Raw genomic sequence first — 457940 nt, forward strand, 5'->3', positions numbered from 1 at the left:
ATCACGGACAAGAACGGTCCATGGGTGTCCGGACGGCTCGCCGACCTCGGGGTGGACGTCGCTCACCTCACGATCTGCGGCGACCGCCCGGCCGACCTCCTCGCCCAATTGCGGTTCCTCGCGGCCGACGGCGTGGACCTGATCGTGACGACGGGCGGCCTCGGCCCCACCGCCGACGATCTCACCGTCGCGACCGTCGCCGAGTTCGCGGGGCTGCCGCTGCGGCAGGACCCTCAGATCCGACAGACCATCGACACCGTGATCCGCACGTGGCGGCAGGTCCCGGCCGATGCGACGCTGCCCGACGCCCTGGTCGCCGCCATCGACAAGCAGGCACTGGTCCCCGTCGGCGCGCGGGCGATTCCACCGACCGGCACCGCGCCGGGTGTGGCCGTGCCCGCCGCGGACGGTCGGCCCGCGGTGCTCGTCCTGCCCGGTCCGCCGCACGAATTGCAGGCGATGTGGCCCACCGCGGTCCGCACCGACGCCGTCGTCGAGGCGATCAGCGGCCGTGTGATCGGCGAGCAGCGCACCATCCGCGCGTACGGCTTGTCCGAGCCCGATCTCGCCGTCACCCTGCGTGAGGCCGACGATGCCGTCCCCGGCCTCTGCGGATGTAGAGGTCACCACGTGCATGCGCGGAGGCGAGCTGGAGATCGTCAGTCGATTCGACGGCACGGCGTCCCGCCACGTACGACGCTCTCGCTGATCTTCTCATCGCACGCCACGGCGACAAGGTGTTCTCCACCGACGCCTCGACATCGACGATCTTCTGGTGTCCCGTCTGAACGGGCGGACCGTCGCGACGGCGGAGTCGTGCACGGGCGGGATGGTGGCGGCGCGTCTCACCGACCGCGCGGGCTCATCCGCCTACCTGCTCGGCGTCGTCGTCTCCTACTCGAACGAGGTGAAGACCGGTGTGCTCGGCGTGCCCGCCGAGTTGATCGCCGAGCTCGGTGCGGTCAGCGAACCCGTGTGCCGCGGCGATGGCCGAGGGCGCCCGTCGGGTGACGGGCGCCGACATCTGCGTGTGTCGACCACCGGCATCGCGGGACCGACGGCGCCCGGCCCGCAAACCCGTCGGCACCGTGTGCTTCGGCGTCAGCGGGTCGCGGGCCGGGAGACGGTCACCGTGACCCGGCTGTTCCCCGGTGACCGCGACAGCGTCCGACGTCTGGCGACCACCGCCGCGTTCCACCTGCTTGCGGCGGCTCTGTAGGACTCTAGTGTGACGGCGCGAGGCTGACGTCGTGCTCCACCGGCTTCGGGGCCCTGACCAGGATCCGAGAGCGACGAGCACGATGCTCAGGCAGCCCGCGGTCAGGAACACCGTCCGGACGCCGTCGGTCATGGCGACCGCGGCCGAGTCGCCCGCCTCGGCGCCGCTCTTGGACACCACGGTGACGATGGTGATGAACAACGCGGTGCCCGCACCGCCCGCCACCTGTTGCAGGGTGCCGAGCGCGGCCGAACCGTGTGAGTACAGGGCAGGCTTCAGCGAACCGAGAGCCAGCGTCATCAGCGGGGTGAACGTGGCCGCGAGACCGATGCACAGCACCATGTTCGCCGCGGTGAGCAGCCAGAACGACGTCGCCGTGGTGACCGTCGTCATGAGCCAGACGGCGCACGCGATCAGCAGTGTTCCTCCGATCACGAGGAGCCGGGGACCGCGGGCGTCGTAGATCTTGCCGATCAGCGGCGACGACACTCCCATCAGGATGCCGCCGGGCAGGGTGATCAGACCGGTCGTCAGCGGGCTCATCCCGAGGACGTTGTGCGCGAACAACGGAACGACGATGAACGTGCCCATCATCGTCGCCATGGCGACGACCACCAGGATCACCGACAGCGTGAACGGCTTCGACGCGAACACCCGCAGATCGAGCAGGGCTCGGTCCTCGCGCTGGAGTTGGAGCTGACGTCCGATGAACGCCGCCAGACCGATCGCACCGACGACGAACGGGATCCAGATCGGCATGGCCGCCTTGCCGTCGGCCGATTCGCCGATGGCGACGAGACCGTAGACGAAGCCGCCGAAGCCGAACACCGCGAGCGGGATGGACAGGAAGTCGATGGGCGCCGACGACCGCTCCCCGACCGGCCGGACGAACTTGGCGCCCACGACCGTCGCGATCACCGCGAACGGCAGCACGACACCGAACACCCAACGCCAGCTGAAGTGGTCGAGGACCAGGCCCGACATCGTCGGACCGAGAGCAGGGGCGACGGCGATGACCACCGAGATGTTGCCCATCATCACGCCGCGTCGTTCCTCGGGGACCAGCGTCATGACCGTGGTCATCAGCAACGGCAGCATCACCGCCGTGCCGAGTGCCTGCACCACGCGGGCGATCAGCAGCACGGCGAAGCCGGGCGCGATCACGGCGATCGCGGTGCCGACGGTGAACAGCGTCATCGCGACGATGAACATGGTCCGCGTCCCGAACATCTGGATCAGGAAGCCGGTCAGCGGGATGACGACCGCCATGGTGAGCATGAAGATCGTCGTCAGCCATTGGCCCTGGCTCGGCGGGACGCCGAGATCGGACTGCAGGACGGGGAGCGCGACGCTCATCACCGTCTCGTTGAGGATCACGACGAACGTCGCGACGATCAGCGTTCCGATGATTGTGTAGTCCGTTCGTTTCACCGGACTAGGAAACCCCGAACCTGCACCGAGTGCAAGTGAGTTACGTTGGCACAGACGACGACTGCCGCACCGGTCGGAACCGATGCGGCAGTCGAGAAGGACGTGAGACTAGTCGCTGTTGAGGTAGCTCAGCAGGCGGAGGATCTCGACGTACAGCCACACGAGGGTGACGGTGAGGCCGAGGGCCACGCCCCACGATGCCTTCGCCGGTGCGCCAGCGTGGATCAGCTGATCGGCCGAATCGAAGTCGATGAGGAACGAGAACGCCGCGAGGCCGATGCAGACCAGCGAGAAGATGATCGCGATCGGACCGCCGTCACGCAGGCCGAGGCCCGATCCGCCGTTGAAGAAGCCGATGACCAGGTTGCCGATCACGAGCACGAGGACACCGAAGATGCCCGCGGTGATCATCCGCGTGAAACGCGGGGTGACGCGGATGGCTCCGACCTTGTAGACGATCAGCATGCCGACGAAGACGCCGAGCGTGCCGAGGACTGCCTGCCCGATCAGGACGCCCGCGTTGACGTCGCTGACCACAAGGTTCCCGAACACGAACGAGATCGCGCCGACGAACAGGCCCTCGAACGCCGCGTACGACAGGACGATCGCCGGGTTGTCCTGCTTGCGACCGAAGCTCGCGATGAGGACGAGGACGAGGCCGCCGATGGCGCCGACGCCCATGATCGGGCCCGCGATCGCGAGCTGCGACTCCATCGTGCCGCGGCCGCTGATGACGACGTAGGTGGCGACGGCGAACAGGATGACCGTGCCGAGCGTCATCGCCGTCTTGGTGACGACGTCGTCGATCGTCATCGGGCGGGTGCCCGCCTGCGGCTGGTACCCGGGTTGTGTGTACTGCTGGCCGTACTGCTGCTGGCCGTAGGTCATGGCGCCCTGACCGGCGCCTGCCATGCCGGTGCCGAAGGTCGCGTAACCGCCGTTGTTGGCCGGCTGGTTCTCGCGGACCACGCCTCGCATGATCGGATTACTGCTCTCGCGCACTGTGGGCTCCTTTAGACGAGTCGTGCGGATGACGTCTGGTTCGATCGTTCAACGAACGTCGGACCCGCTGTGTTCCCAGTTTACCGGTACTTGACTCAAACCGGTGCAGACGGCGCGCATCACCCCTTCCGCGGTGGACAGGTCATCGCCCCACGGCAGCCCCGGCTTCGTGACCATCAGGCAGGCGACGCCGTGCGCGACCGACCACACCTGCATGACGACGGGCACCGGATCGCCGGGCGCGATCAGACCCGTCGCCATCCCCTCTTCGATGGTCTCCCGGATGTGTCCGAACGCCGACGACAGCAGCACCTCGTCGGTGAGCGTCGGCTCCCCGGCCTCGGTGACGCGAGCGAACGTCGTCCGGAAGACCACCTCGTTCTCGATCGCGAAACGGACATAGGCGATCCCCTGTGCGACGGCCCTTTCCCACAGGTAGTCGATGCCCTCGCCCGCGGCCATCATGACGTCGTCGAACCGCTCGTAGTAGTGCGCGCAGACCGCGTCGAGCAATGCGTCCTTGTCCTGGAAGTGGAGGTAGATGGACGGCGGCGTGACGCCGACCCGCTGTGCGACGGCCCGGATCGACACTGCGTCGCCGCTGCCGAGCTCCATCAGCAGATCGGTGGTCGCGGCGATGATCTCGTCGGCGAGCTGCTCGCCCGAACCACGCGGGGAGCGGGGACGGGGAGCCATCACTCCTCCGTCAATCCGACGCGATCGTGCAGCCTGCGCAGCGGCGGCGGAGCCCACCAGTTCCACAGGCCCGCGAGCCGCATGAACGCCGGGACCAGCAGCATGCGGATGATCGACGCGTCCATCAGGACGGCGAGCGTGAGGCCGACGCCGAACATCCGCATGAACGACACCTCCGACGCCGCGATGCCCGCGAAGACGATCGCCATCAGCAGGGCGGCAGCCGTGACCACGCGACCTGTCCGGGCGAGGCCGACCGCGACGGCGTGGTCGTTCGCCGCCTTGGTGCGGTCGGACTTGAGCCACTCCTCCCGAATGCGCCCGAGCAGGAACACCTCGTAGTCCATCGACAGTCCGAACGCGATGCAGAACATGAGGATCGGCATCGTCGCCACGAGATAGCCCTGCGGGGTGGTGTCGAATCCACCGAGGTGTCCCTCCTGGAAGATCCACACCATCGCACCGAACGTCGCCGACAACGACAGGACGTTCAACACCAGCGCCTTGAGCGGCAGGAACACGCTGCCGGTGAACAGGAACAGCAGCACGTAGGTGGCGACCGCGATGATGATCAGGACCCACGGCAGGTACCGGAACATCGCGTCGACCACGTCGTGGTTCATCGCCGCGAAGCCGGTGAACGAGACCGTCGCGCCGTCGGGCTTGCGCACCGCGCGCAACGCGACCACCTGATCCTGTCCCGCGTCGCCCATCGGTTCCAGGCTCGACGAGACGTTCAGCAGCGCCACCCCGTTCCGGCTGTCCCGCGGGTCGCTCGGGGCCACCTGCCTGCCGTGGACGAACGTCCCGACCGGCGAGGTGACGGCGGTGACGTCGTCGACCTTCGACAGATCGGCCGCGTACCGCGCGATCTGGTCGGCCCGCACCCCGCCTTCGACGACGGCGACCGCAGTCCCACCCGGCGTCTGCGTGTACTCGGCGCGCGTCTCGTCGGCCATCGAGTGGACGGCCGCGTCCTTCGGGAGCACCCGCTCGTCGGGGAAGCCGAACTTCAGGGACAGGAACGGGGCACCGAGGACGAGCAGGAACACGGGGACGACGATCGCGACCGGCACCGCGCGCCGCAGCACGGCCTGCGCCATGCGGTACCACCCGGTGTCCTCGATCGCGGGCGTCGTCTCGACTCCGCTCGACGAGCCGGAGGGGCTGTTCGACGAGCCGGAGGGGTCACCCGACGGCCGGGAACCGCGGGAACGCAGGCGGCGGAACGCCTTGCGGACGTCGAGGGAGTCGATGCGGTCGCCGAGCAGGACGAGGAGCGCGGGAGTGATGACGAGCGCCGCGATGAGGGCGACGATCACCACGCCGACGCCCGCGTAGGCGAACGAACGGAGGAAGTACATGGGGAAGATCGCGAGCGCGGCCAGCGACAACGCGACGGTGACCGCCGAGAACGCCACCGTGCGCCCCGCGGTGTCGAGCGTACGGACGATCGCCGCACGACGGTCCAGACCGCCGTCCACCTCTTCCCGATATCGGGTCACGATGAGCAGCGTGTAGTCGATCGCCAGGGCCAGGCCCATCGCCGTCGTCAGGTTCAGCGCGAAGATCGACACATCGGCGAAACCCGCGATCAGGCGCAGGAGAGCCAGGGTGCCGACGATCGCCGCGCCGCCGACGAGGACCGGGAGCGCGGCCGCCACGACCCCGCCGAACACCACGATGAGCAGGAGGAAGCTGATCGGGATGGCGATCGCTTCGGCGATGGCGAGGTCTTTCGTGGTCTGCGCGTTGATGTCGCCGTAGACCAGCGCCATGCCGCCCGTCTGGATCCGCACGCCGTGCCGCTCGGAGCCGATGAGATCTGCCAGTTCCTTCGCGTTGGCCGGCGCGTGCTCGTCGCCGCCGGAGATCGCCGTGACGATCTGGGTGGACGAGCGGTCCGTGCTCAGCAGTTCGCCCGCCAGGTTCGGCGAGTTCCAGACGGTCAGGATCGGCTGCTCGACATAGCCACCCGTCGCCGTGGCCTTCCCGTCGAGGATCGCCAGGATCTCGTCGCGGGCGGCGATCACCTGCGGGTCGGTGGTCGCGTCTGTGCCGGGGCGAGCGTCCAGCTTGATGACGAATTGCATGCCGCCCTGCGCGAACTCATCGGCCAGCACGTCGCGCGCGTGACTCGATTCGGCTCCCGGGTCCTCGTATCCGCCCGCGAGCATCTTGTCGGCCGCACCGAGGCCGTAGGCGCCGCAGAGTGCCAGGACCACCACGGTCAATGTCAGGACGAGCTTGGGCGCGGCGATGATCCGCTGCGTCATTCGAGTGAGCACGACGACCTCCGTCAATCGAAGAGAACTCGGTTATCGCAGTTAAGTTATCACTCGAAACTTAACGACGGAAGGGTTGAATTCGTGCCACGTGAACCTCGACAACTTGGCATGGAACCTGTTCTAATCTCGATGTGTCACCGATCACAGACAACGAGAGTGCGCAGGTAGCGCGCCCAAGCGAATCCCAGCGCGATCCCGAATGGCTCCGCGAGAGGCTCGACTCCTGGCTCAAGAGCCACGAGGGCGCCGACGCGGCCGTCCTGAGCGTCGACCTGCCCTCGGCCAACGGGATGTCGAGTGAGACCCTCCTCGCCACCGCACGCCTACGCGGAGCCGACCACGACCTCGTCGTGCGAGTCGCACCGATGCCCGACAGCGACCCGGTGTTCCCGTCGTACGACCTCGACGGGCAGTTCCAGCTGATCCGCCACGTCGCCGAGCACACCGACGTCCCCCTTCCGCCGCTGTGGTGGTCCGAACCGGATCCCGAAGCACTCGGCGCTCCGTTCTTCGTGATGGGCCGGGTCGACGGCATCGTCCCGCCGGACGTGATGCCGTACACCTTCGGATCGTGGGTGTCCGAAGCCGCTCCGGACGACCGCGGGGCGCTCACCGCGGCATCCGTCGGCGTGCTCGCTGCGGTGCACGCCGCGCCACTGCCGACCGTCGGAGTCGCCCTCCCGAACGACGGGGAGAGCCCCCTGCGCGCACACATCCGCAGGTTGCGCGAGTTCTACGACTGGGCCGCGCAGGGCCGCGCGGGCGCGCCGCTCATCGAGCGCGCCTTCGCGTGGGTCGACGAGAATTTCCCGAAAGACGAGCCCGAACCCGTCCTCACCTGGGGCGACGCCCGCATCGGCAACATCATGTACCGAGACTTCGCGCCCGTCGCCGTCCTCGACTGGGAGATGGCGACCGTCGGTCCCCGTGAACTCGACATCGCGTGGATGATCTTCATCCACCGCTTCTTCCAGGATCTCGCCGAACTCGCGACCCTCGAAGGCCTGCCCGACTTCCTCACCCGCGACGACGTGACGGCCGAGTACGAGCGCCTCACCGGCTACGCCCCACGCGACCTGGACTTCTACATCACCTACTCGGCGCTCGTCCACGCGGTGATCATGTTCCGGATCAACTGCCGCGCCATCCACTTCGGCCAGGCCGCCGAACCCGCCGACCCCGACGACATGATCCTGCACCGCGCCACCGTCGAGGCGATGATGGCGGGCACCTACTGGCCTCTCGACTCCGCTCGAGGAACGGAAGAAGCATGAGCCGCTCCGCACTGTCCGAGATGGACGACTACCCGATCCACCAGGTCGCCGAGGTGGTGCGGCACGTCGGGACGTCGGACCGGAACTTCTACGACCGCTACTACTTCAACTGCCACGGCGACATGCGCGGCGACAGCCCCGAGCCGTGGCTGATCGTCGGACTCGGCGTGTACCCGAACCTCGGCGTCGTCGACGGCTTCGCGGTGGTCAGACACGGTGACGATCACATCGTCGTCCGGGCATCGAAAGCGTTGGGCGACAACCGGAACGACCTCACTGTCGGACCGCTGACGGTGAAGGTCCTCGACGGCCTGCAGCGACTGCAGGTGTCGCTTGAGCCCGGCCACGGCGACGTGTCGTTCGACCTGGTCTTCGACGCCGACGGCCCGGCCGTCCTCGAACCCCGGCACTATCAGCGGCAGTTGGAGCGGGTCACCTTCGACACCATGCGGTTCGTGCAGACCGGCGGCTGGACCGGTTCGTTGACGGTCGACGGCGAGGACTTCGACGTCCAGCCCGACACGTGGCGCGGCAACCGCGACCGCTCGTGGGGCGTGCGGCCCGTCGGCGAGGCGGAGCCGCCCGGTCGTCGCGCCGCCGAGACCGACGCCGCGTCGTTCTTCTGGATCTACTCGGTGATGCGGTTCGAGGACTACGTCATCACGGTCATCGTGCAGGAGCTGCGGACCGGCGAGCGGATCATGGGCGACGCTCGGCGCGTGTGGAACGATCCGGCACGCGATCCGGAATGGCTCGGCCGGGTGGAGCACGAGGTGGAGTTCGTCTCCGGTGGGCGTGAACCGTCCGGAGCCACGCTGCGTTTCGTGAAGCCGTCCGGTGAGACGATCTCGGTGCGCTGCGCGCCGAAGGTCGCGAACTTCATCGGCTTCGGCACCGGATACGGGCTCGAGCAGGACTGGCGTCACGGCATGTGGCAGGGCGACGAGAAGGTCCAGGCGCTGCGCAACAAGGTCTCCGAGCTGGATCCGACCATGAAGATGTTCTGCCCCGTGGACCACTACGCGAACTTCACCCTCGTCGAGGGCGACGCCGAGTCGCACGGCGACGGGTTGTTCGAGTTCGCGGTCATCGGACCGCACGATCAGTACGGGTTCGCCGAGTACGTCGACGTCGCGCCATGACCGTCGAGAACTTCGGCACTCGCGGCCGCGCTGAGCGCGGCTGCGAGTGCCGAAGTTCTCGAGTCAGCGCATTCCGCGCCCGGCGGCGAGGACGAACTCGGCCATGTGATCGACGAGTCGGTCGACGGTCCGCGGATCCGGGCTGTAGTCGACGCGGTCGAGTTCGTCTCCGATGAGCCCGAAGAGGCCGCCGATGACGGCCAGCGCTATCGAGTCCACCGCTTCAGGGAGGTCGTCGTTGTACATCTCCCAGACGCTGATGACCAGCTTGGACGCCGCGCGCCGGTTCTCGCGGCGCTGCTTGTCCACCTGCACCGTCAGGCCGCCCGCCACCCCGAACGTGACGATCGAGACGCGCGGGTCGTCGATCAGCGCGTGCGCGAGGGCCCCGACGAGCGCGCGCACCATCGCGTCCTCGGACTGGTCGCCGGTCGGCATCGCCGCGACGACCCTGGAAAAGGTCCGATCGGTGCACCGCCGGAGAAGCGCGACGTAACACTCCTGCTTCGACCGGAAGTGCTCGTAGAACGCCTTGTTGCCGACGAGAGCCCGCTGGCAGAGCGCTTCGATCGAGGTCTTGGCGACACCGTCGGTCGCGAACATCTCGAGCGCGGTGTCGAGGATGACCTCGCGGCGTCGCTCCGCGCGTTCGGCGGCGTCCAGACCGAGGATCACTCGTCCGCTGTCGTCAGAGGTATCGGTCATGCGTGCCACGCATCCGACAGTAACCTGTTCTAGTTCGGCGATCGCAGCGGTTCGTCCGACCCGTCACAACTTCGATGGTCAGGCGTCGGGAACGGCGCATCCGTCGGGTCCGCAGGCGTGGCCGTCGGCGAGGAGCGTCGGCCCCCGACGGCCGGCCCACGCCTTCTCCAGGGCCTGGGCGAACACCTCCGTCGGCTGTGCTCCGGACACCGCGTACGTGCGATCGAAGACGTAGAACGGCACACCACCGACGCCGAACTCCTGCGCCTGGGCCTCGTCGCGCCGCACGTCGTCGGCGTATCGGGTCTCGTCCGCGAGCACCTCGCGAACTGCGGCCTCGGTGAAACCGGCGTCGACGGCGACCTGGACGAGGCGATCCGTGTCGCCGAACAGCGGGGCCTGCTCGGCGAAGTTCGCGACATACAGCGCGTCGAGCATCTGCTCCTGACGACCGAGTTCCTTGGCCCAGTGGAGGAGTCGGTGCATGTCGAACGAGTTGCCGTAGTCGCGGCCCGACGTCACGTACTCCAACCCCGCCTCGGCCGCGGCCGCGCCGAGCTGGCGTTCGCCCTGGGCCGCCTGCTCGAGCGTTCGACCGTACTTCTCCGCCAGGTGCTCGACGACGCTGCCGGACGTGCCCGCGGGAACGGTCGGGTCGAGCTCGAAGGAGCGGTGGACTACCGACACCTGGTCGCGGGCGTCGAACTCGTCGAGCGCGTCGGCGAACCGCTTCTTCCCGAGATAGCAGAACGGGCAGTTGACGTCGGTCCAGATCTCGACCTGCATGAGTGAGTCGCCTCCATACGGTTGTTCAGTGCGTGGGCTTCAACGCGGGCGCGGTCTCCGTTGTTCCCGGCAGCCGCACCGCGAGCATCGCGCCGAGGGCGGTCAGGGCCACGGTCCACCAGAACGCGTCGCGGAAGCCGCCGACTCCGGCCGAGCCCGCCGTCAGGACCACGGCGACGACGGCCGTGCCGACCGAGCCGCCGACCTGCTGGAAGGTCCGCGTGAGGATCGACGCGTCGTGCTTGTACGCGGCGGGCAGGCCGACGAAAGCCGCGGACATGACGGGACTGATGAGCACGCCGAGCCCGAGGCCGCGCACGAACAGGGCCGCCATCAGCCAGATCAGGCCGGTGGACTCGTCGGCCAGGGCGAACGGAACGGTCGCGGCGGCGACCACCGCGAACCCGGCGACCGCCACCCAACGCGCGCCGATCGCGTCGGTGAGACGTCCGCCGACGGTCCGGCTGACGAGCGCACCGATCCCCTGCGGCACGAGCACGAACGCCGCGGCGAGAACCGTCTCCCCGCGGACCTGCTGCAGGTACAGCGGAAGGGCGAGCATCGCGCCGAACGACGTGACGCCGAAGAAGAACAGTCCGACCGACGACGACCACACCGACTGCCGTGCGAAGACCCGCACGTCGACGAGGGTGGGACCGGCGGCCCGGGCTCCTCGGACGACGAACGCGGCGAGCAGGGCGACGCCGATCGCGGCGGGGACGAGGACGTCGGCGCGGGCGATTCCGGCGTGCATGTTCGACAGGCCGAGCAGCACCCCGACGAGCCCGGGCGCCAGGAGCGCCAGTCCGAGCCAATCCAGGCGCGTCCGGCCCGGCGACCGGTCGTCGGGGATCCGGCCGGACAGGGCGAGCGCGATCAGGCACACGGGGACGTTGACGAGGAACAGCCAGCGCCAGTCGAGCCAGTGCAGGATGACGCCGCCGACGACCGGTCCGAGGATCGGGCCGAGCGCCGTCGGCACACTGACCAGGGCGACGAGGCGACCGAGCGCGCGGCCGCCGCTCGCGGCGACGAGAACCGACGTCATCAACGGGAACAGCAGCCCCGCGCCGAGTCCCTGCAGCACACGAAAGGCGATGAGCGCCTGGATGTTCCACGCCGCGGCGCAGAGGATCGAGCCGAGGAAGAAGGCGGACAGTCCGGTGCGCCAGACGGCCCGGGAGCCGAAGCGCAGCGCCGACCATCCGGCGAGCGGCACGGCGACCGCCAACGCCAGGAGGTAGCCGGTGTTGGTCCATTGGACGGTGCCGACGGGCGCCGACATCGCCGTCGTCAGGTTGTCGAAGCCGATGGTCACGATGGTCGTGTCGAGGATCGGCGCGATGAGGCCCGCGATCACGGCGATCGCGACGCGCTTGGCTTCGGCGGGGATGGCATCGAGCGTCTGAGTCTTCACAACACTCCTTAGATTCAGTTGCGTATCTTATTTCCCGACCGACGATAGCCTCGTGCGATAAGATGCGCAAGTGGGTCTTAACGAGAAGGCGACGCGACGACGCGGCGCGGAACTGGAAGCGGCGATCCTCGACGCCGCGTGGGAACAGCTGACCGAACGCGGATACGCGGGCTTCACGTTCGAAGCCGTCGCCGAACGCGCGGAGACGTCCCGCCCCGTGCTGTACCGTCGCTGGCCCACGCGTTCGGACCTGCTCCAGGCGACGATCCGCCATCACGGCGCGGGCCAGGACGTGTCGGCCCCGGACACGGGGAGTCTCCGAGGTGATCTCTTGACGGCCCTGCGCCGCTCGAACGACAGGCGGTCGAACTTCCTCGTCCTGCTCAGCGCCAGCCTCGGCGAGTACTACAGCGAGTCGGGCGCGACGCCGAGCGACGTCCGCGACCTCCTGTTCGGCGCACAACGCATGGGGATCGACGACATCCTCGACCGCGCCGTCGCCCGCGGCGAAGCGGACCCGGCACGCCTGACCCCGACAGTCCGAACCGTCCCGTACAACCTCTACCGCCACGAGGTGCTCATGACCCTCCGGCCGGTTCCCGACGAGAAGCTCACCGCGATCGTCGACGAGGTGTTCCTGCCGCTCGTCACGCCATAGGACGCCACCTGGCATGCTTGTCACCGCGCCCCCTTAGCCCAATTGGCAGAGGCAGCGGACTTAAAATCCGCGCAGTGTCGGTTCGAGCCCGACAGGGGGCACTGACTCCTTCTCGACTGCGCTCGAAGAACCGGGGCCGAGCGCGGTCGATACGCAGATCAGAACAGGCGGCCTGCGTCTTCAGCGGGCGGTTCCTCCAAGGCCAGGAGTGCCCGTTTGCGGGGCAGCCCACCCGCGTAGCCGGTGAGCGAACCGTCCGACCCGACCACTCGATGGCACGGGATGATCACGCCGATCGGATTCGACCCGACGGCCTGACCGACGGCCGTCGCCATCCCCTTGCCGCCGACCCGTTCGGCGATCCAGCCGTAGGTGACGGTCTCGCCGAACGGGATGTGCATCAGCAGGTCCCACACGCGAGTCTGGAAGTCGGTGCCGACAGGCCGCAACGGCAGGTCGAACACCCTCCTGTGTCCGGCCAGGTACTCGCGGAGCTGGTCCGACGCGTCGACGAGCAACGGATCGGGGGTCACCGTCATGTCCGTCCCGAACGACGACTCCGCCGGCAGCCGGGCTTGCGCGTCGAAGTACACGCCGACGACGGCGTCGCCGTCGGCGACGATCGTCACCGGCCCGAGGTCGGTTGTGATCACCGCATGACGACGACTCATCCCTCCATCATGCCGGTGACCGAACTCGAGACCGAACGGCTCACGAGGTGCGATCGTCCCCACCGCGTGTCCGTGCCCGCGTGCTCGGCGAGGATTCCGGCGGCGAAGTCGTTGTCGAGGTCGCGGATCACGCTGTGCAGGTGATTGCCTCCACCGACAGCGTTGACGGCCTCGATCAGGTAGCGGTCGGTCTGCACGCGGAAGTAGTGCGGCTCGCCGCGGACCTGCGCTCCCGCCCACGCGAAATGGATCGGGCCTCCCTCGCGGACGGCGGCGCGGTGCCGCTCCCCCGCCTCCGGCGGCAGCCGATCGAGGTAGCAGTCGACGATCGCCAGGAGCCCGGCCTGCTGGTCCGGGGTCAGATCGTCCGACGCGATCCCCGACGGGGCGTCGCGCCGGAACGTCAGCGCCGCCCGGTCCGCGTCGGCGATCCGGTAGTCGGGCATGCCGAGGTCGTAGTGATCGGGGTACTCGTACGCACCGATCTTCGGAACCTGGCGAGTGACGAAGTCTGCGGGTGCGACGTCGTGGATCACGGCGGTCGCACGCTGATCGTCGGTCAACGACGCCAGCAGATCGAAGCCCAGCCCCTCGTCGTCGGCGAGCGGCTTGAGGACACCGTCGTACTCGGTGGGCTGCGCGCCCAATGCCATCGGCGTCGCGGCCACCCACCGTTCGTCGACGACTGTCACGTTGACGCACACGTGATGGCCGAGGAAGCGGAGCGTCCACGTGTCCTCGAATCCGGGCCTGCCGAAGAGCGTCAGGTAGTAGCTGTCCGAACTTCGCCACGACGGCAGCGCCGGACCGAGGAAGTCGCCCTCGTAGTCGCGCAAGACGTGCTCCAGTTGGGTGATGCCGAGGATCTTGGTGAACGTGCGCAGCGGGACGGTCATCCGGATCATGTCCCAGACGAGGACCCGCTGGTGCCTGTCGAGGTCGTGCAGCGGGATCCCCGTGCGGTCGGGCTTCGGGATGATGTCCCAGTCGAGGCGACGCGCGTCGTCGAAGTCGGCGATCACCGCCTGCTCCCGCTGCTGCGGGCTGAACGTGCCGATCAGCCCCATCGCGGTGACAACGAGCCGCTGGGCGGTCTGCGGGGCTTCGTACAGGTCAGACATGTCTCTGGTTCCTCTCTGGCGCGGATGTCGTGTCAGTCATCGGCGAGCAGTTCCTTCTTGCGGACCTTGCCCATCGCGTTGCGAGGCAGCGCGTCGATCCGGCGGATCTCCCGCGGGCGTTTGTGGATCGACAGGGTGGACGCGACGAACTCCGACAGCACATCGCCGTCCACGTCGTCGCCGACCACATAGGCGACTATCCGCTGTCCGAGATCGACGTCCGGGACACCGACGACGGCGACCTCGGACACCGACGGATGCGACAGCAGTGCGTGCTCCACTTCGCCCGCACCGATGCGGTACCCGCCCGACTTGATGAGGTCGACCGACTCCCGTCCGACGATGCGGTGGAAGCCGCCGCGATCGATGACGGCCATGTCGCCGGTCATGAACCAGCTGTCGGAGGTGAATTCCGCTGCGGTCTTCTCCGGATTGCGGAGGTAGCCGTCGAACAGTGTCGGGCCCGCGATCTGCAGGCGGCCCAACGTCTCACCGTCGTGCGGCACCGGGTTGCCCGCGTCGTCCCACAGACGCGTCCGGACTCCCGAGATCGGCAGTCCCACCCAGCCGGGACGACGTTCGCCGTCGGCCCTGGTGCTGATGGTGATGACGGTCTCGCTCATCCCGTAGCGCTCGATCGGATCGTGACCGGTCAGCTCGCGCATAGCGGCGAACACCGGGGTGGGCAGCGGTGCGCTGCCCGACACCAGCAGTCGGGCCGACGACAGGGCACGGGCCGACTCCGGATCGGCGCACACCCGCGACCACACCGTGGGCACGCCGAAGTACAGCGACCCGCCGGCCGCGGCGTACGCCTGAGCCTTCGGGCGAACCGTGTGGACCAGGGGCGAACCGTGCCGCAGCGCGCCGATGACGCCAAGGACCAGTCCGTGGACGTGGAACAGCGGCAACCCGTGGACGAGCGTGTCGTCGGCGTTCCACTGCCACGCGTCGGCCAGGCCGTCCAGACTCGCGGCGATCGCCCGCCTCGACAGCACCACGCCCTTGGGCAGGCCGGTGGTGCCCGAGGTGTACATGATCAGCGCCGTCGACTCCGGGCCCGGTTCGACTGCCGGCGCGTCCGCGCGCTCATCGAGGTCGACCGGCACGGTCGGCAGGTCGACGCCGTCGATCGGGTTGCCGAGCAGCAGCTGTGCGCCCGAGTCGGTCAGGATGTGCCGGCGCTCGGCGGGTCCGGAGTCCGGAGGCAGCGGCACCGCGGGCACCCCGGCCAGCAGGCAGCCGACCACCCCGATCACCGTGTCCATCGTGGCGTTCGCGACCATCGCGACCGACGACGCACCGCCGACCCTGCGAGCCACGGCCGACGCCGCGCCGACGAGCTCGCTCCGGGTCATCGACTCGTCGCCCACCGTCACCGCAAGGGCGTCCGGACCGTCAGTCAGCGAAGGAAGCAGCACTGCGGTCATCGGGGGCCCTCCGTCGACGGCGCGGGACGGACGACGAGCATCCGTGCGACGACGGCGCCGGCATTGTGGACCGATCGCTCATCGCCCACTGCGACGTTCACCGAATCGAGCGGACCTGCGGTCACACTGACGCCGCCGCCTGCGAACGTCAGCTCGCCCTCGAGCACGACGTAGATCGTCTCGGCGGTCTGCACCGCGGAGGCTGCAGTCGCGCCGGGCTCGTACTCGGACAGGACCACGCTCATCCCGCCGTCGCCGCCCTGCAGTCGCACGGGCGACACACCGTGGTGTCCGACGGGCGCGAACGGCTCGCCGTCGGCGACGCGGGTCAGTCGAATCGTCATGTCACAGGACCCCCGCGTCGACGCGGACGCCGATCGGCGTGGTCACCGAACCGATGCCGTCGATCGTCACCGTCACCTCATCGCCCGGATGCAGGAACCTCGGGGGCGTCCGTGCGTAGCCGACGCCCGACGGGGTGCCGGTGGCGATCAGGTCGCCGGGCTGCAGGGTGAACGTGCGGCTCACGAACGACAGGATGTCGGCGATCGAGAAGATCATCATGTCGGTGGTCGACTCCTGCATCACCTCGCCGTCGACGAGACAGCGCACCCGCCGGCTGCCGAGCTCGCCGACCTCGTCGGCGGTCACCAGATCGGACATCGGCCCGCTCCGGTCGGCGTTCTTGCCGATGGTCCACTGCGTCGTCAGCTTCTGCGCCCGACGTGCGGTGATGTCGTTGAACGCGGCGTACGCGAACACCGCGGCTTCGGCCTGCTCCGGAGTGGCGACCGACAGCGGTGCGCCGACGGCCACCAACAGCTCGGCCTCCCAGTCCAGTCCCTGCTCGTCGACGGGCACGTCCACCGGGACGCCGCCGACCGTCAACGACTGCGTCCACCGACCGAAGATCGTGGGATGATCGGGCACCTCGAACGGGCCTTCTGCCACATGTTCGCGGTAGTTGAGTCCCACGCACAGGACCCGCGCACCCGGGCGCACGGGCGGCACGATCTCCACGTCGGCCGCGTGGAGACGGTCCACGACACCCGCAGCCGCGGCGACGGCGGCGGACGGGTCGTCCCAGAACCGCTCGACCGAGCCCAGCGGGATCAGCGCGTCGCCGTCCCTGGCCGCCACCTGCACTCCGTGCGCGTCGCGATATCCGATGATCTTCACACTGTTCCCCTTCAGCTTCCGTAGACGGCTGCGCACCAACCGGCAGGCGCCGCACCGTCGACACAGATGACGCGGCGGTCGATGAGCCAGCGTCCGTCCGCCTGTTTGACGAAGTGGTCGCGCCATTCGCCCCAGTGGTCGGGTGCGGCCTGATCGGTGATCGCGATGTACATCGTGACCACATCGGCCGCGTCGGCGCCGCGGAACACGATGTCGAGCGTGGTCGCGTGATGGCGGATGAACGTCGGACCGCCGCCCTTGACCACCTCGGCCATCTCGACGGCGCCGACCTCGGTGCCGTCGGGCAGGGTGATGCGGGCGTCGTCGGTGTAGATCACCGACATGCCGGCGAAGTCGGCGTTCTCGCGCGCCATGTTGCAGTAGCGGTGCATCACCGCGGTGATCAGTGCACGATCGTCGGCACGGGCCTGGTCGAGGCTGTCTGCGGTCATGATGTCTCCTCTTGACGGATGAAGTGGGTGGTGAAGAAGGCTGCCGTCATCGCGATGGACGTCGGCTCGTCGAAGGCGGGGTCCTCGTGGCCCGCACCACCGAGTACGACGAAGGTGGAGCGCGCTCCGACGGCTGTCAGCGCGTCGTGGAGTCGGCGTCCCTCGCGTTCGTCGACCATGCGGTCGCGGTCGCCGTGCGCGATGAGGAACGGCGGGGCGTCGGCGCGGACCTGGTGGACGGGGCTGGCGGCCCGCATCAGGTCGGGGTGCGCCCGGACGTCGTCGACGCCGAGCAGCGCGTTCTCCGGACCGGGCGGCAGGAGTGCCTCTTCCAGTGGACTCCTCGCCGCAACGGTGGTGATGTCGCCGAATCCGAACCAGGAGACGACGGCGTCCACCGTGCCGCGCAGACCGGCGAGCCCGGCGAGGACCGCTCCGGCCGATGCGCCCCACAGGCCGATCCGAGTGGATCCGACCTCGTCGGGGTGATCGCCGATCCAGGCCAACGCCTCGAGAACATCGTCGACCGGATCGGGGAACGCGGCGGGCGCGAGTCGGTAGTCGGGGACGACGACGGTCAGTCCGTGCCGGACCATGGCTTCGACGCGCGGGCGGTCCATCGCGCGGTCGCCTGCGGCGAACCCGCCGCCGTGCAGGTAGACGACGACGCCCGCAGACGGCCGATCCGGCCGGTGCACGTCGAGGAGCAGGGACCCGGAGGCCCGCTCGACGTAGGCGTGGGTGGTGACAGTCGTCATGCCAGGACCGGGATCTGGTCGAGGAGGTGATCGACGAGTGCCCGCAGGTCGTCGGCCGAATCGGCCAGACCGAACACGTAGCCGTCGGGCCGCGAGATCAGCGATGTCGCCGACCACTTCTCGAAGTAGTCGCGGTACGTGCCGTCGGCGTCGACGACGTCGCCGAGCTTCACCTCGATCACGCCGAGCTCAGCGAGCCGCGCCGACTGCTCCGCGGTGAGGACCTCGTCGATCGGGAGGGTCGACACGAGGTGGAAGCCGTACCCGACGACGTCGTCGAGGAGTTCGGTGCGGCCGTCGATCGTCACGACGCCCTGCGGCGCCACCTCGCCGGCCTGCGGTGCGGCGTCTCCGTCCACGGTGCGCAGTCCGACGCCGCCGCCGATCGGCGGGATCGGCGGGGTCACGTCGCCGCCGGTCGCCTCGAGGTAGGCGTCGCGTTCGGCGGCCTCTGCTTCGGTCGCCGGGTTGATCATCTTGAACGCCGCGTACGACCCTTCGACGAAGAACCGGCCCTGGCCGAGACGTTCGGGCTCGTACGAGTCGAGCAGGCCGGCGTCGGCGCGCCCGGACAGGACGAGATCGAGCTTCCACGCGAGGTTCGCGGCGTCGCGCATCGCGGTGCAGGCGCCCTGCCCCATGTACGGCGTCATCGCGTGCGCGGCGTCGCCGCCGATGAACACCCGCCCCTTGCGCATCGACGTCGCGATCTGGCTGCGGAAGCGGTACAGCTTGCGGCGGGTCTGCCGGATGCTCGTCCGGGGCACCCCGACGTGCTCCTCCATGAACTGCAATCCGCGCTCCTCCGTCAGTTCGTCGTCGATGTCGGTGCCGGGGATCACGCGCACGTCGGTGCGGACCCGGCCGACGCCGTTCGGCGCGTAGAAGTAGGGCTGGGTGAACTCGAGGTCGAAGTAGACGCGTTCCTCGAGGTTGTTCGGGAGCGGTTCGAGGACGTCGTAGTCGGTGAGGATCCACTGGTCGTCGTGTACGTGCAGGACCTCGAGATCGATGCCGAGCTTCTCGCGGACGAAGCTCGACGCACCGTCCATGCCGATGACGTACGTCGCGCGCACTTCCTCGGTCGTCCCGTCCTCGGTGGTCGCGACGACGGTCGCGCCGCCGTCGGTGATGTCGACGAGGTCGACCGCGGTGCGACCCCAGCGGACGTCGACGTTGGGGTGCTGCGCGATCCGGTGCGCCATCGCGGCCTCGATGTTCGGCTGGTGCAGCGACAGGTGCGACATGTGGCCTGCGCGCTTGTAGTCCCAGTCGAAGTGGCCCTTGCGCTCGCCGTCGGCGCCCCAGAGCTCGACGAGCCGTTCCGGCAGCGACTCGGCGAGCGCTTCCTTCGGGTCTGCGGCGTGCTGGAGGAGTCGCGCGACCTCGCCGTCGAGGGTGCTCATGCGAGGGAGTTCGTAGGGCTTGGGGAACTTGTCCATTGCGACGACGGTGTGGCCTCGCTGTCCGAGCAGTGACGCCAGCATCGCCCCCGCGGGCCCGAACCCGACGATCGCTACATCCGCGTTGGTCCTCATCTGATCCCTCTCGCTAAACCACCCGAACCTTTCGAGTTGTTATGAACGTAATCTACGTCACCACCCCGGGCCGATGTCAAGGGAATCACCATAAATATTCGGGTGTTTTCTCGTCGGCGGCGCTCCGACGGCCCTCGGATCTGCCCCACCCCACCGATGGTGGCCTAAAATCATGCGGGTGATTTCCGTTCCGTTGACCCGCGCCCAGTCCCTCGCCAAGGAGATCGAGGGCTGGATCGTCGACCGCGGATTGTCCGCAGGCGACCGGATCGCGACGATGGACGAACTGCGTGAGACGACCCGACTCGGGCGGGCCACCATCAGCGAAGCCGCACGACTGCTCGCCGAACGCGGCGCCGTCGACGTCCGGCCCGGACGCGGCGGCGGATTGTTCGTCGCACAGGCCGGTACCGTGGTCCAACTACGTCACACGCTGCTCTCCGTGGCCGCGGACCCGGCGAGCGTCGCCGACGCGGTCGCCGTCCGCGACGCGCTGGAGGAACTCATCGACATCGACGCGGCCCAGCACTGCACGGCGCGCGACGCCACCGACCTGCGCGCGATCATCGATCGCATGCGGGAGAACTCGACCGACCGCGAGAGCTTCATGCGCCACAACTGGGAACTGCACCGACGCCTCGCCGAGACCGCCGCGAACACGTTCGCCACCGGCGTCTACCTGAGTGCGATGGCGCACGTCGAGGACCTGCCGACACAGCCCGACTCGGAGACCGCCGACGACGACACCGGATACCTGGCTGAGCGCGTCGCCGTGCACGCCGAACTCGTCGAGGCCGTCGTGTCGGGCGACACGGAGCGGACGACCCGCGCCGTCGCCGCGCACCGATCGGTCAGCGCGCGTCCGCGCTGAGCATCACCCGAACGGGCGCCGCCGTCGCCGCGATCACCCGATCGACGTCGACGCCGGGCGCCACTTCGACGAGCGTGAATCCGTCGACGCCGACGTCGAGCACGCCCAGGTCGGTGATGACCCGATCGACGACGCCCGCACCGGTCAACGGCAGCGTGCATGTGTCGACGACCTTCGGGTCGCCGTCGCGGGTCGTGTGCTCCATCAGCACGATCACCCGACCCGCGCCGTGGACCAGGTCCATCGCTCCGCCCATGCCTTTCACCGTCGCGCCCGGCACCATCCAGTTCGCGAGGTCGCCCGCGGTGGAGACCTGCATACCGCCGAGCACGGCGGTGTCGATGTGTCCGCCGCGGATCATCGCGAACGACGACGCGGAGTCGAAGAACGCCGCGCCCGGCTGGACGGTGACCGTCTCCTTACCCGCGTTGATGAGGTCGGCATCCACGGCGTCGTCCGCCGGGTAGGGGCCGGTCCCGAGGATCCCGTTCTCCGAATGCAGGACCACCCGCACCCCGTCGGGCACGTAGGACGGGATGAGCGTGGGCAGGCCGATGCCGAGGTTCACGTACTCGCCGTCGGCGAGTTCGGCTGCTGCTCGGGCCGCCATCTGATCGCGCGTCCAGCTCATGCCGCAACCGTCCGCTTCTCGATCCGCTTGGCCTGCGGGCCGGTGCAGACCACCCGCTGAACGAACACTCCCGGCAGGTGCACCGCCGCCGGCCCGATGTCCCCCGGTTCCACCAGCTTCTCGACCTGGGCGATCGTGACCCGCCCGGCCATGGCGACGAGCGGGTTGAAGTTCATCGCCGACTTCGCGAAGACGAGATTGCCGTCGGTGTCGCCGACCTCCGCGTGGACGAGTGCGACGTCGGTGACGATCGACTCCTCCATGACATACGTCCGATCACCGAACACTCGGGTCTCCTTCGGCTCGGACGCCAGCGCGACGCCGCCGTCCGGCCCGTACCTCAGCGGCAGACCACCGTCGGCGACCGGGGTGCCGACGCCCGCGGGCGTGTAGAACGCGGGCAGTCCGGCCCCTCCCGCTCGCAGGCGTTCGGCGAGGGTGCCCTGAGGCGTCAGGTGCACTTCGAGGTCCCCGGCGAGATAGGCGCGCGCGAACTCGCGGTTCTCACCGACATACGACGCCGTGATCCTGGCTATCCGACCAGCGGAGAGCAGCAGTCCGAGACCGTAGCCGTCCACGCCGCAGTTGTTGGAGTAGACGTCGAGATCGCCGACCCCGGCGTCGACGAGCGCCTCGATGAGCGTGTCCGGCACACCGCACACCCCGAATCCGCCGACCGCGATCGATGCTCCGTCGCCGATTCCCGCTACCGCCTCGATGGCTGTTGTGAAGAGTTTCATGCGGCGATTACACGCCGAGCCGAGCCGTGGACGCCAAGCCCCCGGCGAGATTGCTCGCTCGGCGAACGTGAACTCCCATGCTGTTCACTCAGTGAACGTATATTGAAACGATGTCGACAGCCCCGGGTCCGGACATGATCGGTCGCGTCGCCGCACTCCTGCGCTCAATCGCCGACAGCGACGGACAGTCGACGTCGACGCTGGCCCGGCGCACCGGACTGGCGCGCCCAACCGTCCACCGACTGCTGGGTTCCCTTGCCGACGAGGGCTTCGTCGATCGCTCCCGCACCACGGGCGGGTGGTCGCTCGGGCCCGAGCTGTATCTGCTCGGCGCGACCGCCTCGGTCCGCTACGACATCACCTCGGCGGCGTCGGACATCCTCCGCGACCTCGCTCGCCAGACCGGCGAGAGCGCGTACCTCTCCGCCCGACGCGGCGACGAGACCGTCTGCATCGCCGAGGAGGAGGGCAGCTTTCCACTGCGCTCGCACGTGCTGCATCCAGGAATCCGATTCCCGCTCGGCGTGGCGTCCGCCGGGCTGGTGATCCTGGCGACGATGCCCGACCGCGACGTCGCCGAGTACGTCGAACGCACCGACCTGGTGCCCGTCTGGGGAGCACACCACTCGACCTCGGAGCTGATGCGGCGGGTCGCCGCCACCCGGATCGACGGCTACGCGACGAACCCCGCCCTGCTCGTCGACGGCAGCTGGGGCATGGCCGCCGCCGTGTTCGACAGTCGCGGAGAACCGGCGTGGGCCGTCAGCCTTACCGGAGTCGAGACCCGATTCGCCGACGATCGACGGGCCGAGCTCGGCGCGGCGCTGCTCGTCCACGCCCACCGCCTGACGCTGCGCCTGTCCGGACGGCGCGGCTGACGATCTGTGCCGACCCCTGCGCGTCCGATTCTTCCGGGATAGGCTGCGCACGTGAGAACCCTCGGTGACTTCGGCACGCGCGCTTTCGCGATCGTGCTTGTCGTGCTCGCGTCCATCGCACTCGCACCCGGCACGGCCCAGGCCGCACCGCGGCTGCAGAGCGCGTCCAACTTCCGCGACATCGGCGGTTATCCGGCCGCCGACGGCAAGACGGTCCGCACCGGGCAGCTCTTCCGTTCCAACAAGCTGAGCAACCTCACCGACACCGACAAACAGACGCTCGTCGACCTCGGGATCACGCTCGACGTGGACCTGCGCAACGCCTCCGAACGCGACGAGGACCCCGATCAGATGCCGGCGGGCATCCGGTACCAGGTGGCCGACGTCGTGAGCCTGAACAGCGGACTGTGGTTCCACGAGTTCGTCCCCGTCACCCTCGGCAGGGCCTTGATCGACGCCTACACCACGAAGTCGTCGAACGTCGGCCAGAGCATCGGCTACCCGTTCATGGTGAGCTTCGTCGGCTCGGACGCCGCCTTCCGCGATCTCGTGAAGGCCGCGGCGACCAATCCCGGCGGCGTGGTCTACCACTGCAGCGCGGGCAAGGACCGCACCGGCTGGGGAACGGCGATCATCCTGTCGATCCTGGGTGTCTCACGCGCCGACATCGAGGCCGACTTCATGAAGTCGAACACCTACCTTGGTCGCGACGACGCCGTCGAACTGTCCTGGCTTAACGCCGCATACGACCAGGTGAAGCGGCTCTACGGCAGCATGGACCGCTACGTCCGCAAGGGCCTGGGCATCGATCAGGCGACGATCGACAAACTCCGCACCCGGATGCTCGTCTGACACCACCCGACTACCGCTGGACGGCCTTCGCGACGGCGATCGCCCGCGTGATCGCGTCGCGTTCGGAAGCGTCGAGGTCGCGGTTCATCCGCTTGGCGTCGTCGACGGCCCAGTGTGCGTCGAGGATCATCCGGACGATCACCCAGTCCCTGGCCCGGTCCTCGTCGAACCCGGCCGCCTCGACGACCGTGAAGAACCGTCGTTGGATCGACTCCCGGAGGTACCCGTCCATCTCGGACCATCGGTTGATCAACAGCGGAGCGACCTCGAAATGCGGGTCGCCCGACATCGGCTGCGGATCGATGACGAGCCACGGTTCCCGATCGGCTGCGAGGACGTTCTCGTAGTGAAGGTCGCCGTGGATGATCCGGCCGACCGAATCGGGGTCGGACACCAGGTCCCGCCCCTTCGACAACGCTCGATCGATCAGCCTGCGCGGCACCGGAATGTCCCGCGCGTCCGCCGCGAGCGCGTCGAGCCACGCGTCGACGAACCCGGTGAGCGGGCGCAGCCTGCCGGGCGCGGGCCGGTGCAGTCGCGGATACAGACCGGCGACGATCTCGCACGCGTGCAGGTCCCACTCCCCCGTCAGATCGCGGTCGTGCAGTCGTTCCAACAGCATCGCTCGGCGCGCCGGATCGGCGCGGAACATCCGGACCGTGCCGTCTCCCGCCCAGTACTGCAGGGCCAAATGCTCGTGTTCGGTCTCGGGCGAACCGTCGAACCCGATCTTGAGCATCGTGTCGCCGTCCTCGCCGCGGACCGGGATCACGATCGACGCGAACCCGTTGGTCGGCTCGCCCGTCACCCGCAGACTCCATTCGGCGACGAGGCCGTCGCACAACTTCGGAAGCCTGTCCAACCAGTCGGTCCACTCCGGTCCCAGGGCCCGTCGGGCCGCCAACTCGTCGGGTACACGCACTGTTCCAGCGTACGGACGGCCCGACCCCACCGCGCATCGCGGAACATGCGGCGGTCGGGATCAGGACGTCGCCGGATCGTCCGCCCTAGGGTGTGTTGCCAAACTCTCTTCGCCTGTCTCGACGGCCCGATGATCCGAGGCGGAAGAGTTTGCAACACACCCTAAACTGAAGGCATGGCGACGACAACCGCCTTCGTCCTCGCGGGCGGCGCCAATCTGGGCGCCGTCCAGGTCGGGATGATGCAGGCCCTGCGCGAACGAGGCGTGGTGCCCGACATGCTGATCGGAACCTCCGCGGGCGCACTGAACGCGTCGTTCATCTCCGGTCACGGCTTCACCGGGCAGGCCCTGGACGACCTCGGCGACGTCTGGCGCGGGCTCACGGCATGGGAGCTGTTCCCGCCGAGCGTCCGGCAGGTCGTCAACGCGCTGCGCGGCCGCAAGCCGTCGATGTTCGACGACAGTGGCATGCGGGCCCTCGTCGAACGTCACCTCACCTTCGACAGACTCGAGAACGCGCCCATCGATCTCACGGTGATCGCGACCGACCTGCTGACCGGTGACGAAGCGGCGCTCTCGGCCGGACCCGCGATCGACGCCGTGCTCGCCAGCAGTGCGATACCGGGACTGCTGCCTCCCGTCTCGTGGAACGGCAGGTCGCTCGTCGACGGCGGCGTCTCCGACAACACCGCGCTCGCGCCCGCGGTGGAACGCGGCGCCGACATCGTCTACGTGTTGCCGTGCGGCCAACCATGCTCCGCCGAGACGACGCCCGACAACGTCGCCGAGATCCTGCTGCACACGATGGCGCTCCTCATCCACCGGCGGCTCGTCTCCGACATCCGGGAGTACTCCGACGACGCCGAGCTGATCGTCGTCCCGCCGCCCTGCCCGATCGCTGTCGGCGCCCTCGACTTCGGCCGGGCCGACGACCTCATCGTGGAGGCGTACCGGACAGCGGGGCCGTTCCTCGACGTCGACGGTGGGCGGCGAAAGGCGCCTGCCGACTACGTGGACGTCCCGTCCTCGTGATCAGCGAGACGACGAGCGGCAACGCGAGGACGACCACGATCAGCCGGAGACTCTGAGTGGTCGCGATCAACGCCATGTTCGAGTCGGCCGAACTCGACGCGCTCGCGACCACCGCGTTGATCCCGCCCGGCGTCGTCGCGAGGTAGGCGTCGGCGAACGGGACTCCCGTCAGCTCGCCGATGCCGAACGCCAGTCCGGCCACGACGCCGCACATGACGCCGATCGCGCCGACGATCATCGGCACGGCCCGAACGAGCGCACGGATGACCTTCCTGTCGAACATGAGCCCGACCTCGAGCCCGACGACCACCATCAGCAGTTCTTTGAACGGCCCCTGGGGCGCGAATCCTCGACTGAGCGCGGTGCCGCCGATCACGGCCGCGACGACCATCGGCCCGATGAGTCCTCCGCCCGGCAGTCGGAGGCGCCGCCCCAGCCACATGCCGACGAAGGCGAGGACGATCGCCGTCGACAGTCCCGCGACCTGATCGCCGCGCCCGACGATCCACAGGGCGTGCTCGACGGCGGGCGTCTCGGCCGATCCGGCGACGCCGATCATCACGAACGGCGCCGTCAGACTGACGAGCAGCACCCGGCTGTACTGCATGAAGCCGACGATGTCCTTGCGGGCGCCGAAGTCGTCGCACATGGTGACGACGGCAGACGATCCGCCCGCCATCAGCCCGAGGGTGGCGGTACGTCGGTCGATGATCGGCGACCACCGTGCGACGGCCCACGCGAACACCAGGGTCAGGAAGATCGTCAGCACCGACACCGTCAGGAACGGCACCAACGCCGGGCCGACGGCGCGGATCGCGTCCGCGTGCAGGTAGCCGCCGAGCATGACGCCGATGAACGCCTGCGTCCACTTGGAGACGTCGGACGGGACGTCGACCTCTCGCACTCCGGACAGGCGGAGGGCGACACCGAGGGCGAGCGCCGCGAGGAGTGCCGGCGCGGGCACGCCGAGCCGTTCCGCCCCCTCGGACAGCGCCCACGCGCAGAGGATCACGACGAGATATCGCCCGCGTCGAGCTCAAGTCGGCCTCTCATGAATCCCGGCCTCACCCGTGCTGACGGTGAGCGGCGGCAGTACTGCGGGGCGGGATTCAGTGGTTGTCACATGACTCTGTATAACAGCGGTCCGGACCGTTCGCTCGGCGCGGACGACAATCTTCACGAGATCTTCACACCCCTGCTCACCTGCTGTTTTTTCGATCATCGCGCGTGAAATCCCCGCACGCCGACGCCGAAGATAGGGCATCCTTACTCTGACCTCGTCGTATGCGGGCGATAGCATGCGAGCTGTGAGCGACTCTGCATCGGCCCCCGATTTCCTCTATTCCGATCTCCTCCCGGCGAACCAGGACGACACCCCGTACCGCCTGATCACCACCGAGGGCGTCTCCACATTCGAGGTGGACGGTCAGAAGTTCCTGAAGGTCGACCCCGAGGCGATCGCGAAGCTCACCTCCGAGGCGATGCACGACATCAGCCACTACCTGCGTCCGGCCCACCTGAAGCAGCTGCGCAAGATCATCGACGACCCCGAAGCGTCGGACAACGACCGTTTCGTCGCCCTCGACCTGCTCAAGAACGTCAACATCTCGGCGGGCGGCGTGCTCCCCATGTGCCAGGACACCGGCACCGCCATCGTCATGGGCAAGAAGAGCGAAGGCGTCCTGACGGGCGTCGACGACGGCGAGGTGATCTCGCGCGGCGTGTACGACGCCTACACCAAGCTGAACCTGCGGTACTCGCAGCTCGCGCCGCTCACCACGTACGACGAGAAGAACACGGGCAACAACCTGCCCGCGCAGATCGAGATCTACGCGACCGAGCAGGGCCCGAAGGGGCCGGAGTACAAGTTCCTGTTCATGGCCAAGGGCGGCGGCTCGGCCAACAAGTCATTCCTGTTCCAGGAGACCAAGGCGATCCTGAATCCGAAGCGCATGCTCGAGTTCTTGGACGAGAAGATCCGCTCGCTCGGCACCGCGGCCTGCCCGCCGTACCACCTCGCCGTGGTCATCGGCGGCACGTCCGCCGAGTTCGCGCTCAAGACCGCCAAGTACGCGTCGGCGCACTACCTCGACAACCTGCCGACCGAAGGCTCGATGGCGGCGCACGGCTTCCGCGACACCGAGCTGGAAGAGGAAGTCTTCAAGCTGACGCAGTCGTTCGGCATCGGAGCCCAGTTCGGCGGCAAGTACTTCTGCCACGACGTGCGTGTGGTCCGCCTCCCCCGCCACGGCGCCTCGTGCCCCGTCGCGATCGCCGTGTCGTGTTCGGCCGACCGTCAGGCGCTCGGCAAGATCACCGCCGACGGCGTGTTCCTCGAACAGCTCGAGACCGACCCGGCCCAGTACATGCCCGACGCGGGCGTCGCCGAGGACATCTCCGGCGGCGAGGTCGTCGACATCGACCTGAACCAGCCGATGGCCGACATCCTCGCCGAACTGTCCAAGCACCCGGTCAAGACGCGCCTGTCGCTGACCGGCCCGCTGGTCGTCGCACGCGACATCGCCCACGCCAAGATCAAGGACCTCCTCGACTCCGGGCAGCCGATGCCCGAGTACCTCAAGAACCACCCGGTGTACTACGCGGGACCGGCGAAGACTCCCGAAGGCATGGCGTCCGGCTCGTTCGGACCGACCACCGCGGGCCGCATGGACAGTTACGTCGAGCAGTTCCAGGCGGCGGGCGGCTCGATGGTGATGCTCGCCAAGGGCAACCGGTCCAAGCAGGTGACCACCGCGTGCGGGACGCACGGCGGCTTCTACCTCGGATCGATCGGCGGCCCCGCCGCACGCCTGGCCCTCGACTGCATCAAGAGCCAGGAAGTGATCGAGTACCCCGAACTCGGCATGGAGGCGGTGTGGAAGATCGAGGTCGAGAACTTCCCGGCCTTCATCGTCGTCGACGACAAGGGCAACGACTTCTTCACCGACCCGTCCGGCACCGTCAACGTCCCGATCTCCGGTGTCCGAATCCGCTCGAAGGAACGCTGACCTACCTCCCCGGGAGGGGTCGCCAACGCGTTCCCCGAGCACGTTTCTCTCCCGTTCCTTGAGCGGAGAGCCTCAGCGCTGCCGCTCGACGTTCGCCATCTTGAGGACGTCGAGACGGGCGTCGAGTTCGTCCAGGGACAGCTTCTCGCCGATCAGCCCGCGGTCGATGACGGTCTGGCGGATCGTCTTCCCCTCACGGAGTGCCTGCTTGGCGACGGCGGCGGCCTCCTCGTAGCCGATGGCCGAGTTGAGCGGTGTCACGATCGACGGCGACGACTCCGCCAGCGTCCGCAGCCTGTCCTCGTGTGCGACGAGGCCGGTGATGCAGCGGTCGGCGAACAGGCGCGACACGTTGGCGAGGAGCTGAATCGACTCCAGGACGTTGCGCGCCATCATCGGGATGTAGACGTTCAGTTCGAAGGCGCCGTTGCCGCCGCCCCAGGTGACCGCGGCGTCGTTGCCGATCACCTGCGCCGCGACCTGCGTGACCGCTTCCGGGAGCACCGGATTCACCTTGCCCGGCATGATCGAGCTGCCCGGCTGCAGGTCCGGGAGGGCGATCTCGCCGAGGCCGGTGAGCGGCCCCGAACCCATCCAGCGGACGTCGTTGGCGATCTTCGTCAGGGAGACCGCGATGGTCTTGAGCTGCCCGGATAGTTCCACCAGGCCGTCCCGCGCGGCCTGCGCCTCGAAGTTGTCCGATGCGAGACGGAGGTCGTCGACGCCGGTCAGTTCGACGAGCTTGCGCACCACGCGCGTGCCGAAGCCGTCCGGTGCGTTGAGCCCCGTGCCGACGGCGGTGCCGCCGATCGGGAGTTCACCGACGCGCGGGAGCGTGGCGCGGAGACGTTCGACGCCCGCCTCGACCTGCCGTGCGTAGCCGCCGAACTCCTGCCCGAGGGTCACCGGCACCGCGTCCATCAGGTGTGTGCGGCCCGACTTCACGACGGTCCGCCACTCCGCGGACTTCCCGGCCAGCGCGGTGTGCAGATGTTCCAGTGCCGGGATCAGATCGCGGACCACGGCCTCGGTTGCCGCGACGTGAGTCGCCGTCGGGAAGGTGTCGTTGGAGCTCTGCGACATGTTGACGTCGTCGTTCGGGTGGACGCTGACGCCGCCGCGCGCAGCGATCGACGCGATCACCTCATTGGCGTTCATGTTCGAGCTGGTTCCCGAGCCGGTCTGGAACACGTCGATCGGGAACTGGTCGTCGTGGGCTCCGTCGGCGATCTCGCGGGCGGCGGCGACGATGGCGTCGGCCTTCGCCGGGTCGAGGAGCCCGAGATCGCTGTTGACCTGTGCGGTCGCCGCCTTCAGGAGGCCGAGCGCCCTGATCTGGGTGCGTTCGAGCGGGCGGAAACTGATCGGGAAGTTCTCGACGGCGCGCTGCGTCTGCGCCCGCCACAGCGCGGCCGCGGGAACCCGCACCTCGCCCATCGTGTCGTGTTCGATCCGGTACTCGGTGTCTTCAGCAGCCATGATCGGTTCAACGACGACGCCCCTGCCGATGTTCCGACCTGTGGACGACGCTCTGGTCCGGGCCGACAGCCAAGCCTAGAATCGGGCTCATGACCCTGGCTTCACGACAGAACGAGTTGATGTCCCTGGAGCAGTGGCGTGCCTTGGGGGAGGACACGTCGACGCGGTCGGAACTTCAGGAGGGGGTCCTGATCGTGTCACCGAGTCCGTCGCCGAGGCATCAGCGCGCGATCATGCGGCTCGGTGTCGACCTGCATGCGGTCCTTCCAGCCGAATACGACCTGATACCCGAAGTGGACGTCGTCCTCGACTCCGCGTTTCCGTCCACCGTCCGTCGACCGGACCTTGTCCTCACACGGCGGGCGACCGGGCCGCTCGTCGCGCGTGACGTGGTTCTCGTCGTCGAGATCCTGTCCCCCGGCACTCGACGCGTCGACCTCGTCCTCAAACGGCATGAGTACGCGGAGGCCGGGATCACGAACTACTGGATCGTCGATGTCGACGACCGCCCCCGGCTGCTCCCGCTGACCCTCGTCGACGGCGAGTACATCGGCGATTGGGTGACTGGAACCTACACTTCCAACGTCCCGTTCCCGGTGACGATAGACCTCGACGCCCTCGCCTGACCCTGTGGACGACGCTCTGGTCCGGGCCGACAGCCGAGCCTAGAATCGGCCTCATGCCCCTGGCTTCGCGACAGAACGAGTTGATGTCCCTGGAGCAGTGGTGTGCCTTGGGGGAGGACACGTCGACGCGGTCGGAACTTCAGGAGGGGGTCCTGATCGTGTCGCCGAGACCGCGGTTGATCCATCAGAAGGTGCTGACGAAGCTCGGTGCAGGCCTCCTCGTCCAAGCCCCTCCCGGGTTCACCGCGGTGACCGAGCCCGACGTAGTCATCGACTCTCGGACACCGGCCACCGTCCGGGTGCCTGATGTCGTCGTCATCAGGGAGAACGATGACGAATCGATGCTCACGGCAGCCGACGTGCTTCTCGCGGTAGAGATCCTCTCCCCCGGTACTCGACGCGTCGACCTCGTCCTCAAGCGCTTCGAGTACGCGGAGGCCGGGATCGCGAACTACTGGATCGTCGACTTCGAAGGGACACCTCGCCTGGAAGCGCTCACCCTGGTCGACGGCAGCTACGTCGGCGACTGGGTGACCGGAACCCACACCTCCAACGCCCCGTTCCCGCTGACGATAGACCTCGACGCCTTCGCCTGACCCTGTGGACAACGCTCTGGTCCGGGCGGACAGCCGAGCCTAGAATCGGGCTCATGACCCTGGCTTCGCGACACCTCGAACGGATGTCCCTGGAGCAGTGGCGTGCCTTGGGGGAGGACACATCGGTGCGGTCAGAGCTCGTCGAGGGGGTCCTGATCGTGTCGCCGAAACCGCGGAGAGCCCATCAGCGCGCGGCAGGACGAATCTTCAGTCGACTCGTGCAATCCTGTCCGCCCGGCCTGGAAGTCCTCGGGGAGGTCGATGTCACCATCGACGTCCGGCGCCGGGCGACCGTGCGGGCACCGGACATCGTCGTAGCCGTTGAGGGCGATGCGGAGCTTCGGGCAGGCGATGTCCTCCTCGTCGTCGAGATCCTCTCCCCCGGCAGCCGGACCACGGACCTGGTCGCCAAACGGCATGAGTACGCGAAGGCCGGGATCGCGAACTACTGGATCGTCGACCTCGAGGGGACACCTCGCCTGGAGGCGCTCGCCCTGGTCGACGGCAGCTACGTCGGCGACTGGGTGACCGGAACCTACACTTCCAACGTCCCGTTCCCGGTGACGATAGACCTCGACGCCCTCGTCTGACGGCCCCTCGACTGCGCTCGGGGGACGGGAGAACGCTCGGAGAGCCGGAATGCTCGGGGAACGGCGGTGCGCTCAGCCCTTCATCGCGACGCCGTGCCGCCAGTACCCCATGAACGCGACCTGGGAGCGTTCGACGCCGAGGTCCTTCACCAGATGCCTGCGGAGCCCGGTGACCACCTTGCTCTCCCCCGCGATCCAGAAGTAGCGGTCGACGGGCGCCGCGGTGGAGTCGATCTCCTCGCCGAGACCCGAGTACTCCGGCGTCTCCCAGACGAGGACGTCACCGTCGGGCGCGTCGACGGAGTCGGCCCCGACCGCCGTCACACCCGCATCGAGGTGAGCGAGGACAGCCGGACGCAGAAGGTCGCCGTGGGCGGCGCCGTCGCGCGGCAGCCAGTGCACCGCGACACCGTCCGGCGCGGCGAACGGCAGCACGTCGGCCTCGGTCGGCACCTCGATGAACGCGACACCGCGCAGGTCCGTCGGCGAGTCCTCGAGGATCCGGGCGATCGCCGGGGCCGCCGTCTCGTCGCCCGCGAGCAACACCGACTCGGCGTCGCCCGGTGCGTACTCGACACCGCCGCCGTCCAGGCGACCGCGCCGCGGACCGACGAACAACACCTCGTCGCCGACCTCGGCACGCGACGCCCACGTGGCCGCGGGACCGGTGAAACCGGGAGCCATGTGCAGCACGAAGTCGATGACGACGCGCGTGCCGTCGTCGTCGACCGACACGTCGCGGATGGAGTAGGTCCGCATCGCGCCGCGATCGCCCTCCGGCAGGGCGGTCCACGCCGCGTACCAGTCGTCGGAGTCCGTCAGAGGCGGCAGAACGCCGGACTCCGGCGGGAAGACGACCTTCATCCGCTGGTCGAAGGTGCTCCCCGGCGTCCCGTAGTCGTCGAGCCCCGGGCCGCCGAATGTGATGCGCGCGAAGTTCGGCGACACCGGCTCCACTGTGTGGACGCGGGCGCGGACGACGGCGTATGGACTGTCAACGGACATGATGCCTCCCTATCGGCATGACGGCGGGTTTCCCCGAGACCGGGTCTGTCAGGATCTGACTCTTGAGACCGAAGACGTCGGCGACCATGTCGGCCGTCACGACCTCCTCGGGTGTGCCGTGCGCGTGGATGCTCCCCGACCGCATCGCGATCAGCCGGTCCGAGTAGCGGGCGGCGAGGTTCAGGTCGTGCAGCACCATCACGATGGTCGTGCCGCGCGCCTCGCGCAGGTCGGTCAGGAGATCGAGCACCTCCACCTGGTGCGCGACGTCGAGGAACGTCGTCGGCTCGTCGAGCAACAGGATGTCGGTCTCCTGCGCGAGCGCCATCGCGATCCACACACGTTGCCGCTGGCCGCCGGACAGTTCGTCGACGCTGCGGTCGGCGAGATCGGCGATGCCGGTCGCGTCGAGCGCGCCCGCGACGGCCGCGTAGTCGTGCGCGGTCCAGCGGGCCATCGCCCGTTGATGAGGATGACGGCCGCGGCCGACGAGGTCGGACACCGTGATGCCCTCCGGAGCGACGGGGCTCTGCGGCAGCAGTCCCAACACCCGAGCGACGTCGCGCGATCGCTTCGCCGAGATGTCCTCGCCGTCCAGGAGCACCCGGCCCGACTCCGGTTTCAACAGCCGAGACAGGGCGCGGAGCAGCGTCGACTTGCCGCAGCCGTTGGCCCCGACGATCGAGGTGATCACGCCCGCGGGCACGTCGAGGTCGAGACCGTCGACGATGACACGGTCGCCGTACGACAGACGGATGTCGTCGGCGCTGAGGGTGTGGTGAACGGTCACAGAGTTCCTCCCGACCGGTTGACGCGGATGAGCAGATAGATCAGGAACGGTGCGCCGAGCACGCCGGTGACGACGCCGACGGGATAGCGATGCGGCAGCGCGAACTGTCCGACGAGGTCGGCCGACATCACCAGGATCGCGCCGACCAGACCTGCCGGGAGCAGCGGGGATCCACCCGCTCGGGAGGTGAGACGCGCGGCGATGGGGCCCGACATGAACGCGACGAACGAGATCGGACCGGCGCCTGCCGTCGCGAACGCCAACAGCAGCACGGCGCCGAGGATGAACAGCAGACGTGTCCGCTCCACCCGCACACCCATGCCCGCCGCGGTGTCGTCGCCGAGCGCGAGCATCCCCATGTCGCGGCCGAACCACATCATCACCGGGACGACGAGGACCACCATGACGGCCACCGGCCCCACTCGGTCCCACGACGCGTCGCCGAGGCTGCCGGTGATCCACCGGAGTGCGGCGGCGATGTCCCATTCCGCGGCGCGGGCCAACGTGTACGACACGATGCTGCTGAGCATCGCGGCCATGCCGATGCCGATCAGGATCAATCGGGTCGCGGCGAATCCGCCGTTCATCGACAGTCCGTACACGGCGCACGCCGCGGCGAGCGCACCGACGAGCGCGAGCACCGACACCGTCGGACCGGTCAGTCCGAGGATCACGATGCCGATGACGGCGGCCGCCGACGCGCCCCACGAGATCCCGATGATGTCGGGCGACGCCAGCGGATTCCGCAGCAACGTCTGGAACGTCACCCCGGCGAACCCGAACGCGAACCCGGTCAGCACGGCGAGACACGCGCGGGGAAGGCGCAACTCACCGATCGTGAACATCTCGCGGCTGCCCGCCTCGCCGACCACGGTCCGCAGCCAGCCTGCTCCGGGGTAGTCGAAGCCCGCGATCACCCGCATCACCGCGTCAAGCGGATAGAACTTGAGTCCGACCATCAGCGATGCCGCGAAGAGCCCGATGGTCAGTGCGCCGAGGACGGCGAGGACGACGGCACGCCTGCGTCGTCGGGTCGCGCGTCCGGCCGCGACTGCCTGCACGGTGGTCACAGTTCACGCACCTTCTGCCTGCGAACGATCCAGATGAAGAACGGCGCGCCGATGATCGCCGTCACGACGCCGACGTCCACCTCTTCGGGGCGCGCGACGATCCGGCCGACGACGTCGGACAGCACGAGCAGCGACGCGCCGACGAGTGCGGTGAACGGCAGCAGCCACCGGTGATCGGTGCCGATCAGGGCGCGGCAGGCGTGCGGGACGAGGAGTCCGACGAATCCGATCGGGCCGGCGATCGCGGTGGCCGCGCCCGCCAGGATCACCGCGGCGACGCCGGTCAACAGCCGGGTGCGGGCCACGTTCTCCCCGAGCCCGGTCGCGACGTCGTCGCCGAGCGCCAACGAGTTCATGCCCCGCGCGCAGGCGAAGGTGATGAGCGCGCCGACGCCGAGGACGGGAGCCAGGACTGCGATGCGGTCCCATTCGGCCCCGCCGACGCCGCCGACCTCCCAGCGTTGGAACTTCGACATCACGTCGACGCGCGGCAGCAGCAACGCGCTGATCAGGCAGGTGATGGCCGCGGCCGTCGCCGCACCCGACAGGGCGAGCTTCAACGGCGTCGCGCCGCCGCGGCCCATCGACCCGACGGCGTACACGAACACCGCGGTGACCGCGGCGCCGACGATCGCGACGCCGATGTACGAGGACGGTCCGCGGCACCCGCTTGACGATGGCGGCCTCGCCGAACGTGTCGGCCGATGAGAACAGCGCGTCACCGATCTCGGACATCGACACCACGCGGTTGCCGAACGCGATCGACACGCAGAACAGGACCACGAGGACGACGACGGCGACGATGAGCCACCCGACGCGCTTCGCGACCGGCGACCGGCTCACTTGGCCGATGCCGCTGGGCGTGTTGCGAAACTCTTCCGCCTCGGATCGGCGGATCCGATGGACGGCTGGCAAGGCGGAGGAGGGAGGGATACCGATAGGTATCTCGACCGACGACAACGCAGCCAGGCGTTCATCGGGCCGTCGAGACAGGCGAAGAGAGTTTCGCAACACGCCCGAGCAGGTCGAAGTACTTCGCGGCACCCCACGGGATCGACAGCGGCGACGGGTTCGACGCGGCGGCGAGCGGAGTGGAGTCTTGCAGGACGGCGACGTGTCCGGCCTTGATCGCGGGGATCTTGCCGAGCAGCGGATCGGCCTGCAGACGGGCCAGGGTCGAACCGTCACCGTAGGTGACGATGAGTCCGACGTCGTTGAACTGGTCGGCCTGTTCGGCGCTGACCTGCACGTAGAAGTCCTTCGACGTCGCCGACGACGACTCGACGGCCGACGGCACGGGCAGACCCGCGGTCTTGAGGAAGTTCGCTCGCGGGTCGTTGAGCGTGTAGTAGCCGATCTTGCTCATGTCGTTCGGCTCGAGGTACGCGAACAGCGTCTTCGTGCTCTTCAGCTCAGGATGGGCCGACACCGCCGTGTTCACCTGTCCGGTCAGGTCGGCGATCAGCTTCTTGCCGTCGGCCTCGCGACCCATCGCCTTCGAGTTCAGCGCGATCGTCTCCTCCCACGTGGTGCCCCACGGGATCGACGGGTAGGCGACGACCGGCGCGATCTTGCTCAGCTTGGTGTACTGCTCCTCCGTGAGACCCGAGTACGCGGCCAGGATCACGTCGGGCTCGGTCGCCGCGACGGCCTCGTAGTCGGGGCCGTCGGTCTCGTCGTACATGGCCGGGGTCTGCGCGCCGAGAGCCTTCAACTTGTCTTCGACCCACGGCATGACGCCGTTGCCGTTGTCGTCGCCCCAGGTGGCCTTCGCCATGCCGACCGGCACCACCCCGAGGGCGAGCGGAACCTCCTGATTCGACCAGCCGACGGTCGCGATGCGCTCGGCGGACGTGACGGTGGTCGTCCCGAGCGCATGCGTGACGGTGATCGGGAAGCCGGTTCCGCCGGACGACGACGTCGCCCCGTCCGGGGTGCTCGAGCACCCGGTCGCGGTCGCCGCGAGTACCGCGGTTGTCAGTAGGACGGCGAGTCGTTTCATGCGCACGGGAGGAGCCTTTCGAGATCGGACGAGCCATCAGAACTATAGATAGCCTGCCCTAATCTAACATCGCGGCCATCCGGTTCCGAATCGGCTTCTCGAACACTCCTTCCGTTGTATCGTCTAGCCGAACACACACCGAGTGTTCCCCACGTCACACCGAGGAACGGGCGAGATCCGCATGATGAAATTCCTTCAGAACCTCGGCAAATCGATCATGCTGCCAGTGGCAGTACTACCGGTTGCCGCGATCCTGGTCGGCATATCCAACTGGATAATCGGCGCGAACGGCGGTGAAGCCAATGTCGTCACAGCGTTCCTGCAGACCGCGGGACTGGCGATCATCGCCAACATGCCGATCCTGTTCGCCGTCGGCGTCTCGATCGGCATGGCGAAGAAGTCCGACGGAACGTCTGCCCTCGCGGGCCTCGTGTCGTGGCTGATCATCACGAGCTTGCTGGCGCCCGCCTCGGTCATGACTCTGCTCAGCTCCGGGTTCGCGAACTCCGAACTGAAAGCCGACACGAAGATCAGCGCGGGCCAGCAGGTCGCCGAGGTCGGCGGCAAGCTGATGCTGCAATCGCCGGACGTCAACGCCGCATTCTCCCCCGGCGCGTTCCAGAACGCGTTCATCGGCATCCTCTGCGGCGTGATCGGCGCGCTCTGCTACAACCGGTTCAAAGACACCAAGCTGCCGGACGCGCTGTCGTTCTTCTCCGGCCGCCGCTCGGTCGCCATCGTCACCGCGGGCGTCTCGCTGATCGTCGGACTGATCCTGCTGTTCCTGTGGCCGCTCATCTACACCGGCCTGGTGAACTTCGGTGAATGGATCGTCGGACTCGGCGCCTTCGGCGCGGGCATCTACGGCTTCTTCAACCGTCTGCTCATCCCGTTCGGCCTGCATCACGCACTGAACTCGGTGTTCTGGTTCGACGTCGCCGGCATCAACGACCTCTCCAACTTCGCTGCAGGCAATGACGGCCACGGCGTCCACGGCGTCACCGGCCAGTACATGACCGGCTTCTTCCCGATCATGATGTTCGGCCTCCCCGGAGCCGCGCTCGCCATGTACGTGACCGCCAAGACCAAGCGCAAGAAGATCGCCTACGGCATCCTGCTGTCCGGCGCGGTCGCGTCGTTCTTCGTCGGCGTCACCGAGCCGCTCGAGTTCGCATTCATGTTCCTCGCGCCGTTCCTGTTCGTCATCCACGCCCTGTTCATGGGCATCTCGATGGCGATCAGCCAACTGCTCCCCGTCCGGATGGGCTTCGGCTTCTCCGGCGGCTTCGTCGACCTGGTCCTCAACTGGACCAACCCGATGGCCGAGAACCCGTGGATCATCCTGATCATGGGCCCGATCTGGTTCGCGATCTACTTCTTCGTCTTCCGCTGGGTGATCCTGAAGTTCCAGCTCAAGACGCCGGGACGCGAGGACGACGACGAAGTCGACGAGGAGGACGGCGACTCGTCAGCCGGCTTCGTCGGCACCGCCGCGAAGTTCATCGACGCACTCGGCGGCAAGGCCAACATCACCGAGCTCGACAACTGCGCCACCCGACTGCGCATGGAGATCGCCGACACGTCGAAGGTCGACGAACCGGCGCTCAAGCGGGCGGGCGCCGCGGGCACCATCAAGCCGGGCGGCAACTCCGTGCAGGTGATCTACGGCCTCAACGTCCAGTTCGTGAAGGACGCGATGGAGAAGCTCATGTCGGGCCAGATCGAGGCGCCGACCGCCGATGACACCGCAACCGCGATCATCGAGACCGAGGCTCCGACCGCGGCCGTCGCGACCCTGGAGAAGACCGCGACCGTCGCATTGAAGCGCCCCCTGCAGGGCTACGCGATCGCGCTGTCGGAGGTGCCGGACAAGACGTTCTCGTCGGGGATGATGGGTCCGGGCGCCGCGATCCTCCCGTCCGCGGGCGAGGTGACCGCGCCCGCGGACGCCACCGTCGTCACCGTCTTCCCGACCGGTCATGCCATCGGTCTGAAGCTGACGGACGGCACCGAGGTCCTGATCCACGTCGGCCTCGACACCGTCAAGATGAAGGGCGACGGCTTCGAACCGCTGGTCAAGGCGGGCGACACCGTCACCGAAGGCCAGCCGATCCTGAACGTCGACCTCGCCAAGATCGAGGCCGCGGGCTACAAGACCGTGACGCCCGTCGTGGTGATGAACAACAAGGAGGCGGTCGTCGAACTCACCTGAGTACCGTTGACCGCATGTATGTGAAGGTCTGCGGACTCACCGATCCCGACACCGTCGACGTGGCCGTCGACGCCGGAGCCGACGCCGTCGGGGTCGTGATGAACCGGACCAGTCCGCGAGCCGTGGACGCCGACACCGCCCGCTCGATCGTCGATCGAGCGGGCGGTCGCGTCGACACTGTCCTCGTGGTGAACGACATGTCCGCCGCGGACGCCGCACGGATCGCCGCGGGCCTCGGTTTCTCGGTGCTTCAGTTGCACGGCGGGTACACCGAGGCCGACTTCGCCGATGCGGCCGCGATCTTCCCCCGACTGTGGCGGGCCACATCGCTGGCCGTCGACCCACCGCTGGAGGTCGGCGCGTACGGCGAAGTCGCACTCCTGTTGGACGCCCCGCGTCCCGGCTCCGGCGAGACGTGGGACCTCTCGGTCCTCGCCGACCGCGGCGTGCACGGCGCCTGGCTGCTCGCAGGCGGCCTGACCTCCGACAACGTCGCCGACGCCATCGCCGCGGCCAGGCCCTGGGGCGTCGACACCTCGAGCGGAGTCGAGGCCTCCCCCGGCGTGAAGGACCACGCGAAGGTCCGCGCGTTCATCAAGGCCGCGCGCGAGGCCCAGACGCCCTAGACCAGCGCAGCCACCTCGTCGACCGCGGCCTGCCCGGTCGAGGCGATCGTGTGCGCGACGATCCCCGACTCCGAGTGCGAGTCGGTGATCCAGCGCGTGAACGCGGCCGCCGCACCCGCGGCGACATCGGCAGGCACGCCGCCGACCGGCGGGATCACGACGAGCGTTCCGCCTCCCGCGGTGGTCCACTGCGCGACGAGGTCGGCGGCGACGCCGACGTGGGCCATGACGGCGCCGGTCCACATGTCGCCCCAGTCGTCATCCGAGGCGTCGAGCCCCCGGTCGGCCACCGACTCGGACGTTCCGATCCAGACGTCTACGCCGCCGAGCCACTCGTTCGCCAACGCGACGACGTCGTCGTCGCCGGGTGCGGCGATCGCCCCGATCTCGTGCGCGAGTTCGTGGAGTGCCACCGGGTCGAGATCGTTGACCAGCACTCGGTGCCCGTCGGCCGCGAGCCGCGCGGCGACGTCCCGTCCGACGCCCGCGTTGGCCCCGGTCACCACGATCCGACGCGCCTGTCGTTGTCCAGTCATGTCTGTCCCCTCTATCGGCTCGAATCAAAAATAAGCAGTCGCTTATTTCTGAGCATGACAGACGCTCGATCGACTGCCAAGGGCATTTCGCGAAATCGCGGCCGATCGCGCGATCGGAGCCGAGTGGGGTATGGTCACCCGCGAAAGTAAGCGATCGCTCTTTTTTGTGGAAGGAGACTCCGTGGCGACGAAGGCAGAGCTGACGCGCGCGCGTCTTCTGAACGGCGCGATGGCGTCGTTCGCCGAACACGGCTTCCACGGCACCGGGACCCGGCACATCGCGGCGGCCGCAGGCATGAGCCCGGCCGCGGTGTACGTGCACTACTCGTCGAAAGAGGAACTCCTCTACGAGATCACCAGGGCCGGACACCGGGAACTGCTCACGATCGTCGAGGCCGCCGCCGCCGACGACGACGCCGACGCGCCGAGCCGCCTGAAGACCCTGGTCTGCGACTTCGTCGTCTACCACGCACAGCATCGAGAAAGTGCGAGCGTGGTGAACTACGAGCTCACCAAGCTCACCCCCGAACACCTCGCCGAGGTCGTCGGACTGCGGCACGGGATCGACGCCGCCATCCGACGAGTCCTCACCGACGGCGTCCGCGACGGCGTGTTCCACATCGGCGACATCGCCATGACCACCACCGCGGTCGCCTCCCTCGCGGTCGACGTCTCGCGGTGGTTCCGCGACGGCCGATCCAGGAGCCCCCACGAGGTCGGCGACTACTTCGCCTCCCTCGCCCTGCGCATGGTGGGCGCACCCCAAGACCCGAACTGAAACAGCAGTCGACAAGTGAAGGAGGCGGCGATGCGCCGCGAGATCTACAACGAAGACCACGAAGCGTTCCGGGAGACCGTTCGCGCGTTCATCGAGACCCAGATCGTGCCCGTGTACGACGAGTGGCTCGAGAACGGCATCGTGCCGCGCGACTTCTACCTCAAGGTCGGCGAGCTCGGCCTGTTCGGCATCGAAGTGCCCGAGGAGTACGGCGGCGCGGGCATCGACTCGTACAAGTTCGAGGCCGTCGTCACCGAGGAGATGGCCCGCGCGGGCGTCAGCCTCGGCGGCAGCGCAGCGCACATCCCGCTCTGCCTGCCCTACCTGCTCAAGCACGCCAACGAGGAGCAGAAGCAGCGCTGGCTGCCCGGCATGGCGTCCGGCGAGACGATGTTCGCGATCGCGATGACCGAGCCGGGCACCGGTTCGGACCTCGCGGGCATGCGCACCACCGCCAAGCTCACCGAGGACGGCACCCACTACGTCCTCAACGGTGCGAAGACCTTCATCACCGGCGGTGTCAACGCCGACCGCGTGATCGTCTGCGCTCGCACCTCCGCGCCGAGCGAGTCGGATCGTCGCTTCGGCATCACCCTGCTCGTGGTCGACACCAAGACCGAGGGCTTCGCCATCGGCCGCAAGCTCGACAAGCTGGGCCTGCGCACCTCGGACACCGCCGAGCTGTCGTTCACCGACGTGCTGGTTCCGGTCGAGGACCTGCTCGGCGAGGAGAACCAGGGCTTCTACTACCTGGGCCAGCATCTCCCCCGCGAGCGCCTCTCGATCGCCGTCGGCGCATACGCGCAGGCGGTGGCCGCGATCCGTTTCGCGAAGGACTACACGCTCGAGCGCAACGTGTTCGGCAAGCCGGTCGCCGCTTTCCAGAACACCAAGTTCGAGCTCGCCGCATGCCAGGCGCAGGCCGACGCGATGGAGGCCGTCGTCGACCGCGCTCTCGAGGCGTACGACCGCAAGGAGCTGTCCGCAGCGGACGCCGCTTCGGCCAAGCTGTTCTGCACCGAGGCCGCGGCCGACATCATCGACCGCTGCCTCCAGCTGCACGGCGGCTACGGCTACATGAACGAGTACCCGATCGCTCGCCTGTACGCGGACAACCGCGTCAACCGCATCTACGGCGGCACCAGCGAAGTGATGCGCTCGATCATCGCCAAGAACATGGGTCTGTAGACACCAGCACGCACACCACGACGGCCCCGGAAGTGACATCGTTCACGTCCGGGGCCGTCGCGCGTCAGATGTCACGCCGCCAGCAGTTGCGAGCAAACTGTTAGTGACTAACAATCGTTAGCATGTCATCGATTCTCTTTCGCCTCGGGCGATTCTCCTTCCGACACAAGTGGTGGGTGATCGCCGCCTGGATCGGAGCCCTCGCCGCGGTCCTCGTCGGCGTCGGCGCGCTGCAGCCGAAGTTCTCGCAGGACTTCGAGCTGCCGGGCACCGACGGCGGCACCGCCATGACCCAGATGCAGGACTACTTCCCTGCCATCAATGAGCAGCAGTCCCAGTCGAACACCACCGTGTTCGTCGCGGCGGACGACGGCCTGGCGAAGCACAGCAGCCAGATCGACGCCCTCGTCGCCGATCTGGCGAAGCTGCCCGACGTGGTGAACACGCCGGAGGCTCCGCTCGCGAACCCGCTCACCATCGCCGAGAAGGCGCCTGCCGCGGCGTCCCAGGTGATCGGCGATCAGGGCCGCGTCGGCCGCATCTCCGTCCACCAGACCATCAACATCCAGGACCTGACCGCCGACGACAAGAAGGAGCTCAAGGACATCCTCGAGCGCCACCGCGTCGACGGCCTGCAGGTCGAGGCGCAGGGCGGCGCGATGAACGCCCAAGAGCAGGGCGGGACCGCCGAGATCGCCAGCCTCGGCCTGGCGTTCGTCATCATGATCGTCGCGTTCGGCGTGCTCGTCGCCGCGTTCATCCCGCTGATCACCGCCATCGTCGGCGTCGGCATCACCTTCATGCTCGTCACGCTCGCCGCCGACTTCATCTCGATCAACGTCTCCGCCACCGGCATCATCATGATGCTCGGCATCGCCGTCTCCATCGACTACGCGCTGTTCATCGTCTCCCGCTACCGGTCGGAGGTGCATCGAGGCGGTGACCGCGCCGACGCCGCCGGTCGTGCCGTCGGAACAGCGGGCAGTGCCGTCGTCTTCGCGGGCCTGACGGTGATGATCGCCGTCGCGGCGCTCGCCGTGATCGGCCTGCCCTTCATCACCCAGATGGGTCTGGGCGCGGCACTCGCCGTGTTCGTCGCCGTGTTCTCCGCACTGACGTTCATCCCGGCCCTGCTCGGCGCGTTCGGACGCTTCGCGTTCGCCGGCCGCATCCCGTGGATCAAGAACGCCGAGGAGAACGAGGCGTCCAACCCGATGGGCGTCCGGTTCGGTCGCACCATCGTCAAGCGTCCACTGCCGTTCATCGTCGCAGGTCTGGCCGTCCTGGCCCTCGCCGCGATCCCGATCAAGGGCCTGCAGCTGGGCCTGAGCATGGACTCCGACGACCAGGTCGCGGCGCACGAGCTCGCGACCAAGGGCTTCGGTGCGGGCATCGGCGGCGAACTGTTCGTCGTCGTCCACACCGACAAGGGCACCGTCGACACAGCGGCCGCGACCGCGATCAGCGAGATCAAGACCCTGCCGAACGTCGTCCTGCCCGAGCAGATCTCGTGGATGGGCAACGGCGGCGACCCGAAGAACCCGAACGCGAACGCGAACACCGCGCTCATCGTCGTGACGCCGAACAGCTCGCCGTCGTCCACCGAGACGCACGATCTGGTGGAGAAGATCCGCGACCTCTCGCCGTCGATCGAGGCCAAGGGCGCCGAGATCCATGTCGGCGGTCAGACCGCGATCATGTCCGACCTGTCCGCCAAGCTCGACAAGGCCTTCATCCCGTACCTGCTGGTGGTCGTCGGGCTCGCGTTCCTGATCATGATCGGCGTGTTCCGATCGATCTGGGTTCCGCTCATCGGCACACTCGGGTTCGTGTTCTCGGTGCTCGCGACCTTCGGCATCACGTCGTGGATCTTCACCGACGGCGCGTTCGGCCTCATCGCGCACCCGAAGCCGCTGCTCTCGTTCCTGCCGATCTTCCTGGTCGGCGTGGTGTTCGGCCTCGCGATGGACTACCAGGTGTTCCTGGTGACCCGCATGCGTGAGGAGTTCATGCACGGCATGAACGCCAAGGACGCGATCATCGCAGGTTACCGCCACGGCGCACGCGTCGTGACGACCGCCGCGATCATCATGATCTGCGTGTTCGCGTCGTTCATGCTCGGCCCGGACACGACGACCAAGATGATGGGCTTCGCACTCGCGATCGCCGTGTTCTTCGACGCCTTCATCATCCGCATGATGGTCGTCCCCGCCGTGATCGCCATGCTCGGCGACCGCGCCTGGGGTCTGCCGAAGTGGCTCGACAAGGTCGTCATCGACTTCGACATCGAAGGCAGCAAGGTCCGCGACCTCGGCGTCCCGGCCGAGCCCGCCCCGGTGAGCGTCGGCAAGGCCGACTGACCATGCCGACCGACAGCTCCACCCAGACCGCGGCCCCGGGGACTACCTCGGGGCCGCGGCCCGGTCTGCGGGAACGCAACAAGGCCCGCACCCGCAAGGCGATCCGCACGGCCGCGATGGACCTCTTCGAACAGCAGGGATACACCGCGACGACGGTCGCACAGATCGCCGACGCCGCGGACGTCTCGCACACCACGTTCTTCCGCTACTTCCAGAGCAAGGAACAGGTGGTCTTGCAGGACGACATCGAGGACGCCGAACGTCTGGCGCTTCTCGAAGCGATCGAACCGGGCCTGGACCGGTTCGCCCTGATCAGGCGGATCATCAGCGACCTGTACTGCCTCGGCGAGAACGACGAGTGGGCGTCGAACCCCGCCCGTTTCCGGCTGATCAAGACCGAACCGGGCCTGCTCATGGCCCAGCAGGCCGAGTCGGACACGATCATCGCGACGACCATCGGATTCATCTCCGACTACCTCGGCGTCCCGAGCGACGACCTCCGACTCCGGGTGTTCATGGCCGCGGTCACCGGGGTCATGTTCCACGTGGTCGACCAGTCCGGCATCACCGAAGTTCCGACCCTCGAGGAGTGCCTCGAGGCGATCGGTCTCCTCGAGGCCGGCCTGCCCGTGTAGAGACACTGTCGTACGCTTGTTCGCATGACGAACCAGTCCGACAGATCGGGCACCAGCCTCGGCCCGTACCGCCTCGTTCGACTCCTCGGACGAGGCGGGATGGGCGAGGTGTACGAAGCCGTCGACACGTCCAAGGACAGGACTGTCGCCCTCAAACTCCTTCCTCCCCACCTGGCCGACGACGCCGAGTTCCGGGCACGCTTCATGCGCGAGTCCCAGACGGTCGCCCGCCTCAACGATCCTCACGTGATCCCGATCCACGACTTCGGCGAGATCGACGGACTGCTGTTCCTGGACATGCGGATAGTGCACGGCCGCGACCTGCGCAGCATGCTCTCCGCCGGGGCGCTGCCCGCGGATCGGGCCGTCGCCCTGATCACCCAGATCGCCGGAGCACTCGACTCCGCGCACGCATCCGGACTCCTGCATCGCGACGTGAAACCCGAGAACATCCTCGTCGACGCGAACGACTTCGCGTACCTCGTCGACTTCGGCATCGCTCAGTCCGTGGGCGCCACGCGGCTCACCGCGACCGGCGCGGCGATCGGATCGTTCGTCTACATGGCACCCGAGCGATTCGGCGAGACCGTCGATCTCACTCCGGCGAGCGACGTGTACTCGCTGGCCTGCGTGCTTTTCGAAGCCGTCACGGGTGTTCCGCCGTTCAGCTCGACGAGCTATGAGCAACTCATCACCGGGCACCTGACGCGCCCGGTCCCGCCGACGGGCACCGTCCTGGATCCCGTCATCGCCGCGGGCACAGTCAAAGACCCCGCGGGGCGCACCTCATCGTGCAGGGAGTTCGCGGCCGCCGCGAACGCGATGCTCACCGGCGGCAGGCCTCCGACGCCGATCCCCGTCGCCCATCCCGCGCCCACCGTCCCCGCCACGTCGCATCGAGGCCGGACCTCGATGATCGCCGCCGCGGTCGCGATCGCCGCGCTCCTGGCGGGCGCGGGTGCCGTCTGGTTCGCGGTACAGGCCTCCTCGCCCGACCCGACGCCGACCGCCGCGTCATCCGCTCCGCCGACGACCACGACGCCGCCCCCGACCCAGGCGACGACGACGGTCACCCAGACCCAGGTGCTCACCCCCGACCCGACGGTCACCGCCGTGACGCCCGCCTCGGCCGATCTCGGCTTGAGCACGCCGATCAGCCGTCCCCCATGCGACGGCCGGACGATCCTCATCGTCGCGAGCGTGACGACGCCGGGCGAGTACGCCCAGGGTGTCGCGCGGGCCCTTGCCGACAATCCCGGAGCGGAGTACCTCCGGACCGACGAATCGTGCTCATCGCTTCGGCAGTCGTTGAACGGCAACCCGATCTACGCCGTGTACTTCGAGGGGGACTCACTCGCCGACACCTGCGCACTCCACGCGCGGATGGGAAGCTCGACCAATGCGCGTCGGCTGGACGACTCCACGCCGCCGAACACGAACATCTGCTGAGCGGGTGAAGTCGGCTCCCGTTCGTTGAGCGAGCGAAGCGAGTCGACGCGTCGTACCAGGTCATCGTGCCGTGTCGAACGGGGTGTGCACGTTCGTTCACACCGGGAATCACTCATCTAGGCTGTTCGGCATGACTGTCGCAGCCGATCGTTCCGGCGCCGCACTCGGCCCGTACCGCCTTCTCCGACTGCTCGGCAAGGGCGGCATGGGCGAGGTGTACGAGGCGCACGACACGGTCAAGGATCGGAACGTCGCGCTGAAGCTGCTGCCGCCGCACCTCGCGGGCGACGAGCAGTTCCGCGCCCGGTTCCTCCGGGAGTCGCAGACCGTCGCGCGCCTCAACGATCCGCACGTCATCCCGATCCACGATTTCGGCGAGATCGACGGCCTCCTGTACCTGGACATGCGGATCGTCCACGGCCGTGACCTGCGGAGCCTCATCGACGAGGGGCGGATCGACCCCGAGCGCGCGGTGTCGTTGATCGCGCAGGTCGCCGGAGCCCTGGACGCCGCACACAGATCGGGCCTCCTGCACCGCGATGTGAAGCCGGAGAACATCCTCGTCGACGCCAACGACTTCGCGTACCTCGTCGACTTCGGGATCGCCCAGTCGGCGGGGGCCACCCGCTTCACCGCGACCGGCGCCGCGATCGGCTCGTTCGCGTACATGGCTCCGGAACGGTTCGGCGACGACGCCGCGCTCACTCCGGCAAGCGACGTCTACTCGCTGGCCTGCGTGTTGTTCGAGGCGGTCACCGGCGCTCCCCCGTATCCGTCGACGAGCTACGAGCGGATCATCTCCAGCCACCTGACCCGGCCGATCCCGCCGACCGGAACCGTCCTCGACCCGGTGATCGCGGCGGGGACCACGAAGGATCCGGCGCAGCGCATCGCATCGTGCGGGGCGTTCGCCGACGCCGCGAAGGACGCACTCGCGGGGCGGCACACGCCGACGCTCGTGGCCCCGATCCCGCAGCCCGCGCCGATGCAGAGCCCGTATCCCCAACCCGTCGGCTATCCGGTGCCGTATCCGACGGGGCCGCAGCCGACCCGATCGTCAGGCGGGAAGACGGCGCTCATCGCAGCGGCGGTCGCGGCGGTCACGCTGCTGGCGGCGGGCGGCGCGTTCTGGCTGCTGACGGACGGCTCCGACGACGACACCGCGACCACCGCGGCCGCCGTCACCTCCACCGGGGCGTCGCAGACTCCCGGCGAACTGCCGACCGTCACCCAGACCGTTCCCGGCGAGCCCGAGCAGACGCAGACCGTCCAGACCACGGCGACGCGCACCACGCCGGACGCCGCGCCCGCACGTGCCCGCGGCGACCTCGGCCTGCCGACGCCGATGACCGTGCCCTCGTGCGACGGTCGGACGATCGTCATCGTCTACAACGCGACGACACCCGGTCAGTACTCGCAGGAGATCTCGTCGGCGCTCGCGTCGAATCCCGGCGCGAAGTACCTGCGGACCGACAACTCCTGCTCGTCGATGCGCCAGGCGTACGACGACGGCAGCGCCATCTACGCCGTCTACTACGAGGGTTCGTCGCTCGCCGACACCTGCGCGACCAAGGCCCGCATCGGCGGAGCCGTCTACGCGCGACGCCTCGACGACTCGACACCCGTCGGAACGGAGATCTGCTAGTCCCACCCGGCACAATGGAGCCATGTGGGGCTTCATCGGCGACTATTGGTGGCTCGTCTTCGTGTTCGGCGGCTCGATCGGAGGTGCGGCCCGGGCCATCGGGGCGTGGAACGAGCGCCGTGAGCAGCGCAGTCTCGAGCGATATCGGATCAAGCACGAGTCGTCGGTGGCACGCGCCGAAGCAGAGAGCCGCGGGCGGATCGACGCCGCGTCCGTGCAGCGCGAGCTCGACGCCGCCGTCGCCGAGCACAACGGCGTCGACGAACGCTGGTTCGCGCACGAGACCGATCTCGCGACGCTGTTGGACTATCCGATGCTCGTCGACCTTCGTGAACCGATGACGGAGAAGTTCCACCGCGATCGCAGTCGGGCCGAGTTGTTGCGCCCGTCGGCCGACGCCGCATCCGACCCAGTCGCGGTCCGTGCCTACCGCGACGCCGTCCACGACTACGCTGTGTCGCTCGGCGTGGCCGAACAGGAGGCCAGACGGCGGCGGCGGTCCGATTTCAGTCCGGTCGAGCAGGAGCGGCTCGCCCGGGCACAACGACTGTTGGCGCTCGCGATGGACGACGGCGCGTCGCCGCAGGAACGGCGTCAAGCGTACGAGAGGGCCAGGGCCGAGCTGGACGGTCTGATCGATCTGCCGACGTCGGGCGCCACGGCGTTGGAGTCGACGATGCGGGCGGCACTCGAGCGGGGAGAGGGTCCACAACCCGCCTGAGGGGTGAACGAAGCCGGAATGGCATGGAAACACGCCTTCCTGAGAGGATTCTGTGACGTCTGCCGTTCGGAACCGCGACTGTGAACTGACTCACCAGTAACATTCCGGGCATGTCTCTGCCCCGCAGTATCGCCGCCGTCGTCGTCACGATCGGCGCGGTCGTCTCCACCGCCCTCCTTCCCGCCCCCGCCGCGATCGCCGCGCCCGACGACTCCCTCGTGAGCGCCCTGCACACACGCGGGACGTCGATCATCGACTCGTCCGGACGCGTCGTGCTCAACCACGGCGTGAACAACGTCGACAAGAGTGCGCCGTACATGACGGCGAACGACGGATTCACCGTCACCGACGCCGACGCGACCAAGCTCGCGAACCTCGGCTTCAACTCGGTCCGTCTCGGCGTCTCGTTCGACGCCCTCATGCCCACGAAGGGCGACGTCGACGAGGCCTACATCGCGCGCGTCGTCGGAGTCGTCGACATGCTGGCGTCGCACGGCATCCGCACGCTCCTGGACAACCATCAGGACGGCCTGTCGTCGCCGTGGGACGGCAACGGATTCCCCGCGTGGTCGATCAAGTCCCGGCCCGCCCAGGGCGAGCCCAACCCCGGATTCCCGCTGTTCTACCTGATGCCGTCGATGAACAAGGCCTGGGACGAGGTCTGGACCAACAGCAACGGAGTCATCGACTACCTCGGCACCGCGCTGAAGTCGCTCGCGGCGGGCCTCAAGGGCCACGCGGGCGTCATGGGCATCGAACTCCTCAACGAGCCGTGGCCCGGCACCGCGGCCCTCACATGCTTCCCGGTCGGCTGCCCCCTGTTCGACCTCCAGTACCAGAACACGATGTCCAAGCTGACCCGCTACGTCCGCCAGGGCGACCCGAGCGTGCCCGTCTACTGGGAGCCCAACGTCACGTGGAACCAGATGATGCCGTCGTACATGGGTCTGAAGAACATCCGTGACCGCAACATCGTCATCGCGCCGCACGACTACTGCATCCCGTCGCAGCTCGCGATCTACCTCGGACTGCCCGAGCAGCTCCGCGCACTGTGCTCGGCTCAGCAGGGCCTCACCTGGACGCACGTCGACGAGGTGACCCGTCGCACCGGCAAGCCGGTCGTCATCACGGAGTTCGGCGACGTCGACGCATCCGTGCTCAGTCAGACCCTCGACCGCGCCGACAAGCGCTTCATGGGCTGGATGTACTGGCACTACTCGAGCGGACAGTCCCTGGCGGGCGTCTCGCGCGAGCTCGTCCGCACGTACCCGCAGGCCACCGCGGGTCGACCGGGCAAGATGACCTTCAACACCGCGACCGGCGCGTTCTCGTTCACCTACGTGCCCAACCAGTCGATCAGCGCGCCGACAGTCATCTACCCGTCGAGCGTGCACTACCCGAACGGCTACACGGTTCAGGTGACCGGCGGGCACTACGAGACCACCTCGAACGGTCGCCTCCACGTGTTCGCCGACGGTTCGGCTCCGGTCACCGTCACCGTGAACTCGAAGTGACGAAAGTCCCTTCGTGCCTCCGTGTTCGGCACGTCCGCGGTACCGTGCGCGATCGTTCACCTTCACCGGTTACCATCCACTCGTGCTGGAAGATCTGAACAAGAAGGCCAAGAAGGCCGGACTGCATGTCGCGGTCTCGAAGAAGGCTGACCTGTACAGCATCCGCAAGATGAAGAACGGGAAGCTGGTCGCCAAGAACATCGACATCGACGATGTCCTGGCCCTGATCAAGAAGTACAAGTAGGTGTCGATGACCCGCATGGCCTCGACCGTGGTGCACACCGCGGTCGAGGCCATGCTCCGTCCACCGCGGACCGTCGCCGAAATGCTGCGGATGCTCGACGGCCCCGTCGACCTGACCGGCCGGACGATCCTGCTGACCGGGGCGTCGTCGGGCATCGGCGAGGCCGCCGCGCATCTGCTCGCGCGGCGCGGCGCGACGGTCATCGCCGTCGCCCGCACACCCGAGACACTGCGGGCCACGTGCGACGCGATCACCGAGGCGGGCGGGATCGCTCACCCGTTGACGGCCGATCTGTCCGACCCGGACGACGCACGGCGTCTCGCGGCCGAAGTGCTCGACAGATTCGGCCCGCCGGACGTCCTCATCAACAACGCGGGCCGGTCCATCCGGCGGTCGGCCGTCGACACCGTCGACCGGTTCCACGACTACGAACGCACGATGGCGCTCAACTACTTCGGGCCGGTCGCCCTCATCCTCGGCCTGCTGCCCGCGATGATCGACGCCGGACGCGGCCACATCGTCAACGTCGTCACCTGGGGCGTCACGGCGGGAGCGATGCCGAAGTTCGCCGCGTACCACGCCTCGAAGGCCGCGCTGGCCGCGTTCGGGCGGTCGTTGGACGGCGAATGCGAGGGCACCGGCGTCACCGTGACCAATGCGGGTTTCCCGCTGGTGCGGACGCCGATGATCGCGCCGACGTCGTCGTACGACGACGCGCCCGCCCTCACCTCGGAGCAGGCGGCGCAGTGGCTGCTGCAGGCCGTCGTCGACCGGCCTGCCGAACTGTATCCGCGGTACGCGGTCGCGCTGCGCGCCGTCGGCGCGTTCTCGCCGCGGGCCGTCCACCGACTCGTCGCGCGCGTCGGCATCTGACCCGCCCGCGGCGCCGCGTCAGCTGCGGGCGACGATCCAGTCGACGACGGTGCCGATCACCTCGTCCTGCTCCGGTTCGTTGAAGATCTCGTGGTACAGGCCGGGCAGGATGGTGACGGTGAGGTCGTCGCTGCCCGCGAGACGCTCGACGATCCGGCTGCCCTCCGGATTGGCGAGGACGTCGCCGCCGCCGTGCAGGACCAGGGTCGGCATGGTCAGGCTTCCGAGTCGCTTCGGGAAGTCGCCCATGGCTCCGATGAGCGCGCCGCCCAGACCCGCGGGGATCTTGCCGTGCCAGACCATCGGGTCGGCCTCGTAGGCCGCGACGACCTTCGGGTCGCGGCTGACACCCGATGCCGGAAGAGCGGCCGCGGGCAGCCACGGCGCGACTTTGCCGAGGATCGGCGCGAGCTTGACCATCAGCGGCGGCAGGTCGGCGCCGGGCACGATGGCCGGCCCGGACAGGACGAGGCCGTCGAGCATGTCGGGGTGATCGAGCGCGTACGCCAGTGCGATCGCGCCGCCCATGCTGTGGCCGATCAAGAAACGCGGCCTGCGGTCGGATGCGGCGACACCGATCACGCTGTGCAGGTCTGCGACGAAGTCGCCGAAGTCGGTGACGCCGAGCCGCTTCCCCGACGACCGGCCGTGACCGGCATGGTCGGGGACGACGACGAGGTAGCCGCGATCGGCGATCGCACGGGCCACGTGATGGTAGCGACCGCCGTGTTCGCCGAGACCGTGCGCGACGACGACGACGCCCACCGGCTCCCCCTCGGGGCGGTGGACGTCGTAGACGATGGTGTTGCCGTTGCGACCGGTTACCGACGCTGTGGAAGTCTGCATGCAGGCAGAGTAGCGCCGATCACACCGTCAGTCGGACTGGGCCCTGATCGCGAGCCTTCCATTCTCGAACATCAGCGGGTACAGCAGTCCGCCGATGAGACCGCCGATGAGCGGCGCGACCCAGAAGACCCACAGCTGACCGGGCGCCCCGTTGCCGTTGAAGAAGGCGACGGCCGTCGACCTGGCCGGGTTGACCGACGTGTTGGAGATCGGGATCGAGATGAGGTGGATCAGGGTCAGCGACAGGCCGATCGCCAACGGGCCGAAACCCTTCGGCGCACGCCCGTCGGTGGCACCGAGGATGACGATGAGGAAGAACGCGGTGAGGATCACCTCGGCGAGGATCACCGCGGCCAGGCTGTAGCCGTTGGGCGAGTGGTCGCCGTACCCGTTGGCCGCCATGTTGCCTTCGGCCGACCAGCCGCTCTGACCTCGGGCGATCGTGTAGAGCGCCAGACCGGCGAGCAGGCCGCCGATCACCTGGGACATCCAGTAGCCCGGCAGGTCGCGCCAGCTGAGGCGGCCGCTGACGGCAGCGCCGAGCGTCACGGCCGGATTGAAGTGGCCGCCGGAGATGTGTCCGACCGCGTACGCCATCGTCACGACGGTCAGGCCGAACGCCAGAGCGACGCCGAGGAAGCCGATGCCGAGTTGGACGCTCGTCGCGGTCCCCGCGTCCTCGGCGACGACTTTCGCCGCGAATATCGCGCTGCCGCAGCCGCCGAAGACCAGCCAGAACGTTCCGAACGCTTCGGCCAGCCACTTCGCTGGTGTCGATACGGTGTCGGTCATTGCTCACTCCCCCTGTGGTGCCGACCGATCGTCGCTCAGTCGGCGTCGATGATCCCCAGCCGCCCGGCGACCGCTCGCCCGACAGACTCGATCGCCCCGATCGGCCGCAGTGCGGTTTCGGCGATCACGACGATGCTCTCGACCCTACTGACAACGGCCTCGAGTCGCGCGACGACGCTCGCCATCCGGGTCACCGTCTCGTCCACCCGGACCAGGGTGGTGCTGAACGTCTCGAGGGTCACCTCGAGGTTCTCCAGGGTGCCGTCGAGGTCGGACGTCGTCTTCGCGAGCCCGGCCAGGACCGGCCCCATCTCGCCGATGATGTCTTCGACCTGGTTGACGGTCTGGTCGGCGTTGAGTGCCGCCTGCGCCAGCTTGCGCAGACGCTGACGTTCCGGTCCCGAGCGTGCGCGATCCTCGGGCGTCGACATGATTGCCATAAGTCCAAGTATGACCGGTGCGGAGCGGTTCCGGGAATGGATTGGGCGCGGGTACGGTTGAGGACGGCAGATCGTTCAAATTTTAAGAACTGGAGGACGTCATGCCCGCCGTCAGCGCAGACACCCTGACCCTGCCCCGCATCTCCGGCGCGACCATCGATCAGACCGACCGCCCCGTCCGCTCCGTGACGACCGGCCCCCGCGGCCACGAAGGCGAGGGCTTCCCCGTCGTCCGCGCGTTCGCGGGCGTCTCCCAACGTGCGCTCGACCCGTTCATCCACATGGACCAGATGGGTGAGGTCGAGTACCAGCCGGGCGAGCCCCGCGGCACCGACTGGCACCCGCATCGCGGCTTCGAGACCGTCACCTACATGATCGACGGCCGCTTCCAGCACCAGGACTCGACCGGCGGGGGCGGCCTCATCGAGAACGGGGCCACACAATGGATGACCGCCGGATCCGGCATCCTTCACATCGAGACGCCGCCGGTGGAACTCGTCGAGTCGGGCGGCACGTTCCACGGCGTCCAGCTGTGGGTCAACCTGCCCGCCGTCGACAAGTTCATCACCCCCAAGTACCAGAACCTCGAGGGCAAGCAGGTCACCCTGCTGACGTCGCAGGACGGCGGTGCACTCGTCCGCCTGATCGCGGGCGACCTCGACGGACACGTCGGTCCCGGAGCCACCCACACGCCGATCACCTTCGCGCACGCGACGATCGCGCCCGGCGCCGAGCTGTCGACGCCCTGGCGCACCGACTTCAACGCGCTCGTCTACGTCCTGTCCGGGCGCGGCAGCGTCGGCGGCCGGGCCGTCGAGGGCGGCCAGCTCGTCGTCCTCGGCGCGGGCGACCGGATCACCGTGTCGGCCGACGGCAGCCAGGACTCGAACCGTCCCGCGCTCGAGGTCCTGCTGCTGGGCGGACTCCCCATCCGGGAGCCGATCGCACAGTACGGCCCGTTCGTCATGAACACGAAGGCCGAGGTCATCGAGGCCATGGAGGATTTCCAGGCCGGTCGCCTCGGCATCGTCCCGCCGGACGCCCTGCGCCCGCACCGCGTCCGCAGGTGAGCGACGCCTGGCGCCTGTTCATCGAGAACAGCGCACGCATGCAGACCGCGCTCGACGAACGGCTGCGCGCCTCCGACGGCATGAGCCTGAGCGACTACCACGTCCTGCTCCTGCTGTCGGAGGCCCCGGACCGCAGACTCCGCATGCGCGAACTGTCCGAACGCATGGTGTTCTCGGCGTCGCGCCTCACCTACCAGGTCGACGTCCTCGCCAAACGCGGGTGGCTGTGCCGCGAACCCGTCCCCGGCGACCGACGCGGCGCGTACGCGTGCCTCACCGACGACGGGCTCGCCGCGTTCGACGTCGCCGCCCGCCACCACGGGTCCGACGTCGACGCACTGTTCCACTCCGCGATCTCCCCCGACGACGAAGCCGCACTCGGCGCCGTCATGCGGCGCATCGCGACCAACCTCGAGGAGCATCGGTGATCACCGTCGTCCCGGCCGCCGACCGCCTGCATTGGGCGAACGAATGGCTCACATCCCGGCAGTCGTTCCCCGGCACCGGCAACTACGACCTGTTCGGGAACGCACACGGCGTCCTCGTGATGAACAACGACGACGTCGTCGACCCCGGCGAAGGCCTCGACGCGCATCATCACCAGAACATGGAGATCCTGACGTGGGTCCTCGACGGCGCGGTCACCCACCGCGACTCGCTCGGCCACGAGGTGACGCTCGGCGAGGGAGTGCTCGGCCGGATGACGGCAGGCACGGGCATCACGCATTCGGAGCGGAACGCGTCGTCGCGCGCCGACCGGAAGGCTCTGCGCGTGATCCAGATGTGGGTGGCGCCGGACACCGACGGTCTGCCGCCGAGCCATTCCGAGCACGACGTCGCCGCGGCCCTGGCGACCGGCGAGCCCGTGCTGGTCGCGTCCGGACGGCCGGAGCACGCCGGCCTCGACGTCGCGCACATCCACAACGAGTACGCGGCGCTGCACATCGCGAAACCCGTCCCCGCGGCCGCGATCAGCCTGCCCGGAGCCCCGTACGGGCACCTGTTCGTCGCGCGCGGGTCGGTCACCGTGGACGTCGACGGCGAGACCCGCGAGCTGTCCGAGGGGGACGCCGCACGGTTGACGGACGCCGGCGGGATCGTCGTCCGCGGGACGAGCGACGACGCCGAGATCCTGTACTGGGAGATGCACGCGACGTTCGATATCGTGCGACCCTAGAGGCATGAACGCCCCCGATCTGAACGCCTCTGTCACCGACCTGATGGGCCGCGCCCGCGACGACCTCGCCGCACTCGTCGGATTCCCGTCCGTGCACCTCGACGCGTCGAAGGCCGAGGCGAGCCGCGCGAGCGCCGACTGGGTGGCCGCCGCGTTCGACGACCTCGGCTTCGCCACCGAGGTGATCGTCACCAGCGACGGTTCGCCTGCCGTCGTCGGGTACCGGCCCGGTCCGGAGGGGTCGCCGACAGTCGCCCTCTACAGCCACCACGACGTGCAGCCCGCGGGCGACGACGCGCTGTGGTCGTCGCCGCCGTTCGAACTGACCGAGCGCGACGGCCGCTGGTACGGGCGGGGATCGGCCGACTGCAAGGGCAATCTCGTCTCGCACCTGACCGCGCTGCGCGCGGCGGGCGACGACATCGCCTGCAACGTCCGCATCATCATCGAAGGCTCCGAGGAGGCCGGCGGCGAAGGCCTCGACGACCTCGTCGCCGAGCGTCCCGACCTGTTCGCCGCAGACCTCATCCTGATCGGCGACGCAGGCAACGTCGCCGCGGGCGTCCCCACGTTGACGACGAGTCTGCGCGGCGTCGTCAACGTGAAGCTGACCGTGTCCGCGTTGGAGACGGCCGTCCACTCGGGCGCCGCGGGCGGTCCGACGCCCGATGCGATGGCCGCCCTCATCGCCGGGCTCGCCTCGCTGCGCGACGCGCGCGGCGACACCACCATCGACGGGGTCCCCAACGACCAGACGTGGGAGGGCGTCGTGTACTCCGACGAGCAGTTCCGCAAGGACGTGGGCGCGCTCCCCGGCACCGACATCCTCGGCAGCGGCACCCCCGCCGAGATGGCGTGGGCCCGGCCCGCCGTCACCGTCATCGGGGTGGACGCCCCGTCGACCGCGGACTGCGCCGCCGCCATCATCCCGCGGGCCTCCGCCATGCTGAACCTGCGGATCCCGCCGGGCCTGGAGCCGCAGCCCGTCTACGACGCCCTCGTCGCCCACCTGACGGCGCACATCCCGTGGGGTGTGACTGTCGAGGTGGAGCCCGACTCGTTCGGTCGACCGTTCCTCGCGACCACCGACGGGCCCGGATACCGCGCGCTCACCGACGCGATGACGTCCGCGTACGGCATCGACGGCGTGTTCTACGCGGGCCAGGGCGGATCGATTCCCCTGTGCACCGTGCTCGCCGAGGCCCATCCCGCCGCGGAGATCGCACTCCTCGGCGTCGAGGAGCCGCTGTGCCACATCCACGCACCCGACGAATCCGTCGACCCCGAGGAGATCCGCCGGACCGCTCTCACCGAGGCCCTCCTGCTCACCTCGTTCGGGAGGTGAGCAGGGTCAGCAGCGGCCCTTCGGGAGCTTGGCGATGTTCTTGTCGAGCCAGTCGGCGACCTTGTTGAGGACGGCGACGCCCGTGCCCATCGGGTCGCCCGAGTAAGTGCTCATGGCGACGGCCGTCTGACTGCCGTCCTTGTGCGTGATGAGCCCGAGCTGGCGCACTTCGACGCCGCCCTGGTCACCGGGGCCCCAGCCGCCCTTCACGGACGTCTTCTTCGGCGCGTCCATCGTCCGGATCCCCCACTCCTGGTTGTCCGCTACGCGGCCCATCAGGCGGACGATCTCCTTGCTGTCGTCGAGACAGGGCAGATTGGAGCCGAATGTCGCGGCGCCCTCCAGCGGCCACGGGGTGAGGCCGAAGGTCTCGTCGTCGGCCTTGATCTCGACGACCCGCGTCGTGGTGTCACCGCCGTCGCGGAACACGGCCTCCACCTGATTCCGCCCGGAGGACGGCGACCCGAGCGACTTGCGGAGCGCGAGAGCGGCGTCGTTGTCGGAGTCGACGATCGCGTTCTCGATCTCGGGCATCCACCCGTTCTTCCGCTTGGCGGCCAACGCGAGCGGCACCTTGATCGTCGACCACGCGACCCGTGGTGTCTGGTCGCCGAACGTGTAGACGTCGCCGCCGCCGACGGGCGCCAGCGCGACACCCACGTCGGCCGGGAATCCCTGCCGAGTGAAGCTCGCCGCGAGAACCGCTTCCGCACCGGTCGGAACCGTGGACGTGCTCGACGCGGCCGTCGCCGGACTGCTCGCGGCGGTCGTCGCCGCCGGCTGTCCCGATTCGGCGGAGTCCCCGCCGTCCGCACAGGCCGCCAGGCCCGCCGTCGAGATCGCCGCGACGACCGCCGTGGCGAAGGCGCGACGGATCGTCGCAGATCGCAGAGTGTTCACCGGAATCCGCTCAGTAGATGTAGACGACGGCCTGATTGCCGCCGCGGCAGGCGACGATGCCCGCGTACGGGCCGCACGTCATCACGTAGTTCTTCATTTGCTGAGGAGCCCAGGCGTTGATCGTCCGCGACTCGCCGAGCGCCCCGCTCTGGACGTACGAATCGCGCACGTTCCGGGCGAACTCGCAGCCCGTCCACTGCGGATAGCCGGTGCCGACGCCCGAGTAGCACTCCTGGTTGTCCGACGGCGGGGGCCCCGGCGTGTACGTCGAGGTGGTCGGCGTGGTGACCGTCTGGCCGGAACCGCTGTCGGCGACGTCTGCCGCGTCCGTCGGCGACTCGCCCGCCTGGGTCGTCGTCGCGTCGTCGGAGCCGAGCTTGTCGGCGGCCAGCCAGGCTCCGCCGCCGATGAGGGCGGCGACGAGGATGCCGATGAGCACCATCAGTGCGGTGTTGGTGGCATTGCGTCCGGGTGCGGGCACCGGGCCGCTCCCGTACGGGTACGCCTGTCCGGGGTACATGCCGACCGGCACCGGGCCGCTCTGCAGGTGGACCGGGCCGCTCGCGACCTGGTGCGGCCCGCTGGCGACCGTTGCGGCGTATCCGGCCGACGCGACCATCGTCTGACTGTGCGGACCACTGTTCACCGGACCGCTCGCGACCGGCGGGCTCGGGACGTCGGGAACCTTCTTGAGCATGGTGTTCGCGGCGTTGTCGACCGCGACGATCGACGTCTGCGCGACCGCGACGTCCGGCGTCTCGCCGTCCAGTGCTCGGCGGGCCGCGCGGGCCAGATCGCCCGCCGACTGGCATCGATCGGCCGACTTCTTCGCCAGGCCCCAGGCGACGACGGCGTCCATCGGGCCGGTGACGGACGGATTGACGCCCGACGCCGCGGGCACGTCGTCGATCAGGATGCCGCGCATGACCGTCGACACCGAGTCGCCGGGGTACGGCTGACGGCCGGTGAGCAGTTCGAAGAAGAGAGCCGCGAGCGAGTACACGTCGGACGACGCACCGACCTCGCCGTCCTCGAACTGCTCGGGCGACATGTAGGCGACGGAGCCGATGGCCGTGCCGGTGTGCGTCAGGTGAGTGTCGTCGGCGGCGTGCGCGACGCCGAAGTCGACGAGGTAGGCGAAGTCGGCACTCGTGACGAGGACGTTCTCCGGCTTCACGTCACGGTGCACGAGACCGGCGGCGTGGGCCGCGTCGAGAGCCGCCGCCACCTGCTCGATGAGGCCGACCGCCTCATCCATGTCGAGGGCGCCCCGGTCGCGCAGGACGGCACGGAGATCGCGGCCGTCGACGATGCGCATGTCGAGGAACAAGGTGGACTCGATCTCGCCGAAGTCGTGGATCGGAATGATGTGCGGTTCCCCGAGGCGGGCGAGCGTCTGGCATTCGCGACGGAAGCGCTCCTGGAACGTCGGATCCTGCGCCACCTGCGCGTTCAACAGCTTCAACGCCACCTCGCGGTCACGCGACGTGTCGTGCGCCCGGTACACCTCGCCCATGCCGCCGCGGCCGAGCAGTTCTTCGAGCCGGTACGGCCCGAACGTCTCGCCGACACGGTTCGGCGTGTTGTCACCCATCGAGTGTCTCCTTCTTCACAGCCTTGCAAGGCTAGGCCGTGAAGACGACCGATGTGCAGTCGACATCGCCCCGTTCGGGAAATTCCCCCGTTCGAATTAATCCGAACAGATCAGCAGGCTCCGACAGGGAACTTCGACAGATTCGCTCCGATCCATGTGCCGACGCGGTTGAGCATGACGGTGCCGTCGTCGAACGATCCGCTGGTCGGCAGGGCGGCCATGCTGACCGCGAACGCTCCGCGCGGAGTGGTCACGACACCGAGCTGACGGACCACGTACTTGCCCGTGGAATCCGATGCGGGTCCCCAGCCGCCCTTGACCGCGGTGGTGACGCCGCGCCGCTTGAGCGTCTGGACTCCCCACTGCTGATTCGACTCGACCACCGCCATGTGTCCGAGAACGCGCCGCGCGTCGGGCATGCACTGCAGGTGCGCGCCGAAGCGGGACTGCCGCGCGAGAGTCCACTGGGTGGCCCCCGGGTAGCTGGCCGGCCTGTCCGCCTGCGACGCGACGTGCGTGCCCGTGTCGTGGCCTTCGCGGAGGACCGCGGTCACCTCGTCGACGGCACGCCTTTCGGTGCGCATCGAATCCCACAGTCGTTCGGCCGCGTCGTTGTCGGAACGCCGGATCGCGGCGCGGATGTCGGGAGCCACCCGGGAACCGTTGACGCGCTCGGCCGCGATCGACACCGGAACCTTCAACGTCGACCACGCCCTGGCCGTCTTGATCGATCCGAACGACATCGTCTGATCACTTCCGACCGGCGTGATCGCGAGGCCGACAGCACCGGGGAGACCGCGTGTGGCCTTGGTGAAGCTCGGCGCGAGTTGCGCTCGTGAGGCCGGCGGCGTCGCGCCCAGATTCGGCAGTCCGGGCAGTGCCGCCGCCGTTCCCGCCCCGATCACCGTCCCGCAGGTCAGGACGAGCGCAGCACATGATGAGACAACCCCGCGACGAATCACACAAACCCCTTCAGCAACATCCGTAACAGAGATTCACGCTAGCCACTCGCTCGTCGGCCACCAACTCGCGTGGCCCACCCGCAACGCCTACGTTGTCGGACTGTTATCTCCCTGGCGAGCCATCCGAACGGCCTACGCGAGAGGTCATACGCCCCATCACGGGCTAGTCTGACCTCATGTCCACATCTGGGTACAACGAGTACCAGCACTATCCGCCGACAATGCACGGCGGACACAGGCCCCCAAACCGCCGCACCCCGCTGATCATCGCGTTCACGGTTGCTGGGATCGCGCTCATAATCGCGATCGTCGCGGTAGCGGTCGCAGTTCTCAAGGCAAACGACAGCAACGAAGCTTCGCCCAGCACACAGGTGACCACGACGACCATCCAACAAACCGCCGCGGACGCACCTCAAACGCAGGCGACGACAGCACCACAGCCGACAGTCAGCGACGTCCGCGGTTCCCTGGCAAGCCAGGGCTACGTGTATCCGTGCGGCTCGTCGGTGTTTCGGAACAGCGAGCAGACTCAGTGCGGCTGGGCTGAGAATGTCCGTCAGGCGACACTCTCACGCGGATCGTTCAGTGGCGTTCCGATCTACAGTCCTTACCTCGGGTACACCGTCTCAACGACGTGCTCCGACCGGGGTTCGTACTACATCTGCCAGGGCCAGACGGTGAATACGATCGCAGTGATCAAGTGACGAGTGTCAACTTCCGAGAGTCTGCCGCACTCGCGCTCGTCGTCGGATTCAGCACGCTGCTGGCGGCGTGCACGAGCCCGCAAGACTCGGGGAGCCCCGTAAAGACGGTGACCGTGACGACGACCGCAGCCTCATCGTCAACGACTGCGGCTCCTCGCAGCAGTGCTGATTCGGGATGCCGCGCGCCCGTCGTGGCACTCGACCCGGGCCACAACGGCCAGTCGATCTCCGTCTTCGACAAGATCACCGGTGTCGAGATGCGCGACTACCCGAACGGAGCCGAGGACGCCGACGTGTTCGCTGTGGCAACTACTGCGAAGCGTGCCCTCGAACGTGCTGGCTACACGGTGGTCCTCCTGAAGAAGAACACCAGCGAAAGCGTGACATATCGCCAGCGAGTCGACCGCGCCGAGCGAGCAGAAGCAGATATCGGCATCAGCATCCACACATCTCCTGGCGAGCACTCCGTCTTCGACCAGCGTCTCGGCGGGTACCGAGAAGGTACAGGCGCCGACGGCCAAACCCTTCGCGTCACATTCAAGAACGCAGACCTCGCCCGGAAGAGCGGGCGCCTGTCCTCAAAGTTCGCGACTGCTCGAAGCCAGGTCGAAGGCCGTCAGGTAAACGTCGTGCAGAACAACTTCGGTGGGCGCGCGCCGCTGTGGGCTGGCGACCTTCCGATGATCTCTCTGATCTCGCAGAAGGTGCCGTGGGTGTACAGCGAATTCGGAACTGTGGACGGTGGAGGCGGGTCGAACCCTATCGGCCCAACGGGACGATCACTGTACGCACGGTCCATAGTCGCGGCGACAAAGGCTGCGGTCCCGAACACCTGCGAGTGACACCCCCATCCTCGCACGTCCTCAGTAGATATGAACCTCCGCGTTCGTTCCGCCCCGGCAGATCACGATCCCCTGTTCAGGATTGCAGGCCATCGAATACGTTGTCCCTGTCGTGGGTGATGACGCGTACACCATGCGACTCTGCCCCATCGGCCCGGCCGCGAGATATGCGGCGCGAACATTGATCGCAAATCCGCAGGTGGTCACGCCTGTCCCGACGCCAACCCCGTCAGCGCACTCGACCGAGCCCGGCGGAGGTGTGGCCGCCGTTGTTTGAGCAGGTTCGATCGTGTTCGTGATCGTCGTCGTGGACGATCCTGCGTCGTCGATCGATCCACTGCTTCGAAAGCCGAACCAGTAGACGGCTAGCCCGATAAGAGCCATGATCAAGACCCCGATTGTCAGCGCCAAGACGAGGTTCGTCATCCGGTTGTCGCGAGTGGGAATGGGTCCGGTGTAGCCAGGATACTGGCCGTAACCCGGCTGCGGCCCCGTGAATGAATGCGGCCCCGAATACACCTGCGGTCCCGAGTATGAGATGCGCTCGGTCGCGGCGTGTGGACCCGAGTACTGCTGCTTCACCAGCGACGGGCCGACCATCGTCCGATTGAACGCGGGGTCCGGCTCCACTCCGTCGAGAGCGGCGCGGGCCGCCTCCGCGAGGCCGCCCGCGGTCGCGAACCTCGCGGCGGGCTCCTTGGCGAGGCCGCGCCGGACCACGGCGTCGAGCGCGTACGGGACGTTCGGACTGATCGAACTCGGGGCGGGGACCTCATTGAGGACGGTCGCTTTGACGACGGCGCTCACCGAATCGCCCGGATACGGCTGACGGGCCGTGAGCAGCTCGAAGAGGACCGCGGCCAGCGAGTACACATCGGACGCCGGGCCGATCGGCACGTTGTCGAGCTGCTCGGGCGCCATGTACGCGATCGAACCGACGGCCGTGCCGGTGCGGGTCAGGTGCGCGTCTCCCTCGTGGTGCGCGATGCCGAAGTCGACGAGGTAGGCGAAACCCGCGGGCGTGACGAGAACGTTCTCGGGCTTCACGTCGCGGTGCACCAGACCCGCCTCGTGCGCCGCGTCGAGCGCGGCCGCCACCTGCTCGATGATCGCCACCGCTGCCGCAGGCTCCATCGCACCCTCGGACCGCAGAATCGACCGCAGGTCACGACCGTCGACCAGCCGCATGTCGAGGAAGAGGACTCCGTCGATCTCGCCGTAGTCGTGGATCGGGATGATGTGCGGCTCACCGAGCTTCGCGACGGCCTGCGACTCCCGACGGAACCGCTCCTTGAACGTCTCGTCGTCGGCGAGGTCTGCCTTGAGCAGTTTCAACGCGACCTCGCGATCGCGCGCCGTGTCGAACGCTCGATACACCTGGCCCATGCCGCCCTTGCCGATGACGCCGTCAAGGCGGTACGGGCCGAAGCTGGAGTCTTCCGTCATGGGGACGATCATTCCTCATGACTCCGGCACTTTCGACACTCGACAAGGGCATTGTCATACGTTCGGAGGGTCCAAGTGCCGGAGTCAGGGAGCGGGACGCCACTGGGCCATGCCCAGGAAGACCATGATCAGCTGCTTCTCGGTCCGAGTGACGAGGGCGCGCTCGGTGGAGTCGCGGCCGTCGCCGTCCAGAAGCTCGGCGACGGCGGTCATCATGATCGTGACGATCAGGTCCGCGGCGAGTTCGAGGTCGTCGGCCTCCCACGACACCAGCGCGGGCGTGCGGGCCAGATCGATCGCCAGCTCACGCGACAGCAGGCGCAGCTCGGTGCCGATCGCACGTCGAACCTCGGCGACGCCGCCGTGCTGCTCGCGGACGAGGAATCGGAACTGACGCTCGTCCGAGCGAACCTTCTTCAGCAGGATCGCGAGGGAGTCTCGGGCGGTCGGCATGCCGCGGCCCGCGAGGTCGCGTCGCGCTTCGCGGAGCGCACCGCGCAGGACCCGCATCGCATCCTCGACGAGGGTGACGCCCAGATCCTCCATCGACGCGAAATGACGATAGAACGCGGTGGGCACGATTCCCGCCCCGCGTGCGACTTCTCGCAGGCTGATGCTTCCGAATGAACGGTCGTCCACCAAGTCGATCGTGGTGTCGAGCAGCGCCTGCCGAGTCTGTTCCTTCTTCTCCGCCCGACTTCCGGCCACGCCAGCAGTCTAGTTCACCTCCCGTTTCCGCCGATCGGCACCGCAGCGGAGCAGCGATCTCCGGTGACGACGGACACATCGCCGGACGCTTGACACCGAGCTGTACAGCGATCATTCTTTTTTGTGTACAGATGTTCACTGAAATCTTGAACGAACTGGAGGAGACCCGACATGGCAAACCGCATCGCGACTCTCGTCGGATCACTCGTCGAAGCCACGGCGACCCCGTACCCGGTCGATCGCTACCTCGAATTCATCGACCCCATGCTCACCTGGCGCGACACCAGGGCCAAGGTCGTCGAGGTCCGCCGTCAGACCGACCGTTCCACCACCGTCACCCTGCGTCCCACGCGCCAGTGGAAGGGGCACACTGCGGGACAGTATGTCGAGGTGGGAGTGGTCATCAACGGCACCCGCCACCGCCGCTTCTACTCGCCGGCCAACGCCGAGGGCTCCCGCGGAGACATCGAGCTGACCATCGCCGTCCACGAGAACGGCCTCGTCTCCAACCACCTGCGCGAGAACGCGACCGTCGGCGACGTCGTGAGCCTGGAGACCGCGGGCGGAGTCTTCGCACTCCCCGCCCAGCGCCCGGCCGAGATCGTCCTCGTGAGCGGCGGAAGTGGGATCACACCTGTCCTCTCAATGCTGCGCACCCTCGTCGCCGAAGGGCACCGCGGCCCGATCACTTTCGTGCACTACGCGCGCACTCCGGACGACGTTCCCTACAGCGTGGAACTCGACGCGATCGACCGCACCATCGACGGCGTCGACGTCCGGATGCACTACACGCGCACCGAGAACCCCGAGCACTTCGTCGCCGAGCACATCAGCGACGTCGCCGAACGGAACGGTGCACAGGTGTACATGTGCGGTCCCGGCGCACTGATGAGCGCAGTCCGCGAGTACGCCGACACCGCGGGCATCGCCGACCGCGTCCACTCCGAGGCCTTCACCATCGAGGCCCCCGCCGCCCCCACCGCGGACCAGATCGGCGGCGACGTCGTCTTCGCGAAGTCGAACGTCACCGCGGACAACGACGGACGCACGATCCTCGAGCAGGCCGAAGGAGCGGGCCTCACGCCCGAATTCGGCTGCCGCATGGGCATCTGCTTCGGCTGCACCAAGATCCGCAAGTCCGGAACCACGCGGAACGTCCTCACCGGCGACCTCGACTCCGAGCCCGACAAGCACATCCAGATCTGCATCACCGCGCCGTGCGGCGACGTCGAGATCGACGTCTGACCCCGGCACACCCCGACCACACCGAGCACCGAAGGAACGCAGGATCATGACCATCGCACCCCTCGCACTCCGCAAGAAGACCGCCCCGTCCACCGAGATCAACCTGACGTTCGAGCAGGTCGAAGCCATCGGAGCCGAACTCGACGAACTCCGCGGCCGCATCATGGCCGACGTCGGCGAGTCGGACCGCGAGTACATCTACAAGATCATCCGCACCCAGCGGAAGCTCGAGGTCGCGGGCCGTGCCGCCATGTACGTACCCTTCCTCCCTCCCGTGTGGCTCGCGGGCGTCGCCGCACTCGGCGTGTCGAAGATCCTCGACAACATGGAGATCGGCCACAACGTCATGCACGGCCAGTACGACTGGATGCGCGAGGAGACGTACAACTCGCGAGAGTTCGACTGGGACAACGTCTGCCCCGGCGACCAGTGGAAGCACAGCCACAACTACCTGCACCACACGTTCACCAACGTGCTCGGCGAGGACCGCGACATCGGCTACGGCATCCTCCGCATGGCGCGCGACCAGAAGTGGCATCCCTACTTCCTCGGCAATCTCGCCTACGCGACCGCGCTGATGGTGCTGTTCGAGTGGGGCGTCATGCTGCACGACCTCGAGGCCGAGAACGTCATCACCGGCAAGCGCAAGTGGAGCGACGTCAAGGGCCTCGTTGCGGGCATGTGGCGCAAGGCCCGCAAACAGGTCGCCAAGGACTACATCCTGTGGCCCGCACTCACCGGGCCCTTCTTCGTGACGACGCTGGTCGGCAACACCGCCGCCAACCTGATCCGCAACGTGTGGGCCTACTCGATCATCTTCTGCGGTCACTTCCCCAGCGGTGTGCAGACGTTCACCTCGGAGGAGTGCGCCGACGAGACCAAGGGGCAGTGGTACGTCCGTCAGATGCTCGGTTCGGCCAACATCACCGGCGGCGAACTGTTCCACATCATGAGCGGCAACCTGTCGCACCAGATCGAGCATCACCTGTTCCCCGACGTCCCCGCCAACCGCTACCCGCAGATGGCGCCCGAGGTCGAGGCGATCTGCACCAAGTACGGCCTGCCATACAACACCGGCACCCTCAGCCAGCAGCTGCTGTCGACGTGGAAGAAGATCGCGAAGCTGTCGCTTCCCAACTGGATGACGCGTGACGACGACGATCTGGTCGTCAACATCGAGCGCACCAGCACGGCCGTCGACGCGGCCTGACCCACGCGCCATGAGCCCCTCGACCCGCCTTCGGCGTCGAGGGGCTCATTCGTGCCGATCGGGCTCGTCCGAGTGACTAACGTGCATCCCATGGCACTTCACGAGATCACCTTCACCTCGCACAACGACCGCGACACCATCCACGGGTGGATCTACCAGCCCGTGCGACCCGCACGCGGCGTCGTGCACCTGATCCACGGCCTCGGCGAACACTCACGCCGATACCTGCACCTGATCACCGTGCTGCTCGACGCCGGATTCGTCGTCGCCGCCGACGACCATGCGGGGCACGGCAAGACCGCCGCGGAGTCGGGCATCTGGGCCGACTCGGGAGACGACGGAGCCGAGACCGCGGTGGCCGACGAGCAGATCCTGCGATCGCGCGTTCGCAATCTGTACCCCGACCTGCCGTACATCGTGTTCGGGCACTCGTGGGGATCGATGATCGCGCGCCCGCTCGCCGCTCGTCTCGGCGACGATCTCGCCGGCTTGATCCTGTGCGGGATCGCCGCCCAGATCCCAGGGGCCGACGCGTTCGACCGCACGAAGATCGCCGCCGAACCCGATCGCGCCGCCCCCGCCGATCTGACGTATGTCGGGACCCTGTTCGACGGGTTCGTCTCTCGGTACGGCGACGGCGCGGGCCCGACCGACTGGGTGGCGCGAAGCCCCGAGGTGGTCGCCGATCACGCGGTCGACCCGCTGAACAACGTCGGCGCGCCGATGAGCGTGCGCTTCCTGCAAGGTTTCGTCGAGTTGTACGACCGCGCCAACTCGGACGAGTGGTACACCTCGATCCGCCCCGATCTGCCGGTCCTCATCCTCGCGGGCGATCAGGATCCGGTGACCAACTACGGCGAAGGCGCCTACCACGTCGCGAACACGCTGGTCGCGACCGGACATCCGAACGTCCGCGCCCGCGTGTACAGCGGATTCCGCCACGAAGTGCACAACGAACCGGAGATCCGCGACGACGTGGAGGCCGAAGTCGTGGCGTTCGCCGAGGGCGTCTGCGGGGAGTGAACAGATCTGGTGCTCAAAAGGCGCATATTCGCCTTTTGAGCACCAGATCTGTCGGGCACGAGGGTGTGTCTCCCAATTCGCCGCTCGGGATTGGCGGATCAGATGTGTACCCGGCAAGGCGGAGGAGGGAGGGATACCGGTAGGTATCACGACCGACGACAACGCCGTAGGGCGTGCATCTGGCCGTCAAGACCGCGCGAAGCGAATTGGGAGACACACCCTAGACTGAGGCGGTCGTCTTCTAGGAGGGATCGGGTCGTGGTCGGTCGGGTTGAACGCAACAAGGACATCGCGCAGGAGATGGTGCAGAACACCGCGTCGCGCGTCGGGAACATCACGTCGATCATCACGACCGCCGTCGGCGACGTGGCGCGCGAGGTCGGCGAGCTGGTGACGGACGGATTCGAACTCCGCGACGCCGCCAAGAAGGCCGAGAAGGCGGAGAAGAAGGCCGAGGAGTCCTGAACCACTCCATGCCCGACAGGACTTCCCGGCCCGACCAGTACGAGGTGCTGCGCACCGTATTCGGGTACGACCAGTTCCGCGGCGATCAGGATCAGATCGTCTCGCACCTCATCGACGGCGGCGACGCCGTCGTGCTGATGCCTACCGGCGGCGGCAAGAGCCTCTGCTATCAGGTGCCCGCGTTGGTCCGCGACGGCTGCGCCGTGGTCGTGTCGCCGCTGATCGCGCTGATGTCCGACCAGGTCGGCGCGCTGCGGCAGCTCGGCGTCGCCGCCGCGTACCTCAACTCCACCCAGTCGCCCGACGAGCGCGCCGAGGTGGAGCGGGCGTTCCTGTCCGGTCGGCTCGACCTGATCTACGTGGCCCCGGAACGCCTGAGCAATCAGTACACACGCGACCTCCTGTCCCGCGGGAAGCTGTCGCTGGTGGCGATCGACGAGGCGCACTGCGTGTCCCAGTGGGGCCACGACTTCCGGCCCGACTACCTGGCGCTGGGCGAACTCGCCGAACTGTGGCCCGACGTCCCGCGCATCGCGTTGACGGCGACGGCCACGCGTCGGACGCACGAGGAGATCACCGAACGTCTGCACCTTCGAAACGCGCGCCACTTCGTGTCCAGTTTCGACCGCCCGAACATCACCTACCGCATCGAGCCGAAAGCGCAGCCGACCAAGCAGCTCCTCGAGTTCATCCGCACCGAGGGCGTCGTCGACGGCGAGCAGGCGACGGGCATCGTCTACGCGCTCAGCCGGAAGTCCGTGGAGGCCACGGCTGCGTTCCTCGTCAAGAACGGGATCAACGCACTCCCGTACCACGCGGGCCTGGACAAGCGCCTCCGCGACGACACCCTGCACCGATTCCTCCGCGAGGACGGGATCGTGGTGGTCGCGACCATCGCGTTCGGCATGGGCATCGACAAACCGGACGTGCGGTTCGTCGCCCACATCGACCTGCCGAAGAGCGTCGAAGGCTACTACCAGGAGACCGGCCGCGCGGGCCGCGACGGACTGCCGTCGGTGGCGTGGATGGCGTACGGGCTGGCCGACGTCGTCCAACAGCGTCGGATGATCCAGATGTCCGACGGCGACGCCGCCCACCAGCGGTCCCAGTCCGAGCATCTGAACGCGATGCTCGCGTTGTGCGAGACGGCGTCGTGCCGCCGCGAACAGCTGCTGCGGTACTTCGATCAGGACTCGCAGCCGTGCGGCAACTGCGACACCTGCCTCAACCCGCCGCAGACGTGGGACGGAACCGTCCCCGCACAGAAGCTGATGGCGACGATCTGGCGGCTCGACCGCGAGTACCGCCAGCACTACGGGGCGGGACACCTCATCGACATCCTCCGCGGCGTCGACAACAAACGCATCGACCAGCTCGGGCACAAGAACCTGTCGACCTACGGCATCGGCACCGAACTCGACGCGGTCGGATGGAGCAGCGTGGTCCGCCAGCTCCTCGCGTCCGGCTACCTGGAGACGCGCGGCGAGTACGGCCAGTACTTCCTCACCGAGGCCGGGATCCCCGTCATGCACGGCAAGGTCCCGTTGACCTTCCGGGAGGACGCCAAACGCGCCGGTCGTGGGCCCAAGCCGAGCAAGGCCACGACGCCGACGAACCTGTCCGAGGCGGACGCACCGCTGTTCGAGGCGCTCCGACGGTGGCGTGCGGTGGTCGCGAAGGAAGCCGAACTGCCCGCGTACACGGTGCTGGGCAACAAGACGCTCGAGGCGCTCGCGCACGTCCGCCCGACGAGCCGCAACCAACTGCTGTCGATCAACGGCATCGGCGAGGCGAAGCTCGAACGGTACGGCGACGCGGTCCTCGATGTGATCTCGTCGTTCGAGGCGAGCTGAGCGTAACCCTCGACGGCTCGACGCCGCACCCGTACCGTGAGCGGCGTGTCGAGTTCACCGAACCAAACGTCCGCACTGTTCGAGCAGGTAGACGCCACTGTCACCGTCGAGGAGGCCCCGTCGTGGCATCGCGGCGTGTTCGACTTCCCGAACCCGGTCAACGACTACGCCGCCCGCTCGACGGCGGGTCTCGTGATCACTCTCGCCGTGGCGGCGATCGTCGTCGACCAGCCGTGGCTGTACGGGATCCTCGCGCTCGGCTTCGTGCTGCGGGTCGCCGGCGGACCCCGGTATTCGCCGTTCGGTCGGCTCGCCGTCCACGTGCTCGCCCCGAAGGTCTGGCGTAGGGAGAAGACAGTCCCCGGTCCGCCGAAGCGGTTCGCACAGGCCGTCGGACTCGCCTTCACCGGCACCGCGTTCGTGCTGTCGCTGGCCGGGTTCGGCCTCGCCGCGCAGATCGTCGTCGGCGCGCTGATCGCGGCGGCGTTCCTCGAGTTCGCGTTCGGCGTCTGCCTCGGCTGCATCGCGTTCGGCTATCTGCAGCGCGCGGGCGTCATCCCGGACGACGTCTGCGAGGCGTGCAACGATGTGACGCTGTTCGGACGAGGCTAGGGTGTGTCTCCCTAGTCCAGCAGCCCCAGCACGATGCCGTCGAGGATGTCGTGCTCGGAGACCACCATCTCGGTGACCTGAGAGCGCCGCAGGAACGCGACGATCTCCTTGGTGACGATCGCACCGCCGCCGATCACGTCGGCTCGGCCCGGGTGCATCGGGCCGAGCGCCAGTCGCTGCGCGCTGCTCATCGCGATGAGGTCGTCGCAGATGCCGACCAGATCGGTCAGCGGGATACGCGAATGGTGGATGCGTTCGGGATCGTACTCGGCGAGCTTCTGGTGCAGCGCCGCGAACGTGGTCAACGTGCCCGCGCATCCGACCCATGTCCGGGCCGGGGTGGTGTCGACGGCGCCGAACGCGTACGCCAGCTCGTCCCGCGCGTAGCACTCGGCACGGATCGTCTGTGCCAGCGTGGGCGGGTCGGACTTCAGCGACCGCTCCGTCAACCGGACGCAGCCGATGTTCGCCGAGTACGCGCCGCGGACACCGCCGTCGGCGTCGCCCAGCACCACCTCGGTGCTGCCGCCGCCCAGATCGGTGACGACGAACGGGCCGTCGGCCGGGTCGAGTCCGCCGATGGCACCGCGGAACGACAGCCGGGCCTCCTCGTCCCCGCTGATGACCTCGGCGACCGCGCCCGGCTGCACGTGACGCAGCAGATCCGCGGTCATCGCGAAGAACTCGTCCCGGTTACGGGCGTCGCGGGTCGCGGATGTGGCGACCATGCGGACCGTGTCGACTCCGGCCTCGACCATCTGCTCGACGTAGCCTTCGAGCGCATCGGCGACGCGCTCGATCGCCTCGTCGCTGAACTCGCCGGTGGCGTCGACGCCTTCACCGAGCCGGACGACGCGCATCTCGCGGGCGACGTCCACCAGCCCGCCCGCCCCGTCGGGGTCGGCGATCAGCAGGCGGATCGAATTGGTGCCGCAGTCGACCGCGGCGACGCGAGTCACAGCGTCTCGACTGCGCTCGACGAGCCGGGGAGCGCGGGCCAGTCGGCAGGCACCGCGATGCCGCGGAGTCGTTCCTCGTCGGCCAGCATCGCGACGGCCTCGTCGCCGAACGGGTTGACGCCGGGGCCCTTCGCCAGCGCGTGCGCGACGAGGACGTGCAGGCACTTCACCCGGTCGGGCATACCGCCGCCGGTGAAGTCGGTTCCGAGCGATTCGATGGCGTCGCGTTCGGCGAGATAGCTCTCCCCCGCCGCCTTGTACGCGGCGGCGAGGTCGGCGTCGTCGGCGAGACGCGCCTGCATCTCCCGCATCACACCGCCCGACTCAAGGCGGCTGCACGCGCCGGTCAGGCGCGGATCCGTCAAATAGTAGAGAGTCGGGAACGGCGTCCCGTCCGGCAGGCGCGGCGCGGTCTTCACCACGGCCGGCTGCCCGTCCGGCGTCCGATAGCTGACTTCGAGAACGCCTCGCGGAGTCCTGCCGAGTTGCTTCTCGACGGCTGCCAGGTCGTTGTCCGAGACGGTCACTTGCCCTCCGGCGGTGTCGCCACCGCATCCCACATGTTCTGGTACCACGGGTTGGCGGCGCGCACGCGCTCCGCCTCGTCCGCGGCGTCTTGCTGTTCGGTGTCCGGCGCGATCGTGACGAGCTGTCGCTCGCCACGTTTGACGTATTGCAGTCGGGCGCGCGCCTGCGCCTCGATGTACGCCGGGTCGTGCTGTTCGGCGACCTTGCGTTGCAGCTCGCCGACCTCGGCCGACAGCTCCGAATTCGACTGCTGGTAGTGATTGAACTCGGCCCGCTGCGACAGGTAAGTCCGCACCGGCACGGCCAGAGTCAACGCCAGGAAGACGACGATCAGCCCGAAGATCGCGGCCCGCTTCGGGTCCACTCGACCGAGCCTGGCGAGCAGCGCGTTGGGTGCCCGCTTGCTCACTTCTCCCGACGACCACTCGTCGACCGGAGCGGGCCTGCGGGCCCGCGACGGCGGCGCGACGGCGTCGACGATCACATCGAGGTCGTCGTCGGACCTCGTCCGGGCGCGTCGGGGACGGGTGCGCGACCGTGCGGACTCTGGCGTCCGCCGGTCACTCCTGTCCCGACTGCTGCGCCCGGACGACGATCCTCCCATGCCTTCTAGCTAAGCACGCTCAGACGGTGAAGCGCGGGAACGCCAGGTCACCGGCGTAGCGGGCGGCGTCGCCCAGGCCCTCTTCGATGCGGAGCAGCTGGTTGTACTTGGCGACGCGCTCGCTGCGAGCCGGTGCACCGGTCTTGATCTGGCCCGAGCCGCAGGCGACGGCGAGGTCGGCGATCGTGGTGTCCTCGGTCTCGCCGCTGCGATGGCTCATCATCGACTTGTAGCCGTTGTTGTGGGCCAGCGAGACGGCGTCGAGGGTCTCGGTGAGGGTGCCGATCTGGTTCACCTTGACCAGCAGCGCGTTGGCGATGCCTTCGTTGATGCCGCGCTCGAGACGCTCCGGGTTGGTGACGAACAGGTCGTCGCCGACGAGCTGGACCTTGTCGCCGACGGCCTCGGTCAAGGCCGCCCAACCGGCCCAGTCGTCCTCGGCGAGGCCGTCTTCGATCGACACGATCGGGTAGTCGGCGATCAGCTTGCCGTAGAAGTCGATCATCTGCTGCGCGTTCAGGGCCTTGCCGCCGAACTGGTAGGCGCCGTCACGGTAGAACTCGGTGGACGCCGAGTCGAGGGCGACGACGACGTCGGAGCCGAACTTGAGGCCGGCGTTGCCGACGGCCTCGGCGATCACGTTGAGGGCGGCCTCGGTGTTGGGCAGGTCGGGGGCGAAGCCGCCCTCGTCGCCGAGCGCCGTGCTCATGCCCTGCTTGTGCAGGACCGACTTGAGGGCGTGGTACACCTCGGCGCCCCAGCGCAGCGACTCCTTGAACGTCGGAGCACCGATCGGGGCGATCATGAACTCCTGGAAGTCGATGCCGTTGTCGGCGTGCGCGCCGCCGTTGATGATGTTCATCATCGGGACGGGCAGGATGTGGGCGTTGGGGCCGCCGACGTAGCGGAACAGCGGAAGTCCGGCCGACTCGGCTGCGGCACGGGCCACCGCAAGCGAGACACCGAGCAGGGCGTTCGCGCCGAGGCGCGACTTTCCGGGCGTGCCGTCGAGGTCGACGAGGGTCTGGTCGAGGACCCGCTGGTCGTCGGCCTCGATGCCGATCACCTCGGGTGCGATGTCGCCGAGGACGGCCTCGACGGCCTTCGTGACGCCCTTGCCGAGGTAGCGATCGCCGCCGTCGCGGAGTTCGACGGCCTCGTGCTCACCGGTGGACGCGCCCGACGGCACCGCGGCACGAGCGAACGTGCCGTCGTCGAGAACCACTTCCACCTCGACCGTCGGATTGCCTCGGGAGTCGAGGATCTCGCGCGCGCCGACCTGCTCGATAATTGCCACTTGTTCCAACCCCATTCAGATGGTCGTGCCGACTTCGTCGGCGGGTACGTCCTCTAGGGTAAACGCACCTGGGGCGGGCGAGGAATCAGTACCGGACGTTCACCGAGTACGCGTTGGCGTGATTGCGGACGCGCAGAACGTAGTCCATCGAATTGTTGTAGGTGAGAACCGCCTTCTCCCACCCCTGCGGCGTCGTCATGTCCCCGCCGGACGACACGCACAGGTACCGCGCGGCCGACAGCGAGGCGTCGTCGATGTTGTCCGGGTCGGCCTTGCCGTCGCCGTTCGCGTCGACGCCGAACCGCTTCCACGTCTCGGGGATGAACTGGAACGGACCGACGGCGCGGTCGTACTCCTTGTCGCCGTCGATCACGCCGTTGTCGGTGTCCTTGATCTCCCAGTTCCCGTTGGTGCCGTCGAGCTGCGGGCCGCGGATCGGCGGGGTGACGTCGCCGTTCGGCAGCACCTTCGCCTCGTGGTGCGTCCCGTGTTTGCTCTCGACGCCGCCGATCCCGGCGATCGTCGTCCACGCGATGCCGCATTCGGGGTACTGCTGACGTTGGATCTCGGCGGCGTTGCCGTACGCCTCGAGCGAGATCAGCGGGATGCCGGTCGCCTCGGAGATCGGGGTGGCCCACGTCTTCATCAGGTTCGCCGTGCGCCCCGGACCGTGGATGTCGATGAACGGCTGCTGGACGCCCGGTCCCGGCGGAACGCCGTCGGGGATCTCCGGTCCCTCCCACGGCAGGTCGACGTTGCAGGCGCTCACCGCCACGGCGACAGCGGTCACCATCGCGGGCACGGCCAGTCGGCGCACGGTACGAGCCGTCGGCACAGCTGATCAGTCCTTCCACATCCTGGGCGGTTCACCCACTGAACGCCCGTGAACGGCGATCAGTTCCCATCGTCCCACATGCGCGCGCGGGGAAGAATTCGCGTGACCTGCGACGTTCGCCCGAAAGCCGGGTCGTTCTGCCCATTCGCCGTCGACAAAGGTTGCGCTATCCTTCGGTAGCTGCCATAAGGCACGCCTTGCCTCACGAAAGTCGAACACCGATGCTCACACTCGCCGATACCGCCGGGCCGTCCGTCGCGACACAGATGTTCGGCAGCGGGCTCATCGGGGTCCGCGAGGGACTCGAGTCGGGCATCGTCGTCATGATCCTCATCGCTTTCGCGGTGAAGTCGGACCGTCGGGACGCCCTCAAATGGATCTGGCTCGGCGTCGCGGGCGCGCTCGCCCTGATGATCGGAACCTTCTTGATCATCCAGTTCGGCACGTCGACGATGTCGTCGCTCGCCGCCGAGTTGATCGCGGGCCTGGCATCCCTGTTCGCCGTCTGCATCGTCACGTTCATGGTGCTGTGGATGCGGAAGGCGTCGGCCAGCATCTCCGGCGAACTCAAGTCCGGACTGGAGACGGCGATGGGGGCGGGAGGCGCCGCCGTCGCGGGCCTGGCGTTCCTCGCTGTCGGACGCGAGGGCTTCGAGACGGCGCTGCTGATGGTCGGCTACGCGGAGAGCGGCGACAGCGGTCCGTGGCCGCTGATCGGCCTGCTGCTCGGGGTGCTCGTCGCCGTCGGTCTCACGTTCCTGCTGTACCGCGGCGCGATCCGGATCGACTTCAACAGGTTCTTCTTCTACACCGGCCTGTTCCTGATCGTCGTCGCCGCGGGCATCGCATCGTACGGCGTCCACGCGCTGCAGGTGTACGGCTGGCTCCCTGGCCTGCACAACGTCGCCTTCGACATCACGTCGTCGTACGACCAGAGCGCCTGGTACGGCGAGGTGCTGCAGGGCATCTTCAACTTCCGGCCCGAGCCGACATGGCTGCAGGTGATCGTGTGGGTCTCCTACATCGTGATCGTCGGGACACTTTTTGTCGTCCGCGGGCGCAAGCCCTCCCCCGCACCACAACGCACGGATCTCGAGGCCGACGAGACCGTCGCGTCCTAGAAGACCCGTACCTGCCGAGAGTTCCACCCCCGAAAGGAAATCCAGTTCATGGCAATCTCGACCACCTTCTCCCGAGGTCTGCGGACCACGGCGATCATCGGACTCGCCGCCGCCACGCCCATCGCGCTGGCCGCGTGCGAGGCCAAGTCGAGCAGTGACGGCGCGATCACCGTCACCTCGTCCGACGACGCATGCGACCTGTCGACGACCGACGCCCAGACCGGCCAGGTGAACTTCGAGATCAAGAACACGGGGGCCAAGGTCACCGAGTTCTACGTGTACGGGCAGAACAACCGCGTGCTCGGTGAGGTCGAGAACATCGGCCCCGGCCTCACCGGCAAGCTCGGCGTCGAGATCGTCGACCCCGGCACCTACACCGTCGCGTGCAAGCCGGGCATGGTCGGCAGCGGCGTCCGCAAGGACCTCAAGGTGACCGGCAACAAGAAGGCCAAGAGCGAGGCCCCGGCCGACGTCGAAGCGGCCAAGGCCCGCTACCTCGAGTACGTGCGGGGCCAGGTCGACGCGCTCGTCTCCCAGACCCAGACGTTCGTCGACGCCGTGAAGTCCGGCGACCTCGACACCGCCCGCAACACGTTCGGCCAGGTCCGTACGTCGTGGGAGCGGGTGGAGCCGGTCGCCGAGAGCTTCCCCGACCTCGATCCGCTGATCGACATGCGGTGGGACGACACCGAGGACGGCAAGGTCGAGTTCACCGGCTTCCACCGCATCGAGCGTTTCCTCTTCCCGCCGCAGGCCGACGAGATCGGTGAGGCCGGCGGCCAGATCGCGCCGGAGGACGCCGCGGACGCCAAGGTCAACGACACCAAGGAGAAGATCGCGGTCATCGCCGACGGACTGCTCACCAACGTGAAGCGGCTCCAGACGGAGATCAACAAGCCCGATTTCGTCTTCGAGACGCAGAGCTTCGTCAAGGGTCCGCAGGCGCTGGTCGACGAGATCGCCGCCACCAAGGTCGGCGGCGAGGAGGACCGCTACAGCCACACCGACCTGTGGGACTTCGCCGCGAACATCGACGGCGCGGAGACCCTGATCGCCGAGATGCAGCCGATGATCTCCAAGGCCAGCCCCGAGCTGATGAACAAGATCACGCAGCAGTTCGAAGCGATCCGCAACGCGATCAACGCGCTCCGTGACGGCGACGGATACCGCTCGTACGACAAGGTCGACGAGGCCACGCGCCGCGACCTGTCGGACAAGATCGACGCACTGTCGGCGAGCCTCTCGCAGGTCCCCGGCATCGTCCTTCAGAAGTAATGGCTGACAGGGAGAGCCAAGTCGGGCCCGTGTCCCGGCGCGCCGTCCTCGGTGCGGCGGGAGCGGGGCTGGTCGTCGGAGGCGCCGTCGGCGCGTTCGGCGGATACTCGGCGTCGGACGCAGCCGAGGCGGGCGACGACCTGACGGTCCCGTTTCGCGGCGACCGCCAGGCGGGCATCGTCACCGCCGCGCAGGATCGTCTGCACTTCGCGTCGTTCGACGTCATCACCGATTCGCGGGACGACCTCATCGACATGTTGAAGAGGTGGACGACTGCCGCCGAGCGCATGACGCGCGGCCAGGAGACCGTCGACGACGGCGCGCTCGGCCTCGGCGACTACACGCCGCCTGCCGACACCGGCGAAGCGCTCGGGCTCTCCCCAGCCCATCTCACGTTGACGATCGGTTTCGGGCCGGGCCTGTTCGGTCCGAGCCTGGCCGACCCGAACCGGCGCGACCGGTTCGGGATCGCCAGCCGCAAGCCCGCCGCGCTGGCGGATCTGCCCGCGTTCGCCGCGGAGAAGATCGAGCCGTCGCGGTCGTACGGCGACATCTGTATCCAGGCGTGCGCCGACGACCCGCAGGTGGCCGTCCACGCGATCCGCAACCTCGCCCGCATGGGTGTCGGCGTCGTGTCGGTGCGCTGGTCGCAGCTCGGTTTCGGCCGCACGTCGGCGACCACCCGCAACCAGGACACTCCTCGCAACATGTTCGGGTTCAAGGACGGGACCGCCAACATCCGCGCCGAGGACACCGGCACCCTCGACGAGCACGTATGGGTCGCCGCGTCGGACAACCCACCCGCCGCGCAGTGGATGACCGGAGGCACCTATCTGGTGGCCCGCCGCATCCGCATGGACATCGAGCCGTGGGACCGGGCCAACCTGCTGGAGCAGGAGAACATCATCGGGCGCACGAAGGGCGAGGGCGCTCCACTCGGGCAGACCGGCGAGTTCGATGATCCCGACTTCCAGATCACGTCGGGCGGCGCCCCGCTCATCCCGAAGACGTCCCATGTGCGGTTGGCTCACCCGGACCAGAACAACGGTGTGCAGATCCTGCGTCGCGGCTACAACTTCACCGATGGATCGGACGGTTTCGGCCATCTCGACGCCGGCCTGTTCTTCATCGCGTTCAACCGCGACTCGTTCAAGCAGTTCGTGCCGATGCAGCATCAGCTGTCCCGCAAGGACGCGATGACCGAGTACCTGATCCCGAATGCGTCCGCCCTGTTCGCCGTCCCCCCGGGCCTCAAAGACGGCGAGTGGTGGGGTCAGCACCTGTTCACCTGACGCATTCCGTGCCACTCGCCGAGCGTTCCGTGCTCCTCGCCGAGCGTTGTTTGCGGCTCGCCGAGCGGAGTCGAGGTGTTCTCGTTACGATGCGACCGCGGTGACAGTTGTCTGTGTCGGGGTGGCGGCCGTCGAGTAGACGGGGAACGTCGACGTGGACGATCTGGATCGGCGCGGGTTCCTGAAGTCGGCGAGTGTCGCCGTGTTGGGCGCGGCCGCGTTCTCAGCGGCGGGCGCCGCGGCGGCCGATGGGCGACGGACGTCCGACGCGGTCGGCTTTCCCGTCCGATTCGACGGCCCGTTCGCGCACGGTGTCGCATCGGGCGATCCGATGGCCGACCGCGTGATCGTCTGGTCGCGTGTGCACGACCGCGGTGAGGTGCCCGTCGACTGGGCTGTCGCGACCGACGCGGCGATGTCGAATGTGGTGCGGTCGGGGACTCAGACCGTCCGAGCCCGACACGATTTCACGATCAAGGTGGACGTGACCGGCCTGCAGCCTGCGACGACGTACTTTTACAGATTCGCCGTCGGGTCGGAACACTCGGTGATCGGCCGGACGAGGACGGCGCCCGCCGGCGATGCGGAGCACCTCCGCCTGGCGGTGATGAGCTGTACAAGCTTGTGGTCGTCGTGGTGGTCGGGGCTCGGGCACGTCGCCGACCGCGACGACATCGACCTGGTGGTGCACCTCGGCGACTACGTCTACGACTTCGTCGACAAGGACGAGCAGATCCGGTCGCGTGACAGGTTCGCCGATCTGACGATGCCCGACAATCGGGATTGGCGCGACCTGGCCGAGTGCCGTCGTCGCTACGCCTTCTGGCGCAGCGACGCGAACTTGAATCGGGCTCACCAGCGTCACCCGTGGGCGATGGTGTGGGACAACCACGACCTCGATCCGGAGTTCGGCAACGAGTTGACGATTCCCGGCATGGGTCGCGTCGAGTCGTCGACCACGGTGCACGACACGGCGCGCGTGTTCTACGAGTGGACGCCGACTCGCCCGCCGAGGGCCGACGGTTCGGGCGAACCGCTGCTCGTGGACGACGGCTCGTATCCGGCACCCGCCGATCCGCTGTTGATCTACCGCCGACTGCGGTTCGGCGCGCTGGCCGACATCCTCCTGACCGACACCCAGTCGTTGTTGCCCACCTATGACCTGCCCGTCGACAGTTCGCATCTGAAGGGCGACCCGAGCCTGCTGGGTCGTCGTCAGTTCGAATGGCTCAGCTCTGCCACCGAGGAGTCGATGCGCGACGATGTCCGGTGGCGGATCATCGGCACGCAGACGGTGATGTCACCGATTGACATCCCCGACCTGGGTAAGCCCGGGGACCTGCCGAAGTTCGGACTGTCGCGGTGGTCGAAGTATCCCGCCGAGCGCGAGGCGATCGCCGATCACCTACGATCGGGAGGCACATCGGGAAAGCGCATCCGTCGGAACATCGTGCTGTCCGGCGACACCCACACCAATGTGGGATCGGACTTCGTGGGTACCGCCGAGCTGATGCAGCGCTACGAATCGGGCCCGATCGCCCACAATCCGCGACGCGGTGCCCAGCCGGGCAATCCGGCGGCCGGAACTCGCCGGGCGACCGTCGGCGGGCTGCGCGATGCGGCCGTTGCCGTGGAGTTCGCGCCCTCGTCGATGGGTCGTGGCGGGTTCGACGACCAGATCGGGTCGGCCATCGGCCAGTCCGGCCGACCGTCTGCCGAAGCCGCGACGATCAGCTTGGAGGCGTCCGACGCCATCCTGTCGGCCAACCGGAACCTCCAGTTCATGGACGGCACCGAGCACGGGTACGGCATCGTCGACCTGACCCACGACCGGGCGGTCTTCGAGTTCTGGTGGCAGAACAAGTACGTGCAGAACTCGCCGGATGTGCTCGGGTTCCAGATGATCGCCTGGGCCGAGAACGATCGGTCCGCTCGGCCCGCGCGGCACACCGATCAGATCAACGACGTCCGCCATTTCGGCCTCCCGACGCGGCCGACCCACGCGTGACCCACTCACGCTGCCGCGTCGGCGTGAGACGTCAACGTCCTGCGGGCGTGCGACCTGATCGGCCGCGTGCCTCCCGGTTCGATGAACCACGGGTGTCCGTCGTCCCCGATGAGCACCTCCCACTCGCTGTTGTGAACAAGCGTGTGGTGCATCCGGCACAGCAGCACTCCGTTCCTGACCGACGTGTCGCCGCCCTCCGACCAGGGCACGATGTGGTGCGCGTCGGTCCACGACACCGGCCGCCCGCACCCGGGGAACGCGCATCCGCAGTCCCTGGCAGCCAGCGCCTTCCGGATTCCCGGAGTCATCAACCGGTGCTCCCGACCCACATCCAGCGGGACGCCCTCTCCGTCGACGGCCACCGCCGAGACCGCTGATGAGCAGAGCGCCAAGCCGACGGTCGCTGAGCCGACCGGCCCGGTGAACCCGAGCCTGGCGACCCCGTCACCCGGGGTTCCGGTAGTTGGGATGATGAGCGATACGTGCGGCAGGACGCCGCCGCTCGTGGGGCGTTCCGATCCCGCGAGGTAGGTCCGGATGATCTGTCCGAGAGCATCGGCCCTCCGCTGGGCGGTGGACCGCGGATCCCTGGATCCGTCGGGTTGCGGTACCGGCCGCATCAACGGGTCGAGCGCCGCGGACAGCTCTTCCCCGGTCAGCGCATCGAGGCTGATCGACGAAATGGTCCGGCCCTCGTCGTCCGAGGTCAGCGTCATCTCGTTGAGTTCCGAGTTCTCTGACGCCGGAATAGCGTCCGGATCGTCGGACTCGGCCGCAAGACGAATCCCCTCGGCCTTCGCGGCCGCCTTCACCTCACCCGGTGTGAAGTTGAGCAGCAGCTTGCGCGCCAGAGTCTGCTTCTCCACGTTGTCGAGCGGGACACGCTTGTCGACAGCGGCGACACCCCGCCCGACCTCGTCGGCCATCTCCGGCGACAGATAGCCGTCCCGCATCCCTCGGCCCACCGAGTCGAGCCTCTCGGCGTGGCGGCCATTGCGAACAGTACGGTGCGCAACGGCCGGGGCGACGCCGATCTCCACCAACAACGACGGCATCGACAATCGTTTGCGGACCGGGATCCCCACCCGATCAGCGGCCCTGACCAACAACGCCTGAGCGCCGGCCAGGACATTCTGGGCCCGGGCGACCTCGACTATCGCCGACAGGATGTCGGCGTCGTCGACCCCTACCCGTGAGGCCCGGTCGAGAAGGCACGCCAGGCGAGGTGAGTCTCCGGACTCGGCCTCGGCGGTGGTGGCTGGTGCGAGTTCGTCGACCAGGTGGTCGGTGAAGTCGCGGATAGTGGTCGCGAACATGGTTTCCCCCTCCATGAGCTGCGGATAGAGCAGTAGAGCACGACCCATCGACCCGCGACTCTGCGGTGTCGGTGGGCGACGGTACGGTCACACCATGTGCCGGAACTACCTGGTTCCGGGTGCCAGTCGGCTGCGCCCGCAGTCCACCGCCTGCCTGGTACCCCCTGTGGGGTCAGGTGGTTCGGTTCGCCCGGACTGGGCGCTATCGAATTGTCAAAGGACGTGCAGCTCCTCGCGCCACCGAGGAACTACGTTCATGATATGGATCACCTCTGACAAAAACGTATGTTCGACGTGTAGTCCGAACAGATGAACATTGAACTGAGGGTCTGATGTATCAGGACATCGGTGACACGCCTGCTCAATTTCGCATCCCATTGGGCGACAGACATTTTCGGTAGATGTTCGTAGTCTCGACGGATGCGACTTGGTAGAACCCTTCCCGTCTTCGCCGCCCTCGCCATCGCCGGTTCGCTCGCCGGTTGTTCATCCGATGGGAGCCCGCGACGCGCAGACGATGCGCCGCCGACCGTCGCGAGTGCGCCGGGCTCGACGACGACCATCACCACGACCACCGCACCGGCGGATCCATCCGCATTGACGTTCGGCGGCACGTCCGCGATCCAGGCCGGAACTACTGAGGCGTCGCTGTCGACCGTCGGCATCACTCCGTCTGCACCGAAGGAGCACGGCTGCAACACGTACTCGATTCCGGGCGCGTCATCGCTGAAGGCGATCGCCGCGCGCGGCAAGGTGCTGGGCGTGTTGGCGGCGAGCCAGGGCGGTTCGTCTTCGGTGCACACCGCGGAGGGCGTGAGGGTCGGTTCGACGGCGGCGGAGGTACGCCAGGCCTATCGGGGAGCCCAGTTGACCGAGTCGTATCAGGGCTTGGCGTCGACAAACGTGATCCTGGCGACCGACAGTGCGGGTCAGGCGATCGGCTTCGAGTTCGAGGGCAACAGCGACGCGTCGAATCACGTCGATGATTCGTCGACGGTCCGCAGTATCCGTGCGGGCACTCCCGACCTGGCGCGGGGTTTCGAGGTCTGCTCGGGTTGACGCAGGTCGATGCTTCCGACGCCGCTCGCTAAGGGCGGACAAACCACCTACTGAGTGGGACCATCATTCGGTGACGACGCACATCGACGTTTCAGTCCGCCAGTCCCGCGTCCGGGCAGCCCTGGCCGCGGTGCTGCTCATCGCGGGCCTCCTTCTCGCACCACTCGCAGCGATTGGTTCGTGGGCGCGCGTGCATCTGGTCGACACCGATCACTTCGTCTCCACGTTCGCGCCGCTCGCCGACGACGAGGCGGTGCAAGACTTCGTCGCCGACCAGATTGTCGGTCAGGTGGAGCAGCAGGTGGATCTGCCGCGGGTGGTCGGCAACCTATTCGCCCGCATTCCATCGGATTCGGGGCCGACGGCCGCGCGCGCCGCAATCGACGCGCTGCAGGGACCCGCCGTCGCTGGAATCCGATCGCTGTTGGCGACGACTGCGGACCAGCTGGTCCGCAGTGAGCAGTTCGCGGGCTTGTGGAAGCAGAGTCTGCGCGTCACGCACCGAAACGTGACCGCGGTCCTCAACGCCGATCCTGATCATCTCGTCCAGCTCGCCGACGGCGGCGCGTTGACGCTCGCCGTCGACCCGATGATGGAGTCGATGAAGGCCACACTCATCGACCGAGGCTTGACCTTCCTCGACCGGATCGACATCAAAGTGAGGCCGATCGTTCTCGTCGAATCGAGCGACCTCGACACCACACGGACCGCGTACAAGGCAGCCACCGTCACCGGCTTCTGGCTGCCCATCGCATCAGCCGCCCTGCTGGTTTCGGGCGTGCTCGTCGCCAATCGTCGACGACGCGCACTGACCATCACCGCCGCCCTATTCACCGTACTTTTCGTCGCACTCGCGGTCGGACTGCACTTCGCGGGCGTCACCTTCGTTGACGCGGTGAGCCCCGACCATGCGCCGGTCGGTGTCGCCGAAACTGCGTGGGCGCACGTCACCGACCTCCTGGTGTCCTCCGTCCGGGCGCTGGCCGTGTTGGGTGCGATCCTCGCGATCGCGTCCTGGTTCCACGGGTCGTCGCGCATCGCGACCGCATTCCGCTCCGTGTCTGCGATCGGGTTCGAGCGCCTGCGCGCAGCCCTCGACGCGAACGGCGGCGATACCGGCCGGTTCGGCAGGTTCGTCAATCGGCTTCGTCCGACGATCATGGGCGGTGCAACCGTCGTCGGCCTCGTCTTGCTGCTCGTGTTCCGGCCAGTGACGTTGAGTTCCGTCGGATGGCTGTTCGTCATGCTCGCGGTCGTCGTGGTTATCGTCGAGCTCGTCCGTCGGCCTCCCGTCACCCAGCCTAAGGACGCCGCAGCCGCTGAATAGGCATTCAAACCTCGGTGGCAGACCTGGCTACTCGCGGAAGTCGAACGAGCGCACTTTGTCGGCGTGGACGATCACGATGACCGCGCCGTCCTCGGTGCTGTTCTCCACGTAGGCAGAGCCGACGTCCGGACCGAGGTAGCGGACCGCGAGTCGCTGCAGCACGGCAATGTCCGGCGGCAGAAACGTCACCCGGCCCTCAAGACTCACGTATGAGTACCCGTCCGTCGCCTGCTGGACTGTGTACGTGGCGCGCCCCGCCTTCCGCAGCAGCTTGGCCTTCAGCGAGTCCTCGTCCATCCACATGAACACGTCCCCCGCATCGTCGACGTCGTACCAAATCGGAACGGCGAGAGGCGGATTCGACTTCCGTTCGATCGCCAGAACACCCACGTGGGGGTCCCTGAGAAAGGAGTTGATCTGCGGTGCGGTCATTTCCGGCATGGAGTCCCTTTCGATGCGGTTCCGGTTCGATCATGCCCACAAATCGCGGCTATCGTCCGCCGAACGGCTCGCTCGACGCCGCGGTCATCTACCCAAGCCGGCCGTCCGCGGCCGCTCCGGATACCGCAGTCACCTCGATCGCTGAGCGATGCGCAGAAACTTCGGTTGCAATCCCGTCCGCGAACTCGGCCAGGCGAGCTGTGTTTTCGTCGTCAAACGTGAATCCGTCAGGCACCTGGATAACCGCGCTCCGGCGGACCACCTCAACAAGGTCGATTCGATACTGCGGCATCTCGCACCTTTCTCACACACTTGATTGTGCGGCGCCGGCCACCTCGCCGGCTAGACCGGGACGCACGAAGCCGGCTACGACTTAGAGACATGAAGCTTCTCGTTCCTGCCGCCGCCAGGCTCTTCACTGCACTCGAGAACGCCATCGACGCAGAAACCGAAGCACGCAGACGCATCGACAGCCTTGCTCCGGCCACGCTCCTCATCCTCATGGACGCGCACGGATGGCACGAGATCGTTGTGGATCCCGAAGCCCGGTCATTGATCGAACAGGTCATCAACGCCGACGGATCAGATGTACACCTGTCCGACGATGACCTCGATAAACTCAACGATGAGGCTGTTGGGATCGTCGGGCAGTGCCCACTCTGTCTGTTCACCTTTCGCGACGGCCAGTACCGGGTCAGCATCGGGGAACTCGAGACCTGGCTCAGTCAACGCCAGTATGTCCGACGTCAGTGACAGACTGTGTCCTGTGGAACCCGGCATCTACGAACGCCTCGTGACAAAGTCGCTGCAGACGGCACTTGCGGCAAGCCCATCAACATCTAGTTTCGTGAACGTCGATCCCGCCGACGCGCCGCACGTGCTCGCGCGACACGTCAGCGAGTCGGTATTCGCGGCGCTGTCAGCCACCAAGTCGTCCGACGAACGGATCGCCATCGCCGACCGCGTGCTCGCTGTCCTCGACGCAGCCGGTGAGTCGCCCATCGCACCGCCAACACAGCTCACCCGAATCTTCGTCGAGAATGCTCCGGACGTTCGCGACCGCACCGCGGTCCGTCCAGAGACACCACTGTCCGACGTTGCACTTCTCACCAACGCCGGCAACGGGGAACCGTCCATTGGACATGACCTCCCTGCAGAAATTGAATCCGCTGACCGAGTCGACCTCGTGTGCGCTTTTATTCGGTGGAGCGGCGGGCGGATTCAGGTGGCTAGCGCAACACTCCGAGGAGAGGAGTTTGCTGTGCCAGATCGGTTTCCATGGGAGGTTCGCTCGGCTGTCTTGACGGCGCTCATAGAGGGCGGCTCTGGCCGTGACGTTTCCGCCTCGTTGAATGTCGGATTGGCGACGGTCCACAAATGGGCCCATCGCGCTGGACTTCGGTACCACTTCGGCAAGACTGGCGGTGTGATTCCAATGACTGCCGGTCAAGCGACCGGCGAGGTTAAGTATCGGCGACTCACGCTCGCGGACCGTTCCTTCATCGAAGCTGGACTTGCCTGCAGCCCGCCCCTGTCGATGCGCAAGATCGCGGCCGAGCTAGGAGTCGCGCCATCGACAGTCTCCCGTGAGATCAAGACGCGCCAGCAACTCAGCTATAAGGCTCAACCTCACTATCACGCGGCAGCGGCGCACTATGCCGCGGTGGCTGATCGCATAAGACCGAGGGTGGTGAAGCTCGAAGTCTTTGGTGAACTGCGAAATGAAGTTGTGAAACGGTTGAACGACCGACTCTCGCCGGAGCAGGTCTCAGCCGAACTCCGGAAAGAGTTCCCTGACGACCCGGAGATGCATGTGTCGCACGAAACGATCTACCAGGCCCTCTACGTGCAAGGACGAGGGGCGCTGCGGCATGAACTGACCGTCGAGAAGGCCCTGCGCTCGGGACGAGCGGTACGCAAGCCACGCTCGAAGCTGCCGGCCGCGACCAATAGACCGTGGCTTGAAGGAGCCCGCCTCACAGATCGCCCCGCCGAGGCTGCCGATCGAGCGATCCCAGGGCACTGGGAGGGGGACCTGGTTATCGGCTCACGGAACAGCGCCCTGATTAGCTTGGTCGAACGCCGCTCGCGCTACACCCTTGTTGGACGTCTGGTCGACAACCGGCTGGCGCTAACCGTTGCCGAAGTCCTCCAGCAGATGGCAGTGCGTGTACCCGACGCCCTGTTCAGCACGCTCACTTGGGATCAGGGTCCGGAGATGTCTGAACACGCTCAATTCACCGTGGCAACCGACTGCAAAGTGTTCTTCTGCGACCCCCACTCGCCCTGGCAGCGACCCACCAACGAGAACACCAACGGACTGATCCGAGACTTCTATCCGAAGGGCACCGACTTCAACACGGTCAGCGACGAAGACTTGTACGAGATGGAACGCCTCCTCAACCGCCGCCCCCGGAAAGTCCTCGGATGGAACAAACCCCGAGAGGTACTCTTCGAGGACATCACAGGTGTTGCGCTAGCCACCTGAATCCGCCGCGTCCGCTTGCTCGAAAAGGAACTTCAAGGCCTCGCCGACGCGGGGAAACCGTTTCGCATCATCACGACGACATACCTCGGGTCCACCGAACGCGACGCTCTTGATCGGATGGTCCATCGATTCGGAGCCGAGGTTCGCGTTCAATACGATCCGCTTCGAACTCGACTCCATGCAAAAGCGTGGATGTTTCACCGCGATAGCGGATACGACACGGCATACATCGGGTCATCGAACCTGTCGAACGCCGCTCTTATCGATGGGGTCGAGTGGAACGTGCGGCTTTCCCGCATTGCCACGCCAAGCCTGCTCGACCGCTTCGAGTCTACGTTCAGCACCTATTGGAACGACGACCCTGCATTCGAGGAATACTTACCCGACGTGCACCGTGACCGCCTCGACGACGCACTCCGTGCATCGGCCGCCGGCGGGACGACCGATCGTGCAACCCTCAGTCTGTCCAACTTGGACGTCAGACCCTATCCGTATCAGCAAGCAATGCTTGAGGAACTATGGGCCGAGCGAAGCGTCCACCACCGGACGAAGAACCTGATCGTCGCCGCCACGGGTACCGGAAAGACAGTCCTCGCGGCGCTCGACTACCGGCACTTGGCCGAGGGAGACGACCAACCGCCTCGTTTGCTGTTTGTTGCTCACCGCAAGGAGATCCTCGACCAGAGCCTTCGCACATTCCGGGAAGTCCTCGGCGACGCCAACTTCGGGGAGAGCTGGGTCGGCGGTGCACGACCAGAACGGTGGAACCAGGTCTTCGCGAGCGTACAGTCGATTACTTCCTACGGAGTAGACAAGATCCCCTCAGGTCACTTCGACATTGTCATCATCGATGAGTTTCATCACGCCGAAGCAGCAACCTATCGCAAGGTCCTCGGCCACCTTCAGCCTCGCGAACTGATCGGACTTACTGCAACTCCGGAACGGGCCGATGGAGTCGACGTTCGAGCATTCTTCGACGGCCGGATCGCAACAGAGCTTCGGCTCTGGGACGCACTCGGAGCACAGATCCTCTGCCCGTTCCACTACTTTGGCATTGCCGACGGAACTGACCTGTCGAGGGTGACATGGGCAAGGGGCTGCTACGACGCAGCCCAGCTCGAGCAGCTCTACATGGGCGACGACTCACGAGTACGCATGGTCTTGGCTGCAATCGCGGACAAGATCGTCTCACCGTCATCCATGCGCGCCCTCGGGTTCTGCGTCAGCGTCGCCCACGCCGAGTACATGGCCGACAGATTCACCTCGGCAGGAATCCGCGCTGTGGCAGTCCACGGCCACACAAACCCAGCAGATCGTGCGACTGCAATCGCAGACCTTCGAACTCGGAACGTCAACGTCATCTTCTCTGTCGACGTCTTCAATGAAGGCCTGGACATCCCCGACGTCGACACGATCCTCATGTTGCGCCCCACGGAAAGCGCAACAATCTTCCTTCAGCAGCTTGGACGAGGACTCCGCAGCCGCCCGGACAAACCCGTCCTCACGGTGCTCGACTTCGTCGGAGTCCAGCGCGATGAGTTCCGCTGGGACCGCCGGATCCGGTCGATGACCGGTCTGCCACGCGGTAAGATCATCGATGCCGCCAGGAATCGGTTCCCGTACCTTCCGTCAGGGTGTCGAATCGTTCTGGACGAGCAGACACAGGCTTCGGTGATCTCAAACCTCAAGAACCAACTGGCAATGCGGTGGCCCGACATGGTGTCCGAACTTCGCAACATTGGCGACGTACCGCTCAGCGAGTACCTCGACGACACCGGCCTTACCCTTGTTGACGTCCTCAAGTCCGGCAAACATCGCGGGTCGTGGGCGAAGCTTCGACGCGACGCGGGGTTGATCAACTCCACCCCAAGCGAGATCGAGGCGCACACACTCAAACGCATCAAAGCGTTTGCCCACGTCGACGATGGTCTGCGAGCCCACACCTACCGGTCGTTGCTCACCACAAGCGAGTTGTCATATGACACTCTGGATGACCAGACTCGGCTTCTCGCTCGAATGATGCACTTCAGCGTGTGGCCGAGTGGTGGCGGCTACGCAACATTCGACGCCGGTCTCCAAGCCCTACGAGCAGACGTCACGATCCAACGAGACATTCTCGACGTTATCGATGTCGCGTTCGGCGATGCACGCCATGAAGCCCATCCACTGGATGGTTCTCTCTCACACCTTCCACTGCGCGTCCACGCTCGATACTCCCGCGAGGAGGCCCTCGCCGGACTGGATTTGGCATCGTTTGACTTCAAGCCAAGCTCCTTCATGGAAGGCGTGAAGTACGTAGAGCACCTGAATGCCGATGCGCTCTTCATCAGTCTGCAGAAGACTGAAAAGTCATTCTCCCCTTCGACCATGTACCGCGACTACCCGATCAGCCGGACGCTCATCCATTGGCAATCCCAAAACAAGACATCGCTGAGATCGCCTACCGGCCAACGCTATGTCAACGGAACGTCGACGATCCTCGTATTCATTCGCCACACCACCTCCAACGAGCTTGGACCAAACCCGTACACATTCCTCGGCCCCGCCTCGCTCGTCAGCCACGAAGGGGAACGACCGATCTCCATTACGTGGAAACTCCACCGCGAGATGCCAGCGGAGTTCTTCAACGAGGCGAAGGTCGCTGCCGGCTGATCACTCCCCCGCCGCACTCCACTTCTCAACCACAACCGCCGGCGGGACGTCAGCGACCGCGATCCCCTTGATCTTCTTCGGCTTCTTGCCGATCGCGATCGGGTCCGCATCGAGCGAGACGTCCTCATACTCGACGTCGTCATCGACGGGCTCCTCGACCACCACCACGGGGATCTCACCGGTGTCGGTGAGGTCGTCACCGAACAGCGACGCGTCGTAGTCCATGCCGAGGTACCGGCGCCAGGCGTTCTCGTCGCGGAGCAGCTCGCCGTCGGCGAGGGCTGCGGTCTCCGCGGCGCGGACTTGATCCATGAGTGCGATCGCGCGGCGCCGCAGGTCGTCTTCGACGCTGGTCGACGCATGCCTCTTCAGCGGCACAGACACCGCGTACAACGACGGGCTGATGGCCGCGACCGGGAAGTCGACGCCTGCGAGTCGCTCGAACACCTTCTGGACCAGCGCGAGGGCTGGTTGGGTGGTCACGATGCCGTCGAGAACACCACCGCTGGCGCGTTCGGAGGCCTTCGCGGCCTCCCACTCGTCGATCTGCCGTTCCAGGTCGGCGTGCTCGCCGTCGAGCACGCCCGGCGTACGATTCGACACCTTGTCGATGAAGCTCTGCGCGACGTCGTCGATGTCGAACGCGTCGACCGCCGAGTCCTCGGCGATCCGCGCATGGAACAACACTTGAAGGAGCAGGTCGCCGAGCTCGGAGCGCAGCTCGGCTCGCGTCCCGGACTCGATCGCGTCGAGCAACTCGTAGCACTCCTCGAGCAGATAGCGCCGAAGGGAATGATGCGTCTGCCGCTGCTCCCACGGCCCGGTACGACGCAGCCGATCCATCAGGTCGACGGCACGCAACAGCGGCGCACCGCGCTCCACCTCCCCTTGAATCACGCGTTCACCCGCCGCGAGACGCGCCCGCACCGCCGGATGCGTCGGATCGGACGTCACCAACGTCTCGAGCCGTTGCTCGTCGCCGCCGACCAACACGTAGTCGTGCAACTGCCACAACAGGTTCGGGTGCACCTCCTCGGTGACGGCAACCGCCGTCGTCAGGAGCGCGACGGCGCCTGCGGGCACCATGTCGGGCCGCGACGGGTCGAGCAGAACGACGGCCATGGGCTTCCCTCCGTGCAGACTTTCCGGTACCTGTCGACCCTAGTCGCCCGACCGCACCGACCAGCACTTCGTCGACCGCGACACGCACTATCGTCGACGAATGGAGCTGCGCCACATCAGGTACTTGCTCGCGGTCGCCGATCACGGCACGTTCACGCGGGCCGCCGAATCCCTGCACATCTCCCAACCCACCCTGTCACAGCAGGTCAGGCAGCTCGAGAAGTCACTCGGCGCGACCCTCATCGACAGGTCCGGACGGACCGCGCGCCTCACCGACGCCGGCGAGGCGTACGCGCACCACGCCCGGCTCGCCCTCCGCGACCTCGACGCCGGACGACGCGCCGTCCACGACGTCGGCGACCTGACCCGCGGACATCTGCGGATCGCGATCACTCCCACGTTCACCGCATACCTCGTCGGCCCGCTCATCGACCGCTTCCACACCGCCCACCCGAACCTCACGCTCACCGTCCGGGAGACGACACAGGACATCATCGAAGCCGACCTCGCCCTCGACCGCCTCGATCTCGGGATCGCGTTCGCAGGTGGACACGCGCCCGGCATCGTCGGGCGCGTCCTCTACACCGAGCCGCTGAGCCTGGTGGCGAACAGCGGACACCCGCTCATCGATGAGACATCCCGACTGCCACTCCCCCGCATCGTGGAACATCCTCTCGTCCTGTTGACGGGCGACTTCGCCACTCGACGCCAACTCGACGATCATTTCGCCGCACACGATGTGGAGCCGCGGATCGTCGTCGAAGTGAGTTCGGTGAGCGCCGTCATCGAGGCGGTCCGCAGCTCGCGCCTGATCACCGTCCTCCCCGACGCGATCACCCGAAATCATCCTGAACTGGTACGGATTCCGTCGACGCCGCCCATGCCGACGAGAGACGTCACGCTGCTGCGCCGTGACGCCGACTACCAGTCGAGCGCGTCGCGCGCCTTCACGTCGATCCTGCTCGACGGCGTCGCGGAGCACCTCCGGCAATAGGCCACAACTATCGGGAGTATTGAATCTGCGACTTCGACGCCATACGCGAAATTCCGTATCGTGGAATTTACCACGAAGCAAGCAGCTCCCTCCCCGTCACGAAAGGCCCCACTCATGAAGCTCTCACGCATCCTCGCCGGCACCGCTGCCGCCGCCCTGATCGCCGTCCCGCTCGCCGCCTGCAGCAGCAGCGACGACACCGCCGCACCGGCGACGTCGAGCGTTTCCGCCCAGGACATGACGCCGTCCGCGATCCTGTCGTCGACCGCGTGGGAGACCACCGGCGCAAAGAACCAGGACGGCAAAGACGTTCCGCTGACCGGCAAGTCGGCGTCGAACTACGTCGGCTTCGCCTACTTCAACGCCGACGGCACGTTCACGATGTACACCCTCGACGACGCACCGAAGATGCAGGGCGACTGGACGGTGTCCGAGGACGGCAAGACCCGCACCATCGTCTCCAAGGACGACAAGGGCGCCGTCAAGTTCACCCGCGACTCCGAGATCATCACCCTGACCTCGTCGGAGTTCACCTACCGCACCTACCCGGTCGAGGGCGACAAGTCGACCTACGTCGACATCATCCACACCCCGACCACGCACCAGCAGCCCAGCGTCTAGCCCCCGAGCGCGGCGAGGACAGCGCGGAGGGCCGGATCGTCCTCCGCGCTGCGTCGCCACACCGCGTACACCTCCCGCCGCGGCGCATGCCGCAGCGGGAGGATGGTCACACCGTCCGGCGGCGTCGGCCTCGCCAGTCGCGGGATCAACGCGACCACCCCGCCCGAGGCGACCAACGCCATCTGGGTGCTGAAATCGTCGACGGAATGCACCACGTCCGGGTCGATGTCCCGCCCGGCGAACATCCGCCGGAACCACTGATGACAGACGGTGCCCGGTGGACTCGTCACCCACCGGCAGTCGTCGAGCAGATCCAACTCCAGCGGTCCGTCGACGGTGGCGAGCGGATGTCCCGACGGCACCGCGAGATCACCGACGTCGGTGTGCAGCAACGTGGGCCGCACGCCTGCCGACACCGGAGTCGGCACCCCGTCGGCGTCGTGCACCAGCGCGAGATCGGCGCCGCCCGACTCGACTGCGTAGACGGCAGGCACCGGATCGGCCTCCGTCACCTCGATCCGCAGGTCCGGGTAGTCATCGAGCAGCGACGGCAACACCGGAGCGACGATCCCCCGGACGGCCGTCGAGAACGCCACGATGTGGAACCGCCCGCGTGGCACCCCGGCGTCGGCCGACCGGGCCGCCGACACCGATCGTTCCAACGCCTGGACCACCATCGGCGCGGTCTCGACCAGCGCCCGGCCCGCAGGCGTGAGGATCACCCGTCGCCCGGCGGGCGCGATCAGCTTCACACCGACCTCCGACTCGAGCCGTTTGATCTTCTGCGAGATCGCCGACGCCGTGTAGCCGAGGTCGTCGGCGGCCCGGTTCATCGTCCCCAGATCGGCTAGCGCGCGCAGCGCCTGCAGCCCAGACACATCGATCATGAAGCGATCGTAAACGTTGACGACAAAAACTGTTCGCTTGTCGTGGACGGTTGGAGGCCGGACCATAGTGGGTATGACGACACCTTCAGCACTCGCGTTCGGCACGAACCTGGTCGCGATGCCGACGCCGATGAATCCCGACTTCTCCCTCGATGACGCCGGGGTCGCCGCGGTGGTGAGGCATCTCGTCGCGACCGGGTGCGACGGCGTCGTCGTCGCCGGCACCACCGGGGAGTCGCCGACCCTGAGTGAGGACGAGCTCGTCCGCCTGATCGGCATCGCCGTCGACGCCGCGGACGGACGGGCGAAGATCGTCGCGGGCGTCGGCACCAACGACACGATCTCCAGCGTCCGACGTGCCCGCCTCGCCGCCGACGCCGGGGCCGACGGCCTGCTCGTCGTCACCCCGTACTACTCGCGCCCCACGCAGGCAGGCGTCGTCGCACACTGTTCGGCGGTCGCCGACTCCACCGACCTTCCGGTCATGCTCTACGACGTCCCGCACCGCACCGGGCTGGCGATGACCGCTCCGACGCTCGTCGAACTCGCCGCGCATCCGCGGATCCTGGCCGTCAAGGACGCCACCGGCGACATCCCGCGCGCGCTCTCGATCATGGCGACGTCGACGCTTGAGTTCTATTGCGGCAGCGACGAACTCAACCTTCCGTTCCTCGCGGCAGGCGCCGTCGGCATCGTCAGCGTGGCGGGCGCGATCATCGCCGCGGACGAGGCCCGACTCATCGCGGCCGTCGCCGCGGGCGACCTCCTCACCGCCCGATCGGTCAACGCGTCGATCATCGAAGCAGCCGCCACTCTGAACGGCGCCGCCCCCGCTCCGGTCACCACCAAGCTCGCTCTGCACGCACTCGGCGTGATCGCGTCCGCTGCCGTCCGCCCGCCGCTCGCCCCGGCGACGGCCGATGAGACCGCCGCCGTGCTCGCCGTCGTCGACGCTCGCGCCACGACGTCGGCGTAAGTGGGAATGACGTGATTTCACGCTCCCAGCGTGGCCCCGGTCACCTACGAGGAACGCACGTGCGGAGTCCGCAATAGGCGTGTGCGCGACGGTGGTGCGGTTTCGACACGACACCTCGCCTAGCGGCTCGGAGTCGGCTCAACCACCGGAGGCACGACCCGCTCAACCACCATGAGGGAACGCCCATCCGGACACCATGCGGGGAGGACCCGCTCGATCGTCGTGCGACCCGGGGTCGTCGACATGGTGATCGAGCCGACCGAGCGGCAGCGAGTGTCGCGTCGAGATCCCGTACCGAGCGTCAGTTCTCCAGCGGCATGATCGCCTGGAGGAAGGTGACGAGGTAGTCGACGAGATCGGTGTCGCGGAGCCGCGCCGATCCGACGCCCGCGGTGCGCGGGATCGGGAGTGTCACGACGTGGGTCGTCGCGCGGTAGTTGGCCGACGAGTACATCCGCTTGAGGCGGACCTGTTGCGAGTCGAGCAGCAGCATCGGCGCCACCCGCACCGACTGTCCCGCGAGTCCGACCTCGGTGATCCCGCGTTCCCGGCACCGGAGCCGCAGTCGCGCGATCGCGACCAGACGCTGGGTCTCCTCCGGCGGCGGGCCGTAGCGGTCGTTCAGTTCGGCGACCACTTCGTCGACATCGGCGTCGCTTCCCGCGGACGCGAGCTTTCGGTACGCCTCGAGGCGTAGCCGGTCGGCTTCGACGTACTCGGTCGGGATGTGAGCGTCGACGGGCAGGTCGATGCGGACCTCGGTCGACTCCTGCGTCTGCACGGCCTGACCGTCCGCCGCCGCCCGGTACGCCTCGACGGCCTCGCCGACCAGGCGCACGTACAGGTCGAAGCCCACGCCGGCGACGTGACCGGACTGCTGGGCGCCGAGGACGTTGCCCGCGCCGCGCAACTCCAAGTCCTTCAACGCGACGGCCATGCCTGCGCCCAGCTCGTTGTTCTGCGCGATCGTGGCGAGCCTGTCGTACGCGGTCTCGGTGAGCGGCTTCTCCCCGCTGTACAGGAGGTACGCGTAGCCGCGCTCGCGAGAACGTCCCACGCGACCGCGGAGCTGGTGCAACTGCGACAGGCCGAAGTTCTCGGCGCGGTCGACGATCAGGGTGTTCGCGTTGGAGATGTCGAGGCCGGTCTCGATGATGGTCGTGCAGACGAGGACGTCGTACTCGCGGTTCCAGAACGCGTCGACGGTGCTCTCGAGCTGGTCCTCGCCCATCTGACCGTGCGCGACCACGACCCGCGCCTCGGGCACCATGTTCGCGATGTCCTTGGCGACCTTGTCGATCGTCGACACCCGGTTGTGCACGAAGAACACCTGACCGTCGCGCAGCAGTTCGCGGCGGATGGACGCGGCGACCTGCTTCGCCGAGTACGCGCCGACGTACGTCAACACCGGGTGCCGCTCCTCCGGCGGTGTGAGGATCGTCGACATCTCACGGATCCCGGCCATCGACATCTCGAGGGTTCGCGGGATCGGCGTCGCCGACATGGTGAGCACGTCGACGTGCGTCCGGAGCGACTTGATGTGCTCCTTGTGCTCGACGCCGAACCGCTGCTCCTCGTCGACGATCACCAGACCGAGGTCCTTCCAGCGCACACCGGTCTGCAGGAGACGGTGGGTGCCGATGACGACGTCGACCTCGCCCTCGGCCATCTGGGCGAGGGTCTCCTTCGACTCGGCCGCATCGGTGAACCGCGACAGTCCACGGACCTTCACGGGGAAGCCCGCCATGCGCTCGGTGAACGTCTGCAGGTGCTGACCCGCGAGGATCGTCGTCGGGACGAGGACGGCGACCTGCTTGCCGTCCTGTACCGCCTTGAACGCGGCGCGGACGGCGATCTCGGTCTTGCCGTAGCCGACGTCGCCGACGATCACGCGGTCCATCGGGACCGGCTTCTCCATATCGGCCTTGACCTCGGAGATGACCGTCATCTGGTCGACGGTCTCGGTGTAGTCGAACGCGTCCTCCATCTCCCGCTGCCACGGGCTGTCGGGACTGAACGCGAAGCCCGGGGCCGCGTGACGCGCCGCGTACAACTGCACCAGCTCGCCCGCGATCTCGCGGACGGCCTTGCGCGCCTTGCGTTTCGTGTTCGCCCAGTCGGACCCGCCGAGCTTGCTCAGCGACGGCTGTTCACCGCCGACGTACCGCGACAGTTGGTCGAGCGACTCCATCGGCACGAACAGGCGGTCGCCCGGCTGGCCGCGCTTGCCCGGCGCGTACTCGATGACGAGATACTCGCGACGGGCCCCGGAGACCGTCCGCTCGATCATCTCGACGAACTTGCCGATGCCGTGCTGATCGTGGACCACCATGTCGCCCGCGGTGAGTGCGAGCGGATCCACCTGATTGCGCCGCTTGGCAGGCAGACGACGACCGTCCTTGACTCCGACGACGCGGGCGCCGGTGATGTCGGCCTCGGTCGCGACGACCAACCGAGCCGACGGGAAGACGACGCCCCGCCGCAGCGTGCCGTGGTAGACGCCGACTGCGTCCGACGGCGGCTCCTGTCCCTCCTCGACGAGGCGGGCGGGGACGTCGGCCTCGCCGAGGCGTTCGACGAAGCGCAGCGCGGTGCCGCGTCCGGCCGCGACGACGGCGGCGCGTCCACCCGCCGCGACCTGCGCCCGCAGCGACTGCATGAATGCGGCGAGTTCCTTCTCGTCGCCGTGCGGGGCAGGACCGGGCGCGACGTCGAGGACGAGCTCGTCGCCTACGCCCGTCGACAGCGGCGACAGCGTCCACCACTTGTGACCCGCGTCGATCGTCGCCGCTTCGACCTCGTCGACGGGCCGGTAGGCGCTCGCCGTGAGGTCGATGGCACGCGCGTCGACGGGCGCGTCCGCCCCGAGCGCCGCGGCGTTCCACGACGCCTCCAGGAACTCTTCGCCGGTCCGCGCGAGGTCGACCGCGCGGGTGCGCACCTTCTCCGGGTCGAGGATCAGGACGCGCACGCCGTCGGGGATCACTTCGGTCAGCAACTGCATGTCGCCGTCGACGAGAGCCGGGATCAGGGCCTCCATACCCTCGACGGGAATGCCCTCCGCGAGCTTGGTGAGCATCTCGCGCAGACTCTCGTCCGACGTCGTCTCCGCCAGATCGGCGGCATTGGCGCGCACCTGCGCGGTCAGCACCAGTTCACGACAGGGGTGGATCTGCACGGCCGACGCGTCGATCTCGGCCTGCGTCCGCTGGTCGGCGACGGAGAACGCGCGCATGTCGGTGATCTCGTCGCCCCAGAACTCGACGCGCACCGGATAGTCGGCCGTCGTCGGGAAGACGTCGAGGATGCCGCCGCGGACCGCGAACTCGCCGCGGCGACCGACCATGTCGACGCGCTCGTACGCCATCTCGACGAGTTGTTCGATGAGGTCGTCGAACTCGAACTCGGCGCCCTCGCGCAGCGTCAGCGCTCGCAGCGCTCCGAGGCCCGGAGCCATCGGCTGCACCAGCGAACGGACCGTCGTGACCACGACGTTCAACGGGTCGTCGCCCGGCGACGCCAACCGATGCAGGACTGCCAGACGCGCTCCGACCGTGTCGGCGCTCGGCGACAGCCGTTCGTGCGGCAACGTCTCCCACGACGGGAACTGGGCGACGCCGCTGCGTCGAGGCAGCAGCTCGCTCAGTTCCTTCGTCAGATCGTCGGCCTCACGTCCGTTGGCCGTCACCACCAGTACCGGAGCCGCATCGAGGTCGGCCAGCGCGGCGACCAGGAACGGTCGCACCGCATCCGGAGCGCTCACGTCGAGACGCGCCCGACCCGCCCGCTCCCGCACCGACGCGAAGGCGTCGTCGGCGAGAGCGAGCGGAGTCAGGGCAGACAGGGACGATTCGGAAGTCGACACTCGGACTATTCTATTCGGCCCCTCCGACAACGCCGACCCGGCAGACCGCACCAGGTTTCGACACGACTCCGCCAGGGCTCCGTCGGCTCAACCACCATCACCGAACAACGTCTCCCCGAGGTACTCCCGCGCTCCGGGGAGCATCGCGTACACGGCCGACCCGATGGGCGTGGTCCATTCGTTCAGCGCGTCGGCGTCGGAGAGACGTTGCTGCACCGGAACGTACTGGACCACCGGGTCCCGCTGGTAGGCGGCGAAGATGAGGCCGCTGTCGGGCGGGACGTCGTAGTTGTACGGTCTGCGCAGGAACTGTTCGCGATCGGACCGCTGGTGCGCCCTGGCGATGTGCGACGACTCCGGGATCACCGGAATGCCGCCGCGCGTCGCCGTGAACACGGGCTGATCGTGCTCGTTCGAGCCCGTCAGCGGAGCCCCGTTGTCGAGGGTCCGTCCCGTCGACAGTTCGCGGCCGTGGCGGTCGAGCGCCTCCCACGTGTCCATGTTCATCGCGATGCGACGCAACACCAGAGACGTGCCGCCCGCCATCCAGCCCTGCTCGGAGCCGTCGTCCCACACGAGGTCGTCGTGGCGGTCGTCGGCGGGCTGCACGGTCCCGTCCACCTGCCCGAACAGGTTGCGTCCGTGATGGAATCCCTGTTGGACCCACCGCAACCGAGTGCGTCTGCGGACCGGCGCGGTGATCGCCCGGACCGCATGCGCGAGGGTCATCGGATCGTCGGACGCAACATGGACGACGACGTCGGTCTGCCCCCACCTCTCCTCCAGCCTGTCGATCGCGAACGCGGGCAGCGGTCTGAGCCACGAGGGTCGTCGCCCCGCCAGAGCGGGCGAGGTGAACGCGCCCCGTCCCAGACCGACGGCCACCGACAGGCGGGCAGGCGTCGACGCCAACTCCGGTTCGGTGTCGGAGAACCCCGCCTTCCCCTGGGTGAGGTTCGCGGCGTCCTGCGACCACATCCGCAGGATCCCGCGCAGCGCGTCGTGGTCGGACCGGTCGAGCAGATCGAGACCGATGAAACTCGCATGCGTCTGCATCGGGGTGACGATCCCCGACTGGTGCACGCCGAAGAACGGCAGCGTCGACGGCTCAGGCTGAGCGTCCTCGCGTGCCAACCCGACTCCGGCGGCGGCCGCACCGACGCCGAGGCCGGTGAGACCGAGTCCGCCGGTCAGCAGTGTTCGACGTGAAACACGACTCACGAGTGCGTCGACGGCGTGTAGTTCTCCTGGTTGCCGTCGAAGTCGCGGGCGATGGCGTCGATCCGAGTGGTCGAGCCGTCGGCGAATCGGACCGTGATGGTGACGGTGTCGCCCGCCTTCACGGGCTTCTTGAGACCCATGAACATGAGATGCTCGCCGCCGGGGTCCAACGTCAGCGATCCCTTCGCGGGAATGACGAAGCCGCCGGCTTTGGCCCTCATCGTCGTGGTGTCGCCCTCGGTGACCACCTCGTGCGGTTCGACGCTCTCGGCGACGTCGCTCGACGCCGAGACGAGTCGGACATCGGAACCGGACGAGTTGGCGAGCACGCCGAAAGCGGCGGTCATGCCGCTGTCGGCGGCCTTCACCCACGGTTGGCCGACGCTGATCGCGTCCGCCTCGCTGGTGGTGGCATCGGTGGAATCTGTCCCGCACGCTCCGAGCAGTGCGGTGGATGCGACGGCGGCTGCCGCGAATGCGGTCAGGCCGGCCGAGCGCAGGATGTGGCGTCGCGCCATGATCTTCTCCTGAAGTCAGCAGAGTGCCTCGCCCCGCGCGTCGAGAGCGCGAAGCGAGTCGAATGTCGTGGGTCAGGCCCCGACCGGTGGACCGCGGATGCCCGCGCAGGAGTCGCGGCCTCGGGTCGTCGCGGGCCGCGTCGCGGATGTGTGCGGCACCGCGGTCAGGACGTCCGGCCGACGGAAGTGCAGGAGACGCCGCAGGTCGGCCAGGCGAGAACCCACCGCGCGCTCGAGCCGTTCGGCGACGACGAGCATCACGACGGCGACGGGCAGGGCGATCGTGTGCCATGCCGCCATGCGGGCGTCGGGCAGGAGCGGGGAACCGTGGCCGAGCAGCGACATCACGACATGCGCGACGGCCTGCCCGATCACGAGCGCGGCGGCGGTCCCCGTCCAGCCCACCGCGATACGACCGGCGGACCGGCGACGTTCGGTGGTTCGGACCTGTCCGGCTCGGACGACGCCGACGGCGACGGCCATCGCCGTCACGATCACGAGGTGCGCCGTCGACAGGCCGTGCCCTCCGCCGAGCGAGTGCGCGGCGACGCCGAGGACCGTCGAGGCTCCGGCGGCGAGCACACCGTGAGTCGCCGGATGCACCGACGACTCAGCAGTGTTCCCGCGCCCGGCCACGATCAGTCGTCGGCCAGCGACAGCTGCATGTAGACGCAGCCGAGCCAACGGTCGAATTTGAAGCCGACGCCGGACGACCGTCCGACCTCGGTGAAGCCAGCACGTTCATGGAGACGGATCGAGGCCGGGACTTCGTCGGAGATGACGGCCATGATGGTCCGCACCGCCGCCGGGTCGGACGCGTCGATGAGCGCCTGCAGGAGCCTGGTGCCGTGTCCGCGTCCCGCCGCTTCCGGACGCAGATAGATGCTGTTCTCGGCCGTCCACCGCCAGCCGGCCTTGCCTCGGTATGTCCCGAGATACGCGTAGCCGAGCACGCCCGGCATGACGTCGGGGTCCTCCGCGGCCAGGAACGGCCGCCCCGCCGCCCGGACTGCCTCGAGCCGTGCACTCCACTCGTCGATGCCGGGGGCATCGTGGTCGAAGGTGGCGACGGACGTCTCCACGTAGTGCCGGTAGATCTCGGCGAACGCCTCGCAGTCTGCGGGTTCGGCGGCGCGGACGGTCAGCATGCCGTTCATTGTCCCGCATGAACGGCCCACTACGCTCTAGTGAATGGGCGATTCCGCACGAGATCACACCGCAGACGGCCCGACGTTGAAAACCGGGCTGCGGCCGCGGCATCTCATCATGATGAGCCTCGGGTCGGCCATCGGCGCCGGCCTGTTCGTCGGTTCCGGTCAGGGCATCGCGCTCGCCGGTCCGGCGGCACTGGTGTCGTATGCGGTCATCGGACTGATCATCGTCTCGGTGATGCGGATGCTGGGCGAGCTCGCGGCCGCCGACCCGAACCCGGGAGCGTTCTCGTACTACGTCGGCAAGGCCCTCGGTCCGGGTGCGGGTTTCATGATGGGCTGGCTGTGGTGGATCCAGATGACGGTCGTCGCCGCCGCCGAGGCCCTCGCCGCGGCCGAAGGACTGCACGGGCTGGTCGGCTGGCTCCCCACATGGGCGTGGGCGTTCGTGTTCATGACCGTGTTCAGTGTGCTGAACCTCAGCGGCGCAGCGCATTTCGGCGAACTCGAGTTCTGGCTCGCCCTCATCAAGGTCGTGTTCATCGTCGTGTTCCTGTGCCTCGGCGCCGCGTACCTGTTCGGGTGGCTGTCGGAGCCGTCGCCCGGACTGTCGAACGTCGGGGAGCTCATGCCGCACGGCGTCGGAGGTGTGGCCGCCGCCCTGCTGGTGATCGCGTTCGCGTTCGGCGGCATCGAGATCATCGCCGTCGCCGCCGCCGAGACCGACGATCCCGGTCCGAGCGTCACGAAGGCCATCCGGACCATCGTGTGGCGCATCCTGATCTTCTACGTCGGGTCGGTGCTGGTGATCCTGCTGGTGTTGCCCGCGGGCGACGACCGACTGGAGTCGGGGCCGTTCGTCGGGGTCCTCGAACAGGCCGGGCTTCCCGCGGTCGCGTCGGCGATCGGAGCGGTCATCGTGATCGCGCTGCTGTCGTCGATGAACGTCAACCTGTACGGGGCGTCTCGCATGCTGTTCTCGCTCGGCGCCCGCCACATGGCGCCGCGGGCCGCCATGCGCACGTCGGACAACGGGGTGCCGTGGTTGTCGGTGCTCGCCAGCGTGGTCGTCGGCTTCCTCGTGGTCCCGGCGACCTATGTGTGGGGCGGCCAGGTGCTCGACAAACTGCTGTCCCTCGTCGGCTCGACCCTGCTCGTCACGTGGTTGGCGATCACGGTGTCGCAGATCGTCCTGCGCCGTCGCGCCGAGCGTGACGGCACCGTCCTCCCGATGAAGATGTGGGGATACCCGTACCTGTCGTGGCTCACGTTCGCCGGCCTGGCGGGCATCGTGATCCTCGGGTTGACGACGGAATCCGTTCGCGGTCAGATCATTTCGACGTCCGTGCTCGCCGTCCTACTGTGCGTGGCCGGAACGCTCAATCATCGTCGTCTGCAGCTGTGAGTTCCGGGTGGACGGTCGTCGGCGTCGACTCCTTGTAGCCCGCGTCGACGAGGACAGGCGCGGGATCGAGCCGGGTGAGGCCGTTCCAGCACAAGTTCACCAGGTGTGCGGCGACCACTTCCTTGGCCGGTTCGCGCACGTCGAGCCACCACTGGGCGGTCACGGAGACCATGCCGACGAGCGCCTGCGCATAGAGGGGCGCCAGTCCCGGTTCGAATCCGCGGCGCTCGAAGTCGCTGGCGAGGATGTGCTCCACCTGGCTGATCGCGTCGTTGAGGAGGCTCGAGTAGCGCGTGTCGCCGTCGCCTCCGGGTGACTCGCCGCGGACGAGGATCCGGAATCCGTCGGTCCGCTCCTCCATGTAGGTCAGGAGCGCCAGCGCCACCTGTTGGATCCGGTACAGCGACCGGTTCCTGGTCAGCGACGACGTCACCATCTCGAGGAGCTTGTCCATCTCCCGGTCGACGACGACGGCGTACAGTCCTTCTTTGCCGCCGAAGTGCTCGTAGACGATGGGTTTGGAGACGCCTGCCCGTTGGGCGATCTCTTCGATGGAGGTGCCTTCGAATCCCCGCTCAGCGAACAGTCCGCGCGCCACCTCGATCAACTGCAGACGACGTTGTGCTCCCGTCATTCGTGCACGAGGAGCCTTCACCACGTCATCTCCGCCCTTCGCGGGCCTGTCGATCGCCATTGCCTCAGTGTATCGGGTGTAGAAAGCATTCGAGCCCCTCAACCACAAGGGTTGAGGGGCTCGAATAAGTTGAGTTCGGCGGTGTCCTACTCTCCCACACTGACTAAAGTGCAGTACCATCGGCGCTGGAGGGCTTAGCTTCCGGGTTCGGAATGGGGCCGGGCGTTTCCCCTCCGCTATAGCCACCGAAACAATATGAAACTATCAACAACCACCACCAACCATGGTAGTGGTCGTGTGTTGTTTCAGAAGTAGATAGTGGATGCGAACACACTCAAAAACAAAGTGCGTGAGTGTTGTTAGTAAGTCCTCGGCCTATTAGTACCAGTCACCTGAACACATTACTATGCTTACAGTTCTGGCCTATCAACCCCATAGTCTGTAGGGGGCCTTACCCACCCGAAGGTGGTGAGAAACCTCATCTTGGAACAGGCTTCCCGCTTAGATGCTTTCAGCGGTTATCCCTTCCGAACGTAGCTAACCAGCAGTGCCCTTGGTAGGACAACTGGCACACCAGAGGTTCGTCCGTCCCGGTCCTCTCGTACTAGGGACAGGTTTCCTCAAGTTTCTAATCGCGCGCGGCGGATAGAGACCGAACTGTCTCACGACGTTCTAAACCCAGCTCGCGTGCCGCTTTAATGGGCGAACAGCCCAACCCTTGGGACCTACTCCAGCCCCAGGATGCGACGAGCCGACATCGAGGTGCCAAACCATCCCGTCGATATGGACTCTTGGGGAAGATCAGCCTGTTATCCCCGGGGTACCTTTTATCCGTTGAGCGACACCGCTTCCACTTGCCGGTGCCGGATCACTAGTCCCGACTTTCGTCCCTGCTCGACATGTACGTCTCACAGTCAAGCTCCCTTGTGCACTTACACTCAACACCTGATTGCCATCCAGGCTGAGGGAACCTTTGGGCGCCTCCGTTACACTTTAGGAGGCAACCGCCCCAGTTAAACTACCCACCAGGCACTGTCCCTGAACCCGATCAGGGTCCGAGGTTAGAAGCCCAATACGATCAGAGTGGTATTTCAACAACGACTCCACCAACACTAGCGTGCCAGCCTCACAGTCTCCCACCTATCCTACACAAACCGTACCGAACACCAATACCAAGCTATAGTGAAGGTCCCGGGGTCTTTTCGTCCTGCCGCGCGAAACGAGCATCTTTACTCGTACTGCAATTTCGCCGAGCCTGTGGTTGAGACAGCAGAGAAGTCGTTACGCCATTCGTGCAGGTCGGAACTTACCCGACAAGGAATTTCGCTACCTTAGGATGGTTATAGTTACCACCGCCGTTTACTGGGGCTTAAATTCTCAGCTTCGCCACCCAAAAGTGACTAACCGGTCCTCTTAACCTTCCAGCACCGGGCAGGCGTCAGTCCGTATACATCGTCTTACGACTTCGCACGGACCTGTGTTTTTAGTAAACAGTCGCTTCTCTCTGGTCTCTGCGACCACCACCAGCTCCCACCGCAAAGGCGTTCACCAGCCGTGGTCCCCCTTCTCCCGAAGTTACGGGGGCAATTTGCCGAGTTCCTTAACCACAGTTATCTCGATCGCCTTAGTATTCTCTACCTGACCACCTGTGTCGGTTTGGGGTACGGGCCATGTACCAACTCGCTAGAGGCTTTTCTCGGCAGCATAGGATCACTGAATTCACCCCAACGGGCTACGCATCACCTCTCAGGATTATGTGCGACACGGATTTGCCTATGTCACTCCCTACAGGCTTACACCAGTACAACCACTGACTGGCCCAGCTACCTTCCTGCGTCACCCCATCACTTGACTACTACACCCAAGGTCCCACGCAGCCACACCCAGACAACCCCGAAAGGTCGAAAAGATGCTTTTGGATGGTTAGTACAGATGATTCGCCACTGGACGCGGATACACGGGTACGGGAATATCAACCCGTTGTCCATCGACTACGCCTGTCGGCCTCGCCTTAGGTCCCGACTCACCCTGGGCGGATTAACCTGGCCCAGGAACCCTTGGTCATTCGGCGGACAAGTTTCTCACTTGTCTTTCGCTACTCATGCCTGCATTCTCACTCCCACACCCTCCACACCTAGATCACTCCGGCGCTTCCACGGATGCAGGACGCTCCCCTACCCACCCACACCACTAGACCACAAAAGTGGCCGATGTACATGTGTGAGTGCCGCGGCTTCGGCGGTGTACTTGAGCCCCGCTACATTGTCGGCGCAGGATCACTTGACCAGTGAGCTATTACGCACTCTTTCAAGGGTGGCTGCTTCTAAGCCAACCTCCTGGTTGTCTTCGCGACCCCACATCCTTTTCCACTTAGTACACGCTTAGGGGCCTTAGCCGGCGATCTGGGCTGTTTCCCTCTCGACTACGAAGCTTATCCCCCGCAGTCTCACTGCCACGCTCTCACTTACCGGCATTCGGAGTTTGGCTGACGTCAGTAACCTTGTAGGGCCCATCGGCCATCCAGTAGCTCTACCTCCAGTAAGAAACACGCAACGCTGCACCTAAATGCATTTCGGGGAGAACCAGCTATCACGGAGTTTGATTGGCCTTTCACCCCTACCCACAACTCATCCCCTCCATTTTCAACTGAAGTGGGTTCGGGCCTCCACAAAGTCTTACCTCTGCTTCACCCTGGCCATGGGTAGATCACTCCGCTTCGGGTCTAGACCCAGCGACTTGGGGCGCCCTATTCAGACTCGCTTTCGCTACGGCTACCCCACACGGGTTAACCTTGCCACTGAGCACTAACTCGCAGGCTCATTCTTCAAAAGGCACGCCATCACCCCACCACCCAAAGATGGAAGGCTCTGACGGATTGTAAGCGTCCGGTTTCAGGTACTATTTCACTCCCCTCCCGGGGTACTTTTCACCTTTCCCTCACGGTACTAGTCCGCTATCGGTCACCAGAAAGTATTTAGGCTTACCGGGTGGTCCCGGCAGATTCACAGCAGATTCCACGAGCCCGCTGCTACTTGGGAAACACTACAACCAGACCGCGCGTTTTCAGTTACGGGACTCTCACCCACTACGGCAGACCATTCCAGGCCACTTCACCTAACACACGATTTTCTTACTGGCCGACACGCCGGCAGACGCACCAATAATGCTCCCACAACCCCACACGCACAACCCCTGCCGAGTATCACATACGCATGGTTTAGCCTCATCCGCTTTCGCTCGCCACTACTCACGGAATCACTATTGTTTTCTCTTCCTGTGGGTACTGAGATGTTTCACTTCCCCACGTTCCCTCCACACCCCCTATATATTCAAGGGTGGGTAACACGACATAACTCGTGCTGGGTTTCCCCATTCGGACACCCTCGGATCACAGCTCGTTTGACAACTCCCCGAGGACTATCGCGGCCTACCACGTCCTTCATCGGCTCCTGGTACCAAGGCATCCACCGAACGCCCTAAAACACTTACAACAACACCCACAAACACACCACCACCCCACCACAACAACCCCGAAAGGCCATCACAGCTTCGTGCGGCACGAATGTGGACATCACAAAAATCAACATACATTTTGAAATTGCAATACGACACCTATATTTCAAGATGCTCGCATCCACTATCCACTTCTCAAACAACACACACCCACCCACACCCAACACCACACGACGTGGCGGAATGTCAGCGAGCAGAGACAACAACCACCACCCACCCCCACAAGGGCAGGACAGCGCGTGTTCTCTCAGAACCCCGATAGTGTGCAAAAAGACAACAGCCAGTCACCCGACTGCAACCACCAGCAGAACACCGACTCTCGCGGCGCCCAACCATCACGGTGGGTTCTTGTGTTTCACCCTATGAACAAACACCAACCCCAGCTGCGTTCGAGTGGGCGTTGGGTGTTGTCTGCTCCTTAGAAAGGAGGTGATCCAGCCGCACCTTCCGGTACGGCTACCTTGTTACGACTTCGTCCCAATCGCCGATCCCACCTTCGACGGCTCCCTCCCACAAGGGGTTAGGCCACCGGCTTCGGGTGTTACCGACTTTCATGACGTGACGGGCGGTGTGTACAAGGCCCGGGAACGTATTCACCGCAGCGTTGCTGATCTGCGATTACTAGCGACTCCGACTTCATGGGGTCGAGTTGCAGACCCCAATCCGAACTGAGACGCGCTTTAAGGGATTCGCTCCACCTCACGGTCTCGCAGCCCTCTGTACGCGCCATTGTAGCATGTGTGAAGCCCTGGACATAAGGGGCATGATGACTTGACGTCATCCCCACCTTCCTCCGAGTTGACCCCGGCAGTCTCCTGCAAGTCCCCGGCATAACCCGCTGGCAATACAGGACAAGGGTTGCGCTCGTTGCGGGACTTAACCCAACATCTCACGACACGAGCTGACGACAGCCATGCACCACCTGTACACCAACCACAAGGGGGGCTATATCTCTATAGCTTTCTAGTGTATGTCAAACCCAGGTAAGGTTCTTCGCGTTGCATCGAATTAATCCACATGCTCCGCCGCTTGTGCGGGCCCCCGTCAATTCCTTTGAGTTTTAGCCTTGCGGCCGTACTCCCCAGGCGGGGTACTTAATGCGTTAGCTACGGCACGGAATCCGTGAAATGGACCCCACACCTAGTACCCACCGTTTACGGCGTGGACTACCAGGGTATCTAATCCTGTTCGCTCCCCACGCTTTCGCTCCTCAGCGTCAGTTACTACCCAGAGACCCGCCTTCGCCACCGGTGTTCCTCCTGATATCTGCGCATTTCACCGCTACACCAGGAATTCCAGTCTCCCCTGTAGTACTCAAGTCTGCCCGTATCGCCTGCACGCCTGCAATTGAGTTGCAGAATTTCACAGACGACGCGACAAACCGCCTACGAGCTCTTTACGCCCAGTAATTCCGGACAACGCTCGCACCCTACGTATTACCGCGGCTGCTGGCACGTAGTTGGCCGGTGCTTCTTCTCCAGGTACCGTCACTCGCGCTTCGTCCCTGGCGAAAGAGGTTTACAACCCGAAGGCCGTCATCCCTCACGCGGCGTCGCTGCATCAGGCTTGCGCCCATTGTGCAATATTCCCCACTGCTGCCTCCCGTAGGAGTCTGGGCCGTGTCTCAGTCCCAGTGTGGCCGATCACCCTCTCAGGTCGGCTACCCGTCGTCGCCTTGGTAGGCCATTACCCCACCAACAAGCTGATAGGCCGCGGGCCCATCCCAAACCGCAAAAGCTTTCCACCATCCACCATGAAGCAGAAGGTCATATCCAGTATTAGACCCAGTTTCCCAGGCTTATCCCAGAGTTTGGGGCAGATCACCCACGTGTTACTCACCCGTTCGCCACTCGAGTACCCCCGAAAGGGCCTTTCCGTTCGACTTGCATGTGTTAAGCACGCCGCCAGCGTTCGTCCTGAGCCAGGATCAAACTCTCCAACAAAAAATACAGAAACACGACCCGAAGACCGCAATTTCAGCACAAGCCAGAAAGCACAACCTGACCAAATCCAAAAAACTGACAAGAATTCAATCAAAAACATCATCGTCCACCAAGGAACCATGATCTGTCCATCAATCCTTCATGCCACAAACCAAAAATATGTGGCACAAGAACATCTATTTTACACACTATCGAGTTCTCAAAGAACACACACCCACCAGCACCAACCCGAACCTGCCGGGCCGAACTCCAGTGAACTTGCATTGTCGCTGACCGGCTCGCGGCCAACTCTTCCAGCCTAGCGTCTCCGCGACCCGCAGTGCAAATCGTCGGTATCGGCTAGAAGGCCGGCCCCACCAAGCAACCCCACCGGAATCTCGCGACCCGGCAGAGAAGGTTTGGAGGGGGTTCGTCTTTCGCGGCCTGGCCGCTGCGGACTCGACATAAGTTACGCACTGGGGAACGCAGCGTCAAATCCCCAGGTCAGCGTCTCGGCCGTGCGGAGGCGCCGCGAGATTGCAAGGATGAGCCCATGACACAGCTGATCTCGGGCCTCCTGTCGCGCGCCGTTCTGGACGTCGCGCTGCCGTTCGTCGACTCTCGGATCACGGCGTCGGGTCGGCCGTTCGACGGCGGCGAGCCGTTCCGTCCCTATGCGCGTTCGCGGGCGTGGTCGGTGGTCCACTACGGCGTCTTCGTCCCGCTGCTCCCCGAGCCTCATCGGTACGTGAACACGATGACCTTCATCGGCGCCACGGGAACGGAGGCGTTCGACAACGACGAACTCGTCGGGACGGACGCCCGCGACCTGGCGACGGTCCTCTCGTCGACGGCGGTCGGCGATCAGCATCACTACAAGGGATACGACTCCCGGTCCGACTGCGACTTCGCCGACGACGGTTCGGTCCTGCGCTGGGGCGACGACCTCACGATCACGGTGCACGACCGCGAGGTCCACGTCGCGGGCCGGTACGAGTCGTTCGACGTCGACCTGTCCCTGACTCTCACCGATCAGGTGTCGTACTTCGTCCGGACACCGATCTATCAGCACCTGAGCCTTCTCGCTCCCTATACCGGGACCATCACCGACGCGTCCGGGACGACGAAGGTCTCCGGTCTCGGCACGTTCGAGTACGCACGTGCTCTCACCCAACAGGCGGCCGTGGCGTCTCCGGTGCCTGCCGTGGCGAAGCTCCCCGTCGACCTGTTCACCTATCAGGTGATCCAGCTCGACGAACGCACCCAGCTCTTGCTCACCGACGTGCAGGCGCGTGGTCGTACCGCGTGCAGGCTGCTTCATGTGCGGGTCCTCGGTGAGGAGACGTCGGTGTACGACGACGTGCGGTTCGAGGTGACGGCGTGGGACCGGCCGCAGGTCGATCGATGGGGACGACGGATGCGCGTCCCGCAGACGATGCGGTGGACGGTGCGTGACGGCGATGCGCTGGTCTTCGCGATCGATGCCACCGTCGACAGTCCCCTGCGTTTCGGCCACGGCCGCGGCTACGTGGCCGCCTACACCTATTCCGGCGAGTTCCGCGGCGCGTCCGTCGACGGCTCCGGATACATGGAGTGGGTCGACACCCGCAGCATCGGCAGCAGGTAGTCGCGGGCGACGTCTGCCAGCTGCTCGGCGTCGTCGAGGTCGACCAGCCTGCTCGGGGTCGTGACGAACGAGCCCGCGATTCGGGCGATCATCTCCGCGGCGAGGTCCGGGTCGACGGCGGGGTCGAGATTGCCCGCGTGCTGCTCCTGTCGGAGCGCCGCGGACACGAAGGCGCTGACCACGTACATGTTCCGCCCTTCGCCGCCGCCGACGAGGCCGGGGACGAGGGCGGGGTCGTCGTCGATGAGGCGTTTGATCAGCGGGTTCGACCAGATGCGTTGGACGGACGTGACGAATCCGATGACGATCCGATCGGCGAACGTCTCCGACTCGGCCATGGCCGTCGCGAAGTAGTCGAAGTAGTCGCGCAGTTCCCGTCCGATCACCTCGTCGACGAGCGCGTCTTTGCTCTCGAACTTGCGGTAGATCGTCACGCGCGACGTGCCTGCGCGTTTGGCGACGTCCTCCATCGACGTGTGGGCGATCCCGTCGATGCAGAACTGCTCGAACGCGGCGTCGATCAGCTTGTCCCGGGTCGCGTCGACCGGCCGCACGCCGGGATCGTCGATCGCGCGCCTGGTGGCGCGATCGATCAGCGTCTCGGCCGCGGGTACCTCATGTGGCGCCATCGCGTCGTCTCCTCTCGTGTTCACACCATTCTCTTGTGAGAGTCGTCACGGAGTGCTACTCATGTTACAGATCTTCCAGATTTGTTACACACAGCACAGTCGGGGATGCGGAAGGAACAAAGCGCATGGTGGTCGTGACACGCAGACATGTCTTGAAGGCCGGTGCCGGAGCCGGGGCGTTGATCGCCGCCGGTTCGGCGACGCCGTGGACCTGGTCGCCCGCCGGGTCGGTGCCCGGGCACGGAACCGGGGCCGATCCGAAACTCGCATGGGATCCGGTCCCCGACGATCTCGTCGCCGACGTCTACCGGCGCGGCGACGTCGCGAAGGTCAACGCCGCGCTCCGCGCGTGGACGAGGAACGATCAACCGCTGCCCGCCGGACTGTCCGGCGATCTTCGAGACTTCGTCGAACAGGCCCGCAGGCTCCCGTCGTGGGCGGATCGCGGGAAGCTCGCCGACGCGGTGACGTTCAATCAGAAGCGCGGCACCTACCTCGGGGCCTTGTACGGCTTCGCGAGCGGCATGATGAGCGCCGTCATCCCGAACGAGGCGCGGACCGTCTACTACTCGCACGGCGGAGCCGCGATGAAGGATCGCATCTCCAAGACCGCGAAGCTCGGCTACGACATCGGGTCGCTGAACGCGTACGCACCGTCCGGAGAAATGGCCGTGACCTGCGTGAAGACCCGACTGATTCACTCGGCGGTGCGGCACCTCCTCCCCCGGTCCGGGCATTGGGCGAGCGTGTCCGGTCAGACGAAGCCGATCACCCAGGCCGACATGATGGTCACCTGGCACAGCCTGCCGACGACCGTGATGCGCATGCTGCGTCGCTGGAAGGTGCCGTTGAACCCAGCGGAGTCCGGGGGCTTCCTTCACTCCTGGCAGGTGGCCGGGCACATGCTCGGCATCGACGACCAGTACATACCCGCCACGTGGGACTCCGCCGAGACGCAGGCCGCGCAGGTGCTCGACCCGATCCTGGCGGCGACGCCGGAGGGCGTCAAGATCGCCGACATGCTGCTCGACCTCGGCATGCAACTCGACCTCACGCTGTTGAGCCGCGGAGTGCTCGGCGCGCTGACCCGCTTCATGCTCGGCGACCGGATCGCCAATGACCTGCGCATCCCGCGCGAGCCGGTGTGGGATCCGCTGCTGAACGCGGCGTGGGGACCGTACGTGCTGGTCCGGGAGGGCGTGCTGCAGGCGGGCATGCCGAAGGAGGCCTACTGGACGTTCGACGAGATGCTCCGTCAATTCGTCCTGCTGTACGTGTCCGAGCTGCGGATGCCGATCAGCATCGAGCTGCCGTCGGGCAACAATCCGCACTACAAGTAGGCGAGCGCGACGTCGACGATGTCTGCCTTGATCGCCTGGTCCATCGACCGGACCTCGGCGATCGGAAGCCACCGCGCGTACTCGGTGGTGCCGTCCACTTCGGTGGTTCCGAGGGTTCCACCGACGATGGACCCGTCGAACACGAAGCGCTGGGACCTGATCGGGAGGCGTCCGTCGCGCGCGGCGAAGGTCAGGTGGTCTTCGGCGAGGATGCCGCCGACCTTCACGTGATACCCGGTCTCTTCATAGAGCTCCCGAACGGCCGCGTCGCGCAGCGTCTCGTCGAATTCGACGCCGCCGCCGGGCATCGTCCAGCACGGAGGTGTCAGCGCATCGCCCCGGTACCACGACAGCAGGATTCGATCGCCGTCGACGATCAGGACGTACGCGGCGATCCGTGTGTGGAACTCGGTGAAGTGCATGGCTGCTCTCATTCCATCACGGGCGGTCGACGCCGCGCGCTGTTCGTCCGGCGAGGCGGGCCGTCACCGCATGCCAGATCGCCTCGCCGTCGGGCCCGACCGCGGCGAAGGCGTCGTCGAGCATGTCCATCTGCGACAAGGTGAGTCGGCGTTCGAGGTCGACGCCCGCGTCGGTCGCGGTGAGTCGGCGCACGCGCCGGTCGTCGACGTCGGCGGCGTTGGCGACGAGTCCGCGGTCTTCGAGGTCTTTGATGGGACGGTGGACGGCCTGTTTGGTGACGTCGAGGAGGGCGATCAGTTCGCCGACGGAGATGCCCGGACGCCGACAGATGAAGTAGAGGACGCGATGGTGGGTCCGGCCGAGGCCGCTCGTCGCGAGCATCTCGTCCGGCAGCGCGGTGAAGGCGCGGTAGCCGAAGTACAGGTCTTCGACGGCCTGACGGAGCGCGGCCTCGCGATTTTGGTCAAACATGTTGACTCACCTTCCGGATGGGGGCAGAATCACGGCAACCTACTTGACCTATTGGCGGAAGAGGACTGCTCGTGCCCACGTTCTCCGATCGTATCGACGGACTCCGACCGTCCCCCATCCGAACCATCCTGAGCGTCGTCGACCGACCCGGCATGGTGTCGTTCGCCGGCGGTCTGCCTGCGACGACGATGCTCCCCGATTGGTCGGGATCATTCGCTCCCGACCTCCTGCAGTACGGCCCCAGCGAAGGCGAACCCGCGCTGCGACGGGCCGTCGCGGAACGGCTCCGAGCCCTCGGCGTCGACGCGCCGGACGACCGGGTGATCATCCTCAGCGGCAGCCAGCAGGGCATCGACCTGGTCGCGAAGCTGCTCGTCGACCCCGGAACCGTGACCGCGGTCGAACAGCCGACCTACCTCGCGGCACTACAGGTGTTCCGGTTCTACGGCGCGAGGTTCACCGACCTCGCCGACCCCACCGCATCGCTCGCGTACGCCGTCCCGACGTTCGCGAACCCGACCGGAGCCTGTATGTCCGACGCCGCACGGGCCGCGCTCGCCGATGCCTGTCGCGACTCGGGAACCGTCCTCTTCGAGGACGACCCGTATCGCGAACTGGCCTACGACGCGGTCGATCGCGCACCGATCGTCGCGCGGATGCACGGCGCGTCGTGGGTGTACCAGGGATCGTTCTCGAAGACCTTCGCGCCGGGCCTGCGACTCGGCTTCATGACCGCCTCGGCCGATCTGTTCGACCGCCTGGTGATCCTCAAACAGGCCGTCGACCTGCACAGTTCACGCTTGTCACAGCAGATCGTCCTCGACGCGGTGTCGGACGGGGACTGGACCGACAGGCTCGAGCGTCTCGCCGACTTCTATCGCGCGCGCCGCGACGACTTCGACTCGCTCCTGACCCGATACCTGGGCGACCTCGCCGACTGGCGACGCCCCTCGGGCGGCCTGTTCTTCTGGCTCACGCTCCGCGACCGGATCGACACGAGAACCCTGCTCGACGACGCCGTCGCCGCCGGAGTCGCCTTCATGCCGGGCGAGGAGTTCTACGCCGACGAACCCGAACTCGGGACGATGCGTCTCAACTTCAGCCATTCCGACAGCGCCGACGCCGACCGTGGACTCGCGATTCTGGCCGATTTGATCGCCGAACGCATAGCGGCCCGGAGTCGATGAGGGAAGATGTGGCGATGAACTTGTGGCAGGGCGAGAACGCGTTCACCGAACGTCCCAACAAAATCATCACCATCGACGGCGCCGCGCAGCGCAAGGTCGTCGGACGGCGGAGCCTCGGCGAGTGGAGGCCCGAAGCGCGCGGCCACGACGCGTTGGCGACCATCTTGGGGCAGAACAGCATTCGCGATCAGCGCCTGCTTCCCCTGCGGCACGGGCGGATGGCGGCGTCGCCGTGGACCTACTACCGCGGAGCCGCGGCAGTGATGGCGGCCGACTTGGCGTCGGCGCCGAACACGGGCATCACCGTCCAGCTGTGCGGCGACGCGCACGTCTTGAACTTCGGCCTGTGGAACACCCCCGAACGCAACCTCGCCTTCGACCTGCGCGACTTCGACGAGACGCTCCCCGGCCCGTTCGAATGGGACGTCAAGCGGTTCCTCGCCAGCCTGGTGATCCTGGCCCGCGCGAACGGTGTCGAGGCGCACGCGAAGGACGCCGTCGCCGCAGGATATGCGGGCTACCGCGACTGGATCGCCACGTACTCGACATGGCCCGAGATCGACATCTGGTACGACAGCGTCAGCACCGAGCAACTGCTCGACTACGCGACGAGCGACGACGACCACAAACTCGACAAGCTGATCGAGAAGCGCGCCGAGAAGCGTTCAAGTCGAGGCGCGTTCAAGAAGCTCACCAGCGTCGTCGACGGCGCGCAACGCATCACCGAGGACCCGCCGTACCGCACGCACGCGCTGAACGACCACCTCGCCGAGCTCGAGACGATCGTGGCCCAGTATCAGGCGTCGGTGCCCGACCACATCTCCTCGCTGTGGTCGCGGTTCGACCTCGTCGACGCCGTTCAACAGGTGGTGGGCGTCGGCAGCGTCGGCATGCGCGTGTTCCTCACGCTCAGCGAGGAGCGCCGCACGAGCGATCCGATCTTCCTGCAGGTCAAGCAGGCCGGCCCGTCGGTCTACGAGCAGTTCCTGTCCCCGAGCGTGTACGACAACCACGGGTCGCGTGTCATTCACGGTCAGCGGATGATCCAGAGCGCGACCGACATGTTCGTGGGATGGACGTCGATCTCGTCCGACGGCGACACCGGTGCGCCGATGGACTTCTACGTGCGTCAGTTCCGTGACGGCAAGGTGATCCCGAAGGGCGAGATGATCGCCCCACGACTGTCGCAGTTCGCGACCGCCTGCGGTCACGTCCTCGCCCGAGCGCACGCCCGCAGCGGTGACGTCCAGGCCATCCACGACTATCTGGGGTCGTCGTCGAAGGCAGGCGACGCGTTCGCCGAGTTCGCGTTCGCCTACGCCGACCAGAACGATCGCGACCACGCCCAGCTCGCCAAGGCCATCGAGGACGGCGAGGTGGACGCGGTCGAAGGCTGGCCGGGTCGCTGATTCACGGCGTCACTGGGCCCACGGCGGCGCGAGGGTCTCGCCCGCGTCCAGCATCGTCGCCGTCATGCCGACCGTCGTGGTGACCCAGGCCTGCGCGGCGTGGTCGGCGGTGTTGCTGACCCGGAACGCCGATCCGGCCGGCACCAGCACCGCGTCGCCGTCGACGGCGGTGAACTCGTCGTCGTCGACGGCGATCTCGAGCGGACCGAGGAGGACGTGCAGGATCTCGTCGCGGGACATCGTGTGACTCCGGCCGATGGTGTGCGGCGGGAAGTCCGCTCGCCACGCCGCGAGGTCGTGCGACCCCGAGGCGCTGGACGCGAACGAGGTGAACCGGACGCCGTGGACGTCGAAGGTGCGGGCGGATCGTGCGGTCAGGTGTGGCATGACGACTCCAATCGACAATGTAGTTGACGATTAATAGTCAACCACATTGTCTTCTTCGCGGTACGGTGCACGAATGATTCGCGACGACGTCGAAGCACCGTTCCTGTTGATGAGCGCGTTCCGCGGACTCGTCGACGCCGTCCACTCCGGACTCGCCGACGAGGGCTTCCCCGGTGTCCGTGCCACCCACGGCTTCGCCCTGCAGGCCATCGGCGACGGCTGCACCAGTGTCGACCTCGCCGCCAGGCTCGGAGTGTCCAAGCAGGCCGCGACCAAGACCGCGCAGTCGCTGGAAGCGCTCGGGCTCATCGAACGCACGCTCAACGAACACGACCGCCGCGAACGGATCATCACGATCAACTCACGCGGTCGCACCCTGCTCGCGCTGTCGGCCGCGGGCTTCCGCCGCGAGATGGCCGCCTGGCGTTCGACTGTCGGCGATCACGCCGTCGACACGACCCTGCAGACGCTCGCCGCGATCGGCACCGACGGTCGCGCCGACACCAATCTCTCCGATTGGGCGTGAAGCGCCGTCCCCGTCCGGGGCTTGCTCAATTCCGAGACCGCATGCCCCGCAGACTCATTCAAAGGCCAAGTGCACAGTTGGTGCACGGCGTTCCCGGGAGGGACGAGCAGAACACCCATCTAGCTGGGTGTTTACTTTGCTCCGCCGCCAGGACTCGAACCTGAAATGCCTGAACCAAAATCAGGAGTGTTGCCGATTACACCACGGCGGATTGCTGCCCGAACGATCTTGCCACAGCCCGCCGACACGCACGTGACCGCGTGGCACATCCCGCTCCTGCTCGTTATACATCTTTATAGAACACCCTGGTCTATAAAGATGTATATATGGATTTGCGATCTCCGCGTCAGCCCCAGCCCAACCGAGCCCGTACACCCCGGGCTCGATAGCCAACCTACGCACACCCCTTCCTGGCCGCGCACTCCAAGTGGCATCGATCCACGAACGCTTGAACTTCGTGAGAGCAATGGGCTCACTGAGCACGGTGATCCGCGTCGACGTCGGCCCGAGAGGCGTCGGTAAGACGAGCCTGCTGCGCGCGAGCCAGCTGGCGGCAGAGGCGGATGGCTTCGTGACCGTATGGGTGACTGCGGGCGACGGACCACTACTCGACGCACTCACTGTCGAGTTCGGCGAACTGGCACGAACCTGGACGATCACGGCAAGGAACCTGGTGACGGCGGCGATCAACAGCCTGACGCTGTCGATCGGTCCCGTCAACATCTCCGGATCGGCGCTCACGTCAACGACTGAACAACCGATGAGAGGTCCCGGCAGGGCGCTTCAGGATCTACTGAGAACTGCGACGACTGCCGCAGTCGAGTCCGGAGCCTCCGGGCTCGTGGTGTTCATCGACGAAATTCAGGCCGCAGACGCCACTTCACTGAGATCTCTGGCCTACGCGTGGCAGCACATGCAGTCCGAAGACGCATCGCTTCGCGCAGCATGCTTCACGGCAGGCCTCAGCCACAGTCAAGAGGTCATTTCGCGGGCCGCGTCTTTCGCCGAGCGGTTCGACTATCAGCGCCTCACCAATCTGACGGACGAGGCGTCCATCGAGGCGCTGTCCACTCCATCCGAACGGTCAGGCGTGACATGGAGCACGGATGCGCTCCGTGCTGCACACACGACGAGCGCGAACTATCCATACTTCGTCCAGGTGATCGGAAACGAGACCTGGAAGGCGGCCGGATATCCGACGGCAGGCGGAATTCTGACGAAAGCCCACGTCGACGCCGCCCGAATCGCGTTCAGCGAGCTGCAGCTGAACTTCTTCGGGAGCAGATGGAATGCTGCGACCGACGGCGAACAACGATTCCTCGTCGCCATGGCACGCAACGGAGGCGTCGATGTCAGGCGGCGGGACATCGCCGATGCACTCGGCGTGGAGACAACAGCCATCAGCATGACTCGCGCGTCTCTGCTCGCCAAAGGCCTCATCGAGGACCGCACTCGCGGAAAGCTCAGCTTCACGGCACCGGGTTTCACCGAGTACATCCTTGTCGAGGTTCTCGACGAGGGCGAGACGTGAACGACCGATCGCGGCTTTGCCAGTCCGCATCGCCCACCCGCGACCACGATCAACTGGCGAAGGCCGCCGAAGACGGCATCGTTGACGCTGTCGACGGCTGACCGGGACGGTAGGTCACCAACTGAGAAGACGTCGGCACCGCAAGGTTCAGGTGAACTTCGCGGTGCCGACGTCAGAATGCACTACGACGGAACGCTGCGGTGAAGATTCTGCCCAGAGCCGCGGCGCGATTCCTACAGGTGCTCGTTGAAGAACGGAATCGCGGCGTCGAGCGCGATCGTCGTCGCGGCGGGGAGGTCGTACAGGTCGTAGTGCGAGTAGCCCTCAGCGACGACCAATTGCTTGTTCGTCGACGGCGATCGACGATAGATCTCCATACCGTCACGGTAGGCGCCGAACGCGCCCGGCTTGTCGCCGATGACCATCAACAGCGGTTGGGTCTGCAGCACCTCAGCGTGGGTGAACGCATCCCACCCGAAGCCGCCCGCACGACGCGAGACCAGACTCTGGGTGCAGCCGTTCGGCGCCTGCCCACGGTCGGTCTTGTAGTACTCGGTGGCCTCAGCGACGTCGATGTCCAGGCCCTGCGCATCGTCGACGGTCGGCGGGAGCAGGTTCTCGACGTTCGCGACCGCACCGCGGGCCTCCGCAGTGCGCTGTGCGGCGATCAGTTCGAGCGTGGTGATCGGGTCGTAGGCGCTGAACGCCTCGTGCAGGAGGTGACCGAAGTTGACGCCTGTGATCGACGCGACGGCCTTGATCCGGCGCCCCGTGAGCGACGCGCTGATCGAGTAGCCGCCGCCACCGCACACGCCAAGCACACCGATATGGTCGGCGTCGACGAATGGGAGCGTCACCAGGTGGTCGACGACGAAGCTGAAGTCACGCACGCGCTGCGCCGGATCCTTCGTCCACCGCGGCTCGCCCCGGTAGCTCGCATCGAAGGCGATCATCACATAGCCGGCGTCGGCGAGGGCAGCAACCATGCACGTTGCCCGCGGTGTGCTCCTTGCAGCTGCCAATCGGGCGGGCCGCGATGACCGCGGGATACTTCTTCGACTTGTCGAAATCTGCAGGCAAGAGCAGGTTCGCGGCGATATTCCAATGAGGAGTCGGGACGGTCGTGGACTGAACTGTGTATGTGGTCATGACTCCACTCTCCGTCCCCGATTCCCAGACTCAACCAGAGGCCGTCGTCAGGGGCGTCACCAGCCCCTGTCTCGTCAGACGGACGGGTCCACCCGGACCGTGCTGGGGCGCGCGACGTCGCCGATCATGATGTTCATCGACGACTGCTGCCCCGCGTACTTGGACCGGTAGGCGTCGTCGACGGCAACGTTGATCGCTTCGTCGGACACCGGGGTGAGGGTCACGTCGAGTTCGTCGCCCCGAAGTCGGAGACGGGCCTTGCCCGTCTACATGGCCCACTTGTACCAACCGCCGTCGGCGCCGAACGCGGAGCGGAGGTAGAGCTCACCGTCGGCCTGCACCGCCCAGATCGGGACCCAGCGGCGAAGTCGGGCGGTTGCAGCCCGCCCGACCCTTCACCGCATAGAATCGACGATATATCCGAACTCGTCCACCTCACTCCAACGGCAGGTCATCGTGAGCACAGCACTCCCCACCGCCCGCGGACGGCACAAGCAACTGCCCGACGCGGTCGCCAGCTTCGTACGCGAACAGATCATGTCCGGGCATATGAAACCGGGCGAGTTCCTGCGCATGGAGCCGATCGCGGAGATGGTCGGCGTGTCCATCACCCCGGTCCGCGAGGGCCTGCTGCGGCTCTCCAATGAAGGTTTCGTGACCGCCGTCCCCCGCCGCGGGTTCGTGGTCGCCGAGTTCACCCGGCAGGACGTCCGCGACCTCTTCTGGGCGCAGTCGAGCCTGTCCGGCGAGTTGGCCGCGCGGGCGGCCGAGCGCATCTCCGACGAGCAACTGCGCGAACTCGAAGAGGTGATGGAACGCTGCGACGCCGCCGTCGAGGTCAACGACACCGAGGCTATCGGAACGCTCGGTCACCAGTTCCATCGGCTGATCAACCTCGCCGCCGACTCCGACCGCCTCGCGCGACTGCTCGCGTCCATCGTCAAGCACCTGCCGAACTCGTTCTACGCGTCGATCGAGACGCACGTCCGGACCGTCACCCCCGAGCACCACGAACTGCTCGAAGCCCTGCAGGCGCACGACGCCGGCCGCGCCCGCGAGGTGACCGAACGGCACATCGTCAACAGCGCCGACTACGTCATCGACATGCTCGAGAAGCAAGGTCTGTGGGAGGACACGGAGTAGTCGCCTACTAGACGATCGATTCCTGGTGACGACGTCACCTTACGTAGTGTTCCCGCTGGTCACGCAGACTGCCGGCCAGTCCGCCGACCAGCGATTCATGGTGGTTGAGCAGCGCCTCGTTGGATGTCCATTTCTGGACCACTGATCACCAGCAATCCCCACTTATCGAACTCACAGGCTAGTCTATTGTGATCTGTCGCACAAATGTGTAAACTGGACACAACGGAGAACCAGGCATCCCGGCGAAGGAGGTGGACACCATGACGGACATCGAACTCCCCGACAATCCGCTGGAACTCGCTCGACTGCGCGATCGGGTCACGCAGAAACTCGCCGCGGCGCCCCTGTCCGGGTTGTCCGACCGCGAACTGCTCGCCGCCTCCGAAGTCAACGAGCGGTCCAACCGTCGTGGTGTCGGTGTGGATGCCCGGTTGTTCGCCGAGGTCTCCCAGCGGGGTGCGTACCGTCTGGCAGGGTCTCAGATGCCGGGCAAGTACTTGGAAGGCCAGCTCCGGCTGTCGGCGCGGGCCCGCAAACAGCACACCGACGCCGCGCTGAGCCTGAGCTCGCTGGTCGCCTTCTCCGGTGAACCACTCGACCCGACACTCCCCGCGACCGCAACAGCGGTGGCCGACGGCGACCTCTCCCTCGACCATGTCGCGGAGATCGTCGACGTCATCGACGCGATCCCGGCGGGGATCCCCGCCGACGTGAAGGGCCGCGCCGAAGCCGAACTCGCCGAGGTGGCACGGACGTTGACTCCCGAGCAGACCCGGACCGCGGGCAAGCGGATTCTGGCCCACCTCGACCCCGACGGCGAGTTGACCGACGACACCGATCGAGCCCGGAGTCGTGGCGTGACCCTCGCCCCACAGGACCGGCGACTCATGTCGGCGATCAGCGCCAAACTGACCCCGGCCGCACGGGCGAAACTCGAAGCGCTGCTCGTCCTGTGGGCCGCGCCGGGGATGAACAATCCCGACGACGAGCAGTCCCCGTCCGGATCATCGGCGAACGTCGACCCCGACGCCCTCGCCGCAGCCGCCGAGCGCGACACCCGGTCCCAGTCCCAGCGCAATCACGACGCACTCGAAGCGATGTGGACGTTTCTGATCGCCAACGGCGGCCTTGGCGAGGGCACGTCGCTGTCGTCGCAGCTGGTGGTGACCGCATCGCTGGACGATCTCGAATCCCGCTCGGGTGTCGCGACGACCGCGACCGGGACTCGTCTGCCGGTCAAGGATCTCGTCGAGATCGCCGGCGATGCGACCCCGTGGTTGGAAGTGTTCGCCACCGCCTCAGCACAGGTCCTGTACCTCGGGCGCGGCAAGCGCCTGGCGTCCCGGGCTCAGCGGCTGGCGTTGTTCGGCCGCGATCGTGGCTGCACCGCGCCCGGATGCACCGTCCCGTGGTCGCGGACCCAGGCCCATCACATGCCCGACTGGCAGGACGGCGGCCCCACCGACATCGACCACCTCGGCGGTGCGTGCGGCGGCCACAACAGGTCGGTCTCGACCACACCCGGCGGATGGGAGACCACCATCCTGCAGTCCGGCCCCTTCACAGGCCGGGTCGGATGGCGACCCACCGGCTCCAACGAACCGTGGAAGGTCAACCACGCGTTGCAGCCGGAGAAGATCCTCCCCACCTTCGGCGATCGGGTCACCGAATCCGGATCGGCCGTCGAGAAATGGCTCTCCTGCCGGATCCCGGCCCCGCCACCGGGTCCGCCCGTCCCTCCGGGGACGGACGTGGTGCGGTACCCCGCCTGACATAGGTCAGGCGGGGGACGCCGTCATGCACTCATCCAGCGGGGGTACCGGCAGTACCTTCCAACGGTTCTGGCCGAGGTGAATGCTGGAGACATGACGACATCGCAGGCGAATCGCCCGTACATCATCTGCCACATGGAGACGTCGCTCGACGGAAAGATCATCGGGCCGTTTATGAACACGCCGCAGGCCGCGGCAGCGAGCAGGCACTACAACGAGACGCATCTGACTTTCGACAGCCAAGCATGGCTGTGCGGGCGCGTCACCCTGGAAGCGTTCACCGGTGGACAAGCCCCGTACATCTCACCCGACCTGCCGCGGGTGGCGCGCGAAGACCACGTCGCCGATCCAGAGGCCCGCGACTTCGTGGTGGCCGCCGACCCGTCCGGCACGCTCGGCTGGAGGTCGAACACGCTCACCTACAGTGTCCGGCCCGCGGGGCACATCATCGAACTCCTCACCGACAGGGCGTCCGACGACTACGTCGCTTACCTGCACGCGAACCGCATCTCGTACGTCTTCGCCGGAACGGACCGACTGGATCTCGCGGTCGCGTCCACGAAGCTCCGGGCGCTGTTCGGCATCACCACCCTCGTCGTGTCGGGCGGCGCCGTCATCAACGGGTCGTTCCTGAACGCGGGCCTCGTCGACGAGGTCAGTCTTGTCGTCTCCGCAGTCGTCGACGACCACGGCGGAACACCGGGCGTCTTCGAGCGCGCCACGGCCCTCCCCCTGCGCGGCACGACGGCGTTCCGCCTCGCGTCGTCGACAGTCCTGTCCGACGACGTCCTGTGGACGCGCTACGTCACGCGCCGGCCTGCGGCCTGAGTCCGTCGATCGCCCGCCGCGTCGACCTCCGTGCCCTCCGACGACGGAACGGATGTCTCGCGGTGATGCGACGCAGGCGTCGGACGGTGGCCTCGAAACGGCGCTGCGTCTCGTCGTTCCAGTCGATCCCGTAAACGGTACGGAGATCCGGGCCCGCCATTCCCCAGGTCAGGACCCGGATCCGCGGAGCCCACCGCACGAACCGGAACGGCAGCGAGTACGCCGAGAAGACCTGCGCGGCGACGTCGCCCGGCAGCACCTGCTCGGGGTCAGCGTCCGGACCTGAACGCGGCAACGACGACGGGAAGCCCTCCTGGACTGCGGCGACGTACTCCTCGAACGCCGTGAAGTCGCGAGGCCAGTCGTCGAGGTCCATCTGCAGGATCGAGCCGACCCTCGCGAAGTCGGCGAGGAGCAGGTCGAGGACGTCGTCGTCGATGTCGGATACGAGCAGCCGGTAGACGTCGATCATCGACAGGAACCAGGTCGCGGCCACCCACCGCTGATTGTCGGCGTCGAACGCCGGACGCCGCACTGCCGAGCCGTCCGGGACCCGGACACCCGCGTGAACCCGGTTGACCTCACGGACGAGCAGTCGATTCACCTCGTCGTCGCCGCCCGCGACCATCCGCAGGTAGTTCACCGTGCCCGACCAGCGTTGGGCTCCGCGGTTCGCGTACGCACCCGACTGCGCCTCCGTCGGCGCGATCGCCGGGTGCGCCAACTGCATCAGCGCCGCCCGAGGCCACAGCAGATAGGCACACGGTTCGTCGAGGACCCGCTGCAGGCTCGGGCGCGACCGACCGCTCAGATCACGTCCTTGTCGCGTTTCATGCGGAGCTGCAGGTCTTTGATGAGCAGCCTGTTACCGCCGAACCGGATCCACTTCGGCAGGAACTTGTTGACCACCGACACGAACGTGAACAGATGCTCGAAGCGGCGGCGGTCGTCTTCGGTCCACTCCAACCCGAGCTGCGCCTGCCACAGCGGCGGGAGGAAGCCCGTCGTCAGGAAGCGCAGCAGGTTCACGAACGGCCACCGGATCAGCGGACTGATCATCTTCAGATCGACGAGGTCGTTCAGGAAGTCGCACGTCTCGTCGTCGATGACGGTCCGCTGGCACGCGATGTTCCACCAGTGGTCGAAGTCGGCGCGGGTGGCGGGCCACATGTCGTCGGGCACCTGCAGGGTGGTGCCGAGGGTCTTCGCCGACTGGTAGAACTCGTCGGCGTCGGCCTCGTCCATCTTCCCGTGCAGCAGTTGATGAGTGTCCTCGATGCCGATGAACAGGCACGCCGCCACCCACAGCTGCAGTTCGCGGTTGAAGGCGTTGTACTTCACCGGACTGTGCTCATCCGACTTCACATGTCGGTGCGCCGAGTTCACGGCCTCGCGGAACGCGGCCTTCTCCTCGTCGCTGCCGATGATCGCGACCGACAGGTACTGGGCCGTGGTCCGCGCCCGTTTCCACGGATGTTTCATCAACGCACCCGACTCGACCTTGCTCTCCATCACCCCGTACGCCACTTCGGGCCACCCCAACTGCATGACGACGTTGGCCGCGGCCCCCGCGAACGACCAGAAGTCGAGCGCCTCCTGGACGCGGGCGGGTTTGCGCAGACTCGTCACGCGACGCTTGCGGGTGGTGATCCGGATCCTGGTCTGCGCCGTCGTGAGCTCGGGCGTGGTCGAATCCATGTCGGGCAGGTAGCTCGCGGGCATGGCGTGTCCTTCGGTGTCGAGAGGTTCTGACGTCGTGATGATGGGCGGGATTTCGACACGACGCCTCGGCTACCGCCTCGGTGTCGGCTCAATCATCGGACGAGGTCCAGAGAATCTGGACGTCGTAACAGGTCGCGGGATCTCGACACGACGCCTCGGCTGTCGCCTCGGTGTCGGCTCGATCACCAGATGGGTCTAGAGAGTCTGGACGTCGTCGACGAGCCAGTGGCCGTCGGACTTCTTGAGCGTCATGAACATGCGGTACGGCTGGTTCTTGCCGGTGGGGGCGACGACGTTGGTCGCCTTCTGGTCGACGAACAGCAGCACGGTCGCCTTGTCGCCGTCGAGGGTCTCGACGGCCGAATGCGTCACCTCCGCGGTCGCGACGCCCTGACCGTTGGCGACGATCTCCGACAGCGCCTTCACCATCTCGTCGTAGCGGGACGCGAAGCCCGGCGTCGACATCCCGTTGACGGCGGCCCTCGACTTGTTCAGGTCGCGGTAGTCGAAGCTGGAGAACTTGACGGCGAAGTCGACAGCCATCGACTGCACGGCGGCCCGGTCGCCGTCGCTCGCCGACACGGGAGCGTCATCGGCCGTGAAGTACCGGTAGCCGAAGAAGCCGGTGGCGGCCACGAGCAGTGCGATCACGACGTACAGGGCGGCGCTCGCGGGCGGACGCGCACGCGTCACCGGACTGCTCTTGGCGACGGTCACCGGAGCCTCGGACTCCGCCGTCTCGTCCAGTTCGATCGTGTCAGTTGCCATGTCGGGACCTTTCCAGGAGTTCACGCCATTGTTGAAGTAGTTCCGCGCCGTCGGGGACGAGGACCGGGTCGTCCACCGCGACGGGGCCGGAGGGTTTTCCGGGGTCCTTGAAGTCGGCGGTGCCGAGCCCGTCCGGGCGGGGAGCGTTGACGGCGCCGCGCTGCCCGTACCCGTTGCCCGGCGGGCAGTAGCGGGTGAGGTTGGGGTTCGACGGCGTCAGGTCGCCGACCGCCCGGCGCGGCTCGTCGTAGTACATGCACACCGGCCCCTGCGTACCGATGAGCGCGAAGTCCGCGCGACCGTTCTTGACGATCGACCGCAGGTCGAGAAGGCCCTGCGGGATCGTCTGCAGACCGGTGCGCAGTGCGTCGTCGCGGTTCGCGATGATCGGCGCGACGGTCACCAGGTTGGCGAGCACCCCGCCGAACGTGCCCCGATACTCGTCGAACAGGTCCTGTGCCTTCCGCAGGCCCGCGGGCGAATGATCGAGGAGATAGACGAACACCGGCTGCTGCGAGTCGAGCTGATCGGTGAACGACGCCGCCGTCTTCATACCCGTCTCGAAGCTCGACGTCGTGTCGCCCATCGCGTCGAGGACGTCGAGGAAGTCGCCGAGCAGGCCGCGCAGCAGTGGCGCGTTGGACCGGACGAGCCTGCCGAGGACGGCGCCGTTCGACACGAGTTTCGCGAGCGAGTCGTCGTCCCCGAACGCCGCGTTGAGTTCGCCGACGAGCGTCGAGATGCTGCCCGACCGGATCGACCGCATGACGACGGCCGCCTGCCCGATGATCTGGTCCATCTGCATCGGTTGTCTGTCCGCGGGGGCGGCGATCGTGTCACCGTCGCCCAGGTAGGGCCCGCCCGCGGCCGCCGGGATCACGTCGACGCTCTGGATGCCTGCCATCGAGGCCATCGTGACCTGCATGAACGAGTCGCGCGGGATCTTGACGTCGCCGCGCACCCGGAGTTCGATCTCGGCGCCCGCAGGCCCGAGCCTCGACGACGAGACGGTCCCGATGTCGACACCGCGCAGGGTGACGCCGGTGCCTTCGGTGAGCCCGAAAGCGTCGGTCATCGTCGCGCGCAGCGTGATCGTCCCCGACACGCCTTCCGGACCGGAGATGAACCCGACGCCGACGGGGATCACGATCGCCGAGATCACCAGGAACACGAGGAACTGCAGCGTTCCGGTCGGGGCGCGGTCCTTCAGTCCTGTCATCGCTTCGACCCCTTCTTGTCGCGGGGCATCCGCCCGGTCAGGACGTCGGAGAGCTCACCGGGCGTCGGGAGCGGCTGGCCGGACGCGAGGAGCCCGCCGGTCAGGATCTTGTCGATGCCGCCAGGGATGTCGAGGGCTCCGTCGAAGACGAGGTAGTCGCCGCGGATGGCGGTCCCCATGTTCGTCATGAAGCCGTTCATGTGCGTGAGTGTCTGCCCGACGTCGTCGTTGAACGTGCCGAGGGCGGCGACGAGCTTGGACGCGTCGGGGACGAGCCGCGACAGCTCCGGCACCCGCCCGCGGGTGATGCGGTCCAGGTTGCCCGCGAGCGTCGACGTCTGCGACATCAACGACGCGATCGCGTCGCGTTGGGCCGCGAGCACCGACACCGCGCGCGGCGTCTGATCGAGGAAGGCCGAGATCGTGTCCTGGTGGGCGACGAGGGTGTCGGTGACGTCGGCCGCCGCCTTCATCGCCGCGTTGAAGTCGCGCGTGTGCGCCGACGACCGCGCGAGAAGCCGGTTGAGGGTGTCGATGAGGTCGCCGACCTTGTCCGACCGCTCGGCGAAGGCCGAGTTCAGGCTGGTCATGATCGACTGCAGCTGCTTCATCCCGCTGCCCGACACGAGGTTGCCCAGAGCCGCGAGGGTGTCCTCCACCTGCGGTCCCATGGACGTCTGCGACACCCGTATCCGCGTTCCGTCGACGAGGTCGCCGACGGGCTCCGCGGGGGCGTCCAAGCGGATGAACGGCGTGCCGAGCGCCGACGGAAGCTGCACCTGGGCGGTGACGTTCTCCGGGAGTCCGGCCGTCTCGTCGAGCGCCAACGTCAGGACGGCCGTCGCGCCGTCGAGCTCGATCTTCGACACGCGGCCGATCGCCTTCTGCCCCGCACGCACGTCGGCTCCGACGACCACGCCGTCCACCGAGTCGAGTTCGGCGGTCACGTCGATGCCGCCGCCGGGCGATCCGACCGGGAGATCCTGCAGACCGACGGCACACCCCGACAGGGTGAACGTCGCGGCGAGTGCGGCCGCCGCCGCCCTCGCCCTCATCGGCCGGCCCGCTTCGGGAGAGCGCCGCCGGTGATCGCGGAGACGATGCCGAGCGGGTCGGACGCGCTGATCGGGAACGAGATCGGGTTGGTCAGGCCTGCGCCGACGCACAGCGGTGTCGGGAGCCTGTCGCACAGCGGTTTGAGCGTCGTGAACTGGGTCAGCGTCGTTGACACGTTGAGGCGGATGCGGCCGCGTCGGTCCGGACCGACGGTGCTCGAGAGGTTCTGCATCATGAGCGGAGCGAGGTCCATGAACTCGGCGAGCCCCGACTTGTTCTTCGCGAGCACCGTGGTCAGCTCCTGCAGGTTCTCGGCGACGACACCGACGTCGTCCCCGTGTCGCACGACGAACGTGTTGATCTCGTCGAACACGGTCTTCAGGTCGTTGATCGGCGTCGTCACGTCCTGATTGGCCTGCGACCACTGATCGCTGAGCACCGACAGGGACCGGATGAGACCGTCGAGCGACACCTGCTTGGCCTCGAACGCGTTCATCAACCCGTTCAAGCTGGTCAGCAGGCCCTCGATGTCGTCGCTGCGGGCGCTGACGACACCGCTGGCCGACGACAGTTCGCGCAGCGCCCTGCCGAACTCGGGCCCGCGACCGTCCCATGAGTCGGCGGTCGCCGCGAGCAGCTTTCCGACGTCGCCCGTACTGCCGTCCGACGACGGTCCGACGATCGAGGTGAGGGTGCCGAGGCTGCCCATCAGCTTGTCGAAGCTGATCGGCGCGTGCGTCCGGTCGAGTCCGATGACGGCGTCGTCGGCCAGGGTGGCTCCACCCGTGTACGCCGGCCCGAGTTCCACGTGCCGGTCGCTGATCACCGACGGATTGAGGATGTAGGCGTTGACGCCCGCGGGCAGCCGCAGGTCGGCGTCGGTGATCGTCATGCGGACGCGGACGCGGTCGCCGAGTGGTTCGAGCGTGTCGATGCGGCCGACGTCGACGCCGAGGACGGTGACCTTCGATCCCTCGTAGAGACCGTTGACGAAGGTGAACTCGGCGGTCACCGTGCGCGTGTGCGCGTCGCGCCCGAACACGTACCACGACCCGACCGCGATGGCCGTGACGAGCAGCAGCACCGTGACGATCCGGCCGCCGTAGCGTTTGCGCGTCCGCACTTCGCGGACCTGTCGGAAAGTCATGCGCTGCACCCCTGCATCACGCCGAGGACGCACAGGAGGCCGTCCGGGATCACCGCCGACGGGGACACCACGTCGGCCCAGTTGCCGTTGCCCGTCGAGTCGACGATCGTGCGCATCGCGGGCGGGAGGTTGACCAGGATCTGATCGATGTTCGCGCTGTTCCGCTTGAGCGTGTCGGTCACCGACACCACGTTCCGGGTCAGCTCACCCATCGGGACCTGTGGGAACGTCTGCGCCATCGTCCCGAGGACGAGTCGCAGGTTGTCGGCCAGCCTCGTCATCACGACCTTGCGGACGACGAGGGTCTGCACGATGTTCTGCGTGTCGGCGAACGCGCTCGACACCGTCTGCGCCTGACGCGATGTGACGTCGGCGAGTGTGCGCGCGATCGTCAGGAGCTGGTCGAGCTGCCTGCCGGTGCCCGAGATCGCCAGCGCCGCACCGCCTGCGCCGCTCAACGCCGCCGACAGGTCGTCCGAGTCGGGGACGATCGACTTCATCGTCGACATCATCGACCGGATCACCGTCGGGTCGATCGTGGCCGAGGAGTCGACGGCGGCGGCCGAGAAGTCGTCCAGCGTGAACGACGTGTCGGTCCGCGACAGCGGGATCGTGTTGTCGGCGCCCACGCTGCCGTGACCGGCCGGGATCACGTTCAGGTAGCGCTTGCCGAGAACGGTGCGCAGCCGCACACCGGCCCGCGTCTGACCGCCGAGCGGCTGGTCGTCGTCGAGCCGGAACTCGACGCGCACCCGGTCACCCGCCAGCCTGATCGCCTCTATGCGACCCGCGGGGACGCCGGCCACCAGCACCGGATCGTTGGTGGTCAGTCCTTCGGCGTTCGCGAGTTCCGCGGCGTACGGCGACGTCGACGTCCGGTACGTCAGTTGCGGGATGCCGATCGCCAGGACCACCAACACCACGAGAGTGACGATGCCGAGTCCGCCGAGGGTGGCGGGCGACGATCCCTGTCCCCGCTTCTCGGGTCGGAAGACGAACTCGATGATGCCGACGAAGACGTCGATGAGTCGAACGAGAAACATGCGCGGCCCCCCTACCTGCACACCGGAGAATGGAGCGGACCGAAGATGTTCGCCTCCACGGGCGACGCCTTCAGCGTGAAATTGCAGAGGTACAGCATCATGAAGCCTCCGTACCGGCCGCTGTGGTTGATCTTGTCGGCGAGCCCGGGGAAGGTCGAGAGGAACGTCTCGAACTTCCGCGTCTGCGGGATCCACGCGGCGGTCATCCGCCGCAGGCCCGTCAGCGAATCGACGAACGAATCGCCTGCCGTCGTCATCATCTGGGCGAGGGCCGCGACGGCGCGGTCGCCGCTGTCGAGCAGTCGGGCGAGCTGCCCGCCGTCGCCGATGACGGCCGACGTCAACCGGTTGAGTCCGGTGAACAGCTCGGTGAGCTGCGGCGTCCGCTGATCGACGGTGAGCATGAGCGTGTTCAGGTTGCTCACCAGTCGGGCGAACACCGCGCTGTTGGCCGACAGGTTCGATCCCATCGTGGCGATCTGTCGCAGCAGCAGGTCCACCGAGGAGCGTCGCCCTTCGAAGGTGTCGACGAAGCCCTGCGCGAGATCGTTCACCTGTGTCGGGTCCAGGGCGTTGAAGAGCGGTTGGAAGCCGTTCATCAGCGCCGACAGGTCGACGGGACCGGTGGTCGACGCGACGGTGATCACGTCTCCGCGACGGGGCGGTGCGTCCGCGCCGCCGTCGGACAGTGCGATGTAGCGAGCGCCGAGCATGTCGCCGTACCGGATGGCCGCGTGGACGCGGTCGGGCACCGGATGCGCGCGCTGCACCTCGATGCGGACGCGCGCGATGGACGTCCCGTCGGGTTGGGCCGCGAAGTCGACCGACTCGACCCGACCCACGCGGACGCCCGACATCTTCACCGGGTTGCCCGCGATGACGCCTTCGGCGTCGGTGAATTCGAGGGTGTACTCGTCCGTCGGTCCGGACACCGGCACCTGGAGGGTGTTGAACACGAGGACCGCCGCGATCAGGCCGAGTGCCATGAACAGCGTCGCCTTGATCGCCACGAGCGGCGAGAGCTTCATCATCGGACGGTCACTTCCTGTCCTCGGACCATCGGCCCGACCATCACCGACGTGGCCGCGCTCGGCCGTTCCTCGGCGACGCCGAGCGACGATTCGATGATCTTGAGAGATCCGCGTTCGGCCGTCCCGTCGATCACCGGCTGCCTGCGCGGCGGGTTGAGGATGGTTCCGTTGGTGTCGCCCGGTCGCCGGACCGGACCGACGCCGCGTTCGGAACCCTTCCCGAAGCACTGGGATCCGCGCAGGTCTCCGTACTGCGGGCAGTCGGCGGCCGTGTACGGCATCGGCTGGGAGAACGTCGGGACGGCGGTGATGTTGAAGCGGCCCGACGAGAACAGGACGGTGCCCGCCGCACCGAATCTGTCGGCCTCGGCCAGCGTGCGGGAGACCCCTGCCGGGTTCTCGCCGACCGTCGCGAGGATCTTCCCGGTCGAGTCGATCACCCGGATGATGCGTGCGCGTTCGTCGGCGACGAACTCGTCGACGGACCCGACGAACCCGGACGCCGAGGTCAGGAAGGCCCCGATGTCGGACGCGTGGTCGACGACGCCGCGGGACACGCTGGTGACCGACGCGAGGGTCGCGGTGATGTCGGGCGTCGCCCGCTTCAACGAGTCGACGACGCCGCGGAACGTCGGGGTGGCGTCGATGAACCTGTCGACGGTCGACTCCAGTTCCTTCGACGCCGCCCACCAGTCGTCGATCATGAGCCCGAGCTGGTCGCCGCGTCCGCCGATGGCCCGGTCGACCGCCGCGAGCGCGACGTTGAGCTCGGACGGCTTCACCTCGGCGATCAGGTCGGACATCTTGGTGAAGATGTCGTACAGGTTCACCGCGTCCGGTCCGGAGTCGACCGTCACGGTGTCGCCGTCGGACAGGTGCGCGTCGGTGCGCGCGCCCGCCAGCGGGACGAGTTGGACGTAGATGTCGCCGAAGAAGGTCCTCGGCAGCACGCGGACCCGCACCCCGCGCGGGATCATGTCGATCGCACCGTCGTCGATCGTCAGCCCGACCTGCGACGACGCCGACCCGGCGTCGATGGTCGAGATCTCGCCGACCTTGATCCCGTGGTAGCGGACGGGTGCGCCCTGCTGGATGAGGCCCGCCTTGGTGGGGATGTCGGCGTAGACGGTCGGGCTGGTCTCGAGGACGCCCGTGCTGCGGCCGATCATCCACAGCGAGAACACCGCGAGGACGACGATCGCGGCGGCGGCGCGCAGCACGTACGACCGCGCGGACACCGGATGTCCGGGAAGCATCACGGTCATCTCAGATCCCCATTCCGGGGATCTCGGGGACCAGTCCCCACAGGCCGAAAGTGAAGACGACGTCGAACACGCCGATCGCCAGGATCGACGTCCGCAGGGCCCGGCCCGCGGCCCGCCCGACGCCCTCGGGTCCGCCGTCGGCGAAGTACCCGTAGGAGCAGTGCACCAGCGTCACGATGCCCGCGAAGACGACGGCCTTGATCGCCGAGAACCACAGGTCGGTCGGCGAGAGAGCGAGGTGGAAGAAGTAGTCGTAGGTTCCGGACGATTCGCCGTTGAACCAGACGACCACCAGTCGCGTCGCGATGTAGCTGGCGAGCAGGCCGATCATGTAGATCGGCAGGACGCACAGCATGGCGGCGATCATGCGGGTGGTGGCGAGGAACGGGATCGACCGGATCGCCATCACGTCGAGCGCCGCGATCTCGTCGGAGATACGCATCGCGCCGATCTGCGCGGTGAATCCGGTGCCGACCTTGGCCGCGAGGGCGATCGCGACGACGACCGGTGCGAGTTCTCGCGTATTGGCGATGGCGGCGAGCATGCCCGACAGGGACGTCATGCCGACGAGTTGGAGACCGCGGTACGTCTCGACGCCGAGCATCATCGCCGCCGCGAGAGACATCGCGAGGACGATGCCCATCGTGCCGCCGCCGGACAGCAGGCTCTTGGTCCCGAAGGTCATCTCGGCGACCTGGCGGACGACGTGCTTGCGGTAGTGGATCAGGGTGTACGGGATCGCGATGATCGCGCGTGTCACGAAGGTGACGTATTCGCCGATCCGGACCAGGCCGTCCCAGATCGGTCGGACGCGCCGCCGGTAGCCGCGGCCGACGCGCAGGGTGAGGTCGTACGACACCATCAGTACGCCCCCACTGCCGGGACGATCATCGTGTACAGCTGTGACAGCACGGTGTTGAAGATGAAGACGAGCGCGAAGGCGATGACGACGGCCTCGTTGACGGCGTCGGCCACCCCTCGGGGACCGCCGCGAGCGTGCAGTCCCTTGAAGCAGGCGACGATCGTCGACAGCATGCCGAACAACGCCGCCTTGACCAGGGCGGTCACGAAGTCGGACGCCCGGCCGTACTGACTGAACGTGGTCATGAACGCGCCCGCGGGCAGATGCTGCACGTAGATGTGGTAGAGGTAGCACGCTCCGACGCCGGTCACCGTGATCAGCGACGCCAGCACGACGGCGACGACGATCGCGGCGGCGATGCGCGGTGCGACGAGACGCTCGATGATGTTGACGCCCATCACCTCCAGGGCGTCGACCTCTTCGCGGATCTTGCGCGAGCCCAGGTCGGTGCAGATGGCCGATCCGGCCACGCCTGCCATCATCAGCGCACACACCAGCGCCGAGGCCTGACCGACGATGATGAACGCGACCACGGCGCCGGAGTAGCCGCCCGCGCCGATACGGCCGGCGAGTTCGCCGACCGAGACCGCGATGAACACGCCGACGGGGAGCATCAGGAGCAGCGAAGGCCCGGTGCTGACGCGCCCGATGAAGACGATCTGGTTCAGCGTCTCGGTCAAGGACAGTCGCAAGCGCAGGATCGCCATGACGAGTCCGCCGATCGACTGCAGTGCGAACCCGAGCGTGTGCCCGGCCTCGACCGCGAGATCTCGCAGCGGGCCTGTCGACCGCGGCAGTTCGAACGTCATCTCACCCCCGGTTGAATGTTACAAGTTTCGTGAAGCTGTATCAGCAGATCATATTTGAAATCAGAGATCACGCAAGGGTTTTCCGGTCGGCCCCGCGACCATGCACGCGAATCCCCACGAAAGTCCTCCATACGGGCACAACTGGACAGCTCGATGAAATTTCATATACGACTGAGTAATGATGTGGAGCGCCCCTGCACCCAGCGACAATGGAACGATGGCCCTCACCACGCACCGTCGGCAGATCACCGAGGTTGTCGCGGACGACCTCCGCCTGCAGATCATGACCGGCAGGCTGCGGTCGGGGGACTTCGTCCGGCTCGACGAAACCGCCATCTCCTACGGCTGCAGCGTGACGCCCGTGCGCGAGGCTCTCGTCACCCTGCGCGGCGAAGGCCTGGTCCGGTCGTCGCGGCACCGGGGATTCATCGTCGAGACGCTCACCAGGCGAGACGTCGTCGACGTCTTCTGGATCCAGGCCGAGCTGTCCGCCAGGCTGACGATGCGGGCCGCCGACGCCGACACCCTCGCCGACGACCTCGTCACCCTCAAGAAGATGGTCGACGGCATCGAGGCGGCCGTCGAGTCGGGAGCGCACGACGACGTGATCGCGGGCGAGTACGCATTCCATCGTGAGATCAACCGCATGGCGCAGAGCAAGAAGGTCGCCTGGTTCCTCGCGGCAGCGAGCCGGTACAGCCCGCACGACGTCTACGTGCGCGATCGCGAGTGGACGACGCACGCCGTCGCCAGCCATCGACGCCTCCTCGAACTGCTCGCAAGCGACGACAAACAGGGCATCGCCGACGAGATCCGCACCCAGTTCGGCGACGCGCGCGACCGACTTCTGTCACATCTGGAATCCGTCGGATTCTTCGACGACCAGCCGAGTGCGTAGGATTCGGGCCGCAGCCGACAACGCCTCAAGCGAAGGATCACCGATGAGCAGTCAGCCCGCGACGACAGGTATCGCGGTCATCGTCCTGGCAGCCGGAGCAGGCACCCGGATGAAGTCGAAGACCCCCAAGATCCTGCACCGCATCGGCGGACGATCCCTCGTCGGCCACGCGATGCACGGAGCCGACGGCATCAACCCGGACGCCCTCGTCGGCGTCGTCAGCCACCAGCGCGAACGTGTGATCGACGAGATCGGACGCACCGCGGGAGTCCTCGGCCGCGAGATCCTCATCGCCGAGCAGGACGAGCCGCGCGGCACCGGCGACGCCGCCCGCGTCGGCATGGCCGAGATCGTCGACTTCGACGGCACCGTCCTGGTCACGGTCGCCGACGCACCGCTCCTCGACGCGCAGACCCTCGCGGCCCTCGTCGGCACGCACACCGCGGGCGACGGCGCAGCCGTCACGCTGACCAGTTTTGTCGTCGCCGACCCGACCGGATACGGCCGGATCGTGCGCAATCCGGCCGGCGAGGTGACCGCGATCGTCGAGCACAAGGACGCCTCCGACGCCGAACTCGCCATCGACGAGGTGAACGCGGGCATCTACGCCTTCGACGCCGCCGTCCTGCGCGACGGACTGTCGAAGCTGTCGACCGACAACGCGCAGGGCGAGTTCTATCTCACCGACGTCGTCGCGATCGCACGGGAGGCCGGACAGGCCGTCCGTGCGCACGTCGTCGACGACCCGGCCGTCGTCGCGGGTTGCAACGACCGGGCCCAGCTCGCCGCGCTCGGGGCCGAGCTGAACCGCCGCACCGTCCGCCGTCACATGCTGGCAGGCGTCACCGTCGTCGACCCGGCGACCACCTGGATCGACGTCGACGTCGTCCTCGGTCAGGACGTGCACATCGAACCCGGCACTCAGCTGCACGGCCGCTGCGTGATCGCCGACGACGTCGTGCTCGGTCCCGACACCACGCTGGACAGCGTGGTCGTCGGTGCGGGAGCGAAGGTCGTCCGCACGCACGGATCGGCCTCGATCATCGGCGCGGGTGCCGACGTCGGACCGTTCGCCTACCTGCGCCCCGGCACCGACCTCGGCGAGCAGGGGAAGATCGGGGCGTTCGTCGAGACCAAGAACGCCCAGATCGGCAACGGAACCAAGATCCCCCACCTCACATACGTCGGAGACGCCGAGATCGGCGAGTGCACCAACATCGGCGCGTCGAGCGTGTTCGTCAACTACGACGGCGTGAACAAGCACAAGACGGTCATCGGTTCCCACTGCCGGACCGGCTCGGACAACATGTTCGTGGCGCCGCTCACGATCGGTGACGGTGTGTACACGGGTGCGGGTACCGTGCTCCGAGGGGACGTGCCCGCGGGTGCGCTCGCGGTGTCCGCTGGATCACAGCGCATCATTGAAGACTGGGTGCCCAAGAAGCGCCCCGGAACGGCGGCTGCCGATGCGGCCCTGGCCGCCAAGAACGACCTCGATCAGGAGAACAACTAAGCCGATGACTTGGACCACCGACAATCAGAAGAACCTCATGCTGTTCGCCGGTCGGGCGCACCCCGAGCTGGCGCAGGCGGTCTCCGACGCTCTCGGCGTCCCGGTCACCCCGCAGACGGCGCGCGACTTCGCCAACGGCGAGATCTTCGTCCGCTTCGAGGACTCGGTCCGCGGCAGCGACGCCTTCGTCCTGCAGAGCTGCCCGTACCCCATGAACCAGTGGATCATGGAGACGCTCATCATGATCGACGCGCTCAAGCGCGGCAGCGCCAAGCGCATCACCGCGGTCCTGCCGTTCTACCCGTACGCCCGCCAGGACAAGAAGCACCGCGGCCGTGAGCCGATCTCGGCCCGCCTGATCGCCGACCTGTTCAAGACCGCGGGCGCCGATCGCATCATCACGGTCGATCTGCACACCGACCAGATCCAGGGCTTCTTCGACGGTCCCGTCGATCACATGCACGCCCAGGGCCAGCTCGCCGAGTACGTCCGCACCAAGTACGGCACCGAGAACATCTGCGTCGTGTCGCCGGACGCGGGCCGCGTCAAGGTCGGCGAGAAGTGGGCCGACTCGCTCGACGGCGCGCCGATGGCGTTCGTGCACAAGACCCGTGACCCCGATGTGCCGAACCAGATCAAGTCGAACCGCGTGGTCGGCGACGTGTCGGGTAAGACCTGTGTCCTGATCGACGACATGATCGACACCGGCGGCACCATCGCGGGCGCCGTCAACGTCCTCAAGGAGGCCGGCGCGGGCGACGTGATCATCGCCACGACGCACGGTGTGTTCTCGCACCCGGCCGCCGAGCGCCTCGCCAACTGCGGCGCGCGCGAAGTCATCGCCACCGACACCCTGCCGATCCCCGAGGACAAGCAGTTCGACAACCTCACCGTGCTGTCGATCGCCCCGCTGCTGGCCCAGACCATCCGCGAAGTCTTCGAGAACGGCTCGGTCACCAGCCTCTTCAACGGCGTCGCGTAGTCCCGAGAAACAGGTCCGTCACGCCGCCGGGTGTGGCGGACCTGTTCGTATGATCACCGGAGGAGTCAGGTGCAGAACGAACTGGAACAGGCGTTCCTCGCGAAGTCTGCGGAGTGCTTCGAGCAGATGACACAGGTGCTCGAGACGATGGGCGACGACCTGGTGAACGTCCGCCCCGATCTGCCCGGCGCGAACAGCTGCTATGCGATCGCCTTCCACTGTGTGGGCGTCGTCGACTACTGGCTCGGGTCGTTCGTCGCCGGTGCCCGCATCCCGCGTGACCGCGACGCTGAGTTCACGGCGTCCGGAACCGTCGCCGACATCGTCGAGCGGCTCGCCGACGCCGCGGAACGGCTACCGGCGTGGGTGCGCATCGCCGTCACCGACGGCGTCCTGGACCGGGACGTCGCCGACCATGTGACCAGTGGGACCACGCGCACCGAACTGCTCGCGACCGCGACACCCGAGTGGGCGCTCCTCCACGTGCTGCAGGACATCGCCCAGCACGTCGGGCACATGGAGATCACTCGCGACCTGCTTCTCGCATCGCGTTAGGCTGACGTCGTGGACGCAACGATCTATCACAATCCCCGCTGCTCGACCTCGCGCAAGACCCTGGACAAGCTCACCGAGGCCGGGCTCGACGTCACCGTCGTCAAGTACCTCACCGAGGGATGGACGCGCGATCAGCTGCTGACGCTGTTCACCGACGCCGGACTGACCCCCGGACAGGCCGCGCGCAAGCGCGAAGCCCTCTACAAGGAGCTGAACCTCGCCGAAGCGTCGGACGACGAGATCCTCGACGCCATGGTCGCGAACCCCGTCCTGGTGGAACGCCCGTTCGTCGTCACCGACAAGGGCACGCGCCTGGCCCGCCCGATCGAGAGCGTCGACGAGATCGTGTAGCGACCCCGACGGTGATTGAGCCGGTCCGGAGCGATAGCGAAGGACCGTGTCGAAATCTCGTGACGATCGCTGGAACGTGTCTCATCGCCGCCCGACGCCGTCGAACGTCCGGTTGAGGCGGGGCAGCGGAATCGTCAGGACACCGCGGACGAGGCCGCGGGTGAAGTCGACGAAGTCGAAGTAGTCGCGCCACACGGTGATCTGGCCGTCGCGGACCTCGAACCGGCCGCACACCCAGAAGCGCATGCGGAGCGGGCCGATCCGCAATTCGTCCAGCCGCTCGGTGAGGACGACGGCGCCGTCTGCGGCCACCGACAGGAACTGGACGTCGAAGCCCATCCGCGGCGAGTTCAGCTTCCGCATGATCGGCGCGAAGCGGCGCATGCCACGGACCGTCGGCAGGGAGACGTTGGTGTAGACGATGTCGTCGTGGACGTCGACGAGCGCACCGTCGACGTCGCCGTCCGCAAGGGCGGTGAGGAAGTGTCGAACCAGGTCAGCAGGCATCTGAGACGTCATGCCCTCATGGTAATCTGCCTCACATTTCGACCGTGACTGACCCGAGGGGATCTCGATGAAGCGAATGCTGGCGATACTGGCGGCCGTCGCGACCGCCGCCGCCCTGTGCGTGGCGATCGGCTCGCCGGCACGGGCGGCCGTCGAGGCCCCCGCCGACGGCTACGGCTTCGCCCAGGGCGCGGCGCAGATCCAGATGAGCGCAGCCGACCTGAACCGTGAGCTGGACGCCGTCTCGGCGACCAAGGGCGAGTGGCTGCGCGTGATGATCGACTGGGCGAGCATCGAACGCACCAAGGGCGTCTACGACTGGACGATTCCCGACCGCGTGATCGGCGCGGCCCGCTCCCACCATCTCAAAGTCCTGTCGCTGGTGTTGACGACACCGTCGTGGGCGCGCCGCGGCGGGGCCCTCGGCGGCATGTACGCGCCGCCCGCCGACCCCGCGGCGATCGGCCCGTTCTACCGCGCGCTGATCGGCCGGTACCCCGACGTCACCCGCCACGAGGTGTGGAACGAGCCGAATCTCCAGGCGTTCTGGGGCATGTACCAACCCAACGCCGCCGAGTACACGGCGCTGCTGAAGGCGTCGTACACGGCGATCAAGGCCGTCCAGCCGTCGGGCACCGTCGTCGCGGGCGGCCTGAGCCCGGACGCGGGCGCCGCGAACTTCGTCAAGGGCATGTACGCCGCGGGCGCGAAGGGCTTCTTCGACGCCGCCGCCATGCACCCGTACGTCTTCCCGAAGGGCATCGATGTGACGCCGAACGGGTGGTCGGAGCTGAAGGACATCCGGTCGGTGATGGTCGCGAGCGGTGACGCCGACAAGAAGATCTGGCTCACCGAGATGGGCGCGGCGACGATCAACCCGACCGGCGACACCGGCAGCAGCTCGGGCAGCCTCGGCTCGATCGGGTTCGGCGCCGACCAGATGGTGACGCAGCAGGAGCAGGCCGCCGAGATCGTCGACGTGCTGCGGGCCGCCGCTCGCTCCGGCTATTGCGGGCCCGCGTTCATCTACTCGGTCCGCGACTACGGAACGGCCGCGAACAACCGCGAGGACAACTTCGGAGCCCTGCTGACTCACGACTGGAAGCCGAAGTACACGGCATCGGTGCTGGCCGAGTAGGTTTCCCGACCCCGCCCCTGGTAGGGTGGCTGCCGTTGTCTCGGCGAGGGTGACCCGTTCACCGTTATCGGCGCGACTGCGCAGACCTCCACTGCACCCGTGTGGGACGAGATCGCGTGTCGAAGCCGCCTTGTCGCGGCGCCACCGATTGTCGAAACCCTTTGGAGGACACCATGTCTAACACCAACACGCTCGCTGTCGCACTCCGTACCGGCAAGGGCAAGGGCGCCGCTCGTCGCGCTCGCCGCGAGGGCCAGGTCCCGGCCGTCCTGTACGGCCACGGCACCGACCCGAAGCACCTGCTGCTCCCGGCCCGCGAGCTCGCCGCCATCCTGCGCAACAACGGCCTCAACGCCATCATCGAGCTCGACATCGAGGGCGACAAGCAGCTCGCACTGACCAAGCAGGTCGACGTCCACGCGCTGCGCAACTACATCGAGCACGTCGATCTCCTCGTCGTCAAGCGCGGCGAGAAGGTCACCGTCGAGGTCGCCGTCGTCGTCGAGGGCGACGCCGTCTCCGGCAGCCTGGTGGTCCAGGACGCCAGCGTCGTCGAGGTCGAGGCCGAGGCTCTGCACATCCCCGAGCAGATCGTCGCATCGGTCGAAGGCCTCGGCGCGGGCAGCTCCATCACCGCGGGCGACCTGACCCTCCCGGCAGGCGTCACCCTCGTGTCGGACGCGGGCACGCTGATCGTCGCCGTCAACGAGACCAAGGGCGCCGCCGCGGGCGACGACGAGGCCGAGGCCCCCGCCGACGCCGAAGCGGCCGCAGAGTGATTCTGCTGCAACGTCAGTGAAACTGATCGTCGGACTGGGCAATCCCGGTCCCTCCTACGAGAAGACCAGGCACAACATCGGCGCCATGGTGGCCGACAGCCTGGTCTTCTCGGCCGGGGAGAAATACTCCGTTCACAAGAAGTCCGGCGCCGAGACCGCGACCGTCCGCATCGGCGGCGAACCGGTCATCATCGCGAAGGCCCGGGCCTACATGAACGTGACGGGCCGCCAGATCGGCCCGCTCGCCGCCTACTACTCGGTGGCCCCCGCCGACCTCATCGTGCTGCACGACGAGTTGGACATCGACTTCGGTCAGGTCCGCCTCAAACAGGGCGGCGGCGAAGGCGGCCACAACGGACTGCGATCCATCACCTCGGCCGTCGGCACGCGTGACTATCTCCGCGTCCGACTCGGCATCGGCAGGCCGCCCGGCCGCCAGGATCCGGCCGACTTCGTGCTCAAGCCGTTCCCGTCAGCCGCGAAGGCCGACGTGGAACTTCTCATCGCCAACGGCGTCGACGCCGCCGAGCTCCTCGTCCGACAGGGCCTGGAAGCCGCGCAGAACACCGTTCACGCCTGGTGATCGAGTAGTCCACTACTCACCCCGGCTCCGCCGCCCGGGTGTTTCCTCAATTGGTCTGGCAAACCATCGTTTCTGAGGAGCACCTCCCATGACAATCCGCACTCGCTCGGCAGCCGCCGTCGGCTGCATCGTCCTGACCGTCACATCCGTCATCGCCGCAGGCCCCGCCGGAGCAGCGACCCAACCGACAGTGTCGGTCACCTTCTCGGGTTCGACCGACTTCCGATTCGCCGGTAACAGCGGGTCCGGAACGAGTTGCAAGGCGACGGTCGACGGGAATCCCCTAGTCCTCATCAGCGGGACGTTCAGCTACACCGGGCCCGGGATCGCGGGCGATCACGCGGTTCGGGTCGTGTGCGACGGCGGAGTGTCGAGCAACACGGTGCACTACTACGCTCCACGGAACCCTCTCAACGACATCCGCACCCAGTTCAGCAACTCCTCCCAGGGCATGTTCGGGTCGTAGCGCAGCCATTGACGCCGTGCACACGGGCGGACCACGATGTGTCGAGCCGATCGGAAGGGAGTTCGGGTGCGTCTGCAGTCCACGTTCGAGCGCCTTCTCGACCGACCGGCAACGCCGGGCGGCACCCTGGTAGGGCGCGTGCCCGAACTGGCGCGGATAGTCGACGGCTTGAGCCGCCCCGATCCGCCGGTGTTCGTCGTGTCGGGGCGGGCTGGCGTCGGGAAGACTCGCCTCGCACACGCTGTCGCCGACACCATGTCACAGCGTTTCGCCACCTATTGGGTGCAGGCAGACCCGGCTGGTCGCGGCATCCCACTCGGTGTGTTCGACGCCGCCGAGCACTCCGACGGCGATCCGCTTACCCACTTCGCCGAGTTGCATCGCACGCTCGCTGGGCCGACTCAGACGGGCGTCCTGATCGTTGACGACGTGCAGAACGCCGACGACCTCTCGCTGTTCCTGCTCCGCCGGTTGGCCGCCGACCCTTCGACGCCGACGCGGCTGTTGCTCACATTCCGCACCGAAGGCGACATCCCGCCAGCCGTCGCCGATCTTCTGCGGCTACCGTCGATCGAGATCGTTCCACTGCAACCATTGAGCATCGACGAGACCCGTCAGCTGCTGACCTCGGTTGGACGCGACGATCCCGACCTCGTCGAACAGATCTGGCGACGCACGCAAGGCAACCCGCTCTTCGTCACTGCGCTCGCCGGATCAGATCCGACCGACGATCTGCCCGATGATCTCGCGGCGGCAGTCGAGACGCTGCTCGCCCGGGTCGACGACCCGTCGGTGATCGACGTCGTCGAGATCCTCGCCGAGACCGAGTCACTCGACCTCGCGACACTGTCCGAGCTCGCGGGTTCGGCCGCTGTCGAAGCCGCCGAAGACAGTGGTCTGATCCTCGTCACCCGCGGCGGCGGTTACACCACGCGTCTTGCCCATCCACTGTTCGGCGAGGTGCTGCGGACACGCGGTGACCGACGGCACCGACTCGACATTCGACGCCGGGTGCTCGCCCACTACCGCAGCGTTCCCCATGACTACGCGTCGTCGATCCGTGTCGCGGGCCTAGCCGTTGACACGCCCGATGCCCCCGGTCGGGACGGCGCCATCGTGCGCGGCGCACAGTCGGCGCTTCGCGTCCTCGATCTCCCCCTCGCCGCGCGTCTCGCCGCACATGTCGGTCCGGGACCGATGCGGCTGCGTGCCGACATCCTCCGCGGCTACACCGCCGCGGCGTTGAGCGACACGACCGAAGCCAAGTCCGTCCTGACCTGCCTGCGAACCGATTCGTCCGATCCCGGCGTGATCGAGTCGGTCCGACTGATCATGGCGGGCGGCAGCTGGACCCTCGGTCGGCCCCGGGCGTTGCGAGCGATCGCGGACGACGCGTCGTCGAGCACCGAGACCCGCGCCGCCATCGGCAGCTTCCTCTCAGCCATGGCCGGCCGGCCTGCCGAATCGGTCGCTCTCCTGCCGAACGACGTGGCACCGCCCACGGATCCGAACTCGATCGGCGGCGTGGCGATGAACGCTCTGGTATCGGCGATCGGACGGATCACGGCCACCGGACAGATCGGCGACATCGACGCGCTACGCTCCGCGGTGTCCAACAGCGGGCGGCTGATCGCCGGATCGGTGATGGTCGCATCGCAGCAGACGATCATCGCCGCGGCCGCCGTGACCGCCGCCGCGTTGACCGGCGACGTCGGATGGACCGACGACGTCGCGGCGTCGTTCACCGATCGACTGGCGCCGTTTCCCGGGATCTCGGAACAATGCGTGGCGGGCTTGCGGGCCGTCACCGCTCTCGCCGCGGGCCGAGTGCACGAGTCGGTGGAGCACGGCGTCCGCGCGCTCGACGGATTCGACGCCCTCGGCACCCCCGTCTACTTCTGGTATCCCTACTGTGTCGTCACCGCATCGGCGGCCGCGCATGCGGGTGATCTCGGCACCGCGCGGTCGCTCCTGGCCCGACTGCGTACGCATCCACACGCCGGGTTCGCACACCTGTCGGTGTTCATCGACCTCGTCCGCGCGCGATGTGCCCCCGCGGGCCGACGCGGCGCGCTCGCAGTGACCGCCGCCGACCGGGCCGCGGCAGCGGACCAGCACGCAGTCGAGGTGTTCGCCGTCCAGTGCGCCCTCCGCTTCGGTGTGCGCGGACTGTCCGATCGCGCTCGCGAGCTCGCCGCGCGGACGCCCGGACTGCGGCGGGGCGTGGTGACCGGACTGCACGCGCGGGCCCTCGACACCGGTGATCCCGACGCGATGATGCGGGTGGCACGGTTCTACGAGACGGATGGCGACGCGGCGCTCGCGGCCGACGCCGTGGCGCAGGCCGCGATGCTGCACGCCGAGGCGGGTGCCCTCGCCGACGCCGTCGACATCGCCGACCGCGCGCACCGCCGCGCCGACGGAATCGGCCTCGACAGTCCCGCCGTGCGGGCTTCCGACGACGCGATCGGCCTCACGGCCCACCAGCGACGGATCGTCGTGCTCGCCCGGACCGGCTCGAGCAACCGAGAGATCGCGGTGCGGACCGGGCTCTCGGTGAGGACCGTCGAAGGTCACCTGTATCGGGCGTCGCGTGTACTCGGGACCGCTGTCCGCACAAACCCGCCGAAATTCGAGTAGTCGACTACTCGACCGCGGCCTCTGCCGGGCATGTCTGATGGATACGCAGACACAGCCGGGAGAGGGGTTCTGTCATGACCGTCGCCGCCGTCGAGGGGACCGACTACGACGAACCCACGACAGTCGGTGTCATCGACACCCTGTCGGCGATGAATGCCGTTCCGCTCGCCGTGATGGTGGAGATCCACGGGTGGGCGGCGATCGAACAGGCCGAGGACGCGTCCGTGATAACCGTCTCGGACGGTGCCGCCCCGCTGGTGACTCTCTCCGATCCCGCCGACCGCGGATCGTCCCCGAGCCCAGCCGTCGCACGGACCCTGCTGGATGCGACGGTCCGCACGGCACACCGATGCGGGGCTTTCGACGACGCGATGGCAGCCGCCGACCTCGCGCTCACCCTCGACGACCCGTCCGACTACGACTGCCTGCTGATCTCGGGCGCCGAGGCGGCACTCGCTCGCCTCGACACGTCGCGGGCCGCACGGTACGCGGCGGCAGTCTCCGCGGGTGCGCTGTACGCCAAGGCGATGAATATCCTGGGCTACGCACAGTCGACGGTCGGTCAGGGCGTCGACGCGGACCGGGCGTTCACCGCCGCCGCGTCCTCTGAGTGTGTCGAGACGCGGGCCGTCGCACGTCTGCTGCGGTTCAAGAACGCACTCTGGGTGACAGGCGACACGGGTCGTGCCCGCGCATGCGTCGCGGACATTTCAGGCGGTGACGCCGCCCTCGCTCTCGTATCCGCGACATCCGGCGACTCGCGGGCCGCAATCAGATTCCGAGTGAGCGCGCTGGGCCAACCAATCCGAAACGACAGTCTCGCCAGCCGGAGCATCGCAGCACTGCTCGGCGGGCTCGCGGTCGTGATCGGCGCGGCCGACGCGGGTGCGATCGGTGTCTTGGGCGAAGCCCTAGACGTCGCCTACGAGTACATGAGCAGGACGCTCCTGGCGACACACCAGCTGATGGCTCTCGGCTTGTTCGGCGCCGCGGCCCATCACATCACCGGTGACACCGTGGGCCAGCAGTCGCTCGCCTCGCGGGTCGCCGACGCGGTGCCCGGCGGACCGTACCCCGGGTGGCGCGACGAGGTCTCGGGCATCACCGCCCTCACCCGCGGCGACATGCACACCTCGGTCGGCCTGCTGTCGGGCGTCATCGATCGGCTGGACGCGGCCGATGCACCCGCGTACCTCGGTTACCGCGCCCGGATCGACTGCGCCGACGCCGCAGCGCAGACGGGCGACGTCGACACCGCCGACAGACTCCTCCACACGCATCGAACCGACCCGCACCCCGGCTTCGCCTACCTGTCGGGGTCCGCATCGGTGGCGCAAGCATGGATCACCGCGGCCGACGACGTGGGTGAGGCCGCCTCGATTCTCGACGTCGCGGCCCGCGATGCACGCACGCGCGGCAGGCACGGCGTCGAGGCGTACCTGCTGGAGACGCGACTGCGCCTCGGCGACGCCTCCGCCGCCCCACGTCTGCGTGAACTCGCCGAGACACTGCCCGATCTGCCGCGGGCTCGGCTCGGCGCCCGGTTCGGTACCGCGTTGGAGGCCGCCGACACCGACCTGTTGTGCGAGGCGGCCGCCGCCTACCGGGCAGCCGGGCTGGAGGCGCCTGCCGTCGACGCCACCGCCCATGCCGCATTGGCCGCGACCGACCCGCTGTCGGGCGTCACAGTGCTCGCTCAGGCCGACGTTCGCGCCGAACGACTAGGACTGTGCACACCGGCCGTCGTCGCGGCCCGCGCTGCCGACGGACTGTCGATCCGCCAACGCCACATCACCGCTCGGGCGGCGGCGGGAGCGCCCAATCGGGAGATCGCCGATGAACTCGGTGTATCCGTTCGCACCGTTGAAGGCCACCTGTACCGCGTCGGTCGAACGATCGACATTCACCACATCCGCCGGACATGACCGGCGGACGGACCTATCGTTCGCCCATGCCCGTCCGTTGGCCGTGGGTCGGACGCGCCGCGGAATTCTCCACGGTGCTGCGCTCCTTCCGGCCGTCCGGCCACACCGCTCCGGTCGTAGCCGTGATCGGATGCCCCGGATCGGGGAAGTCCCGGCTGATCACCGAGTTCATGACGGTCGCGGGTCCGTCCGTCGTGACCGTCGACGGCGCCCTCGGCGCTCTCGGCCTCCCGACCCGCGATCTCGCCCTCGATTCCGGATCGGTGCTCGTCGTCGACGACGCCGACCTTCTCGACGCGCCGACAGCCGCAACGGTCACCGCGACCATCGACGGGAGGAGCCGGTCGGCAGCAGTGCTGTTGACGGCCGCCTGCCTGCCGTCGATGCTCCGGACTCTTCGCATCACCACCGACTCGCTGACCGCCGTCGTCACGCTCGATCCCCTCGACGACGACACGACAGTCGACTTCCTTCGAGCCCGCCTCGGCGCGGTCGACAGCCTCACCGCGGCCAGACTGTCCCGGATGACGGCGTCCGTTCCTGGGCTTCTCGTCGCGGCGACCGAGCACGCGATCGCGACGGGAGCCCTCGTCGCCCACGGCGGCACGTGGAGCCTGCACCGACAGCCCGAACCTCCGCCGTCGGTGCGCTACCTCGTCGACGGGATCATGGCCCGCGCGGGCGACGGGGTACGTGATGTCCTGACCTGCCTCATCGAGATCGACGAACTGCCGTACCGCACACTTGCCGCCGTTGTCGGCAGCACGTCGATCGATGCCGCACAGAAGGTCGGCCTGGTCGACATCGATGACGCCGCACGTTTGGTGCGTGCCGCGAACCCGATGTACCGTACGGCCGCCCGCAGTTCCGTGTCCGTGGCACGCCTGCGCCGCCTCGGAGGCATGTTGAGCGCGGCCCATACGGCGGGCGCGCCCATGCCGTCGAGCCCGGCGCTCGACATCGCAGCCGCAAACGCCGCACTCGACAATCCCGACAAGCACCAACAGGACCTCATTCTCGCGGTGGGCGCACACGCCGCGATCCGCACTCTCGCGCTGCCGAAGGCGCTGGAGTACTGCCGAGCGGTCGCCGCGGGTCCGTACCGCAACCACGCCCGGCTCAGCGAAGGGTACGCACTGTGCCTGCTCGGCGCGGGACACGACGCCGACCGGGTGCTCGCGCGCGTCGGCGACGACGATCCGTCGCTGCGCGCGGCCGCCGTGCTGTTGCGCGTGAACAACGCGGTGCTCGCCCTCGGCGATCCGGCGCACGCCCAGCGGATCATCGACGAGCAGCGAGAGCTCCTCGGGCCCTCGTACCAGAGCGCATCCGCCTTCGTCGCATGCGAACGCGGCGAATCCGCCGCTGCCCTCGACGTTCTCGAACGGCTGATGAACGAGTCCGTCGGCGACCTGACCCGAATGCTCGTCGACCTGGCGACGGCGATCGCGGCCGCAGACTGCGGCCGCCGCGACCTGCTCGCCGCCCTGATCGAACGCTGCAGTGGCCCCGGATGGGCCTCGATCCCCCACCACCGCGCAGCCCTCGCCTACCTGTGTGCGGCAGGCAGCCATCTCCTCGGCGATCGCGACGGCGTGCACGCCGTCGAAGCCGGAGTGATCAGCAACGTCGACGACGTGCCGTCACCGGGCCAGCACTGGCTCACCGGCCTCTCGGGGCTCGTCGCCGTCGTCGACGGCGAACCGACCGCGGCCCGCGGCCTCCTCGCGGCCGCCCACCGGGGGTTCCAGGATCAGTCGGCCCCCGCATTCCAGTGGCTGCCGTTCGCCGTGGAACGCGCCGAACTCCTCGCCCAGACCGATGTCGAGTCGGACGCCGCGGACCTCGATGAGCTGATCGCCGAGATCGACGCCGTCGCCGCGGTGACCGGACCTCGGATCGACGTCCGTGTGCGGCTCATCCGCGCCTGGCGGCTCGCTCGCGCCGGGTCGGCGACGGCGGCGCGTACCGAAGCGACGGCCGCGGCCGAACTCGCCGCCGTCCGCGGCCAACCCGCCTCCGAAGTCGTGTGCAGGCAGACACTCGTACGGTTCGGCGACACCGACCAACATGATCGGCTGGCGATTCTGGCCGCCGCGATGCCCGATGCGCCGCGCGCCCAGGCGGCCGCCGCGCATGCCCGCGCGCTCACCGACCGCGATCCCGACACCCTGCTCGCGGTCGCCGAACGCTACCTCGACATCGGCTGTTCGGACGCGGCGGTCGACGCGTTCGCACAGGCGAGCGACATCTTCCACCGCGACGGCCATCCGGGACTCGCGGTGTCGGCCGACAGTTTCATCGCCGGCCATATTCGCGCCCACCACACGTCGACGCCGGCCGTGCGCGCTCATCACACGCGGGATCGTCTCACCGATCGGCAACGCCAAGCGCTGTCGTTGGCCCGCGAAGGGTTGTCGAACACCCAGATCGCGGCCGCGATGGGATTGTCTATCCGCACCGTCGAGGGCCACTTGTACCGGGCAGGTCAAATCCTCGGCGCGCCCGTCCGCCGATCCGAGCGGTGACCGTCGTCGAGCGGGCACAGTCTCGGTGACACTCGTCACGAGCGACGATCCTGAGCTAGCATTCACCAACTGGATCAAATGATCTACAAGTGATCGAGAACTCAGGAGCGTCCCGACGATGTCGACCGTCACCCCGCCGGACCTACCGGTCTTGCCGTCCCCCGTCCGCTGGTCGTCGGCGACGGCCGCATTCCAGATCGAGGGCGCCCGCGCCGAGGGCGGCCGCGGCCGATCCGTGTGGGACACCTGGGTCGACACCCCGGGCAAGGTCAAGGACGGCTCGACCGCCGAGCCCGGAGCCGACAGCTACCACCGCTGGACCGAGGACGTCGCGCTCGCGGCCGGGCTCGGACTCGACCGCTACCGGTTCTCCATCTCCTGGACCCGCGTCCAGCCCACCGGCTCCGGATCCGCCAACGCCGCGGGGCTCGACTACTACTCGCGGCTCGTCGACGATCTGCTCGAGGCCGGCGTCACCCCGTTCCCGACCCTGTACCACTGGGACCTGCCGGTCCCGTTGCACGAGGAGGGCGGGTGGACGGGCCGCGACGTCGTCGAACGCTTCACCGACTACGCCGGCATCGTCGCCGAGCGCCTCGGCGACCGCGTGACGAACTGGTACACCGTCAACGAACCCGCGATGACAACCCTGCAGGGCTACGCGGTCGGCGAGCTCGCGCCGGGCGAGTTCCTGCTGTTCGACGCCATTCCGACCGCGCATCATCAACTCCTGGCGCACGGCTACGCGACTCGTGTGTTCCGCGAGCACGGCGCGACGGCCGTCGGCGTCGCCAACAATCACACGCACGTGTATCCGCTCACCGACTCCGCGGACGACCGGGCCGCCGCGGCCGCGTACGACACACTGCACAACCGTCTGTTCGCCGATCCCGTCCTCACCGGCCGGTACCCCGACCTGTCCGCGTACGGCGACGTCGACCTGCCCGTCCGCGACGGCGACATGGACGTCATCGCGACACGGCCCGACTTCTACGCGGTCAACTTCTACAATCCGACGACCATCGCCGCACCCGCGCCGGACATCCCGATCCCGTTCGAGATCGTCCCGACTCCCGACGTGCCGCACACCGGTTTCGGCCCCGACTGGGGAATCAAGCCGGACGCCCTGCGCGACCTGCTGATCGACCTGGCCGACCGCTACCCGAACCTGCCGCCCGTCGTGATCAGCGAGAACGGTGCATCGTTCCCGGAACCGGACACCGCGGACGGCGGCATCGACGACGTCGACCGGATCGCGTACATCGACGGTCACATCCGTGCCGTCGGTGAAGCGATGAGCGCCGGAGTGCGAGTCGACGAGTACACCGTGTGGTCGCTCGTCGACAATTTCGAATGGGCCGACGGCTACACACAGCGTTTCGGCCTCACCCACATCGATTTCGAGACCGCGAAGCGCACGCCGAAGGCGTCGTACGACTGGTATCGCCGAGTGATCGCGGAGAACCGTAAGTGAGCACTGCAATGAAGGCGGGCAGCCGCAGCTGGCTGACCCTGTTCACCGTCGCCTGGCTCGTCATCTGGATGGTCCAGCTGACCCCGCTGCAACTGCTGCTTCCCCTCCAGCTCGACCAGGAGAACTCGCAGGGCGGCGACGAATGGATCCACACCGTCGTCATCTCCGGGCTGATCCTCGGCGCGGGCGGCCTCGCGGGCGTCATCGCGGGCCCGCTCGCCGGGGCGTGGTCGGACCGCACCGACAGTTCCCGTCTCCCGGCATGGCTCGGCGGACGACGCCGCGTGTGGTCGCTGATCGGCACCTGGCTGATGGCGGTGTTCCTCGTCCTCGTCGGCGTCACCCACTCCACGTGGGTGATCGGTGCCGCGTGGATCGGCGTCTGCATCGGCGTCGGCGTCGCATCCGCGTCGTTCACCGCACTGATCGCCGACCAGCTGCCCGACGACCAGCGCGGCGCGGCGTCGGCGGCAGTCGGCGCGTCGCAGGCCCTCGGCATCGTCGTCGGAGTCGGCGCGATCGGCAGCCTCAACCTCGACCCGTGGGCCGGTTACCTGATCCTCGCCGTCCTCATCGCCGTCGTCGGCACCTGGGCCACCCTGGTGCTGCCCGACCCGCCGGTCGACGTGACCGCCGCCCGGGCCACCCTCGATCCGACCCGTGGCCGGTGGGAATCGTTCCGCGACAAGGACTTCTCGTGGATGCTCGCGGGTCGCTTCGTCGCCAACGTCGGAAACGCGCTCGGCACGTCGCTGTTCCTGTTCTTCCTGCTGTACGGCCTGAACCAGGACAAGGACACCGCCGAAGGGAACTTGATCCTTCTCGTGGTGGTCTACACCGTGTTCGTGGTGATCGCGTCGATCATCGCCGGGTCGCTCGCCGACCGCGGCTGGGACCGGCGCGGCCTGACGATCGTGTCGGCTCTCGTCCAGTCGCTCTCCGGACTGATCATCGTGATCAGCCCGACGTTCACCGCGACCATGATCGGCGCGGCGTTCATGGGTGTCGGCTACGGCGCGTTCTCGACCGTCGGCCTCGCCTACGCCACGGACCTCCTGCCCCACGAGGACGACCACGGCCGCGACCTCGGCATCGTCAACACCACCGCGGCCCTCGGTCAGCTCGTCGGCCCCGTCCTCGGTGCGGGCCTCGTGTCGCTGGTCGGCGGATTCTGGCTGGTGTTCTTCATGGGCTTCGTCCTGTCGATCGTCGGGGGTCTGATGACGCTGGGTGCCCGCAAGGTTCCGGCGGTCACTAGAATCAGTTCCACCTGACGGCCGTCGATCGACCGGACAGACGACAACACTTGAGCTCTACAGAAGGACGATGCACGTGGCGACACTGGTGACACCCTCGGGACATCCGAATGTGGCGATGCTAGGCATCGGCGCCTACCGCCCCTCCCGGGTCGTGACCAACGACGAATTGTGCACCGTTCTCGACTCGTCGGATCAGTGGATCTACGAGCGCAGCGGCATCCGCAGTCGTCGATGGATCAGTGGTGACGAGACGATGCGGTCGATGTCGGCGGCGGCCGCCGAACGCGCCATCGTCAACTCCGGCGTCGACCGCGAGAAGATCGACATGCTGATCCTCGCCGCCAGCAGCTGGCCGTACAACGTTCCGCACGGCGCACCGATCATCGCGTCCGACATCGGCATCAACGGCATCCCCGCGTTCGACGTGTCGGCCGGTTGCGGCGGCTTCGGTTACGCCCTCGGCGTCGCGGCCGACGCGATCCGCGCGGGCAGTGCAACCTACGTCGTCGTGATCGGGGCCGAGACGATGTCCGTCGGCCTCGACGTGACCGACCGCGGCACCGGCTTCATCTTCGGTGACGGCGCGGGAGCCGTGGTCGTCGGCCCGAGCGAGGTCAACGGCATCTCGAAGATGGTGTCGGGCAGCGACGGCGACAACGCCGACGCGATCATCCAGAACATCAACACCGTCGACTACATGGCCCGCTCGGTCGACTACCAGGGCAAGGACCCGGAGACCGATCCCGTCGGTCGCATGGTGATCCACATGGAGGGCCCGAAGGTGTTCCGCTGGGCCGCCATCACCCTCCCGAAGGCGCTGACCGCCATGCTCACCGAGTCGGGCGCCGGTGTCGACGACATCGAGGTGTTCATCCCGCATCAGGCGAACGCCCGCATCAACGACCTGATGAAGAAGAACCTCGGCTTCCCCGACGAGCTGCCGATGGCGAACGACATCGAGACCACCGGCAACACGTCGGCGGCGTCGATCCCCCTCGCGATGGAGGAGATGCTCGCCACCGGCAAGGCCAAGGGCGGCGAGACCGCGCTGATCCTCGGCTTCGGCGCGGGCCTGAGCTACGCGGGCGGCGTCGTCACGATGCCCCCCGCACCGAAGGTCACGAGCTTCGACGGTCTCGGCGACGCCGCCGCGGGCCCCCTCGCCAAGCATCTGCGCCTGCCGTAGGCGTTGACGCGGTAGACCTTTCGACGCTTCTATGTTGGCCCCCGTCCGTTGAGCGGGTGGGGGTCGAAAGGTCAGGCGTTCTCCTTGCGGAACACCGACGTCCCCCACCAGGCGGCGAGCGCCGAGAGGACGATCGCCGCGAGGAGTCCCCACAGGACCGTCGTGGTCATGACGTCGCCGAGGAACGACGAGCGGACCGCGTCGGTGATCCACCGGAACGGGATGAAGTCGCTGATCCGCTTGAGCCAGTCCGGGCCGATCGTCATCGGCAGCAAGATGCCCGACAACAGCAGGATCGGCATCATCACCATGTTGATGACGGGGGCCATGACGTCTTCGCTCTTGGTGGTGAGGGCGAGGGCGTTCGACGCCGCGGCACACGCTCCGCCGACGAGCAGCGTGATGACGAGCCCGACGATCACGCCGCCGATCGACCCGCGCATTCCCATCGCGAAGCCGAGGCCGATCAGGATCAACGCCTGGACCAGCAGTTGCAGCAGGTCGCGCAGGATGCGTCCGAACAGCAGCGCCGTGCGGCTCGCGGGCGTCACCCGTTCGGCCTCGATGACTCCCTCACGCCATTCGCCGATGAGGCTGAAGCCCGCGAACATGGCGCCGAAGATGCCGAGCTGCACGAGGAGTCCGGGGACGAAGAACGTGTACGCGTTGTCGCCGGCGCCGGGGAACTGACTCACGAGGGGTTTGAGCAGCGGACCGAACAGCAGCAGGTACATGACCGGCTGCATGATGCCGATCAGCACCCATGCGGGGTTGCGCAGGTTCATCCGCAGCTGCCTGCGGAAGACGATGTACGACTCGGTGAAGAACCTCATCACGCGATCTCCTTGTCGGGCTGGGCGGTGTCCGGCGTCGACGTCTCGTCGCGCAGGGATCGACCGGTGAGGGTGAGGAACACGTCGTCGAGCGTCGGTTTGACGATCTCGATGGAGTCGAGCGTCGCGCCGCGCGCCTCCAGGTCGCGCAGCAGCCCTGGCACGATCCGCGCCGAACCGCGCACACGGGCGCTCACGGCGGCCCCGTCGACGACGACGTCCGAGCCGATGTCGCCGAGGGCCGTCGCGACGTTCGGGACGTGTGCGGCGTCCGCGAACTCGAGCCGGACGAGATCGCCCGACACCTGCGACTTCAGGTTGTCCGGCGTGTCGGCCGCGACGATCCGGCCGTTGTCGATGATGAGGATGCGGTCCGACAGCGCGTCGGCCTCGTCGAGGTAGTGCGTGGTCAGGAAGACCGTCGCGCCCCGCTCCGTGCGGAGCCTGGCTATGTGCTCCCACAGGTTGGCGCGGGCCTGCGGGTCGAGTCCGGTGGTCGGCTCGTCGAGGAAGACGAGAGTCGGATCGTGGATGAGACCCATGACGATGTCGAGGCGGCGCTTCTGCCCGCCGGACATGTTCTTCGGCATGCGGTCCCACAGTCCGTCGAGCTGCAGATCGTCGAACAGTTGCTTGCCGCGCGCGACGGCGTCGCGCCTGCTCATGCCGTACAGCTGGCCGTGGTCGCTGACCTCGTCGCCCGCGAGGGCCTGCGAGAACGTCGACCCGGCCTGCGACACGTACCCGATGCTGCGGCGGACCTGCACGGACTGTGTGAGAACGTCGTAGCCGTTCACCGTCGCCGTCCCCGAGGTGGGACGCAGGAGGGTGGTGAGCATGCGCAGGGTGGTCGTCTTGCCCGCGCCGTTTGGACCGAGGAAGCCGACGACCTCGCCTTCGGCGATGTCGAGGTCGACCCCGTCGACCGCGCGGACCTCCTTCGTCTGTTTTCCTCTGCCCGTCGTGAAGGTCTGAACCAGACCTCTCGCGTGAATCATTTCCAAGCGCCTCACTGTCGTCCGTTCGATGCAGTCAGGTTTACCCGAAGGGTCCGACAATTCGCAGCGCGTCCACACCGACGCCGGATGAATACTTCCCGGTAACCGGCGTCACATGAGAGCGTGGATCTTCGAGAGGCGAGATCAGCATCGAAGGAGTGCGCTCATGGTGGACCTTCACGAGGCCGTCGGCGTCAAGAACATCGGAATGCTCGGGATCGGGGCCTACCGGCCCGAGCGAGTGGTCACGAACGACGAGATCTGTCGGAACATCGACTCGTCGGACGAGTGGATCTTCACGCGGACGGGCATCAAGTCGCGCCGGTTCGCGCGCCGCGACGAGACCGTCGTCGAGATGGGCGTCAACGCCGGACGGACGGCGATCGCGAACGCACTGCTGTCGCCGTCGGACATCGACGCGGTGATCCTCGCGACCAACACGCACCTGCTGCTGACCCCGGCCGGGGCGGTGAAGCTCGCGACCGAGCTCGGCGCGAACGGCGTCCCGGCGTTCGACGTGACCGTCGGTTGCGCGGGCTTCGGGTACGCGATGTCGTTGGCGGCCGACATGGTCCGCGGCGGAAGCGCGACCCACGTGCTCGTCGTCGGCGCCGAGCAGCTGTCGGTGGCGCTCGACATGACCGACCGAGGCAACTGCTTCATCTTCGGCGACGGCGCGGGCGCCGTGGTGGTCGGCCCGACGGAACGCCAGGGCCTCGGCCCCGTGGTGTGGGGCAGCGACGGCACCCAGTACGACGCGATCCGTCAGGACATCGACTGGATCGAGTACATGGACTCCGACGATCACGCCAAGCGCCCCTACCTGCGCCTGGAGGGGACCGCCGTGTTCCGCTGGGCTGCGTTCGAGATGGGCAAGGCCGCGCAGCGCGCGCTCGACGTCGCGAAGGTCGACGCCTCCGAGATCGACGTCTTCGTCCCCCATCAGGCCAATTCCCGGATCAACGATCTTCTCGCCCGCAGCCTCAAGTTCCCGGAGACGACGCGCGTCGCGAACGACATCGAGAACACCGGCAACACCTCTGCGGCGTCGATCCCGCTCGCGATGGAACAGATGCTGTCGACCGGGCAGGCCAAGCCCGGCGACACGGCGCTGCTGCTCGGCTACGGCGCAGGACTGTCGTACGCGGCGCAGGTCGTCACCATGCCGCCCATTCCGTTCGAGTGACGGCGCCCGCCACTACCCTGTAGAAGACCGGCGCCGCAGGCGGGCGACGGACAGGGGCGAGAGGTGTGTGCGAATGGCTGACAGCAGGGTCGGTTCCGGCCCGTCGACGCTGATCCCGTCGGTGGAACTCGATCGGTCCAACCGGGCCGAACTGGAGACCGAGGCCGCCCGAGCCCGGACCGCGGGCGACGAGCGTCGACTGTCGGAACTGCGCGCGATCACCGACGCGATCATCGGCGACGACGTGTTCGTCCTCGAGTTCGACGCGCGCGACAAACAGGCGCACGTGGTGATCGCGCTCGGCGATCCCGACACCGCCGACCGCATCGCCGTGACCGTCCCGGGGATGGGCAGCACCACGGAACGGTCGGTCGGCGGCATGGTCAACGAGGCCGGGCTCCTCCGCAACGAGGCCCACCGCCAGCTGGCTCTCATCGACGGCGACGACGCGCCGAAGGTCGCGGCCATCGCATGGATCGGCTATCAGACGCCTGGCAATCCGTTCCTCGGTTTCGACCGCAGAGATCCGCACAGCTGGATGCCGTTCGTCCGGTCCGGACTTCAGGTGATGAGCCGACACCGCGCCCGACGCGGCGCTCCCCGGCTGGCGGCCTTCCTGACCCGGATCAAGCGACGCACACCGGACACCCAGCTCGTCCTGCTCGGCCACTCATACGGTTCACTCTGCTCGTCGTACGCCCTGCAACGACTCCGCGGGCGGCCGGCCCTCGACGGCAGGCCGATAGTCGACCGCGCCGCGTTCTACGGCTCGCCCGGACTGGCGATCCGCGACGTCGAACAGCTCGGACTCGCGCCCGGCAGCGTCTACTACCTCAGCGCACCGAACGATCCGGTGTCGAACCGGATCGCGAACTGGGCGCCGTGGCGCGGCTGGGGCGCGCGGCCGTCCAAGGTCGGCATGACCCGCCTGAGCACGGAGGCGGGCGTCGACCGGACCGGCGTGCAGCGCGTCCGCGTGGAAGGGCACGCCGACTACGGCCGCAGCGAGGACAACGGCGCGAAACGGAACGTTGTACGGATGTCCGGCTACAACATCGCGGCCGTCGTCGCGGGCATCGAGGCGAACGAGATCCTCATCGGACCGCGGTCGTACCGGTAGCGGCCCTCGTGCGCCGCCGCCCTTTTGCCGCCGCCGCCCGCGGACCGATAGCGTGGACGGGTGAGTTCCGAGGTCATCGGGCGCGAGGTCACGCGCCGTCGTACGTTCGCCATCATCTCCCATCCCGACGCGGGCAAGTCGACGATGACCGAGGCCCTGGCGTTGCACGCCCGCATGATCAGCGAGGCCGGAGCCGTGCACGGCAAGGGCGGCCGCCGCTCCACCGTGTCGGACTGGATGGAGATGGAGAAGGCCCGCGGCATCTCTGTCAGCTCCACGGCCCTGCAGTTCAAGTACGCGTGCGAAGCGACGAACGACGACAAGGACTTCCCGCACGTCATCAACCTCGTCGACACGCCCGGTCACTCCGACTTCTCGGAGGACACCTACCGCGTGCTGACGGCGGTCGACGCGGCCGTCATGCTGATCGACGCGGCCAAGGGCCTGGAGCCGCAGACGTTGAAGCTGTTCCAGGTGTGTCGGCACCGCGGCATCCCGGTGATCACCGTCATCAACAAGTGGGACCGCCCCGGTCAGACACCGCTCGAACTGATCGACGAGATCAGCGAGCGCATCGGCCTGATCCCGACTCCGCTGTACGTTCCGGTCGGCATCGCGGGCGATTTCCGCGGACTGATGGACCGTCGCACCGGCGAGTACGTGAAGTTCACGCGCACCGCGGGCGGCGCGAAGATCGCCCCCGAGACCCTGCTCGACGCCGATGCCGCAGCGGAAGCCGAGGGCGACGCGTGGACTGCGGCCGCCGAGGAGAGCGAACTGCTGTCCGAGATGGGCCAGGACCACGACCAGGAGATGTTCCTGGCGGGCCAGACGTCGCCGATGATCTTCACCTCCGCGATGCTGAACTTCGGCGTCCGACAGCTGTTGGAGGCGCTTGTCGAGTTCGCTCCCCCGCCGCGCGGACGCGAGTCGATCGACGGCGTGGCGCGCGAGGTGACCGACCCGTTCAGCGCCGTCGTCTTCAAGGTGCAGGCCGGCATGGACTCCAGCCACCGAGACCGGCTGGCCTACATGCGGATCGTGTCGGGCGAGTTCGAGCGCGGCATGGTCGTCAACCATGCGCAGACCGGGAAGCCGTTCGCGACGAAGTACGCGCAGGCCGTGTTCGGGCGTGACCGTGCCACCGTCGACACCGCCTACCCCGGCGATGTCGTCGGCCTCGTCAACGCGATGGCCCTGGCGCCCGGCGACACCCTGTACCTCGATCCGAAGGTGCAGTACCCGCCGATCCCGTCGTTCGCACCCGAGCACTTCTCGTCGCTGCGGGTCACCACCGCCGACAAGTACAAGCAGTTCCGCAAGGCCATCGACCAGCTCGACGCCGAGGGCGTCGTCCAGGTGCTGCGCAACGATCTGCGCGGTGACGCCTCGCCGGTGTTGGCCGCCGTCGGACCGATGCAGTTCGAGGTCGTCACGGCCCGCATGAAGGCCGAGTTCAACGTCGACACGATCATCGAGCCGCTCGGCTACTCGCTGGCGCGCCGCACCGACGAGGCGAGCGCGGTGGAACTGAACCGCCAGCGCGGCGTCGAGGTGTTCACCCGCAGCGACGGTGCGATCCTCGCCCTGTTCAGCGACAAGTGGCGTCTGCAGTACATCGAGAAGGAGCACAAGGATCTGCTTCTCGAGCCCCTCGTCGCCGCGGCCGACTGACGTGCGCCGGGTCGCGGTCGTCGTCGGTGCGGCACTGCTCGTGGCCGGGTGCTCGACGCCCGAGTCGGCCGAGCGTGCGCCGTCGCCGCCGCGCGCGAAACGGCTCGCGACATCGGCGTGCGACGAACCGTCGGCAACTGGGAAAGTCGAACGGCAGGGCTACGACCTGCGGTTCACCCGTGGATCGATGCGGGTCAAGGTGAGTCTCGCCGGTTCCGAGCAGTGCGTCGAGTTCGCGAAGTGGGGCGATCCGAATCCGGAGGTCCCGCCGGACTCCCTGTTGTTCACATTCTCCGGCGGACGCGGCGATGGCGCTCAGCTCGAGTTCCTCAGCGTCGACCTCGCCGGCGGCAAACTCCCCGACACCAGGCCGCTCGGCAAACTGAATCACCCGATCAACGCGACCGTCGGCGTCTCCATCGGCGGCACGTACTACACGTCGTCGACGTGCAGCCTCACGCTCACCTCGAGCAACGCCCACCGTGCCGCCGGGCGCTTCGACTGCCCGACCGCCGTCTCCCAGGCCGCGAACCCGCTCGACCCCTCGGACGACGTCTCCTACGACGACCCGTCCACCGCCCCGACCGCGACCACCGCCGCGCTCTCCGGTCGCTTCGACGTCCGCTGAGCGACCGCGCCCGGTCGTTGAGTTGAGCGAACGGGAACGGTACGCGCCAGCTGACGATCTCGACGACCGAAACGGATGAAGTTATCGAAGGCCCCGCGACACCGCATCAGAGTCTTCTGGAGCGAACGTCGTCCAGTCTCCGCTGAATTCGAGAACAATCCCGTCTGCCATAGGCCTTCGCACAATCTTGCCGCTCAAATCGTCACCACTACCAAGTCGTCCAGATAGATCTCGAATGTACGTCAGCCACCCCGGCACGATGGATACGGGGTCGGCATCTCCGAAGTCAAGCGAGACTCCCGAAGCGTGCGCGAGCTGAACACCCGGCCTCAATGATGCAACAGTGGGATGTAGAGCGTTGACTGCCGCTTCGAACGACTCTTTAAGAACTTCGAACTCATACCCCGCCGCATTCTCGAAGTCCTGCCACTGTTCCCAATTGACCGTGACCTCGTACCTGCCCGTCTCCTCATCTCCCAGGGTCGCCGAAACGACGATTTCAATGGCACCATAGCGCCCATTGCAGCCCACGGAATCCGGTCCCACTGAAGCTATGGTCATCTCGACCGGAAAACCCTCACGATGAGAATAGAGGTCCGCTTTGAAGCGATTCATCCACCAAATTCACCCTCCGGAAATTCCATCAGAAATTTCGGCCTGTACCGCCCGCATCAGAATCAACTCTGTGATAGTACGGTCCCGACCGCACTTCGGCCAACTCGCCGAAAACGTCCCAACGTATTCAAATCCGAAGAACCCGCGTCATAGTCACCAATCCACGCCGTCGCGAAATTGCTCCGAGACTTTCACCAGGAGGAACGCTTGGGGCGCATCGGGATCGTGAGAACAGCTACCGATCCAGTTTGGAGAAGCGGAGCCCCACACTTGCCCACCGAGCAAGATCGCTCGCCGCGTCATCATCGTCAAACTGAAGGTAGATGTTAACACTCCTGGACACAGGCTCGAAGCCCGCCCGAATCCCCTCCGGTGAGCGAATCTCCGAAATGGCCGAACACAATATATCGATAAAGACTTCCAGATCGACACGGCCCTGCAATCCGCTTCCGTCTCTCAGTACTTCATCCGCATGCCAGATGATCAGGTCAAGACCAGAGGTCGCAGCCTGGTACCGAAGATCTTCGTCGAAAAAATCCTGAAGGCAGTCTAGCAGCGCATCGCGATTGTATCCGAAGTACGAAGGAAACTGAAACGCTGCCGCAAACTCATCGAATAGATCGCCGAACGTCAAGCACTTCCATCCACGAACGTGCACGGGGTAGCGGCCAGATTTCCGCGACGCATACTCAACGCCAGACGTATCGTAGAGGCTATCGACAAGGATCGAGAAGTTCGACCCATCCAAGGGCGCTTCAGCCATTTACTTCACTCTCCAAAAATTCCAGTAGTGATTTGGCGTGTACCAAACACTGCCGGGCACCCCACGACCCCAGATTCGACACCGTCATCGCAGCAGCGACAAGAACCCCGCACCCGAGCAGGAACAAGACGATCGAGCCCACCGGCACCGACCCGGCCTCACCGCGCGTCGCCTCCCGGTCGTCGCCAGCCGGGGAATCGGCATGATCTATCGTCCGCGAATCGTCAGCAATACGTGTTGTGTTGTCTGTCAACGTCATATTGGATCCCTTCTCGTGACGGTAGGCAGGCTGCTACAGCAGGTGCGGGGACCCGTAGATGGTGAACGTGTTGTCATTGGCCGCCGTTGCCATCGAGACGCGAATGTAGGCGCGCACCGCGGGGCGTGCGCCGACACACCCGGAGATCTCGACTCGAACACCCTCCGCGCGCGTTCCCGCACGCGCACCAGTCAGGGCTTTCTGGCCGAACTTGACATCGACCGTGGCCCCGTTCGCCAACGTCGTCGACACTGTCGGCATCGCCTGCACCCCGAACACCACCGCCGGCGGCCACGTGATCGACGCCTGCGCCGTCGGACCACCAGAAATTCCCACGTTCACCGATGACATCTGCCACTGACACGACAACTGATATCCCGAGGTCAGGACCGCAGCGTCCACTGGTACAGCACCATGTCCAGTGATCTCGGCTTCGCCCCGCAAGTCCAGGAACGCTTCGAACGAACCGACCCCGCGCGAGAGCGGCGGCACCGACACGATCTTCTCCGCCGACTTCGTCAACCGGACCGTCCACCCATCATCAGAACGCTTCACCACGGTCCGATCGGGGAACCGATGAACCTGATCAGCCGACGCCACACCACCACCAGCAACGCCCACCAGCGCAACCGACGCCGCCACCACCGCGACCACCCGAACTATCAACCGCACAACACAACTCCCGAACGCTCACGGCCAGCCACACGAACACTCGACATACGGTCGCATGTTCTGATCTATTGACTTCAACTTACCTTGGTGATTCAGCGACGGTAGCAGGCGTCCACGACCCTGGCAACCGTCAGGCGAACGCGACACGAAAACGCTTCCACCCTGCCCGGAAATGTCGAACAATATGTTATGCAGAACTGCTGACGAAGCCCCGCTCGGCTCCAATCGAAGAACATCAGAGCTGCAGATATGACTCACTCGCCCCCGGAATGATCTTCAGGAGCGAGCGAGTTTCTTATGACCGCTCAGTGAGCGGTGGACCGCCGAAGGTGCGGCGACAAACCGACGTCAGCCGACGATGTCGGCGATCGACGCGGGGTCGACTTCCTCGATTGTGGGCGGCGCGAAGGACGGATTGCGGTCCTTGTCGACGAGGACCGCGCGGACGCCTTCGACGAAGTCGGGGTGCACGGTGATCCGTTCGGCGGTGCTCAACTCGCGTTCGAGGCATTCGGCGAGCGACGACGTGGCCCCGAGTTCGAGGAGTCGGGCGGTGACGAACATGCTCGTCGGGGACGCGGACGCGATCAGCGTCAGCATCTCCTCAGCCCACTCGTCGCCGACCGCGCCGCGGAGCCCGCCGACGATCGCGTCGACGTCGGTGTCGCCGAAATAGTCGGCGATCTTGGCTAGAGGCACCGTCGTCTCGACGGGATCACGGTGATCGGCGAGCGCAGCGGCGAGGCCCGCTCCCGAGCGGATGGTGTCGGCGACGGCGCCCAACTCGGATGACGGGACGAAATGCGTCGCCAGGCCGACGGCCACCGCGTCCGCGCCGCGCAGGCGCGCGCCGGTCAGGCCGAGCCACATGCCGACGCCCTGCGGCAGACGCGGCAGGAAGTACGTCGAGCCCACGTCGGGGAAGAAGCCGATGGCCGTCTCGGGCATCGCGATCATCGCCTTCTCGGTGACGACGCGGATCTCGCCGTGCACGCTGATACCCAAACCGCCGCCCATCGCGGCGCCGTCGATCAGCGCCACATACGGCTTCGGGTACTCAGCGATCATCTGGTTGACGCGGTACTCGCTCGCGAAATAACGGGTGACGGCCGCGGCGTCGCCCGCGATGGCGCTGTCGCGGATGGCGCGGATGTCGCCGCCCGCGCAGAACGCCCGCTCACTCGCCGACGTGACGAGCACGGTCTCGACGGAGTCGTCATCGGCCCAGCGTTCGAGGACATCGTGGAGGTCGTCGATCATCGTCTGATCGAGAGCGTTCAGGGCCTTCGGGCGGTCGAGGATGATCTCCCCGACACCGTTCGCGACGGTGGTGCGGATGTACGACATGGCTGCCACGTTAGCGCACCCTCGGCGCGAATACTTGGGCGTCCTAGTAATTGGCCTGGTGGGCGTACAGCCGTTCTGGAGCGGGAGCAGAACAGCTCAGTCGTCACCCACCCAGGAGACGAGGTTTGCGAACGCATTGACGACCCGAGGCTCCCCCGGCGTCTTGCCGTCCCCCGACGCCGCTGGACTGCTGGACTCGACGACCGCCGACGGGATCGGCGCCCCGCCCGCATCCGGGTCCAGGTGGGTCGCCACCCAGGCGTCCAACGCACCGACGGTGAGATCGACTTCCCGCCGACCCGCGACCCCGTACGTCGCCCATTGAACCGCGAATCCGTCGGACAATACGGTGACGATGTAGCCGAGGTCGTCGAGTTTCGCCAGGTCGATGGCCCGACCCGCCGCAGACGCGGCGTCGGCGAGGATCGACCGCACCGTCGCCAGCGCCGTGTCGAACACCATGATCGCCTTGGCCGAGTCTTGCCGCTGCGCCCAGCTGATCAGCTCGAAGATCGCCACAGTCATATCGGGATCGCCCACGTACCAGTCGAGCACCGCGCACAGCAGGCCGCGTGCATCGGCGGCGATGTCGCCCTGCACGTCATAGCTGTTCAGGACCTCGGAGTAGAGCCCGCTGATGTGCTCGAAGACCGCACTGAACAGCAGTTCCTTCGACGAGAAGCAGTAGTGCAGGGTCGCCAACGGCGCGTCGGCCTGTTCGGCAATCCGACGCGTGGTGGCGCCGTCGACGCCCCGCTCGGCGATGACTGTCACTGCCGCATCGATCAATTCTTGACGGCGTTCCGCCGCGGGAACCCTAGCCACGTCGCACCCCTCCCGATCAAGACAAATGATCACATCACTGGCGAGAGTACCAGCGAGGTCCGGCGTAGTGGTCATATGACTTGGTCATTCGACATATACTCGGATGTCCTGCCGACCAGACCCGGCAATGCCATCCATCACGAGGGAATACAGTTCGAAGATGACGTCGCCTTGGCCGCGCCCCGACAGGCGCATCGCCGCGTTGATCCGAGAAGTCGCCGAGGGACTCCTCGCGTCCTCGGAGACCGCGGTCGAGGAGCTGACCGCTGTCGCCCACGAGATGGCGGAGTACCGATCGGTGCTCGACGATCCCCAACTGGCGGCCGCCGATCGTCAGATGAACAAGACGAACATGGTCCACTGGCTGTCGGCCAACCTTCAGAATCCCGGCGCACGAGTGCAACCCAGCAACGATCCGGACATCCTGCAGTTCGCTCGAGACGTGGTACGCCGCGGGCTCGACATGCACGATCTGGGATCGTGGCGAGGCGCCCAACACGGCGCGTGGTCGGCGTGGGTGGACGAGTGCTTCACCGCGACGTCCGACCTCGACGATCTGCGCGAGTTGATGAAGATCTCCGAGCGATCCATGTCGACGTTCATCGACGACTCCATCGCGGCCCTCGACGAGTACGTCGAGCGCGAACGATCCGAGCTCACCCGGGGCGGCAGCGCAGAACGACAGGCGACGGTTCACCTGCTGCTCGAAGGTGCGCCGATCGCACGCGACCATGCGGAGGCTCGACTGGGGTACGCACTCACCGGACACCATGTCGCCGCCGTCATCTGGAGCGACGCCACTTCCCAAGCGGTCGCGCTCGACACCGCCTCGGAGTCGATGATGAGGTTGTGCGGCGCATCGCGGCGGCTCACCGTGAACGCCAGCGTCTCGGCGCTCTGGGTCTGGTTGCCTGTCGACTCGGTTCCGTCTGTAGAAGCGACCGAGGAAGCACTCGACGACGCAGCCGGAATCCATGTCGCGTTCGGCAGACCGGGCCAGGATCTCGACGGCTTCCGCCGCAGCCATCTGGACGCCATGTCCGCACACCGTGTCCTGATACAGGTCGGCTCCGAACGAACTGTCGTCCGGTACCAGGACGTCGCCCTGATCTCGGTGCTGACCGCCGACATGGGCCGCGCCGATCAGTTCGTCGAGGACACGCTCGGCGACCTCGCGTCCGCGGACGCCACCCTCCGCGACACGGCGCTCACCTACGTGCAGGAGCGGTTCAACGCGTCGGCCGCCGCCGAACGGCTCTACACGCACCGCAACACCGTCGAACGACGCCTGGCTCGCGCCGACAGCCTCCTGCCCGTCCCGCTCGCCGAGAACGCGGCGAGCGTGGTGGCGGCCCTCATGCTCGTGCAGCTGCGCGACTGAGAACCGCCACCGCGCCTCACATCGGCAGGTCCGGGGAGTCGACGCCGACCACCCGGTCGCCGCAGAACACTCGAACAGATTCCGCCGGGCCGTGACCGCCGATGCCGGACGGCCCCCAGAAGCTCTGCGCCGAATCGGCGCCGAGGTCGGCGACCTTCGCACCGTTCACGCGGACCTCGCCCGAGCGGACTCTGGAGCCGATGGCGATGGCGTGATCGGTGTCGGTCCCGAAGACGTAGGCGTCGAGTCCGGACGGGTTCGCGTTCGCCAGTCGCAGCGCCTCTCCGTCGGAGTCGACGCCGTGCAGGGAGATCACCGGCCCGAACAACTCAGCGGTGGTGCGGTCCGGATCGGAGCCGGTCGCGACCGTCGGCGACAGGAAGAACCCGCCGAGATCCGGCAGTTCGCCCACCTGGTCGATCTCCGCACCCAGTTCGCGCAGTCCGTCGATCCGCTGCAGCAAGGTCCGGAAGTGGGGTGCGTTCGAGATCGGACCGATGTCCGTGGTCTCGTCCAGCGAATGGCCGATCCGCAGCTTCGCGATCCGCGCGTTCAGTGCTTCGCGGAGCGGCTCGACCAGGCGGTGCGGCGCGAACACCTTGCCCGGGCCTTCGCACCACTGCCCATTCAGGTTCGTCATCCCCGTGAGGAGCCCGTCGGCGGTGACGTCCAGGTCGGCGTCGTCGAGGACGAGGGCCGGGTTGTTGCCTCCCAGTTCCAGTTGCAGAACCTTGAAGTCCTCGGCAGCGGCACGCGCGATGGCCCGGCCCGCACCGGGGCCGCCGGTGAACGACACCACCTGAACGCGGCGGTCGCCGGTCAGGGCGGCACCGATCTCACCGGTTCCGTGGACGAACTGCAGGGCGCCGTCGGGAAGTCCGGCGTCGACGAAGCACTCGACGATCGCCTGTGCACTGGCGGGTGCGTGCTCGGACGGCTTGAGGATCACCGGGCAGCCTGCCGCGAGAGCGCTCGCGACCTTCGCCGCCGGAATGAAACTCGGTCCGTTCCACGGGGTCAGAATGGCTGCCGGACCCCACGGGATCCGATGCAGACGGACGTCTCGTCCGTCTGCGGCGAGCGGGGTGACGCGGGCGATGGTCCGTGCCTCTGCGGCGGCCGCGCGCAGCCGGTACGGGAGGAACGACGCGACCGTGCGGGTGGCGCCGATGGCGGTGCCGCTGGTGAGGGCGTCGATGCGGGCTATCTCCTCGATTCGCTCCTCCACGTTCGTCGCGGCGCGTTCCAGGACCTCCGCGCGCTGGAGACGGACGTCGTCGTCGAGGAAGTCCGAGGCGTCATAGACCTCCACGGCCAGTTGCAGGGCGCGCTCGAGATCGTCGGACGAGGTCGTCACCATCGCGTGAACCGGTTCGCCGGTGTTCGGATCGACGTTCCACGCGTCGAGGGTCTCGCACTGGACCCATTCGCCCGCGATGTAGCTGCGCGGCTGAGCGAGAGTGGTGTTCATGGTGGTCATCGGACTGCCTCCGTGGTGTCGGCTGGGGTGGGCATGGCGGCTACGATGCGGGTCACATCTCCGGACTTCATGGCGTCGAAGCCTTCGTTGACCTGGCTGAACGGGATGACCTTCGTGACCATCTCGTCGAGCAGCAGCCGTCCCTCCAGGTAGAGGCGCGCGAACTCGGCGATGTCCTGCTGCGCCTGGCCCGACCCCATGTACGAGCCGATGAGCTTCTTCTCACCGAAGAAGAAGTCCGACGCCGGGATCTGCAGATCGGTGCCGTCGGGCGCGATTCCGACGAGGGTCGCGGTTCCCGTCGCACGGAGTGCGGCGAATGCGGTCTGCGCGGTGCGCGCCGAACCTACGGCCTCGAAGGCGTAGTCGACGCCGTCGCCGAGGATGTCGCGGATCGCGGCCGGAACATCGGACGCACCGTTGACGACGTGCGTGGCGCCGTACACGCGGGACGCCTCCAGACGCGCGTCGTCGAGGTCGACGGCGATGATCGCCGACGCGCCGGCCATCCGCGCGCCCTGGATGATCGCGGACCCGACGCCGCCGCAACCGATCACGGCCACTGTCGATCCCGGACGGATCTGCGCGCCGCGGAAGACTGCTCCGACACCGGTGACGATGCAGCACGAGAGCAGGCAGCCGACGTGCAGCCCCACCTCGTCGGGCATCTTGACCAGGGTGTTCTCGCGCATCAGGATGTGCTGCGAGAAGGCACCGACGCTGCCGAGTCGGTCGACGACGGTCCCGTCGGGCAGGGTGAAGGCCGGACGCTGCCGCTCACGCACCTGGCTCTGCCGCTGGCACTGTGTCGAATGGCCCGCGGCACAGTTGCGGCACTTGCCACACGACGGGGTGAGCGCGCCGACGACGCGGTCGCCGAGTTCAAAGTCTGTGACTGCCGAACCGATCGCCTCGACGACGCCCGCCACCTCGTGGCCCACGACCACCGGCAGGTCGGCGCCGACGGTGCCGGTCATGTAGTGCAGGTCGCTGTGGCAGAGGCCGACGTGGGTGACGGCGACTCGGACCTCGTGGGGCTCGGGGTCGTCGACGTGGATGTCGGTGAGGACGAGCGGGGTGTTGATCGCCGTGAGAACGGCGGCTTGGGTGGTGATCATCGCGGTGTGCTTCCTTCGTCTGTGTGCGGTATCGGTCAGCGCGCGGGAGTCGCCGCGGCGTCCCGGTCGCCCCAGAACTGCGCGACGCCCGCGCTGAGCGCGCCCGACTCCCACGCCACGCGGGCGGCTTCGTCCTCGCGAGCGAAGGCGGCCTCGACCTCCTCTGAGCGCGGGCGCAGCAGTCCGAGATGCAGCGAGGTGGTGAGCGGGTTGGAGTTCCAGGCGCGAGCGGTGCCCGCGGCGCGAGCGACGAGTTCCTCGGCGGGCACGATCTCGTCGAGCAGTCCGATGCGCAGTGCGTCGTCGGCGTCGATCCGCTGTCCGCCGAGCACGACGCGCATGGCGTGATTGCGCACGAGTCGGGACATGAGGATGCTCGACGCGTTGGAGATGATGATTCCGCGCTTGTTCTCGGGCTGGTAGTACTCGGTTCGCGCGGTTCCGATCCGTCCGTCGCAGCACAGGGTGATCTCCGACGCGCCGCCGACCGCGATACCGTTGACGGCGGCGATCACGGGCACGGAGGTCTCGAGGATCGCGCGGGTGATGTCGTGGAAAGTGGCGAACGCCTCGCGGATCCCGTCGAAGGTGGTCGGTATCGCGGCGAGGTCTTCACCCGCGGAGAACGCTCGGCCGTTTCCGGTCAGGACGATGCCGCGGACGTCCTCGCCCGCGCCGAAGCGCCTGATCTCCTGTGCCAGCAGGACGCGGGTGTTGATGTCCAACGCATTGAGCTTGTCGGGGCGATTCAGGGTGAGGACGGCGATGTCGTCGTCGATGCGGACGTCCACTGCGGTGTCGGTCATGTCTTCTCTTCACTTTCCCGGCGCGGCGGTGCGCGCAGGCCGGAGGTCGTAGGTGGTGCCGGGATTCTGGGCGGCACGGGCTTTCACAATCGGCTTGGCGATGCGTTCGGACGGGGTGCGCGGGAAGTCGGTCACGAACTCCACGAACCGAGGCACCTTGAAGCGCGCGAGTCTGGCGGCGGTGGCGTCGACGATGCGTTCGGCGGTGGCTCTGTCTGCGACGGTCCCCGGCGCGAGCTGGATGAACGCCTTGACTTCCTCGCCGAACAGCTCGTCGGCTTCGGCGAGCACCGCGGCGGCGACGACAGTCTCGGCGCATTCCAGTGCCCGCTCGACCTCGCTGCTGGCGATGTTCTCGCCGCCGCGCCGGACCATGTCTTTGATGCGACCGACGAGGCGATACGTTCCCGCTTCGCAGACCGCGACGTCACCGGTGTGCAGGCGGCCGTCGCGAAGCGTCTCGGCGGTCGCGTCGGGACGATTCCAGTAGCCGAGCATCATCGGGACTCCGGACACCGTCAGCTCCCCGGGCTCACCGTCGGGCACCTCGGCCCCCTCCGGGTCGAGAATCCGCACCCGCTTGGTGGGCACCGGGTGGCCCAGCGTTCCGCTGCCGACGACTGCCGCGTCGTCGAACGGGCTGAACAGGTCGACGCCGCTCTCGGTCATCCCGTAGATCTCACGCCAGGGTGCGCCCCAGCGGTCTTCGAGGTCGGCGTGCATCCCGGCGGGGATCGCGGAGCAGAAGATCGCGCGGAGCCGGTTGTCCCGGTCGGCGTGGTTCGGCGGCTGCTTGAACAGCAGCGTCGGCATGGACCCGAGGACGTAGCAGAAGGTCGCGCCGTGACGACGCGCGTCGGCCATGAAGCCCGACGCCGAGAACCGCGGCAGCACAACGAGCGGCGCCCCCGTGATGAGGGCGAGGACGGTGTTCCACTGCGGGTCCATGTACGAGAACGGCTGAGCCGTCAGCAGTACGTCGTCTGGGCCGAGCCCGACCGCCGCGGCACACGTCCACCCGATCCGCGTCCAGTAGTCGTGGGTGAGCATGCACGCTTTCGGGAAACCCGTGGTGCCGGACGTGTACTGCAGGTTGGCGAGTGTCTCCGGGCCGATCGATGCCGTCGGTGAGGTGATCGGGAGATGGGCGTCGCCGGTGTCCGCGATGTCGACGACGGTGATGTCGGCGAGGTCGGGAGTTCCCGCGAGGACCTCGTGTACCAGCGTCAGGTGGTCGGCATCGGTCACGATCACGCGGGCGCCGGAATCGGACAGGACGAATTCGAGGTCGGCGGCCCGATACGACGAGTTCACGGGCACCGCGACCACGCCGGACTTGAGCGCGGCCAACCAGATGAGCGGCCAACCGACGACGTTGGGCAGCATGATGGCGACGCGGTCGCCCGGAACCAGGTGGTCGACGGCGACGAACCGATGTGCAAGCTGCGACGACGCCGCGTCGACCCGGCTGTACGACCACGACTCGTCGCCGAACCGCAGCAGTTCGGCGTCGGGAGTACGCGCGACGCCGTCGCCCAGAAGACCCGTCACGGTCCCGATCCGCGGATCCGCCGCGATCAGATCCGGGTCGACGGCGCGCCGGAACGTGCCCCCGGCCCGATCGGCCTCGATTGTCATCGCGCCCTCTCCTGTCGTTTCCGCGCTTCGTCGACGATCCACGTCATCGCCGGATCTCTGTTCTCCATCCACTCGGGGTGCCACTGCACCCCGAGGATCGGTGCTCCGGGCGACTCGACCGCCTCGACCACTCCGTCCGCGGTACGGCCCGTCACGACGAGCGACTCCCCGCACCGGTCGACGGCCTGGTGATGCCACGAGTTGGTCAGCATGCGCGGGCCGAAGACCGCGGCCGCGGTCGAACCGGGCTCGAAGGTCACCACGTGCTCGGCGTCGCCGTCGGTCGGTGCGCTCTGCAATGACAGATGCGGGATCTCTCCCGGCGGAAGGTCGGCGATCAGCGTCCCGCCGCGCGCGGTGTTGAGGACTTGAAGTCCGCGGCAGACTCCGAGGATCGGCACTCCCCGCTCGATCGCCGCGCGAGTGAGTGCGAGCTCGTAGTCGTCACGCTCGGGATCGTGGGCGTTGGTGTCGGTGCGCGGGTCGATGTCCCGGACCACCGAGGCGTCGCCGCCCCAGCGTGCGGGGTGCACGTCCTGCCCGCCGGTGACGATCACACCGGACAGCCAGTCACAGGCGTCCGCGGGGTCGGCGTCGTACGGCAGGTGCACGGGTGTCCCGCCCGCCTCCGCGACCCGAACGGCGAATGCCGACATGAACGAGTCCATGCACGCCTTGCCGTACCGGGGATCGGCGCCGGCGATGAGACTGAGCTGGAAACGACGACCGGTGATGCCGATCAGCGGCTTGCGGCTCATGAGAACTCGAAGTATCGGTGGGACTCCCATTCCGAGAGTTCGGCGTAGGGGTCGCCGCCCGTGGTGTGGAACTGCATCCATTCCCAGCGTCGGGACGCGGCCCAGAAGTCGACGAACTCGTCGCCGAGATACTCGCGGAGGAGCGGGTCGGCGTCGAGCGCGGTGATCGCCTTCGACATCGAGCCCGGAATACGCTCCACGCCGCAGTCGTCGGGCAGGCACCAGGCCATGTCGTGGACCTGCGGCGGCGCGTCCAGGTTCTTCTCGATCCCCGCCAGAATGCCTGCGAGTACACCTGCGAGCGCGTAGTACGGGTTCACATCGGAACCGGGAACGCGGTACTCGAGCCGCGAGTACGCCCGATGGCCGACGATCGCGCGCAGCGCGGCGGTCTTGTTGTTCACACCCCAGCTGATCGTCGTCGGCGGACCGGAGACGTCGACCAGACGGCGGTACGAGGTGATCTGCGGCAGTCCGAGAAGGGTGCTGCCCGCCATCGTCGCCATCAGCCCGCCGACCGCGTTGAGCATGAGCTCAGACGGTCCGTCGGGTGCGTAGAACGCATTCTCCCCGTCCCGTCGCAGGGACACGTTCAGATGCGCGCCCTGTCCGAAACCGGCCGTCGGCTTAGCCATGAAGGTGACCGACCGGCCCTTGTCGCAGGCGACCTCTCGCATCACCTGTTTGGTCCGGACCCACGAATCGGCCAGAGTCAGCGGGTCGGTCGGTGCGATGTTCAGTTCGGTCTGACCGGGCGCGGCCTCGTCCGTCCACGCCTCCCAGACGATGCCGAGTTCGTCCAGTCGATCGGTGACGGCCTCCATGTAGTCGACCCAGTCCGACGACCTCGCGAGGTTGTAGGTGGCTCCGGTCTCGCCGCCGAGCGGAGTGAGGTCGCGGTACCCGCGTGCCCGAGCTTCCTGAATGGACTCCTCGAACAGCGTCGTCTCGATCTCCACCGCGACGGTCGCCGTGTAGCCGAGGTCGGCGAGGCGGTCGATCTGCCTGCGCACGAGGTTCCGCGGACAGATCGGGTTGGGACTGCCGTCTTTGAGCCAGAAGTCGCCGATCACGGACCTGACGCCGGGCTTCCACTCCACCTCGGTATCCATGTCGGGCAGCAGTGCGATGTCGTGCAGGTTTCCACGCCACTCGGGGTAGGCGTCGCCGAACACGACGTCGGTGCCCATGTCGATGCCGAACAGGATGTCGGCGAAGGCGAAGCCCGATCTCCGACCGGACGCGAACTTCGCGGGTGTGACGGTCTTGCCCATGAAGCTGCCGTCGTGGTTGGTGGCCTCCACACGGTAGGCCTTTGCGGCACGTTCAGGCACATCAACGCTGGTCAGGTGGGTGTCAGACATCGTAGCGAACCTTCCAGGAGGCGGCCGTCATCGTCGAGAGCTGGGCCAAGGTGCCCTGGACGCGCAGACCGCGTTCCAGAGCGGTGAACAGGAAATCGGCGCCGGTGAAGACTCCGGCGAGAGCATCGGGGGTGCCGACCAGGCGGTAGGTGTCGGCGCCCGTTCCGAAAGTGACCTCCTCGCGACCGCCCGGACCCGTGGCGACAGCGACGAGCACGTCGGGGATTCCCTTGACTGCGCGGGTGAGCTCGAAGAATCGACCGGCGGCGTCGCGCCAGTCGGGTGTGGGCAGGCGCAGTGCCCGCGCCAGGCCGTCGGCGAGCTGGGCGTCGCCGACGGAGGTCACGATGGCGAATCGTGTGTCGAGGTCGACGGTGATCGTCACGTCGGTCGACACGGGCACACCGCCGGTCACGGTGACGGCGCCGTCGCCGAACGTGACGGTCGCGACCTGCGGGGTGCTGTGCGAGCGGACGACGACGCTTCCGGAGGTCTGTTCGAGAACGTCTGTGGCGTGGTCGAGCCGGACGGCGTCGCGAAGGGTCCGGCCGATGAGGCGCACGATCGGAGTGGCGTCGTCGTCGATCGTCACCCGGACCGGTGTCACGGCAGGGGCCGCGAGTGTGGTGGTTTCCATGGGATGTCCTTGGTCGAAACGGATAGGGGTGGTCACTCGAGGGACGCGTAGACGTCGGGTCGACGCCTGCGGAGGGCGAGCGCCCAGACGAGGCCGCCGACGAAGGCGGCGGCGAGCACCCCGAGGAAGAGGTTCGCCAGACCACGAGTCCCGATGAGCAACTCGAAGTTGACGACGACGAGCACGAGGATGCAGCCGAGCGCAGCGAACGCGAGCGCAGGCGCGACGGTTCCGCGCCACAGGCTCGTGGCGGCGCCGCGTCGGAAGTGAATGACGATCGCCCCGGAGGTCAGCGTCAGCAGGGCGATGAGTCCCAACGTGCCCGCACCGCCGAACCAGGCGTACACCTGCGTGACCGGATCGAGCCCGGCGATCGCGGTGACCGCGACGAGCACGCCGATCACCGCCGAGGTCAGCAGCGAGGCGACATGCGGCGACTTGTACCTCGGGTGCGCCGCCCCGAGCCGGGCCGGAAGAGCGTTCTGACGGCCGAGCGCGAACAGGTACCGGGACACCACGTTGTGTGCGGTGAGCACACAGGCGAAGAAGCTGGTGACGAGGAGGACCTGCAATGCGTCGTGCGCGAACTGCGCGACGTAGCGTGTCGCAAGCCCAGGTGCGAGGCCCTCGGGGTCTTCCGCGGCGAGACCTGACGCCTGCTCGGCGCCCAGTCCGATGATCATCGCCCACGACGACACCGCGTAAATCACCGCGATGAGGATCACCGCGACGTACGTGGCCCGAGGGATCGTCCGGTCCGGATCGCGCGCCTCCGAACGGAAGACTGCGGTGGCCTCGAAGCCGACGAAGCCGAAGACGGCGAACATGATCCCGGTGGCCGGAGTGCCACTGGTGAAGGCGCTCATGGAGAGCGGCTCGGCCGACAGTCCGTCAGCCCCACCACGAACGACGACCGCAGCATCGATGATCGCGACTATTCCGATCTCGGCGATCAGAAGGACGCCGAGAACACGCGCACTGAGCTCGACATCGCGATAGCCCAGATACGCGATCGCGGCGAGTCCCACACCGGCGAGCATCCACCAGGGCACCGAGACCCCGACGAACGTCTCGAGCACGTTGCCCGCCGACGCTCCCAGGTAACCGCTGACGGCGACCAGGAGAACCGAGTACGTCACCAACGCGAGAGCCGCGGCGCCGAGACCCGTCGCAGAACCGAGACCGCGCTGCACGTAGGAGTAGAACGCCCCGGCGTTGCGAACCTCGGGCGTCATCGCCGAGTACCCCACGGTGAACAGCAGCAGCACCACGCCGACGATCAAGAAGTCGAGCGGCGTTGCGATGCCGTTCCCCGTGCCCAGCATCAGCGGAATCAGTCCTGCGAAGACTGTCAGGGGTGCGGCCATCGCCACGACCATGAACACGATCTGCGGTACCCCGAGAGTCCGCGCCAGCCCGACGGTCGGCGTCGACGCCGTGTCCTGCGCGGTCATCGGGCCATCACCCGTTCCAGGTGAGCGACGACGAGGTCGGCGATGCGGAGCGCGAGGGCGTCGGGCAGGTGGTGGCCCATTCCGGGGATGATCACGTGGCGCGCGCCGGGAATCGCGGCCGCGGTGGCGACACCTCCCGACGGCGCGACGATGCGGTCTCGATCGCCGTTGATCACCAGAGTCGGCGCCGTGATCGTGACGAGTTCGTCGGTGCGGTCGCCCGAGGCCTGGATCGCCTGGAGCTGGCGGGAGGTGCCCGCGACGGCGTCGCCCGCCGTCCGATCCCAGGTGGTAGTCGCGTGCTCCGTCTCCTCGGTCTCGTCGAGCGGATAGGCGGTGCCCGCGAGGTGGGCCGTCATGCGCAGGTGTGCGCGGACCGCACCCACTCGATCACTCGGCGGGGGCGCACAGATCAGCGCCCACGTCGACAACGCGGGTTGCCCGACCTTCGTGTCGCCCGTCGTCGAGTACATCGACGTCAGGGTCGTGACGAGCTCCGGCCGGCGGGCGGCCACGGTCTGGGCGATCATCCCGCCCATCGACCGCCCGATCAGATGGACCGGGCCCACGCCGAGGTGTTCGATGAGTCCGGCCGCGTCGTCGGCCATGTCGGCGAGCGTGTACGAGTCGGGGCGTGGTCGAGCGAGCAGCTGTCGCAGTGTGTTGGGAGGCGGGGCGGTCGCGTAGGTCGACCGCCCGCAGTCCCTGTTGTCCATCCGGATCACCCGGAATCCCGTGGCCGCGAGCGCGGAGACGAACTGGTCCGACCACGTCGTCAAGTCTTCGGCGAGGCCGGCGACCAGCAGGACGGGGACGCCGTCGCTCGGGCCGTCGACCCGGAAGCACACCCTGGTGCCGCCCGGCAGCACCGCGAATCGGTCGAGGTCCTCACGCATCGACGTGCTCCTTGACGATCGCGGCCACCGGGGCCTCGTCACGGACCGAGCCGAACTGCAGAGCATCGTCGAGCAGCGGTCCGCGCAGGATCTTCGCGTCCTGCTGGTACGACATCGACATCTGGAACATGCCCGTGCCCTGCTTGGGGATCACGTCGCGGGCCCGCTGCGCGTAGCCCGAGCTGAGGTCGAGGATCGGGCGGCGTTCCATCGCCGGATCGGCCTCGACCCGTACGCTGTCGTACCCGAACGCGTCCATGTGCGTGATCAGGTCGCAGAGGTAGCGGGCGACGATTCCGATCTTCAACGTCCAGGCGGACGTGGTGTAGCCGATCGCGATGGACAGGTTGGGCAGCCCCGTGAGCAGGGTTCCGCGGTACGCGACGGTGTCGGGGACGTTCACTCCGGTTCCGTCGACGTCGAACTCGATGCCGCCGAGGAGACGCATGTTCAGGCCGGTCGCGGTGACGATGACGTCGGCGTCGAGATGCTCGCCGGACTCGAGAGCGATCCCCGACTCGGTGAACCGATCGATCCGGTCGGTGACGATGGAGGCGTCACCGGTGCTCAGCGCGTTGAAGAAGTCGCCGTCCGGGCACAGGCAGAGACGCTGGTCCCACGGCTTGTACGGCGGGTTGAAGTGCGTGTCGACGTCGAACTCCTTCGGGAGCGACGAGGCGTTGACCTTCCGGATGAGCGCGCGGGTCAGCTTCGGGAACGCGCGCATGAACTTCACCTGGCCGCGTTCGGCCCAGATGCTGGTGAATCGGGTGAGCGCGTAGCCGCGCTTCTCACCGAACAGTCGGCTGAACAGCAGGGCCGTCGAATCGACCTTCGGCCACGGCACGACATAGGTCGGGGTGCGTTGCAGCATGGTGACATGCGAGGCGGCCCCCTCGTGGCCGAGCATGGACGGGATCACCGTGACCGCGGTGGCTCCGCTGCCGATGACCACGACCTTCTTGCCCGCGTAGTCGTAGTCCTCCGGCCAGTGCTGCGGGTGGATGACGTCGCCCGCGAAGTCGTCGCGGCCTTCGAAGTGCGGCGTGTAGCCCTCGTCGTAGCGGTAGTACCCGGTGCCCGCGAAGATCCAGCTCGTGGTGATCGTCCGGCCGCCGTCGGGGGTCTGGACGTCGAGGGTCCACGTGGCGTCGGCACTCGACCACGAGGCGTGCTGCACGCTGTGCTCGAATCGGATGAGCCGACCGAGGTCGTACTCGTCGACGGCCTCCTGCAGGTAGTTCAGGATCTTCGGAGCCTCGGCGATGGCGTCGGCATCGGTCCAGGGCTTGAACTCGTAGCCGTAGGTGTGCAGGCCGTTGTCGGAGCGGATGCCCGGGTACTTGAACAGATCCCACGTGCCGCCGATGTCCGCGCGGCCTTCGAGGATCACCACCCGCTTCTGCGGGAAGGCCTCGGTGATGTATTTCGCCGCACCGATGCCTGCGATTCCGGCACCGATGACGACGATGTCGAACTCGTCCGGCGACGGTGTGTCGGCGTCTGTCGTGGCGGTCTTCATTGCGTTCATCGGGGAGCCTTTCGGTGGCGGTCGAGCGGTGATGCCCTTCACATTGCCGACCCCCACACCCTGTGAGCTACGACATAGTGATCCGTCTTTTTCGGTTCGTCGACGCTCTCCGGTGCATATTGCACACTCGACATAGTCAAATGACCTACTTTGCGTGTTACGGCTTCTACCTTTGGTTATGCGAGTTCACCGGCGATCGACATCGGGCCTTGACTGTGAGCACAGTCACGATCTATGTTCGTCAATGTCATTTGACCTAGTTATCTGACCAACTCTGAGTGAGTCGCCGTGACGCACCCCGACTCCGGCGCGTTCCACAGGAGATCCCCCCACTATCGATAGGAGCCCGATCATGGGTGAAACACTCTTCCTCCTGGCCGATCTGTTGATGATCGTCGCCGGCTACACCGCAGGCTGGAAGTTCCTGCGGCGCTACGGCAACTACCTCCTCGGCGTGGAGTGGCTGATCGTCGCGACATCGGGACTCAACTTCCTGATCTGGGCCCTCCTCGGCTCCAACGAGCACAGCGCGCAGTACAACGTCGCATTCTTCTTCGACGCGTTCTCCCGATCGATCGGCATCACCCTGCTGCTCGTCGTCGGGCTCATGCGGGTGACACACCGCTACAAGCCGGGCATCGCCGTGGACGTCGCGCTGTTCGCCCTGGCGATCGGCGCCGGCCTGTACCTGTCGCAGGAGAAGTTCCGCAATCACGATCTGCACGTCGGCCCCGCCACCTTCTACCTGGTCGCGAACCTGTTGACCCTGGTGTTCCTCGGCTACTTCGCGTGGCGACTGTGGACGATCGGCGCACGGCGGGTCGTGATCGCCACCGCCCTCGTCAGCCTCGCAGCGACGTCGGTCGCCGTGTTCTACGACTTCTTCCCGTGGTCGTTCGACGACGAGAGCCGCAGCCTGTTCTACGCCTACGCGCTGGCCGTGTGGGGCTTCCAGCTCTGGATCTACTACCTCGGCTACCGCGCGCTGGACGACCACAACGCGGCGATCGATCACACCGCCATCGCGAACGATCGCACCGCGCAGACCGTGCGCTGACCGCCCCTTCCACTCCGAAAGAAGAACACAATGACAAGAACCGAAGCAGACGTCGTCGTCATCGGCGGCGGGATGGCGGGCCTCGTGGCGGCCACAACGCTGGCAGCGCAGGGAAAGGACATCGTCGTCCTGGAGGCGGCGGAACGGATCGGCGGCCGAGTGGAATCGGTGCGCAAGGGCGACTACTGGCTCAACGTCGGCACCCAGTTCACCGAAGGCACCGGCACGCTGATCGACAAACTCGACGAGCACGGCATCGTCCGCGGCACTCTCGCGGGCAAGAAGATCGGTCTCGATCTCGGTGACGGCGAGGTCCTCGACACCGGCAACCCGGTGTCGCTGATGCTCAACGCCGCGATGACCATGTCCGACCGGATCGGCCTCGCCAAAGTCGGAGCCCGGATCATCAACGGCGCCGTCTGGCTCGATCCGCGCTTCGAGAACACGGCCCTCGGCCGGCGATACCGCGCCTTCCTCGACAAGAAGACCGGCGACTACCTGTTGGGCGGCGTGCGATCGGACGTCGCCCGGGCGATGGTGCAGGCGTGGAGCGGCCAGTGGATGGGCTGTGATCCGGAGGAGACCGCCGCGGGACAGTTCGTCTTCTCCGTCGGTATGGCGATCGCCGATCCGGCGAAGGTCCCGAACTTCTCGCTCCCCGAGGGAGGCAATCAGACCCTGACCGACGTGCTCGCATCGGACCTCGGGGACCGTGTCCGACTGGGTTCGACGGTCCGCGCCGTGCACTGGGCCGATGACTCGGTCACTGTCCACTACGCCGACGCGGACGGTGTCCACGAACTCCACGCCCAACGTGCCGTGATCGCCGTGCCCGCCGACATCGCGGCCGCACTCCTGCCCGAACTGCCACCGTCGTACCGCACAGCGCTCGATCAGATCAGCTATGGCCGCTACGTGATCGTCGGCTACTTCACCGAGGAGAACGGCCCCGCACGCTGGGACGACTTCTACGGCGTCTCGACACCGACGCGCGCGTTCCAGGCGATGTTCAACCACGCCGCGGCGCTGCGCACGGGCGAGCGGAGGCCGGGCGGCGCGCTCGCATGCTTCGCCGGAGGCTCGAAAGCAGACGCGCTGATGGACCTCTCCGACGACGAGATCGTCGACAGGTTCAACCGCGACCTCCTGGAGGTGTATCCCGAGCTCGAGGGCAAGCTCGGCACCCCCATCGTCCGCAAGCACCACCGGGTGGTGCCGTACTGGGGTCCCGGAGGTCGCGCCACACTGCCGACATTGCGCGAACCTCTCGGACCGATCCACTTCGCCGGCGACTACCTGCTCGACGTCCCATCGCTGGCCGACGCCGCGGAGTCCGGCGAACGGGCCGCCCAGGCCATCGCGGCGGGACTCCGACCATGAACACGACGATTCTGCACGAGACCGGCTGGGCCGGACCGCCGGCCGCCGTCGAACCACGCCTCCTCGAGGAGGTGCGATGCGATGTGGTGGTGATCGGCGGCGGAGCGGGCGGCATGTCAGCCGCGATACGGCTGGCCGAGAACGGCGCGGACGTGGTTCTGGTCGAGGCCCGCACCCTCGGGTGGGGCGCGAGCGGACGCAATGCCGGCTACATCACCAACTCGATCGCCGCCGACCCGGAGATGCTGAAGTATCTGCTCAAGCCCGACCGGCTCCAATCGCTGTACCGCTACGCCCACAACGCGGTCCTCTTCGCGGAGGACGCGATCGAGCGGCACGGCATCGAATGCGGACACGTCAAGACCGGAATCGTCATGGCTGCGGTCACGAACGGACAACTGCGTCGCGCACGTCGCATCGCCGACGTCCTGTCCGAATCCGGAGCACACGCCGAGTTCGTCGACGGTCGCGAGGCCGGCCTGCCCGACGGCTTCCTCGGCGGAGTCCGCGAAGGTGTCGGCGGAACCGTCAACCCGGGCGAGTTCGTTCTGGGCCTGCGCGCGGCGACCATCGCCGCCGGAGTGCGCGTGTATGAATACACGCCGGCGCGCGACGTGCACGACACGGGAGACGGGGTCACCGTTCTGACTCCCGGCGGCTCCGTGCACGCCGACCGCGCGCTCCTCATGACCAACGCAGACACCGGATCCCTGTCGATCGCGCCGAAGAACATCGCCACTCCGGCGTACACGTCGCTCCTCGAGACCGAGCCCATCACGCCGGAGCTCCTCGACGAGATCGGGTGGACCAGCCGTGCGCCGATGGTCTCGCTCCACATGATCATCGAGAACCACCGCGTCACACCGCGCGGGACCGTCGTCTTCGGTACCCGACGAGTGGAGGCGGGCCGCAACCCTCTCCCCGACCGGGCGCCGTCACGGGCCGTCATCACCGACCTCATCCGCGGATTCGGCGAGCGCTTCCCCGGTCTCGGTGATGTGCGGTTCCAGAGCGTGTGGGGAGGATGGATCTCGATGAGTTCGACCTGGCTGCCCGCGGCGGGCGAGGCGTCCCGGAACGTCCTCTACTCCCAGGCGTGCAACGGCCACGGATTCGCTCAGGCCCAGTACGTGGGGCACATGCTCGCCGAACATGCCGGAGGAGCACCACGCCACGACGACCTCGACGCGATCTGGCATGGCGACAAACGGTTCTGGCCCGGGCTCGTCAGCAACCCCGTGCTGTACGCGGGGTGGCTCGCCGACCGTACGGCCGACCGTTTGTCGGCGCTCGTCGGCCGAACGGGCACCGCCGACCACGGATGAGGTCCGCTGTCGGGTCGGGACGAACGCCCCATGTCCCGACCCGCCGCACATGCGAGGATCGGCTGATGAGTGTTCTCGTGATCGTCGAGTCGTACTTCGGCTGCACGTGGCGGATCGGCGAGGCGATCGCCACCGCGGTCCCCGACGCCACACTCCTCCGGTCCGACGACGCCCCGACCGTCGTCGATCCGAGTGTGCGGCTGGTGATCCTCGGCGCGCCGACCCACGCGTTCACGCTCCCCACCGACAGCAGTCGCACCGACGCGGCACGACGCCGTTCGACGGGCGCCGATGCGGCCCACGCCGCTGGGTTCGATGCGAGCAGGCGGGGCGTGCGCGAATGGATCGCAGCGGCCGAGATCCCCGCCACCGCCCGCGTCGTCACGTTCGACACCGCGGCGGGGGCGTGGGCGGCACTGGGCCGATCGTCGAGGAAGGCCGCTCGCCGACTACGCGCCGCGGGCGTCGACGCCAAGACGGGCCCGTCCTTCCGCGTCACCACCGACGACGTCCTGCGTGACGGCGAATGCGAACGGGCCGCGGCCTGGGCGGGCGGTCTCGCCGACTGAGCGACCCTCAGCCCACGAGCTCGGACAGTTCCAGCCAGCGTTCTTCGAGATCGTCGACCTCCGCCTGCGCCGCGTTGAGTTTCGCGGTCAGCTCACCGAGTCCGGTGTAGTCGCTCTGGTCGTGGGCCGCCATCTTGTCGTGGAGCGTGGCGATCTGACCGTTCAACTTCTCCATCTTGCGTTCGACGGCGTTGAACTCCTTGCGCGCGGCCTGATGCTCGGCGGCGCTGGTCTGCGAGGCGGCCGCCGAAGCGGCGGGCTTCGACGGTGACGCGGGCTTGGAGTCGACGGCGCGTCGTTCCAGGTACTGGTCCACTCCGCGCGGCAGATTGGTGAGCTTCCCGTCGCCGAACAGCGCCCACGTGGAGTCGCAGATCCGCTCGATCAGGTAACGGTCGTGGCTGATCACCACGAGCGTGCCCGCCCACGAGTCGAGGAGGTCCTCGACCTGCTGCAGGGTGTCGATGTCGAGGTCGTTGGTCGGCTCGTCGAGCAGCAGCACGTTCGGCTCGCTCATCAGGACAGCCGTGAACTGCAGACGACGGCGTTCGCCGCCCGACAGGTCGCCGACGGGCGTCCGCTGTCGCGCGGGCGAGAATCCGAGCCGCTCGCACAGCTGGCTCGCCGAGAGTTCCTTGTCGCCGAGCATGATGTGCCCGGCGACGGCCTCGACCACCTCGATCAGGCGCAGCGACTCGTCGAGGTCGTCGAGTTCCTGCCGCAGCCAGCCGATGGAGACCGTCTTGCCTTCGATGCGTCGGCCCGGTGTCACTGGCACGTCGCCCGCGAGGGCACGCAGGAGCGTCGTCTTGCCGGAGCCGTTGACGCCGACGAGACCGATCCGCTCGCCCGGTGCGAGACGCCACGTGGTGTCGTCGAGCAGCACCCGGCCCGGCTCGCCGTTCGACGACGGCGTGGTCAGGCGGGCGTTCTCCAGCTCGATCGCGACCCGGCCGAGACGCCGCTTCGCGAACGCCGACAGGGCGACGCTGTCGCGGGGCGGCGGCACGTCGGAGATCAGCTTCTCGGCCGCCTCGATGCGGTACTTGGGCTTGGACGTGCGGGCCGGGGCCCCACGACGCAGCCACGCCAGCTCCTTGCGCGCCAGGTTGCGGCGACGTTCCTCGGCGGCGTCTGCCTGCCGGTTGCGTTCGGCGCGCGCGAACACCCAGTCGTTGTAGCCGCCCTCGTACTCGTCGACCCGGCCCGAGTGGACCTCCCACGTGCGGGTGGCGATGGTGTCGAGGAACCAGCGGTCGTGCGTGACGACGAGCAGCGCGCTGCGTCGGTCGACGAGGTGCTCGGCGAGCCAATGCACGCCCTCGATGTCGAGGTGGTTGGTCGGCTCGTCGAGGATCAGCAGGTCGGCGTCCGTGATGAGCGCGGCGGCGAGAGCCGTGCGTCGACGCTGACCGCCCGACAGTTCGGTCACCTTGCGGTCGAGCAGACCGTCGATGCCGATGCCTGCGAGGATGCCGCGGATCCGGGCGTCCGACGCCCACTCGTGCTCGGCCACACCCACGCCGACGACGACGTCGGCCACCGTCTGGTCCTCGGGCATCTCACCGCGCTGGGTGACCGTCGCGACCACCGCGCCGCCCACCCGCGACACGCGACCGGAGTCGGGTTCGGTGATGCCCGCGAGTATCTCCAGCAGCGTCGTCTTTCCTCCGCCGTTGAGACCGACGACGCCGATCCGTTCGCCTTCGTGGACGCCGACGCTCACGTCGTCGAGCAGCGCGCGGATGCCGAAGCTCTTGCTGATCTTCTCGGCGGTGATCAGCGACGTGTTGGTGCCGGGGGCCATGATGCGGGGTGTCTTTCTCTCGAGACGGTCAGGGTTGGGGGATCAGGCGCGCGCCCGCGACGGGACCGGACGCGGTCCGCACGGCCTTGGCGACGCCCGAGCCGGACAGTTCGGCGGCCACCGAGACGGCGGCGTCGGAGTCGGCGCACAGGAACGCGCAGGTGGGGCCGGAGCCTGAGACGATGCCGGCGAGCGCGCCCGCTTCACGCCCGGCGCGCAGCGTGCGACGCAGCATCGGCTGCAGCGACAGTGCGGCGGGCTGAAGGTCGTTGTGCAGCAGCGGCGCGACAGTCCGCACGTCGCCGGAGGCGATCGCCACCATCAGGGCGTCGGGTCTGGCCGTGCCCGCATCGTCGGGCAGGTCGCCCGCCTCGCGGAGACGGTCCAGCTCGCGGTAGACGGCAGGCGTCGACAGCCCGGTGCCGGAGACGGCGAGCACCCAGTGGAACTCGCCGCGGTGCAGGACGGGCAACAGCTTCTCGCCGCGGCCGGTGCCGAGTGCGGCCCCGCCGGTCAGCGAGAACGGGACGTCGGAGCCGAGGTCGGCGGCGATGTCGAGGAGCTCGGTGCGCGGCAGGTCCGCCCGCCACAGGCGTGCGGCGGCGAGCAGCGCGCCCGCGGCGTCGGCCGAGCCGCCCGCCATGCCGCCCGCGACGGGTATGTGCTTGTCGATGGTGATCGCGACGTTCGGATCGTCGCCCGTCCGTGCGGCGAGGGCGGCCACCGCGCGAGCCGCGAGGTTCGTCGCGTCGGCGGGCACCGCACGGCGGTTCTCGCCGGTGATCGTCAAGGTGAGCGCGTCCGACGGGCGGACCGTCACGTCGTCGTACAGGGACAACGCGCAGAACAGCGTCGACAGTTCGTGGAAGCCGTCGTCGCGCAGCGGTCCGACGCCCAGGTGCAGATTGATCTTCGCGGGGACGCGCGCGGTGGCGCCGCCGATCACCGGGCCGCCGCCTGCGCCTGTGCGAGTCGCACGAAGTCGTCGACGGCGAGACGCTCACCGCGGATGCCGGGATCGATGTCGGCGGACCGCAGCAGTTCCTCGGCCTGTGCCGGGCTGCCCGCCCAGGCGGCGAGCGCCGAGCGCATGGTCTTGCGGCGTTGGGAGAACGCGGCGTCGATCGCGGCGAACGTCCGACGCCGGTGGTCGTCGTCGTGACCGTACGGGTCGGTGCGCTCCACCCGGACCAGACCCGACTCGATCTTGGGTTCGGGCCAGAAGACGTGCTTGCCGATCGAGCCCGCGCGCGTGACGTCGCCGTAGTAGCGGGCCTTGACGCTGGGCACACCGTAGATGCGTCCGCCCGGCGTCGCGGCGAGCCTGTCCGCCACCTCGGCCTGCACCATCACCAATGCCGTCCGCAGGGTCGGGAACTGGGCCATCAGGTGCAGCAGGACGGGCACTGCCACGTTGTACGGCAGGTTCGCGACCAGCGCCGTCGGCGTGACGGGCAGGTCGGCGGGCGTCACGGTGAGCGCGTCGGCGAGCACCACGTCGAAGTTCGACGCCTGGTCGGGCGCGAACTCGCCGATCGTCTGCGGCAGTCGGGCGGCCAGCTTCGGGTCGATCTCGACGGCCACCACGCGCCCGGCGACGCCGAGGAGTGCGAGGGTCAACGAGCCGAGGCCGGGACCGACCTCCAGAACCACGTCGTCGGGTCCCACCCCGGACGACGTCACGATCCGACGCACGGTGTTGGCGTCGTGCACGAAGTTCTGCCCGAGCGTCTTCGTCGGACGGACGTCCAGCTCCGCGGCGAGCGCGCGGATCTCGGCCGGTCCGAGAAGGCGGGGTGGGTTCTGCATGGACTCCAGGATAGGGGTCAGCGGATGCCCAGCGAAGCCGTGCACGACGGCCACGCGCCCCAGCCCTGAGCGGCCTGCGTCTTCTTGGCGATCGCGATCTGCTCCTCGCGGGTCGCGAGATCGGCGCGCGGAGCGTACTCCTGACCGCCCCAGCGATCCCAGGTGTTCTGGTCGAACTGGATGCCGCCGTAGAAGCCGTTGCCGCTGTTGATGGCCCAGTTGCCCGTCGACTCGCACTGCGCGAGACGATCCCACACGCCGTACGGCACGAACGGCGCGCCCGGCTTGGTGCCGACGCGGACCGTTGTCGGGGTGGGGGCCACCAGCACCTGCTGATCGAGCTTGACCTTCTTGATCACCTTGCCGTTGCGGGTGGTGACCGAGTACTTGACCTTGGCCTTGCCGGGTGTGCCCTTGGTCAGGACGACGGTGCGGCCGGAGATCAGGGTCGGGTCCTTCTTCTTCACCTGCGGCGATGCGACGTCCTCGTCGAGGGTCACGTCCTCGGTGCGCACGCGGGTCACCTTGATGACCATGTCGGCGCTGACCGGCGTCGTCGCCGACGGGAACACGGTGTCGGTGGGCTGCAGCGGGTTGCCCGCACGGGCCAGGAGGTCGCCGACGTCCTTGGCCGCGATCGTCGGGCGCGTCGTGTCGGCGCCATCGGTGAGGACCACGCGCTTGGGCATGATCACGTCGACGTCACCGCCGTCGACGGGGAGTCGCGCGTCGAGGCTTCCGTCGACGGCGCTGGAGGTGAGGCCGCGTTCGGCGAGCACGTCGCGGACCGTCGACGCGTTGGTGGTGACCATCTGCGGCTTGCCGTCGATCACCAGCTCGACCTTCTTGAGCCGGTCGATGGCGATCGTCTGGTCGGAGTGCGGCGCGCTCGACAGCGGTGCGCTCACGAGGTCGCCTGCCGCGGGGTCGACTCCGTTCTCCTTCAGCACGTCCTCGACGGAGAACGCCATCGTCTGGACGGTCGTCTTCTGACCGTCGACGGCGAGCGTCACCTCCTTGTGCATCACCGCACCGGTGACCGCTCCGGCGCCGACGGTTGCGGCGACGGCGGCCAGCGCGAAGCGGACGCGGAGGGACGTGGACTGATTGATTCTCGTGAAAGCAGACAAGCTAATTCATCCTGACGGGTGATTCTTCGATCACGATACGGTAACGAACAGACTGTCGTTAGCGCAACGGTAGCGAGTAGGCCCGCCGCGCGTTCGCGCCGAGGATCGCCGCCATGTCCGCGTCGCCGAGACCCTTCACCGCCGCCAGCGCCCGCGCCGTGTACGGGACGCAATACGACTGATTCGGCTGGCCACGGTAGGGATGCGGGGTCAGGAAGGGCGCGTCCGTCTCCACCAACATCAGCTCTGGCGGGGTGATGTGCGCGGCCTCACGCAACTCGTCCGAGTTGGCGAACGTCACCGTCCCCGAGAAGCTCAGGTAGTAGCCGCGGTCGACGCATTCGTCCGCGACGTGACGGTCACCGGAGAAGCAGTGCATCACCACGGTGTCCGGGCTTCCCTCCGCCTTCAGCACGTCGAGGAGGTCCCGATCGGCGTCCCTGTTGTGGATCATCAACGCCTTGCCGGTCCGCTTCGCGAGGTCGATGTGCCACGCGAAGACGTCGCGCTGCGTCGACGGATCGGCGCAGTCGTCCGAGCGGGTGGTCCAGTAGTAGTCGAGGCCCGTCTCGCCGACCGCGACCACCCGCGGCTCGGTCAGCATCTGCTCCAATTCGGCACGCGTCTCGTCGGTCAGGTCACCCGCGTGCGTCGGATGCAGCCCGACCGCGGCGAACGCCCTGCAATCCCACCGCGCGGCCTCGACGGCCCACCGGGCGTCGACCATGTCGTCGGCGACGGTCACCACATGCGTGACGCCCACCGACTCCGCGTGGTCGAGGATCTCCTTGACGGCCTCCGGCGTCCGACCGCCGCACGCGGCGAGATGCGTGTGCGCATCGATCAGCCCGGGCAGCGGGGCCGGGTCGGGCGGAGGAAGTCGACGCCTGTCCTTCTTGCTTGAACTCACAGCACCACTGTGCCCGATACGACGGCGACGCTCGCGCCGCCCACCCGAATGACCCGTGAACGCGCAGTCCCTCATCGAGCCCGCAGGAACGAGCCGGTGCGACGCGAACCGAGCGTCGGCAGCGGCACACCGTCGCGGACCACCGGCACACCGCCGACGAGGACTGCGGCGACGGTGGCGTCGTTGCGGTTCACCATGCGCGACAGCCCGTCGTATTCGGGGACGGGGCTTTCGGCGTATTCGTCGAGAGAGTCGTCCAACCGTTCCGGATCGAGCACGAGGAGGTCCGCGCGGTCGCCGACCCGCAGGCGTCCGACGTCGAGGCCGTACCAGTCGGCGAGCTCGCCCGTCAGACGGTGCACGGCGTGTTCGACGGTCATGAACGGCGTTCCGGCGCGGTCGGCGTCGCGCACCCGGCGCAGCAGTCGGAGCCCGAAGTTGTAGAACGCCATGTTCCGCAGGTGCGCGCCCGCGTCGGAGAAGCCGAGCTGGACGCCGGGGTCGGACGCGAACGTGTTCAGCACCCGCGGGCGATGGTTGGAGATGGTGGTGCGCCACCGCACCTTCGAGCCGTGCTCGACGACGAGGTCGAGGAACGCGTCCACCGGGTGCAGTCCGCCGCGGTCGAGGCCGACCTGGCCGAACGTCTTGCCGATGACGGTGTCGTCGGGGCATTCGACGATCTCGGCGTCGAAGAAGTCGCGGTGCCAGACGCGCGGGCCGTACTTCTTGTCGTAGTCCTTGCGGAATCGTCGCCGGTACGCCTCGTCCTGCAGCAGCGCGGCGCGCTGCTCCATCCGGTTCGACAGGTCGAGCGCCGCCGCACCCGACCCGAACTCCTCGAACACGGGCAGGTCGATGCCGTCGGAGTACACCTCGAACGGGACCGGCAGATGCTGCCAGCGGAAGTCGCCGCCGAGCCCGTTGACGATCTTCGCGAGCAGCGGGAACACGAGCGAGACCGCGGGGATGGCCTTCACGTCGGCGGCCGACAACAGGCTCACCTTGAGGGGGTTCCGGAACAGGCCGACGCTGCTGAGCGCCATCGACACCATCGACTGCGGGCGGCCGACGTCCGGCCCGCCCTGCAGGGCGCGCCCGCGGCTCCGCAAGATCCGGTTGAGTCGGCGCCGTTCCCGACTCGTGGCGTAGGTCGACGGGAGCGTCCGCGAACGGCACACGTCGCCGTCGAGCTTGTCGAAGAGCAGCTGCTGCGACGACATGCCGACGAACCCCGCGTCCAACGCCTCGGTGAGCGCGTCCTCCATCGCCGCCAGTTCGGCCGGACTGGGCGTCACGTCGTCGCGGGTGGCCCGGTCCAAACCCATCTGAGCTGCACGGATGTCGGAGTGACCGATGAAGGCGGCGACATTCGGACCGAGCGGCAGCGCCTCCAAGGCTGCCGCGTACTCGGCGGCCGACGTCCACGTCCGACACTGTTCGAGGGTCTCGACGACGTGTCTGCGCGGGATGGCCTCGACACGGCCGAACAGGTCGCCGGCGTCCGACGCGCTCGCATGCACGGTCGAGAGGGAACAGGACCCGACCAGGATCGACGTGACGCCGTGGCGGACCGACTCGGTCAGGCCCGGGCTCACCAGCACCTCGACGTCGTAGTGCGTGTGGATGTCGACCATGCCGGGCATCACCCATTTGCCCGCGGCGTCGACGACCTCCGGGCACCCGTCCTCGTCGAGCGCCTCGAGTGCGACGACCCAGACCCGGCCGTCGCGGATTCCGAGGTGCCGCGGGCGGGCCGGTTCACCGGTGCCGTCGAACCAGAGTCCGTTCTTCACGATCACATCGAAAGCGGTCATGGGATCACCACCGCCCGTCCGTCGACGTCACCTGGACTGCCCTCATCAGAGACCTCCCGACCGCGATGTTGTGTGACGCAGCTCATGTTCCTCACGAGTGCAATCGCGCGTCAACCGTCCGGCACTCGCGTGGCACGGATCGTCGCCCGCCGGTCGCCGGGCGGAGTCGCCGCGCGCCGGGTAGCGTTGGCTCATGCTGGGACTCCCCGCCGACGTCACCGTCGCCCTCTTCGACCTCGACGGCGTGCTGACGAACACGGCCGCCGTCCACCAAGCCGCATGGAAGGCCGCGTTCGACGCCTTCCTCACCGAACGCGGCGACGCGTCGGGGCCGTTCACCGAACGCGACTACCTCGACTACGTCGACGGCCGCCCCCGGTTGGACGGAGTCCGGAGCTTCCTGTCCTCTCGTGGCATCACCGTCGACGACGCCACCGCGAACCGCGTCGCCGGGGGCAAAAACGACGCGTTCCTCGCCGTCCTCGACCGGGACGGGGTGACGGCGTATCCCGGTTCGGTTAGCTATCTGCAGGCCGCGCGCGACGCCGGGCTGCGGATCGCGGTCGTCACGTCGTCGAAGAACGGCGCCCGCGTCCTCGACACCGCGGGACTCTCGGGTTTCGTCGAGCAGCGGGTGGACGGGAACACGATCGTCGACGAGGGCTTGCGCGGCAAACCCGCACCCGACTCGTACCTGCGCGGCGCGGAGCTCATGGGTGTGCCGCCCGCCCAGGCGGCCGTCTTCGAAGACGCGATCTCCGGCGTCGCCGCGGGCCATGCCGGCGTGTTCGGCTACGTCGTCGGCATCGACAGGGTCGGCGGCGATCAGGCGCTGCGGATGCGCGCGGCCGGAGCGTCGATCGTCGTCACCGACCTCGACGAACTCCTGTAGAGAGGACATCGTGATCGAATCGAATGCGGGCGGACTCGCCCACACCACGCACGGCGACACCTCCAGCCACCCGGACACGCTGCATGTGCCCACCCACGGCACCCGCCCCGATCACGGGTTCGACGTGCACCCGTGGGAACTGCGGTGGCGCGGGTTCGACATCGACACCATCGGCCGCACCGAGGCGCTGTTCGCCTTGTCGAACGGCCACATCGGGTTGCGCGGCACCTTCGAGGAAGGCGAGCCCGTCGACCTGCCGGGCACGTACCTGAACGGCTTCTACGAACTGCGCGACCTGCCGTACGCCGAGTCCGGTTACGGCTACCCTGAGTCGGGGCAGACCGTCGTCAACGTGACCGACGGAAAGATCATCAGGCTGCTCGTCGAGGACGAGCCGATGGATCTGCGGTACGGCAGCACCGTCGAACACGAGCGGGTCCTCGACTTCCGGACCGGCACCCTTCGCCGCGAGACCCTGTGGACCTCACCCACCGGCCGGACCGTGCGGATCACGTCGGAGCGGCTGGTGTCGTTCACCAAACGCACCGTCGCAGCCATCCGCTACGAGGTGGAGCCCGTCGGCGAGGACATGAAGCTCGTCCTGCAGTCCGACCTGTTGGCGAACGAACCGATGGGCGGCCCCGGCGGGCAGTCGGCGGCCGACGATCCGCGTCTGGCCGCGGCGTTGGACGCTCCGCTCATCGCCGACCTCGCCGACAGCGAGGACTATTCGGCGGTTCTCGTCCACCACACACGCCAGTCTGCGTTGACTGTCGCCGCGGCGATGGACCACGAGTTGGAGCTGCCCGGCACCGGCGACACCTCGATCCGCGCCGACGGCGACCTCGCCCGCCTGACCGTCGCCGCGACCGTCCCGCAAGGGTCCAAGATCGTGCTCACCAAGTTCCTCGGCTACGGCTGGTCGGCGCGCCGGAGCGTGCCTGCCCTCCGCGCCCAGGTGGACGCCGCCCTGGCGATGGCCCGCGAGACCGGGTGGGAGGCTCTCAAAGCAGAGCAGGCCGCCTATCTCGACGACTTCTGGCGCGACGCCGACGTCGAGCTCGACGGCGACGCGGAGATGCAGCAGGCGGTGCGGTTCTCCCTGTTCCACGTCCTGCAGGCCGGTGCACGTGGGCAGTCGCGCGCGATCCCGGCGAAGGGGCTGACCGGGCCGGGCTACGACGGCCACACGTTCTGGGACACCGAGACGTTCATCATGCCGATGCTCACCTACACCGTCCCGGCCGCGGCCGGGGAGGAACTGCGGTGGCGGCACGGGACGATGGACAAGGCGAAGGCCCGGGCGACCGAGCTCGGCGAGTCGGGCGCTATGTTCCCGTGGCGATCGATCAACGGCGACGAGTGTTCGGGCTACTGGCCCGCCGGAACGGCCGGGGTCCACGTGTCGGCCGACATCGCGAACGCCACCGCCAAGTACATCCGCGCCACCGGCGACGAGGCGTTCGAGATCGAGTGCGGCGTCGAGCTGCTCGTCGAGATCGCGCGCTTCTTCACGGGCCTCGGTCACCACGACGCGAACGGCAAGTTCCGCATCGACGGCATCACCGGCCCCGACGAGTACACGGCGATCGTCAACAACAACGTATTCACCAACCTCGCCGCTCAGCAGGCACTGCGCGACGCCGTCACGTCCGCCGGTCGTCACCCGACGGTGGCTCGCGATCTCGGCGTCACCCCGGCCGAGACGGCGCTGTGGACGTCGTGCGCCGACGACATGACGATCCCGTACGACGACGCGCTGGGCGTGCACCAGCAGTCGGAGGCGTTCACGCTGCTCGCGCCGTGGGATTTCGAACGCTCCCGCGGCAAGTACCCGCTGCTGCTGAACTACCCGTACTACGACCTGTACCGCAAGCAGGTCGTGAAGCAGGCCGACCTCGTCTTCGCCATGTACCTGTTCGGCGACAGGTTCACGCCCGAGCAGAAGCTGAAGAACTTCGACTACTACTACCCGATCACCGTGCGCGACTCGTCGCTGTCGGCGTGCTGCGAGGCGGTGACGGCCGCCGAGGTCGGATACCTCGACTTGGCGTACGACCTGATGAGCGAGTCGGTGTTCACCGACCTGCACGATCTGCACAGCAACGTGTCGTCGGGGCTGCACATAGCGGCGTTGGCCGGGGCGTGGACCGACTGCGTCGCCGGGTTCGGCGGCATGCGCGACTTCGACGGCTCGATCACGTTCGCGCCGCGTCTGCCCCGGCAACTCACGTACATGAGCTTCCGCATGGTGGTCCGGGAGTCGCGGATCGTCGTCGCCGTCGACGCCGACTCGGCGACGTACCGGCTGTTGTCCGGCCCGACCATCGAACTGGCTCACCACGGGCAGTCGTTCGTGCTCGGCGATGCACCTGTCCGGATGGACGTTCCGACGCCGACGCCGACCCAGCCTCCGGCCGCGCCTCCCGGCTGCGAGCCGTACCGCCGCTCCCTCTGACTCACCGGTGACCAGTACAATCAGCGACATTATGTCGAGTGATTCCTTTGGCGCGTCGACGCCGTACTACATCACCACCGCGATCGCGTACCCGAACGGAGCCCCGCACATCGGGCACGCCTACGAGTTCATCTCGGCGGACGCGCTCGCCCGGTTCAAGGCGCTCGACGGGTTCGACGTCCGGTTCCAGTCGGGCACCGACGAGCACGGCCAGAAGATGCAGCAGACGGCGGAGAAGGAAGGCGTCTCCACCGCCGAGCTCGCCAAGACCAACTCGGACCGGTTCGAGGCCCTGCACACCGCGCTCGGCACCGACCTGAGCCGGTTCATCCGCACCACCGACGCCGATCACCACCGGGCGTCGGAGGAGATCTGGAAGCGGATGGAGGCTGCGGGCGACATCTACCTCGACTCGTACGCCGGCTGGTACGACGTCCGCGACGAGGCGTTCTTCACCGAGGACGAGACCAGCGTCAACGACGCCGGCGAGCGCATCGCGACCGAGAACGGCCACGTCCTGACGTGGACGGAGGAGCAGACGTACTTCTTCCGGCTGTCGAAGTACACCGAGCCGCTGTTGGAGTTCTACCGCGACAATCCGTCGTTCATGGGACCCGATTCGCGCCGCAACGAGGTCGTCAAGTTCGTCGAGGGCGGACTGAAGAACTTGTCGATCTCGCGCACCACGTTCGACTGGGGTGTCAAGGTCCCCGGAGCCGACGGTCACGTCATGTACGTGTGGGTCGACGCCCTCACCAACTACCTGACCGGTGTCGGTTTCCCCGACGATCGGGCGACGCTCGACCGTTACTGGCCCGCCGATCTGCACGTCATCGGCAAGGACATCATCCGGTTCCACTGCGTGTACTGGCCCGCGTTCCTCATGTCGGCGGGCATCCCCACGCCCAAGCGGGTCTTCGCGCACGGGTTCCTGTTCAACAAGGGCGAGAAGATGAGCAAGTCGGTCGGCAACGTCGTCGACCCGCACTCGCTGATCGCCGAGTTCGGTCTCGACCCGGTCCGCTACTTCTTCCTGCGCGAGGTGTCCTACGGGCAGGACGGTTCGTATTCGGCCGAGGCGATCGTCTCGCGCAAGAACGCCGATCTCGCCAATGAGTTCGGCAATCTCGCACAGCGCAGCCTGTCGATGATCGGCAAGTACTTCGAGTCGGTCGTCCCAGAGCCGGGCGAGTTCACCGTCGACGACCGTGCGCTCCTCGACGCCGCCGACGCGCTGCTCGAGCGGGTCCGCGGACACTTCGATGTGCAGGCGATCCATCTCGGGCTGGAGGCCCTGTGGTCGGTGCTGGCCGACGCGAATCGGTACATCTCGGCGCAGGAGCCCTGGAAGCTGGCGAAGACCGACCTGCACCGCACCGGAACCGTCCTGTACGTCTGCGCCGAGGTGGTACGCATCGTGTCGCTGCTCGCGCAGCCGGTGATGCCGTCGTCGACGTCCAGACTGCTCGACCTGTTGGCCGTCGACGCGGATCCGGAGGCCCGTACGTTCGCCGCCGTGTCCACGCGGACAGTTCCCGGCGTCACCTTGCCGAAGCCGACCCCGGTGTTCCCCCGCCACGAGGTATGACGGCGCTCGACGTCGTCCGTGCGCTGGCTGCGCGGGCGACGGTCGACGGGCTGCCGCATCCTGCCGCGTTGGTCGGCGACTGGGCCGACGCCGACGCGGTGATCGCCCCGTCGGTGGCGTTGCGCGAGGGTATCGGCGTCCCCGATCGGCCCGACAGGTTCTGGTTCGGCGCATACGATTTCGCGCGTCCCGGTGAGCCTGGACGAGTGGTCGGCGGATTCTCCGACGGCGTCCTCCTTCTGCGCGGCGGCGAGTGGGCGTGGGAATCGGTCGACGACTCCCCCTGTCCCCAGTGGGTTCTCGACTGCCTCGACGCCCCGGGCCCGGTCCGCGAGTGGGCCGCGGAGTGGACGCCGCCCGCGAAGGCCCCGCATGTCCACGCGGTGGAGCAGTGTCTCGACGCCATCCGTGCCGGTGAGGTGTATCAAGCGTGTGTGTGCACGCAGTTCACCGGCCGGTTGGACGGTTCGCCGCTCGACTTCTTCTGCGACGTCGCCGCGGCCACCAGGCCCGCGAAGGCCGCGTGGCTGACCGGGTCGTGGGGATCGGTCGCCAGTTTCAGCCCCGAGTCGTTCCTGAACCGGCGAGGCCGGGTGGTCACGTCGTCGCCGATCAAGGGCACGGTTCCGGTGAGCGCGGACCCGTCGGCGCTGCTCTCCTCGACGAAGGACGTCGCGGAGAACGTGATGATCGTCGACCTGGTCCGCAACGACCTCGGGCGGGTGGCCGACGTCGGGTCGGTGGACGTGCCGGACCTGTTGACCGTCGTGGCCGCCCCCGGCGTCTGGCATCTGGTGTCGACGGTCCGGGCGACGCTGCGCGCCGATGTCGGCAACTCCGCGCTGCTCGACGCGACGTTCCCTCCCGCCTCCGTGACGGGTACACCGAAGATCCGGGCCGCCGATCTTCTCGCGGAGTGGGAGGCGAACGATCGCGGCGTCTACTGCGGCGCAGTCGGCGTAGCCGGGCCTGGCGGTCTCCTCGACCTGTCGGTCGCGATCCGCACGGTCACCGTGTCGCCGTCGGGCGATCTGACGCTCGGCGTCGGCGGCGGCATCACCATCGACTCCGACCCCGACGCCGAATGGCAGGAGTGCCTCGACAAAGCAGCGTCGATCGTCTCTCGCTGACCGACAGCTGCCCCGACCCCGAGTGCCGCCCCTCACGCCGCCGCGTCGGCGTGGCTGGTCAGCGTTCTCCTTGCGTGTGACCGGATCGGCCGGGTGCCTCCGGGTTCGATGAACCACGGGTGCCCGTCGTCGCCGAGAACGATCTCCCAGCCACTGTTGTGAATCAGCGTGTGATGCATCCGGCACAGCAGCACCCCGTTCACTGCGGAGGTCTCGCCACCCTCCGACCAGGGAACGATGTGGTGAGCATCGGTCCAGGAGACCGGCCGCCCGCACCCGGGGAACGCACACCCGCAGTCCCTGGCAGCCAGCGCCTTCCGGATTCCCGGAGTCATCAACCGGTGCTCCCGGCCGACATTGAGCGGGACACCTTCACCGTCTACGACGACCGCCGAGACCGCTGACGAGCAGAGCGCGAGCCCTACCGTCGCCGACCCGACCGGCCCGGTGAACCCGAGCCGGGCGACCCCGTCACCACCGGTACCGACGGTCGGGACGATCAGCGACACGTGCGGCAACACACCGCCGCTCGTCGGACGTTCCGATCCCGCCAGGTACGTGCGGACGATCTGCCCGAGAGCGTCGGCCCGCCGCTGGGCGGTGGACCGCGGATCCCTCGACCCGTCGGGTTGCGGTACCGGCCGCATCAGCGGGTCGAGCGCCGCGGACAGTTCTTCCCCGGTCAGCGCATCGAGGCTGATCGAGGAGACTGTGTGGCCCTCGTCGTCCGAGGTCAGGGTCATTTCGTTCAACTCCGAGTTCTCTGACGCCGGGATTGCTGCCGGATCGTCGGACTCGGCCGCCAGACGGATTCCCTCGGCCTTGGCTGCTGCTTTCACCTCACCCGGTGTGGAGTTGAGCAGGAGCTTGCGGGCAAGGACCTGCTTCTCCGCGTTGTCGAGCGGGACACGCTTGTCGACAGCGGCGACGCCTCGTCCGACCTCATCGGCCATCTCCGGCGAGAGGTGGCCGTCCCGCATCCCTCGGGCCACCGAATCGAGCCTCTCGGCGTGGCGGCCGTTGCGTACCGTACGGTGCGCAACGGCCGGGGCGACGCCGATCTCCATCAACAACGACGGCATCGACAATCGTTTGCGGACCGGGATCCCGACCCGATCAGCGGCCCTGACCAACAACGCCTGAGCGCCGGCCAGGACGTTCTGGGCCCGGGCGACCTCGACTATCGCCGACAGGATGTCGGCGTCGTCGAACCCGACCCGTGAGGCCCGGTCGAGCAGGCACGCCAGGCGAGGTGAGTCGTCGGACTCGGCCTCGGCGGTGGTGGCTGGTGCGAGTTCATCGACCAGGTGGTCGGTGAACTCGCGGATAGTGGTCGCGAACATGGTTTCCCCCTCCATGAGCTGCGGATAGAGCAGTAGAGCACGACCCATCGACCCGCGACTCTGCGGTGTCGGTGGGCGACGGTACGGTCACAACAAGTGCCGGAACTACCTGGTTCCGGGTGCCAGTCGGCTGCGCCGCAGTCCACCGCCTGCCTGGTACCCCCCTGTGGGGTCCGGTGGTTCGGTTCGCCCGGACTGGGCGCTATCGAATTGTCAAGTAACGTGCCGCTCCTCGCGCTACCGAGGAACTACGTTCATGATATGGATCACCTCTGACAAAAACGCATGTTCGACGTATAGTCCGAACGGATGAACATCGAGAGGAGTGGATGCGATCGTCCGGGACTTCCTCGTTCACCGAGTCGGCGGCGCCGGGTGGAACGCGAACCTGTGCTCGATGTCAGCGGGATCGATCATGAGGGACCTCCGGATATGCGAAGTCCCCGGCACCGTGAGGTGTCGGGGACTTCGAGAAACACGTGTCTTGCTGGCGGGCCCACCAGCCTATGAGGTTTCGCGGACGGAAGCCTTCTCGGCGTCGAGTACCGCGCCGAGTTCATCGGCTTCCCGCCGGTGCCGCGCACGCATGGGAGCCACAAGCTTCTCCCACTCCCGGCGTGCCTCAATCGGCCACACAGTGTCGTAGTCGCATTCTGCGATGAGCGGCGTAGAACTCGTCGGAGAGCTTGTTCTCCTCGCGATTCTGCTGAGCGACCAGCTCGATCTCGCGCGGATCAATCTCATACGCCATCGAGCTCACCCTTCACAGATGCTTGGTCCCGTACCAGTAGCTGCCCAGCATAACCTGTTTGCCCAGGTCTGCGGTCTGGTCGCCGATGGCCCAGCAGAGCGGCCGCGACGTGCCCGTCTGTGATCACTCGCGCACCGATGACGCCCCGCGCGCGCGATGTTTCCGGCCAGGAGGGCGACGGATACTGCCGTCCATCCCTGCGCCTGGGCGGCGATCGAGCAGATCCCGGTCGCCATCACCATCGCGAACGCACCGGGGTCGAGATCACGGACGGCCGTGTCGATCATGAGCGTCAGCCGTCAGTCGCGGGCGGAGAGGACCGCTTCGTACACGTCTCGGCGGGAGAAGGGAGTGCCCGCGATCACCTGGGCGCACGCGTCCTTCAGTCGGACGCCCGAGTCGGCGAGCGCCTGAGCCGCGGCGACGAGCGATTCGAGGGTGACGGTCTCGTCGATCTTCGCGGCGCCCGCGATCACGACGGTGATCTCGCCTTTGACACCCTCCGCGGCCCAGTCGGCGAGTTCGCCGAGGCCGCCGCGTCGGACTTCCTCATATGTCTTGGTCAGTTCGCGGCAGACCGCGGCGCGGCGGTCGGCCCCCAACACGTCGGCGGCGTCGGCCAGGGTCTGCGCCAGGCGGTGCGGCGACTCGAAGAAGACGACGGTCCGCTGCTCGTCCCGCAGGCTCGCCAGCCAGTCGTGGCGGGCTCCCGTCTTCCGGGGCGCGAACCCGTCGAACGCGAACCGTTCCGACGGCATCGCCGACAGCGCCAGGGCCGTCGTGACCGCGGACGGTCCGGGCAGGCAGGTGATCGGCAGTCCGGCGTCGGCGCAGGCCACCACCAGGCGATAGCCCGGGTCGCTGACCGACGGCATGCCCGCGTCGGTCACCAGCAGGACCGTCTCGCCGGACGCGACGGCGTCGACGAGTTTCGGGGCCCGCGCCGCCTCGACCTGGTCGTAGTACGAGACGACGCGCCCGGCGATCTGCACACCCAACGACGCGGCGAGCGCCTTGGTGCGCCGGGTGTCCTCGGCGGCGACGACGTCGGCCGTGGCGAGCGCGTTCCGCAGTCGGGTAGACGCGTCGTCCGGCTGCCCCATCGGGGTGCCGGCCAGAATCAGAGTCCCTGTCACGGGCTCCAGCCTACGAGTCGACGGGCGCCACGTATCCGAGGAGCAGGTTGACGGAGGTGTCGATCACGCGGTCCACCTGCTCCCGCGACGCCGTGCCGAGCCAGCAGAGGGTGATGCCGTCGGTGACGGCGATGACGGACGGCGCCAGCTCGGACGTCGGCTTGGTGAAGGTGCGACCGGAGATCCGGGCGGCTTCGTCCAGGAGCTTCTCGGCCACCGCGTAGTACCCGTCGTACAGGCGTTCGGCGAGGTATTCGAGGCCTTCGGTGCGGCGCGCGTAGAGGGCCAGACCGATGAGGGCGTGCTGCCGCGCGGACTCGTTGATCGCGTTCTGCGCGAACGATTCGAAGGCCCCGCGGATGAGGTCCTCGATCGGCGCGTCGTTCGCGGGGAACTCGGCGAGCAGATGCAGCCAGCCGTCCATCGCCGACAGCTCCTCGGACACCCCGTGTTCGACGACCGCGGCGAGCAGCTCGTCGCGCGACGCGAACGCGTAGAAGATGCTCGACTGGCCCATCTTCGCCTCGGCGGCGATTCGACGAGTCGTGGCCGCCTCGACACCGTCGGTGCCGATCACGCGGAGGGTGGCGGTGATCGCCGCCTGCCGCCGCTGTTCGAGTGACAGCCGTGCCATCAGTGAGACCTCGTTCCACGCGGAGATCGATCAGTTGATCGATACCGGTGACGGTAGTCACCGCCGGTCCGGAAAATCAACAGGACTGTCCGCATGTGGCACACAGAACGCACACGCCGCGCCCGACTACCATGGTCGGCGTGACCCTCGACTCCCCGACTGACGACCGCGTGCTCGACGCGCCGCGACCGCAGACCGAGGATCTCGGCACTCGACCGGGCCCGGTGATCCCCGAGCCCGTGTTCGGCGCGTCGGATCGTCGACGCGGTCTCATCGTCGGCGTCGTGATCACCCTGCTCGCGATCGTCACCCGCTTCTGGGACCTCACTCATCCCACCGACAACGGCACCCCCGTGTTCGACGAGAAGCACTACGTCCCCCAGGGATGGCAGGTGCTGACGGGCGGCAACTGGATCGAGGACAATCCCGCATACGGCCTGGTGGTGCACCCGCCGGTCGGCAAGTGGATGCTCGCCGTGAGCGAGGCCCTGTTCGGTTACGGGCCGATGGGCTGGCGTTTCATGTCGGCGGTCTCCGGGGTGATCATCGTGCTCGCCGTCTACCTGACCACGCGTCGTCTGGCGCGGTCGACGCTGGTCGGCGCGCTCGCCGGGCTGTTCGCGATCTGCGACGGTGTGCTGTTCGTGCAGTCGCGGATGGGCATGCTCGACATCTTCCAGGCCCTGTTCGTGGTGCTCGCGTTCGCCGCGATCGTCTGCGACCGCGACCAGATGCGCGCACGACTCCACCAGGTGTACCTGGACGGCCGGATCGACGACTCGCCGTTCGGTCCGCGTTTCGGGTTCCGCTGGTACCGGTTCACGGCGGGCGTGATGCTCGGCCTCACCTGCGGCACCAAGTGGTCTGGCCTGTACTTCGTCGTGTTCTTCACGGTCCTGTCGCTGGCGTTCGACGTCGCCGCCCGCCGCGCCTACAACGTCAAACGCCCGTGGGTGGGGGTGCTGCGGCGCGACGTGATCCCCACCGGCATGTCGCTGGCCGTCATGCCGGTCGTCATCTACCTCGGCACGTTCGCGACGTGGTTCGCATCGGAGACGTCGGTGTACCGCTACATGGTCGGCACCGAGATCGGAACCGGTGGACCGTTCTCGTGGGTTCCGGCGGCGCTCCGCTCGCTCTGGTACTACGAGTCGGGAATCCTCGAATTCCATGCGGGCCTGACGAATTCGGCTGGCAACCATCATCCGTGGGAGTCGAAGCCGTGGACGTGGCCGATGAGCCTGCGGCCCATGCTGTACGCGATCGACAACGGTCCCGACCAGTGCGGGGGCTCCGAGTGCATCCGCGCCCAGATGTTGATCGGCACCCCGGCCCTGTGGTGGCTGGCGTTCCCGATGATCGGGTGGGCGTTGTGGCGCATCTGCTCGCGCCGCGACTGGCGGTACGCGGCGGTCCTCGTCGGATACGGCGCCGCGATACTTCCCTGGTTCCTGGAGATCGACCGACAGATGTACTTCTTCTACGCCACCGCGATGGCGCCGTTCCTGGTGATGGGTCTGGCCCTCTGCTGCGGTGACGTCCTCGCCGCGGGCGCCAAGTGGCGGCGCTCGGACAGGCAGACCATATCGGTGCTGATCGTCGCCTTCTACGCGGCGCTCGTGATCGCCAATTTCGTGTGGCTGTGGCCGATCCTCACGGGAGCTCCGATCTCCGACGTGGAGTGGAATCGACAGATGTGGCTGCCGAGCTGGTCCTAGTGGTCTCGCCCGCGACCGTCCACAGCACCAGCGCGACCACGACGACGAGGCCCGTCACGACGAACGCCGGGCCGTAACCCCACCGGTCGGCGATCAGTCCGGCCACGAGCGGGCCGCTGACCGCTCCGAGGTCGGACGCCATCCCGTAGGCGGCGAGCGCCGAACCTCCGCGCTGCCGGTCGGCGAGAAGGTCGCCGAGCGCGGCCTGATGGGTCGGCGCGAACAGTCCCGACCCGACACCTCCGACCGCGGTCAGAACCAACAGTGTCCCGATGTTCGGCGAGTAGCCGAGAGCGATCGTCGACGCCGCGGCGACCACCAGTCCGGGGATCATCACCGGCCGTCGCCCGAAGCGGTCGGACAGTCTGCCGGACACCATGATCGCGATGATGTTGCCCGCCGCATAGCATGCGAGGACGACGCCCGCCCATCCCGCGGACTCCCCGAGCCCCTGGCCGACGAACAGCGGCACGACCGCCACGCGGACCCCCATCGACGCCCACCCCTGCGCGAAGTTGGACGCGAGGATCGCCCGGTACTCCGGCCACCGCAACGCCTCGGCGAACCGGGCGGCGGCGGCCTTTCCGTTGTCTGCCGAAGCGGTGGTCGAGGCGTGCGCGACGGTCGGCATCGTCGTCGCGACGACGGCGGCCGCGATGAGCAGCGCGACGGCGTAGACGACGAACGGCAGCCGGAGCCCGAAGTCGACGAGAGCCGCCCCGATGAGCGGTCCCGCCAGGCTGCCGACGAGGAAACCCGCGGAGAAGTAGCCGGACGACCGACCGCGCATCGAGGGCGGCGCCAGCCGGATGAGCAGCGCCATCGCCGACACCGAGAACATCGTCGAACCGATGCCACCCGCGGCCCGGAAGGCCAGCAGTTGCCAGTAGCTGTTCGCGAACGCGCAGGCCAACGTCGACAGAGCGACGATCATCAACCCGGTCAGGTAGATGCGACGCTCACCGAGTCTCGTCACGAGTCGGCCGGTGGTCGGCGCGAACGCGAGACGCATGACCGCGAACGCCGACACCACGGCGGTCGCGGCCGTCACCCCGACTCCGAAGTCGCTCGCGAAGATCGGCAGCGCCGGCGCGATCAGCCCGTATCCGAGCGCTATGACGACGTTCGCCGCCAACAGCACCCACAGGCCGCGGGGCAGCCTGTCGTCGAGCCCGGACGTCACTTACGGACGATCATCACCGGAACCTTCGCGTGGTGCAGCACCTTCTGGCTGCGCGACCCGAGGAGGAGCCCGGTGAAGCCGCCACGTCCACGGCTGCCCATCACGATGAGCGAGGCCGCCTCGCCCGAGGCGTCGAGGATGGCCTTGGCCGGCTCCTCGGGGATGACGACGCGCTGGACGTCGACGTCCGGGTAGTCCTGCCCGTAGCCCGCCATGCGCTCCGCGACGGCCTCGACGGCCTGGCGCGACATCTCGTCGATCTCGGCCTCGTCGAGGCCGAATCCGTGGAGAGCGTCGGCGTCGAGCGGTGTCCACGTGTGGACCGCCACCAGCGGACGCGACCGCAGGTCGGCCTGCCGGTACGCCTCGGCGACGGCCGGGTCGCTGATCGCGGAGTCGTCGACGCCGACGACGACCGGTCCGTCTCCCCCGAGTGCCCCGTGAGGGACGATCACGACGCGACCCTTGGCGTGCGCCGCGACGTTGGTGCTCACGGACCCGAGGAACAGGCCCTTCACGCTCCCGAAACCACGGGTGCCCAGGACGATCGTCTGCGCCTGCGCGCCGAGTTCGAGGACGACGCGAGCGGCGTCTCCTTCGACGATCGAGCCGCTCAGATCGATGCCGGGAACCTCCGCGCGGGCGGTCTCCGCCGCGGTCTGCACAGCCTTCGTCGCCTCCGTCCGGATCGCGTCGATCACGTCCTGCGGGATGACGAGACCGGGCGCGTAGTCACTGGTCGTGGAGGTGTAGGCGGCGACGATCTTGAGCGGCAGATGTTCGACTGCGGCGGCGCGCGCCGCCCATGTGACAGCGTCAGTCGACGCTTCCGATCCGTCCACACCGACCAGAATCATGCTCATCGCGAATCCACTCCTTCACCGAACCGGCCCGGGCACCGCAGTTCGGTGCCCGTCGTGCGCCTGCATCCATTCTGTCGCAATCGATCTCGATTCGCAGCGAGAGGGGCGGGCCTAAGGTCCTTAGATACTCTGGTTCTCGAAGGACGCAATTGTCACGGAACGAGTGGATGGAGTCGACAGGTGAGCACTGACCAGCGGAAGAGCGCGGCGCTGCACGTGGGCGTGACGTTCGCCATCGGTTTCGTGCTGCTCGCGATCGCCGTCAACACGACCGGAACCGTCAACACCGCCTTCCTCATCGCGGGCCCCGTGGCCGTCGGACTGTGCACCGTGGCGGCGATGGCCCGGACCGTCTTGGCCTGGCGCGCGAACGACGGCTGGCAAGTCTGGCAGGGCGCGTCGATCTTCCTGCTGGCGACCACCGTGGTCTGGGTCTTCGGCGCCGTCCCCGCTCTCGTCGCCTGACACGGGCGGGCGACTCTAGACCGACGTCTGCGCGTCGAGGCTGAGTTCTTCGGCGTCGAGCTTGTCCAGTACCGCGGTGAGGGCCTCGGAGCTGTACGTCGCGCGACGGCTCAGTTCGAGGAGGTGGCGGCGCTGTTCGTCGATGACGACGCGGCGGATGCGGCGCATGGAGTCGGCGGTGGCGATGCGCCGGTCGAGAACGTCGGGGGCGGTATCGGCGTCGTCGCCCAGGTCGGCGTCGCTGGCCGTCGCCTCCAGTTCACGGAGCGTCCGGATGCGCAGCGCCAGGTCGGGGTCGGAGCCGCAGACGGCGGGGTCGGACATCACCCGCTCGGTGAGGGCCGCCATCTCGCGCCCGAGGTCGCGACGTTCGACGTCCTCCTGGTCGGCGTGGTCGGGCAGGCGCATCCACCGGACGAACGCCCCGAGCGTCGTCCCCTGGATCACCAGTGAGCCGAGGGCGACGAAGAACGCGAGCAGCACCAGCATGGCCCGGTACGGAGTGTCCACGGGGAGCGTCTGCGCTGCCGCCAGCGTGACGACGCCGCGCATGCCTGCCCAGACCAGGACGAATCCCTCGCGGGCTCCGATCGACTCGGCGCGATAGTAGGCGATGTCGGCGAGCCTGCGGTCGATGCGCGTGCGCACCAGATCCGTCCGCCGCTCGGTGAACCGCTCGGGCAGGTCCGGCCCGGACAAGGTCTCCTGGATGCGCGCTAGGTGCTCTTCGCGGGCGATGATCCGTTGGGCCCGTCGTTCCACCCAGACGACGAGCGGCATCACCACGATGAGCCGGAACACGATGAGCAGCACGAACGCGAGCGCGGCGGGCCACGCCGCGTGCCACACCGTCTCATGCGAGGTCGTGACCTCGGAGACGAGCGCCTTGAGTTCCAGGCCCATCAGCAGGAACACGCCGCCTTCGAGCAGCAGTTCCACCATCTTCCAGTTCTGGACGTCGGACCTGCGGTGAGCCGCGGTGAGACGTCGGACGCCGACGCGACCCGCGACGAGTCCGGCCGCGACGGCCGCGACGAGGCCCGATCCCTGCACCAGTTCCGCGGGGGCGTATGCGACGTAGGGCGTCACGAACGACACGGCGGTCGCGACGGCCGGGTTGGAGATCCTCGCGCGCACGCGGACGATCAGCCAGCCGACGGCCGCGCCGACGGCGACAGCGGCGACGACCGCCCAGACGAACGACACGGCCACTCCCCAGAGCGACACGCTGGCCGCCATCGCGGCGATCGCGGCCCGCAACAGCACAAGGGCGCTCGCGTCGTTGAACAGGCTCTCTCCCGACAGCACGGTGATGAGCCGATTCGGGGCGCCGACGCGTTTGACCGTCGTCGTCGCGACGGCGTCGGTCGGGCTGAGGATGGCGCCGAGCGCGACGCCGGTGGCGAAGTCGGCGTCGGGCAGGATCCACATGAACACCGCACCGAGCCCGAGGGCGCTTACCACGACCAGGACGACGGCGAGTCCGCTGATGGCCTGCAGATCCCGTTTGAACTCCATCGTCGGCATCGCGACGGCCGCCGCGTACAGCAGCGGGGGCAACACCCCGACAAGGATGATCTCCGGGTCGACGTCGATCTTCGGGATGTTCGGCAAGTAGCTGACGACGACGCCGACCAGGACCAGCAGCAGCGGCGCGGCCAGGCGCAGGCGCGGCGCGAGCTGATTCGCGGCGGCGATCGCCAGCACGCACAGTACGACGACGAGGACGGCTTCCATGCGTCCCATCTTCTCGCATGACGGTGTCGCGATCGCCGCGTGGTGCGTGACCTGGTTCACAAGTCATGTGTCGCCAATGATCGTGCCATCGCCCATTGACAAGATCAATGAACGGTGTCACGGTAGTTACAGGAAGTTGCCTCGACGGACATCCCGTCGGCACAGCGAGAGGACACGCCATGACGTCGACCCAGCCGCGGCCCACCACGTACACGCCCCCGGCGAAGCAAGAGGCCACGCTGAACTACGAGCAGGTCCTCGACGACCTGTCGTCCGCCTCGGTGCACCGCAATTTCGACCCCTACCTCGACATCGCGTGGGACTCCCCCGAACTGGCGATCATTCCGGACGACCCGCGCTGGATCCTCAACTACGACGTCGACCCGATCGGCCGTCACCCCTGGTACCAGGCGCTCCCGGAGTCGGAGCAGATCCGTATCGGCATGTGGCGCCAGGCCAACGTCGCCAAGGTCGGACTGCAGTTCGAATCGATCCTGATCCGCGGCCTGATGCAGTACGCGGACCGTCTCCCCAACGGCGACAAGCGATTCCGTTACACCACTCATGAGGCCAAGGAGGAGTGCAACCACACCCTCATGTTCCAGGAGCTGGTGAACCGGATCGGCATGAAGACGCCGGGCATGCGCCGCTGGCTGCGGACGATCTCACCGATCATCCCGCTCTTCTCGACGCTGACCCCGACGATCTTCTACTTCGGCGTCCTCGCGGGCGAAGAGCCGATCGACCACATCCAGAAGGACTTCCTGCGCAGCCCCAAGTCGGACATGCACCCGGCCATGTCGGCTGTCATGGAGCTGCACGTGGCCGAGGAGGCCCGCCACATCTCGTTCGCGCACAATCATCTGCGCGCCACCATCCCCGCCAAGGGCAAGCTCACCAAGTTCACGCTGTCGGTGTTCATGCCGATCGTCATGCGCATCCTCTGCGACGCGATCGTCATCCCGCCGAAGGAGTTCGTCAAGGAGTTCGACGTCCCCCGCGACGTCATGGACGAGATCTTCTGGGACTCGGAGCAGTCCCGTGTGTTCCTGTCGGGTGTGTTCGGCGACGTCCGCATGCTGTCGGAGCAGTGCGGTCTGATGAACCCGGTGTCGCGCAAGGTGTGGCGTGCGCTGAAGATCGACGGCCGCGAGTCGCGTTTCCGCAGCGAACCCGCTTACAACGCGAGCTGACCCGCCTGTGCCTCACGTCGTAACCCAGGCATGCTGCGGCGACGCTTCGTGCGTCTACGCATGCCCGGTCAATTGCATCCATCCCACCCCGGACGAGCCCGACTTCGGCATCGCCGAAATGCTGTACATCGACCCGTCGACCTGCGTCGACTGCGGCGCGTGCGTATCTGCGTGCCCGGTCGGAGCCATCGTCCCGGGCCATCGCCTCGACGAGAAGGCCGCCCGTTTCGTCGACGCCAACGCCGCACACTACGGCTACACGCAGCGTGACGCCGTCCGGTTCCCCGTCCAGCAGGACTGGCGCCTGCCACTGGCGCCGATCGACAAGCCGAAGGCCGTGCGCGGCGGTCCGGCCGTCATCGACATCGCGATCGTCGGTTCGGGACCGTCCGCCATGTACGCCGCGGACGAACTGCTCAAGCAGCCGCGCGTGCGCGTCACGGTCTACGAGCGACTGAACCTGCCGTTCGGGTTGTCGCGCTTCGGCGTCGCGCCCGACCACACGTCGACCCGCCTCGTGATGGACCTGTTCGACGAGGTCGCGCGTCACCCGAACATCACGATCCTCCTCAACACCGAGGTCGGTCGGGACGTCACGCTCGACGAGCTCCGCGCGAAGCACACGGCCGTCCTGTGGGCCGGCGGTGCGCCGACCGACCGGCCGCTGCCCGTGCCCGGCGTCGACCTGCGCGGTGTGCAGAGCGCGACGTCGATCGTCGGCTGGTACAACGGCCACCCCGACTTCGTCGACGCCGGACCGGATCTGTCGACGGAGCGAGTCGTGGTGATCGGCAACGGCAACGTCGCGCTCGACGTCGCCCGTATCCTCACCGCTGACGTCGACGCGCTCGCCGACACCTCGATCTCCCGTGACGCGCTCGCCTCGCTGCGCGAATCGAAGGTCCGTGAGGTGGTCGTCGCGGCACGACGCGGCCCCGAACACGCCGCGTTCACGCTGCCCGAGTTGATCGGTCTCGCGGACGGCAGTGCACGAGTGTGGGTCGACCCCGCCGACCTCGTCGGCGCATCCGTCGACGGCGTCGACGATCCGACGATCGCCGCGAAGATCTCGCTCCTACAGGAGATCTCGCAGCGCGAGAGGCCCGCGGAGCCGTTCATCCGGCTCACGTTCGGGCAGACTCCCGTCGCGATCGAGGGTTCCGATTCGGCGACCGGCGTGCGATTCGCGCACGAGGGCTCCGAATCGGTCCTGGAGACCGGACTCGTCCTGACCGCCATCGGCTACCGCGGAGTGCCCGTCCCAGGCCTGCCGTTCGACGACGCGACAGGCACGATCGCGAACGTCGACGGACGTGTCACCGACACGCCGGGCGTGTACGTGACGGGTTGGATCAAGCGCGGTCCCTCCGGCTTCATCGGCACCAACAAGACCGACTCCGGTCAGACCGTCGCGAACCTCCTCGCCGACATCGAGGCCGCCTCACCAGGTCGCTGAGGACTTCCCCACCCCCGGTCGTTGAGCCGATTCCGAGGGCCTGTGCCGAGCGCAGTCGAGGTGCGATAGCCGAGGCATCGTGTCGAAACGACGCACGGTGCGCTGGGAATGATCCGCTGGATCAGCGTGCTCGACGCCGACCCTGTGGAATTCCCGAGAACCGTGCGGGGCGTCTGCTGCGTCTAAGCAGTAGAGGCCTCGCACGAGGCCGCGGGACGGGGGCGTCATGTCGGTTTTCGGGATCACTCCAGGTCAGGTCGCGCAGATCGCGGCCGATTGGAAGACGTGCGGCGCGTCGATAGCCGACGTCCGCGTCACTCCCCCGCCGGGTGGGTCGACGAGCCGCGTGGTCGCGGCCTGCGTCGAGTTCTGCGCGCAGGCGCGGCGGACCGCCACGACGGAGGCCGATCGCCTCACCGGTCTCGGCGACGCGCTGTCCAGGTTCGACGCACTGACCTCCGAATCGGACAGGGCGTCGGCGTCGGCGCTCGGCGTGGCATCGGCCAAGGGCCCGCGATGAGTCTCACCGTCGACGAGGTGATCGGCTGGGATCTCACCGGCCTTCCGGCGGCGGCCGCATCGTTGACGGTACTCGCCGACCAGCTCCTCGACGCCGGACGGGCCGCGGTGAACAGCGCGTCGTCCGACCCGGAGTGGCGAGGCGTGACGAAAGACGCCGCTCTCACCCGCATCACCGCCGTGCGGACCTCGCTCGGCCGGACCTCGCACACCGTCGACGACGCCGCGACCGCGGTGAAGACGGCGTTCACGCAGCTGTCCGACATGCAGGGCTGGCTGCGCGGAACCGTCGTCGGTCTGCGCGCGGAGGGCTACGTCGTGGCGGGCGACGGGACGGTGACGCACTCCGACGCCGACCATCGCGCGCGGGCGTTGGACGCGACAGAGCAGGTCCAGACCGTGTTCGACCGTGCCGTCGCGCTCGACGGCACACGGGCCGCGTCGTTGACCGGACGAGCGGCTCAGTTGACGGGCACCGACAAGTCCACGGTCGTGCTGCCGGACGGCGCCGCGCTCTCGCCGACCGACGCGGTCGCCGCGCTCGCACGCATGTCGGAGGCGGAGCGCCGGACGGCGTGGGAGTCGTTCTCGGACAGCGAACGCGACGAGATGCTGAAGTCGCGCCCGGCGGTGATCGGCAACATGAACGGCGTACCGTTCCAGACGCGGATCGTCGCCAACGAGATGACGCTGCGGGCGGCGTTGCGCGCCGCGGAGACACGCCGTTGGATCGACGGCGAGGACGATGCGAAGCGGCTCCGATCCATGCTGGCCGACGGACGGAAGTTCATCTCGCTCGACCTTCCGAACGGCCGGTTCGCCGAACTGATCGGCGAGATCACGCCGGCCACGACGAACGTCGGCGTGTTCGTGCCGGGCACGGGCACCGCGATCGACGACGTCGACTCGCTCCGGACGAAGGCTCAGTCGTTGAACAAGCAGTCGGGTGCGCCGATCATCGTCTGGGCGGACGCGGTGTTCCCGCAGATGATCGTGGGCGACCCGCGGAAGGTCTCGCTCGACCGGATGGCGGCGTCGAACGAGTTGGCCGTCGCCGACGCCCCTCGGCTCGTCGCGTTCGGGCGCGAACTGGACGCGGAGATCGCGACCACCGCGCCCGGCGCGAAGACCACGGTGATCGGCCACTCGTACGGCGGATCCATCGTCGGCTCCGCCGAACAGCTCGGCTTGCGCGCCGACCGAGTCGTGTACGCGTCGTCGGCGGGGACTGGCGCCTTCGACCACACCCCGTGGTCGAATCCGCAGGACGACGTGAAGCGGTACTCGTTGACACCGCCGGGCGATCCCATCCAATACGTGCAGGACGCGGGCCGAGCGGTCCACGGCGGCGACCCGGACACGATGCCGGGTGTCACGCGGATCGACTCGGGCTATCTGTCGGCGGACGAGGACGGGACCAGGCGCCTCCTGCAGGGTCTGGACTCCCACGGCGCCTATCTGGACGACCCCGGTTCGGACGCGTTCCACGCATTGTCGGACGTCATCGCCGGCCGTGAACCCGCGCCGTACGTCCATCGCACCGACGACGTGGCTCCGGGGACCGAGATCCCGCTCCGTGGGGTCGGCGCCGTCGGAGAGATCGCCGAGGACGTCGCCGACGGGGTCAAGGGGATAGTCGGAGGCCTGTTGAGGCTCGCCGGATGACGGAATTGTCAGAGGGTGTCGGCACAATGGTCGACATGCAGAGATCGTCGCTCGCCAGTGCCCTCGCCGTCGTCCTCGTCGGGACGGCCGTCACCGCGTGCACTCCGGCGACGGCCGCCCGCACCGACGTCGCGTGGTCGTCGACCTCCGTCCCGGCGTCCACGCACGTCGAGCGCGCGCCGTCGTCGAACGCCCCGACGAGCAGTGTCGCTTCGACGCCCGCCGCGTCCGACGCACTAGCGGCGCTCGCGGCGCTTCCGGTGAAGGGACGCGCGCCGAAGACCGGCTACAACCGAGCGATGTTCGGGCAGTCGTGGTCCGACGATGTGACCGTGGACGGTGGTCACAACGGCTGCGACACCCGGAACGACATCCTCAAACGCGATCTCACCGATGTGACGTTCAAACCGCGCACCCGCGACTGCGTGATCCTCACCGGGACACTGAAGGACGCCTACACGGGTACGACGATCGACTTCGTCCGCGGGCAGAACACGTCGTCGAAGGTGCAGATCGATCACGTCGTGGCGCTCGCCGACGCCTGGCAGAAGGGCGCCCAGCAGCTGACGTCGGAGGAGCGCACCGACCTGGCGAACGACCCGCTGAACCTGCAGGCCGTCGACGGTCCCACCAATCAGCGCAAGAGCGCGTCCGACGCCGCGAGCTGGCTGCCGCCGAACAAGAAGTACCGGTGCACCTACGTCACCCGGCAGATCGAGGTGAAGGCCCGCTATCACCTGTGGGTCACCGCGGCCGAGAAGGACGCGATGACCCGCATCCTCGAGAAGTGCTGATCCGACGTGCTCGGCCGTAGACGCACGCCTCACGAGGCGATCCGTTGACATTGTTCACGCTGGACATCGATCCTCCCGACGGGCTCGGACCCGGCGCCGCCCACCTGCCGGCCTGGCTCAGCCTCGACCAGCAGCGATGGCTGGTCGAGCAGTTCCGCGTGTGGGAACGCGGACCGGTCCCGATCCGCGCCGCGAAGGTCCGCGGCCACGAGATGTCCGTGCGCACCGTGTGTCTCGGCTGGCATTGGCAGCCGTACCAGTACACGCGGCGCGCGACCGATGTGAACGGCGAGGAAGTGCCGCCGTTCCCCGACTGGATGGTCCGCCTCGGACGCCGGGCGCTCGCCGACGCCGGGTACACGGCCGAGCAGGTGTCCGCCTACACACCCGACACAGCCCTCGTGAACTTCTACCACCGCGATGCCCGCATGGGCATGCACCAGGACAAGGACGAGATCTCAAGTGCACCCGTCGTCTCGCTGTCGATCGGTGACGCCTGCACGTTCCGCTTCGGCAACGTCGAGAATCGGAGCCGCCCCTACACCGATCTGCGTCTCGCCTCCGGCGACCTGTTCGTCTTCGGCGGACCAGCCCGGCTGGCGTTCCACGGCGTCACCCGCGTCCACCCGTCCACCGCTCCCGACGGCTGCGGCCTCGACGATGGACGCATCAACATCACTCTGCGCATGACAGGCATGACCGACGACAGGAGCGACTGATGGACGACGGCCTCGTGATCGGTGACGACGGGCTCGCGCGCCCGGCGTGGGCCGCTGTCGATCCGATGCTCCGCGAGTACTACGACACCGAGTGGGGCATGCCGGTGACCGACGAACAGGGCGTGTTCGAGCGAGTGTCGCTCGAGTGTTTCCAGTCGGGACTGTCGTGGGCGACGATCCTCCGGAAGCGGCCCGCATTCCGGGAGGCATTCGACGGTTTCGATCCCGACGTCGTCGCAGGGTACTCCGACGCCGACGTCGAACGCCTCATGGGAGACGCCGGGATCGTCCGCAACGGAAAGAAGATCAGCGCGACCATCGCCAATGCCCGGGCGACGATCGATCTGCGCGCCGACGGCGGCCTGTCCGCGCTCGTCTGGTCGTTCCGACCGGCCGAGACTCCGGAACCACGACGGTTCGACGAGATCCCGACGACGTCGCCAGAGTCGGTCGCGCTGTCGAAGGAGTTGCGGCGCCGCGGTTTCCGGTTCGTGGGTCCGACGACGATGTTCGCTCTCATGGAGGCGATCGGGATCGTCGACACTCACCTCGTCCACTCGCATCGCCGTGGGACGTCCGGAGTCTGGACCACGACGCCGCAACCTCAAGTCTCGGTTGACGGTTGACCGCGGCGGCGGTCGACGGCGGTACGCGTCCACACGTGAACATCGCATGACGGCCACGCTACGACTCGCGGAGCCGCACGCCTCCCACTACGATTCGTGCAGGTGAGCACCACACCCATCGATAGTGAGGCTTACCTCACATTGAGGTCGGATTGTGAGGCCGTGCGAAGACCGAGATCTCAGGAACTTTTCATGTAACGATTCCGGGGCAACAAACGATTGCACTCCCCTCGAAAGGAATCATCATGACCTTCCCGGCCCTGACCCAGTTCTTCAACGACCTCACCATCTTCGGCGGCGACTTCCTGTCGTTCTCGTTCACCATCGGCCTCGGCAAGTAGGTCGTCCACCGCGGGCGACGGCGTCCGGAGTGGTCGGAGGACCCCGGATTCCGTCGCCCGCGGCACCCGCTGTTATAGTGGGCTTCGGTTCACTTCGGTGACATCAGGGGCTATGGCGCAGTTGGTAGCGCGACTCGTTCGCATCGAGTAGGTCGGGAGTTCGATTCTCCCTAGCTCCACACATAGGGCCAGGTCAGGAAACCATTCCGACCTGGCCCTACTTGTCTTCGCAGACCGATCCGTCAGTTGTCCAGCACCTGCAACGCAAATACACGTGGACAACCGAGATCACTCCGACTGGGTACGAGAATCCGCTGCGGAGCTGCGCGGCGTACGGAATCCTGCGTACTACGAGTCATCGATTCGCGAGACTCCCGACAGAGATGGGCTGGAGCCCGGAGCATGACCAACCCTCAATTCAGGCTTTGGACTCGAGGACGAAGCACCTGGTGCAACCAAGAAGTCGCGGGCGCCAGGCACTACCGGCAATCAATCGAGCGGCTGTTCTCTCCTGCATGGAATCGCGATGGAGAAGAGCTCCGCACCGACGTCGAACTGGTCCCCGAGCCCGACAACGAGTATGACTCGAACGCTGTCGCTGTTTGCGTCGACGGATCACGTCTCGGACATCTCCCTGCGGAGGTCGCGTCACGGTGGGTACGGACGATCCGCAGGATCACAGATTCTGACTGCACAGCCACAACTAGTGGACGCATCTATCTGTCGGAACAAGATGATTGGTCCGACTGGTCCGCAACAACGCCGTCGAAGAGGATATTCGTCCGATTCGACATTCTCCTGCCGGAAGATCCGAACGATGCGATCCCGCTCAACGATCCGCCGCCCAGCCCGCACATCCTGCTCCCGAAGGGTGGAATCGTGCAGGTGACCAAAGAAGCCGAATACTTCGACACTCTGCATGAGCACGTCCCTGAGTCCGGACATGGATTGCTTTACGCGACCCTCCACCGCGATTCCTCGACCACATCACGTTCGTCCCGCGCCGTCGTCGCCGTGCACATCGACGGCGAGAAGATCGGTGAACTCACACCGGCCATGAGCGCGAAATTCCTCCCGATGATCGATCACCTCAGCGCACGTACGGTGATCCCGGCGTGCTGGGCAGATATCACCGGCTCCGCTGTAGCCGCTGAGGTTCGGATCGACGCAGTCAAAGCCCACGAAGCCCCCGACGAAGTCCTCGAAGGCGCTCCAGTCATACCCATTCCGATCCTTCCCGAGCACGTGACGAACTGGTGGTACGACATTTCGACGCCACGGCAATACCGGCCGCGCACTACGGCGATCTTCGATCCGTCCGGGTTTCCGCGAATCGGCTCGAACCGACCGATGTCGCGCTAGCCTCGCGGCTGACTCCGCTCTCAGCTCGGGCAGTAGACCCCCGGACGTCCCCGAACCGCTGCGAGCCGCGACGTCTGCTCAACGTCCGTGGGGACGGTCTCGCATCCGCTGAAGGAGCCAACCGACGATCGCCGCCGGGGTGCCCGGTGTTGTCGGAACGGGCGTGTGACCGGCCAGGTGACCGGCGAAGTCGACGTGGGAGCCGTGTGAGCGGTAGACGTCGACGAGCTTCGACACGAGCGGATACGGTGCGACGCCGTCGACGTAGCCCGCGTCGATCCGGATCGGGAGGCCGCGCGGGAAACGCAGGGTCGCGACGTCGTTGGCCGCCACAACGCGCACGAGGGCGTGCTTGAAGCGTTCCCCACGGGGGCCGAGCATCTGCGACGGCGCGAGGCCGCCGAAGGAGTCGCGGGCCGTCAACCGTCCGTAGCAGCGCGTCTCGACCTGCCGCATCAACTGGGACGCACGACGACTCAAACCGCCGTCGGACGCGAGCCGCGCGACGGCCGGGTCGGCCGCCGAAGCGCCGGAGATCAGCAGCGCGGCCAGACCCGTGAGATCGGCGATCGGTCCCCCGCCGACCGGAGACTCGGCGATGGTGTCGACGATCGTCCCCATCTCGGTCGGCGGTGTCACCGCGACGACGGCCTTCAGCCGGAGTCTGCCCCATGCGGACGCGGGCTGGGCGGCGGCGAACAACGACGCGACCGCGCCCTCCGAATGCCCGGCGACCACGACGTCGCGTCCGATCCGGCGATCGCTCGCCGCGACCGCGCGGGCCGCGTCGATCACCGAGGTCGCCAACGACGACCCGATCAAGTACGGATGGGGCCCGGGTCCACCGATGCCGTCGAAGTCGGGTCGGACCACTGCGAAACCGGCGCGCAGCAGGCCCTGGACGATCGCGTCGCCGGAGGTCATGTGGGCGAGTTCCGGATCACCTCGACGCGCGAGGGACGGCGCGCACGCGTCCGCCGCGCCCACGGTCATGTGACTCCACACGGCGAGCGGCCAGCCGGACGTCGGCGGCGCGGACCGCGGCAGCAGAAGCGTGCCGGTCATCGTCGTGGGGCGGCCGCGAACCGACGTCGATCGGTACCGGATCAGGGTCGTCGACGCGGCGGCAGGCAGCGCGACGACGGTGTTCGTCACCGTCGTCCGCTCCACGACCCTGGGCGCGCCGTATGCAGGCGGCGCCCCGACGAGGCCGACCACGACGGCCGCGACGAGGCCCGCCGCCGCGCGGATCATCGCTTGCTCGGAATCAACCCGATGGTCCGCCCCGGCTCGCGGTCCAGTCGATCGAGCGCGTCGCGGAAGAACCGGGCGACGGGCGCGAGCTGACTGCGATCCACCTTGTCGATGGTGTCGGCGTCGTCGTACATGTACAGCGGCCCCGAGATGAAACTGACGACCGGAACCCCCGCGACCAGCAGGAACGACGCGTCCGTCGGGATGCCCATCCGAATCAGCTGGAACGGGCTCGCGTTCAGCATCGTCGTGGCACGCACGTCGTTCCGCGTCAACGACGACGCCAGCGACCCCTTCAGTCCGAGATTCACGTTCTCGAACAGCCCCTTCGTCTCCGGCTGATCGGTCGTGACCAGTCGGCCGTCGGACGCCCGCTTCGCGTGCCGCCCGACGTGCTCGATGGTCGTGTTGGCGACGATGTTCCACGGCGTCCGCTTGCCGACGATGTACTTGTCGACGAACGCCTGGTGCGACTGGTATCCGGTGAAGTGCGTGTCGAACGTGGCGAACATCAGACTCTTGCGGCGCGGCCGGTATCCGGTCCGCTCAGCGAGCTTTCCGTAGTGCTCGGCGAGCGCGATCACCTCGGCGGTGCCGGTGGCGTCCTCGACGGCCCCGGCCGTCACCGAGTCGTGGTGCGACTGCACCATCACGGTGTCGCGGGTGGTCCCGGGCAGCATCCCGACGACCGTCCGCCCCGTCACCGCGCTGCGCGTGACCGTCAGGTCGATCCGCGCGCGGTTGCGGTTGCGCGCCAGGAGCCCGCGCATCTGCGCGCCCGCCGACCGCGTGATCCACATGCCGGGGATCCGCATGGCGAGCTTCCGGTAGTACTCGTTGTGGTACCGGTTCGAGTTGAAGTAGTCGCTGAGCACTCCGACGAAGCCGACGGCGCCCGCGTTCTGCGCGGCTCGGACCGTCGACTCGAGCGACGTGAGGTACGGGTTCGCGGTCAGCATGACGTCCGGGTCGAGCAGTGTCCCGTCCGGGTCGTTGATGTACTCGGTCAACGGCAGCAGTCCCGCCGTCGGGAGGAGGAACGCGAGGTCGAACATGACGATCTTGCCGCGGACGTCGTGCCCGTCGACCTTGCCGCCGCGGATGTCGACGACCGGAGCCGTCAGTCCGTTCGCACCGGTCGTGCGGGTGCCGGGCCCGGCGTTCGCCGGGATGAACGAATGCGAGACCGGGAACGCGTCGATGCGGGTCCGCCCCACCCGAAGGCCAGGGTTGGACGGCTTCCAGTCGTACGAAGTGACTTCCTCGAAATGCACGTCCGACAGTCCCGCCGCGCGGAATCGCTGAGCGACGTAGTCCGACGCTCGACGCCCGGCCTGCGATCCCGTGGTGCGCGGTCCCATGTTCACGAGGTCGCGGACCGTCGACATCATCGAGTCCGCGCCGAGCGGTCCGCTCGGGGCCGCGGACGCCTCGGGAAGCACCGTTCCCGAGACGACTACCGTTGCAGCAGCGACCACCGCGACGAGGGCCCTGCCCCGTCCGACTACCTTGGAGAACACCGATGTCCCTCTTTCCCTACGATCGCCACGAGTAAAGTACGCAGCGTTACTTTATACACGGAGCCTTGCAGATGACCGCCACTTCGCACAACCCCGACATCCCCCGGATCACCGAGGGCGCGTTCTTCACGACACCCCCACGACTGCCTCGCGGCCCCCACGGGATGACTCGCGACGAGGTCGCCGCCGTGCAGCGGGAACGCCTGATGATCGCCTACACCGAACTCGTCGCCGCCGACGGCTATCACTCGGTCGGCGTCCGCGACGTCGTCGCGCGCAGCAGCATGTCGCGGACGGCGTTCTATGACGCCTTCGACAATCTCGACGCCTGCGCCGACGCCGCCTACCAGCGGTTCATCACCGTGCTCGTGTCGACGATGATCGAACGCCTCCGCGCGACCGACGTCAGCCACGAGGTGCCCACCGTGATCCTCGCCTACCTCGAGGCGCTGCAGTACGACCTCGTCGTCGCCCGCGCATTCCAACTCGAGTTCGACGCCGCGGGCCCGGCCTCACGCTCCCGCAGGCGAGAGGCGCTGACATTCGTCGCGACCGTCCTGCGTGACGAACACCGCCGGATAGCCGAACAGGACGACGATCTCGAACCCGACCTGCCGACCAGTGTGTTCCTCGCCGTCGTCTACGCCGTCCGCCAGATGGCGTCCGACGCTCTCGACGGCCCCGGCACCCCCGACCTGACGGCGATCGAACCACCGCTCTCCGCCTGGATCACCCAGAGCCTCCGACGGGCGCAGTCCTACGACGCGCCGCCCTCCGGGCCGGCGACGGTCGTCGGGTGATCGACGATCCACCGCCTTCCCGCGTCGACGGCGTGCCGGAGCGCGATGCGCTCGCCGAGGTACATGAACGGACCGCCCACCAGCGGCACCATTCCGGCCCACCGAGCGAACCTCGGCGGCCCCGGACGCGACCCGAGGGACGACGTCAGGTCGTACAGGGTGCGGCCGACGCCCGCGACCGCCGCGAGGACACTGTCGGCGTCGGCGGGAATCACATGCTCACCGCCGTCGTCGAGGCCCGCGACGACCGGTGACACGTCGCGGCCGAAGAGGACCTCGCCGAGCATCACCACGCCGGATTCACGCGAGGTCGCGCCGTACTCACGAGCCACCGCCCGGACCACGAGAGCCTGCCCCGCCACGCCCAGATACGCTCCGACCGGCAGCCACTTGGTCCACACGCCGAACATGCTCGGAAAAGCGACCGCGGTGGTGGTGATCGCGCCGACCCTGCTGACCCACCAGTCGGCGCGCTCGTTCATCGACAGACGATCCCACCCCGGCGTGCCCGGCCAGTCGATCGCCGACAACAGGCACGACCGCCGTTTCACGTCGAACACGTCGGCGGTCGACAGCACGTCGAGGACCTGGTCGATCGTGGCGACCGTGCGGTCGAGGACCTCGACGAGCTGCGCGTCGTGCAGGGCCATCAGTCGTCGGACTCGTCCTGTGCGTCGGCTGCCGCGTTGCGCGCCGCAGCGATCTCCAGCGCACGACGCGCCGTGGCCTCATCCGGGTAGGGCCCCATCCGGTCGAAGACGTCTCCGACCTTGCCCTTCGTCACCGCACCGGTCGAGATCTGGTAGTACCACTGCGTGTCGTCAGCCATGACCCCAGGATAGCCCGGCAACCGTCAGACTGCGTGTGCGATGTCGTCGTACTCGTCGTCGTACCGCTCGTCGTGATACGCGAAGTCGTACGTCGGCAGGTGCTCGAACGCGGGGTCCTCGTCGTCGATCTCGAGGACGATCGCGCCACCGGGCCGACGCAGGCGCGCGGGTGGCGCGACGTAGCCGGGCTCGGAGCGCACCTTCTCGGCGCGCTCGTCCTCTGCCTTGCGGCGTCGCTGACGCGCGAGGCGTTGCGCGTGACGGACGTGCTCGGCGCGGACGGCACGACGCAGGAAGGTCAGGTACAGCGCGACGACGACCAGCATGACGCCCGTCGCGATGTAGCCGATCGGCGGGATCACGAACGCCGAGACGATCGCGGCCAGGGTGAGCACGGTGAGCGCCGCGAGCACCCGGCGCCGTTCGCGGTACGACGCGTCGTCGCGCGCCTGGGCCAGACCGGGACCGTATCCGCCGGTGCCGCGCATCTCGCGGGGCGTCGGCTCGGGGGCCTGCTCCACCTCGTCGGCGGCCTCGAGTTCGTCGTCGTCCTCGTCGTCGAGAATGTCGAACGCGGTGTCGGAGTCGTCCTCGTGCGGGGCCACCGGGTCGGTGCGGGCCGCCTGCGCCTCATCGATGTCGACGACGTCGACGTCGATCGGCTCGAACACGTCGGTCACCTCGAGCGGACTCTCGGCGTCGGAGCGGACGGCCACGATCTCCTCGACCTCGGCGTCCACGATGTCCGCGTCGTCATCGGCCTCGGCGACCTCGACCGTCTCGTCCTCGACGATCTCCGCGTCGACGACGTCATCGGACGCGACCTCGTCGGCGACGACGTCGTCGTCCGTCGGTGCGTCGTCGTCCGAGGAGTCCTCGGGCTCGGGCCGTTCGGCGAGCCGCTTGACACGGGTCGACCTGGCTTCGGCGGCACGGCGGCGCGCCGCGGCACTGCGGCTCCCGCCGCGGTGGACCACGCGGGTCTGCGCGGCCGCGGCGGTCGACTTGCGCGCCTCCGGCCGTCCCCGCAGCACCATCGGCACCAGCACGAACAGCCAGACCACGATCAGGAACACCCACAGCACGGAGTTAGGCATGTCGGGCGGCCTCCTTCTTCGAGTCGAGTGACGAGTCTCCACTGGACACCCTAGGGAGGCACGGCCTTTCGGGCCGGGCGGCGCGCCGCAGCAGCATCGAATTCACAGGTTTAACAGTAGTCACAACTGCCACAGCCGGGTGTCAGAGGGCGAGCGCTCGCCCCGAACGGATCAGCCCGTCGACGGCCCCGCCCGCGAGCTCTTCGACGGTGAGCGCGAGCAGGAGGTGGTCCCGCCAGCGCGAATTCACGTCCATGTACCGCTTGAGAAGTCCCTCCTCGCGGAATCCGACGGCTTTCAGCACGGCCCGAGACGCGAGATTGTCCGGCTGCACGGTCGCGTCCAGCCGATGAAGGCCGACCGGACCGAAGCAGTGGTCGACGCCGAGCGCGACCGCGGCCTGCGCGATCCCGCGCCCCGTGTGGTCACGATCGACCCAGTATCCGATCCACGCGCTGCGCACCGCCCCGCGCTGGATGTTCCCGACCGTCAACTGGCCGACGTAGCGGCCGTCCAACTCGATGACGAAGGGAAGCATCGTGCCGTGCTTGGCCTCCTTCTTGAGCAGCGAGTGCAACGGAGCCCAGGCCGACGGCTGGTGCCGTCGCTCCCATTGGCCGACGCCGGTCGGCTCCCACGGGAGCAGTTGGTTCTGATTCCGGATCCGCAAGCGACTCCAGGTGGCACCGTCGCGCAACTTCACCGGGCGCAGCGTCAGCAGTCCCGCCTCCAACCGGACGGGACCGAGAGTCGCGGGCCAGCCCGGATGATTCGCGGAGTCGACGAGCCAAGAGAACACGGATGGAGTCTACGGTCAGCCGCGCTCGGCCAGGAACGACACCTCGACGCGGTCACCGGTGTTGACGTCCTCGACGTCCTCGGGGATCACGATCAGACAGTTCGCCTCGGCGAGCTCGGCGAGCAGGTGCGACGTCCCCGACTCCGACTCCCCGATCGCCTGGACCAGGTATTCGCCGGAGCGTTCGTCGCGCATCAGCTGCCCGCGCAGGTATCCGCGGCGACCTTCGACGGACGCGATGGGCCCGATCGAGCGGGCGGTGACGGTCCGGCGCATGGGCTGCCGTTTGCCGAGCGCGATCCGGATCAGCGGCCGGACCATCACCTCGAACGTGATGAGTGCGCTGACCGGGTTCGCGGGCAGCAGGAACGTCGGGATCTCGTCGCGGCCGAGCCTGCCGAAGCCCTGGACCGAGCCGGGGTGCATGCCGACGCGCCCCACTTCGAGGTCGCCGAGGCCGTCCAACGTCTCGGTGATCATGCGCGACGCGGCGCCGCCGACGGCGCCGCAGATCACGACGATCTCGGCGCGGATCGTCTGCGCCTCCACGATCTCCCGCAGACGTGCGGGGTCGCGGTCGGCGATTCCGACCCGATGCACCTCGGCCCCGGCGTCGCGGGCGGCGGCCGCGAGCGCGTAGCTGTTGACGTCGAACACCTGACCCGGCCCCGGATCGCGGTCGACGTCGACGAGGTCGCCGCCGACGGCGATGACGGCGACCCGCGGCCGCGGATGCACCAGGACTCGGGCCCGCCCGACGGCCGCGAGCAGTCCGACCTGTGCGGCTCCGATGACCGTGCCGGTGCGGACCGCGACGTCGCCGGGCTGCACGTCGTCTCCGACGCGCCGCACGTAGTCGCCGCTGTCGACGGGGTGACCGATCATGACCCGGTCGGAGTCGCCGTCGGTCCAGCGGTGCGGGACGACGGCGTCGGCGAGCGTCGGCAGCGGAGCTCCCGTCTCCACCCGGACCGCCTGTCCCGGCTGCAGACGCGTCGGCGTCCGAGAACCGGGAGTCACGTCGCCGACGACCGGCAGATGCACCACCAGCCTGCCCGAATCATCGAGGACCGACACGTCGACCGGCTCGTCGGCCAGCGTCGACGTGTCCTCCGGCTCCTCGGCTCCCGCCAGCGCGACGTCGACGGCGCGTACCGCGTAGCCGTCGATGGCCGCCTGATCGAATCCGGGCAGCGGGTCGGTGGTGACGACCTCCTCCGCGCACATCAAGCCCTGCGCCTCCGAGATCGCGACCTGGATCGGTCGGGGTGCCACCACTGACGCAGTCACGAGGCTCAAATGGTCCTCGACCGATCGCATCGTCTCTCCTGTCGTGTCTTGACATTCGAGAGTAGTGCCCGGCGCGCCCGGACCGTCGCAGGCGCGCGGACTCTCAGCTCTCGGACAGCCGCTGTTCGAGCCATGCCCGCAGGTCCGGGCCGTAGTCGTCGCGGGCGAGGGCGAAGTCGACGGCGGCCTTCAGGTAGCCGCCCGGATTGCCGAGGTCGTGGCGGGTGCCGCGGTGGACCACCACGTGGACCGGTTCGCCCTTCTCGATCAGCAGGGCGATGGCGTCGGTGAGCTGGAGCTCGCCGCCCGCACCGGGGGTGATCTCGCGCAGCGCGTCGAAGATCTTCCGGTCGAGGATGTACCGTCCGGCGGCCGCGAGGTTCGACGGGGCCTGGTCGGCGTCGGGCTTCTCCACCATGCCGCGGACCTTCTTGACGTCGTCCGACGCCGGGTCGGCGTCCTCGACGTCGAACACGCCGTATGCGCTGATCGTCTCGTCCGGCACCTCGATCGCACACAGCACGCTGCCGCCGTACCGGGCGCGCGTCACCGCCATCCGGGCGAGGACCCCGCCGGGGAGGACGAGGTCGTCGGGCAGCAGGACCGCGATGGCGTCCTCGTCGTCGGCGAGTTCGGACTCCACACACCCGACGGCGTGGCCGAGGCCGAGCGGCTTGTCCTGGATCACCGACGCGACTTCGAGCAGCGACGGGGCGTTGCGCACCTTCTCGAGCATCGCCTGTTTGCCGCGGGCCGCGAGGGTGTGTTCGAGGACGAGGTCCTCGACGAAGTGCGCGACGACACCGTCCTTGCCGGGCGAGGTGATCACGAGGAGACGCTCGGCTCCCGCCGACTTGGCCTCCTCCGCGACGAGTTCGATGCCCGGAGTGTCGACGACGGGCAGGAGCTCCTTCGGAACCGTCTTCGTCGCGGGCAGGAAGCGAGTCCCGAGGCCGGCCGCGGGCACCACCGCGGTGTGCGGGATTCGCGGGCCGGACAACGGCTTGACGGGGTTCGACATGCGTCTCACTGTACGGAGGGAATCTGGCAGGATCCGATCTAGTCTCGTGTACACGTCGATCCTCGACATCAACAGATTGATGACAGACGGCGACATCCGCCGCACGCCCCCACTGGAGGACGCCCCCGTGAGCTCGTCGAAGAACGACATCCGCGCCGATCTGCTCGCCGCCAGGGAACGGATGTCGCCGTTCGTGATCGCGCAGGTCAACGCCGAGCTCGCCGAGTGGATGTACGCCCTGCCGGTGCCCGTCGCACCGGGCGACACGGTCGCGGCCTATGTCGCGGTGGGCGACGAGCCGGGCGGAACCGCGATGCTCGACGCGCTCGGAGACCGGGGACTGCGGGTGCTGCTGCCCGTCGTCCCGCCGGGGCCGCCGACCCGCCTGCTGTGGGGCGAATACCGGGGTGAGGATGCTCTGGTCCACGGTCGGTGGGATCTGCTCGAGCCCGCCGAATCCCTCGGCGCGGACGCGATCGGCGCGGCCCGCGCGATCCTGGTCCCCGCGATCGGAGCCGACCGGTCCGGCGGCAGGCTCGGGCGGGGCGCGGGCTACTACGACCGGACGTTGACGACGGCGGACGCGCCGATCATCGCCGTGGTGTACGACGACGAACTCGTCGATCGCCTACCGCAGGCCGACGACGACGTGCCCGTCGACTGGGTGCTCACTCCCGGCGGCGGTTTCATCCGCACGCCGCACCTCACCGTGAACGAGTGAGACTCAGGCGCTCGCCGCACCGGAGTCGGAGGAGGACGACGAGGAGCTGCTGCTCGACTCCGACGACGACGCCGCGGGCAGCGAACCCGAGCCCGAACGCGAGTCGGTCCGGTAGAAGCCGCTGCCCTTGAAGACGACGCCGACCGAGTTGAACAGCTTGCGCAGCTTGCCGCCGCATTCGGGGCAGACGGTCAGCGAGTCGTCGGAGAACGCCTGCACGATGTCGAACTTGTTTTCGCACACGGTGCACGCATAGCTGTAGGTTGGCACGGGAAACCTCCGGTCGGTCAGAACATTCAGTGTAACCGGTCCTGGCACTCCGCCATTCCGAGTGCCAGCCCGAGCCGATTCCTACAGGTCCGCCACTTCGGCCACATGATCAAGCTGATGTTCGCCGGCGAGAAGTCGGAGTCGGGCGTGTCGTCGTTCCAGGCACTGGCGATGTCGCTCGCAGGCCGCGTCGGCGCGGGCAACATCGTGGGCGTCGCGACCGCGATCGCGTTCGGCGGCCCCGGGGCACTGTTCTGGATGTGGGCGGTCGCGTTCCTCGGAGCGTCGACGTCGTTCGTCGAATGCACCCTCGGCCAGATCTACAAGGTGAAGGACCCGCTGACCGGCGAGTACCGCGGCGGTCCCGCCTACTATCTGAGCCGAGCGCTCGCTCACACGAAGGCGTCCACTCCGTTCAAGATCTACGGCATGGTCTTCGCGGCCGTGACGATCGTGGCCTGCGGTGTCCTGATGCCGAACATCCAGGCGAACTCGATCGCCGAGGGCGCGACCAACGCGTGGGGCACCGAGAAGTGGCTCATCGGCGCCATCACCATGCTGTTCCTCGCGTTCGTGATCATCGGCGGCGTCAAACGCATCGCCACCTTCGCCGGTGTCGTCGTCCCCTTCATGGCGATCGTCTACATCCTCGTCGCGATCGTCGTGGTGATCGCGAACGTGTCGGAGATCCCCGAGGTCCTGCGCCTGATCTTCTCGAGCGCATTCGGCGCCGACGCGGCGTTCGGCGCGATCCTCGGCTCGGCGATCATGTGGGGCGTCAAGCGCGGCATCTACTCGAATGAGGCCGGTCAGGGCACCGGCCCGCACTCGGCGGCCGCCGCCGAGGTGAGCCACCCGGCCAAGCAGGGCCTGGTCCAGGCGTTCGCCGTGTACGTCGACACCCTGTTCGTCTGCACCGCCACCGGCTTCCTGATCTTGTCGACCGGCGCGTACCGCGTGTACTCGGGCGAGTCGGCCGACGGCGCGATCATGCAGGAATCCGCCGTGCTCGACGCCGCGGGCGTCAAAGCGGGCGACGGCCCCGGCGCCGCGTACGTCCAGGAGGGCATGGACACCCTGTGGGACGGCGCGGGCGCGTCGTTCGTGGCGATCTCGCTGGCGTTCTTCTGCTTCACCACGATCGTCGCCTACTACTACATGGCCGAGACGAATCTCCGATTCATGCTGGGCGACGCCGCGACCAAGCCCTTCCGGTTCATCGCCGACACCGTCGGCGGCAACGTCAACCGCCTGCTGCAGCTGGTGATCTGCCTGTCCGTGCTCTCGGGCGCGATCGCCTCGGCGAAGGACGCGTGGGCGCTCGGCGACATCGGCGTCGGCACCATGGCGTGGCTCAACATCATCGGCATCCTGATCCTGCAGGGGCCCGCGTACAAGGCGCTCCGCGACTACGAGCGGCAGAAGAAGATGGGCGCCGACCCGGTCTTCGAACCCCGCAAGCTCGGCATCCTCGGAGCGACGTTCTGGGAGACGTACGTCCCGCCGTCGCCGACCAAGGAGCAGAAGGTTCAGGTCTGACGGACGCCGCACAGCACGAGGCCCGGGTCCCCCGCATCGGGGGCCGGGCCTTCGCCGTTCGGGCGTGTCTCAGATCACGCGCTTGTCCATGTCGGGGACACCGTCGCGGTTCTCGTCGTCCGAGCGGACCCGGCGTGCGTCCCACCGCAGGAGCACGGCGCCGAGGACCGCCGCGGTCAGCGAACCGACGAGGATGCCGACCTTCGCGGCAGGCTGGTGGTCCGCGGACAGTCCCGACTCCGGCGAGAACGACAGTTCGGCGATCAACAGTGCGACGGTGAAACCGATGCCGGTCAGCAGGCCGACGGGCAGCAGGTCGCGCAGTCCGATCGCGTCCGGCAGTCGCAGCGGGGTGATCCGGGTGACGACGGCGACGGTCGCCATCACGCCGATCACCTTTCCGACGACGAGTCCGGCGAAGACGCCGACGCTGACCGGCTGGACGATGTGTCCCAGCCCGACGACGGTGACGCCCGCCGACGCGAAGGCGAACAGCGGAAGCGCGACGGCCGTCGACACCGGCGTCACCCGCTCCCCGATCGTCTCCGTCCGCGGCCGAGGCTCGCCCGCCCGCGCGAGCGCCGGGACGGTGAAGCCGAGCAGGACACCGGCGACCGTCGCGTGCACGCCCGACGCGTGAACGAATCCCCACGCCGCGATCGCCACCGGGATCAGCAGCCATACGCGGATTCGTGCCATCCGTACGAGAACGCCGAACACCGCGACGAACACGAGACCCGCGGCGAGCATCCCGATGTCGATGGAATCGGTGTACACGGTGGCGATCACGGCGATGCCGAGCAGATCGTCGACGACGGCGAGGGTCATCAGGAACACCCGGAGTGCCACGGGCAGCCCCCGCCCGAACACGGCGAGAACCGCCAGCGCGAACGCGATGTCGGTCGCGGTGGGCGTCGCCCATCCGCGCAGCGCCTCCGGCTCCAGGGAGCCGACGATCGACGCGTAGACGAGCGCGGGCACGATCATTCCGCCGACGGCCGCGGCGATCGGCACCCCTGCGCTGCGCGGATTCCGCAGGCTCCCCGCGACGAACTCCTGCTTCAACTCGACGCCGACCACGAAGAAGAAGATCGCGAGCAGACCGTCGGACGCCCACTGCGCGAGCGTCAGATTCAGGTGCAGGGAATCGGGCCCGAAAGTCACTGCCAGCAGATCGTGATAGGCGTCGCGCCAGGGCGAATTGGCCCAGACCAGAGCTATGACGGCAGCCGCCATGAGGAGGATTCCGCCGGTGGTGTCCGACCCGATCCACGCCCTCAATCGATCAATCGATCTGAATCTGACAGCCGACTGTTCCATCTGTCTAGTTTCGCAGACGGTCACCGCCTGTGGACGACTGCCTCGATTCCGCCGAGTTGTCCACAATCGCGGTGGACATCATTGATCGACGCCGAATCGACGTACATTTCCGGCATGAGAGACGCCGCCGAACACCGAGATCTCGACCCGTCGCTGCTCGACCGGCTGCGCAGTGTCGCCGCGCCGGGATGGGCGCGCTCGGTTGCCTTGCGGCGTACCGCGGCCGTCGTGCTGGTGCTTGCTGCCGGGGTACTGAGCGTCGTCGAGTCCAGGACCGCCGCGGCACCGACCGCGGTCGTCGCGACGCGCGACCTGCGCCCCGGAACTGCACTCACACAGTCCGACGTCCGGCTCGCCCCGGTGCCCGCGAGCCTCATGCCCGACGACGCCCCGTCGCTCGGCGATGTCACCGGGGCCCGCGTCACGGGGCCCGTCCACGCAGGCGAGATCATCGCGCGTCACCGTCTCCTCGACTCGCGGCTCCCCGCGGAGCTGACCGGCGACGCCGACGCCCGCCTCGTCCCCGTCCGGCCGGCCGACGATTCGTCGACGGTCTTCATCCGCACCGGCGACGCCGTCGACCTCCTCACCGAGGACGGCGACGTCCTCGCCCGGAACGCGACCGTCGCACTGACCCCGCAAACCGACGGGCCCGAGCGCGCCGGGCCCGTCCTGGTGGCGCTTCCCGCCGCGGCCGCGCATCGGGTGGCGGCCGCGGGCCTGCGTGAACAGATCACATTCGTCTTGCATTGAATTTCGATCACTACTGGAATGTTGTAGCGAAATGACAGCGATGCTGCATTACACTCAGCCGAGTAACGGCACATCGAATAGTCATAGGGGGAGCCTCGTGCTCAAAGGATTCAAAGACTTCCTGATGCGCGGGAACGTCGTCGAATTGGCCACCGCGGTCATCATCGGCGCCGCATTCACTGCGATCGTCACCGCATTCACCGAGAAGATCATCAACCCGCTGATCGCGGCGATCCCGATCGGGACCGACTACAGCGGACTCGGCTTCTTCCTTCGACACCAAGACGGGCCGGGCGGCACGAGCGTCGGAATGGACGGCACCTTCGTCGATTTCGGCGCCGTGGTCACCGCGCTGATCAACTTCGTGATCGTCGCCGCCGTGGTCTACTTCCTGATCGTCCTTCCGTTCAACAAGCTGACGGAACTCCGGAAGCTCGGCGACGACGTCGAGGACGACGAGGTCTCGCTGCTCACCGAGATCCGCGACCTGCTCGACCCCGACGCCAAGGACCGCAAGGCCGCGGAGCTGGCCGCTGCCAAGGCCGCGGCCGACGCCGATGAGACCCGCCTGCGCGATGAGGCCGCCCGCGCCGAAGCGGCCCGTGTCGACGCACTCGCCGCACAGCAGACCGCGTTCGGCGAACAGCCCGTGTACGGCGAGCAGCGGTCGTACGGCGAGCAGCCGCAGCAGCCGTCGTACGCAGAGCCCGTCGAGCAGCCCGGATACGACGCACCGGGGGCGACGACGCAGTTCGCGCCCCCGTCCCAGGCGCCGCAGCCACACGCACAGCAGCCGTACGGCCAGCCGCAGCCGCCCGTCGGCCCGCCCAGCGGCGGCTTCCCGACCCCCAATCCGGCTCCGGGCCAGTACCCGCCGCCCGGCAACCTGCCGCCCGGTCAGTACGCGCCCGGCCAGTACCCGCCGCCCGCCGATCCGGGCCAGTACCCGCCGCCGGGACAGTTCCCCGGCGACCGTCCGCGTCACTCCCGCTGACCGATCCGACCTGAAGAAGGCTCCGTTCTGTGCCGGAACGGGGCCTTCTTCGCGCTCTGCGCTCGACGGTGTTAGGTTTGCCTCAGAATTACACTCACGATGGAGGCTCTGCCATGACCGTCGACACCGCCACGGTCGTCGCGCCCGAAGACACCTTGTCCGCAGCCATGAAGAAGGGCTCCGCGGCCGAGCACGATCAGGCCGAGGGCTCGTCGTTCATGTCGGACCTGCTCGGCGGGAAGATGCCCGCCGACGGGTACGTCGCTTACCTGCGCCGCCTCCGTCCCGTGTACGAGGCCCTGGAGTCGACCGCGCGGGCGCTCGCCGCGGACCCGATCGCGTCGAAGGTGATCGATCCGGCCCTGGACCGACTGGCGACGATCGACGCCGATCTCGAGCATTGGGCGCCGGGCGCCGACCAGAGTGTCGACTCCCCCGCGGCGACCGCGTACGCACAGCGCATCCTCGCCTCGGCGGAGTGGGGCGGGTCGTTCGTCGCTCACCACTACACGCGGTACCTCGGCGACCTGTCGGGCGGCCAGGCGATCGGACGGATCCTCGACCGCAACTTCGAACTCGACGGTGCGGGGATCTCGTTCTACGCGTTCGATGAGGTCGGCAAGGTCAAGCCGTACAAGGACGACTACCGCGACCGTCTCGACGAGATCGGCGCGACGCTGTCCCAGCAGGAACGCGCCCGCCTCGTAGACGAGGTGAAGGCGGCGTTCAACCTCAATCAGGCGCTGTTCGCCGAACTCGGCGCGCTGTACCCGTCCTGACGCTCGGGGCGCCGTCAGCCGTGGTGGGGTGGACGGTTCTCGTCGTACCAGTCGCGGCCGCGGGCGGTGTGGCGACTCTCTCCCGGTTCGACGATCTGCTCGGGGAGGTCGTCGCCGAAGACCGCGTCGAGTCGGCGGCGACGCTCCCAGTCGGCCTCGTCGAAGGTCGTCGACTCAGATGTCACTGAGATGCCCGATGACGTAGCGCGCCAACGGGATCAGCGTCGCCATGCCGTCGCGGACGGCGGCGCGGGAGTCGGCGATGTTGACGACGACCGTCTGCCCGGAGATGCCCGCGAGTCCGCGGGACAGTCCACCGTCGGTCGCTCCGGCCGACAGGCCCGAGCTGCGGATGGCCTCCTCGATGCCCTGCAGACGCCGGTCGAGCAGCGGCTCGGTGGCCTCCGGCGTCACATCGCGCGCCGCGACGCCGACGCCGCCGACCGACACCACCAGGTCGACGCCGCCGATGACGGCCGTGTTCAACGTGTTGCGGATCTCGACCTCGTCACCGGGGACGGTGACCGTCGCGTCGACGTGGAACTCGGCTTCTTCCAGCAGTTCGCCGACCAGCGGTCCGAGGGAACTCGGCCCCTCGCCGTGGGCGACGCGGTCGTCGATCACGACCACCAGCGCCCGGGCGAAGCCGTCGCCCGCCGTCGCAGGCGACAAGGAGGAGCGTGCCGCCGCGTCGGCTGCCTGAGCGTCTGCGTCGTCGAGGATGTCGGTCATGTCGGCCTCTCTAGTAAGTAGTCACAGGGTGCCGAGCGTGACGTCGACCGTCTTGCTCGCACCGTCCACCGTGTACGTCACCTTCACCGTATCGCCCGGAGCGTTCGAGCGGACCGCGGCGACGAGAGAGTCCGCGGATGTGATGTGGCGTTGACCGACGGCGGTGATCAGCGCGCCGACCGGGATGCCGGCCTTCTCGGCCGGTCCGCCGCGGACCACGCTGGCGACGACCGCTCCCGGCTTCTCCAGATCGGTGCCCTGCCGGACGGAGACGCCGAGGTTCGCCTGGGTGGCCTTGCCGTTGCTGCGGAGCTGATTCGCCACTCGCATCGCCTGATCGACGGGGATCGCGAATCCGAGGCCGATGCTGCCCGACTCCGAGCCGGTGCTCGCGCCGAGCGTGGCGATAGCGGTGTTGATGCCGATCAGGGCGCCCGCGGAGTTGATGAGCGCGCCGCCCGAGTTGCCGGGGTTGATCGCGGCGTCGGTCTGGATGGCATCGATCACCGAGTCCTGGCCGTCGGCTCCGGATGTCGACACCGGGCGGTCGAGGGCGGAGATGATGCCGGTGGTGACGGTGCCTTCGAGGCCGAGGGGCGAGCCGATGGCGATCACGTTCTGACCGACGGACAGGTTCTTCGACGCGCCGATGGTGATCGGTGTGAGCCCCGTCTTGTCGGCCTTGATCACGGCGACGTCGGAGACCGGATCGGCGCCGAGTACGCGGGCCCGGGCTCGTGAGCCGTCGCTGAAGCTGACGAGCACCTGTACGTTCTGTCCGCCGACGACGTGATTGTTGGTCAGGATGGTGCCGTCGCTGGAGAGGACGACGCCGGAGCCCGATCCGACCTCGCGGCCGTTGGAGACGGTGATCGACACGACCGACGGGAGAACCCTGGCGGCCGTCTCCTGCACCGAGCCGGGCGCGGCCTCGGGCTGCGCGGTCTGCGTGGGACCGGTGGCGATGGACGTGTTCGAGTTCGACGACGAGTTCTCGCTGTCGGAGACGAGGTATCCGACGCCGCCGCCTACACCGCCGGCGAGCACGGCCACGGCGGCCGCTCCGACGATCAGCTTGGTGCCTGTGCCGGTCTTTCGCCCGGGGCCGGGTGTGGGGGCCGGAGCCGGTCCGCCGACGACCGGGATCGGACCGGTGTGCGGGCCGTTCGGCGGGACGGCGCCGAACTGGCCGGTGCCGTAGGGCGACTGGTACGGGGTGGTCGTCGGCCCCGGACCGAACTGCTGGTAGCCGGGAGTCGGATTCGTCGGCGGCTGCGCGGCGAAACCGCCCGTCGTCGGCTGTGCGGGGAAGCCGCCCGTCGTCGGCTGAGTGGAGCCGGGAAGCGGCGGGAGCTGCGTGTACGGGGTCGGCGTGTGCCGGGTCGGTGCCGAGTTGTCGTCGTCGCGATCGCGAGGATCGCGGTATCCGCCGTCAGTCATGGAACTCAGCCTAGGCGACTTGTCTGTGAGGTCGGTCAAAGGATGCTGGGAATCATTCGCCAGGCGCGCGTCAGCGTCGGACGACGACCGGATCCGGCTCGGTGTGCAGCGCCGAACCCGGCAGTCGCATGCGGATCAACGCTCCTCCCTCGTCCGATGATTCCGCGACGACGGACCCGCCGAGCCGGTCCACGACCTGCCGCACGATCGCCAGGCCGAGACCGGAACCGGGCATCGATCGCGTCGCATCGGCACGGTAGAAACGCTCGAACACCCGCTCGCGGTCCTCCGGCGGAATGCCCGGTCCCGCGTCGGCGACGGACAGTTCGGCCGTCTGCAATCCCACTTGATGCAGGCGCACATGGACGGTGCGACCGGGCGGGGACCATTTGGCAGCGTTGTCGAGCACGTTCAACACGGCGCGCGTCAGACCGTGCTCCTCGCCGAAGACGAACCACGGCGACGTCTGGACGTCGAACTCGATGTCCGCCCGGCGACGTCGCACTCGCAGCAGCGCTCCGTCGATGACCTCTTCGAGGGCCACCTCCTCGTGCACCGTGTCGAGGGCGTCCTCACGCGCGAGGTCGACGAGATCGCCGACCAGAGTCGACAGTTCCTCGATCTGCGCCATCACGTCCGACCGCAGCTCGACCATGTCGGACGCGGGGATCGGCGGAGCCCCCGGCGCCGACGACGCGATGAGCAGTTCGAGGTTGGTGCGCAGCGAGGTGAGCGGCGTCTTCAGCTCGTGGCCCGCGTCGGCGACGAGTCGTGACTGCTTGTCCCTGGACTCGGCGAGCGCGCCGAGCATCGTGTTGAAGCTCTCGGTGAGACGCGCCAGCTCGTCCTTGCCCGTCACCGGCATCGGCGTCAGGTCCTGCGTCCTGGCGACGCGTTCGACGGCCTCGGTGAGACGGCCGACGGGCCTCAGGCCGCCGCGTGCGACGGCCGTTCCGGCGAGCGCGGCGAACGCGACTCCCACCCCGCCCGCCACGAACAGCACGGACGCGAGGCGCTTCAGGATGGCGTCGGTGCGGTCGAGCGATTCGGCGAGCAGCAGCGTGCTCCCGTTGGAGAGTTTGCGGGCGAGCACACGATGGTTCGCGGTGGTCCGCAGGCTCTGGTTGAGCTTCCCCGGCGGATTCACCGATTTGATGATCTGACGTTCGGTGTCGCCGACCGGCACCTCCCCCAGCATCAGGGTGTGGCCGCTCGGTTCGACCAGCGCGATCGAGATCGAGGTCGAGAACACCGTTCCGGCGATCAGGTCCTCCGGACCGTTGCCGAGCCGCCCGAGCTTGGACAGCACCGTCATGCCGTCCGCACGGGTGACGAGCTGCGAGTCGACGTCCCGGTACAACGACCGCGAGACGACGAAGTACGCCGCGCCCGCCATCAGCGTCGCCGACAACAGCACGACGGCCGCCGCCAGCAGTGCGACCCGGTTCCGCAGGGACACCGACCTGGTGAGCGCGTTCGGCGCCCGCATCGGCCGGTGCGGCCGCTTGTTCACCAGACGCGACACTACGGCGTCGCGCCTTCCCGGAGCACGTAGCCGACGCCGCGGACCGTGTGGATCAGGCGTGGTTCGCCCTCGGCCTCGGTCTTGCGCCGCAGGTACCCGATGTACACCTCAAGCGCGTTGCCCGACGTCGGGAAGTCGTAGCCCCACACCTCTTCGAGGATCCGACTGCGCGTGAGGACGCGCTTCGGATTCGCCATCAGCATCTCCATCAGCGCGAATTCGGTGCGAGTGAGACTGATCTGGCGTTCGCCTCGAGTCACCTCGCGGGTGACCGGGTCGAGGGTCAGGTCGGTGAACGTGACGGCCTCCGACCCCTCCTCGTCTTCGCGCGCCGTCCGTCGCAGCAGCGACCGGAGTCGGGCGAGGAGTTCCTCCAGAGCGAACGGCTTGGGCAGGTAGTCGTCGGCGCCCGCGTCCAGCCCCGCGACACGCTCGGACACCGAGTCGCGCGCGGTGAGCACGAGGATGGGGAGGTCGTCGCCCGCCGAGCGGAGTCGGCGGCACACCTCGAGCCCGTCCAGGCGCGGCATCATCACATCGAGCACGAGGAGGTCCGGCCGGTCGGCGATCACCTTCTCGAGCGCTTCGAGACCGTCGCCCGCGGTGTCGACGGTGTAGCCGTTGAAGGACAACGATCGGCGGAGGGACTCCCGGACGGCCCGGTCGTCATCGACCACGAGTATGCGCATGCCTACAGTCTTATCGTCTCTACTTCAGATCCTGCTGAGAAACACGCCGGTCACGACCTCCGACGGGCAACCGCGAGCATGTCGGACAGCTCGGTGAACTTGACCCGCGGACGTCCGACGGCCCGCCCCCTGTCCCGTTCGGCGCGGTCGATGGCGCGAACGCCCCGATACCGGACCAGCGTCGGGGACCGATTCTCCGCGAGGGCGCGGAACTCGGCGGCCGCCCTGACGGTCCGCGGCAGACGCCCCGCCGCGGCGTCGTCGATGAACGCCTCGACGGTGCTGACCGCGTGCGCCTTGTTGGCTCCGATCCCGCCGACCGCGCCGCGCGCGGCCCACCCGAGTGCGTAGACGCCGGGCACCGGCTCACCGGACTCGCCGAGCACCCTGCCGTCGTCCGTCGGGATCACCCCGCGATCGTCGTCGAACGGCACGCCGGGGATCGGAACACCGCGGTATCCGATCGATCGGACCACGAGATCGGCGGCCACCCGGTGATCGGAACCGTCGGTGGTCACCCGCGCGCCGCCGACCGCTCCGTGCGGCCCGTCGACGATCTCTCGTATCGAACTGTGGAACAGGAACACGATGCGGCGGCGTGCCGGATCGGCCGGCGCGTCCAGGCCGAGCCCGTCCGCGCTGCCGGTGATCACCACCTCGACGTCGGGCAGCTCCTGCAGCGCGCGGAACTCGGCGGCGGTGTACGCCGCATTCGCCTGGTCGCGGCGTCCGAGCAGGACCACCTCGCGCACGTCCTGTCGACGCAGGAGATCGAGTGCGCGGTCGGCGATGTCGGTGGTCGCCAACGACTCCGGCGAGGACACCATGATCCGGGCGACGTCGAGAGCCACATTGCCCGTGCCGACGATCAGCGCGCGCCCCGCCCCGCCGTCGGGGATCGGCGGGCCGTCGGCTCCGGGATACGCGTTGTACCAGGCGACGAGGTCGGTGGCCGAGATCGAGCCGGGGAGCTCTTCGCCCGGCACGCCGAGGGCCCGCGCGTCGCCTGCGCCGACCGCGTAGAAGACGGCGTCGAAGTGCTCGACCAGTTCGGCCGGGGCGACCGCGGCCGGGCCCGCACCGATCTCGACCCCGCCGAGCAGGTGGACTCGGCGATGCCGGTACAGCAGGTCGAAGGTGCGGAGGACGCCTTTGGTTCCCGGATGATCCGGAGCCACGCCCGCGCGGACCAGGCCGCCCGGCGTCGGCAGTCGATCGATCACGGTGACATCCACATCAGTGCGGCCGACGAGCGTCGAGACGGCGTACCCGCCCGCCGGTCCGGTGCCGACCACCGCCACGCACAGCTTGTCGGGCAGCCGCGGGATGTCCGGGTAGACGATGTCGGACCAGCCGGAGGAGACATCCGGATTGTCCCGGTAGTACGACGCGTTGACCTCGATGAAGACCCTGTCTCGCTCGCCGAGTCGATCGGCGGGGAAGATCGCGTCCACCGGGCAGGCGTCGGCGCACGCACCGCAGTCGATGCACGCGACCGGATCGATGTGGAGGATGTCGGACGAGCCGAAGCCCCGCTCGTCCGGGGTCGGATGGATGCAGTTGACCGGGCAGACGGAGACGCACCCGGCGTCACTGCAGCACGACTGGGTGATGACGTGGGACATGGCCGTCAGATCATGTGGACGCGGCGGTAATTGCGGCGGGCGGCCTGCGTCAAGAGGCCGACGCCGTCGAGGAACTCCATGAGGTGCGTGCAGTTGCTGCGGACCATCGCGTGGAAGTGCTTGTTGGTGCGGCGCTCGGCGAGCGCCCGCTCGACGTCGAGCCCGGCGTTCGCGTACACCTCGGGCTGCACCAGATTCGAGACGATGTACAGCGCGCCGAGCGATGTGTACAGCGCACAGAACCGCCGCTTCGCCGGGCTCATCGACGCGGTCGACTCGCGGACCTGTTCCCTGGCGAACTTCATGTGCCTGGATTCCTCGAGCACGTGGATCTCGTTCACGGTCCGGATGAACGGGAGCACGCGCTCGTCGCGCATGCAGCCGCGCTGGAACACGTCGAGTATCTCCTCGGCGACGAGGATTCCCGCGTACGAGACGGCTCCGCGCGCGGTGTGTTGGAAGATCTTGCCGAGGCGCCCGATGCCGCGGGGCGGGTGGTACGACGTGCCGACCATCTTCTGCGACGCCTTCGCGAACATGATCGAGTGCCTGCACTCGTCAGCGATCTCGGTGAGCGCGAACTGGAACTCCGGCTCGTGATAGCGGCCGAGGTACTGGTCCCTCAGCACCAGCTCCTGCAGGATCATCTCGAACCAGATGCCAACGTTCATGATGGACGCGAACTCGTGGCGGGTGAGCGTCACCTGCTGCTCGACGGTCAGCTCGTTCCAGTAGTCCGTGCCGTACAGCGTCGACCATTCCGGGCTGCAGCCGTACTGGGCCGGATCCATCGGCGCAGACCATCGGTCATCGCGTTGCGCGAGAGTCGCGCGGCGGACTCCACGAGGCGCCGCGAGACCTCGTCGACGCCGCGGTCGGGCGTGCTGGTCGAGCCGTTGTCCACGATGGTCACGGTGTTCTCCCATCAGTCGATGTAACAATCATTATTGTCACGATAACACGCATGTGACGAGCTTCATAGATCCTGGCCTCCCTACCCGCGAGTAAGTAGTCTTCGTGACACAGACACGCAGGTCGCAGCAGCAGAGGGAGTCAGTCATGCCGTCGATCGTCATCACCGGAGGAGCCGCCGGAATCGGGCTCGCCACCGCCAAACTCTTCCGCTCGCACGGGTGGACCGTCGGCGTCTACGACGTCGACAAGGCAGCCCTCGCGGCGGCCTCGGCAGACGACCCCGAACTGATCACCGGAGTCCTCGACGTCCGCGACCCCGACCAGTGGGACGCCGCGCTCGCCGACTTCACCTCGCACACCGACGGGCAATTGGACGTCCTGGACAACAACGCCGGCATCCTCACCGCGGGCAACCTCGCCGACATATCCCCCGCCGACGTCAAGGCGCAGATCGACATCGACGCCCTCGGCGTCACGCTCGGAGCCCGCGCCGCGCACCGATACCTCAAGGCCACGCCCGGAAGTCACCTGGTGAACATCGCGTCGGCGTCCGCCATCTACGGCCAGCCCGGCATCGCGACCTACAGCGCGACCAAGTTCTACGTCGCGGGCCTCACCGAGGCCCTCGAACTCGAATGGGAGCCCGACGACATCCGCGTCGTGTCGATCTGGCCGCTGTGGGCCCAGACCGCCCTCGCCGACGCCGACACCAAGAGCGCCCGCAACCTCGGCGTCCGCCTGACCCCCGAGGACGTGGCGGCCAAGGTGTGGGAGTCGGTGCACCCGACCACCGTCGACCGACTCCTGTCCCGCACCAGCTACTCCGTCGGCGTCCAGACCACCGTCCTCGGGAACGCGGCCAAGTTCATCCCCAACGTCCTCAACCGCGGCGTCAACAAGCTGCTCTCGCAGTAGACGCAGACGCCTACCCGCGGATGAGGTCGGCGCAGTGTTCGCCGACCATCATCACGGTGATGTTCGGGTTGACCGACGTGTGCTCGGGGAACACCGACGCGTCGGCGACGCGCAGGCCCTCGACGCCCTTGACGCGCAGGTCGGCCCCGACCGGAGCGAGGTCGGACGAGCCCATCGCGGCCGTGCCGACGGGGTGATAGACGGTGTTGTGCGTCGCCCGGATGTAGGCGGCCAGATCGGCGTCGTCGACCGTTCCCGGGCCGGGGAACAGTTCCCGGCCCGCCCACTCCGCCATCGCGGGCTGCGCGACGATCTCGCGAGCCCGGCGGATGCCCGCCGTCATGATCGCGATGTCGTACCCCTCGGGGTCGGTGAAGTAGCGGGGATCGACCTTCGGCTTGTCGCGGAAGTCCCGCGACCGCAGTCGCACCGTGCCGCGTGATCGCGCATGCGTCACGTTCGGCGTGAGACAGAAGACGTTGTCCTCGGTCGGGAGGCCCTGCCGGACCGTGTGCATGTCGAACGGCACGCTCCCGTAGTGCATCATCAGATCGGGCCGGTCGAGTCCGTCCTGCACGGTGTCGAAGATCCCGATCTCCCACCACTGCGTAGACGACGTCGGCATCGGCTTCTTCGCCACCCACGAGATGACGCCCTCCGGGTGGTCCTGCAGGTTGAGACCGACTCCGGGCGAGTCCACGAGCACGTCGACCCGATTCTCGCGCAGGTGATCGGCGGGCCCGATCCCCGAGAGCATCAGCAGCTTCGGCGTGTCGATCGCGCCGGACGACAGGACCAACTCGCGTTCGGCGGTGATGGTCCGCTTGGCGCCGAACTGGTTGTCGACCACCTGCACGCCGACGCACCGGAGACCGTCGAACACCAGCCGGGTGGCGCGCAGGCCGGTGAGCAGGGTGAAGTTCTCCCGCTCGGCGATCGGATGGATGTACGACACCGACGACGACGAGCGCGTGCCGTCGGCGCGACGGTTGATCTGGAAGAAGTTCGCGCCGTTGGTGACGGTGGAACCGGTGTTGAACCTCGTCGTCGGCAGGCCCGCCTGCGCCGCGGCCTCGAGCAGCGCGACGCCGCACGGATCGTTCGGCGGCACGTTCATCAGGTGGACCGGACCGCTGTCGCCGTGGTGCGGGGCGTCCGGCCCGGCGTCCTCGTTGGTCTCCAGTCGCTTCAGGATCGGCCACATCCGGTCGGCGTTCCAACCGGTCGCGCCGAACACCGACTCCCATTCGTCGAGGTCTTCACGCGGCGGCCAGAACGCGATGCACGAGTTGTGCGACGAGCATCCGCCGAGCACCTTGGCCCTGGCGTGGCGCAGAAAGGAGTTGCCTGCCTCCTGCGGCTCGACGAGGTAGTCCCAGTCGTACCCGGACTCGAGCAGTTCCATCCAACGGTCGAGCCGCAGCACCTCGTCGATGCCGCGGTCATCGGGTCCGGCCTCGATGAGCGCGACCCGGACCGCCGGGTCCTCGGACAGGCGCGCGGCGACGGCGCATCCGGCCGATCCACCGCCGACGACGACGTAGTCGAACGAATCGGTTGCCATCAGTTCTCCTCATTCCTCCGGTCGGCGAACCATCCGGTGACCGCCGGTGCGATGTTCTGATACACGTGCTTGGCCTCGCGGTACTCGTCGAGCCCGGTGGGGCCGAGCTCGCGGCCCACGCCCGACTGCCCGAAGCCGCCCCACTCCGCCTGCGGCAGGTACGGGTGGAAGTCGTTGATCCAGACGGTTCCGTGCCGCAGACGGTTCGCCACCCGCTGCGCCCGGCCTGCGTCCTGCGTCCACACGGCGCCCGCGAGACCGTAGACGGTGTCGTTGGCGATCGCGCACGCGTCGTCCTCGTCGGTGAAGGTCTCGACGGTCACCACCGGCCCGAACGCCTCGTCGACCACCACGGACATCCCGCGTCGAACCCGGTCGAGGACGGTCATCTCGTAGTAGTGGCCCGACTCGAGGTCGCCCGATCCGAATCGTCCGCCGCACCGCAGTCGTGCGCCTTCGGCGATCCCGGCCTGCACGTACGCGTGGACCTTGTCGCGGTGCGCCGCCGAGATCAGCGGTCCCGTCTCGGCGGCGTCGTCGAACGGGCCGCCGAGCACGATCTGCTGCGCCCGCTCGACGAGGGCGTCGACGAACCTGTCGGCGATCGACTCCTGCACGATCAGTCGGGCGCCTGCCGAGCACACCTGACCCGAGTGGACGAACGCCGCGTTCAGCGCGTTGTCGACGGCGGCGTCGAAGTCGGCGTCATCGAACACCACGTTCGGGTTCTTTCCGCCGAGTTCGAGCGCGACCTTCTTCACGGTCGCGGCGGCCGACGCGGCGATCACCCGCCCGGTCACCAAACCCCCGGTGAACGACACCATGTCGACGTCCGGATGCTCCGAAAGCGGGGCTCCGGCCTGCGCGCCCGCGCCCGTCACCAGGTTGGCGACGCCCGCCGGCAATCCGAGGTCGCCCAGGACCCGCATCGTCAGGATCGCGGTGTGCGGGGTCAGCTCGGCGGGTTTGAGGACGAACGAGCAGCCCGCGGCCAGTGCCGGTCCGATCTTCCACGCGGCCTGCAGCAGCGGGTAGTTCCACGGCGTGATGAGTCCGCAGACGCCGACCGGCTCGTACTGGACGCGGCTGACGACGTCGTTCGAGCCCGCATCGACCAGTCGACCGGCGTCCTTGGCCGCGAGTTCGGCGAAGTAGTCGAAGCAGTTCGCGATGTCGTCCATGTCGATCCGCGATTCGACGATCCGTTTGCCGGTGTCGAGCGATTCGGCGCGCGCGAACTCCTCCTTGCGTTCGCGGATGGTCGCCGCGAGCCGGGCCAACAGCCGTCCTCGCTCGCCCGCGGGCACCGACGCCCAGCGACGGTCGTCGAACGATGCGCGCGCCGCGGCGATCGCCCGCTCGGTGTCGGCGCGGCCCGCTTCGCTGACGGTCCCGACGAGGGAACCGTCGGCCGGGCACCGGATGTCTCTCGTCGCACCGTCGGCCGCCTGCTCCCACTCGCCGTCGATGAACAGTGTCGCTGCGCTCACGCGTCCTCCTTGCCGGGCCCCGCCGGGGCCGTCTCGTCTGTCTGGTCTGTGTGCCCGGCCTGCGCGCCGGCCTCGACGGCGAGCATCTCCTCCTCGAAGTCGGCCGACCAGTCGACCGTCTGCTCTCCGGAGACCGTCGCGGCGGCGCTGTTCGCCCCTTCGAGGTAGTGCAGGTGCCGTTCGTAGTGGTCGAGCACGTTCGAACTGATCTGCGCCTTCGTCAGCCCGTAGACGTCGAAGCCCTCACTGCCCTGGGCGGTGAACACCTCGAGCCGATAGAACTTGTCCCTGACATCCGGGGTCCGCCCGAACACCGGCGTCGGATGCCGGGTCGGATAGATCTGATAGTGGAACGTCCGACCGCCGAGGTCGACGTCCAGGTGATGACTGTCGAGGTCGAACGCGTCGACGTGCGCCGATCCGACCACCGCGTCCATTCCGGAGCGGACGAGTTCGTCCGCCACGTCGGCGAGCGCGGGTCGGACCACGGACTCCGAGAACCGCGCCACGTCGTTCCGGTCCGGGTAGCGTACGAGCCTCTCCACACGCTGCCGCCAGTTCAGGGCCGTGCCTCCGGACGCCCGATGCGAGAGGGCGTGCGTGATGGCCTCCCTGCGCGACGCCACCCAGTGACCCTCGGCGCGCAACGCCCGGAACAGTCCGAGCATCATCAGCGCGACGACCACCGCGAACGGCAAGCCCATGATCACCGTCGCGTTCTGCAGCGTGGTGATGCCGCCGATGAGGAGCATCGCCATCGTCAACAGCCCGGTCGCGAGTGCCCAGAAGATGCGGACCCACCGCGCACCGTCCGATTCGTTGTCGGAGATGTGGGAACTGAAATGCGCCATGACCAGGGCTCCAGAGTCGGCGCTCGTGATGTAGAACAGCAGCCCGGTGAAGGTCGCGACAACCACGAGCAGTGGCGCGGCCGGGTACTCGTGCAGCAGCGCGTAGAACGCCTTCTCGGGCGTCTCGACGGCCGTCGACGCGAAGCCCTCGTCGCGTCGTGCCACCTCGAGAGCGCTGTTTCCGAACACCGAGATCCAGATAAGGATGAAGGCGAACGGCACCGTCAGCGTCCCGAGGACGAACTGTCGGATGGTCCGACCGCGCGAGATCCGGGCGAGGAACAGTCCGACGAACGGCGCCCACGCGATCCACCAGGCCCAGAAGAACAGCGTCCACGTGGCCTTCCACTCGCCGGTGTCCTCGTAGGCGAACGTGTCGAGCGCCATGCCGGGGAACCTGCTCGCGAAGTCCCCGATGTTCTGCACGAGGCCGTTCATCAGGTACGTCGTCGATCCGGCGATCAGGATGAAGAGCAGCAGTCCGATCGCGATGATCACGTTGATCTCCGAGAGCCGCTTGACTCCCTTGTCGACGCCGGACACGGCCGACGCGATGGCGATCGCCACCGCAACCGCGATCAGTCCGGCCTGCGCCCAATGGCTCTGGGCGATCCCGAACAGGTCGTCGAGTCCGACGTTGAGCTGCGCCACGCCGATGCCGAGGCTCGTCGCGAGGCCGAAGATAGCGCCGAGCAGTGCGGCGATGTCGACGGAGTCGCCGAGCAGGCCGTTCACGCGGTCGCCGAAGATCGGCTGCAACGCCGACCGGAGACTGAGCGGCTTGTTGTACCGGTAGGCGAAGTACGCCAGCGACATCCCGACGAGGGCGTACAGGCCCCACCCGATCAGGCCGTAGTGGAACAGCGTCCACACCACGGCCTGGCGGGTCGACTCGACGGTCTGCCCCGTGCCCGTCGGCGGCTGCATCCACTGCGTCACCGGCTCGGCGACCGAGAAGAACATGAGGTCGATGCCGATTCCCGCGGCGAAGAGCATGGCCGTCCACGAGAAGATGTTGTAGACCGGCTTGGAGTGGTCCGGGCCCAGCTTCACGCCGCCGACCCGCGAGAACGCGGTCCACAGCACGAACAGGAGCACGCTCACCACGAGCGCGATGTAGAACCAGCCGAGCTCGTCGGCCACCCAGGTGACGACGGAGCCGATGACCCGATCGGCGCCGTCGGTGTCGGCGAACGCCCACACGATGATCGCGATGACGCCCGCGCTGGCGCCGACGAACACCCGTTTGTTGACGGGTATGGGCACGTCGCCGAGCGACGTCGAGTCGCCCTCCTCGTCCATTGCCGACGATGATGGAACTCGCGTCACGACCACTCCCCTGTTACGAACTCATCTGCTGGTTACCGTGCTGCTTCAGTAAAGGTCTCCGTCCAAGGTAGACAGACGTCGCATACCGACGCCCGCTCCGTGACCTCTTCGAGACTTCTTCGTGACGGATGCAGAAAAAGCTGCGGCCGACGGGAGTCATCCCGTCGGCCGCAGCCTCAGTTCTCTGTGGTGTCGCGAGCGTCCGCTCAGCGACGGTCGAGATCGACCAGGCCCAGCTTCACAGCCTTGACCAGGCGACGCGGCATGCGCTGCGTGACGCCGTTGATCTTCTCTTCCTGCAGTGCGACGTTGTCCGCCTTCCACTGCGAACGACGGCTACGGGTGTTCGCCCGCGACATCCGGCGCTTCGGTACTGCCATGGTTCTCGCCTTCCTCACGTTCCACGCGGTTCGACCCGCTGATCGCCTGTATCCACGGCAATCGGTCCGCGGCACACAACCCGAACAGATTAACCGGCCGGAACGTCATGTGGCAAAACGAGCGTCCGCGCGTCTAGGGTTTCCGGCGTGTCGGGTGTCGTTTCGGGTTTCACGGTGATCTTCCTCGTCGTCGGCCTCGGCTACGTCCTGGGGCGGACGCGGGCCCTCGGCGACCACGCGTCGACGACCCTCGCCCGGCTCGTGTTCTTCGTCTGCACGCCCGCGCTGCTCGTGCACTCGCTGGCGACGAGCGACGTGTCGGTCGTGTTCTCACCGACCCTCGCGGTCGCATCGGCCGCAGCGCTGACCGTCGGGCTGATCTACCTGGTCATCGCCCGTTTCTGGCTTCGGCGGGCGGTGCCGGAGACGGTGATCGGCGCACTGTCGGCGTCGTATGTGAACTCCGTGAACCTGGGATTGCCGATCGCGATCTTCGTCCTCGACGACGCGTCGTTCATCGCACCGCTGCTGATGTTCCAGATCGTCTTCTACTCGCCGATAGCCCTCGCGACGCTCGACCTCACCGCGCTCGACTCGCGCGAACGCGGGTCGGTGTGGCGGACCGTCGCCGTCCCGCTGCGCAATCCGATCCTGGTCGGCGGTGTGATCGGTCTCGCTGTGTCCCTGTCCGGCTGGACTCCGCCGCAGGCGATCCTGACGCCCACGGACATGCTCGGCCAGGCGTCCGTCCCGCTCGCGCTGCTGACGTTCGGGCTCACCCTGACCGGGACATCGGTGTTCCGGAAGGGCGAGAGCCCTCGACGCGACATCGTCCTCGCATCCGTGTTGAAGATGATCGCGATGCCGGCTGTGGCCTATGTGCTGGCGCGGTGGGCGTTCGGCATGACCGGGCATCAGCTGTTCGCGCAGGTCGTGATCGCGGCGCTGCCGACCGCGCAGAACGTCCTGGTCTACGCGACGCGCTATCGGCGCGGCGAGATCCTGGCCCGCGACACCGCGCTCGTGACGACCGTCGTGTCGGTCCCGGTGATCGCGCTCATCGCCCTGCTGCTGGCATAGGGAGCGCACCTGAACGACCTCGGCTCGACATCGTTCACCACGACGCAACATCGCCGTCGACGCCCGAAACATTCGGCGAGCACGATCTGTTCATGAACGCATCGCTGCACTCCGTGCCGTCGACGGTCCCCTCCGCGCCGTATCGACCGGCGAGCGGGGCCGTCGACGAGATGTACCGCTCCGACGGCAGCGTCCGGCGGCCGTATCGGCTCATCGACGAGGCGATCACGAACCTCGCACCGTCCGATCTCAGCGCGCGACTCGACGCCCTGCACCGAGCACTCGTCGATCAGGGGATCACGTTCTCCCTGTCGGGCACCGAACGCCCGCTCCCCCTCGACCCGATCCCCCGGATCATCGACGCCGTCGAATGGGCGATGATCGAGAAGGGCGTCGCACAACGGGTCACCGCGCTCGAGCGCTTCCTCGACGACGTGTACGGCGAGCAGGCGATCCTCGCCGACGGGGTGGTGCCGCGACGGTTGATCGGATCGTGTGCGCACTTCCATCGGCAGGCGGTCGGCATCCGCCCGCCGAACGGAGTCCGCATCCACGTCGCCGGGATCGACCTCATCCGCGACGAGAACGGCGACCTCCGCGTCTTGGAGGACAACGTGCGGTCGCCGTCCGGCGTCTCCTACGTCATGGAGAACCGGCGGACCATGGCTCGGATCTTCCCCGACCTGTTCGCGGCGCACGCCGTCCGTTCGGTCGGCGACTATCCGAGGCACCTGCTGCGCGCCCTGCGCGCGTCCGCGCCCTCGAACGTCGCGGACCCGACGGTCGTCGTCCTGACCCCCGGCGTCGCGAACTCCGCCTACTTCGAGCACTCGCTTCTCGCCAGACAGATGGGAGTCGAACTCGTCGAGGGTCGCGACCTGTTCTGCCGCGACAACGTCGTGTACATGCGGACGACGGCGGGCGATACCCGCGTCGACGTCGTGTACCGGCGGATCGACGACGACTACCTCGACCCGATGCAGTTCCGGCCGGACTCGATGCTGGGAGTGGCGGGGCTGGTGAACGCCGCGCGAGAAGGCAACGTCGTGATCTCCAGCGGGGTCGGCAACGGCGTCGCCGACGACAAGCTGATCTACACGTACGTCCCCGACATCATCCGGTACTACCTCGGCGAGGAACCGATCCTGAAGAACGTCGAGACGCTACGCTGCTGGCTCCCAGACGAATGCGCGGAGGTGATCGACCGCATCGACGAACTGGTCGTCAAACCGGTGGAGGGCAGCGGCGGCTACGGCATCGTGTTCGGCCCGGACACGTCGCCCGCCGAACGGGAGTCGGCCGTCGCCGCCATCCGCGCCGACCCGCGCGGCTGGATCGCGCAGCCGATGATCGCCCTGTCGACCAATCCGACGATGGTGGACGGCAGGCTCGTGCCCCGACACGTCGACCTCAGGCCGTTCGCGGTCAACGACGGCTCGTCGGTGTGGGTGTTGCCTGGCGGTCTCACCCGGGTCGCGCTCACGGAGGGTTCCCTCGTCGTCAACTCGTCGCAGGGCGGCGGTTCCAAGGACACCTGGGTGCTGGCGACCCGTCCGGTCGCCGTCACGCCCGGGCCGACCGCCGTCGCCGGGCAGCTCGACAGCCTGACCCCCGCTCCGGCCACCGCACGGCACCTCGTCTCCGAGCAGGAGAGACAGCAGCAACAGCAGTCCACCGAGGGGAAAGGCTCCCGATGATGCTCTCCCGAAACGCCGAGTCGCTGTACTGGATCGGCCGCTACACCGAGCGTGCCGACGACATGTCTCGCATCCTCGACGTCGCGGTCCACCAGCTCCTGGAAGATCCGACGATCGACGTGGCCGCGAGCGTCGAGCACGTCACCCGAGTCCTGGGATTCGTCCCGGCCGACGACGACCCTCGCACGGTCTGGAGTCTCACCGAGCAGATCGCGTACGACAGGACCGATCCCCGGTCGATCGTCGGCCTCATCGGCGCCGCACGGGAGAACGCGCGGGGCGCCCGCGAAGTGATCTCCAGTGAGATGTGGGAATCCCTCAATCAGACCTTCAACAGCCTCGGCGACGCCGAACGACGCGCCCGCAGGCTCGGGCCCCACGAGTTCTTCAGTTTCATCAAGGCCAGGACCGCCATGTTCGCCGGGCTGTCCGATGCCACCCTGAGCCACGACGACGGGTACAGCTACCTGCTGGTCGGACGCTCGGTCGAGCGCGTCGACATGATCGTCCGCATGCTGCACTCACGGTCGGGCGCCGGTGTCGACTCGCCCTCGTGGATGAGCGTGCTGATCGCGGCCGGCGCACAGGACACGTACATCCGCAGCCAACGCGGCAGCCTCGACGCCGAACGCGTCGTCGAGTTCATGCTGCTCGACCGACTGTTCCCGCGGTCGGTGTTCCACTCCCTGCGGTCGGCCGAACGCAACCTCTCGGAACTGGACCGCACTCCCGACCGGGTCGGGGCGCAGTCCAGGGCCCTCACCCTGCTCGGTCGGGCCAGGAGCTCGCTCGAGTTCGTCGACGCGTCGTCGTTGACTTCCGACCTGGCGTCGCACCTGAGCCTGCTGCAGGACACATGCCGCGCGGTCAGCGAATCGATCTCGGCCGAACACTTCCACACCAGCCCGTACGTCTCGTGGACCGACGCGAGCCTGGCATTGGAGGCACGATGACCGCCCGGCTCCGCATCGTCCACACGACCGGCTTCTCGTACACCGCGCCCGTCTCGTCGTCGTACAACGAGGCGCGCCTGACACCGCGGAGCGACATCCGCCAGAACGTCGTCGCGTCCCACATCGAGACCTCGCCCAGTGTCCGCCAGTACCGGTACACCGACTACTGGGGGACGACGGTCACCGCGTTCGACGTGCACACCGCGCACGACCGTCTCGAGGTGACCGGGACGACTGTCGTCGAGACCGAAGCGCAGACGCCCGCCGTGGAGACGGTCGACTGGGCGGGCCTGACCGATGCCGCGATCGTCGACGGCCTCGACGAGATGCTCGGCGCCACCGCGTACACGCCGTTCGCACCCGAGCTCACCGTGTTCGCCGGACGGATCACCGAAGGCCTGTCGCCTGCCGAATCGGTCGACGCCGTGATCGCGGCCGTCCACGCCGAGATATCCTACCGCCCAGGCAGCACCGGCGTGTACTCGACGGCCCTCGACGCCTGGGAGCGACGTGCGGGCGTCTGCCAGGACTACGCCCACATCACCCTCGCAATGGTCCGCAGCCTCGGGATCCCGGCGCGCTATGTCTCCGGCTATCTGCTCCCGAAGGGCGACGCCGCGGTCGGCGAGACGGTCGTCGGCGAGTCGCACGCGTGGATCGAGACCTGGACCGGAGAGTGGCGCGGCGTGGACCCGACCAACGCGACCGGCATCGGGAGACACCACGTCACGGTCGGCATCGGCCGCGACTACGCCGACGTGACGCCGGTGAAGGGAATCGTGACCGGAGGCGGAAGCTCCGGCCTCGACGTCTCGGTGCGGATCACCCTCCTGGCGTGATCCGCACCGGTTCGGCGGACCCGACCGCGGCGATACCCGTCCGACCCACCACGCCCGCCGCGACCGCGGCCTCGCGGTAGGCGCGGGCCAGACTGTCGACGGTCTCGTGGGCGTTGAGTCCGCTCGGGTTGGGCAGCACCCATACGCGCGCACCCGCGATCGTGCGCTGCTGCTCCCCCGCACTCGCACGGCGATCACCGAAGGCCGTGCGGTACGCCGTGATCCCGAGGACTGCCAACACCCGCGGCCGCACCCGCTCGACGGTCGCGATCAGCGCACGACCGCCCTCCTCGAGTTCCTCACGCGTCAGGGACGACGCCTTCGCCGTCGCGCGGCCCACCACGTTCGTGATGCCGATGCCCGCGTCGGTGAGCGCGCGGGCGTCGTCGTCGCCGATCCCCTCCGACGCGTCGATCACGTGATCGACGATCCCCGCCGCGTACAGCGCGGGATAGAACCGATTTCCCGGCCTGGCGAAATGCGCACCGGTCGCCGCGGTCCACAGTCCGGGATTGATCCCCGAGATCAACAACCGACAGTCGGACCCGATCAGATCGGGGACCGTCCTGTTCTCGAAGCTCAACAGTTCCTCGCGCGTGAAGCCCACGTGTCCACCTGTACCAGCAGCGCGGCCGACGCAGGCGGGCGACATGTGTTCCGTTCTCACGGTTTCAACAAGATTGAAAAGCGTCAGAGATGAGCATCGGGATCGGTCGCCCCCGGTCAGGGGCCGTTGCGCGTGATCGACGAGACGATCACCCCAGGACTGCCAGCACGGCCCGATGATCGGAGCCGGGGATGTCGTGGGCCGTCACCGACGACGCCTCGAGTCCTCGGACGACGACGTGATCGATCCCGACGACCGGCGGATACCACTTGTCCGTCGGGTACGTCGGGATCAGGCCCGCACCGGCGAGCGCACCCGCGTCGCGCAGCCCGTCGGTGAGCAGTCGGCGGAACTGCGGGTGGTCGAGGGTGGAGTTGAAGTCGCCGAGGGCGATCACCGGACGTTCGGCCCGCACCGAACGCATCGCGTTCCCCAGCCGATCGAGTTCGGAATCCCAGCGCACGACGTGCGGCGGCGGAATCGGGTGAACCGCGAACACCTGGACGTCTCCGCGGCGCGGCGCCTCCACGGTCGCCGTCAACGTCGCGAACGTGAATCCGTCGAGCCGAGCATGCGACGACATGGGGAACCTGCTGTAGATGGCGCTGCCCTGCGCGAGGACGTCCGGCCGCACGAAGGCGTGCGGGAGGTCGGAGGCGATCGTCGAGGCCGCGATCCGCTCGGCGGCCTCGGCCGTCAATTCCTGAACCGCGAGCACGTCGACGTCGTTGTCGCGCACCAACGCGGCGATCGCGTCGACGTCGGCCCGCCCGAGCATCACGTTCGACGTCAGGACGGTCAGCGCATCGTCGGCCGGTCTGCCCGACGAGACGAATCTCGGCACGTACAGCACCAGTCCCGCCACCAGCACGACCGCGGTGAGCGCGCCCGCAAGAATCCGCGCCCGACCCGCCCAGGCCGCCACGCCGACACCGGCGACGACGATCGCGACCGCGACCACGATCGGCGACACCGCGGCGGCCGCCGCCGTCAGTGTGTGAACGCCGGGTCAATACCGGACAGCGATCGCGAGCACGGCGACGAGCAGAGCCGCCGACCCGACCACCACAAGACAATTGCGAAGTATTCGCTGCATGCGTTCATTGTGCCGAAATCTCCCGTTCCAGCGCACCTCACCAGGTTTCGACACGACGCCTCGGCTGGCGCCTCGGAGTCGGCTCAACCACCATGACGCCTCGTCAGCGTGAGCGGCGGGCGCGGAGATAGTCGCCGACGACGGCGGCGCCGAGGCCGTCCAGGTCGGGCGCGACCACCCGCCCGCCGATACGGCGGGCGATCCGGTCGATGAAGTTCGCGAGGCCCGGGTCGTCGCCGAGCCGGAAGAACGTGATCTGCGTGCCCATCCGCGACAGATGGTCGAGTTCGCGGACCGTCTTGCCGATGGTCTCCGGATGCGGCGGGTACCAGAAGAACGGTTCGCCGCCGCGCTCCAGATGTGCCGTCGGCTCGCCGTCCGTCACGATCAACAGCACCGGTTGAGCATTCGGGAACCGCCGGAGATGACGATGTGCGAGCAGCAGCGCATGGTGCAGGTTGGTGCCCTGCTCCATCCTCGGTTCGAGCCCGGTCAGCTCGTCGACACTCGTCGCGCGGGCCAACCGCCCGAACTCGATCAGATGCAGTTCGTCGGACCGGAAACGTGTCGAGATCAGCTGATTCAACGCGAGCGCGGTCCGCTTCATCGGCGTCCAGCGGCCCTCCATGACCATCGAGAACGACGTGTCGACGAGCAGCACGACGGCCGCCTGTGTCCGGGCCTCGGTGTCGGTCACCTCCACGTCGCGGACATCGATCCGCACACTCGTGCCGAGCGCAGTCGGGGTGTCGGACGACGGATCGCCCTGCTCGCCGACGGTCCGCAGGACGGCATTGGTGAGCGTACGGGTGACGTCCCACGGCTCGGTGTCGCCGAACGCCCATTCGCGCGTCGCACCGGTCGGCTCGCCGAGACGGCCGGCGAGATCCGCTCGCCTGTCCCCGCCGCGCGACGACAACTGCGCGGCGACGTCCTTCAGGATCGCCTGGCCCAGGCGGCGCATCGCCTTCGGGCTGAGCTTCAACGACCCGTCCGCGTCACGTCGGAAGAAGCCCTGATCACGCAGCTCCTTCTCGAGTCGGGTGAGGGTCCGCGCGTCGACTGCCGCGTCCTCGCCGAGCTGGCGGGCGAGTGCGTCGAGGTCGATGTCCTCCATCTGCGCCCCGGCGTAGCCCTGCGACAGCTGTTCGGCGAGTTCCTCGAGCTCGGCGATGTCGCGGAGAGCGGCCGCGCCCTCGCCCATGCCCATCGGCTGGTCGCCGGAGAACTCCTGCGAACCGTCCCAGTTCAGGTCGGGTCTGGCCTGGCGGAGCGCGTCGTCCATCCGAGACAGCGCGCTCATCAGTTCGGGCGAGCCGAACGCCTGCTGTGACAGGCCCGCCAGCTCGGCCTGCTGCTCCGGCGTCAGCGAATTGAAGAACTGCTGCGCCGCCGCCGACCGTTTGGCGAGAGCGTCGATCAGCTCGTCGATCGTCTCCGGGCCTTCCGGAAAGAACTCGCCGTGCTCGTTCATGAACTCGTCGAAGTCGGCCTGCGTCGCCCGCCCGTCGTTGTGCTTGTCGAGCAGTTCGTTGAGGTCGGCGAGCATGTCGGCGATCCGCTGACGGTCCTGCGGAGTCGCACCCTGCAGCGCCTCCTTCATGCCCGCGAAACGCTGGTCGAGCGCTTCACGTCCGAGAAGGTCGGAGATCTTCTCGTAGTCCGCGCGGGCCTCCGGGCTGCGCCAGTCGTAGTCGGACAGCTCCTGCACGGCCTTCGCGGTCGACGCAGGCAGGTTGCCGATCTGCATCTCGGCGAACCGCGCGTCGTCGTCGAGGTCTCGGGCCAGCTGCTTGCGCTCGTTCAGGACCGCCGAGTCGAGGAGTTCGCGGATCTCGTCGAACGTGCCGTCGAGGTTGCGGTTCTTCAGCAGTTCGCGACGCCTGCGGTTGGCCTCCTCCGCCAACCTGTCGAGACCGCGGGTCGACGATCCGCCGCGCCGCAGGAACTCGCGCATCGCACGCTCCGGCGAGACCCCTTGCATCACGTCGTCGCCGATCGCAGACAGCGCCTCACGCAGGTCGACCGGCGGAGCCAACGGATCGGGCCCACCGGTGTACCGGCGGTACCGAGAACGGTGGAAACGGTTACGCGCCATCGGTTTCGAGTTCGTCGTCGCGTTCGACGGAGTACGACGTGCGGCCGTGCTCGTCGGCGTCCTTGCCGATGCGGCGAGCCAGGAACAGGCCCTCGAGAGCGAGTTCGAGGGCGCTCGCCCGCTCGGCGTCGTCGTCGGCGTCCAAGCGCGCCGCGACCTCGTCGAGGACGGTCAGCACGCTCTCGTCGTCGCCGAGTGCGCCCAGCACGTCGACGGCGGGAACCCGGTCACCGGTGAGGATCGGCGTGCCCGCTTCGAGCGCGGTGACGAGCGGGCGCATGTCGAGACCGCCGAGGTGAGCGCGGACGACGTCGGCCACCGACTTGCGCAGCAGGTAGTCGAGGATCTCCAGCTCACGGCCCTCTTCGCCCGACTCGAACTCGATCTTGCCGCGCAGCACCTCGATCACCGACTGCAGGTCGACGGGCCGGGCGACGGCGAGTTCCTCACCGGTCACGGCCGCACGATGCAACGCCGCCGCGGCGACGGTCTCGGCGGCCGCGATGGAGAACCGCGCCGAGACGCCGGACCGCTGGTCGATCGATGGATGCTCGCGGGCGTACCGCGTGAAGCGGGCGAGAGTCTCGATGAGGTGCGTCGGGACGCTCGCGACGAGGTCTGCCTCCTGCTCGACGACGTCGATCTCATCGTCCAGGTCGAGCGGATAGTGCGTGCGGATCTCGGCGCCGAACCGGTCCTTCAACGGAGTGATGATGCGTCCGCGGTTGGTGTAGTCCTCGGGGTTCGCGCTCGCCGTCACGAGGACGTCGAGGGGAAGCCGCAGGCTGTACCCGCGAACCTGGACATCGCGCTCCTCCATCACGTTCAGCATCGACACCTGGATGCGTTCGGCGAGGTCGGGCAGCTCGTTGATCGCGATGATGCCGCGGTGCGAACGCGGGATCAGCCCGAAGTGGATCGTCTCCGGGTCGCCGAGGGTCCGGCCCGCGGCCACCTTCATCGGGTCGATGTCGCCGACCAGATCGGCCACCGACGTGTCGGGCGTCGCCAACTTCTCCCGGTACCGATCGCTGCGGTGACGCCACGCCACCGGCAGGTCGTCGCCGAGTTCGTCCGCCCGCCGGACCGACTCCGGCAGGATCGGCGAGTACGGGTGCTCGTCGAGTTCGGACCCGTCGATGACGGGTGTCCACTCGTCGAGCAGCCCGACGAGCGTCCGCAGCAGGCGCGTCTTGCCCTGGCCGCGTTCGCCGAGCATGACGACGTCATGCCCGGCGATCAGCGCACGTTCGAGCTGCGGGATGACCGTGTCGTCGAAGCCCACCACGCCGGGCCACGGGTCGTCGCCCGTGCGGAGGGCGTCGAGTAGGTTGTGCCGGATCTCGTCGCGCACGTCGCGTTCGACATGGTCGGAGGCACGCAGTTCGCCGAGGGTGCGGATTGTCGGAGGATTGGTGGAGTCTGCCACGTGATCCACGTTACGCGTCCAGGCTGCTCCCCGATCGTTGAGCGGGCTTGCGCTCGCTCAACGATCGGGAAGCGCTCAACCGACGGACGACGATTCGGCGGCCCACCAGTGCCCCGACTCGTCGCCGAACGGTTCCACCTGCCCTTGCGGGCCGACGGGCCGGTCGCCACGGAGCGTCACGCGGTGCATGATGCGGCGCTGCGAGTAGTCCCGGTTCGCATAGTGCGCCGTGCTGCGGTTGTCCCACAGCACCACGTCGCCGAGGCTCCACGTGTGCCGGACGATGTGCTCGGGCTTGGTGAGATGCGCGTAGAACGCGTCGAGCAGGCCGCGGCTCTCGGCCTCCGAGACGCCCGCGATGTGCGACGTGAAACCGGGATTCACGAACAGCGCCTTGCGGCCGGTGACCGGATGGATCCGCACGACCGGGTGACGGACCGGACGCAGACCGGTCACCTCCTCGCCGTCCCACACGTTGCCCTTGCCCTCGCGCCGATGCCGCAGGTAGTAGCCGAATTCGCGGTTGCCGTCGTGGACGGCGACGAGTTCGTCCGCCAGCCGCTGCAGCGGCGACGACAGCGACGCGTACGCGGCCTCGCCGTCGGCCCAGTTGGTGTCGCCGCCGACCTGCGGCAGCACCAGCGGGCGCAGGATCGACGCGGCAGGCGGTCGTGCCATGAACGTCACGTCGGTGTGCCAGACGTCGGCGAAACCGTTGTCGGTGCTGTCGAGCGAGTACACCTCGGCAGGCAGGTCGTCGCCGCTGTCCCACACCGGATGTCCGGCGGTCAGGTCGCCGATGCGGGCGGCGAAGCGGATGTGCTCGGCGTCGTCGATGTCCTGGCCGGACAGCACGAGCACCTTGTGTTCGGCGAGTGCGACGCGAAGGGCCGCGATCTGGGAGTCGGACGCGGCGGCGATGTCGAAGCCGGAGATCCGTGCGCCGTGCGTCGGGCCGATTTGAGTGACGCCGAATTCGACGCCCGCGGAGATGTGGTTCGCAGCGGTGGTGATCGAGAAGGTCATGACGGGGTTCCTTTCGAGATGGGAGCTACTGCGCTGCGTCTTTGACTGCCGTCGAGATCTCGCCGCGCAGCGCGGCGAACTCGAGGGATTCGCGGATGTGTTCGGGGTCGGCGTCGCGGGCCAGCGGCGACGCGATGTCGGCGACGACCTGCCCGGGCCGCTTGGACAGCACCACGATGCGGGTGCCGAGGAACGCCGCCTCCTCCGCGCTGTGGGTGACGAAGATCGTCGTGCGGCCGGTGGTCGCGCTGACGAGTCGGACGTCGTCCTGCAGACGCTCACGAGTCAGCGCGTCGAGCGCGGCGAACGGCTCGTCCATCAGCAGGACCGGCGTCGCGACGGCGAGGGCTCGGGCGATGGCGACCCGCTGCTGCTGGCCGCCGGAGATCTCCCACACCCGACGCTTGGCAGTGCCTTCCAGTCCCACCCGTTCCAACAGCTCGTCGGACTTCGCGCGCCGCTGCGACCGTGGCACTCCGGCATAGCCGAGGGCCAGATCGACGTTGCCTCGGACCGTCCGCCACGGGAACAGTCGCGGCTGCTGGAACACGACGCCCGCCGTGCGCCCCGGCTGCGGGGTGACTCCGTCGATGGTGACCGTTCCGCGGGTCGGGGTGTCGAAGCCGGCGACCTGACGGAGCAGCGTCGACTTGCCCGATCCGGACGCTCCGACGAGGACCAGGAACTCACCGGGCGCGATGTCGAGGTCGATCGGGCCGAGCGCGGTGATCCGCTCCGCACCCGCGCCGAACCGTCGCTCGACCCCGCGCAGTTCCACGCGGCCCGCCTGCGGCTCCGGTTCCTGTCGGTCCGGCACCGCGACCTTCTCCCTACTTTTCAGCGAAGGCACCGGGCAGTCCCCTCGTGTACAGGCCGTCGACGAACGTCTGCTCGGTCGGCGCGCCCGGGATCTGCTTCTGCTCGGCGAGGAACTGTGCGGCGCTGAACAGGTTGAACGCGAGACGTCCGGGCTTGCCGTCGGTGCCGAGCCATTCCGGCGAGGCGATCTCCTCGGGCGTCAGGTACGTCCCCTGCTTGAGCTGCGCCGCCGCGTCCTCTTCGGTGGTGCCGAGCTGCGCGGCGATGGCCTTCGCCGCGGCCGCCGGATCGGAGTGGATGAGCCGCAGCGCGCGGGCCTGCACCTTCCGCCAGGTGTCGACGACCTCGGGGTGGTCCTTCGCGAACGTTCCGGACACGACGCCGAGGTCAAGGGTCGGCTTGCCGGCCGTCGCGATCGCACGGCTGGTGATCAGCGTCTTCCCGTCCTTGCGGAGCTCGTCGAGGGTCGGGAGCCAGGTGTAGACGGCGTCGATGTCGCCGCGCTGCCAGGCCGCGAGTGACGCCTGCGGCTGCAGGTCGATCAGGTCGACGGACGCCGGATCGACGCCCGCGTTGCGGAGCGCGGCCAGCAGCGAATAGTGCGCGGTCGACGCGAACGCGGTGGCGACCCGCTTGCCCTTGAGGTCGGCGACGCTGTTGATATCGGTGCCGTTGCGGGCGACGAGGGCCTCGTTGTCACCGGCGACGTCGAGGACGAACGCCACCTTGTAGTCGATGTTCAGGGGAGCCGACAGACCGCGAGCCACGGGGCTCGATCCGATGGCGCCGAAGTCGATCTTGCCCGCCACGAACGCCGTGTTGACGTCGGCTCCGGAGTCGAACTTGGTCCACGCGATGTTGTAGTCGGGCAGCGCGTCCTCGAGCCAATGGTTGTTCTTGACGATCAGGTCGCCGCTGGGGAACGACTGGTACGCGAGCCGGATGGTCGGCTTGCTCGAGTCGGTGCCGTCTCCCACCGCACAGGCGGACAGTCCCGCGACGGCCGCGACGGCCACCACTGCTGCGAGGAGCTTCGTTGTGAAGCTTGTCTTACTCATATCTGTCACGCCTTTCCGCGCCAGGGGACTGCGCGTCGTTCGATAACGCGCAGGAGTCCGTCGATCACCAGCCCGGAGAGCCCGATGGCGAGGATGCCGACGAGGACCGCGGGGGTGTTGTTGTAGTTGCTGGCGTCTTTGACGACGCCGCCGATGCCGGGGATGCCGTTGAACAGTTCGGCCGCGACGACCGACGAGTAGGCGATGCCGACCGACAGCCGGATGCCGGTGAACGTCTCGGGGAGCGCCGACGGGATCACCACGTCGCGCAACACCTGCAGACGATTCGCGCCGAGCGCCTTCGACGCCTCGACGAACGCGATCGGCGTCGCGGCCACCGCCGACGTCGTCGCGACCGCCGCGGGCGGCAGGGCCGCGAGGGCCAGGAGCGTCACCTTGGGCGCCTCGTCGATGCCGAGCCAGATCACCAGGAGGAAGAAGTACGCCAGCGGCGGGAGGGCCCGCAGGAAGGTGAGCCACGGTTCGACGAGCGCGCGGAACCACGGGACGACTCCCATCGCCAGGCCGAGCGCCACGCCCGCGACCACGCCGACGGTCACACCGAACAGGACGCGGCGAAGCGTCATGTACAGGTGCTCCCACAGGAGGTACCCGCCGTAGCCGCGGACTCCGTCGTGCGTCGTCGACATGTCGACGAACGCCTTCCAGATGGAACCGATGCTCGGGACGAAGGTCGCCGACCATATCCCGGACGAGGCCGCGACCTGCCACACGGCGGCGAACAGGGCCGCCGACAGCACCGGCAACCCGAACTTCACGACCGCGGGATGCCGCCACGATCCCCGCGGTTCGGTGGTGTCGTCGTCGACCTCGGCGACGATCTGCGTTGTACTCACCCGACGAGAATGACGCACCCCGCGTCGCGCGCCCAGCGTTCAAATCTCCGCGGAGTTAAGACCCCGCCGTCTTCGTGAAACCGGGTTTCGTCGAGTATGCGTCCTCGTCTACACACGCCGCATGCCGTGCACTCGATCCGCCGCCACCAGCGGCGACGTCAAAGATCGGTCGAATCAGGAGATCCCAGCGGCAATATGCCACTGGAACTCGATCCCTGGACCGATGTCAGGAAGCGAAATGCGGATCACGGCCGATGAAGGCGGCGAGGGAGACGACCGGGTCGGCGGCGTCGGGTGTCGGGAACGCCGGACCGTACTGGCCCGAACTACGCAGGACGTCCTCCATCTGACTCAGGCCGGAGAGGATGCCCGCCGCGAAGTCCGGGTCGAGGGCCGGGCGTCGTCCGCCCGCCTGGGCCAGGTCCCACGTGTGCATGAAGACGTCACCGCTGTAGAACTGGTCGATGATCTGTTGCAGCGGCATCGTGCCCAGGTAGGGGTGAGTGAAATCGCCCGCCGCGGAATCGGATTCGAGGATCGCCTGGACCGCGGCCGCACGCTCGGACCATGCGGCGGCCGGGTCGTCGTCGACGGAGCCGACGGCGGGCAGCGCCACTCCCCCGGCCTCCAGGAACGACGGGAACCAGTCGATGAGATGGCGGACCACATCGCGGGCCGTCCATCCGTCGACGGGAGCCGGGGCGTCCCAGTCGGCCGTCGCGGCGATCTCCGCGGCGAAACCCGCGGCGATCGTGCGGTGACGGTCGGCGGGCGCCGCGGTGGACAGGGCGCTCATGCGCCCTCCACCTCTCCAGCGGAGAGCAGGGCGTCGAGCTTGGCGTACCCCTGATCGACGCCGACTTCCATACCCGAGGCCAGCCAGGCGTCGCGGCCCTCGAAGCTGTCGACCAACGACTGCGCGTGGAGACGAGTACGCCCGTCGCCGAGATCCTCGAAGCGCAGCGTTTCGAGGGAGACGTCCTCCGGCATGCCTTCGAAGGTGAAGGTCTGGACGATCGTGTCGTCGCCGATACGGTGGAAGCATCCCCGGAATCCGTACTCTTCGCCGTCCCTACCTGCGACGTAGCGCCATTCTCCGCCGTCTCGTGCATCCCACACGACGATCCGGGTGTCCATCCCGTCCGGCCCGACCCACCGGGCGAACAGGTCAGGGTCGAGGTGCGCGGCACGCAGTTGCGCGGGGGTGCCGACGAAGTCGCGCGTGATGCGGATGAGGGGCAGGTTCTCGTCGGCCTCGATGGCGGCCTGAGCGGTGGTGGTCATGATGCGTTCTCCTCTGACGAGTCGGTCTGTGGGTTCATCTCCGCGAGCAGTGCGTCCAACCGCTGATACCTCGCCTCCGCCTGCCGCCGATAGCGCTCGATCCACTTGGTCATGAGATCGAACACCTCCGCCTCCAGGTGGACGGGTCGACGCTGAGCGTCGCGGGTGCGAGTCACCAGACCTGCGTCCTCGAGCACCCTCAGATGCTTGGACACCGCCTGCAGGCTCACGTCGTACGGCTCAGCCAGTTCGTTCACCGTGGCGTCGGCCGTGGTCAACCGGGCGATCATGTCGCGTCGGGTCGGATCGGCGAGGGCCGAGAACACTCGCGAGAGCTGATCATCCGGCATCACCGACCTCCTTGTTCAACCATCCGGTTGATAACTAGTACACGCCTCTTCCAAGCCGTTGTCAACCACTTGGTTGAGAAAGCGTCAGCGGTGCACTCCAGACACATAGAGCCACCGCCCGTCGACACGCTCGAACGTGCTGCGTTCGGTCATCGCACCGCGCCCGTCGGCGTCGCGATACACCGCGGTGAACTCGACGACGCCCGATGAGTGGAACGGCGAACCGTCGACGATGTCGACGATCGTCAGGTGCAGCCAGCACGTTCCGTCGTCGAGATCCAACGACGACGGACGAGTCGACGGATGCCAGGTGTCGAGCAGGTACCGGCGATCGCCGACTGCGAAGGCGGTGAATCGGCTCCTCATCAGGGCTTCCGCGGTCGGCGCCGACCCGCCGGACAGGTATCGGCCGCAGCACGCGGCGAGGTTCTCGCCACTGCCGCACGGGCATCGTCGTTCGTCCACGCGTCCACCCTGACATGTGCGACCCCTTGACAGGCGCGACACCCGGTGCAATGGTTAGTTAGTCAAGTAAGTAACCAAATAACAGGAGGCGCCTGATGATCGACGACGGACGGGCCCTCTTCCAGCAGATCGCGGACAGCATGGCCGACTCGATCATCGACGGAACCCTCGCGGAGGAGACCCGCGCCCCGTCGACCAACGAACTCGCGGCCTTCCACCGCATCAATCCGGCCACCGCAGCGAAAGGCGTGAACATGCTGGTAGACAAGGGAATCCTCTACAAACGACGCGGCGTCGGAATGTTCGTCGCCACCGGCGCACGCGACGCCCTCCGCCACGAACGGCAGGAGGCGTTCGCCGATCGGTTCATCGAACCGCTGCTCGGCGAGGCCCGTCGCCTCGGACTCGCCCCGGACGACCTCGTCGCCCTGATCCACGACCGTGCACCCCGCGACCTCATCGACGAAGGAGACCCGACATGACGAACACACCGGCCGTCAGCGCACGCGGACTCACCAAGCGCTACGGCGACACCACCGTCCTCAAGTCGGTCGACTTCGACATCCCGACCGGCACCATCTGCGGCCTCTTCGGCCGCAACGGCGCGGGCAAGACCACCCTCATGTCGATCTTGACCGCGCAGAACTTCGCCACCTCGGGCGAGGCCAGGATCTTCGGCCGGTCCCCCTACGAGAACACCGACGTCCTGTCCCGACTGTGCTTCGTCCGCGAGAGCCAGAAGTATCCGGAGGACGCCAGGCCGTTCCATGCGTTCGCCGCGGCGAAGCTCTTCTTCCCCAACTGGAACGACGAGCTCGCCCACCAGCTCATCGACGAGTTCCGGCTGCCGTGCAAGACGCGGATCAAGAAACTCTCCCGGGGCCAGCTGTCGGCCGTCGGCGTCATCATCGGTCTCGCCTCGCGCGCAGAGGTCACGTTCTTCGACGAGCCGTACCTCGGGTTGGACGCCGTCGCCCGGCAGATCTTCTACGACCGCCTGCTCGCCGACTACGCGGAGCACCCGCGCACCGTTGTCCTGTCGAGCCACTTGATCGACGAGATCTCCGACCTCATCGAACGGGTCCTCGTGGTCGACGACGGCGAGATCGTCCTCGACGAGAACGCCGACGACCTGCGCGGACGCGCGTTCACCGTCGTCGGACCGGAACGCGCCGTCGACACGTTCATCGCCGGACGCGAGGAACTGCATCGCGAACGTCTCGGATCCGTCGCGTCGTCGACGGTGCTCGGCTCGCTCGACGTCGACGATCTGCGACGCCTCGGCGAGGCGAACCTCACCACCGCACCGGTGTCGTTGCAGGAGCTCATCGTCCGATTCACGCAGCGCGCCGACACGTCCCGCACCGCCCAGACACGAGAAGGAGCACTCCGATGACCACCGCGACCCCCGCGCTGCGGACCGGCAAGGTGATCCGCATGCAGTTGATCAACAAGCAGACGTTCGTCTGGATGCCGCTGCTGATCCTGGCGAGCTCGTTCGCCATCACGATGATGGTCTACGGCGTGATCGCGTACTCGGTGAGCGACCGCACCGAGCCCATGTACGGCGGCGGATCGCAGGCTCCGCTCTGGTACTTCCTCGTCGTGGGCGTGCAGGCGCTCTCGTTCACGTTCCCGTTCGCCCAGGCCCTGAGCATCAGCCGACGCGAGTTCTTCTTCGGGACGTACGCGACCGCGATCCTCACGTCGCTGACGCTGACCGCGGCATTCCTCGCGGGCGGCGGCATCGAACGCGCGACCGACGGCTGGGGCTTCGACGCGTACTTTTTCTACCTGCCGTGGATCTGGGAGCAGGGACCGGTCGTGGCGCTGGCGCTGTATTTCACGATCGCGATGTTCGCGTTCACCGTCGGATTCTGGGCGGCGACGCTGTACAAGCGGTTCAATCTGATCGGGCTGCTGTCGACGGGTGTCGGAATCGCCGTCGTGATCGTGCTGACCGCCCTGGCGCTGAGTTGGGCAGGCGAATGGCCCGCGTTCGGACGCTGGATCGTCGACCTGGCGCCCATCGATGTGGCCGGGTTGTTCCTCGCCGTGGACGCCGTGCTCGCGGGCGTCTCGTACCTGACGATCCGCCGCGCGATCCCGTAGCCACGCGGTGCACGACAATCGACCCTTCGACTCCGGGCCGGAGTCGAAGGGTCGATCAGTGCGCGAAGTGGCGCGAACCGGTGAGGTACATGGTGACGCCCGCGGCTTTCGCGGCCTCGATGACCTCGTTGTCGCGGATCGACCCACCGGGCTGGACGACGGCTCGGACGCCTGCGTCGAGCAGCACCTGCAGACCGTCGGGGAACGGGAAGAAGGCGTCGGACGCTCCGACCGATCCCTTGGCGCGGTCACCGGCGCGGTTCACGGCAAGGTGTGCCGAGTCGACGCGGTTCACCTGGCCCATGCCGACGCCGACGGACGCGCCGTCGGAGGCCAGCAGGATGGCGTTCGACTTGACCGCACGGCACGCGCGCCACGCGAAGACCAGGTCGGCGAGGGTCTGCTCGTCGGCGGCGTCGCCGGTGGCGAGCGTCCAGTTGGCGGGATCGTCGCCTTCGGCGTCGATGACGTCGCGGTCCTGCAACAGGATGCCGCCCGACACCGGGCGGATCTCCGCGCCCTTGGCGGTGGGTGCGTCGGCGACGAGGATGCGGACGTTCTTCTTCCGCGACAGGACCTCGACGGCTCCGTCGGCGTACGACGGGGCGATGATCACCTCGGTGAAGATGTCGGCGACCTGCTCCGCCATCTCGACGCTGACCTCGCGGTTCGCGGCGATCACGCCACCGTAGGCGCTCACCGGATCGCATGCGTGCGCCCGCCGATGAGCCTCGGCGATGTCCGAGCCGACCGCGATGCCGCACGGGTTGGCGTGCTTGATGATCGCGACCGCGGGGTCGGTGTGGTCGTACGCGGCACGCCACGCGGCGTCACCGTCGGTGAAGTTGTTGAACGACATGGCCTTGCCGTGCAGCTGCTCCGCCTGCGCCAGCCCCGCCGGGCCGTTGGTCGAGGTGTAGAGCGCGGCCGCCTGGTGCGGGTTCTCTCCGTACCGAAGCACGTCGGCGCGCTCCCACGTCGCGCCCGCCCACACCGGGAAGTTCGACGTCTCATCGGGTGCGACGACGCTGCTCATCCACGATGCGACGGCCACGTCGTAGTCGGCGGTGTGGCGGAACGCCTTCGCGGCGAGTGCCTTGCGCTCGGAGAGGGTGAAACCACCCGCGGCGACGGCCTCGGTGACCCGCGCGTAGTCGGACGGATCGACGACGACGCCGACAGACGGATGGTTCTTGGCGGCGGCACGCACCATCGACGGGCCGCCGATGTCGATCTGCTCGACGCACTCGTCGGGCGTGGCGCCCGACGCGACGGTCTCGGTGAACGGGTAGAGGTTCACCACGACCAGCTCGAACGGGGCGATGCCGAGTTCGTCGAGCTGACGGAGGTGATCGTCCTTGCGGGTGTCGGCGAGGACGCCCGCGTGGACACGCGGGTGCAGCGTCTTGACGCGGCCCTCGAGGCATTCGGGGAAGCCGGTCAGCTCGCTGACCTCGATGACCGGGACGCCCGCACCCGCGATCGTCTTGGCTGTGGAGCCGGTCGACACGATCTCGACACCCGCCGCATGCAGTGCGGTCGCGAGCTCGGCGAGTCCGGTCTTGTCGTAGACGCTGACCAGGGCGCGCTTGACGGCGCGACGATCTGCAGTTGCGTTCACTTGAGGTGTGCCTTTCGTCCATCGGTGACAACGCCACGGGCGGCGAGCGCGTCCACCACTTCTGGAAGCAGAGCGCGCTCGACGGTTTTGATGCGTTCGTGCAGGGTGGCCTCGGTGTCGTCGGGGGTGATCTCGACGACCCGTTGGGCCAGGATCGGGCCGGTGTCCACGCCGCCGTCGACGAGGTGGACGGTGGTCCCGGTGACTTTGACGCCGTACGCGAGCGCGTCGGCGACGCCGTGCGCACCGGGGAACGCCGGCAGCAGGGCTGGGTGGGAGTTGACGACGGTCCCGCCGAAACGGCCGAGGAACGCTGAGCCGAGGATCTTCATGAAACCCGCGGTGACGACCCACTCGGGCGCGAAGCCCGCGACGGTCTCGGTGAGCGCGACGTCCCACGCGGCGCGGTCGGGATGGTCTTTGAGCACGCATTCGACGACCGGGACACCCGCGGCCGCGGCGATGTCGACGGCGGCGCACGGCCGGTCGACGACCGCGCCGACCACGGTGAATGCCGCGTCGGGACCTGCCGAGTACTCGATGATCGAGGCGAACAGCGATCCGGTTCCGGACGCGAGGACCACGACGGGCGCCTTGCCGGGGCGAACGGAGTCCTGAGGGCCTGTCACAGTCACGAGTTTAAGGCGTGTCGCGGACCACGTGGTCGTCGGGATCGACGGTGTCCGAGTCGTCGTCCGGCTCGCCGTCGGGAACATCCCCGGCCGGGACGTCGTCGGCGTCGTCGGACGTGATGTCGTCGGCGTCCGACTCGGGGGTGTCGAACCAGTCGTCGAGATCGTCGCCGACGGCCTCCGCGGACTTGCTCCGGCCCGTCAGACCGCCGTCGGCCAGCCAGACGACGGCCACGACGAGCAGACCGCCGAGGGCGAGCCATGCGAACGTGTAGACGCCTGTGGTCGGAACGCTGACACCGGTGTGACCGAGCTCCCCCAGTCGCCCGCCCGCCGTCCACGCGAACACGACGATCAGTGCGGCGGCGACCGCCGCGCCGATCCCGACGGCGCGCAGATGCTTGAGCGGATCGTCACTCCGGCAGAACCAGCCCAGGAGCAGACCAGCGGCGAGCGGGATCAGGAAGAGGAACCATCCGAGTGCTCCGGCGCCGACCTGCGGGACGACCGCGGTCACGGGCAGCGGCGGGACGGCTCCCCGGGAGACGTCGAACGCGTCGACGACGGTGGTGCCGATCTGCGCACTCGCACCGGTGCTGACCGCGGTGGCTCCGACGATGACGTTCGGCAGGTAGAGGATCGACAGTCCGGCCAGACCGAGGTAGCCGTCGACGGTGTTGCCGTCGGCGATCATGCTCCCGACCGCTCCCCAATGGGCGACCAGCCCGCCGAACACGACCACGGCTCCGCCCGCGATGAGAACGCCGAACGCGATGAGGCCGCCGCGCGCGCCGACCCGCTCGGTGGCGGGCACTGCGAATTCGGCGAGGATCGGCGTGAGGCTGGGGATCGCGACGCCGACGAGGACCGCGACACCCTGGACGAAGAGGGTGTATCCGAATGCGAGCAGCGGATCGGGCGCCTCGATGGGCGTGGTGGCCGACCCGTCGGCCACCACCGCGAGGGACAAGGCCGTGACAAGCAGACCGCCGCCGAGCGCCGCCGAGACGATGCCGATCAGGTCGGGCAGTGCACGGGCCGTCGCCGCGCCCTCGGCGACGAGTTTCGCGGTGGCCGCCATCGCCAGCAGGGTCGGCAGAAGCGGAAGCACCCCGAGGGTGATGCCGCCGATCGTGATCGGCACCTGATTGACGGCGAGCCAGCCCGCCGCGGTCGCCGAGCCGATGCCGGACAGTCCGTCGCCCGCCAGCAGTCGGATGAGGCCGATGATCACCGCGATCGTGACCACGGTGATCATCGGCGACACCAACGCGACCTTGACGAGATCCCAGGTGGCGGCCTTGCGGGGGACGCCACCGGCACGACGATCCAGGCGCACCTGCCTGAGGCGGGCTGCCAGGGAGTTCGACGACGGGCTCACGCGGTCGCGGCGGTGGTGATCGTTACTGCTGTTCGGACTGCGGGGTCGCAGCCGCGCCCGGATCGGTGTTCGGCTTGACGAACGCGGTGGTCGCGTTCACGTCCGACTGGCCGTACCCCGACGCGGCCTGCTGGCCGGTGGAGACAGCCTGCGTCGCGGCGTTGTAGTTCTGCGCCTCGGGCTGAGCCTGCGCGGCGCCCTGCTGGCCGTAGCCATACCCGTAGCTCGACGACTGGGCCTGCGGCTGTCCCGCCTGGGCCTGCGGCTGCGCCGCCTGCTGGGCGCCGTAGGCGTCGGCCGCCGGTGCGGAGTAGCCCGCCGACGACGCCGCGGCGGCAGCCGTCGCATCCGCCGGAGCGGTCTTGATCTGACCGCCCTCGACCAACAGCCACACGACCGCGGCGATCGCCGACAGGATCGACGTGATGAGGAGGACGATGGCGCCCGCGCCGTTGTCGGCATCCGCGGTTGCGAACTGGAAGATCGTGACGAGCGCGCTCACCACCGTGAGCGCGAAGACCGATCCGACCGCCCACTTCTCCGTGCCGAGAACGAATGTGACGAGCGCGATCAGGCCAGCGACTGCGAGCAGCACGTACGGACCGACGAAAGCCGACTCGAACAACTTTGACGAGGTGGACAGGTAGGCGCCGTCGTACTTGGCGCCGGCCAGGAATCCGCAGAACAGCGTGATGACGCCAAGGCCGCCGATGACGCCCGCGAGGATGGTGGGTGTGTTGGCGGGGAGGCCCTGGCCGGCGGGAGCCGGAGCGCCGTAACCGTACTGTGCCTGCTGCTGACCGTAGGGGTCCTGACCTGCGGGCTGCTGACCGTACGGGTCCTGCGCGGCCGCCTGCTGCCCGTACTGCTGCTGACCGTACTGCGCCTGCTGGCCGTACTGGCCCTGCGTCGCGTCGTAGCCCTGCTGGCCGTACTGCTGCTGACCGTACTGCTGGTTCTGTGCCGCCTGGGGATCCTGGCCGTAGCCGTAGCCGTAGCCGCCTGACTGCGGGTAGGTCATGTGTCGCTCCTCGCGTCGAGTTCGCATCATCGGCTGTTCCGACGAACGGACTCCACGCTAATACACGGACGCTGAGAGGGTCCGGCACCGTTCCCCCGACGAGTCGGTCGATCGGACGACGTCGTGGTTTCGCAGGTAGCGCAAGCGAGTGCGGAAGTCCATCGTTGGCGGCCTAATCGAAACTATATACGAGACTATTGTGATTTTAGACATATCAGAGTAGCGTGGAGATACCGAAAGAAGCAGACAACCCGGCGGAGGAGGTGGACACCATGACGAACATCGAACTGCCCGATAATGCGCTGGATCTCGTGCGGTTGCAGGATCAGGTCGCGCAGAAGCTCGCGGTGGTGTCGCTGGCCGGGTTGTCCGACCGGGAGCTGCTCGTGGCCTCCGAGGTCAATGAGCGGTCCAATCGTCGTGGTGTCGGTGTGGATGCGCGGCTGTTCGCCGAGGTGTCTCAGCGCGGTGCGTACCGCGAGTTGGGATCGCAGATGCCCGGCAAGTACCTCGAAGGTCAGCTTCGACTGTCGGCGCGGGCCCGCAAACAGCGCACCGACGCGGCGTTAAGCCTGAGCTCACTGGTCGCCTTCTCCGGCGAACCACTCGAGCCGAGCCTCCCGGCCACCGCCGACGCCGTAGCCGACGGCGACCTCTCCCTCGACCATGTTGCGGAGATCGTCGACGTCATCGACGCGATCCCGGCGGCGATCCCCGCCGATGTGAAGGGCCGCGCCGAAGCCGAACTCGCCGGCGTGGCTCGGACGTTGACTCCCGAACAGACCCGGACCGCGGGCAAGCGGATTCTGGCTCACCTCGATCCCGACGGTGAGTTGACCGACGACACCGACCGAGCCCGGAGTCGTGGCGTGACTCTCGCTCCGCAGGATCGGCGGCTCATGTCGGCGATCAGCGCGAAATTGACTCCGGCGGCACGCGCCAAGCTTGAGGCACTGCTCGTATTGTGGGCGGCACCGGGGATGAACAATCCCGACGACGAGCAGTCCCCGTCCGGATCATCGGCCAATGTCGACCCCGAGGCGCTCGCTGCGGCCGCCGAGCGGGACACTCGTTCGCAGTCGCAGCGCAATCACGATGCGTTGGAGGCGATGTGGACGTTCCTGATCGCCAATGGCGGTCTGGGCGAGGGTGCCTCCCTGTCGTCGCAGCTGGTGGTGACCGCGTCGCTGGATGATCTCGAATCCCGCTCGGGTGTCGCGACCACCGCGACCGGGACTCGTCTGCCGGTCAAGGACCTCGTCGAGATCGCCGGCGACGCGACCCCGTGGCTGGAAGTGTTCGCCACCGCCTCAGCACAGATCCTGTACCTCGGGCGCGGCAAACGCCTGGCGTCCCGGGCTCAGCGGCTGGCGTTGTTCGGCCGCGATCGCGGCTGCACCGCGCCCGGATGCACCGTCCCGTGGTCGCGGACCCAGGCCCATCACATGCCGGACTGGCAAGACGGCGGTCCGACCGATGTGGATCATCTCGGTGGGGCGTGCGGCGGCCACAACAGGTCGGTCTCGACCACACCCGGTGGATGGGAGACCACCATCCTGCAGACCGGTCCCTTCACAGGCCGGGTCGGATGGCGGCCCACCGGCTCGAACGAGCCGTGGAAGGTCAACCACGCGTTGCAGCCGGAGAAGATCCTCCCCACGTACGGCGATCGGGTCACCGAGTCCGGATCGGCCGTCGAAAAGTGGCTGTCCTGCCGGATTCCGGCCCCGCCACCGGGTCCGCCCGTCCCGCCGGGGACGGACGTGGTGCGGCACCCCGCCTGAGACAGGTCAGGCGGGGACACCGTCATGCCCGACCGGTCAGGCGCGGTGGCGGCGACCCTGTTCGGCGTACCAGTCGATGAGGGAGTAGTCGTCGACCGACTTCGGATCGATGTTCACCTCGGTGCGGCCCGCGAGGATCGCGGTCACCGGGACCTCGAGTTTCTTGCCGGTGCGGGTGTGCGGGATGCCGGGGGCGAGGATCACTTCGTCGGGAACGTGCCTGGCGGACAGTCGGCTCTTCACCTGGGACGCGATACGCGAGACGAGTTGATCACTCAGTTCGGCTCCGGGAACGAGCGTCACGAACAGCGGCATCCAGTACTCGCCGCCGGGCCCGTCGACGCCGAGGACGAACGCCTCGGCGATCTCATCGATCCCCTCGACCACTTCGTAGATGTCGGCGGAGCCCATGCGGATGCCGTTGCGATTGAGCGTCGCGTCGCTTCGCCCGTGGATCACCAGCGAACCGCGGTCGGTGACCGTCACCCAGTCGCCGTGCCGCCACACGACGGGCGCGTCGTCCGCGTCCCACTGATGGGCGAAGTACGCCGCGCGATACCGCTCGCCGTCGGCGTCGTTCCAGAACGAGACGGGCATCGACGGCATCGGCTCGGTGATCACCATCTCGCCGACGTCGCCGATCAACGGCTGGGCCTGCGGGGTCCAGCTCTGCAGATTGCAGCCGAGATAGCGGACGGAGAGTTCACCGGCCACCACCGTCACACCGGTCGAACCGCCCGCGAAGGCCGACACGACGTCGGTTCCGCCACTGATGGACGAGATCGGCAGACCCGCGGCCACATTGTCGTCGACCCAGGTGAAGAGGTCGGCGGCCAGCGTCGACCCGGTGCTGCCGAGCGTCCGCAGGGCCGAGAGGTCGTGGTCGTCACCAGGGTGCAGGCCCGCCTTCCGGGACGCCTGCAGCTGTCCCGGGCTGGTGCCGAAGTACGTCACCTTCTCGTCCGCGACGATCCGCCACAACGTGTCGGCGTCCGGATACAACGGAGACCCGCTGTAGGTGACTATCCGCGCACCGACGAGCAGGCCCGCCGCCTGGAAGTTCCACATCATCCAGCTCAGTGCGGTCTGCCAGAAGAAGACGGAGTCGGGTCCGAGGTCGCCGTGCAGGCCCGCGGATTTCAGGTGTTCGAGGACCACGCCCCCGTGGCCGTGGACGATGCCCTTCGGCTTGCCCGTGGTGCCGGACGAGAACAGCACCCACAGCGGGTGGTCGAACGGCACCTTGACCGGTTCCGCCGATGCAGGTCGGGCGGTCGCGTCCGCCCACGACAGCACGGCGTCGACGGCCTCGCCGACCATGATGTGAGTCGTCACCCCGAGCAGGCGGGCCAGTTCCACGGACTCGGCGCGACGATCGACGTCCTTGCCGTTGTAGCGATATCCGGACGACGAGACGAGGACCGTCGGATTCAACTGGGCCATGCGACCCGCCGCGCCCTCGGGTGCGTAGTCCTGACCGCACCCCGACCACACGGCCCCCAGGGACGCCGTCGCCAGGAACGCGATCACCGTCTCCGGCACATCCGGCAGATAGCCTGCGACGACGTCGCCGCGTCCGACTCCGGCGTCGGCCAACGTCCGCGCGAGCGCTCCGACGAGCCCGGGCAGCTCGGCCCACATGATCTCGGTGCGTGAACCGTCCTCGGCGATGCCGACGATCGCCGCACCCGGCAGAGTCGAGTGGGCGAGCACCGCGTCGACGTAGTTCAGCTCGACGCCGGGAAACCACTGCGCGCCGGGCATCGACCGGTCGGCGAGCACCGCGGCGTCCCCGTCACCCAGCGGGGACGCGGCGATCGCGTCGAGGTCGAAATGGTTCCACACCGCCCGCCAGAAGCCGGGCAGGTCGTCGACCGACTGCTGCCACAGCGCCGGGTAGTCGGTCAGGTCGCGTCCGGCCGCGGCCCCGTACGACGCGGCGAACCGCGCGATCTGCGACTGCATCACTTGTCGAGCCCCAGGAACTCGATCGACTTCGCGCGCATCTCCACTTTGCGGACCTTTCCGGTGACGGTCATCGGGAACGCGTCCACCACATGGACGTACTTCGGGATCTTGTGGCGCGAGATGTGACCGCCGGCGAACTCGCGGATCGCGTCGGCGTCCAGCGGCGACGCACCGTCGCGCACCTGGATCCACGCCATCAACTCCTCCCCGTACTTCTCGTCGGGGACCCCGATGACCTGGGCGTCGACGATGTCGGGATGGGTGTACAGGAACTCTTCGATCTCGCGCGGATAGATGTTCTCGCCGCCGCGGATCACCATGTCCTTGATGCGGCCGGTGATGCGGACGTAGCCGTCGTCGCCCATGACCGCGATGTCGCCCGTGTGCATCCATCCGTCGGCGTCGAGGGCCTCGGCCGTCTTCTCCGGCTGATTCCAGTAGCCGGACATCACCGAGTAGCCGCGGGTGCAGAACTCGCCCGCCTCGCCGCGCGGGAGCACGTCGCCGGTCCCCGGGTCGACGATCTTGATCTCCAGATGCGGACCCACCCGGCCGACCGTGCCGACACGCAGGTCGAGGGCGTCGTCGGACCGGGTCTGCGTGGACACCGGACTGGTCTCGGTCATGCCGTAGCAGATGGACACCTCCGACATGTTCATCTCGTCGATCACTCGACGCATCACCGCCTCCGGGCACGGCGAGCCCGCCATGATGCCCGTCCGCAGGGACGACAGATCGTACGACGCGCCGGCATCGAGCAGCGCCAACTCCGCGATGAACATCGTCGGCACGCCGTACAGGCTGGTGCACCGGTACTTCTCGACGGCGGCGAGCGCCGTCGACGGGTCGAACGCCGGACCGGGGATCACCATCGCGCTGCCGTGCGAGATGGCCGCGAGGTTGCCCATCACCATGCCGAAGCAGTGATAGAACGGCACCGGGAGGCAGATCCGGTCGGCTTCGGTGTAGTTGACGAGCTCACCGACGAGGAAGCCGTTGTTGCCGATGTTCGTGTGCGAGAGGGTCACGCCCTTGGGCGACCCGGTGGTGCCCGACGTGTACTGGATGTTGATCGGGTCGTCGGCGCGCAGACCCGCCGCGATCGCGTCGACGGCGGCGAGTTCGTCGGCCGTCGGCTCGGCGAGCAGCTCCGTGAAGTCGCCCGACTCGAACAGGACCACCTGTCGCAGGTCCGGAGCCTGGTCGCGCACGTCGTTCAGCATCTCCGCGTACTCGGAGTCGCGGAACCGCTCCGCCGCGAGCACGACTGTCGTCCCCGACTGCACCAGCACGTACGCGAGCTCGTGTCGACGGTACGACGGGTTGATCACGACGAGGATCGCGCCGATCTCGGCCGCCGCGAACTGGGTCAGCACCCATTCGAATCGATTGGGTGACCACAGCCCGATCCGGTCTCCCGCAGCGACGCCCAGACGCAGCAGTCCCGCGGCCAGCGCCCGCACGTCCCGCCGAAACTCGCGGTACGTCCACGTCCGGTCGATCGCTGCGTCGATCAGTGCGACGGCGTCCGGGAACTTCTCGGCCGTCGCAGCGAGGGTCGCGCCGATGGTGGTGGTCAGCAACGCGGGTTCGGATTCGCCGCGCGCGTAGGAGTCGGTGTCGGTGTACGCCTGCTCAGCCATGAGTTCCTCCGGGTGATGGGGTGGGGATCAGCGGGTGGCGCCCGCGCGGGACATGACGGCTCGGGCCTGTGCCAGGACCGGGCCGTCGATCATCTGGCCGTCGAGCGCGAACACGCCGCCGTCGTAGTCGACAGCGGTCTCCAGCACGCGTCGCGCCCACTCGACGGTCTCTGCCGCCGGGGCGTAGCCCTCGCGGATGTGCGCGGCCTGCGACGGGTGGATGCAGGCGGTGGCCGTGTAGCCGAGCGCGACCGCGTCGCGGACCTCGGCGACGAGGCCGTCGACGTCGGCGATGTCGATGTGGACCGCGTCGATCGCGGCCTTGCCGTACGCGCCCGCGGCCAGCCGCACCCGCGACCGCACGTGACGGGCCACGTCCCGGTACTCGCCCGCGTACGGCTCATCGTCGCCGAATCGGCTCGACGTCCCACCGAGTCCGGCGACGAGGTCCTCCGCACCCCACATGAGCCCGACGCAGTTGGGCGCGGCGACGATCTCCTCGACACGGAGCGCTCCCTTCGGCGTCTCGATGAGTGCGATCGTCGGCAGATGATGCGCCGCGAGCTGCGACGGGTCCTCGACCTTGGCCTGCATCAGGACGCGGTACGGCGTCGCCTGCACGGCGGCGAGATCGAGCTCGTGATCGTCGGTGCCCGCCGGGTTCACCCGCACGATCACGCGATCGGCCGCGATCGGGTTGGCGATCAGCGCCTCCCGTGCGGCGGCCTTGTTGACCGGTGCGACGGCGTCCTCCAGGTCGAGGATCACCATGTCGGCGCGGTCGAGCGCCTTCAGATACCGCTCGGGCCGATCGGCCGGGCAGAACAACAGCGCCGGACCGGCCGGGGTCCACGATTCGACTGCCATGTCAGCTCTCTCTCGGTGCGAGTCGGACGAGCGTCGAACGCGACGCCTTCGCCACTATGACACCGTCTTGGTTGCGGCCGATGTGCGTGATCTGAACAATGCCTTCACCGGGGCGCGACGACGACTCGCGTTTGCCCGTGCACTCGGTCTCCGCATACAGCGTGTCCCCGGCGAACAGCGGATGGGGAAAGGCGATGTCGCTGAAACCGAGGTTCGCCACGAGCGTCCCCTGCGTCAGCTGCGACACCGACAGCCCGACGATCGTCGACAGCGTGAACATCGAGTTGATCAGCCGCTGTCCGCCGAATCCCGGCTGCTGCGCCGACCACGCGGCGTCGAGATGGAGCGCCTGGGTGTTCATCGTCAACGTCGTGAACAGCACGTTGTCGGCTTCGGTCACGGTCCGTCCGGGCTTGTGCTCGTAGACGGTCCCGACCTCGAACTCCTCGAACCACAGTCCGCGCTGGGAGACGCGTTTGCCGCCCGCGCTCACGCCGGCAGTCCCAGCGCGCGGGCGATCAGCATGAGCTGGACCTCGGTGGTGCCCTCGCCGATCTCGAGGATCTTCGAGTCGCGGTAGTGGCGGGCGACCGGGTACTCGTTCATGAAGCCGTAGCCGCCGTGGATCTGCGTCGCCATGCGGGCGTTGTCCATCGCGGCCTCGCTCGACACCATCTTCGCGATCGACGCCTCCTTCTTGAACGGCTTGCCCGCGAGCATGCGGGCCGCGGCGTCGTAGTACGCCATGCGGGCGACGTGAGCGCGCGCCTCCATGCGGGCGATCGCGAACGACACCGACTGGTACTCGGCTATCGACTTGCCGAACGACTTGCGGTCCCGCGCGTACTTGATCGACTCGTCGACGCAGCCCTGTGCGACACCCGTCGCGAGGCCCGCGATGGCGATGCGTCCCTCGTCGAGGATCGACAGGAAGTTCGCGTAGCCGCGACCGCGTTCGCCGAGCAGGTTTTCGCGCGGGACGTGGACGTCGTCGAAACTCAGCGGATGCGTGTCGGACGCGTGCCAGCCGACCTTGTCGTAGGCGGGTTCCGCGGTGAAGCCCGGCGTCCCCGCGGGCACGATGATCGTCGAGATCTCCTTGCGGCCGCCTGCCTTCTCACCGGTCACCGCGGTGACGGTGACGAGCGAGGTGATGTCGGTGCCCGAATTGGTGATGAACTGCTTGCCGCCGTTGATGACCCACTCGGAGCCCTCGTCGCGGGCGGTCGTGGCCGTCGCGCCCGCATCGGAGCCCGCACCCGGCTCGGTGAGGCCGAAGCCGGCGAGCGCCTTTCCGGCGAGCAGGTCGGGAAGGTACCGCTCCTTCTGCTCCTGCGTGCCGAACCGGTAGATCGGCATCGCGCCGAGACCGACACCGGCCTCCAGCGTGATGGCGACCGACTGGTCCACCTTGCCGAGCTCCTCCAACGCGAGGGCTAACGCGAAGTAGTCGCCGCCCATGCCGCCGAACTCCTCCGAGAACGGCAGGCCGAACAGGCCCATCTCGCCCATCTTGGCGACGACCTCGTACGGGAAGGTCTTCTCGCGGTCGTGCCGCGCCGCGACCGGCGCGACGACACCCTGCGCGAAGTCCCGGACACTGTCGACGAGGTCGGTGTACTCCTGGGTCAATTCCATGTCAGTTCCTTCTTCTCAATTCGGCTGGTTCGCCCGCCGCCCGCTAGGGAATGGGCGGGGCTGCGATGTGCGCGAGGACCTGGGCTGCGGCGACCTTGTCGCCGACCGCGACGGTGATGCTCGCGGCCCCGTCGATCGGAGCGCGGAGCGTGTGTTCCATCTTCATGGCCTCGACCACCACGAGCGGGTCACCCGCGGTGACCGTCGCACCGTCGATGCCCGGCACGGCCACGACCGTCCCCGGCATCGGGCTCGTCACGTCGCCCGCGGCGTCGGCGTCGTCCGCGTCGGCCAGCGCCCGGAGCGGATGGGCCTGCCAGGTGCCCGCGTCGCCCGCCACCCAGTGGTCCCGGACGGTCCACGCGCGACGGATCCCGTCGACGGTCAGATGCACGGTGTCACCGGAACGCGCCATGATCACGTGCCCGGTCCACGACTCGTCGTCTCCACCACTGACCGTCACCTCGGCGTCGACTACGCCGGACGCGGCACTCAGCAACGACGACACGACGTGGGTCCGACCGTCCACCGACAGCCGCGAGACGTAGGGCGACGGAGCCCCGACGCGGAATCCGAGCGCACTCGACCACAGGTCGTCGGGGTCGCCGAGGTCGAGGGCGCCGAGCGACGCGGCCACCAACGCCTCCGGCGGCGGTGTCGGGGCGTCGTAGTCGACGACGATCCGGTCGAGGAGTTCGGTGTCGAGGTCGCCCGACCGGACGGCCTCGTGCGCGAGGACGTGGCGGCAGAAGTCGACGTTGGTGACGACGCCGGTCAGTCGGGTCTGTGCCAGCGCCTCGTCCAGCCGGTCGACGGCTTCGCCGCGGTCGGCCCCGTGGACGATCACCTTCGCGAGCATCGGGTCGTAGTCGCTGCCGATCACCGATCCGGCGACGACACCGCTGTCGATGCGCGCGAATCGGGGCCACGCGAGGTCGCCGATCCGGCCCCCGGTCGGCAGGAACCCGTTCGCCGGGTCCTCGGCGTACACCCGAGCCTCCATCGCGTGCCCGGTCATCGTCACGTCGTCCTGAGTGAACGAGAGGACCTCGCCGCGCGCGATGCGCACCTGCTGTTCCACCAGGTCGAGGCCGGTGACCAGCTCGGTGACCGGATGCTCCACCTGGAGACGGGTGTTCATCTCCATGAAGTAGAAGTTCTCCGGATCGCGCGCCGAGACGATGAACTCGACGGTTCCCGCCCCGGTGTAGCCGACGCTGCGGGCGGCGTCGCACGCGGCCTCGCCGATACGAGCCCTGGTGGCCTCGTCGAGCAGCGCCGACGGGGCCTCCTCGATCACCTTCTGGTGACGACGCTGCAGGGAGCACTCACGTTCGCCCAGGTGGACGACGTTGCCGTGCGTGTCTGCCAGCACCTGCACTTCGATGTGGCGCGGGGTCAGGACGAAGTGTTCGAGGAACAGGGAGTCGTCGCCGAACGCCGCCCCAGCCTCTCGGCGAGCGGTGACCAGCGCGTCGGCGAGGTCGGCGGCGTCGTCGACGCGATGCATGCCCTTGCCGCCGCCGCCCGCGCTCGGCTTGATCAGGACGGGGAACCCGATGCCCGGAGCGGCCTCGATCAGTTCGTCGTCGGTGAGTCCCGGCCGCGACAGGCCCGGAACCACCGGCACGCCGCGTTCGGTGACGGCCGCGCGCGCCGTGATCTTGTCGCCCATCGTCGCGATCGACTGCGCGGGCGGGCCGATGAACACGATGCCCGCGTCGGCGAGCGCGGCCGCGAACGTCTGGTTCTCCGACAGGAAGCCGTACCCGGGGTGGACGGCGTCCGGCCCGGTCGCGACGGCCGCGGCGATCACCTTGTCGATGTCGAGGTAGCTCTGCGCGGCGGCTGCCGGGCCGAGGCGGACCGCCTCGCCCGCGGCCTTGACGTGCGGCGCGTCGACGTCGGCGTCGGAGTAGACGGCGACCGATTCGACGCCCATCGCGGTGAGCGTGTCGATCACACGGACGGCGATCTCGCCGCGGTTGGCGACGAGCACTTTGCGAATACGAGTGGTCATTGTCATCACATCCGGAAGACGCCGTAGCGCGGCTCGGGCAGGGGCGAATAGCGGCAGGCCTCGAGGGCGAGACCGAGTACGGTGCGGGTGTCGGCCGGGTCGATGATCCCGTCGTCCCACAGCCGGGCCGTGGAGTAGTAGGCGTCGGACTGTTCGGCGAACTGCTCGCGGATCGGCGCCTTGAACGCCTCCTCGTCGGCGTCCGACCAGGTCCCGCCCGCGCGTTCGACGCCGTTGCGTCGGACCGTCGCGAGGGTGTCGGCGGCCTGCGGTCCGCCCATCACCGAGATGCGGGCATTGGGCCAGCACCACAGGAACCGCGGCGAGTACGCGCGCCCGCACATGGAGTAGTTGCCCGCGCCGAACGAACCGCCGATCATCACGGTCAGCTTGGGGACGCGTGCGCAGGCGACGGCGTTGACCATCTTGGCGCCGTTCTTGGCGATGCCGCCCTCCTCGTACTGACGGCCGACCATGAAGCCGGTGATGTTCTGCAGGAAGATCAGCGGGATACGCCGCTGATCGCACAGTTCGATGAAGTGCGCACCCTTGAGCGCCGACTCGCTGAACAGCACACCGTTGTTGGCGACGAATCCGACGGGGTGTCCGTGGATCGTGGCGAACGCGGTGACGAGCGAGGTTCCGTAGCCGGCCTTGAACTCGGTGTACTCGCCGCCGTCGGACAAGATCTCGATCACTTCGCGCACGTCGTACGGGATCTTCGGGTCGGTCGGGACCACGTCGTAGAGGTCGGTCTGTTCACGCTCGGGCGCCACGGTCGGGACGGTGTCCCACTGAGCGGCGTCTCGCGGACCGAACGTCGCGACGATCTCGCGGACCTTCGCCAAGGCCTGCTCGTCGTTGTCGACGAGGTGATCGGTGACGCCGGAGACCGTCGAGTGCATGGCGCCGCCGCCGAGGTCCTCGGCCGTGACGTCTTCGCCGGTCGCGGCCTTCACCAGCGGCGGACCGGCGAGGAAGATGGTGCCCTGATTGCGGACGATGACGTTCTCGTCGCTCATCGCGGGAACGTACGCGCCGCCCGCGGTGGACGAGCCGAGGACCGCGGAGATCTGTGGGATCCCGGCGGCGCTCATGTTCGCCTGGTTGAAGAAAATGCGACCGAAGTGCTCGCGGTCGGGGAACACGTCGTCCTGGTTGAGGAGCATCGCGCCGCCGGAGTCGACGAGGTAGATGCAGGGCAGCCGGTTGGCGGCGGCGATCTCCTGCGCGCGCAGGTGCTTCTTGACGGTCACCGGGTAGTAGGTGCCGCCGGAGACGGTCGCATCGTTGGCGACGATCATGCACTCGCGGCCGTGGATGCGGCCGATGCCCGCGACGACGCCCGCCGAGGGAGCCTTGCCGTCGTACATGCCGTGGGCGGCGAGCGGCGCCACTTCGAGGAACGGCGATCCGGGGTCGAGGAGGCCGTCGATCCGGTCCCTGGCGAGGAGCTTGCCTCGTGCGACATGTCGATCGCGGGCCTTCTGTCCGCCGCCCAACGCCGCGGTCAGCACCCGTTCGCGGAGCACCTCGACGTTCTCGCGGTGGGCCTCACGCGGCCCGGCTTGGAGTCCGGTCGGTGTCGATGCCATCGTCCACCCTCTCGGTTAGTTTCCATTAACTGAAATTAGAGTAGCGGCCGATCGGCGATCTGACCAGACCTTCATCCGATCCGCCGACAGCGGCGATGCCCGGAGCATCATCGCCCTTCGCCATCCTCCCCCCGTCGGCCCACCGATCACCACGACTTGGCGATGCTCGACCTCCGCGTCGCTCCGCTCACCGAACCCGGGGCCGCTCGCCCGCGTCGTCCACGAAGAACGTGACAGCGGTCACGCGATTGCATACCCTGGGCGGTGAGCCACCGCACACCCCGCGGTGTCTGACACGCGCCTCGACGCGTCGCACCACCCCGCGACGGGCCGAGCCGAACCGATACAGGCCAGGTGAAAACATGACCGTTGCCGACGACCGCGCCCAGGCACAGCCGCCCGCGTCGCCCTCGCACTTCTCCCTCGACGACCGCTACACGCGGGCCTCGGGAAGCATCTATCTGACAGGCATTCAGGCCCTGGTCCGCACGGTCCGCGACCGTGCCGTGTTCGACCGCCGCAACGGACTGCAGACTGCGTCGTTCATCTCCGGATACGAGGGCTCGCCGCTCGCGGGCTACGACCTCGAGATCGCCCGCCGCCGCAAGCACCTCGACAAGTGGGACATCGTCCACCGTCCCGGCCTCAACGAGGAGATCGGCGCGACCTCGGTCATGGGCACGCAGGTGGCCCCGCGCGTCGGGCATCTCGCCGCGGACGCGACCGGCGTTCAGCGCGACGGCATCGTCGGCTACTGGTACGGCAAGGCTCCCGGCCTCGACCGGGCGACCGACGCCCTGCGTCACGCGAACATCATCGGCACCCACTCGTCGGGAGGTGCGGTGGCGCTCGTCGGCGACGATCCCGGCGCGAAGAGCTCCACGGTCCCCTGCTCGTCGGAGATGGCCCTGGCCGACCTGTACATGCCGATCCTGTACCCGGCCGACAGCGCCGACATCCTCGACTTCGGCATCCACGCGGCCCTGATGAGCCGGGTGTCGGGTCTCTGGACATCGATCAAGGTGTCCGCGCACGTCGCCGACGGCTCGTCGACCGCCGAGGTCGATCTCGACCGCTTCAGCGTCGACTACGGCGGCCTCGGCACCAGCCCGCACATCCCGTCGGGCAAGCTCCTCGGCCCCACGCTGATGGAGCTCGAGCAGAACCAACTCACCACCCGCATCCCGCGCGCCATGGAATACGCGCGGCTCAACGGCATCAACAGCATCGTGCAGTCCACCGGCGACGACCGGATCGGCATCGTCGCCGCGGGCAAGACGTACCTCGACGTCCGGGAGGCGCTGCGCCTCATCGGGATCGACGACGCCGAACTCGGACGCCTCGGCATCCGCATCCTCAAGCTCGGCATGGTGTACCCGATGGAACGCGCCATCCTCGACCGGTTCATCGCCGGACTCGACGAAGTGATCGTCGTCGAGGAGAAGCGCGACTTCATCGAGACGATGATGCGCGACATCCTGTTCCGCCGCCCCGACGCTCCGGCGATCGTCGGCAAGACCCACGAGGACGGCTCCACCCTGTTCTCGCGGTTCGGCGAACTCGACGTCGACGCGGTCTCCCGCGGCCTCGCGGCACGACTGGGCGCGCGCCACCACATCGAGCCCGCCCAGCGGTGGATGGACGAGCGCAACGGAAAGCGCGAACGCATCATGCTGCCGCTGGCGGTCCGCACCCCGTACTTCTGCTCCGGCTGCCCGCACAACAGCTCCACGAAGGTCACCGACGACACGCTCGTCGGCGCGGGCATCGGCTGCCACGCGATGGTCCTGCTGATGGAGCCCGAGCAGGTCGGCGACATCGCGGGCGTCACCCAGATGGGCGGCGAGGGCAGCCAGTGGCTCGGCATGGCCCCGTTCGTCACCGAGAAGCACTTCGTCCAGAACATCGGCGACGGCACGTTCATGCACTCCGGGTCGCTCGCCCTGCGGTCGGCCGTCGCGTCCGGCGAGAACATCACCTACAAGCTGCTCTTCAACGGCACGGTCGCGATGACCGGGGGCCAGGATCCCGTCGGCCAGATGAACCTCCCGCAGATGCTCGCCCTCCTGCAGGCCGAGCGGGTCGCGAAGATCGTGGTCACATCGGACGAGCCGGGCCGGACCAAGGCCCTCGGACTGCCGAAGGGCGTGGACGTCCGCCACCGCGACGACATGCTCGACGTGCAGCGCGAACTCGCCGAGGTCCCCGGCGTGACCGTCCTCGTCCACGATCAGCACTGCGCCGCCGAGAAGCGCCGCAAGCGCAAGCGCGGCCAGTTCGAGACGCCCAAGCAGCGCGTGATGATCAACGAGCGGATCTGCGAGGGCTGCGGCGACTGCGGCGCCAAGTCGAACTGCCTGTCCGTCCACCCGGTGTCGACAGAGTTCGGACGCAAGACCCAGATCGATCAGAGCTCGTGCAACCTGGACTTCTCGTGCCTCGAGGGCGACTGCCCGGCGTTCGTCAGCATCGTCCCCGGAACCGAACGCAGCCGCGACAAGGTCGCGTCGATCGCGGGGTCGCTGATCCCCGAGCCGACGTTCACGCCCACGATGAACGGCAACTTCACGATCCGGATCACCGGCATCGGCGGCACGGGCGTCGTCACCGTCTCCCAGGTCCTGGCGACCGCCGCCGTGATCGACGGCCACAGCGCCCGGACCGTCGACATGACGGGCCTTGCCCAGAAGGGCGGAGCCGTCGTCAGCGACATCAAGGTGTCGGCGTCGCCGGTGGAGCAGGCCGCTAAGGTCGCGTCCGGCGACTGCGACGTCTACCTCGCCTGCGATCAGCTCGTCGGGGCCGACCCGGTGAACTTGAAGGTCGCGTCGACCTCGAAGACCGTCGCGATCGTCTCCACCACGAAGGTCCCGACGGGATCGATGGTGATCGACACGTCGGTCGCGTTCCCCGAGGCCCTCGCGGTCCGCACCGCGATCGACGATCACGTCGCGCGGTCGGTGTACCTGAACGCGGGAGAACTGTCGGACGACCTGTTCGACGACGAGCAGTACGCGAACATGCTGATGGTCGGCGCCGCCTACCAGACGGGTTCGCTGCTGATCACCGCCGACGCGATCGAGCGGGCCATCGAGCTCAACGGCGTGGCCGTCGAGGCGAACATCCAGGCCTTCCGCCGCGGCCGCCAGGCCGTCGTCGCACCTGCCGACGTGGTCGCCGCGGCCGAGTCGGTCCGCGTGCAGGTTCCCACGTACACGCCGTCGGCCGACGCGACGCGCGCCGCCCGCACCCTGACCGGGGCGGGCGACGAGCTGACTGCCGTCGTCGAACGTCGCTACGACGAGCTGGTCGCCTACCAGAGCGTGAAGTACGCGCAGTCGTGGCTGGCGGACGTCCAGCGTGTGCATCGGGCGGGCCACGGCGACGACTTCACGTCGACCGTCGCGCGCAACCTGTACAAGCTGATGGCGTACAAGGACGAGTACGAGGTGGCTCGCCTGTCGGAGGACGCCGCGTTCGCCGCGGAGATCACCAACACGTGGGGCGACGACGCGAAGGTGTCGTTGCGTCTGCATCCGCCGATGCTGCGCGAGATGGGCATGAAGCGGAAGATGTCGCTCGGCGAGTGGGCCACTCCCGCGATGAAGGGCCTGTCGAAGATGAAGCGCCTGCGCGGCACGAAGCTCGACCCGTTCGGTTTCGCCGGCGTCCGCAGGATGGAACGCGAACTGATCGTCGAGTACCGCCAGGCGATCGACACCGTGATGGGCGCCCTCGGCTCGTACCCCGCTCCCGAGCGGGTCGCGGCCGCGACCGCCATCGCCGATCTCCCCGACATGGTCCGCGGCTACGAGGGCGTCAAGACCGCCAACGTGGAGCGCTACCGCGCCGAGCTCGACCGCCAGCTCCACAACCTGTAGTCACCCGTCGACCCCCGCCCGCTCCTTGAGCGAACACGCCCATTCACCCGCTCCTTGAGCGAGCTTGCGAGTCGAAAGGTCCTCAGACGCTAGACCTTTCGACTCGCTCCGCTCGCTCAAGGAACGGGCGAGGGGTCGTCATCGAGTCGAAAGGTCCTTCAGACGCCGCGGCGGAACGGGCGCCGCTGTCGCGCTAGAAGGAGGCGGAGTAGCGGCCGGCGGAGCGTGCGGTGAGGCGCCAGCCGCCGTCGACTCGGGTGAGGGCGACGTCGGAGAGTCCGGTGGAGGTCACCGTCGGGCGGGCCGAGCCGGGAATCCACGCCTCGACACGGCCCGTCCCGACGCCCGCGAAGCCGTGGGCGGACGTGCTGGTCAGACGTCCGGGGACGGCGCGGGGATAGGCCTGTGCGAGGACGCGTCCGACGGGCGTGTCGAGGCCGGAGACTCGGCCGGACGGGCAGCGGGTCACGTTGAGGTGAGGCTGGTCCTCGTGGGTGTTGCCGTCTTTGACGGCGTGCGGGTCGCCGCAGGCCTGCGTCCACGACCACCAGGCTCCGCCGACTCGGTACTCGTCGGCGGCGCGCATCCAGCGGGCGACGTCGGACGGGCGGCGACTCGGGTCGGTCCACCATCCCCACTCACCGGTCCACAGGGGTGCGTTGTAGGAGTCGGCGGCGGCGCGCGCGATCGCGAAGCCCTGCTCGACGGTCGGGACGTCGTTGCTGACGTTGATCGAGCCGCTGTACAGATGCGGCGAGAACACCAGCCGCGGATCCCTGACCGGGGGCAGGGCGTCGACGCCGAACGCCGACCAGAGCGCGCTCGGTTCGACGATCGCCAGGTGCTCGAATCCGCCTCGTTCGGCGACGCGGATCGCACGGATGGCGCGCTGGTAGTACCGGCCGATCTGGGCGGCGGCACTCAGCGGCTCTCTCAGGCCCGGGTTCGGCTCGTTGATCAGGTCGTACCCCGCGACGGCAGGCTCGTTCTTGAACACCGCTGCCAGACGCGCCCACGTCCGGACGAGACGGTCCTGGATGCCGTTGCGGTCGTCGTAGAAGTTCTGGAAGGCGCGCGCCACACCCGGCGCGGCTTCACGCTGACCGGCGATCGTGCACAACGACCACCCGTCGGTGATGGTCGCCCAACCCGGCGCGCCGTCCCACCCGATGCCGGCCTTCATCGGCGACGGGCATGCGACGCCCGAGGGAGTCCCGATCGTCGGACCCCACGCGTCCTGGTGCATGTCGAGGACCGTGTAGATCCCGTGCGCTTTGCCCCAGGCGACGGACTGCTTGATCCGGTCGACGTACGCCTGGTCGAACGCACCGCGCGTCGGTTCCAGTCGTGACCATGACAGGTTGAGCCGGACGACGTTGAACCCGAGGCCGGCCATCGCGGCGAAGTCTGCCTCGGACGCCGGGACGACGGTCGGGAGCGGCTGGTCGTTCTGCGCGTACTCGGCGAGGTGATTGAGGTTCACGCCGCGCAGGAGGACGGTGCGACCGGTGACGTCGGTGACGTCCCGATGCGCGACCGTCAGTCGCGGCATCGTCCAGCCGGTGTCGGCACGCGCAGGCGACACCGCGACCGGCAGACAGGTGGCGATGAGGGACGCAGTGACCGCAAGTGCACCCAGGAGCGTTCGACCGACCATCGATCGAACGTAACCGGAGGGAAAGCTGAACCGCTACTTTGCTGACAGACTAGGCATGATCTGGACGAACGCCCGCGTACAGGGCCGCCGACACCATGCCGATGAGGACCGTGCGGACCTCGTCGGCGGGATAGGGCGGCAGACGCGGCGACGAGTTGAGGAGCCCGAAACCCGCGTGGACCCGGACCCGCGCCTCGTCTCTGGTCACACCGTCTCCGACCGCTGCGTTCAGGACGTCCACCCACAGTTCGACGTACTGCCGCTGCAAGGATCGGACACGGCGGTTCGCGTCCGGGGTCATCGACGACAGGTCACGGTCCTGGACGGTGATCAGATCGGGCCGAGTGACGAGCATGTCGATGTGGAATTCGACGAGCCGCGCAAGGATGTCGTCGGACGATCCCCCGTCGGCGACCACCGCTTCGCCGCCCGACTGGAGCCGCTCACTGATGTCGAGCAGCATCTGGTCGAGCAGGTCGGTCTTGGACGAGAAGTGCCGGTACATGGCGGGCCCGCTGACTCCGACCTCGGCTCCGATGTCTTCGAGCCGGACGCCGGAGAATCCCCGTTCGGCCATCTGTCGCGCGGCGGCCGCGATCAGTTCGGCTCGACGTGCAGCTTTGGCCTGAGAGCGCTTCGTTCCCGGCGCCGCGTCTGCGGCGCCGGGAACGGAGCGGTCGGGCTCGGGCATCGGGTCAGGGCTGCTGGTCGTGCTTCGCTTCGTTCAGGCCCTCGATGAGGACCGCGGCCACGAGGAGCGCCGCCTGGATGAAGCCGAAGATCATCGAGACGTACGCGCCCGCGCCGAGCGTGACGAACGACGGCAGGGTCACCGACGCGGCGAAGATCCCGAGCCAGCCCGCGACCGCGAGGAACGCCAGGTAGGGCAGGAACTTGCGCCACTTGGGCGCGATGAGGGCGACGGTGGCGATGCCGACCGCGCCGAGGAGGATGAAGAACCAGCCGACGCTCAGGAGCAGGGTCGGCGAGAAGAACGCGGGTACGTCCACCGTGCCGTTGAGGTCGTTGGCCCAGTCCTCGGCGTCGTTGCCGATCGCTTCGTCGATCGACAGCCATGCGACGAATCCCATGAAGAACGTGATGATGCCCGCGAGCGACGACCCGAGCGTCAGCTTGTACGGCAGGGGGAGCTGCGCGAGGAACGACGGCCGTGCGGGCGGCGGCGGGCCGAATCCGGGCTGACCGTACGGTCCGGGCGGCGGGTACGGGCCGGGCTGACCGGGAAACGGCTGACTGCCCGGGGCCTGCTGAGCGTTCCACTGGGGCTGCGCTTGGGCCGGGTCGAACGCCGCGGTCTGCTCGAACCCGGGCGCGGGATGGTTCGGATCACTGGGCGGTGGGCCGGGCTGGCCCTGGTACGGCGGCTGTGTCATGCAGGTATTGAACCATCCGCACGGTGCCGGATCACTGTTGCGGCCGCACAATCGGCCGAACGACATACACCCGCGTCAGCCCACGAACACGACGCGGGTCCGGAGAACGATGTCCTGCAACGACTTCCGCTTCGGCGAGAGGGCCACCCATGCGAGGCCGAACGGGAAGGCGACACAGAACAGGGCGCGCGGGACGATCCGCACCACGGGGACCCTGGCGCCGGACGTGGTCGTCAGGCGGAGTCCGAGGAAGGCGTAGCCGACGGTCCGGCCGGTGACGGACCAGCACAAGAGCAGGTACAGGACCGACGTGACGAAGAAGCCGGTGGCGGTGAAGATCCACAGGACGGCCGGGAAGTGGAACTCTCGCACGTCGACCGCGAACATGATCATCGCCGCCGCGAGGTAGCCGATGCCCATCAGCAGGATGACGACGGCGAAGTCGATGCCCGCCGCGATCGATCTGGTGACGATGCCCGCGTCGCGGATCTCGGCCGGAGCCGCGGTGTCAGTCATTGCCCTGCTTCCGTCCGAGCATGCGTCCGACGATGCCCTCGATGACGTCGTCCGCGCGTTCGCTTCCGCTGCGCACGTCGGAGATCATCTCCGTGGTCACGGTGGTGCTCGCGCCGCGCACCACCGACGACATGTCCACACCGTCGAGCAGCGCGTTGACGTCGACGCGGTCGAGGACGGCGTCGAGGTCGAGGTCGGCCAGGAGCGCGTTCAGGTCGATCCGCTCCAGCAGCTTCGGCAGATCCACCTGGTCGAGGACAGCGTTGATGTCCAGGCGGGCGATCAGCCGGTTCAGGTCGACGGTGTCGAGGACGGCGTTGATGTCGAGCCCGTCCAGCAGGCGGTTGACGTCGACCTTCCCGATGAGGGCGTCGACATCGAGGGTGCCGACGATCCTGTTGAGGTCGATCGCGTCCATCAGGACCTGCGTCGCGTCGATCTCCTCGGTGAGGAACGTCAACGCCTCCGACAGCACGAACCGCACGGTGCTGCCGGGCACCGAGACGGCCTTGCCGACCGTCTCCGACACAAGCTTCGAGATCATCCCTGGATTCTGTCAGATGCAGCGGGACCCCGGTGCGGCTGTCTCCAGCCGGACCGGGGTCCCGTCACAACATTCGCGTTGCGCGAACGCCTTACAGCTGCTCGAAGAGCTCGCGGGCGAGGCGAGCGGTTTCGCTCGGGGTCTTGCCGACCTTGACGCCTGCGGCCTCGAGGGCCTCCTTCTTGGCCTGCGCGGTGCCGGAGCTGCCCGACACGATGGCGCCTGCGTGACCCATCGTCTTGCCTTCCGGCGCGGTGAAGCCCGCGACGTAGCCGACGACCGGCTTGGAGACGTTGGCCTTGATGTAGTCGGCCGCGCGCTCCTCGGCGTCGCCGCCGATCTCGCCGATCATGACGATGAGCTTGGTCTCCGGGTCCTGCTCGAACGCCTCGATGGCGTCGATGTGGGTGGTGCCGATGACCGGGTCGCCGCCGATGCCGATGGCGGTCGAGAAGCCGAGGTCGCGGAGCTCGTACATCATCTGGTAGGTCAGGGTGCCCGACTTGGACACGAGTCCGATCGGGCCCTTGCCGGTGATGTTGTTCGGCGTGATGCCGACGAGCGCCTCACCGGGGGTGATGATGCCGGGGCAGTTCGGGCCGATGATGCGGGTCTTCTCGCCCTTCTCGACGTTGTACGCCCAGGCGTACGCCGAGTCCTGCACGGGGATGCCCTCGGTGATGACCACGAGCAGCGGGATCTCCGCGTCGATGGCCTCGATGATGGCGTCCTTCGAGAAGGCCGGGGGGACGAACGCGATCGACGTGTCGGCTCCAGTCTTCTCGATGGCCTCGGCGACCGAGGCGAAGACGGGGAGTTCGACGTTGTTGCCGTCGGCGTCCACGTGCGACACGGTGGTGCCTGCCTTGCGGGCGTTGACGCCGCCGACGACGTTGGTGCCGGCCTTCAGCATCAGGGCGGTGTGCTTGGTGCCCTCGCCGCCGGTGATGCCCTGGACGATGACCTTGTTGTTCTTGTTCAGGTAGATCGACATGTTCGTGCTCCTACTTGCTCGCCAGCTCGGCGGCCTTGTCGGCGCCTTCGTCCATGGTCTCCGCCAGGGTCACCAGCGGGTGGTTGGCCTCGGCCAGGATCGTGCGACCCTCCTCGACCTTGTTGCCGTCGAGGCGGACGACGAGCGGCTTGCTCGCGCTGTCGCCAAGCTTGGCGAGTGCGCCGACGATGCCGTTGGCGACCGCGTCACACGCGGTGATGCCGCCGAAGACGTTCACGAACACGCTCTTGACCTGCTCGTCGCCGAGGATGACGTCGAGACCTGCGGCCATGACGTCGGCCGATGCGCCGCCGCCGATGTCGAGGAAGTTGGCGGGCTTCACGCCGCCGTGGTTCTCGCCCGCGTAGGCGACGACGTCGAGGGTCGACATGACCAGACCCGCGCCGTTGCCGATGATGCCGACCTGGCCGTCGAGCTTGACGTAGTTGAGGTCGTTCTCCTTGGCCTTGAGCTCAAGGGGATCGGTCGCGTCGACGTCGGCGAACTCGGCGTGGCCCGCCTGACGGAACTCGGCGTTCTCGTCGAGGGTCACCTTGCCGTCGAGCGCGAGGATCTCGTCGTTCGGGGTGCGGACCAGCGGGTTGACCTCCACCAGGAGGGCGTCTTCGGCGACGAAGACCTCCCACAGCTTCTGGATCGTCACCGCTGCGGCGTCGAGGACCTCGGCCGGCAGGTGGCCCTTCTCGGCGATCTCACGTGCGAATGCCAGGTCGACGCCCTTGACGGCGTCGACGGCGATCTTGGCGAGGCGATCCGGCTTGGTCGCGGCGACCTCTTCGATCTCCATGCCGCCTTCCACCGAGCACATCGCCAGGTAGGTGCGGTTGGCACGATCGAGGAGGAACGAGATGTAGTACTCCTCGGCGATGTCGCTGGCCTCAGCGACGAGGAGCTTCTTGACGACGTGGCCCTTGATATCGAGCCCGAGGATGTTATCGGCGTGCGACTGTGCGTCATCAGGGGTCGCGGCGTACTTGACGCCTCCCGCCTTGCCACGGCCGCCGACCTTGACCTGCGCCTTGATCATGACGGGCTTGCCGATTTCCTCGGCGATCGCCCGCGCATCGGCGGCAGTATCGGTCACCCGACCGGGTGTGGTGGGTACCCCATGCTTGGCGAACAGTTCCTTCGCCTGGTATTCGAAGAGATCCATTCAGCTCACCATCTGAAGTAAGTTTTTTGCCCGCTCGGTGTAGCGCGGGCCATCTCGGACTCTAATCCTGCCGCGTGGCCCACAGCCAGGCAGCCCCAAGCTTGTGCCCCATCTCACTGACTTCGTGCGGAAGGTGGACTTAGGGCGGACACTTGAGTTACCGTCGTGAAGGTTGGTAACGGGATGGTCACGGTCCCGGGAACGCGATACGAGGTGAGACGCACTTGACGGCACGGAGCGGCATGTACGCCGAGGCTCAGGCCTCGACCTCGGTCGACGCACCCCTCACCCGCGACATCCCCGTTCCCTCCCGCAGCCTGCGACTGGGCCTCGGCGTCGACGATCGGATCGACTCGAACGTCCGCACCACGGAGATCCCCGTGGCCGACGACGACGAACTCCCCGTGACGCAGTCGGCGCTCGTCGCATCGCGCACCGAGACCACATCGACCGGGCGGCATCGTCTCCGCCCGCCGTCGTCGGCGCTGAAGGCACGCACCGCACTCGTCGCGATCGCCGCGGGCGCCGGAGCCGTCGCCATCGTCGGATCGGGCGTCGACCAGGGCGCGCCCGCGGCGACCACTCCCGACCCCGTCGAGGCGTCGCCCGTGCTGGCGTCGTCGAACGCCGACGATCTGGGCCCCGGCGTCACCGACTCGGAGTCGACGACCGACCTCAGCACGTTCGCCGATCAGCTGGTTCAGGGCTCCAAGCTCGCAGCGGCGAAGGACGCCGCCGACGCCGCGGCGCGCAGGCCGACGGTCGTGAGCCCCGTCTCGCTCGGCGTCTACAAGCTCACGTCCGCGTATGCGCCTCGCTGGGGAACGTTCCACGGCGGCCTCGACTTCGCGGCCCCGCTCGGCACACCGATCCACGCGGCGACCGACGGCGTCGTCCTCAAGTCCGGTCCGGCCTCGGGCTTCGGCAACTGGATTCAGGTGAAGGCGGCCGACGGCACCATCACCGTCTACGGCCACATGGCCGCGTCCGGCCTCAAGGTCAAGGTCGGCGACCACGTGACCGCGGGCGACGTGATCGCCCTCGTCGGCAGCGAAGGCTTCTCCACCGGCCCCCACCTGCACTTCGAGGTCTGGATCCCCAAGGGCGGCTCGTACGTCAAGATCGACCCCGCGCCCTGGCTCGCCAAGCGCGGCGTGATCCTCTCCGCCCTCGTCGGCTGAGCGCCCCGAAGATCGGTCCGAACATCGAGGTCCGGTGGCATATTGCCACCGGACCTTCGTCGTTCGACCGATGTCGGGGAGTCGCTATGCCGAGCGCGCCTTGGTCAGGGCCTGCTCGAGGGAGTCGAGCATGAAGTCGGCCTGGGCGTACGAGGAGATCTGACCGAGGCCGAGGGACTGGACGGTCTTGCCCGATCCGGCGAGGAGCGGATTGTTCACGAGTGCGGTCTGCAGTTCGTCGAACTTCCTGTCGAAGTCCGACACGACCATCACGATGTCCGCGTCGAGGAACGAGCCGAGCTTCTCCGACGACGACTCGAACTCACCCGGATTGGTGTCCGGCGATGTGCCGTCACCGGTCACCGACGGCGCGAATCGCACTCCCGCCGCGGTGAACAAGGTGCCGACCATCGACTTGGCGCCATACGCGTACAGATTGCCGCGCTCGTACGAGTCGAGGACGGTCACCGTCTTCGATCCGAGGACGTCGGCGAAACGCTTCTTGATGTCCTCCTGCCGAGCGGTGAGCGCGGCGTCGAGCTGGGCGATCTTGTCCGAGGTGCCGAGGATCTCGCCCGCAGCCTTCGAGCGGCCCTTCCAGTCGGGCCTCCCCTTGCCGCTGACCTGCATGATCGCGACGGGCGCGAACTTGGCGAGTTCGTCGTTGAGACCGGGCTCGACGAAGTCGACGGAGACGAAGAGGTCGGGGTTGTGCGACGCCTGCGACTCCGCGGACGCGTCCATGTCGACCTTCGCCGGAATCGCCTGGTACGCCGCGCGGTTCGCGGTCGGGACGTTCGACAGCGGCAGCTCTTGAGCGGCGACGATCCGGTCCCCTCCTCCCGCCTCGATCAACGACTGCGTGGCCGCGTTGAAGATCGCGACGATGCGCTGCGGGTCGGACGGGACGGTGTACTCCGTGCCCTGCACGTCGACGGTCCGGTCGCCGCCGACGTTCTCCGTTCCCGAACTGCATCCGACCAGCACCACGGCCGCCAGTCCTGCCGCGGCCGCACTCATCAATCCTCTACGCATGCACTTCTCCTTCTCGATCCCGACGAACCCGGACCAGCCGGACTCAATTAACTGAGGCTAAGCTAATCTGAACCGCGTGCGAACACAACTGCGTGCGAGTCGACGGCAGACCGCCACGGTCTGCGTCCTCGTCGGCGCCGTGCTCGCCCTCGTCGTCGCCAGTCTGTGCATCGGAGCCCTGCCGACCGCGCCCACGACAACGGTCCGGATCCTGCTCGACGGCCACAGCCGCATGCCGACGCCGGAGGAGGTGGCGATCCTTCACTTCCGCGTCCCCCGCACCATCGTCATCGCCCTCGTCGGGGCGGCGCTCGGAGTGTCCGGGGCGCTCGTCCAAGGCCTGACCCGCAACACGCTCGCCGACCCCGGCCTGCTCGGCATCTCCGCGGGGGCGTCGCTCGCCGTCGTCGTCGGCGTCGCCTACCTGTCGGTGTCCACGGCCCTCGGGCAACTGGCGCTCGCCTTCATCGGCGCCGCCGCGGCGTCGGTGGCCGTGTTCGCGCTCGGCGGAGCTCGGGGACGCGGAACGTCGCCGATCACCCTGGTCATCGCGGGTGCGACCGTGAGCGCGTTCCTGGTGGCCGTGACCACGACGCTCGTCCTTCGGAGCCCCGACACCGTCGACCGCTATCGGTTCTGGACCACCGGATCGGTCGCGATCACCGACTACGACTCGTTCGTGCCCGCCATCGGATTCCTCGCCGTCGGCTTCCTGCTCGCCGTCATCTGCGCGCCGGGACTCAACCTGCTGACCATGGGCGATCACGCCGCCCGATCGCTCGGACTCGATCTGACTCGGACCAGGATCCTCACCGTCGTCGCGATCACGTTGCTGGCCGGGGCCGCTACCGCCATCGCCGGTCCCATCGCGTTCCTCGGTCTCACGGCGCCGCATCTGGCGCGCACGTTCACCGGCCCCGACTACCGGTGGGCCGTCCCGGTGTCCGCGCTGTGCGCCACCGCCGTGCTGTACGTCGCCGACATCGTCGGCCGCGTCATCGCATTCCGCGAGATCCCCGCGGGAATCATGATGGTGGTGGTCGGCGTCCCGTTCTTCCTCGCCGCCGTCCGACGCTCCAGGTTCGTGCAGCTGTGACCGGGCGACGTCTGCACTCCCTGCACACGATCTCGGTCGGCCGGATCTCGATGATCGTCCAACCGCGCGGCATCGTCGTGACGGCGATCTGCGCGGCGATCCTCCTGATCGCGGCCGGCGCGGCGCTCATGCTCGGCGAGCCCACGATCCCGTTGTCACGGGCGTACGACGTGATCACCGGCGGCGGGGCCGTCGGCGACCGGGTCATCATGCTCGACCTGCGGGCCAATCGGACCATCGTGGCCGCCCTCGCGGGTACGGCCCTCGGGCTGGCGGGCGCTCTGATGCAGACGGTGACGCGCAATCCCCTCGCGAGCCCGGACATCCTCGGGATCACCGGCGGGGCTTCGGTCGGCGCGGTCACCGTCATCGTCGCCAACGGCGGACCGGCCGTCGCCCCCTGGACCATCCCCCTCGGCGCGCTCGCCGGAGGAGCCGCGATCGCCGCCGTGATAGCCCTGACGTCCGCCGGCCTCGACCCGCTGCGCCTCGTCTTGTCGGGTATCGCCCTGTCCGCGCTGTGCTCGGCAGGCGTCACCTTCCTGCTGTCGTACGTCGACGGCGACGTCGCCCACACCGCGATGTCGTGGCTCGCAGGCACGTTGAACGGCCGAGGCCCGCAACACATCTGGCCCCTCGTCATCGGCCTGACCGTCGCCGTCTGCGTGCTCGCCCCGCTCGTCCGCCACATCGGGCTGCTTCCGCTCGGCGTCGCACGGGCCGCGACGATGGGTGTGGACACCGCGCGGACCGAACGGATCCTGCTGTTCACGTCGGTCGTCCTCGCCTCGCTGGCGACCGCGGCCACCGGACCCATCGGCTTCGTGGCGTTCGTGGCGCCGCAGATCGTCCGCAGCATCGTGCGCAGTCCCGCTCCGCCGCTCGTCGGCTCGGCTCTCGTCGGCGGGATCATCGTGGTGGTCGCCGACACCGTGGCCCGCGCGGCCATCCCGTGGTCCACGCCGATCGGCGCGGTCACCTCGGTCTTCGGAGCGCCCCTGCTGATCTACTACATGTGGAGGTCCACTCGTGTCTGAGTCGCCGTTGCACGCCCACCGGCTGACCGTCGGTTACCGGGACCGCGTCGTCATCCGCGATCTGACTGTCGACGTGCCTGCCGATTCGTTCACGATGATCATCGGCCCCAACGGGTGCGGCAAGTCGACGCTGCTCAACGCCTTCGCCCGCCTGTTGGCGCCGTCGACGGGTCGGATCCTGTTGAACGGCGACGACATCGCCCGCCTGTCGGCGAAACAGATCGCCCGACGACTCTCGATGCTTCCGCAGAGCGCGATCGTGCCGACCGGCGTCAGTGTCGCGTCGCTCGTCGCCCGCGGCCGGTTTCCTCACCAGCGGATGTTCCAGCAGTGGACCGCCGAGGACGAACGCGCCGTCACCGACGCGATGGCCGCCACCGAGACCACCGATCTCGCCGACCGGTTCGTCGACGAACTGTCCGGTGGGCAGCGCCAACGGGTCTGGGTGGCGATGCTGCTCGCCCAGCAGACCGACGTGATGCTGCTCGACGAGCCGACGTCGTTCCTCGACATCGCGCATCAATTCGATCTCCTCGAACTGCTACGCACCCTGCACGAGCAAGGCCGCACCCAGGTTGTCGTGTTGCACGACCTCAATCAGGCGGCCCGCTACGCGACGCATCTGATCGTGATGAAGGACGGGGCGGTCGTCACCACCGGCCGCCCCGACGAGGTGATCACCGCCGACCTGGTGCGCGACGTCTTCGACCTGGACGCCATCGTCGTGCCCGACCCGGTCACCGGCACCCCGTCCGTCGTCCCACTCGACCCGAGGGGCGCTCGAGACAGACCTTAGAGCTTCTCGCCGGGAAGGCCGCCGACGGTCATCAGGGTCACGCGGCCGACGTTGCCGCCGAAGTCGAAGGTGATGCGTTCGGTGACGCCGCTCCCCTCTTTCGCGACGGCCTTGCCCATCCCGAACTTCGGGTGGTTCATCCGGTCGCCGATCTCGTAGTTCACCTGCTTGTTGCGGCCACGCGTCGGATCGGACGAGTACGACGACCGTCCGCGCAGGCTCTCCCCGCCGAACGACGACCCGCCGCCCGACCCGTATCCGAACGCACCGCCGCGCGAGCCGAACTCACGCGGCGCGCGACGCGGCTCCGTGCGTCGCCAGTCGATGAGGTGCTGCGGGATCTCCTGCAGGAACCGCGACTCCGGGTTCGACACCGGCTGTCCCCAGGACGCGCGCGACATCGCGCGGGTCAGGTACAGCCGCTGTCTCGCTCGAGTGATCCCGACGTAGGCCAGGCGTCGTTCCTCGCTGAGTTCGTTCGGGTCGCCGAGCGCCCGCATGTGGGGGAAGTGCCCGTCCTCCCAGCCGGTGACGAACACGACCGGAAACTCCAGTCCCTTCGCGGTGTGCAGCGTCATCATCGTGACGACGCCCTCCCCCTCGTCGGGCACCTGGTCGGCGTCGGCGACGAGCGACACCTTCTCCAGGAACGCGGCGAGCGACCCGGGTTCGGGTTCGCCCTCCTCGGCGGGCGACGGCGCCTCCGGGTCCAGATCGTCGCCGGAGTCGGCCGATTGGGCCGCTTCCAGACTGAAGTCGCGGGCTACGGCGACGAGTTCGTTGATGTTGTCCAGGCGCGCGCCGTCCTGCGGGTCGTTCGACGCCTCGAGTTCGGCGCGGTAGCCGCTGCGGTCGACGATCGCGTCGACGAGGTCGCCGATGTCGGCGCCCTCGGTCGTCGCGTCGGCGACCGCCACGTCGGCGTCGCCGCCCACCGCGCCGAACGCCATGAGGTAGTCGCCGCGGAGTCCCTCGATGAGTTCGACGAACCCGGTGATCTGCTTGACCGCGCGCGTGTTCAACAACGCGACCCGGCCCTCGGTGGCGTCGATGAGCGCCTGGTAGAAGCTGACGCCGAGGTTCTCGGCATGCACGGCCACGCATGCTTCGGCGCGGTCGCCGATCCCGCGGCGCGGGGTGTTGAGGATGCGACGCAGGCTCACCTGGTCGTCGGGGTTGGCGACCACCCGGAGGTAGGCGACGATGTCGCGGACCTCCTTGCGCTCGTAGAACTTGGTTCCGCCGACCACCTTGTACGGCATGCCGTGGCGGACGAACACCTCCTCCAGTGCCCGCGACCCGGTGTTGGTCCGGTAGAACACGGCGATGTCGGAGTACGTGTGGCTGGCCGAGCCGCCGATCGAGTAGTCGACGAGTTGTTCGATCTCCTTCGCGATGAAGGCGGCCTCGTCCCGATCGGAGTCGGCGACGTAGCCGACGATGAGTTCGCCGTCGCCCGAATCGGTCCACAGTCGCTTCTCGCGGCGTCCCGAGTTCCGGGAGATGACGGCGTTCGCGGCCGACAGGATGGTCTGCGTCGACCGGTAGTTCTGTTCCAGGAGAATGGTCTCGGCGTTCGGGTAGTCGCGCTCGAACTCCTCGATGTTGCGGATCGTGGCGCCGCGGAACGCGTAGATCGACTGGTCTGCGTCGCCGACAACGCACAGTTCGGACGGCGGGACGCCACCGTCGGTCGGCTCCTCGCCGACGAGTTCGCGGACGAGGACGTACTGGGCGTGGTTGGTGTCCTGGTACTCGTCGATGAGGACGTGCCGGAAGCGCCTGCGGTAGTACTCGGCGACCTGCGGGTGGCGCTGCAGCAGCGACACCGTCTCACCGATGAGGTCGTCGAAGTCGAAGGCGTTGGCCGTGGAGAGACGGCGCTGGTACTCGGCGTAGATCTCGGCGATCGTCTGCGCGGTCGGGTCGGGCTGCTCACCGGACGACGCCTGAGCGGCGGCCTCCTCGGGGGCGACGAGTTCGTTCTTGTGATTCGAGATGACGGTGCCCACGCCGCGGGGACTGAACTTCTTCGGGTCGAGATTGAGGTCGCGGATCACCATGCCGAGCAGGCGACGGGAGTCGTCGGCGTCGTAGATGGAGAAGTTGGAGTTCCGGTCGCCCAACAGCGCCGACTGCGCGCGCAGTATCCGGACGCACGTCGAATGGAACGTCGACACCCACATGTAGGCGGCGCGCGGTCCGACGAGGTCGATGACGCGTTCGCGCATCTCCGCCGCGGCCTTGTTGGTGAACGTGATCGCGAGGATCTGCCCCGGTGTGACGTCTCGCTCGGCGAGCAGGAACGCGATGCGCCTGGTGAGGACGGCCGTCTTGCCCGACCCGGCGCCCGCCACGATCAACAGCGGAGCACCCTGGTGGACGACGGCCGCCCGCTGCTGCGGGTTGAGACCGTCGAGCAGTTCCCGACCGCGGTCGGTCAGGTCCGCGTCGGAGGGGCTGGGGGCGGGGGTCACAGAGGTCTTCATCGCCCTGCCAGGCTACCCGCGACCCCCGACATTTCAGGGCGCGAGGCCCGCGACCACAGCGAGTCCCACCCGGCCCTCGCCGGTGTGCAGGCGCAGCCCCGGAGTCACCGGGCGGATGTGCAGGCCTCGACCTCCGCCGTCCACCCGGACGTAGACCACGTGGAGCCCGGCCTCGACGTCCACTCGGACCGGCTCTCCGCCGTCCAGTCCCAACTCGATCTGTCCGTCGATGTTCGCGCAGTACCCCAGCTGGACGGTCCACATGATGTCGAAGAGCGGTCCGTCGAGTCGCAGGACCTGCGGTCCGCCGATGCCCGGTGCGCGACACGTCCCGCGGCTCTCGGCGATGGTCCGCGCCCGAGTCACGCCGCCGGGGACGGCCCTGCCCGTCGAATCGAGGACCACGAGGCGGTCCGTGACGACGCCGAAGTCGGGCCGGTCGCGGAGCCGCCCGAACACGTGACTGAGCTGATTGTCCGGGTAGGCGACGGGCAGCAGCACCTCGATGGGGAGCTGCTGATCGAACATGACGTGCCCCGCGTTGTCGGCCATCGCCTGCCGCGCGTTCGCCAGGTAGGCCCCCGTCGGATCGTCGCGCCAGGACTGTGAGAACGACGCGGTGCCCACCATCGACGACAGCACGAACACCGCGGAGGCGGCGACGGCCGCGACCGCCAGGCGTCGGTCGGGCGCCACCTTGACGGCGTGGGTTCCACCAGACGACGGCGCCGCGGCGATCAGGGCGAACCCGAGCGCGAGGACGAGCGCGGTGTCGGGCAGGTGCTGCAGGGTCTGCGCCAGCTCGAGGCTCGTGAAGGCCCCGCTGCGCAGCCACATCGTCGGGAACTGAACACCGACCGCGTAGACGGCGACGAACGCCCACACCGCGACCACACCGCGTCTGGCCCGGACCGTCAGGACCACGAGCGTCACCAGGATCAGCCAGCCGAGGACGATCATCCAGATCGGCGTCGACCCCGTCGGGGCCGACGGCGCCCACCGGTCCCACAGCCACGGACCACCGGTGAACGACGGGACGATGCCGTTGTTCACGGTCCGCCACACGAGCCTCACGGTCTGCGACATCGAGTGGCCGTCGCCGAACGACGCGGTCGCGGCGAACACGCCGCCCCAGGCGACGACCAGCGCGCCCATCGCCGCCCACAGCCACCTCGCGCGTCCGAACGCGGCCGCGATCGGGGATCCGTCCGACGACGCCCGAGCGGCCAGCACCGCCACGACGAACGCGACCGGCGCGATCACGAACGACTTCTCGAAGAACAACAGCCCGGCGGCGAACGCCCCGGCCGCGCCGATCGTGAGCCGCGTCGCGCGGGCCCCGGTCGGGCGGTCACGGACCAGCACGACAGCCGTGCCGACGACGTACGCGAGGGCCGCCTGGAACGGCAACGTCGACAGGCCCGTCGACCACCACACGTACGACGTGACGGTCATCGGCACGAAGAGGTAGAACGCGAACGAGATCAGCGCCCCGCCGCGGGCGTCGGGCGCGATGATCCGGATCGCCCGCCACACCGCGAGAGCGGCGATCAGTTGCAGCACCACGAGGGTCACGGCCGGCAGCCACCACTGGACGGGCGCGATGACAGTCGAGATCCCCCCGAGCAGGTATGCGGCGGGCATGAGATGACCGTCGTCGCTGACTCCGAGGAAGTCCCAGCTCAGGATGTCGTGGGTGGACGCCTGCCCGATGAGGATCAGGTCGTCCCCGTAGAAGTCGCCTCGTAGGACGAGCCACGCCCGAACGATGGTCTGCGCCACGATGAGTGCGGCGGCGGCTGCGGTGAGCTTCCTGGCGTCCAGCATCCCCGTATTGTCGCGCACCGACCGCCCCGCGCCGACCGCGGACACGCCTCTCGGGCGGCATGGCAGAATCCTCAGATGTGAGCGAGCCAACCGAACCTGCCAAGGACCTGGGCGTCGACGGTCTGAGCACCGATGTCGCCGACCTGCCGGACGACATCGACGCCCTGCGCCTGGAGATCGACCGGATGGACGCCGTCATCCTCGCCGCGGTCCAGCGACGCAGCGCGGTGTCGAAGAAGATCGGCGCTCACCGCATGGCGACCGGCGGTCCCCGCCTCGTCCACAGCCGCGAAGTGAAGGTCCTCGACCGCTTCTCCGCGCTCGGCTCCGAGGGCCACACCCTCGCGATGCTCCTCCTGCGTCTGGGCCGCGGTCCCCTCGGTCGCTGACCGCCGCACCCTGCCCGCGCCATGAGCGAACATCCACCCCGCCCGCGCCTTGAGCGAACGGAGTGAGTCGAAAGGTCCACGACGCTCCACACCCCTGCCTCATCTCGCACCGCCCTGCCTCAATCTGTCCTACCTGCCTGAGCTCAGGCAGGGGAGTCAAGTTGAGGCAGGTAAGTGCGAGATGAGGCAGGTGAGTCACGTCGCATGAGGCGACGAGGCTCGTCACCGCAGGCTGTCCAGGCGTCATTTCGCCGAGTCGGGTGCAGCGTCACGGACCTTTCGACTCACTCCGTTCGCTAATGGAATGGACTGAGGTTGCCGACCAGAGTTGGCAGACTTAGTTGAGGTAGCCAGCCTTCGGGTGAGCACTTCAGCTCGCTAATGGAATGGACTGAGGTTGCCGACCAGAGTTGGCAGACTTAGTTGAGGTAGCCAGCCTTCGGGTGAGCACTTCAGCTCGCTGGGTCACTGTTCGTGAGCCCTACCTTGAGATCGTGCCCCCGAGGGCTTCGCCTGACGAGCATCTGATTGCTGCTGGGATGACGTGCCGACCCACCCGCCCGGGTGTGGTGTGAACACTGCGCCATTAGTCCGCAACCCGCTCGCCGGACCCCGGCTGCCGACCTCGGGCGGCACCGACGTCCGCCAGAGGAAGGAAACGAGCAGCAAAGGGGAGGTCGAGGGACATGTTGTTTGTAGGAGACGACTGGGCCGAAGACCATCACGACCTGGTCGTGATCGACAATAGTCAGAAGGTCTTGGCCCGAGCCCGGGTCCCCGAAGGCCCCGCCGGGATCACCGCATTCACCGACGTCGTGGCACGAGCTGCCCTCACGACAGTCACCAGCGACGACGACCTCGACGACGACGCTCTCGAGGTCATGGTCGGTATCGAACTCAATCACGGGCCCTGGGTCCAGGCACTGGTCGCCGCTGGATACTACGTGTTCGGAGTCGATCCGTTGCAGGCCAAACGGTTTCGTGAGAGTTGGTCAAACTCGAAAGCCAAGAGCGATAGCGGCGATGCCCTCGGCCTGGCGGAATTGGTCCGCTCCCGGCACCGTACGCTCACCAAGATCGGTGCCGACTCCGAAGGATCTGCTGCAATCCGCATTCTCACTCGTGAACACCAACGCGCGGTATGGGACCGCACTCGTCAGACCAATCGTTTACGGTCGACGTTGCGTGAGTACCACCCCGCGATCGTCGCGATCGCCGCGAAGTACGACCTCCCACTCCACGACAAGACGATCCTGGGGCTGGTGACGCTGGTACCTACCCCTGCTGCCGGAGCGAGGATCACTGTGCGGCAGGTACTTCCGCTCCTTGCTCGTCGCCATGACAAGGACGCCAAAGCCGCCTGGATCGTGCAAGCGTTGCGGCAACGGCAACTACCGATCGGCCCGGAGATCGCCGAGGCCTACGCGATCACTGTCCGGGCAGCCACGCGTGTGATCGCCTCCGCCTCCAGTCACATCGCAGAGCTGGAGGAGCAGGTGAACGCCCATTTTTCGCGGCACCCCGATGCTGAGATCTACCTCAGTCAACCTGGTATCGGCCAGGTCATCGGGGCACGCCTGTGCGGTGAATACGGCGACGACTCCACTCGCTTCCAGACGGCGAAGGACCGCCGGAACTTCGCCCAGACCAGCCCGCTCACCCGGCAGTCAGGAAAGCTGCGGATCGTCTGCGCCCGCAAGGCCGGCAACGACTGGGCCCTCGACGCCGCGGTACGGCAGGCCAACGCTGCGATCATGCACGACAAATATGCGTATGCCTACTACCGCAAGCAGCGTGATCGAGGGATCAACCACAACGCCGCGCTCCGCCAACTAGCCAACAAACTGACAGGAATCCTCCACGGCTGCCTAGCCCGACACCACCCGTACGACCCCGCGATCGCATGGGCGAACGCCGACCTCAAGATCGCTGCTTGACACGTTCCCGTTCTGGGATGTCTCAAGGAACAGGCGGGGCCGCCGTCGGCTCACCGAGCGGCGGGGTCAGCCGCGGCGGCCGCGGTGCGAGCGGTACCAGCGGACGAGTGCGTCGGTCGACGAATCGTTCTGCTGCGCGGGCGGGTCGGCCTGCGAGACGACGCCGAGGAGAGCGCTCGCCTTCTCCTTGCCCAGTTCCACACCCCACTGGTCGAAGGGGTTGATGCCCCAGATCATCGCCTTCACGAACGTCTCGTGCTCGTAGAGTGCGATGAGCTGACCGAGGACGGACGGGGTGATCTGCGGCGCGAGAATCGTCGTCGACGGTCGGTTGCCCGGCATCACCTTGTGGGGGACGAGCTCCGGGGGAACGCCTTCGGCGGCGATGTCCTCGGCGGTCTTGCCGAAGGCGAGGACTTCGGTCTGGGCGAAGAAGTTGCTCATCAGGACGTCGTGCATGGAGCCGCCGTCGACCGTCTCCCGGTCGTCGGTCGGGATGGCGAAGCCGATGAAGTCCGCCGGGATCAGCCACGTGCCCTGGTGGAGCAGTTGGTAGAACGCGTGCTGCCCGTTGGTGCCCGGCTCACCCCAATAGATGGTTCCGGTGGCCGACGTGACCGGCCTGCCCGTCTGGGTGACCGACTTGCCGTTCGACTCCATCGTCAGCTGCTGCAGGTACGCGGGGAAGCGGGCGAGGTCGTCGGCGTACGGCATGATCGCCTTGGTCTGCGCGCCCCAGAAATTCGAGTACCAGAGGCCGATGAGCCCGAGGAGGGCGGGCGCGTTCCTCTCCAGCGGCGCCGTGCGGAAGTGTTCGTCGACGAGGTGGAAGCCGTCGAGGAACTCGTCGAAGCGGCGGCGGCCGATCGCGATCATCAGCGACAGACCGATCGCCGCGTCCAACGAGTAGCGGCCTCCGACCCAGTTCCAGAAGCCGAACATGTTGTCGGTGTCGATGCCGAACTTCTCGACCTCGTCGCCGTTGGTGCTGACGGCGACGAAGTGCTTCGCGACGGCCGCCCGGTCGCCGTCGAACGCGCCGAGCAGCCAGCGACGGGCGCTGACCGCGTTGGTGATCGTCTCCAGCGTGGTGAAGGTCTTCGACGCGACGATGAACAGGGTGGTCGCCGGATCGCAGTCGTCGAGGACCGACACCAGGTTCGACGGGTCGATGTTGGAGACGAAGTGGCACGAGATCCGCTCGTGCCGATCGTGGCGCAACGCCTGGTAGGCCATCGCGGGGCCGAGGTCGCTGCCGCCGATCCCGATGTTGACGACGTCGGTGATGGGCCGGCCGGAGTGGCCGGTCCACGAGCCGTCGCGGACGCGGTCGCTGAAGTCGCCCATCGCGTCGAGGACCTCGTGGACGTCGGCGACCACGTCCTGTCCGTCGACGACGAGATCGTGCTCGCGCGGGAGTCGGAGCGCCGTGTGCAGCGCCGCGCGGTCCTCGGTGACGTTGATGTGCGCCCCCGCGTACATCTCGTCCCGCTTCTCCTCGAGTCCGGCCTCACGGGCGAGGCCTGCGAGGAGTTCGACGGTCTCCGCCGTGATCAGGTGTTTCGAGTAGTCGATGTGCAGGTCCGCGACGTCGACGACGAGCGATCGACCGCGGTCGGGGTCCATCGCGAAGAGTTCTCGGAGATGCAGCGAGTAGACGTGCTGCTGGTGCGCGGCGAGTGCATGCCACGAGACGGTCGCGGTGATGTCGAAGTCATCACCATTCTCAGGGTGTCGATTGACGGGGCCCAACATCTGTTCACCATATGCGGTCGCGCTGTGACGCGGCTGACCGCCTCGGACCATTCGTCGCGTGATCACATCGCGCTCCCATCGATCGTGACGGGATCGTGACGTCCGAAGCGCCCGAATACGTGTTATCACTTTAGTCACCTCAGTAACTTCAGCCCCATTGACCTGCGGGATCTCATCGGAGGACACCCATGCGCATTCGTCATCGCCTGACGGTCGGCGTCGCCGCATGCATCGCCGCGACAGCGTCTCTGATCGCGGTGCCCGGCGTCGCGTCGGCGGCGCCGTGCGGCACCGCGAACGCGGGCAACGGCTCGTCGCTGCCGTTCCTGCCGACGGGATCGCTCGGCGGCGACGAACCGGGGCCGACCGCCGAGGGACCGCAGGGCAAGCTCCCGACCTACAACGACGGCACGTCGGCGATCATCTCGTGGGTCACCGGCCCGCGCGGCCCCAATGCGACGTTCAGCCGGTTCGGGATCTCCGGCACCGACCTCAGCATCGCGTGGGACAACGGGTCGGGGCAGACGCTGATGGCATTCGGGGACACCTTCGGCGACTGCACCGTCGCAGGCAAGCAGTGGCGGCACAACGTCCTGCTGCGGACCGACGACACCGACCTCTCGAACGGTCTGACGGTGGCCGACGGCGTCCCGGGCGACGTCACGTCCGGCGCGTCCGTCGCCGCGGGTTCGCCGCGCTTCGCCCGTCAGATGATCGGCGCGATCGGCTGGCCCGGCGTCGAGGTGACGACCATCCCGACCGCGGCGATCTCGATCGGCGGCAAGCAGTACGTGAACTACATGTCGGTCCGTTCGTGGGGATCCGCGGGCGTGTGGGACACCAACTTCTCGGCGATCGCCGTGTCCTCCGACAACGGTCAGACCTGGGTGACGGACCCGTCGACCCTGCGCGTGAACAGTCCCGTCGCCGTGCCGCTGCCCGACGGTTGGCCGTCCGTGCGTCCCGACGACGCAAAGTTCCAGCAGGGCGCCTACGTGGAGGGCCACGGGGCCGACGCCGGGTGGATCTTCCAGTACGGGACCCCGAACGGGCGCTACGGCGCCGCGTACGTTGCCCGCTTCCGGCCGTCCGACGTGCTGAACCTCTCGGCGTACGAGTACTGGACCGGGTCGACCTGGTCGTCGAACGTCGACGACGTGCGGGCGATCGTCGGCGCACCCGTCACCGAGATGTCGGTCGCGTGGAGCGCCTACCTCGGCAAATACGTGATGGTCGACAGTCCGCTGAACGTGCATCTGCGGACGGCCGACCGCCCGCAGGGCCCGTGGAGCCTGCCTCGACCGCTGTTCCCGTCGACGATCGGCGTCTACGCGCCGATGATGCTTCCCAGCTCGCCCGCTTTGCGCGGTACGGGCCCGGAGCTGTACATGAACGCCTCGCGATGGGGCGACTACAACGTGCTGCTGCTCCGCAGTCGACTTCGGCGGTAAGTCCACCGACCGGACGACACTCGCGTAAGAATGGCACGTGTCGGAACACGACACACGACCGCAGCCCCCGACCGAGGATCCGCCCATGCGTCGACCGTCTCGTCTGTTGTCCGCCATCGGTGTCGGAGCCGCCGTCGCGGCGTCTCTCCTCGTGATCGGCCCGCCACCGGTCGCCGACGCGTCGGGCGCGTGCAGCAACTCCGGCACCGGCGTCCGCCTCCCCTTCGCCACCGGTTCGCTCGGCCTGCCGCGCGGTGGATCCGCTCAGGGGCCGCAGAAGCCGCTCCCCGCGTTCGACAACGGTCGCAGTCGTACCGTCTCCTGGGTCACCGGCCCGCTGAGCCGCAACCGAACGTTCACCAACTTCGGGATCTCCGGGACCGACGTCGGCGTCGCGTGGGACAACGGTCGCGGTCAGACGCTCCTCGCGTTCGGCGACACCTTCGGCAACTGCCTGCATCAGGGCCTCGGGTGGCGCAACAACACCCTGCTCCGTTCCACCGACCGAAACCTGGCGGACGGCCTCACGCTGCAACGGACCGGCTACGCGGGGCCGATGTTCGGCGCGCTCGGATTCAGCGGTGTCGAGAAGACCAAGATCCCGACCGCGGGCGTGTCCATCGGTGGCCGCCAGTACGTGAACTTCATGTCGGTCCGCGCCTGGGGCCCGCCGAGCGTCTGGTACACGAACTACTCGGCGACGGCGGTCTCGTCGGACAACGGGCGGTCGTGGACGACCCCGCAGTCGACCGTGCGGCCCAACCTTCCGTGGAATCCGATCGACTCGGTGTTCCAGCAGAGCGCGTACGTGAAAGGCGCGGGAGCCGACGCGGGCTGGGTGTACCAGTTCGGAACTCCGAACGGGCGATTCGGCAACGGGTACGTCGCCCGCTTCCGACCGTCGGACGTGACGAACCTCGGGCGATACCAGTATTGGACGGGATCGCGCTGGGGCGGTCCCGGCTCGCGGCCCGCACCCGTCGTCCGCGGCCACGTGACCGAGCTGTCCGTGCAGTGGAGTCCGGTGCTGCGCAAGTACGTCATGCTCGACAGTCCGAACGGTGTGCGCCTGCGGACGGCGCCGCATCCGGAGGGCCCGTGGAGCGCTGGCGTGCGGATCACGCCGCCGAGCCTGGAGCTCTACGCTCCGATGATGCTGCCGTCGTCGCCCGCATTGCGTGGCACCGGCCCGCAGTTGTACTTCAACGCGTCCCGCTGGGACGACTACAACGTCGCCCTGATCGAGACCCGCATCCGCTGACCTGCCCTCCCCGAGCGCACCCTTCCCGGCTCTCCAAGCACACCCTTACGGCTCCTCGCGCGCACCCCTCCCGGATCCTCGAGCGCAGTCGAGAGGCCTACTTCAGCAACCGGGACATCCGCCGGTCGGCGAGGACCTTGCCGCCGGTCTGGCATGTCGGACAGTACTGGAACGACCGGTCGGTGTACGAGACCTCGCGGACGGTGTCGCCGCACACCGGACACGGGAGCCCCGTGCGGGCGTGGACGCGGAGTCCGGTCCGCTTCTCGGACTTCATGGTCGCGACCTCGCTGTCCTCCAGGCGCGCGGTCGCGTCGAGGAGGACCGACCTGGCGGCGCCGTGGAGCGCGTCGATCTGCTCGTCGGTGAGGTTCTTGGCGGTGGCGAACGGCGACAGCTTCGCGGTGTGGAGAATCTCGTCGGAGTAGGCGTTCCCGACGCCGCAGATCACCCGCTGGTCGGTGATCAGGTTCTTGATGCGTGACGAGTGCGCGCGCAGGATCGCGCCGAACTCGTCGCGGGACACGGCGAGGACGTCCGGTCCGAGACCCGCGATCCGCTCGACGTCGGACGTGTCGCGGACGATCCACGCGGCGAGGCGCTTCTGCGTCCCGACCTCGGTGACATCGAATCCCTCGCCGGGCAGGCCGCAGTGGACCCGCAGCGCGATGGGGCTCTTGCCGCCCGGCTTGAGCGGTCGCGGCGACATTCCACCGCTCCACCGCACCCACCCGGCCCGCGACAGGTGGATCACCAGATCGATCTCGCCGTCGTCGCCCGCGGTTCGGATCACCAGATACTTTCCGATCCGGTCGACGGCGGTCACCACGCGTCCGGGCAGGGCCGTGTACGGCGGGTCGGCCGTCTTGAGCACCGACAGGGATGCGACGTCGACCCGACGTATCGGCAGTCCCGCCATGCGCGAGTCGAGGTACGCGGCTATCGCGGAGACTTCGGGGAGTTCCGGCATGCCACCAGTGTTCCGCACGGGATGTGATTTGGTTAGTGGATGACTGATCGCTTGTCGGACGCCGAGCTCGCCGCCCGCATCGCGGTCGGCGCGGGCGAGGTCTTGACCGGCATCCGGCACGGCGACCTGTTGGGTCGCAGGCTGCTCGGCGACGTCGGCGACGCCTTGGCTCAGGCATGGATATCGACGGTGCTGCGGACGCATCGCCCGCACGACGCCGTCCTGTCGGAGGAGGCCGCCGACGTCGGGGACCGAGCGTCGTCGTCCCGAGTGTGGATCATCGACCCGCTGGACGGGACGAGCGAGTTCTCGATGGGGACGTCCGACTGGGCGGTGCACGTCGCGCTCGCGGTGGACGGCAGCCCCGAGGTCGCGGCCGTGTCCCTGCCCGCCTACGGCGAGGTGTTCCGCAGCGACGACGTACCCGTCGCGGACGGGCCGCTGACGGGCCGGCTCGCCGTCTCCAGGTACGGCCACTCGTACCATTCGGCCGCGGTCGCCGATCGACTCGGGATGAGCGAGGTCCGCATCGGATCGGCAGGCGCGAAGGCGATGGCGGTCGTGCGGGGCGACGCCGACGCCTACGTGCACTCCGGCGGCCAGTACGAGTGGGACAACTGCGCGCCGGTCGGTGTCGCCTTGGCCGCGGGCCTGCACTGCAGCCGACTGGACGGCCGGGACATCGTCTACAACAATCCGCAGCCGTACATGCCCGACTTCGTGATCTGTCGACAGGAGATCGCCGCCGACGTGTTGACCGCGCTCAGCATGCCGTGGTGACGCATTTGACGGAGATATCGGACTGGCGGAGAGTATCCCTCTGGTTGTCGGGCGGGTGTCGGTGCCATTCTTGACTCATGTCTGACACGAACGGTCCGCAGTGGCCCACCGGTGATCCCAACAATCCCGGCCAGGATCCGTACGGGCAGCAGCAGTACGGCAAGGAAGCCTACGACCAGACGCAGCAGCATCCGACCGCGGGCCCGACCCAGTACAACGCGGGCCAGCAGTACGGCGCCGGGCCGCAGTACGGCGCGAATCAGCAGTACGGCGCGAATCAGCCGTACGGTGCGGGCCAGCAGTACGGGCAGAATCCGCAGCAGGCCTATGGACAGCCGCAATACGGTCAGCAGCAATACGGTCAGTACCCGGCGTCCGGGCAGTTCGGCCAGTACCCGGGCCAGTATCCCGGCGGGCAATACCCGGGCGGCCAGCCGCCGAGGAACTCGTCCACCGCCGTCATCTGGGTGGCCGTCGTCGCCGCCGTGCTGCTGATCGGCGGCGTGATCACGTGGGCGTTCCTGCACGGGAAGGACTCGTCGCCGGGCCTCGCGTCGAAGTCGTCGTCGACGGAGCCGTCGTATTCGTCGTCGTACGATCCGTACCCGTCGTACTACCCGTCATACACGCCGTCGTACACGTACGATCCGCCGTCGACGACGTACTCGTCGAGCAAGTACTACGGCTCGATCGCGGTGTCGCGCACCACCGGCGACATCGGCTACGCCATCAACTACACGACGCAGAGCACGGCCGTCAGCGCGGCGCTGTCGAAGTGTTCGGCGTCGACCTGCGAGACGGTCGTGACGTTCTGGAATGCGTGTGGCGCCGTCGCGCAGTCGCAGACGAACCTGTACTGGGGCTGGGGCTGGTCGACGACGCGGCAGGGCGCCATCGATCAGGCGACGTCGCACGTCCAGGGCTCGCAGCCGAAGCTGCTGACCGTGCAGTGCACGACCAGCGCGGGCGATTCGCAGGCAGGCGGTTCGCTCGGCTGAGCGGGATCGTCAGCCGAGCTTGCGCAGCAGGTAGATGTCCATGATCCAGCCGAGACGTTCACGCGCGTGCGCCCGCTTGGCGACGATCTCGTCGGTGACGTCGCCGACCCGTCCGCTGACGAGGATCTGGTGCTCGGTACCCACGTAGGCGGCCCAATAGACGATGTCGTCCGGCGACGCCGTCTCGCGGAAGGCCAGGGACGAGTCGAGCATGACGATCTGATTGCGGTCGGCGCCCTCGGGGGTCGACGCGAGCCTGCGGCCGGTGGTCGTCGTGATCGGTTCGCCGACGCCGTGCGCGACGATTCCGTGCGCGGCCGTCAACGCGGACGCGCTGGTCACACCCGGAATCACCTCGATCGCGAGGTCGCCGCGACGTTCGACGAGCCGGTCGGTGATGCGGAGCGTCGAGTCGTAGAGAGCGGGGTCGCCCCAGACGAGGATCCCCGCGCTCCCGCCGTCGGGCAGGTGCTCGTCCAATGCCGAGTCGAGCGCGTCGACCCGCGCCGCGTGCCAGCGTCGGACCTCAGCCTCGTAGTCATCGGGATTCCGGTCGCGCGGCGGGTCGGGGACGACGACCACCCGATGATCCGGACGGGCGTGGGCGTCCAGCATCCGGGTGCGGACGGCGGTCAACTCCGACGTCCGGTCGCCCTTGTCGAGCATCAGGAAGACGTCGGTCGCGGCGATGGCGTCGACCGCCTCCAACGTGATCTGCCGCGCCCCGCCGGGGCCGATGCCGATCACCCGCAGGGTCTGCTCATTGTTGCGTGACAAGTGCTCCCGGCAGGATTCGAACCTGCGACACCCGCTTTAGGAGAGCGGTGCTCTATCCCCTGAGCTACGAGAGCGGAACCGCCGGGCGACGACGGGGCGTGCCGTCCGACGGGTGAAGTCTACGTGAGACGTCGAGGTCCGTTGAACTCGACGCGGCCGACCGATCGACGTCGCCCTGTCGGTGTCGTACCCCTCTTCTAGAGTGAGCCCATGAGTCGTTCGTTCAGCGGGACGTCCACAGCCGACGACGCGGGTGTGGGGTTGGCGCTCGCGCCCGCGTTGACGCCGCGCGGGCTCACGTCGTCGCCCAGCTTCTTCCACGGATTCGCGACGCATCCGGCGGTGTTCGCGCAAGGACTGCTGGTGTTGGCCGACGTCACCGCCACCCGCTACTTCCAGTACACGCCGTCCAACCTGCGCGATCCGGTGCTCACGGCGCAGGGCGACCGTCTCCGCGCCGAGTGCTTCTCGGCGTGCAACGGCGTGTACGCCCGCCTCGACCTGCTCGGATCCGGGTTCGACGGCGGCGATATCGGTTTCGGCACCACCAACGTCGACGTCAACGCGGCGATGCGCAGCGCCCTCACCAAGGTCCGGCGCACCGAACTCCTGCACGTCGACATCGGCGACGACGGGCTCAGCGTCGCGACACCGGACCGGCAGGCTCACGAACGGCCGGTCGACATGCCCGACCGGTGGGTGCGCGCGCTCGGCAACGTCGCCGGCATGCACCGCGGCGCGGTGGCCGCGTTCACGCTCGACCGCCGCCGCACCCGGACGTTCCTCGGGTCGCTCCCCCACGCGACCGCCGCGCCCCAACGCGGCTGGCTCGTCCCCGACCGGACCGGAGCCCGACTGTCGCCGCGACCGGCGCCCGGCGGCGTCTACATCAACGGACTCCACCGGCTCTCGGCTCTCAAACGCCTGCTCGTCCACGCGACCGGACTCACGGCGTACGCGCTCGGCGTCGGCGAGGCGCCGTGCATCGTCGAACTCGATCTGCCAGGCGCACGGCTGTCTCTCGGTCTCACCGAAGAACCGTGGCGCGGATTCTCCGGCGAGGGCAGCCTCCTCGAGGCGCTGTCGGCTCCGACGGTCCTCGACGACGCCGACCTCGTCTCCGCACTCCTCGCCTTCGAACCGTCCATCGACGTCGCACGCCTCGGCGGCGACGCAGACCTCCCCACCCAACGTGTCGAGGGTGCCCTCGCCGTCCTCGCGTCGTCGGGCCGCGTCGGCTGGGACGCGCACGACGCCGCGTGGTTCCACCGCGAACTCCCCGACGACCCCGACCGAGTCACCAAGGACAATCCCCGTCTCGTCGCCGCACGACGCCTCGTCGACGACGCCGCCGTGACGGAATCCGACGACGCATGGACGGTGTCGGGTCGGTACCGCGTGTCGCTCGGTCCCACCTCCGGCGTGGACGGAAGCCGCTGCACCTGCGCCTGGTACGTGAAGCACGGCACCGACCGCGGACCGTGCAAACACGTCCTCGCGGTATACCTGACCTGCGACGGAACGATCGAGGAGACCTCATGACCGCCCTGGACGACGCGCTCGCCGTCTACGACGCACTCGGCTGGGAAGCCCTCCCGTACTCCGCCCTCACCGACGCCGAACGTCCCGGCCCCGAACAGCGCGCGCTGCTCCTCGCCGGCCTGCGGAAGGGCCCGTGGTCGCGGTTCACGCAGACATCGCCCGGCACCTACGGGACCGTCTCGAAGATCGGCAGTCGCAGCGAGTCGAAGCTCGGGCTGCTCGCCATCGCCGCGGGCGTCGACGCGCGACGCGCCGTCAGCGTCCTCGGTTACGACGTTCCACCGGACGTCCTCGGGCGGTTCATCGCCGATCGAGGGCCCTCCTACGCCGCGGAGTTCGTCCGACGCGGCTGTGTGAGCTCGCGACGCGGACTCACTCACGGCCCGTCGGGTTTCGGCGCCGCGGCGATCACCGCGATCGAGCTCACCGGAGCCGATATCCCCGCGAACGTCGAGTTTCTGAAGGACTGGGCCGTCCACGCCAACGCCGCACTCACCGGCGACCGCTCAGCCTTCTGGTCCCAGGCCGGGCTCGACACCGACGTGATCGCCCCGCGGTTCGCCGAGTACACGCGGGCGGCGACGGCGATGAACGTGCCGATGACCGGCCCCATGCGCCCCGCGCTCGCCGACGCCGTCCGCCGCGGAATGCTGGATCGGGCGCTCGCCGAGGAGTCGGCGTTCGACGGGCTCGACGCCGCAGTGCGGCCGGGCGACCGCTCCGGCTGGCTCGCGTTCCTGCTCGACGACCTCGGCGTCCCGGTCGCTGACCTCGCCGAGCGGGCAGAGACGCTCATTCCGGTCCTCACCGCAGGCGTCCCCGCGGTGACCGATCGCGTGGCTCCCGTCCTGATCGGCGCGGTCGCCGACGATCTGCTGCCCGATGTCGTGTCCGCCGCGATCACCGCCCCGCAGGCCAAGACCCGCAGACTCGTCGTCGAGGCCCTCGCCGCCCGGCCCCGGCCGTCGACCGCCGACGACGTGCTCGCCGAACTGGACGTGGTCGCGGGTGTCCGACAGCTCGCGAAACCCCTCGACGCGCTGGCCCTGGCGTGGCAGATCGACGCGCCCGACGTGAGCGAGACCGAGTCGTTCGCGGTGTGGCGCGCTGTCCCCGACGTGTGGACGGTCCCCCGCTTCGATCCCGGCCCCGTCACCCCCGAAGCCCTCACCGACCTCGCACGACTGCTGGTGGAGCGCGGCGAGGCTCCCGCCGCCGACGTCGTCGTCGAACGGTTCCACGCGACCGCCGCGGCCCTCGGCCACGTCGACGCCGAAGCCGTCCGCACCGCCCTCGCCGGGGTGCCCAACTCGGCGTGCGCGGGAGTCTCCAACGTCCGTGCGTGGCTCGACGGCGACCTCGCCGAGGTGATGGCGAAGTACCCGCAGTCGTGGTCGCCGGTGATCCGCAGGCGCGACGCCGAACTGCTCCTCCGCAACGGCGAACTGCCCTGCGTCCTGTCCGAGCCCACCTGGGACGACCTCCGCATCGACCCGTCCGACCTGCGCGGACGACTCCTCCGCTACCAGGAGGCCGAGGTGGACGCGTCGGCGGCGGATCTCGCACTGGCGTTGCTGAGGATGGACGTCGACGCCTGTCCCGACGTCGACTTCACCGACATCGGCGTCGGCGTCGTCGCCTACGACGGAACGGTGCTCCCGGTCACGGCCGGACAATCGGCCGCGGCCGCCCTCGCCTCGCCTGTCCCCGATCCGGGTCTCGTCCGCACCGGTGCGGGCGGATGGCGAGGCTGGGACGCCGGCGACATCGAGACGCCCGATTGGCTGTCGCCGTTCGAACCGCTCTCATCCGAGTACGGGAACTCCGTCGAGTTCTGGGTGCACCCGAACTGGCGCGGCGACGCCGCGATGACCCCGGTCGCGTTCCAGTTCGACTACCACGGCAACGGACCGACCCTGCGACAGGCCGCCCGACGCCGCGAACCGCTCGGACCGGGCGCCGCGATCAACCTGCTCGCCGCCCAGCGTCGCCTGCACCCGAGGGACGTCGTCGACGGGCAGGCGGCCGTGTACGAGGCGTTCGACCGCGGGCTGCTGCGGCCCGGCGTCGCCGACGTCACGAAGTACGACTGGTCCGACTCGCTGTCGTCTGCGGCGGCGTTCGCCTGCGTGCTGCGCGACCTCGCAGAGGGCGGGCTCACCGCTGTCGTGTGGCCGATCCTCGACGCGATGCTCGCCGTGTCGGCCGGAGAGAAACGCCTGTTGTCGGGTACGCCGGACGTCGTCGAGGTGATGGAATCGATGCTGCCCGTGGTACGACGCGCCGTCGCCGACGGTGTGGCCGAGCCGTCGACGCTCGACGTCCCCGGTCTGCGGACGCTCGCGCAGCGATCGGGATCGTCGGTCGCGGTGTCGAGCGCAAAGGCCCTCGTCGCGACGTTGCCGTCGGCGACGACGCCGAGCACGCCGTCCGAACGCCCGCGTATCGATCTGTCGGAGGTGTGGCCCGACGGCGCGGGCGACGCCCCGGCCGTCGACGACGAGGCATCGCTGAGCGTCGATTGGTTCGATCCCGACGCACGCAGCAGGCACGTGATCGTCAGGCTGTCGTTCGAGCATCTTCCCGACCGGGTGTTCGAGGTCAGGAAGGGATGGACGTACGACATCGAGAACGAGGGCCAGTGCCAGGCGAACGGGCACTCGTGGCTGTATTGGGACGGCCACGCGATCGCGGAGGCCACGTCGCGGGATCGGGCCGATCGCGCGGCGTCGCCGGTGACCGTGTCGATGACCGCGGTGGTCCTCGCGAAGCTCGTCAACGAGACGGAAGATGCGAAGTGGAGCGTCGCGTCGTCCGCGCTCGGCGGTGTCCTCCACGCCGACGCCGTGCGACTCGCGATGCGGATGCTGCTGCAGCATCCGGTGATCAGCCCGGCGCGCATGGTCCGGGTGATCGAGCACGAACCGCGGACCCTCCCCGCCCTGTGGCCGATGCTCACCGAATCCGTCCGCCACGCCGCCGACATCGTGCGCGACGGTGGACCGATCCCGAAGTGGGTCAATCGTGTGCTCGACGTCGCGCAGACCGTCGCCCCGCACCTCGACGAGGCCGTCGCCCGCGGCCTCGCCCCCGCGGAGGCGTCGACCTGGCGGGGAGCCGACGTCCTCGCGGGCGCCGCATCGAAGTCGACCGCCGTGACGAAAGCGCGGGCCCTCCTCGACCGGATTCGGGTGTAATGCCGTTTGATCTGTGCCTGACCTGACGACCGCACTTGGACTCCGCCGAGTCGCGGATCACACTTCTCTCACCTCGGCTGTCGGGTAACAGGGGTCGCAACCGAGGTCCCTCCCACGGTGTGCACGCACACCCGAGCCCGAGAAGAGGTCTCATCTTCATGCGTAAAACACTCATCGCCGCAGCCGTGTTGGCCGCGGCCGCAGGCACCGTGCTGCCTGCGACGGCACATGCGGCGCCGTCCGCGAGCACCGACGTCACATTCGTCGTCGCGGGCCAGGGCGGTGACCTGTCGATCACGGCCGGTCCGCTCGGCACCATCGTCCCGAATGTGAACGGCACCGGCGCCAGCGGCGGACTGCCGACAGTCTCGGTCACCGACAACCGCAACGGCTCGCCGCGCGCGTGGACCGCCACGGCGTCGTCGACCGACTTCGTCGGACCGGATCAGACGATCCCCAAGACGGCTGTCACGTACACCGCCAACGCTGTCGTCGGCAAGGTCGGCGGCGGAACGCTGGCGTCGACCGGAGCCCAGACTCTCGGCAGCGCCAAGGCCATCGTCACCCGTTCCGGCCTGACCTGGCCGCTCGAGATCGCAACCTGGTCGCCCGCACTGAATGTGGACTTCCCCGGCGGCGCGTCCATCGGCTCGTACACCGGCACGATCACCGTCTCCGTCGCCTGACCTCTCGCCTGCCCACGGCATCCAGGCATCTACCGGCCGGGGTGCGTTCGCGCACCCCGGCCACCCCATCAGAAAGTCCCATCATGCGCCCACTGACCTTCGCTCGGATGATCCTCGCGGCGCTCGTAGCCGTGCTCGCCGTCGGCGCCTGCGTCGCGCCTCGAGTCGCGGCGGAACCCGAGGACGGGACCCCGGCCGGTTCCATCGGCATCCGACTGGTCGACGTCCCCGCGAAGGCCAAAGACGACCCCCGAGCCAAGCTCTACATCGTCGACAACATGAAGCCGGGATCCACCATCACTCGGCGCGTGCAGGTCACCAACAACACCGGCCATCGCGCGACCGTCAAGATGTACGCGGGCCCGGCCCGCATCACCGACGGCACGTTCATGTTCGACGAACCGGGCGCGACCAGCGCGCTGACATCGTGGATCCATGTCGACAAGCCGACCCTCACGCTCGACGACCACGAGGACGCCAAGGTGACCGTCACCATCGCGGTCCCGGCCGATGCTCCCGAGATGGAGCAGTACGCCGTCGTCTGGGCTTCGCTGACCACACCCGGCGAGAACGGCGGCATCGGAGCCGAATCTCGTGTCGGCGTCCGCGTGTACCTCTCGGTGGGGCCCGGCAACGGCCCGCCGTCCGACTTCTCGATCGACGCCGTGACCGGTTCCCGGACCGACGACGGCCGGGCGACGGTGAGGGCGAAGGTCACCAACACCGGTGGTCGAGCGGTCGACATCAGCGGCGATCTCAAGCTCACCCACGGTCCCGGCGACCTGACGGCCGGAAAGGTCGGGTCCACCGGCGTCACCATCCCGCCCGGCGAGTCGTCGGACGTCGTGTTCACCGTCCCGAACTCGGCGCAGCTTCCCGACGGCCCGTGGAGCGCGTCCGTCTCCCTCGCGAGCGGCGTTCACAAGCACACGAAGGATCAGTCGGTGACGTTCACCGCTCCCGCCGACTCCGGACCCGCGTCCCGCTCGATCACGATGCCGCTCGTCGTGACGATCATCGTCGTCCTCGCCGCCGCGGGCCTGGGGGCGTTCCTCTACCGGCGGCGGCGCGCGGCCCGGAGCGCGGACCAGTGAACCGACGAACCGTCATCGCGTGCGTGTCGGCCGCGACGGCTGCGATCCTCGCGGTGAACACACCCGCCGCGTTCGCCGAACCGGCCACGAGCGAATCCGTCACGCCGACGACGTCGTCGACGACCGACGAACCGGCACCGACGACGTCCGAGACGCCGACGACGAGCGCTGAACCGTCGACGACCGCGACGACCGAGACCGGAGCCGAGACGACCGAAGCGTCGCCGACGTCGAGCGCGTCGGCGACGACGCCGAAGCCCCGCTCCCGCGCGGGCGTCACGACGCTCGCGGCCAGCGGGTTGTCGGTGAGCACGGGCGGATACGGAACGATCGTGCCCGGCGCGTCGAGCGCGGGCGGCAGCCTCCCCCTCGTCACCGTGGCATCGGGCGGCGGAGGGTCGTGGACGGCGACCGCGTCGTCGAACGGCTTCTCCTGTCCCGCGATGACGATCCCCGCGAGCGCCGTCACCTACTCGGCGACCGCACCCGCGGGGGGCCTGTACATGTACCCGAAGTCGAACCAGAACCTCGGTTCACCTCAGGTGGTCATGACGAGCACGTCAGGGCTCGCCGAACTCGTCACGTGGACGCCGCTCCTGTCCGTCTCCTACCCCGCGGGCGCCGCGATCTGCACGTTCTCCGGCACCATCACGGTCTCCGTCGCCTGAGGTGTAGTTCTTGACGCTATGGCTACCGAGAACTACACCTGAAACCGGGCGGCGCAATCTGGCTTGCCGCATGGGTGGGCGCGATCCGTCCAGCCGAGTCGGTTCAGGAGCCTGCCGACCTTGACTGCGGTCTGACAGGGGCGGACGCACCCTTGGCCCCATCCCGCGCGGAGAGTCGCCAGGCCACCGTCGACTGCGGCGTCGAGGTCCCGCTCCATGTCGCGGTCTCGGTCGGCTGGGCTGTCGTGGAACGCCCGCCCGTCGAGTTCGATGACGAGTCCCCACTGCGGGTACGTGAGATCCCGGAACCCGTGGCGTCCCGCCTCCGTCGGAGACTGCCGGACAGGCGTCGGAAGCCCGTGTGCGCGTTCGACGTTCAGAAAGTAGCTGTGCTCGAGAACAGAGCAGGCGCCGTCTCGGAGATCACCGAGCAAGTCGTGGATGAGCGCCCGCTGCGGAATGCGGGCTCGTCGTGACAGCGCGCCGATCAGACGGTCCGCCGTCGTACGGCGTCCGCCGATCCACTCGCTCAGACAACCGACCGCCGCGACGACGGTCCGCGCCGACGAAGCGACGTCCAGAATCGCCTCCTCGAGCCGGATCCGGGGCAGTGACACCGCCTGCACGTCCTCGGCGAACGTCGCCCGACGATGCACGACCACCCCCGGCCGCCGCGTCACCTTCCGATGCGCGCACACCGCGATATGGATCGGTGCGCCGTCGCCGACCTGCCCGTCGCCGCGGTGTGCGCGAAGCGCCGACTCGTGGCTCACCGCGGCGGGCGCGGCGTCAAGCACCGCGGCCCACGCCCGTTGCCGCCACCCGATCGGTCCGGCATGAGTTATGTAGACGCCGGGATACACGCGCACCCACAGGGGAACTCCGTTGTCCACAGCCCCTGTGGACAGTTGGAGTGTAGTTCTTGGCGCTATACCGACCGAAAACCACACCCGAACGTCGACGTCAGGCGAAGAGCGCGGCGAACTTCTCCAGCGACGTGCCGATATCGCCCTTGACGGCGGCAGCGGCGGCCTTGCCGACGGGCCCCATGAGCGGGAGTCCACCGAGGTCGATGAGGAAGGTGATCCGCGAGCCGTCGCCGTCGGGCGCGACGGTCAGGTTGATCTTGGCCTTCACGCCGCCCTTGCCCGCGCCCTTGAGGACCACTTCGCGGGGGCGGTCGAACTTCTCGATCTCCCACGCGAAGCGGACGCGCGCGCCTTTAACACTGACGACGGACGACACCTGGGTGCCCTTGCCCAGTTCGTCCGCGGTCGGGAGCGGGCTTCGCCAGCCGTCGTGCAAGACGAGCCAGTCGTCATAGCGGGAGAGGTCCGCCGCCGCGGCGAAGGTATCCTCGGGCGAAAGGTCGAGGTGAATGGAGTCACTGGTCTTTGCCATGAGCCCTAGCGTATGCGCCGACGCGCGCGCCCTTCTCAACCGGATCATCGTCGGCCACGGAGTGTCGGCGTTGATCACCGAAGTGGAGGCGTACAACGGGCCGGACGACCCGGCGTCGCACGCGTACACGCGGACACCGCGGTCGGAGATCATGTTCGGGCCGCCGATGCGCCTGTACGTGTATCAGATGCACGGCCACCACTGCGCGAACATCGTGACCAGCCCCGAAGGACAAGGCTCCGCCGTCCTGATCCGCGCCGGACGCATCGTCGACGGCCTCGACCTGGCACGGGAACGGCGCGGCCACGTCGCCGATCACCTGCTCGGCCGTGGACCCGGGAATCTGACCAGGGCCCTCGGCATCACGAAGACCGACCTCGGAACCGACGTGACGCGGACGGACGGCGTGCACCTGCGCCCGACGCACGAGCGGTCCGGCGAGATTCTCGCCGGACCGCGTGTGGGTGTGCGCCTGGCCGCGGACCGGCCGTGGCGCTATTGGATCGGCGGAGACCCGTCGGTGTCGGCGTACCGCCGGCACCCGAAGGCTCCGCGCTGAGTCGATCAGTCTCGGGTCACTTCTTCTCGGGAGCTCCGACGGCCTTGCGCGCCGCGTCCTGAGCCTTGTCGACCTGCGACGCGTACTTGTTGCCGGTCGCCTTGTCGATCATGTCGCCGCCCTTCTCGATGAGATCGGGGTTGGACTGCAGTGCGTCCTTGGCCTTGTCAACGATTCCCTTGAGATCCATGTCGGCAATCTTAGCCCCGGTCAGGCTCCCGCGCGGCGATCGAGCGTCGCTTTGAGGAGACGTGTGCTCACTTCCACAGCGGCGCATCCGACGACGGCACACACTCCGGCGATCGCCATCATGCCGGTGTTCGACGAGTCGAGGTGGAACATGTGCTGACTGAACGGCAGCGTGAAGATCAGCACGTACGCGGCGACCGACACTCCGACGAGGACGAACTTCCACCACGTGTACGGGCGGGCGACGACCGCGAGGACGTAGACGGCGATCGCGATCATCGTCGCCAAGGCCGCCGTGGCGGCCTGCGTCTGCTGGGCGCCGATCGTCTGCGACGCTCCGGCGACGGCGGCCGCCGTGTCGGCGGGCGACAACAGCACGTTGCCCGTGTAGCCGGCGAGGGCGCCCGTGTAGTCGCGGTTCACCAGCAGGAAGCAGACGAACGTCGATATACCGATGATGATGCCGTTCGGCACCGCCTGGGTCAGCACCCGTCGGACGAATCCGGTTCGGGCCCGCTCGTTGTTCGGGGCCAGGGACAGGACGAACGCGGGGATGCCGATCGTGAACCACGCCGAGATCGTCACGTGGATCGGCTGGAACGGGTAGCTGATCGGCGCCAGGTCGAAGGCCTTCGCGGCCAGGCCGCCAAGGCCGACGAGCAGAGCGAGCAACACCGCGTACACGGTCTTCGTCAGGAACAGGTTGGAGACGCGCTCGATGTTGCCGATGACGCGTCGTCCCTCGCCGACCACGTACGGCAGTGTGGCGAACTTGTTGTCCAGCAACACGATCTGGGCCACCGAGCGGGCGGCGGACGAACCGGCGCCCATCGCGACGCCGATGTCGGAGTCCTTGAGCGCCAGGACGTCGTTGACGCCGTCCCCGGTCATCGCGACGGTGTGCCCTTCGCCCTGCAGCGACTTCACCATCGCGCGCTTCTGGTCCGGTCGGACGCGGCCGAAGGCGTCGCCGTCCGACACCACCTGAGCCAGTTCGGCCGGGTCGGTCGGCAGTGTGCGCGCATCGACCGCCTGCTCCGGAGTGCCGAGCCCGAGCGACGCCGCGACGGCGCCGACCGACAGCGCGTTGTCGCCGGAGATCACCTTCACGGCCACGTTCTGCGAACCGAAGTACTCGAGGGTGTCGCGGGCATCGGGCCGAACCCGCTGTTCCAGGACGATCAGGCCGACCGGCGTGATCGCGCCCGGCAGGTTCGATCCGTCCGCGGGCACGGTGTCGACGAGAGCGTCGCACGTGGCGACGAGCAGGATGCGCAGACCTGTGGAGCCGAGGTCGGACGCGAGGCGGGCGATCTCCGACTCCGGGTCGAGCAGGACGTCGGGCGCACCGATCAGCCAGTTGCCGCGATCAGAGCCGTCGGCGTCGACGAACGAGATGCCGGAGAACTTGTTGGCCGAGCTGAACGGCAGGATCGCCGACGTCGACCACCCCGGGGCGTCCGGATACGCCTCGGCGACGGCCTGGATCGACGCGTTGGGTCGCGGATCGGCCGCCGCGAGCGCGGCCATCGCCGTCTGCACGGCCTCCTCGGAGACCGTGTCGGACACCACGCGGATCTCCGAGAGCCGCATGCCGTTCTCGGTGAGGGTGCCCGTCTTGTCGGTGCACACGACGTCCACGCGCGCCAGACCCTCGATGGCGGGCAGCTCGTTGACGAGGCACTGGCGGCGGCCGAGACGAACGACGCCGACGGCGAACGCGATCGAGGTCATCAGCACGAGGCCCTCGGGGACCATCGGGACGAGCGCGGCGACCATGCCGAGCAGTGCGGTCCGCAGTCCGTTCTGGCTGATGAACAGCTGGTTGACGATCGTCAGTATGCCCGCGGGGATCAGCAGCCAGGTGATCACCTTCAGGATCTGGTCGATGCCCGACCGCAGCTCCGACGACACGAGGGTGAACTTGCTCGCCTCGGCGGCGAGTTGCGCGGCGTAGGCGTCGGCTCCGACCTTCGTCGCCCGGTAGGCGCCCGACCCCGACACCACGAAGCTGCCCGACATGATCTGATCGCCGACCGACTTGTCGACCGCGTCGGCCTCGCCGGTCAGCAGCGACTCGTCGATGTCCAACGCCTCCGACTCGACGGCCTCGCCGTCGACGACGATCTGGTCGCCCGGGCCGAGCTCGATGATGTCGCCGAGGACGACGTCGTCGGGCGACACCTCGGTGGCGACACCGTCCCTGCGGACCACGGGCCGCGTCTGGCCGACGATCGCCAGGCGGTCCAGGGTCTTCTTGGCGCGGATCTCCTGGATGATGCCGATGCCGCTGTTCGCGATGATCAACAGGCCGAAGAGACCGTTGATGAACGATCCGGTGAACGCGACGATCGCGAACAGCACGCCGAGGATCGCGTTGATACGGGTGAAGACGTTCGCCTTCACGATGTCGGCGACGCTGCGCCCCGACTTGTCGGGCATCGTGTTGGACTGACCCGCGGCGACGCGCTCGGCGACCTCCGCGGCTGTCAGTCCGGGCAGACGATCGGTCGTCATGCTCATGCGTAGCGCTCCCACCAGGTCGGGTCGTCGAAGGCCGTGCCGACGCGGGCGTCCACGTCGAGGGTGGCGCCCGGCCGGGGGACGCACACGTCAATCCCGGCGGCCGACGCCGCGGGCAGCAGCCGAGCGATCGGATCGCCCCACGAATGCCGCGCCAGGTTGAACGTACCCCAGTGGATGGGGATCAGGAGACTGTCGCGGCCGCCGCCGTTGACGAGCCCGTGAACGGTCACGCCCTCCTCAGGGTTCAGGTGGATGTCGGGCCACAGGACGTCGTACGCGCCGATCGCGATGAGCGTCGCGTCGAAGGTGTCGTACCGCTCGCCGACCTCGCGGTACGCATCGGTGAAGCCGGTGTCGCCGGAGAAGAAGAACGAGTGCGCGGGCCCGACGACGGCCCAGCTCGCCCACAGCGTGTCGTTGCGGGTGAATCCGCGTCCGGAGAAGTGGCGGGCCCGTTCGCAACCGAACGTGAGCGTCACGCCGCGGACAGTCAACTCCACCGATCCCCTCCAGTCGGCGGTGTGGATGCGGGCCCGCGCCACACCCCAGGCCTCCAGGTGCGCGTCGACGCCGATCGGCGCGACGAACCGAGCGTTCGGCTGGCTCGCGGCGATCGTGGTGATCGTCGGGTGGTCGAGGTGGTCGTAGTGGTCGTGCGAGAGCAGGACGACGTCGATCGGCGGCAGGTCGGCCGCCGCGACCGGGACCGTGTGCAGGCGTTTGGGGCCGACCAGCTGCGACGGCGAGCAGCGGGCGCTCAGCACCGGGTCGAGCAGGATCCGGACGCCGTCGATGTCGACGACCGCCGTCGCGTGTCCCAACCAGGTGATCGTGAGACCGGCGGGCGCGTCGGCGAATGCGGGACGCAGGACCGGCAGGACGCCGGTCGGCTTGCCGGGCCTGCGCAGCATGTCGACGAACACCGCCGGACCCGGCCCCTCGGAGTCCGGCACCGGTTCGACGTTCGCGAACACGCCTCCCACCAGATTCGGCGAGCCGGCGGTGGATGCGGCGATGGCCTCCGCGGACGCGCCCATCGCACGCAGCGGAGCGGGTTGCGGGAGGCGTCGGACAGCTGAAGTGAAGGTCACCCGACCAGCGTAATCGTGCGGCGCGCGTGGTCCCCGACACAATTCCGGGCGACTATGTCCTATGCTGTAGTGAACAGCAGTCGATCGATCGATCAACTCTGGTTCACCCGAAGGCGAGAAACCCGTGACAGACACACCCGCGGTCGACACCGCACGGCCCGACTGGGCCGCGATCGACGACGCCGTCAAGCGCGCCGGACTCGACTCCCCCGTCCTCGCACTCGACCTCGACCTCCTCGAACACAACATCGCCGACCTGCGACGACGCGCCGCGGGCGTGCCGATCCGCGTGGCGTCCAAGTCACTGCGCGTGCGGTCGATCATCGACGACGTCCTCTCTCGCGACGGCTACGCCGGCGTGCTCGCCTTCGACGTCGCCGAAGCCCACTGGCTCGCCACCGAGTCGGGTGTGAACGACGTCCTCCTCGGCTACCCGACGGCCAAGCGTGAGGCGCTCGCCACACTGTTCGCCGACGAGCTCGCCTGCAAGCGCGTGACACTCCTCGTCGACGACGTCGCCCAGCTCGACCTCATCGACGCCGTCGCGGCACCGACCACGCGGCCGACCGTCCGGATCGCGATCGACCTCGACGCGTCACTCCGCGCCGTCGGCGGGCGGGTGCATCTCGGCGTCCGGCGCTCGCCCGTCCACTCGGTGGAGCAGGCGACCGCCCTCGCCCGAGCGATCGTCGGACGCGACGGGTTCGCACTCGTCGGCGTCATGTCGTACGAGGCGCAGGTCGCCGGACTCGGCAACCACGTCGACGGCAAGCTCGCGATGAACACCGCGGTCACCGCCATCCAGGCCGTGTCGATGACCGAGATCCGGCACCGCCGCGGCAAGGTGATCACCGCACTCCGCGAGATCGCCGACCTCGAGTTCGTCAACGCCGGCGGCACCGGATCGCTCGAGGAGACGGCCAAGGACGCGTCCGTCACCGACATCGCGGCGGGCTCCGGACTGTTCGGCGGGCACCTCTTCGACAACTACCGCCACTTCCGTCCGGCCCCCGCGATGAGCTTCGGACTCGACGTTCTGCGCCGTCCCGACGACGAAATCGTGACATGTGCGGGCGGCGGCTGGATCGCCTCCGGCCCGCCCGCCCTCGACCGCCTCCCCAAGCCGGTGTGGCCCGAGGGGCTGGAGTACATCGGCACCGAATCGGCCGGTGAAGTGCAGACACCGCTCTCCGGAGCAGCCGCCCGCGGCCTCGCCGTCGGCGATCGAGTGTGGTTCCGCCACACCAAATCGGGCGAGGTGGCAGAACGTGCCGCTCGCGTAGCTTTGATCAAACGTGACAGCAGTGGGACCGCCGACGTCGTTGACGTCGTACCGACCTACCGTGGAGAAGGGAAGTGCTTCCTGTGAGCCAGACGACCGCAGCAGCGACGTGGACCAACTGGGGCGGCACCGCCCGGTGCACCCCGACGGAGCTCATCACCCCGCAGAGCGTCGACGAGCTCGCCGACGCGATCCGTCGCGCCGCCGAGAACGGCCAGGTGGTCAAGCCCGTGGGTGCGGGCCACAGCTTCACCGAGATCGCCGTCGCACCCGGCGTCCAGGTCAAGATGTCGGGCATCCGCGGCCTGATCAGCGTCGACGCCGACCGCAAGCGCGTGACCCTCGCGGCGGGCACACACCTGCACGAGATCCCGGCGATCCTCGAACCGCTCGGCCTCGGCATGACCAATCTCGGCGACATCGACAAGCAGACGATCTCCGGCGCCACGTCCACCGGAACCCACGGCACCGGCGGCGGGTTCGGCGGCATCGCCACGCAGATCCGCGGCGTCAAGCTCGTCGACGGCACCGGCACGGTCCGCACCATCGGCGAGGACGACCCCGATCTGAAGGCCGCGGCCCTCGGCCTCGGTTCGCTCGGTGTGCTCACCGAGATCACCCTCCAGTGCGTCGACGCGTTCTCCATCCGCGCCGAGGAGGGCCCCGGCGAGGTCGACGAGACCTTCTCCACGTTCCTCGAGCGGGTCGAGAACGTCGACCACTACGAGTTCTACTGGTTCCCCCACACCACCAAGACGCTCGTGAAGACCAACACGCGCCTGCCGCGGAACACCCCGTCCGACGGCCCGAGCGACCTGCGTCGCTACATCGACGACGAGCTGCTCTCGAACAAGCTGCTCGGCGCACTCTGCAAGGTCGGCGCGCGGTCGCCGCGGTTCGTGCCGTCGATCAACCAGATCGTCGGACGCGCCCTCTCCTCGCGCACCTACACCGACCGGTCGGACAAGATCTTCATCTCCGACCGCGACGTCCGCTTCCGCGAGATGGAGTACGCCGTCCCGCTCGAGGCCGTGCCCGACGTCCTCCGCGAGGTCCGGGCGATGATCGACAGCCGCGGCCACAAGGTGAGCTTCCCGATCGAGGTCCGGGCCGCGGCCCCCGACGATCTGATGATGTCGACGGCCTCCGGTCGCGCATCCGGATACATCGCCGTCCATCGCTTCTCCGGCGACGACGTCGCCTCCTCCGAGGCGTACTTCAAGGACGTCGAAGACATCATGACGGCGCACGCCGGACGCCCGCACTGGGGCAAGATGCACACGCGCGACGCCGACTACTTCCGCTCCGTGTACCCGCGCTTCGACGACTTCCTCGAAGTCCGTGACCGCTTCGACCCGCAGCGCGTCTTCACCAACCCCTACCTGACGCAGGTCCTCGGCAGCTGAGTGCAGCCGCTCCTTGAGCGAGCGGGGCGGGCGGCTACTTCCCTTGGAAGTTCGGCGCGCGCTTGCCCTCGCGGGCGGCGCGCGCCTCTTTCACATCGTCGCTCATCCACGCGGCGAGCATGGCGGCATGCCGGTCGGCGGGCGCGTCGTCTCGGGCTCCGTCGCCGGTCAGCACCATCTTGTAGTGGCGCAGCGTGAGCGGCGCGAAGCCTGCGATCGTGGCGGCCCAGTGCTGCGCGTCGGCGAGGTCGCCGATGCGGTTGGCGAAGCCGAGCGTATAGGCACGGTCCGCGGTCAACGGGTCGCAGCCGAGCAGCATGCCGCGCGCCTGGCCGCCGCCGACGAGCGAGACGAGCCTCTTGATGGTCCACTCGTCCAGCGCGACGCCGATCTTGGCGGCCGGGATGCCCGCGACCGACCCCGGGGCCATGATCCTCAGATCCGCGGCCATCGCGAGCTGCAGGCCACCGCCGAGCGCGGGACCGTTGACCGCGGCGATCACCGGCACCGGAGTCGACTCGATCTGGGCGATCACCGAGACCAGCCGCTCCGGGAACTCCGGGTCGTAGACGGGTCCCGACAGGTCGGCTCCCGCGCTGAACACGCTCCCCCTGCCCGTCAACACGATGGCGCGCACCCCCGCGTCGACGGCGTCGGTGAACGCCTGCGACAAGTCGCGCAGCATGTCGTAGTCGAGCGCGTTGCGCTTGGCCTCACGCGCCAGCTCGATGGTCGTCACATGTCCGTCTGAGGTGCTCACGATCATGTCGGCAGAGTACAGACAACCGCCGAGGGTTTTGTGACCGGATACGAGAAAACCCCTCGACTGCACTCGGGAATCCGAGCGCAGTCGAGGGGTGATCGGTAAAGCTATGCGCCGAGCAGGTCGATCACGAAGATCAGCGTCTTGCCGGAGAGGCGGTGGCCCGCGCCCGCGGGGCCGTACGCCAGCTGCGGCGGGACGACGAGGCGGCGACGTCCGCCGACCTTCATGCCCGGGATGCCCTCCTGCCAGCCGGGGATCAGCGCGTCGAGCGGGAAGTTGGCCGACTGGCCGCGGTCCCACGACGAGTCGAACTCCTCACCGGTCTCGAACTCGACACCCACGTAGTGGACGTCGACCATGCCGCCGCGCTGTGCTTCCGCGCCGTCGCCGACGATGATGTCGGTGATCTGCAGCTCCGCCGGGGCGGGGCCTTCCGGGAACTCGACCTCGGGCTTGGTGTTGTCGGCCATGATTCAGCGATCTCCCATCGACTGGTAGTCGCGCTCGGTGTAGCCGGTGTACAGCTGACGCGGGCGACCGATCTTGGTGGTCGGGTCGGCGTGCATCTCACGCCAGTGGGCGATCCAGCCGGGCAGGCGGCCCAGCGCGAACAGCACCGTGAACATGCGCGTCGGGAAGCCCATCGCGCGGTAGATGACGCCGGTGTAGAAGTCGACGTTCGGGTACAGCTTGCGCTCGATGAAGTAGTCGTCGCTGAGGGCGACTTCTTCGAGGCCCTTCGCGATGTCGAGGAGGTCGTCCTGGACGCCGAGGGTCTCGAGGATCGAGTCGGCCGTCTTCTTGACGATCGCGGCGCGCGGATCGTAGTTCTTGTAGACGCGGTGACCGAAGCCCATGAGCTTCACGCCGTCTTCCTTGTTCTTCACCTTGGTCATGAAGGCCTTGGTGTCGCCGCCGGAAGCGCGGATGTCGTCGAGCATCTCGAGGACTGCCTGGTTGGCTCCGCCGTGCAGCGGGCCCCACAGGGCGTTGATGCCGCCCGAGATGGACGTGAACAGGTTGGCCTGCGACGAGCCGACGAGACGCACCGTCGACGTCGAGCAGTTCTGCTCGTGGTCGGCGTGGAGGATGAACAGCATGTCGAGCGCCTTGGCGACGTCCGGGTTCACCTCGTACGGCTCTGCGGGGAAGCCGAACGTCATGCGGAGGAAGTTCTCGACCAGGCTCAGCGAGTTGTCCGGGTACAGGAACGGCTGGCCCTGCGACTTCTTGTACGCGTAGGCCGCGATCGTCGGGAGCTTGGCGAGGAGGCGGATGGTCGCCAACTCCACCTGCTCGGGATCCTTCGGATCGAGCGAGTCCTGGTAGTAGGCGCTCAACGCGTTCACCGCGGACGAGACGACGGGCATCGGGTGCGCGTTGCGCGGGAAGCCGTCGAAGAAGCGCTTGAGGTCTTCGTGCAGGAGAGTGTGTCGCTGGATGCGGTTGGTGAAGTCGTCGAGCTGCGACGGCGTCGGGAGCTCACCGTAGATGAGCAGGTAGCTGACCTCGATGAACGTCGACTTCTCGGCGAGCTGGTCGATCGGGTAGCCGCGGTAACGCAGGATGCCCTGGTCGCCGTCGATGTAGGTGATCGCCGACTTGGTCGACGCGGTGTTGACGAAGCCTCCGTCGAAGGTCGTCATCCCGGTCTGCGACAGGAACGAGCCCAGTGCGACCGAGTCACTGCCTTCCGAAGCCTTCAGAATGGGCAGGTCGATCTTTCCACCGGGGTAGGTGAAAGTACCGTTCTGCTGTTCGGCGGCGCCATTCTCCACGGACACACAAACCCCTTAGCAATCGCGGGTGAGCAGTTGTTGGGTAACAACCTAGTCGTCTTTCGACTCAGTCGCCCGACGAGGGTCCCCGGAGGATCACCACGAGACTCATCGCGTGCGCTCGCTCAGCTTACTCATACCTGCTTGTAGGGCCTACGCGCCCAGTAGCGTGATCGCATGCGTGAGCGACCTGCGGGGGACGACGGCCTCCTTCTCGACTTCCGTTCCCACGACCGTCCGTCGTGGATGGCGGCGCGGGTCGCCGACGCCCTGCGGGAGGCCTCCGACCTGGGCGTCCTCGCCGTCTCGGACGTCGTGGCCTGCGCGGAGACGGTCCTCGTCGAGGCTCCCCCCGGGACGGGGTTGAACGAGCTCGGCGTACGCCGCGTGGTCCACGATCTGCTCGCTCACCGCGGGGTCGACGACGACGCGGCGGACGAAGTCAGGTCGGCGGTGCTCATTCCGGTGACATACGACGGCGTCGACCTGGCGTCCGCCGCGGCCCTCGCCGACTGCAGCGTCGATCGGCTGATCGAAGCGCACACCCACGTCACATGGACCGTGCAGTTCATCGGATTCGCGCCGGGATTCGGCTATCTCGTGCCGGAGGACGGCAGCGACCCGTCGCACACGGAACTGCTCGGCAGAATCGGCAGGCGGGACGAGTCCCGGTCGGCCGTGCCCGCCGGGTCGGTCGCCGTCGGCGCCGGGTACGCGGCCGTCTACCCGCGGGCGAGCCCCGGCGGGTGGCAGCTGCTCGGTGTCACCGACACCGTGTTGTGGGACTCGTCGGCCACCCCGCCCGCGGTCCTGTCGGCGGGAGTGAGGGTGCGGTTCTGCCGCGCCGAGGAGGTGATCGGGTGACCCCTGCCGAATTCACCGTGTGCTCCACCGGTCCGCTCGCCACCGTGCAGGACCTTGGACGTCCCGGCATGGCGCACCTCGGCGTCCCCCGATCGGGCGCGGCCGACCGGGACGCGTTCGGTCTCGCGAACCGCCTCGTCGGCAATCGACCGGACGCGGCGTGCATCGAGGTGACGCTCGGCGGATTCTCGGCCCGCGTGCACGGGACCGCGATGGTCGCGGTCACCGGACCGGGGACTCGTGTCAGGGTCGACGGCCACGACGTCGGCAGCCACTCGGCGATACCTCTCCGGAACGGGCAGTCGTTGTCGGTGACGTCGCCGCGCCGCGGATGCCGCAACTACGTGGCGGTCCGCGGCGGGTTCGACGCGGCGCCCGAGTTGGGCTCACGGTCCACCGACACCCTGTCGGGCCTCGGCCCCGATCCGCTGCGCGTCAAGGACGTGCTGCCGGTCGGCGACCTCGCGGACGACTGGCCCGCCGTCATGCTCGCACCCCCTCCCGCACCGCTCGCCGAACCCGCCGTCGTGCTGTCGGTGCGTCCGGGGCCGAGGGCCGACAGGCTCGTCGATCCCGGACAGCTGGTGATCAGTCGGTGGCAGGTGAACCCGGCGTCGAACCGGATCGGAATCCGGCTCGACCGACCGGCCGGCTCGACGGAGCCCCCGTTGGCTCACCGCGACGTGCCCGAACTGAGATCCGAGGGAGTGCCGCTCGGCGGGGTCCAGGTCCCGCCCAGCGGCCAACCGGTGATCTTCCTGCCCGACCATCCCGTGACCGGCGGATATCCGGTGGTCGCGGTCCTGACGCCCGCATCGCTGTCGAAGGCCGCACAGCTGACGACCGGCGACGCGGTGCGATTCGTCGTCGCCTGACGGGCATCAGGCGTTCGTTGCGAAACACTTGAGACGCATCTAGAGTTTCGTCTCATGACTGAGGTGTTGCCCCCTCTCGGGCCCGAATCGGTGACCTGGCGCTACTTCGGCGACTGGCGCGGCATGCTCATGGGCTTGTGGTCGGGATCGATGCAGAACATGCACCCGAAGCTCGCCGCGGGCGTCTGGGACCACTCGGACTTCTTCGGCGAACGCTGGGAACGGCTGATGCGGTCGCTGTACCCGATCAGCGGCGTCGTCTTCGACCAGACGCCGGAGACCGGGGCTCAGGTCCGCGACTATCACCGCACCATCAAGGGGACGATGGCGGACGGCGGGCGCTACCACGCGCTCGACCCGGACGTCTTCTACTGGGCGCACGCCACCTTCTGGTACGGCAACATCCGCTGCGCCGAGGCGTTCGGACCGCCGATATCCGAGGCCGACAAGCGCAGGCTGTTCGACGAGTCGCGCAACTGGTACGCCGCCTACGGCGTCAGCATGCGTCCCTGCCCGGACACGTACGAGGAGTTCCTCGACTACTGGGACCACATGTGCCGCCACGTGCTGCGCGACCATGAGGCGGTCCGAACGGTCCTCGACATCACCGTGCTGCCTCCGCCGCCGTGGGCCGCGGCGTGGATGCCGGGCTGGCTGTGGAAGCGGCAGGTCCTCGTCGTTCAGAAGATGTTCCTGTGGATCACCACGGGTCTATACGACGAACCCGTCCGCGAGATGATGGGCCTGACCTGGTCCCCGCGCGATCAGAAGCGGTTCGAGCTGTTCGGCAAGGCCGTGAACGTCGGCATGAGACTCGTCCCGCCGCGCTACCGTCGCCATCCCCGCGCCCGCGACGCCGACGACCGACTCACCGGGCGGGTGGCCGTCGACGCTCCCCTGCTGGAGACTCCCGCACGCAACCTGCCCACGGGCGACGAGCAGAACAACCCCATCCACTACTGCCCCGTCACCGCCGCCCGCCGCGCGAATCTCCCCTGGCAGCCCAACGAGACCGGCGATCGGATTCCCGCTACCGAAATCGATTCCCGCCAATTGTCAGACCATGAGCGGGAATCAACGCCTGATGCGTGAGTTCATTCGGCGGCCTCTACGAATATTCGGCGGCAACCCCTTCGCGGGCGAGCGTGTTGAACTTATTGCCCCACCACCGAAGCAGTGCCGCCACCGCGATCGACCCAGCCGCCCCTATCAAGCCTTCGATCACACCGCTGGCGACAGCCACAATCGCGCCCACGATCGCAGCCAGCACAAACACACTCGACACGACGTCCACGACTCTGCCTACGATCCACAACGGGTGTCGAAAGAGAGCCGCATTCGCATGCTGTTTTCGGTTGCCGTCGGCGTCGGCCTCTGACGTCATTTCAACTCCCCACGACGTGGTCGCCGGAGTCGTGCGACCAACCGCCATCAAATCAGACGAAGCGGAACTGCCGACGGGGAATGCCGACAGAACGACGGCACGCTTCGGGTCAGGTCGACGACCTGCGACAGAGCGCTCAACTCCGCGGAGTGAGGACGACGACCGGGATGTCCCTGTCGGTCTTCTTCTGATAACCGTCATAGCCGGGATTGGCCTTCACGATCGTCGGCCAGAGGGCCGCCTTCTCCGCGGGATCGGCGCGATGCGCGGTCCACGTGGTGGTGACGTCGTCGACCGTCACTTCGACGTCGGGGTCGGCGGCCAGGTTCTTGAACCAGTCCGGATCGTCGGAGTGGCCGCCCTTGGACGCGACGACGACGATCTTGTCCGCCGAGTAGATCGGTGCGGTGAGCATGGTCGACCGTCGTTGTCCGGACTTGCGGCCGACGGTGTGGAGTTCGAGGGTCTCCATGCCGAGGAGCTTCTTCGGGAATCGCCCACCGGTTATCGCGAGAAGCGTGCGGTGACCGTTCTCGAGAATCCAGGCTCCGGCCGAGGCCGTGGTGTCAGCGAAATTCATGTGACCATTGTGCACAGAAAACGGCCGGGTGCGGCACGCGGCGCGTCTACGCCACGTCGGGACCCGACCGGACGGAGGCTCGGTAGCGCCAGAAGGCGGGGACTGCGAGGGCCGCGAGGACGGTCCCGACGACCACCAGCAGGCCACCGCCCGCGACGGTGACCGCGGTGCCCGCGACGGCGGCCGTCGCGCCGTGCGCCACATCGGCGATGCGGGGTCCACCCGCGACGATCACGATGAACACGCCCTGGAGACGGCCTCGGACGTCGTCGGTGGCCGCCGACTGCAGCATCGTCTGACGGAAGGCGGCGGACGCCATGTCGGCGGCCCCGCCGACCATGAGGGCCACCACCACGAGGGGAAGGATCGGCAGCGCCGAACCGTGCGCGAAGAACAGCAGGCCGCCGGAGACGACGATCGACAGTCCCCACACGACGATGCAGATCACGACCGCCCGACCCTGCCGGTGCACCCTCGACACCCAGCCCGACAGGACGCCGCCGACCACCGCGCCGAGCGGAATCGCGATGAACAGCAGCGCGAACGCGAACCCGCCGTCGGACGGGCCGCCGAAACTCTCGTGCGCCATCTGCGGGAACAGGGCGCGCGGCATGCCGAAGATCATCGCGATCAGGTCGACGACGAACGACATCAACAGCACGGGATGGCCGCGCAGGTAGCCGAGGCCGTCGATCACCGACCGCAGGCCCGGGGTCTGCAGTCGTCGGCCGTCCGCCAGCTCCGGCGCCAGCGCGGGCAGTCCGACGACGGCCCACAGGGTGGCGAGCAGACACACGGCGTCGACGAGGTACAGCAGCGAGAACCCGAGGATCGGAATCAGGGCTCCGCCGATCAGCGGGCCGGCGATCGCACCGGCCTGCATGACCGTCATGTTCAACGAGTTCGCGGCGGGGAGGTCTTCGTGCGGCAGGATCCGCGGGAGGACGGCCGTCCGCGTCGGCTGGTTGACGGCGAAGAACGCCTGCTGAACCGCGAACACGCACAGCAGGATCCACACGTCGTCCCAGCCCGCGAACGACTGGACCCAGAACAGGACGCTCGTCGCGATCAGGCCGAGCGTGGTGACGAGCAGGATCCGGCGCCGGTCGAACACGTCGGCCAGCGCACCGCCCCACAGGCCGAACACGACCAGCGGCACCAGGCCGAACACGCCGGTCAGGCCGACGTACGCCGAGCTGCCGGTGATCGCGTAGATCTGCGCCGGCACCGCGACGACAGTCAGCTGCGCGCCGATGACGGTGATGATGTTGGCCCACCACAACCGCCGGAAGTGCCGATTCTTGAGCGGGGTGGTGTCCGCGAGGATGCGAGCCATCAGGGCTGGAGTCGTTCGACGCGCCAGCCGTCGCCCTCGCGGACGGCCCGCGCCCGATTGTGGAGACGATCGGCGCGTCCCTGCCAGAACTCGACGACGTCGGGTTCGATCCGGTACCCGCCCCAGTGCTCGGGAACCGGGACTGCGTCGTCGAACCGGGCGGCGACCTCGGCTGCCGCCGCTTCGAGGGCTTCCCTCGACTCGATGGGGCGGGACTGGTCGGATGTCCGCGCCGACAACTGCGATCCGCGCGGACGGGAGTTCCAATAGGCGACGGTCTCGGCCGGATCGACCTTCACGACGCTGCCGCGCACGTGGATCTGCCGTTCCATCGAGATCCACGGGAACGTCGCCGACGCGTACGGGTTGGCGGCCAACGCCCGGCCCTTGTCCGAGTCGTAGCCGGTGAAGAATGTGATCCCGGCGTCGGAGACGCCCTTGCACAGCACTGTGCGGGTGGCCGGGCGACCGTCGGCGTCGACGGTCCCCAGGACCATCGCGTTCGGCTCCACCACCCCGGAGTCGACGGCCTCGGAGAGCCACGCGTCGAACAGCGAACGCCACGGCGGGTCGCCCACCAGCCACGACGGGTCGAGGTTCGCGCTCACGCCGTCCCTGCCGGTTCCGTATCCGACGCGCATGTTCGACAGTTCCACTCGTTCACAGTAGGGCGTCACACGACGAGTCGTTCGGCGAGTGCCGTGTCGGCCGTCGAGACGACAGCGTCGGCCCCCGTGACGCGCCGGTACGCGAGGCCGACCGACTCGATGCCGCGGACCAGATTCTCGACGGGCAGCGTGTACGGAATCCGGATGTGGCTCTCCAGGCCGCCGTTGGGACCGAACGAGCCGCCCGGCGTCAGTCGGACGCCGAGCGATGCGGCAGCGGCAGCCGTCGTCGTCGCCACCGGTCTGGGCAAGTGGACCCACAGGCAGAGTCCACCGACTCCCGGCACCACCGTCGAGCCGGGCAGATGCTCGTCGATCGCCGCGAGAGCCGCGGCCCGGGACGCCCGCAACGAGTCGCGCCGCGCGGGCAGGAAGTCGTCGAGGTGATCCAGCGCGTACGCCGCCGCGAGTTGCTCCATCACCGCGCTCCCGATGTCGAGTTCGTAGCGGGCGACGACGTACGGGTCGGGTGGGGTGTCGGTGCGGATCCATCCGACGCGCAGTCCGGCCCAGACGGTCTTGCTCGCCGATCCGATGGTGATCACCTGCGCCCCGCGCGGCGCGAACGCGGCCACGGGCGGCGGGGCGTCGCGGTCGAGACCGAGTTCGACCATCGTCTCGTCGATCACCAGCAGCACCCGGTGTCGGGCCGCGATCTCGCCGAGTCGACGACGACCGTCGGCGTCGAGCAGCAGCCCGGTCGGATTGTGGAAGTCGGGTATCGCGAAGATGAGGCTCGGCCGCTGGAGCCGGACGATGGAGTCGAGTTGGTCCAGGTCCCAGCCGTGATCGCCGTCCAACGGCAGGGCGACGGGCCGCGCCCGATGTCTGGTCAGCGCGAGGATCGTCCCGTGGTGCGTCGGCTGTTCGACGACGACGCGCTCGCCGGGCGCGACGTGGGTGTCGAGGATCAGCCGGAGCGCGTGCTGGGCGCCGGACGTCACCAGGATCTGTTCCGGCGTCGTCGGCAGACCTCGCTCGCAGTATCGACGGGCGATCGTCTCGGTGAGTGCACGCAGCCCGTTCGGATAGATCCCGGTGCCGGTCAGATAGGTCGGCGCGCAGTCGAGGGCGTGCCGGTAGCCGTCGTGCACCACCTGGTCCGGCGCGGCGGGCGCAGCGATGTTGAGTTTGCACATGTCGGCCTCGGCTCCGAAATCGAACGGTTCGGCCGGCACGGAGACCGGCAGTCCGAGCACGCTCCGGGCACCTCGCCGGGATGCGAGATGCCCGCTGTCGCGGAGGGCCGCGTAGGCGCCGCCGACTGTCGTGCGGCTGACGTCGAGCGCCTCGGCGAGTGTTCGTTCGCTCGGCACCGCGGTTCCGACGGCGACCCTGCCGTCGAGCAGGAGGACGCGCACGGCGTCGGCCAACGCCTGGTACGCGGGCTGCGGGCCGTCCGGTCGCCAGGCTCCGAGACGCTGGGCGAGCGTGCGGGCTCCGATGGTGCCAGTGGCTGCGATCATGAGACCAGTGTTCCCCAACTGGCTATGGATTACCAGACCAGTTGGACGCAGAATTGGCGACATGAGCAGCACAGCACTCTCCCTGACCCGTCGGATCGTCGGCCTGTACGTCGGCCTCGCCCTGTACGGCGCGTCGATGGCGATGATCCTGCGGTCGGGCCTCGGCAACATCCCGTGGGACGTCCTGCACCAGGGCGTCGCCGAACACGTGCACCTCTCCATCGGCACCGTGTCGATCATCGTCGGAGCGGCCGTCCTGCTCGCCTGGATACCGCTGCGGCAGCGGCCCGGCCTCGGCACCGTCTCGAACGTGCTGGTCCTCGGCGTCGTCTTCGACCTCGTCGCACCACACCTGCCCGACAGTCCCGCCCTGACTGTCGCGGTCCCGATGCTGCTCGGCGGCATCGTGGTCAACGCGTTCGCGACCGTCGTGTACATCGGCGTCCGATTCGGTCCCGGACCGCGTGACGGCCTGATGACCGGCCTGGTCAACCGGACCGGCTGGTCCGTCCGTCTGATCCGGACCGTCATGGAGGTGACCGTCGTCGCCGTCGGCTTCGCGCTCGGCGGCACTCTCGGCATCGGCACCGTCCTCTACGCGGTCGGCGTCGGACCGCTCATCCAGCTGTTCGCCCGCGTGCTCAAGGTCGGCGACGCCGTCTCCGGCCGCTCCGAACCCGCCGACGACCGGCCCGCGGTCGCCGTCGACTGAACACGTTCCCGGTCAGCCGATGTCACGGCCGCGGTACAACAGGGCGCCGACGGCGGCCACAGTCAGTGTCAGCACGGTCGTGACCAGTAGCGGGAGCCACGCGGACGCGGTCACCGGCACCGCGGGGACGTGGGTGAACGGTGACACCCGCCGGAGCCACGACGGGACGCCGACCAGGTCGCCGAGCGGGCCGAGGACGAGGGCCGAGAGGACGATCGGCCAGCCCGCGACCGCGAATGACGACCGCAGTCCGTACAGCGCCGCGACGACCGCCACCACCAGCGTCACCGCGGGCACGGACACGGCAGCCGTGGTGAAGGCGAGTCCCGCGACGTGGACGGCGTCGCCGCCGGAGGCCCACGATCCGAGGCCGACGCCCGACGCCGCGAAGCCGAGCACCGCGACCGCCGCCGCAGCAGCCCACCCCAGGTAGACGCCGTACATCCGCAGCCGAGACACGGGCGCGGCGAGCATCAACTCGGCGCGCCCGGCGCGTTCCTCGGCGCGCATCGACACCACGATCGCGACGCCGCCGCCGGCCGCGGCCACCGCGAGGAATCCCGTCATCGCGACGACGAACCCGTCGGTGATGCCGCCCGCGCCCGTGGCGTCGATGATCTTCTCCACGTACGCGTTGCCCGCGGCGAAATCGGCGACCTGCGACGACAGGAAGCCCACGACGAACGCGTACACGGCCGTTCCCGACGCCCACGACGACGTCTGCGTCCTGGTCAGTCGCCACACGATCCCCGTCGTCGACCAGCCCGCAGGCCCGTGAGACGGTCCGGCCCGTCGGCCGAACAGGCCCGAGCCGAGGTCACGGCGTCGCCGCACCCATCCGGCCACCAGCATCCCGCCGACCGCGACGCCGAGGCTCGCCAGCCCGGGGACAAGGTTGTCGTCGTCGAACGGAGCCATCCGCTCGGCCCAGCCGATCGGGTTGGTCCACCGCAGCCACGACAGGTCGGCCGCCGCGTCGCCGACCCCGCGCAGGAGGTAGCCGCCCGCGACGATCGACGCCGCCGCGATGTTCGCGCTGTGGGCGCTGGCCGCCGCTTCGGAGCAGACCGCGGCCACCCCGACCGCGGCGAGACCGGTACACGCATACTGCCCGAAGACGATCGCGGTCGGCGCGGCTCCGCCGCCGGAGAGGCCGATCACCGCCGCCATGCCCGCCGAGGCGACAAGCACGGTCGCGGCCGCGACGAGGCATCCGGCGGCGAGCGGGACCACGCGTCCGACACCCGCCGCCAGCACCAGTTCCGTGCGCCCGGCTTCCTCTTCACGTCGCGTCTGCCGGACGACGGTCATCACCGCGCACACGCCGAGCGCGGCGATCATGAACAGCCCCGCCCGCCAGGAGACCAGGGCCGCCTGCGAGGTGTCCGCGGGCAGCGGGCCGAGGAGGAACACGAACGCCGTGTTCGACCCCGCTCCCGCGCGCAGGGTCGCCACCTGCTCGGGTGAGGAGTACATCGCCCGGATCGACGCGGCCGTCGACACATTGACAAGCACGAACAGCACCACCGTGAGCGGGGCGATCACTCGGTCGCGCCGGATCCCTGCCCGCAGCAACAGCGGCAGCCCGCTCACGTGGTCGCCTCGGGCGACACGTCGTAGGCCTGCAGGAACAAGTCCTCCAGGCTCGGCGGCGCGACGGTGAGCCCGCGGACGTCGAGGGCCCCGAGACGAACGAGAACCGTCGGCAGCACCACCGGGTCGACGGTGAACTCGACGTGGTCGCCGTCGGCGGACACGTCGCCGAGACCGTCCAGGTCCGTGATCGCGGACGCGCCGCCCGAGACCGTCGCCGACACCCGCGACCGGCGCAGGTTCCGCAGCCGCGACAATTCGCCCGCGAGAACCGTCCTGCCGTCCCGGACGATGGTGACCGTCGAGCACATCGACTCCACCTCCGACAGCAGATGCGACGACATCAACACCGCCGCACCCCGCGCGGCGCGGTCGGCGACGGCACGCTCGAACTCGCGGGTCATCAGGGGATCGAGGCCGGACGTCGGCTCGTCCAACACCAGCAGGTCGGTGTCCGCGCACAACGCCGCGATCAACGCGACCTTCTGACGATTGCCCTTGGAGTACGCGTCCGACTTCTTCGACGGATCCAAACCGAACCGCTCGATCAGTTCGGCCCGGTCCGACGCCTGCGCACCGCGGATCCCGCGCATCGCGAGCAACAAGTCGATGCACTCGCCACCGGTCATGTGCGGCCACAGCGTCACATCGCCCGGAACGTACGCCAGCCGACGGTGGACGGCGACGGCGTCGCTGAACGGGTCGGAACCGAACACCCGCACGCGCCCGGCGTCGCGACGGAGCAGACCGAGGAGCACTCGGATGGTGGTCGACTTGCCCGAACCGTTCGGCCCGAGGAACCCGGCGACCTCGCCGGCGCGCACCGTGAGGTCGAGGCCGTCCAGCGCGGTGAACGATCCGAAGCGTTTCCGGAGTCCTTCGACGTCGATCACCGAATCGGTCAAGCCCACCGTGTGCCTCCACCAGTCGAACTATCTGTTCTGTTCATAGTGCTCCTGTCGGATGCGAATCGGACGGAATCGCGGCTTCGCTCGCGCGCGCCTTAGACTTCTCGTCATGACCGAGAACGCTGCGATCACCATCCCCGCCGACCTCCTGCCCGTCGACGGCCGCTTCGGCTGCGGCCCGTCGAAGGTCCGTCCCGAGCAGTTGCAGTCGCTGGTCGACACCGGCGCGTCGGTGTTCGGCACCAGCCACCGCCAGGCGCCCGTCAAGAACGTCGTCGGAGCCGTCCGCGAGGGCCTCGCCGACCTGTTCTCGCTGCCCGAGGGCTACGAGGTCGTCCTCTCCAACGGCGGCACCACCGCCTTCTGGGACGCCGCGGCCTTCGGCCTCGTCCGCGAGCGCGCCCTGAACCTGACCTACGGCGAGTTCTCGTCGAAGTTCGCGACGGTCACGAAGAAGGCCCCGTTCCTCGCCGACCCGAAGGTCATCTCCACCGACCCGGGCACCGCGCCCGACCCGGCCGCGATCACCGCGGCCGACGTCGAGGGCGTCGACCTCATCGGCTGGGCACAGAACGAGACCTCGACGGGCGTCGCGGTTCCCGTCCTGCGTCCCGAGGCCGCAGGCGACGCACTCATCGCGATCGACGCGACCTCGGGTGCGGGCGGCCTGCCCGTCGACATCAGCGCGACCGACGTCTACTACTTCGCTCCCCAGAAGTCGTTCGCGTCGGACGGCGGCCTCTGGGTCGCGATCATGAGCCCGGCAGCCCTGGCCCGCGTCGAGGAGATCAACGCGTCCGGCCGCTGGTGCCCCGAGTTCCTGTCGCTGCCGACCGCCGTCGACAACAGCTCGAAGAACCAGACCTACAACACCCCGGCGCTCGGCTCGCTGCTGCTGTTCAAGAACCAGATCGAGTGGATGAACTCGAACGGCGGCCTGGACTTCTGCACCGGCCGCACCGCCGAGTCGAGCAACATCCTCTACTCGTGGGCGGAGGCCAGCGAGTACGCGTCGCCGTTCGCCGACGCAGCGCACCGCAGCCAGGTGGTCGGCACCATCGACTTCGCCGACTCCGTCGACGCCGCGGCCGTCGCGAAGACGCTGCGCGCCAACGGCGTCGTCGACACCGAGCCGTACCGCAAGCTCGGCCGCAACCAGCTCCGCATCGGCATGTTCCCGGCTATCGACCCGTCGGACGTGCAGAAGCTGACGCAGGCCATCGACTACGTCGTCGAGCGCCTCTGACGCAACTGGTAGTCCAACCGATGGACACGCGGTGAACCAGGTGTTCGCCGCGTGTCCATCAGTTTTCTGTGGGTACAGTGGCCTAGGCTGGGAAGAACATCCGCGGACGTAGGAACCGGAGGAGGGTCGTGTGCGAAAGCTGAAGGCGCAGCGCGTCGATCCCGACGGCGACATCGTCTGCGTCGACCCCGAATCGGGCGACGAGTTCACCCTCGCGGTCGACGCCGTTGTTCGCTCGGCGCTCGCGCCCGCCGCATCGCCCGCCCACACCGTCGCCGATGTGAGCCCCCGCGAGATCCAGGCCCGCATCCGCGCGGGCGCCACCGTCGCAGAGCTCGCAGGCGTCACCGGAGTGACCGAAGACAAGATCGCGCGATTCGCGCACCCGGTACTGCTCGAGCGCATGCGCGCGGCCGAGCTGGCCCGCGCATCCCATCCGTCCGGCATCGACGGAGCCAGCTCGTCGACCCTCGGCGAGCTCGTCGCCGAATGCCTCGCCCTGCGCGGCGACTCGCCGTCCGAGGCCGAATGGGACGCGTGGCGCGGCGACGACAGCCGCTGGGTGGTGCAGGTGAGCTGGCCGGGCGCGGGCGACGTCGAGTTCGCGCACTGGAGGTTCACCCCCGGTTCGCACGGCGGTGTCACCGAACCGTTGGACGACCACGCCGTCGAACTCACCGAACCCGAACTGGCGCGCGCCGTCCGGCGCACGACGATGTCCGTCGTCCCGCCCGCCCCCGTCCGCCAACACGAGACGATGGCCGACGGCCACGAAGAGGTGACCGTCGACGCGGACCACCTGATCGAACAGCAGCGCAGACCCGAACGCGCCGGACCGTTGGAGCTCGACTTCGACGATTCCGTACCGCGCACGACGACGCCGCAATCGCATCCGAAGCACCGCAGCAAGCGCGCGACGCCGACCGTCCCCGCGTGGGAGGACGTCCTCCTCGGCGTGCGCAGTCATCCCGGAGAGTAGGCAGGTGTTCGTTCACACCACCACGTTGTGGCTGGTCGGTTGCCCCGACCCGGCCGAGCAGCTGCGTCGCGGCGTCGTCGCCGACCCCGACCGCACCGACGAGTTCATCGCCGAGGCGTTCACCGACAGCGTCCCGTCCGCCGTCTCCGCGACCGACCTGTCGTCGTTGGCGTCTGCCGGCGACGACGAACTGTTCGCGGGCCACTACGGCGACCTCGCCGTACTCGCCGGGCGGTCGCTGGCGACGACGTCGCCCGACGAGCTGACCGAGTTCATCTCCCGGCTCGCGCCCGACCGCACGGTGCTGCTGCTCTCGTTGGACCCGGAGTCGTCGAACGGCACGTTCGCCCGATGGGAGCAGGGCAGGCTGGTCCGTGCCTTCGCGGCGTCACCGGCGACGATCCGCGCCGACCTCGGTGTCCCCTATCCGTTCGAGAGCGCGTTCTGGGCGGGCGAGCGCCCCCTGCAGTATCTCCCCGACGCCGTCCGCGACCCACTGGACCTGCCGTTTCATCCGGCGGAGCTGGCCGAGGAGGCCAACCGGCAGTGGCTCGGGTTCCGGTTCACACCGCCTGCGGGAGACGGCGACACGCCCGTCGACGCGATACCGCTGTACTCGTACGAGATCCGGACCGCCGACTCCGGCGCCGTTCCCGCGTCGCGGGTGTCGCGACGCGTGGAGCCGGTCCCGGCGGCGGTGTCGCCCGCCGACGTCGAGGTGACGGCCCCCATCGCTCCCGTCTCGGACGACCCGCCGTCGTCGCGCGGGCCCGGCCCGATCTCCCGCTACTTCGGCTTCCGCGGTCGAATCTGAGCTCAGGGCGTCGCTACCCGCTCAGCGCCTCGTAGAAGGCGACGGCGGCCGCCGTGGCGACGTTGAGCGAGTCGGTGCCCCGGCTCATCGGGATGTGTGCGCGCACGTCGCACGACCGCATCGTGTGCTCTTTCAGGCCCGGGCCCTCCGCTCCGACGAGGAACGCCAGCTTCGCGTCGCCGTCCCCGGACACCGCCTCGCGCAGCGCGACGCTGCCCTCGCCCGGTGTGAGGGCGATCGTCCGGAACCCGTTGTCGCGCAGCACCTGCAGGTCGCCGGGCCAGTCGTCCGACTTGGCGAACGGGACGAGCAGCGCATGACCCATCGACACACGCACGCACCGCCGGTACAGCGGGTCGGCGCATCCGGCGCCGAATATCACCGCGTCCACGTCGAGGCCCGCGGCGTTGCGGAAGATGCTGCCGATGTTCTCGTGGTCGTTGACGCCTTCGAGGACCGCGATCGTGCGTGCGCCGTCGATGACCTGCGGCACCGTCAACGGCTCGGGCCTGCGAGCCGCGGCCAGGACGCCCCGATTCAGGTGGAAACCGATCACCTCGGCCATGACTTCGGCGCTCGCCCGGTAGAAGGGCACGCCGCCCGGCTGCTCGACGACGTCGTCGGACAGCTCGGACAGCCTGCGGTCCACCCCGAAGAAGGCGTGCGGGGCGAACCGCGACCGGATCATCCGCTGCGCCACGAGCACGCCCTCCGCGATCACGAGGGCCTTGCCGACACGTCCCCCGGGCAGCGCGGGCAGGTCGGGTCTGCGGTCGACGGAGTTCAGGTCGCGGAAGTCGTCGACCCGGTCGTCGAGCGGATCGGTGATGTCGATGACCTCGACTGCCTGACGGTTGTTCACGTGTTCACGGTGGCACACCTCGGGCCGCAGACTCAAAATGGCAGAGTGGACGAGTGACCTCGCTGACGATGTCCCCCGCGACAGATGCCGACTGGCCCGAGATCTTCCGCATGGACGCGCGCGCGTTCGCCTTACCGGCGCCCCTGCCCGACGAGGAGCAGATCGAGTTCCGCGCCAAGTTCCCCGACGATGCGACATATGTCGTGCGCGACGCGGATCGGATCGTCGCCTTCTCCATGTACTTCGTCCTGCCGATGACGGTTCCAGGGGGCCGGGAGGTGGCGACGGCGGGCCTGTCATGGGTGTCGGTCGCGGCCACTCACCGTCGGCGAGGATTGTTGCGTCGCATGCTCGACACGCAGTTCGCGGATTGGCGGGCGGCGGGCCACAGCCTGGCGATCCTCACCGCGTCGGAGGCGACCATCTACGAACGCTTCGGTTTCGGTCCCGCGGTGTTCGCGCACTCGGTGCACATCGACCCGTCCACGGCCGCCTTCCGCACGCCCGCGCCCGACGACTCCCGCGTGCGGTATGCGACGGCGGACGAGGTGTCCACCCGTCTCCCCGACATCCACGCACGCTGGGCCGCGACCCGGCCCGGAGCCATCGGCCGTCCGGACGCGTGGTGGCCGTCGATCGTCGCCGATCGCGGCTTCCGTCGGAACTCGCAGACCTCGGGACTCCACTACCTGCTGCACGACGACGGGTACGCGTCGTACCGCATCGACGCGCGTGAGCACACCGCGACGGTCGACGACTTCGTCGCCGTCACCGATCAGGCGCACGACGACCTGTGGCGCGTCCTCACCGCGCTCGACCTGATCACGTCGGTGCACGTCGACCTGCCCGTGGACGACAGTCTCCCGCACGCCCTGACCGATGTCCGGGCCGTCGCGGTGAAGGGCCTCTCCGACGTGCTGTGGGTGTCGATCCTCGACGTGGCCGACGCCCTGGCGTCACGGGTGTACGGCGCGGACGGGGTGATCGTCCTGGAGGTGGGCGACGCGTACTCCGACCGTGCCGGACGCTACGGACTGCGCGTGTCCGACGGCGACGCCGCGATCACCAGGACCGACGCGCCCGCCGACGTGACACTCGACATCGCCGTGCTGTCCAGCCTCTACCTCGGTGGGGTCGCCGCGCGCGATCTCGCGACCGCGGGCCGGATCACCGGCGATGCCGAGGCGGTCCGGCTGCTCGACGCCATGTTCCGGGCGTCCCGAGCGCCGTTCTCGGGCACCTACTTCTGACCGCACACAACGATGGTGACGTTACCCGGTCTGACACCGGAGAACGTCACCATCGTTGGGGCGCGGATCGTCAGTTGATGAGGTTCTCGATCGGTCCGCGGGCGAAGTAGACCAGGAACAGCGCGGCCACTGCCCACAGCAGCGGGTGCGTCTGGCGGATCTTGCCCTGCGAAGCCTGCAGGACCACCCACGCGATGAAACCGACGCCGATGCCGTTGGCGATCGAGTACGTGAACGGCATGACGACGATCGTGAGGAAGGCGGGCAGCGCGTAGTCGAATCGAGCGAAGTCGATCTCCTTGATCTGCGCCATCATCAGGGCGCCGACCACGACGAGGGCGGGAGCGACGGCCTCCATCGGGACGATCTTGTACAGCGGGGTGAAGAACATCGCGGCGAGGAACAACACGCCGGTGACGACGTTGGCGAGACCGGTCCGGGCGCCCTCGGCGATACCGGACGACGACTCGACGAACACCGTGTTCGACGAAGCCGAGCCGACGCCGCCCGCGACGGCTCCGACGCCTTCGACGGCCAGCGCCTTGCCGATGCCGGGCAGGTTGCCCTTCTCGTCGGTGAGTCCGGCCTCCTTGCCGAGGCCGGTCATGGTGCCCATGGCGTCGAAGAAGTTCGACAGCACGAGGCTGAACACGAAGACGCAGGCGATGAGGATGCTGACGTGCTCGAACGCTCCGGTGAACGCGCCGAACAGATCGACGTCGCCGACCAACGACAGGTCGGGCAGTCCGCCGACGCCGTCGGGCAGCTTGGGCACGTTCATGGCCCAGCCGCCAGCCTGCTCCGCGCCCGACTTCAGTCCGAGGATCGCTTCGACGATGATCGACACGATCGTCATGACGACGATGCCGAGCAGCAGACCGCCGGGGACCTTGCGGACCACGAGCACGCCCATCAGCAGGACGCCGATGCAGAACAGCAGGGTCGGGACGGTCGCGATGGAGCCGTCGACGCCGAGCGAGACCGGCGGACCGTGCTCGGGTCCGTGCGTGACGAAGCCGGAGTTCGCCAGGCCGACGAGCGCGATGAACGCGCCGATGCCCGCGGCGATCGCGGCCTTCAGCTCGTTCGGCACCGCGTTGAACACGGCGGTCCGCACACCGGTGAGGCCGAGCAGGACGATGATGACACCGTCGATGACCACCAGGCCCATCGCCGCCGGCCAGCTCATCTGCGGTGCGATCGTGACCGCCAGCAGGCTGTTGATGCCGAGGCCCGCGGCGAACGCGAACGGGAAGTTCGCGACCAGACCGAACAGCAGAGTCATGACACCCGCGACGAGCGCCGTCACGGCGGTCACCTGGTTGGGGTCGAGGAAGTTCCCGTCGACGTCGGTGTTGTGCGAACCGCCGATGATGATCGGGTTCAGGACGACGATGTACGCCATCGCGAAGAACGTGACGAGACCGCCGCGCACCTCCCTGGCGATCGTCGACCCGCGTTCGGAGATCTTGAAGTATCGGTCGAGCACACCACCGGCGGGCTTTCCAGCGGCATCTGTCATCGGTTCACCCTTCGCGTGGCGGATGCAGGTTCGGTCGGACGGTGCACGAACTGCGCACCACTGCAGAAAAGCTACCCTGTGACCATGGCCGATGAGACACCGATCCCCGAGCTGCCCGCACGACTCCGTGCCCCGGAGCCGGTGATAGTCGTCGGAATGGCGGCCTGGCTGGTCGCGACCCTCGTCGTGTGGCTCGGCGATGTGGGCGGCGATCGAGCCCTCACCGTGTGCCTCGTCGGTCTGGGTGTCGGCGTGCTCGGCACGACGCTCGTCCTCGTCCAGCGCACGGCCGTCCGTCGGGGGTCTCGCGGCGCTCAAGAAGGACTCGACTGACGCCCCAGGCGTGTGTCAGCTCGACATGCTCGCGATGCGCGCGCTCCGGTCGGACGACGCCGCGGCGCGGGCAGCGGCCCGGCGGGCCTGGCGGCGGCGCGAGCCCTGGATGTGGGCGGCGACGCACACGGTCACCCAGATGAGGCCGAACAGCCACCCGAACAGGACGTCGCTGAGCCAGTGAACGCCGAGGTAGACGCGGCTGAAGCCGACGAGCCCCACCAGTAGGGGCGCGCCGAGCAGCCACCAGGCGTGCCGTCGGACCCTCGGATACATTCGGTGCGCCATGATCGCGGCCAGTCCGTACACGATCATCGACATCATCGCGTGTCCGGACGGGAACGACGCCCCGCCGACGTCGATCAGACGGTCCGCGACGGGCGGCCGGTCGCGGGCGAAGATCAGCTTGAGGGCCGCCATCAGCCCGTATCCGGTCAGCGACCCGAACACGATCAGGGCGGCGAAGTCGATGCGTCCGGCCAGCCAGGCCAGCACGACGACCCCGATGACGACCAGCGCGAGGGTCAACGTGTCGCCCCACACCGTCACGAACTGCATGAGCGAGATCCACGGTTCGTGCCGGTCGCCGATCACCGCGTCGGTCACGCGGTGATCGATTCGGAACGGGGCCATCACGCGTTCCAACCTACCGAGTGTTCTGTTCCGGCGTCGTCCACCCAGCGTGCGACGTCCACGGTGCGCTCCACGCCGTCGACGTCGATGGTCACCGTCAGACGCTCGTGCACGACGAGAGCGATGGCGGGTCGGCCGTGCAGCGCCGCGAGGCGGACCGCTTCGGACGAGTCGGCGTCGACGCGCCGTCCGCCCGCGACGGGAAGCGCCCGGCACACGTCGCTCGCGAGGTCGGCGTCGAGCAGGTCGGCGAGCAGCGCGGCGTCGGACGGGTCGACGTCCACGCCGGGCAGGACGGCCCGATCGGCGGGGATCACGGCGGTCAGCCACGGTCGGTCGACGACGATCGGCCGGTCGGCGACGGTCCCGGCCAGGGTGCGCACGCCCGCGGGCGGATCCACCCGCGCCACGTCGACGCGTCCGGCGCGGACCGCGGCGACGAGGGCGGCGTGCGCGCGGACCGCGACGCCCGCGCTCACCTCGCGGGTCGGATCGGCGAGCGCGTCGAGCCAGCACTGCGCGTCGTCGGAGTCGTCGGGGCCGTCGCCCACGAGCAGTGCGGGCCCGATGTCCGACACGGCCGCGAACAGTCCGACGAACCGGGTGTCGTCCACCGCGCGGAGCAGACGCAGCGCGGTCCCGTCGATCTCGGCGTACCGCCGCAGCCACCACCGGGTGTAGCCGTCGTCGAGCAGGCCAGCCGTGGTCGGATCGTCGGCGAGCAGGGCCAGCGCCCGCACCCACTCGGCCGGGTCGACGAGGTCGAGGTCGCGGACCGCGTCCACCCGCTCCGGCGGGACGTCGAAGCCGTCCCACCATTCGTCCTCGTCGGGCAGGTCGTGGTCGGGGCCGGTCGGCAGGCTGTCGTGGACGACGCCGAATCCCCACCCGACGCCGAGGGCGCGAAGCGGCCCCTGCCCGTACCGCTCGACGACGTCGTCGGCGACGGTCCCGAACGGCGAGTCGTCGGTCAGCACGGCCGCCAGTGGCGCGCCGGGCATCAGCAGTTCGTCCGCGGGCCACTCGTCGCCGTCGGAGCCGCGGAGTTCGAGACCGCCGAGACCGGCGACCGGACGTCCGTCGGTCAGCGCGAGCAGTCGCAGAACCGTGTCGGCGAGGTCGGAGTGATCGTCCGCGGCGTCGACCGCGGCGGCCAGTGCCCGGTCGGCGAGCACATCGTCGACGGTGCAGCGGTCGAGGCCGAGGCGGTCCAGGAGCGGGTCGTAGGCGTCGGGATGGACGATCGGCATCCAGTCGGGCGCGCCGTCGTCGGGTCCGAGTCCGCCGACGACGACGAGCCCGCGCGCGCCGAAGTGCATGCGGCCGTCCACCCTCGGCACGGGCAGCGCGCCGAGTTCGGCCGCATCGTCGCCGGTCTGGACGCGGTCGCCGAGCGCCGCGTACAGCGCCGCCCACCACGACGGCTCCCTGGTGGTGGACCCGAGGAGGTCGGCGACGTCGGCGAGGCCCAGTTCACGGGCTCCGAGGCGGGTCAGGGCGGCGGCGCTCGCCCGTTCGGACACGTCGGGGTGCACGAGCGGCTCCATCACGTCGGCGAGCACCGCGGCCAACGCGGTCGACAGCCCGCGCAGCACCCACGCCCGTTCCGGCGCGATCGCCGACCCGTCGACCGTCGGGACCCACCGCGCGACGGCGAGGTCGGCCGTGATCGCCGACCGCAGCACGGCGTCCACGCGGCCGGAGACGAGCGCGGCCCGGGGGATCAGCAGATGCTTGTCCCGATCCGGGGCCAGTGCCACCAGTTCGGTGTAGCCGCGGGCCGCCGATGCGATGTCGGCGTCCGGGTGCACGTCGCGGCGATCCGGGGTCAACGGCAGGTCGGTGATCACGCGGGCGGGCAGGGACAGTTCCACGCCGGTCGCCGTCGGGCTCCGCAGAACGTCGCCGTCGAGGGGACGGACGGCGCCGTCGACGATCGGGACCATCCACGACGTCGCACCGACGCGCGCCGTCAACCATCGATGCAGTTCCTGCCCGTCCCGGTCGATGACCACGTGGTCGCCGTCGACGGTCCGCGTGTAGACCGCGCCGTCGAGGACGATCCGGGTGAGGGCGGACAGTTCCACCAGCAGATCGGGGATCTGGTCGGCGAAACCGTCGACCAGCGCGCGGGCCTCATCGCCGGCGTCGATCGACACCTCGGTGGCGAATCCCGCCGGCGGAACGGCGTCGGACGGCCACGCCAGACGCTGCGACGGCGCACCGGGGGCGAGTTCGTCGGTCCGGGCACGGCTGAATTCGACGGACCCGCTGGTCGACGCGATGACGACGGTGTCGGCGAAGGCCGTCGCCCGGAATCCGACACCGAAACGACCCACCGTCGTCGCCGATCGTGTCGTCGCCTTCGGCGAGACGCGCAGCGCCGTCAGCGACTCCACGCCGTCGCGGGTCAGCGGTTCGCCCGTGTTCGCGAACCGCACGACGGTCCCGTCGAGGCGGATCGCCAGCACCCCGTCGGCGCCCGCCGCGTCGGCCGCGTTCGCCGCGAGTTCGGTCAGCAGTCTGCCGCGGTAGCCGATGTCGGCCAGTTCGCGTTCGGCGGCCGCGTCCTCCGCCATCCGGGTCGGTGACGCCGACCACGCCGCGAGGGCCGCCTCGCGAAGTGCGGCGGTGCCGAACGGGTCAGGCGTCGGACGCACCGGTGCGCGCGACGATCTCGACGGCGCCGTCGTCGAACGCGTCGTATGCGGGGCTGCCCGCGCCGGTCGGCGCCGTCACGTCCGAGTGCGCACCGCAGCCGTATTCGACGGAGACCGCGCGTCCGTCGGCGGCGAACTCGTTCGCACACACGCCGAAGCCGGCGTGGAGGGCGCCCGCGATCGGCAGGTAGAAGCCGCACGAACCGCACGAGTGGCGGGCGCCTCGCGCCATCGGCGACGCCGGACCGAAGTCGCCGTCGAACCAGCGGGCCGCCGCGTCGGCGCGCCCCTCGAACGACAGGAGTCGTTTGCGTCCGAGCCCGATCGCGGCATTCACCTGACCGACTTCGTCGGCGTCGAGCGGACTCACGTCCTCGGTGTCGATCTGTCCCGGCACCAGTCTGGGGTCGTCGGCCGGTGCGGCCAACTGGTCGCCCGGCCCGAGGTCGCCGGGCGCGATGCGTTCGTTCCACGGCACCCAGTCCGGGGCGAGGAGCGCTCCCCCGCCCGGCAGCAGTGCCACTTCGCTCACGGTGACCTCGGACGACTCCGGCGCGCCGGCGACGACGACGCACCACTGCCAGCCCCGGTAACCGGGGAGTCCGGCGTCGAAGTAGTGGGCGGCGGCGTACTCGCCTTCGGCTCGAGCACCGGTGTGCGGGCCGGGCTGTTCGCCTTCGGCGACGAGCGCGGCGCGTGCGACGTCCACCGCGTCGACGAGTCGAGGGGATTCGAAAGCAACACTCACCCGTCCAGTGTGCAATAGCCGGGCCCTCCGACGCACGTCAGGGGAACGGGTTCGCGCGCTTGTCGCACCGATGAGGAACAATCGACGTGTGAACACCCGTGGATCTCGTGACGACCGCGGGGCAAGCGGTCGCCCCCGTCCGCAGTCCGGCAACCCGGATCCCCGCGCGGGCGAACCGCAGGCCCGGCGGCCGCGCCGCCCTGCCCCGCATCCCGGTCAGGCGAACTATCCGGCCGACGCACCGCGCCGGCCGGGCCGTGTGCCCACCGCGCGGTTCGACGCACCGGAACCGCAGCGTGGGCGCCCCGCGTCCAACGGCTACCTGCCGCCGCGCACGCACAATCCACACCTTCCGCCGCTGCCGCCGCAGGCCGACCCGTACGACGAGCCGACGACGGCGTTCGACGCCGACCGCTCGGACCGACGCAGAGACGCCGAATACGTGCCTCCGAAGAAGGTGACCGTGGTCCGCGTGATGGCACGACGGTCCAAGTACTTCACCGAACGCGGCGCCCAGATGGTGCATCGGGCGGCGACGGCCGACGGAGCCGACCGCTCGGGCCTCACCGCCCTCACCCTGCCCGTCATCGCGAACACCGCGGTGGACGCCGCGATGGCGATCGCCCTGGCGAACACGCTGTTCTTCGCGGCCGCGACGGGCGAATCGAAAGTCAGCGTCGGCCTGTACCTCGCGATCACGATCGCACCGTTCGCGCTGATCGCGCCGCTGATCGGTCCGATCCTCGACCGCCTGCAACACGGCCGCCGTCTCGCGATGGCGACGACATTCGCCCTGCGCGTGGTGCTCGGCCTGCTGATCATCGTCAACTCGTCATGGGACTCCGACAAGATGCAGCTCGAGTACAAGCCGTGGGTCCTGTACCCGGCCGCGCTCGGCCTGATGGTGTTGTCGAAGTCGTTCGGCGTCCTCAAGTCGGCCGTCGCACCGCGCGTGCTGCCGCCGTCGATCGACCTCGTCCGCGTCAACTCCCGTCTCACCACATTCGGCCTGGTCGCAGGCACGATGGTGGGCGGTGCGATCGCAGGCGTCTTCGAACTGCTCCTCGCCAAGGCGCTCCCGTTCCACGTTCCCGGCGCGATGGTGTGGCTGTGCCTGGTGGCCGCCGCAGGCGCGTACTTCTGCATGAAGATCCCGGCCTGGGTCGAGTCGACGGAGGGCGAGGTCCCGACGACGCTCACCTACCGCGGCAGTCCCGACGCCGAGGAGGCGCCGTCCAAGGGCACGAGCTTCTCGCGCGAACTGGCGTCCAAGATGCGCCAACCGCTTGGCCGCACGGTGGTCACCGGTCTGTGGGGCAACGGCACCATCCGCATCCTCACCGGTTTCCTGACCTTGTACATCGCGTTCTACGCGAAGGCTCAGTCGTCGAGTTCCGGGTGGGAGCAGATGCTGATGCTCGGAGCCGTCGGCGCCGCGGCCGGCGTCGGAAACTTCCTGGGCAACGGCCTCGGCACCCGACTGGAGTTGAAGCATCCGACGAAGATCGTGCTGCTCGCGACCGTGGCGACCTTCGTCGCCTGTCTGCTGGCCGCGATCTTCGGCTCGATGATCTTCGTGGTGGTCGCCGGCTTCGTCGGCTCTGCGACAAGCGCCATCGCGAAGGTGTGCATGGACTCGTCGATCCAGGACGACCTGCCCGAGGAGTCCAGGGCGTCGGCGTTCGGCCGGTCGGAGACCGTGCTGCAGCTCTGCTGGGTGATCGGTGCGGGCGTCGGTGTCCTGCTCGGTGATCACAAGCCGCCCAGCCTGTCCCTCGGATTCACCGTTGTGGCTGTGATGGTGGGCATCGGAACCGTGCAGACGGTCCTCACCAGCCGAGGGGCGACACTGATCCCCGGTTTCGGCGGACGTCGCCCCGACCATGCGGCGCCGACTGTGGCGTTCGCAGCCGTCCCGCCCTCCGGGCCGAGCGGCGCCCCGACACGCCGTACCGCCCGCTGATTCACGTTTTCGACCGAACGACCGACAGGATTCTCTCGTGCTGCAACCCGGAGACAAGAAGGCGCTGGCGATCCTCGCCGCGGCCGTCACGACGGCGCTCGTCCTCATCGCAGGACTCACCGCCGTCATGGTGAGCGACAGTGAGGATCAGCTCCCGACAGTCTCCGTCCAGACCACCGAGACGTTGGTGCGGGCACAGCCGAACTACTGGTGCGAACCGGATATGACCGGCTGCTCTCCCGTCGATCCGCGCACCGCTAAGAGCGTTCCGCTGCAGATCGCTCGGGCCACGACGCCGATCGACACCACGCTGATGCTGACGGTGCCGAAGGACGTCGCCGTCGGACCGTGGTTCCTCTACGCGCAGTACGCGACACCGACCGGCGTGCAGCGTGTGGTGACGTTCAACCGGAGCGACGACGTCTTCACCACGACACTGACGAGCACCCGGGACCGGGTGCTCCTCGGCATCGACGTCCAGTCCGTCGCGACCGTCTTCGAGGACTCTCCCAACGGCATCGAGTCGCCCGACGGCTCGATCTTCATGCGCGCCACGTTCACGATCGACACCCGCCCCGACGGCTACGTGGTCCGCAACACCACCGAACTCCCCGACGTCCGCGGCTAGGCCGCCACGCGCACGCGAAAGCGGCACCCCGCCCGACCGAGGTCAGGCGGGGTGCCGTCGTGCCGACGTCAGCGGTCGAGTTCGCGGGTCACGCCGCGGACCACTTCGGAGATCCGCTGGGCGGTCTTGCGGTCGGGGTAACGACCGTTGCGCAGGCTCGGCTGGACCGTGCCCTCGAGGAGGGTGATGAGGTCGGCGATGAGTCCGTGCAGCTCGTCGGGGCTCTTGCGTTCGACGTCGGGGCGCTTGGTCTCGCGCCGCGCCTCGCGACTGTTCTTGACGACGCTCGGCGCGGGCTCGAGGACGGTCACCCGAAGAGCCTGGGGGCCGCGGCGGCCCGCGGCCATGTCGAACTCCACTCGCTGGCCGGCCTTCAGGTCCGCGACATCGGACGGCAGGGCGTTGGCGCGGACGTACACGTCCTCACCGTCGTCCTGCGACAGGAAGCCGAAGCCCTTCTCCGCGTCGTACCACTTCACTCGGCCGCTAGGCACAGCACTCACCCTCAATGATCTCTACAGCTGCCAGCTAGTGAAAAGCGCCTCATGCTCGCTGGCAGCGGGAGCAGAGGCGCACTGGAACAGATTCTACGCCCCTGGATTACCGTGGACGTCATGCAGACCCAGAAGCCCTCCCGGCTGTTGCCGACGGCGGTGATCGCGTTCGGAATCGGAATGGTCGCGGCACTGCTGCTGATTCTGCCGCCGGTCCGCGACAGTTCGACGGCCATCGTCACCACGCTGTACCTGCTGTCGCTCGGCGCGCCCATCGGCTTCCTGCTCGGGCTGATCTTCGCGTTGCGGTCGGGACGCCGGAGTCGATGACCGACCTCCTGCCGGTCGCCGACGCCGCGGCGCTCAAGCGAGCCTTCAGTTGCTTCCCGACGGGCGTCGTCGCGGTGTGCCGCCGAACCGTCGACGGCGGGGACGTCGGCATGTCGGCGAGTTCGTTCGCGACCGTGTCCCTCGATCCGCCGCTGGTGTCGGTGTGCGTGCGCGACGGCTCGACGACGTGGCCTCGCCTGTCGTCGGCCGACAGACTCGGCGTGAGCGTCTTCGCCGGACACCAGGGCGAGATCTGCCGTCGCCTCGCGGGACCGCCCGAGCAGAGGTTCGACGGAGTGAAGCGTTTCGTCACCGAATCGGGCGCGCTGATGATCACGGGCGCCGCAGCCCACCTGGACTGCTCGGTTGTACAAGAGGTGCCCGCGGGTGATCACCACGTCGTCCTCTTGCGGATTCACGCCCTGCGCAGCGATCCGACCGTCGAACCGCTCGTCTTTCACGCGTCGACGTTCCGCGCCCTCGAAGCGCGGCGTGTGCAATCGTGAGCCGTGCGCGTGGCGGGCGTCTCAATCTAGACGTGATCCTTGTCACATAACAGAGTGATAACGAACCGGATACAGACCGGGTGTCAGGCCGGTGAACTGCGACGACGCCGACGGGTGTCCGAAACGCGTTACTCACCGGTAGAAACGGCCTCTCACGGACCGGGTGAACGAATTCCAACCAAGCCGTAGTGTTCAGGTCGGTCGTCATCAAGACGATGGCAACCGACCTAAACGAATAGCCCTGCTCGACCGCGCCAAGCCTCGCTCCGCCGGACAGGGAAACTCACACAGTGAATTCAGGAGCGAGGACGGGGGACCCACCATCTCCCCGTGAGACCCGGCAACCGAGCAATCGGATGCCTTGGGGTTAAGTCCGACGGCCAGGCTCACCAGCCGAACCGGAAGGCCGGGCACCTCTCGCCCGAACCCGACAGCTCACCTCGTAGGCGCGTGGAGAGAGGAAACACACTTATGTCCGGACGTCACTCCAAGCAGACGACCAGCAACACCAAGACTTTCGCCAAGATCGCCGTCACCGCTGGTGTCCTCGGCGGCATCGGCGGCGGCGCAGCCCTCCTGGGCGCGGGCAACGCCTCGGCCGCCACCGACGCCGAGTGGAACCAGGTCGCACAGTGCGAGTCCGGCGGCAACTGGGCCATCAACACCGGCAACGGCTACCACGGCGGCCTGCAGTTCAGCCCGAGCACCTGGGCGGCCAACGGCGGCACCCAGTACGCTCCCACCGCCGACCAGGCCACCCGCGAGCAGCAGATCGCCATCGGCGAGCGCGTTCTCGCCACCCAGGGCAAGGGCGCATGGCCCGTCTGCGGCACCGTCCTCTCGGGCCCGTCGCAGCGTGACGTCCCCGCGTCGCCGAAGGCAGCAGCCCCCAAGGCCGACGAGAACAAGGGCTCCGAGAACAAGAAGTTCGACCTCTCGAAGACCGAGAACGCCAAGTCGAGCGACGACGCCAAGGCTCAGGTCGACAACGAGATCAAGGACTCCAACGTGAGCCCCGAGGTCCGCAAGGCATGGGACGCAGCCAAGGCTTCCGGCTACGACCTCACCCCGGACCAGGTCAAGCTGTTCAACCAGAACAAGGGCCTCCTGAAGTTCTGATCTTCACCCCGGATCTTTCGAAAGACCCCCGCTCTGTCGCCAGGGCGGGGGTCTTTCGCATCACCGCGGCACCCACGTCCCCGGAACGAGAACGGCCCCCGCTCGATGAGCGGGGGCCGTGATGTCGGAGCGGCGTCAGCGGTTGACGACGGTCTTCGCGTGAATGTACGGGAGGTCGTCGACGGGAAGCGGGAACTGCGTCTCGCCGAACGGGGACAGTGCACCCGACAGGTGCGCGAGGAGCTCGGTCACAGCGTGGTCGTCGCCGGTCTCTTCGGGCCAGCCCGCGTCCACATATCCATTCTTGTTAGCCACGTGGATCATTCTGCCATGCGCCCGCCCCGCGGACCTACACACCCGGGGAGTTCCGTGCCCGGTCGGTAGCATGGACCGAATGAGTCCGGACCAACACCCGCGCACCGCGTCCGAGGAGTTGGCGTCCCGTCCGGACGATCGGCTCGTCGACCTGCTGGTCCGACGCCCCGACCTCGCTTCTCCCCCGCCGCGCGGCACCGGAGTCCTCGCCCAACGCGCCATGTCTGCGGCATCGATCTCCCTCGCGGGCGACGAGCTGGACCTGCTCGCGATCGCCGTGCTCGAGGCGTTTCTCGACTGCGCTCGAAAGACGGGAGACGCGGCTCGAACGACGGGAGACGTCACCCCTCGACACGACCTCCTCGGGCCGGTCGGCAGGGACGACATCGTCGCGCTGCTCGGACGACGGGCGCTGCGGGCCGACGTGGACGCCCGACTGGCACTGCTGTCCGACCGCGCGTTGATCTGGCCCGCCCGACAGTCGGGACGCAAGGCGACGCACTGGGTGGCGGGAGCACATCTCCCGTCCGCATTGCCGTGGCGGGCCCCGCACCTGCTCGGTCCGCTCGCGTCGGTCGACGCCGCCCGGATCGCCGACGCCGTCGCCGCACTGGACGACCGACCCCGCGAACTGCTGACGACGCTGGCACAGGGACCGGCGCTCGGCCGTTCCCGCGACGCCGCCCCCGACGCCGATCCCGCGGCTCCGGTCCCCCGCCTGCTTGCGGCCGACCTGCTGGCCCGCGTCGACGAACAGACCGTCGAACTCCCGCCCCAGGTGGGGCAGGTCCTGCGGGGCGAGCCGCCGCTGCAGACCGCGGCGTTGCGTGAACCGGCGCTCACCGGAGAACCCTCCCGGTACGACGTGGACGCCGCGGGCGCGGGCGAGGCGCTGGAACTGCTGCGTCACACCGCGGACGTGATCGGCGCGCTCGGCGACGCACCGGCCGCGGTGCTCCGATCGGGCGGCATGGGCATCCGGGAGCTGCGGCGTCTCGCCAAGAGCACCGGACTCACCGTCACCAGGGTCGGCCTCGTGATCGAACTGCTCGCCGCGGCCCGGCTGATCGGCGCCGGGACACCCGAGTCGATGGACGCGCTGACCGTCGACGAGGTGTTCGCCCCGACCACCACGGTCGACGGCTGGCGCGCGCAGGGCCCGGAACGACGCTGGGCGTCGTTGGCGACCGCATGGCTCGACCTGCCGCGTCGCGCATCGCAGATCGGCGAGACCGACCGCGACGGCGCGATCATCGGGGCACTCGCATCGGAATCGTTCGACGCATCGGCGCCCGCACTCCGACGGACGGTTCTGGAGCCCCTCACCGACGCCGACCCCGCGGTCGAGATCGCCGTCGACTCCCTCGTGACCTTGCTCGGCTGGCGGCACCCGAGGCAACTGCGCAGACTCACTCGGTCGGTGGTCGGCGAAACGCTCCGCGAAGCAACCGAACTCGGCCTGGTGGCGCACGGCAGCCTCACCTCGGTGGGTCGGGCTCTGCTCGCCGTCGATCCGGACGCGGACGACGGATCCGCCGCACTCGTCGCGGCGATGGCCGCCGCGCTGCCGGAACCCATCGACTACTTCCTGGTCCAGGCCGATTTCACCGTCACGGTGCCGGGACCGCTGACTTCTGGGCTCGCCGATCGACTCGCCCTCGTCGCCGACCTCGAATCGGGTGGCGCGGCATCGGTGTACCGCGTGACCGAGGACGGGATCCGCCGCGCGCTGGACGCCGGGCGCACGGCGGCCGAACTGTCGGCCCTGTTCACCGATCACTCCAAGACGCCGGTCCCGCAATCGTTGACCTACCTCATCGACGACGTCGCCCGTCGCCACGGCAGCCTTCGGGTGGGCGATGCTCACCGAGGTGCTGCGGAGCGACGCCGCCGCGGAACTCGCGCTGCGCGCGCTCGCTCCGACTGTCGCGGTCTCGGCCGCTCCACTGCGCGAGGTGATCGACAGGCTGCGCGCCGCGGGCTTCGCTCCCGCGGGCGAGGACTCGTCCGGATCGCTCGTCGACCTGCGCAGCACGGGAGTCCGGGTGGCGGCCAGGGCGTCGAGTGCTCGTCGTCCGGCCCGCCGCGGACGCATCGGACCAGGTCAGGCTGCCACGGTCGTCACCCGCATGCGGACGGCCGACCGTGCCGACGGGCCGATAACGGCACAGGCCACATCGGGATCCGGCTCGGGGGAGACGACGTCCACGTTGATCCAGTTGGCCCTGCAGACCGGGCGTCGACTCCGGATCGGCTACGTCGACGCGCAGGGCGGCGCCAGCAGGCACGTCGTCAAGGCGAGGTCGCTGGCGGCGGGGCAACTCGTCGCCGACGAGGAGGCTGGCGATCGGGACGTCCGGTTCGCCCTGCACCGGATCACCCGCGTCGAACTGCTCTGAGACAATGGTCCGGTGAGTGACGGACCGCTGATCGTGCAATCGGACAAGACCCTCCTGCTGGAGGTCGATCATCCCGACGCGGGCGCGGCGCGCGCGGCGATCGCTCCGTTCGCCGAGTTGGAACGCGCACCCGAGCACATCCACACGTACCGGGTCACGCCGCTCGCCCTGTGGAATGCGCGAGCGGCCGGGCACGACGCCGAGCAGGTGGTCGACGCCCTCGTCACCTATTCGCGTTTCCCCGTGCCCCAACCGCTGCTCGTCGACATCGTCGACACCATGGGCCGCTTCGGCCGCCTGCAGCTGGTGAAGCATCCCGCGCACGGCCTGACCCTCGTGTCGTTCGACCGCGCCGTCCTCGAGGAGATCCTGCGCAACAAGAAGGTGTCCCCGATGCTCGGCGCGCGGCTCGACGACGACACCGTCGTCGTACACCCGTCCGAGCGCGGACGCCTCAAGCAGGTGCTGCTGAAAGTCGGCTGGCCCGCCGAGGATCTCGCGGGCTACGTCGACGGCGAGGCGCATCCCATCGACCTGGTCCAGGACGGCTGGGAGCTGCGCGACTACCAGGAGCTCGCCGCCGACTCGTTCTGGGCGGGCGGCTCGGGCGTCGTCGTCCTGCCGTGCGGCGCGGGCAAGACGATGGTCGGCGCGGCCGCGATGGCGAAGGCGGCCGCGACGACGTTGATCCTGGTCACCAACACCGTTGCGGGCAGGCAGTGGAAGCGCGAACTGATCGCCCGAACCTCGCTCACCGAGGAGGAGATCGGCGAGTACTCGGGCGAACGCAAGGAGATTCGTCCGGTCACCATCGCCACGTATCAGGTGATGACCCGCAAGTCGAAGGGCGAGTACAAGAACCTCGACCTGTTCGACTCCCGCGACTGGGGCCTCATCGTCTACGACGAGGTCCATCTGCTCCCGGCCCCGGTGTTCCGGATGACCGCAGACCTTCAATCGCGCCGCCGCCTCGGACTCACCGCGACCCTGGTCCGCGAGGACGGCCGCGAAGGCGACGTGTTCAGCCTCATCGGCCCCAAGCGATACGACGCCCCGTGGAAGGACATCGAGGCTCAGGGCTGGATCGCGCCCGCCGACTGCGTCGAGGTCCGCGTCACCATGACCGACGAGGAACGCCTCCAGTACGCGGTGGCCGAGCAGGAGGAGAAGTACAAGCTCTGTTCCACCGCGCATTCGAAGGTGAACGTCGTCAAGCGGATCCTCGACAGGCACAAGGACGCACAGACTCTCGTCATCGGCGCGTACATCGACCAGCTCGAAGAACTGGGCCGGATCCTCGACTGCCCGGTGATTCAGGGCTCCACCCGCAACGCCGAGCGGGAGAAGCTGTTCGACGCGTTCCGCCGCGGCGAGCTGTCGACGCTCGTCGTGTCGAAGGTCGCCAACTTCTCCATCGACCTGCCGGAGGCATCGGTCGCCGTCCAGGTGTCAGGCACATTCGGTTCCCGCCAGGAGGAGGCGCAACGCCTCGGACGTCTCCTGCGCCCGAAGGCCGACGGCGGGCAGGCGCACTTCTACTCGGTCGTGTCCCGTGATTCTCTGGACGCCGACTACGCCGCCCACCGCCAGCGCTTCCTCGCCGAACAGGGCTACGCCTACCGCATCATCGATGCGGCAGACCTGTGAACCTACAGGTCAGCTCGTCGCGGCGACCAGCGGCTGCTCGATGTTGTCGAGCACGTACGTCAGGCTGAGCACGGTCTGCCAGCCGAACGCCTTCTCGAGGTCGCCCTCGAGGAAGACGCTGCGGTTCCCCTTGACCGCGGGCAGGTTGGCGAGCGTCGACTGGTCGGTGACCGTCGCCTTGCCCTTGGGCGCGTACGACAGCTGGTCCCACACGATCACGTCGGTGTCGAGCTTGCGGGCCTCCTCGATGGAGAGCTTCGCGTAGAACTTGTCGCCCGCGGCCGCGTTGACCGCCTCGTTGGGACGGAATCCGAGCGAGGCGAAGAACACGACGCGCGGGTCGCCGCCCGCGAACGCGGCGAGGTCGGTGCCGTCGTAGGTGGCGATGGACAGCGACTTGGTCTTCCACTCTGGGTGGCGGCCCGCGAGGGCGGCCATCTTGGCCTTCACTCCGTCGACGAGGGACTGCGCGGCCGCGGGCTTGCCGACGGCCTTGCCGATCTCGAGGGTCGTGACGTCCCACGGCTGCTGGTAGTCGGCGTAGTCGGCCTTCTGGACGATCACCGGGGCGAGCTTGCTGAGCTGGTCGTACATCGACTTGTCGACGTCGGAGTAGACGGCGACGATCAGGTCGGGTTTGAGGGCCGCGACCTCTTCGAAGGAGACGGTCTCGGACATGATGATCTTCGGCTTCTCACCGGTCACCTTGTCGAGAGCCCAGTTGCCTGCCGGTTCGCCCTTGGGGGCCATCCCGTCCCAGTTGCGCACCGCGACCGGGGTCACGCCGAGGGCCAGGAGCGCGTCCTGATCGGTGTAGCCGAGCGAGACGACGCGACTCGCGGGCTTCGTCACGGTGGTCTGACCGAACTTGTGGGTGAGTGTGACGGGCAGTGCCCCCGACTCGGGGGTCACGGCGCCCGATCCGGTCGCGGCGTCGTCGTTGCCGCCGCACGCGACGAGCGTCGCGATCAGTGCGGTGACGACTGCGAGGACGCCGATCCGGCGCCGATAGTTCGTAGCCATGTTCTCTCCGTGGTTCGTGCGAACAATTCCCGGTAAGCCTAGGTGAGCATTACCTAAGTTCAAAGCCGGGCGCAGTGATCCGACGCTCCCCGACCGGGACCACGAGCGGCTGGTCGGAGACCGGATCGGCGATCACCCGACTCCGCAGGCCGAACACGTCCCACAGCAGGTCCTCGGTGACGATCTCCTTCGGCGGCCCCTGGACCACCACTCGACCGTCGCGCATGACGATGAGCTCGTCGCAGTACCGGCACGCCAACGCCAGATCGTGGAGCACCATGACCACCGTCCGTCCCTGCTCCGCGTGCAGGCGGTCGACGAGGTCGAGCAGTTCCAAGCTTCGCGCCAGGTCGAGGTAGGTCGTCGGCTCGTCGAGCAGCAGGAACTCGGTCTGCTGAGCCAGCACCATCGCGACCCACACCCGCTGTCGTTGTCCACCGGACAGGTCGGACACTCGACGCTCGGCGAGATCGGCCACCCCGGTCTGTTCGAGCGCTCGCGTGATCTCGTCCGAGTCGCGACCCGACCACTGCCGGATCCAGTTCTGGTGCGGATGGCGCCCGAGCGCCACCAGATCGGCGACGAGGATGCCGTCGGGTGCGATCGGATTCTGGGGAAGCACGCCGATCGCCCGTGCCAGCGCGCGCGTCGACATCGACGAGATCGGCGAACCGTCGAGCACGATCTCGCCCGCCGACGTCGGCGTCAATCTCGACATCGCCTTCACCAGCGTCGACTTGCCGCAACCGTTGGGTCCGACGATGCCGGTCAACGCGTTCGGCGCGATCTCGACCGACAAGTCGGAGAGCACCGTGCGGTCGCGGTAGCCGACGGTGATCCCCCGTGCCGCGAGGCCCCGCCCCGCCGACTCCTTCGTCATACCGTCGCCTTTCTGTTCGCGATCACCAGCAGTGCCAGGAAGAACGGAGCCCCGAGGACGCCGGTGATCACGCCGACCGGCAGGTCGGAGAGCGCCGTCCGCCCCACGAGGTCGGCCCCGAGAAGGAGGACCGCGCCGGTCAGCGCCGACCCGATCAGCGGCGGCGTCGGCGACCGAAACAGCAACCGCGCGATCTGCGGACCGGCGAGCGCGATGAAGGCGATCGGTCCGGCCGCGGCCACCGCCGCCGACACCAGGAGCACCGCGATCACCCAGTAGACGACGGTGAGCACGGTGACCGGAGCCCCGAGCCCGCGGGCCGAGGCGTCCGACAGCCGGATCACGCGCAGGTCGAAGGAACTGATCGCGACGGCGACCGCGCACACCGCGATCGTGATCCACAACGGCCACACGTGCGTCCACGTCCGGTTCGTGACGCTGCCCGCGAGCCATTCGACGCCGTCCGACGCGGCCTGCAGGTCGACGCTGACGAGGAGGAAGGAGACGGCTGCCGCGGCGAGCGCGTTGACGGCCACACCGACGAGGACGATGCGCATGGTGTCGATGCCGTTGCCGGACACGAGCACGATCACGATCGCCGCGGTGAGGATGCCGCCGACCATCGCGGCGATCGGCACGCCCCACGCTCCTGCCGCATTCGGCATCATGACCACGACGAACACGGCCGCGGCGCTGGCGCCCATGGAGATGCCGATGACGTCGGGGCTGGCGAGCGGATTCTTGGCGGTCGTCTGCGTGAGAGCTCCGCCCGCGCCCAATGCGACACCCGCGCCCAACGCGACGAGCGCCCTGGTCATGCGGGAGTCGACCACGAGCCGCTCAACGTAGTCACCGCCCCCGACGAGGATCTCGAACGACTTCCCGAGCGGGATCGGATACTCGCCGACGGACAGTTCGACAGCCACCGCCAACACGGTGAGCGCGGCCAAGACGGCTCCGACGGCGATCCCGTACCAGCGGACCCGCATCCGAGGGAACGGCAGAGCCACCTCACCGGGACGCGGCAGGATGCGCGCGGTCATCCGACCACCAGCCTGCGCCGCCGGATGAACCAGATGAAGAACGGGACGCCGACGAACGCCAGGATCACCCCGACCGGCACCTCCGCCGGCCGCAGAACGACACGTCCGATGATGTCGGACACCAACATCAGCGTTCCTCCCGCAGGCACGCACAGTGGCAGCAGCCAGCGATGGTCGGGCCCGATGACGCCCCGAATCAGGTGCGGCACCACCAGTCCGACGAACACGATCGGGCCGACGGCCGCACTGGCCGATCCGGTCAGCAGTGTGATCGACACGAAGCCCGCGATGCGCACCCAGCCGATGCGGATGCCCAGAGCCGTCGCGGTGTCGTCGCCGACGGCGAGGGCGTTGAGTGCCGGCCCGATCGCGAACGCCAGCACCAGCCCCACCAGGATCGGCGGCAGGACGGGACCGAGGACGTCGAAGCCACGTCCGACGAGCGAGCCCGCGTTCCAGGTGCGGAACTGGTTGAGACTCTGCCGGTTGGAGATCACGATGGCGCTGGTGGCGGACACGAACAGCGCGGTCAGCGCCGCGCCCGCCAGCACGAGGGACATCGGTCCGCCGCCCGCACCGAAGGTGGCGACGCCGAACACCAGCACGGCGGCCACCGCCGCTCCGACCAACCCGAACAGCAGGGCCGCGGTGATGCTCTGCGCACCGAACAGCATCACGGCCAGGACCACCGCGAAACCGGCGCCGTTGGAGATGCCGAGGATTCCGGGGTCGGCCAGCGGATTCCGCGTGTATCCCTGGATCACCGCGCCCGCGACAGCCATCGCGGCCCCGACGACGATCGCCATCGCCGTCCGCGGGATCCGCTCGTCGCGGATGAGGATGTACAGATCGTCCGACGGGTCTCGGTTCCAGAATGCCTCGACGACGTCGACGACCCCGACCGACCGCGTCGCGAAGAGCACCGACGCGACTGCGGCCACGAGCAGCAGCGCGCCGAGCAGCGCGAGCATCCGAGGCCTTGTCATTGAGTTAGGTTAGCAATACCTCATGGATATGCCTGACCAGTGTCGTCTCGCACCGGGACGCCACGGCACGCATAGGCTGGGCGCATGCAGCTCGTCAGCCGGATGCGCCCGTTCACGTCGACGATCTTCGCCGAGATGTCGGCGTTGGCCGTGCGGCACGACGCGATCAACCTCGGACAGGGATTTCCCGACTCCGACGGGCCCGAGTCGATGCTCGACGCGGCCCGCGCCGCCATCACCGGAGGGTTCAACCAGTACCCGCCCGGCCCGGGCGTCCCCGAACTGCGGGAGGCCGTCGCCGCCCAGCAACTCGACGACTACGGAATCGCCTACGACCCCGACACCGAAGTGCTCATCACCGTGGGCGCCACCGAGGCCATCGCGGGTGCGGTCCTCGGGCTCGTCGAGGCAGGCGACGAGGTCGTGATGATCGAGCCGTACTACGACGCGTACGCCGCTACGGTCGCACTCGCCGCAGGCGTGCGACGCACCGTCCCCCTCGTCCGGGACGGCGACGGCTTCCGGCTCGACCGCGACGCCCTCGCCTCCGCCTTCGGCCCGCGAACCAGGGCCGTCATCGTGAACTCGCCGCACAATCCGACCGGCACGATCCTCTCCGACGATGACCTCGCCGAGATCGCCAGGCTCTGCGTCGAGCACGACGTCGTGGCGATCACCGACGAAGTGTACGAGCACCTCGTGTTCGACGGCGCCGTCCACCGATCGCTCGCGACGCTGCCCGGGATGAAGGAGCGCACCCTGCGGATCTCGGGCGCGGCCAAGACGTTCCACGTCACCGGCTGGAAGGTCGGCTGGATCAGCGGACCCGCCGACCTGATCCGCGCTGTTCGGGCCGCCAAGCAGTACCTCACCTACGTCGGCAGCGGCCCGTTCCAGCCCGCCGTCGCCCACGCCCTGCGCACCGACATGGACTGGGTGCGCGCCGACGCCGAGGCCCTCGGACGCAAGCGCACCCTGCTGTCCTCAGCACTCTCGGACGCCGGGTTCGACGTCCACCGCAGTCAGGGCACGTACTTCGTGTGCGCCGACCCCCGGCCGCTCGGAGTCGTCGACGGTGCAGCGTTCTGCCGTGAACTGCCCGCACGGGTCGGCGTGGCCGCCGTACCGGTCAGCGCGTTCGTCGACGACGCCGGCCCGTGGCGTCACATGGTGCGCTTCGCCTTCGCCAAGAGCGACGACGCGATCACCGAAGCCGCAGACCGTCTCCGGTCGCTCTAGAAGACACCGGACGGCCGGAACTGGACGCTGATCCGCGGTCCGACGCCCGGCGTCTTGGGGACGGCGTGGTCCCAGGTGCGCTGGCAGCTGCCGCCCATCACGAGGAGGTCGCCGGACGAGAGCACGAATCGGCGGGACGCTCCCCCGCCACGCGGTCGCAGCAGCAACGGTCGGGGCGATCCGAGCGAGAGGATGGCGACCAGGGTGTCGCTGTCGCGGCCCCGTCCGATCCGGTCTCCGTGCCACGCGACGCTGTCCGCGCCGTCGCGATACAGGCATAGGCCCGCGGTGGCGAAGGCCTCCGGGAGCACGTCACGGTAGTGCGATGACAACGCCTCGCGCGCGGCACGGAGAATCGGATGGGGGAACTCCGACTCCGTGAAGTACGTCGCCATCAGCCGAGGCACCGCGACCGTCGCGTCGTACATGCGACGTTCCTCTTCGCGCCACGAGACCGACGTCGCAAGCGCATCGAACACGGCGGTCGACCCCTGCAACCAGCCCGGCCGGACGTCGACCCACGCACCGCGGGCGAGCGGGGTCCGGCGCACACCGTCGCTCAGTCGAGTCAGTCTCGACTCGGCGTCGATCGCATCGAACAACGACGCCTGCAGGCCCGCGGTCATGCGCCCTATCGTACACCTGTTCGATCACGTGACCGGTGGGAACTCGATCCCGACGAGACGCTCCGACTCGGCCCACAGGCGGTCGCGGAGATCCTGATCGTCCGACCTGCGGCGACGCGACGCGACCGTCGGGCTGCCGCGAAGGCCACCGATGCCGTCCGGCCCGTAGTAGCCGCCGTTGACGGCGTCCGGCGACGTCGCAGCGAACAGCGTCGGCAGGGCGCCCCGCGCGGCGGACTGGCCGACGCGCAGCACTTCGCCCGCCTTGGTCAGGCGGTCGAACGCGGTCTCCGACTTCCCCATCAGCCCGGTCTGCGCATAGCCGGGATGCGCGAGCACGGCCAGCTTCGTCGAACCGGACCGCTCGAAGCGCTGTGCGAGCTCCAGCCCGAACAGCATGTTGGCGAACTTCGAATCGCCGTAGGCGATCTGCCTGCGGTAGCGGCGGCGCTCCCAGTTGAGGTCGTCGACGTTCAATCGCGAGAACCGATGACCGTGCGAAGTCAGGACGACGACCCGTTCGGTCACTCGAGGCAGCAGCAGCGCGGTCAGCGCGAAGTGGCCGAGGTGGTTGGTCCCCATCTGCATCTCGAAGCCGTCGGCCGTCAGGGCGTACGGCACCGCCATCACGCCGGCGTTGTTGACGAGCACGTCCGTCTCGTCGACCGTGTCGGCGAAGGCCCGAACCGATGCCAGGTCCGAGAGGTCGAGGTGGGCGACGACGGCCGACGGACCGATCCGGTCGGCGACGACCCGAGCCTTGTCGATGGTGCGGCAGGCCAGCGTCACGCGGGCCCCGGCCGCGGCGAGCGCGATCGCCGTCTCGGCGCCGATTCCGCTGTTGGCGCCCGTGACGATCACGCGCCGCCCGTCCTGCGCGGGGATATCGGCGCGACTCCAGCCACTCACGTCTACGGCTCCTTGGTCGCGACTCTCGACGCCCGCTCGCCCGGCATGGCGAACTTCACGAGGTCGGCGAGAACACTACCGAGGGACGGCGGTTCATGGCGAACGAGCAGTTCACTCGGAGCGAAGATCTCCGTCACGTTGACGCGGCCGCGCAACACCTGCCGGTCGACGCGCCGCCAGTGCTCCGCCTCGACGGGGTCGGCGGCCTCGATCGCCGCGCGGCTCGCGTACACCGACGAATACCCCTCTTTCGCGAGGTCGGAGAGGCGCGCCGACTCGTTGACCGAGTCGCCGATCACCGTGTACTCGTATCGGGTCCGGGCACCGATGTTGCCCGCGAACACCCGCCCGTAGGCGACGCCCATCCCCCATTCGAGCGGGAGTCGTTCACTGAGTTCCACGCCGAGCTCCCTGGCCGCGGCCAGGGCCGCGAGCGCCGGGTCGGCGAGCGGCGCGGGCGCACCGAACACGATGAGCGCGGCGTCGCCCTCGAACTTGTTGATGAACCCGCCGTGCCTGTCGACGACGTCGGCGACGATCGAGAAGAAGGCGTTCAACACGACGGCCGTCTCGCGAGGGTCGCGGTCGGCCGCGAACGCCGTCGAACCGGTGATGTCGACGAAGATCACGGCCACATCGGTGTTGGCTCCGACCAGTTCGCCGTCCTGCTCCAGGGCGAGCTGCGCGACGTGGTCGCCGACGTGCCTGGAGAAGATGTCGCGCATCCGCTCGCGTTCGGCGAGACCGTCGAGCATCGCGTTCAGGCCCGCCTGCAGCACACCGAGCTCGGACGCGTCGTAGACCGCGACGCGCTGCGAGATGTCGCCGTTGCGGGCCGCCTCGACCACTTCGCGCATGTCGTTCAGCGGATCGGCGATGGCCCGGTTGACCAGACCGACGACACGCGCGCCCGAGGTCAGCGCGATGATCGCGAGGAGGATGACGGTCCAGTCGACGGTGTCGGCGACGGGCGGCACCCAGCCGAGGCCGCGTCCGAGATTCACCAGCAGGAGACCGACCATCGGGACGGCCGACGACACCACCCACACGACGATCATGCGTTCACGGACGCCGTGCACCACCCTGGTGGACGTCGATCCGCGCATCGCCAGGATCGCCAGCGGACGGGCGGCGCTCTCGGCGAACAGGTACGTCAGCGAGCCCGAGGTGATCGCCGCCAGCCCGAATGCGCCGCCGACCGACAACACGAACACCGGGCGCATGTCGGAGATCAGGACGTACACGCTGAACGCGAGCACCCAGCCGACGACGTCGGCGACGACGAGGCGGGCCGGTATCCGCACCACGTCGCGGCGGCGTCGGGCGTCGGCGGGTTCGGCGGTGATGAACCAGCGGTACTGCGGGAGCAGGAGGACGATCGATGCGACGACGCTGACGACGGTCCCGAACAGCAATGCGATGAGGACCGCGCCCATGTCGGCGTCCGTGTGGATCTCCACACGTCCGCCGTTGAACGCCAGGAGGACCGCGACGAACGTCTCGATCCCGATCAGCACCTTGGCGCCCGCGACGATCGCCCCGCCGATCACCAGCCCGCGCTTGGCGAACGCCCGTCGGGTCTGCGGGTCGAGTTCGAGGATCTCCACCTCGTCGCGGTCTCGGCCGCGTTCGTTGAGGCCGCCGAGCATGGAGATGGTCTTGAACCGGCGATCCATCCGGTCGGCGATGCTGTGCGCCCGTTCCCGCTGCCGTTCGGTCAGCACAACGCATCACCTCCCAGGTCTTCGTCTCTGAGAGAGTACCGAATACCTGGGAGGTGACGGGGTGTGCGCGATCACTGTCGTGACCGCTCAGTGGCCTGGGTCAGGCGGCGAGCACAGCCTCGATCTCGAGGGTGATCGTGATCTTGTCGCCGACCACGGTGCCGCCGGTCTCCAGCGGCATCTCGATGTCGATGCCGAAGTCCTTGCGGTTGATGACGGTCTTGGCGTCGAATCCCGCGACGGCTCCGTGGCCCATGCCCGGGTTCACGCCGTTGAACTCCATCTCCAGCGTGACCGGCTTGGTGACGCCACGAAGGGTGAAGTCGCCGTGGACGAGGTAGTCGTCGCCCTTCGCCTCGACCGAGGTGGAGACGAACGTCGCGGTCGGGTGATTGCCCGCGTCGAAGAAGTCGGCCGATCGGACGTGCTCGTCACGCTGCGCGTTCCGGGTGTCGATCGAGGTCACGTCGATGGTGGCGTTGACGGCCGGGGTGCCGTCGGCGGCCACCTCGATGGTTCCGGTGAAGGCGCCGAACGAGCCGCGGACCTTCGACACCATGAGGTGGCGGACCGTGAAGCCGACGGTCGAGTGGACCGGGTCGATGTTCCAGGTGCCTGCGGTCAGTTCGGCGGGTGCGATTGCGGTGGTCATCATCGTCTCCTTGAAGAGTCGGCTGTGGTGAGTTCTGGGGCGTGCGGCCGGCTTCGCCTGCCGCTTGCAATCAATGTAACCGGACTATGGTCCGTTTACTTCCCGGTGTGATCGACGTTACATTGAACAGATGTCGCTTCGAGACGAACTGCAGGCCCGACTCGACCGCTTCGCCGTCCGGCGGATACCGGCCGGATCGGGCCGACGCCCCGCTGCCGTGACCGTGGTGGTGGCGCCGTCGAAGGCGGGTCGCGGAGTGTGGCTCACCCGCAGGCCGTCCGGCATGAACCGGCACGCCGCGCAGTTCGCACTGCCCGGTGGGCGCCTCGACGACGGCGAGACACACCACGGGGCGGCACTGCGAGAACTTGAGGAGGAGATGGGGATACGACTCGGGCCGGACTCGATACTGGGCGACCTGGACGACTACGCCACCCGTTCCGGGTTCGTCATGTCGCCCACCGTGCTGTGGTGCGACGACGACGTCGAGCCCCGCCCGAATCCGGCCGAGGTCGAGCGGGTGTTCCTCATCGAGCTCGACGAACTGGCCGAGGCCGAGCCGATACTCGAGACCATCCCGGAATCGGACCGTCCGGTGATGTCGTTGCCGCTGATCGGTCGCCGAATCCATGCGCCGACGGCCGCGGTGCTCTACCAATTCGCCAGGGTGGCGCTGCACGGCGAGTCCGTGCGCGTGGCCGACTACGACCAGCCGGTGTTCGCCTGGCGGTGAACGCGAAACCACCGTCCGTGCGGACCTACGACGCTCGTCGGCGCCCTATCGGTCCGTATGGACGGTGGTTCTCCGGGATGTGCGGTCAGTCCGGCTGACGATGCTTGGCTCGCCGCGCCTGATACTGCGGCTCCACGCGGTCGCGCGCGGCCGACTCCTCCGATTCGGCTCCGACGGTGCCGCTGACGGGATGCTGCCCGGTACCCGCGTCGATCCACCGGTCGCCGTCGCCCGCGGGCTTCTCGAGGAAGTGCGGCCGCACCGGTTCGCCCGTGACGGCGTCGTGGGTGACGGTCCGCGTGGACGTGTCGTCTTCGACGACCCGCTCCACTTCCTTCTCGATCACCTTGCGGACGATCACCGGCTTCTCGACGACCACTTCGACGATCTTCTCGATCGGCTTCTCGATGATCCGCTCCACCTCGCGGTAGACGGGCTTCTCGACGACCTTCTCCACGATGTGCTCGACAGGCTTCTCGACGACCCGCTCGGACACCACGTTGATCTGCTTCTCGATCACCTTCTCGACGAGAACCGGCGTCTGCACGGTCTTCTCGAACTCGCGGTGGACGGGCTTGTCGATCACGCGCTCGACGATCTCGGGCCGCTCGACGATCTTCTCGACGATGTGCTCGACCGGCTTGTCGACGATCTGCTCCACGACGTTCGGCTTCTCGACGATCCGCTCGACGATGTGGTCGACGGGCTTCTCGACGACCTTCTCGATCACGTTCGGCTTCTCGACGACCTTCTCGACGACCTTCTCGACGGGCGTCTCGACGACCTTCTCCGTCACCTGCGGGACTTCGAGGATCTTCTCGATGACGTGGTCTGCGGGCCGTTCGACGACCTGCTCGATGATGTTGGGGACCTCGACGACCTTCTCGACGGTGTGGTCGACGGGCTTCTCGACGATCTCCTCGAGCACGTTCGGCTTCTCGACGACTCGTTCGATCGTGTGGTCGACGGGCTTCTCGACGACCTTCTCCACCACGTTGGGGATCTCCACGATCCGCTCGACGATGTGGTCGACGGGCTTCTCGACGACCTTCTCGATCACGTTCGGCTTCTCGACCATCCGCTCGACGAGGTGATCGACAGGCTTCTCGACGACCTTCTCCACCACGTTCGGCTTCTCGACGACGCGCTCGATCGTGTGGTCGACAGTCTTCTCGACGACTTGCTCGACGACGTTGGGGATCTCCACGACACGTTCGACCACCCGGTCGACGGGCTTCTCGACGATCTCCTCGATCACGTCGGGCTTCTCGACGATCCGCTCGAGGACGTGGTCGACGGGCTTCTCGACGACCTTCTCCACCACGTTCGGCTTCTCGACGATCCGCTCGACGATCTTCTCGACGGGCTTCTCGACGACCTTCTCCACCACGTTCGGCTTCTCGACGATCCGCTCGATCACGTGGTCGACCGGCTTCTCGATGGGCTTGTCGACGAGCCTTTCGACGACCACCTCTCTCGGGACCTCGACGACTTTGACGACGGCGCGTTCGACGACGACCTCGATGATCTTCTCGACGGGCTTCTCGACCGTCTTGTAGATCACCTCCTCGACGGGGACCTCGATCTCCTTCTCGACCGTCGTGTAAACGTTCTTCTCGACGGGCACCTCGATGATGTGCTCGACGATCTTCTCGACGGGCTTCTCGACGGTGATCTCGATGATCTTCTCGACGGGCTTCTCGATCACCTTCTCGACGATCGATTCGACGGGCACTTCGACGATCTTGTCGACGAGCGTGACGATCGGCTTCTCGACCATCCGCTCGACGGTGATGGGCTTCTCGACGACGGTGTCGGTGATGTCGACGATGAGCTTCTCGATGACGCGCTGCACTTCGGCGGGCCGTTCGATCACCTCGTCGACGACGGTCACGATGAGTCGTTCCACCAGTCGCTGGATCTCGACGGGTTTGTCGGCGATCTGGTCGAGGATGGTGACGATCGGCTTCTCGACGAGACGACTGATCTCGACCTCGGTCTCCTTCACCTCGTCGACGACTGTCACGACGGGCCGTTCGATGAGCCGGGGCAGCTCGACGGCGACGTCCTCGATCTCGTCGACGACGGTGATGACGGGCTTCTCGACGATCCGGGTCACCTCGACCGGCGTGTCGACGATCTCGTCGACAACGGTGACGACGGGCTTCTCGACCAACCTCGGCAACTGCACGGGGGTGTCGACGATCTCGTCATAGACGGTGACGATCGGCTTCTCGACCAACCGCGGCAGGTCGATCGGCTTGTCGACGATCTCGTCGATGATGGTGACGGCGGGCTGCTCGATGACGCGCGGAACGTCGACGGGCTTCTCGACCACGTTGTCGATGACGGTGACGATGGGATGCTCGACCACCCGGGACACGTCGATCGGCTTGTCGACGACCTCGTCGACGATGGTCACGACGGGCTGCTCGACGATGCGCTGGACGTTCACCGGCTTGTCGGTGAGCTCGTCCTCGATGGTGACGACGGGCCGTTCGACGATGCGCGGCACGGTGACGGGTTTGTCGGTCACTTCGTCGACGACGGTGACGACGGGCTTCTCGACCAGGCGAGACACGGTGGCAGGCTTGTCGATGATGGTGTCGACGGTGTCGATGACGAGCCGTTCGACGACGCGTTCGAGCGTGATCGGCTTGTCGATCACTGTTTCCACAGGGTTCTCGACGAGCCGTTCGACCGTGTATTCGCGGTCGACGACGTTGTCGACGATGGTCAACTCAGGATTTGCGGTGTCCTGGTCGGCGCCTTCGGTCATCATCTCTCCTCGACACGGTTATTCGACTGTGTCCACACTTCCACAGCCTGACTCGATGTTCACCGCGGCATGCGGCTTTGAGTCGAAAACAACAGTCTTCGCCCCTTGCTCACGCAACGCAAAAACCCCCTTGCGTGAGCAAGGGGGTTTGCGTGGCCAGAGTCGGGATCGAACCGACGACCTTCCGCTTTTCAGGCGGACGCTCGTACCAACTGAGCTACCTGGCCGGATGGCGCCGGTCAAACCGAAACCTAGCGACCCTGACGGGACTCGAACCCGCGACCTCCGCCGTGACAGGGCGGCGCGCTAACCAACTGCGCCACAGGGCCATATTCTTTTGTAACTTTTGCGCTTTTCGATCTTAGCCGATCCGCTTCCGAACACCGAATCGGTGTCTGGCAGCTTCTCGGTGCGAACCGATCTGCGTACCCCCTACGGGATTCGAACCCGCGCTACCGCCTTGAAAGGGCGGCGTCCTAGGCCGCTAGACGAAGGGGGCCGGTCTTCTTGTTCCCGCTGGGAGCGATGATTACTCTATGGCACGCACTCCGAGAAACACAAATCCGCAGGCCAAGGGGTGTTTCCGTAGCGTTCACCCCGCGTTGGCGACAATCCGACCGAGCACGCCCGACACCGGTCTCGGCGTCGTCGGCCGGCAAGGCCTTCGAGGTCGAGTCGGTCCAGACGCCGCAGGCCCTAGTCTTCGGAACGCGACACTAGACCGCGAGTATCGGCGCGATCACCGCGATCGGCATCACCATGCAGCCCGCGAGGATGTATCGGCGCCACGGCACGTCGACGCCGTTGCGCCGCAGTTGGTCGTGCCAGAGCAGGGTCGCGAGTGACGCCCACGGCGTGACGATCGGACCGGCGTTGACGCCGATGAGCAGTGCCGCGGTCCCCGCATGCCCGTCGACTGCCGTTTCGAGGGCGAGGAACGCCGGGATGTTGTTGATGAGATTCGACAACAGCGCGCCCGTACCGCCGGCGAGGAGCAGCCCACCGGTCGACTCGTCGCTTCCGCTGAGCATTCGAGCCGACCAGTCCATCGCGCCGAGGGAATGGAGCACGGCGGCCGTCGAGGAGAGAGCGACGACGAACATCAACGAACGCCACGGAATCGACGAGAGCGACACCCGCGGAGCCCCGCCCCGCAGCGACACGATCACCAACACGAACGCGCCGCCGACCGCCGTCGACCAGTACGGGATCGGAGAGACCAGTAGCGGGAGCATGCAGCCCAACACGACAAGACTCACGCGCAGTCGCGGGTCTCGATCGCCGGTCGCCGCGTCGTCGTGCCCGATGCCCGACCCGTGCGACCGTCGCGCCGACGAACGGTAGACGATCCACGACGCCAGCACAGCGGTCGCGGTCGCGACCAGCGCGGGACGCCACATCACCGACAGGTAGTCGCCCGTACCGGCGAACGCCTCGCCTGACACCGCCAACAGGTTCGTGAGATTCGAGACCGGGAGAAGCAGGGACGCGATGTTGGCGATCCACACCACCGCGAGACCGATGGCACCGACTCCGACCCCTGCCCGTCGAGCCACCGCGACCGCAAGCGGAGTCACCATGATGGCCGTCGTGTCGAGGGACAGGAAGGCGGTGCTGACCACCGCGAGTACAACGACTCGCACCCAGGTCGCCGCGGGCGCGGACAGCCTCGGCAGTGCGATGCGCTGCAGCCCCGTCGCGACTGCGTCGAACGCGCCGGCGTCGGCCGCCGTGTTGACCACGACCGACATCGCAGCGACGAACACGAGCACAGGCGTGAGGCGGTCGAGAAGACTGCGCGCATCGTCCGGCGACACCACGACGAGCACCCCCGCTGCGACGACCGACGCCCCGACGAGCCACCAACGCCCCAGTGCTGCGGTCACGGCCCGATCATCCCACGCGCCACCGACCACCGACAGACTTGGAATGGCGCCCGCCGTAGCGGCGATGACGAGGGCACACGCCGACGACGATGACCAAAGAAAAGACCGGGCCGGGGATGTACTCCTCGGCCCGGCCTCGTGCCGTGCCCCCAGTAGGGCTCGAACCTACGACCTGCGGATTAAAAGAAGATGAACGCACGTTTTGGGTAGTCCACACCGGTACATGCAAGTACAGCCACCAGCGCAAACAGTCCAACGACGTCCACCCACATATGTACCCGTCGTACCGAGTTGAGGCACCGATGAGGCACTGAGACCCCCTGGGGGTACCCTCTCGACCCGCCTCGAACCGGTCACGCTACGCATTGCACCTCTGGCCGTGTACGGGTTCCAGGGCCCGTGAGCGGGGGCAAAACACAGAGAAAGCCGCATGCAGGATCTGTGCCGCTATGCGTAGCGTGCCCGGTTTAGGGTGGATCGAGAGACCATCCCCACCCCCGGCCTGGTCAGTGCTGTTCGCACTGCTGGTTGGCTTGCTGCTGCGCGAGGATGGCGTCCATGGGGTGCGGTTCCTTGGCTCGGTAGCGTTTGGCGTTGCGGCGTGCGCGGCCGCGTTCGGTCTCGCGCCGGGTCTTGGCGGCGTGGCAGGTGGTGCAGAGCATCCGGGCGTTGTCGAGTGTGTCGGTGCCGCCTTCGGCTACGGGGATGATGTGGTCGCAGTCGAGGCGGACTTGGCGGCCGTCGGCGCCGCATTCTGCGCAGGTGTTGCCGTCTCGGGTGATGCAGGCGCGTCGGATCTTGCGCCATTCGGGTGTGCTGGTTCTGCTGGGTCCGTTCGACCAGGGCAATGGTCGCTCCGTTCTGAGAATGCGGGACGGCCCGACCTGCGTGGGCATCTTGCCTATGCAGGTCGGGCCGTCCCGGGGTGGTGCTCGGGTGTTAGGCGGTGGTGATCTTGACCAGTGCGGCCGGGTTGGTGAACGCGAAGCCGACGCGGATCTTGGCGCGCAGTGCGATGCGGTCGCTGGTGAAGAACGTTGAGGCGTCCGATTCGAGGCTGGCCTGTTCACGGATCACCAGGTGCGCGTACCGCGAGTCGATACCCCACACCGTCTTCGCGGGCACCTGGGTGGAGACGAGGAGCGGGCGGCCGAGGATCTGGCGGACGGCCGGGTTCGTCGGGTCGGGCTGCAGCAGTGGCCGCGTCGACGTCGACGTCTCCTTGATGTCGGTGAGCTGGGCGGCGACGGTCGGGTTGGCGATCCACGCGGTGATCGATCCGTTGGCGGCTGCGGACAGGTAGTCGGCGGCGTTGAACGGGTCGATGTCCTCGAAGCCTGCGGTGGCGACGGCGAGGGTGGAGACACCGGCGAGGGTCGCCAGTCCTGCCGGGGCACCGGCGCCGGTCTGGTCGGTGCAGAGTGCGGCGTCGATCTTGCGGGACAGGTCGCGGACGAGGCCGTCGCCGATGACCTGCTGTGCTGCGGGGCTGGAGTCGGCGGCCAGCTCGGAGGTGAAGACGGTGAGGCCGCCGAGCTTGCGGGGCGTGCAGACGACTTCGTCGAGGGTGTTGGTCGACTGGGCGAACTCTGCGCCTTCGGCGACCCATCCGGCTGTGGGGTCGTCGGAGACGACGGGGAACCGGATCTCGTGGGTGGCGATCGACAGGGGGCTCAGAGCTTGTCCGGCGATCGACTGTTCCATGAGCGGCTTGATTACGAGCTGGCCGACGGTGGCGTCGGAGAGGATCTGATTGTGCGTTGCGGTGGTTGCCACGATGGGCTCCTTACGGTGTGGCGGCGGCGCGAGACTGTCGCGGGTGTGCCGCGTGAAGTGATGGGTTGTGCGCGCTGGTGTTCCGCCTGGGGATTCGTCAGCGTGGCCGCCCGCCGGGGGCGAAGTTGCGGGCCGTTGCGCGGCGACTCCGGGCCGGGCCGCGTTCAGGCTGTGGCACTCCTGACTCGTGATGCGGGTCGTCCCCGGCACCCCGAGTCAGGAGGGACTTGTGGGGGGTGCCGGGGACGCTTCTAACTACCCGCTGCCCAAACCAGTGCGTGCAGGTCCGAGTGTACTCGGCCGGGCCGGTTAGGTCGGGTCTCCGAACCGCTGGGGGTTGCTGATGACCTGCTGCCACGATGCGCCCGTGGCTGGGGCGTCGGCGGGGCTCGCGCCGGGCCGAAGCGATTCGACGGGCCTGTCGGTCGGCGGCCGTGTCGGCTCGGGCTGGTAGTCGACACCGAGCTTGGGGCGGGCCTCGACGATGCGGGCGGCGTGCTCGGCGACCAGGTCAGCGTCGATGGTGCCGTCGTCGGCGCGAAGAGCGTCCATCAAGGCTCCGGCTTCGGGGTCGTGGAACCGGAAGAGGTCCTCGGCGTCGTCGAGGTGCTCGCCAGCTAGGCGGATGACGTCGGCGCGTTGCGCGGCGTCGTAGCGGGCGGCGAGGTCGGCGGCCTGCTGCTCGGCCGTCTTGGCTCGGGCCCGAAGGGCTTGGTTCTCCCGCTTGAGTCGTCGGACGTCGGCGACCGACGCCGGGCGTTCGGCGTTGCGTTCACGAACCCGGTGAGTGTCGATGGTGCCGTCGGCGTTTTCGTTGGCGTCACCGAGTACCGGCGGATCTGCCGGGTCGTCGATGGGGGCGAGGTCAGTCATGGTGCTTCTCCTGTTCAAGAGTGTGGTCGATCTGGGGTTGTCCGTCGACGCGCATCGAGACGTCGTCGAGGTCGAGTTCGCGGTAGCGGACCGCGGACGATTGCAGACGGGCGATGAGGCGGTCACGGTCGCCTGCGGCCAGGGTCTCGTCGATCGTCTGCATGAACGCGAGAGCGAGCTGGACGAGGCCGTCGTCGACTCCGTCGCGCCGGTGGGGCCCGAAGCGGGTGAACGCGCGGATGAACATGATGGTCGCCGCGGGGTCGTCGTCGAGGTATCGGGCTGTCAGTCCGGCGACGAGCGACAGCTGGTCCGGCGTGGGCCGCCAGTGGTCGAGTCCCGCGCCGCCGATCGGCGCGTTCTCGTCGAGTTCCATCACGATGCCTCCATGCGGGGTCGGCCGCGGGTTGTCGTGGCCGGGGTGCGGCCGCCGATGACACCGCTCGGCCGGTGCCGGACACCTGGGGTGTCGACCCAGGCGGTACGGCACGCGCCGAGGACCGGGCAGCGGCGACACAGTTCGGCCGCCTCCTGGTGTCGGCGGGCCGCCGTCTCGGCGGTCTCACCATCTTCGTGGGCCTGCTCGTCGAACAGCCCGTGACGGCCGATGCACGCTGCGCCGGACAGGTTCGGGGTACCGGCGAGCACACGCTTAGCAAACTCGATCCAGGGCGGGTCGACGAGGCGAACCGACGGTGGGCGCGCCACGGTCAGCACTCCCCGGCGAGCGGCATGGTGGTCAGTCCGTAGCCCAGCGGCGGCACCGCGGGGACGAGCGACGCTGTCGCGTTGTCGACGACGAGTGCCCGGCCGGTGTCGCGGTCCCATGCTTCGACGGTCCGGCCGTGGGCGTCTCGGGCGTGGGAATGGTTATCGATGATGATGTTCACGCTGCGTCCTCCTGGGGTTCGTTGCATGAGAGATGGCGGTCGCCTTGACCGGATGTGACCGGGAGCCCGCACACAGTGCAGACGGGGTCAGCGAGTTGGGGTTGGCGGCACGTCGGCATGTCGAGGTGGACACCGGCGCGCTGGTCGTCCGGACGAGCCTGTCAAGATTTCTGTGTAAGTCGGTCAGGTGTTCGGTTTAGAGGTGATGGTCGATACGTTCGGGGTAGGTCAGTGAGAGTTGCTCGAGCGCTCGTTTCCAGTTCGTGGTGACCGCGCCTTCCACGAGCCGCCCCGCGGCTTTGCGTTTGTGCGAGGGAAGTCCTTGTTCCTTGATGCGCTCGCGAGCTCGTTTGTCCTCGATGTTGCCGATGGCCAGCCATAACAGCTTCATCGCGGCCGCGTCGTTCGGGAAATGCCCCCGGTTCTTCGTGACCTTGCGCAGTTGATAGTTCAGTGACTCAATACTGTTCGTGGTGTAGATGACCCGCCGCAACTCCGGTGGAAACGCCAGAAACGGAATGAACCGTTCCCACGCATCGCGGAACGTTTTAACCGCCGACACGTACTTTCGGCCCATATCCGAGTCCGCGAACGCGTCTAACGCGTCCGCGGCAGCGTGCTCGGTCGGCGCTTGATAAATCGGCTTGAGCAAGCGCACCACGGCTTTACGGTCGCTGTAGGAGACGAACCGCATCGAGGCCCGGATCAGATGCACCACGCACGTTTGGACTGTTGCGTGCGGCCACGTGGCCTCGACGGCTTCAGCGAACCCGGTCAGCCCGTCGCAGCACACGATCAACACGTCCTGTACGCCGCGGTTACGCAGTTCCGCGCACACCGACGCCCAGAACTTCGCGCCTTCGCTCTGTTGGATCCAAATCCCGAGAACGTGTTTGACCCCGTCCATGTCCACGCCGACGGCGAGGTGGGCGGCCTTGTTCCGCACGTGTGCGCCATCGCGGATCTTGACCACGATCGCGTCGAGGTACATCACCGGATACAGAGCGTCGAGATCACGGTGTTGCCAGGTCGCGACCTCGTCGGCGACTTCCTCGGTCACCTTCGAGATCGTCTCGTGCGAGAGTTCGGTGCCGATCGTCGACGCAAGGTGGTGGGCGATATCGCGGACCGTCATCCCGCCCGCGTATAGCGAGACGATCATCGCGTCCAGACCATCGAGGCGGCGTTGGCCCTTGCGCACGAGCATCGGGGTGAACGTCCCGTCCCGATCGCGCGGGATGGCCAGATCCACATCGCCGACCTCGGAAGCGACCGTCTTCGCGCTGAATCCGTTGCGCGAGTTCGGAAACGATGCTGCTTCGGGGTCTCCGGCCTCGTACCCGAGATGCTCGGTCAGCTCCGCGTTCATGCCGCGTTCGAGGGTGGCTTTGAGGAGCGAGCTCAGTAGTCCGTCCTGCCCGCCGACCGGCTCGCCGGCATCGATACGAGCGAACACCTCATCCAACGCACCCGATGCCACCAACTCACTGGCCATCTCGGTCTGCTTCTGTCGTCGATCTGCACGCGAATCATCCACGCTCACATCATCATTGATAGTCACTACAGCGGTTCCCTTCAGGGTTGAACCTCACCGCTTACACAGACCATCTGACACGCCCGTCCGGACCAGTGAGCGGCAGACCACACGCTCGGCACTCCATAGATTCCACATTGATTCCATTGGTTCCCGTCTCTGAATCCCTGGAATCTTCGGAACCTATGGGGGAATCTATGGACCAGAACCACGACGCCCCCTTGCCGAAACCCGACTTTTCTGTCCGGATTCCTGAGCCTCGTTTCGAGCGGGCCTTCTTGACCGCGTTGTCAGTCAGGCCAGCCGAGCGGGTGTGCTTCAACACGTCGGCAGCCGGTGCCGAGCCTCCACATTCCGTCAGGTAGGTGGTGACGATCCTGATGATGCTCGACCTATCGTCCCCGTCGTCGAACGTGGGCTCGGATAGCAGCTCGCGAGCATCCCGGCCGTCGACACCGAGCCAGTCCACCCGTGCGACGTCGGTCCCCTCCGCTGACACCAGCTGGTACCGCAACGACTCCGGGGCGGGGCCGAGGTTCGACTTCGTCGACGCCAGGACGCGGACCTTGCCGGTCTCGTCGTCAGGGTCAGCAGCAACCAGCATTCCGGCGCGCGCGGCACCGACGATGCCGATCGACCCGCCACCGCGGTACAACGGGTCACCACCCTTGGCCTTGTTCAAGTGACGCAGTAGCAACACCGTGCAGCCGGTCTCATCCGCCATCGTCGCGAGCGCCGACAGAACTCGCCGAATGTCCTGGTCCTTGTGAGAGTCAACCTTGCCCGGCAGGTACGCCATCAGGACGTCGACGATCAACAGCCGCGCGGCCGTCTGCCGGATCAACTGCTCGAGCTGGCGGACGTCGCCGAGCGTCGGCGGAACGAGCGTCCCATCCTCCAACGCGATGCCCTGCACCGCGTGGACACGCGTCACGTCGGCACCAGCAGCGTCCAGACGCGGCCTGACAGTGTCGGCAAGACCATCTTCGCCAGACAGGAGAATCACGTCGCCGGACGTCGTACACGTGGTGTTGTCGGGCCATGTGCCGCAGTTGGTGATCGTCGCGGCGAAGGTGAGCGCGAGCGTCGACTTACCGAGCGACGGGTCACCGTCCAACGTGACGAGCTTCCCGGCAGGCATACGCCCCGGCCACAACCACGTGATCCGCTCCGGTTCGACGTCGGAGAGCCGGACAGACACCAACGACGGGCCGGTGGCCTGTTCGGCGACGACGACGAGTTCGGAGAGATCATGCCCGGCGAGGATGTGGTCGGCCGCGTCCTTGCCGGTCTTGGCCTCCACGATCACCGTCGACTCAGCGACACCTGCGAGCAGCTCGACGACCTGCTGCGCGTGTCGGCGGCCGGGCCCATCCTTATCGGCCACGACGATCACCGGACGCCCACGGAGCGGTTCCAGATCAGCCAAGTGAGCCTTCCCCGCCCCCTGCGCCGCACAGACAGCGGGATAGCCGGTCGTCTCGACCGCGAGGACGTCGTTCTCGCCCTCGACGAAGTACACCGGCAACGTCGTTTCGGCCGGCAACCCTTCGGCGTGGAACAGGCTGGTGTCCTTGGTGTCGCCGGACTGGCGGAACTTCTTGAACGGATCCCGGTGAACGATTCGGCCTCCGCCGTAGCGGTAGTTGACGCCGGACCGGTTGTCGTACAGGTCCGCGAGCGTGAGGCCGAGCGCGTCGAGGACGTCGCTGGTCGGGTCAGAGTGGGAGTTGATGAGGACGCGGCCAGGTAGGTGCAGGATCGACACGGATCGGTCGGTGTCGCTGTGCCCAGGTGCCTGTGCGGCGGCCCGCCCGCCCGACTTCTCGTCGACGCGGCAACCATGTTTGTGGAGTGCGTCTACGAGACGCTGGTAGGCGTTCGTGGGTGTCATCAGGAGGTCGTTTCTCGGGGCAGCATCCGACTCAGCGGACCTGCCCCGGTGGTCGGGGTCGGTCGGTGCTGAGCGGGAGCCTCCTGGACCACTCCGCTCGGTTCCCTACCCCGCTGCCGCCTGGGCAACCAAAGGGCAGGGAACCTTGCTAAGAACAGAGACTACCGCTCAGCACCGACAGAGCGGGTTAGGCGGACTCGGCGAGATCCGCGGCCGCATGGAGCGCGTCAGCGGCCCTCCGCGCGACGTCGGGCATGACGTGAATCCCGGCCGTGCGGACGGCACCGTTGACGCGCATCGTGTGGCCGAGAGCCACAGTCGGGCGGCAGTCGACGAGTCCCGCGCGGACGTCGACCGTCGCGTACCGGATCGTCTCGTCGTCGACCGAGGCGACCACAGTCGAAACGGGAATGCGCAGCGACTCCGACCAGTACCCGCCGGACCCTGTCGACGAGATTTCGTCAAGGCCACTGTCGGCCCATGACGGCCGTGGAGCGGCGTCGAGGAGTGTCGACGCGTCCTCGTCGTGGCGGACGACGTAGTGGGCCGTCTGGTCGACGCGTGCCAGCCACGCCTTCAGCTGCTCGGACTGGTGGGCGGTGCAGTCGTGGTCGTCGAGCCAATCCAGGTGCGCCTGCTGGTCGAACGTCGTCAGGCCGATCACGGTCCGATGGTCGACAGCCTGCACCGGCGACACCATGCCGCAATCGTCGCAGCAGCGGGGCTTGTCGTGGTGCGGGTTGTGCTCGTCGTGTTCGGCGTGCCACGCCTCCGTCGCGTCGGCGACGGCCCGCGGGTCGAGGTCCAACATGATCTGTTCGGCACCACACCAGGTGCAGGCGAACAAGGTGCGCTTGCTGCTCATCGGATCACCTCGGCGAAGTCCAGCAGCTCGTCGACGGTGGCCGGGGTGATGGTGGCGACGTCGGCGGCGATCCGACGTCGCTGGTGTTCGGCGTACCAGAGTCCGGGGTACACGGCGCGGCCGAGGAGCCGGTACCGGCGGATCAACGTCCGCGGGTGCATCCGCATGCGGGTGCAGGCGGTGTCGACGTCCGAATGCGGGACGATGCGCTCAAACTCGGAGACGTCCTCGGCGGCGCGCTCGACGGTCAGGGCACGACGGCCCGGCTGGTGCTCGACAGTGCGGGCGGGTACGGTCACGGCAGATCTTCTTCCTGCTGGTGGTCGGTCTGGACGCCCTCGGTGAGTTCTTGGTCGGATGACACCGGGGGCTTCTTGCTGTTCGCCTTCTGCGTTTCAGACGCGGAAGGGTGGGTTTCGATCTCAGATCGGAACCTTGCTCGCGTTTCAAACGCGGCCAAGGGTTGCGCTTCAAACGCAACCCTTGCCGATTTGAAATCGGGAACTTCTCCGGTCTGAAACCGGGGAACCTCGGCGACTCCGACGAGGTCCTCGGTGTCGTCGTCGGGCGGGTACCCGAGACCGAGATCGGCGTGGGCCTCGTGTTCGCGCATGACGCGGCTGACAGCCTGGTTGCCGGTCGGGTCGCGGTACGCGACGTCGTGACGGCCCATCAGGCGGCATCCGGTCCGTCGACGGGCAGGTTCGCGATGAACTCGTCGATGAACTCGTCGGTGGTGAAGCGGCGGCGCCCGACCTTGACGGTCTTCAGTTGGCCGGTCGAGATCAGCCCGTAGATCGTGGCGCGGGAGACGCCGATCTTCGAGACGGCCGAGGTAGCGCCGGTGAGGGGGATCAACATGGACATGGAAAGCCTTTCGAGTAGCGACCACGCATATCGTTTGGGGTTTTGCGTTGTCGCTACAAGTCTTAGTCCATGCGTGGTCATTGCGCAAGCATCCGCGTAATCTGCGTGAGTATGACGACGTCCAGCCAGTGGAAGAATCCGCCTCGAACGTGGGCCGAGTCCACTGTCGAGCGGGTTGCAGCAAGCGTGAGGCGGGCACGCGGAAAGCGTTCTGCCGCTTGGCTTTCCGATCAGACCGCGACCCTCGGTCACCCGATCTCACGAACCGTGATCTCAGATCTGGAGAATGGGCGAAAGCGGAGTCTCGACGTCGGCGAGTTGATCGTGATCGCCGCGGCGCTCGGCGTACCTCCGATCTCGTTGCTGTATCCCGAGATCCCCGACGGCGTCGTGGAAGCACTCCCCAACTGGCCTACAACGAGTTGGGACGCGCTTCGCTGGTTCACTGGCGAAGCGCGACTGCAGCGCGACCTCGACCTAGACGACGTGGACGGGTTGATCGAAGTCTCGGCAGACGGTCCGAACATGTTCGACGCGGCCGACGTCGCCGACAGACTCAACTTGCCAACCGACCGTGACGCGCTCGCCAAGCTCGCACTGCTACGCGAACGGGGTCGACTCATGCGGGTACTCAGCGCGACGATGGTGGCTTTCAGCGATGCGGATAGCGAAACGTTCGACACGGAGCCCGCGAAGGCGATTCGGCAAGCCCTTCACAACGTCGATTCGCGACTGCACGAACTTGACGGACCCCGGGTGCCTGATGGCGCGTAGGCACCTCCCGACAGGGATCACCAAGGTCGAAGTCGCCAACCCAAGCACGGGCGCGCCAGAGGACCGCTGGAGGGTCAAACTCAACCCGACAGGCACAGACGGCAAACGGCACCAAGTGAACCGCTCGTTCAAGACCGAACGGGAAGCACGCGACTTCCATGCCCGAACGCTCGGCGCCTCCGCCGCCGGCACCTACGTCCATTCGAGCAAGCGGACAGTCGAGCAGGCGTGCGCCGACTGGCTGGCGTCGAAGCACGGGCTGAAGACGACGACACGCCGCGGCTACAAGTCGTCCCTTCAGCCCGTCCGCGACGAGCTCGGGACCATCCTGATTCAGCGACTGACCAAACGAGACGTCGACGACCTCGTCGTCGCGTTGAGGGCGGGAGAGGTCGACGGGCGGCGCGCGTTCACGCCGCGGACCGTGAACCAGATGCTCGGCCTCCTGTCCCAAGTCCTCGACTCCGAACAGGCTCAAGGCCACGTTGTCCGCAACGTCGCCAAGCTCGTCGACAAGATCCCGGCCAACCCGAAGCGGTATCGGACGCTCACCGAGACGGAGATGTACGCGGTCCTGGACCACGGCTGTCGGAAGCGGCATCTGTGGCACCTGGCCCTGTTCGGGATGAGGCGCGGCGAGATCGCGGGCCTGAAGTGGGAGCACGTCGATCTGAAGGCCGGGACCGTGACGATCGTCGAGACGAGGGTCGACGGCGAGGACGGGGAGATCGTCATCGACACACCGAAGTCGACGACGTCGGCGCGGACGCTACCGCTCCCCGTAGACGTGATCGACGTCCTGAAGGCCGCACGCGCCGCACAGCGGCGTGAACGCCTCAAGCTCGGCAACGCCTACCAGGGCGGCGACTATGTCGCGTGCGACGAGTCGGGGCGCGAGTACAGCCCGTCGCAGATCTCCGACGGCTGGCACCGGATGCTGAAGCGGCTGAGCATCGACGAGGTCCGGCTACATGACGCACGTCACACATGCGGGACGCTCATGCACCTCCGCGGCGTGCCGATCGCGGTGATCTCGGCATGGCTCGGACACGCCTCGGCCGCGTTCACGATGGCGACGTACGCGCATTCGCAGGACGACGCACTGAAGGCAGCAGGACAGGCGTTCGAGCGAGTTGAGGCAAACTGAGGCACCGAGTCTCCCCGATACGGGTCAGGGCCGTTCCTCCGACAGTGGAGAAACGGCCCTGACCTGTATCTATCCCAGTGCCCCCAGTAGGGCTCGAACCTACGACCTGCGGATTAAAAGTCCGTAGCTCTACCAACTGAGCTATAGGGGCGTGCAGCGAGTCCACCTTACAGGGCGCGAGCCGTCCTACCTGCCGGAGCCTTGCGATGGGCGCGTCCGGCGAGGATTCGCCGTCGGCGCCCCCGACTCCGCCCGGCGAGCGGCCCATGAAGAGACGCGCGACACATTCGATCATCGACGTGACGCGCTCGCGGTAGACCGATCATTCTGCTGTGACTTATGGTCACAGCAATATCCGGAGCAAAGGACCGCACATGGCACACGGCCCCAGCCGCACGTTCACCCGCCTCGGCGCGTTCACCCATCGTCGCGCGTGGCTCGTCGTCGGATTCTGGGTGCTGCTCGCCGCGGTCCTGAATCTGTCGATTCCCCAGCTCGAGACCACCGTGTCGAGCACATCCGCCGACTTCCTGCCTCGATCACTGCCGTCCAACCGGCATCTCGAACAGATGGCTCGCGACTTCGGATCGCCGGAGTCGAACGCGGTCAGCAGCATCGTCATGGTCGACGAACAAGGATTCTCCGACGCCGACGATCGGTACTACGGCCGCCTTGTCGAACGACTGCTGCACAGTGACGACGTCGCCTATCTGCTCGACTTCGCGGGGCACCCGATCACCCGGGAGGCCGCCGCGAGTCCCGACGGCAAGGCGATCACCCTGTTCGTCGCCGCGGAGGGCTCGGTCGGCTCCACACGCGCCCACCATGCGGCGCAAGGCATCCGGCAGGCGATCGACGACGCCGAACCGCCGTCGAGCCTGCAGGTCGACTACACCGGACCGACCGCGGCTCTCGCCGATCTGTTCTCCGCGATCGACGTGTCATTGCTGATCATCACGGGTGTCTCCATCGTGCTGATCACGCTGATCCTCTTCGCCGTCTACCGACGATTCGCGACGGCCGCGGTCCCGCTGATCACCCTCGGTCTCGGTCTGGGCGTCACGCGCCCGATCATCTCGTTCCTCGGCGGCCACGACCTGCTGTCGGTCTCGAACTTCACCATCGCGATCATGACGGCCCTCGTCCTCGGAGCCGTCACCGACTACGCGATCTTCACCCTGTCGGCGTATCACGAGGGACGACGCCGCGGCCTGCCGGTCGGGGACGCCGTCGCCTCCGCGAGCGGGCGGACCGGTCCGATCCTGGTCGCGTCGGCCCTGACCATCGCGGTGGCGTGCGGATCGATGATCTTCACCGAGATCGGCATGTTCAGCACGGCCGGGCCGCCGACGGCGATCGCGGTGATCGTCGGACTGCTCCTCGCCCTGACGCTGCCGTCCGCACTCCTGTCCCTCGCCGGACGTCGTGGACTCGCCGAACCGCGTGCGACATCGGAACAGCGCTGGCGGCGGCGCGGCGCGCGCATCATCCGGCGCGCCGGCGTGTACGCGGCCGCGTCACTGATCCTCCTGGTCTCGTGTTCGGCGATCCTCGTCACCCATCAACGCAATTGGGACGAGTCGTCGATGTTCGTCTACGCCAACGACTCGACGCGCGGATACGACGAGGTCTACAAGCACTTCGGCAACAACGCGATCGCCCCCGAGTACCTGATCGTGCGCGCCGACCACGACCTGCGGAACACATCGGACCTGGCGGCACTCGAACTGGCGGCCGACGCCGTCGCACGCCTCGACGACGTCGACTCCGTCCGATCGATAACCCGCCCGGACGGGCGGCCCCTCACCGAGTCCGCGGCGGGGTACGTGCCCGGCCGGGTCGGCACACAGTTGTCAGACGCGACCGAACAGCTCGGTGACGCCCGGCCCGACCTGCGGCGTCTGGCGTCCGGGGTGCAGCAGCTCACGGACGGGGCCGACTCCGCCAACGCCCGGATGCCCGACCTCGTCGACGGCACCGACCAGGTGATCAGCATGGCGACCGGCGTTCTCGACGCTCTCGACTCCGCGGAGCGGTTCGTCGCCGCCGCGACGGACTCGCGCACCGATCTGCGCGGAGCCGCCGCCGAACTGCGCACGGGACTCGACGGCATCGGCCCGCTCCTCGCCGACCTGCGACGCACCGCCGCGGCCGCGCAGCCCGGCCTCGACCGGTTCGACGAACTCTTCGGCCCATTGATCCAGTCCCGCAGTCCCGCGTCGTGCTCGGCGGACCCGCGCTGCGCGGCGGCGCGCGTGGCCTTCGACAGGTTCGACGCCGCCACCGACGGTCGGGCGCGCACCACCCTGACGGCACTCCGGCGGGCGGCGGGGATCTCGGCGGAGGCGTCGGCCCGCGCAGGCCGATCCGTCACCGCGTTGAAGGACCTTCTGAGCCGACTCCAGGCCCTCCTCGGACGGCTCGACGGACGCACACCCGACCAGGCCCGCTCCGACCTCGCTCGACTGCGGTCCGGCGTCGGCGAGCTCTCCTCCGGCATGGCGCAACTCGCCGACGGGCTGCACCAGGTGAACGCGGGCACCGCCCGACTCACCTCGCTGACCGACAAGCTTCACGCGGGCTTGCGGACCGCCACCGGCTATCTCACCGATATGAGCGCCGCGACGTCCGACGGTCCGGGACGAGGCTTCTACCTCCCGGCCGAGGCGCTCACCAGTCCGCGTTTCGTCGAAGGCGCCAAACTGCTGATCTCGCCGAACGGCCACACCGCACGGATGGTCGTCACCTGGTCCGTCAACCCGTACGGCCCGCAGGCCCTCGAGCGCAGTCGAGACATCGCGCCCACCGCGGCGGCCGCACTGGCAGGCACCGGACTGTCGAACGCGGAGGTCACGAGCACCGGCCTGGCCTCGCTCTCGGCCGACATGGACGACCAGCTGACCCGCGACATGCTCGTATTCGGTCTCGTGGCGATCCTCGCCGTGACGATCGTTCTGGCGGTCCTCCTGCGCAGCATCGTCGCACCGCTGATCCTGGTCGCGACGGTCGTCCTCTCGTTCGCCGCAGTCCTCGGGGTGTCGACGCTCGTCTGGCAACACGTCATCGGCATCCCGCTCGACTGGTCGGTGGCGCCGATCTCGTTCATGGCGCTGATCGCCGTCGGCGCCGACTACAGCATGCTCTTCGCGTCACGCATCCGCGAGGAGTCGACGGGCCGCGGAATGCGGCAGGGCATGATCCGCGGGTTCGGCAGCACCGGCGGCGTCATCACCACCGCGGGTGTCGTGTTCGCCCTGACGATGTTCGCGCTCATGAGCGGGACGACGCTCAACCTGGTGCAGATCGGGTTCACCGTCGGCCTCGGCCTGCTGCTCGACATCCTCATCGTGCGATCGGTGCTGGTCCCCGCGACGATGGTCGTCCTCGGCGACACGATGTGGTGGCCGTCGGTCAGTTCGTCGCGCGGGCGCGACTGACGGCGTCGACAGCGTCGAGGAACGGCGGGATGAAGAGATCGGCTCCGAGGACGCAGCACGCGTGACCGCCGTCGACGTCGAAGCGGCGCGCATCGGGAATGCCGTCGACGAGGAGCTGCTGACGTTCGGGCTGCACGATCTTGTCGCGGGTGGAGACGACGACCGCCGTCGGGACGTCGACGTCGCCGAGCCAGGGACGAGAGTCGAAGCGGCTCATGGCGAGCGAGAACTCTCCCTGGTGACCGAGCGGCGTCGACACGACGTGCGACAGCGCCCACATCAGCGGGTGTCCCTCCCAGTTGTCGAGCCGGGCGTCCGACGGGGTCGGAAGAATCTTGTCGACGGGCTTGAGGACCCGGCCGATGCGCTGTTCGGCGGCGAGTCGCTTCGGGTCGATGCTCGAGAAGTAGGGGCCGGTGGAACACAGGACGAGTCCGGTGACGCGGCCCGGATGACGCTTCCACGTCAGCTGTGCGATGCCGCCGCCCATCGAGAAGCCGGCCGCCGTGAACGTGTCGATGCCCAGGTGATCGGCGACCGCGACGACGTCGTCGGCACAGTCGTCGAGGGTGAAGTCGGCCGACCGGATGCCGCGCCCGTGCCAACGGTGATCGATGGTCACGACGCGATAGTTCTGTGCCAGCTTCGGCACCACCGGATACCAGCAGAGCAGCCCTGTCGTACTCACCGAGTGGAGCAGGACGACGACGGGAGCCCCCTGGGGACCGGACTCGGTCACGAATGTGGAGCCCCGACCGGGGAGCTCGATGCGTCGACCAGTCGGAAGGTCGACGACGGGGTGCGGCGCGAGCGCGTGCCCGGCGCCGCGTCGAACCGTCGCCCACGCGACGGCGACTCGGCGACGGACTGACCCACCAGGTGTCTCGATCATGGTTGCGAACGTACTCGGGGCACCTTGGACGAAACTGTGAATCTGTATCAATTCGGCCGGATGTCTGACATACTCCGCGTCGTGATTCCCATCGATCGCCCCAAGCTCGAAGGCTCGATCGCCGTCGGCGACACCCGCACGCGCCGCATCGGCTTCTCCGAGTTCGGCAACCCCGACGGACCGACGATCGTCTGGCTCCACGGCACGCCCGGCGCCCGACGTCAGATCCCTTCCGAGGCACGCGAATACGCGGAGACGCGCGGCTTCCGACTGATCGGCCTCGACCGCCCCGGCGTCGGATCGTCGACCGCGCATTCGTACGACGCGATCGTCGACTTCGCCGCGGACTTCCAGACCGTCCTCAACACGCTGGGCGTCGACAAGTTCTCCATCATCGGCTTGTCCGGCGGCGGACCGTACACACTCGCCGTCTCCCACGTGCTGTCCGACCGGATCGTGTCGACCGCCGTCATCGGCGGCGTCGCCCCCGTCAACGGGCCAGACGCCGTATCGGGCGGAGCCGTCGACCTCGCGAAGCACGCGGTGCCGCTCCTCAACGTCGCCGGACGCCCGATCGGCAAGGCGCTGAGTCTCGCCCTCGGCTTCGCGCGCCCGATCGCCGACCCGGCGATCAGCCTCTACGGCCGCCTCTCCCCCGAAGCCGACCGAGAACTGCTGTCCCGCCCCGAGTTCCGAGCGATGTTCCTCGACGACCTCCTGCACGGCGGCAGCCGTCGTATGGAGGCTCCGTTCGCCGATCTGAAACTGTTCGTCCGCGACTGGGGATTCCGGATCTCCGACGTCCAGGCGAAGGTCCACTGGTGGCACGGCGACGCGGACAACATCATCCCGTACGAGCACGGGGCCCACATGGTGGCACTCCTGCCCGACGCGGAACTCCACTCGATGCCCGGCCAGAGTCATCTCTCCGGCCTCGACCACGCCATCGAGATCCTCGACACCCTCCTCGCGGCCTGGGACTGACGACGACGCTTCGACTCGCTCCGCTCGCTCACCGGGCGGAAGGGACACCTCGCCGACCCGTTCCGTGAGCGAACGGAGTGAGTCCCGTTCCGTGAGCGAACGGAGTGAGTCGAAGGGTCTAGACCCCTCAGCCGGTCACCGAGAGACCGGCGGCGAGGCCGAGCACGACGGTGAGCAGGACGATCTCGATCCCGGCGTTGCGGATGGACGTCGACTCGTCCAGTCTGTGACGGCGGGCCTTGGCGAGCCAGGCGCGTCGATGCCAGACGGCGATCCCGGCGACGACGATCAACAGCACGAGTTTGGCGATCACGACGCGGCCGTATCCGGTTGTCCACCAGTCGAACCCGATGCGGCCGACGGCCGCGGCCAGCCCGGTCACGGTGAGTGTCGCCACGACGGGCAACGCCGACCGCGAGAACGCCGGGAGCGACCGGGCCCAGCCGCCCCGTCCCCGAACGGTGACGACCAGTGCGCCGAGCGTTCCCACCCACCAGGCCGCGGCGAGTGCGTGGACGCCGACGACGAGCGGAATCCACAGCGACGTTCCGGCGTGCCCGGTCACCGACGTCACGAGCACGCCGACGGCGGCGACTGCCCCGACGACGTACGCGTCGCTCGGCGTCCACCACGCCCAGGCGATCACGCCGAGCGCTCCGACCACGCTGATCACGACCGGGAGACCGCTCTCGACGCCGTCCGCGACGTCACCGATCCCGACCGCGAACGGGTCGGCGCCCGCGCGTTCGGCCACCTGCAGCCACGCCGAGATCGCCGACGACGCGCCCCACACCGAGGCGACGACGGCCACCGCGGCGGGCGAGGGTTCGGCGTCGACGAGCCCCAGGAGGCCGAGCCCGAACAGGAGGCTCACCGAGCCGAGGGCGATCGCGTCCGCCCACACGGACAGTTCGGGCGACGCCAGCAGTCGGGCCAGCATCACCCCGATCAGCAGCGCGACGACGGACGCGCCGCCCACCGCGACGCGCAGGGTCAACGGCGACGCTTGATCAACGTGAACGCGACGACACCGCCGATCAGGAGCACCGCTGCGGCGATGATCAGCACGACTCCCCAGACCGGGAATCCGTGTCCGCTCTCCTCCGGGGCCTGGTAGTCGGCGGGCACGGCTTCACCGGGCGTGCCGGTTCCCGCCTTGGTGAGGGTGAACGTGGTCTGTCCCGACACGGGATGTCCATCGGCCGACGTCACTCGATAGTTGACCTGGTACGTGCCGACCGGCCCGAGGCCCGACAGCGACACCGACGCCGTCCGACCGTCGATGACCGGTTCGCTCGTCTGCCAGAAGTGGTTGTCGGGCCCGACGACCTTGATCGTCGCGAACGCGGGCTGCAGGTCTTCGTTGAACGTCAACGTCACCTTGTCGGGCGCCGTCTCGATCGACGCGCCCTTCTCCGGGGACGCCCCGGTCAGCGCCGAATGGGCCGCGGCCGGACCGGCGACGAGCCCCGCGGCCAACGCCGCGAACGCCACCACTGCGGCGACCACTGCCGACCGCTTGAGGAAACCGAACATGAACACACCTCTGACTCGGCGATGGATGGAATGAACCCATCGTCCCACGGGCACTAACCTGAAAGGCGTGTCGGTCTACTCACACGGATTCGCCCGTATCGCAGCCGCTGTCCCGCCCGTCGCACTCGCCGACCCGTCGGAGAACGCGGCCCGCACCGTCGAACTGATCAATCGCGCGCACCACGAGGGCGCGGCGCTCGTCGCGTTCCCCGAACTCGGGCTGTGCGGGTACAGCGTCGACGACCTCGTCCAACAGGACGCCCTGCTCGACGACGTGATGGATGCGCTGATGACCGTCGTCGACGCGACTCGCCGCGTGTCGACGGTGGTGCTCGTCGGCGCTCCGCTGCGGATCGACGACGGTCTGTACAACTGCGCCGTCGTCGTCCACGACGGCGAGATCCTGGGTGTGGCGCCGAAGTCGTACCTGCCGAACTACCGCGAGTTCTACGAGCAGCGGTACTTCGCGGCGGCCCGCGACGCCGTCGTCGACTCGATCACGCTCGGTGAGTACGAGGTGCCGTTCGGTCCCGATCTCGTGTTCGAGGCTGTCGACGTCCCCGGATTCCGCTTCCATGTCGAGGTGTGCGAGGACGGCTGGGTGCCGATCCCGCCGTCGACGTGGGCAGCGCTCGCGGGTGCGTCGTTGCTGGTCAACCTCTCGGGCAGCCCGGTGACGGTCGGCAAGGAGGAGTACCGGCGGTCGCTCGCGACGTCGCACTCGGCACGCAATGTGGCCGCGCACCTGTACGTCGCGTCGGGATTCGGCGAGTCGACCACCGACCTCGCGTGGGACGGCGACGCCCTGATCGCCGAGAACGGCACGCTCCTCGCACGGTCGGAGACGTTCGCGATGGACCCGCAGCTGGTGGTCGCCGACATCGACCTCGACCGCATTCGACAGGAGCGTTCACGACTGATCAGCATGCGCGACCAGGTCGGCGACTTCGCCGATCGGGCCCGCGCGATCCGCCGCATCCCGTTCGAGCTCGACGCCGACTACGACGTCCCCGATCTGCAGCGGACCGTCCTGCGGTTCCCGTTCGTCCCGACGGGCGCGGCCGACCGCGATCAACGATGCCGCGAGGTGCTCGACATCCAGGTGCAGGGCCTCGTCGGCCGCCTGCGAGCGACGGGGATCGGAAAGATCGTCATCGGCGTGTCCGGCGGCCTCGACTCGACGCTCGCCCTGCTCGTCGCCGTGCAGGCGTTCGACCTTCTCGGCCTGCCGCGCACCGACATCCACGCGTACACGATGCCCGGTTTCGCGACCGGTGACGCGACACTCGCCCGCAGCCACGTGTTGATGGACTCGCTCGGCGTGACTGGCAACGAGCTCGACATCCGGCCGTCGTGCACGCAGATGCTGGCCGACCTCGGCCACCCGTTCGCCGACGGCGAGCCCGTCTACGACGTCACGTTCGAGAACGTGCAGGCCGGCGAGCGGACGTCGCACCTGTTCCGGCTCGCCAACTACCTCGGCGGCATCGTCCTCGGCACGGGCGACCTGTCGGAGCTGGCTCTCGGCTGGTGCACGTACGGCGTCGGCGACCAGATGTCGCACTACAACGTCAACGGATCTGTTCCGAAGACGCTCGTGCGACACCTGATCCGATGGAAGATCGCCACGTCCGAGTACTCCGAGGCGACGATCGGCGCACTTCGCGAGATCGTCGACGACGTCATCTCCCCCGAACTCGTGCCGGCCGACGCCGACGGCAAGATCCAGTCGACCGAAGACACCGTCGGCCCATACGAGCTGCACGACTTCTTCCTCTACTACCTGACCCGCTTCGGGTACCGGCCGTCGAAGGTCGCATACCTCGCCCGTCAGGCGTGGAGCGACAAGTCTCGCGGCCCGTGGTCGGACATGATGACCGACGATCAGCGCAACGAGTACCCCGCGGAGACCATCGACAAGTGGCTCGAGGTGTTCCTGAAGCGCTTCATGTCGAACCAGTTCAAACGCACCGCGATGCCCAACGGGCCGAAGATCGGCTCCGGCGGCTCCCTCTCCCCGCGCGGCGACTGGCGTTCCCCCTCCGACGCCCCCTCCACCGCCTGGCTCCGAGAGCTCCACTCCGACCGCTGACCCTCACCGGATTTCGACACGGTCCTCCGCTAACGCTCCGGCCCGGCTCAATCACCGTTCCTAAACCACCGGTGGTTGAGCCGACACCGAGCCGCTAGGCGAGGCGTCGAGTCGAAACCCCAGGCCGAGCGATCAGTAGATCGAGACCAGGAGGTCGAGGCCGTCGGCGAGGCAGAGTCGGTGGACCGCGAGGACGTCGGCGAACGCCGAACGCAGCGTGTCGGCCAGCACCGCCCGGTCGTCCGACCAGGTGTTCGGCTACAACTCGGCGGCCACGATCGCCTCGTCGACACGGGCCCGCTTCCCGCCGCGCGGCCTCATCGGCCGCTCATCAAGCGGTGATCGACACGCGACGCGCGTAACGTTCCCCTATCTGACACAGAACCGCGGAAAAGCACCCCGAAAGCGAGAAATCGGGGAACCTTACGCGGGAGGCGCGACGAGCAGAGACAGGGCGCCGTCAGTAGATCGAGACCAGGAGGTCGAGGCCGTCGGCGAGGCAGAGTCGGTGGACCGCGAGGACGTCGGCGAACGCCGAACGCAGCATGTCGGCCAGCACCGCCCGGTCGTCCGACCAGATGTTCGGGTACAACTCGGCGGCCACGAACTCGGAGAAGTCGACCGAGGCCAGCAGTTGCTCGACGTCGACGGCCTCCAGCGCACCGATGACGCGCGGCAGGTCGGCCACCGGGGTGAGGCCGAGGAAGTCGTCGCTCTCGAACTCGTAGACTCCGACGATCGCCTCGCTGAGCGCGGCGTCTTCGATCGGGGTGGACGCCGACGTCCCCGTGAGCAGGAAGTGCAGGCCGTCCCACGCCTTGTCGATGTCGACGGACGAGGCTCCCGCCTCCAGGAGCCCTTCGACGAACTCGACCACCTCGTCGGGGTCGAGATCGCCGAGACGCTCGTCGGCGTCCGGCGCGACGCCGAGGTAGACGGCGAGCAGTCCCATGTCAGCTCTCCGCGGGTTCGGGTGCCGTCAGCTGCTCGCCGCGTTCGACGGCGGCGAGCAGGATGTCGAGTTGGTCGTGGAACGCCTGTGTCATCTGGGAGATGTCGGGGGCGAGGTCGCTGCAGGTCAGCAGTCCGACGTTCAGCTTTCCCGCAGACGAGAACACCGTCATGTTGAGACCGAGGCCGTGGAAGATCGGCGCCAGCGGGTACACGGATTCGACGCGGCCGCCGAGCAGGTACATGTCGAATGCGGGACCTGCGACGTTGGAGACGATCGCGTTGAACACCGGCGGATGCAGGCCGGACAGGCGGCGGTCGGCGTACATGCGCATGAGGACCGCCATCGAACCGCCGGGCGCGAACTCGGCGAATCCGCGAAGGATGTTGGCGTCGATGTCCTTCAGGTGCTCTTTCGCGATGGTCGCGTAGACGCCGGCTTCACGGAGACGTTCCAGCGGGTCCTCCACGTCGCTGGGCAGACGCGTGAACATGCCGGTGACCTTGTTCGTCCCGGTTTCGACGAGGTCCTTCTCCTCGGCACCGCGCACCGACACGGGCACCATGCCGACTAGCGGGTCGGACGGCAGTTCGTCGTGCAGCTCGAGGTACGACCGGAGTGCGCCGCCCGCCATCGCGAGGACGACGTCGTTCATCTTGACGCCGAAGTGATCCTTGACCTTCTTGACGTCGTCGAGCGGAAGCTGGGTGAGGGCGATCGACCGACGCGGCGACAGCGGGGCGTTGAACCTGGTCCGCGGCGCGAGGAACGGCGCTGGCATGCCCTCGCCCGACCGGACGCGGCGGAACCATTCGAACGGCACGGGCACCGTCTTGGGGATCAGCTTCAGCGCGGCGACGGGTCGCTGCAGGAAGTAGTTGACGGCGCCGCCGACGGCCATGTCGCGGCGCGACGCCGGGCCCGCGGTGAGGGCGATCTTGTCCAGGTCGAGTTCCGGCGGTTCCGGGGTGCGGGTGGCGAGCTCACCGAGGATGTCGGCGACGGTGGCGCCGTCGACGCCCGCGTGGTGCATGCGGAGCATGACGGCGATCTTGCCGTCCTCCATGCCTTCGAGGATCCACAGGTCCCACAGCGGCTTCTTGCGGTCGAGGACCTGGCCGATGAGGTGCCCGCACATCTGCGCGAGCTCGGCCACCCGGCCCGGCGACGGCACGGCGATGCGGTGCACGTGGCGTTCGATGCGGAAGTCGTCGTCCTCGATCCACACGGGATGGTCGACGTTGGTCAGCGAGTCGGCGAGCTTGCGGCGCAGCGACGGCATCGCCGTCACCCGGCGCGCCATCTCGTTGCGCATCTTCTCGAACGTGTAGCCGCCGACGACGGTGGACGGGTCGAGCTGCATGATCGCAGCCACGTTCATCACCTGAGACGGAGTCTCCAGGTACAGGAAGGACGCGTCGAGACCGCTCAACCGCTGCATGTAGACCCCTATCGTCGCATTCGACCAACCAGCGTGAACATGTTCTATTCACGCTCAGTCCAACACTAGCGCCGCGAGGACGTCACGATGCCATCGAACTGTGGCGACGTTCGCCACTCTTCTCAGACTGCGGCCTTCTCCCGACGCGCGGCGTCGCGGGCGAGGAAGCGCTCACGCTGTTCTTCGAAACGTTTCGCGTCGACCTCGGTCTTCTCGAGGAACGCCGCGAGCTTCTCGCGCGCCTCCTCGCCTCGGGGCCCGAAGTCGTTGCGCTCGAAGATGTTCCACTTGCGCATGACGGGCCAGACCACGTCGTCGAGGTGCTGCCGGATGTCGTAGATCCCGTGCTTGGCCATGATGAGGCTCATCTTGCGGAAGTTCGGCATGCCGATGCCCGGCATGTCGAAGTTGGTGATGACGTGAGTGATCGCGTCCATCGCCTGGTCGGGCGCGAGATCGAGGGCCGCGGCACAGATGTTGCGGTAGAAGATCATGTGCAGGTTCTCGTCGGCCGCGATGCGCTGCAGCATCTTGTCGGCGACCGGGTCGTTGCACGCCTTGCCGGTGTTGCGGTGGCTCACGCGAGTGCCGAGTTCCTGGACGGTCACGTAGGCGACGCCGCGGAGCATCCCGTTGATCTCGTCCGAGTGGGCGCCCTTGGTCATGTTGGTCATGCGGTCGTTCTCGAGCGCGACGGGATCGACGCCTCGGGTGACGACGAGGTAGTCGCGCATGACGATGCCGTGCCGGTTCTCCTCGGCCGTCCAGCGTCCCACCCACGTGCCCCACGCGCCGTCCGGCGAGAAGTAGTCGGTGATCTCACGGTGGTACGACGGCAGGTTGTCCTCGGTGAGGAGGTTCAGCGTCATCGCGGCCTTGGCGACCTCGCTGAGCTGAGACTGTTCGGGCTCCCAGTCGACGCCGCCCATCTTCGCGAAGTTGCGGCCCTCTTCCCACGGAATGTAGTCGTGCGGATGCCAGTCGCGGGCCAGCGACAGGTGCCGGTTCAGCTCCTTCTCGGCTGCGGGCTCGAGCTCTTTGAGCAGCTGGAGTTGGGTCAGATCAGACACTGGAACACCTTCCGTACACGGCCATGTGACACGCCGCACACTATGGGACGTCCGTGGCCGCCGCAACTCCTGCGCTCGCGTTTCGCGAAGTTCAGGTGCGGCTGTACGCCTGGACGAACACCACTTCGACGCCTAGGACGTTGTCGGCGGCGAGGAGCGCACGGGCGGCGTCGGCGGCGCGGAGTTCGGCGAACACCATCCGGACCGGGGCTGTGCCTGCGGCCGCATGCGCGTCGCGCGCCTGCGACAGGATCTGCTCGGTGCCGGGCCAGGCGGGGTCGAAGGCGTTCGTCGGGAGGACGTGCGCCTCGTAACCCGGCCCGTTGACGATCAGCAGCGTCCCGTCGGTCTCGCGGCCGTCGAAGCCGAAGCCGCCGACAGTGAACGCGTAACCGGACGGCGCGAGGGCGACCTGCCTGTTGAACATGCGGGACGTCTCGGCGGCCTTCGGCGACGTCATCGTCCACCCCTTGGCGCTGTCGGCGACGGAGTTCCCCTTGGTCACCGCCGTATCGATGGCGACCGGATCGATGGCGCCGCTCACCGTCAGGTTGAACTTGGTCGACGAGTTGATGTCACCGTACGGGATGGAGGCGATAGTGCATCTGGCGTTCCCTCGGCCGTTGATCGGCATCGTCGACGTTCCGGAGCATTGGCCCGCCGCGCGGCCGCCGGACTTGAAGTCGGTGGCGACCGCGATGGTGACGGTGCCGGAGTCGAGGCCCGAGCCGGTGTTGGCGAGGCCGTAATCGATGGTGCACGACATTCCGCTGCAGTCGAGGCCGCCCGTCGGGTTCGGGATGATCATGGTGGCCGAGCCGATGTTGCCCGCCGAGACCGCGGTCTTAGCCGTCGAGTAGAAGTCGTGTGCGCCCGCGGCGTCGAGGCGGGTGACGCGCAGGTCGGCGTCGACCTGCGCGAGGTCGCCGCCGAAGCCCTTGCCGATCGGGCCGCGCAGCGCGGTGAGGGCACCGTCGTCGTCGGTGCCGACGACCATCGCACCGGCCTGGAATCGGCGCGTCCCCTGCACTCCGCCGTCGGCGTCCTCCACGTCGATCTCGGCGACGCCCGGGCGGTCCGTGCCGGGGTTCACGCGACGATCGGGCGTCTTGGAGCCGCGCCCGATGTCGGTGCCGGACACATCGCTGTCGCCGAGAGTCGCGTCCTGCTGTCCGAGTGCGAGCCCAAGCCGAGATGGTCGGAGGGCCGCACGCAAGTCGACTCCGAGGAACTCTTCCTTCACCGACACCCATTTGCCGGTCGGCGACGACTCGGTGAACACGCCCGCAGGCTGCTTCACCGTCTCCTGTTTGCGCCAGAACTCGGCGTCGCCTTTGACGAGGGTCCGGTTCGCGATCTGCAGGAGTTCAGCCGAGCCGCCGTTCTCGCGGACGGTTCCGTGGACGTCGCCCGCCGAGGTCACGGTCAGCTTCGTGACGTCGAGCGTCAATGACTTGGAGTTGAGCTTCATCGTGACGGTGCCGTCGTATGTCGCGGCGGGAGCGTCGGCGAGCGACAATGACGCGGTGTTGATGCCCTGCAGTGCGCGCGTCGCCTCGTTGGCGACCGGAGCCCCGTCGACCGACCGCACCAACACGCCCGACAGCGTCACGCCGAGGACGATCGCGACGGCCGCCGCGGCACCGCCCGCGATCACAAGATTCTTTTGCACGAGACAGATCTCCCCACTCCGACGACTCCTACGATCGTCACCTTCTCATGCCTCACCCTAGAAACGTCATTCCGGTCGTGCGGTGTCGGATGTTCGGTCGACGCCGATCAGTTCGGGATGATGACGCTGTACGTCAGGCGGTACTTTCCGCCCGTCTGGGAGCTCACTATCGCGACCGTGTACTTCTCGTTGGAGAAGGTCGCGTTCTGTTGGCTCGGGTCCTTGCCCGGCGAGACGACCTCGTCGTACTTCGCGGCCCGCAGTTTGTCGACCGCGTCCGGGAACGATGTGGCCGTTGCCCCGACCACTTCCATGCCGACCGCGTCCTCGACCGGGGAGTCGTACGCCTTGAACTGGGTGCCGACCACCGGGATGTCCTTCGGGAAGCCGTCCGGCACCGTCGACGACACCGTCTGGTTCGTCGAGGCGGTGTCGCCCGAGTCGTCACCGCACGCCGCGAGGAACGTCAGTGCTCCCACTGCCGCGACAGCGGCCGCGATCTTCTTGAAATGCATCGCTCCCCTTGCTCCGATGGTCAGTACTGTCCGCCTCTACGCACAGTACTGACCACAGCGCGGCGCGGCTCAGCCCCCGAGTCGTCCGTCGGTCACTCCATCGGCAGCGTGTTGGCGAGAGCGAGGAGATCGTCCTTCTTCGCGGTGTCGGTGCCGATGGCGATCCAGAGGTCGTCGACGGTGTCGGGTCGAAGGAACGCGACATGGTTGGCCTCGTCGACGTATCCGGTCCCGTAGCGCCATTTGATCGCGGCGGCTCCCGGTTTCGCCGAGGCCGCGCTGAACACCGCGTCGGTGGCCTCCTTCGAATCGAGCCAGGCGACGGACAGGAGCACGGACGAACTCGAACACGCCATGCGCGCACGTCCCCACACCTTGCCGCTGCCGGTGTCGGTTCCGACCTCCGCGTCGAAGGCGTACAACTGCCATGAGCACTGAATGTCGTTCCAGCCGGACTGGTCGGGGGTCTGCGGCAGCACCTTGGGCAGCATCGCGACGAGTGGCGTGTACTCGCCCCAGCTCTGGCCGACGGTCGCATCGCTCGGGGCACTGGGCGCCGAGACCACACCGTCCGACTCCGCCGTCACCGTGTAGGTGTGCTTGCCTTCGCCCGCCGTCGTGTCGATGAACGCCGTGTCCGGTCCCGCGTAGACGACGGTGTTGTCGTCCCTCACCAGCTGGTACGAGTCGGCGCCGGAGACGCCCGTCCAGGCGACCTTCGCGGTCGCCCCGTCACTGGAGGCGCTCAAACCGGTCGGCGCGGCGACGGCCCCGCCGCCGCCGACCGCGAAACGCACGATCAACAGGCACGCGACAAGTACGAGCACCGCAGCGATCGCGATGAACAGGTACACACGACGCCGGCTGCGCGGCGCCCCCTGGAATTGAGCAGTCATCAGAACGGAAGCCTTCCCAAGAGCTCGCGAGCTTTCGCGGTGTCCTTCGGGTTCGGGAACTCCACTTCGACGAACGTCTTCGCACGCGGATCGTCGTCGTCGCCCGTGTACGCCCACACCGAGCGGGCGGCGCCGTTCTGGCTCCCGGTGGTGATCGATCCCTTGGCCCCCTGCGCCGACCTCACGAACTCGGTCTTGGCCGTGAACGGGAGCTCCCGTCCGGCCGCGTAGCGGGCGTTCGTCGCATCGGTGAATCCGGCGATGAACACCGAGTACAGCACGGTGTCGCCGTCCTTCTTCTGGCAGATGATCGCCCGGTTCGGATACCGGTCCGATATGTGCGGCCCGGCCCCGCGGCAGCGTAGGCCCTCGAACCCGTTGGTGGTGATCGGCGACGACGGCACGAGTCCCGGATACAGGTTCGCGACATCGCGGAGACCCGCCCAGGTGAGCGTCACGGTGATCGGGCCGGACGAGGCGAAGTCGGAGCCCTGCTTGGTGGTGCTGCGAGCGGCGACCGAGTACGTGTGCGTGCCCGCGAACGGCGAACCGATCGTGTACGACGTGTCGGCGACGCTGCGGATCACCGTGTCGTCTTGTCTGATCATGTAGCTGTCGGCCCCGGACACGCCGTTCCACGACAGTTCGACACCCTGATCGGTCGACTTCGCGGTGAACCCGGACGGCGTGGCGAGCGCGTCTCCGGACGACCACAGGAATCCGCCGCCGATGCCGAGCGCCGCCGCGACAAGCACTGCCGCGGTCGCCAGGACGGCCGTCCTGGCGAACCACGGCGTGCGGGGTGCGGCCGGCTGCAGGGTGGCGACGGCTCCGGTCTGTGCGAAGTTCGGTGCGTACGCCTTGGCGTCGACGGGTCGGACGGGCGCGCCGGGCGTGTTCGCGAACGACGGCGGGACGACCGGTGCCCGGCCCTCGAACAGTGCTGCGCGCAGCGCCTGAGCGAATGCGACGCACGACGGCGGACGCTGGTTCGGGTCCTTCGCGAGACCGAACGCGAGGACCGCGTCGACGGCGGGCGGCAGGGACCGGTTCCGCTGTGATGCACGCGGCGGCTCCGCGAACAGATGGGCAGTCATCATGCCCTGCAGGCTCTGGGAGTCGTACGGCGAACTGCCGGTGAGCAGTTCGAACGCGGTCGCCGCGAGGGAGTACAGGTCCGATCGGCCGTCCATCGCGCGACCGTTGATCTGCTCGGGGGAGCAGTACCGCATGGTCCCGACGGTGGTGCCGGTTCCGGTGAGGTTGCCTTCCGCGTCGCCGATGGCCTGGGCGATGCCGAAGTCCGTCACCTTGATCGCCTCGGGGACGATCGGGTCGGGGCCGGGTGTGATCAGGATGTTCGCGGGCTTCACGTCGCGGTGCAGGATGCCGTTCCGGTGTGCGACGTCCAACGCCGCGGCGGTGCCGTCGACGATGTTGGCGACGAGCCGCGCGTCGAGCCCGCCGGGCGACTGTTTGATGACCCGCGCGGCGTCGGTGCCGGGGACCAGTTCCATCGCGATCCACAGCAGGTCGTTCAGGGCGCCGCGGTCGTAGACGCGTACCAGGTTCGGGTGCGTGAGGGGCGCGACGAGGTCGGCTTCCCGCTCGAATCGCGCCCGCACCACGGGGCTGTCCGCGTGCGCGGACCGCAGCACCTTCAGCGCATCGCTGCGCGGCAGGCGCGGGTGCCGCACCCGGTACACCTCACCCATGCCGCCCGCCCCGAGCACCGATTCGACCCGGTACCCCGCGATCTCTTCCCCGACTTCGAACATGAGGCGCATGCTACCGGCACGTACGTCCGTTCACCCGATCCGAACGACGCCGACCGAATGACACGTGGCGGTCCGTGACGAAATCGCCTGAACCCCTTCATTCTTCGCGCGCGGCACCCTACGATCGGCCGGTATGACTCCCCGTTTCAGCTCCGACGAGCTCGACGCCGCGTTCGCCCAGTTCCAGAAGACGACCGCCGAGGTCGCGGTCAGCGACGACTGGGACCGTTGGGCCGATCAGTTCACCGTCGACGCCGAGTACGTCGAGCACGCCTACGGCACGATGCACGGCCGCGAGGCGATCCGCGCGTGGGTCAAGAAGACGATGTTCGCGTTCCCCGGCAGCCATATGGCCGAGTACCCGTCGTTGTGGCACGTCACCGACCCGTCGACGAGCCGAGTGATCTGCGAGATCGACAACCCGATGCGCGACCCCGGCGACGGCTCCGTATTCACCGCGACCAATATGACGATCCTGACCTACGCGGGCGACGGCTTGTGGAGCCGCGAGGAGGACGTCTACAACCCGATGAAGTTCGGCCAGATGACGTACCGCTGGTGCGAACGCGCCGCCGAACTGGGCACTCTCGACGACCCCGCCCGCCAGTGGATGGAGAGCTTCGGCAAGATGTTCGCGCCGCGCGCCCGTTAGGCCCTTTCGCTCACCCCAACGACAGATGCTCATTTCGTCGACGTTCGCTCACTTCCGGAGGTGAGCGAACGTCGACGAAATGAGCGTCCCGTCGGCGAGGTGAGCGAACACGGCGAACCTCGGCAATGCTAGTTTCATTCGAACTAGTCGGATTGCACTATTTGAGGGGGACACATGAAGTCAGGCTCGAACACGGGAAGAGCACTCGCCATCGCAATAGCCGGGGCGGCAGTCGTGTCCACCGCCGCGTGTGGTTCCGACAGCGGATCGACGCCCAGCATGACCGACGGCCAGGCGTGCACGATCGCGGCAGGGGCCGCCAGCAGCGTGTCGTCCGCATCGCTTCCCTACATCTACAAGTCGACGGCGACCACACCCACAGTCACGACCCACACCGAGCAGATCGCCCTGCTCGCCGACACGGGATTGCAGGGCGATCTGAAGAAGCAGGCAACGACGCTCGACGACCTCGCCCAGCAGATCGACGCCTCCGTGAAGGCGAAGGACGACGCGAAGACCGCGACCTTGATCAATCAAGCGAAGGTCCCATTCGATGCGCTGATCGCCGCGTGCACGAACGTCGACGGGTGGACGACCAAAGACTCCGTCGCCCAACTTCGCGCGACCCTGGACACCACGCCGTCGGATCCCGGGGCCATCCCTTCGTCGCCGACCACCAGCTCGGCAGCACCGAAGCGCACGGGCCCGACCGTCGCGGCACCGCCGGCAGACAGCACTCAACAGGTCTTGGTGATCGACGGCGAAGCCGTTCCCGCCTTCGCCACCAGCACCGCCGACTGCGACCGCTACCCCGACTCGATCCGCATCAAGGTCAAAACAGGATCGGACAGCGCACACTTCGTGGTGAAGAACGACAAGGTCGACATCATCACTCTGCCGCCGACAAGCACCGTGAAGGAGGTCACTGCCGGGCGAGGCGACGGGACCGCCACATTCCGAGTCGTCTCGACGTCCGACGACAACACCAAAGTCGTCTACCGTTTCGAGGGCTCCGGACGGAGCCATCTGAACGACGGCCACAGCACCCTCGGTTCGAGCACCTTCGTCGCGGTCGTCTCCTGCACCTACAAGCGCTGACACTCCTCACGCGAGCCTGATCCGACTCAGGACGCACCGCCCTGTGGACAACTCGTCGCCGCCGACGAGTTGTCCACAGATCGTGAATGCGCTGGTGACAGCCCTGCGACCACGGCGTAGCGTGGACGTTGCAACCTGCAACGGAGGCCACCATGACTGCAACGAGCCCGCGCCGCGCCTCGAAGAAGGACGCCGATCGCGCGACACGCTTCTCTGCGGAACTGTTCGAGGCGGCGCAGGCCGTCGGCGAGATCGAGAACCGCTCGGCCCGCCAGCAACTCGAACATTGGGCGTCGATCGGGCGTGCCCTGACGCAATACACGTCCGCGTCACGCAGCCGAGTAGAAGCCGCACTCGCCGGAAAGCTGGCCGTCGAAGCGCTCAACACCGAAGAAAGCATCGCCTTCGACGCTGAACTCGCGGCCGACATCGCGACGTCGATCACCCAGACAGATCTGGCCGCAGCCCACGCCTCGCGAGGCACCGCAGCGGTCTACATGGATGAAAACGGCGACCTCGTACAACAGTCTCCGGATGGGTCCACGACACCAGTCGGCGCACCGTGAGCCCACGCCTCGACCTTGTCGTCGGATGCAACGGCGCCGGCAAGTCGACGTTGATCGCCACCCAGTTACAGCCCCGCCTCCCCGGCTCGCCGTTCGTGAACGCCGACGTCATCGCCAAGGAACGGTGGCCCGACGATCCACAGGGCAAATCGTACGAAGCTGCGGCGATCGCCGACGAGCAGCGAAACGACCTCATCGACGAGGGACGATCACTTATCGCCGAGACCGTGTTCTCCCACCCGTCCAAGCTGGAGCTGATCACCCGAGCCCAGGCCAACGGATACCGCGTGATCATCCACGCGGTGATGATCCCCGAGGACCTGACTGTCATGCGCGTAGCGACGCGGGTAGCCGACGGCGGCCACTCCGTTCCCGAGCAAAAGATCCGTGAGCGGTATCGCCGCCTGTGGCCGCTCGTCGCCGAGGCGATTCGACGTGCCGACGCAGCCTACATCTACGACAACTCCGGCCGGACGATGCGCATCGCGGCGACCGTCATGGGCGGACTGCCGACTCCGCCGACAGCCTTTCCCGCCTGGACCCCCGAGCCGTTGCGCTCACTGACGAACGACCCGACTCCCGAACCTACGCAACCGTAACCACAACCTACTCATGCGTAACATAACCTCGTCGTCGAACGATGAATCCCGTGACAGATCGACTTGGGACTGTTACGCGAGTGACGTAGCCTGAAGGGATACGCGCACGTCGACGCTCCCGCGGCGGCACTGCCGCCCGACCGATGCCCCGAACCCGACCGGAGGAATACCGATGGCACGCGAACTGACTCAGCTCGAGTTGCTCCAGGAGTTGGAGCCGATCGCCGAGAACAACGTCAACCGACATCTCAAGACGGCGCGCGACTGGAACCCGCACGACTACGTCCCGTGGGACGAGGGCCGCAACTTCGCGGAGCTCGGCGGCAAGGACTACGAGCCCGAGGACTCCAAGCTCGACGACGTCGCCAAGGCCGCGATGATCACGAACCTCCTGACCGAGGACAACCTGCCGTCGTACCACCGGGTGATCGCCGACAACTTCTCGATGGACTCCGCGTGGGGCCACTGGGTGGGACGCTGGACCGCCGAGGAGAACCGGCACGGCATCGCGATGCGCGACTACCTCGTCGTCACGCGCGGCGTCGACCCCAACGAGCTCGAGCAGGCTCGCATGATCCACATGACCAACGGCTACGACCCGATGCTCGCCGCCGCCGACCGTGCCGAGGAGATGCAGGCCAACGGCGAAGAGGTCGGCCTGCTGCACTCGGTCGCGTACGTGACGTTCCAGGAGCTCGCGACCCGCGTCAGCCACCGCAACACCGGCAAGGCCTGCAACGATCCGATCGCCGACAAGATGCTTCAGCGCATAGCGGCCGACGAGAACCTGCACATGATCTTCTACCGCAACATCTGCGGGGCAGGCATGGACATCTCGCCCGATCAGACGCTGCGCGCCGTGACCGACATCGTCACCAACTTCCAGATGCCGGGTGCGGGCATGCCGAACTTCCGACGTCACGGCGTCCTCATGGCGAAGCACGGCATCTACGACCTCCGCCAGCACCTCGAAGAGGTGATCCAGCCGGTCCTGCGCAAGTGGAACGTCTTCGAGCGCACCGACTTCGGCCCCGAGGGCGAGAAGACCCGCGAGACGCTCGCCGCGTTCCTCGATCAGCTCGACAAGGACGCGACCCGCTTCGAGGAGATGCGCGACCGCGCCCTGGCCCGTGAGGCCCGCAAGCGGGAGCAGCAGGCATCCTGAGCACCGCAGCTTCGACCATCGAATCCCGACCGGACTTCCTGACCGGTCGGGATCCGTTGCGTATCGGCCCCATCGAACTCGCCAGCCCCGTCGTCCTCGCGCCGATGGCGGGCGTCACCAATGTCGCGTTCCGCGTCCTGTGCCGCGAACTCGAGGCGCAGCGCACCGGCACCGTCTCCGGGCTGTACGTCTGTGAGATGGTGACCGCCCGCGCGCTCGTGGAACGTCACCCCGTGACGATGCACATGACGACGTTCGACCCGACCGAGACACCGCGGTCCATGCAGCTGTACACGGTCGACCCGGAGTACACCTACAAGGCAGCGAAGATGATCGTCGACGAGAACCTCGCCGACCACATCGACATGAACTTCGGCTGCCCCGTGCCCAAGGTCACCAAGCGCGGCGGCGGGTCGGCGATCCCCTACAAGCGTCGACTGTTCCGCAACATCGTCGCCGCGGCCGTCCGCGCGACGGAGGGCACCGACATCCCGGTGACCGTCAAGTTCCGCATCGGCATCGACGACGAGCACCACACCCACCTCGACGCCGGCCGCATCGCCGCGGAAGAGGGCGCCAAAGCCGTCGCTCTGCACGCGCGCACCGCGTCGCAGCGCTACTCGGGAACCGCCGCATGGGACGAGATCGCGCGGCTCAAGGACCACGTGACGACGGTGCCCGTGCTCGGCAACGGAGACATCTTCGAGGCCGACGACGCCGTCGCCATGATGGCGAAGACCGGCTGCGACGGAGTCGTCATCGGCCGTGGCTGCCTCGGACGGCCGTGGCTGTTCGCCGAACTGTCGGCCCGGCTCCGCGGCGTCGAGGCCCCCACGCCGCCGAATCTCGGAGAAGTGGGACAGATCATGTTCCGGCACGGATCGCTGCTCGCGGCACACCACGGCGAGGACAAGGGCATGCGCGAGATGCGCAAGCACATCGCCTGGTATCTGCGAGGATTCCCGGCGGGCTCGGACTTGCGTTCGCAGCTGTCGCTCGTGAAATCCCTCGACGACCTGCAACGACTCATCGACACCCTGCCGGGTGACGCGCCTTTCCCGGACGACGCGCACGGTCCGCGAGGACGTCAGGGCTCGCCGGCATCGGTGGCACTCCCCGAGGGATGGCTCGACGATCCGGAAGAAGACATCGTCCCCGAAGGCGCCGAGATCATGCACTCGGGAGGCTGACGAGCAATTCTGAGCTGGACGATCATCGAACTTTCAGGTCCGGCCACTATCATGTCCGAAGCCCCTGACCAGTGAGGTTCCTGTGAGTTCAGATCGCCCCGGCGCCGATACGCCAGACGACCAGCCGTCGTCGCCTCGGCGGTCCCGCCGTGCCGGTCGATCGTCCGACTCCTACGACTTCCGCGACCGCTTCGGCGACACCGGTCACACGCCGCGCGTGTCCGGCCTGCGCGAACCGACCGGGCGCGAACAGTACGTCCGCCCCCGTGGTCGACTCACCGTCCGCCAGCTCATGGACCAGATGGGCGCCGACGAGGCCGCCAAGAACCTTCCCGAGCCGCCGACCGAGCCACCGGCCTCCGGTCGACGCCGCGCCGTCCCCCAGACCCCGCCCGCACCGCGCCGTTCGCAGCGGGCCACACCTGCGCCCGCCCCGCGACCGCGGCCGTCCTCGGCTCCGAATCCGCAGCCTCCCTCACCGCAGCCTCCCTCGGCTCCGAAACCGGAGGCCACCCAGGCGATCCCGCCGATCGCCGGCCTCGAATTCGACCATGTCGACCTGTCCGAGAAGGCCACCGAGGCCCGCCTGGCCGACGAGTCCCGCGCGCAGCGAAGCGAACCCGTCCGGCCCGAACGCGCCCGCCCGGAGACCATCGCACCCGAACCGGAGGTCACCGAGTCCGTCACCGACGTGGTCTCCACCTCGTCGACGCCGCGGCGACGTCCCCTCGAACCGACGCCCGACCTCACCGAGGTCATCGAACGCGTCCGACCCCGCAAGGCTCCGCTGACCAAGAAGGCCCGCGCCCGCAAGGTCGCGACCGGCACCGGTCGCACTCTCGTCGCCCTCGCCTGCATCCTCTCGCTCGTCGGCACCGGCTACGTCTGGAACCTGCAGCGGGCCTGGAACGGCGAGTGGAACGTCATCAACGCGATCGACCCGAACAACAAGGACGTCCGCAACAAGGACGCCCAGTACGGCGACGAGACGTACCTGATCGTCGGCACGGACACGCGCAGCGGTCAGAACGCGAAGGTCGGCGCCGGTGAGGCCGACACCGTCGAAGGCGCCCGCGCCGACACGATCCTGCTCGTCAACATCCCCGCCGACCGCAGTCGTGTGGTCGCCGTGTCGTGGCCGCGCGACCTCGCCGTCGACCGCCCCGAATGCCAGAACTGGAACTCCGACACCAAGGAGTACAGCGGCACCCTCGAGGCGGCGAGCGGCGTCAAACTGAACGGCGTCTTCGCCGACGGCGGACCGTCGTGCATCGTCAAGACGTTGACGCAGATGAGCGGCCTGAACATCAACCACTTCATCGCGATGGACTTCGCGGGCTTCGAACACGTCGTCCGCGCCGTCGGCGGCGTGGAAGTCTGCTCCAAGGTTCCGCTCTTCGACGACGAGATCGGCTACATCGTCAAGACTCCGGGACGCAAGAAGCTCACCCCGAAGCAGGCGTTGAACTACGTCCGCGCCCGCCACATCGCCCTCGAGGGCAACGGCGACTACGGCCGCATCAAACGCCAGCAGCTGTTCATGTCGTCGCTGCTGCGGTCGGTCCTGTCCGGCGACGTGCTCGCCAATCCGAGCAAGCTCAACGGCATCGTCAAGACCTTCATCAAGTACAGCTACGTCGACGGCGTGGACACGAACTCGCTGATCGATCTCGCCGACTCGATGCAGGGCATGGACGCCGGCGCCGTCACGTTCCTGACGATCCCCACGTCGGGCACGACCACCGACGGCATGAACAACGAGATCCCGCGCATCGACGACATCGACGCGATCTTCGACGCCATCATCAACGACCAACCGCTCCCGGGCGAGAAGAAGGTCAAGCACTCCGGCGACGCGCCCGCGCCGACGTCGAAGGCTCCGGCGAGCAACGAGATGACCGCTCAGCATGCGGGCAACATCACCGCACGCGTCCTCAACGGCACCGGCCAGTCGGGCATGGCGTCGAACGTGATGGACGAGATGATCCGCCAGGGCATCGAGGTGTCGGGCATCGGCGACGCCTCCGAACAGCGGTCCGACACCGTCGTCCGCTACGGCGCCGGTGAGAAGAACTCGGCGGCGACGATCGCGAAACTGTTCCCCGGAGCCAAGATCCAGCTCGACAAGTCCGTGAAGTCGGGCGTCCAGGTGATCGTCGGATCCGACTTCGGCGGCGTCTCCAGCATGGGATCGGTGCCCGCCGCGGGGACGACGCTGACGGTCGAGCAGCTGCCGGAGAACGTCAACAGCAGCAACCTGCCGAACGACCTCGCCGTGACCAACGGCGGGGACACCACCTGCAGCTAGGCACTGTTCACGCCGACTTCACCCGGCTCGGCAGGCCCACGACCGGCACGAACAGTAGAATTCGCTGTATGCGTGACGCCTACCAGGAGCAGATGTCTGCCCTGAACACGGTCCTGGGCCAGATGGTCGAAGAAGTCGGCCGAGCCATGGAGATGTCCACCCGCTCCCTCCTCGAAGCCGACCTCGAACTCGCCGAGCGAGTGATCTCCGACCACGACGCGATCGCCGAGCAGTCGGTCGAAGCCGAAGACCTCGCCTTCAAACTGATGGCGCTGCAGGCGCCCGTCGCCGGCGATCTGCGGTCCATCGTGTCGGGATTCCAGCTGGTGTCGGAGATCGATCGCATGGGCGCGCTCGCCCTGCACGTGGCGAAGGTCGCGCGTCGTCGTCACCCCGCGAAGGTCCTCCCCGAAGAGGTGGCGGGCTACTTCGAGGAGATGGGCCGACTCGCCGTCGAACTCGCCCACAACGCGCACCGCGTCCTCGAATCGCAGGACTACCACGACGCCCTGTCCCTGATGGACGACGACGATGCGATGGACGACCTCCACCGTCACCTCTTCACTGTCATGATGGACCGCGAATGGGAGCACGGCGTCTCCGCAGCCGTCGACGTGACCCTTCTCGGCCGCTACTACGAGCGCTACGCCGATCACGCCGTCCTCATCGCCCGCCGCGTCGTCTTCCAGGCCACCGGCAAGACTCCCGAACAGCTGCTCGAAGCGTCGTAGTGTGCCGACCCACTAAATCCGTTGTATAAAGCACAACATCAGCATGCTGGTTGAGCCGGGCCGGAGCGATAGCGCAGGGCCGTGTCGAAACCTGGTGAGGTCGGCTCGAACTCGGCGACAGCGCTCAATGAAATCGCTGTTCACGCCTGTTTTACGGTGACGATTCGACAGTAGCCGGACTGCAGTTCCAGCGAATGTCGCCGGGTTTCGACGCGGTCCTGCGCTATCGCTCCGGCCCGGCTCAACCACCATGGGGCGCGAATACTTATTCAACGGATTACCGGTTCGGGACAGTCGCCCCAACGACGCAGGATTTTCGATCGCAGTCAAGAAACGACTCGGGCCCGGCACATTGTGCCGGGCCCGAGTACGTGAGCGGACTCGCTAGCCGAAGCGGCCGGAGATGTAGTCCTCGGTCTCTTTGCGGTCGGGGTTGGAGAACACCTTCTCCGTCGCACCGACCTCGACGAGCTCACCGGGCTTTCCGGCGCCGGACAGGTTGAAGAACGCCGTCTGGTCGCTCACGCGTGCCGCCTGCTGCATGTTGTGCGTGACGATGACGATCGTGTAGTCGTTCTTCAGCTCCGACACGAGGTCCTCGATGGCGAGCGTGGAGATCGGGTCGAGGGCCGAGCACGGCTCGTCCATGAGCAGCACCTGCGGGGAGACGGCGATCGCTCGCGCGATGCACAGTCGCTGCTGCTGGCCGCCGGAGAGGCCGCCGCCCGGCTTGTCGAGGCGGTCCTTCACCTCGTTCCACAGGTTGGCTCCGCGCAGGCTGGCCTCGGCCACCTCGTCGAGCTTCGCCTTGTCTCGGACGCCGCCGAGCTTGAGCCCCGCGACGACGTTGTCGCGGATCGACATGGTCGGGAACGGGTTGGCCCGCTGGAACACCATGCCGACGGTGGTGCGGACGCCGACCGGGTCGACGCCCTTGCCGTACAGGTCGAGGTCGTCGAGCTTCACCGAGCCGGTGGTGTACGCGCCGGGCGTCACCTCGTGCATGCGGTTGAGCGTGCGCAAGACCGTCGACTTGCCACAGCCGGACGGGCCGATGAACGCCGTCACCGACTTCGGCTTGATCTTCAGCGACACGTTCTGGACGGCGTGGAAGTCGCCGTAGTAGACGTTCAGGTCTTCGATGGTCAGGCTCTTCGCCATGGGTCAGCGTCCTGTCTTGGGGCCGGTGAATGCGGACAGCACACGAGCGAGGATGTAGACGATCGCCACCGCGATCACCAGGGTGAGCGCAGCTCCCCACACCGTCTCGTAGCCGCTCGGGCCCTTGTTGTAGTTCTGCAGCATCATCAGGGGCAGCGACTGCTGGTCCCCCGCGAACGGATTGACGTTCATCATTCGGGTGGCGCCCATCAGGATGAGGACGGGAGCCGATTCACCGATCACGCGGGCCACCGCCAGCATGACGCCGGTGATGATGCCCGACATCGCGGTCGGGAGCACCACGCGCAGGATCGTCTTCCACTTGGGGACGCCCAACGCGTACGCGGCCTCGCGGAGGTCCTGCGGCACGATCTTGAGCATCTCCTCGGTGGCGCGGACCACCAGCGGGACCATCAGCAGCACCAGCGCGAGCGCAACGATCAGACCCGAACGCGGGACGCCGAGCGTCGTGCGGAACACCGCGTACACGAACAGTGCGGCGACGATCGACGGGACGCCCGCGAGGACGTCCACCATGAACGTGGTGACACGGGAGAGCGCACTCTTGCGCGAGCTGTACTCCACCAGGTAGATCGCGACGAGAACACCGAGCGGCACCGCGACGACCGCGGCGAGCGCCGTCTGGATGAGCGTTCCGACGATCGCGTTGGCCGCGCCGCCGTACCGTTCGGACTGCGTCCACCAGTCCACGTCGAGGATCGGGCCGATGCCGCGCGCGACGAGCGTGTACACGAGCCAGCCGAGGGGAAGCACGGCCAGCGCGACCGAGAGGGTGACGGCGGCGCGGGCCGCCTGGTCGGTCACCTTGCGGCGAGCCGACATCGTCGTCAGTTCCATGTCACGCCTTCCTGGCGATCACCGCACGCGCAGCGGCGTTCACGATGAAGGTGAGGGCGAACAGCACGAGGCCCGCCGAGATGTACGCGCCGGTCTTCAACGGATTGTCGAACTCGGCGGCGTTGTTGGCGATGATCGTCGCGAACGTCTGACCGCTCTCCATCACGTTGAAGTCGATGGGGCCCGCCGTCGACATGATGAGCAGCAGCGCCATCGTCTCGCCGAGTGCGCGGCCGAGGCCGAGCATCGCACCCGAGATGTAGCCGGAGAACCCGAACGGCAGGACGGCGAACCGGACCACCTCCCACTGGCTGGCGCCGAGCGCGAGGGCGGCCTCACGATGACCGTGCGGGGTCTGCGCGAACACTTCCCGCGTGACGGCGGTGATGACCGGCAGGATCATGACCGCCAGGACGATGCCCGCGGTGAGCATCGTTCCACCGGTCGACATGTTGGCCGCGTTCTGCGGCTCGCGGAAGAACGGCAGGAAGCCGAGGTTGTCGACGAGCCAGCGGTTGGGTCCGACCATCGCCGGACCGAGCACGAGGATTCCCCACAGGCCGTAGACGATCGACGGGACCGCGGCCAGCAGGTCGACAGTGAACGCGATCGGACCCGCGATGCGCTTGGGCGCGTACTCGGTGATGAACAGGGATATGCCGAGCGCGATCGGCATGGCGATCGCCAGGGCGATCACGGCCACCATGACGGTGGCGTAGAACTGCTGCGGGATGCCGAACTTCAGGTCGTCGCCCGACACCACCCAGGCGCCGTCGAAGGTGAAGAAGTTCTCGGTGTTCTTGGCGAGGGCCGGGATCGCCTGAAGGAGCAGGAACAGGGCGATCAGGCCGATGACGATGGAGACGAGCAGGCCCGACCCGGTGGCGAGGGTCCGCATGACGCGGTCCCCGTTACGTGACACCGCCGAACCCGAGGGCGTGGCGGTGCCTTCACGCCCGGAAGGCGGGACCGGCTGCCCTCCGGCAACCAGTCCCGCCTCGGACGCTGTCTTCCCGTTCTTCACGGTGTCGACGGCGGCGGTGTCAGACATCGTCACAGCGCGTCGATCGTCCCACGCAGCGTCTGCTGGAAGGCGGTGGGCAGCGGCACGTAGCCCTCATCGGCGAGCTTGTCCTGACCCTTGTCCAGGATCGTGGTGAACGCGCTCTTCAGGTTCTCCGAGATCTTCGAGTCGGAGTAGCCGCCGGTGGAGCAGACGATCTCGTACGTGGTCAGGACCAGCGGGTACGCACCCGCCTCCTGCGTCTGGTAGAGCGCCTTGGTGTCGACGACCAGGTCCTTGGAGCCGGGCGTCTTGAACTTCGCGAGGTCGAGGGCCTTGCCCGCGGTCTCCGCGGTCAGCTCGGTCGCGCCCTTGCCGAAGTCGACCTTGGCGACGCCGAGGGAGTTCTCCTTGGCGAAGCCCCACTCGACGTAGGTGACCGCGCCCTCGGTCTTCTTCACGGTGTCGCCGACGCCGGTCGACTTGGCCGCACCCGAACCGCCCTTGCCCGCCCATTCCTTGCTGGGCTCGTACGGCCAGTCGGCGGGGACGTTGGCGTTCAGGAACTTGGTGAAGTTGTCGGTGGTGCCCGAGCTGTCGCTGCGGTGGACCGGGATGATCTTGGTGGCAGGCAGTGCCGCACCCGGGTTGAGTGCCTTGATGGCCGGGTCGTCCCACGAGGTGATCTTCGAGTCGAAGATCTTCGCGAGGGTCGACGCGTTCAGGGTGAGGTCCTTGACGCCGGGGACGTTGAACGCGACGGCGACGGGGCCCGCGACCAGCGGGATGTGCCATGCGTCCTTGCCGCCGCAGCGGGTCTTGGCCTGTGCGACCTCGTCGTCCTTGAGCGCCGAGTCGGAGCCGGCGAAGTCGACGTCGCCCGCGATGAACTTCTTGACGCCCGCACCCGAACCGGAGCCGGTGTAGTCGAGGTTGACACCGTCGTTGGAGGTCAGGACGTCGGCGAACGTGGTCATCGCCTTCTGCTGAGCGGTGGAGCCCTCACCTGTGATGGAGCCCGACGACGAGTCGGAGCCGCATGCGGTGAGAACGAGGGACGCCGCCACGACGGTGGCGGCAGCGGCACCGGCGCTGCGAACGAGCTTGGGGTTGACGCTCATGGGAGTCGATGGCCTTTCGATTTGCTTCGGGGTAACGAAGCGAAGCTATCGACGCTCGGTTAGGAATCGGCTACGCGATGGTGTCTCGATCGCGAACAGTCGGGACCAGGCGGCGAACATCAGGTGTCGTCGGGTCGAACTCCCCGGCCGCGAGTCAGTTCCTTCGATACGTGATGTCGGCGCGGTGCCGCCGGAAGCCCAACCTGTCGTAGGTGTGGAGCGCCGCGGTGTTGTCGCCCTCCACATACAGCTCCACCTCGTCGAGGCCTCGGGCCTCCAAGTAGTGCAGTCCGGCGAGGGTGAGCAGGCGTCCGAGACCCCGCCCCTGCGCCGAGGGATCGACGCCGACGATGTACACCTCGCCCAGACCCGGCTTGTCGACCTTGGTCCAGTGGAAGCCGAGGAGGCGGTCCGGATCGGCGGCGTCGAACGCCAGGAACACCCCGTCGGGGTCGAACCACGACGCCGACGTCCGTTCGACGATCTGCTCCCCCGTCCAGCCGCCCTGCTCCGGGTGCCAGTCGAAGGCCGCGTTGTTGACCCGCAGGATCTCCGCCTCGTCGCCCGCACGGAATGTGCGGACGACGAGATCGTCTCGCTGGGGAAGATCGGGCAAGGCGTGGTCGGTGCGCCGACGCAGTTGCAGCAGTTCCCGTTCGCGCCGGAATCCCAGGTGATCGGCGACGCGGGCCGCGGCAGGCAGATCGCCGTGCGCCCAGATCTGCGGGTCCCGACCGAGGTCCTCCGCGGCGTCCAGGAGCGCGGCGACCAGCGCGCGGCCCTCCCCCGCGCCGCGGCGGTCCGGGTGGACCACGGCCTCGGCCATCGGGGCCTCGCCGTCGCGCGGTGCGAGAACGTTGCCGTAGCCGCCCGGCGTCATCACGTGCACCGCGTCGCCGCGGACCGCGTGCCGGTGCTGCTCGCTGAGCGGCTCGAACCCGTCGACCCGCGCGGCCTCGGCGTTGGCCTCGAGCGCACGTGCAGCGTCGTCGTCGGTGAGAATGCCCTGCACGATCCGGATGTCCGTCATGCGTTCCGAGCGTAGTCGCCGACGACGTCTCGACTGCGCTCGACGAGCGGGAGGGCCGCTCGACGAGCAGGAAGCGCGCTCGACGAGCAGAGACTAGTCCGGCTCGCCGGAACCGGACTCGTCGGCGGGACGCGACGCCCCGGTCGGCTTGACCGCCTTGTATCCCACGTTGCGGACCGTGCCGATCAGCGATTCGTGGTCGGACCCGAGTTTCGCGCGCAGACGTCGGACGTGGACGTCGACGGTGCGGGTCCCGCCGAAGAAGTCGTAGCCCCAGACCTCCTGCAGCAGCTGGGCACGCGTGAAGACGCGGCCCGCGTTGTGCGCGAGGAACTTGAGGAGCTCGAACTCCTTGTAGGTGAGGTCGATCGGCTTGCCGCGCAGGCGGGCCGTGTAGGTGTTCTCGTCGATGACGAGTTCGCCGAGCGTCACCTTGTCGGACTGCTCCGGCTCGATCGGGGCGCCGCGCGCCGCGACCAAACGCAGCCGGGCGTCGAGTTCGGCGGGCCCGGTGCCCGGCAGGAGGAAGTCGTCGATCCCCCAGTCCGGGCTCACGGCGACGAGGCTTCCCTCGCCGACGACCGCGACGACCCGCGCGCCGGTCGAGTCGAGGAGCCGACACAGGCTTCGGGCGTTCGCGATCTCGGTGCGCGCGTCCACGAGCACAAGGTCGGATTCGGCGGCGTTCACCAACGACGACGTGTCCGACGGCGCGAGTCGCACATCGTGCGGCAGCAGGGTGAGCGAGGTGAGTACAGCGTCCGGGGACGCCTCTGACGTCAACAACAACAGGTCCACTAACCACTCCGTTCTCGTCGTGGCCTCTTGTGAACTGTCGATCGACGCTGGTCGCAGCTCGGTGAAGGTGTGATGACAGAATAGACCCGATGGCCTCCACTTCCCGAACCCACCTGCCTAGACGGGCGCTGCGGGTGTCGGCGTGGGCGGCGATCGTCATCGTGATCGCCCTGGTCACAGCCCTTGTCGTCGACGACGTCGCCGCATCACGGGCCGAGCACCGACTGGCGAGTGCACTGCAGCAATCGCCCGGTGTCGTCTACGAACCCGAGGTGACGATCAGTGGCTTCCCCTTCCTGACGAAGGCGGGTCGGGGACGGTTCTCGGCCGTTCTCGTCAGCGCCCGCGGCGTCGACGTCCCCGACTGCGCCCACTGCACGGCCACCGTCGACGCCCGACTCACCGAACCGGATCTCGGCGACGTGTGGAGCGTCGACGGGCAGACGTCGATCGGCGTCCGACATCTCACGACCGAGACGCGCATCGACTCGGTCAACCTCGGCCGACTCATGGGCATCACCGACCTGTACATCAACACTCCCGCCCCCGACGGCAAGGTCGGCGGCGGAGGACCCGGCGACGGCCTCCTCGAACGGACCGACGGAATCATGCTCAGCGGCACCGTCCCCCTACCGGGGTCGCCCGAACGCGACGGGCAGTATCCGCCGTCGGCCAGCGGATACCGATTCCCGAAGGTGAAGATCAGCGTCACCGCACGCACCTTCGTGGTGGACGGACGCGTCCACATCGAGGCCACCGGCTTCTACACCGGACCCGAGGAGCACTACTCCGCGGACGTTCCGAAAGAGTTTTACTCAGCCGTTCTGGGACGCTTCTCGACGGCCCTCCCGGCCCTCCCGTCCGCGTGGGGAATCGCCCCGAACAGGTCTCTGAGCAGGGGAAGCGACCTCGTCGCCGTCGGCGAGGCCGGACCGGGGACCGTCGTGGTCGCCGACTACGCGCCCGTCGTGTCCTCCGCTCGGTGAAAGTCGTGTTGTAGGGTCGACCGCATGCAACACCGCTGTGAGCCGATGCTCACTCGTCGCCTGGCGATCGACCTGTGTCGAACCGCCAATTGTTGCTGTCTCTAGCCGTCTGCACGGCACTCCCCTTTCGCCGCGTCGGTGATCCCGACATTCCGGCATCTCTCCACCATTGACATGCGCCCGACCCTTGCGTCGGCCGCACACGTTTCCCTGTGAAAGGAACACACATGGCACGCTCCGATGTCTTGGTCAGCGCCGATTGGGCTGAGCAGAACCTCAACACCGACGGGATCGTCTTCGTCGAGGTCGACGAGGACACCTCGATCTACGACCTGAACCACATCCCGGGCGCCATCCGCCTGGACTGGAAGAAGGACCTGCAGGACGGCCTGCGTCGCGACTTCCTGAACGCCGAGCAGTTCGGCGCCCTGCTGTCCGAGCGCGGCGTCTCGAACGACGACACCGTCGTCCTGTACGGCGGCAACAACAACTGGTTCGCCGCCTACGCGTACTGGTACTTCAAGATCTACGGCCACAAGGACGTCCGCCTGCTCGACGGCGGCCGTAAGAAGTGGGAGCTCGACGGCCGTGAGCTGAGCACCGACACCGTCACCCGCGAGGCCACCACCTACACGGCGCAGGCCGCCGACACCTCGATCCGCGCGTTCCGCGACGAGGTCATCGACTCGATCGGTTCGAAGAACCTGGTGGACGTCCGCAGCCCCGACGAGTTCGCGGGCAAGATCCTGGCCCCCGCCCACCTCCCGCAGGAGCAGGCTCAGCAGCGCGGCCACGTCCCCGGCGCGATCAACATCCCGTGGTCGACCACCGCGAACGAAGACGGCACGTTCAAGTCGGACGACGACCTCACCGCGCTGTACGCGGAGAAGGGCTTCGACGACTCGAAGGAGACCATCGCCTACTGCCGCATCGGCGAGCGTTCGAGCCACACCTGGTTCGTCCTGCAGGAGATCCTGGGCAAGAAGAACGTCAAGAACTACGACGGCAGCTGGGTCGAGTACGGCTCGCTGGTCGGCGCCCCGATCGAGCTCTGATCCGCCCTTCCGGCGAGATTCTTTCTGAGAGGAACTTTTCATCATGTGTGGTGCACCCAAGCAGGGTCAGACCCTTCCCGCAGGCGTCGACGTCGAGAAGGAGACCGTCCTGACCGGTCAGGTCCTCGACGGTTCGGGCAATCCGGTCGCAGGCGCATTCGTGCGTCTCCTCGACGGCACGGGCGAGTTCACGGCCGAGGTCGTGGCCTCGGCCACCGGCGACTTCCGCTTCTTCGCCGCCCCCGGCAACTGGACGCTCCGCGCACTGAGCGCGCAGGGCAACGGTGACATCGCCGTCTCGCCGGAAGGCCCCGGAGTCCACAACCACGACGTGGTCGTCGCGAAGTAGACGACTCCACGTCTTCGCCGGAACCCCGGTCCGCCTCGCGCGGGCCGGGGTTTCGTCGTCTGCGCCTTCCGACTCGCTCCGCGAGTCCCGCCTCCCCCTGAGCAAGCTCGCGAGTCCCGCCCCTTGAGCGAGCTCGCGAGTCGAAAGGTGTGACATATCCGCCACTGCCTCCGGCGGGGTTATCTCCGTCGAAGCCGTCGGGGTAAAGTCGAGGCGTGGTCCTCTTCTTCGAAATCCTCCTGGGTCTGGCATCGCTCCTCATCGTCTGGTTCGCGCTCTACACCGTCTACCGACTGGTGAACGACGAGTCATGACCCGTTCGGGCAATGAAGCGATCTCCGACGCCGAAGAGCGTTCCAAGGAGACCGCAGGCCTCAACGTCCCCGCCGTCGGCGACCTTCCGCTGCCGACCGACACGGCGAACCTCCGTGAGGGCCCGGATCTGCATCCGGGGCTCCTCGCACTGCTGCCGATGGTCGGTGTCTGGGAAGGAACCGGCGAGGGCTTCAACCCGCTCACCGGCGACGACTACCAGTTCGGCCAGCAGATCATCGTCTCCCACGACGGCGGCAACTACCTCGTGTGGCAGTCGCGTTCGTGGATCATCGACGGCGAGGGCGCGTACGTGCGGCCGGACCTCCGCGAGTCCGGCTTCTGGCGGATCAGCGACGACGACGAGATCGAGCTCTGCCTGACGCACGCCGAGGGATCCATCGAGCTGTACTACGGCCGCCCGCTGAATCAGACGTCGTGGAACGTCACCACCGATGTGACGATCCGAACGGAGACCGGCGCGCACACCGGCGGCGCGAAGCGACTGTACGGGCTCGTCCCGGACGGCGATCTCGCGTACGTCGAGGAGCGCGTCGACACCGACGGCGACCTAACTCCCCGTCTGTCGGCGAAGCTCCGCCGAGTCATCGGCTGACCTCACACCTGTAGAACAACTTCGGCACTCGCGACCGCCCATAGCGCGGTCGCGAGTGCCGAAGTTGTCTCAGCCGTGGGTCAGGCCGCCGAGCCCGCTAGTTCGGCGTCGATGCGGAGCAGGCCGGAGCCGTCGCCGTTCACCAGACGCAGGCGGCCGAGGATCTCGCTGACCGTCGCCTCCTCCTCCAACTGCTCGCTGATGAACCAGTCGATGGTCGGTCGCGAGTCGAAATCGTGGGCCTCTTCGGCGTGCACGTACAGACTGCGGATGCCGTCGGACACCGCGCGCTCGGCGTCGAGTGCGATCTCGAACACGTCGGTGATCTCGTCGATCTTGATCGACGAGATCGAGATGTCGCCGATGACGGGATGGTTGTCGCGGTCGGTCAGGTGCTTGATCAGCCGATCCGCGTGCGTCAGTTCCTCCGCGGACTGGGCGCGCAGCCAGGACGCGATGCCGGGGAGGTCGCGGAGCTCCGCCTCGATGGCGAGCTGCCGGTACAGGAACGACGACTCGTATTCGCGGGTGATCTGCTTGGTGAATTCGACTTCGAGCTCTTCGTTCATCTTCATGGTTGTCGCCTTGCCTCTCGCTTTGTCTCGATGACTTCCTCGTATGCCGACAGAGTCCAGAGTAGAGAGATTCTCAGCGATTTCCAGCGAGGCTCGGCATGCCTAAATAGGCCCTGACCTGCACAAAGGGTAGCCTCTATTCAGTCAGTGAAGGCTAACCGTCCCGGTCGAGACACCCAGTTCTGGGACGTTCTGATGCGTCACGACGACCACGGTCCGATCCCGTCCGAACAGTCCGTCGACGTCCAATATCCGACGGAGCAGCTCCGCGGCGTAGCCCGAATCGACGTGTTCGGTCGGCTCGTCCAGGATGACGACCCGAGCGGGGTGGACGATCGCCCGGGCGAGCAGGATCCGGCGACGCTGGCCGCCGCTGAGCGCCGAGCCTCCGCCGACGAGTTCGGTGTCGAGACCGTCCGGCAGTCCGCCCGCCCAGTCGCCGAGTCCGACGTCTGCCAACGCCCGTTCGATCTCATCGTCGGACACGTCGCCACGAGCCACCCGAAGATTCTCCCGCAGCGACGTCGAGAACAGGTGCGCTTCCTCACCGAAGTACGCGGTCGTGCCCTCGACCGTCGAGACGCTGCCCGCGAGCGGCGGCAACAGCCCGGCCAACGTCAGCGCCAAGGTCGTCTTGCCCACGCCGCTCGGTCCGACGATCGTGAGTCGCCCGCCCGCGGGGACGTCGAGATCGACGGTGCCGAGCGGACGGTCGTGGCCCCACCGCAGACCACGCGCGGTCACCGCTGCGGGCTCGTCGCCGAACACCGGGTCGGAGGCCGCGGGCGGGTCGTCGTCGCCCATCAGCGTCGTCAACCGGACCGCGGCCTGCCTTCCGGTCTGCCAGGCGATCGCGGCTTCGGTCAGCGGGCCCGTGGTCTCGAACGACGACAGCGGCAAGAGGAGCAGGACGCCGAACAGCATCGGCGTGACCGCGCCACCGGTCGACGACACGTCCGACAGGGAGCCGGTGAGGCGCGATGCCAGGTCGACGGCGATCACCGCTGCCGCGACCACGCTGACCAGCACCGCGAACGGCGTCATCGACGCCGCGGCGGCCTGTCGTGTGCGGCCGGTGTCGACGGCGCGCGCATACGACGCGTCGGCCTCGCGGAGCCCGTCGAGCACAGTCCCTCGGCGGCGGGCTACGACGAGTTCGGGGCCGTGCCAGAGCGCGGTCGTCACCGCATCGCCGGTGCGCTGTCTGGCGGCCGCTCCGTCGGCGATGACCGCGGCCGATCCCCGCGCCGCCCACCGGGGAGCGAGGACGCCGCTGATCAGCAGCGCGATCGCCAGGACCACTGCGGACAGCGGAGAGACGACCGCCATGATCGCGACCGCCGCGACTCCAGTGACGGCGCCGACCGCCATCGGGACGGCCCCGCGGACGACGGCGTCGCCGATGTCGTCGACGTCGTCGGCCGTCCGTGCGAGCAGTTCGGACCGGTCGGCGGCGGCGCCCGAGCAGGCGATCGACCGGTACACGCGGCCCCGCGCCGAGGCCATCGCGTCCAGCGCCAGCCGGTGTGTGGCGAGCCGTTCCAGGTATCGGAACAGGGCACGTGAGATGCCGAGGGCCCGGACCGCGGTGACTGCGACGGACAGGTACAGGACGGGCGGCATCTGCCAGGCCCGGGTGATCAACCATGCCGACAGCGCGGCCAGTCCGAGCGCGGAGAGCGCGCCAGCGGCTCCGAGTCCGACGGCTGCCGCCAGGGACCGTCGACGCAGTCCGATCGCGTCGAACGCGCGGAGCAGCGGGTCGTCGTTCGTCATCGGCCGACCGCTTCGCCGGTCACGAGCACGGGATCGTCGAGGGTCTCGGCGCGGTGGGACACCAGGATCACGGTCGCGCCGTCGGCGGCACGACGATGGACGGCGTCGAGCACCCGCCGCGCGGTCTCGTCGTCGAGGTGCGCCGTCGGTTCGTCGAGCAGCACCAGGGACGCACGGGAGGCGAGGGTGCGGACCAGCGCCAGACGCTGCCGCTGTCCGGCCGACAGGCCCGTCCCACCGGGACCGATGAGGGTCCGCGGACCGTCGGGAAGGTCGGCGAGCACGTCGTCGAAGGCCACCTCGGGCGACACTCGCGCTACGAGATCTGGATCGAGGTCGCCGAACAGCGAGAGGTTGTCGGCGACGGTCCCCGGGACCAGCACGGGGTGCTGCGGAAGCCACGCGACCTGTTCGTGGAACCTGTCTGGATGCAGGTCGGCGACGTCGACGCCGTTGATCCGGACGCGACCCTCGTCAGGCCGTTCGAGGCCGAGGACCGCGGCGACGACGGTCGACTTGCCCGCCCCGTTCGGACCGCTGAGGACGGTGGCGCGGCCGGGCGTGAACTCGCAGGTCAGGTGGCGCGGTGTCCAGCCGTCTCGGCCCCGGACGCCCAGGTCGTCGACCCGGACGGTGAACGGCGCGGACACCGCAGTCGAGCCCGACGGCGCCGCAGCGGGCGCGTCGAGCAGTGCGAGGACCTCCCGCGACGCCTCCATGCCGTCCTCCGCGGCGTGGAACGCGGCGCCGATCCGGCGCAACGGCAGGTAGGCCTCGGGAGCCAGCACGAGCGCGAGGACGCCGGCGTAGAGGCTCATGTCGCCGAAGACGAGACGCAGCCCGATGCCGACCGCGACCAGTGCGACGCACAGGGTGGAGAGCAGTTCGAGGACCGCTCCGGACAGGAACGCGATCCGCAGCGAGCTCATCGTGGTCCGGGACAGACGCGCTCCGAGCTCGTCGACCCGGGCCGCGGGACCGTGCGCTCGACCGAGTGCCTTCAGCGTCGGAAGGCCGGTGATCAGGTCGAGGAGTTGTGAACTCTGCCTGCTCATCGCGTCGAGCTTGCGGCGGGTACGGTCGCGGGTCAGCATCCCGATCAGCGCCATGAACAGCGGGATCAGCGGGATGGTGACGATGATGATCACCGCGGACGGCCAGTCCGTCCAGCCGACGACCACGATCACCAGCGGTGTGATCACGATGGTCGACACGAGGGCCGGGACGTAGTCGGCGAGGTAGTCGACCAACGCGTCGAGCCCGCGGAGCAGGACGGTGGACGCACGCTCGCGCCCGGTGACCAGTTCGTGCGGCGACGTCCGCCGCGGGTCGGTGAGCGCGTCGACCGCCGCGGACCGCAGTTCGGCGATCGTCGCGAGCGCGGCACGGTGTGCGTACCTGTTCCGCAGGAACGTCATCGCGGCCCTCGTCGCGAACGCCGCGACGATCACCGCCAGGTGCACGGACTGTGCGCCGAACGTGCGGGACGCCGGGTCGGTCACCAGGTCGGAGAGCAACCCGGCCACCCCGATCGCACCGGCGATCACCGCGACGACGTCGACGACCGCGAACCCGGCGAGCACCGTCGCGTATCTCCGCGCCGTCGGCGAGAATCGCAGCAGACGCGGGTCGATCGGCGCACGGCGCGCCGCCGCCTCCGTCACAACGGGAGGCCGACGGACTGCGGGATCTGATCCACGGACAGTCGCTTGCGGAACACCCAGTAGCTCCACGCCTGGTAGGCGATCACGACGGGCGTCATGAATGCGGCGGCCCAGGTCATGATGACGAGCGTGTAGTGGCTCGACGACGTGTTCTCGATGGTGAGCGTGTAGGCGTCCGAGGTGGTCGACGGCATGACGTTCGGGAAGAGGACGCTGAACAGCATCGAGACGGTCCCGATGATCGCCACGCTGGTCGCCGCGAATGCGATGCCTTCGCGTCGTGCGTAGGCCGCAGCCACGAGGACCACGGCGGCCACCGCGGCGACGGCGACGATCGCCCAGGTCCACGGCTTGCCGTATGCAATCTGCGTCCACAACAGGAACGTCGCGGCGACGACGGCGGTCGGGATCGACAGTCGCCAGGCGAGGGTCTGCGCCTCGTCACGGATGTCGCCGCTCGTCTTGAGCCCGATGAACAGGGCGCCGTGCGTGAGGAAGGCGAGAAGCGTCGTCGCGCCGCCGAGAAGTGCGTACGGGTTCAACAGGTTGAAGAAGCCGCCGGTGTACTGGTGATCGGCGTCGATCGGGATGCCGCGGACCACGTTCGCGAATGCGACACCCCACAGGATCGAGGGCAGCCACGACCCGAGACCGATCCCGACGTCGCACCAGCCGCGCCATCGCGGGTCGTTGATCTTGCCGCGCCATTCGATGGCGACGACGCGGACGATGAGACCGATCAAGATCAGGAACAGCGGCAGGTAGAACGCGGAGAACATGGTCGCGTACCAGCCCCCGAACGCCGCGAACAGAGCTCCGCCACCGGTCAGCAGCCACACCTCGTTGGCGTCCCACACCGGTCCGATGGTGTTGAGGAGGAGTCGACGACGTTTGTCGCCGTCGGGCTCCGACCTGCGCCCGAGGAACGGCAGGAGCATGCCGACGCCGAAGTCGAAGCCTTCGAGGACGAAGTACATGACGAACAGCACCGCGATGACGGCGAACCAGAAGTATTCGAGTGTCATGGTCTGCCTCCTCAGTAGGCGAACGACAGGGGCGAGTCGGCGTCGTCGTCCGATCCGACGTCGGGCGCGACGGCGTCCTTGTCGCTGGGACCGGCGATGACGTACTTGCGTTCCAAGTAGAACCAGGCGACGCCGAGCGCGCCGTAGAGCAGCGTGAATCCGATGAGGGTGGTCCACACCATCGGCGGCGTGTGGTTGGAGACACCGTCCTGCACGAGCATGTGGATGCGCAGGGGATCGCCGTCCGGGTCGGCCCAGTTGGGTACGACCACCCACGGTTGGCGGCCCATCTCGGTGAAGATCCAGCCGGACGCGTTCGCGAGGAACGGCGTCGGCAGCATCGCGAGGGCGACGTACCCGAACTTGCGTGGAACGTCACTGCGCTTGCGGCGAGTGAACCACAGGCCGCCGATCGCGACGACCACCGAGCCTGCGGCCCACGTGATCATGGCGCGAAAGCTCCAGTAGGTGACGAACAGGTTCGGCGCGAAGTTCTGCCCCGGCATGTTCAGTTTGTCCTGGTAGAGCTTCTGCAGTTCGTTGACGCCCATGACCGTGCTGTCGAAGGTGTGATCCGACAGGAACGACAGCATGTTGGGGATCGCGATGACGTGCTCGATGGAGTCGCAGTTGTTCTGCCTGCCGATCGACAGGACCGAGAACGACGCCCCGGTCTCGGTCTCGCAGAGCGATTCGGCCGCGGCCATCTTCATCGGCTGCTGTTTGAACATGAGCTGGCCCTGCATGTCGCCGGTGACGATCAGGGCGAGTCCCGCGGCGATCGTCACCCACAACGCCATCCGGGTGACCGGCCTCCACAGCGTCTGATTGTCGTGACGCAGTTGCTCCGGTGTGGCGTCCACCTGACTCGGCGAGTCGGTGGCCGGGACCTCCGAGTGGTCGCCGGTCTCCAGCGCCTGGTCGAGCTTGTGGGCGCGGTAGGTGTTCCGCGCCATCCACCAGATGCCGATGATCGCGACGAACGTCGACGCCGTCAGGAAGGCGCCCGCGATGACGTGCGGGAACGCGACGAGCGTCGTGTTGTTGGTGATCAGGGCGATGAAGTTGGTCATCTGCGGTCGCTGACGCACCGGATCCCATTCGACGCCGACGGGGTGCTGCATCCACGAGTTGGCCGCGACGATGAAGTACGCGGACGCGTTGACGCCGATCGCGACGAGCCAGATGCACGCCAGGTGGACCCGGCGCGGGAGTCGTCCCCAGCCGAACATCCACAGGCCGATGAACGTCGATTCGAGGAAGAACGCGACGAGGCCCTCCATCGCGAGGGGCGCGCCGAACACGTCGGCCACGTAGCGGCTGTACTCGCTCCAGTTCATGCCGAACTGGAACTCCTGCACGATGCCCGTCGCGACGCCCAGCGCGAAGTTGATGAGGAAGAGCTTCGAGAAGAACTTGGTGGCACGCAGCCACTGCTCGTTCCCGGTGACGTGCCAGACGGTCTGCATCACCGCGATCAGCGGAGCCAGTCCGATCGTCAGCGGCACCAGGATGAAGTGGTAGACCGTCGTGATTCCGAACTGCCACCTGGAGATGTCTACGACATTCACGCTCGCCTCACAATCGTGTTGTCCCGGCTTTTACTACAGAGCGTAGTAGCGATCTGCGGGATTACAAGACCATCGTGACCCATCAGACCAAAGGCCCGGCCCCACCAGGCCGTACGACGGCGACATCTCCCTGCCTTCTTCGCCTGCTCCAAAGATCGGTCCGATCAGCAGCTTCCAGAGGCGCCATGCCGCCCGACCGCGATCAGCGAACCGATCTTCGGAGCACTCGAGTCCACACGTGGGCGTTTCTGTTCGCCGACACCGCAGATTCGACGGTCAGCATCACTTTCCCTGCTCGTCGCCTACTCCGACGAGTCGGAGAGGATCGCGCGGGCGACGATGGCGGGGATGTCGGGGGCGGCGGACGAGGGCCGCATCAGCTCGTGGCCGTCGACAGCGGTGACACGCGCAGCAAGGGTGAGCGACGACAGCAGCCAGACGCCGTCCGCGCGGATCAGATCGTCACGGGTGAGCACCGCCTCCGCGGTCGGGCGGTCCGCGTGCACGAAGACAGCCGCCAGGGTGGTTCCGGCGAGCACGCCGCCGTCGCGCGGCGGCGTGGTCAGGACTCCGTCGATGACGGCGACGACATTCGCCCGAGGACTCTCCAGGATCGCACCCACCGGCGACACATAGATCGCGTCGTCGAACCCGGCGCGCTGCGCGTGGCGCAGCGCCGCCATGTTCCGCGCGTAACTGAGCGCCTTCGCACCCTCGAGCTCCCACGGCCGCGCCGACACTCCGCGCTCGAGGAGCGTCACCGTGACCCCGTCGCGACGGGCGCGAGCGGCACGCTCGGGCACCGGTGTCACCGTGAGATAGCAGGTGGGCGGTCCGCCCGACTCGCGGCCGCGCGAGTAGACGATCCGCAGGCACCCGTCGTCGCCGGACGCCCATTCATGTGCGGCGACCCCGACCGCGCGGCGCAGGGCCGCCGCGTCGGGTGCGGGGAGATCGAGTCGGGAGGCGCCGTCGCACAGTCGCGCGAGGTGCGCGTCGAGCAGCCGCGGCCGACCGTCGCGGATCAGGATGGTCTCGAACACCCCGTCGCCGCGCAGGGCCGCGAGGTCGTCCGCGTGAAGCAGAGGGACGTCGGGGTCATGCACTCGGCCGTCGCCGTCCACCACGATCACGTCACCGACAGTAGACTGACTGTCATGTCCGCGGAATCCGTTCGCCCCGTCCGCTCTGCGATCCTGGCGGCGTCCGCCGAGGCCGTTCCCACCCCCGACGACGACCGGAGCCCCGGCGTCGCCTGGCACTACGGCGACCCGCTCGGCGAACAGCGGACCGCGTCGCGCGGAGTCGCGGTGGTCGACCGCAGCGATCGCAGTGTGATCGAACTCGCCGGACCGGAACGTCTGAGCTGGCTGCACACCATCTCGTCGCAGCACGTCACCGACCTGGCCGATCGGCGCAGCGCCGAGAACCTGTCGCTCGACCTCAACGGCCGCATCGAGGATCACTTCGTCCTCACCGACATCGACGACGTGACGTGGATCGACACCGAGCAGTTCCGCGGACGCGCGCTCGCCGACTTCCTGACGAAGATGGTGTTCTGGGCGCAGGTGACGCCCGCGACGCGAGACGACATGGCCGTCCTCACCCTGATCGGACCGGACGCACGGTCGGGTCCCGTCGCCGACCTGTTGGAGATCCCGGCCGACGCCGACGTCTACGCCGCGGGCGATCTGCCCGAACGCCATCACGACGACGAACCGCTCGGCTTCTGGCGGGTGATGCCGCCGATCGGCGAGGGACGGACCACGCCGGTCGTCGATGTGGTCGTCCCGCGTGACGACCTGCAGGCGTGGTGGTCGGCGATTACCGCCGCAGGCGCCCGGCCCGCCGGGATGTGGACGTACGAGGCGCTGCGCGTGGCCGCCGGACGCGCCCGCCTCGGCATCGACACCGACGAGCGGACCATCCCGCACGAGGCCGACTGGATCGGCGACCCGACCCAGCAGGGGGCCGTCCACCTGAACAAGGGCTGCTATCGCGGCCAGGAGACGGTGTCGCGTGTCGCCAACATCGGGCGCGCGCCCCGCAGGCTCGTGCTGCTTCATCTGGACGGCTCCGCCGACGACCGGCCGACGACCGGCGACGCGGTGACCGCGGGCGACCGCAGCGTCGGACGAGTCGGCACCGTCGTCGACCACTTCGAGCTCGGCCCGATCGCGCTGGCCCTCGTGAAACGCACCGTTCCCGTCGACGCCGAGCTCACCGCGGGCGGCGCGGCGGCCCGCATCGACGACGACCTGTTCGTGCCAGACGACACCGTTCCGGCTGGTCGGGCGGCACAGGACCGGCTCCGCGGTCGCGCCTGAACCCCTCCGACCTGCAGGTGTGACGGCACTCGCTGATCAGCGGCCGGGGCCGGGAAGATTTTGTGGCCCGTACGCGCTAGACTGTCAGTACGAGAATTACTAACGAATAGAACGGGGCCGCCACCACGATGGCCGCCCCGTCATTGTGCGAGGGGGTCCCATATGGGCCGCGGCCGGGCTAAGGCAAAGCAGACGAAGGTTGCACGTCAGCTGAAGTACTCTGCTCCGAACACCGACTTCGACAGCTTGCAGCGCGAGTTGTCCACCGGTGGAGGACAGTCGTTCGGGACCGACGCATGGTCGGACGACGACAGACTCAGCGAAGACGAGTGGCGTCGCGCCTGACGCGCACCGCTCGGATCATCCCCTCACCTCGTTCCACCGCCTTCTGACGCGCTGAGAATTCTCGTTTCCGCGTGCCCGAACGGCACTGGTGAGCGCTGAACGGGACATCGAACACATAGAGAGCGGGCCCGATCTGTACAGACCGGGCCCGCTCTCTACGCTGTATCCGCTCAGAAGCGCGCGTGATCTCCGACGAGTTCGGCACGACCCGAGGCGCCGTCCGCACCACGGTTGACCGAGCCGAGGACCCAGTTGTCGATGTGGCGGGCGGTGAGAACCGCCTGCGCACGATCGGTGTCCTCGGGAGCGACGATCGCGACCATGCCGACACCCATGTTGAAGGTGCGTTCCATCTCGAGACGTTCGACACGTCCACGCTGGGCGATCATCGAGAAGATCGGGGCGGGCGTCCACGAGTTGCGTTCGAGGGTCGCCTCGAGGCCCTTGGGAAGGACGCGGCCGAGGTTGTCGGCGAGTCCGCCGCCGGTGACATGCGCGAAGGTGCGGACATCGGTCTCGGCGGCCAATGCGAGGCAGTCCTTGGCGTAGATGCGGGTCGGTTCGAGGAGTTCTTCCCCGAGGGTGCGGCCGAACTCGTCGACGTGACCCTCGAGATCGAGGTGGCTCAGTTCGAGGAGCACCTTGCGGGCCAGCGAATAGCCGTTGGAGTGCAGGCCGGACGACCCCATCGCGATGACGACGTCGCCGGGGCGCACACGGTCGGGACCGAGGATGTCGTCGGCTTCGACGACGCCGACACCGGTCGCGGAGATGTCGTAGTGACCGTCTTCCATGACGCCGGGGTGCTCGGCGGTCTCACCGCCGAGCAGGGCGCAGCCCGCGTCGACGCATCCGTCGGCGATGCCTTTGACGATGTCGGCGACCATCTCGGGGATCACCTTGCCGACGGCGATGTAGTCCTGCAGGAACAGCGGTTCGGCCCCGCAGACCACGAGGTCGTCGACGACCATGGCGACGAGGTCGCGGCCGACCGTGTCGTGCACGCCCATCGCCTGCGCGACGGCCAGTTTCGTGCCGACGCCGTCGGACGACGCGGCGAGCACCGGCTCACGGTAGTCGCCCTTGAGCGAGAACAGTCCGGCGAATCCGCCGAGGCCCCCCATGACTTCGGGGCGCGTGGCCCGCTTGGCGTGCGGCAGGAACAGCTCGACGGCGCGTTCACCCGCATCGATGTCCACGCCGGCGGCCGCGTACGACGCACCGCCCCCGCTAGCCTGGTTGGCGGCAGACCCGTCCGTCATCGTCGTGCTTCTCCTACACATTGTTGTGGCGACCGGCCGTGTCAGCGGTCGGTCGCCGTGTTCATCGCACTCACGCTACCCGAGTGCTTCGTGGAATCTACTCGTTCAGGGCCGCATGACGGCGCTGACATTGTCGTTCTGCGCGGTCAGCGGATCGGCGACGACGGTCTCCCCGGACATCATGGTCTCCAGGACCGCCTTGCCCATCGCCGTCTCCTCGGGGAGCGCGATCGGGTAGTTGCCGTCGAAGCAGGCGGCGCACAGGTTGCCACGGTCCTCGCCGGTGGCGGCGATCATCTCGTCGACGCTGATGTAGCCGAGGCTGTCGGCTCCGATGGCCTGGCGGACACCGTCCACCATGTGCTCCTCGGACTCCATGCCGTTGGCGATCAGCTCGGCGGGCGACGCGAAGTCGATGCCGTAGAAGCAGGGCCAGCGGACGGGTGCGGACGCGATCCGGACGTGGACCTCGGCGGCGCCCGCTTCGCGGAGCATGCGGATGAGGGCGCGCTGGGTGTTGCCACGGACGATCGAGTCGTCGACGACGACCAGCCGGCGACCGCGGATGACCTCGCGGAGCGGGTTCAGCTTGAGGCGGATGCCGAGCTGGCGGATGGTCTGCGACGGCTGAATGAACGTGCGCCCGACGTAGGCGTTCTTCATCAGGCCCTGGCCGTACGGGATGCCCGATTCCTGCGCGAAGCCGACGGCCGCCGGGGTGCCGGACTCCGGGACCGGGATCACGAGGTCGCCCTCGGCGGGCTGCTCACGGGCCAGGCGGCGTCCGATGTCGACGCGTGCCGAGTGCACGGAGCGGCCGTGGATGACGCTGTCCGGGCGGGCGAGGTAGACGTGCTCGAAGACGCACAGCTTCGGCGTCGCCTCGGCGAAGCGTGTGCTGCGGACGCCGTTGCTGTCGATGGCGAGCAGTTCACCGGGCTCGATGTCGCGGACGAATGACGCGCCGACGATGTCGAACGCCGCCGTCTCGGAGGCGACCACCCAACCGCGGTCGAGGCGGCCGAGGGACAGCGGACGGATGCCGTGCGGGTCGCGGGCCGCGTACAGGGTGTTCTCGTCCTGAAAGGTGAGACAGAACGCGCCCTTGAGCGTCGGCAGCAGCTCGACGGCCGCCTGCTCGAGCGTCTTGTCCGCGGCGCCGTGTGCGAGAAGCGCGCCGACGACGTCGGAGTCGGACGACGCCGCCGAGCGGTCGGCGGGACCGTAGAGGCCGAGGTCACGGGCACGAGCCGCGAGTTCGGCCGTGTTGACGAGGTTGCCGTTGTGGCCGAGCGCCACGCCACTGCCCGCGTCGGTGTGGCGGAAGATGGGCTGCGAGTTCTCCCACGTGGTGGAGCCGGTGGTCGAGTAGCGGCAGTGTCCGACGGCGACGTGTCCGATCATCGACGCGAGCGTCTGCTCGTCGAACACCTGGCTGACCAGACCGAGGTCCTTGAAGACGAGGACCTGCGAGCCGTCTCCGACGGCGATGCCTGCCGCTTCCTGCCCGCGGTGCTGCAGCGCGTACAGGCCGTAGTATGTGAGTTTCGCGACGTCCTCGCCCGGCGCCCAGACGCCGAACACACCGCATTCTTCGCGGGGATCGTTCTCGTGCGAGTCGTCTGGCTGCGGGGCATCCAGCAGGTTGCGGGAATGGATCGACAGGTCGGTCACGATGCGACGCTCCGGTTTCGTGGACTGGACGGGCGTTTCCCAAGGGTACCCGCCACCGGGCCGAGGACTGAAGTCCGTAGGACTACGTCACACCTTGAGCGGGACCACCGGCAGGTACGCGGCGACGTCGCCCGCCCGATGCCCGGACACGCTGACGTCGTGTGCGTCGACGGCGTCGTCGAACCGGGCGAGGCCGGTCGCCAGGAGCAGCCAGGTGCGCGGCGTGGTCTCGACGACGTTCGGCGGCGTGCCGCGCGTGTGGCGGACGCCCTCTATGCACTGGACGGCGACGAACGGCGGCACCCGAAGTTCCACCGAGTTGCCCGGCGCGTCCTGTGCGACGGTCCGTGCGGTGGTGCGGACCGCGGCGGCCAGGGCCGGGCGCGGCGGCGTGGGGAGGCTCCCGTCGCGCAGCCACGCTTCGACGGCCAGCACGGCGGCGCGGGTCTGCGCGGCGTCGACCCGGTCTCGCGGGCCCACGTCAGCGGGTGAACGGAGCGAGCGCCCCGCGGTCGATGATCTGCTCGACGACCTCGTCCGACGTCCGTTCCTGCCCGATGACCAGGGTCTTGTTGCGACCGTGGTAGTCGCTCGACCCGGTCTGCAGGAGTCCGAGGTCGGCGGCGATCCCGGCGAGTTCGGCGCGTGCGGCGTCGTCGTGGTCGGGATGACGCACTTCGAGTCCGGCGAGGCCCGCGTCCGCCAGTCCGGCGATCACGTCCACCGTGAGCACGGCCGCAGCGGCCCTGGCGCGGGGATGCGCGAGGACGGGGACGCCTCCGGCGTTCGCGATCAGCTCGATGCCTTCGACGAGCGAGGTCGACCGCAGGGGGACGTCGAACGTGCCGCCGTCGTCGAGCAGCCCGGCGAACGCCTCCCCCACCGAGCCGATCGCCCCGGACTCGACGAGCGCCCGCGCGATGTGCGGGCGGCCGATGTTGCTGGGGCCCGCGATCTCCCGCACGCGGTCGAGGGATATCCCGTACCCCGCGTCGATCAGCTTCTCGACGATCCGCGTGCCGCGGTTGGTGCGCTCGTCGGTCATCCGCTGCCATTCGCCGACGATCGCGGCGTCGGCGGCGTCGAACAGGTAGCCGAGTAGGTGGACCGACACCAACGATCCGTCGGGCGCGGGATGCTTGGTCGAGAACTCGGCTCCCGGAAGCACCCGCATCCCGGCAGGCACCGCCTCCGCGACCGACGCCCATCCCTTGGAGGTGTCGTGGTCGGTCAGTCCCACTGTGGTCAGCCCGGCCGCTCGCGCCGCCGCGAACAACTCCTCGGGAGTGTCCGTGCCGTCCGAGAAGTGGGTGTGCACGTGCAGATCGGCGGTCATCGACATGCGGTCCACTCTAGGACGCGCTTGCTCCGAGCCCTGTGACCAGTATGCGGTCACAGGGCTCGGAGCAAGCGCCGCGTTCTGCGTCGATCCCGCTACGGGAGACGTCCCGGTCCGGCACCATGACCTGCATGGGCGCGGAAGTCGATCATCAGAAGTTCAGCGGTGCCGACCGGGTGCGGTTCCGATCGCGGGTGTCGAAGGGCACGGATGCGATCGCCCGGATGCTCGCGGACGGCCTGTTCACCGACCACGGGCGACCTCCGGAGCCGCTGTTGGGCATGGAGGTGGAGCTCAACCTGATCGACGGCGACGCGGAACCGGCGATGGCGAACACGCGCGTGTTGGAGGCGATCGCCGACCCCGACTTCCAGACCGAGCTCGGGCAGTTCAACATCGAGATCAACGTGTCGCCGCGACCGTTCGTCGGCGGCGACACCGTCAGCCTGGAACAGATGCTGCGGACGTCGCTCAACAGGGCCGAGGCGCGGGCGGCGTCGACCGGCAATCACTTGCTGATGATCGGCATGCTGCCGACGCTGCGTCACGAGCACTTCGCGGGCCAGTGGATCTCGACGAATCCCCGGTACGGCCTGCTCAACGAGCAGATCTTCGCGGCGCGAGGCGAAGATCTGGAGATCGACATCTCGGGCGTCCCGCTGTCGGACCGGATGAACGCCGAACGCCTCCTGACGACGACGGATTCGATCCTGCCCGAAGCCGCGTGCACGTCGCTGCAGCTGCATCTGAGGGTGGCGCCGGAAGACTTCGCCGCCCATTGGAACGCCGCACAGGCCATCGCCGGAATCCAGGTGGCGCTCGCCGGGAACTCGCCGTTTCTCGCGGGCAAGGCCCTGTGGCACGAGACGCGCATCCCCGTGTTCGAGCAGGCCACCGACACTCGACCGCTCGAACTGAAGAACCAGGGCGTTCGACCGCGCGTGTGGTTCGGCGAACGGTGGATCAACACGATCTTCGACCTGTTCGAGGAGAACACGCGCTACTTCCCCGCACTGCTGCCCGTGTCGACCGACGTCGACCCGATAGCCGAACTCGACGAGGGCCGCATCCCGAATCTCGACGAGCTGCGCATGCACAACGGGACCGTCTACCGGTGGAACCGGCCGGTGTACGACGTCGTCGACGGCCAGGCGCACCTCCGCGTGGAGAACCGCGTCCTGCCGGCCGGGCCGACCGTCGTCGACGTGATGGCGAACTCGGCGTTCTATTACGGGCTCGTGCGCGGCCTCGTCGAAGCCGACCGTCCGCTGTGGTCGCAGATGTCGTTCGACGCCGCGCGAGAGAACCTCGCGGCGGGCGCACAGTGGGGCCTCGACTCCCAGGTGTACTGGCCGACCATCGGTTGGGTGAGCCCCGACGAACTGACCCTCCGACGCCTCCTGCCGCTGGCGGAGAAGGGCCTCACGTCGTTCGGCGTGTCCGAGAAGGCCAAGCGCCGCTACCTCGGCGTCATCGAAGGACGCTGCGTCACCAAGCAGACCGGATCGGTATGGCAGCGCAAGGCCGTGGACGCCCGCGAACAGGCGGGCGAGTCACGCGAGCAGGCACTCCACGGCATGCTCCTGGACTACAAGACGCTCATGCACGAAGGCGAACCCGTTCACAACTGGCCGCTGTGAGCGCTATCTGAGGACACGGCCGTTCGAGTCGCGGACCGATCCGGTGAAGATCATGATCGCGTCGATCAGGATCCAGACACCGACACCGAACAGAATGAACCCGCCGACGATGAACAGGGTGGTGATCAGGCCGAACAGCGTCAACATCAACTGCGCGACGCCGATCCCGGTGTGCCCCAGATAGAGGCGGCCGACGCCGAATCCGCCGAAGAACAGCTGCAACAGTCCCGCCGTGGACTTCGACTTGTCCGACAGCGGAATGCCGGTCAACGGGTCGACGCCGTACAACGCTCCCGGAACGGCCGCCTGCCCGTACGGCGAGTACGGCATCGGCGCTGCGTACGGGCTCGGCTGCCCGTACTGAGGCTGGACGTATACGGGCTGCTGATACGGCGGCACGTACGGCATCGGGTTCCTGTAGGGCTGAGAGTAAGGCTGCGGGAGATTCGCCGACCCGGCCGCGGGAGGAATCGATCCATCGCCGCCGTAGGGGTATCCGCCGCTTCCGTAGCCAGTCATCGGGGAATCATGACACACCCGCGGTGGGCGTTCGGTTGTCGGGATGACCCGAATCACACGGCGCGGACATAGGATGTCCGCTATGACGAGCCCGTACTCTCCGAATCCGTGGGACTCGAACAACGGATTCCAACCCGGATACCCAGGCCTTCCGCTGATCACGATCGGCGACATCTCGTGCACACAGACGCAGATCGTCACCCCCGCGGGGACCGCACCCGTCGCGGGTGCTCAGTGGCACGTCACCGACATGTCGCACACGACAGAGGAGATCCCCACCTGGGCGATCGTGTGCGCGATCGTCGGCGCGTTCGTGGTCTGCCTCTTCAGCCTGTTCTTCCTGCTGGTGAAGGAACGACGCACCACCGGGACCGTGCAGGTCACCGTCACCAGTGGCGGGTTCATGCACACCACGTCGATTCCCGTCTACGCCCCGAACACGGTCATGGACGTTCACAATCGCGTCAACTACGCCCGCAGCCTCAGCTCCGCCATGCAGTAGTCGTCGCGTCGGCCGACTTGCTCGGGCTACGGGTTCGCAATGACGAGCACAAGCACCAGCAGAAGACCGAGAGTGAAACCGATCGCCATGCTGATCCAGGCCCAATTCGCGTATCGACGTGACTCCTCCGCGGCGTACCGGGCCGCGTCGAACTGACCGGTCCCCCAGAGTCGGCCCACCGAGTTGGCCTTGTTGAGTCCGACGATGCCCAACACGAGCGGCGCGATGCCGATGAGTGTGGTCCAGCATCCCGCGACGAGCAGACCACCGAACACCGTCGCCAGGATCGCGGACGTCTGAGCCGTGAGCGGAGCCGGACCGTAGTTGATCGGCGGCGGCGCTTGGAAGAACTGCCCAGGCTGCGGAACCCAGGGCGACTGGGGCTGGGCGACCGGATACTGGGGCTGGGCCGGGTACGGGGGAACGACGGGATACTGCGGCTGCGCATACGGATCTTGGTATGCGGGCGCAGGGGCGGGATTCTCGTAGTGAGGCACCGCGGGAGCGTCGGACGCCGCCACGTCCCCTGGGGCCGGTGCTTCCTGTTTGTTCAACGAGACCGGGGCGATCTGTGTCTCGTCGTACGCCGCCCACTGGTCGCTACGCGGTTCGTTCGAATCGGTCATGGGCTTATTACACCTTCAAAGAAGAGAATGGAGCAAACGGCAGGTTACGCACGACGAACCAGATCGACGTCGCCACCAACGCGATCATCGGCGTGTATCGCCAATGCTGCCAACTCCGCACGGTTCGCCCCCGCCAGAGCCCGATGACGTGGGCGACGAATGCGGTGACGAGCAATACCATGGCGATCACTCCGAGCGCGTTGTACGCGAGCGCAGCCTGGATGTCTCCGTGAAGGAGACTGTACAGCGCGCGCGTCGATCCGCAGCCCGGGCAATCGATGTGCAAGAACGTCTTCGTCGGGCAGGGCGGCAGGAATCCGCCCGGTGTCGTCGGATCACCGACCAGCACGATTGCGGACACGGCGGCCGCAGCCCCGACACCGAGCACCGGAGTCAGGACACGATGGCGGCCGACATTCGCGAGGAAAGCACTACTGTTCATGCGACTAGTAGGTGGTCGATGTGGATGAGCCCGCGGACGCGAGGATCACGAAGAGGACGGCGTACGCGATCACACTGACGACGACCAGGATCACCGAGGCGACCGCACTCCAGATGGCGTACGTCCTCGCATCCTCCGACGCTTTCCGAGCCCCGGCGAAGTCGCCCACGGCCCAGAGCTTGCTCACCGAAGTCGACTTCACGATCGAGACGATGCCCAGGGGGAGGCAGCACATCACCGTCGCCAGGATCGCCCACACGAGGTAGTCGTCCGGCTTGAGCATCGGAGGAGTCCCGTGCGGCGCGCCATACTGAGACGCCCCGTACTGGGGAGCCCAGGGCTGCGGCGCACCGTACGGGTGCGGCTGCCCGTACTGGGGATGCCCGCTGCCCTTGTCTGGCTCGAACTCGTGAGGCACTGTCATCGACCGGCGTTCCTAACTCTGAATCAATCGTCGCACTCTAACGCACGAACGGCTCGGGTCGTGTTCGCGTGAACACGACCCGAGCCGCTGCGCAGATCGACGGTCAGTAGCCGCTGGAGCCCGCCACTCCGAGGACGACGATGAAGATGATGTACAGGACCAGGACGATGGCGCCGGCCGCCGCACCCCAGATCGCGAACTTCTTGGCGTCGTCGGCCGCCTGCTGAGCGCCCGCGTGATCGCCTGCGGCCCACAGCTTGCTGACCGAGGTCGACTTCACGATGGCGACGATGCCGAGCGGAAGGCAGCACAGCACGGTCGTCAGGATCGCCCACACCAGGTTGTTGTCCGGCTCCGGCGTCTGCGGGCCCTGGTAGCCGAACTGCGGGGCCGCACCGTACGGCTGCTGGGGAGCACCGTACTGCGGCTGCTGCGGCGCACCGTACTGAGGAGCGCCGTACTGCGGCTGCTGGGGAGCGCCGTACTGCGGCTGGCCGCCGAAGGGCTGGTCGCCGTTGGAGGGCTGGTCGCCCGGCTTGGCGAAGGGGTCGTTGGGGGTCGTCATGTGTTTCAGAGTCCTCTCAGCGTTCTGGATTGCCCGAACTTTAGCTCACGGACGTGGCCTTGCCCACACGAGACCTGCACTGAGTGCACCTAAGCACTCCGCGGTGCGAGCCTCGAGCGACGACGGCCGTCAGCGTCGCTGGTCGAATCTGGCGCCTTCGGGCTTGCTGTCCATGCACAGGAGGACCAGCACGACAAGGCCGCCGATCACCGGGACGAGGCCGATCAGAATCATCAGTCCGCTGTACCCGGCGTCGTGCAATCGGCGGACGGCGACAGCCAGTGACGGAACCAGCACAGCCAGGCCGTACACCGGCAGCACGATGGAGATCAGGAAACCGAGTGCCCCTCCGCGACCGGCCATCGCGATCGCCTCCAGAACGACGACGACCACGACGTTCGCCAGCGCCCACCACCAGTACTCCCCACGACTCGCGCGGCCGTCGAAACGAGCGAACTTCTGGAAGACGCGCCGGACCGCATCTTGAAAAGGAATCCCGTACCACGGCAGAACAAGAGTCCCCGGGTCGCTCACTTTCGCGCGGATTCATTCAAACGAACGACAGGGAGGATCGGCGCCCGAGCGTGAGTCCTATTTCTCCGGCCCGTCGTGGCCGCGGAGTTCGACGAGCGCGTGCCGGATGCGTTCGGTGTCGGCGTCGGTCCAGCCCGCGGGATGTGTGACGGCGACCCAACCGTCCAGCACTTGAGTTCCGTAGTTGTGGCCGTGCCCGTCCGGCACGCCCGCGGCATTGCCGAGGTCGGCACTGACCTGCCAGAACGTGACGATCGGGAACCACCGCATCGACGGGTGACGGTCGCCCGCGGGCGGCTCGGCGAGCCAGTCGGGGCGGGTGAAGAGCAGATCCGTCGACCACCAGACGACCGGGTCGGAGCGATGCTGGATGTACAGGATCCGCGGCGACAGCCACTGCCCGTGATTCCGCTCGATTCCGGCGGTGTCGTTCGCGAATCGGACGACGAGACCGTCCGCGTAGGTCGGCTCCGCCTCCGGAGTCCCCGGGTCCCGGCGTTCGGTGAGGCTGCGCCACAACGGATTCGAGTTCGGCGGCCCCACCCAGAGCACGCCGTCCACCGTGCTGCGGATGTCGGCGAGCGAATCGAACGCGCCCTCCCCGGCCTGCGTTCCGAGGCTCTCCCCGTAGATGTACAGCTTGGGGCGATGATTCGCGGGCTTGGTCGCCCACCGCTCATGGACGGCGTCCAACAACGCTCGGCCCGCCGCAGCGGCCGCCGGGCGGTCGGCGACGAACGACAACCAGCTGGGCAGGTAGGAGTACTGCGCGGCGACGAGCGCGGAGTCGCCGCCGGAGACGAGCTCGATCGTCTGCGCCGCGGTCGGGTTCACCCAGCCGGTGCCCGTCGTCGGGATCACGACGAGCGTCTTGCGGTCGAAGGCTCCGGTCCGTTCGAGTTCGTCGACGACCACCCGCATGCGTGAGGCGGTGTCGCCCGCCGACTCCAACCCCGCATACACGCGGATCGGCTCCTTCGCCGGTCTGCCGGTGAGCCGACTCAGCTCGGCGGCGCCGACCCCGCCCGACACGAAGTTCCGCCCCTCGAAGCCGAGCGAGTCCCACGACGCCTTCGACATCGGACTGCCCGACTTCTCGGGTTCCGTCGGTTGCACCGCACCGTCGCGCGTGGTGTCGTTCTGGACACTGAACGCCCAGTTCAACGCGGCATAGCCGCCACGGACGCCGACACCGGCGACGAAGAGGTACGTCACGACGGCGACGACGACGGCTCCCGCGACGAGCGCGATCCGCCGCGGCACCCGCCACCGCCGCATCAACAGTCCGGCGACCCAGCGGCTCTCGTCGCGCAGTCCACGCGCGATCGCGATGATGCCGAGAGCGATCACCGCGCTCAGCAGGAGCGTCCTCGAATAGCCGATCAACGTCGGCGGCGTGGTGCCCATGATGTCGGCGAGACGGCGCTGCCAGGCGACGGCGGGAATCAGCATCAACACCGATGCGACCACGCAGAACACCCGCAGCCCGAGGTGGATGCGCGTGCGGACAACGTCGGTCGGCGGCCAGAACGACAGTCGCGGAGCGACCCACCTGCGACAGGCCGCGGCCACCACGACACCGACGCCGTGACCGATCGCCGCGCTGATGCCGCCGATGAGCCCTTGGAACATCCAGTCCCTCGGCAGCAGCGACGGCGTCATCGACATGCAGAAGAACAGCGTCGCCCCGACGAGCCCCGCCGTCGGGACCCGCAGCAGCGAGCCGATCGAATCGGCCGCACGACGCACGGGACGTCTCGACTGCGCTCGACGATCGGGGGAAGACCGCGCAAGACGATCGGAGGGACGACGCACGCCGCGGGAGTGGCTCAGCCGAACAGCGCCGGAAGCGTGTCCTCGTGGGCGGCGCGCAGATCGGTCAGCTTCACCGCGAACTGGTCCTGGACCTCCAGTTCGTCGCTGCCCTGATCGACGACGCCGATGCGCGTCCACGGCATCTGACGCGCGGTCAGCATGCCCGTGAAACGGGTCTCCTCGGTCCGCGGAACGGCGACGAGCACACGGCCCGTCGACTCCGAGAACAGCCACACGAACGGGTCCGCGCCCTCCGGCAGCAGGACGCGGCAACCCGTCTCACCGGCGAGCGCCGCCTCGGCGACAGCCTGGATCAGGCCGCCCTCGGACAGGTCGTGCGCGGCCGAGACGAGACCGTCGCGCGACGCGGCGATCAGGATGTCGCTGAGCAGACGCTCGCGTTCGAGATCGACCTTCGGCGGCACGCCGCCGAGATGATCGTGTTCCACCTGCGCCCAGATCGACCCGTCGAACTCGTCGAGGGTGTCGCCGAGCAGGATCAGCGTCTCGCCCGGCTCGGTGCCGATGCCGGTGGGGATGCGACGGCGGACGTCGTCGATCACACCGAGCACGGCGACGACCGGAGTCGGGAGGATCGCGGTGGAACCCGTCTGGTTGTAGAAGCTGACGTTGCCGCCGGTCACCGGGATCCCGAGCTGCGCGCAGCCGTCGGCGAGACCGCGGACGGCCTGGCTGAACTGCCACATCACGGCCGGGTCCTCCGGCGAACCGAAGTTGAGGCAGTTGGACACCGCACTCGGCTTCGACCCCGACACCGCGACGTTGCGGTACGCCTCGGCGAGCGCCAGCTGCGCGCCCTGGTACGGGTCGAGGTAGGTGTAGCGGCCCGACGCGTCGGTGGCGAGCGCGATGCCGCGGCCCGACTCCTCGTCGATCCGGATCATGCCGGAGTCGGCGTGCTCGGCGAGCACGGTGTTGCCGCGGACGTAGCGGTCGTACTGCTCGGTGATGAACTTGCGGCTGCACAGCGCGGGGCTGGCGATCATCTTGAGGAACACGTCTCGCGCAGTTCGTCGCCGGTCTGGGGACGCCCCAGGCCCGCGGTGGTCGACGCGATCACGTCGTCCTGCCAGCTCGGGCGCTCGACGGGACGGTTGTAGACGGGGCCGTCATGGGCGACGGTGCGCGGCGGGACGTCGACGACGGTCTCGCCGTGCCACGTGATCTCCAGGTGCTCGCCGTCGGTGACCTCGCCGATCACGGTGGCGAGGGCGTCCCACTTGCGGCACACCTCCATGAACTTGTCGACGTTGTCCGGCGTGACGACGGCGCACATGCGTTCCTGCGATTCGCTCGACAGGACCTCGGCCGGGGTCATGCCGACCGCGCGCATCGGGACCTTCTCGAGTTCGATGTGCATGCCGCCGTCGCCCGCAGCGGCCAGCTCGCTCGTCGCGCACGAGAGTCCCGCTCCGCCGAGGTCCTGGATGCCGACGACAAGACCTTCGCGGTACAGGTCCAGGCAGCACTCGATGAGGACCTTCTCGGTGAACGGGTCGCCGACCTGGACGCTCGGGAGCTTCTTGCGGTTGGGGCCCGACTCGGACTCCTCGTCGAACGTCTCCGAGGCGAGGACCGACACGCCGCCGATGCCGTCGAGACCCGTCCGGGCGCCGAACAGGATGATCTTGTTGCCCGCGCCCGACGCGAACGCCAGGTGCAGGTCCTCGGCGCGCATGACTCCGGCGCACAGCGCGTTGACCAGCGGGTTGCCCTGGTAACTGGCGTCGAAGACCGTCTCGCCGCCGATGTTCGGCAGGCCGAGGGAGTTGCCGTAGCCGCCGACGCCGCGGACGATGCCGTCCACCAGGCGACGGGTGTCGGGGTGATCGGCCGCGCCGAAGCGCAGCTGATCCATGACGGCGATCGGGCGGGCGCCCATCGCCATGATGTCGCGGACGATGCCTCCGACGCCTGTCGCCGCACCCTGGTAGGGCTCGACGTAGCTCGGGTGATTGTGCGATTCGACCTTGAACGTCACGGCCCAGCCGTCGCCGACGTCCACGACGCCCGCGTTCTCGCCGATGCCGGCGAGCATGCCCGCACGCATCTCATCGGTCGTCGTCTCGCCGAAGTAGCGCAGGTGGACCTTCGACGACTTGTAGCTGCAGTGCTCGGACCACATCACCGAGTACATGGCGAGCTCCGCGTCCGTGGGGCGGCGGCCCAGGATCTCGCGGATTCGCGCGTACTCGTCCTCCTTGAGACCGAGTTCAGCCCACGGCTGGGACTGATCGGGAGTGTCGGCGGCGTTGGAAACGGTGTCTACCTGGGCGCTCACACCAGACATTCTATGTCAGGGAACTTCATGCTCCGGTCGACGCCCTGCGACGCCATCCGCCGACCGGGCCGCGCCGTCATTGGTAGCGTTCTGTTCGACCCGAAACGGACGGACCGGAGACCTCATGACCACCGCTCTTCGCGCACGCATCGCAGTCGTCGCGGCACTCGGCGCCGCGACCGTCGCACTGGCCGCATGCACCACCGACGGCGTCGCCACCGTCGACTCGGCCGAACTGTCCGCAACGTCGACGTCCACCACCACGTCGTGGGCCATCCCTACGCCCACGACCGACGCACCGGTCTCGGAGGTCCCCGCGCCCGCCGGCTGGCAGACGATGACGTGCAAGCAGTACTCGGAACTGTCGCTCTCCGAGCAGGTCGCCGTCATCAAGGCCAACGGAAACCAGGCGCCCGCCGAGGCGCTCTCCACCGCCGCCCAACTGTTGAGCACAGGCTGCGCCGCGTTCCCCGACCTCCTGATCTCCGACGCCCTCGCCGGGCGCCTCCCGCGCTGAGGAGCAGTCGATGAACAACGGTTCAACAGGCTTCATCGCGAAGCCCCTCGCAGCATTCCTGCTGCTGGTCGCGATAGCCGTCATCAGCTGCATCGCTTGCGGCGATTCAACGGAACAACCCACTTCGTCGGCACCGGTTTCGACCGAACTGGTCACGACCACTCGCACGGTGACGGCAACCCCCGAGACTCCTACCTCACACCGGACAGACCCTGCCGATTGGGAATCGATGTCCTGCTCGGACTACACCGCACTATCGCCCGTCGAGCAACGTGAGATCTATCGGTCTCTCGCACCGGACGAGACAGACGACCGCCTGTCGAATGCCGCAATCCTTCTTCATGGCATCTGCAGTTCCCTGCCCACCGTCGCACTCAGAGACGCGCTCGCCGGAAATCTTCCAGGATAGGCCTTTATTCCGATTCCGCCCGTACGCGCCGCCCGCGGCATTAAGGTTGGTCCCCACAGCCGAGTTGGGGGACTCAATGACTGATCTGCGTGCACGCGACTGCTTCGACGCCGGGCTTGCAGGCCTCGGCTTCCTGATCGCCGACGACCCGCCGCCCGCTCGGCAGGCGTTCACCCGCGCAACCGAACTCGACCCGACGATGGGCGACGCCTGGCTTGGCCGTCTGGCGTCCGGCGACCGGTCGGGCGAGACCCTGCACGGCCTGTTCGAGGCCCGGACGTCGATCGGCGTCCAACAGCGGCGCGTCGGCCTGTGCCGCGGATCGCTCGCAGGCCTCGCTCCCGTCGGACTGTTCGTCGACTATCCGATCACCACCGCCGACCGAGCGTGCGCGGCATACGCCTCGTCGTTGATCGCGGGCGGCGATCTCGACGGCGCCCGCGTGGTCCTGTCGAGCGTGTCCGGCGACGAGCCGATCGTCGTCTACTGCCGGGCCGTGCTGGCATTGCGTTCCGGCGACTGGACCGGCGCGTTGCGGCTGCTCGGCGGCCGTTCGGGCTGGTCCGACGAGATGCTCCTCGCCGCGGCCGACTACGTCGCGGGCACCGCGTGCATCCAGTCGGGGGTGTTCGACGAGGGCATCCGACTGCTGTCGGCGGCGCGGGACAGTTCGCTCGACAACTGTCGCGCCGCGGCCACCTTCGCGATCGGCATGGCGTTGCGGACCCGAGGCGACGAGACGCAGGCGCGTCGCTGTTTCCAGGAGGCGTTCGCCCTCGACCCGTCGCTGTCGGACGCGCGCCGCGCCCTCGACGATCCGGCGTTCCGGCTCGTCGTCGACGGACCCGAGCCCGCCCTCGACGAACCGTCCGAGTGCGACGACGCCGACGCAGACCTCGCCGCCCAGGTCGGACTCGTCGAGGTCAAAGACCAGGTCGCCCGGCTGCGGTCGTCGGTGCGCCTGGCGAACCTGCGCGCGGCCAAAGGGCTGCGCACTCAGTCCCGCTCGCTGCACCTGGCGTTCACCGGACCACCCGGAACGGGCAAGACGACCGTCGCACGGATCGTCGCCCGCATGTATCGAGGCCTCGGCCTTCTGGCGACCGACACCGTCGTCGAGGTCAGCAGACGCGACCTCGTCGGCGAGCACCTCGGATCGACGGCGCCCAAGACGTCGGCCGTCATCGACCGCGCCCTCGACGGCGTCCTGCTGATCGACGAGGCGTACACCCTGATCCAGGAGGGCCTGTCCGGCGGCGACGCCTTCGGGCGCGAGGCCGTCGACACGCTCCTGGCCCGCATGGAGAACGACCGCGACCGCCTCGTCGTGATCATCGCCGGGTACGACGACGAGATCGACCGCCTCCTCGCCTCCAATGAGGGACTGGCGTCACGCTTCTCCAGGCGCATCCGATTCGACTCGTACAGCCCGTCCGAGCTGGTCCGGATCGCCGAGTCGATCGCGGACGGCCGCGACTCTCGACTGTCGGCGCAGGCCTGCGAGACGCTGCTCGCGTCGTTCACCGGCCTCTGCGCCTCGACGATCGGCTCCCGCAGAGCGGTCGACGTCGCGGGCAACGGACGCCACGTCCGCAACCTGATCGAAGCCGCCGAGGAGGAACGCGAGCACCGCCTCGCCTCGTCCGACGACGTCGCCGCCCTCACCGAAGCCGACCTCATGACCCTCACCGCGTCGGACGTCCGGGCGGCCCTCGTCCGGGTGCAGCGATGAGACACAACGTCAGCAACCATATTGCTAACATTCCGACATGACTGATTGGTCCGCTGTCGACAACGCCGTCTTCGTGCGGCAACTCCGCTCACGCGCCAGGCGTTTCGCCTTCTACGGCGCCATCCCGGCGGCGCTCGCCGTGATCATGCTCCTCGGCTCCGCGGTCAGCCAGGGAACCGTCAGCATCTCGGCCGCACCGGCCTACCTGATCGGATACATCGTCGGTCGAATGGTCCTGATCGGGATTCCGGCGACAGTCGCCGTCCTCCTGTTCCGCAAGCGACGTTCGCTCCTGGCTCAAGCACGACGACTCGAGGACGCCGACGAGCCCCGACCTACAGCCCCAACCGCTCGAGGATGAGATCGGCGATCTGCGACGGAGTCCCGTCGGACGGGCGGATCACCAATTCCGGGGTGACGGGACGTTCGTACGGCGAGTCGATGCCGGTGAACTGAGAGATCTCCCCGGCCCTGGCACGCGCATACAGGCCCTTCGGGTCGCGGGCCTCGCACGCGTCGAGCGGCGTGTCGACGAAGACCTCGTAGAACGGCAGATCACGCGCGGCATGGATCTCCCTGGCGCGTTGCCGCTCGGCGGCGAAGGGGCTGATCAACGACACCAGGGCGACCGCGCCGGAATCGGCGAACAACGATGCGACCTCGGCTGTCCGTCGGATGTTCTCGCGGCGGTCGTCGTCGCCGAACCCGAGGTCGGCATTGAGACCGTGCCGGAGATTGTCCCCGTCCAACAGGTACGCGGGCCGCCCCTCGGCGACGAACCGCCGCTCCAACTCGGTCGCGAGCGTCGACTTGCCCGACCCGGACAACCCGGTGAGCCAGATCGTCGCACCACGGTACGAGCGGTGCTCGCGAGCCACCTTCGTCGCCTGCCACACCACGTTGGTGTCGTGCGCGACGGGCGCGCCGATCATGCCCGCGGCGACCGTCGCGTTCGTGGCCTCGTCGATGAGGATGAAACTGCCGGTCTGCCGGTTGCGGCGGTACTCGTCGAACATCATCGGCTTCTGACAGTGCAGCGCGACGCGGGCGATCTCGTTGAGGTCGACCGAACCGGCGTCCTCGTCACGATGCAGAGTGTTGACGTCGAGCCGGTACGTCAGCGACGTCACCGACACCCGCGTCTGCCTGGTGCCGCACAACATCAGGTACGTGTTGCCCTCGGCGAGCGAACTCGACTCCGAGAACCAGCAGATCATCGCGTCCATGTCCCGTCCGACGTGCGGACGGTTGCCGGGGCGGACGAGCATGTCACCTCGGACGATGTCGATCTCGTCGGCCAGTTCGACCGACACCGCGTCGCCTGCCGTCGCCTCGGACAGCTCGAGCCCGCCCGGACCCCAGATCTTCGCGATCTCGGTCCCGAAGCCTCCCGGAAGCGCGACGACCTTGTCGCCGACGGCGAAGCCGCCGCCCGCGATCGTCCCGGCGAACGCGCGATGATCGAACCCGTCCCCCCGCTGCGGGCGGATCACGTACTGAACCGGGAACCGGCCGTCGATCAGATTCCGGTCCGATGCGATGTGCACCGTCTCGAGGTGTTCCAGCAGTGACCGCCCCGTGTACCAGGGCATGGCGTCCGACTTGTCGACCACGTTGTCGCCGCGCAGCGCCGATATCGGGATGAACATGACGTCGGTGACGTTCAGCTTGGCCGCGAACGTGGTGAACTCGTCGACGATCTCGTCGTAGCGCTCCTGCGAGAAGTCGACCAAGTCCATCTTGTTGACGCACACCGTGAGGTGCGGAATCCCGAGCAATGACGACAGGAACGCGTGCCGACGCGTCTGCTCCAACACGCCCTTGCGCGCGTCGACGAGGATGATCGCGAGGTCGGCCGTCGATGCGCCGGTCACCATGTTGCGCGTGTACTGCACGTGGCCGGGCGAATCGCCGATGATGAACTTCCGCGCGGGTGTCGAGAAGTAGCGGTAGGCGACGTCGATCGTGATGCCCTGTTCCCGCTCGGCGCGCAGGCCGTCGGTGAGGAGCGCGAGGTCGGCGGTCTCGTCGCCGCGCTGCGCGCTGGTCCGCTCGATCGCCTCGAGTTGGTCGGTGAAGATCGACTTCGAGTCGTACAGGAGACGACCGATGAGCGTCGACTTGCCGTCGTCGACGCTGCCCGCGGTGGCGATGCGGAGCAGGTCGTTGCGGCCGTGGTCGGATGTGGGAGCGTTCATCAGAAGTAGCCCTCCTTCTTGCGGTCTTCCATGCCTGCCTCGGAGATGCGGTCGTCCGCGCGGGTGGCGCCGCGCTCGGTGACGCGCGTCGAGGCGACCTCGTCGATCACCTTCTCCGGAGTGTCGGCGTCGCTCTCCACGCAGCCCGTGCACGTGGCGTCACCGACGGTCCGGAACCGGACCCGCTCGACGCGGCTCGTCTCGCCCGGATACTTCACGAGGAAGCGCGTGTCGGCGAGCAGCATCCCGTCGCGCGGGACGACGGCCCGCTCGTGCGCGTAGTAGATGGACGGAAGGTCGATCCGCTCGGCGGCGATGTACTCCCAGATGTCGTGCTCGGTCCAGTTGCTCAGCGGGAACACGCGGATGTGCTCGCCGCGCGAGTGGCGACCGTTGTACAGGTTCCACAGTTCGGGCCGCTGGTTGCGCGGGTCCCAGGCGCCGAACGCGTCGCGGAAGCTGAACACGCGCTCCTTCGCGCGCGCCTTCTCCTCGTCGCGCCGGGCGCCGCCGAACACGGCGTCGTACTTCCCGTCCCGGATGCCTCGGAGGAGCGCAGCGGTCTGCAGACGGTTGCGCGATGTGCCGGGCCCCGTCTGCTCGACGACTCGACCCGCATCGATGTCGTCCTGCACACTGCTGACGACAAGGCGCGCGCCCGTGTCGGCGACGATCCGGTCGCGGAACTCGATCACCTCGTCGAAGTTGTGACCGGTGTCGACGTGCATGAGCGGGAACGGGACCGGTGCAGGCCAGAATGCTTTTCGTGCCACGTGAAACATGACGACGGAGTCCTTGCCCCCGGAGAAGAGCATCACCGGTCGCTCGAACTGCGCCGCGACCTCGCGGAAGATGTGGACCGATTCGGCTTCGAGTTCGGAGATCACGGCGAACAAGCCTCCCTTGACGTGTCGAATATTCGACACTTAGTGTTTCAAATGTGACATCGACGGTAAGCGAAGGCGGAAGCGCACGTCAACCTTCCCCACCCACCAGGCGCGTGACCGTCGTGCTCGACCACGTCGTCCACGCCGATCACCCTCCCACTCTCGCCGACATCGTCCGGGAGACGGGGCTCCCACGCGCCACCGTGCACGCGATCGTCGCCGAACTCGTCGACGCCGGGTGGCTCACGCGCCGAGCCGACGACGGGACGGTCGGCCTCGGACCGTCATTCCTGCACACCGCACGCACCGCCGTCGGATCCGACCGCCTCGCGATCGACGCCCGGCCCGCACTCGAGAGCCTCGTCTCCGACACCGGCGCGCCGGCCTTCCTCGCCCGCCGGATCGACGACGAGACGATCACCGTCGTCGAATACTGCTGGCCCCTCGACTCCGCTCGGGGTGCCGAGGAAGGCGCTCGGGGAGCCCGCGAACGCGCTCCGGAGTCTGTGCCGACCGGGAACGAGTGGATGAAGCCCAATCGGCCGATCCGACTCCGACCACCGATCTGCCGAGAGTTCGTGGCGTGGTCGACGCCACTGGCGCGGGAAGCGTGGATAGCGCGCGCACCCGAAGCAGAGCGCCCGCGACTGCGCGACGTGCTCGACGAAGTCCGCGACCGCGGCTACTCGATCGAGCGGATCACCGACGGGCATCGCGCCGTGATCGACGCGCTGTCGGCCCTCGACTCCGTCCCGCCGCCCCTGCGCGCCAGAGTCGGCAGCCTGCTCACCGAGCTCTCGGCGATCGACTACCTCTCCGACGAACTGACTGACGACGCCGAAGCCGGCGCCGTCACCATCGGCGCACCGATCATCGACGACGGCCGGGTGATCGGCGCCGTCGTCTCCTGCCCGCACACCACGATGACCGGTCGTACCCTGCGTGAATGGGGAGCTCGGACCGCGTCAGCGGCCGCGTCGCTCTCCTCGCGCGCGTAGCCGTCACGTGTTCGGGCGACCATTGCCTGTGCGAGCACTGCCCGCCCGCAGCGGTGACGGTTACGCCGGATGCGCGGCGCGGCGAGCACTACGCTGACGGGAAGGACTCGACACCGAAGTCAGGAGCGCCGCCGTGCCACACAAGCTCACCAACACCACAGATCTGACCCGCGACGCCGTCGACGCGAACGCAGTCGCGTGGAAGCTCGAGGAGGTCCCACGCGGCCTCGACTCGAACGTCATCCGGCTCCCCGCGGGCGGATCCATCGGCGAGCATGTCGGCGGCGAGGTGGACGTGCTGGTTCACGTGATCGCCGGTTCCGGGCGCATCGGCTCCGGCGACATCGACATGCCCGTCACCGCGGGCGACCTGCTGTGGCTGCCCAGGCAGTCGCACCGCTCGATCACCGCGGGCGACGACGGCCTCGACTACCTCACCGTCCACACCCACCGCGAGCCGACGCTGACCATCGGGATGCCCTAGCCTGACAGAGAGTCGAGGCCGAGCAGCTCGACTCCCCGAGCCGACAGTCGGAACCGCAACGGCTTCCGTGTGACCGTCTCGATCACTCCAGCATCGTTCAACGCTGCGAGCCGCGGACGGACGTACTTGGGTGAGCGCCCGATCGAATCGGCCACGCTCTGCAGTTTGACCGCACGGTTCGCGTCGAACAACCACGCCTGGCCGATCGTGTACAGGATCGCGCTGACATCGTCCGGGTCCACCCCAGTCCCCAGATCGCTGAGGACCCCGCCGTCGACGAGGTCGCCCAGTCGATCGGCTAGCTTCGCCATCTCCCCCCTCCGGCCGGCGAGGTCGGTGAGCAGTCGACTCTGCGCCTGCGCGATCAAGTCGAGCATCACGATCAGGAACGGTGTCAGATCCCCACGATTGAGCGGGTCTTCGACATCGGAGAACGCACGGTAGTAGCGGTCCTTGCTGTCGGCAATCGTCGCCGACAACGACAGGCTCGCGTAAGGAGCGAGGACTTCCCGCAGGTCGAGCGCGAGTAGATATCGTCCGGTCCTGCCGTTGCCGTCATAGAACGGATGCGCGTACTCGAATATGAAATGCGCGACCACGGCCCGGAGAAGCATCGACACCGAGTCGTCGCGCCGTTGACTCAACATCAGGGTGAGAGCGTCGTCGATGGCCGACTCCGGGACCAGTCCCGTGTGGACCACCTTGGTGCCCGATTCGATCGAGACTGTGCCGCCACGGAACCGGACACCGTCGGGGAGATCCTTCTCGGCGATCTCTCCCGCCGTCACCGCGTCATAGATCGCCCGGACATCCGCCAGGGTCTGGGGGCCGCGAGTGTTCGGACTGTCGATGTCGAGATAGAGGCGCACCATCTCGACGAACCTCTTCGAACCCGCGGATCGATCGCCGGCGAGTGCGTCCAACGCGGCACTGACTTCCTTGCGCGTCGACCGAACCTGTTCGATTTCATTGGTGGCCTGGATCTCGTCGATGATCATGGCGTCGAGGTAGTGCTCCCGCGCGCGCATGGGCAGCCAGTCCCACTCGCTCCGAATCTTCGGCTCGAATGTCATGATCCGCTCGATGAGCGCCACGATCTCGGGCGTCATGACCGCGAACATCGTGCACCCGCCGATCTGTAGGTCCCATTCGATTCCCGACGGGGACTCTCGACGGGCTCGTTCCTCCGCATCGGCGTATGCCCGATCTCGCTGATGGAAGATCGACTTCAGTGTTCGATACGCCATTTCACCCACAAGCCCTCTCGGCAGATTCGAGCCCAGAATAGTCGCCCTATTTCCCCCGAGGGAAGCCCAGGGAAAATAGGACGACGATTCTGGTCACCCTTTCGCCCTCGCGACCTCCTCAGGCAAGACGCTGACAGACCTCCACTACCAACCAAGCACTTGCTAGGTTAGAGTCGTGAGCATGAGCAACGCCGTGATCCCTCCGCCCCTCGGGCGTGACGACCTGGGCCCCGACACGACGCCCGTCGCCTACGAGACCGACGGTGCCGTCGCCTACGTGACGCTGAACCGTCCGGACTACCGCAATGCCCAGAACTCGGTGATGACCTACTCGCTCGACGCCGCCTTCGGCAAGGCCGTCGACGACGCGTCGGTCAAGGTGATCGTGTTGCGCGCCAACGGAAAGCACTTCTCGGCGGGCCACGACATCGGCACCCCCGAACGCGACTTCGACACGTTCTACCCGAACACCGCGACGCTGCACTGGGATCACACCCGCGGCGACGGCCAGCCGCTGGACAGCAATCAGCGTCTCGCCCGCGAGATCGAGGTCTACATGGGAATGTGCCGCCGCTGGCGCGAGATCCCGAAGCCGGTGATCGCCCAGGTCCACGGCGCATGTATCGCGGGCGGACTGATGCTCGCCTGGTCGGCCGACTTCATCGTCGCCTCCGACGACGCGTTCTTCTCCGACCCGGTCGCCCGCATGGGCATCCCCGGCGTCGAGTACTTCGCCCACGCCTTCGTCCTCGGCGCCCGCCGCGCCAAGGAGATCCTGTTCACCGGACAACGCTTCACCGCTGCCCAGGCGCTCGACTGGGGCATGGTCAATCACGTCGTCCCGCGCGACGAACTGCAGGCCAAGGTCGACGAGCTCTGCGCACAGATGACCGAGATGCCGATGCAGGGCCTGTTCCTGTCGAAGAAGGCCGTCAACATCTGCGAAGACCAGATGGGCATGCGCAACGCAATGGACTCGGTGTTCGGCTGGCACCACTTCGCCCACGCCGCGAACGACGCCGACTCCGGCGACTCGCTCGGCGGCATGGACGCGAAGTCGATGAAGAACGCCGCAGAGAAGAAGGCCTGACGACATGGACCTGTTGTTCGACGACGCCGCCGAGGCGTTCCGCACCGAAGTCCGGACCTGGCTCGACGCCAACGTCCCCGCTCAGCCACTGCCGTCGATGGACACCGCCGAAGGCTTCGAAGCCCACCGCGCGTGGGAGCAGAAGATGGCCGACGCCCGCCTGTCCGTCGTGTCCTGGCCGGAGGAGTTCGGCGGCCGGGACGTCCCCCTGCTGCACTGGCTGATCTTCGAAGAGGAGTACTACCGTTCGGGCGCTCCCGGACGCGTGAGCCAGAACGGCATCTTCCTGCTGGCGCCGACGCTGTTCGAGCACGCCAGCCCGGAACAGCTCGCCCGGATCATGCCGCGCATGGCACGCTCCGAGGACATCTGGGGTCAGGCGTGGAGCGAGCCCGAAGCCGGCAGCGACCTCGCGTCGCTCCGCTCGACGGCCACTCGCACCGAAGGCGGCTGGCTGCTCAACGGCCAGAAGACATGGAGTTCACGGTCGAGCTTCGCCGACTGGGGCTTCGGCCTGTTCCGGTCCGACAAGGACGCCCAGCGCCATCGCGGGATCACATACTTCATGTTCGACCTGCGCGCACCGGGCGTCACCGTCCGACCCATCGCGCAGCTCGACGGCGAGGCGGGCTTCGCCGAACTGTTCCTCGAGAACGTGTTCGTGCCCGACGACCCGTCCAACCCCGGCGAGTCCGGGGTGATCGGCGACGTCAACAACGGCTGGAAGGTGGCGATGAGCACCGCCGCCAACGAGCGCGGCCTCTCGCTGCGCTCCCCCGGCCGATTCCTCGCCGCCACCGACCGCCTCGTCGAGCTGTGGAGTAGCCGGCGCGACGAGGTCTCCACGTCCGATGAGGCTGTCGCCGACGCGTGGATCGGTTCGCGCGCCTACGAACTGTCGACGTACCAGACGGTGAGCCGTCTCGCCGCGGGCGGACAGCTCGGCCTCGAGTCGTCCATCAACAAGGTGTTCTGGTCTCAGTGGGACATCGCCGCCCACGAGACCGCCCTCGACCTGCTCGGCGCCGACGCCGAACTCGCCGGATCGTGGTCGGACGGCTACCTCTTCTCACTGTCGGGCCCGATCTACGCCGGCACCAACGAGATCCAACGCAATGTGATCGCCGAGCGACTCCTCGGCCTGCCCCGCGGAGACCGATAGACATGGACTTCCTCCTCAACGACATCCACACCGACCTCGCTCGAACCGTCGACGACATCCTCGAACGTGCGGGCGGCGTCGCCATCGCCCGCGCCTGGGCCGAGAAGAGCGACACCGCGCCCGCGCTCGCCGTCTACCGGCAGCTCGCCGACGCAGGCATCACCGGACTGATCGTCGACGACGAGATCGGCGGCAGCGGCGCCGGAGCCACCGAGATGGTGGTGGCGCTCGAACGCATCGGACGCGCAGCGCTCCCCGGCCCGGTCAGCGAGACGTTCGCCGTGGTCCCGTCGGTGTTGGGCGCGTCGCCGCAACTGGACGCGCTCCTGTCCGGGACGCCTGCCACCTGTGCCCTCGCACCGGTCGCGCCACGGGCCACGAATCCCGATGTCGCGACCCCGTACCTGCTCGCCGACGACGCCGTGTTCGCAGCGTCGCACGGCGACTTGCTCGAATCGGTGGACCCGACCCGCCGGGTCGCCGCACTGACCGCAGGCGAGCGCATGGGCGACGCCGACCTCACCGCGGCCGCCGACCTCGGTGCACTCGCCACAGCCGCGCAATTCCTCGGACTCGGCTCGGCCATGCTCGAGATGGCCTCCGACTACGCGAAGTCGCGCAAGCAGTTCGGCAAGGAGATCGGCTCGTTCCAGGCCGTGAAGCATCACCTCGCGGACGTCGCGATCGCCGTCGAGATGGCCCGCCCCCTCGTCCACGGCGCCGCCGTCGGACTGGACGGTCGGGCTCCCAAGGGCACCGATGTGCGCCGCGACATCGCCGCGGCCAAGGTCGCCGCGGGCGAAGCCGCCTACCTGGCGTCGCGCCGCGGCCTGCAGGTTCTCGGCGCGATCGGCTACACCGCGGAACACGACCTGTCGCTCTACCTGACGAAGACCCGTGCACTGCTGTCGGCGTGGGGCACCCCCGCGTACCACCGCGCCGCGATTCTGGAGACCCTGTGACCTCCCCGATCGGCGCGGACGACCGCGCCGCACTCGCCGACTCGATCCGCGACCTGCTCCGCAAACGGTCAGGTTCGGAGTCCGTCCGACGCTCCATGCAGGCCGACGGACGCATCGACCGCGACCTGTGGGACACGCTGTGCGGGGAGGTCGGCGTCGCCGCCCTCGCCGTTCCGGAAGAGTTCGACGGGGCCGGCGCGTCGTGGGCGGAGACGGCCCTGGCCGTCGAGGAGCTCGGCGCGACGCTGTCACCGGTCCCCGTGTTCTCGTCGGCGGTCCTGGCAGCCGGTGTCGTCCTCGCGTCCGGTGACTCCGACGCCGCCGCACGACTCCTGCCCGGCCTCGCATCCGGTGAGACGATCGGCGCACTCGCGTGGGCGTCTCGCGACGGGTGGGACAGGCCCGGAGTGACCGCCGAGGCAGGCCTGCTCACCGGCACCGCCGAGTACGTCCTCGACGGCGAGACCGCCGACACGTTCCTCGTCCTCGCGGGCCAGTCGGGGACGTCGTCGCACGTCACGCTGCACGAGGTCGACGCGTCGGCCCCCGGCGTCACCGTGACCGCGCTGCCGCTCCTGGACCCGACACGCGCGATCGCCCGCGTCCGATTCGACGAGGTGGCCTCCACGCCGATCGCGTCACCGCCGGACATCGCCGACCGCATCCGCACGTTCGCGTGGGCGCTGCTGTCGGCGGAGCAGGTCGGCGGTGCGGCGCGCGCCCTGTCGCTCACCGTCGAGTACACGTCGGCCCGCAAGCAGTTCGGGCGGACCCTGGCGTCGTTCCAAGCGCTGAAGCACCGGATGGCCGACATGTACGTGGCGGTCGAGTCGATGCGATCGATCTCCGCCGCGGCGATCGCCGCCGTCGTCGAGGGGCGTCCCGATGCGGCGGAGCTCGCCGCGGCCGCGCACGTCCACTGCTCCGAGCAATACATGAAGGTGACCGGCGAAGCCATCCAGCTGCACGGCGGCATCGGCATCACGTGGGAACACGACATCGGTCTCTACTTCAAACGAGCCCAAGCCGACGCTCAACTCTTCGGTCGGCCGCACGAAGCCCTGCAACTCGTTACTTTGTGACCATCACCGACCTCGCGCCCGTTCCCGGCGTTTGATGTTCCCCGATTCGAGCGCCCAAGGTGCCGCACGCCTCGAAATCGGCACGATCGGGGAACATTACGCGCGCGTTCCGGGATTCTTCCGTCAAATGTCGACCCGAAGCCTGTACTCGCTCACCTCGACTGCATCCGCTCCTTTCGCGGAGGGAGCGGATGCAGCCATGAGGAGCGAGTGGCGACGGCGGAGTCGGCTACGACCCGAAGATGGTGCCGAGCGATCCCCACGCATGGGACTTCCGGACAGCCCTGCCGCTCTCAGCCCGATCCGGTCGCCAGCAGCACCAGCAACGCGATGTTGAGGACGATGATCAGCACCACCGACACCAGCGAGCCCCAACGGAGCGGACGGCGATCGACGAAGTCGCCCATGAGCTTCGGATCGGACGTGTAGCGCCGCAACGGGATCAAGGCGAAGGGGATGCCGAAGCTCAACACGACCTGCGAGATGACGAGTGCGAGCGTCGGTTCGACGCCGAGTGCGAGCACGATGATCGCGGGCACCAATGTGATCGACCGACGCACCGGCATGGGGATCTGGCGATGCACGAGACCGGCCATGATGGCGCCGCCCGCGTACGCGCCGACCGAGGTGGACGCGATGCCGGACGCGAGGAGTCCGACGGCGAAGACCGCCGCGACCACGGGTCCGAGCGCGTCGCCGACCGCGGCGTGCGCGCCCTCGATGGTGTCGGTCCCCTCGCGACCGGCGAGGCTCGTCGCGGCGAGAACGAGCAGGGCGATGTTGACGGTGCCCGCCACGAGCAGTGCGATCACCACGTCGACACGCGTGGCGCGCAGCAGCCCGGCGATGCGACGCGTACTGGTCGACGCCCCGTGCCTGTCGATGACGAGCGACGAGTGCAGGTAGATGGCGTGCGGCATGACTGTCGCACCGAGCATCGACGCCGCGAGCAGCACCGTCTCGGTGCCCTGGAGACGAGGAACGAGGCCGCCGAGGACACCCGCCGCATCGGGCGACTCGACGAAGAGCCCGGCGAGGAACCCGACGACGATCACGGACAGCAGCACGACGATGATCAGTTCGAATCGTCGCTGGAAGCGACGATTCGCGGTCGTCAGCAGCACCATCGAGACGACACCCACGATCAGGCCGCCGATCGGCAGCGGCAGGCCGAACAACAGGTACAGGGCGACCGCGCCGCCGATCACCTCGGCGATGTCGGTCGCACCAGCCACCGCCTCCGCCTGCAGCCAGTACGCCAGACGCGCCTTCCGACCGAGTCGGTCACCGATCGTCTGCGGCAGCGTCCGACCGGTCACCACGCCCAGCTTCGCCGATTGATACTGGATCATCACCGCCATCACATTCGCGACGACAAGCACCCACACGAGCAGGTAGCCGTACTTCGCGCCCGCCGTGATGTTCGCCGCGACGTTCCCCGGGTCCACATACGCGATCGCCGCCACGAACGCGGGACCCAGCAGGCTCACGGCACGTATCCGGCCGGACATCACACGTCGCTTCAACACCCCTGGAGGTTAGACCGAATCAGAATGTTCGGTCAACCGAATCTTTTGATCAGCCCGATCGATAGTCGGCTGCGACAAGGTCTTCGACGTTCCCGCCGACCGACGATCGCGACCGTCACCTCGCGACACTCAGGCGAAGGCTGCGGTCACCTGGTCTGCGGTGAGACCGTAGTCGGCGAGGGAGTACTTGTGCTGGGGACGACGGTCGCCGGTCTGCGAATCGGCATCCAGGGCGACCATCGCGGCACGCCCCTCGTCCGACAGCGAGACGCCGAGCGCGTCGTAGACACGCGCGACGGCGGCGAACGGGTCCGCGCGGAGCTCGTCGAACTGGACGTCGACGAACTGCGCGGGATCGTACTTCGCGCGCGCCGACGAGAAGTCTTTGAGCCCGCGCGACCACAGGTCGAGTTGCGTCTGGCCGATCCGGTCACCGGTGAACACGGTCGAATGTCCCTCCGTCGCGTGCTCGGCGAGACTGCACATGGACGCGATGATCGTCTCCGGCGGCCGGTGCGTCTGCACGATCAGCGCGTCCGGATACACCTCCATCAGAGCATCCAGAGCGAACAGGTGACTCGGGTTCTTGAGGACCCAGCGTCGCCCGGGGTCGTTGAGGCCGATCAGCTGGAGGTTGCGACGGTGCCGCTGGTACGCGGGCGTCCAGTCCTGGTCGGCGAGCCACGAGGAGTACGTGGGGACATACGCCAGCGACTCGTACGAGATCGACATGATCGACTGCCGCAGCAGCTGCCAGCACTCCTCGACCTCACCCGCGCTCATGTAGTGCAGCCCCATGAACTCGGGGTTCTCCACGTGATGCTGGTTCAGGCCCGCTTCGATCTGCGCGAACACCGGGTTGTCCTCCCACGTGTCGCGAGGGGGCCGCGGCTGGGGGAACTCGGTCAACCACATCTCGAGCCCCTGGTGAGCGGGGTCTGCGGCCAACAAGCGATGCAGGGCCGTGGTGCCGGTCCGGGGCAAACCGGTGACGAACACCGGACGCTCGATCGGGACGTCGACGTACTGCGGATTGTTCTTCCATCCCGCCTCGCTCAACAGTCGCGCGATCAGCGCGCCCTTGAGGAAGAACCGGAACATCTTGCTGCCCAGCTCGGTGAGCCCGGCGTCCACCCGATACGACTCCAGGAGCTTCTCCAACGCGGGCAGGTAGTCCCGATCGCCGAAGTCGCTCAGCCCGACGGTGCGGGTCGCGGCGGCGTGCAGATCGTCGACCGATCCGACATCGGTCCGGGGCTCAGTCATGGTATTCACCGCAGTTCACGTCGAGGGTGTGGCCGGTGATCGACGACGCCATCGACGACGCCAGGAACACCGCGGCGTCGGCGATCTCGTCGGGTTCGGGCAGCCGCTTCAGGTCGCTCTTGGACGCGGTCTGTTCGTACACCTGCTCGGGCGTGATGCCGTACTTCTTCGCGATCTCGCCGAAGTACCACTTGAGCTGGTCGTCCCAGATGTAGCCCGGCGCGACGCTGTTGACGCGGATCCCCTTGTCGCCGAGTTCGGTCGCGAGCGACTGCGACATCGCCAGCAGCGCCGACTTCGCGAGCTTGTAGCTTCCGTACCGGGGCTCGGAGTGCCGGATGACCATCGAGTTGATGTTGACGATCGCGCCCTTCGACGCCTCCAGCCCGGCGGTGAAGGCCTTGATCACGCGCAGCGTGCCGAGGACGGTCAGGTCCAGGCTCGACGTGATCTGGTCGAAGTCGGTGCGGGCCAGCGGCTTCATCGACGGCATCGCGAAGGCGTTGTTGATCAGCACGTCGACGCCGCCGAACTCGTCGGTCACCGCCTGTACGAGGGCGTCGACGGCGGCGTCGTCGGTGATGTCGGTCGGCACGGCGAGCGCCGTGCCGCCCGCCTCGCGGACCTGCGCGGCCACCTCGTCGAGGCGAGACGGCGTGCGCGCCGCCAGCACCACGCGGGCGCCGTTGGCCGCGGCCCGCAGGCACAACGACCGGCCCAGCCCCGGACCGACACCGGAGACGACGACTACTTTGTCTTGCAGAAGAGACATTGTTTCCTCTTTCGATGGGTCCCTCGACTGCGCTCGGGAACCCGGGATCGGTCGGAGAGTCAGCCGAGCATCCGACGGGCGAAGGCGCGTTGCCGGACGGCGATGCGCTCGGCCCAACCGTCGGTGTCGATGCGGTTCTGCTCGTGGAACGGCAGGTGTGCGGGGACGTCGGCGTCGGCGACGACCACCGCGGTCGGACCGAGTTCCGGCGCGACCGCCGCATCCGTGCGCTGCCAGCGGAACTGCAGGATGCCGCGGCGACGACCGGTGGTCTCGATCCAGTTGGCGACGCCCGGATCGTTCGCCGAGATCACCATGCGGATGTTGCCGTCGGGATCGACCTGGGCCTGCGCCGAGTTCAGCGACGTCTGGTGATTCACGTAGTCGAGCGAGATGTACCACATGCTGCCGAGCTGAAAGCCCTGGTAGGGGGCGTCGGACTTGGGCACTGTCACGATCATCGCCGTGCCTGCCGGCAGATCGTAGTGGCCGACGGACGAGAACTGCGTCGACAGTCCGCCCGGAGTCGAGCGCGGCGCGGTGAAGGTGTTGACGGGCTCGTCGAGGTAGAACCATTTCGGGAAGTTGAACCAGGTGTTGATGCGGGCCGTCAGCATTTTCGCGGCGATCGCGTACCGCTTGGCGACCTTGGCGGTGTCTGGTTCCTCGGGCGCGACGCCGACGGTGTCGACGCGTTCGATGGTCACCGAGCCCTTGGCTTCGGTGGCCCAATCGCTGTAGACCTCGCGGACCGCGAGCATCGACGCACCCTCGCCGAGGACGAAGTAGCCCTCGCGAGCCTCGTCGAGGGCAGGCCCGAAGGTGATCTCGAACGAGCCGTCGTCGGCGATCGGGATACGGCGGTCGTCGAACGCGTCGTCGCCGCCCGGCACGTTCGTCGGCGTGTAGTCGCCGCGCAGCACCTGGAAGCTGAGGTCGACGGTGGTGCCGCGGACTCCGCGGACCACGTACGTCGCGTCGGGTTCGACGGTCGCGTGATAGTACAGCGTGTCCGGGTTGTCCAGGCCCATCTTCGAGTACGGCCCGGTGGACGTCACGAAGTACGGATGGCTCTTGGAGTGCGAGCGCGCCAACTGCAGGATCGACGAGATGCCGCCCGCCAGATAGTCCAGGCCCTCGGCTCGCTCGGCGTCGGTCTCGGCGAACGGCGCCGACGCGATCATCGCCTCGGCCTGCGCGATGGCCTCGGTGAACGGAGTCGTCACAGCCATGTGTCACCGCCGTTCCACGTGATGAAGTTCTCGAGTTCCTCCTGCGCGGGCGTAACGCGGGGATGCTCGGTCGAGAGGTAGCCGCCCCGATAGAACAGCAGCGGTTTGTCCTGCAACACCTCGCCGAGCACCTTGGCCCGGCCGATCACGATGTGGTGGTCGCCGCCGTCGTTGACGGCCTCGACGTCGCACTCGACCCAGGTGAGGTTGTCACGGATCACCGGCATGCCCGCGGGCGACGGATCCCAGTCGATGGTCGCGAACTTGTCCTGTCCCGGCGCTCCGAAGGTCGCGCTGACCTGCTGTTGACGGTTCGACAGCACATTCACGACGAACGAACCGCGCGCTTCGATGACCGGCCAGGTCCGCGAGGTCTTCATCGGGCAGAAGATGACGAGCGGCGGGTCGAGCGACAGCGCGGCGAACGACTGACACGCGAACCCGACCGGCTTGTCGTCGGCGTCGAGCGTGGTGATGACGGTGACGCCGGTGCAGAACTGCCCCATCGCCGTCCGGAACTGTCGGGAATCGAACTCGTCGGTGCCGTACGGCGATTGGGGAGCCATTCTGCCTTCCTAGCCCTTCATTCCGATGGTGAAATCGTGACCCCAGAGGCTGACCGCGGTGGACTCACGGGCGATCCAGTCGTCGTCGTCCACCTGGCGGCCCTCGCAGCCGAACTCCACGTCGAAGCCGCCGGGCGTCTTCATGTAGAACGACAGCATCAGGTCGTTGACGTGCCGACCGAGGGTGGCCGACATGGGCACCTTCTTGCGGAGCGCGCGGTCGTGGGCCAAGCCAACGTCGTCGGCCTCGGGCACCTCGACCATGAGGTGGACGATGCCGGTCGGGTTCGGGATCGGCAGGAACGCCAGCGAATGGTGGCGTGGGTTGCAGCCGAAGAACCGCAGCCAGGCGGGCTCCTCGCCTTCCTGGCGCCCGACGATCTGCGGGGGCAGACGCATCGAGTCGCGCAGGCGGAAGCCGAGCACGTCGCGGTAGAAGGCGAGCGCCCTGGCGTCGTCGGTGGTCGTGAGGACCACGTGACCGAGGCCCTGTTCGCCGGTGACGAAGCTGTGGCCGTACGGGCTCACCACGCGACGGTGCTGCAGCGCGACTCCGTGGAACGCCTCGAGGACGTTGCCGTCCGGGTCGGCGAACACGATGAGTTCGGCGACCCGGCGGTCGGCGATCTCGTCGGGCGTGCCCTCGCGGAACTCGACGTCGTTGGCGGTGAGGCGGTCGCGGACCTCCTGCAGCGCGGCGGCGTTGGCCGTCTCCCATCCCGAGCACGCGAGGTGATCGCGGTCGGACGGGACGATCACCAGGCGGGCCGGGAAGTCGTCCATCCGCAGGTAGAGCGCGCCCGGGATGTTGCCGGAGCCCTCCACCATGCCGAGGACCTTCAGTCCGTATTCGCGCCACGCCGCCATGTCGGTGGCGTCGATGCGCATGTAGCCGAGAGACCGGATGGGACTCTGGTCGTCAGTCATGTCTGTCCTTGTGAATGTAGTTTCGACTCCGTCACACCATCGTGTCGCCGATGGGGATGCCGAACTCGCCGTTGCCGAACGCCTGGTAGGCGCGCTCGGGATCGTTGGCGGCGTGGACGCGGCCCGCGTGGGCGTCACGCCAGAAGCGCTGGATCGGAGTGCCGTTCTCCAGGGCGTGCGCACCGGAATTCTCGAACAGCAGGTCGATCGAGGCGATGGCGCGGCCGGTGGCGCGGACCTGGTCGCGGCGGGCGGCCAGGCGCAGTTCCATCGGGACCTCTTCGCCGGCGAGGATGAGGTCGTACTCGTCCTGCAGGTTGCCCGACAGCTGACGCCATGCGGCGTCGATGTCGCTGGCGGCCGCGGCGAGGCGGACCTTGGCGAACGGATCGTCCTTGGCCTTCTCACCGGCGTAGGCGGCGCGGACGCGCTTGCCCTGGTGCTCGACGTGCGCGGTGTACGCGCCGTAGGCCATGCCGACGATCGGCGTGGAGATGGTCGACGGGTGGATGGTGCCCCACGGCATCTTGTAGACGGGCGCGGTGTTGTTCTCCAGGCCGGGCGCCTGCCCCATGCTCATGGTGCGGAAGCTCAGCATGCGATGGCTGGGGACGAACGCGTCCTTGACCTCGATGGTGTTGGAGCCGGTGCCGCGCAGGCCGACGACGTTCCACACGTCCTTGATCGTGTAGTCGCCGCGCGGGATCAGGAAGCTGACGAAGTCGACCGGCTTGCCGTCCTTGAAGACGGGGCCGCCGACGACGACCCAGTCGGCGATGTCGCAGCCCGACGACCAGGCCCACGAGCCGTTGACCTTGTAGCCGCCCTCGACGACCTCGCCCATGCCCATCGGCGCGTACGACGACGAGATGCGGACGCTGGTGTCCTCGCCCCACACGTCGTCCTGCGCCTGCTGCGGGAACAGCGCGAGGTGCCAGTTGTGGATGCCGATGATGCCTGCCACCCAGCCGGTGGAACCGCAGGCGGTCGCGATGCGCCGGACGGCCTCGTAGAAGGTGACGGGGTCGGTCTCGTAGCCGCCCCACTGCGCGGGCTGCATGAGCTTGAAGAAGCCGGTCTCGGCCAGAAGGTCGGCGACCTCGGCCGGGATGCGTCGTGCGTCCTCGGTGTCCTGTGCGCGCTGTGCGAGCTCCGGCAACAGCGCGTCGATCTTGTCCAGCACCTGCTGTGCGGCTTCGCTCCGCTGTGCTCCCATGTGACTCTCCTTGTTCCTCGGCTGAGTGCCTGTCGATGACC

The 457940-nt window shown here is 68.0% G+C and carries 414 protein-coding genes, 8 tRNA genes, 3 rRNA genes, 10 pseudogenes and 1 riboswitch; of the genes and pseudogenes, 183 read left to right on the forward strand and 252 right to left on the reverse strand.

The window, feature by feature from the left end:
* Positions 1 to 51: 51 nt before the first annotated feature.
* Positions 52 to 417 (forward strand): annotated as a pseudogene (locus GYB83_RS24065) (molybdopterin-binding protein); the annotation flags it as partial.
* 412 nt (positions 418 to 829) lie between these two features.
* Positions 830 to 1219 (forward strand): CinA family protein, encoded by a 390-nt coding sequence (locus tag GYB83_RS24070; RefSeq protein WP_371865045.1) that lies wholly within the window; start codon positions 830 to 832, stop codon positions 1217 to 1219.
* Positions 1220 to 1459: 240 nt separating this feature from the next.
* On the opposite strand, the pseudogene GYB83_RS06095 reads toward GYB83_RS24070, so the two are convergent.
* The 4 genes and pseudogenes from GYB83_RS06095 to GYB83_RS06110 form a co-directional block, all read right to left on the reverse strand.
* A pseudogene (locus GYB83_RS06095) lies at positions 1460 to 2575 on the reverse strand (DHA2 family efflux MFS transporter permease subunit); the annotation flags it as partial.
* Between the two features lie 183 nt (positions 2576 to 2758).
* A complete protein-coding gene (locus GYB83_RS06100) occupies positions 2759 to 3652 on the reverse strand; it encodes a Bax inhibitor-1/YccA family protein (RefSeq protein WP_161894674.1) in 894 nt (297 codons plus the stop codon).
* 48 nt (positions 3653 to 3700) lie between these two features.
* Positions 3701 to 4348 carry a TetR/AcrR family transcriptional regulator gene (locus GYB83_RS06105; protein ID WP_161894675.1) on the reverse strand — a complete coding sequence of 216 codons (648 nt, stop codon included), beginning with the start codon at positions 4346 to 4348 and terminating at the stop codon, positions 3701 to 3703.
* Positions 4348 to 6636 (reverse strand): MMPL family transporter, encoded by a 2289-nt coding sequence (locus GYB83_RS06110; protein ID WP_161894676.1) that lies wholly within the window; start codon positions 6634 to 6636, stop codon positions 4348 to 4350. Before GYB83_RS06110 ends, GYB83_RS06105 begins: the two co-directional genes overlap by 1 nt.
* A 131-nt stretch (positions 6637 to 6767) precedes the next feature.
* Between GYB83_RS06110 and GYB83_RS06115 the strand changes: the two genes are divergently transcribed.
* On the forward strand, positions 6768 to 7910 hold the full coding sequence (locus GYB83_RS06115) for a phosphotransferase family protein (protein WP_161894677.1): 1143 nt from the start codon (positions 6768 to 6770) through the stop codon (positions 7908 to 7910).
* Entirely contained in the window at positions 7907 to 9052 is a 1146-nt protein-coding gene (locus GYB83_RS06120) for an Rv3169 family protein (protein WP_161894678.1), read from the forward strand. Before GYB83_RS06115 ends, GYB83_RS06120 begins: the two co-directional genes overlap by 4 nt.
* 63 nt (positions 9053 to 9115) lie before the next feature.
* Here the strand turns inward: GYB83_RS06120 and GYB83_RS06125 are convergent, their stop codons facing one another.
* The 3 genes from GYB83_RS06125 to GYB83_RS06135 all read right to left on the reverse strand — a co-directional run bounded on the left by GYB83_RS06125 (position 9116) and on the right by GYB83_RS06135 (position 11960).
* Positions 9116 to 9757, reverse strand: a complete 642-nt coding sequence (locus GYB83_RS06125; protein ID WP_161894679.1) for a TetR/AcrR family transcriptional regulator — start codon at positions 9755 to 9757, stop codon at positions 9116 to 9118.
* A 78-nt stretch (positions 9758 to 9835) separates the two neighbouring features.
* Positions 9836 to 10543 carry a DsbA family oxidoreductase gene (locus tag GYB83_RS06130; RefSeq protein WP_161894680.1) on the reverse strand — a complete coding sequence of 236 codons (708 nt, stop codon included), beginning with the start codon at positions 10541 to 10543 and terminating at the stop codon, positions 9836 to 9838.
* Positions 10544 to 10568: 25 nt separating this feature from the next.
* On the reverse strand, positions 10569 to 11960 hold the full coding sequence (locus tag GYB83_RS06135) for a DHA2 family efflux MFS transporter permease subunit (RefSeq protein ID WP_161894681.1): 1392 nt from the start codon (positions 11958 to 11960) through the stop codon (positions 10569 to 10571).
* A gap of 70 nt (positions 11961 to 12030) precedes the next feature.
* Here GYB83_RS06135 and GYB83_RS06140 point away from each other — a divergent pair, with 70 nt between their 5' ends.
* Both GYB83_RS06140 and GYB83_RS06145 read left to right on the forward strand, forming a co-directional pair.
* Positions 12031 to 12618, forward strand: coding sequence for a TetR/AcrR family transcriptional regulator (locus GYB83_RS06140; RefSeq protein WP_161894682.1), 588 nt, complete (start codon positions 12031 to 12033; stop codon positions 12616 to 12618).
* Between the two features lie 27 nt (positions 12619 to 12645).
* Positions 12646 to 12719 (forward strand) — tRNA-Leu (locus GYB83_RS06145).
* Positions 12720 to 12776: 57 nt separating this feature from the next.
* Here the strand turns inward: GYB83_RS06145 and GYB83_RS06150 are convergent.
* The 8 genes from GYB83_RS06150 to GYB83_RS06185 are packed head-to-tail and all read right to left on the reverse strand — an operon-like array spanning position 12777 to position 19767.
* Positions 12777 to 13289: a methylated-DNA--[protein]-cysteine S-methyltransferase gene (locus tag GYB83_RS06150; protein WP_161894683.1), complete on the reverse strand. Its 513-nt coding sequence runs from the start codon at positions 13287 to 13289 to the stop codon at positions 12777 to 12779.
* Positions 13286 to 14410, reverse strand: coding sequence for a DUF3500 domain-containing protein (locus GYB83_RS06155; RefSeq protein WP_161894684.1), 1125 nt, complete (start codon positions 14408 to 14410; stop codon positions 13286 to 13288). Before GYB83_RS06155 ends, GYB83_RS06150 begins: the two co-directional genes overlap by 4 nt.
* Positions 14411 to 14442: 32 nt before the next feature.
* The gene (locus tag GYB83_RS06160; RefSeq protein ID WP_186349760.1) at positions 14443 to 15831 is read right to left on the reverse strand and encodes an acyl-CoA synthetase; all 1389 of its coding nucleotides are present in this window, start codon (positions 15829 to 15831) and stop codon (positions 14443 to 14445) included.
* A gap of 5 nt (positions 15832 to 15836) precedes the next feature.
* The gene (locus GYB83_RS06165) at positions 15837 to 16184 is read right to left on the reverse strand and encodes a cupin domain-containing protein (protein ID WP_161894686.1); all 348 of its coding nucleotides are present in this window, start codon (positions 16182 to 16184) and stop codon (positions 15837 to 15839) included.
* Position 16185: 1 nt separating this feature from the next.
* Positions 16186 to 17019, reverse strand: coding sequence for a fumarylacetoacetate hydrolase family protein (locus GYB83_RS06170; protein WP_161894687.1), 834 nt, complete (start codon positions 17017 to 17019; stop codon positions 16186 to 16188).
* A gap of 11 nt (positions 17020 to 17030) precedes the next feature.
* A complete protein-coding gene (locus GYB83_RS06175) occupies positions 17031 to 17471 on the reverse strand; it encodes a DUF4440 domain-containing protein (protein ID WP_161894688.1) in 441 nt (146 codons plus the stop codon).
* A complete protein-coding gene (locus GYB83_RS06180) occupies positions 17468 to 18229 on the reverse strand; it encodes an alpha/beta hydrolase (RefSeq protein WP_161894689.1) in 762 nt (253 codons plus the stop codon). Before GYB83_RS06180 ends, GYB83_RS06175 begins: the two co-directional genes overlap by 4 nt.
* The gene (locus tag GYB83_RS06185; protein ID WP_161894690.1) at positions 18226 to 19767 is read right to left on the reverse strand and encodes a bifunctional 3-(3-hydroxy-phenyl)propionate/3-hydroxycinnamic acid hydroxylase; all 1542 of its coding nucleotides are present in this window, start codon (positions 19765 to 19767) and stop codon (positions 18226 to 18228) included. The genes GYB83_RS06180 and GYB83_RS06185 overlap by 4 nt, the downstream gene beginning before the upstream one ends.
* Positions 19768 to 19945: 178 nt before the next feature.
* On the opposite strand from GYB83_RS06185, the gene GYB83_RS06190 reads away from it, so the two are divergent.
* Positions 19946 to 20638, forward strand: coding sequence for a FadR/GntR family transcriptional regulator (locus GYB83_RS06190; protein WP_161894691.1), 693 nt, complete (start codon positions 19946 to 19948; stop codon positions 20636 to 20638).
* Here GYB83_RS06190 and GYB83_RS06195 read toward each other — a convergent pair.
* Complete coding sequence (locus GYB83_RS06195) at positions 20619 to 21269, reverse strand: 3-oxoacid CoA-transferase subunit B (protein WP_161894692.1); 651 nt, start codon at positions 21267 to 21269, stop codon at positions 20619 to 20621. The two genes, GYB83_RS06190 and GYB83_RS06195, sit on opposite strands and share 20 nt — an antisense overlap.
* Positions 21266 to 22009 (reverse strand): CoA transferase subunit A, encoded by a 744-nt coding sequence (locus GYB83_RS06200; protein ID WP_161894693.1) that lies wholly within the window; start codon positions 22007 to 22009, stop codon positions 21266 to 21268. The genes GYB83_RS06195 and GYB83_RS06200 overlap by 4 nt, the downstream gene beginning before the upstream one ends.
* A 110-nt stretch (positions 22010 to 22119) precedes the next feature.
* Between GYB83_RS06200 and GYB83_RS06205 the strand changes: the two genes are divergently transcribed.
* Both GYB83_RS06205 and GYB83_RS06210 read left to right on the forward strand, forming a co-directional pair.
* Positions 22120 to 22887 carry an IclR family transcriptional regulator gene (locus GYB83_RS06205; RefSeq protein ID WP_228461227.1) on the forward strand — a complete coding sequence of 256 codons (768 nt, stop codon included), beginning with the start codon at positions 22120 to 22122 and terminating at the stop codon, positions 22885 to 22887.
* A 51-nt stretch (positions 22888 to 22938) separates the two neighbouring features.
* A complete protein-coding gene (locus GYB83_RS06210) occupies positions 22939 to 23739 on the forward strand; it encodes a tyrosine-protein phosphatase (RefSeq protein ID WP_161894694.1) in 801 nt (266 codons plus the stop codon).
* A 10-nt stretch (positions 23740 to 23749) separates the two neighbouring features.
* On the opposite strand, the gene GYB83_RS06215 is transcribed toward GYB83_RS06210, so the two are convergent.
* Positions 23750 to 24661: an aminoglycoside phosphotransferase family protein gene (locus GYB83_RS06215; RefSeq protein ID WP_161894695.1), complete on the reverse strand. Its 912-nt coding sequence runs from the start codon at positions 24659 to 24661 to the stop codon at positions 23750 to 23752.
* Between the two features lie 174 nt (positions 24662 to 24835).
* Between GYB83_RS06215 and GYB83_RS06220 the strand changes: the two genes are divergently transcribed.
* Positions 24836 to 25693 (forward strand): patatin-like phospholipase family protein, encoded by an 858-nt coding sequence (locus tag GYB83_RS06220; protein ID WP_161894696.1) that lies wholly within the window; start codon positions 24836 to 24838, stop codon positions 25691 to 25693.
* Here the strand turns inward: GYB83_RS06220 and GYB83_RS06225 are convergent.
* Complete coding sequence (locus GYB83_RS06225; protein ID WP_161894697.1) at positions 25596 to 26705, reverse strand: AbrB family transcriptional regulator; 1110 nt, start codon at positions 26703 to 26705, stop codon at positions 25596 to 25598. The two genes, GYB83_RS06220 and GYB83_RS06225, sit on opposite strands and share 98 nt — an antisense overlap.
* Before the next feature lie 286 nt (positions 26706 to 26991).
* Between GYB83_RS06225 and GYB83_RS06230 the strand changes: the two genes are divergently transcribed.
* Positions 26992 to 28701 carry a fumarate hydratase gene (locus tag GYB83_RS06230; RefSeq protein ID WP_228461229.1) on the forward strand — a complete coding sequence of 570 codons (1710 nt, stop codon included), beginning with the start codon at positions 26992 to 26994 and terminating at the stop codon, positions 28699 to 28701.
* Between the two features lie 72 nt (positions 28702 to 28773).
* On the opposite strand, the gene GYB83_RS06235 is transcribed toward GYB83_RS06230, so the two are convergent.
* A complete protein-coding gene (locus GYB83_RS06235; protein WP_161894699.1) occupies positions 28774 to 30180 on the reverse strand; it encodes a class II fumarate hydratase in 1407 nt (468 codons plus the stop codon).
* Positions 30181 to 30269: 89 nt separating this feature from the next.
* On the opposite strand from GYB83_RS06235, the gene GYB83_RS06240 reads away from it, so the two are divergent.
* From GYB83_RS06240 to GYB83_RS06250, 3 genes are read left to right on the forward strand one after another with little or no spacing between them, the layout of a single operon-like run.
* Positions 30270 to 30806, forward strand: a complete 537-nt coding sequence (locus GYB83_RS06240) for a Uma2 family endonuclease (RefSeq protein WP_161894700.1) — start codon at positions 30270 to 30272, stop codon at positions 30804 to 30806.
* A 53-nt stretch (positions 30807 to 30859) separates the two neighbouring features.
* Positions 30860 to 31402, forward strand: coding sequence for a Uma2 family endonuclease (locus GYB83_RS06245; RefSeq protein ID WP_161894701.1), 543 nt, complete (start codon positions 30860 to 30862; stop codon positions 31400 to 31402).
* Positions 31403 to 31455: 53 nt separating this feature from the next.
* Positions 31456 to 31992, forward strand: a complete 537-nt coding sequence (locus GYB83_RS06250) for a Uma2 family endonuclease (RefSeq protein ID WP_161894702.1) — start codon at positions 31456 to 31458, stop codon at positions 31990 to 31992.
* A gap of 72 nt (positions 31993 to 32064) precedes the next feature.
* Here GYB83_RS06250 and GYB83_RS06255 read toward each other — a convergent pair whose 3' ends face one another.
* The 5 genes and pseudogenes from GYB83_RS06255 to GYB83_RS06275 form a co-directional block, all read right to left on the reverse strand.
* Positions 32065 to 32997, reverse strand: coding sequence for a siderophore-interacting protein (locus GYB83_RS06255; RefSeq protein ID WP_161894703.1), 933 nt, complete (start codon positions 32995 to 32997; stop codon positions 32065 to 32067).
* On the reverse strand, positions 32987 to 33787 hold the full coding sequence (locus GYB83_RS06260; protein ID WP_161894704.1) for an ABC transporter ATP-binding protein: 801 nt from the start codon (positions 33785 to 33787) through the stop codon (positions 32987 to 32989). Before GYB83_RS06260 ends, GYB83_RS06255 begins: the two co-directional genes overlap by 11 nt.
* The gene (locus tag GYB83_RS06265; protein ID WP_161894705.1) at positions 33784 to 34857 is read right to left on the reverse strand and encodes a FecCD family ABC transporter permease; all 1074 of its coding nucleotides are present in this window, start codon (positions 34855 to 34857) and stop codon (positions 33784 to 33786) included. The genes GYB83_RS06260 and GYB83_RS06265 overlap by 4 nt, the downstream gene beginning before the upstream one ends.
* Positions 34854 to 35700, reverse strand: a pseudogene (locus tag GYB83_RS06270) (FecCD family ABC transporter permease). Before GYB83_RS06270 ends, GYB83_RS06265 begins: the two are co-directional and overlap by 4 nt.
* A 130-nt stretch (positions 35701 to 35830) precedes the next feature.
* A complete protein-coding gene (locus GYB83_RS06275; RefSeq protein WP_161894706.1) occupies positions 35831 to 36865 on the reverse strand; it encodes an iron-siderophore ABC transporter substrate-binding protein in 1035 nt (344 codons plus the stop codon).
* A 175-nt stretch (positions 36866 to 37040) separates the two neighbouring features.
* Here GYB83_RS06275 and nagE point away from each other — a divergent pair, with 175 nt between their 5' ends.
* A complete protein-coding gene (gene nagE, locus GYB83_RS06280; RefSeq protein ID WP_161894707.1) occupies positions 37041 to 39071 on the forward strand; it encodes an N-acetylglucosamine-specific PTS transporter subunit IIBC in 2031 nt (676 codons plus the stop codon).
* A gap of 14 nt (positions 39072 to 39085) precedes the next feature.
* Positions 39086 to 39697, forward strand: a complete 612-nt coding sequence (locus GYB83_RS06285) for a phosphoribosylanthranilate isomerase (RefSeq protein ID WP_161894708.1) — start codon at positions 39086 to 39088, stop codon at positions 39695 to 39697.
* Here GYB83_RS06285 and GYB83_RS06290 read toward each other — a convergent pair.
* Entirely contained in the window at positions 39694 to 40233 is a 540-nt protein-coding gene (locus GYB83_RS06290) for an SDR family NAD(P)-dependent oxidoreductase (protein WP_161894709.1), read from the reverse strand. The genes GYB83_RS06285 and GYB83_RS06290 overlap by 4 nt on opposite strands.
* Before the next feature lie 181 nt (positions 40234 to 40414).
* Here GYB83_RS06290 and GYB83_RS06295 point away from each other — a divergent pair, with 181 nt between their 5' ends.
* The 10 genes from GYB83_RS06295 to GYB83_RS06335 all read left to right on the forward strand — a co-directional run bounded on the left by GYB83_RS06295 (position 40415) and on the right by GYB83_RS06335 (position 51640).
* Positions 40415 to 41011, forward strand: a complete 597-nt coding sequence (locus GYB83_RS06295; protein ID WP_161894710.1) for a TetR/AcrR family transcriptional regulator — start codon at positions 40415 to 40417, stop codon at positions 41009 to 41011.
* A 30-nt stretch (positions 41012 to 41041) separates the two neighbouring features.
* Positions 41042 to 42199 carry an acyl-CoA dehydrogenase family protein gene (locus GYB83_RS06300; RefSeq protein ID WP_161894711.1) on the forward strand — a complete coding sequence of 386 codons (1158 nt, stop codon included), beginning with the start codon at positions 41042 to 41044 and terminating at the stop codon, positions 42197 to 42199.
* Positions 42200 to 42321: 122 nt separating this feature from the next.
* Positions 42322 to 44559, forward strand: a complete 2238-nt coding sequence (locus GYB83_RS06305; protein WP_161894712.1) for an MMPL family transporter — start codon at positions 42322 to 42324, stop codon at positions 44557 to 44559.
* A gap of 2 nt (positions 44560 to 44561) precedes the next feature.
* Positions 44562 to 45194, forward strand: coding sequence for a TetR family transcriptional regulator (locus GYB83_RS06310; protein WP_161894713.1), 633 nt, complete (start codon positions 44562 to 44564; stop codon positions 45192 to 45194).
* A 24-nt stretch (positions 45195 to 45218) separates the two neighbouring features.
* Positions 45219 to 46643: a serine/threonine-protein kinase gene (locus tag GYB83_RS06315; RefSeq protein ID WP_161894714.1), complete on the forward strand. Its 1425-nt coding sequence runs from the start codon at positions 45219 to 45221 to the stop codon at positions 46641 to 46643.
* Positions 46644 to 46773: 130 nt separating this feature from the next.
* Entirely contained in the window at positions 46774 to 48288 is a 1515-nt protein-coding gene (locus tag GYB83_RS06320; RefSeq protein WP_161894715.1) for a serine/threonine-protein kinase, read from the forward strand.
* Positions 48289 to 48310: 22 nt separating this feature from the next.
* Positions 48311 to 49009: a hypothetical protein gene (locus tag GYB83_RS06325; RefSeq protein WP_161894716.1), complete on the forward strand. Its 699-nt coding sequence runs from the start codon at positions 48311 to 48313 to the stop codon at positions 49007 to 49009.
* A 110-nt stretch (positions 49010 to 49119) separates the two neighbouring features.
* The gene (locus GYB83_RS06330; RefSeq protein ID WP_161894717.1) at positions 49120 to 50523 is read left to right on the forward strand and encodes an endoglycoceramidase I; all 1404 of its coding nucleotides are present in this window, start codon (positions 49120 to 49122) and stop codon (positions 50521 to 50523) included.
* Between the two features lie 82 nt (positions 50524 to 50605).
* Positions 50606 to 50767: a hypothetical protein gene (locus tag GYB83_RS23355; RefSeq protein WP_186349729.1), complete on the forward strand. Its 162-nt coding sequence runs from the start codon at positions 50606 to 50608 to the stop codon at positions 50765 to 50767.
* A gap of 6 nt (positions 50768 to 50773) precedes the next feature.
* Positions 50774 to 51640, forward strand: a complete 867-nt coding sequence (locus GYB83_RS06335) for an SDR family oxidoreductase (protein WP_228461231.1) — start codon at positions 50774 to 50776, stop codon at positions 51638 to 51640.
* A gap of 18 nt (positions 51641 to 51658) precedes the next feature.
* Here the strand turns inward: GYB83_RS06335 and GYB83_RS06340 are convergent, their stop codons facing one another.
* Genes GYB83_RS06340 through GYB83_RS06350 form a run of 3 tightly spaced genes read right to left on the reverse strand, consistent with a single transcriptional unit; the run spans position 51659 to position 53718 of the window.
* Entirely contained in the window at positions 51659 to 52486 is an 828-nt protein-coding gene (locus tag GYB83_RS06340) for an alpha/beta hydrolase (RefSeq protein WP_161894718.1), read from the reverse strand.
* A gap of 27 nt (positions 52487 to 52513) precedes the next feature.
* On the reverse strand, positions 52514 to 53278 hold the full coding sequence (gene aqpZ, locus GYB83_RS06345) for an aquaporin Z (RefSeq protein ID WP_161894719.1): 765 nt from the start codon (positions 53276 to 53278) through the stop codon (positions 52514 to 52516).
* A 35-nt stretch (positions 53279 to 53313) separates the two neighbouring features.
* The gene (locus GYB83_RS06350) at positions 53314 to 53718 is read right to left on the reverse strand and encodes a hypothetical protein (RefSeq protein WP_161894720.1); all 405 of its coding nucleotides are present in this window, start codon (positions 53716 to 53718) and stop codon (positions 53314 to 53316) included.
* 101 nt (positions 53719 to 53819) lie between these two features.
* On the opposite strand from GYB83_RS06350, the gene GYB83_RS06355 reads away from it, so the two are divergent.
* The 4 genes from GYB83_RS06355 to GYB83_RS06370 are packed head-to-tail and all read left to right on the forward strand — an operon-like array spanning position 53820 to position 57310.
* Positions 53820 to 54788, forward strand: a complete 969-nt coding sequence (locus GYB83_RS06355) for a pirin family protein (RefSeq protein ID WP_161894721.1) — start codon at positions 53820 to 53822, stop codon at positions 54786 to 54788.
* Positions 54785 to 55216, forward strand: a complete 432-nt coding sequence (locus tag GYB83_RS06360; RefSeq protein WP_371865009.1) for a MarR family winged helix-turn-helix transcriptional regulator — start codon at positions 54785 to 54787, stop codon at positions 55214 to 55216. The genes GYB83_RS06355 and GYB83_RS06360 overlap by 4 nt, the downstream gene beginning before the upstream one ends.
* Positions 55213 to 55965, forward strand: coding sequence for a pirin family protein (locus GYB83_RS06365; RefSeq protein ID WP_161894722.1), 753 nt, complete (start codon positions 55213 to 55215; stop codon positions 55963 to 55965). Before GYB83_RS06360 ends, GYB83_RS06365 begins: the two co-directional genes overlap by 4 nt.
* Positions 55966 to 55969: 4 nt before the next feature.
* Complete coding sequence (locus tag GYB83_RS06370; RefSeq protein ID WP_161894723.1) at positions 55970 to 57310, forward strand: dipeptidase; 1341 nt, start codon at positions 55970 to 55972, stop codon at positions 57308 to 57310.
* 6 nt (positions 57311 to 57316) lie between these two features.
* On the opposite strand, the gene GYB83_RS06375 is transcribed toward GYB83_RS06370, so the two are convergent.
* The 3 genes from GYB83_RS06375 to GYB83_RS06385 form a co-directional block, all read right to left on the reverse strand.
* Entirely contained in the window at positions 57317 to 58210 is an 894-nt protein-coding gene (locus GYB83_RS06375; RefSeq protein ID WP_228461233.1) for a serine hydrolase, read from the reverse strand.
* 10 nt (positions 58211 to 58220) lie between these two features.
* Positions 58221 to 59804: a serine/threonine-protein kinase gene (locus GYB83_RS06380; RefSeq protein WP_161894724.1), complete on the reverse strand. Its 1584-nt coding sequence runs from the start codon at positions 59802 to 59804 to the stop codon at positions 58221 to 58223.
* Positions 59805 to 59914: 110 nt separating this feature from the next.
* Positions 59915 to 60709 carry a serine hydrolase gene (locus GYB83_RS06385; RefSeq protein ID WP_228461235.1) on the reverse strand — a complete coding sequence of 265 codons (795 nt, stop codon included), beginning with the start codon at positions 60707 to 60709 and terminating at the stop codon, positions 59915 to 59917.
* Positions 60710 to 60942: 233 nt separating this feature from the next.
* On the opposite strand from GYB83_RS06385, the gene GYB83_RS06390 reads away from it, so the two are divergent.
* Positions 60943 to 61470 carry a hypothetical protein gene (locus GYB83_RS06390; protein WP_161894726.1) on the forward strand — a complete coding sequence of 176 codons (528 nt, stop codon included), beginning with the start codon at positions 60943 to 60945 and terminating at the stop codon, positions 61468 to 61470.
* Positions 61467 to 62312 carry an N-acetylmuramoyl-L-alanine amidase gene (locus GYB83_RS06395; RefSeq protein WP_228461237.1) on the forward strand — a complete coding sequence of 282 codons (846 nt, stop codon included), beginning with the start codon at positions 61467 to 61469 and terminating at the stop codon, positions 62310 to 62312. Before GYB83_RS06390 ends, GYB83_RS06395 begins: the two co-directional genes overlap by 4 nt.
* Before the next feature lie 21 nt (positions 62313 to 62333).
* Here the strand turns inward: GYB83_RS06395 and GYB83_RS06400 are convergent, their stop codons facing one another.
* Both GYB83_RS06400 and GYB83_RS06405 read right to left on the reverse strand, forming a co-directional pair.
* Positions 62334 to 63758, reverse strand: coding sequence for a serine/threonine-protein kinase (locus tag GYB83_RS06400; protein ID WP_228461239.1), 1425 nt, complete (start codon positions 63756 to 63758; stop codon positions 62334 to 62336).
* A gap of 84 nt (positions 63759 to 63842) precedes the next feature.
* Complete coding sequence (locus tag GYB83_RS06405; protein WP_161894728.1) at positions 63843 to 64466, reverse strand: TetR family transcriptional regulator; 624 nt, start codon at positions 64464 to 64466, stop codon at positions 63843 to 63845.
* 171 nt (positions 64467 to 64637) lie between these two features.
* Between GYB83_RS06405 and GYB83_RS06410 the strand changes: the two genes are divergently transcribed.
* The 6 genes from GYB83_RS06410 to GYB83_RS06435 all read left to right on the forward strand — a co-directional run bounded on the left by GYB83_RS06410 (position 64638) and on the right by GYB83_RS06435 (position 70874).
* Positions 64638 to 65711, forward strand: a complete 1074-nt coding sequence (locus tag GYB83_RS06410) for a ferredoxin reductase (RefSeq protein ID WP_161894729.1) — start codon at positions 64638 to 64640, stop codon at positions 65709 to 65711.
* A gap of 46 nt (positions 65712 to 65757) precedes the next feature.
* The gene (locus GYB83_RS06415) at positions 65758 to 66921 is read left to right on the forward strand and encodes a fatty acid desaturase family protein (protein ID WP_161894730.1); all 1164 of its coding nucleotides are present in this window, start codon (positions 65758 to 65760) and stop codon (positions 66919 to 66921) included.
* A gap of 90 nt (positions 66922 to 67011) precedes the next feature.
* Positions 67012 to 67944, forward strand: coding sequence for an alpha/beta fold hydrolase (locus GYB83_RS06420; RefSeq protein WP_161894731.1), 933 nt, complete (start codon positions 67012 to 67014; stop codon positions 67942 to 67944).
* A 258-nt stretch (positions 67945 to 68202) separates the two neighbouring features.
* Complete coding sequence (locus tag GYB83_RS06425; protein ID WP_161894732.1) at positions 68203 to 68409, forward strand: hypothetical protein; 207 nt, start codon at positions 68203 to 68205, stop codon at positions 68407 to 68409.
* Positions 68410 to 68417: 8 nt separating this feature from the next.
* The gene (gene recQ / locus GYB83_RS06430; RefSeq protein WP_161894733.1) at positions 68418 to 70262 is read left to right on the forward strand and encodes a DNA helicase RecQ; all 1845 of its coding nucleotides are present in this window, start codon (positions 68418 to 68420) and stop codon (positions 70260 to 70262) included.
* Between the two features lie 75 nt (positions 70263 to 70337).
* Positions 70338 to 70874 (forward strand): DUF4395 domain-containing protein, encoded by a 537-nt coding sequence (locus GYB83_RS06435; RefSeq protein ID WP_161895523.1) that lies wholly within the window; start codon positions 70338 to 70340, stop codon positions 70872 to 70874.
* Between the two features lie 11 nt (positions 70875 to 70885).
* On the opposite strand, the gene GYB83_RS06440 is transcribed toward GYB83_RS06435, so the two are convergent.
* From GYB83_RS06440 to GYB83_RS06460, 5 genes are all read right to left on the reverse strand, one after another.
* Positions 70886 to 71833: a Ppx/GppA phosphatase family protein gene (locus GYB83_RS06440; protein ID WP_161894734.1), complete on the reverse strand. Its 948-nt coding sequence runs from the start codon at positions 71831 to 71833 to the stop codon at positions 70886 to 70888.
* Positions 71830 to 72360 carry a DUF501 domain-containing protein gene (locus GYB83_RS06445; RefSeq protein WP_161894735.1) on the reverse strand — a complete coding sequence of 177 codons (531 nt, stop codon included), beginning with the start codon at positions 72358 to 72360 and terminating at the stop codon, positions 71830 to 71832. Before GYB83_RS06445 ends, GYB83_RS06440 begins: the two co-directional genes overlap by 4 nt.
* Positions 72357 to 72965 (reverse strand): FtsB family cell division protein, encoded by a 609-nt coding sequence (locus GYB83_RS23550; RefSeq protein ID WP_228461241.1) that lies wholly within the window; start codon positions 72963 to 72965, stop codon positions 72357 to 72359. The genes GYB83_RS06445 and GYB83_RS23550 overlap by 4 nt, the downstream gene beginning before the upstream one ends.
* A 19-nt stretch (positions 72966 to 72984) precedes the next feature.
* Positions 72985 to 74262, reverse strand: coding sequence for a phosphopyruvate hydratase (gene eno / locus GYB83_RS06455; protein WP_161894736.1), 1278 nt, complete (start codon positions 74260 to 74262; stop codon positions 72985 to 72987).
* Positions 74263 to 74347: 85 nt separating this feature from the next.
* On the reverse strand, positions 74348 to 75055 hold the full coding sequence (locus GYB83_RS06460) for a lytic transglycosylase domain-containing protein (RefSeq protein WP_161895525.1): 708 nt from the start codon (positions 75053 to 75055) through the stop codon (positions 74348 to 74350).
* A gap of 263 nt (positions 75056 to 75318) precedes the next feature.
* On the opposite strand from GYB83_RS06460, the gene efeU reads away from it, so the two are divergent.
* From efeU to GYB83_RS06480, 4 genes are all read left to right on the forward strand, one after another.
* On the forward strand, positions 75319 to 76218 hold the full coding sequence (gene efeU / locus GYB83_RS06465) for an iron uptake transporter permease EfeU (protein WP_161894737.1): 900 nt from the start codon (positions 75319 to 75321) through the stop codon (positions 76216 to 76218).
* A gap of 48 nt (positions 76219 to 76266) precedes the next feature.
* Positions 76267 to 77493 (forward strand): iron uptake system protein EfeO, encoded by a 1227-nt coding sequence (efeO, locus tag GYB83_RS06470; RefSeq protein ID WP_186349731.1) that lies wholly within the window; start codon positions 76267 to 76269, stop codon positions 77491 to 77493.
* Complete coding sequence (efeB, locus tag GYB83_RS06475; protein WP_161894738.1) at positions 77493 to 78785, forward strand: iron uptake transporter deferrochelatase/peroxidase subunit; 1293 nt, start codon at positions 77493 to 77495, stop codon at positions 78783 to 78785. Before efeO ends, efeB begins: the two co-directional genes overlap by 1 nt.
* A 154-nt stretch (positions 78786 to 78939) precedes the next feature.
* Positions 78940 to 80793 carry an alkaline phosphatase D family protein gene (locus GYB83_RS06480; RefSeq protein WP_161894739.1) on the forward strand — a complete coding sequence of 618 codons (1854 nt, stop codon included), beginning with the start codon at positions 78940 to 78942 and terminating at the stop codon, positions 80791 to 80793.
* A 5-nt stretch (positions 80794 to 80798) separates the two neighbouring features.
* On the opposite strand, the gene GYB83_RS06485 is transcribed toward GYB83_RS06480, so the two are convergent.
* The gene (locus GYB83_RS06485) at positions 80799 to 82109 is read right to left on the reverse strand and encodes an HNH endonuclease signature motif containing protein (protein ID WP_161894740.1); all 1311 of its coding nucleotides are present in this window, start codon (positions 82107 to 82109) and stop codon (positions 80799 to 80801) included.
* Between the two features lie 420 nt (positions 82110 to 82529).
* Between GYB83_RS06485 and GYB83_RS06490 the strand changes: the two genes are divergently transcribed.
* Positions 82530 to 83168 (forward strand): hypothetical protein, encoded by a 639-nt coding sequence (locus GYB83_RS06490; protein ID WP_161894741.1) that lies wholly within the window; start codon positions 82530 to 82532, stop codon positions 83166 to 83168.
* 70 nt (positions 83169 to 83238) lie between these two features.
* Positions 83239 to 84495, forward strand: coding sequence for a hypothetical protein (locus tag GYB83_RS06495; RefSeq protein ID WP_161894742.1), 1257 nt, complete (start codon positions 83239 to 83241; stop codon positions 84493 to 84495).
* Between the two features lie 27 nt (positions 84496 to 84522).
* Here GYB83_RS06495 and GYB83_RS06500 read toward each other — a convergent pair whose 3' ends face one another.
* On the reverse strand, positions 84523 to 84885 hold the full coding sequence (locus GYB83_RS06500) for a pyridoxamine 5'-phosphate oxidase family protein (RefSeq protein WP_443093430.1): 363 nt from the start codon (positions 84883 to 84885) through the stop codon (positions 84523 to 84525).
* 432 nt (positions 84886 to 85317) lie between these two features.
* Here GYB83_RS06500 and GYB83_RS06505 point away from each other — a divergent pair, with 432 nt between their 5' ends.
* The 3 genes and pseudogenes from GYB83_RS06505 to GYB83_RS06515 all read left to right on the forward strand — a co-directional run.
* Positions 85318 to 85689 (forward strand): hypothetical protein, encoded by a 372-nt coding sequence (locus GYB83_RS06505; RefSeq protein WP_161894744.1) that lies wholly within the window; start codon positions 85318 to 85320, stop codon positions 85687 to 85689.
* A 13-nt stretch (positions 85690 to 85702) separates the two neighbouring features.
* The gene (locus tag GYB83_RS24075) at positions 85703 to 87424 is read left to right on the forward strand and encodes an IS30 family transposase (protein ID WP_371865010.1); all 1722 of its coding nucleotides are present in this window, start codon (positions 85703 to 85705) and stop codon (positions 87422 to 87424) included.
* Between the two features lie 9 nt (positions 87425 to 87433).
* Positions 87434 to 90076, forward strand: a pseudogene (locus tag GYB83_RS06515) (DUF3427 domain-containing protein); the annotation flags it as partial.
* Here GYB83_RS06515 and GYB83_RS06520 read toward each other — a convergent pair.
* Positions 90077 to 91198 carry a nucleoside triphosphate pyrophosphohydrolase gene (locus GYB83_RS06520; protein ID WP_161894745.1) on the reverse strand — a complete coding sequence of 374 codons (1122 nt, stop codon included), beginning with the start codon at positions 91196 to 91198 and terminating at the stop codon, positions 90077 to 90079. It abuts the pseudogene before it with no gap.
* 100 nt (positions 91199 to 91298) lie between these two features.
* On the opposite strand from GYB83_RS06520, the gene cynR reads away from it, so the two are divergent.
* Positions 91299 to 92192: a transcriptional regulator CynR gene (gene cynR, locus GYB83_RS06525; protein WP_161894746.1), complete on the forward strand. Its 894-nt coding sequence runs from the start codon at positions 91299 to 91301 to the stop codon at positions 92190 to 92192.
* A gap of 114 nt (positions 92193 to 92306) precedes the next feature.
* Positions 92307 to 92813, forward strand: a complete 507-nt coding sequence (locus GYB83_RS06530) for a DUF4822 domain-containing protein (RefSeq protein WP_161894747.1) — start codon at positions 92307 to 92309, stop codon at positions 92811 to 92813.
* Here GYB83_RS06530 and GYB83_RS06535 read toward each other — a convergent pair.
* Positions 92810 to 93700, reverse strand: a complete 891-nt coding sequence (locus GYB83_RS06535) for a LysR family transcriptional regulator (RefSeq protein WP_161894748.1) — start codon at positions 93698 to 93700, stop codon at positions 92810 to 92812. The two genes, GYB83_RS06530 and GYB83_RS06535, sit on opposite strands and share 4 nt — an antisense overlap.
* Positions 93701 to 93773: 73 nt before the next feature.
* Here GYB83_RS06535 and dapA point away from each other — a divergent pair, with 73 nt between their 5' ends.
* A complete protein-coding gene (gene dapA, locus GYB83_RS06540; protein ID WP_161894749.1) occupies positions 93774 to 94676 on the forward strand; it encodes a 4-hydroxy-tetrahydrodipicolinate synthase in 903 nt (300 codons plus the stop codon).
* Between the two features lie 301 nt (positions 94677 to 94977).
* On the opposite strand, the gene mfd is transcribed toward dapA, so the two are convergent.
* From mfd to GYB83_RS06565, 5 genes are all read right to left on the reverse strand, one after another.
* Positions 94978 to 98541, reverse strand: a complete 3564-nt coding sequence (gene mfd / locus GYB83_RS06545; protein WP_161894750.1) for a transcription-repair coupling factor — start codon at positions 98539 to 98541, stop codon at positions 94978 to 94980.
* An 87-nt stretch (positions 98542 to 98628) separates the two neighbouring features.
* Positions 98629 to 99762, reverse strand: coding sequence for a Dyp-type peroxidase (locus tag GYB83_RS06550; protein WP_161894751.1), 1134 nt, complete (start codon positions 99760 to 99762; stop codon positions 98629 to 98631).
* The gene (locus GYB83_RS06555; RefSeq protein WP_161894752.1) at positions 99759 to 100280 is read right to left on the reverse strand and encodes a copper chaperone PCu(A)C; all 522 of its coding nucleotides are present in this window, start codon (positions 100278 to 100280) and stop codon (positions 99759 to 99761) included. The genes GYB83_RS06550 and GYB83_RS06555 overlap by 4 nt, the downstream gene beginning before the upstream one ends.
* Positions 100281 to 100352: 72 nt before the next feature.
* Positions 100353 to 100883 carry a hypothetical protein gene (locus tag GYB83_RS06560; RefSeq protein ID WP_161894753.1) on the reverse strand — a complete coding sequence of 177 codons (531 nt, stop codon included), beginning with the start codon at positions 100881 to 100883 and terminating at the stop codon, positions 100353 to 100355.
* 35 nt (positions 100884 to 100918) lie between these two features.
* Positions 100919 to 101428 (reverse strand): GNAT family N-acetyltransferase, encoded by a 510-nt coding sequence (locus tag GYB83_RS06565; protein WP_161894754.1) that lies wholly within the window; start codon positions 101426 to 101428, stop codon positions 100919 to 100921.
* 43 nt (positions 101429 to 101471) lie between these two features.
* On the opposite strand from GYB83_RS06565, the gene GYB83_RS06570 reads away from it, so the two are divergent.
* On the forward strand, positions 101472 to 102836 hold the full coding sequence (locus GYB83_RS06570) for an amino acid permease (RefSeq protein WP_161894755.1): 1365 nt from the start codon (positions 101472 to 101474) through the stop codon (positions 102834 to 102836).
* Here GYB83_RS06570 and GYB83_RS06575 read toward each other — a convergent pair.
* From GYB83_RS06575 to GYB83_RS06590, 4 genes are all read right to left on the reverse strand, one after another.
* Positions 102811 to 103530: a TetR/AcrR family transcriptional regulator gene (locus GYB83_RS06575; RefSeq protein ID WP_161894756.1), complete on the reverse strand. Its 720-nt coding sequence runs from the start codon at positions 103528 to 103530 to the stop codon at positions 102811 to 102813. The two genes, GYB83_RS06570 and GYB83_RS06575, sit on opposite strands and share 26 nt — an antisense overlap.
* Positions 103531 to 103603: 73 nt before the next feature.
* A 5S ribosomal RNA gene (gene rrf / locus GYB83_RS06580) occupies positions 103604 to 103720 on the reverse strand.
* Between the two features lie 108 nt (positions 103721 to 103828).
* Positions 103829 to 106961 (reverse strand): 23S ribosomal RNA (locus GYB83_RS06585).
* A gap of 444 nt (positions 106962 to 107405) precedes the next feature.
* Positions 107406 to 108926: ribosomal RNA gene (locus GYB83_RS06590) — 16S ribosomal RNA — on the reverse strand.
* The 16S, 23S and 5S rRNA genes sit together here, the layout of an rRNA operon.
* Before the next feature lie 532 nt (positions 108927 to 109458).
* Between GYB83_RS06590 and GYB83_RS06595 the strand changes: the two genes are divergently transcribed.
* A complete protein-coding gene (locus GYB83_RS06595) occupies positions 109459 to 110532 on the forward strand; it encodes a DUF6670 family protein (RefSeq protein WP_161894757.1) in 1074 nt (357 codons plus the stop codon).
* Here GYB83_RS06595 and GYB83_RS06600 read toward each other — a convergent pair.
* A complete protein-coding gene (locus GYB83_RS06600; protein WP_228461245.1) occupies positions 110448 to 111161 on the reverse strand; it encodes a TetR/AcrR family transcriptional regulator in 714 nt (237 codons plus the stop codon). The genes GYB83_RS06595 and GYB83_RS06600 overlap by 85 nt on opposite strands.
* Positions 111162 to 111286: 125 nt before the next feature.
* Between GYB83_RS06600 and GYB83_RS06605 the strand changes: the two genes are divergently transcribed.
* The gene (locus tag GYB83_RS06605; RefSeq protein WP_161894758.1) at positions 111287 to 112501 is read left to right on the forward strand and encodes an oxygenase MpaB family protein; all 1215 of its coding nucleotides are present in this window, start codon (positions 111287 to 111289) and stop codon (positions 112499 to 112501) included.
* Here GYB83_RS06605 and GYB83_RS06610 read toward each other — a convergent pair.
* Together GYB83_RS06610 and GYB83_RS06615 are read right to left on the reverse strand one after the other, a co-directional pair.
* The gene (locus GYB83_RS06610) at positions 112492 to 112923 is read right to left on the reverse strand and encodes an NUDIX hydrolase (protein WP_161894759.1); all 432 of its coding nucleotides are present in this window, start codon (positions 112921 to 112923) and stop codon (positions 112492 to 112494) included. The two genes, GYB83_RS06605 and GYB83_RS06610, sit on opposite strands and share 10 nt — an antisense overlap.
* Before the next feature lie 16 nt (positions 112924 to 112939).
* The gene (locus GYB83_RS06615; RefSeq protein WP_161894760.1) at positions 112940 to 113395 is read right to left on the reverse strand and encodes a MarR family winged helix-turn-helix transcriptional regulator; all 456 of its coding nucleotides are present in this window, start codon (positions 113393 to 113395) and stop codon (positions 112940 to 112942) included.
* Positions 113396 to 113466: 71 nt separating this feature from the next.
* Between GYB83_RS06615 and GYB83_RS06620 the strand changes: the two genes are divergently transcribed.
* Together GYB83_RS06620 and GYB83_RS06625 are read left to right on the forward strand one after the other, a co-directional pair.
* Entirely contained in the window at positions 113467 to 114582 is a 1116-nt protein-coding gene (locus tag GYB83_RS06620) for an aminotransferase-like domain-containing protein (RefSeq protein ID WP_228461246.1), read from the forward strand.
* A 14-nt stretch (positions 114583 to 114596) separates the two neighbouring features.
* Positions 114597 to 115991, forward strand: a complete 1395-nt coding sequence (locus GYB83_RS06625) for a DUF2252 domain-containing protein (protein ID WP_161894761.1) — start codon at positions 114597 to 114599, stop codon at positions 115989 to 115991.
* 9 nt (positions 115992 to 116000) lie between these two features.
* On the opposite strand, the gene GYB83_RS06630 is transcribed toward GYB83_RS06625, so the two are convergent.
* A complete protein-coding gene (locus GYB83_RS06630; RefSeq protein WP_161894762.1) occupies positions 116001 to 116378 on the reverse strand; it encodes a cupin domain-containing protein in 378 nt (125 codons plus the stop codon).
* A gap of 73 nt (positions 116379 to 116451) precedes the next feature.
* Here GYB83_RS06630 and GYB83_RS06635 point away from each other — a divergent pair, with 73 nt between their 5' ends.
* Entirely contained in the window at positions 116452 to 116904 is a 453-nt protein-coding gene (locus GYB83_RS06635; protein WP_161894763.1) for a MarR family winged helix-turn-helix transcriptional regulator, read from the forward strand.
* Between the two features lie 139 nt (positions 116905 to 117043).
* On the opposite strand, the gene GYB83_RS06640 is transcribed toward GYB83_RS06635, so the two are convergent.
* Positions 117044 to 117115: transfer RNA gene (locus tag GYB83_RS06640), tRNA-Gln, on the reverse strand.
* 174 nt (positions 117116 to 117289) lie between these two features.
* On the opposite strand from GYB83_RS06640, the gene GYB83_RS06645 reads away from it, so the two are divergent.
* Positions 117290 to 118435 carry an ATP-binding protein gene (locus tag GYB83_RS06645; RefSeq protein ID WP_228461399.1) on the forward strand — a complete coding sequence of 382 codons (1146 nt, stop codon included), beginning with the start codon at positions 117290 to 117292 and terminating at the stop codon, positions 118433 to 118435.
* A gap of 233 nt (positions 118436 to 118668) precedes the next feature.
* Here GYB83_RS06645 and GYB83_RS06650 read toward each other — a convergent pair whose 3' ends face one another.
* Both GYB83_RS06650 and GYB83_RS23555 read right to left on the reverse strand, forming a co-directional pair.
* Positions 118669 to 119421, reverse strand: coding sequence for an alpha/beta hydrolase (locus GYB83_RS06650; protein WP_228461248.1), 753 nt, complete (start codon positions 119419 to 119421; stop codon positions 118669 to 118671).
* A 237-nt stretch (positions 119422 to 119658) separates the two neighbouring features.
* Positions 119659 to 119946 (reverse strand): annotated as a pseudogene (locus GYB83_RS23555) (DUF2255 family protein); the annotation flags it as partial.
* A gap of 94 nt (positions 119947 to 120040) precedes the next feature.
* On the opposite strand from GYB83_RS23555, the gene GYB83_RS06665 reads away from it, so the two are divergent.
* The 3 genes from GYB83_RS06665 (at position 120041) to GYB83_RS06675 (ending at position 123327) form a co-directional block, all read left to right on the forward strand.
* The gene (locus GYB83_RS06665; RefSeq protein ID WP_228461250.1) at positions 120041 to 120727 is read left to right on the forward strand and encodes a GntR family transcriptional regulator; all 687 of its coding nucleotides are present in this window, start codon (positions 120041 to 120043) and stop codon (positions 120725 to 120727) included.
* 260 nt (positions 120728 to 120987) lie between these two features.
* Positions 120988 to 122499 (forward strand): HNH endonuclease signature motif containing protein, encoded by a 1512-nt coding sequence (locus GYB83_RS06670; protein ID WP_161894766.1) that lies wholly within the window; start codon positions 120988 to 120990, stop codon positions 122497 to 122499.
* Between the two features lie 93 nt (positions 122500 to 122592).
* Positions 122593 to 123327, forward strand: a complete 735-nt coding sequence (locus GYB83_RS06675) for a dihydrofolate reductase family protein (RefSeq protein WP_161894767.1) — start codon at positions 122593 to 122595, stop codon at positions 123325 to 123327.
* Here the strand turns inward: GYB83_RS06675 and GYB83_RS06680 are convergent.
* The 11 genes from GYB83_RS06680 to GYB83_RS06730 all read right to left on the reverse strand — a co-directional run bounded on the left by GYB83_RS06680 (position 123305) and on the right by GYB83_RS06730 (position 134249).
* Complete coding sequence (locus GYB83_RS06680; RefSeq protein WP_161895533.1) at positions 123305 to 124138, reverse strand: oxygenase MpaB family protein; 834 nt, start codon at positions 124136 to 124138, stop codon at positions 123305 to 123307. The two genes, GYB83_RS06675 and GYB83_RS06680, sit on opposite strands and share 23 nt — an antisense overlap.
* Positions 124135 to 125049, reverse strand: a complete 915-nt coding sequence (locus GYB83_RS06685; protein ID WP_161894768.1) for an oxygenase MpaB family protein — start codon at positions 125047 to 125049, stop codon at positions 124135 to 124137. The genes GYB83_RS06680 and GYB83_RS06685 overlap by 4 nt, the downstream gene beginning before the upstream one ends.
* Positions 125050 to 125244: 195 nt before the next feature.
* Positions 125245 to 125817, reverse strand: coding sequence for an Rv1363c family protein (locus tag GYB83_RS06690; RefSeq protein ID WP_228461252.1), 573 nt, complete (start codon positions 125815 to 125817; stop codon positions 125245 to 125247).
* The gene (locus GYB83_RS06695) at positions 125807 to 127036 is read right to left on the reverse strand and encodes an MlaD family protein (protein WP_161894769.1); all 1230 of its coding nucleotides are present in this window, start codon (positions 127034 to 127036) and stop codon (positions 125807 to 125809) included. The genes GYB83_RS06690 and GYB83_RS06695 overlap by 11 nt, the downstream gene beginning before the upstream one ends.
* Positions 127033 to 128091 carry an MCE family protein gene (locus GYB83_RS06700; RefSeq protein WP_161894770.1) on the reverse strand — a complete coding sequence of 353 codons (1059 nt, stop codon included), beginning with the start codon at positions 128089 to 128091 and terminating at the stop codon, positions 127033 to 127035. Before GYB83_RS06700 ends, GYB83_RS06695 begins: the two co-directional genes overlap by 4 nt.
* Positions 128088 to 129239 (reverse strand): MCE family protein, encoded by a 1152-nt coding sequence (locus tag GYB83_RS06705; protein WP_186349732.1) that lies wholly within the window; start codon positions 129237 to 129239, stop codon positions 128088 to 128090. Before GYB83_RS06705 ends, GYB83_RS06700 begins: the two co-directional genes overlap by 4 nt.
* On the reverse strand, positions 129236 to 130282 hold the full coding sequence (locus GYB83_RS06710) for an MlaD family protein (RefSeq protein WP_161894772.1): 1047 nt from the start codon (positions 130280 to 130282) through the stop codon (positions 129236 to 129238). The genes GYB83_RS06705 and GYB83_RS06710 overlap by 4 nt, the downstream gene beginning before the upstream one ends.
* Positions 130283 to 130293: 11 nt before the next feature.
* Positions 130294 to 131313, reverse strand: a complete 1020-nt coding sequence (locus tag GYB83_RS06715; RefSeq protein WP_161894773.1) for an MlaD family protein — start codon at positions 131311 to 131313, stop codon at positions 130294 to 130296.
* Positions 131310 to 132578 (reverse strand): MCE family protein, encoded by a 1269-nt coding sequence (locus tag GYB83_RS06720; protein ID WP_161894774.1) that lies wholly within the window; start codon positions 132576 to 132578, stop codon positions 131310 to 131312. The genes GYB83_RS06715 and GYB83_RS06720 overlap by 4 nt, the downstream gene beginning before the upstream one ends.
* A 1-nt stretch (position 132579) precedes the next feature.
* Positions 132580 to 133440 (reverse strand): MlaE family ABC transporter permease, encoded by an 861-nt coding sequence (locus GYB83_RS06725; protein ID WP_161894775.1) that lies wholly within the window; start codon positions 133438 to 133440, stop codon positions 132580 to 132582.
* Complete coding sequence (locus GYB83_RS06730; protein WP_161894776.1) at positions 133440 to 134249, reverse strand: MlaE family ABC transporter permease; 810 nt, start codon at positions 134247 to 134249, stop codon at positions 133440 to 133442. The genes GYB83_RS06725 and GYB83_RS06730 overlap by 1 nt, the downstream gene beginning before the upstream one ends.
* A gap of 217 nt (positions 134250 to 134466) precedes the next feature.
* On the opposite strand from GYB83_RS06730, the gene GYB83_RS06735 reads away from it, so the two are divergent.
* From GYB83_RS06735 to arsC, 5 genes are all read left to right on the forward strand, one after another.
* Entirely contained in the window at positions 134467 to 135147 is a 681-nt protein-coding gene (locus GYB83_RS06735; protein ID WP_161894777.1) for a GntR family transcriptional regulator, read from the forward strand.
* A gap of 43 nt (positions 135148 to 135190) precedes the next feature.
* On the forward strand, positions 135191 to 136660 hold the full coding sequence (gene glmU, locus GYB83_RS06740) for a bifunctional UDP-N-acetylglucosamine diphosphorylase/glucosamine-1-phosphate N-acetyltransferase GlmU (RefSeq protein ID WP_161894778.1): 1470 nt from the start codon (positions 135191 to 135193) through the stop codon (positions 136658 to 136660).
* A 4-nt stretch (positions 136661 to 136664) separates the two neighbouring features.
* Complete coding sequence (locus tag GYB83_RS06745; RefSeq protein ID WP_161894779.1) at positions 136665 to 137642, forward strand: ribose-phosphate diphosphokinase; 978 nt, start codon at positions 136665 to 136667, stop codon at positions 137640 to 137642.
* A gap of 69 nt (positions 137643 to 137711) precedes the next feature.
* Complete coding sequence (locus GYB83_RS06750) at positions 137712 to 138197, forward strand: DinB family protein (RefSeq protein ID WP_228461254.1); 486 nt, start codon at positions 137712 to 137714, stop codon at positions 138195 to 138197.
* Between the two features lie 9 nt (positions 138198 to 138206).
* Positions 138207 to 138548 (forward strand): arsenate reductase (glutaredoxin), encoded by a 342-nt coding sequence (gene arsC, locus GYB83_RS06755; RefSeq protein ID WP_161894780.1) that lies wholly within the window; start codon positions 138207 to 138209, stop codon positions 138546 to 138548.
* Positions 138549 to 138629: 81 nt separating this feature from the next.
* Here arsC and GYB83_RS06760 read toward each other — a convergent pair whose 3' ends face one another.
* Positions 138630 to 139067 carry a limonene-1,2-epoxide hydrolase family protein gene (locus GYB83_RS06760; RefSeq protein WP_161894781.1) on the reverse strand — a complete coding sequence of 146 codons (438 nt, stop codon included), beginning with the start codon at positions 139065 to 139067 and terminating at the stop codon, positions 138630 to 138632.
* Positions 139068 to 139122: 55 nt separating this feature from the next.
* Here GYB83_RS06760 and GYB83_RS06765 point away from each other — a divergent pair, with 55 nt between their 5' ends.
* The 10 genes from GYB83_RS06765 (at position 139123) to GYB83_RS06810 (ending at position 153033) form a co-directional block, all read left to right on the forward strand.
* Complete coding sequence (locus GYB83_RS06765; protein ID WP_308469455.1) at positions 139123 to 140193, forward strand: hypothetical protein; 1071 nt, start codon at positions 139123 to 139125, stop codon at positions 140191 to 140193.
* A gap of 173 nt (positions 140194 to 140366) precedes the next feature.
* Complete coding sequence (locus tag GYB83_RS06770; protein ID WP_161894782.1) at positions 140367 to 140972, forward strand: 50S ribosomal protein L25/general stress protein Ctc; 606 nt, start codon at positions 140367 to 140369, stop codon at positions 140970 to 140972.
* A gap of 16 nt (positions 140973 to 140988) precedes the next feature.
* Complete coding sequence (gene pth, locus GYB83_RS06775) at positions 140989 to 141555, forward strand: aminoacyl-tRNA hydrolase (RefSeq protein ID WP_161894783.1); 567 nt, start codon at positions 140989 to 140991, stop codon at positions 141553 to 141555.
* An 88-nt stretch (positions 141556 to 141643) separates the two neighbouring features.
* Positions 141644 to 142021: a hypothetical protein gene (locus GYB83_RS06780; RefSeq protein WP_161894784.1), complete on the forward strand. Its 378-nt coding sequence runs from the start codon at positions 141644 to 141646 to the stop codon at positions 142019 to 142021.
* A 66-nt stretch (positions 142022 to 142087) separates the two neighbouring features.
* A complete protein-coding gene (locus tag GYB83_RS06785; RefSeq protein ID WP_161894785.1) occupies positions 142088 to 144661 on the forward strand; it encodes an AAA family ATPase in 2574 nt (857 codons plus the stop codon).
* A 74-nt stretch (positions 144662 to 144735) separates the two neighbouring features.
* Entirely contained in the window at positions 144736 to 146586 is a 1851-nt protein-coding gene (locus tag GYB83_RS06790) for a helix-turn-helix transcriptional regulator (RefSeq protein WP_161894786.1), read from the forward strand.
* A gap of 26 nt (positions 146587 to 146612) precedes the next feature.
* Positions 146613 to 149114 (forward strand): helix-turn-helix transcriptional regulator, encoded by a 2502-nt coding sequence (locus GYB83_RS06795; protein ID WP_161894787.1) that lies wholly within the window; start codon positions 146613 to 146615, stop codon positions 149112 to 149114.
* A gap of 118 nt (positions 149115 to 149232) precedes the next feature.
* The gene (locus tag GYB83_RS06800) at positions 149233 to 150588 is read left to right on the forward strand and encodes a GH1 family beta-glucosidase (RefSeq protein ID WP_161894788.1); all 1356 of its coding nucleotides are present in this window, start codon (positions 149233 to 149235) and stop codon (positions 150586 to 150588) included.
* Positions 150585 to 151862, forward strand: coding sequence for an MFS transporter (locus GYB83_RS06805; protein WP_228461256.1), 1278 nt, complete (start codon positions 150585 to 150587; stop codon positions 151860 to 151862). The genes GYB83_RS06800 and GYB83_RS06805 overlap by 4 nt, the downstream gene beginning before the upstream one ends.
* A gap of 52 nt (positions 151863 to 151914) precedes the next feature.
* Positions 151915 to 153033, forward strand: a complete 1119-nt coding sequence (locus tag GYB83_RS06810; protein ID WP_161894789.1) for a beta-ketoacyl-ACP synthase 3 — start codon at positions 151915 to 151917, stop codon at positions 153031 to 153033.
* Between the two features lie 71 nt (positions 153034 to 153104).
* On the opposite strand, the gene GYB83_RS06815 is transcribed toward GYB83_RS06810, so the two are convergent.
* On the reverse strand, positions 153105 to 153866 hold the full coding sequence (locus GYB83_RS06815) for an ABC transporter permease (protein WP_161894790.1): 762 nt from the start codon (positions 153864 to 153866) through the stop codon (positions 153105 to 153107).
* Positions 153866 to 154864 (reverse strand): ATP-binding cassette domain-containing protein, encoded by a 999-nt coding sequence (locus tag GYB83_RS06820; protein WP_161894791.1) that lies wholly within the window; start codon positions 154862 to 154864, stop codon positions 153866 to 153868. Before GYB83_RS06820 ends, GYB83_RS06815 begins: the two co-directional genes overlap by 1 nt.
* 166 nt (positions 154865 to 155030) lie before the next feature.
* Here GYB83_RS06820 and GYB83_RS06825 point away from each other — a divergent pair, with 166 nt between their 5' ends.
* The 4 genes from GYB83_RS06825 (at position 155031) to GYB83_RS06840 (ending at position 159472) form a co-directional block, all read left to right on the forward strand.
* A complete protein-coding gene (locus tag GYB83_RS06825) occupies positions 155031 to 156050 on the forward strand; it encodes a beta-ketoacyl-ACP synthase III (protein WP_161894792.1) in 1020 nt (339 codons plus the stop codon).
* Positions 156051 to 156123: 73 nt separating this feature from the next.
* Positions 156124 to 157170, forward strand: a complete 1047-nt coding sequence (locus GYB83_RS06830; RefSeq protein ID WP_161894793.1) for an alpha/beta hydrolase — start codon at positions 156124 to 156126, stop codon at positions 157168 to 157170.
* 60 nt (positions 157171 to 157230) lie between these two features.
* Positions 157231 to 158844: a peptide chain release factor 3 gene (locus GYB83_RS06835; RefSeq protein WP_161894794.1), complete on the forward strand. Its 1614-nt coding sequence runs from the start codon at positions 157231 to 157233 to the stop codon at positions 158842 to 158844.
* Between the two features lies 1 nt (position 158845).
* Positions 158846 to 159472 (forward strand): hypothetical protein, encoded by a 627-nt coding sequence (locus GYB83_RS06840; RefSeq protein ID WP_161894795.1) that lies wholly within the window; start codon positions 158846 to 158848, stop codon positions 159470 to 159472.
* 81 nt (positions 159473 to 159553) lie between these two features.
* Here GYB83_RS06840 and GYB83_RS06845 read toward each other — a convergent pair whose 3' ends face one another.
* The 6 genes from GYB83_RS06845 to GYB83_RS06870 all read right to left on the reverse strand — a co-directional run bounded on the left by GYB83_RS06845 (position 159554) and on the right by GYB83_RS06870 (position 163953).
* Positions 159554 to 160087, reverse strand: coding sequence for a hypothetical protein (locus GYB83_RS06845; RefSeq protein ID WP_161894796.1), 534 nt, complete (start codon positions 160085 to 160087; stop codon positions 159554 to 159556).
* Between the two features lie 235 nt (positions 160088 to 160322).
* Positions 160323 to 160850 carry a barstar family protein gene (locus GYB83_RS06850; protein ID WP_161894797.1) on the reverse strand — a complete coding sequence of 176 codons (528 nt, stop codon included), beginning with the start codon at positions 160848 to 160850 and terminating at the stop codon, positions 160323 to 160325.
* Positions 160843 to 161109 carry a hypothetical protein gene (locus GYB83_RS06855; RefSeq protein ID WP_161894798.1) on the reverse strand — a complete coding sequence of 89 codons (267 nt, stop codon included), beginning with the start codon at positions 161107 to 161109 and terminating at the stop codon, positions 160843 to 160845. Before GYB83_RS06855 ends, GYB83_RS06850 begins: the two co-directional genes overlap by 8 nt.
* A 33-nt stretch (positions 161110 to 161142) precedes the next feature.
* Positions 161143 to 161763: an MspA family porin gene (locus GYB83_RS06860; protein ID WP_161894799.1), complete on the reverse strand. Its 621-nt coding sequence runs from the start codon at positions 161761 to 161763 to the stop codon at positions 161143 to 161145.
* 366 nt (positions 161764 to 162129) lie between these two features.
* Complete coding sequence (locus GYB83_RS06865; protein ID WP_161894800.1) at positions 162130 to 163128, reverse strand: enoyl-CoA hydratase/isomerase family protein; 999 nt, start codon at positions 163126 to 163128, stop codon at positions 162130 to 162132.
* Between the two features lie 96 nt (positions 163129 to 163224).
* Entirely contained in the window at positions 163225 to 163953 is a 729-nt protein-coding gene (locus GYB83_RS06870; RefSeq protein ID WP_161894801.1) for a TetR/AcrR family transcriptional regulator, read from the reverse strand.
* Between the two features lie 160 nt (positions 163954 to 164113).
* On the opposite strand from GYB83_RS06870, the gene GYB83_RS06875 reads away from it, so the two are divergent.
* Positions 164114 to 165334 (forward strand): PucR family transcriptional regulator, encoded by a 1221-nt coding sequence (locus GYB83_RS06875; RefSeq protein ID WP_161894802.1) that lies wholly within the window; start codon positions 164114 to 164116, stop codon positions 165332 to 165334.
* Between the two features lie 16 nt (positions 165335 to 165350).
* On the opposite strand, the gene GYB83_RS06880 is transcribed toward GYB83_RS06875, so the two are convergent.
* Genes GYB83_RS06880 through GYB83_RS06920 form a run of 10 tightly spaced genes read right to left on the reverse strand, consistent with a single transcriptional unit; the run spans position 165351 to position 177016 of the window.
* Complete coding sequence (locus GYB83_RS06880) at positions 165351 to 166814, reverse strand: aldehyde dehydrogenase family protein (protein ID WP_161894803.1); 1464 nt, start codon at positions 166812 to 166814, stop codon at positions 165351 to 165353.
* A complete protein-coding gene (locus tag GYB83_RS06885; protein WP_161894804.1) occupies positions 166811 to 167932 on the reverse strand; it encodes a Zn-dependent alcohol dehydrogenase in 1122 nt (373 codons plus the stop codon). Before GYB83_RS06885 ends, GYB83_RS06880 begins: the two co-directional genes overlap by 4 nt.
* Positions 167933 to 167967: 35 nt before the next feature.
* Entirely contained in the window at positions 167968 to 168738 is a 771-nt protein-coding gene (locus tag GYB83_RS23560) for an enoyl-CoA hydratase/isomerase family protein (RefSeq protein ID WP_228461258.1), read from the reverse strand.
* Between the two features lie 9 nt (positions 168739 to 168747).
* Positions 168748 to 170376: an AMP-binding protein gene (locus tag GYB83_RS06890; protein ID WP_228461260.1), complete on the reverse strand. Its 1629-nt coding sequence runs from the start codon at positions 170374 to 170376 to the stop codon at positions 168748 to 168750.
* Positions 170373 to 171134, reverse strand: a complete 762-nt coding sequence (locus tag GYB83_RS06895; RefSeq protein ID WP_161894805.1) for a gamma-glutamyl-gamma-aminobutyrate hydrolase family protein — start codon at positions 171132 to 171134, stop codon at positions 170373 to 170375. Before GYB83_RS06895 ends, GYB83_RS06890 begins: the two co-directional genes overlap by 4 nt.
* Entirely contained in the window at positions 171131 to 172498 is a 1368-nt protein-coding gene (locus tag GYB83_RS06900; RefSeq protein ID WP_161894806.1) for a glutamine synthetase family protein, read from the reverse strand. Before GYB83_RS06900 ends, GYB83_RS06895 begins: the two co-directional genes overlap by 4 nt.
* Entirely contained in the window at positions 172491 to 173135 is a 645-nt protein-coding gene (locus tag GYB83_RS06905; RefSeq protein ID WP_161894807.1) for a hypothetical protein, read from the reverse strand. Before GYB83_RS06905 ends, GYB83_RS06900 begins: the two co-directional genes overlap by 8 nt.
* Positions 173136 to 173167: 32 nt before the next feature.
* Complete coding sequence (locus GYB83_RS06910) at positions 173168 to 174589, reverse strand: APC family permease (protein ID WP_161894808.1); 1422 nt, start codon at positions 174587 to 174589, stop codon at positions 173168 to 173170.
* Positions 174586 to 175485: an alpha/beta fold hydrolase gene (locus GYB83_RS06915; RefSeq protein WP_161894809.1), complete on the reverse strand. Its 900-nt coding sequence runs from the start codon at positions 175483 to 175485 to the stop codon at positions 174586 to 174588. Before GYB83_RS06915 ends, GYB83_RS06910 begins: the two co-directional genes overlap by 4 nt.
* Positions 175478 to 177016, reverse strand: coding sequence for a flavin-containing monooxygenase (locus GYB83_RS06920; RefSeq protein WP_228461262.1), 1539 nt, complete (start codon positions 177014 to 177016; stop codon positions 175478 to 175480). The genes GYB83_RS06915 and GYB83_RS06920 overlap by 8 nt, the downstream gene beginning before the upstream one ends.
* A gap of 352 nt (positions 177017 to 177368) precedes the next feature.
* Here GYB83_RS06920 and GYB83_RS06925 point away from each other — a divergent pair, with 352 nt between their 5' ends.
* The 4 genes from GYB83_RS06925 (at position 177369) to GYB83_RS06940 (ending at position 181347) form a co-directional block, all read left to right on the forward strand.
* Entirely contained in the window at positions 177369 to 178073 is a 705-nt protein-coding gene (locus GYB83_RS06925; protein WP_161894810.1) for a transporter, read from the forward strand.
* A 30-nt stretch (positions 178074 to 178103) separates the two neighbouring features.
* A complete protein-coding gene (locus GYB83_RS06930) occupies positions 178104 to 179453 on the forward strand; it encodes a flavin monoamine oxidase family protein (RefSeq protein ID WP_161894811.1) in 1350 nt (449 codons plus the stop codon).
* Positions 179450 to 180778, forward strand: a complete 1329-nt coding sequence (locus tag GYB83_RS06935) for an NAD(P)/FAD-dependent oxidoreductase (protein ID WP_161894812.1) — start codon at positions 179450 to 179452, stop codon at positions 180776 to 180778. The genes GYB83_RS06930 and GYB83_RS06935 overlap by 4 nt, the downstream gene beginning before the upstream one ends.
* A 65-nt stretch (positions 180779 to 180843) precedes the next feature.
* Positions 180844 to 181347, forward strand: coding sequence for a flavodoxin (locus GYB83_RS06940; RefSeq protein WP_161894813.1), 504 nt, complete (start codon positions 180844 to 180846; stop codon positions 181345 to 181347).
* Between the two features lie 7 nt (positions 181348 to 181354).
* On the opposite strand, the gene GYB83_RS06945 is transcribed toward GYB83_RS06940, so the two are convergent.
* The 6 genes from GYB83_RS06945 to GYB83_RS06970 form a co-directional block, all read right to left on the reverse strand.
* The gene (locus tag GYB83_RS06945; protein ID WP_161894814.1) at positions 181355 to 183154 is read right to left on the reverse strand and encodes an ABC-F family ATP-binding cassette domain-containing protein; all 1800 of its coding nucleotides are present in this window, start codon (positions 183152 to 183154) and stop codon (positions 181355 to 181357) included.
* A 28-nt stretch (positions 183155 to 183182) separates the two neighbouring features.
* Positions 183183 to 184100, reverse strand: a complete 918-nt coding sequence (locus GYB83_RS06950; RefSeq protein WP_161894815.1) for a 4-(cytidine 5'-diphospho)-2-C-methyl-D-erythritol kinase — start codon at positions 184098 to 184100, stop codon at positions 183183 to 183185.
* Positions 184097 to 184963, reverse strand: coding sequence for a 16S rRNA (adenine(1518)-N(6)/adenine(1519)-N(6))-dimethyltransferase RsmA (rsmA, locus tag GYB83_RS06955; RefSeq protein ID WP_161894816.1), 867 nt, complete (start codon positions 184961 to 184963; stop codon positions 184097 to 184099). Before rsmA ends, GYB83_RS06950 begins: the two co-directional genes overlap by 4 nt.
* A 17-nt stretch (positions 184964 to 184980) precedes the next feature.
* Positions 184981 to 186093 carry a resuscitation-promoting factor gene (locus GYB83_RS06960; protein WP_186349733.1) on the reverse strand — a complete coding sequence of 371 codons (1113 nt, stop codon included), beginning with the start codon at positions 186091 to 186093 and terminating at the stop codon, positions 184981 to 184983.
* 58 nt (positions 186094 to 186151) lie between these two features.
* Entirely contained in the window at positions 186152 to 187003 is an 852-nt protein-coding gene (locus GYB83_RS06965; protein WP_228461264.1) for a TatD family hydrolase, read from the reverse strand.
* Between the two features lie 71 nt (positions 187004 to 187074).
* Positions 187075 to 188820, reverse strand: a complete 1746-nt coding sequence (locus GYB83_RS06970; RefSeq protein ID WP_161894818.1) for an N-acyl-D-amino-acid deacylase family protein — start codon at positions 188818 to 188820, stop codon at positions 187075 to 187077.
* A gap of 193 nt (positions 188821 to 189013) precedes the next feature.
* Here GYB83_RS06970 and GYB83_RS06975 point away from each other — a divergent pair, with 193 nt between their 5' ends.
* The 4 genes from GYB83_RS06975 (at position 189014) to GYB83_RS06990 (ending at position 194888) form a co-directional block, all read left to right on the forward strand.
* Positions 189014 to 189712 (forward strand): beta-phosphoglucomutase family hydrolase, encoded by a 699-nt coding sequence (locus GYB83_RS06975; RefSeq protein ID WP_161894819.1) that lies wholly within the window; start codon positions 189014 to 189016, stop codon positions 189710 to 189712.
* An 85-nt stretch (positions 189713 to 189797) separates the two neighbouring features.
* Positions 189798 to 192170: a glycoside hydrolase family 65 protein gene (locus GYB83_RS06980; RefSeq protein WP_161895540.1), complete on the forward strand. Its 2373-nt coding sequence runs from the start codon at positions 189798 to 189800 to the stop codon at positions 192168 to 192170.
* A gap of 31 nt (positions 192171 to 192201) precedes the next feature.
* Positions 192202 to 193758 (forward strand): methionine--tRNA ligase, encoded by a 1557-nt coding sequence (gene metG / locus GYB83_RS06985; RefSeq protein ID WP_161894820.1) that lies wholly within the window; start codon positions 192202 to 192204, stop codon positions 193756 to 193758.
* A complete protein-coding gene (locus tag GYB83_RS06990) occupies positions 193755 to 194888 on the forward strand; it encodes an aminodeoxychorismate synthase component I (protein WP_161894821.1) in 1134 nt (377 codons plus the stop codon). Before metG ends, GYB83_RS06990 begins: the two co-directional genes overlap by 4 nt.
* Positions 194889 to 194920: 32 nt before the next feature.
* On the opposite strand, the gene GYB83_RS06995 is transcribed toward GYB83_RS06990, so the two are convergent.
* The 4 genes from GYB83_RS06995 to GYB83_RS07005 all read right to left on the reverse strand — a co-directional run bounded on the left by GYB83_RS06995 (position 194921) and on the right by GYB83_RS07005 (position 198752).
* Positions 194921 to 196231, reverse strand: coding sequence for an HNH endonuclease signature motif containing protein (locus GYB83_RS06995; RefSeq protein ID WP_161894822.1), 1311 nt, complete (start codon positions 196229 to 196231; stop codon positions 194921 to 194923).
* Between the two features lie 622 nt (positions 196232 to 196853).
* Positions 196854 to 196982 carry a hypothetical protein gene (locus GYB83_RS23835; protein WP_267130319.1) on the reverse strand — a complete coding sequence of 43 codons (129 nt, stop codon included), beginning with the start codon at positions 196980 to 196982 and terminating at the stop codon, positions 196854 to 196856.
* A gap of 299 nt (positions 196983 to 197281) precedes the next feature.
* On the reverse strand, positions 197282 to 198085 hold the full coding sequence (rsmI, locus tag GYB83_RS07000; protein WP_371865046.1) for a 16S rRNA (cytidine(1402)-2'-O)-methyltransferase: 804 nt from the start codon (positions 198083 to 198085) through the stop codon (positions 197282 to 197284).
* A 43-nt stretch (positions 198086 to 198128) separates the two neighbouring features.
* A complete protein-coding gene (locus GYB83_RS07005; RefSeq protein ID WP_161894824.1) occupies positions 198129 to 198752 on the reverse strand; it encodes a TetR/AcrR family transcriptional regulator in 624 nt (207 codons plus the stop codon).
* Positions 198753 to 198883: 131 nt separating this feature from the next.
* Between GYB83_RS07005 and GYB83_RS07010 the strand changes: the two genes are divergently transcribed.
* Positions 198884 to 200470: a dolichyl-phosphate-mannose--protein mannosyltransferase gene (locus GYB83_RS07010; protein WP_161895541.1), complete on the forward strand. Its 1587-nt coding sequence runs from the start codon at positions 198884 to 198886 to the stop codon at positions 200468 to 200470.
* On the opposite strand, the gene GYB83_RS07015 is transcribed toward GYB83_RS07010, so the two are convergent.
* Together GYB83_RS07015 and GYB83_RS07020 are read right to left on the reverse strand one after the other, a co-directional pair.
* Positions 200406 to 201653 carry an MFS transporter gene (locus GYB83_RS07015; RefSeq protein ID WP_161894825.1) on the reverse strand — a complete coding sequence of 416 codons (1248 nt, stop codon included), beginning with the start codon at positions 201651 to 201653 and terminating at the stop codon, positions 200406 to 200408. The genes GYB83_RS07010 and GYB83_RS07015 overlap by 65 nt on opposite strands.
* Positions 201650 to 202516: a universal stress protein gene (locus GYB83_RS07020; protein WP_161894826.1), complete on the reverse strand. Its 867-nt coding sequence runs from the start codon at positions 202514 to 202516 to the stop codon at positions 201650 to 201652. Before GYB83_RS07020 ends, GYB83_RS07015 begins: the two co-directional genes overlap by 4 nt.
* 180 nt (positions 202517 to 202696) lie before the next feature.
* Here GYB83_RS07020 and GYB83_RS07025 point away from each other — a divergent pair, with 180 nt between their 5' ends.
* Positions 202697 to 202981: a hypothetical protein gene (locus GYB83_RS07025; RefSeq protein WP_161894827.1), complete on the forward strand. Its 285-nt coding sequence runs from the start codon at positions 202697 to 202699 to the stop codon at positions 202979 to 202981.
* Positions 202982 to 202996: 15 nt separating this feature from the next.
* On the opposite strand, the gene GYB83_RS07030 is transcribed toward GYB83_RS07025, so the two are convergent.
* Positions 202997 to 204778 carry a cation:proton antiporter gene (locus tag GYB83_RS07030; protein ID WP_371865013.1) on the reverse strand — a complete coding sequence of 594 codons (1782 nt, stop codon included), beginning with the start codon at positions 204776 to 204778 and terminating at the stop codon, positions 202997 to 202999.
* A gap of 119 nt (positions 204779 to 204897) precedes the next feature.
* Between GYB83_RS07030 and GYB83_RS07035 the strand changes: the two genes are divergently transcribed.
* The 9 genes and pseudogenes from GYB83_RS07035 (at position 204898) to GYB83_RS07075 (ending at position 213393) form a co-directional block, all read left to right on the forward strand.
* Positions 204898 to 205911: an AurF N-oxygenase family protein gene (locus GYB83_RS07035; protein WP_186349734.1), complete on the forward strand. Its 1014-nt coding sequence runs from the start codon at positions 204898 to 204900 to the stop codon at positions 205909 to 205911.
* A gap of 7 nt (positions 205912 to 205918) precedes the next feature.
* Positions 205919 to 207367, forward strand: a complete 1449-nt coding sequence (locus GYB83_RS07040) for an FAD-dependent oxidoreductase (protein ID WP_161894828.1) — start codon at positions 205919 to 205921, stop codon at positions 207365 to 207367.
* 226 nt (positions 207368 to 207593) lie between these two features.
* On the forward strand, positions 207594 to 207887 hold the full coding sequence (locus GYB83_RS07045; RefSeq protein ID WP_161894829.1) for a hypothetical protein: 294 nt from the start codon (positions 207594 to 207596) through the stop codon (positions 207885 to 207887).
* Entirely contained in the window at positions 207884 to 209551 is a 1668-nt protein-coding gene (locus GYB83_RS07050) for an alpha/beta hydrolase (protein WP_161894830.1), read from the forward strand. Before GYB83_RS07045 ends, GYB83_RS07050 begins: the two co-directional genes overlap by 4 nt.
* Positions 209548 to 210342, forward strand: a pseudogene (locus tag GYB83_RS07055) (HNH endonuclease family protein); the annotation flags it as partial. The gene GYB83_RS07050 and the pseudogene GYB83_RS07055, both read left to right, overlap by 4 nt.
* A gap of 47 nt (positions 210343 to 210389) precedes the next feature.
* Positions 210390 to 211064, forward strand: coding sequence for an alpha-ketoglutarate-dependent dioxygenase AlkB family protein (locus GYB83_RS07060; RefSeq protein ID WP_161894832.1), 675 nt, complete (start codon positions 210390 to 210392; stop codon positions 211062 to 211064).
* Entirely contained in the window at positions 211064 to 211690 is a 627-nt protein-coding gene (locus GYB83_RS07065) for a DNA-3-methyladenine glycosylase I (protein WP_161894833.1), read from the forward strand. The genes GYB83_RS07060 and GYB83_RS07065 overlap by 1 nt, the downstream gene beginning before the upstream one ends.
* Positions 211691 to 212137: 447 nt before the next feature.
* Positions 212138 to 212210, forward strand: a tRNA-Ala gene (locus GYB83_RS07070).
* Positions 212211 to 212433: 223 nt separating this feature from the next.
* Positions 212434 to 213393, forward strand: a complete 960-nt coding sequence (locus GYB83_RS07075; RefSeq protein WP_161894834.1) for an HIRAN domain-containing protein — start codon at positions 212434 to 212436, stop codon at positions 213391 to 213393.
* A gap of 78 nt (positions 213394 to 213471) precedes the next feature.
* Here GYB83_RS07075 and GYB83_RS07080 read toward each other — a convergent pair whose 3' ends face one another.
* Both GYB83_RS07080 and GYB83_RS07085 read right to left on the reverse strand, forming a co-directional pair.
* Positions 213472 to 214647: a lipase family protein gene (locus GYB83_RS07080; RefSeq protein ID WP_161894835.1), complete on the reverse strand. Its 1176-nt coding sequence runs from the start codon at positions 214645 to 214647 to the stop codon at positions 213472 to 213474.
* On the reverse strand, positions 214644 to 216167 hold the full coding sequence (locus GYB83_RS07085) for a M28 family metallopeptidase (protein WP_161894836.1): 1524 nt from the start codon (positions 216165 to 216167) through the stop codon (positions 214644 to 214646). The genes GYB83_RS07080 and GYB83_RS07085 overlap by 4 nt, the downstream gene beginning before the upstream one ends.
* Positions 216168 to 216238: 71 nt before the next feature.
* On the opposite strand from GYB83_RS07085, the gene GYB83_RS07090 reads away from it, so the two are divergent.
* Complete coding sequence (locus GYB83_RS07090; RefSeq protein ID WP_161894837.1) at positions 216239 to 216967, forward strand: TetR/AcrR family transcriptional regulator; 729 nt, start codon at positions 216239 to 216241, stop codon at positions 216965 to 216967.
* Here GYB83_RS07090 and GYB83_RS07095 read toward each other — a convergent pair.
* The 6 genes from GYB83_RS07095 to GYB83_RS07120 form a co-directional block, all read right to left on the reverse strand.
* Positions 216925 to 217617, reverse strand: a complete 693-nt coding sequence (locus GYB83_RS07095) for a hypothetical protein (RefSeq protein WP_161894838.1) — start codon at positions 217615 to 217617, stop codon at positions 216925 to 216927. The two genes, GYB83_RS07090 and GYB83_RS07095, sit on opposite strands and share 43 nt — an antisense overlap.
* Complete coding sequence (locus tag GYB83_RS07100; protein WP_161894839.1) at positions 217617 to 217796, reverse strand: hypothetical protein; 180 nt, start codon at positions 217794 to 217796, stop codon at positions 217617 to 217619. Before GYB83_RS07100 ends, GYB83_RS07095 begins: the two co-directional genes overlap by 1 nt.
* Before the next feature lie 24 nt (positions 217797 to 217820).
* Positions 217821 to 218894 (reverse strand): divisome protein SepX/GlpR, encoded by a 1074-nt coding sequence (gene sepX / locus GYB83_RS07105; RefSeq protein ID WP_161894840.1) that lies wholly within the window; start codon positions 218892 to 218894, stop codon positions 217821 to 217823.
* Between the two features lie 142 nt (positions 218895 to 219036).
* Positions 219037 to 219693 (reverse strand): GNAT family N-acetyltransferase, encoded by a 657-nt coding sequence (locus GYB83_RS07110; RefSeq protein WP_161894841.1) that lies wholly within the window; start codon positions 219691 to 219693, stop codon positions 219037 to 219039.
* A gap of 15 nt (positions 219694 to 219708) precedes the next feature.
* Complete coding sequence (gene glp, locus GYB83_RS07115) at positions 219709 to 221013, reverse strand: molybdotransferase-like divisome protein Glp (RefSeq protein WP_161894842.1); 1305 nt, start codon at positions 221011 to 221013, stop codon at positions 219709 to 219711.
* Between the two features lie 73 nt (positions 221014 to 221086).
* Positions 221087 to 222004 (reverse strand): UTP--glucose-1-phosphate uridylyltransferase, encoded by a 918-nt coding sequence (locus GYB83_RS07120; protein WP_161894843.1) that lies wholly within the window; start codon positions 222002 to 222004, stop codon positions 221087 to 221089.
* Positions 222005 to 222083: 79 nt separating this feature from the next.
* Between GYB83_RS07120 and GYB83_RS07125 the strand changes: the two genes are divergently transcribed.
* Complete coding sequence (locus GYB83_RS07125; RefSeq protein ID WP_161895544.1) at positions 222084 to 222725, forward strand: 5-formyltetrahydrofolate cyclo-ligase; 642 nt, start codon at positions 222084 to 222086, stop codon at positions 222723 to 222725.
* 3 nt (positions 222726 to 222728) lie between these two features.
* Here the strand turns inward: GYB83_RS07125 and GYB83_RS07130 are convergent, their stop codons facing one another.
* The gene (locus tag GYB83_RS07130) at positions 222729 to 222995 is read right to left on the reverse strand and encodes an FmdB family zinc ribbon protein (protein ID WP_161894844.1); all 267 of its coding nucleotides are present in this window, start codon (positions 222993 to 222995) and stop codon (positions 222729 to 222731) included.
* 72 nt (positions 222996 to 223067) lie between these two features.
* On the opposite strand from GYB83_RS07130, the pseudogene GYB83_RS07135 reads away from it, so the two are divergent.
* Positions 223068 to 224534, forward strand: a pseudogene (locus tag GYB83_RS07135) (alanine/glycine:cation symporter family protein); the annotation flags it as partial.
* A 69-nt stretch (positions 224535 to 224603) separates the two neighbouring features.
* Here the strand turns inward: GYB83_RS07135 and nhaA are convergent.
* Positions 224604 to 225854, reverse strand: coding sequence for a Na+/H+ antiporter NhaA (nhaA, locus tag GYB83_RS07140; RefSeq protein WP_161894845.1), 1251 nt, complete (start codon positions 225852 to 225854; stop codon positions 224604 to 224606).
* A gap of 114 nt (positions 225855 to 225968) precedes the next feature.
* Here nhaA and GYB83_RS07145 point away from each other — a divergent pair, with 114 nt between their 5' ends.
* From GYB83_RS07145 to GYB83_RS07155, 3 genes are all read left to right on the forward strand, one after another.
* Positions 225969 to 226607: an SAF domain-containing protein gene (locus GYB83_RS07145; RefSeq protein ID WP_161894846.1), complete on the forward strand. Its 639-nt coding sequence runs from the start codon at positions 225969 to 225971 to the stop codon at positions 226605 to 226607.
* A gap of 97 nt (positions 226608 to 226704) precedes the next feature.
* Positions 226705 to 227601, forward strand: a complete 897-nt coding sequence (gene mscL, locus GYB83_RS07150; protein ID WP_161894847.1) for a large conductance mechanosensitive channel protein MscL — start codon at positions 226705 to 226707, stop codon at positions 227599 to 227601.
* A gap of 113 nt (positions 227602 to 227714) precedes the next feature.
* Positions 227715 to 228380 carry a biliverdin-producing heme oxygenase gene (locus tag GYB83_RS07155; RefSeq protein WP_161894848.1) on the forward strand — a complete coding sequence of 222 codons (666 nt, stop codon included), beginning with the start codon at positions 227715 to 227717 and terminating at the stop codon, positions 228378 to 228380.
* A 14-nt stretch (positions 228381 to 228394) separates the two neighbouring features.
* Here the strand turns inward: GYB83_RS07155 and GYB83_RS23360 are convergent, their stop codons facing one another.
* From GYB83_RS23360 to GYB83_RS07185, 7 genes and pseudogenes are all read right to left on the reverse strand, one after another.
* A complete protein-coding gene (locus tag GYB83_RS23360) occupies positions 228395 to 228565 on the reverse strand; it encodes a hypothetical protein (protein ID WP_186349735.1) in 171 nt (56 codons plus the stop codon).
* Positions 228555 to 229112, reverse strand: a complete 558-nt coding sequence (locus tag GYB83_RS07160) for a MogA/MoaB family molybdenum cofactor biosynthesis protein (protein ID WP_161894849.1) — start codon at positions 229110 to 229112, stop codon at positions 228555 to 228557. Before GYB83_RS07160 ends, GYB83_RS23360 begins: the two co-directional genes overlap by 11 nt.
* A gap of 21 nt (positions 229113 to 229133) precedes the next feature.
* Entirely contained in the window at positions 229134 to 230552 is a 1419-nt protein-coding gene (locus tag GYB83_RS07165; RefSeq protein ID WP_161894850.1) for a S1C family serine protease, read from the reverse strand.
* Between the two features lie 70 nt (positions 230553 to 230622).
* Positions 230623 to 232041, reverse strand: coding sequence for a sensor histidine kinase (locus GYB83_RS07170; RefSeq protein ID WP_161895545.1), 1419 nt, complete (start codon positions 232039 to 232041; stop codon positions 230623 to 230625).
* A 35-nt stretch (positions 232042 to 232076) separates the two neighbouring features.
* The gene (locus GYB83_RS07175; protein ID WP_161894851.1) at positions 232077 to 232766 is read right to left on the reverse strand and encodes a response regulator transcription factor; all 690 of its coding nucleotides are present in this window, start codon (positions 232764 to 232766) and stop codon (positions 232077 to 232079) included.
* Positions 232767 to 232816: 50 nt separating this feature from the next.
* Entirely contained in the window at positions 232817 to 234391 is a 1575-nt protein-coding gene (locus GYB83_RS07180; protein WP_161894852.1) for an FAD-dependent oxidoreductase, read from the reverse strand.
* A 5-nt stretch (positions 234392 to 234396) separates the two neighbouring features.
* A pseudogene (locus GYB83_RS07185) lies at positions 234397 to 235304 on the reverse strand (AurF N-oxygenase family protein).
* Positions 235305 to 235450: 146 nt separating this feature from the next.
* Here GYB83_RS07185 and GYB83_RS07190 point away from each other — a divergent pair.
* Positions 235451 to 236221, forward strand: a complete 771-nt coding sequence (locus GYB83_RS07190; RefSeq protein ID WP_161894853.1) for an SDR family oxidoreductase — start codon at positions 235451 to 235453, stop codon at positions 236219 to 236221.
* A 10-nt stretch (positions 236222 to 236231) separates the two neighbouring features.
* Here the strand turns inward: GYB83_RS07190 and GYB83_RS07195 are convergent, their stop codons facing one another.
* The 4 genes from GYB83_RS07195 to rpmF all read right to left on the reverse strand — a co-directional run bounded on the left by GYB83_RS07195 (position 236232) and on the right by rpmF (position 241835).
* Positions 236232 to 237785: a GMC family oxidoreductase gene (locus GYB83_RS07195; protein WP_161894854.1), complete on the reverse strand. Its 1554-nt coding sequence runs from the start codon at positions 237783 to 237785 to the stop codon at positions 236232 to 236234.
* Positions 237785 to 239275, reverse strand: a complete 1491-nt coding sequence (locus GYB83_RS07200; RefSeq protein ID WP_161894855.1) for an aldehyde dehydrogenase family protein — start codon at positions 239273 to 239275, stop codon at positions 237785 to 237787. The genes GYB83_RS07195 and GYB83_RS07200 overlap by 1 nt, the downstream gene beginning before the upstream one ends.
* Positions 239272 to 241428: a choline BCCT transporter BetT gene (gene betT, locus GYB83_RS07205; RefSeq protein WP_228461266.1), complete on the reverse strand. Its 2157-nt coding sequence runs from the start codon at positions 241426 to 241428 to the stop codon at positions 239272 to 239274. The genes GYB83_RS07200 and betT overlap by 4 nt, the downstream gene beginning before the upstream one ends.
* Before the next feature lie 233 nt (positions 241429 to 241661).
* A complete protein-coding gene (gene rpmF / locus GYB83_RS07210; RefSeq protein WP_161894856.1) occupies positions 241662 to 241835 on the reverse strand; it encodes a 50S ribosomal protein L32 in 174 nt (57 codons plus the stop codon).
* A gap of 147 nt (positions 241836 to 241982) precedes the next feature.
* Between rpmF and GYB83_RS07215 the strand changes: the two genes are divergently transcribed.
* From GYB83_RS07215 to GYB83_RS07230, 4 genes are all read left to right on the forward strand, one after another.
* On the forward strand, positions 241983 to 242915 hold the full coding sequence (locus GYB83_RS07215; RefSeq protein WP_161894857.1) for an AEC family transporter: 933 nt from the start codon (positions 241983 to 241985) through the stop codon (positions 242913 to 242915).
* Positions 242916 to 243007: 92 nt separating this feature from the next.
* Positions 243008 to 244612, forward strand: coding sequence for a circularly permuted type 2 ATP-grasp protein (locus GYB83_RS07220; RefSeq protein ID WP_186349736.1), 1605 nt, complete (start codon positions 243008 to 243010; stop codon positions 244610 to 244612).
* Positions 244609 to 245565 (forward strand): alpha-E domain-containing protein, encoded by a 957-nt coding sequence (locus tag GYB83_RS07225; protein WP_161894858.1) that lies wholly within the window; start codon positions 244609 to 244611, stop codon positions 245563 to 245565. The genes GYB83_RS07220 and GYB83_RS07225 overlap by 4 nt, the downstream gene beginning before the upstream one ends.
* Positions 245562 to 246404 carry a transglutaminase family protein gene (locus GYB83_RS07230; RefSeq protein ID WP_161894859.1) on the forward strand — a complete coding sequence of 281 codons (843 nt, stop codon included), beginning with the start codon at positions 245562 to 245564 and terminating at the stop codon, positions 246402 to 246404. The genes GYB83_RS07225 and GYB83_RS07230 overlap by 4 nt, the downstream gene beginning before the upstream one ends.
* Here the strand turns inward: GYB83_RS07230 and mug are convergent.
* The 12 genes from mug to GYB83_RS07290 form a co-directional block, all read right to left on the reverse strand.
* Positions 246388 to 247011 carry a G/U mismatch-specific DNA glycosylase gene (mug, locus tag GYB83_RS07235; protein WP_161894860.1) on the reverse strand — a complete coding sequence of 208 codons (624 nt, stop codon included), beginning with the start codon at positions 247009 to 247011 and terminating at the stop codon, positions 246388 to 246390. The two genes, GYB83_RS07230 and mug, sit on opposite strands and share 17 nt — an antisense overlap.
* Before the next feature lie 148 nt (positions 247012 to 247159).
* Complete coding sequence (locus GYB83_RS07240; RefSeq protein ID WP_228461268.1) at positions 247160 to 247984, reverse strand: endonuclease/exonuclease/phosphatase family protein; 825 nt, start codon at positions 247982 to 247984, stop codon at positions 247160 to 247162.
* A gap of 226 nt (positions 247985 to 248210) precedes the next feature.
* On the reverse strand, positions 248211 to 250205 hold the full coding sequence (locus GYB83_RS07245; protein WP_161894861.1) for a VWA domain-containing protein: 1995 nt from the start codon (positions 250203 to 250205) through the stop codon (positions 248211 to 248213).
* Positions 250195 to 251634, reverse strand: coding sequence for a magnesium chelatase ATPase subunit I (locus tag GYB83_RS07250; protein ID WP_186349737.1), 1440 nt, complete (start codon positions 251632 to 251634; stop codon positions 250195 to 250197). The genes GYB83_RS07245 and GYB83_RS07250 overlap by 11 nt, the downstream gene beginning before the upstream one ends.
* Positions 251635 to 251709: 75 nt before the next feature.
* Complete coding sequence (locus GYB83_RS07255) at positions 251710 to 252660, reverse strand: TauD/TfdA dioxygenase family protein (protein WP_161894863.1); 951 nt, start codon at positions 252658 to 252660, stop codon at positions 251710 to 251712.
* A 25-nt stretch (positions 252661 to 252685) separates the two neighbouring features.
* Entirely contained in the window at positions 252686 to 253477 is a 792-nt protein-coding gene (locus GYB83_RS07260; protein ID WP_228461270.1) for an ABC transporter ATP-binding protein, read from the reverse strand.
* Positions 253478 to 253490: 13 nt separating this feature from the next.
* Positions 253491 to 254537, reverse strand: coding sequence for a taurine ABC transporter substrate-binding protein (locus GYB83_RS07265; protein ID WP_161894864.1), 1047 nt, complete (start codon positions 254535 to 254537; stop codon positions 253491 to 253493).
* A gap of 5 nt (positions 254538 to 254542) precedes the next feature.
* Positions 254543 to 255394, reverse strand: coding sequence for an ABC transporter permease (locus GYB83_RS07270; protein WP_161894865.1), 852 nt, complete (start codon positions 255392 to 255394; stop codon positions 254543 to 254545).
* Between the two features lie 226 nt (positions 255395 to 255620).
* Positions 255621 to 256190, reverse strand: coding sequence for a maleylpyruvate isomerase family mycothiol-dependent enzyme (locus tag GYB83_RS07275; protein WP_161894866.1), 570 nt, complete (start codon positions 256188 to 256190; stop codon positions 255621 to 255623).
* Positions 256187 to 256678, reverse strand: a complete 492-nt coding sequence (locus GYB83_RS07280; protein ID WP_161894867.1) for an SRPBCC domain-containing protein — start codon at positions 256676 to 256678, stop codon at positions 256187 to 256189. Before GYB83_RS07280 ends, GYB83_RS07275 begins: the two co-directional genes overlap by 4 nt.
* The gene (locus tag GYB83_RS07285; protein WP_161894868.1) at positions 256675 to 257028 is read right to left on the reverse strand and encodes an ArsR/SmtB family transcription factor; all 354 of its coding nucleotides are present in this window, start codon (positions 257026 to 257028) and stop codon (positions 256675 to 256677) included. Before GYB83_RS07285 ends, GYB83_RS07280 begins: the two co-directional genes overlap by 4 nt.
* An 84-nt stretch (positions 257029 to 257112) precedes the next feature.
* Entirely contained in the window at positions 257113 to 257493 is a 381-nt protein-coding gene (locus GYB83_RS07290; protein ID WP_161894869.1) for a YchJ family protein, read from the reverse strand.
* A gap of 95 nt (positions 257494 to 257588) precedes the next feature.
* Here GYB83_RS07290 and GYB83_RS07295 point away from each other — a divergent pair, with 95 nt between their 5' ends.
* Genes GYB83_RS07295 through GYB83_RS07305 form a run of 3 tightly spaced genes read left to right on the forward strand, consistent with a single transcriptional unit; the run spans position 257589 to position 259605 of the window.
* Entirely contained in the window at positions 257589 to 257975 is a 387-nt protein-coding gene (locus GYB83_RS07295) for a GntR family transcriptional regulator (protein WP_161894870.1), read from the forward strand.
* Positions 257972 to 258889: an ABC transporter ATP-binding protein gene (locus GYB83_RS07300; protein WP_161894871.1), complete on the forward strand. Its 918-nt coding sequence runs from the start codon at positions 257972 to 257974 to the stop codon at positions 258887 to 258889. Before GYB83_RS07295 ends, GYB83_RS07300 begins: the two co-directional genes overlap by 4 nt.
* Positions 258886 to 259605, forward strand: coding sequence for a hypothetical protein (locus tag GYB83_RS07305; RefSeq protein ID WP_161894872.1), 720 nt, complete (start codon positions 258886 to 258888; stop codon positions 259603 to 259605). The genes GYB83_RS07300 and GYB83_RS07305 overlap by 4 nt, the downstream gene beginning before the upstream one ends.
* Positions 259606 to 259660: 55 nt before the next feature.
* On the opposite strand, the gene purH is transcribed toward GYB83_RS07305, so the two are convergent.
* From purH to GYB83_RS07325, 4 genes are read right to left on the reverse strand one after another with little or no spacing between them, the layout of a single operon-like run.
* The gene (gene purH / locus GYB83_RS07310) at positions 259661 to 261226 is read right to left on the reverse strand and encodes a bifunctional phosphoribosylaminoimidazolecarboxamide formyltransferase/IMP cyclohydrolase (RefSeq protein ID WP_161894873.1); all 1566 of its coding nucleotides are present in this window, start codon (positions 261224 to 261226) and stop codon (positions 259661 to 259663) included.
* Entirely contained in the window at positions 261223 to 261855 is a 633-nt protein-coding gene (gene purN, locus GYB83_RS07315) for a phosphoribosylglycinamide formyltransferase (RefSeq protein WP_228461272.1), read from the reverse strand. The genes purH and purN overlap by 4 nt, the downstream gene beginning before the upstream one ends.
* Before the next feature lie 10 nt (positions 261856 to 261865).
* Positions 261866 to 263239, reverse strand: coding sequence for a cell division protein PerM (locus GYB83_RS07320; RefSeq protein WP_161894875.1), 1374 nt, complete (start codon positions 263237 to 263239; stop codon positions 261866 to 261868).
* Between the two features lie 22 nt (positions 263240 to 263261).
* On the reverse strand, positions 263262 to 264260 hold the full coding sequence (locus GYB83_RS07325) for a DUF5336 domain-containing protein (RefSeq protein ID WP_161894876.1): 999 nt from the start codon (positions 264258 to 264260) through the stop codon (positions 263262 to 263264).
* A 272-nt stretch (positions 264261 to 264532) separates the two neighbouring features.
* Between GYB83_RS07325 and GYB83_RS07330 the strand changes: the two genes are divergently transcribed.
* Positions 264533 to 266044, forward strand: a complete 1512-nt coding sequence (locus GYB83_RS07330) for an HNH endonuclease signature motif containing protein (protein WP_161894877.1) — start codon at positions 264533 to 264535, stop codon at positions 266042 to 266044.
* A 36-nt stretch (positions 266045 to 266080) separates the two neighbouring features.
* Here the strand turns inward: GYB83_RS07330 and GYB83_RS07335 are convergent, their stop codons facing one another.
* Genes GYB83_RS07335 through GYB83_RS07365 form a run of 7 tightly spaced genes read right to left on the reverse strand, consistent with a single transcriptional unit; the run spans position 266081 to position 275775 of the window.
* A complete protein-coding gene (locus GYB83_RS07335; RefSeq protein ID WP_228461274.1) occupies positions 266081 to 268009 on the reverse strand; it encodes an acetoacetate--CoA ligase in 1929 nt (642 codons plus the stop codon).
* Positions 268009 to 269655, reverse strand: coding sequence for an AMP-binding protein (locus GYB83_RS07340; protein WP_161894879.1), 1647 nt, complete (start codon positions 269653 to 269655; stop codon positions 268009 to 268011). Before GYB83_RS07340 ends, GYB83_RS07335 begins: the two co-directional genes overlap by 1 nt.
* 27 nt (positions 269656 to 269682) lie before the next feature.
* Positions 269683 to 270522: an HpcH/HpaI aldolase/citrate lyase family protein gene (locus GYB83_RS07345; protein ID WP_161894880.1), complete on the reverse strand. Its 840-nt coding sequence runs from the start codon at positions 270520 to 270522 to the stop codon at positions 269683 to 269685.
* A gap of 1 nt (position 270523) precedes the next feature.
* Positions 270524 to 271015, reverse strand: a complete 492-nt coding sequence (locus GYB83_RS07350; protein ID WP_161894881.1) for a MaoC family dehydratase — start codon at positions 271013 to 271015, stop codon at positions 270524 to 270526.
* Positions 271012 to 272160, reverse strand: a complete 1149-nt coding sequence (locus GYB83_RS07355; protein WP_161894882.1) for an acyl-CoA dehydrogenase family protein — start codon at positions 272158 to 272160, stop codon at positions 271012 to 271014. The genes GYB83_RS07350 and GYB83_RS07355 overlap by 4 nt, the downstream gene beginning before the upstream one ends.
* A 43-nt stretch (positions 272161 to 272203) precedes the next feature.
* Complete coding sequence (locus GYB83_RS07360; RefSeq protein ID WP_161894883.1) at positions 272204 to 274180, reverse strand: acetyl/propionyl/methylcrotonyl-CoA carboxylase subunit alpha; 1977 nt, start codon at positions 274178 to 274180, stop codon at positions 272204 to 272206.
* Positions 274181 to 274185: 5 nt separating this feature from the next.
* Positions 274186 to 275775 carry a carboxyl transferase domain-containing protein gene (locus GYB83_RS07365; protein ID WP_161894884.1) on the reverse strand — a complete coding sequence of 530 codons (1590 nt, stop codon included), beginning with the start codon at positions 275773 to 275775 and terminating at the stop codon, positions 274186 to 274188.
* Between the two features lie 362 nt (positions 275776 to 276137).
* Here GYB83_RS07365 and GYB83_RS07370 point away from each other — a divergent pair, with 362 nt between their 5' ends.
* Positions 276138 to 279656 (forward strand): indolepyruvate ferredoxin oxidoreductase family protein, encoded by a 3519-nt coding sequence (locus GYB83_RS07370; protein WP_161894885.1) that lies wholly within the window; start codon positions 276138 to 276140, stop codon positions 279654 to 279656.
* 193 nt (positions 279657 to 279849) lie between these two features.
* Here the strand turns inward: GYB83_RS07370 and GYB83_RS07375 are convergent, their stop codons facing one another.
* The 7 genes from GYB83_RS07375 to sucC all read right to left on the reverse strand — a co-directional run bounded on the left by GYB83_RS07375 (position 279850) and on the right by sucC (position 285935).
* Positions 279850 to 281313: a glycoside hydrolase family 5 protein gene (locus tag GYB83_RS07375; RefSeq protein ID WP_161894886.1), complete on the reverse strand. Its 1464-nt coding sequence runs from the start codon at positions 281311 to 281313 to the stop codon at positions 279850 to 279852.
* Between the two features lie 49 nt (positions 281314 to 281362).
* On the reverse strand, positions 281363 to 282004 hold the full coding sequence (locus GYB83_RS07380; RefSeq protein ID WP_161894887.1) for a TetR/AcrR family transcriptional regulator: 642 nt from the start codon (positions 282002 to 282004) through the stop codon (positions 281363 to 281365).
* 4 nt (positions 282005 to 282008) lie between these two features.
* A complete protein-coding gene (locus tag GYB83_RS07385) occupies positions 282009 to 282707 on the reverse strand; it encodes a DUF5336 domain-containing protein (RefSeq protein ID WP_161894888.1) in 699 nt (232 codons plus the stop codon).
* 75 nt (positions 282708 to 282782) lie between these two features.
* Complete coding sequence (locus GYB83_RS07390) at positions 282783 to 283223, reverse strand: RDD family protein (RefSeq protein ID WP_161894889.1); 441 nt, start codon at positions 283221 to 283223, stop codon at positions 282783 to 282785.
* Positions 283216 to 283767 carry a hypothetical protein gene (locus GYB83_RS07395; RefSeq protein WP_161894890.1) on the reverse strand — a complete coding sequence of 184 codons (552 nt, stop codon included), beginning with the start codon at positions 283765 to 283767 and terminating at the stop codon, positions 283216 to 283218. Before GYB83_RS07395 ends, GYB83_RS07390 begins: the two co-directional genes overlap by 8 nt.
* A 91-nt stretch (positions 283768 to 283858) precedes the next feature.
* The gene (sucD, locus tag GYB83_RS07400) at positions 283859 to 284761 is read right to left on the reverse strand and encodes a succinate--CoA ligase subunit alpha (protein ID WP_161894891.1); all 903 of its coding nucleotides are present in this window, start codon (positions 284759 to 284761) and stop codon (positions 283859 to 283861) included.
* 10 nt (positions 284762 to 284771) lie between these two features.
* Positions 284772 to 285935 carry an ADP-forming succinate--CoA ligase subunit beta gene (sucC, locus tag GYB83_RS07405; RefSeq protein WP_161894892.1) on the reverse strand — a complete coding sequence of 388 codons (1164 nt, stop codon included), beginning with the start codon at positions 285933 to 285935 and terminating at the stop codon, positions 284772 to 284774.
* A gap of 224 nt (positions 285936 to 286159) precedes the next feature.
* On the opposite strand from sucC, the gene GYB83_RS07410 reads away from it, so the two are divergent.
* Entirely contained in the window at positions 286160 to 287116 is a 957-nt protein-coding gene (locus tag GYB83_RS07410; protein WP_228461276.1) for a M23 family metallopeptidase, read from the forward strand.
* 84 nt (positions 287117 to 287200) lie between these two features.
* On the opposite strand, the gene GYB83_RS07415 is transcribed toward GYB83_RS07410, so the two are convergent.
* On the reverse strand, positions 287201 to 288151 hold the full coding sequence (locus GYB83_RS07415; RefSeq protein WP_161894893.1) for an ABC transporter substrate-binding protein: 951 nt from the start codon (positions 288149 to 288151) through the stop codon (positions 287201 to 287203).
* Between the two features lie 76 nt (positions 288152 to 288227).
* Here GYB83_RS07415 and GYB83_RS07420 point away from each other — a divergent pair, with 76 nt between their 5' ends.
* Genes GYB83_RS07420 through GYB83_RS07430 form a run of 3 tightly spaced genes read left to right on the forward strand, consistent with a single transcriptional unit; the run spans position 288228 to position 291080 of the window.
* Entirely contained in the window at positions 288228 to 289247 is a 1020-nt protein-coding gene (locus tag GYB83_RS07420; RefSeq protein WP_228461278.1) for a FecCD family ABC transporter permease, read from the forward strand.
* Positions 289244 to 290284 (forward strand): FecCD family ABC transporter permease, encoded by a 1041-nt coding sequence (locus GYB83_RS07425; RefSeq protein ID WP_161894894.1) that lies wholly within the window; start codon positions 289244 to 289246, stop codon positions 290282 to 290284. Before GYB83_RS07420 ends, GYB83_RS07425 begins: the two co-directional genes overlap by 4 nt.
* Positions 290277 to 291080: an ABC transporter ATP-binding protein gene (locus GYB83_RS07430; RefSeq protein ID WP_228461280.1), complete on the forward strand. Its 804-nt coding sequence runs from the start codon at positions 290277 to 290279 to the stop codon at positions 291078 to 291080. The genes GYB83_RS07425 and GYB83_RS07430 overlap by 8 nt, the downstream gene beginning before the upstream one ends.
* Here GYB83_RS07430 and GYB83_RS07435 read toward each other — a convergent pair.
* Together GYB83_RS07435 and GYB83_RS07440 are read right to left on the reverse strand one after the other, a co-directional pair.
* Complete coding sequence (locus GYB83_RS07435; protein ID WP_161894895.1) at positions 291077 to 293569, reverse strand: UvrD-helicase domain-containing protein; 2493 nt, start codon at positions 293567 to 293569, stop codon at positions 291077 to 291079. The genes GYB83_RS07430 and GYB83_RS07435 overlap by 4 nt on opposite strands.
* Positions 293570 to 293602: 33 nt before the next feature.
* Positions 293603 to 295396 carry a hypothetical protein gene (locus GYB83_RS07440; RefSeq protein WP_161894896.1) on the reverse strand — a complete coding sequence of 598 codons (1794 nt, stop codon included), beginning with the start codon at positions 295394 to 295396 and terminating at the stop codon, positions 293603 to 293605.
* 59 nt (positions 295397 to 295455) lie between these two features.
* On the opposite strand from GYB83_RS07440, the gene GYB83_RS07445 reads away from it, so the two are divergent.
* Together GYB83_RS07445 and GYB83_RS07450 are read left to right on the forward strand one after the other, a co-directional pair.
* Positions 295456 to 295785, forward strand: coding sequence for a chorismate mutase (locus tag GYB83_RS07445; protein WP_161894897.1), 330 nt, complete (start codon positions 295456 to 295458; stop codon positions 295783 to 295785).
* Positions 295786 to 296471: 686 nt separating this feature from the next.
* Positions 296472 to 297722, forward strand: a complete 1251-nt coding sequence (locus GYB83_RS07450) for an IS110 family RNA-guided transposase (RefSeq protein WP_161894366.1) — start codon at positions 296472 to 296474, stop codon at positions 297720 to 297722.
* Between the two features lie 66 nt (positions 297723 to 297788).
* Here the strand turns inward: GYB83_RS07450 and pgi are convergent, their stop codons facing one another.
* Positions 297789 to 299477: a glucose-6-phosphate isomerase gene (pgi, locus tag GYB83_RS07455; protein WP_161894898.1), complete on the reverse strand. Its 1689-nt coding sequence runs from the start codon at positions 299475 to 299477 to the stop codon at positions 297789 to 297791.
* Positions 299478 to 299665: 188 nt separating this feature from the next.
* Between pgi and GYB83_RS07460 the strand changes: the two genes are divergently transcribed.
* Positions 299666 to 300928 (forward strand): glycoside hydrolase family 183 protein, encoded by a 1263-nt coding sequence (locus GYB83_RS07460; RefSeq protein ID WP_161894899.1) that lies wholly within the window; start codon positions 299666 to 299668, stop codon positions 300926 to 300928.
* A gap of 85 nt (positions 300929 to 301013) precedes the next feature.
* Positions 301014 to 302189 carry a glycoside hydrolase family 183 protein gene (locus GYB83_RS07465; protein ID WP_161894900.1) on the forward strand — a complete coding sequence of 392 codons (1176 nt, stop codon included), beginning with the start codon at positions 301014 to 301016 and terminating at the stop codon, positions 302187 to 302189.
* Between the two features lie 97 nt (positions 302190 to 302286).
* Here GYB83_RS07465 and GYB83_RS07470 read toward each other — a convergent pair whose 3' ends face one another.
* Positions 302287 to 303159 carry an Fpg/Nei family DNA glycosylase gene (locus GYB83_RS07470; RefSeq protein WP_161894901.1) on the reverse strand — a complete coding sequence of 291 codons (873 nt, stop codon included), beginning with the start codon at positions 303157 to 303159 and terminating at the stop codon, positions 302287 to 302289.
* Between the two features lie 39 nt (positions 303160 to 303198).
* Between GYB83_RS07470 and GYB83_RS07475 the strand changes: the two genes are divergently transcribed.
* Together GYB83_RS07475 and GYB83_RS23840 are read left to right on the forward strand one after the other, a co-directional pair.
* A complete protein-coding gene (locus tag GYB83_RS07475) occupies positions 303199 to 303939 on the forward strand; it encodes a 3'(2'),5'-bisphosphate nucleotidase CysQ (protein ID WP_161894902.1) in 741 nt (246 codons plus the stop codon).
* A gap of 77 nt (positions 303940 to 304016) precedes the next feature.
* The gene (locus GYB83_RS23840) at positions 304017 to 304937 is read left to right on the forward strand and encodes a DUF4189 domain-containing protein (protein WP_161894903.1); all 921 of its coding nucleotides are present in this window, start codon (positions 304017 to 304019) and stop codon (positions 304935 to 304937) included.
* A 9-nt stretch (positions 304938 to 304946) separates the two neighbouring features.
* Here GYB83_RS23840 and cobF read toward each other — a convergent pair whose 3' ends face one another.
* Positions 304947 to 305714, reverse strand: coding sequence for a precorrin-6A synthase (deacetylating) (gene cobF / locus GYB83_RS07485; protein WP_161894904.1), 768 nt, complete (start codon positions 305712 to 305714; stop codon positions 304947 to 304949).
* A 1-nt stretch (position 305715) separates the two neighbouring features.
* Positions 305716 to 305788: transfer RNA gene (locus tag GYB83_RS07490), tRNA-Arg, on the reverse strand.
* A 136-nt stretch (positions 305789 to 305924) separates the two neighbouring features.
* Here GYB83_RS07490 and GYB83_RS07495 point away from each other — a divergent pair.
* The 5 genes from GYB83_RS07495 to GYB83_RS07515 all read left to right on the forward strand — a co-directional run bounded on the left by GYB83_RS07495 (position 305925) and on the right by GYB83_RS07515 (position 312901).
* Positions 305925 to 307256: an SWIM zinc finger family protein gene (locus tag GYB83_RS07495; protein ID WP_161894905.1), complete on the forward strand. Its 1332-nt coding sequence runs from the start codon at positions 305925 to 305927 to the stop codon at positions 307254 to 307256.
* On the forward strand, positions 307253 to 310453 hold the full coding sequence (locus tag GYB83_RS07500; RefSeq protein WP_161894906.1) for a DUF7824 domain-containing protein: 3201 nt from the start codon (positions 307253 to 307255) through the stop codon (positions 310451 to 310453). The genes GYB83_RS07495 and GYB83_RS07500 overlap by 4 nt, the downstream gene beginning before the upstream one ends.
* Positions 310454 to 310611: 158 nt before the next feature.
* Positions 310612 to 311139: a hypothetical protein gene (locus tag GYB83_RS07505; RefSeq protein WP_161894907.1), complete on the forward strand. Its 528-nt coding sequence runs from the start codon at positions 310612 to 310614 to the stop codon at positions 311137 to 311139.
* Between the two features lie 83 nt (positions 311140 to 311222).
* The gene (locus tag GYB83_RS07510; protein ID WP_161894908.1) at positions 311223 to 312233 is read left to right on the forward strand and encodes a hypothetical protein; all 1011 of its coding nucleotides are present in this window, start codon (positions 311223 to 311225) and stop codon (positions 312231 to 312233) included.
* Complete coding sequence (locus GYB83_RS07515) at positions 312230 to 312901, forward strand: hypothetical protein (RefSeq protein WP_161894909.1); 672 nt, start codon at positions 312230 to 312232, stop codon at positions 312899 to 312901. Before GYB83_RS07510 ends, GYB83_RS07515 begins: the two co-directional genes overlap by 4 nt.
* A 32-nt stretch (positions 312902 to 312933) precedes the next feature.
* Here the strand turns inward: GYB83_RS07515 and GYB83_RS07520 are convergent, their stop codons facing one another.
* Positions 312934 to 313770: a putative endonuclease domain-containing protein gene (locus GYB83_RS07520; RefSeq protein ID WP_161894910.1), complete on the reverse strand. Its 837-nt coding sequence runs from the start codon at positions 313768 to 313770 to the stop codon at positions 312934 to 312936.
* Between the two features lie 94 nt (positions 313771 to 313864).
* Entirely contained in the window at positions 313865 to 314302 is a 438-nt protein-coding gene (locus tag GYB83_RS07525) for a type II toxin-antitoxin system Rv0910 family toxin (RefSeq protein WP_161894911.1), read from the reverse strand.
* Between GYB83_RS07525 and GYB83_RS07530 the strand changes: the two genes are divergently transcribed.
* Complete coding sequence (locus GYB83_RS07530; protein WP_161894912.1) at positions 314280 to 314861, forward strand: DNA-3-methyladenine glycosylase; 582 nt, start codon at positions 314280 to 314282, stop codon at positions 314859 to 314861. The genes GYB83_RS07525 and GYB83_RS07530 overlap by 23 nt on opposite strands.
* 16 nt (positions 314862 to 314877) lie before the next feature.
* On the opposite strand, the gene GYB83_RS07535 is transcribed toward GYB83_RS07530, so the two are convergent.
* From GYB83_RS07535 to GYB83_RS07545, 3 genes are read right to left on the reverse strand one after another with little or no spacing between them, the layout of a single operon-like run.
* Positions 314878 to 315051, reverse strand: a complete 174-nt coding sequence (locus tag GYB83_RS07535; protein ID WP_161894913.1) for an antitoxin — start codon at positions 315049 to 315051, stop codon at positions 314878 to 314880.
* Between the two features lie 20 nt (positions 315052 to 315071).
* Complete coding sequence (locus GYB83_RS07540) at positions 315072 to 317573, reverse strand: HAD-IC family P-type ATPase (protein ID WP_161894914.1); 2502 nt, start codon at positions 317571 to 317573, stop codon at positions 315072 to 315074.
* Entirely contained in the window at positions 317570 to 318667 is a 1098-nt protein-coding gene (locus GYB83_RS07545) for an MBL fold metallo-hydrolase (protein WP_228461286.1), read from the reverse strand. Before GYB83_RS07545 ends, GYB83_RS07540 begins: the two co-directional genes overlap by 4 nt.
* A gap of 124 nt (positions 318668 to 318791) precedes the next feature.
* Between GYB83_RS07545 and GYB83_RS07550 the strand changes: the two genes are divergently transcribed.
* Together GYB83_RS07550 and GYB83_RS07555 are read left to right on the forward strand one after the other, a co-directional pair.
* Complete coding sequence (locus GYB83_RS07550) at positions 318792 to 320036, forward strand: alanine racemase (RefSeq protein WP_161894915.1); 1245 nt, start codon at positions 318792 to 318794, stop codon at positions 320034 to 320036.
* Positions 320033 to 321355: a D-arabinono-1,4-lactone oxidase gene (locus GYB83_RS07555; RefSeq protein WP_186349738.1), complete on the forward strand. Its 1323-nt coding sequence runs from the start codon at positions 320033 to 320035 to the stop codon at positions 321353 to 321355. The genes GYB83_RS07550 and GYB83_RS07555 overlap by 4 nt, the downstream gene beginning before the upstream one ends.
* 34 nt (positions 321356 to 321389) lie before the next feature.
* Here the strand turns inward: GYB83_RS07555 and GYB83_RS07560 are convergent, their stop codons facing one another.
* From GYB83_RS07560 to GYB83_RS07570, 3 genes are all read right to left on the reverse strand, one after another.
* Positions 321390 to 322121 carry an enoyl-CoA hydratase gene (locus GYB83_RS07560; protein ID WP_161894917.1) on the reverse strand — a complete coding sequence of 244 codons (732 nt, stop codon included), beginning with the start codon at positions 322119 to 322121 and terminating at the stop codon, positions 321390 to 321392.
* Between the two features lie 104 nt (positions 322122 to 322225).
* The gene (locus tag GYB83_RS07565; RefSeq protein WP_161894918.1) at positions 322226 to 322591 is read right to left on the reverse strand and encodes an FKBP-type peptidyl-prolyl cis-trans isomerase; all 366 of its coding nucleotides are present in this window, start codon (positions 322589 to 322591) and stop codon (positions 322226 to 322228) included.
* A 3-nt stretch (positions 322592 to 322594) separates the two neighbouring features.
* Complete coding sequence (locus GYB83_RS07570) at positions 322595 to 323905, reverse strand: citrate synthase (protein WP_161894919.1); 1311 nt, start codon at positions 323903 to 323905, stop codon at positions 322595 to 322597.
* Between the two features lie 171 nt (positions 323906 to 324076).
* Here GYB83_RS07570 and GYB83_RS07575 point away from each other — a divergent pair, with 171 nt between their 5' ends.
* Genes GYB83_RS07575 through GYB83_RS07585 form a run of 3 tightly spaced genes read left to right on the forward strand, consistent with a single transcriptional unit; the run spans position 324077 to position 326730 of the window.
* Positions 324077 to 324763: a carboxyltransferase domain-containing protein gene (locus GYB83_RS07575; RefSeq protein ID WP_161894920.1), complete on the forward strand. Its 687-nt coding sequence runs from the start codon at positions 324077 to 324079 to the stop codon at positions 324761 to 324763.
* A complete protein-coding gene (locus GYB83_RS07580) occupies positions 324760 to 325638 on the forward strand; it encodes a 5-oxoprolinase subunit C family protein (protein WP_267130320.1) in 879 nt (292 codons plus the stop codon). Before GYB83_RS07575 ends, GYB83_RS07580 begins: the two co-directional genes overlap by 4 nt.
* 54 nt (positions 325639 to 325692) lie before the next feature.
* A complete protein-coding gene (locus tag GYB83_RS07585; protein WP_161894921.1) occupies positions 325693 to 326730 on the forward strand; it encodes an oxygenase MpaB family protein in 1038 nt (345 codons plus the stop codon).
* Between the two features lie 16 nt (positions 326731 to 326746).
* Here the strand turns inward: GYB83_RS07585 and GYB83_RS07590 are convergent, their stop codons facing one another.
* The 5 genes from GYB83_RS07590 to yczR all read right to left on the reverse strand — a co-directional run bounded on the left by GYB83_RS07590 (position 326747) and on the right by yczR (position 331072).
* Positions 326747 to 327022: a hypothetical protein gene (locus GYB83_RS07590; RefSeq protein ID WP_161894922.1), complete on the reverse strand. Its 276-nt coding sequence runs from the start codon at positions 327020 to 327022 to the stop codon at positions 326747 to 326749.
* Between the two features lie 136 nt (positions 327023 to 327158).
* Positions 327159 to 327602, reverse strand: coding sequence for a nitroreductase/quinone reductase family protein (locus GYB83_RS07595; RefSeq protein WP_161894923.1), 444 nt, complete (start codon positions 327600 to 327602; stop codon positions 327159 to 327161).
* Positions 327603 to 327648: 46 nt separating this feature from the next.
* Positions 327649 to 328938, reverse strand: coding sequence for an MFS transporter (locus tag GYB83_RS07600; RefSeq protein ID WP_161894924.1), 1290 nt, complete (start codon positions 328936 to 328938; stop codon positions 327649 to 327651).
* The gene (gene pdxH, locus GYB83_RS07605; RefSeq protein ID WP_161895553.1) at positions 328938 to 329579 is read right to left on the reverse strand and encodes a pyridoxamine 5'-phosphate oxidase; all 642 of its coding nucleotides are present in this window, start codon (positions 329577 to 329579) and stop codon (positions 328938 to 328940) included. The genes GYB83_RS07600 and pdxH overlap by 1 nt, the downstream gene beginning before the upstream one ends.
* Positions 329580 to 329611: 32 nt before the next feature.
* A complete protein-coding gene (gene yczR / locus GYB83_RS07610) occupies positions 329612 to 331072 on the reverse strand; it encodes a MocR-like transcription factor YczR (RefSeq protein ID WP_161894925.1) in 1461 nt (486 codons plus the stop codon).
* A 61-nt stretch (positions 331073 to 331133) separates the two neighbouring features.
* On the opposite strand from yczR, the gene yczE reads away from it, so the two are divergent.
* Positions 331134 to 331784 (forward strand): membrane protein YczE, encoded by a 651-nt coding sequence (gene yczE, locus GYB83_RS07615; RefSeq protein ID WP_186349739.1) that lies wholly within the window; start codon positions 331134 to 331136, stop codon positions 331782 to 331784.
* 12 nt (positions 331785 to 331796) lie between these two features.
* On the opposite strand, the gene GYB83_RS07620 is transcribed toward yczE, so the two are convergent.
* Positions 331797 to 333377, reverse strand: coding sequence for an efflux permease Rv1217c-related protein (locus tag GYB83_RS07620; RefSeq protein WP_161894926.1), 1581 nt, complete (start codon positions 333375 to 333377; stop codon positions 331797 to 331799).
* Complete coding sequence (locus GYB83_RS07625; RefSeq protein ID WP_228461288.1) at positions 333374 to 334288, reverse strand: ABC transporter ATP-binding protein; 915 nt, start codon at positions 334286 to 334288, stop codon at positions 333374 to 333376. The genes GYB83_RS07620 and GYB83_RS07625 overlap by 4 nt, the downstream gene beginning before the upstream one ends.
* Positions 334289 to 334394: 106 nt before the next feature.
* Here GYB83_RS07625 and serC point away from each other — a divergent pair, with 106 nt between their 5' ends.
* The 3 genes from serC to GYB83_RS07640 all read left to right on the forward strand — a co-directional run bounded on the left by serC (position 334395) and on the right by GYB83_RS07640 (position 337324).
* Entirely contained in the window at positions 334395 to 335531 is a 1137-nt protein-coding gene (gene serC / locus GYB83_RS07630; protein WP_161894927.1) for a phosphoserine transaminase, read from the forward strand.
* A 130-nt stretch (positions 335532 to 335661) separates the two neighbouring features.
* The gene (gene sepH / locus GYB83_RS07635; protein ID WP_161894928.1) at positions 335662 to 336510 is read left to right on the forward strand and encodes a septation protein SepH; all 849 of its coding nucleotides are present in this window, start codon (positions 335662 to 335664) and stop codon (positions 336508 to 336510) included.
* Between the two features lie 4 nt (positions 336511 to 336514).
* Entirely contained in the window at positions 336515 to 337324 is an 810-nt protein-coding gene (locus tag GYB83_RS07640; protein WP_161894929.1) for a DUF6928 family protein, read from the forward strand.
* A gap of 13 nt (positions 337325 to 337337) precedes the next feature.
* On the opposite strand, the gene GYB83_RS07645 is transcribed toward GYB83_RS07640, so the two are convergent.
* A complete protein-coding gene (locus GYB83_RS07645; RefSeq protein ID WP_228461289.1) occupies positions 337338 to 338186 on the reverse strand; it encodes a TrmH family RNA methyltransferase in 849 nt (282 codons plus the stop codon).
* A 53-nt stretch (positions 338187 to 338239) separates the two neighbouring features.
* Here GYB83_RS07645 and GYB83_RS07650 point away from each other — a divergent pair, with 53 nt between their 5' ends.
* Positions 338240 to 339436 (forward strand): GNAT family N-acetyltransferase, encoded by a 1197-nt coding sequence (locus tag GYB83_RS07650; protein ID WP_371865015.1) that lies wholly within the window; start codon positions 338240 to 338242, stop codon positions 339434 to 339436.
* Between the two features lie 70 nt (positions 339437 to 339506).
* Here GYB83_RS07650 and GYB83_RS07655 read toward each other — a convergent pair whose 3' ends face one another.
* Positions 339507 to 340958, reverse strand: a complete 1452-nt coding sequence (locus tag GYB83_RS07655; protein ID WP_161894930.1) for an NCS2 family permease — start codon at positions 340956 to 340958, stop codon at positions 339507 to 339509.
* 84 nt (positions 340959 to 341042) lie between these two features.
* Here GYB83_RS07655 and GYB83_RS07660 point away from each other — a divergent pair, with 84 nt between their 5' ends.
* Positions 341043 to 341291 (forward strand): DUF2530 domain-containing protein, encoded by a 249-nt coding sequence (locus tag GYB83_RS07660; RefSeq protein WP_161894931.1) that lies wholly within the window; start codon positions 341043 to 341045, stop codon positions 341289 to 341291.
* A 15-nt stretch (positions 341292 to 341306) separates the two neighbouring features.
* On the opposite strand, the gene GYB83_RS07665 is transcribed toward GYB83_RS07660, so the two are convergent.
* The 3 genes from GYB83_RS07665 to GYB83_RS07675 are packed head-to-tail and all read right to left on the reverse strand — an operon-like array spanning position 341307 to position 345332.
* Positions 341307 to 341924 carry a phosphatase PAP2 family protein gene (locus tag GYB83_RS07665; protein WP_161894932.1) on the reverse strand — a complete coding sequence of 206 codons (618 nt, stop codon included), beginning with the start codon at positions 341922 to 341924 and terminating at the stop codon, positions 341307 to 341309.
* Positions 341924 to 344584, reverse strand: coding sequence for a sacsin N-terminal ATP-binding-like domain-containing protein (locus GYB83_RS07670; RefSeq protein WP_161894933.1), 2661 nt, complete (start codon positions 344582 to 344584; stop codon positions 341924 to 341926). Before GYB83_RS07670 ends, GYB83_RS07665 begins: the two co-directional genes overlap by 1 nt.
* On the reverse strand, positions 344568 to 345332 hold the full coding sequence (locus GYB83_RS07675) for a DUF3027 domain-containing protein (protein ID WP_161894934.1): 765 nt from the start codon (positions 345330 to 345332) through the stop codon (positions 344568 to 344570). The genes GYB83_RS07670 and GYB83_RS07675 overlap by 17 nt, the downstream gene beginning before the upstream one ends.
* Positions 345333 to 345402: 70 nt before the next feature.
* Here GYB83_RS07675 and GYB83_RS07680 point away from each other — a divergent pair, with 70 nt between their 5' ends.
* Entirely contained in the window at positions 345403 to 347295 is a 1893-nt protein-coding gene (locus tag GYB83_RS07680) for an MFS transporter (protein WP_371865016.1), read from the forward strand.
* A 37-nt stretch (positions 347296 to 347332) separates the two neighbouring features.
* Positions 347333 to 347923: a DUF2771 family protein gene (locus GYB83_RS07685; RefSeq protein ID WP_161894936.1), complete on the forward strand. Its 591-nt coding sequence runs from the start codon at positions 347333 to 347335 to the stop codon at positions 347921 to 347923.
* A gap of 68 nt (positions 347924 to 347991) precedes the next feature.
* On the opposite strand, the gene GYB83_RS07690 is transcribed toward GYB83_RS07685, so the two are convergent.
* A complete protein-coding gene (locus GYB83_RS07690) occupies positions 347992 to 348417 on the reverse strand; it encodes a cold-shock protein (RefSeq protein WP_161894937.1) in 426 nt (141 codons plus the stop codon).
* A 120-nt stretch (positions 348418 to 348537) separates the two neighbouring features.
* Between GYB83_RS07690 and GYB83_RS07695 the strand changes: the two genes are divergently transcribed.
* From GYB83_RS07695 to GYB83_RS07705, 3 genes are all read left to right on the forward strand, one after another.
* Positions 348538 to 348747, forward strand: a complete 210-nt coding sequence (locus tag GYB83_RS07695; protein ID WP_161894938.1) for a hypothetical protein — start codon at positions 348538 to 348540, stop codon at positions 348745 to 348747.
* A complete protein-coding gene (locus GYB83_RS07700) occupies positions 348744 to 349253 on the forward strand; it encodes a flavin reductase family protein (RefSeq protein ID WP_161894939.1) in 510 nt (169 codons plus the stop codon). Before GYB83_RS07695 ends, GYB83_RS07700 begins: the two co-directional genes overlap by 4 nt.
* A 278-nt stretch (positions 349254 to 349531) precedes the next feature.
* Positions 349532 to 349718, forward strand: a riboswitch (cyclic di-AMP (ydaO/yuaA leader).
* Positions 349719 to 349724: 6 nt separating this feature from the next.
* Positions 349725 to 350372, forward strand: a complete 648-nt coding sequence (locus GYB83_RS07705) for a transglycosylase family protein (RefSeq protein ID WP_161894940.1) — start codon at positions 349725 to 349727, stop codon at positions 350370 to 350372.
* Positions 350373 to 350507: 135 nt separating this feature from the next.
* On the opposite strand, the gene GYB83_RS07710 is transcribed toward GYB83_RS07705, so the two are convergent.
* Entirely contained in the window at positions 350508 to 350687 is a 180-nt protein-coding gene (locus GYB83_RS07710; protein ID WP_371865017.1) for a hypothetical protein, read from the reverse strand.
* Between the two features lie 79 nt (positions 350688 to 350766).
* Between GYB83_RS07710 and GYB83_RS07715 the strand changes: the two are divergent.
* Together GYB83_RS07715 and GYB83_RS07720 are read left to right on the forward strand one after the other, a co-directional pair.
* Positions 350767 to 353086 (forward strand): annotated as a pseudogene (locus tag GYB83_RS07715) (helicase-associated domain-containing protein).
* Between the two features lie 12 nt (positions 353087 to 353098).
* Entirely contained in the window at positions 353099 to 354733 is a 1635-nt protein-coding gene (locus tag GYB83_RS07720; RefSeq protein ID WP_161894942.1) for a DNA repair helicase XPB, read from the forward strand.
* Positions 354734 to 354742: 9 nt separating this feature from the next.
* On the opposite strand, the gene GYB83_RS07725 is transcribed toward GYB83_RS07720, so the two are convergent.
* Genes GYB83_RS07725 through GYB83_RS07740 form a run of 4 tightly spaced genes read right to left on the reverse strand, consistent with a single transcriptional unit; the run spans position 354743 to position 358665 of the window.
* Positions 354743 to 355756, reverse strand: a complete 1014-nt coding sequence (locus GYB83_RS07725; RefSeq protein ID WP_161894943.1) for an iron-siderophore ABC transporter substrate-binding protein — start codon at positions 355754 to 355756, stop codon at positions 354743 to 354745.
* Positions 355757 to 355805: 49 nt separating this feature from the next.
* Positions 355806 to 356636, reverse strand: coding sequence for an ABC transporter ATP-binding protein (locus GYB83_RS07730; protein ID WP_161894944.1), 831 nt, complete (start codon positions 356634 to 356636; stop codon positions 355806 to 355808).
* Positions 356633 to 357679, reverse strand: a complete 1047-nt coding sequence (locus GYB83_RS07735) for a FecCD family ABC transporter permease (protein WP_161894945.1) — start codon at positions 357677 to 357679, stop codon at positions 356633 to 356635. The genes GYB83_RS07730 and GYB83_RS07735 overlap by 4 nt, the downstream gene beginning before the upstream one ends.
* On the reverse strand, positions 357676 to 358665 hold the full coding sequence (locus tag GYB83_RS07740; RefSeq protein ID WP_161894946.1) for a FecCD family ABC transporter permease: 990 nt from the start codon (positions 358663 to 358665) through the stop codon (positions 357676 to 357678). Before GYB83_RS07740 ends, GYB83_RS07735 begins: the two co-directional genes overlap by 4 nt.
* 84 nt (positions 358666 to 358749) lie before the next feature.
* Between GYB83_RS07740 and GYB83_RS07745 the strand changes: the two genes are divergently transcribed.
* Positions 358750 to 359904 carry a pyridoxal phosphate-dependent aminotransferase gene (locus tag GYB83_RS07745; protein ID WP_161894947.1) on the forward strand — a complete coding sequence of 385 codons (1155 nt, stop codon included), beginning with the start codon at positions 358750 to 358752 and terminating at the stop codon, positions 359902 to 359904.
* Here GYB83_RS07745 and GYB83_RS07750 read toward each other — a convergent pair.
* The 4 genes from GYB83_RS07750 to GYB83_RS07765 form a co-directional block, all read right to left on the reverse strand.
* Entirely contained in the window at positions 359901 to 360530 is a 630-nt protein-coding gene (locus tag GYB83_RS07750) for an alpha-ketoglutarate-dependent dioxygenase AlkB (protein ID WP_161894948.1), read from the reverse strand. The genes GYB83_RS07745 and GYB83_RS07750 overlap by 4 nt on opposite strands.
* Before the next feature lie 24 nt (positions 360531 to 360554).
* The gene (locus tag GYB83_RS07755) at positions 360555 to 361439 is read right to left on the reverse strand and encodes an oxidoreductase (protein WP_161894949.1); all 885 of its coding nucleotides are present in this window, start codon (positions 361437 to 361439) and stop codon (positions 360555 to 360557) included.
* 2 nt (positions 361440 to 361441) lie between these two features.
* Positions 361442 to 363163, reverse strand: a complete 1722-nt coding sequence (locus GYB83_RS07760) for an adenylate/guanylate cyclase domain-containing protein (RefSeq protein ID WP_308469458.1) — start codon at positions 363161 to 363163, stop codon at positions 361442 to 361444.
* A gap of 100 nt (positions 363164 to 363263) precedes the next feature.
* On the reverse strand, positions 363264 to 363815 hold the full coding sequence (locus GYB83_RS07765; protein WP_161895558.1) for a YceI family protein: 552 nt from the start codon (positions 363813 to 363815) through the stop codon (positions 363264 to 363266).
* A 130-nt stretch (positions 363816 to 363945) separates the two neighbouring features.
* Between GYB83_RS07765 and GYB83_RS07770 the strand changes: the two genes are divergently transcribed.
* Positions 363946 to 364548 carry an NUDIX hydrolase gene (locus tag GYB83_RS07770; protein WP_161894950.1) on the forward strand — a complete coding sequence of 201 codons (603 nt, stop codon included), beginning with the start codon at positions 363946 to 363948 and terminating at the stop codon, positions 364546 to 364548.
* Positions 364549 to 364633: 85 nt separating this feature from the next.
* Here the strand turns inward: GYB83_RS07770 and GYB83_RS07775 are convergent, their stop codons facing one another.
* The 17 genes from GYB83_RS07775 to GYB83_RS07855 all read right to left on the reverse strand — a co-directional run bounded on the left by GYB83_RS07775 (position 364634) and on the right by GYB83_RS07855 (position 377906).
* Complete coding sequence (locus tag GYB83_RS07775; protein ID WP_161894951.1) at positions 364634 to 367327, reverse strand: hypothetical protein; 2694 nt, start codon at positions 367325 to 367327, stop codon at positions 364634 to 364636.
* Positions 367328 to 367480: 153 nt separating this feature from the next.
* Positions 367481 to 367554 (reverse strand) — tRNA-Phe (locus GYB83_RS07780).
* Between the two features lie 28 nt (positions 367555 to 367582).
* Positions 367583 to 367656, reverse strand: a tRNA-Asp gene (locus GYB83_RS07785).
* A 97-nt stretch (positions 367657 to 367753) separates the two neighbouring features.
* Positions 367754 to 367826, reverse strand: a tRNA-Glu gene (locus tag GYB83_RS07790).
* A gap of 217 nt (positions 367827 to 368043) precedes the next feature.
* Complete coding sequence (locus GYB83_RS07795) at positions 368044 to 369213, reverse strand: ArsB/NhaD family transporter (RefSeq protein WP_161894952.1); 1170 nt, start codon at positions 369211 to 369213, stop codon at positions 368044 to 368046.
* A 506-nt stretch (positions 369214 to 369719) separates the two neighbouring features.
* On the reverse strand, positions 369720 to 370109 hold the full coding sequence (locus tag GYB83_RS07800; protein ID WP_161894953.1) for an HNH endonuclease: 390 nt from the start codon (positions 370107 to 370109) through the stop codon (positions 369720 to 369722).
* Positions 370110 to 370152: 43 nt separating this feature from the next.
* Entirely contained in the window at positions 370153 to 371199 is a 1047-nt protein-coding gene (locus GYB83_RS07805; protein ID WP_228461290.1) for a phage major capsid protein, read from the reverse strand.
* Between the two features lie 99 nt (positions 371200 to 371298).
* Positions 371299 to 371862, reverse strand: a complete 564-nt coding sequence (locus GYB83_RS07810) for a hypothetical protein (protein WP_161894954.1) — start codon at positions 371860 to 371862, stop codon at positions 371299 to 371301.
* Positions 371855 to 372241, reverse strand: a complete 387-nt coding sequence (locus tag GYB83_RS07815) for a hypothetical protein (RefSeq protein ID WP_161894955.1) — start codon at positions 372239 to 372241, stop codon at positions 371855 to 371857. The genes GYB83_RS07810 and GYB83_RS07815 overlap by 8 nt, the downstream gene beginning before the upstream one ends.
* Complete coding sequence (locus tag GYB83_RS07820; protein WP_161894956.1) at positions 372238 to 372570, reverse strand: WhiB family transcriptional regulator; 333 nt, start codon at positions 372568 to 372570, stop codon at positions 372238 to 372240. The genes GYB83_RS07815 and GYB83_RS07820 overlap by 4 nt, the downstream gene beginning before the upstream one ends.
* A gap of 2 nt (positions 372571 to 372572) precedes the next feature.
* Positions 372573 to 372752, reverse strand: coding sequence for a hypothetical protein (locus GYB83_RS07825; RefSeq protein WP_161894957.1), 180 nt, complete (start codon positions 372750 to 372752; stop codon positions 372573 to 372575).
* A gap of 196 nt (positions 372753 to 372948) precedes the next feature.
* A complete protein-coding gene (locus tag GYB83_RS07830; RefSeq protein WP_161894958.1) occupies positions 372949 to 374247 on the reverse strand; it encodes an IS256 family transposase in 1299 nt (432 codons plus the stop codon).
* Positions 374248 to 374347: 100 nt separating this feature from the next.
* The gene (locus GYB83_RS07835; protein WP_161894959.1) at positions 374348 to 376180 is read right to left on the reverse strand and encodes an AAA family ATPase; all 1833 of its coding nucleotides are present in this window, start codon (positions 376178 to 376180) and stop codon (positions 374348 to 374350) included.
* 187 nt (positions 376181 to 376367) lie between these two features.
* A complete protein-coding gene (locus GYB83_RS07840; RefSeq protein WP_161894960.1) occupies positions 376368 to 377045 on the reverse strand; it encodes a hypothetical protein in 678 nt (225 codons plus the stop codon).
* Positions 377042 to 377344: a hypothetical protein gene (locus GYB83_RS07845; RefSeq protein WP_161894961.1), complete on the reverse strand. Its 303-nt coding sequence runs from the start codon at positions 377342 to 377344 to the stop codon at positions 377042 to 377044. Before GYB83_RS07845 ends, GYB83_RS07840 begins: the two co-directional genes overlap by 4 nt.
* On the reverse strand, positions 377341 to 377718 hold the full coding sequence (locus GYB83_RS07850; RefSeq protein WP_161894962.1) for a hypothetical protein: 378 nt from the start codon (positions 377716 to 377718) through the stop codon (positions 377341 to 377343). Before GYB83_RS07850 ends, GYB83_RS07845 begins: the two co-directional genes overlap by 4 nt.
* Positions 377718 to 377906, reverse strand: a complete 189-nt coding sequence (locus GYB83_RS07855) for a helix-turn-helix domain-containing protein (protein WP_161894963.1) — start codon at positions 377904 to 377906, stop codon at positions 377718 to 377720. The genes GYB83_RS07850 and GYB83_RS07855 overlap by 1 nt, the downstream gene beginning before the upstream one ends.
* Positions 377907 to 378023: 117 nt before the next feature.
* On the opposite strand from GYB83_RS07855, the gene GYB83_RS07860 reads away from it, so the two are divergent.
* Positions 378024 to 378686: a helix-turn-helix domain-containing protein gene (locus tag GYB83_RS07860; protein WP_161894964.1), complete on the forward strand. Its 663-nt coding sequence runs from the start codon at positions 378024 to 378026 to the stop codon at positions 378684 to 378686.
* A 115-nt stretch (positions 378687 to 378801) separates the two neighbouring features.
* Positions 378802 to 379833, forward strand: coding sequence for a tyrosine-type recombinase/integrase (locus tag GYB83_RS07865; protein ID WP_228461291.1), 1032 nt, complete (start codon positions 378802 to 378804; stop codon positions 379831 to 379833).
* A 78-nt stretch (positions 379834 to 379911) separates the two neighbouring features.
* Here the strand turns inward: GYB83_RS07865 and GYB83_RS07870 are convergent.
* Positions 379912 to 379984, reverse strand: a tRNA-Lys gene (locus GYB83_RS07870).
* Positions 379985 to 380207: 223 nt separating this feature from the next.
* On the opposite strand from GYB83_RS07870, the gene GYB83_RS07875 reads away from it, so the two are divergent.
* On the forward strand, positions 380208 to 383270 hold the full coding sequence (locus tag GYB83_RS07875) for an MMPL family transporter (protein WP_161894965.1): 3063 nt from the start codon (positions 380208 to 380210) through the stop codon (positions 383268 to 383270).
* Here the strand turns inward: GYB83_RS07875 and GYB83_RS07880 are convergent.
* Positions 383245 to 384162 (reverse strand): alpha/beta fold hydrolase, encoded by a 918-nt coding sequence (locus GYB83_RS07880; RefSeq protein WP_161894966.1) that lies wholly within the window; start codon positions 384160 to 384162, stop codon positions 383245 to 383247. The genes GYB83_RS07875 and GYB83_RS07880 overlap by 26 nt on opposite strands.
* Before the next feature lie 81 nt (positions 384163 to 384243).
* On the opposite strand from GYB83_RS07880, the gene GYB83_RS07885 reads away from it, so the two are divergent.
* On the forward strand, positions 384244 to 385146 hold the full coding sequence (locus GYB83_RS07885) for an alpha/beta fold hydrolase (RefSeq protein WP_161894967.1): 903 nt from the start codon (positions 384244 to 384246) through the stop codon (positions 385144 to 385146).
* 127 nt (positions 385147 to 385273) lie between these two features.
* On the opposite strand, the gene GYB83_RS07890 is transcribed toward GYB83_RS07885, so the two are convergent.
* On the reverse strand, positions 385274 to 386143 hold the full coding sequence (locus tag GYB83_RS07890) for a CopD family protein (RefSeq protein WP_228461292.1): 870 nt from the start codon (positions 386141 to 386143) through the stop codon (positions 385274 to 385276).
* The gene (locus GYB83_RS07895) at positions 386140 to 386682 is read right to left on the reverse strand and encodes a copper resistance protein CopC (RefSeq protein WP_161894968.1); all 543 of its coding nucleotides are present in this window, start codon (positions 386680 to 386682) and stop codon (positions 386140 to 386142) included. Before GYB83_RS07895 ends, GYB83_RS07890 begins: the two co-directional genes overlap by 4 nt.
* Positions 386683 to 386749: 67 nt before the next feature.
* On the opposite strand from GYB83_RS07895, the gene GYB83_RS07900 reads away from it, so the two are divergent.
* The gene (locus GYB83_RS07900; protein ID WP_161894969.1) at positions 386750 to 388774 is read left to right on the forward strand and encodes an NAD(+) synthase; all 2025 of its coding nucleotides are present in this window, start codon (positions 386750 to 386752) and stop codon (positions 388772 to 388774) included.
* 460 nt (positions 388775 to 389234) lie between these two features.
* On the opposite strand, the gene GYB83_RS07905 is transcribed toward GYB83_RS07900, so the two are convergent.
* The 7 genes from GYB83_RS07905 to GYB83_RS07935 all read right to left on the reverse strand — a co-directional run bounded on the left by GYB83_RS07905 (position 389235) and on the right by GYB83_RS07935 (position 397098).
* On the reverse strand, positions 389235 to 389726 hold the full coding sequence (locus tag GYB83_RS07905) for a YfbM family protein (RefSeq protein ID WP_161894970.1): 492 nt from the start codon (positions 389724 to 389726) through the stop codon (positions 389235 to 389237).
* A 1-nt stretch (position 389727) separates the two neighbouring features.
* Entirely contained in the window at positions 389728 to 391167 is a 1440-nt protein-coding gene (locus tag GYB83_RS07910) for a WS/DGAT/MGAT family O-acyltransferase (protein ID WP_161894971.1), read from the reverse strand.
* Positions 391168 to 391289: 122 nt separating this feature from the next.
* The gene (locus GYB83_RS07915; protein ID WP_161894972.1) at positions 391290 to 392237 is read right to left on the reverse strand and encodes an acyl-ACP desaturase; all 948 of its coding nucleotides are present in this window, start codon (positions 392235 to 392237) and stop codon (positions 391290 to 391292) included.
* A gap of 91 nt (positions 392238 to 392328) precedes the next feature.
* A complete protein-coding gene (locus tag GYB83_RS07920; RefSeq protein ID WP_161894973.1) occupies positions 392329 to 393909 on the reverse strand; it encodes a hypothetical protein in 1581 nt (526 codons plus the stop codon).
* A 107-nt stretch (positions 393910 to 394016) separates the two neighbouring features.
* Positions 394017 to 394424 (reverse strand): hypothetical protein, encoded by a 408-nt coding sequence (locus GYB83_RS07925; protein WP_161894974.1) that lies wholly within the window; start codon positions 394422 to 394424, stop codon positions 394017 to 394019.
* 92 nt (positions 394425 to 394516) lie between these two features.
* Positions 394517 to 395320 carry a hypothetical protein gene (locus tag GYB83_RS07930; RefSeq protein WP_161894975.1) on the reverse strand — a complete coding sequence of 268 codons (804 nt, stop codon included), beginning with the start codon at positions 395318 to 395320 and terminating at the stop codon, positions 394517 to 394519.
* Positions 395320 to 397098, reverse strand: a complete 1779-nt coding sequence (locus tag GYB83_RS07935) for a serine/threonine-protein kinase (RefSeq protein ID WP_161894976.1) — start codon at positions 397096 to 397098, stop codon at positions 395320 to 395322. The genes GYB83_RS07930 and GYB83_RS07935 overlap by 1 nt, the downstream gene beginning before the upstream one ends.
* A gap of 133 nt (positions 397099 to 397231) precedes the next feature.
* Between GYB83_RS07935 and GYB83_RS07940 the strand changes: the two genes are divergently transcribed.
* From GYB83_RS07940 to phoU, 8 genes are all read left to right on the forward strand, one after another.
* Positions 397232 to 397750: a nuclear transport factor 2 family protein gene (locus GYB83_RS07940; protein ID WP_161894977.1), complete on the forward strand. Its 519-nt coding sequence runs from the start codon at positions 397232 to 397234 to the stop codon at positions 397748 to 397750.
* 279 nt (positions 397751 to 398029) lie between these two features.
* Positions 398030 to 398848 carry a hypothetical protein gene (locus GYB83_RS07945; RefSeq protein WP_161894978.1) on the forward strand — a complete coding sequence of 273 codons (819 nt, stop codon included), beginning with the start codon at positions 398030 to 398032 and terminating at the stop codon, positions 398846 to 398848.
* 152 nt (positions 398849 to 399000) lie between these two features.
* A complete protein-coding gene (locus GYB83_RS07950; RefSeq protein WP_161894979.1) occupies positions 399001 to 399414 on the forward strand; it encodes a TA system antitoxin ParD family protein in 414 nt (137 codons plus the stop codon).
* Positions 399411 to 400013 (forward strand): ATPase, encoded by a 603-nt coding sequence (locus GYB83_RS07955; RefSeq protein ID WP_161894980.1) that lies wholly within the window; start codon positions 399411 to 399413, stop codon positions 400011 to 400013. Before GYB83_RS07950 ends, GYB83_RS07955 begins: the two co-directional genes overlap by 4 nt.
* A gap of 172 nt (positions 400014 to 400185) precedes the next feature.
* Positions 400186 to 401178, forward strand: coding sequence for an acyl-ACP desaturase (locus GYB83_RS07960; RefSeq protein ID WP_161894981.1), 993 nt, complete (start codon positions 400186 to 400188; stop codon positions 401176 to 401178).
* Positions 401179 to 401234: 56 nt separating this feature from the next.
* Positions 401235 to 402368, forward strand: coding sequence for a tRNA dihydrouridine synthase DusB (gene dusB / locus GYB83_RS07965; RefSeq protein WP_161894982.1), 1134 nt, complete (start codon positions 401235 to 401237; stop codon positions 402366 to 402368).
* 82 nt (positions 402369 to 402450) lie between these two features.
* On the forward strand, positions 402451 to 404676 hold the full coding sequence (locus GYB83_RS07970; protein ID WP_161894983.1) for an LCP family protein: 2226 nt from the start codon (positions 402451 to 402453) through the stop codon (positions 404674 to 404676).
* A gap of 68 nt (positions 404677 to 404744) precedes the next feature.
* On the forward strand, positions 404745 to 405407 hold the full coding sequence (gene phoU, locus GYB83_RS07975; protein WP_161894984.1) for a phosphate signaling complex protein PhoU: 663 nt from the start codon (positions 404745 to 404747) through the stop codon (positions 405405 to 405407).
* A gap of 384 nt (positions 405408 to 405791) precedes the next feature.
* On the opposite strand, the gene pstB is transcribed toward phoU, so the two are convergent.
* The 6 genes from pstB to GYB83_RS08005 all read right to left on the reverse strand — a co-directional run bounded on the left by pstB (position 405792) and on the right by GYB83_RS08005 (position 411378).
* Positions 405792 to 406568, reverse strand: a complete 777-nt coding sequence (gene pstB / locus GYB83_RS07980) for a phosphate ABC transporter ATP-binding protein PstB (RefSeq protein WP_008378701.1) — start codon at positions 406566 to 406568, stop codon at positions 405792 to 405794.
* A gap of 3 nt (positions 406569 to 406571) precedes the next feature.
* A complete protein-coding gene (pstA, locus tag GYB83_RS07985) occupies positions 406572 to 407426 on the reverse strand; it encodes a phosphate ABC transporter permease PstA (RefSeq protein ID WP_161894985.1) in 855 nt (284 codons plus the stop codon).
* Between the two features lies 1 nt (position 407427).
* On the reverse strand, positions 407428 to 408477 hold the full coding sequence (gene pstC, locus GYB83_RS07990; protein WP_186349740.1) for a phosphate ABC transporter permease subunit PstC: 1050 nt from the start codon (positions 408475 to 408477) through the stop codon (positions 407428 to 407430).
* Between the two features lie 2 nt (positions 408478 to 408479).
* Positions 408480 to 409550 (reverse strand): phosphate ABC transporter substrate-binding protein PstS, encoded by a 1071-nt coding sequence (pstS, locus tag GYB83_RS07995; RefSeq protein ID WP_161894986.1) that lies wholly within the window; start codon positions 409548 to 409550, stop codon positions 408480 to 408482.
* A 154-nt stretch (positions 409551 to 409704) separates the two neighbouring features.
* The gene (gene mshD / locus GYB83_RS08000) at positions 409705 to 410580 is read right to left on the reverse strand and encodes a mycothiol synthase (RefSeq protein ID WP_161894987.1); all 876 of its coding nucleotides are present in this window, start codon (positions 410578 to 410580) and stop codon (positions 409705 to 409707) included.
* A gap of 93 nt (positions 410581 to 410673) precedes the next feature.
* The gene (locus GYB83_RS08005) at positions 410674 to 411378 is read right to left on the reverse strand and encodes a winged helix-turn-helix transcriptional regulator (RefSeq protein ID WP_161894988.1); all 705 of its coding nucleotides are present in this window, start codon (positions 411376 to 411378) and stop codon (positions 410674 to 410676) included.
* 89 nt (positions 411379 to 411467) lie between these two features.
* Between GYB83_RS08005 and GYB83_RS08010 the strand changes: the two genes are divergently transcribed.
* The 5 genes from GYB83_RS08010 (at position 411468) to GYB83_RS08025 (ending at position 414696) form a co-directional block, all read left to right on the forward strand.
* On the forward strand, positions 411468 to 412364 hold the full coding sequence (locus GYB83_RS08010) for an LmeA family phospholipid-binding protein (RefSeq protein WP_161894989.1): 897 nt from the start codon (positions 411468 to 411470) through the stop codon (positions 412362 to 412364).
* A 24-nt stretch (positions 412365 to 412388) separates the two neighbouring features.
* On the forward strand, positions 412389 to 412469 hold the full coding sequence (locus GYB83_RS24080; protein ID WP_371865047.1) for a putative leader peptide: 81 nt from the start codon (positions 412389 to 412391) through the stop codon (positions 412467 to 412469).
* A gap of 122 nt (positions 412470 to 412591) precedes the next feature.
* Positions 412592 to 413419 carry a sulfurtransferase gene (locus tag GYB83_RS08015; protein WP_161894990.1) on the forward strand — a complete coding sequence of 276 codons (828 nt, stop codon included), beginning with the start codon at positions 412592 to 412594 and terminating at the stop codon, positions 413417 to 413419.
* Between the two features lie 43 nt (positions 413420 to 413462).
* A complete protein-coding gene (locus GYB83_RS08020) occupies positions 413463 to 413768 on the forward strand; it encodes a DUF1416 domain-containing protein (protein ID WP_008378688.1) in 306 nt (101 codons plus the stop codon).
* Between the two features lie 310 nt (positions 413769 to 414078).
* Positions 414079 to 414696, forward strand: coding sequence for a heme-binding beta-barrel domain-containing protein (locus GYB83_RS08025; protein WP_161894991.1), 618 nt, complete (start codon positions 414079 to 414081; stop codon positions 414694 to 414696).
* Positions 414697 to 414776: 80 nt separating this feature from the next.
* On the opposite strand, the gene GYB83_RS08030 is transcribed toward GYB83_RS08025, so the two are convergent.
* The 6 genes from GYB83_RS08030 to GYB83_RS08055 form a co-directional block, all read right to left on the reverse strand.
* Positions 414777 to 415271: a ferritin gene (locus GYB83_RS08030; protein WP_161894992.1), complete on the reverse strand. Its 495-nt coding sequence runs from the start codon at positions 415269 to 415271 to the stop codon at positions 414777 to 414779.
* Between the two features lie 144 nt (positions 415272 to 415415).
* Complete coding sequence (cydC, locus tag GYB83_RS08035) at positions 415416 to 417047, reverse strand: thiol reductant ABC exporter subunit CydC (protein ID WP_161894993.1); 1632 nt, start codon at positions 417045 to 417047, stop codon at positions 415416 to 415418.
* Positions 417044 to 418711, reverse strand: coding sequence for a thiol reductant ABC exporter subunit CydD (gene cydD / locus GYB83_RS08040; RefSeq protein WP_161894994.1), 1668 nt, complete (start codon positions 418709 to 418711; stop codon positions 417044 to 417046). Before cydD ends, cydC begins: the two co-directional genes overlap by 4 nt.
* Positions 418708 to 419736, reverse strand: coding sequence for a cytochrome d ubiquinol oxidase subunit II (gene cydB / locus GYB83_RS08045; protein ID WP_161894995.1), 1029 nt, complete (start codon positions 419734 to 419736; stop codon positions 418708 to 418710). The genes cydD and cydB overlap by 4 nt, the downstream gene beginning before the upstream one ends.
* 11 nt (positions 419737 to 419747) lie before the next feature.
* Complete coding sequence (locus tag GYB83_RS08050; protein ID WP_161894996.1) at positions 419748 to 421307, reverse strand: cytochrome ubiquinol oxidase subunit I; 1560 nt, start codon at positions 421305 to 421307, stop codon at positions 419748 to 419750.
* A 302-nt stretch (positions 421308 to 421609) separates the two neighbouring features.
* Positions 421610 to 422437, reverse strand: a complete 828-nt coding sequence (locus tag GYB83_RS08055) for an aminodeoxychorismate lyase (protein WP_161895563.1) — start codon at positions 422435 to 422437, stop codon at positions 421610 to 421612.
* Positions 422438 to 422464: 27 nt separating this feature from the next.
* On the opposite strand from GYB83_RS08055, the gene ygfZ reads away from it, so the two are divergent.
* Positions 422465 to 423634 carry a CAF17-like 4Fe-4S cluster assembly/insertion protein YgfZ gene (ygfZ, locus tag GYB83_RS08060; protein WP_161894997.1) on the forward strand — a complete coding sequence of 390 codons (1170 nt, stop codon included), beginning with the start codon at positions 422465 to 422467 and terminating at the stop codon, positions 423632 to 423634.
* A 162-nt stretch (positions 423635 to 423796) separates the two neighbouring features.
* On the forward strand, positions 423797 to 423979 hold the full coding sequence (locus GYB83_RS08065) for a DUF3073 domain-containing protein (RefSeq protein WP_161894998.1): 183 nt from the start codon (positions 423797 to 423799) through the stop codon (positions 423977 to 423979).
* 170 nt (positions 423980 to 424149) lie between these two features.
* On the opposite strand, the gene purM is transcribed toward GYB83_RS08065, so the two are convergent.
* From purM to GYB83_RS08085, 4 genes are all read right to left on the reverse strand, one after another.
* Positions 424150 to 425241, reverse strand: coding sequence for a phosphoribosylformylglycinamidine cyclo-ligase (gene purM, locus GYB83_RS08070; RefSeq protein ID WP_161894999.1), 1092 nt, complete (start codon positions 425239 to 425241; stop codon positions 424150 to 424152).
* A 105-nt stretch (positions 425242 to 425346) separates the two neighbouring features.
* Positions 425347 to 426915, reverse strand: a complete 1569-nt coding sequence (gene purF / locus GYB83_RS08075) for an amidophosphoribosyltransferase (RefSeq protein ID WP_161895000.1) — start codon at positions 426913 to 426915, stop codon at positions 425347 to 425349.
* An 87-nt stretch (positions 426916 to 427002) separates the two neighbouring features.
* Positions 427003 to 427395 carry a sterol carrier family protein gene (locus GYB83_RS08080; protein WP_161895001.1) on the reverse strand — a complete coding sequence of 131 codons (393 nt, stop codon included), beginning with the start codon at positions 427393 to 427395 and terminating at the stop codon, positions 427003 to 427005.
* 1 nt (position 427396) lies between these two features.
* Entirely contained in the window at positions 427397 to 428257 is an 861-nt protein-coding gene (locus tag GYB83_RS08085) for a PHP domain-containing protein (RefSeq protein WP_228461295.1), read from the reverse strand.
* A 128-nt stretch (positions 428258 to 428385) separates the two neighbouring features.
* Between GYB83_RS08085 and GYB83_RS08090 the strand changes: the two genes are divergently transcribed.
* On the forward strand, positions 428386 to 429894 hold the full coding sequence (locus tag GYB83_RS08090; RefSeq protein WP_161895002.1) for a glutamate-cysteine ligase family protein: 1509 nt from the start codon (positions 428386 to 428388) through the stop codon (positions 429892 to 429894).
* Between the two features lie 3 nt (positions 429895 to 429897).
* Here the strand turns inward: GYB83_RS08090 and GYB83_RS08095 are convergent, their stop codons facing one another.
* Positions 429898 to 430302, reverse strand: a complete 405-nt coding sequence (locus GYB83_RS08095; RefSeq protein WP_228461296.1) for a TM2 domain-containing protein — start codon at positions 430300 to 430302, stop codon at positions 429898 to 429900.
* Between the two features lie 193 nt (positions 430303 to 430495).
* Between GYB83_RS08095 and GYB83_RS08100 the strand changes: the two genes are divergently transcribed.
* Positions 430496 to 430915 (forward strand): hypothetical protein, encoded by a 420-nt coding sequence (locus tag GYB83_RS08100; RefSeq protein ID WP_161895004.1) that lies wholly within the window; start codon positions 430496 to 430498, stop codon positions 430913 to 430915.
* Between the two features lie 26 nt (positions 430916 to 430941).
* On the opposite strand, the gene GYB83_RS08105 is transcribed toward GYB83_RS08100, so the two are convergent.
* The 7 genes and pseudogenes from GYB83_RS08105 to purL form a co-directional block, all read right to left on the reverse strand.
* Positions 430942 to 431541, reverse strand: coding sequence for a hypothetical protein (locus GYB83_RS08105; RefSeq protein WP_161895005.1), 600 nt, complete (start codon positions 431539 to 431541; stop codon positions 430942 to 430944).
* A 7-nt stretch (positions 431542 to 431548) separates the two neighbouring features.
* A complete protein-coding gene (locus tag GYB83_RS08110) occupies positions 431549 to 431929 on the reverse strand; it encodes a DUF2752 domain-containing protein (protein ID WP_228461301.1) in 381 nt (126 codons plus the stop codon).
* Between the two features lie 58 nt (positions 431930 to 431987).
* Positions 431988 to 432407, reverse strand: coding sequence for a CD225/dispanin family protein (locus GYB83_RS08115; protein WP_161895007.1), 420 nt, complete (start codon positions 432405 to 432407; stop codon positions 431988 to 431990).
* Positions 432408 to 432510: 103 nt separating this feature from the next.
* On the reverse strand, positions 432511 to 432972 hold the full coding sequence (locus GYB83_RS23365; protein WP_186349741.1) for a CD225/dispanin family protein: 462 nt from the start codon (positions 432970 to 432972) through the stop codon (positions 432511 to 432513).
* 129 nt (positions 432973 to 433101) lie between these two features.
* Positions 433102 to 433506, reverse strand: coding sequence for a DUF805 domain-containing protein (locus GYB83_RS08125; protein ID WP_161895008.1), 405 nt, complete (start codon positions 433504 to 433506; stop codon positions 433102 to 433104).
* A gap of 57 nt (positions 433507 to 433563) precedes the next feature.
* A complete protein-coding gene (locus GYB83_RS08130; RefSeq protein WP_228461303.1) occupies positions 433564 to 435255 on the reverse strand; it encodes an alpha/beta hydrolase in 1692 nt (563 codons plus the stop codon).
* 80 nt (positions 435256 to 435335) lie between these two features.
* Positions 435336 to 437623, reverse strand: a pseudogene (gene purL / locus GYB83_RS08135) (phosphoribosylformylglycinamidine synthase subunit PurL).
* Between the two features lie 124 nt (positions 437624 to 437747).
* Between purL and GYB83_RS08140 the strand changes: the two are divergent.
* The 4 genes from GYB83_RS08140 (at position 437748) to GYB83_RS08155 (ending at position 440642) form a co-directional block, all read left to right on the forward strand.
* Positions 437748 to 438140, forward strand: coding sequence for a hypothetical protein (locus tag GYB83_RS08140; RefSeq protein WP_161895009.1), 393 nt, complete (start codon positions 437748 to 437750; stop codon positions 438138 to 438140).
* A gap of 10 nt (positions 438141 to 438150) precedes the next feature.
* Positions 438151 to 438549, forward strand: a complete 399-nt coding sequence (locus GYB83_RS08145; protein WP_161895010.1) for a hypothetical protein — start codon at positions 438151 to 438153, stop codon at positions 438547 to 438549.
* 76 nt (positions 438550 to 438625) lie between these two features.
* Positions 438626 to 440281, forward strand: coding sequence for an AAA family ATPase (locus tag GYB83_RS08150; RefSeq protein WP_161895011.1), 1656 nt, complete (start codon positions 438626 to 438628; stop codon positions 440279 to 440281).
* 37 nt (positions 440282 to 440318) lie between these two features.
* Positions 440319 to 440642: a hypothetical protein gene (locus GYB83_RS08155; RefSeq protein WP_161895012.1), complete on the forward strand. Its 324-nt coding sequence runs from the start codon at positions 440319 to 440321 to the stop codon at positions 440640 to 440642.
* Here GYB83_RS08155 and cysC read toward each other — a convergent pair.
* Positions 440617 to 442479: an adenylyl-sulfate kinase gene (gene cysC / locus GYB83_RS08160; RefSeq protein WP_161895013.1), complete on the reverse strand. Its 1863-nt coding sequence runs from the start codon at positions 442477 to 442479 to the stop codon at positions 440617 to 440619. The genes GYB83_RS08155 and cysC overlap by 26 nt on opposite strands.
* On the reverse strand, positions 442479 to 443366 hold the full coding sequence (gene cysD, locus GYB83_RS08165) for a sulfate adenylyltransferase subunit CysD (RefSeq protein WP_161895014.1): 888 nt from the start codon (positions 443364 to 443366) through the stop codon (positions 442479 to 442481). The genes cysC and cysD overlap by 1 nt, the downstream gene beginning before the upstream one ends.
* Before the next feature lie 113 nt (positions 443367 to 443479).
* On the opposite strand from cysD, the gene GYB83_RS08170 reads away from it, so the two are divergent.
* Positions 443480 to 444364, forward strand: coding sequence for a helix-turn-helix domain-containing protein (locus GYB83_RS08170; protein WP_228461305.1), 885 nt, complete (start codon positions 443480 to 443482; stop codon positions 444362 to 444364).
* A gap of 133 nt (positions 444365 to 444497) precedes the next feature.
* On the forward strand, positions 444498 to 444848 hold the full coding sequence (locus tag GYB83_RS08175) for a cupin domain-containing protein (protein ID WP_161895016.1): 351 nt from the start codon (positions 444498 to 444500) through the stop codon (positions 444846 to 444848).
* Here GYB83_RS08175 and GYB83_RS08180 read toward each other — a convergent pair.
* Entirely contained in the window at positions 444845 to 445957 is a 1113-nt protein-coding gene (locus GYB83_RS08180; protein WP_228461306.1) for a Fic family protein, read from the reverse strand. The genes GYB83_RS08175 and GYB83_RS08180 overlap by 4 nt on opposite strands.
* Before the next feature lie 319 nt (positions 445958 to 446276).
* Here GYB83_RS08180 and GYB83_RS08185 point away from each other — a divergent pair, with 319 nt between their 5' ends.
* Genes GYB83_RS08185 through GYB83_RS08200 form a run of 4 tightly spaced genes read left to right on the forward strand, consistent with a single transcriptional unit; the run spans position 446277 to position 450391 of the window.
* A complete protein-coding gene (locus tag GYB83_RS08185; RefSeq protein WP_161895018.1) occupies positions 446277 to 447185 on the forward strand; it encodes an enoyl-CoA hydratase in 909 nt (302 codons plus the stop codon).
* A gap of 4 nt (positions 447186 to 447189) precedes the next feature.
* The gene (locus tag GYB83_RS08190) at positions 447190 to 448347 is read left to right on the forward strand and encodes an acyl-CoA dehydrogenase family protein (RefSeq protein WP_161895019.1); all 1158 of its coding nucleotides are present in this window, start codon (positions 447190 to 447192) and stop codon (positions 448345 to 448347) included.
* A 2-nt stretch (positions 448348 to 448349) separates the two neighbouring features.
* The gene (locus GYB83_RS08195; protein WP_161895020.1) at positions 448350 to 449309 is read left to right on the forward strand and encodes an acyl-CoA dehydrogenase family protein; all 960 of its coding nucleotides are present in this window, start codon (positions 448350 to 448352) and stop codon (positions 449307 to 449309) included.
* A complete protein-coding gene (locus tag GYB83_RS08200) occupies positions 449306 to 450391 on the forward strand; it encodes an acyl-CoA dehydrogenase family protein (protein WP_161895021.1) in 1086 nt (361 codons plus the stop codon). The genes GYB83_RS08195 and GYB83_RS08200 overlap by 4 nt, the downstream gene beginning before the upstream one ends.
* Before the next feature lie 293 nt (positions 450392 to 450684).
* Here the strand turns inward: GYB83_RS08200 and GYB83_RS08205 are convergent, their stop codons facing one another.
* The 7 genes from GYB83_RS08205 to hsaA all read right to left on the reverse strand — a co-directional run bounded on the left by GYB83_RS08205 (position 450685) and on the right by hsaA (position 457899).
* A complete protein-coding gene (locus tag GYB83_RS08205; protein WP_161895567.1) occupies positions 450685 to 451902 on the reverse strand; it encodes an Nramp family divalent metal transporter in 1218 nt (405 codons plus the stop codon).
* Positions 451903 to 452049: 147 nt separating this feature from the next.
* Positions 452050 to 453186, reverse strand: a complete 1137-nt coding sequence (locus tag GYB83_RS08210; protein ID WP_161895022.1) for a sulfotransferase family protein — start codon at positions 453184 to 453186, stop codon at positions 452050 to 452052.
* The gene (locus tag GYB83_RS08215; protein ID WP_161895023.1) at positions 453179 to 453958 is read right to left on the reverse strand and encodes an SDR family oxidoreductase; all 780 of its coding nucleotides are present in this window, start codon (positions 453956 to 453958) and stop codon (positions 453179 to 453181) included. Before GYB83_RS08215 ends, GYB83_RS08210 begins: the two co-directional genes overlap by 8 nt.
* A gap of 59 nt (positions 453959 to 454017) precedes the next feature.
* Positions 454018 to 455190, reverse strand: a complete 1173-nt coding sequence (locus GYB83_RS08220; protein ID WP_161895024.1) for a hypothetical protein — start codon at positions 455188 to 455190, stop codon at positions 454018 to 454020.
* The gene (hsaB, locus tag GYB83_RS08225) at positions 455181 to 455756 is read right to left on the reverse strand and encodes a 3-hydroxy-9,10-secoandrosta-1,3,5(10)-triene-9,17-dione monooxygenase reductase subunit (protein WP_161895025.1); all 576 of its coding nucleotides are present in this window, start codon (positions 455754 to 455756) and stop codon (positions 455181 to 455183) included. The genes GYB83_RS08220 and hsaB overlap by 10 nt, the downstream gene beginning before the upstream one ends.
* A gap of 9 nt (positions 455757 to 455765) precedes the next feature.
* Positions 455766 to 456683: an iron-dependent extradiol dioxygenase HsaC gene (gene hsaC, locus GYB83_RS08230; protein WP_161895026.1), complete on the reverse strand. Its 918-nt coding sequence runs from the start codon at positions 456681 to 456683 to the stop codon at positions 455766 to 455768.
* Between the two features lie 31 nt (positions 456684 to 456714).
* Complete coding sequence (gene hsaA / locus GYB83_RS08235) at positions 456715 to 457899, reverse strand: 3-hydroxy-9,10-secoandrosta-1,3,5(10)-triene-9,17-dione monooxygenase oxygenase subunit (RefSeq protein WP_161895027.1); 1185 nt, start codon at positions 457897 to 457899, stop codon at positions 456715 to 456717.
* Between the last annotated feature and the right edge of the window lie 41 nt (positions 457900 to 457940).

The sequence above is a fragment of the Gordonia spumicola genome (assembly GCF_009932475.1).
Lineage (GTDB): Bacteria > Actinomycetota > Actinomycetes > Mycobacteriales > Mycobacteriaceae > Gordonia > Gordonia spumicola.

What these genes read in the sequence shown, in the direction of transcription:
- GYB83_RS06605 (WP_161894758.1), top strand. Translation starts at nt 111,287, where the DNA reads ATGGTGGTCGTGACACGCAGACATGTCTTGAAGGCCGGTGCCGGAGCC.
- GYB83_RS07680 (WP_371865016.1), top strand. Translation starts at nt 345,403, where the DNA reads ATGAGGAACAATCGACGTGTGAACACCCGTGGATCTCGTGACGACCGC.
- hsaC (WP_161895026.1), bottom strand. Translation starts at nt 456,683, where the DNA reads ATGACTGACGACCAGAGTCCCATCCGGTCTCTCGGCTACATGCGCATC.
- GYB83_RS07165 (WP_161894850.1), bottom strand. Translation starts at nt 230,552, where the DNA reads ATGACTGACGGCGGATACCGCGATCCTCGCGATCGCGACGACGACAAC.
- GYB83_RS07445 (WP_161894897.1), top strand. Translation starts at nt 295,456, where the DNA reads ATGGCAGAATCCTCAGATGTGAGCGAGCCAACCGAACCTGCCAAGGAC.
- GYB83_RS06850 (WP_161894797.1), bottom strand. Translation starts at nt 160,850, where the DNA reads ATGGCTGAAGCGCCCTTGGATGGGTCGAACTTCTCGATCCTTGTCGAT.
- phoU (WP_161894984.1), top strand. Translation starts at nt 404,745, where the DNA reads ATGCGTGACGCCTACCAGGAGCAGATGTCTGCCCTGAACACGGTCCTG.
- GYB83_RS06155 (WP_161894684.1), bottom strand. Translation starts at nt 14,410, where the DNA reads ATGTCTGACCTGTACGAAGCCCCGCAGACCGCCCAGCGGCTCGTTGTC.
- sucD (WP_161894891.1), bottom strand. Translation starts at nt 284,761, where the DNA reads ATGTCGATCTACCTGAACAAGAACAACAAGGTCATCGTCCAGGGCATC.
- GYB83_RS07160 (WP_161894849.1), bottom strand. Translation starts at nt 229,112, where the DNA reads ATGACCGACATCCTCGACGACGCAGACGCTCAGGCAGCCGACGCGGCG.
- cynR (WP_161894746.1), top strand. Translation starts at nt 91,299, where the DNA reads ATGGAGCTGCGCCACATCAGGTACTTGCTCGCGGTCGCCGATCACGGC.
- GYB83_RS07840 (WP_161894960.1), bottom strand. Translation starts at nt 377,045, where the DNA reads ATGAGCAGCAAGCGCACCTTGTTCGCCTGCACCTGGTGTGGTGCCGAA.
- GYB83_RS06300 (WP_161894711.1), top strand. Translation starts at nt 41,042, where the DNA reads ATGCGCCGCGAGATCTACAACGAAGACCACGAAGCGTTCCGGGAGACC.
- GYB83_RS06595 (WP_161894757.1), top strand. Translation starts at nt 109,459, where the DNA reads ATGACACAGCTGATCTCGGGCCTCCTGTCGCGCGCCGTTCTGGACGTC.
- GYB83_RS06130 (WP_161894680.1), bottom strand. Translation starts at nt 10,543, where the DNA reads ATGCAGGTCGAGATCTGGACCGACGTCAACTGCCCGTTCTGCTATCTC.
- GYB83_RS06935 (WP_161894812.1), top strand. Translation starts at nt 179,450, where the DNA reads ATGAACACGACGATTCTGCACGAGACCGGCTGGGCCGGACCGCCGGCC.
- GYB83_RS08140 (WP_161895009.1), top strand. Translation starts at nt 437,748, where the DNA reads ATGACCACCGCTCTTCGCGCACGCATCGCAGTCGTCGCGGCACTCGGC.
- GYB83_RS07245 (WP_161894861.1), bottom strand. Translation starts at nt 250,205, where the DNA reads ATGGCGCGTAACCGTTTCCACCGTTCTCGGTACCGCCGGTACACCGGT.
- GYB83_RS07050 (WP_161894830.1), top strand. Translation starts at nt 207,884, where the DNA reads ATGAGTCTCACCGTCGACGAGGTGATCGGCTGGGATCTCACCGGCCTT.
- GYB83_RS06570 (WP_161894755.1), top strand. Translation starts at nt 101,472, where the DNA reads ATGGGCGATTCCGCACGAGATCACACCGCAGACGGCCCGACGTTGAAA.
- GYB83_RS06710 (WP_161894772.1), bottom strand. Translation starts at nt 130,282, where the DNA reads ATGTTTCTCGTTCGACTCATCGACGTCTTCGTCGGCATCATCGAGTTC.
- GYB83_RS06885 (WP_161894804.1), bottom strand. Translation starts at nt 167,932, where the DNA reads ATGATCACCACCCAAGCCGCCGTTCTCACGGCGATCAACACCCCGCTC.
- pstB (WP_008378701.1), bottom strand. Translation starts at nt 406,568, where the DNA reads ATGGCGAAGAGCCTGACCATCGAAGACCTGAACGTCTACTACGGCGAC.
- GYB83_RS07540 (WP_161894914.1), bottom strand. Translation starts at nt 317,573, where the DNA reads ATGAGCATGACGACCGATCGTCTGCCCGGACTGACAGCCGCGGAGGTC.
- pgi (WP_161894898.1), bottom strand. Translation starts at nt 299,477, where the DNA reads ATGTTGGGCCCCGTCAATCGACACCCTGAGAATGGTGATGACTTCGAC.
- GYB83_RS06315 (WP_161894714.1), top strand. Translation starts at nt 45,219, where the DNA reads ATGACGAACCAGTCCGACAGATCGGGCACCAGCCTCGGCCCGTACCGC.
- GYB83_RS06285 (WP_161894708.1), top strand. Translation starts at nt 39,086, where the DNA reads ATGTATGTGAAGGTCTGCGGACTCACCGATCCCGACACCGTCGACGTG.
- GYB83_RS06760 (WP_161894781.1), bottom strand. Translation starts at nt 139,067, where the DNA reads ATGACGTCTCAGATGCCTGCTGACCTGGTTCGACACTTCCTCACCGCC.
- GYB83_RS06410 (WP_161894729.1), top strand. Translation starts at nt 64,638, where the DNA reads ATGGCAAACCGCATCGCGACTCTCGTCGGATCACTCGTCGAAGCCACG.
- GYB83_RS06780 (WP_161894784.1), top strand. Translation starts at nt 141,644, where the DNA reads ATGACAATCCGCACTCGCTCGGCAGCCGCCGTCGGCTGCATCGTCCTG.
- GYB83_RS06610 (WP_161894759.1), bottom strand. Translation starts at nt 112,923, where the DNA reads ATGCACTTCACCGAGTTCCACACACGGATCGCCGCGTACGTCCTGATC.
- GYB83_RS07335 (WP_228461274.1), bottom strand. Translation starts at nt 268,009, where the DNA reads ATGCAGTCGCAGATCGCGCGGTTCGCCGCGTCGTACGGGGCCGCGGCC.
- mshD (WP_161894987.1), bottom strand. Translation starts at nt 410,580, where the DNA reads ATGACGGACATCCGGATCGTGCAGGGCATTCTCACCGACGACGACGCT.
- GYB83_RS06235 (WP_161894699.1), bottom strand. Translation starts at nt 30,180, where the DNA reads ATGGCTGCTGAAGACACCGAGTACCGGATCGAACACGACACGATGGGC.
- GYB83_RS07125 (WP_161895544.1), top strand. Translation starts at nt 222,084, where the DNA reads ATGACAGACGGCGACATCCGCCGCACGCCCCCACTGGAGGACGCCCCC.
- nagE (WP_161894707.1), top strand. Translation starts at nt 37,041, where the DNA reads ATGATGAAATTCCTTCAGAACCTCGGCAAATCGATCATGCTGCCAGTG.
- GYB83_RS07705 (WP_161894940.1), top strand. Translation starts at nt 349,725, where the DNA reads ATGTCCGGACGTCACTCCAAGCAGACGACCAGCAACACCAAGACTTTC.
- GYB83_RS06240 (WP_161894700.1), top strand. Translation starts at nt 30,270, where the DNA reads ATGACCCTGGCTTCACGACAGAACGAGTTGATGTCCCTGGAGCAGTGG.
- GYB83_RS08085 (WP_228461295.1), bottom strand. Translation starts at nt 428,257, where the DNA reads ATGTCGATGACCGCCGATCTGCACGTGCACACCCACTTCTCGGACGGC.
- GYB83_RS06635 (WP_161894763.1), top strand. Translation starts at nt 116,452, where the DNA reads ATGATTCGCGACGACGTCGAAGCACCGTTCCTGTTGATGAGCGCGTTC.
- GYB83_RS07875 (WP_161894965.1), top strand. Translation starts at nt 380,208, where the DNA reads ATGGCACACGGCCCCAGCCGCACGTTCACCCGCCTCGGCGCGTTCACC.
- GYB83_RS07300 (WP_161894871.1), top strand. Translation starts at nt 257,972, where the DNA reads ATGACGAACACACCGGCCGTCAGCGCACGCGGACTCACCAAGCGCTAC.
- GYB83_RS07735 (WP_161894945.1), bottom strand. Translation starts at nt 357,679, where the DNA reads ATGACCGCGCGCATCCTGCCGCGTCCCGGTGAGGTGGCTCTGCCGTTC.
- rpmF (WP_161894856.1), bottom strand. Translation starts at nt 241,835, where the DNA reads ATGGCAGTACCGAAGCGCCGGATGTCGCGGGCGAACACCCGTAGCCGT.
- GYB83_RS06705 (WP_186349732.1), bottom strand. Translation starts at nt 129,239, where the DNA reads ATGACTTTCCGACAGGTCCGCGAAGTGCGGACGCGCAAACGCTACGGC.
- GYB83_RS06195 (WP_161894692.1), bottom strand. Translation starts at nt 21,269, where the DNA reads ATGAGCTGGACGCGCGATCAGATGGCGGCCCGAGCAGCAGCCGAACTC.
- GYB83_RS07880 (WP_161894966.1), bottom strand. Translation starts at nt 384,162, where the DNA reads ATGATCGAGACACCTGGTGGGTCAGTCCGTCGCCGAGTCGCCGTCGCG.
- glmU (WP_161894778.1), top strand. Translation starts at nt 135,191, where the DNA reads ATGAGCAGTCAGCCCGCGACGACAGGTATCGCGGTCATCGTCCTGGCA.
- GYB83_RS06340 (WP_161894718.1), bottom strand. Translation starts at nt 52,486, where the DNA reads ATGCAGACTTCCACAGCGTCGGTAACCGGTCGCAACGGCAACACCATC.
- GYB83_RS07375 (WP_161894886.1), bottom strand. Translation starts at nt 281,313, where the DNA reads ATGGTCGGTCGAACGCTCCTGGGTGCACTTGCGGTCACTGCGTCCCTC.
- GYB83_RS08195 (WP_161895020.1), top strand. Translation starts at nt 448,350, where the DNA reads ATGGACTTCCTCCTCAACGACATCCACACCGACCTCGCTCGAACCGTC.
- GYB83_RS07745 (WP_161894947.1), top strand. Translation starts at nt 358,750, where the DNA reads ATGCAGCTCGTCAGCCGGATGCGCCCGTTCACGTCGACGATCTTCGCC.
- GYB83_RS06105 (WP_161894675.1), bottom strand. Translation starts at nt 4,348, where the DNA reads ATGGCTCCCCGTCCCCGCTCCCCGCGTGGTTCGGGCGAGCAGCTCGCC.
- GYB83_RS07145 (WP_161894846.1), top strand. Translation starts at nt 225,969, where the DNA reads ATGAGAGACGCCGCCGAACACCGAGATCTCGACCCGTCGCTGCTCGAC.
- GYB83_RS06820 (WP_161894791.1), bottom strand. Translation starts at nt 154,864, where the DNA reads ATGATTCACGCGAGAGGTCTGGTTCAGACCTTCACGACGGGCAGAGGA.
- GYB83_RS08150 (WP_161895011.1), top strand. Translation starts at nt 438,626, where the DNA reads ATGACTGATCTGCGTGCACGCGACTGCTTCGACGCCGGGCTTGCAGGC.
- GYB83_RS06370 (WP_161894723.1), top strand. Translation starts at nt 55,970, where the DNA reads ATGAACGCCCCCGATCTGAACGCCTCTGTCACCGACCTGATGGGCCGC.
- GYB83_RS07470 (WP_161894901.1), bottom strand. Translation starts at nt 303,159, where the DNA reads ATGCCGGAACTCCCCGAAGTCTCCGCGATAGCCGCGTACCTCGACTCG.
- GYB83_RS08065 (WP_161894998.1), top strand. Translation starts at nt 423,797, where the DNA reads ATGGGCCGCGGCCGGGCTAAGGCAAAGCAGACGAAGGTTGCACGTCAG.
- cydB (WP_161894995.1), bottom strand. Translation starts at nt 419,736, where the DNA reads ATGACACTCGAATACTTCTGGTTCGCCGTCATCGCGGTGCTGTTCGTC.
- GYB83_RS08100 (WP_161895004.1), top strand. Translation starts at nt 430,496, where the DNA reads ATGACGAGCCCGTACTCTCCGAATCCGTGGGACTCGAACAACGGATTC.
- GYB83_RS07370 (WP_161894885.1), top strand. Translation starts at nt 276,138, where the DNA reads ATGACCGTTGCCGACGACCGCGCCCAGGCACAGCCGCCCGCGTCGCCC.
- GYB83_RS06565 (WP_161894754.1), bottom strand. Translation starts at nt 101,428, where the DNA reads ATGCTGACCGTCCGCGCCGCCGAACCCGCAGACTGCGAGGCGTTCGCC.
- GYB83_RS07090 (WP_161894837.1), top strand. Translation starts at nt 216,239, where the DNA reads ATGACCGCCACTTCGCACAACCCCGACATCCCCCGGATCACCGAGGGC.
- GYB83_RS06830 (WP_161894793.1), top strand. Translation starts at nt 156,124, where the DNA reads ATGGCTGACAGCAGGGTCGGTTCCGGCCCGTCGACGCTGATCCCGTCG.
- GYB83_RS07075 (WP_161894834.1), top strand. Translation starts at nt 212,434, where the DNA reads ATGACCAACCCTCAATTCAGGCTTTGGACTCGAGGACGAAGCACCTGG.
- GYB83_RS08095 (WP_228461296.1), bottom strand. Translation starts at nt 430,302, where the DNA reads ATGCCGTACGTGCCGCCGTATCAGCAGCCCGTATACGTCCAGCCTCAG.
- GYB83_RS06290 (WP_161894709.1), bottom strand. Translation starts at nt 40,233, where the DNA reads ATGACTGGACAACGACAGGCGCGTCGGATCGTGGTGACCGGGGCCAAC.
- cydC (WP_161894993.1), bottom strand. Translation starts at nt 417,047, where the DNA reads ATGACGAACGACGACCCGCTGCTCCGCGCGTTCGACGCGATCGGACTG.
- GYB83_RS08155 (WP_161895012.1), top strand. Translation starts at nt 440,319, where the DNA reads ATGACTGATTGGTCCGCTGTCGACAACGCCGTCTTCGTGCGGCAACTC.
- GYB83_RS07065 (WP_161894833.1), top strand. Translation starts at nt 211,064, where the DNA reads ATGGACGACGGCCTCGTGATCGGTGACGACGGGCTCGCGCGCCCGGCG.
- GYB83_RS06945 (WP_161894814.1), bottom strand. Translation starts at nt 183,154, where the DNA reads ATGGCCCCCGGCACCAACACGTCGCTGATCACCGCCGAGAAGATCAGC.
- GYB83_RS08015 (WP_161894990.1), top strand. Translation starts at nt 412,592, where the DNA reads ATGGCACGCTCCGATGTCTTGGTCAGCGCCGATTGGGCTGAGCAGAAC.
- GYB83_RS06125 (WP_161894679.1), bottom strand. Translation starts at nt 9,757, where the DNA reads ATGACCGATACCTCTGACGACAGCGGACGAGTGATCCTCGGTCTGGAC.
- aqpZ (WP_161894719.1), bottom strand. Translation starts at nt 53,278, where the DNA reads ATGACCGACACCGTATCGACACCAGCGAAGTGGCTGGCCGAAGCGTTC.
- pstS (WP_161894986.1), bottom strand. Translation starts at nt 409,550, where the DNA reads ATGAGCGTCAACCCCAAGCTCGTTCGCAGCGCCGGTGCCGCTGCCGCC.
- GYB83_RS07935 (WP_161894976.1), bottom strand. Translation starts at nt 397,098, where the DNA reads ATGTTCGAAGTCGGGGAAGAGATCGCGGGGTACCGGGTCGAATCGGTG.
- GYB83_RS07860 (WP_161894964.1), top strand. Translation starts at nt 378,024, where the DNA reads ATGACGACGTCCAGCCAGTGGAAGAATCCGCCTCGAACGTGGGCCGAG.
- GYB83_RS06575 (WP_161894756.1), bottom strand. Translation starts at nt 103,530, where the DNA reads ATGGCGATCGACAGGCCCGCGAAGGGCGGAGATGACGTGGTGAAGGCT.
- GYB83_RS06890 (WP_228461260.1), bottom strand. Translation starts at nt 170,376, where the DNA reads ATGACAATCGAGGCCGATCGGGCCGGGGGCACGTTCCGGCGCGCCGTC.
- GYB83_RS07190 (WP_161894853.1), top strand. Translation starts at nt 235,451, where the DNA reads ATGCCGTCGATCGTCATCACCGGAGGAGCCGCCGGAATCGGGCTCGCC.
- GYB83_RS08180 (WP_228461306.1), bottom strand. Translation starts at nt 445,957, where the DNA reads ATGACGCCCGAGATCGTGGCGCTCATCGAGCGGATCATGACATTCGAG.
- GYB83_RS07495 (WP_161894905.1), top strand. Translation starts at nt 305,925, where the DNA reads ATGAGTCGTTCGTTCAGCGGGACGTCCACAGCCGACGACGCGGGTGTG.
- GYB83_RS07740 (WP_161894946.1), bottom strand. Translation starts at nt 358,665, where the DNA reads ATGACAAGGCCTCGGATGCTCGCGCTGCTCGGCGCGCTGCTGCTCGTG.
- efeB (WP_161894738.1), top strand. Translation starts at nt 77,493, where the DNA reads ATGGCTGACAGGGAGAGCCAAGTCGGGCCCGTGTCCCGGCGCGCCGTC.
- GYB83_RS06735 (WP_161894777.1), top strand. Translation starts at nt 134,467, where the DNA reads ATGGCCCTCACCACGCACCGTCGGCAGATCACCGAGGTTGTCGCGGAC.
- GYB83_RS07510 (WP_161894908.1), top strand. Translation starts at nt 311,223, where the DNA reads ATGCGCCCACTGACCTTCGCTCGGATGATCCTCGCGGCGCTCGTAGCC.
- GYB83_RS06185 (WP_161894690.1), bottom strand. Translation starts at nt 19,767, where the DNA reads ATGAGGACCAACGCGGATGTAGCGATCGTCGGGTTCGGGCCCGCGGGG.
- GYB83_RS06810 (WP_161894789.1), top strand. Translation starts at nt 151,915, where the DNA reads ATGCACGTGGCGACACTGGTGACACCCTCGGGACATCCGAATGTGGCG.
- GYB83_RS06790 (WP_161894786.1), top strand. Translation starts at nt 144,736, where the DNA reads ATGACCGTCGCCGCCGTCGAGGGGACCGACTACGACGAACCCACGACA.
- GYB83_RS07535 (WP_161894913.1), bottom strand. Translation starts at nt 315,051, where the DNA reads ATGGATCTCAAGGGAATCGTTGACAAGGCCAAGGACGCACTGCAGTCC.
- GYB83_RS06765 (WP_308469455.1), top strand. Translation starts at nt 139,123, where the DNA reads ATGAAGCGAATGCTGGCGATACTGGCGGCCGTCGCGACCGCCGCCGCC.
- GYB83_RS07660 (WP_161894931.1), top strand. Translation starts at nt 341,043, where the DNA reads ATGGCCGATGAGACACCGATCCCCGAGCTGCCCGCACGACTCCGTGCC.
- GYB83_RS06490 (WP_161894741.1), top strand. Translation starts at nt 82,530, where the DNA reads ATGCGACTTGGTAGAACCCTTCCCGTCTTCGCCGCCCTCGCCATCGCC.
- GYB83_RS07940 (WP_161894977.1), top strand. Translation starts at nt 397,232, where the DNA reads ATGACTCCCCGTTTCAGCTCCGACGAGCTCGACGCCGCGTTCGCCCAG.
- GYB83_RS07830 (WP_161894958.1), bottom strand. Translation starts at nt 374,247, where the DNA reads ATGGCCAGTGAGTTGGTGGCATCGGGTGCGTTGGATGAGGTGTTCGCT.
- GYB83_RS24080 (WP_371865047.1), top strand. Translation starts at nt 412,389, where the DNA reads ATGCAACACCGCTGTGAGCCGATGCTCACTCGTCGCCTGGCGATCGAC.
- GYB83_RS08105 (WP_161895005.1), bottom strand. Translation starts at nt 431,541, where the DNA reads ATGACCGATTCGAACGAACCGCGTAGCGACCAGTGGGCGGCGTACGAC.
- GYB83_RS07305 (WP_161894872.1), top strand. Translation starts at nt 258,886, where the DNA reads ATGACCACCGCGACCCCCGCGCTGCGGACCGGCAAGGTGATCCGCATG.
- GYB83_RS06690 (WP_228461252.1), bottom strand. Translation starts at nt 125,817, where the DNA reads ATGGCAACTGACACGATCGAACTGGACGAGACGGCGGAGTCCGAGGCT.
- GYB83_RS07345 (WP_161894880.1), bottom strand. Translation starts at nt 270,522, where the DNA reads ATGGCAGTCGAATCGTGGACCCCGGCCGGTCCGGCGCTGTTGTTCTGC.
- GYB83_RS07265 (WP_161894864.1), bottom strand. Translation starts at nt 254,537, where the DNA reads ATGAGTAAGACAAGCTTCACAACGAAGCTCCTCGCAGCAGTGGTGGCC.
- GYB83_RS07180 (WP_161894852.1), bottom strand. Translation starts at nt 234,391, where the DNA reads ATGTCCCACGTCATCACCCAGTCGTGCTGCAGTGACGCCGGGTGCGTC.
- GYB83_RS06770 (WP_161894782.1), top strand. Translation starts at nt 140,367, where the DNA reads ATGTCTAACACCAACACGCTCGCTGTCGCACTCCGTACCGGCAAGGGC.
- GYB83_RS07800 (WP_161894953.1), bottom strand. Translation starts at nt 370,109, where the DNA reads ATGCCCACGCAGGTCGGGCCGTCCCGCATTCTCAGAACGGAGCGACCA.
- GYB83_RS07770 (WP_161894950.1), top strand. Translation starts at nt 363,946, where the DNA reads ATGTCGCTTCGAGACGAACTGCAGGCCCGACTCGACCGCTTCGCCGTC.
- GYB83_RS07005 (WP_161894824.1), bottom strand. Translation starts at nt 198,752, where the DNA reads ATGGCACGGCTGTCACTCGAACAGCGGCGGCAGGCGGCGATCACCGCC.
- GYB83_RS07460 (WP_161894899.1), top strand. Translation starts at nt 299,666, where the DNA reads ATGCGCATTCGTCATCGCCTGACGGTCGGCGTCGCCGCATGCATCGCC.
- GYB83_RS07895 (WP_161894968.1), bottom strand. Translation starts at nt 386,682, where the DNA reads ATGTTCGGTTTCCTCAAGCGGTCGGCAGTGGTCGCCGCAGTGGTGGCG.
- GYB83_RS07020 (WP_161894826.1), bottom strand. Translation starts at nt 202,516, where the DNA reads ATGAGCATGATTCTGGTCGGTGTGGACGGATCGGAAGCGTCGACTGAC.
- GYB83_RS07950 (WP_161894979.1), top strand. Translation starts at nt 399,001, where the DNA reads ATGACTGCAACGAGCCCGCGCCGCGCCTCGAAGAAGGACGCCGATCGC.
- GYB83_RS08025 (WP_161894991.1), top strand. Translation starts at nt 414,079, where the DNA reads ATGACCCGTTCGGGCAATGAAGCGATCTCCGACGCCGAAGAGCGTTCC.
- GYB83_RS08205 (WP_161895567.1), bottom strand. Translation starts at nt 451,902, where the DNA reads ATGTCCGGCCGGATACGTGCCGTGAGCCTGCTGGGTCCCGCGTTCGTG.
- GYB83_RS08145 (WP_161895010.1), top strand. Translation starts at nt 438,151, where the DNA reads ATGAACAACGGTTCAACAGGCTTCATCGCGAAGCCCCTCGCAGCATTC.
- GYB83_RS07450 (WP_161894366.1), top strand. Translation starts at nt 296,472, where the DNA reads ATGTTGTTTGTAGGAGACGACTGGGCCGAAGACCATCACGACCTGGTC.
- GYB83_RS06600 (WP_228461245.1), bottom strand. Translation starts at nt 111,161, where the DNA reads ATGGCGCCACATGAGGTACCCGCGGCCGAGACGCTGATCGATCGCGCC.
- GYB83_RS06725 (WP_161894775.1), bottom strand. Translation starts at nt 133,440, where the DNA reads ATGGTGTCGTACGACCTCACCCTGCGCGTCGGCCGCGGCTACCGGCGG.
- GYB83_RS23835 (WP_267130319.1), bottom strand. Translation starts at nt 196,982, where the DNA reads ATGGCGTATGAGATTGATCCGCGCGAGATCGAGCTGGTCGCTCAGCAG.
- GYB83_RS07390 (WP_161894889.1), bottom strand. Translation starts at nt 283,223, where the DNA reads ATGACTGACACCGCGGCTCCGGCCGAGATCCGCGACGCGGGCATCGTC.
- GYB83_RS07750 (WP_161894948.1), bottom strand. Translation starts at nt 360,530, where the DNA reads ATGACCGCGGGCCTGCAGGCGTCGTTGTTCGATGCGATCGACGCCGAG.
- GYB83_RS06940 (WP_161894813.1), top strand. Translation starts at nt 180,844, where the DNA reads ATGAGTGTTCTCGTGATCGTCGAGTCGTACTTCGGCTGCACGTGGCGG.
- GYB83_RS06460 (WP_161895525.1), bottom strand. Translation starts at nt 75,055, where the DNA reads ATGGTGACCGCTGTCGCCGTGGCGGTGAGCGCCTGCAACGTCGACCTG.
- recQ (WP_161894733.1), top strand. Translation starts at nt 68,418, where the DNA reads ATGCCCGACAGGACTTCCCGGCCCGACCAGTACGAGGTGCTGCGCACC.
- GYB83_RS07175 (WP_161894851.1), bottom strand. Translation starts at nt 232,766, where the DNA reads ATGCGCATACTCGTGGTCGATGACGACCGGGCCGTCCGGGAGTCCCTC.
- GYB83_RS07355 (WP_161894882.1), bottom strand. Translation starts at nt 272,160, where the DNA reads ATGGAATTGACCCAGGAGTACACCGACCTCGTCGACAGTGTCCGGGAC.
- glp (WP_161894842.1), bottom strand. Translation starts at nt 221,013, where the DNA reads ATGCGATCGGTCGAGGACCATTTGAGCCTCGTGACTGCGTCAGTGGTG.
- nhaA (WP_161894845.1), bottom strand. Translation starts at nt 225,854, where the DNA reads ATGGAACAGTCGGCTGTCAGATTCAGATCGATTGATCGATTGAGGGCG.
- cysC (WP_161895013.1), bottom strand. Translation starts at nt 442,479, where the DNA reads ATGAACGCTCCCACATCCGACCACGGCCGCAACGACCTGCTCCGCATC.
- GYB83_RS08215 (WP_161895023.1), bottom strand. Translation starts at nt 453,958, where the DNA reads ATGTCTCTTCTGCAAGACAAAGTAGTCGTCGTCTCCGGTGTCGGTCCG.
- GYB83_RS06920 (WP_228461262.1), bottom strand. Translation starts at nt 177,016, where the DNA reads ATGAACGCAATGAAGACCGCCACGACAGACGCCGACACACCGTCGCCG.
- GYB83_RS06925 (WP_161894810.1), top strand. Translation starts at nt 177,369, where the DNA reads ATGGGTGAAACACTCTTCCTCCTGGCCGATCTGTTGATGATCGTCGCC.
- GYB83_RS07395 (WP_161894890.1), bottom strand. Translation starts at nt 283,767, where the DNA reads ATGATCTCGAAGCTTGTGTCGGAGACGGTCGGCAAGGCCGTCTCGGTG.
- GYB83_RS07595 (WP_161894923.1), bottom strand. Translation starts at nt 327,602, where the DNA reads ATGAATTTCGCTGACACCACGGCCTCGGCCGGAGCCTGGATTCTCGAG.
- GYB83_RS06910 (WP_161894808.1), bottom strand. Translation starts at nt 174,589, where the DNA reads ATGACCGCGCAGGACACGGCGTCGACGCCGACCGTCGGGCTGGCGCGG.
- GYB83_RS07810 (WP_161894954.1), bottom strand. Translation starts at nt 371,862, where the DNA reads ATGACTGACCTCGCCCCCATCGACGACCCGGCAGATCCGCCGGTACTC.
- GYB83_RS06855 (WP_161894798.1), bottom strand. Translation starts at nt 161,109, where the DNA reads ATGACGTTGACAGACAACACAACACGTATTGCTGACGATTCGCGGACG.
- GYB83_RS06975 (WP_161894819.1), top strand. Translation starts at nt 189,014, where the DNA reads ATGCTGGGACTCCCCGCCGACGTCACCGTCGCCCTCTTCGACCTCGAC.
- GYB83_RS06995 (WP_161894822.1), bottom strand. Translation starts at nt 196,231, where the DNA reads ATGTTCGCGACCACTATCCGCGAGTTCACCGACCACCTGGTCGATGAA.
- GYB83_RS06180 (WP_161894689.1), bottom strand. Translation starts at nt 18,229, where the DNA reads ATGACGACTGTCACCACCCACGCCTACGTCGAGCGGGCCTCCGGGTCC.
- GYB83_RS06520 (WP_161894745.1), bottom strand. Translation starts at nt 91,198, where the DNA reads ATGGCCGTCGTTCTGCTCGACCCGTCGCGGCCCGACATGGTGCCCGCA.
- GYB83_RS06350 (WP_161894720.1), bottom strand. Translation starts at nt 53,718, where the DNA reads ATGGCAATCATGTCGACGCCCGAGGATCGCGCACGCTCGGGACCGGAA.
- GYB83_RS07560 (WP_161894917.1), bottom strand. Translation starts at nt 322,121, where the DNA reads ATGATCGTGAGCACCTCAGACGGACATGTGACGACCATCGAGCTGGCG.
- GYB83_RS07010 (WP_161895541.1), top strand. Translation starts at nt 198,884, where the DNA reads ATGGTCGGCGTGACCCTCGACTCCCCGACTGACGACCGCGTGCTCGAC.
- GYB83_RS07220 (WP_186349736.1), top strand. Translation starts at nt 243,008, where the DNA reads ATGAACGCATCGCTGCACTCCGTGCCGTCGACGGTCCCCTCCGCGCCG.
- GYB83_RS06320 (WP_161894715.1), top strand. Translation starts at nt 46,774, where the DNA reads ATGACTGTCGCAGCCGATCGTTCCGGCGCCGCACTCGGCCCGTACCGC.
- GYB83_RS07120 (WP_161894843.1), bottom strand. Translation starts at nt 222,004, where the DNA reads ATGTCGAACCCCGTCAAGCCGTTGTCCGGCCCGCGAATCCCGCACACC.
- GYB83_RS07465 (WP_161894900.1), top strand. Translation starts at nt 301,014, where the DNA reads ATGCGTCGACCGTCTCGTCTGTTGTCCGCCATCGGTGTCGGAGCCGCC.
- GYB83_RS07575 (WP_161894920.1), top strand. Translation starts at nt 324,077, where the DNA reads ATGCGTGAGCGACCTGCGGGGGACGACGGCCTCCTTCTCGACTTCCGT.
- GYB83_RS06815 (WP_161894790.1), bottom strand. Translation starts at nt 153,866, where the DNA reads ATGAGGTTCTTCACCGAGTCGTACATCGTCTTCCGCAGGCAGCTGCGG.
- GYB83_RS06875 (WP_161894802.1), top strand. Translation starts at nt 164,114, where the DNA reads ATGACGTCGCCTTGGCCGCGCCCCGACAGGCGCATCGCCGCGTTGATC.
- GYB83_RS07195 (WP_161894854.1), bottom strand. Translation starts at nt 237,785, where the DNA reads ATGGCAACCGATTCGTTCGACTACGTCGTCGTCGGCGGTGGATCGGCC.
- GYB83_RS06325 (WP_161894716.1), top strand. Translation starts at nt 48,311, where the DNA reads ATGTGGGGCTTCATCGGCGACTATTGGTGGCTCGTCTTCGTGTTCGGC.
- purM (WP_161894999.1), bottom strand. Translation starts at nt 425,241, where the DNA reads ATGACGGACGGGTCTGCCGCCAACCAGGCTAGCGGGGGCGGTGCGTCG.
- GYB83_RS06220 (WP_161894696.1), top strand. Translation starts at nt 24,836, where the DNA reads ATGGCGACGACAACCGCCTTCGTCCTCGCGGGCGGCGCCAATCTGGGC.
- GYB83_RS06650 (WP_228461248.1), bottom strand. Translation starts at nt 119,421, where the DNA reads ATGGTTGCTGCCCTCGCCGACGCCGGCTATGTGATGATCGCCTTCGAT.
- GYB83_RS06310 (WP_161894713.1), top strand. Translation starts at nt 44,562, where the DNA reads ATGCCGACCGACAGCTCCACCCAGACCGCGGCCCCGGGGACTACCTCG.
- GYB83_RS06535 (WP_161894748.1), bottom strand. Translation starts at nt 93,700, where the DNA reads ATGATCGATGTGTCTGGGCTGCAGGCGCTGCGCGCGCTAGCCGATCTG.
- GYB83_RS07255 (WP_161894863.1), bottom strand. Translation starts at nt 252,660, where the DNA reads ATGACCTTCTCGATCACCACCGCTGCGAACCACATCTCCGCGGGCGTC.
- GYB83_RS07415 (WP_161894893.1), bottom strand. Translation starts at nt 288,151, where the DNA reads ATGCGTAGAGGATTGATGAGTGCGGCCGCGGCAGGACTGGCGGCCGTG.
- GYB83_RS06905 (WP_161894807.1), bottom strand. Translation starts at nt 173,135, where the DNA reads ATGGAAACCACCACACTCGCGGCCCCTGCCGTGACACCGGTCCGGGTG.
- GYB83_RS07600 (WP_161894924.1), bottom strand. Translation starts at nt 328,938, where the DNA reads ATGGCTCGCATCCTCGCGGACACCACCCCGCTCAAGAATCGGCACTTC.
- ygfZ (WP_161894997.1), top strand. Translation starts at nt 422,465, where the DNA reads ATGTCCGCGGAATCCGTTCGCCCCGTCCGCTCTGCGATCCTGGCGGCG.
- GYB83_RS07380 (WP_161894887.1), bottom strand. Translation starts at nt 282,004, where the DNA reads ATGCCCGAGCCCGACCGCTCCGTTCCCGGCGCCGCAGACGCGGCGCCG.
- GYB83_RS06685 (WP_161894768.1), bottom strand. Translation starts at nt 125,049, where the DNA reads ATGCCCGCGAGCTACCTGCCCGACATGGATTCGACCACGCCCGAGCTC.
- GYB83_RS08220 (WP_161895024.1), bottom strand. Translation starts at nt 455,190, where the DNA reads ATGGCTGTGACGACTCCGTTCACCGAGGCCATCGCGCAGGCCGAGGCG.
- GYB83_RS07325 (WP_161894876.1), bottom strand. Translation starts at nt 264,260, where the DNA reads ATGACCTACCCGCAGTCAGGCGGCTACGGCTACGGCTACGGCCAGGAT.
- GYB83_RS07280 (WP_161894867.1), bottom strand. Translation starts at nt 256,678, where the DNA reads ATGACCACCACCGCTCAGGCCGCCATCGAGGCCGACGAGAACCTGCCC.
- GYB83_RS06625 (WP_161894761.1), top strand. Translation starts at nt 114,597, where the DNA reads ATGAACTTGTGGCAGGGCGAGAACGCGTTCACCGAACGTCCCAACAAA.
- GYB83_RS06720 (WP_161894774.1), bottom strand. Translation starts at nt 132,578, where the DNA reads ATGACCGTGATGCTTCCCGGACATCCGGTGTCCGCGCGGTCGTACGTG.
- dapA (WP_161894749.1), top strand. Translation starts at nt 93,774, where the DNA reads ATGACGACACCTTCAGCACTCGCGTTCGGCACGAACCTGGTCGCGATG.
- GYB83_RS06245 (WP_161894701.1), top strand. Translation starts at nt 30,860, where the DNA reads ATGCCCCTGGCTTCGCGACAGAACGAGTTGATGTCCCTGGAGCAGTGG.
- GYB83_RS06730 (WP_161894776.1), bottom strand. Translation starts at nt 134,249, where the DNA reads ATGACGTTCGAACTGCCGCGGTCGACAGGCCCGCTGCGAGATCTCGCG.
- GYB83_RS06355 (WP_161894721.1), top strand. Translation starts at nt 53,820, where the DNA reads ATGCCCGCCGTCAGCGCAGACACCCTGACCCTGCCCCGCATCTCCGGC.
- GYB83_RS07435 (WP_161894895.1), bottom strand. Translation starts at nt 293,569, where the DNA reads ATGAAGACCTCTGTGACCCCCGCCCCCAGCCCCTCCGACGCGGACCTG.
- GYB83_RS06175 (WP_161894688.1), bottom strand. Translation starts at nt 17,471, where the DNA reads ATGACCGCAGACAGCCTCGACCAGGCCCGTGCCGACGATCGTGCACTG.
- GYB83_RS06865 (WP_161894800.1), bottom strand. Translation starts at nt 163,128, where the DNA reads ATGTCGTACATCCGCACCACCGTCGCGAACGGTGTCGGGGAGATCATC.
- hsaB (WP_161895025.1), bottom strand. Translation starts at nt 455,756, where the DNA reads ATGGCTCCCCAATCGCCGTACGGCACCGACGAGTTCGATTCCCGACAG.
- GYB83_RS06930 (WP_161894811.1), top strand. Translation starts at nt 178,104, where the DNA reads ATGACAAGAACCGAAGCAGACGTCGTCGTCATCGGCGGCGGGATGGCG.
- GYB83_RS06530 (WP_161894747.1), top strand. Translation starts at nt 92,307, where the DNA reads ATGAAGCTCTCACGCATCCTCGCCGGCACCGCTGCCGCCGCCCTGATC.
- GYB83_RS07930 (WP_161894975.1), bottom strand. Translation starts at nt 395,320, where the DNA reads ATGACTGCTCAATTCCAGGGGGCGCCGCGCAGCCGGCGTCGTGTGTAC.
- hsaA (WP_161895027.1), bottom strand. Translation starts at nt 457,899, where the DNA reads ATGGGAGCACAGCGGAGCGAAGCCGCACAGCAGGTGCTGGACAAGATC.
- GYB83_RS07080 (WP_161894835.1), bottom strand. Translation starts at nt 214,647, where the DNA reads ATGATCCGCGCGGCGGCGGGCCTCGTCGCGGCCGTCGTGGTCGGCCTC.
- GYB83_RS06615 (WP_161894760.1), bottom strand. Translation starts at nt 113,395, where the DNA reads ATGTTTGACCAAAATCGCGAGGCCGCGCTCCGTCAGGCCGTCGAAGAC.
- GYB83_RS06670 (WP_161894766.1), top strand. Translation starts at nt 120,988, where the DNA reads ATGACGGACATCGAACTCCCCGACAATCCGCTGGAACTCGCTCGACTG.
- GYB83_RS07330 (WP_161894877.1), top strand. Translation starts at nt 264,533, where the DNA reads ATGACGAACATCGAACTGCCCGATAATGCGCTGGATCTCGTGCGGTTG.
- GYB83_RS07230 (WP_161894859.1), top strand. Translation starts at nt 245,562, where the DNA reads ATGACCGCCCGGCTCCGCATCGTCCACACGACCGGCTTCTCGTACACC.
- pstC (WP_186349740.1), bottom strand. Translation starts at nt 408,477, where the DNA reads ATGTCTGACACCGCCGCCGTCGACACCGTGAAGAACGGGAAGACAGCG.
- GYB83_RS06700 (WP_161894770.1), bottom strand. Translation starts at nt 128,091, where the DNA reads ATGAGGGCGAGGGCGGCGGCGGCCGCACTCGCCGCGACGTTCACCCTG.
- GYB83_RS07695 (WP_161894938.1), top strand. Translation starts at nt 348,538, where the DNA reads ATGCAGACCCAGAAGCCCTCCCGGCTGTTGCCGACGGCGGTGATCGCG.
- GYB83_RS07730 (WP_161894944.1), bottom strand. Translation starts at nt 356,636, where the DNA reads ATGACGAAGGAGTCGGCGGGGCGGGGCCTCGCGGCACGGGGGATCACC.
- pstA (WP_161894985.1), bottom strand. Translation starts at nt 407,426, where the DNA reads ATGGAACTGACGACGATGTCGGCTCGCCGCAAGGTGACCGACCAGGCG.
- GYB83_RS07225 (WP_161894858.1), top strand. Translation starts at nt 244,609, where the DNA reads ATGATGCTCTCCCGAAACGCCGAGTCGCTGTACTGGATCGGCCGCTAC.
- GYB83_RS07960 (WP_161894981.1), top strand. Translation starts at nt 400,186, where the DNA reads ATGGCACGCGAACTGACTCAGCTCGAGTTGCTCCAGGAGTTGGAGCCG.
- GYB83_RS07475 (WP_161894902.1), top strand. Translation starts at nt 303,199, where the DNA reads ATGACTGATCGCTTGTCGGACGCCGAGCTCGCCGCCCGCATCGCGGTC.
- GYB83_RS07905 (WP_161894970.1), bottom strand. Translation starts at nt 389,726, where the DNA reads ATGGGACTGCTCGCCGTCTACCTCGGCGTCGCGCCGGACGCCGACGAG.
- GYB83_RS23840 (WP_161894903.1), top strand. Translation starts at nt 304,017, where the DNA reads ATGTCTGACACGAACGGTCCGCAGTGGCCCACCGGTGATCCCAACAAT.
- GYB83_RS07530 (WP_161894912.1), top strand. Translation starts at nt 314,280, where the DNA reads ATGGAGTCACTGGTCTTTGCCATGAGCCCTAGCGTATGCGCCGACGCG.
- GYB83_RS06745 (WP_161894779.1), top strand. Translation starts at nt 136,665, where the DNA reads ATGACTTGGACCACCGACAATCAGAAGAACCTCATGCTGTTCGCCGGT.
- GYB83_RS07095 (WP_161894838.1), bottom strand. Translation starts at nt 217,617, where the DNA reads ATGGCCCTGCACGACGCGCAGCTCGTCGAGGTCCTCGACCGCACGGTC.
- GYB83_RS08210 (WP_161895022.1), bottom strand. Translation starts at nt 453,186, where the DNA reads ATGACTGAGCCCCGGACCGATGTCGGATCGGTCGACGATCTGCACGCC.
- GYB83_RS07585 (WP_161894921.1), top strand. Translation starts at nt 325,693, where the DNA reads ATGACTGAGGTGTTGCCCCCTCTCGGGCCCGAATCGGTGACCTGGCGC.
- GYB83_RS07590 (WP_161894922.1), bottom strand. Translation starts at nt 327,022, where the DNA reads ATGACGTCAGAGGCCGACGCCGACGGCAACCGAAAACAGCATGCGAAT.
- GYB83_RS06330 (WP_161894717.1), top strand. Translation starts at nt 49,120, where the DNA reads ATGTCTCTGCCCCGCAGTATCGCCGCCGTCGTCGTCACGATCGGCGCG.
- GYB83_RS07505 (WP_161894907.1), top strand. Translation starts at nt 310,612, where the DNA reads ATGCGTAAAACACTCATCGCCGCAGCCGTGTTGGCCGCGGCCGCAGGC.
- GYB83_RS07775 (WP_161894951.1), bottom strand. Translation starts at nt 367,327, where the DNA reads ATGACCGAAGGCGCCGACCAGGACACCGCAAATCCTGAGTTGACCATC.
- yczE (WP_186349739.1), top strand. Translation starts at nt 331,134, where the DNA reads ATGAGCAGCACAGCACTCTCCCTGACCCGTCGGATCGTCGGCCTGTAC.
- sucC (WP_161894892.1), bottom strand. Translation starts at nt 285,935, where the DNA reads ATGGATCTCTTCGAATACCAGGCGAAGGAACTGTTCGCCAAGCATGGG.
- GYB83_RS07500 (WP_161894906.1), top strand. Translation starts at nt 307,253, where the DNA reads ATGACCGCCCTGGACGACGCGCTCGCCGTCTACGACGCACTCGGCTGG.
- GYB83_RS06205 (WP_228461227.1), top strand. Translation starts at nt 22,120, where the DNA reads ATGTCGACAGCCCCGGGTCCGGACATGATCGGTCGCGTCGCCGCACTC.
- GYB83_RS07440 (WP_161894896.1), bottom strand. Translation starts at nt 295,396, where the DNA reads ATGCTGGACGCCAGGAAGCTCACCGCAGCCGCCGCCGCACTCATCGTG.
- rsmI (WP_371865046.1), bottom strand. Translation starts at nt 198,085, where the DNA reads ATGGGGCAGCCGGACGACGCGTCTACCCGACTGCGGAACGCGCTCGCC.
- GYB83_RS06200 (WP_161894693.1), bottom strand. Translation starts at nt 22,009, where the DNA reads ATGAAACTCTTCACAACAGCCATCGAGGCGGTAGCGGGAATCGGCGAC.
- GYB83_RS06795 (WP_161894787.1), top strand. Translation starts at nt 146,613, where the DNA reads ATGCCCGTCCGTTGGCCGTGGGTCGGACGCGCCGCGGAATTCTCCACG.
- GYB83_RS06415 (WP_161894730.1), top strand. Translation starts at nt 65,758, where the DNA reads ATGACCATCGCACCCCTCGCACTCCGCAAGAAGACCGCCCCGTCCACC.
- GYB83_RS23560 (WP_228461258.1), bottom strand. Translation starts at nt 168,738, where the DNA reads ATGACCGACACCGCAGTGGACGTCCGCATCGACGACGACATCGCCGTC.
- pdxH (WP_161895553.1), bottom strand. Translation starts at nt 329,579, where the DNA reads ATGCGCGTCGGATACGGAACCGGCAGGGACGGCGTGAGCGCGAACCTC.
- GYB83_RS23550 (WP_228461241.1), bottom strand. Translation starts at nt 72,965, where the DNA reads ATGGGAGGATCGTCGTCCGGGCGCAGCAGTCGGGACAGGAGTGACCGG.
- GYB83_RS06715 (WP_161894773.1), bottom strand. Translation starts at nt 131,313, where the DNA reads ATGATGAAGCTCTCGCCGCTCGTGGCGATCAAGGCGACGCTGTTCATG.
- GYB83_RS06380 (WP_161894724.1), bottom strand. Translation starts at nt 59,804, where the DNA reads ATGGGTGACAACACGCCGAACCGTGTCGGCGAGACGTTCGGGCCGTAC.
- GYB83_RS07910 (WP_161894971.1), bottom strand. Translation starts at nt 391,167, where the DNA reads ATGCAGCGGTTGAGCGGTCTCGACGCGTCCTTCCTGTACCTGGAGACT.
- GYB83_RS07565 (WP_161894918.1), bottom strand. Translation starts at nt 322,591, where the DNA reads ATGGCCGACAACACCAAGCCCGAGGTCGAGTTCCCGGAAGGCCCCGCC.
- GYB83_RS06900 (WP_161894806.1), bottom strand. Translation starts at nt 172,498, where the DNA reads ATGTCTGACACCCACCTGACCAGCGTTGATGTGCCTGAACGTGCCGCA.
- GYB83_RS07295 (WP_161894870.1), top strand. Translation starts at nt 257,589, where the DNA reads ATGATCGACGACGGACGGGCCCTCTTCCAGCAGATCGCGGACAGCATG.
- GYB83_RS06120 (WP_161894678.1), top strand. Translation starts at nt 7,907, where the DNA reads ATGAGCCGCTCCGCACTGTCCGAGATGGACGACTACCCGATCCACCAG.
- GYB83_RS07700 (WP_161894939.1), top strand. Translation starts at nt 348,744, where the DNA reads ATGACCGACCTCCTGCCGGTCGCCGACGCCGCGGCGCTCAAGCGAGCC.
- GYB83_RS06390 (WP_161894726.1), top strand. Translation starts at nt 60,943, where the DNA reads ATGTCCACATCTGGGTACAACGAGTACCAGCACTATCCGCCGACAATG.
- efeU (WP_161894737.1), top strand. Translation starts at nt 75,319, where the DNA reads ATGCTCACACTCGCCGATACCGCCGGGCCGTCCGTCGCGACACAGATG.
- GYB83_RS06675 (WP_161894767.1), top strand. Translation starts at nt 122,593, where the DNA reads ATGACGACATCGCAGGCGAATCGCCCGTACATCATCTGCCACATGGAG.
- GYB83_RS06630 (WP_161894762.1), bottom strand. Translation starts at nt 116,378, where the DNA reads ATGCCACACCTGACCGCACGATCCGCCCGCACCTTCGACGTCCACGGC.
- metG (WP_161894820.1), top strand. Translation starts at nt 192,202, where the DNA reads ATGTCGAGTGATTCCTTTGGCGCGTCGACGCCGTACTACATCACCACC.
- GYB83_RS07365 (WP_161894884.1), bottom strand. Translation starts at nt 275,775, where the DNA reads ATGGCATCGACACCGACCGGACTCCAAGCCGGGCCGCGTGAGGCCCAC.
- GYB83_RS07360 (WP_161894883.1), bottom strand. Translation starts at nt 274,180, where the DNA reads ATGACCACTCGTATTCGCAAAGTGCTCGTCGCCAACCGCGGCGAGATC.
- GYB83_RS06825 (WP_161894792.1), top strand. Translation starts at nt 155,031, where the DNA reads ATGGTGGACCTTCACGAGGCCGTCGGCGTCAAGAACATCGGAATGCTC.
- GYB83_RS07045 (WP_161894829.1), top strand. Translation starts at nt 207,594, where the DNA reads ATGTCGGTTTTCGGGATCACTCCAGGTCAGGTCGCGCAGATCGCGGCC.
- GYB83_RS07525 (WP_161894911.1), bottom strand. Translation starts at nt 314,302, where the DNA reads ATGGCAAAGACCAGTGACTCCATTCACCTCGACCTTTCGCCCGAGGAT.
- GYB83_RS08020 (WP_008378688.1), top strand. Translation starts at nt 413,463, where the DNA reads ATGTGTGGTGCACCCAAGCAGGGTCAGACCCTTCCCGCAGGCGTCGAC.
- GYB83_RS07925 (WP_161894974.1), bottom strand. Translation starts at nt 394,424, where the DNA reads ATGCATTTCAAGAAGATCGCGGCCGCTGTCGCGGCAGTGGGAGCACTG.
- GYB83_RS07155 (WP_161894848.1), top strand. Translation starts at nt 227,715, where the DNA reads ATGACCGTCGACACCGCCACGGTCGTCGCGCCCGAAGACACCTTGTCC.
- yczR (WP_161894925.1), bottom strand. Translation starts at nt 331,072, where the DNA reads ATGATCGCAGCCACTGGCACCATCGGAGCCCGCACGCTCGCCCAGCGT.
- sepX (WP_161894840.1), bottom strand. Translation starts at nt 218,894, where the DNA reads ATGCCTAACTCCGTGCTGTGGGTGTTCCTGATCGTGGTCTGGCTGTTC.
- GYB83_RS06970 (WP_161894818.1), bottom strand. Translation starts at nt 188,820, where the DNA reads ATGACCGCTTTCGATGTGATCGTGAAGAACGGACTCTGGTTCGACGGC.
- GYB83_RS06845 (WP_161894796.1), bottom strand. Translation starts at nt 160,087, where the DNA reads ATGAATCGCTTCAAAGCGGACCTCTATTCTCATCGTGAGGGTTTTCCG.
- GYB83_RS06505 (WP_161894744.1), top strand. Translation starts at nt 85,318, where the DNA reads ATGAAGCTTCTCGTTCCTGCCGCCGCCAGGCTCTTCACTGCACTCGAG.
- GYB83_RS24070 (WP_371865045.1), top strand. Translation starts at nt 830, where the DNA reads ATGGTGGCGGCGCGTCTCACCGACCGCGCGGGCTCATCCGCCTACCTG.
- GYB83_RS06335 (WP_228461231.1), top strand. Translation starts at nt 50,774, where the DNA reads ATGACCCGCATGGCCTCGACCGTGGTGCACACCGCGGTCGAGGCCATG.
- GYB83_RS08010 (WP_161894989.1), top strand. Translation starts at nt 411,468, where the DNA reads ATGGCCTCCACTTCCCGAACCCACCTGCCTAGACGGGCGCTGCGGGTG.
- GYB83_RS06420 (WP_161894731.1), top strand. Translation starts at nt 67,012, where the DNA reads ATGGCACTTCACGAGATCACCTTCACCTCGCACAACGACCGCGACACC.
- GYB83_RS06880 (WP_161894803.1), bottom strand. Translation starts at nt 166,814, where the DNA reads ATGACCACCATGAACACCACTCTCGCTCAGCCGCGCAGCTACATCGCG.
- GYB83_RS06255 (WP_161894703.1), bottom strand. Translation starts at nt 32,997, where the DNA reads ATGTCCGTTGACAGTCCATACGCCGTCGTCCGCGCCCGCGTCCACACA.
- GYB83_RS07945 (WP_161894978.1), top strand. Translation starts at nt 398,030, where the DNA reads ATGACCGACGGCCAGGCGTGCACGATCGCGGCAGGGGCCGCCAGCAGC.
- GYB83_RS06990 (WP_161894821.1), top strand. Translation starts at nt 193,755, where the DNA reads ATGACGGCGCTCGACGTCGTCCGTGCGCTGGCTGCGCGGGCGACGGTC.
- GYB83_RS07035 (WP_186349734.1), top strand. Translation starts at nt 204,898, where the DNA reads ATGACGTCGACCCAGCCGCGGCCCACCACGTACACGCCCCCGGCGAAG.
- GYB83_RS06305 (WP_161894712.1), top strand. Translation starts at nt 42,322, where the DNA reads ATGTCATCGATTCTCTTTCGCCTCGGGCGATTCTCCTTCCGACACAAG.
- GYB83_RS07340 (WP_161894879.1), bottom strand. Translation starts at nt 269,655, where the DNA reads ATGGCTGAGCAGGCGTACACCGACACCGACTCCTACGCGCGCGGCGAA.
- GYB83_RS08030 (WP_161894992.1), bottom strand. Translation starts at nt 415,271, where the DNA reads ATGAAGATGAACGAAGAGCTCGAAGTCGAATTCACCAAGCAGATCACC.
- GYB83_RS08090 (WP_161895002.1), top strand. Translation starts at nt 428,386, where the DNA reads ATGGGCGCGGAAGTCGATCATCAGAAGTTCAGCGGTGCCGACCGGGTG.
- GYB83_RS07385 (WP_161894888.1), bottom strand. Translation starts at nt 282,707, where the DNA reads ATGACACAGCCGCCGTACCAGGGCCAGCCCGGCCCACCGCCCAGTGAT.
- GYB83_RS23365 (WP_186349741.1), bottom strand. Translation starts at nt 432,972, where the DNA reads ATGACGACCCCCAACGACCCCTTCGCCAAGCCGGGCGACCAGCCCTCC.
- GYB83_RS06230 (WP_228461229.1), top strand. Translation starts at nt 26,992, where the DNA reads ATGCGAGCTGTGAGCGACTCTGCATCGGCCCCCGATTTCCTCTATTCC.
- GYB83_RS06800 (WP_161894788.1), top strand. Translation starts at nt 149,233, where the DNA reads ATGTCGACCGTCACCCCGCCGGACCTACCGGTCTTGCCGTCCCCCGTC.
- GYB83_RS06695 (WP_161894769.1), bottom strand. Translation starts at nt 127,036, where the DNA reads ATGACAGGACTGAAGGACCGCGCCCCGACCGGAACGCTGCAGTTCCTC.
- GYB83_RS08190 (WP_161895019.1), top strand. Translation starts at nt 447,190, where the DNA reads ATGGACCTGTTGTTCGACGACGCCGCCGAGGCGTTCCGCACCGAAGTC.
- GYB83_RS07850 (WP_161894962.1), bottom strand. Translation starts at nt 377,718, where the DNA reads ATGGGCCGTCACGACGTCGCGTACCGCGACCCGACCGGCAACCAGGCT.
- GYB83_RS06555 (WP_161894752.1), bottom strand. Translation starts at nt 100,280, where the DNA reads ATGGCGCGACGCCACATCCTGCGCTCGGCCGGCCTGACCGCATTCGCG.
- GYB83_RS07835 (WP_161894959.1), bottom strand. Translation starts at nt 376,180, where the DNA reads ATGACACCCACGAACGCCTACCAGCGTCTCGTAGACGCACTCCACAAA.
- GYB83_RS07275 (WP_161894866.1), bottom strand. Translation starts at nt 256,190, where the DNA reads ATGAGCGCCCTGTCCACCGCGGCGCCCGCCGACCGTCACCGCACGATC.
- GYB83_RS08185 (WP_161895018.1), top strand. Translation starts at nt 446,277, where the DNA reads ATGAGCAACGCCGTGATCCCTCCGCCCCTCGGGCGTGACGACCTGGGC.
- GYB83_RS07655 (WP_161894930.1), bottom strand. Translation starts at nt 340,958, where the DNA reads ATGACAGATGCCGCTGGAAAGCCCGCCGGTGGTGTGCTCGACCGATAC.
- GYB83_RS07170 (WP_161895545.1), bottom strand. Translation starts at nt 232,041, where the DNA reads ATGCGGGCGCCGAACGCGCTCACCAGGTCGGTGTCCCTGCGGAACCGG.
- rsmA (WP_161894816.1), bottom strand. Translation starts at nt 184,963, where the DNA reads ATGCAGAACCCACCCCGCCTTCTCGGACCGGCCGAGATCCGCGCGCTC.
- GYB83_RS07285 (WP_161894868.1), bottom strand. Translation starts at nt 257,028, where the DNA reads ATGCCGGATGATCAGCTCTCGCGAGTGTTCTCGGCCCTCGCCGATCCG.
- GYB83_RS06400 (WP_228461239.1), bottom strand. Translation starts at nt 63,758, where the DNA reads ATGACGGAAGACTCCAGCTTCGGCCCGTACCGCCTTGACGGCGTCATC.
- betT (WP_228461266.1), bottom strand. Translation starts at nt 241,428, where the DNA reads ATGGACGAGGAGGGCGACTCGACGTCGCTCGGCGACGTGCCCATACCC.
- GYB83_RS07100 (WP_161894839.1), bottom strand. Translation starts at nt 217,796, where the DNA reads ATGGCTGACGACACGCAGTGGTACTACCAGATCTCGACCGGTGCGGTG.
- GYB83_RS07765 (WP_161895558.1), bottom strand. Translation starts at nt 363,815, where the DNA reads ATGACCACCGCAATCGCACCCGCCGAACTGACCGCAGGCACCTGGAAC.
- GYB83_RS06165 (WP_161894686.1), bottom strand. Translation starts at nt 16,184, where the DNA reads ATGACGATTCGACTGACCCGCGTCGCCGACGGCGAGCCGTTCGCGCCC.
- GYB83_RS07665 (WP_161894932.1), bottom strand. Translation starts at nt 341,924, where the DNA reads ATGGCCCCGTTCCGAATCGATCACCGCGTGACCGACGCGGTGATCGGC.
- GYB83_RS08115 (WP_161895007.1), bottom strand. Translation starts at nt 432,407, where the DNA reads ATGACAGTGCCTCACGAGTTCGAGCCAGACAAGGGCAGCGGGCATCCC.
- GYB83_RS07725 (WP_161894943.1), bottom strand. Translation starts at nt 355,756, where the DNA reads ATGGCTACGAACTATCGGCGCCGGATCGGCGTCCTCGCAGTCGTCACC.
- GYB83_RS07855 (WP_161894963.1), bottom strand. Translation starts at nt 377,906, where the DNA reads ATGTTGATCCCCCTCACCGGCGCTACCTCGGCCGTCTCGAAGATCGGC.
- GYB83_RS06150 (WP_161894683.1), bottom strand. Translation starts at nt 13,289, where the DNA reads ATGAGTCGTCGTCATGCGGTGATCACAACCGACCTCGGGCCGGTGACG.
- efeO (WP_186349731.1), top strand. Translation starts at nt 76,267, where the DNA reads ATGGCAATCTCGACCACCTTCTCCCGAGGTCTGCGGACCACGGCGATC.
- GYB83_RS06485 (WP_161894740.1), bottom strand. Translation starts at nt 82,109, where the DNA reads ATGTTCGCGACCACTATCCGCGACTTCACCGACCACCTGGTCGACGAA.
- GYB83_RS06915 (WP_161894809.1), bottom strand. Translation starts at nt 175,485, where the DNA reads ATGCGTGAGGACCTCGACCGATTCGCGGTGCTGCCGGGCGGCACCAGG.
- GYB83_RS06895 (WP_161894805.1), bottom strand. Translation starts at nt 171,134, where the DNA reads ATGAGCCGCAAGCCGCTGATCGGCATCACCGGTCGTCGTTTCCAGCTC.
- serC (WP_161894927.1), top strand. Translation starts at nt 334,395, where the DNA reads ATGACCGAGAACGCTGCGATCACCATCCCCGCCGACCTCCTGCCCGTC.
- GYB83_RS06250 (WP_161894702.1), top strand. Translation starts at nt 31,456, where the DNA reads ATGACCCTGGCTTCGCGACACCTCGAACGGATGTCCCTGGAGCAGTGG.